This is a genomic window from Sulfitobacter geojensis, assembly GCF_000622325.1.
Classification (GTDB): Bacteria; Pseudomonadota; Alphaproteobacteria; order Rhodobacterales; family Rhodobacteraceae; genus Sulfitobacter; species Sulfitobacter geojensis.
The window spans coordinates 2,865,830-3,322,389 of the sequence record NZ_JASE01000005.1 but is presented as its reverse complement, the minus strand read 5'-3'; the positions used below and the strand labels follow the sequence as shown (position 1 = coordinate 3,322,389).

437 protein-coding genes, 2 tRNA genes, 1 other RNA gene, 3 pseudogenes and 1 riboswitch (2 of these 444 running past the window's edge) are annotated in these 456,560 nt (G+C 57.9%); of the genes and pseudogenes, 236 read left to right on the top strand and 207 right to left on the bottom strand.

Annotated elements, in window-relative coordinates; translation table 11 throughout:
* A protein-coding gene (locus Z947_RS0118185; protein WP_025045710.1) for an NADP-dependent malic enzyme crosses the window boundary here: on the bottom strand, nt 1-1,093 show its start. The gene continues 1,181 nt to the left of window position 1, outside the view; 1,093 of the gene's 2,274 nt are visible here — the first part of the coding sequence; its start codon is at nt 1,091-1,093; the stop codon falls past the left edge of the window.
* 209 nt (nt 1,094-1,302) lie between these two features.
* Here Z947_RS0118185 and Z947_RS0118180 point away from each other — a divergent pair, with 209 nt between their 5' ends.
* From Z947_RS0118180 to Z947_RS0118160, 5 genes are all read left to right on the top strand, one after another.
* Complete coding sequence (locus Z947_RS0118180; RefSeq protein ID WP_025045709.1) at nt 1,303-1,698, top strand: cytidine deaminase; 396 nt, start codon at nt 1,303-1,305, stop codon at nt 1,696-1,698.
* A gap of 3 nt (nt 1,699-1,701) precedes the next feature.
* Nucleotides 1,702-3,006 (top strand): thymidine phosphorylase, encoded by a 1,305-nt coding sequence (locus Z947_RS0118175; RefSeq protein ID WP_025045708.1) that lies wholly within the window; start codon nt 1,702-1,704, stop codon nt 3,004-3,006.
* A complete protein-coding gene (locus Z947_RS0118170) occupies nt 3,006-4,187 on the top strand; it encodes a phosphopentomutase (RefSeq protein WP_025045707.1) in 1,182 nt (393 codons plus the stop codon). Before Z947_RS0118175 ends, Z947_RS0118170 begins: the two co-directional genes overlap by 1 nt.
* Before the next feature lie 123 nt (nt 4,188-4,310).
* Entirely contained in the window at nt 4,311-4,952 is a 642-nt protein-coding gene (gene upp, locus Z947_RS0118165; protein WP_025045706.1) for a uracil phosphoribosyltransferase, read from the top strand.
* A gap of 91 nt (nt 4,953-5,043) precedes the next feature.
* Nucleotides 5,044-6,417, top strand: a complete 1,374-nt coding sequence (locus Z947_RS0118160) for an SPOR domain-containing protein (protein ID WP_052880680.1) — start codon at nt 5,044-5,046, stop codon at nt 6,415-6,417.
* Nucleotides 6,418-6,425: 8 nt separating this feature from the next.
* Here the strand turns inward: Z947_RS0118160 and Z947_RS0118155 are convergent, their stop codons facing one another.
* Together Z947_RS0118155 and Z947_RS0118150 are read right to left on the bottom strand one after the other, a co-directional pair.
* A complete protein-coding gene (locus tag Z947_RS0118155) occupies nt 6,426-7,145 on the bottom strand; it encodes an SGNH/GDSL hydrolase family protein (protein WP_025045704.1) in 720 nt (239 codons plus the stop codon).
* A gap of 3 nt (nt 7,146-7,148) precedes the next feature.
* Nucleotides 7,149-8,162 carry a hypothetical protein gene (locus Z947_RS0118150; protein WP_025045703.1) on the bottom strand — a complete coding sequence of 338 codons (1,014 nt, stop codon included), beginning with the start codon at nt 8,160-8,162 and terminating at the stop codon, nt 7,149-7,151.
* A 95-nt stretch (nt 8,163-8,257) separates the two neighbouring features.
* Here Z947_RS0118150 and Z947_RS0118145 point away from each other — a divergent pair, with 95 nt between their 5' ends.
* Complete coding sequence (locus Z947_RS0118145; protein ID WP_025045702.1) at nt 8,258-8,731, top strand: GNAT family N-acetyltransferase; 474 nt, start codon at nt 8,258-8,260, stop codon at nt 8,729-8,731.
* Between the two features lies 1 nt (nt 8,732).
* Here Z947_RS0118145 and Z947_RS0118140 read toward each other — a convergent pair whose 3' ends face one another.
* On the bottom strand, nt 8,733-10,355 hold the full coding sequence (locus Z947_RS0118140) for an AMP-binding protein (RefSeq protein ID WP_025045701.1): 1,623 nt from the start codon (nt 10,353-10,355) through the stop codon (nt 8,733-8,735).
* Between the two features lie 194 nt (nt 10,356-10,549).
* Here Z947_RS0118140 and Z947_RS0118135 point away from each other — a divergent pair, with 194 nt between their 5' ends.
* The 3 genes from Z947_RS0118135 to Z947_RS22240 all read left to right on the top strand — a co-directional run bounded on the left by Z947_RS0118135 (nt 10,550) and on the right by Z947_RS22240 (nt 12,370).
* Nucleotides 10,550-11,464: a DMT family transporter gene (locus Z947_RS0118135; protein ID WP_338057838.1), complete on the top strand. Its 915-nt coding sequence runs from the start codon at nt 10,550-10,552 to the stop codon at nt 11,462-11,464.
* On the top strand, nt 11,461-12,117 hold the full coding sequence (locus Z947_RS0118130) for a sulfotransferase family 2 domain-containing protein (protein ID WP_025045699.1): 657 nt from the start codon (nt 11,461-11,463) through the stop codon (nt 12,115-12,117). The genes Z947_RS0118135 and Z947_RS0118130 overlap by 4 nt, the downstream gene beginning before the upstream one ends.
* A gap of 76 nt (nt 12,118-12,193) precedes the next feature.
* On the top strand, nt 12,194-12,370 hold the full coding sequence (locus Z947_RS22240; RefSeq protein WP_025045698.1) for a hypothetical protein: 177 nt from the start codon (nt 12,194-12,196) through the stop codon (nt 12,368-12,370).
* 227 nt (nt 12,371-12,597) lie between these two features.
* Here the strand turns inward: Z947_RS22240 and Z947_RS0118120 are convergent, their stop codons facing one another.
* The 9 genes from Z947_RS0118120 to Z947_RS0118080 all read right to left on the bottom strand — a co-directional run bounded on the left by Z947_RS0118120 (nt 12,598) and on the right by Z947_RS0118080 (nt 21,521).
* Nucleotides 12,598-14,799, bottom strand: a complete 2,202-nt coding sequence (locus Z947_RS0118120; RefSeq protein ID WP_025045697.1) for a 3-hydroxyacyl-CoA dehydrogenase NAD-binding domain-containing protein — start codon at nt 14,797-14,799, stop codon at nt 12,598-12,600.
* 26 nt (nt 14,800-14,825) lie between these two features.
* Nucleotides 14,826-15,116: a hypothetical protein gene (locus tag Z947_RS0118115; RefSeq protein ID WP_025045696.1), complete on the bottom strand. Its 291-nt coding sequence runs from the start codon at nt 15,114-15,116 to the stop codon at nt 14,826-14,828.
* Nucleotides 15,116-16,327, bottom strand: a complete 1,212-nt coding sequence (locus Z947_RS0118110; RefSeq protein ID WP_025045695.1) for an acetyl-CoA C-acetyltransferase — start codon at nt 16,325-16,327, stop codon at nt 15,116-15,118. The genes Z947_RS0118115 and Z947_RS0118110 overlap by 1 nt, the downstream gene beginning before the upstream one ends.
* A 24-nt stretch (nt 16,328-16,351) precedes the next feature.
* Nucleotides 16,352-16,990, bottom strand: coding sequence for a glutathione S-transferase family protein (locus Z947_RS0118105; protein ID WP_025045694.1), 639 nt, complete (start codon nt 16,988-16,990; stop codon nt 16,352-16,354).
* A 170-nt stretch (nt 16,991-17,160) separates the two neighbouring features.
* Nucleotides 17,161-18,318 carry an acyl-CoA dehydrogenase family protein gene (locus tag Z947_RS0118100; protein WP_025045693.1) on the bottom strand — a complete coding sequence of 386 codons (1,158 nt, stop codon included), beginning with the start codon at nt 18,316-18,318 and terminating at the stop codon, nt 17,161-17,163.
* 21 nt (nt 18,319-18,339) lie between these two features.
* Nucleotides 18,340-18,552, bottom strand: a complete 213-nt coding sequence (locus tag Z947_RS0118095; protein ID WP_025045692.1) for a hypothetical protein — start codon at nt 18,550-18,552, stop codon at nt 18,340-18,342.
* Nucleotides 18,553-18,597: 45 nt separating this feature from the next.
* Nucleotides 18,598-20,379, bottom strand: a complete 1,782-nt coding sequence (locus Z947_RS0118090; protein ID WP_025045691.1) for an acyl-CoA dehydrogenase C-terminal domain-containing protein — start codon at nt 20,377-20,379, stop codon at nt 18,598-18,600.
* Between the two features lie 48 nt (nt 20,380-20,427).
* Entirely contained in the window at nt 20,428-20,829 is a 402-nt protein-coding gene (locus Z947_RS0118085) for a MerR family transcriptional regulator (RefSeq protein ID WP_025045690.1), read from the bottom strand.
* Between the two features lie 311 nt (nt 20,830-21,140).
* Nucleotides 21,141-21,521 carry a MerR family transcriptional regulator gene (locus tag Z947_RS0118080; RefSeq protein ID WP_025045689.1) on the bottom strand — a complete coding sequence of 127 codons (381 nt, stop codon included), beginning with the start codon at nt 21,519-21,521 and terminating at the stop codon, nt 21,141-21,143.
* A gap of 119 nt (nt 21,522-21,640) precedes the next feature.
* Here Z947_RS0118080 and Z947_RS0118075 point away from each other — a divergent pair, with 119 nt between their 5' ends.
* The 3 genes from Z947_RS0118075 to Z947_RS0118065 are packed head-to-tail and all read left to right on the top strand — an operon-like array spanning nt 21,641 to nt 23,914.
* The gene (locus tag Z947_RS0118075; RefSeq protein WP_025045688.1) at nt 21,641-22,063 is read left to right on the top strand and encodes a PaaI family thioesterase; all 423 of its coding nucleotides are present in this window, start codon (nt 21,641-21,643) and stop codon (nt 22,061-22,063) included.
* On the top strand, nt 22,060-22,566 hold the full coding sequence (locus Z947_RS0118070) for a PaaI family thioesterase (protein WP_025045687.1): 507 nt from the start codon (nt 22,060-22,062) through the stop codon (nt 22,564-22,566). Before Z947_RS0118075 ends, Z947_RS0118070 begins: the two co-directional genes overlap by 4 nt.
* 1 nt (nt 22,567) lies before the next feature.
* The gene (locus Z947_RS0118065; RefSeq protein ID WP_025045686.1) at nt 22,568-23,914 is read left to right on the top strand and encodes an MATE family efflux transporter; all 1,347 of its coding nucleotides are present in this window, start codon (nt 22,568-22,570) and stop codon (nt 23,912-23,914) included.
* Here the strand turns inward: Z947_RS0118065 and arsC are convergent.
* The 4 genes from arsC to Z947_RS0118045 are packed head-to-tail and all read right to left on the bottom strand — an operon-like array spanning nt 23,904 to nt 26,063.
* On the bottom strand, nt 23,904-24,248 hold the full coding sequence (gene arsC, locus Z947_RS0118060) for an arsenate reductase (glutaredoxin) (protein WP_025045685.1): 345 nt from the start codon (nt 24,246-24,248) through the stop codon (nt 23,904-23,906). The two genes, Z947_RS0118065 and arsC, sit on opposite strands and share 11 nt — an antisense overlap.
* Complete coding sequence (locus tag Z947_RS0118055) at nt 24,245-25,288, bottom strand: quinone-dependent dihydroorotate dehydrogenase (RefSeq protein WP_025045684.1); 1,044 nt, start codon at nt 25,286-25,288, stop codon at nt 24,245-24,247. Before Z947_RS0118055 ends, arsC begins: the two co-directional genes overlap by 4 nt.
* Complete coding sequence (locus tag Z947_RS0118050; protein WP_025045683.1) at nt 25,285-25,716, bottom strand: DUF1330 domain-containing protein; 432 nt, start codon at nt 25,714-25,716, stop codon at nt 25,285-25,287. Before Z947_RS0118050 ends, Z947_RS0118055 begins: the two co-directional genes overlap by 4 nt.
* Complete coding sequence (locus Z947_RS0118045) at nt 25,713-26,063, bottom strand: DUF952 domain-containing protein (protein WP_025045682.1); 351 nt, start codon at nt 26,061-26,063, stop codon at nt 25,713-25,715. The genes Z947_RS0118050 and Z947_RS0118045 overlap by 4 nt, the downstream gene beginning before the upstream one ends.
* Before the next feature lie 180 nt (nt 26,064-26,243).
* On the opposite strand from Z947_RS0118045, the gene Z947_RS0118040 reads away from it, so the two are divergent.
* From Z947_RS0118040 to Z947_RS0118030, 3 genes are all read left to right on the top strand, one after another.
* On the top strand, nt 26,244-27,800 hold the full coding sequence (locus Z947_RS0118040) for a bifunctional metallophosphatase/5'-nucleotidase (RefSeq protein ID WP_025045681.1): 1,557 nt from the start codon (nt 26,244-26,246) through the stop codon (nt 27,798-27,800).
* Between the two features lie 304 nt (nt 27,801-28,104).
* A complete protein-coding gene (locus Z947_RS0118035; RefSeq protein WP_025045680.1) occupies nt 28,105-28,782 on the top strand; it encodes a sulfotransferase family protein in 678 nt (225 codons plus the stop codon).
* 88 nt (nt 28,783-28,870) lie between these two features.
* Nucleotides 28,871-29,548, top strand: coding sequence for an SOS response-associated peptidase (locus Z947_RS0118030; protein WP_025045679.1), 678 nt, complete (start codon nt 28,871-28,873; stop codon nt 29,546-29,548).
* A 26-nt stretch (nt 29,549-29,574) separates the two neighbouring features.
* On the opposite strand, the gene Z947_RS21260 is transcribed toward Z947_RS0118030, so the two are convergent.
* Both Z947_RS21260 and Z947_RS0118020 read right to left on the bottom strand, forming a co-directional pair.
* Nucleotides 29,575-29,925 (bottom strand): cupredoxin domain-containing protein, encoded by a 351-nt coding sequence (locus Z947_RS21260; protein WP_025045678.1) that lies wholly within the window; start codon nt 29,923-29,925, stop codon nt 29,575-29,577.
* A 109-nt stretch (nt 29,926-30,034) separates the two neighbouring features.
* Nucleotides 30,035-30,943, bottom strand: a complete 909-nt coding sequence (locus Z947_RS0118020; RefSeq protein ID WP_025045677.1) for a LysR substrate-binding domain-containing protein — start codon at nt 30,941-30,943, stop codon at nt 30,035-30,037.
* Between the two features lie 100 nt (nt 30,944-31,043).
* On the opposite strand from Z947_RS0118020, the gene Z947_RS0118015 reads away from it, so the two are divergent.
* The 17 genes from Z947_RS0118015 (at nt 31,044) to Z947_RS0117930 (ending at nt 49,230) form a co-directional block, all read left to right on the top strand.
* Nucleotides 31,044-32,267 (top strand): acyl-CoA dehydrogenase, encoded by a 1,224-nt coding sequence (locus Z947_RS0118015; RefSeq protein WP_025045676.1) that lies wholly within the window; start codon nt 31,044-31,046, stop codon nt 32,265-32,267.
* 96 nt (nt 32,268-32,363) lie between these two features.
* Nucleotides 32,364-34,553 carry a thiamine pyrophosphate-dependent enzyme gene (locus Z947_RS0118010; RefSeq protein ID WP_025045675.1) on the top strand — a complete coding sequence of 730 codons (2,190 nt, stop codon included), beginning with the start codon at nt 32,364-32,366 and terminating at the stop codon, nt 34,551-34,553.
* A gap of 200 nt (nt 34,554-34,753) precedes the next feature.
* Entirely contained in the window at nt 34,754-35,806 is a 1,053-nt protein-coding gene (locus tag Z947_RS0118005) for an ABC transporter ATP-binding protein (RefSeq protein ID WP_025045674.1), read from the top strand.
* 77 nt (nt 35,807-35,883) lie between these two features.
* Nucleotides 35,884-37,104, top strand: a complete 1,221-nt coding sequence (locus Z947_RS0118000; RefSeq protein ID WP_025045673.1) for an ABC transporter substrate-binding protein — start codon at nt 35,884-35,886, stop codon at nt 37,102-37,104.
* A 121-nt stretch (nt 37,105-37,225) separates the two neighbouring features.
* Nucleotides 37,226-38,251 (top strand): carbohydrate ABC transporter permease, encoded by a 1,026-nt coding sequence (locus Z947_RS0117990; protein ID WP_025045672.1) that lies wholly within the window; start codon nt 37,226-37,228, stop codon nt 38,249-38,251.
* Complete coding sequence (locus Z947_RS0117985) at nt 38,251-39,411, top strand: carbohydrate ABC transporter permease (RefSeq protein ID WP_025045671.1); 1,161 nt, start codon at nt 38,251-38,253, stop codon at nt 39,409-39,411. The genes Z947_RS0117990 and Z947_RS0117985 overlap by 1 nt, the downstream gene beginning before the upstream one ends.
* Nucleotides 39,412-39,466: 55 nt before the next feature.
* A complete protein-coding gene (locus Z947_RS0117980; RefSeq protein ID WP_025045670.1) occupies nt 39,467-40,006 on the top strand; it encodes an ester cyclase in 540 nt (179 codons plus the stop codon).
* Nucleotides 40,007-40,008: 2 nt separating this feature from the next.
* A complete protein-coding gene (gene hisD, locus Z947_RS0117975) occupies nt 40,009-41,337 on the top strand; it encodes a histidinol dehydrogenase (RefSeq protein WP_025045669.1) in 1,329 nt (442 codons plus the stop codon).
* A gap of 66 nt (nt 41,338-41,403) precedes the next feature.
* Nucleotides 41,404-42,450 (top strand): ester cyclase, encoded by a 1,047-nt coding sequence (locus tag Z947_RS0117970; protein ID WP_025045668.1) that lies wholly within the window; start codon nt 41,404-41,406, stop codon nt 42,448-42,450.
* Nucleotides 42,447-43,214, top strand: a complete 768-nt coding sequence (locus Z947_RS0117965; protein WP_025045667.1) for an SDR family NAD(P)-dependent oxidoreductase — start codon at nt 42,447-42,449, stop codon at nt 43,212-43,214. Before Z947_RS0117970 ends, Z947_RS0117965 begins: the two co-directional genes overlap by 4 nt.
* Nucleotides 43,214-44,221, top strand: coding sequence for a LacI family DNA-binding transcriptional regulator (locus Z947_RS21255; protein WP_037939020.1), 1,008 nt, complete (start codon nt 43,214-43,216; stop codon nt 44,219-44,221). The genes Z947_RS0117965 and Z947_RS21255 overlap by 1 nt, the downstream gene beginning before the upstream one ends.
* A 4-nt stretch (nt 44,222-44,225) precedes the next feature.
* The gene (locus Z947_RS0117955) at nt 44,226-45,194 is read left to right on the top strand and encodes a nuclear transport factor 2 family protein (protein ID WP_025045666.1); all 969 of its coding nucleotides are present in this window, start codon (nt 44,226-44,228) and stop codon (nt 45,192-45,194) included.
* A gap of 13 nt (nt 45,195-45,207) precedes the next feature.
* Nucleotides 45,208-45,846 (top strand): pyridoxamine 5'-phosphate oxidase family protein, encoded by a 639-nt coding sequence (locus tag Z947_RS0117950; RefSeq protein ID WP_025045665.1) that lies wholly within the window; start codon nt 45,208-45,210, stop codon nt 45,844-45,846.
* Nucleotides 45,833-46,801, top strand: coding sequence for a cupin domain-containing protein (locus Z947_RS0117945; RefSeq protein WP_025045664.1), 969 nt, complete (start codon nt 45,833-45,835; stop codon nt 46,799-46,801). The genes Z947_RS0117950 and Z947_RS0117945 overlap by 14 nt, the downstream gene beginning before the upstream one ends.
* The gene (locus tag Z947_RS0117940) at nt 46,789-47,409 is read left to right on the top strand and encodes a class I SAM-dependent methyltransferase (RefSeq protein ID WP_025045663.1); all 621 of its coding nucleotides are present in this window, start codon (nt 46,789-46,791) and stop codon (nt 47,407-47,409) included. The genes Z947_RS0117945 and Z947_RS0117940 overlap by 13 nt, the downstream gene beginning before the upstream one ends.
* Nucleotide 47,410: 1 nt before the next feature.
* The gene (locus Z947_RS0117935; RefSeq protein ID WP_025045662.1) at nt 47,411-48,541 is read left to right on the top strand and encodes a cobalamin-independent methionine synthase II family protein; all 1,131 of its coding nucleotides are present in this window, start codon (nt 47,411-47,413) and stop codon (nt 48,539-48,541) included.
* On the top strand, nt 48,538-49,230 hold the full coding sequence (locus Z947_RS0117930) for an RraA family protein (protein WP_025045661.1): 693 nt from the start codon (nt 48,538-48,540) through the stop codon (nt 49,228-49,230). The genes Z947_RS0117935 and Z947_RS0117930 overlap by 4 nt, the downstream gene beginning before the upstream one ends.
* 176 nt (nt 49,231-49,406) lie before the next feature.
* Here Z947_RS0117930 and Z947_RS0117925 read toward each other — a convergent pair whose 3' ends face one another.
* The 9 genes from Z947_RS0117925 to Z947_RS0117885 form a co-directional block, all read right to left on the bottom strand.
* Entirely contained in the window at nt 49,407-50,639 is a 1,233-nt protein-coding gene (locus tag Z947_RS0117925) for a mandelate racemase/muconate lactonizing enzyme family protein (RefSeq protein WP_025045660.1), read from the bottom strand.
* Nucleotides 50,640-50,682: 43 nt separating this feature from the next.
* Complete coding sequence (locus Z947_RS0117920) at nt 50,683-51,771, bottom strand: Zn-dependent alcohol dehydrogenase (protein WP_025045659.1); 1,089 nt, start codon at nt 51,769-51,771, stop codon at nt 50,683-50,685.
* Between the two features lie 75 nt (nt 51,772-51,846).
* The gene (locus Z947_RS0117915) at nt 51,847-53,064 is read right to left on the bottom strand and encodes a TCR/Tet family MFS transporter (protein WP_025045658.1); all 1,218 of its coding nucleotides are present in this window, start codon (nt 53,062-53,064) and stop codon (nt 51,847-51,849) included.
* Between the two features lie 3 nt (nt 53,065-53,067).
* The gene (locus tag Z947_RS0117910) at nt 53,068-54,393 is read right to left on the bottom strand and encodes a lyase family protein (RefSeq protein WP_025045657.1); all 1,326 of its coding nucleotides are present in this window, start codon (nt 54,391-54,393) and stop codon (nt 53,068-53,070) included.
* A 54-nt stretch (nt 54,394-54,447) separates the two neighbouring features.
* The gene (gene pcaD / locus Z947_RS0117905) at nt 54,448-55,236 is read right to left on the bottom strand and encodes a 3-oxoadipate enol-lactonase (protein WP_025045656.1); all 789 of its coding nucleotides are present in this window, start codon (nt 55,234-55,236) and stop codon (nt 54,448-54,450) included.
* Nucleotides 55,233-56,432 carry an endonuclease/exonuclease/phosphatase family protein gene (locus tag Z947_RS0117900; protein WP_025045655.1) on the bottom strand — a complete coding sequence of 400 codons (1,200 nt, stop codon included), beginning with the start codon at nt 56,430-56,432 and terminating at the stop codon, nt 55,233-55,235. The genes pcaD and Z947_RS0117900 overlap by 4 nt, the downstream gene beginning before the upstream one ends.
* Nucleotides 56,429-57,400: a threonine ammonia-lyase gene (locus Z947_RS0117895; protein ID WP_025045654.1), complete on the bottom strand. Its 972-nt coding sequence runs from the start codon at nt 57,398-57,400 to the stop codon at nt 56,429-56,431. The genes Z947_RS0117900 and Z947_RS0117895 overlap by 4 nt, the downstream gene beginning before the upstream one ends.
* On the bottom strand, nt 57,397-58,221 hold the full coding sequence (locus Z947_RS0117890; RefSeq protein ID WP_025045653.1) for an alpha/beta fold hydrolase: 825 nt from the start codon (nt 58,219-58,221) through the stop codon (nt 57,397-57,399). Before Z947_RS0117890 ends, Z947_RS0117895 begins: the two co-directional genes overlap by 4 nt.
* The gene (locus Z947_RS0117885; RefSeq protein ID WP_025045652.1) at nt 58,221-58,907 is read right to left on the bottom strand and encodes a haloacid dehalogenase type II; all 687 of its coding nucleotides are present in this window, start codon (nt 58,905-58,907) and stop codon (nt 58,221-58,223) included. The genes Z947_RS0117890 and Z947_RS0117885 overlap by 1 nt, the downstream gene beginning before the upstream one ends.
* Before the next feature lie 192 nt (nt 58,908-59,099).
* Here Z947_RS0117885 and Z947_RS0117880 point away from each other — a divergent pair, with 192 nt between their 5' ends.
* Nucleotides 59,100-59,531, top strand: coding sequence for an FKBP-type peptidyl-prolyl cis-trans isomerase (locus Z947_RS0117880; RefSeq protein WP_025045651.1), 432 nt, complete (start codon nt 59,100-59,102; stop codon nt 59,529-59,531).
* Between the two features lie 33 nt (nt 59,532-59,564).
* Here the strand turns inward: Z947_RS0117880 and Z947_RS0117875 are convergent, their stop codons facing one another.
* The gene (locus Z947_RS0117875; RefSeq protein WP_025045650.1) at nt 59,565-59,975 is read right to left on the bottom strand and encodes a hypothetical protein; all 411 of its coding nucleotides are present in this window, start codon (nt 59,973-59,975) and stop codon (nt 59,565-59,567) included.
* A 124-nt stretch (nt 59,976-60,099) separates the two neighbouring features.
* Between Z947_RS0117875 and Z947_RS0117870 the strand changes: the two genes are divergently transcribed.
* Nucleotides 60,100-61,215 (top strand): THUMP domain-containing class I SAM-dependent RNA methyltransferase, encoded by a 1,116-nt coding sequence (locus Z947_RS0117870; RefSeq protein WP_025045649.1) that lies wholly within the window; start codon nt 60,100-60,102, stop codon nt 61,213-61,215.
* 109 nt (nt 61,216-61,324) lie between these two features.
* On the opposite strand, the gene Z947_RS0117865 is transcribed toward Z947_RS0117870, so the two are convergent.
* From Z947_RS0117865 to Z947_RS0117855, 3 genes are all read right to left on the bottom strand, one after another.
* On the bottom strand, nt 61,325-62,116 hold the full coding sequence (locus Z947_RS0117865) for an enoyl-ACP reductase FabI (RefSeq protein WP_025045648.1): 792 nt from the start codon (nt 62,114-62,116) through the stop codon (nt 61,325-61,327).
* A gap of 9 nt (nt 62,117-62,125) precedes the next feature.
* Entirely contained in the window at nt 62,126-63,355 is a 1,230-nt protein-coding gene (fabB, locus tag Z947_RS0117860; protein ID WP_025045647.1) for a beta-ketoacyl-ACP synthase I, read from the bottom strand.
* 110 nt (nt 63,356-63,465) lie between these two features.
* Entirely contained in the window at nt 63,466-64,344 is an 879-nt protein-coding gene (locus Z947_RS0117855; RefSeq protein WP_025045646.1) for an adenylate/guanylate cyclase domain-containing protein, read from the bottom strand.
* Nucleotides 64,345-64,566: 222 nt separating this feature from the next.
* Between Z947_RS0117855 and Z947_RS0117850 the strand changes: the two genes are divergently transcribed.
* Together Z947_RS0117850 and Z947_RS0117845 are read left to right on the top strand one after the other, a co-directional pair.
* The gene (locus Z947_RS0117850) at nt 64,567-65,943 is read left to right on the top strand and encodes an NAD-dependent succinate-semialdehyde dehydrogenase (RefSeq protein WP_025045645.1); all 1,377 of its coding nucleotides are present in this window, start codon (nt 64,567-64,569) and stop codon (nt 65,941-65,943) included.
* Nucleotides 65,944-66,016: 73 nt separating this feature from the next.
* Nucleotides 66,017-66,619 (top strand): SDR family oxidoreductase, encoded by a 603-nt coding sequence (locus Z947_RS0117845; protein ID WP_338057836.1) that lies wholly within the window; start codon nt 66,017-66,019, stop codon nt 66,617-66,619.
* 74 nt (nt 66,620-66,693) lie between these two features.
* Here Z947_RS0117845 and fabA read toward each other — a convergent pair whose 3' ends face one another.
* Nucleotides 66,694-67,203, bottom strand: coding sequence for a bifunctional 3-hydroxydecanoyl-ACP dehydratase/trans-2-decenoyl-ACP isomerase (gene fabA / locus Z947_RS0117840; RefSeq protein ID WP_025045643.1), 510 nt, complete (start codon nt 67,201-67,203; stop codon nt 66,694-66,696).
* Nucleotides 67,204-67,396: 193 nt separating this feature from the next.
* Between fabA and irrA the strand changes: the two genes are divergently transcribed.
* Both irrA and Z947_RS0117830 read left to right on the top strand, forming a co-directional pair.
* A complete protein-coding gene (gene irrA, locus Z947_RS0117835) occupies nt 67,397-67,825 on the top strand; it encodes an iron response transcriptional regulator IrrA (RefSeq protein WP_025045642.1) in 429 nt (142 codons plus the stop codon).
* Nucleotides 67,826-67,841: 16 nt separating this feature from the next.
* Nucleotides 67,842-68,639 (top strand): phytanoyl-CoA dioxygenase family protein, encoded by a 798-nt coding sequence (locus Z947_RS0117830; RefSeq protein ID WP_025045641.1) that lies wholly within the window; start codon nt 67,842-67,844, stop codon nt 68,637-68,639.
* A gap of 72 nt (nt 68,640-68,711) precedes the next feature.
* Here the strand turns inward: Z947_RS0117830 and Z947_RS0117825 are convergent, their stop codons facing one another.
* Nucleotides 68,712-69,581, bottom strand: coding sequence for a hypothetical protein (locus Z947_RS0117825; RefSeq protein WP_025045640.1), 870 nt, complete (start codon nt 69,579-69,581; stop codon nt 68,712-68,714).
* A gap of 115 nt (nt 69,582-69,696) precedes the next feature.
* On the opposite strand from Z947_RS0117825, the gene miaB reads away from it, so the two are divergent.
* The 8 genes from miaB (at nt 69,697) to metK (ending at nt 77,592) form a co-directional block, all read left to right on the top strand.
* A complete protein-coding gene (gene miaB / locus Z947_RS0117820) occupies nt 69,697-71,016 on the top strand; it encodes a tRNA (N6-isopentenyl adenosine(37)-C2)-methylthiotransferase MiaB (protein ID WP_025045639.1) in 1,320 nt (439 codons plus the stop codon).
* Nucleotides 71,017-71,231: 215 nt separating this feature from the next.
* Nucleotides 71,232-71,819 carry an OmpA family protein gene (locus Z947_RS0117815; protein WP_025045638.1) on the top strand — a complete coding sequence of 196 codons (588 nt, stop codon included), beginning with the start codon at nt 71,232-71,234 and terminating at the stop codon, nt 71,817-71,819.
* Nucleotides 71,820-71,830: 11 nt separating this feature from the next.
* A complete protein-coding gene (locus tag Z947_RS0117810) occupies nt 71,831-72,157 on the top strand; it encodes a hypothetical protein (RefSeq protein WP_025045637.1) in 327 nt (108 codons plus the stop codon).
* Between the two features lie 148 nt (nt 72,158-72,305).
* A complete protein-coding gene (locus Z947_RS0117805; protein ID WP_037939016.1) occupies nt 72,306-73,298 on the top strand; it encodes a PhoH family protein in 993 nt (330 codons plus the stop codon).
* A gap of 86 nt (nt 73,299-73,384) precedes the next feature.
* On the top strand, nt 73,385-73,888 hold the full coding sequence (gene ybeY / locus Z947_RS0117800) for an rRNA maturation RNase YbeY (protein ID WP_025045635.1): 504 nt from the start codon (nt 73,385-73,387) through the stop codon (nt 73,886-73,888).
* Between the two features lie 35 nt (nt 73,889-73,923).
* A complete protein-coding gene (locus tag Z947_RS0117795; protein ID WP_025045634.1) occupies nt 73,924-74,823 on the top strand; it encodes a hemolysin family protein in 900 nt (299 codons plus the stop codon).
* Nucleotides 74,820-76,325 (top strand): apolipoprotein N-acyltransferase, encoded by a 1,506-nt coding sequence (lnt, locus tag Z947_RS0117790; RefSeq protein WP_025045633.1) that lies wholly within the window; start codon nt 74,820-74,822, stop codon nt 76,323-76,325. Before Z947_RS0117795 ends, lnt begins: the two co-directional genes overlap by 4 nt.
* 32 nt (nt 76,326-76,357) lie before the next feature.
* Nucleotides 76,358-76,407: riboswitch (SAM-SAH riboswitch) on the top strand.
* A gap of 3 nt (nt 76,408-76,410) precedes the next feature.
* Nucleotides 76,411-77,592, top strand: a complete 1,182-nt coding sequence (gene metK, locus Z947_RS0117785; protein ID WP_025045632.1) for a methionine adenosyltransferase — start codon at nt 76,411-76,413, stop codon at nt 77,590-77,592.
* Between the two features lie 55 nt (nt 77,593-77,647).
* Here the strand turns inward: metK and Z947_RS0117780 are convergent, their stop codons facing one another.
* Nucleotides 77,648-78,424, bottom strand: coding sequence for a response regulator (locus Z947_RS0117780; RefSeq protein ID WP_025045631.1), 777 nt, complete (start codon nt 78,422-78,424; stop codon nt 77,648-77,650).
* Nucleotides 78,425-78,627: 203 nt separating this feature from the next.
* Here Z947_RS0117780 and trmB point away from each other — a divergent pair, with 203 nt between their 5' ends.
* The 6 genes from trmB to Z947_RS0117750 all read left to right on the top strand — a co-directional run bounded on the left by trmB (nt 78,628) and on the right by Z947_RS0117750 (nt 83,068).
* On the top strand, nt 78,628-79,329 hold the full coding sequence (trmB, locus tag Z947_RS0117775; RefSeq protein WP_025045630.1) for a tRNA (guanine(46)-N(7))-methyltransferase TrmB: 702 nt from the start codon (nt 78,628-78,630) through the stop codon (nt 79,327-79,329).
* 181 nt (nt 79,330-79,510) lie between these two features.
* On the top strand, nt 79,511-80,863 hold the full coding sequence (aroA, locus tag Z947_RS0117770; protein ID WP_025045629.1) for a 3-phosphoshikimate 1-carboxyvinyltransferase: 1,353 nt from the start codon (nt 79,511-79,513) through the stop codon (nt 80,861-80,863).
* Entirely contained in the window at nt 80,860-81,369 is a 510-nt protein-coding gene (locus Z947_RS0117765) for a hypothetical protein (RefSeq protein ID WP_025045628.1), read from the top strand. The genes aroA and Z947_RS0117765 overlap by 4 nt, the downstream gene beginning before the upstream one ends.
* A complete protein-coding gene (locus Z947_RS0117760) occupies nt 81,366-81,989 on the top strand; it encodes a (d)CMP kinase (RefSeq protein ID WP_025045627.1) in 624 nt (207 codons plus the stop codon). Before Z947_RS0117765 ends, Z947_RS0117760 begins: the two co-directional genes overlap by 4 nt.
* 94 nt (nt 81,990-82,083) lie before the next feature.
* Entirely contained in the window at nt 82,084-82,629 is a 546-nt protein-coding gene (locus Z947_RS0117755) for a hypothetical protein (protein WP_037939011.1), read from the top strand.
* A 58-nt stretch (nt 82,630-82,687) separates the two neighbouring features.
* Complete coding sequence (locus Z947_RS0117750; protein WP_025045625.1) at nt 82,688-83,068, top strand: rhodanese-like domain-containing protein; 381 nt, start codon at nt 82,688-82,690, stop codon at nt 83,066-83,068.
* 4 nt (nt 83,069-83,072) lie between these two features.
* Here the strand turns inward: Z947_RS0117750 and Z947_RS0117745 are convergent, their stop codons facing one another.
* Nucleotides 83,073-83,768, bottom strand: a complete 696-nt coding sequence (locus Z947_RS0117745) for a ZIP family metal transporter (protein ID WP_025045624.1) — start codon at nt 83,766-83,768, stop codon at nt 83,073-83,075.
* Nucleotides 83,769-83,922: 154 nt separating this feature from the next.
* Here Z947_RS0117745 and rpsA point away from each other — a divergent pair, with 154 nt between their 5' ends.
* From rpsA to Z947_RS0117725, 4 genes are all read left to right on the top strand, one after another.
* A complete protein-coding gene (gene rpsA / locus Z947_RS0117740; protein ID WP_327191956.1) occupies nt 83,923-85,734 on the top strand; it encodes a 30S ribosomal protein S1 in 1,812 nt (603 codons plus the stop codon).
* Between the two features lie 278 nt (nt 85,735-86,012).
* Nucleotides 86,013-86,297: an integration host factor subunit beta gene (ihfB, locus tag Z947_RS0117735; protein WP_025045622.1), complete on the top strand. Its 285-nt coding sequence runs from the start codon at nt 86,013-86,015 to the stop codon at nt 86,295-86,297.
* Complete coding sequence (locus tag Z947_RS0117730) at nt 86,297-86,647, top strand: lipopolysaccharide assembly protein LapA domain-containing protein (RefSeq protein WP_025045621.1); 351 nt, start codon at nt 86,297-86,299, stop codon at nt 86,645-86,647. Before ihfB ends, Z947_RS0117730 begins: the two co-directional genes overlap by 1 nt.
* Before the next feature lie 8 nt (nt 86,648-86,655).
* A complete protein-coding gene (locus tag Z947_RS0117725) occupies nt 86,656-87,303 on the top strand; it encodes a phosphoribosylanthranilate isomerase (RefSeq protein WP_025045620.1) in 648 nt (215 codons plus the stop codon).
* Between the two features lie 87 nt (nt 87,304-87,390).
* Here Z947_RS0117725 and Z947_RS0117720 read toward each other — a convergent pair whose 3' ends face one another.
* The 6 genes from Z947_RS0117720 to Z947_RS0117695 form a co-directional block, all read right to left on the bottom strand.
* Nucleotides 87,391-88,830, bottom strand: a complete 1,440-nt coding sequence (locus Z947_RS0117720) for a phosphomannomutase/phosphoglucomutase (protein ID WP_211100923.1) — start codon at nt 88,828-88,830, stop codon at nt 87,391-87,393.
* Nucleotides 88,831-88,918: 88 nt separating this feature from the next.
* On the bottom strand, nt 88,919-89,752 hold the full coding sequence (gene kdsA / locus Z947_RS0117715) for a 3-deoxy-8-phosphooctulonate synthase (RefSeq protein WP_025045618.1): 834 nt from the start codon (nt 89,750-89,752) through the stop codon (nt 88,919-88,921).
* Nucleotides 89,749-91,440 (bottom strand): KpsE/RkpR family capsule polysaccharide export protein, encoded by a 1,692-nt coding sequence (locus Z947_RS0117710; RefSeq protein ID WP_025045617.1) that lies wholly within the window; start codon nt 91,438-91,440, stop codon nt 89,749-89,751. Before Z947_RS0117710 ends, kdsA begins: the two co-directional genes overlap by 4 nt.
* Nucleotides 91,418-92,077, bottom strand: a complete 660-nt coding sequence (locus Z947_RS0117705) for an ABC transporter ATP-binding protein (protein ID WP_025045616.1) — start codon at nt 92,075-92,077, stop codon at nt 91,418-91,420. Before Z947_RS0117705 ends, Z947_RS0117710 begins: the two co-directional genes overlap by 23 nt.
* Before the next feature lie 190 nt (nt 92,078-92,267).
* A complete protein-coding gene (locus Z947_RS0117700) occupies nt 92,268-93,308 on the bottom strand; it encodes a permease (RefSeq protein ID WP_025045615.1) in 1,041 nt (346 codons plus the stop codon).
* Entirely contained in the window at nt 93,301-93,645 is a 345-nt protein-coding gene (locus Z947_RS0117695; RefSeq protein ID WP_025045614.1) for an ArsR/SmtB family transcription factor, read from the bottom strand. The genes Z947_RS0117700 and Z947_RS0117695 overlap by 8 nt, the downstream gene beginning before the upstream one ends.
* A 113-nt stretch (nt 93,646-93,758) precedes the next feature.
* Between Z947_RS0117695 and Z947_RS0117690 the strand changes: the two genes are divergently transcribed.
* The 4 genes from Z947_RS0117690 to Z947_RS0117675 all read left to right on the top strand — a co-directional run bounded on the left by Z947_RS0117690 (nt 93,759) and on the right by Z947_RS0117675 (nt 96,273).
* A complete protein-coding gene (locus Z947_RS0117690) occupies nt 93,759-94,346 on the top strand; it encodes a uracil-DNA glycosylase family protein (protein WP_025045613.1) in 588 nt (195 codons plus the stop codon).
* Nucleotides 94,339-95,121: an SseB family protein gene (locus tag Z947_RS0117685; RefSeq protein WP_025045612.1), complete on the top strand. Its 783-nt coding sequence runs from the start codon at nt 94,339-94,341 to the stop codon at nt 95,119-95,121. Before Z947_RS0117690 ends, Z947_RS0117685 begins: the two co-directional genes overlap by 8 nt.
* Before the next feature lie 130 nt (nt 95,122-95,251).
* Nucleotides 95,252-95,776 (top strand): YHS domain-containing (seleno)protein, encoded by a 525-nt coding sequence (locus Z947_RS0117680; protein ID WP_025045611.1) that lies wholly within the window; start codon nt 95,252-95,254, stop codon nt 95,774-95,776.
* Complete coding sequence (locus Z947_RS0117675; protein WP_025045610.1) at nt 95,776-96,273, top strand: rhodanese-like domain-containing protein; 498 nt, start codon at nt 95,776-95,778, stop codon at nt 96,271-96,273. Before Z947_RS0117680 ends, Z947_RS0117675 begins: the two co-directional genes overlap by 1 nt.
* A gap of 64 nt (nt 96,274-96,337) precedes the next feature.
* Here Z947_RS0117675 and mdoH read toward each other — a convergent pair whose 3' ends face one another.
* The 8 genes from mdoH to Z947_RS0117635 form a co-directional block, all read right to left on the bottom strand.
* The gene (gene mdoH / locus Z947_RS0117670) at nt 96,338-98,212 is read right to left on the bottom strand and encodes a glucans biosynthesis glucosyltransferase MdoH (protein ID WP_025045609.1); all 1,875 of its coding nucleotides are present in this window, start codon (nt 98,210-98,212) and stop codon (nt 96,338-96,340) included.
* Nucleotides 98,209-99,738 (bottom strand): OpgD/OpgG family glucan biosynthesis protein, encoded by a 1,530-nt coding sequence (locus Z947_RS0117665; RefSeq protein ID WP_025045608.1) that lies wholly within the window; start codon nt 99,736-99,738, stop codon nt 98,209-98,211. The genes mdoH and Z947_RS0117665 overlap by 4 nt, the downstream gene beginning before the upstream one ends.
* Nucleotides 99,735-100,985, bottom strand: a complete 1,251-nt coding sequence (locus Z947_RS0117660; RefSeq protein WP_025045607.1) for an OpgC family protein — start codon at nt 100,983-100,985, stop codon at nt 99,735-99,737. The genes Z947_RS0117665 and Z947_RS0117660 overlap by 4 nt, the downstream gene beginning before the upstream one ends.
* 19 nt (nt 100,986-101,004) lie before the next feature.
* A complete protein-coding gene (locus tag Z947_RS0117655) occupies nt 101,005-102,354 on the bottom strand; it encodes a tetratricopeptide repeat protein (RefSeq protein WP_025045606.1) in 1,350 nt (449 codons plus the stop codon).
* 193 nt (nt 102,355-102,547) lie between these two features.
* Nucleotides 102,548-103,753: a CaiB/BaiF CoA transferase family protein gene (locus Z947_RS0117650; protein ID WP_025045605.1), complete on the bottom strand. Its 1,206-nt coding sequence runs from the start codon at nt 103,751-103,753 to the stop codon at nt 102,548-102,550.
* Complete coding sequence (locus Z947_RS0117645; protein WP_025045604.1) at nt 103,740-105,356, bottom strand: thiamine pyrophosphate-binding protein; 1,617 nt, start codon at nt 105,354-105,356, stop codon at nt 103,740-103,742. The genes Z947_RS0117650 and Z947_RS0117645 overlap by 14 nt, the downstream gene beginning before the upstream one ends.
* Before the next feature lie 129 nt (nt 105,357-105,485).
* On the bottom strand, nt 105,486-106,064 hold the full coding sequence (locus tag Z947_RS0117640) for a GcrA family cell cycle regulator (RefSeq protein ID WP_025045603.1): 579 nt from the start codon (nt 106,062-106,064) through the stop codon (nt 105,486-105,488).
* Nucleotides 106,065-106,167: 103 nt separating this feature from the next.
* Nucleotides 106,168-107,076, bottom strand: a complete 909-nt coding sequence (locus tag Z947_RS0117635) for a DMT family transporter (protein WP_025045602.1) — start codon at nt 107,074-107,076, stop codon at nt 106,168-106,170.
* A gap of 280 nt (nt 107,077-107,356) precedes the next feature.
* Between Z947_RS0117635 and Z947_RS0117625 the strand changes: the two genes are divergently transcribed.
* From Z947_RS0117625 to Z947_RS0117615, 3 genes are all read left to right on the top strand, one after another.
* Nucleotides 107,357-108,532: an aspartate aminotransferase family protein gene (locus tag Z947_RS0117625; RefSeq protein ID WP_025045601.1), complete on the top strand. Its 1,176-nt coding sequence runs from the start codon at nt 107,357-107,359 to the stop codon at nt 108,530-108,532.
* A gap of 67 nt (nt 108,533-108,599) precedes the next feature.
* Complete coding sequence (gene argF / locus Z947_RS0117620; protein WP_025045600.1) at nt 108,600-109,505, top strand: ornithine carbamoyltransferase; 906 nt, start codon at nt 108,600-108,602, stop codon at nt 109,503-109,505.
* Nucleotides 109,495-110,523 carry a 2-dehydropantoate 2-reductase gene (locus Z947_RS0117615; protein WP_025045599.1) on the top strand — a complete coding sequence of 343 codons (1,029 nt, stop codon included), beginning with the start codon at nt 109,495-109,497 and terminating at the stop codon, nt 110,521-110,523. Before argF ends, Z947_RS0117615 begins: the two co-directional genes overlap by 11 nt.
* A gap of 27 nt (nt 110,524-110,550) precedes the next feature.
* Here Z947_RS0117615 and Z947_RS0117610 read toward each other — a convergent pair whose 3' ends face one another.
* Complete coding sequence (locus Z947_RS0117610) at nt 110,551-111,009, bottom strand: NUDIX hydrolase (protein ID WP_025045598.1); 459 nt, start codon at nt 111,007-111,009, stop codon at nt 110,551-110,553.
* A gap of 153 nt (nt 111,010-111,162) precedes the next feature.
* Here Z947_RS0117610 and gndA point away from each other — a divergent pair, with 153 nt between their 5' ends.
* Nucleotides 111,163-112,593, top strand: a complete 1,431-nt coding sequence (gene gndA, locus Z947_RS0117605) for an NADP-dependent phosphogluconate dehydrogenase (protein WP_025045597.1) — start codon at nt 111,163-111,165, stop codon at nt 112,591-112,593.
* Here the strand turns inward: gndA and truA are convergent.
* Nucleotides 112,577-113,356 (bottom strand): tRNA pseudouridine(38-40) synthase TruA, encoded by a 780-nt coding sequence (gene truA / locus Z947_RS0117600; RefSeq protein WP_025045596.1) that lies wholly within the window; start codon nt 113,354-113,356, stop codon nt 112,577-112,579. The genes gndA and truA overlap by 17 nt on opposite strands.
* Before the next feature lie 91 nt (nt 113,357-113,447).
* On the opposite strand from truA, the gene Z947_RS0117595 reads away from it, so the two are divergent.
* The 5 genes from Z947_RS0117595 (at nt 113,448) to Z947_RS0117575 (ending at nt 120,136) form a co-directional block, all read left to right on the top strand.
* Nucleotides 113,448-114,863 (top strand): YcjX family GTP-binding protein, encoded by a 1,416-nt coding sequence (locus Z947_RS0117595; protein WP_025045595.1) that lies wholly within the window; start codon nt 113,448-113,450, stop codon nt 114,861-114,863.
* Nucleotides 114,860-115,303 (top strand): GNAT family N-acetyltransferase, encoded by a 444-nt coding sequence (locus tag Z947_RS0117590; RefSeq protein ID WP_025045594.1) that lies wholly within the window; start codon nt 114,860-114,862, stop codon nt 115,301-115,303. Before Z947_RS0117595 ends, Z947_RS0117590 begins: the two co-directional genes overlap by 4 nt.
* A complete protein-coding gene (locus Z947_RS0117585; RefSeq protein ID WP_025045593.1) occupies nt 115,303-116,301 on the top strand; it encodes a YcjF family protein in 999 nt (332 codons plus the stop codon). The genes Z947_RS0117590 and Z947_RS0117585 overlap by 1 nt, the downstream gene beginning before the upstream one ends.
* 287 nt (nt 116,302-116,588) lie before the next feature.
* Nucleotides 116,589-119,591 carry an isoleucine--tRNA ligase gene (ileS, locus tag Z947_RS0117580; RefSeq protein ID WP_025045592.1) on the top strand — a complete coding sequence of 1,001 codons (3,003 nt, stop codon included), beginning with the start codon at nt 116,589-116,591 and terminating at the stop codon, nt 119,589-119,591.
* Nucleotides 119,592-119,680: 89 nt separating this feature from the next.
* Nucleotides 119,681-120,136 carry a methylated-DNA--[protein]-cysteine S-methyltransferase gene (locus tag Z947_RS0117575; protein WP_025045591.1) on the top strand — a complete coding sequence of 152 codons (456 nt, stop codon included), beginning with the start codon at nt 119,681-119,683 and terminating at the stop codon, nt 120,134-120,136.
* Here Z947_RS0117575 and Z947_RS0117570 read toward each other — a convergent pair.
* Entirely contained in the window at nt 120,133-120,825 is a 693-nt protein-coding gene (locus Z947_RS0117570) for a CDP-alcohol phosphatidyltransferase family protein (RefSeq protein WP_025045590.1), read from the bottom strand. The genes Z947_RS0117575 and Z947_RS0117570 overlap by 4 nt on opposite strands.
* A 196-nt stretch (nt 120,826-121,021) precedes the next feature.
* On the opposite strand from Z947_RS0117570, the gene Z947_RS0117565 reads away from it, so the two are divergent.
* The 4 genes from Z947_RS0117565 to Z947_RS0117550 all read left to right on the top strand — a co-directional run bounded on the left by Z947_RS0117565 (nt 121,022) and on the right by Z947_RS0117550 (nt 124,137).
* Nucleotides 121,022-122,734, top strand: a complete 1,713-nt coding sequence (locus tag Z947_RS0117565) for a DUF4214 domain-containing protein (protein WP_025045589.1) — start codon at nt 121,022-121,024, stop codon at nt 122,732-122,734.
* Between the two features lie 139 nt (nt 122,735-122,873).
* On the top strand, nt 122,874-123,173 hold the full coding sequence (gene rpmB / locus Z947_RS0117560) for a 50S ribosomal protein L28 (protein WP_025045588.1): 300 nt from the start codon (nt 122,874-122,876) through the stop codon (nt 123,171-123,173).
* 105 nt (nt 123,174-123,278) lie between these two features.
* Nucleotides 123,279-123,620 carry a hypothetical protein gene (locus Z947_RS0117555; protein ID WP_037939008.1) on the top strand — a complete coding sequence of 114 codons (342 nt, stop codon included), beginning with the start codon at nt 123,279-123,281 and terminating at the stop codon, nt 123,618-123,620.
* Between the two features lie 37 nt (nt 123,621-123,657).
* Nucleotides 123,658-124,137, top strand: a complete 480-nt coding sequence (locus Z947_RS0117550; RefSeq protein WP_025045586.1) for a copper chaperone PCu(A)C — start codon at nt 123,658-123,660, stop codon at nt 124,135-124,137.
* A 33-nt stretch (nt 124,138-124,170) separates the two neighbouring features.
* On the opposite strand, the gene Z947_RS0117545 is transcribed toward Z947_RS0117550, so the two are convergent.
* Nucleotides 124,171-124,863 carry an NAD-dependent deacylase gene (locus tag Z947_RS0117545; RefSeq protein ID WP_025045585.1) on the bottom strand — a complete coding sequence of 231 codons (693 nt, stop codon included), beginning with the start codon at nt 124,861-124,863 and terminating at the stop codon, nt 124,171-124,173.
* 130 nt (nt 124,864-124,993) lie between these two features.
* On the opposite strand from Z947_RS0117545, the gene Z947_RS0117540 reads away from it, so the two are divergent.
* The 8 genes from Z947_RS0117540 (at nt 124,994) to Z947_RS0117505 (ending at nt 131,581) form a co-directional block, all read left to right on the top strand.
* Nucleotides 124,994-125,869 carry a carbon-nitrogen hydrolase family protein gene (locus Z947_RS0117540; RefSeq protein WP_025045584.1) on the top strand — a complete coding sequence of 292 codons (876 nt, stop codon included), beginning with the start codon at nt 124,994-124,996 and terminating at the stop codon, nt 125,867-125,869.
* A 181-nt stretch (nt 125,870-126,050) separates the two neighbouring features.
* Entirely contained in the window at nt 126,051-126,269 is a 219-nt protein-coding gene (gene infA / locus Z947_RS0117535; RefSeq protein ID WP_005978431.1) for a translation initiation factor IF-1, read from the top strand.
* Nucleotides 126,270-126,308: 39 nt separating this feature from the next.
* Nucleotides 126,309-126,884 (top strand): Maf family protein, encoded by a 576-nt coding sequence (locus Z947_RS0117530; protein ID WP_025045583.1) that lies wholly within the window; start codon nt 126,309-126,311, stop codon nt 126,882-126,884.
* Nucleotides 126,884-127,906 carry a ribonuclease E/G gene (locus tag Z947_RS0117525; protein WP_025045582.1) on the top strand — a complete coding sequence of 341 codons (1,023 nt, stop codon included), beginning with the start codon at nt 126,884-126,886 and terminating at the stop codon, nt 127,904-127,906. The genes Z947_RS0117530 and Z947_RS0117525 overlap by 1 nt, the downstream gene beginning before the upstream one ends.
* Entirely contained in the window at nt 127,903-128,094 is a 192-nt protein-coding gene (locus Z947_RS0117520; protein WP_025045581.1) for a DNA gyrase inhibitor YacG, read from the top strand. The genes Z947_RS0117525 and Z947_RS0117520 overlap by 4 nt, the downstream gene beginning before the upstream one ends.
* A 103-nt stretch (nt 128,095-128,197) precedes the next feature.
* Nucleotides 128,198-128,272 (top strand) — tRNA-Phe (locus Z947_RS0117515).
* Nucleotides 128,273-128,300: 28 nt separating this feature from the next.
* Complete coding sequence (gene trhA / locus Z947_RS0117510) at nt 128,301-128,942, top strand: PAQR family membrane homeostasis protein TrhA (RefSeq protein ID WP_025045580.1); 642 nt, start codon at nt 128,301-128,303, stop codon at nt 128,940-128,942.
* Nucleotides 128,943-129,625: 683 nt separating this feature from the next.
* Nucleotides 129,626-131,581 (top strand): bifunctional 2',3'-cyclic-nucleotide 2'-phosphodiesterase/3'-nucleotidase, encoded by a 1,956-nt coding sequence (locus Z947_RS0117505; protein ID WP_025045579.1) that lies wholly within the window; start codon nt 129,626-129,628, stop codon nt 131,579-131,581.
* A 311-nt stretch (nt 131,582-131,892) separates the two neighbouring features.
* Here Z947_RS0117505 and Z947_RS0117500 read toward each other — a convergent pair whose 3' ends face one another.
* From Z947_RS0117500 to Z947_RS0117480, 5 genes are read right to left on the bottom strand one after another with little or no spacing between them, the layout of a single operon-like run.
* Nucleotides 131,893-132,846 (bottom strand): ABC transporter substrate-binding protein, encoded by a 954-nt coding sequence (locus tag Z947_RS0117500; RefSeq protein WP_025045578.1) that lies wholly within the window; start codon nt 132,844-132,846, stop codon nt 131,893-131,895.
* Between the two features lie 26 nt (nt 132,847-132,872).
* Entirely contained in the window at nt 132,873-133,874 is a 1,002-nt protein-coding gene (locus Z947_RS0117495; protein ID WP_025045577.1) for an ABC transporter permease, read from the bottom strand.
* Complete coding sequence (locus Z947_RS0117490) at nt 133,871-135,370, bottom strand: sugar ABC transporter ATP-binding protein (protein WP_025045576.1); 1,500 nt, start codon at nt 135,368-135,370, stop codon at nt 133,871-133,873. The genes Z947_RS0117495 and Z947_RS0117490 overlap by 4 nt, the downstream gene beginning before the upstream one ends.
* Entirely contained in the window at nt 135,367-136,524 is a 1,158-nt protein-coding gene (locus tag Z947_RS0117485) for a Gfo/Idh/MocA family protein (RefSeq protein WP_025045575.1), read from the bottom strand. Before Z947_RS0117485 ends, Z947_RS0117490 begins: the two co-directional genes overlap by 4 nt.
* Complete coding sequence (locus Z947_RS0117480) at nt 136,521-137,579, bottom strand: sugar phosphate isomerase/epimerase family protein (RefSeq protein ID WP_025045574.1); 1,059 nt, start codon at nt 137,577-137,579, stop codon at nt 136,521-136,523. Before Z947_RS0117480 ends, Z947_RS0117485 begins: the two co-directional genes overlap by 4 nt.
* A gap of 130 nt (nt 137,580-137,709) precedes the next feature.
* On the opposite strand from Z947_RS0117480, the gene Z947_RS0117475 reads away from it, so the two are divergent.
* Nucleotides 137,710-138,717: a LacI family DNA-binding transcriptional regulator gene (locus Z947_RS0117475; RefSeq protein WP_025045573.1), complete on the top strand. Its 1,008-nt coding sequence runs from the start codon at nt 137,710-137,712 to the stop codon at nt 138,715-138,717.
* Nucleotides 138,718-138,908: 191 nt separating this feature from the next.
* Here Z947_RS0117475 and Z947_RS0117470 read toward each other — a convergent pair whose 3' ends face one another.
* The 8 genes from Z947_RS0117470 to Z947_RS0117435 all read right to left on the bottom strand — a co-directional run bounded on the left by Z947_RS0117470 (nt 138,909) and on the right by Z947_RS0117435 (nt 147,237).
* Nucleotides 138,909-140,099, bottom strand: a complete 1,191-nt coding sequence (locus tag Z947_RS0117470; protein WP_025045572.1) for a hypothetical protein — start codon at nt 140,097-140,099, stop codon at nt 138,909-138,911.
* A 277-nt stretch (nt 140,100-140,376) separates the two neighbouring features.
* Entirely contained in the window at nt 140,377-141,588 is a 1,212-nt protein-coding gene (locus tag Z947_RS0117465; RefSeq protein ID WP_025045571.1) for an MFS transporter, read from the bottom strand.
* Nucleotides 141,585-142,790 (bottom strand): alpha-D-ribose 1-methylphosphonate 5-triphosphate diphosphatase, encoded by a 1,206-nt coding sequence (locus Z947_RS0117460; protein WP_025045570.1) that lies wholly within the window; start codon nt 142,788-142,790, stop codon nt 141,585-141,587. The genes Z947_RS0117465 and Z947_RS0117460 overlap by 4 nt, the downstream gene beginning before the upstream one ends.
* The gene (locus tag Z947_RS0117455; RefSeq protein WP_025045569.1) at nt 142,791-143,435 is read right to left on the bottom strand and encodes a class I SAM-dependent methyltransferase; all 645 of its coding nucleotides are present in this window, start codon (nt 143,433-143,435) and stop codon (nt 142,791-142,793) included.
* Nucleotides 143,432-144,265 (bottom strand): phosphonate ABC transporter, permease protein PhnE, encoded by an 834-nt coding sequence (gene phnE / locus Z947_RS0117450; RefSeq protein ID WP_025045568.1) that lies wholly within the window; start codon nt 144,263-144,265, stop codon nt 143,432-143,434. The genes Z947_RS0117455 and phnE (Z947_RS0117450) overlap by 4 nt, the downstream gene beginning before the upstream one ends.
* Entirely contained in the window at nt 144,258-145,037 is a 780-nt protein-coding gene (locus tag Z947_RS0117445; RefSeq protein ID WP_240477545.1) for a phosphonate ABC transporter ATP-binding protein, read from the bottom strand. Before Z947_RS0117445 ends, phnE (Z947_RS0117450) begins: the two co-directional genes overlap by 8 nt.
* Before the next feature lie 31 nt (nt 145,038-145,068).
* Nucleotides 145,069-145,938 carry a PhnD/SsuA/transferrin family substrate-binding protein gene (locus Z947_RS0117440; RefSeq protein WP_025045566.1) on the bottom strand — a complete coding sequence of 290 codons (870 nt, stop codon included), beginning with the start codon at nt 145,936-145,938 and terminating at the stop codon, nt 145,069-145,071.
* Between the two features lie 105 nt (nt 145,939-146,043).
* Complete coding sequence (locus tag Z947_RS0117435) at nt 146,044-147,237, bottom strand: alpha-D-ribose 1-methylphosphonate 5-triphosphate diphosphatase (RefSeq protein ID WP_052880631.1); 1,194 nt, start codon at nt 147,235-147,237, stop codon at nt 146,044-146,046.
* Between Z947_RS0117435 and Z947_RS0117430 the strand changes: the two genes are divergently transcribed.
* Complete coding sequence (locus tag Z947_RS0117430) at nt 147,236-147,907, top strand: DUF1045 domain-containing protein (protein ID WP_025045564.1); 672 nt, start codon at nt 147,236-147,238, stop codon at nt 147,905-147,907. The two genes, Z947_RS0117435 and Z947_RS0117430, sit on opposite strands and share 2 nt — an antisense overlap.
* Here Z947_RS0117430 and phnN read toward each other — a convergent pair.
* From phnN to phnG, 7 genes are read right to left on the bottom strand one after another with little or no spacing between them, the layout of a single operon-like run.
* Nucleotides 147,889-148,449 (bottom strand): phosphonate metabolism protein/1,5-bisphosphokinase (PRPP-forming) PhnN, encoded by a 561-nt coding sequence (phnN, locus tag Z947_RS0117425; protein WP_025045563.1) that lies wholly within the window; start codon nt 148,447-148,449, stop codon nt 147,889-147,891. The two genes, Z947_RS0117430 and phnN, sit on opposite strands and share 19 nt — an antisense overlap.
* Nucleotides 148,446-149,129, bottom strand: a complete 684-nt coding sequence (gene phnL / locus Z947_RS0117420) for a phosphonate C-P lyase system protein PhnL (protein ID WP_025045562.1) — start codon at nt 149,127-149,129, stop codon at nt 148,446-148,448. The genes phnN and phnL overlap by 4 nt, the downstream gene beginning before the upstream one ends.
* Before the next feature lie 3 nt (nt 149,130-149,132).
* Nucleotides 149,133-149,936, bottom strand: coding sequence for a phosphonate C-P lyase system protein PhnK (gene phnK / locus Z947_RS0117415; RefSeq protein WP_025045561.1), 804 nt, complete (start codon nt 149,934-149,936; stop codon nt 149,133-149,135).
* Entirely contained in the window at nt 149,933-150,799 is an 867-nt protein-coding gene (locus Z947_RS0117410; RefSeq protein WP_025045560.1) for an alpha-D-ribose 1-methylphosphonate 5-phosphate C-P-lyase PhnJ, read from the bottom strand. The genes phnK and Z947_RS0117410 overlap by 4 nt, the downstream gene beginning before the upstream one ends.
* On the bottom strand, nt 150,796-151,884 hold the full coding sequence (locus Z947_RS0117405) for a carbon-phosphorus lyase complex subunit (RefSeq protein ID WP_025045559.1): 1,089 nt from the start codon (nt 151,882-151,884) through the stop codon (nt 150,796-150,798). Before Z947_RS0117405 ends, Z947_RS0117410 begins: the two co-directional genes overlap by 4 nt.
* A 1-nt stretch (nt 151,885) precedes the next feature.
* Nucleotides 151,886-152,488 (bottom strand): phosphonate C-P lyase system protein PhnH, encoded by a 603-nt coding sequence (gene phnH, locus Z947_RS0117400; RefSeq protein WP_025045558.1) that lies wholly within the window; start codon nt 152,486-152,488, stop codon nt 151,886-151,888.
* On the bottom strand, nt 152,488-152,943 hold the full coding sequence (gene phnG, locus Z947_RS0117395; RefSeq protein WP_025045557.1) for a phosphonate C-P lyase system protein PhnG: 456 nt from the start codon (nt 152,941-152,943) through the stop codon (nt 152,488-152,490). Before phnG ends, phnH begins: the two co-directional genes overlap by 1 nt.
* Nucleotides 152,944-153,024: 81 nt before the next feature.
* Here phnG and phnF point away from each other — a divergent pair, with 81 nt between their 5' ends.
* The 4 genes from phnF (at nt 153,025) to arsJ (ending at nt 156,923) form a co-directional block, all read left to right on the top strand.
* Complete coding sequence (phnF, locus tag Z947_RS0117390; RefSeq protein WP_025045556.1) at nt 153,025-153,744, top strand: phosphonate metabolism transcriptional regulator PhnF; 720 nt, start codon at nt 153,025-153,027, stop codon at nt 153,742-153,744.
* An 82-nt stretch (nt 153,745-153,826) separates the two neighbouring features.
* Nucleotides 153,827-154,675: an arsenate reductase/protein-tyrosine-phosphatase family protein gene (locus Z947_RS0117385; RefSeq protein ID WP_025045555.1), complete on the top strand. Its 849-nt coding sequence runs from the start codon at nt 153,827-153,829 to the stop codon at nt 154,673-154,675.
* The gene (locus Z947_RS0117380; RefSeq protein WP_025045554.1) at nt 154,672-155,670 is read left to right on the top strand and encodes an ArsJ-associated glyceraldehyde-3-phosphate dehydrogenase; all 999 of its coding nucleotides are present in this window, start codon (nt 154,672-154,674) and stop codon (nt 155,668-155,670) included. Before Z947_RS0117385 ends, Z947_RS0117380 begins: the two co-directional genes overlap by 4 nt.
* Nucleotides 155,667-156,923, top strand: coding sequence for an organoarsenical effux MFS transporter ArsJ (gene arsJ, locus Z947_RS21250; RefSeq protein WP_037939003.1), 1,257 nt, complete (start codon nt 155,667-155,669; stop codon nt 156,921-156,923). Before Z947_RS0117380 ends, arsJ begins: the two co-directional genes overlap by 4 nt.
* Before the next feature lie 20 nt (nt 156,924-156,943).
* Here the strand turns inward: arsJ and Z947_RS21245 are convergent, their stop codons facing one another.
* From Z947_RS21245 to phnC, 6 genes are all read right to left on the bottom strand, one after another.
* Nucleotides 156,944-157,393 (bottom strand): GNAT family N-acetyltransferase, encoded by a 450-nt coding sequence (locus Z947_RS21245; protein ID WP_025045553.1) that lies wholly within the window; start codon nt 157,391-157,393, stop codon nt 156,944-156,946.
* Between the two features lie 2 nt (nt 157,394-157,395).
* Entirely contained in the window at nt 157,396-158,013 is a 618-nt protein-coding gene (locus Z947_RS0117365; protein ID WP_025045552.1) for an LbetaH domain-containing protein, read from the bottom strand.
* Between the two features lie 43 nt (nt 158,014-158,056).
* Nucleotides 158,057-159,370: a phosphonate ABC transporter, permease protein PhnE gene (gene phnE / locus Z947_RS0117360; protein ID WP_025045551.1), complete on the bottom strand. Its 1,314-nt coding sequence runs from the start codon at nt 159,368-159,370 to the stop codon at nt 158,057-158,059.
* A 20-nt stretch (nt 159,371-159,390) separates the two neighbouring features.
* Complete coding sequence (gene phnE / locus Z947_RS0117355) at nt 159,391-160,266, bottom strand: phosphonate ABC transporter, permease protein PhnE (RefSeq protein WP_025045550.1); 876 nt, start codon at nt 160,264-160,266, stop codon at nt 159,391-159,393.
* A 65-nt stretch (nt 160,267-160,331) separates the two neighbouring features.
* Nucleotides 160,332-161,243, bottom strand: a complete 912-nt coding sequence (phnD, locus tag Z947_RS0117350) for a phosphonate ABC transporter substrate-binding protein (RefSeq protein ID WP_025045549.1) — start codon at nt 161,241-161,243, stop codon at nt 160,332-160,334.
* A gap of 59 nt (nt 161,244-161,302) precedes the next feature.
* The gene (gene phnC, locus Z947_RS0117345; protein ID WP_025045548.1) at nt 161,303-162,118 is read right to left on the bottom strand and encodes a phosphonate ABC transporter ATP-binding protein; all 816 of its coding nucleotides are present in this window, start codon (nt 162,116-162,118) and stop codon (nt 161,303-161,305) included.
* Between the two features lie 217 nt (nt 162,119-162,335).
* On the opposite strand from phnC, the gene Z947_RS0117340 reads away from it, so the two are divergent.
* Nucleotides 162,336-162,629: a hypothetical protein gene (locus Z947_RS0117340; protein ID WP_025045547.1), complete on the top strand. Its 294-nt coding sequence runs from the start codon at nt 162,336-162,338 to the stop codon at nt 162,627-162,629.
* 411 nt (nt 162,630-163,040) lie between these two features.
* A complete protein-coding gene (locus Z947_RS21595) occupies nt 163,041-165,800 on the top strand; it encodes a vWA domain-containing protein (RefSeq protein WP_162171877.1) in 2,760 nt (919 codons plus the stop codon).
* A gap of 107 nt (nt 165,801-165,907) precedes the next feature.
* Here Z947_RS21595 and Z947_RS0117330 read toward each other — a convergent pair whose 3' ends face one another.
* Nucleotides 165,908-167,515, bottom strand: coding sequence for a tetratricopeptide repeat-containing sulfotransferase family protein (locus tag Z947_RS0117330; RefSeq protein WP_025045545.1), 1,608 nt, complete (start codon nt 167,513-167,515; stop codon nt 165,908-165,910).
* Between the two features lie 173 nt (nt 167,516-167,688).
* Here Z947_RS0117330 and Z947_RS0117325 point away from each other — a divergent pair, with 173 nt between their 5' ends.
* Complete coding sequence (locus tag Z947_RS0117325; RefSeq protein ID WP_025045544.1) at nt 167,689-168,648, top strand: TAXI family TRAP transporter solute-binding subunit; 960 nt, start codon at nt 167,689-167,691, stop codon at nt 168,646-168,648.
* A 66-nt stretch (nt 168,649-168,714) separates the two neighbouring features.
* Nucleotides 168,715-170,499, top strand: a complete 1,785-nt coding sequence (locus tag Z947_RS0117320; protein ID WP_025045543.1) for a TRAP transporter permease — start codon at nt 168,715-168,717, stop codon at nt 170,497-170,499.
* A 137-nt stretch (nt 170,500-170,636) separates the two neighbouring features.
* Here Z947_RS0117320 and Z947_RS0117315 read toward each other — a convergent pair whose 3' ends face one another.
* The 3 genes from Z947_RS0117315 to Z947_RS0117305 are packed head-to-tail and all read right to left on the bottom strand — an operon-like array spanning nt 170,637 to nt 173,425.
* Entirely contained in the window at nt 170,637-171,311 is a 675-nt protein-coding gene (locus tag Z947_RS0117315) for a GntR family transcriptional regulator (RefSeq protein ID WP_025045542.1), read from the bottom strand.
* A gap of 6 nt (nt 171,312-171,317) precedes the next feature.
* A complete protein-coding gene (locus Z947_RS0117310) occupies nt 171,318-172,340 on the bottom strand; it encodes a Gfo/Idh/MocA family protein (RefSeq protein ID WP_025045541.1) in 1,023 nt (340 codons plus the stop codon).
* Nucleotides 172,337-173,425: an isocitrate/isopropylmalate dehydrogenase family protein gene (locus Z947_RS0117305; protein ID WP_025045540.1), complete on the bottom strand. Its 1,089-nt coding sequence runs from the start codon at nt 173,423-173,425 to the stop codon at nt 172,337-172,339. Before Z947_RS0117305 ends, Z947_RS0117310 begins: the two co-directional genes overlap by 4 nt.
* A gap of 126 nt (nt 173,426-173,551) precedes the next feature.
* Between Z947_RS0117305 and Z947_RS0117300 the strand changes: the two genes are divergently transcribed.
* The 7 genes from Z947_RS0117300 (at nt 173,552) to otnC (ending at nt 179,401) form a co-directional block, all read left to right on the top strand.
* Nucleotides 173,552-174,556 (top strand): TRAP transporter substrate-binding protein, encoded by a 1,005-nt coding sequence (locus tag Z947_RS0117300; RefSeq protein ID WP_211100859.1) that lies wholly within the window; start codon nt 173,552-173,554, stop codon nt 174,554-174,556.
* Between the two features lie 73 nt (nt 174,557-174,629).
* On the top strand, nt 174,630-175,157 hold the full coding sequence (locus Z947_RS0117295) for a TRAP transporter small permease (RefSeq protein ID WP_025045538.1): 528 nt from the start codon (nt 174,630-174,632) through the stop codon (nt 175,155-175,157).
* Complete coding sequence (locus tag Z947_RS0117290) at nt 175,154-176,440, top strand: TRAP transporter large permease (RefSeq protein WP_025045537.1); 1,287 nt, start codon at nt 175,154-175,156, stop codon at nt 176,438-176,440. Before Z947_RS0117295 ends, Z947_RS0117290 begins: the two co-directional genes overlap by 4 nt.
* Before the next feature lie 9 nt (nt 176,441-176,449).
* Entirely contained in the window at nt 176,450-176,740 is a 291-nt protein-coding gene (locus Z947_RS0117285; protein WP_025045536.1) for a putative quinol monooxygenase, read from the top strand.
* Nucleotides 176,737-177,534: an N-acyl homoserine lactonase family protein gene (locus Z947_RS0117280; protein WP_025045535.1), complete on the top strand. Its 798-nt coding sequence runs from the start codon at nt 176,737-176,739 to the stop codon at nt 177,532-177,534. Before Z947_RS0117285 ends, Z947_RS0117280 begins: the two co-directional genes overlap by 4 nt.
* Nucleotides 177,531-178,757 carry a 3-oxo-tetronate kinase gene (otnK, locus tag Z947_RS0117275; protein WP_025045534.1) on the top strand — a complete coding sequence of 409 codons (1,227 nt, stop codon included), beginning with the start codon at nt 177,531-177,533 and terminating at the stop codon, nt 178,755-178,757. Before Z947_RS0117280 ends, otnK begins: the two co-directional genes overlap by 4 nt.
* Nucleotides 178,754-179,401 carry a 3-oxo-tetronate 4-phosphate decarboxylase gene (gene otnC, locus Z947_RS0117270; RefSeq protein WP_025045533.1) on the top strand — a complete coding sequence of 216 codons (648 nt, stop codon included), beginning with the start codon at nt 178,754-178,756 and terminating at the stop codon, nt 179,399-179,401. The genes otnK and otnC overlap by 4 nt, the downstream gene beginning before the upstream one ends.
* A 225-nt stretch (nt 179,402-179,626) precedes the next feature.
* Here the strand turns inward: otnC and Z947_RS0117265 are convergent, their stop codons facing one another.
* Both Z947_RS0117265 and Z947_RS0117260 read right to left on the bottom strand, forming a co-directional pair.
* Nucleotides 179,627-179,899: a DUF6525 family protein gene (locus Z947_RS0117265; RefSeq protein WP_025045532.1), complete on the bottom strand. Its 273-nt coding sequence runs from the start codon at nt 179,897-179,899 to the stop codon at nt 179,627-179,629.
* A complete protein-coding gene (locus Z947_RS0117260; protein ID WP_025045531.1) occupies nt 179,896-181,110 on the bottom strand; it encodes a GTP-binding protein in 1,215 nt (404 codons plus the stop codon). The genes Z947_RS0117265 and Z947_RS0117260 overlap by 4 nt, the downstream gene beginning before the upstream one ends.
* Nucleotides 181,111-181,214: 104 nt before the next feature.
* On the opposite strand from Z947_RS0117260, the gene Z947_RS0117255 reads away from it, so the two are divergent.
* Complete coding sequence (locus Z947_RS0117255; RefSeq protein ID WP_025045530.1) at nt 181,215-181,619, top strand: RrF2 family transcriptional regulator; 405 nt, start codon at nt 181,215-181,217, stop codon at nt 181,617-181,619.
* Between the two features lie 80 nt (nt 181,620-181,699).
* Here the strand turns inward: Z947_RS0117255 and Z947_RS0117250 are convergent, their stop codons facing one another.
* Nucleotides 181,700-182,614 (bottom strand): LysR family transcriptional regulator, encoded by a 915-nt coding sequence (locus Z947_RS0117250; protein ID WP_025045529.1) that lies wholly within the window; start codon nt 182,612-182,614, stop codon nt 181,700-181,702.
* A gap of 118 nt (nt 182,615-182,732) precedes the next feature.
* Between Z947_RS0117250 and speB the strand changes: the two genes are divergently transcribed.
* Together speB and Z947_RS0117240 are read left to right on the top strand one after the other, a co-directional pair.
* Nucleotides 182,733-183,785: an agmatinase gene (speB, locus tag Z947_RS0117245; protein WP_025045528.1), complete on the top strand. Its 1,053-nt coding sequence runs from the start codon at nt 182,733-182,735 to the stop codon at nt 183,783-183,785.
* Between the two features lie 12 nt (nt 183,786-183,797).
* The gene (locus tag Z947_RS0117240; RefSeq protein WP_025045527.1) at nt 183,798-184,142 is read left to right on the top strand and encodes a RidA family protein; all 345 of its coding nucleotides are present in this window, start codon (nt 183,798-183,800) and stop codon (nt 184,140-184,142) included.
* Between the two features lie 348 nt (nt 184,143-184,490).
* Here Z947_RS0117240 and Z947_RS0117230 read toward each other — a convergent pair whose 3' ends face one another.
* From Z947_RS0117230 to Z947_RS0117210, 5 genes are all read right to left on the bottom strand, one after another.
* Nucleotides 184,491-185,546, bottom strand: coding sequence for an ABC transporter ATP-binding protein (locus tag Z947_RS0117230; RefSeq protein ID WP_025045526.1), 1,056 nt, complete (start codon nt 185,544-185,546; stop codon nt 184,491-184,493).
* Nucleotides 185,547-185,559: 13 nt separating this feature from the next.
* Nucleotides 185,560-186,402 (bottom strand): ABC transporter permease, encoded by an 843-nt coding sequence (locus Z947_RS0117225; RefSeq protein ID WP_025045525.1) that lies wholly within the window; start codon nt 186,400-186,402, stop codon nt 185,560-185,562.
* A gap of 1 nt (nt 186,403) precedes the next feature.
* On the bottom strand, nt 186,404-187,255 hold the full coding sequence (locus tag Z947_RS0117220; protein WP_025045524.1) for an ABC transporter permease: 852 nt from the start codon (nt 187,253-187,255) through the stop codon (nt 186,404-186,406).
* Nucleotides 187,256-187,280: 25 nt separating this feature from the next.
* Nucleotides 187,281-188,372: an extracellular solute-binding protein gene (locus Z947_RS0117215; protein WP_025045523.1), complete on the bottom strand. Its 1,092-nt coding sequence runs from the start codon at nt 188,370-188,372 to the stop codon at nt 187,281-187,283.
* A gap of 249 nt (nt 188,373-188,621) precedes the next feature.
* Complete coding sequence (locus Z947_RS0117210) at nt 188,622-189,386, bottom strand: DeoR/GlpR family DNA-binding transcription regulator (RefSeq protein ID WP_025045522.1); 765 nt, start codon at nt 189,384-189,386, stop codon at nt 188,622-188,624.
* Nucleotides 189,387-189,557: 171 nt separating this feature from the next.
* Between Z947_RS0117210 and Z947_RS0117205 the strand changes: the two genes are divergently transcribed.
* The 6 genes from Z947_RS0117205 to Z947_RS0117180 are packed head-to-tail and all read left to right on the top strand — an operon-like array spanning nt 189,558 to nt 195,337.
* Nucleotides 189,558-190,526, top strand: coding sequence for an ABC transporter substrate-binding protein (locus Z947_RS0117205; protein ID WP_025045521.1), 969 nt, complete (start codon nt 189,558-189,560; stop codon nt 190,524-190,526).
* On the top strand, nt 190,526-192,229 hold the full coding sequence (locus Z947_RS0117200) for an ABC transporter permease (protein ID WP_025045520.1): 1,704 nt from the start codon (nt 190,526-190,528) through the stop codon (nt 192,227-192,229). Before Z947_RS0117205 ends, Z947_RS0117200 begins: the two co-directional genes overlap by 1 nt.
* Complete coding sequence (locus Z947_RS0117195; protein ID WP_025045519.1) at nt 192,217-193,266, top strand: ABC transporter ATP-binding protein; 1,050 nt, start codon at nt 192,217-192,219, stop codon at nt 193,264-193,266. Before Z947_RS0117200 ends, Z947_RS0117195 begins: the two co-directional genes overlap by 13 nt.
* 51 nt (nt 193,267-193,317) lie before the next feature.
* A complete protein-coding gene (locus Z947_RS0117190) occupies nt 193,318-194,334 on the top strand; it encodes an MBL fold metallo-hydrolase (protein WP_037938998.1) in 1,017 nt (338 codons plus the stop codon).
* Between the two features lie 11 nt (nt 194,335-194,345).
* Nucleotides 194,346-194,876, top strand: a complete 531-nt coding sequence (locus Z947_RS0117185) for a histidine phosphatase family protein (protein WP_037939693.1) — start codon at nt 194,346-194,348, stop codon at nt 194,874-194,876.
* On the top strand, nt 194,873-195,337 hold the full coding sequence (locus Z947_RS0117180) for a phosphatase domain-containing protein (RefSeq protein ID WP_025045516.1): 465 nt from the start codon (nt 194,873-194,875) through the stop codon (nt 195,335-195,337). Before Z947_RS0117185 ends, Z947_RS0117180 begins: the two co-directional genes overlap by 4 nt.
* Before the next feature lie 24 nt (nt 195,338-195,361).
* Here Z947_RS0117180 and Z947_RS0117175 read toward each other — a convergent pair whose 3' ends face one another.
* The 3 genes from Z947_RS0117175 to Z947_RS0117165 all read right to left on the bottom strand — a co-directional run bounded on the left by Z947_RS0117175 (nt 195,362) and on the right by Z947_RS0117165 (nt 198,782).
* The gene (locus Z947_RS0117175; protein ID WP_025045515.1) at nt 195,362-196,624 is read right to left on the bottom strand and encodes a capsular biosynthesis protein; all 1,263 of its coding nucleotides are present in this window, start codon (nt 196,622-196,624) and stop codon (nt 195,362-195,364) included.
* Nucleotides 196,621-198,060: a GumC family protein gene (locus tag Z947_RS0117170; protein WP_025045514.1), complete on the bottom strand. Its 1,440-nt coding sequence runs from the start codon at nt 198,058-198,060 to the stop codon at nt 196,621-196,623. Before Z947_RS0117170 ends, Z947_RS0117175 begins: the two co-directional genes overlap by 4 nt.
* A 107-nt stretch (nt 198,061-198,167) precedes the next feature.
* Nucleotides 198,168-198,782 (bottom strand): LuxR C-terminal-related transcriptional regulator, encoded by a 615-nt coding sequence (locus tag Z947_RS0117165; RefSeq protein WP_025045513.1) that lies wholly within the window; start codon nt 198,780-198,782, stop codon nt 198,168-198,170.
* Nucleotides 198,783-199,033: 251 nt separating this feature from the next.
* Between Z947_RS0117165 and Z947_RS0117160 the strand changes: the two genes are divergently transcribed.
* The 4 genes from Z947_RS0117160 to Z947_RS0117145 all read left to right on the top strand — a co-directional run bounded on the left by Z947_RS0117160 (nt 199,034) and on the right by Z947_RS0117145 (nt 204,472).
* Complete coding sequence (locus Z947_RS0117160; protein ID WP_052880630.1) at nt 199,034-200,413, top strand: WecB/TagA/CpsF family glycosyltransferase; 1,380 nt, start codon at nt 199,034-199,036, stop codon at nt 200,411-200,413.
* A gap of 51 nt (nt 200,414-200,464) precedes the next feature.
* Nucleotides 200,465-201,352: a UTP--glucose-1-phosphate uridylyltransferase gene (locus Z947_RS0117155; protein WP_025045511.1), complete on the top strand. Its 888-nt coding sequence runs from the start codon at nt 200,465-200,467 to the stop codon at nt 201,350-201,352.
* Between the two features lie 104 nt (nt 201,353-201,456).
* Nucleotides 201,457-201,933 carry a putative pterin-binding protein gene (locus tag Z947_RS0117150; RefSeq protein WP_025045510.1) on the top strand — a complete coding sequence of 159 codons (477 nt, stop codon included), beginning with the start codon at nt 201,457-201,459 and terminating at the stop codon, nt 201,931-201,933.
* Nucleotides 201,934-201,970: 37 nt separating this feature from the next.
* Nucleotides 201,971-204,472, top strand: a complete 2,502-nt coding sequence (locus Z947_RS0117145; protein ID WP_025045509.1) for an ATP-binding protein — start codon at nt 201,971-201,973, stop codon at nt 204,470-204,472.
* Here the strand turns inward: Z947_RS0117145 and Z947_RS0117140 are convergent.
* Nucleotides 204,462-205,661, bottom strand: coding sequence for a polysaccharide biosynthesis/export family protein (locus Z947_RS0117140; RefSeq protein WP_025045508.1), 1,200 nt, complete (start codon nt 205,659-205,661; stop codon nt 204,462-204,464). The genes Z947_RS0117145 and Z947_RS0117140 overlap by 11 nt on opposite strands.
* A gap of 189 nt (nt 205,662-205,850) precedes the next feature.
* On the opposite strand from Z947_RS0117140, the gene Z947_RS0117135 reads away from it, so the two are divergent.
* The 11 genes from Z947_RS0117135 (at nt 205,851) to phoB (ending at nt 217,470) form a co-directional block, all read left to right on the top strand.
* Entirely contained in the window at nt 205,851-207,092 is a 1,242-nt protein-coding gene (locus Z947_RS0117135; RefSeq protein ID WP_025045507.1) for an oligosaccharide flippase family protein, read from the top strand.
* The gene (locus Z947_RS0117130; RefSeq protein ID WP_025045506.1) at nt 207,089-208,012 is read left to right on the top strand and encodes a glycosyltransferase family 2 protein; all 924 of its coding nucleotides are present in this window, start codon (nt 207,089-207,091) and stop codon (nt 208,010-208,012) included. The genes Z947_RS0117135 and Z947_RS0117130 overlap by 4 nt, the downstream gene beginning before the upstream one ends.
* A gap of 23 nt (nt 208,013-208,035) precedes the next feature.
* Nucleotides 208,036-209,016, top strand: coding sequence for a glycosyltransferase family 2 protein (locus Z947_RS0117125; protein ID WP_025045505.1), 981 nt, complete (start codon nt 208,036-208,038; stop codon nt 209,014-209,016).
* The gene (locus tag Z947_RS0117120) at nt 209,013-210,005 is read left to right on the top strand and encodes a glycosyltransferase (RefSeq protein ID WP_025045504.1); all 993 of its coding nucleotides are present in this window, start codon (nt 209,013-209,015) and stop codon (nt 210,003-210,005) included. Before Z947_RS0117125 ends, Z947_RS0117120 begins: the two co-directional genes overlap by 4 nt.
* A 468-nt stretch (nt 210,006-210,473) precedes the next feature.
* Nucleotides 210,474-211,523: an ATP-binding protein gene (locus tag Z947_RS0117115; RefSeq protein WP_025045503.1), complete on the top strand. Its 1,050-nt coding sequence runs from the start codon at nt 210,474-210,476 to the stop codon at nt 211,521-211,523.
* 105 nt (nt 211,524-211,628) lie between these two features.
* The gene (locus Z947_RS0117110; RefSeq protein WP_025045502.1) at nt 211,629-212,660 is read left to right on the top strand and encodes a substrate-binding domain-containing protein; all 1,032 of its coding nucleotides are present in this window, start codon (nt 211,629-211,631) and stop codon (nt 212,658-212,660) included.
* A 75-nt stretch (nt 212,661-212,735) separates the two neighbouring features.
* Entirely contained in the window at nt 212,736-213,920 is a 1,185-nt protein-coding gene (gene pstC, locus Z947_RS0117105; protein ID WP_025045501.1) for a phosphate ABC transporter permease subunit PstC, read from the top strand.
* The gene (gene pstA / locus Z947_RS0117100; RefSeq protein WP_025045500.1) at nt 213,917-215,245 is read left to right on the top strand and encodes a phosphate ABC transporter permease PstA; all 1,329 of its coding nucleotides are present in this window, start codon (nt 213,917-213,919) and stop codon (nt 215,243-215,245) included. Before pstC ends, pstA begins: the two co-directional genes overlap by 4 nt.
* A gap of 41 nt (nt 215,246-215,286) precedes the next feature.
* Entirely contained in the window at nt 215,287-216,057 is a 771-nt protein-coding gene (gene pstB, locus Z947_RS0117095) for a phosphate ABC transporter ATP-binding protein PstB (RefSeq protein WP_386629667.1), read from the top strand.
* Nucleotides 216,058-216,069: 12 nt separating this feature from the next.
* The gene (phoU, locus tag Z947_RS0117090) at nt 216,070-216,777 is read left to right on the top strand and encodes a phosphate signaling complex protein PhoU (RefSeq protein ID WP_025045498.1); all 708 of its coding nucleotides are present in this window, start codon (nt 216,070-216,072) and stop codon (nt 216,775-216,777) included.
* A 12-nt stretch (nt 216,778-216,789) separates the two neighbouring features.
* Nucleotides 216,790-217,470: a phosphate regulon transcriptional regulator PhoB gene (phoB, locus tag Z947_RS0117085; RefSeq protein ID WP_025045497.1), complete on the top strand. Its 681-nt coding sequence runs from the start codon at nt 216,790-216,792 to the stop codon at nt 217,468-217,470.
* A gap of 55 nt (nt 217,471-217,525) precedes the next feature.
* On the opposite strand, the gene Z947_RS0117080 is transcribed toward phoB, so the two are convergent.
* From Z947_RS0117080 to Z947_RS0117035, 10 genes are all read right to left on the bottom strand, one after another.
* Nucleotides 217,526-218,902, bottom strand: a complete 1,377-nt coding sequence (locus tag Z947_RS0117080) for an aspartate aminotransferase family protein (RefSeq protein WP_025045496.1) — start codon at nt 218,900-218,902, stop codon at nt 217,526-217,528.
* Between the two features lie 32 nt (nt 218,903-218,934).
* A complete protein-coding gene (gene doeB / locus Z947_RS0117075; RefSeq protein WP_025045495.1) occupies nt 218,935-219,927 on the bottom strand; it encodes a N(2)-acetyl-L-2,4-diaminobutanoate deacetylase DoeB in 993 nt (330 codons plus the stop codon).
* Nucleotides 219,928-219,930: 3 nt separating this feature from the next.
* Nucleotides 219,931-221,118, bottom strand: coding sequence for an ectoine hydrolase DoeA (gene doeA / locus Z947_RS0117070; RefSeq protein ID WP_025045494.1), 1,188 nt, complete (start codon nt 221,116-221,118; stop codon nt 219,931-219,933).
* A 186-nt stretch (nt 221,119-221,304) separates the two neighbouring features.
* A complete protein-coding gene (locus Z947_RS0117065; protein WP_025045493.1) occupies nt 221,305-222,450 on the bottom strand; it encodes an iron-containing alcohol dehydrogenase in 1,146 nt (381 codons plus the stop codon).
* A gap of 4 nt (nt 222,451-222,454) precedes the next feature.
* Nucleotides 222,455-223,825 carry an aldehyde dehydrogenase family protein gene (locus Z947_RS0117060; protein WP_025045492.1) on the bottom strand — a complete coding sequence of 457 codons (1,371 nt, stop codon included), beginning with the start codon at nt 223,823-223,825 and terminating at the stop codon, nt 222,455-222,457.
* A 3-nt stretch (nt 223,826-223,828) separates the two neighbouring features.
* Nucleotides 223,829-225,193: a glutamine synthetase family protein gene (locus Z947_RS0117055; RefSeq protein WP_025045491.1), complete on the bottom strand. Its 1,365-nt coding sequence runs from the start codon at nt 225,191-225,193 to the stop codon at nt 223,829-223,831.
* 57 nt (nt 225,194-225,250) lie between these two features.
* Nucleotides 225,251-226,285, bottom strand: coding sequence for a TRAP transporter substrate-binding protein (locus Z947_RS0117050; RefSeq protein ID WP_025045490.1), 1,035 nt, complete (start codon nt 226,283-226,285; stop codon nt 225,251-225,253).
* A gap of 51 nt (nt 226,286-226,336) precedes the next feature.
* Nucleotides 226,337-227,662 (bottom strand): TRAP transporter large permease, encoded by a 1,326-nt coding sequence (locus Z947_RS0117045; RefSeq protein WP_025045489.1) that lies wholly within the window; start codon nt 227,660-227,662, stop codon nt 226,337-226,339.
* Complete coding sequence (locus tag Z947_RS0117040) at nt 227,662-228,231, bottom strand: TRAP transporter small permease subunit (protein ID WP_025045488.1); 570 nt, start codon at nt 228,229-228,231, stop codon at nt 227,662-227,664. The genes Z947_RS0117045 and Z947_RS0117040 overlap by 1 nt, the downstream gene beginning before the upstream one ends.
* On the bottom strand, nt 228,219-228,992 hold the full coding sequence (locus tag Z947_RS0117035; protein ID WP_025045487.1) for an N-formylglutamate amidohydrolase: 774 nt from the start codon (nt 228,990-228,992) through the stop codon (nt 228,219-228,221). Before Z947_RS0117035 ends, Z947_RS0117040 begins: the two co-directional genes overlap by 13 nt.
* Before the next feature lie 112 nt (nt 228,993-229,104).
* On the opposite strand from Z947_RS0117035, the gene Z947_RS0117030 reads away from it, so the two are divergent.
* Nucleotides 229,105-229,977 (top strand): MurR/RpiR family transcriptional regulator, encoded by an 873-nt coding sequence (locus Z947_RS0117030; protein ID WP_025045486.1) that lies wholly within the window; start codon nt 229,105-229,107, stop codon nt 229,975-229,977.
* Nucleotides 229,978-230,018: 41 nt separating this feature from the next.
* Here Z947_RS0117030 and Z947_RS0117025 read toward each other — a convergent pair whose 3' ends face one another.
* From Z947_RS0117025 to Z947_RS0117005, 5 genes are all read right to left on the bottom strand, one after another.
* Nucleotides 230,019-230,873 (bottom strand): metal ABC transporter permease, encoded by an 855-nt coding sequence (locus Z947_RS0117025; RefSeq protein ID WP_025045485.1) that lies wholly within the window; start codon nt 230,871-230,873, stop codon nt 230,019-230,021.
* Nucleotides 230,873-231,751 (bottom strand): metal ABC transporter permease, encoded by an 879-nt coding sequence (locus Z947_RS0117020; protein ID WP_025045484.1) that lies wholly within the window; start codon nt 231,749-231,751, stop codon nt 230,873-230,875. Before Z947_RS0117020 ends, Z947_RS0117025 begins: the two co-directional genes overlap by 1 nt.
* Nucleotides 231,748-232,641 (bottom strand): manganese/iron ABC transporter ATP-binding protein, encoded by an 894-nt coding sequence (locus Z947_RS0117015; protein WP_025045483.1) that lies wholly within the window; start codon nt 232,639-232,641, stop codon nt 231,748-231,750. The genes Z947_RS0117020 and Z947_RS0117015 overlap by 4 nt, the downstream gene beginning before the upstream one ends.
* A gap of 17 nt (nt 232,642-232,658) precedes the next feature.
* Complete coding sequence (locus Z947_RS0117010; protein ID WP_025045482.1) at nt 232,659-233,558, bottom strand: metal ABC transporter substrate-binding protein; 900 nt, start codon at nt 233,556-233,558, stop codon at nt 232,659-232,661.
* Nucleotides 233,559-233,712: 154 nt separating this feature from the next.
* Complete coding sequence (locus Z947_RS0117005) at nt 233,713-233,949, bottom strand: DUF2061 domain-containing protein (RefSeq protein ID WP_025045481.1); 237 nt, start codon at nt 233,947-233,949, stop codon at nt 233,713-233,715.
* 228 nt (nt 233,950-234,177) lie between these two features.
* Here Z947_RS0117005 and Z947_RS0117000 point away from each other — a divergent pair, with 228 nt between their 5' ends.
* Nucleotides 234,178-235,290: an S-(hydroxymethyl)glutathione dehydrogenase/class III alcohol dehydrogenase gene (locus tag Z947_RS0117000; RefSeq protein WP_025045480.1), complete on the top strand. Its 1,113-nt coding sequence runs from the start codon at nt 234,178-234,180 to the stop codon at nt 235,288-235,290.
* Here the strand turns inward: Z947_RS0117000 and Z947_RS0116995 are convergent.
* Nucleotides 235,287-235,904, bottom strand: a complete 618-nt coding sequence (locus Z947_RS0116995) for a TetR/AcrR family transcriptional regulator (RefSeq protein WP_205623829.1) — start codon at nt 235,902-235,904, stop codon at nt 235,287-235,289. The two genes, Z947_RS0117000 and Z947_RS0116995, sit on opposite strands and share 4 nt — an antisense overlap.
* Before the next feature lie 29 nt (nt 235,905-235,933).
* On the opposite strand from Z947_RS0116995, the gene Z947_RS0116990 reads away from it, so the two are divergent.
* Genes Z947_RS0116990 through Z947_RS0116980 form a run of 3 tightly spaced genes read left to right on the top strand, consistent with a single transcriptional unit; the run spans nt 235,934 to nt 239,199 of the window.
* Nucleotides 235,934-236,392: a (2Fe-2S)-binding protein gene (locus tag Z947_RS0116990; protein WP_025045478.1), complete on the top strand. Its 459-nt coding sequence runs from the start codon at nt 235,934-235,936 to the stop codon at nt 236,390-236,392.
* Between the two features lie 3 nt (nt 236,393-236,395).
* Nucleotides 236,396-238,639, top strand: a complete 2,244-nt coding sequence (locus tag Z947_RS0116985) for a xanthine dehydrogenase family protein molybdopterin-binding subunit (RefSeq protein WP_025045477.1) — start codon at nt 236,396-236,398, stop codon at nt 238,637-238,639.
* Nucleotides 238,636-239,199 carry a hypothetical protein gene (locus Z947_RS0116980; protein WP_025045476.1) on the top strand — a complete coding sequence of 188 codons (564 nt, stop codon included), beginning with the start codon at nt 238,636-238,638 and terminating at the stop codon, nt 239,197-239,199. Before Z947_RS0116985 ends, Z947_RS0116980 begins: the two co-directional genes overlap by 4 nt.
* Before the next feature lie 232 nt (nt 239,200-239,431).
* On the opposite strand, the gene Z947_RS0116975 is transcribed toward Z947_RS0116980, so the two are convergent.
* Nucleotides 239,432-240,112: a DUF1045 domain-containing protein gene (locus tag Z947_RS0116975; protein WP_025045475.1), complete on the bottom strand. Its 681-nt coding sequence runs from the start codon at nt 240,110-240,112 to the stop codon at nt 239,432-239,434.
* A gap of 343 nt (nt 240,113-240,455) precedes the next feature.
* On the opposite strand from Z947_RS0116975, the gene Z947_RS22410 reads away from it, so the two are divergent.
* Both Z947_RS22410 and Z947_RS0116960 read left to right on the top strand, forming a co-directional pair.
* On the top strand, nt 240,456-240,857 hold the full coding sequence (locus tag Z947_RS22410; protein WP_025045474.1) for a hypothetical protein: 402 nt from the start codon (nt 240,456-240,458) through the stop codon (nt 240,855-240,857).
* Nucleotides 240,858-241,049: 192 nt separating this feature from the next.
* Nucleotides 241,050-243,095, top strand: coding sequence for an NADH:flavin oxidoreductase (locus tag Z947_RS0116960; protein WP_025045473.1), 2,046 nt, complete (start codon nt 241,050-241,052; stop codon nt 243,093-243,095).
* A gap of 123 nt (nt 243,096-243,218) precedes the next feature.
* Here the strand turns inward: Z947_RS0116960 and Z947_RS0116955 are convergent, their stop codons facing one another.
* The gene (locus Z947_RS0116955) at nt 243,219-243,413 is read right to left on the bottom strand and encodes a CsbD family protein (RefSeq protein ID WP_025045472.1); all 195 of its coding nucleotides are present in this window, start codon (nt 243,411-243,413) and stop codon (nt 243,219-243,221) included.
* 129 nt (nt 243,414-243,542) lie between these two features.
* Here Z947_RS0116955 and Z947_RS0116950 point away from each other — a divergent pair, with 129 nt between their 5' ends.
* From Z947_RS0116950 to Z947_RS21590, 3 genes are read left to right on the top strand one after another with little or no spacing between them, the layout of a single operon-like run.
* Nucleotides 243,543-244,016: a CreA family protein gene (locus tag Z947_RS0116950; RefSeq protein ID WP_025045471.1), complete on the top strand. Its 474-nt coding sequence runs from the start codon at nt 243,543-243,545 to the stop codon at nt 244,014-244,016.
* A gap of 60 nt (nt 244,017-244,076) precedes the next feature.
* Nucleotides 244,077-244,574 (top strand): Dps family protein, encoded by a 498-nt coding sequence (locus Z947_RS0116945; RefSeq protein WP_025045470.1) that lies wholly within the window; start codon nt 244,077-244,079, stop codon nt 244,572-244,574.
* A 16-nt stretch (nt 244,575-244,590) separates the two neighbouring features.
* Nucleotides 244,591-245,799, top strand: coding sequence for a DUF2254 domain-containing protein (locus tag Z947_RS21590; protein ID WP_025045469.1), 1,209 nt, complete (start codon nt 244,591-244,593; stop codon nt 245,797-245,799).
* Here Z947_RS21590 and Z947_RS0116935 read toward each other — a convergent pair.
* The 4 genes from Z947_RS0116935 to Z947_RS0116920 form a co-directional block, all read right to left on the bottom strand.
* On the bottom strand, nt 245,783-246,541 hold the full coding sequence (locus Z947_RS0116935; RefSeq protein ID WP_052880676.1) for a Crp/Fnr family transcriptional regulator: 759 nt from the start codon (nt 246,539-246,541) through the stop codon (nt 245,783-245,785). The two genes, Z947_RS21590 and Z947_RS0116935, sit on opposite strands and share 17 nt — an antisense overlap.
* A gap of 28 nt (nt 246,542-246,569) precedes the next feature.
* Nucleotides 246,570-246,908 carry a phage holin family protein gene (locus Z947_RS0116930; RefSeq protein WP_025045467.1) on the bottom strand — a complete coding sequence of 113 codons (339 nt, stop codon included), beginning with the start codon at nt 246,906-246,908 and terminating at the stop codon, nt 246,570-246,572.
* Entirely contained in the window at nt 246,908-247,231 is a 324-nt protein-coding gene (locus Z947_RS0116925; protein ID WP_025045466.1) for an ElaB/YgaM/YqjD family protein, read from the bottom strand. Before Z947_RS0116925 ends, Z947_RS0116930 begins: the two co-directional genes overlap by 1 nt.
* A 65-nt stretch (nt 247,232-247,296) precedes the next feature.
* On the bottom strand, nt 247,297-248,112 hold the full coding sequence (locus Z947_RS0116920) for a response regulator (RefSeq protein WP_025045465.1): 816 nt from the start codon (nt 248,110-248,112) through the stop codon (nt 247,297-247,299).
* A 127-nt stretch (nt 248,113-248,239) separates the two neighbouring features.
* Here Z947_RS0116920 and Z947_RS22140 point away from each other — a divergent pair, with 127 nt between their 5' ends.
* The 4 genes from Z947_RS22140 to Z947_RS21970 all read left to right on the top strand — a co-directional run bounded on the left by Z947_RS22140 (nt 248,240) and on the right by Z947_RS21970 (nt 250,783).
* Nucleotides 248,240-248,395 carry a NepR family anti-sigma factor gene (locus Z947_RS22140; RefSeq protein WP_156026671.1) on the top strand — a complete coding sequence of 52 codons (156 nt, stop codon included), beginning with the start codon at nt 248,240-248,242 and terminating at the stop codon, nt 248,393-248,395.
* On the top strand, nt 248,385-248,960 hold the full coding sequence (locus tag Z947_RS0116910; protein ID WP_025045464.1) for an RNA polymerase sigma factor: 576 nt from the start codon (nt 248,385-248,387) through the stop codon (nt 248,958-248,960). Before Z947_RS22140 ends, Z947_RS0116910 begins: the two co-directional genes overlap by 11 nt.
* Nucleotides 248,944-250,518: a phospholipase D family protein gene (locus Z947_RS0116905; protein WP_025045463.1), complete on the top strand. Its 1,575-nt coding sequence runs from the start codon at nt 248,944-248,946 to the stop codon at nt 250,516-250,518. Before Z947_RS0116910 ends, Z947_RS0116905 begins: the two co-directional genes overlap by 17 nt.
* Before the next feature lie 91 nt (nt 250,519-250,609).
* Nucleotides 250,610-250,783, top strand: a complete 174-nt coding sequence (locus tag Z947_RS21970; protein ID WP_081781175.1) for a DUF1328 domain-containing protein — start codon at nt 250,610-250,612, stop codon at nt 250,781-250,783.
* A 56-nt stretch (nt 250,784-250,839) separates the two neighbouring features.
* On the opposite strand, the gene Z947_RS0116895 is transcribed toward Z947_RS21970, so the two are convergent.
* Both Z947_RS0116895 and Z947_RS0116890 read right to left on the bottom strand, forming a co-directional pair.
* Nucleotides 250,840-252,555: a histidine kinase dimerization/phosphoacceptor domain -containing protein gene (locus tag Z947_RS0116895; RefSeq protein WP_025045461.1), complete on the bottom strand. Its 1,716-nt coding sequence runs from the start codon at nt 252,553-252,555 to the stop codon at nt 250,840-250,842.
* Between the two features lie 69 nt (nt 252,556-252,624).
* Nucleotides 252,625-252,978, bottom strand: a complete 354-nt coding sequence (locus Z947_RS0116890; protein ID WP_025045460.1) for a hypothetical protein — start codon at nt 252,976-252,978, stop codon at nt 252,625-252,627.
* A 155-nt stretch (nt 252,979-253,133) separates the two neighbouring features.
* Here Z947_RS0116890 and Z947_RS21230 point away from each other — a divergent pair, with 155 nt between their 5' ends.
* On the top strand, nt 253,134-254,198 hold the full coding sequence (locus tag Z947_RS21230) for an AI-2E family transporter (protein ID WP_037938992.1): 1,065 nt from the start codon (nt 253,134-253,136) through the stop codon (nt 254,196-254,198).
* Between the two features lie 32 nt (nt 254,199-254,230).
* Here Z947_RS21230 and Z947_RS0116880 read toward each other — a convergent pair whose 3' ends face one another.
* The 4 genes from Z947_RS0116880 to Z947_RS0116865 all read right to left on the bottom strand — a co-directional run bounded on the left by Z947_RS0116880 (nt 254,231) and on the right by Z947_RS0116865 (nt 259,310).
* Nucleotides 254,231-254,617: a YidH family protein gene (locus Z947_RS0116880; protein ID WP_025045459.1), complete on the bottom strand. Its 387-nt coding sequence runs from the start codon at nt 254,615-254,617 to the stop codon at nt 254,231-254,233.
* Nucleotides 254,618-254,699: 82 nt separating this feature from the next.
* Nucleotides 254,700-254,888, bottom strand: a complete 189-nt coding sequence (locus Z947_RS0116875) for a PLDc N-terminal domain-containing protein (protein ID WP_025045458.1) — start codon at nt 254,886-254,888, stop codon at nt 254,700-254,702.
* A gap of 197 nt (nt 254,889-255,085) precedes the next feature.
* Complete coding sequence (locus Z947_RS0116870) at nt 255,086-255,979, bottom strand: response regulator transcription factor (protein WP_025045457.1); 894 nt, start codon at nt 255,977-255,979, stop codon at nt 255,086-255,088.
* Nucleotides 255,966-259,310 carry a hybrid sensor histidine kinase/response regulator gene (locus Z947_RS0116865; RefSeq protein WP_025045456.1) on the bottom strand — a complete coding sequence of 1,115 codons (3,345 nt, stop codon included), beginning with the start codon at nt 259,308-259,310 and terminating at the stop codon, nt 255,966-255,968. The genes Z947_RS0116870 and Z947_RS0116865 overlap by 14 nt, the downstream gene beginning before the upstream one ends.
* Nucleotides 259,311-259,541: 231 nt before the next feature.
* On the opposite strand from Z947_RS0116865, the gene urtA reads away from it, so the two are divergent.
* The 7 genes from urtA to Z947_RS0116830 all read left to right on the top strand — a co-directional run bounded on the left by urtA (nt 259,542) and on the right by Z947_RS0116830 (nt 266,052).
* Complete coding sequence (gene urtA, locus Z947_RS0116860) at nt 259,542-260,810, top strand: urea ABC transporter substrate-binding protein (protein ID WP_025045455.1); 1,269 nt, start codon at nt 259,542-259,544, stop codon at nt 260,808-260,810.
* A gap of 79 nt (nt 260,811-260,889) precedes the next feature.
* The gene (urtB, locus tag Z947_RS0116855) at nt 260,890-261,816 is read left to right on the top strand and encodes an urea ABC transporter permease subunit UrtB (RefSeq protein WP_025045454.1); all 927 of its coding nucleotides are present in this window, start codon (nt 260,890-260,892) and stop codon (nt 261,814-261,816) included.
* Nucleotides 261,817-261,828: 12 nt separating this feature from the next.
* Entirely contained in the window at nt 261,829-262,965 is a 1,137-nt protein-coding gene (gene urtC / locus Z947_RS0116850) for an urea ABC transporter permease subunit UrtC (protein ID WP_025045453.1), read from the top strand.
* The gene (gene urtD, locus Z947_RS0116845) at nt 262,962-263,708 is read left to right on the top strand and encodes an urea ABC transporter ATP-binding protein UrtD (protein ID WP_025045452.1); all 747 of its coding nucleotides are present in this window, start codon (nt 262,962-262,964) and stop codon (nt 263,706-263,708) included. Before urtC ends, urtD begins: the two co-directional genes overlap by 4 nt.
* Before the next feature lie 11 nt (nt 263,709-263,719).
* On the top strand, nt 263,720-264,409 hold the full coding sequence (urtE, locus tag Z947_RS0116840; protein WP_025045451.1) for an urea ABC transporter ATP-binding subunit UrtE: 690 nt from the start codon (nt 263,720-263,722) through the stop codon (nt 264,407-264,409).
* A gap of 24 nt (nt 264,410-264,433) precedes the next feature.
* Entirely contained in the window at nt 264,434-265,663 is a 1,230-nt protein-coding gene (gene fmdA / locus Z947_RS0116835; RefSeq protein ID WP_025045450.1) for a formamidase, read from the top strand.
* A 20-nt stretch (nt 265,664-265,683) separates the two neighbouring features.
* On the top strand, nt 265,684-266,052 hold the full coding sequence (locus Z947_RS0116830) for an FmdB family zinc ribbon protein (RefSeq protein ID WP_338057829.1): 369 nt from the start codon (nt 265,684-265,686) through the stop codon (nt 266,050-266,052).
* 131 nt (nt 266,053-266,183) lie between these two features.
* On the opposite strand, the gene Z947_RS21225 is transcribed toward Z947_RS0116830, so the two are convergent.
* Nucleotides 266,184-266,519, bottom strand: a complete 336-nt coding sequence (locus Z947_RS21225; RefSeq protein WP_156026670.1) for a carboxymuconolactone decarboxylase family protein — start codon at nt 266,517-266,519, stop codon at nt 266,184-266,186.
* Nucleotides 266,520-266,589: 70 nt separating this feature from the next.
* Nucleotides 266,590-267,174 carry a hypothetical protein gene (locus tag Z947_RS22135; protein ID WP_025045448.1) on the bottom strand — a complete coding sequence of 195 codons (585 nt, stop codon included), beginning with the start codon at nt 267,172-267,174 and terminating at the stop codon, nt 266,590-266,592.
* Between the two features lie 79 nt (nt 267,175-267,253).
* Between Z947_RS22135 and Z947_RS0116815 the strand changes: the two genes are divergently transcribed.
* The 5 genes from Z947_RS0116815 to Z947_RS0116795 all read left to right on the top strand — a co-directional run bounded on the left by Z947_RS0116815 (nt 267,254) and on the right by Z947_RS0116795 (nt 275,059).
* Nucleotides 267,254-267,838, top strand: coding sequence for a Crp/Fnr family transcriptional regulator (locus Z947_RS0116815; protein ID WP_025045447.1), 585 nt, complete (start codon nt 267,254-267,256; stop codon nt 267,836-267,838).
* A 353-nt stretch (nt 267,839-268,191) separates the two neighbouring features.
* Complete coding sequence (locus Z947_RS0116810) at nt 268,192-269,280, top strand: tyrosine-type recombinase/integrase (RefSeq protein ID WP_025045446.1); 1,089 nt, start codon at nt 268,192-268,194, stop codon at nt 269,278-269,280.
* Between the two features lie 127 nt (nt 269,281-269,407).
* Nucleotides 269,408-270,040: a hypothetical protein gene (locus tag Z947_RS0116805; protein WP_025045445.1), complete on the top strand. Its 633-nt coding sequence runs from the start codon at nt 269,408-269,410 to the stop codon at nt 270,038-270,040.
* Between the two features lie 631 nt (nt 270,041-270,671).
* The gene (locus tag Z947_RS0116800; RefSeq protein WP_081781173.1) at nt 270,672-273,476 is read left to right on the top strand and encodes a VapE domain-containing protein; all 2,805 of its coding nucleotides are present in this window, start codon (nt 270,672-270,674) and stop codon (nt 273,474-273,476) included.
* Nucleotides 273,477-274,561: 1,085 nt separating this feature from the next.
* A complete protein-coding gene (locus Z947_RS0116795) occupies nt 274,562-275,059 on the top strand; it encodes a TrmO family methyltransferase domain-containing protein (protein ID WP_025045443.1) in 498 nt (165 codons plus the stop codon).
* 50 nt (nt 275,060-275,109) lie between these two features.
* Here the strand turns inward: Z947_RS0116795 and Z947_RS0116790 are convergent, their stop codons facing one another.
* Nucleotides 275,110-275,421, bottom strand: a complete 312-nt coding sequence (locus Z947_RS0116790; protein WP_025045442.1) for a hypothetical protein — start codon at nt 275,419-275,421, stop codon at nt 275,110-275,112.
* A 261-nt stretch (nt 275,422-275,682) separates the two neighbouring features.
* On the opposite strand from Z947_RS0116790, the gene Z947_RS21960 reads away from it, so the two are divergent.
* Entirely contained in the window at nt 275,683-275,934 is a 252-nt protein-coding gene (locus Z947_RS21960) for a YbhB/YbcL family Raf kinase inhibitor-like protein (RefSeq protein ID WP_156026669.1), read from the top strand.
* A 287-nt stretch (nt 275,935-276,221) separates the two neighbouring features.
* Here the strand turns inward: Z947_RS21960 and Z947_RS0116785 are convergent, their stop codons facing one another.
* Entirely contained in the window at nt 276,222-276,479 is a 258-nt protein-coding gene (locus tag Z947_RS0116785; protein WP_276202379.1) for a UPF0149 family protein, read from the bottom strand.
* A 77-nt stretch (nt 276,480-276,556) separates the two neighbouring features.
* On the bottom strand, nt 276,557-278,173 hold the full coding sequence (locus Z947_RS0116780; protein ID WP_025045440.1) for a hypothetical protein: 1,617 nt from the start codon (nt 278,171-278,173) through the stop codon (nt 276,557-276,559).
* A gap of 789 nt (nt 278,174-278,962) precedes the next feature.
* On the opposite strand from Z947_RS0116780, the gene Z947_RS0116775 reads away from it, so the two are divergent.
* The 9 genes and pseudogenes from Z947_RS0116775 to Z947_RS21950 all read left to right on the top strand — a co-directional run bounded on the left by Z947_RS0116775 (nt 278,963) and on the right by Z947_RS21950 (nt 291,040).
* Nucleotides 278,963-280,777 carry a sensor histidine kinase gene (locus Z947_RS0116775; RefSeq protein WP_025045439.1) on the top strand — a complete coding sequence of 605 codons (1,815 nt, stop codon included), beginning with the start codon at nt 278,963-278,965 and terminating at the stop codon, nt 280,775-280,777.
* Between the two features lie 49 nt (nt 280,778-280,826).
* A complete protein-coding gene (locus tag Z947_RS0116770) occupies nt 280,827-281,207 on the top strand; it encodes a hypothetical protein (RefSeq protein WP_156026668.1) in 381 nt (126 codons plus the stop codon).
* Entirely contained in the window at nt 281,208-281,717 is a 510-nt protein-coding gene (locus Z947_RS0116765; protein ID WP_025045437.1) for a hypothetical protein, read from the top strand. It abuts the gene before it with no gap.
* A gap of 145 nt (nt 281,718-281,862) precedes the next feature.
* Nucleotides 281,863-282,012, top strand: a pseudogene (locus Z947_RS22405) (IS481 family transposase); the annotation flags it as partial.
* A gap of 210 nt (nt 282,013-282,222) precedes the next feature.
* Nucleotides 282,223-282,612, top strand: a complete 390-nt coding sequence (locus Z947_RS22125; protein ID WP_156026667.1) for a hypothetical protein — start codon at nt 282,223-282,225, stop codon at nt 282,610-282,612.
* A 117-nt stretch (nt 282,613-282,729) separates the two neighbouring features.
* Complete coding sequence (locus tag Z947_RS21220) at nt 282,730-285,477, top strand: UvrD-helicase domain-containing protein (RefSeq protein WP_025045436.1); 2,748 nt, start codon at nt 282,730-282,732, stop codon at nt 285,475-285,477.
* 795 nt (nt 285,478-286,272) lie between these two features.
* The gene (locus Z947_RS0116755) at nt 286,273-287,412 is read left to right on the top strand and encodes an efflux RND transporter periplasmic adaptor subunit (RefSeq protein WP_025045435.1); all 1,140 of its coding nucleotides are present in this window, start codon (nt 286,273-286,275) and stop codon (nt 287,410-287,412) included.
* The gene (locus Z947_RS0116750; protein ID WP_025045434.1) at nt 287,409-290,498 is read left to right on the top strand and encodes an efflux RND transporter permease subunit; all 3,090 of its coding nucleotides are present in this window, start codon (nt 287,409-287,411) and stop codon (nt 290,496-290,498) included. Before Z947_RS0116755 ends, Z947_RS0116750 begins: the two co-directional genes overlap by 4 nt.
* 224 nt (nt 290,499-290,722) lie before the next feature.
* Nucleotides 290,723-291,040 carry an RcnB family protein gene (locus tag Z947_RS21950; RefSeq protein ID WP_081781169.1) on the top strand — a complete coding sequence of 106 codons (318 nt, stop codon included), beginning with the start codon at nt 290,723-290,725 and terminating at the stop codon, nt 291,038-291,040.
* Nucleotides 291,041-291,527: 487 nt separating this feature from the next.
* Here Z947_RS21950 and Z947_RS0116735 read toward each other — a convergent pair whose 3' ends face one another.
* Nucleotides 291,528-294,104: a hypothetical protein gene (locus Z947_RS0116735; RefSeq protein ID WP_156026666.1), complete on the bottom strand. Its 2,577-nt coding sequence runs from the start codon at nt 294,102-294,104 to the stop codon at nt 291,528-291,530.
* A complete protein-coding gene (locus tag Z947_RS0116730; RefSeq protein WP_025045431.1) occupies nt 294,101-296,953 on the bottom strand; it encodes a hypothetical protein in 2,853 nt (950 codons plus the stop codon). The genes Z947_RS0116735 and Z947_RS0116730 overlap by 4 nt, the downstream gene beginning before the upstream one ends.
* A 1,220-nt stretch (nt 296,954-298,173) precedes the next feature.
* On the opposite strand from Z947_RS0116730, the gene Z947_RS0116720 reads away from it, so the two are divergent.
* On the top strand, nt 298,174-299,061 hold the full coding sequence (locus tag Z947_RS0116720) for an endonuclease NucS domain-containing protein (RefSeq protein ID WP_025045430.1): 888 nt from the start codon (nt 298,174-298,176) through the stop codon (nt 299,059-299,061).
* Nucleotides 299,062-299,243: 182 nt separating this feature from the next.
* On the opposite strand, the gene Z947_RS22400 is transcribed toward Z947_RS0116720, so the two are convergent.
* The 3 genes from Z947_RS22400 to Z947_RS0116705 are packed head-to-tail and all read right to left on the bottom strand — an operon-like array spanning nt 299,244 to nt 301,934.
* The gene (locus Z947_RS22400) at nt 299,244-300,752 is read right to left on the bottom strand and encodes a 3'-5' exonuclease (RefSeq protein ID WP_025045429.1); all 1,509 of its coding nucleotides are present in this window, start codon (nt 300,750-300,752) and stop codon (nt 299,244-299,246) included.
* Between the two features lie 8 nt (nt 300,753-300,760).
* The gene (locus tag Z947_RS0116710) at nt 300,761-301,045 is read right to left on the bottom strand and encodes a hypothetical protein (protein ID WP_025045428.1); all 285 of its coding nucleotides are present in this window, start codon (nt 301,043-301,045) and stop codon (nt 300,761-300,763) included.
* Between the two features lies 1 nt (nt 301,046).
* The gene (locus Z947_RS0116705; RefSeq protein WP_025045427.1) at nt 301,047-301,934 is read right to left on the bottom strand and encodes a hypothetical protein; all 888 of its coding nucleotides are present in this window, start codon (nt 301,932-301,934) and stop codon (nt 301,047-301,049) included.
* A gap of 351 nt (nt 301,935-302,285) precedes the next feature.
* Between Z947_RS0116705 and Z947_RS0116700 the strand changes: the two genes are divergently transcribed.
* Together Z947_RS0116700 and Z947_RS21210 are read left to right on the top strand one after the other, a co-directional pair.
* On the top strand, nt 302,286-302,831 hold the full coding sequence (locus Z947_RS0116700; protein WP_025045426.1) for a recombinase family protein: 546 nt from the start codon (nt 302,286-302,288) through the stop codon (nt 302,829-302,831).
* A 270-nt stretch (nt 302,832-303,101) separates the two neighbouring features.
* Nucleotides 303,102-303,818 (top strand): ArdC family protein, encoded by a 717-nt coding sequence (locus tag Z947_RS21210; RefSeq protein ID WP_025045425.1) that lies wholly within the window; start codon nt 303,102-303,104, stop codon nt 303,816-303,818.
* 121 nt (nt 303,819-303,939) lie between these two features.
* Here Z947_RS21210 and Z947_RS21205 read toward each other — a convergent pair whose 3' ends face one another.
* The 13 genes and pseudogenes from Z947_RS21205 to Z947_RS0116630 form a co-directional block, all read right to left on the bottom strand.
* Entirely contained in the window at nt 303,940-304,320 is a 381-nt protein-coding gene (locus Z947_RS21205) for a GFA family protein (protein ID WP_037938989.1), read from the bottom strand.
* The gene (locus tag Z947_RS21935) at nt 304,313-304,615 is read right to left on the bottom strand and encodes a DUF2087 domain-containing protein (RefSeq protein ID WP_081781168.1); all 303 of its coding nucleotides are present in this window, start codon (nt 304,613-304,615) and stop codon (nt 304,313-304,315) included. The genes Z947_RS21205 and Z947_RS21935 overlap by 8 nt, the downstream gene beginning before the upstream one ends.
* A 58-nt stretch (nt 304,616-304,673) precedes the next feature.
* Nucleotides 304,674-305,457: pseudogene (gene istB / locus Z947_RS21200) on the bottom strand (IS21-like element helper ATPase IstB).
* Nucleotides 305,447-307,052, bottom strand: a pseudogene (gene istA / locus Z947_RS21195) (IS21 family transposase). Before istA ends, istB begins: the two co-directional pseudogenes overlap by 11 nt.
* 179 nt (nt 307,053-307,231) lie before the next feature.
* Complete coding sequence (gene brxL / locus Z947_RS0116670; protein ID WP_025045424.1) at nt 307,232-309,283, bottom strand: protease Lon-related BREX system protein BrxL; 2,052 nt, start codon at nt 309,281-309,283, stop codon at nt 307,232-307,234.
* Nucleotides 309,280-311,625, bottom strand: coding sequence for a BREX-1 system phosphatase PglZ type B (gene pglZ / locus Z947_RS0116665; RefSeq protein WP_025045423.1), 2,346 nt, complete (start codon nt 311,623-311,625; stop codon nt 309,280-309,282). Before pglZ ends, brxL begins: the two co-directional genes overlap by 4 nt.
* Nucleotides 311,622-315,011, bottom strand: coding sequence for an Eco57I restriction-modification methylase domain-containing protein (locus Z947_RS0116660; protein ID WP_025045422.1), 3,390 nt, complete (start codon nt 315,009-315,011; stop codon nt 311,622-311,624). The genes pglZ and Z947_RS0116660 overlap by 4 nt, the downstream gene beginning before the upstream one ends.
* A 9-nt stretch (nt 315,012-315,020) precedes the next feature.
* On the bottom strand, nt 315,021-318,464 hold the full coding sequence (brxC, locus tag Z947_RS0116655) for a BREX system P-loop protein BrxC (protein ID WP_025045421.1): 3,444 nt from the start codon (nt 318,462-318,464) through the stop codon (nt 315,021-315,023).
* Between the two features lie 14 nt (nt 318,465-318,478).
* Entirely contained in the window at nt 318,479-319,030 is a 552-nt protein-coding gene (locus Z947_RS0116650) for a BREX protein BrxB domain-containing protein (RefSeq protein WP_025045420.1), read from the bottom strand.
* Nucleotides 319,027-319,827 carry a hypothetical protein gene (locus Z947_RS21930; protein ID WP_081781167.1) on the bottom strand — a complete coding sequence of 267 codons (801 nt, stop codon included), beginning with the start codon at nt 319,825-319,827 and terminating at the stop codon, nt 319,027-319,029. Before Z947_RS21930 ends, Z947_RS0116650 begins: the two co-directional genes overlap by 4 nt.
* Nucleotides 319,820-320,680, bottom strand: coding sequence for a WYL domain-containing protein (locus tag Z947_RS0116645; RefSeq protein WP_025045419.1), 861 nt, complete (start codon nt 320,678-320,680; stop codon nt 319,820-319,822). The genes Z947_RS21930 and Z947_RS0116645 overlap by 8 nt, the downstream gene beginning before the upstream one ends.
* 429 nt (nt 320,681-321,109) lie before the next feature.
* Nucleotides 321,110-321,799: a UPF0149 family protein gene (locus Z947_RS0116635; protein WP_162171876.1), complete on the bottom strand. Its 690-nt coding sequence runs from the start codon at nt 321,797-321,799 to the stop codon at nt 321,110-321,112.
* Nucleotides 321,800-321,826: 27 nt separating this feature from the next.
* A complete protein-coding gene (locus Z947_RS0116630) occupies nt 321,827-322,522 on the bottom strand; it encodes an SDR family NAD(P)-dependent oxidoreductase (RefSeq protein WP_025045417.1) in 696 nt (231 codons plus the stop codon).
* Between the two features lie 71 nt (nt 322,523-322,593).
* On the opposite strand from Z947_RS0116630, the gene Z947_RS0116625 reads away from it, so the two are divergent.
* The 5 genes from Z947_RS0116625 to Z947_RS0116605 all read left to right on the top strand — a co-directional run bounded on the left by Z947_RS0116625 (nt 322,594) and on the right by Z947_RS0116605 (nt 328,203).
* Nucleotides 322,594-322,668, top strand: a tRNA-Gly gene (locus Z947_RS0116625).
* Nucleotides 322,669-322,889: 221 nt separating this feature from the next.
* Nucleotides 322,890-324,692: an ABC transporter transmembrane domain-containing protein gene (locus Z947_RS0116620; protein WP_025045416.1), complete on the top strand. Its 1,803-nt coding sequence runs from the start codon at nt 322,890-322,892 to the stop codon at nt 324,690-324,692.
* A gap of 68 nt (nt 324,693-324,760) precedes the next feature.
* The gene (lysM, locus tag Z947_RS0116615) at nt 324,761-325,192 is read left to right on the top strand and encodes a peptidoglycan-binding protein LysM (protein WP_025045415.1); all 432 of its coding nucleotides are present in this window, start codon (nt 324,761-324,763) and stop codon (nt 325,190-325,192) included.
* Between the two features lie 201 nt (nt 325,193-325,393).
* A complete protein-coding gene (locus tag Z947_RS0116610; protein ID WP_025045414.1) occupies nt 325,394-327,271 on the top strand; it encodes an acyl-CoA synthetase in 1,878 nt (625 codons plus the stop codon).
* Nucleotides 327,268-328,203 carry an alpha/beta hydrolase gene (locus Z947_RS0116605; RefSeq protein WP_025045413.1) on the top strand — a complete coding sequence of 312 codons (936 nt, stop codon included), beginning with the start codon at nt 327,268-327,270 and terminating at the stop codon, nt 328,201-328,203. Before Z947_RS0116610 ends, Z947_RS0116605 begins: the two co-directional genes overlap by 4 nt.
* A 1-nt stretch (nt 328,204) precedes the next feature.
* Here the strand turns inward: Z947_RS0116605 and Z947_RS0116600 are convergent, their stop codons facing one another.
* From Z947_RS0116600 to Z947_RS0116575, 6 genes are all read right to left on the bottom strand, one after another.
* A complete protein-coding gene (locus Z947_RS0116600; protein ID WP_025045412.1) occupies nt 328,205-329,041 on the bottom strand; it encodes an alkaline phosphatase family protein in 837 nt (278 codons plus the stop codon).
* A gap of 192 nt (nt 329,042-329,233) precedes the next feature.
* On the bottom strand, nt 329,234-330,886 hold the full coding sequence (locus Z947_RS0116595) for an ABC transporter ATP-binding protein (protein WP_025045411.1): 1,653 nt from the start codon (nt 330,884-330,886) through the stop codon (nt 329,234-329,236).
* Nucleotides 330,886-331,701: an ABC transporter permease gene (locus tag Z947_RS0116590; RefSeq protein ID WP_025045410.1), complete on the bottom strand. Its 816-nt coding sequence runs from the start codon at nt 331,699-331,701 to the stop codon at nt 330,886-330,888. Before Z947_RS0116590 ends, Z947_RS0116595 begins: the two co-directional genes overlap by 1 nt.
* Before the next feature lie 289 nt (nt 331,702-331,990).
* Nucleotides 331,991-332,947, bottom strand: a complete 957-nt coding sequence (locus tag Z947_RS0116585; RefSeq protein ID WP_025045409.1) for an ABC transporter permease — start codon at nt 332,945-332,947, stop codon at nt 331,991-331,993.
* A 12-nt stretch (nt 332,948-332,959) separates the two neighbouring features.
* Entirely contained in the window at nt 332,960-334,564 is a 1,605-nt protein-coding gene (locus tag Z947_RS0116580; RefSeq protein ID WP_025045408.1) for an ABC transporter substrate-binding protein, read from the bottom strand.
* A gap of 118 nt (nt 334,565-334,682) precedes the next feature.
* Complete coding sequence (locus Z947_RS0116575; RefSeq protein WP_025045407.1) at nt 334,683-336,677, bottom strand: CocE/NonD family hydrolase; 1,995 nt, start codon at nt 336,675-336,677, stop codon at nt 334,683-334,685.
* 311 nt (nt 336,678-336,988) lie between these two features.
* On the opposite strand from Z947_RS0116575, the gene Z947_RS0116570 reads away from it, so the two are divergent.
* From Z947_RS0116570 to Z947_RS0116555, 4 genes are all read left to right on the top strand, one after another.
* A complete protein-coding gene (locus Z947_RS0116570; RefSeq protein WP_025045406.1) occupies nt 336,989-340,207 on the top strand; it encodes an Ig-like domain-containing protein in 3,219 nt (1,072 codons plus the stop codon).
* 127 nt (nt 340,208-340,334) lie between these two features.
* Nucleotides 340,335-341,612, top strand: coding sequence for a TolC family protein (locus Z947_RS0116565; RefSeq protein ID WP_240477544.1), 1,278 nt, complete (start codon nt 340,335-340,337; stop codon nt 341,610-341,612).
* Nucleotides 341,609-343,837 carry an ATP-binding cassette domain-containing protein gene (locus Z947_RS0116560; RefSeq protein ID WP_025045404.1) on the top strand — a complete coding sequence of 743 codons (2,229 nt, stop codon included), beginning with the start codon at nt 341,609-341,611 and terminating at the stop codon, nt 343,835-343,837. The genes Z947_RS0116565 and Z947_RS0116560 overlap by 4 nt, the downstream gene beginning before the upstream one ends.
* Entirely contained in the window at nt 343,834-345,024 is a 1,191-nt protein-coding gene (locus tag Z947_RS0116555) for a beta-barrel domain-containing protein (RefSeq protein WP_025045403.1), read from the top strand. The genes Z947_RS0116560 and Z947_RS0116555 overlap by 4 nt, the downstream gene beginning before the upstream one ends.
* Before the next feature lie 96 nt (nt 345,025-345,120).
* Here Z947_RS0116555 and dtd read toward each other — a convergent pair whose 3' ends face one another.
* From dtd to Z947_RS21185, 11 genes are all read right to left on the bottom strand, one after another.
* Complete coding sequence (gene dtd / locus Z947_RS0116550; protein ID WP_025045402.1) at nt 345,121-345,564, bottom strand: D-aminoacyl-tRNA deacylase; 444 nt, start codon at nt 345,562-345,564, stop codon at nt 345,121-345,123.
* Nucleotides 345,564-346,238 (bottom strand): nitroreductase, encoded by a 675-nt coding sequence (locus Z947_RS0116545; RefSeq protein ID WP_025045401.1) that lies wholly within the window; start codon nt 346,236-346,238, stop codon nt 345,564-345,566. The genes dtd and Z947_RS0116545 overlap by 1 nt, the downstream gene beginning before the upstream one ends.
* Complete coding sequence (locus Z947_RS0116540; protein ID WP_081781166.1) at nt 346,235-347,344, bottom strand: TFIIB-type zinc finger domain-containing protein; 1,110 nt, start codon at nt 347,342-347,344, stop codon at nt 346,235-346,237. The genes Z947_RS0116545 and Z947_RS0116540 overlap by 4 nt, the downstream gene beginning before the upstream one ends.
* A gap of 45 nt (nt 347,345-347,389) precedes the next feature.
* Nucleotides 347,390-347,965, bottom strand: a complete 576-nt coding sequence (locus tag Z947_RS0116535) for a cytochrome b/b6 domain-containing protein (RefSeq protein WP_025045399.1) — start codon at nt 347,963-347,965, stop codon at nt 347,390-347,392.
* 61 nt (nt 347,966-348,026) lie between these two features.
* Nucleotides 348,027-349,145, bottom strand: coding sequence for an SPFH domain-containing protein (locus tag Z947_RS0116530; RefSeq protein WP_025045398.1), 1,119 nt, complete (start codon nt 349,143-349,145; stop codon nt 348,027-348,029).
* A gap of 70 nt (nt 349,146-349,215) precedes the next feature.
* The gene (locus Z947_RS0116525) at nt 349,216-349,695 is read right to left on the bottom strand and encodes a hypothetical protein (RefSeq protein WP_025045397.1); all 480 of its coding nucleotides are present in this window, start codon (nt 349,693-349,695) and stop codon (nt 349,216-349,218) included.
* A 140-nt stretch (nt 349,696-349,835) separates the two neighbouring features.
* A complete protein-coding gene (locus Z947_RS0116520) occupies nt 349,836-350,780 on the bottom strand; it encodes a DUF2927 domain-containing protein (RefSeq protein WP_025045396.1) in 945 nt (314 codons plus the stop codon).
* A 20-nt stretch (nt 350,781-350,800) separates the two neighbouring features.
* On the bottom strand, nt 350,801-351,997 hold the full coding sequence (locus Z947_RS0116515) for a toxic anion resistance protein (RefSeq protein WP_025045395.1): 1,197 nt from the start codon (nt 351,995-351,997) through the stop codon (nt 350,801-350,803).
* A gap of 36 nt (nt 351,998-352,033) precedes the next feature.
* The gene (locus tag Z947_RS0116510; protein WP_025045394.1) at nt 352,034-352,918 is read right to left on the bottom strand and encodes a 5-bromo-4-chloroindolyl phosphate hydrolysis family protein; all 885 of its coding nucleotides are present in this window, start codon (nt 352,916-352,918) and stop codon (nt 352,034-352,036) included.
* 276 nt (nt 352,919-353,194) lie between these two features.
* The gene (locus tag Z947_RS0116500; protein WP_025045393.1) at nt 353,195-354,013 is read right to left on the bottom strand and encodes a TerC family protein; all 819 of its coding nucleotides are present in this window, start codon (nt 354,011-354,013) and stop codon (nt 353,195-353,197) included.
* A gap of 149 nt (nt 354,014-354,162) precedes the next feature.
* On the bottom strand, nt 354,163-354,987 hold the full coding sequence (locus Z947_RS21185) for a pseudouridine synthase (RefSeq protein WP_081781165.1): 825 nt from the start codon (nt 354,985-354,987) through the stop codon (nt 354,163-354,165).
* A 62-nt stretch (nt 354,988-355,049) separates the two neighbouring features.
* On the opposite strand from Z947_RS21185, the gene Z947_RS0116490 reads away from it, so the two are divergent.
* Complete coding sequence (locus Z947_RS0116490) at nt 355,050-355,505, top strand: nucleoside deaminase (RefSeq protein WP_025045392.1); 456 nt, start codon at nt 355,050-355,052, stop codon at nt 355,503-355,505.
* On the opposite strand, the gene Z947_RS0116485 is transcribed toward Z947_RS0116490, so the two are convergent.
* Nucleotides 355,502-356,197, bottom strand: coding sequence for a metal-dependent hydrolase (locus Z947_RS0116485; protein WP_025045391.1), 696 nt, complete (start codon nt 356,195-356,197; stop codon nt 355,502-355,504). The two genes, Z947_RS0116490 and Z947_RS0116485, sit on opposite strands and share 4 nt — an antisense overlap.
* 123 nt (nt 356,198-356,320) lie before the next feature.
* Between Z947_RS0116485 and gatC the strand changes: the two genes are divergently transcribed.
* The 7 genes from gatC to rpmG all read left to right on the top strand — a co-directional run bounded on the left by gatC (nt 356,321) and on the right by rpmG (nt 361,116).
* Complete coding sequence (gene gatC, locus Z947_RS0116480; protein WP_025045390.1) at nt 356,321-356,608, top strand: Asp-tRNA(Asn)/Glu-tRNA(Gln) amidotransferase subunit GatC; 288 nt, start codon at nt 356,321-356,323, stop codon at nt 356,606-356,608.
* The gene (gene gatA / locus Z947_RS0116475; protein WP_025045389.1) at nt 356,608-358,095 is read left to right on the top strand and encodes an Asp-tRNA(Asn)/Glu-tRNA(Gln) amidotransferase subunit GatA; all 1,488 of its coding nucleotides are present in this window, start codon (nt 356,608-356,610) and stop codon (nt 358,093-358,095) included. The genes gatC and gatA overlap by 1 nt, the downstream gene beginning before the upstream one ends.
* 41 nt (nt 358,096-358,136) lie before the next feature.
* On the top strand, nt 358,137-358,871 hold the full coding sequence (locus tag Z947_RS0116470) for a hypothetical protein (protein ID WP_025045388.1): 735 nt from the start codon (nt 358,137-358,139) through the stop codon (nt 358,869-358,871).
* Between the two features lie 3 nt (nt 358,872-358,874).
* The gene (locus Z947_RS0116465; protein WP_025045387.1) at nt 358,875-359,537 is read left to right on the top strand and encodes an N-acetylmuramoyl-L-alanine amidase; all 663 of its coding nucleotides are present in this window, start codon (nt 358,875-358,877) and stop codon (nt 359,535-359,537) included.
* A gap of 88 nt (nt 359,538-359,625) precedes the next feature.
* Nucleotides 359,626-360,040, top strand: an RNA gene (gene rnpB / locus Z947_RS21630) — RNase P RNA component class A.
* A 95-nt stretch (nt 360,041-360,135) separates the two neighbouring features.
* Nucleotides 360,136-360,843, top strand: coding sequence for an SDR family oxidoreductase (locus tag Z947_RS0116460; protein ID WP_025045386.1), 708 nt, complete (start codon nt 360,136-360,138; stop codon nt 360,841-360,843).
* A gap of 105 nt (nt 360,844-360,948) precedes the next feature.
* Nucleotides 360,949-361,116 carry a 50S ribosomal protein L33 gene (gene rpmG, locus Z947_RS0116455; RefSeq protein WP_013961079.1) on the top strand — a complete coding sequence of 56 codons (168 nt, stop codon included), beginning with the start codon at nt 360,949-360,951 and terminating at the stop codon, nt 361,114-361,116.
* A gap of 97 nt (nt 361,117-361,213) precedes the next feature.
* Here the strand turns inward: rpmG and Z947_RS0116450 are convergent, their stop codons facing one another.
* From Z947_RS0116450 to Z947_RS0116440, 3 genes are all read right to left on the bottom strand, one after another.
* On the bottom strand, nt 361,214-361,522 hold the full coding sequence (locus tag Z947_RS0116450) for a DUF1272 domain-containing protein (RefSeq protein WP_025045385.1): 309 nt from the start codon (nt 361,520-361,522) through the stop codon (nt 361,214-361,216).
* Nucleotides 361,523-361,612: 90 nt separating this feature from the next.
* Nucleotides 361,613-362,389, bottom strand: coding sequence for a Bax inhibitor-1/YccA family protein (locus Z947_RS0116445; RefSeq protein ID WP_025045384.1), 777 nt, complete (start codon nt 362,387-362,389; stop codon nt 361,613-361,615).
* A gap of 128 nt (nt 362,390-362,517) precedes the next feature.
* Nucleotides 362,518-362,739: a DUF1127 domain-containing protein gene (locus tag Z947_RS0116440; RefSeq protein ID WP_025045383.1), complete on the bottom strand. Its 222-nt coding sequence runs from the start codon at nt 362,737-362,739 to the stop codon at nt 362,518-362,520.
* Nucleotides 362,740-362,861: 122 nt separating this feature from the next.
* Between Z947_RS0116440 and Z947_RS0116435 the strand changes: the two genes are divergently transcribed.
* From Z947_RS0116435 to Z947_RS0116420, 4 genes are all read left to right on the top strand, one after another.
* A complete protein-coding gene (locus Z947_RS0116435; protein WP_025045382.1) occupies nt 362,862-363,737 on the top strand; it encodes a LysR family transcriptional regulator in 876 nt (291 codons plus the stop codon).
* A 432-nt stretch (nt 363,738-364,169) separates the two neighbouring features.
* Nucleotides 364,170-364,544, top strand: a complete 375-nt coding sequence (locus Z947_RS0116430) for a helix-turn-helix domain-containing protein (protein WP_025045381.1) — start codon at nt 364,170-364,172, stop codon at nt 364,542-364,544.
* Between the two features lie 27 nt (nt 364,545-364,571).
* Complete coding sequence (hisN, locus tag Z947_RS0116425; RefSeq protein ID WP_037938980.1) at nt 364,572-365,369, top strand: histidinol-phosphatase; 798 nt, start codon at nt 364,572-364,574, stop codon at nt 365,367-365,369.
* Nucleotides 365,370-365,477: 108 nt separating this feature from the next.
* The gene (locus tag Z947_RS0116420; RefSeq protein ID WP_025045379.1) at nt 365,478-366,818 is read left to right on the top strand and encodes an 8-oxoguanine deaminase; all 1,341 of its coding nucleotides are present in this window, start codon (nt 365,478-365,480) and stop codon (nt 366,816-366,818) included.
* Here the strand turns inward: Z947_RS0116420 and guaD are convergent.
* A complete protein-coding gene (gene guaD, locus Z947_RS0116415; RefSeq protein ID WP_025045378.1) occupies nt 366,815-368,110 on the bottom strand; it encodes a guanine deaminase in 1,296 nt (431 codons plus the stop codon). The genes Z947_RS0116420 and guaD overlap by 4 nt on opposite strands.
* Nucleotides 368,111-368,211: 101 nt before the next feature.
* On the opposite strand from guaD, the gene mgtE reads away from it, so the two are divergent.
* The 6 genes from mgtE to Z947_RS0116385 all read left to right on the top strand — a co-directional run bounded on the left by mgtE (nt 368,212) and on the right by Z947_RS0116385 (nt 374,620).
* A complete protein-coding gene (gene mgtE, locus Z947_RS0116410) occupies nt 368,212-369,612 on the top strand; it encodes a magnesium transporter (protein ID WP_025045377.1) in 1,401 nt (466 codons plus the stop codon).
* Nucleotides 369,609-370,172, top strand: coding sequence for a 5-formyltetrahydrofolate cyclo-ligase (locus Z947_RS0116405; RefSeq protein ID WP_025045376.1), 564 nt, complete (start codon nt 369,609-369,611; stop codon nt 370,170-370,172). The genes mgtE and Z947_RS0116405 overlap by 4 nt, the downstream gene beginning before the upstream one ends.
* Before the next feature lie 102 nt (nt 370,173-370,274).
* Nucleotides 370,275-371,000, top strand: a complete 726-nt coding sequence (locus Z947_RS0116400; RefSeq protein WP_025045375.1) for a hypothetical protein — start codon at nt 370,275-370,277, stop codon at nt 370,998-371,000.
* Between the two features lie 78 nt (nt 371,001-371,078).
* On the top strand, nt 371,079-371,891 hold the full coding sequence (locus Z947_RS0116395; protein ID WP_025045374.1) for a TIGR00282 family metallophosphoesterase: 813 nt from the start codon (nt 371,079-371,081) through the stop codon (nt 371,889-371,891).
* A 7-nt stretch (nt 371,892-371,898) separates the two neighbouring features.
* Nucleotides 371,899-372,816 carry a DMT family transporter gene (locus Z947_RS0116390; protein WP_025045373.1) on the top strand — a complete coding sequence of 306 codons (918 nt, stop codon included), beginning with the start codon at nt 371,899-371,901 and terminating at the stop codon, nt 372,814-372,816.
* Between the two features lie 31 nt (nt 372,817-372,847).
* Nucleotides 372,848-374,620: an SLC13 family permease gene (locus tag Z947_RS0116385; protein WP_025045372.1), complete on the top strand. Its 1,773-nt coding sequence runs from the start codon at nt 372,848-372,850 to the stop codon at nt 374,618-374,620.
* A 78-nt stretch (nt 374,621-374,698) separates the two neighbouring features.
* On the opposite strand, the gene Z947_RS0116380 is transcribed toward Z947_RS0116385, so the two are convergent.
* Complete coding sequence (locus Z947_RS0116380; protein ID WP_025045371.1) at nt 374,699-376,471, bottom strand: SLC13 family permease; 1,773 nt, start codon at nt 376,469-376,471, stop codon at nt 374,699-374,701.
* A gap of 115 nt (nt 376,472-376,586) precedes the next feature.
* Here Z947_RS0116380 and Z947_RS0116375 point away from each other — a divergent pair, with 115 nt between their 5' ends.
* Entirely contained in the window at nt 376,587-377,342 is a 756-nt protein-coding gene (locus Z947_RS0116375) for a YebC/PmpR family DNA-binding transcriptional regulator (protein WP_025045370.1), read from the top strand.
* 82 nt (nt 377,343-377,424) lie between these two features.
* Here Z947_RS0116375 and Z947_RS0116370 read toward each other — a convergent pair whose 3' ends face one another.
* Both Z947_RS0116370 and Z947_RS0116365 read right to left on the bottom strand, forming a co-directional pair.
* Nucleotides 377,425-377,667, bottom strand: a complete 243-nt coding sequence (locus tag Z947_RS0116370) for a hypothetical protein (RefSeq protein WP_025045369.1) — start codon at nt 377,665-377,667, stop codon at nt 377,425-377,427.
* 112 nt (nt 377,668-377,779) lie between these two features.
* On the bottom strand, nt 377,780-378,664 hold the full coding sequence (locus Z947_RS0116365; protein ID WP_025045368.1) for a LysR family transcriptional regulator ArgP: 885 nt from the start codon (nt 378,662-378,664) through the stop codon (nt 377,780-377,782).
* A 90-nt stretch (nt 378,665-378,754) separates the two neighbouring features.
* Here Z947_RS0116365 and Z947_RS0116360 point away from each other — a divergent pair, with 90 nt between their 5' ends.
* The 7 genes from Z947_RS0116360 to Z947_RS0116330 all read left to right on the top strand — a co-directional run bounded on the left by Z947_RS0116360 (nt 378,755) and on the right by Z947_RS0116330 (nt 386,613).
* Nucleotides 378,755-379,354 carry a LysE/ArgO family amino acid transporter gene (locus Z947_RS0116360; protein WP_025045367.1) on the top strand — a complete coding sequence of 200 codons (600 nt, stop codon included), beginning with the start codon at nt 378,755-378,757 and terminating at the stop codon, nt 379,352-379,354.
* 37 nt (nt 379,355-379,391) lie between these two features.
* Nucleotides 379,392-380,294 (top strand): DMT family transporter, encoded by a 903-nt coding sequence (locus Z947_RS0116355; RefSeq protein WP_025045366.1) that lies wholly within the window; start codon nt 379,392-379,394, stop codon nt 380,292-380,294.
* A gap of 77 nt (nt 380,295-380,371) precedes the next feature.
* Nucleotides 380,372-380,947: a choline-binding transcriptional repressor BetI gene (gene betI, locus Z947_RS0116350; RefSeq protein WP_025045365.1), complete on the top strand. Its 576-nt coding sequence runs from the start codon at nt 380,372-380,374 to the stop codon at nt 380,945-380,947.
* On the top strand, nt 380,944-382,452 hold the full coding sequence (betC, locus tag Z947_RS0116345; RefSeq protein ID WP_025045364.1) for a choline-sulfatase: 1,509 nt from the start codon (nt 380,944-380,946) through the stop codon (nt 382,450-382,452). The genes betI and betC overlap by 4 nt, the downstream gene beginning before the upstream one ends.
* Before the next feature lie 53 nt (nt 382,453-382,505).
* On the top strand, nt 382,506-383,963 hold the full coding sequence (betB, locus tag Z947_RS0116340; RefSeq protein ID WP_025045363.1) for a betaine-aldehyde dehydrogenase: 1,458 nt from the start codon (nt 382,506-382,508) through the stop codon (nt 383,961-383,963).
* A gap of 255 nt (nt 383,964-384,218) precedes the next feature.
* Nucleotides 384,219-385,877, top strand: a complete 1,659-nt coding sequence (gene betA, locus Z947_RS0116335; RefSeq protein WP_025045362.1) for a choline dehydrogenase — start codon at nt 384,219-384,221, stop codon at nt 385,875-385,877.
* A gap of 94 nt (nt 385,878-385,971) precedes the next feature.
* Nucleotides 385,972-386,613 (top strand): thermonuclease family protein, encoded by a 642-nt coding sequence (locus Z947_RS0116330; protein WP_338057828.1) that lies wholly within the window; start codon nt 385,972-385,974, stop codon nt 386,611-386,613.
* Between the two features lies 1 nt (nt 386,614).
* On the opposite strand, the gene Z947_RS0116325 is transcribed toward Z947_RS0116330, so the two are convergent.
* Nucleotides 386,615-388,015, bottom strand: a complete 1,401-nt coding sequence (locus Z947_RS0116325) for a helix-turn-helix domain-containing protein (RefSeq protein WP_025045360.1) — start codon at nt 388,013-388,015, stop codon at nt 386,615-386,617.
* 49 nt (nt 388,016-388,064) lie between these two features.
* Nucleotides 388,065-389,297 carry a multidrug effflux MFS transporter gene (locus tag Z947_RS0116320; protein WP_052880627.1) on the bottom strand — a complete coding sequence of 411 codons (1,233 nt, stop codon included), beginning with the start codon at nt 389,295-389,297 and terminating at the stop codon, nt 388,065-388,067.
* A 171-nt stretch (nt 389,298-389,468) separates the two neighbouring features.
* Between Z947_RS0116320 and Z947_RS0116315 the strand changes: the two genes are divergently transcribed.
* From Z947_RS0116315 to Z947_RS0116285, 7 genes are all read left to right on the top strand, one after another.
* Nucleotides 389,469-391,001, top strand: a complete 1,533-nt coding sequence (locus tag Z947_RS0116315; protein ID WP_025045358.1) for an acyl-CoA carboxylase subunit beta — start codon at nt 389,469-389,471, stop codon at nt 390,999-391,001.
* An 88-nt stretch (nt 391,002-391,089) separates the two neighbouring features.
* Nucleotides 391,090-391,470, top strand: coding sequence for a DUF6497 family protein (locus Z947_RS0116310; protein ID WP_025045357.1), 381 nt, complete (start codon nt 391,090-391,092; stop codon nt 391,468-391,470).
* Nucleotides 391,471-391,684: 214 nt separating this feature from the next.
* Complete coding sequence (locus tag Z947_RS22235) at nt 391,685-391,831, top strand: hypothetical protein (RefSeq protein WP_169737475.1); 147 nt, start codon at nt 391,685-391,687, stop codon at nt 391,829-391,831.
* 99 nt (nt 391,832-391,930) lie between these two features.
* Complete coding sequence (locus Z947_RS0116300) at nt 391,931-392,278, top strand: hypothetical protein (RefSeq protein ID WP_025045356.1); 348 nt, start codon at nt 391,931-391,933, stop codon at nt 392,276-392,278.
* A gap of 340 nt (nt 392,279-392,618) precedes the next feature.
* A complete protein-coding gene (locus Z947_RS0116295; protein ID WP_025045355.1) occupies nt 392,619-392,834 on the top strand; it encodes a hypothetical protein in 216 nt (71 codons plus the stop codon).
* Nucleotides 392,835-392,942: 108 nt separating this feature from the next.
* Nucleotides 392,943-394,988 carry an acetyl-CoA carboxylase biotin carboxylase subunit gene (locus tag Z947_RS0116290; protein WP_025045354.1) on the top strand — a complete coding sequence of 682 codons (2,046 nt, stop codon included), beginning with the start codon at nt 392,943-392,945 and terminating at the stop codon, nt 394,986-394,988.
* Nucleotides 394,985-395,617, top strand: a complete 633-nt coding sequence (locus Z947_RS0116285) for a hypothetical protein (RefSeq protein ID WP_025045353.1) — start codon at nt 394,985-394,987, stop codon at nt 395,615-395,617. Before Z947_RS0116290 ends, Z947_RS0116285 begins: the two co-directional genes overlap by 4 nt.
* A gap of 88 nt (nt 395,618-395,705) precedes the next feature.
* On the opposite strand, the gene Z947_RS0116280 is transcribed toward Z947_RS0116285, so the two are convergent.
* Nucleotides 395,706-396,161: a DUF4174 domain-containing protein gene (locus Z947_RS0116280; RefSeq protein ID WP_025045352.1), complete on the bottom strand. Its 456-nt coding sequence runs from the start codon at nt 396,159-396,161 to the stop codon at nt 395,706-395,708.
* 99 nt (nt 396,162-396,260) lie between these two features.
* On the opposite strand from Z947_RS0116280, the gene Z947_RS0116275 reads away from it, so the two are divergent.
* The 6 genes from Z947_RS0116275 (at nt 396,261) to Z947_RS0116250 (ending at nt 402,167) form a co-directional block, all read left to right on the top strand.
* The gene (locus tag Z947_RS0116275; protein ID WP_156026665.1) at nt 396,261-397,277 is read left to right on the top strand and encodes a hypothetical protein; all 1,017 of its coding nucleotides are present in this window, start codon (nt 396,261-396,263) and stop codon (nt 397,275-397,277) included.
* A complete protein-coding gene (gene scpA / locus Z947_RS0116270; RefSeq protein ID WP_025045350.1) occupies nt 397,234-399,369 on the top strand; it encodes a methylmalonyl-CoA mutase in 2,136 nt (711 codons plus the stop codon). Before Z947_RS0116275 ends, scpA begins: the two co-directional genes overlap by 44 nt.
* 43 nt (nt 399,370-399,412) lie before the next feature.
* On the top strand, nt 399,413-400,027 hold the full coding sequence (locus tag Z947_RS0116265) for a VOC family protein (protein ID WP_025045349.1): 615 nt from the start codon (nt 399,413-399,415) through the stop codon (nt 400,025-400,027).
* A gap of 63 nt (nt 400,028-400,090) precedes the next feature.
* On the top strand, nt 400,091-400,771 hold the full coding sequence (locus Z947_RS0116260; protein ID WP_025045348.1) for a molecular chaperone DjiA: 681 nt from the start codon (nt 400,091-400,093) through the stop codon (nt 400,769-400,771).
* On the top strand, nt 400,771-401,802 hold the full coding sequence (locus Z947_RS0116255; RefSeq protein ID WP_025045347.1) for an endonuclease/exonuclease/phosphatase family protein: 1,032 nt from the start codon (nt 400,771-400,773) through the stop codon (nt 401,800-401,802). The genes Z947_RS0116260 and Z947_RS0116255 overlap by 1 nt, the downstream gene beginning before the upstream one ends.
* Nucleotides 401,803-401,831: 29 nt before the next feature.
* Nucleotides 401,832-402,167: a hypothetical protein gene (locus Z947_RS0116250; protein WP_025045346.1), complete on the top strand. Its 336-nt coding sequence runs from the start codon at nt 401,832-401,834 to the stop codon at nt 402,165-402,167.
* 4 nt (nt 402,168-402,171) lie between these two features.
* Here Z947_RS0116250 and Z947_RS0116245 read toward each other — a convergent pair whose 3' ends face one another.
* From Z947_RS0116245 to Z947_RS0116230, 4 genes are all read right to left on the bottom strand, one after another.
* Complete coding sequence (locus tag Z947_RS0116245) at nt 402,172-403,761, bottom strand: Ppx/GppA family phosphatase (RefSeq protein ID WP_025045345.1); 1,590 nt, start codon at nt 403,759-403,761, stop codon at nt 402,172-402,174.
* A gap of 89 nt (nt 403,762-403,850) precedes the next feature.
* Complete coding sequence (locus tag Z947_RS0116240; protein ID WP_025045344.1) at nt 403,851-406,025, bottom strand: RNA degradosome polyphosphate kinase; 2,175 nt, start codon at nt 406,023-406,025, stop codon at nt 403,851-403,853.
* Nucleotides 406,026-406,070: 45 nt separating this feature from the next.
* Nucleotides 406,071-406,751 (bottom strand): P-loop NTPase family protein, encoded by a 681-nt coding sequence (locus Z947_RS0116235; RefSeq protein WP_025045343.1) that lies wholly within the window; start codon nt 406,749-406,751, stop codon nt 406,071-406,073.
* A gap of 1 nt (nt 406,752) precedes the next feature.
* Nucleotides 406,753-407,820 (bottom strand): AI-2E family transporter, encoded by a 1,068-nt coding sequence (locus tag Z947_RS0116230; protein ID WP_025045342.1) that lies wholly within the window; start codon nt 407,818-407,820, stop codon nt 406,753-406,755.
* A 212-nt stretch (nt 407,821-408,032) separates the two neighbouring features.
* Here Z947_RS0116230 and pepT point away from each other — a divergent pair, with 212 nt between their 5' ends.
* The 6 genes from pepT (at nt 408,033) to Z947_RS0116200 (ending at nt 414,371) form a co-directional block, all read left to right on the top strand.
* Nucleotides 408,033-409,268 carry a peptidase T gene (gene pepT / locus Z947_RS0116225; protein ID WP_025045341.1) on the top strand — a complete coding sequence of 412 codons (1,236 nt, stop codon included), beginning with the start codon at nt 408,033-408,035 and terminating at the stop codon, nt 409,266-409,268.
* A 176-nt stretch (nt 409,269-409,444) separates the two neighbouring features.
* Nucleotides 409,445-410,785: a proline--tRNA ligase gene (gene proS, locus Z947_RS0116220; protein WP_025045340.1), complete on the top strand. Its 1,341-nt coding sequence runs from the start codon at nt 409,445-409,447 to the stop codon at nt 410,783-410,785.
* A gap of 6 nt (nt 410,786-410,791) precedes the next feature.
* Nucleotides 410,792-411,289 (top strand): DUF2937 family protein, encoded by a 498-nt coding sequence (locus Z947_RS0116215; protein WP_025045339.1) that lies wholly within the window; start codon nt 410,792-410,794, stop codon nt 411,287-411,289.
* A 51-nt stretch (nt 411,290-411,340) separates the two neighbouring features.
* On the top strand, nt 411,341-412,624 hold the full coding sequence (locus tag Z947_RS0116210; protein WP_025045338.1) for a lipoprotein-releasing ABC transporter permease subunit: 1,284 nt from the start codon (nt 411,341-411,343) through the stop codon (nt 412,622-412,624).
* The gene (locus tag Z947_RS0116205; protein WP_025045337.1) at nt 412,617-413,300 is read left to right on the top strand and encodes an ABC transporter ATP-binding protein; all 684 of its coding nucleotides are present in this window, start codon (nt 412,617-412,619) and stop codon (nt 413,298-413,300) included. The genes Z947_RS0116210 and Z947_RS0116205 overlap by 8 nt, the downstream gene beginning before the upstream one ends.
* An 84-nt stretch (nt 413,301-413,384) precedes the next feature.
* A complete protein-coding gene (locus Z947_RS0116200) occupies nt 413,385-414,371 on the top strand; it encodes an Ldh family oxidoreductase (RefSeq protein WP_025045336.1) in 987 nt (328 codons plus the stop codon).
* Here the strand turns inward: Z947_RS0116200 and Z947_RS0116195 are convergent.
* Nucleotides 414,355-414,789: a DMT family transporter gene (locus Z947_RS0116195; protein WP_025045335.1), complete on the bottom strand. Its 435-nt coding sequence runs from the start codon at nt 414,787-414,789 to the stop codon at nt 414,355-414,357. The two genes, Z947_RS0116200 and Z947_RS0116195, sit on opposite strands and share 17 nt — an antisense overlap.
* A 106-nt stretch (nt 414,790-414,895) precedes the next feature.
* Here Z947_RS0116195 and Z947_RS0116190 point away from each other — a divergent pair, with 106 nt between their 5' ends.
* Nucleotides 414,896-415,306: a cytochrome c4 gene (locus Z947_RS0116190; protein ID WP_025045334.1), complete on the top strand. Its 411-nt coding sequence runs from the start codon at nt 414,896-414,898 to the stop codon at nt 415,304-415,306.
* Here the strand turns inward: Z947_RS0116190 and Z947_RS0116185 are convergent.
* The 3 genes from Z947_RS0116185 to parE all read right to left on the bottom strand — a co-directional run bounded on the left by Z947_RS0116185 (nt 415,303) and on the right by parE (nt 418,856).
* The gene (locus tag Z947_RS0116185; protein WP_240477543.1) at nt 415,303-416,001 is read right to left on the bottom strand and encodes a hypothetical protein; all 699 of its coding nucleotides are present in this window, start codon (nt 415,999-416,001) and stop codon (nt 415,303-415,305) included. The genes Z947_RS0116190 and Z947_RS0116185 overlap by 4 nt on opposite strands.
* 11 nt (nt 416,002-416,012) lie before the next feature.
* On the bottom strand, nt 416,013-416,414 hold the full coding sequence (locus Z947_RS0116180) for a PaaI family thioesterase (protein ID WP_025045332.1): 402 nt from the start codon (nt 416,412-416,414) through the stop codon (nt 416,013-416,015).
* 480 nt (nt 416,415-416,894) lie between these two features.
* Nucleotides 416,895-418,856: a DNA topoisomerase IV subunit B gene (gene parE / locus Z947_RS0116175; RefSeq protein ID WP_025045331.1), complete on the bottom strand. Its 1,962-nt coding sequence runs from the start codon at nt 418,854-418,856 to the stop codon at nt 416,895-416,897.
* 169 nt (nt 418,857-419,025) lie between these two features.
* Between parE and Z947_RS0116170 the strand changes: the two genes are divergently transcribed.
* Nucleotides 419,026-419,634 (top strand): carboxymuconolactone decarboxylase family protein, encoded by a 609-nt coding sequence (locus tag Z947_RS0116170; protein ID WP_025045330.1) that lies wholly within the window; start codon nt 419,026-419,028, stop codon nt 419,632-419,634.
* A gap of 70 nt (nt 419,635-419,704) precedes the next feature.
* On the opposite strand, the gene Z947_RS0116165 is transcribed toward Z947_RS0116170, so the two are convergent.
* The gene (locus Z947_RS0116165) at nt 419,705-420,577 is read right to left on the bottom strand and encodes an alpha/beta fold hydrolase (RefSeq protein WP_025045329.1); all 873 of its coding nucleotides are present in this window, start codon (nt 420,575-420,577) and stop codon (nt 419,705-419,707) included.
* 334 nt (nt 420,578-420,911) lie between these two features.
* On the opposite strand from Z947_RS0116165, the gene Z947_RS0116160 reads away from it, so the two are divergent.
* A complete protein-coding gene (locus tag Z947_RS0116160; protein ID WP_025045328.1) occupies nt 420,912-422,282 on the top strand; it encodes an MATE family efflux transporter in 1,371 nt (456 codons plus the stop codon).
* A 5-nt stretch (nt 422,283-422,287) separates the two neighbouring features.
* Here Z947_RS0116160 and Z947_RS0116155 read toward each other — a convergent pair whose 3' ends face one another.
* Genes Z947_RS0116155 through Z947_RS0116145 form a run of 3 tightly spaced genes read right to left on the bottom strand, consistent with a single transcriptional unit; the run spans nt 422,288 to nt 424,278 of the window.
* Nucleotides 422,288-422,689: a hypothetical protein gene (locus Z947_RS0116155; protein WP_025045327.1), complete on the bottom strand. Its 402-nt coding sequence runs from the start codon at nt 422,687-422,689 to the stop codon at nt 422,288-422,290.
* A 1-nt stretch (nt 422,690) separates the two neighbouring features.
* A complete protein-coding gene (locus tag Z947_RS0116150; protein WP_025045326.1) occupies nt 422,691-423,062 on the bottom strand; it encodes a bleomycin resistance protein in 372 nt (123 codons plus the stop codon).
* Nucleotides 423,063-423,075: 13 nt separating this feature from the next.
* On the bottom strand, nt 423,076-424,278 hold the full coding sequence (locus Z947_RS0116145) for a pyridoxal phosphate-dependent aminotransferase (RefSeq protein ID WP_025045325.1): 1,203 nt from the start codon (nt 424,276-424,278) through the stop codon (nt 423,076-423,078).
* Between the two features lie 128 nt (nt 424,279-424,406).
* Here Z947_RS0116145 and Z947_RS0116140 point away from each other — a divergent pair, with 128 nt between their 5' ends.
* The 3 genes from Z947_RS0116140 to Z947_RS0116130 all read left to right on the top strand — a co-directional run bounded on the left by Z947_RS0116140 (nt 424,407) and on the right by Z947_RS0116130 (nt 425,651).
* Nucleotides 424,407-424,805: a helix-turn-helix domain-containing protein gene (locus tag Z947_RS0116140; RefSeq protein ID WP_025045324.1), complete on the top strand. Its 399-nt coding sequence runs from the start codon at nt 424,407-424,409 to the stop codon at nt 424,803-424,805.
* Nucleotides 424,798-425,064 (top strand): succinate dehydrogenase assembly factor 2, encoded by a 267-nt coding sequence (locus tag Z947_RS0116135; protein ID WP_025045323.1) that lies wholly within the window; start codon nt 424,798-424,800, stop codon nt 425,062-425,064. Before Z947_RS0116140 ends, Z947_RS0116135 begins: the two co-directional genes overlap by 8 nt.
* A gap of 86 nt (nt 425,065-425,150) precedes the next feature.
* On the top strand, nt 425,151-425,651 hold the full coding sequence (locus Z947_RS0116130) for a MarR family winged helix-turn-helix transcriptional regulator (protein ID WP_025045322.1): 501 nt from the start codon (nt 425,151-425,153) through the stop codon (nt 425,649-425,651).
* A gap of 12 nt (nt 425,652-425,663) precedes the next feature.
* On the opposite strand, the gene Z947_RS21180 is transcribed toward Z947_RS0116130, so the two are convergent.
* From Z947_RS21180 to Z947_RS0116100, 6 genes are all read right to left on the bottom strand, one after another.
* Entirely contained in the window at nt 425,664-426,113 is a 450-nt protein-coding gene (locus Z947_RS21180) for a YHS domain-containing (seleno)protein (protein ID WP_025045321.1), read from the bottom strand.
* 79 nt (nt 426,114-426,192) lie between these two features.
* A complete protein-coding gene (locus Z947_RS0116120; protein ID WP_025045320.1) occupies nt 426,193-426,903 on the bottom strand; it encodes a DUF1194 domain-containing protein in 711 nt (236 codons plus the stop codon).
* Nucleotides 426,903-427,568: a DUF1194 domain-containing protein gene (locus tag Z947_RS0116115; protein ID WP_052880675.1), complete on the bottom strand. Its 666-nt coding sequence runs from the start codon at nt 427,566-427,568 to the stop codon at nt 426,903-426,905. The genes Z947_RS0116120 and Z947_RS0116115 overlap by 1 nt, the downstream gene beginning before the upstream one ends.
* Nucleotides 427,569-427,597: 29 nt before the next feature.
* Nucleotides 427,598-428,032, bottom strand: a complete 435-nt coding sequence (locus Z947_RS0116110; RefSeq protein ID WP_025045318.1) for a VOC family protein — start codon at nt 428,030-428,032, stop codon at nt 427,598-427,600.
* An 89-nt stretch (nt 428,033-428,121) separates the two neighbouring features.
* Complete coding sequence (locus Z947_RS0116105; RefSeq protein ID WP_025045317.1) at nt 428,122-429,510, bottom strand: porin family protein; 1,389 nt, start codon at nt 429,508-429,510, stop codon at nt 428,122-428,124.
* A gap of 10 nt (nt 429,511-429,520) precedes the next feature.
* On the bottom strand, nt 429,521-430,615 hold the full coding sequence (locus tag Z947_RS0116100; RefSeq protein ID WP_156026664.1) for a hypothetical protein: 1,095 nt from the start codon (nt 430,613-430,615) through the stop codon (nt 429,521-429,523).
* Between the two features lie 196 nt (nt 430,616-430,811).
* Between Z947_RS0116100 and thyX the strand changes: the two genes are divergently transcribed.
* The 5 genes from thyX to Z947_RS0116075 all read left to right on the top strand — a co-directional run bounded on the left by thyX (nt 430,812) and on the right by Z947_RS0116075 (nt 435,207).
* Nucleotides 430,812-431,732, top strand: a complete 921-nt coding sequence (thyX, locus tag Z947_RS0116095; protein WP_025045315.1) for an FAD-dependent thymidylate synthase — start codon at nt 430,812-430,814, stop codon at nt 431,730-431,732.
* Between the two features lie 138 nt (nt 431,733-431,870).
* Nucleotides 431,871-432,986: a hypothetical protein gene (locus Z947_RS0116090; RefSeq protein ID WP_156026663.1), complete on the top strand. Its 1,116-nt coding sequence runs from the start codon at nt 431,871-431,873 to the stop codon at nt 432,984-432,986.
* Nucleotides 432,987-433,215: 229 nt separating this feature from the next.
* On the top strand, nt 433,216-434,406 hold the full coding sequence (locus Z947_RS0116085; RefSeq protein ID WP_025045313.1) for a cytochrome P450: 1,191 nt from the start codon (nt 433,216-433,218) through the stop codon (nt 434,404-434,406).
* 89 nt (nt 434,407-434,495) lie between these two features.
* Nucleotides 434,496-434,792 (top strand): hypothetical protein, encoded by a 297-nt coding sequence (locus Z947_RS0116080; protein ID WP_025045312.1) that lies wholly within the window; start codon nt 434,496-434,498, stop codon nt 434,790-434,792.
* A 94-nt stretch (nt 434,793-434,886) separates the two neighbouring features.
* A complete protein-coding gene (locus tag Z947_RS0116075; RefSeq protein WP_025045311.1) occupies nt 434,887-435,207 on the top strand; it encodes an ArsC/Spx/MgsR family protein in 321 nt (106 codons plus the stop codon).
* A gap of 30 nt (nt 435,208-435,237) precedes the next feature.
* Here Z947_RS0116075 and Z947_RS0116070 read toward each other — a convergent pair whose 3' ends face one another.
* The 5 genes from Z947_RS0116070 to thrS form a co-directional block, all read right to left on the bottom strand.
* A complete protein-coding gene (locus Z947_RS0116070; RefSeq protein ID WP_025045310.1) occupies nt 435,238-435,780 on the bottom strand; it encodes a DoxX family protein in 543 nt (180 codons plus the stop codon).
* Nucleotides 435,777-436,535 carry an HvfC/BufC N-terminal domain-containing protein gene (locus tag Z947_RS0116065; RefSeq protein WP_037938973.1) on the bottom strand — a complete coding sequence of 253 codons (759 nt, stop codon included), beginning with the start codon at nt 436,533-436,535 and terminating at the stop codon, nt 435,777-435,779. Before Z947_RS0116065 ends, Z947_RS0116070 begins: the two co-directional genes overlap by 4 nt.
* Nucleotides 436,532-437,380: an MNIO family bufferin maturase gene (gene bufB, locus Z947_RS0116060; protein ID WP_025045308.1), complete on the bottom strand. Its 849-nt coding sequence runs from the start codon at nt 437,378-437,380 to the stop codon at nt 436,532-436,534. Before bufB ends, Z947_RS0116065 begins: the two co-directional genes overlap by 4 nt.
* Before the next feature lie 67 nt (nt 437,381-437,447).
* Entirely contained in the window at nt 437,448-437,750 is a 303-nt protein-coding gene (locus Z947_RS0116055) for a BufA1 family periplasmic bufferin-type metallophore (protein WP_025045307.1), read from the bottom strand.
* 228 nt (nt 437,751-437,978) lie between these two features.
* A complete protein-coding gene (thrS, locus tag Z947_RS0116050) occupies nt 437,979-439,928 on the bottom strand; it encodes a threonine--tRNA ligase (protein WP_025045306.1) in 1,950 nt (649 codons plus the stop codon).
* A 191-nt stretch (nt 439,929-440,119) separates the two neighbouring features.
* Here thrS and Z947_RS0116045 point away from each other — a divergent pair, with 191 nt between their 5' ends.
* Nucleotides 440,120-440,365: a hypothetical protein gene (locus Z947_RS0116045; protein WP_025045305.1), complete on the top strand. Its 246-nt coding sequence runs from the start codon at nt 440,120-440,122 to the stop codon at nt 440,363-440,365.
* A gap of 3 nt (nt 440,366-440,368) precedes the next feature.
* Here Z947_RS0116045 and Z947_RS0116040 read toward each other — a convergent pair whose 3' ends face one another.
* Both Z947_RS0116040 and Z947_RS0116035 read right to left on the bottom strand, forming a co-directional pair.
* The gene (locus Z947_RS0116040) at nt 440,369-440,794 is read right to left on the bottom strand and encodes an MAPEG family protein (RefSeq protein WP_025045304.1); all 426 of its coding nucleotides are present in this window, start codon (nt 440,792-440,794) and stop codon (nt 440,369-440,371) included.
* Between the two features lie 11 nt (nt 440,795-440,805).
* Nucleotides 440,806-441,552 (bottom strand): ArsR/SmtB family transcription factor, encoded by a 747-nt coding sequence (locus Z947_RS0116035; RefSeq protein WP_025045303.1) that lies wholly within the window; start codon nt 441,550-441,552, stop codon nt 440,806-440,808.
* A gap of 112 nt (nt 441,553-441,664) precedes the next feature.
* Between Z947_RS0116035 and Z947_RS0116030 the strand changes: the two genes are divergently transcribed.
* The 4 genes from Z947_RS0116030 (at nt 441,665) to Z947_RS0116015 (ending at nt 444,312) form a co-directional block, all read left to right on the top strand.
* Complete coding sequence (locus Z947_RS0116030) at nt 441,665-442,417, top strand: alpha/beta fold hydrolase (protein ID WP_025045302.1); 753 nt, start codon at nt 441,665-441,667, stop codon at nt 442,415-442,417.
* A gap of 25 nt (nt 442,418-442,442) precedes the next feature.
* On the top strand, nt 442,443-442,871 hold the full coding sequence (locus Z947_RS0116025) for a VOC family protein (protein ID WP_025045301.1): 429 nt from the start codon (nt 442,443-442,445) through the stop codon (nt 442,869-442,871).
* A gap of 17 nt (nt 442,872-442,888) precedes the next feature.
* A complete protein-coding gene (locus tag Z947_RS0116020) occupies nt 442,889-443,542 on the top strand; it encodes a hypothetical protein (protein ID WP_025045300.1) in 654 nt (217 codons plus the stop codon).
* 89 nt (nt 443,543-443,631) lie between these two features.
* Nucleotides 443,632-444,312 carry an alpha/beta fold hydrolase gene (locus tag Z947_RS0116015; protein ID WP_037939647.1) on the top strand — a complete coding sequence of 227 codons (681 nt, stop codon included), beginning with the start codon at nt 443,632-443,634 and terminating at the stop codon, nt 444,310-444,312.
* Between the two features lie 15 nt (nt 444,313-444,327).
* Here the strand turns inward: Z947_RS0116015 and Z947_RS0116010 are convergent, their stop codons facing one another.
* A complete protein-coding gene (locus tag Z947_RS0116010; protein WP_025045298.1) occupies nt 444,328-444,903 on the bottom strand; it encodes a DUF6151 family protein in 576 nt (191 codons plus the stop codon).
* Between the two features lie 3 nt (nt 444,904-444,906).
* Nucleotides 444,907-446,199 carry a polyhydroxyalkanoate depolymerase gene (phaZ, locus tag Z947_RS0116005; protein WP_025045297.1) on the bottom strand — a complete coding sequence of 431 codons (1,293 nt, stop codon included), beginning with the start codon at nt 446,197-446,199 and terminating at the stop codon, nt 444,907-444,909.
* Between the two features lie 105 nt (nt 446,200-446,304).
* On the opposite strand from phaZ, the gene Z947_RS0116000 reads away from it, so the two are divergent.
* The 4 genes from Z947_RS0116000 to phaR all read left to right on the top strand — a co-directional run bounded on the left by Z947_RS0116000 (nt 446,305) and on the right by phaR (nt 451,203).
* Nucleotides 446,305-448,110 (top strand): PHA/PHB synthase family protein, encoded by a 1,806-nt coding sequence (locus Z947_RS0116000; protein ID WP_025045296.1) that lies wholly within the window; start codon nt 446,305-446,307, stop codon nt 448,108-448,110.
* A gap of 154 nt (nt 448,111-448,264) precedes the next feature.
* Entirely contained in the window at nt 448,265-448,708 is a 444-nt protein-coding gene (locus Z947_RS0115990; RefSeq protein WP_025045295.1) for a phasin family protein, read from the top strand.
* A gap of 225 nt (nt 448,709-448,933) precedes the next feature.
* Nucleotides 448,934-450,346: a nidogen-like domain-containing protein gene (locus Z947_RS21585; protein ID WP_025045294.1), complete on the top strand. Its 1,413-nt coding sequence runs from the start codon at nt 448,934-448,936 to the stop codon at nt 450,344-450,346.
* Nucleotides 450,347-450,615: 269 nt separating this feature from the next.
* Nucleotides 450,616-451,203, top strand: coding sequence for a polyhydroxyalkanoate synthesis repressor PhaR (gene phaR / locus Z947_RS0115980; RefSeq protein WP_025045293.1), 588 nt, complete (start codon nt 450,616-450,618; stop codon nt 451,201-451,203).
* Between the two features lie 18 nt (nt 451,204-451,221).
* On the opposite strand, the gene Z947_RS0115975 is transcribed toward phaR, so the two are convergent.
* From Z947_RS0115975 to Z947_RS0115955, 5 genes are all read right to left on the bottom strand, one after another.
* Nucleotides 451,222-452,526, bottom strand: a complete 1,305-nt coding sequence (locus Z947_RS0115975; RefSeq protein ID WP_025045292.1) for an NAD(P)/FAD-dependent oxidoreductase — start codon at nt 452,524-452,526, stop codon at nt 451,222-451,224.
* A 4-nt stretch (nt 452,527-452,530) separates the two neighbouring features.
* Entirely contained in the window at nt 452,531-453,889 is a 1,359-nt protein-coding gene (locus Z947_RS0115970; RefSeq protein ID WP_025045291.1) for a glutamine synthetase family protein, read from the bottom strand.
* On the bottom strand, nt 453,889-454,566 hold the full coding sequence (locus tag Z947_RS0115965) for a type 1 glutamine amidotransferase (RefSeq protein ID WP_025045290.1): 678 nt from the start codon (nt 454,564-454,566) through the stop codon (nt 453,889-453,891). The genes Z947_RS0115970 and Z947_RS0115965 overlap by 1 nt, the downstream gene beginning before the upstream one ends.
* Before the next feature lie 9 nt (nt 454,567-454,575).
* Nucleotides 454,576-455,910, bottom strand: a complete 1,335-nt coding sequence (locus tag Z947_RS0115960; RefSeq protein WP_025045289.1) for a glutamine synthetase family protein — start codon at nt 455,908-455,910, stop codon at nt 454,576-454,578.
* 105 nt (nt 455,911-456,015) lie between these two features.
* On the bottom strand, nt 456,016-456,560 hold the 3' portion of the coding sequence (locus tag Z947_RS0115955; RefSeq protein WP_025045288.1) for an ABC transporter permease. 265 nt of this gene lie beyond the right edge of the window; 545 of the gene's 810 nt are visible here — the last part of the coding sequence; its start codon lies off the right edge, out of view; the stop codon is at nt 456,016-456,018.

Sequence of the window (456,560 nt, the reverse complement as noted above, 5' to 3'; positions counted from 1 at the left end):
CCGCTTCGGCGCTTGTCGTGGCGCGGGCCAGTTCGGCGATGCCGTCGATACAAGCCAGCTGCATAGCGTCGTTAATGGTGGTTGCACCGACATCCAGTGCGCCGCGAAAGATAAAGGGAAAGCACAGTACGTTATTGACCTGATTGGGAAAATCAGAACGCCCTGTGGCGATGATCGCGTCCGGTGCAACAGCGCGGGCAAGATCGGGCAGGATTTCCGGTGTGGGGTTGGCGAGGGCAAAGATGATGGGTTGCTTGGTCATCCTTGCGACCATTTCCTGCGACAGGACGCCGGGACCGGAGAGGCCAAGAAACAGATCGGCCCCGTCAATCACTTCATCAAGCGTGCGCAGATCGGTTTTCTGCGCGAACTCGGATTTGATCGGGTTCATGTCGACCTCTCGGCCCTCATGGACCAGCCCGTGAATGTCGCAAAGCCAGACGTTTTCGCGCCGGACACCAAGTTTGAGCAACATGTTCAAACAGGCAATGCCCGCTGCCCCGCCGCCGGTGGAGACGATTTTGATATCTTCGAATTTCTTACCGGCCACGTGGAGGGCATTGGTGACCGCGGCCCCCACAACGATGGCGGTGCCGTGTTGATCGTCGTGGAAAACGGGGATGTTCATCCGCTCGCGGCAAATGCGTTCAACAGTGAAACAATCGGGGGCTTTGATGTCTTCAAGGTTGATCGCGCCAAAGCTGGGTTCAAGGGCGCAGACAATATCGGCCAGCTTTTCAGGGTCGGACTGGTCCACCTCGATATCAAAACAGTCGATGTTGGCGAATTTTTTGAACAGGACGGCCTTGCCCTCCATCACCGGTTTTGACGCCAGCGGGCCGATGTTGCCAAGACCGAGCACGGCCGACCCGTTGGTGACCACGGCCACCAGATTGGCGCGGGAGGTATATAACGCTGCGGTCGCGGGATCATTCTTGATCTCGAGACAGGCTTCGGCGACGCCCGGTGAATAGGCGCGCGCAAGGTCACGGCCGTTCGCCAAAGGCTTGGTCGCACGTATTTCAAGTTTGCCGGGTTTCGGGAAGGCGTGATAGTCCAGCGCGGCCTGGCGCAGATTGGGCGTGTCGGTCATTGAATTAGCCTCCCTTGAAGATTTAGTTTAGCATTAAACTACTTTTTGGCGTCCGCAAGCCCCAGCTGTTTGTCGTGGGCAGGCAGTGGCAGGGGGCGCTGATATTGAGGCAGGGTATTGGGAAAAAGGATGAAGGGGAAGTGAAGGCGTTTTTGCCCCTCGAAACTTGTCCCGCCAAACCCTATAGTTCTGCGACCAAGGGGGCCTTTATGAGCGATGATTTAAGACAGCAGGCGGTTGATGTGCGTACGCGTGCGCATGCGCCCTATTCCAAATTCAAAGTCGGGGCAGCCCTGCGTGCCGCGTCGGGTGCCATTTATGCGGGCTGCAATGTGGAAAACGCGGCCTACCCGCAAGGCACCTGCGCCGAAGCCGGTGCGATTGCGGCCATGGTGGCGGCGGGTGATCTGTCAATTGCCGAGGTCTATGTGGTCGCAGGAAGTGCGGCACCGGTGCCGCCCTGTGGCGGGTGTCGTCAGAAGCTGGCCGAATTCGGGGCTGGCGATGTGCCGGTGATTATGGCCACCGTGGATGGTGTCGAGCAACGCACAACATTGGCCGACCTTTTGCCCGGTGCTTTTGATGCCGGCTTTTTGGAAGGATAAACGATGAACGCGCGGGCCATTCTGGCAAAGCTGCGGCACAAACAGACACCCACGCGGGCAGAGCTTGCCTGGATGGCGCAAGGTTTGGCTGATGGGGCGGTAAGTGATGCGCAGGCCGGTGCTTTCGCCATGGGGGTGTGCCTGAACGGGCTGTCTGATGTGGGGCGCGTGGCGCTGACACTCGCGATGCGCGATTCGGGACGTGTTCTGAAATGGAACCTCGACGGACCGGTGCTGGATAAACATTCAACAGGGGGCGTGGGCGATTGCGTCAGCCTTTTGTTGGCACCTGCGCTGGCGGCCTGCGGAGCCTATGTGCCGATGATTTCGGGGCGTGGTCTGGGCCACACCGGCGGGACGCTGGACAAACTGGAAGCCATACCCGGCGTGACGACGCAACTGACAGAAACCCAGTTGAAGGCCGTCGTGGGGCAAGTGGGCTGCGCCATTGTAGGGGCCACAGCGGATATCGCACCCGCGGACAGGCGGCTGTATGCGGTGCGCGACGTATCGTCGACGGTGGATTCGTTGGACCTGATCACGGCGTCGATCCTGAGTAAAAAGCTGGCGGCGGGGCTGGACGGGCTGGTGCTGGATGTCAAAATCGGCAGCGGCGCGTTTATGAAAACCGTGGCCGAAGGGCAGGCGCTGGCGGAGGCGCTGACGAAAACCGCGAATGCGGCCAAGTGTCGGACCACAGCAGTGATCAGCGATATGAGCCAACCGCTGGTGCCCAGTTTGGGCAACGCGCTGGAGGTGGCCGAGGTGATGCGCATTCTGACGGGATCGGGGCGCGGACCGATTGTCGATGTTGCTGCCGCATTGGGCGGTGTTTTGCTGGCCAACGCAGGGCTTGCGCAAGATGTGCAGGAAGGTGCGGACGCAGTGGTACATGCGATCCGCAAGGGCTATGCCGCCGAGCGGTTCGCGCGGATGCTGTCAGCGCTGGGCGGGCCGGTGAATTTTGTAGAAAACTGGCAGCGCTTTTTGCCCGAAGCCACGGTGATCCGGCAGGTTTCGGCCCCCCATGACGGCTATGTGGCAAAGATCAACGGCGAGGCGTTGGGCTGGGCTGTGGTTGATCTGGGCGGTGGCCGGATGAAGCAGGAAGACCCTGTCAATCCGGCAGTGGGCCTGTCCGATGTGGCACGTCTGGGCACGCAGGTAAAACGCGGACAGGTGTTGGCCGTGGTCCATGCGGTGCGCTCGGATCAGGCAGATCGTGCGGCAGAGGCGGTTCTGGGGGCAATGACCCTGTCCGGTTCGCGCCCCAAGGTGCCAGAGCAGATCATCGAAAGGATCGGCTAATGGCGCGGGCATTTCTGGTGGTGATGGATTCCGTCGGGATCGGCGGCGCGCCGGACGCGGAACAGTTTTTTAACGGGGATGTGCCCGATACAGGTGCGAATACGCTGGGCCACATCATGGCGGCGTGTGCGGCAGGGCAGGCAGAGGACGGGCGCAGCGGACCCTTGATGATCCCCAATCTGGAGCGGCTGGGCATCTCCAACGCAATGGCGCTGGCAGCCGGGGGTGACGTTCCCGCGACAAAGCCGCAAGGCGGGTGGGGCGCAGCCACAGAGGTTTCACGCGGCAAGGATACCCCGTCGGGGCATTGGGAGCTCGCGGGATTGCCCGTGCCATGGGAGTGGCATTATTTTCCTGACGCAAAGCCTGCGTTCCCCGCCGAAGTCAGCGCGTATCTGGCGAAAATGGCAGGTGTGGACGGTATCCTCGGCGATTGCCATGCCTCTGGCACTGCAATCATCTCGGAATTGGGGCAGCGCCACGTCGAGAGCGGCTGGCCGATTTGCTATACTTCGGCAGATTCCGTGTTGCAGATTGCAGCCCATGAAGAGAGCTTCGGTCTGGACCGGTTGTTGGCCCTGTGCGAAGCCGTCGCCCCGATGTTGCACGAGATGAAGGTCGGGCGGGTCATAGCACGACCGTTTGTGGGCACCGACGGGGCGTTCACGCGCACCGGCAACCGGCGCGACTTTGCGATCATGCCGCCCGCACCTGTGCTGATGAACTGGGTGCAAGACGCCGGTCAGCGCGTTTATGGCGTTGGAAAGATTGGTGATATCTTTTCCATGCAGGGGATCGACGAACTTCGCAAAGGGGATGATGCGACGTTGATGGGGCATCTTTCGGATTTGGTTGACGCGGCCGTTGAGGGATCGCTGACATTTGCCAATTTCGTCGAATTCGACAGTTTGTTCGGGCATCGGCGCGATGTCTCGGGGTATGCGCGGCAGCTGGAGTGGTTTGACCGCGAGATCGGCAGGTTGATCGACCGGTTGGTGCCGGGGGATATCATGGTGTTGACGGCTGATCATGGCAATGACCCGACGTGGATCGGTACAGATCATACCCGCGAAAGAGTGCCGGTGCTGGTGGCTGGTATGCCGGCAACGCCGCTGGGGCTGATCGGGTTTCAGGACGTCGCAGCCTTGGTCGCGGATCACCTTGGGGTGGTGCGCAGCTGAACGGAATGATTGGGGCGCTGCCCCAAACCCCGCAGGATATAAGGCCAAAAAGAGGGGGCGTGGACGCTTGCGGAATGGGGCGTTTCGCGCGACAACGGAGGGCAAAATAAGGAGCTGCCGCCAATGCCTGATCTTGATGACCACGTGACCCACGTTGACCACCCCTTGGTGCAGCACAAGCTGACCATTATGCGCGATAAGAACACGCCGACCGCCGTGTTCCGCCAGCTTTTGCGCGAGATTTCGCAGCTGTTGGCCTATGAGGTGACGCGCGGCCTGCCGATGACGACCAAGCGGATTGAAACGCCGATGCAACAGATGGATGCGCCGACGCTGGATGGCAAGAAGCTGGCGTTGATCTCGATCTTGCGGGCGGGCAACGGGTTGATGGACGGTGTGCTTGAGCTGATCCCCTCGGCACGGGTCGGATTTGTCGGCCTGTACCGCGATGAAGAGACACTTCAGCCAGTGCAATATTATTTTAAGGTGCCGGAAGGGCTGGATGATCGTTTGGTCATCGCGGTGGATCCGATGCTGGCGACGGGCAACTCTTCGGTGGCGGCAATTGATCTGTTGAAAAAGGCAGGGGCGACAAACATCCGTTTTCTGTGCCTGCTGGCCGCCCCCGAAGGCATTGCGCGGATGAAAGAAGCGCATCCCGATGTGCCGATTGTCACGGCGTCGATTGACGATTCATTAAATGAGCTTGGCTATATCATCCCCGGTTTGGGTGATGCCGGTGACCGGATGTTCGGCACCAAATAATCGGCTGAAATCGGGATCGGGGATGCTCTGGGTGCTGGACTTGTGCGCAGGGCTGGGGCATCTTCGACTATATGTTGTGTGGGGGCACGAAATGAGACTGACAAGAATACTAGCGATTGTGGCACTGGCGGGCAGCTTTGGCGTGGCCACGGGGTCGGGTTTTGCGGTGGCGCAGATCAAAGAGCAGCAGCCGGCGGAGTTTCCTGCCAGTTCTTACAAAGGCAAACAATACGTCGACAGTAAGGGATGTGTGTTCATCCGTGCGGGCATTGACGGCAATGTGTCCTGGGTCCCTCGCGTGACGCGCGACCGCAAGACGGTTTGCGGATTCAAGCCGACAAATGCCGTACGGGCAGCCGCGCCAGTACCCGAGACGGCACCGGCACAGATCACGTTGGCCCCGGCACCCGTTGCCAAGCCTAAGCCGGCACCCAAGCGCGTCGCAAAAGCAGCCAAACCGGCGCGCAAAGCCCCTGTTGTTGTCCGCCAAACGGCGCAGCGCCGCGTTGCAGCCCCCAAGCCACGCAAAGTTGCGGTCGCTCCTGCTGTGATCACGCCCGCCCCCAAGGTGCGGCGCACAACGGTGGCGCAGGCCAGTGGCGGCTGCCCCGGTGCCTCAGCGATTTCTGCGCAGTACTTGCGCGGCGAAGGGGTCCGTTGTGGTCCTCAGACCCAGCCGATTGTCGGCAATCACTTTACCCCCAGAACGGTCCCTGTTGCGGTGGCAAGCCAGCCGCGCGCGGCTGTCAAACAGACGCACAGCACGGCGGGCACAACGACACAGGTGCCTGCCGTCACCGCAAAAACGCGGATTGTGCCGAAACATGTGGCGCAGAACCGTGTGAACACCCGCAACGTCACTGTGCCACGCGGATACAAGACGGTTTGGGATGACGATCGTTTGAACCCAAAACGCGCCGAGCAAAACCTTGAGGGGCGTGCGGGGATGTTGCTGGTGTGGACCCAGACAGTGCCACGTCGCCTGATCAACCAGTCCACAGGGCGCGATGTCACAGCTTCTGTACCGTTGATCTATCCCTACACGTCGGTGGCGCAGCAGCAACGCGATCTGGGTGAGGTCACCATCGTTCAACGTGATGGCCAGACGGTGAAACGTGTGGTGCGTCACGCCAAGGGCAAGGCGCTGAAACGCAAGCCCGTCTATTCCACACGGTCGACACCCAAAACGGCGACACCGAAGGCGGCTAAACGCAAGGCTGCGGTATCACCTGCGCTGGCGGGCAAACGCTATGTGCAGGTTGGTACGTTTAACAACCCCGCGAATGCGCAGCGGGCTGCCCGCAACATCGCCCGCATGGGCATGGCCGCGCGGATTGGCAAACACCGCAAGGGCGGGAAAACCTTTATGACTGTGCAGGCCGGTCCGTTTAACGGTTCAGGGGCCCTGAAATCGGCAATGGGCCGGCTGCGCGGCGCAGGTTATGCGGATGCTTTCGCGCGGTAAACCTGACCTCACCTTGAAGAATCTTTTGGCCAGTCGGAGAGGATCCGACTGGCCATTTCTTTAGCCCAAAGCGTGTAGAGCGGTGCCGCAGGATGAAACCCGTCCGTGGCCATCAGCGCCGGATCAAGTGGTAGATTAAAGGGGACATGGGTACAGTCGGGGCGGGTGGCCAGAACCGCGGCACGCCGGTGCTCCAGCTTGGTCGCATGACGCCCGAGGGTCCAGCGCAGCGGTTCAGGCAGCAAGGGGAAATGCCCCATCGGAGGCATGCCGCTGATGTAAATCTGCTTGGGTCGGTAAAGCGTGTTCAGGCGATCAAACAGCGTTTGTTGCTGGTGCACCCATTTGCGCGCAGGGATCAGGCGGGTCACGTCATTCACCCCAAGCGCAAGGACGATCACGTCGACCGGTCTTGCCGCGGCAGTGGCCAGTCGCGACAGGGTACTGCGGGTGGTCGCACCGGTCAGCGCGTCGAGCTGCCAGGTTAGGGTAAAGTGCGGGGCCAGCATGGCGCACAACTGGCCGCTCAGCGCATCGCGTTGATGGGCGACGCCAACCCCTGCCGCTGAACTGTCTCCGATGATGGCAAGGCGCAGCGGCGGGCCGGACCCCAGCGTGCCGCTGCGGGGGCCTGCGGCTTCAGGCAGGCTTTGCGCGTTGCGCCGCACCCGCAGCGCCTGGGTGATCAGCAGCGGCGACAAAAACGCGCGCAATCCGGTGTCGATCATGGTTTAGCCGCCGCAGATTGTTTGAAGGCGCAGCCAGTTGGCGTCCGACATCAAGGGTTCTGTCAGTTTGCCGTTCATCGGATCGCCCTCAATCAGCTCCAATGTGGTTTCGCCGGTGATGTCACGGGCATAGGCATAGGGCGTGCTGCGCAGGGCGGCGCGTTCAAAACGCGTAATCTGGCGGCCGGTATCGGCGGCGGCGGGGGGCGTGGTCATCAAATGTTCAGCATATAGATCAAGCGCTTCGGGGGCGACATCGCCGGTGGTCAGCAGGCGGAAATTCTCGCGCAGGCCAACAACCTGCAACAGATCGCGCAACGGGTCGGTCGCATCACGGCGCGCCTGTTCGGTCACAATATAGCCGGCAGTGATGTCGGGTTCTTCAAAATCCTCAATCACGCTGCGATCAAGCAGGATCAGATCACCGGGCACATGCAGGCTGTCTTGGGTCATGTTGGGAAGGACGGCAATGGGTCCGGCCTGCAAACGGGTTGCCAACAGGCCAAGTGCGGCGCGGCCCGCCGTATCACTGCAAACCGCCCCCGAGACGCGTTCGATGCGTTTCAGCAGCGCCAGTCCAATGGCACTGCGTTTGACTTTGGGCACAACTTTCAGTGTGTGATCCTGCATCGCACCGGGCAGCCAGAAGGCAGCAATCCATGCCACAACCAGCACAGAGGCCGCCATGCCGATCCAGCGCAACCGGCCCGGCCGCGGGCGCGATTTTTCGATGGCTTTGCGCAGGGTTTCGATGGCGTCGGTCATCTCTGCCTCGGCCTCTGGCAGTTCCAGTGTCTCGCCGGGGTCGCCATCGGGGTGGAATATCGCAGGGCGGATGCCGGGGTTGGCACGTTCCACAGCGGCCAGTGACCAGTGGGCCAGCGGTTTGTCGTTGTTGTCGATGATCACCAAGGTCGCATCGCCAATAGAAACAATCACCTCGCGGCGCTGTTCTTGCGGGGTCGCACGCCAGAGGGCGGTTGCCTCAAGCCTCGCGTATTTGGTGAGCGCGGTCACGGGAGCTGCTGATGGCCTCTTACTTTTCGTCCATTGTAGCATTTGACTGCGGCGGGGCAATGGCTCAGGTTCAAGCGAATGACAGGGGGTAGGGAATGCAATTTCGCGCAGCTGAGGACGGGGACACCGTGGCGCTTGCCCACATGTGGCACAAAGGATGGCACGAGGGGCACGCCGCACATGTGCCGGCCGCATTGGTGGCACTGCGCACCGTGGCAGAGTTTGAGGGCCGCACCGCCTCACATCTTGCACAGACCACAGTGATGGAGCTCGACGGCCAGATTGCGGGGTTTCACATGCTGGAGGGCGACGAGATCTATCAGTTCTATGTCGGGGCCGGTTTTCGCGGGACGGGTGCGGCCAAGACCCTGATGCGCCACGCAGAAGCGGCATTGGCAGGTCGGCTGGCATGGTTGGCCTGCGCGGTTGGCAATGCGCGCGCGGCACGGTTTTACGAAAAATCCGGCTGGCAACAGGCCGCTACATTCGATTACCACGTTGAAACAGCATCAGGGCCGAAGACCGTTTCGTGCTGGCGCTATGAGAAAAAGCTGCCGCCGGAAAGCTGACTTAGAGCGTGGCGGCAACCTTGCGCAATTCGTGTTTCTGGATTTTGCCGGTCGAGGTTTTGGGAAGGTCCTGAAACACCACCCGTTTGGGGGTTTTGAAACCGGCAAGCGTTTCGCGGGTAAAGGCGATCAGGGCTGCTTCATCCGCTGTGGCACCGGATTTCAACTCCACGAAGGCACAAGGCACTTCGCCCCATTTCTCGTCTGCTTTGGCAACCACGGCGGCAAGGTTGACGTCAGGATGGCCCATCAACACGCCCTCGACCTCAACGCTTGAGATGTTTTCGCCGCCCGAGATGATGATGTCCTTGGCCCGATCCGCAATCTGGATATAGCCATCAGGGTGCTGCACAGCGAGGTCACCGGAGTGGAAATAGCCCCCTTTGAAGGCTTCAGCCGTGGCATCGGGGTTTTTGAAATAACCCTTCATCACTGAATTACCGCGGATCATGATTTCGCCTTGGGTTGCGCTGTCCATCGGGGTTTGGTGCCCCTCGTGATCCATCACGGTGATGTGGTCCATCATCGGCATGGCCACGCCCTGTCGTGCCTTGATCGCGGCGCGCGCAGCCGCGTCAAGGGTATCCCAATCGCGGGCTTTCCAGATGCATTCGGTGACATGGCCGTAGGTTTCGGTCAGCCCGTAAACCTGTGTAATATTAAACCCCAATTGTTCGATTTTGGACAGGGTTGCAGGGGCAGGGGGGGCACCGGCGGTAAAGACCTCGACCTTGTGTTCAAAAGCACGCCGTTCGCTGTCCGGTGCGTTGACCAGCATGTTCAGCACGATGGGCGCACCGCCGAAGTGGGTAACCCCCTCATCCGCGATGGCGTCATAGATGTTGGGGGCGGTAATGTCGCGACAGCAGACCAGCGTGCCGCCAATGAGGGGCATCATCCACGTGTGGTTCCATCCGTTGCAATGAAACAGCGGCACGATTTGCATAAACACCGGATGCAGCACCATGCGCCATGAAACAACCGTGCCCATGGTCATCAGGTAGGCCCCGCGATGGTGGTAAACCACACCTTTCGGTTTGCCCGTGGTGCCAGAGGTATAGTTCAGCGCAAGGCTTTCCCATTCGTCCTGCGGCATGATCCAGTCGAACGCGGGATCGGCGCTGGCCAAGATATCCTCATAAGTCGGATAGCGTCCGGTAGCCGGAAATCTCGGGTCGGTGACTTCGATGATCGTGGGCGGGGTGCCGTCCATCGCGGCGATGGCGGCTTCGGCGAGCGCCATAAATTCGGTGTCGACCAGCACCGCCTTGGCCTCGCCGTGATCAAAGATATAGGCGACGGTGGCGACATCCAGCCGCATGTTGATCGTGTTCAAAACCGCACCGCATGCTGGCACGCCAAAATGCGCCTCGGCTTGGGCGGGGGTATTGGGCAAAAGGGTTGCGACCACATCACCTGACCTGATGCCCATGGCGCTAAGGGCAGAGGCAAGGCGCGTACAGCGGTCGTAATATTGCGCATAGCTCACGCGGTGATCGGCGTAGATGACGGCCGGGTGTTCGGCAAAGACCTGTGCCGCGCGGCGCAGATGGGACAGGGGCGTCAGCGGGACATAGTTGGCAGCGCATTTGTCCAGACCGGCTTCGTCGTTCATCCACCCCATGTTGCATCCTCCCTGATGGCAAGTTGTCGTGAGAGAATGAGTATTGCGGCAGCGACGTGGTTTTGAAAGGGTGTTTTACAAGGGTTCGGCTTTTCTGTGCCGCTGTGGAACTTGTTTCTGTTGCCGCGCCCTATGACGCGTCAAACGGGGCATCGCCCTTGGGACCAAAAGTATCAGGCAAAAAAGGACGTCATGTGAGCGGTCAGATTACGCATTCAGCAATGGCCGCCGCATCGGTACTGGGCGGCATGGCCGCGCTGGGGCTTACGGACAACTTTGTCCCGTTCATTTCCGAACGGGGATCGCTGTGGCAATTCCACTTTGTCCGCTCGCTGATGGGGTTTGTTATTCTTGGTGCTGTCGTTGCCTTGGGGTATGGCAGTTTTCGTATGAACAGGCCGTGGGCGGTTCTGGCGCGCAGCTTCTTTCCTGCCAGTGCGATGCTGATCTATTTCGGCTGCCTGTCGGTTTTGCCCATCGGGGTAGTGGTGGCGGGGCTGTTCACCGCCCCCTTGTTTGTGGTGCTGATTTCTATTCTGTTTCAGGGCAAACCGGTGGGGGTCTTTCGTTGGGCCGCGGTGATCGCCGGATTTGCGGGCGCGGTAATGGTGATCCAACCTGATCCTGCGGCCCTTGATCCGGTGGCGTTTCTACCGATTGTTGCAGGGCTGTTTTATGCAGTGGGTGCCGTCGCCACCCGCGCTTGGTGTGAAGGGGAAAGCACGCTGTCCCTGACGGCGGGCTTCTTTGGTTTGCTTGGGGTGTTCGGGTTGATCGGAATATTTGTAGTCAATGTGGATGCGCCGGCAGGGCACGCGGGATTTGTGCTGCGGTCATGGGGACCGCTGGACGGGGCGATGTTGTTCTGGTTTGCGGTACAGGCGGTGGGTTCACTGATCGGGATCGGATTGATCTTTCGCGGCTATCAATTGGGCGAGGCCAGCCATGTGGCGGTGTTTGAATATTCATTGCTGGTTTTTGCCAGCTTTTGGGCGTGGGTTCTGTGGGATCAAACGGTATCGCCGCTGGGCCTTTGGGGCATGGTGTTGATCGCCATCGCGGGCACGGTGATCGCGCTACGCAGCACGGCGGCGGAGCGCGCTGCATGATTATCAGTCGCGGCCGGTCCTATATCTTTGTGCATATTCCCAAGACAGGGGGCACTTCGCTGGCCCTGGCGTTGGAAGATCGCGCGATGAAAGACGACATTATGCTGGGGGATACGCCCAAAGCGGTGAAGCGGCGCAGGAAGGTGAAGGGGATCAAAACGTCAGGGCGGTTGTGGAAACACGCCGGGCTGTCGGACATCGACGGGCTGGTCAGTGTGGAAGAGATTGCGCAGATGTTCACCTTTACGCTCGTGCGCAATCCGTGGGACCGGTTGGTCAGTTATTACCATTGGCTGCGTGAACAGGGGTTTGACCATCCTGCCGTGTCTTTGGCCAAGGCCCAATCATTCGAGGGGTTTCTAGCCGATCCCGCGACCCAAGCGGCACAGCGCGCTTGGCCGGCTGCACGCTATATGCGCGACGTGAACGGGGTTGAACGCGCCTCAAGCTACATCCGGCTTGAGCATTTTGAACAGGATGCCGCCGCCTTGCGTGAACATCTGGGTTTTGAACTGGCGCTGCCCTGGGAAAACCGCTCGACCCGCGCGCGGGCCTATGGGGATTACTATTCCCGCGAGATGCGCGAAACCGTGGCGGAATGCTGTGCAGAGGACATCGCGCGCTTCGGCTATCGGTTTGATCCGTCCCTCTAGCATTTGGCGGCCCTTTTTATGCCGCGACAGGCGAAATCGCTTTTGGAGCTCGGTTTATGGGGTTAGTCTTGCACGCATGAAACATGTGAAAAAAGAAACTACTGATGACGCGCTTATTCAGGAATACTTGAACAAGGGTGGCAAGGTCAGCGTTGGTAAAACCAAACCACCCAAGGCAGAGCTGGGGCTGAGCAATAATCAGTGGAACAACAAATTGACCAAAGAAGAAAAAGCCGCCCGCGATAAGAAGTGAGGCGGCTTTTTTAATGTGGTGGGCAACGGGGTTGGACCCGTAACGGGAGGGGTGCGTCGCGTGACGCACTGCCCTCGTGCACCGCTTTATCGCCACCGGTTTTGGGCTGCCTTACAAGGGGCCAGCCCTGATCTGCGGTGCTGCGCCCTTTTGCCCCAGAAAAAACCTTGCCCTAAAACGAAAAAGGGACGCCAAAGCGCCCCTTTCCCGTGGAATATTCTGACAGCTTAGGCAGCGGCAGCTTCACCGCCGAAACGGCCATAGAACGACTGGTTCTTTGCCGCCATTTCGCGCAGCAGGTCAGGGCATTTGAAACGCTCGCCAAACTTGGCTTCCAGCTCGTCACAGCGCTCGGCAGCGTAAGGTGTGCCGATCATGTCGAGCCATGAGAAGGGGCCACCGGACCAAGGCGCAAAACCCCAGCCAAGGATCGCACCCACGTCACCTTCGCGGATGTCCATCAGCACACCTTCTTCCAGCGCACGCACGGCTTCCAGCACCTGAACAAACATCAGACGGTCCTGCACTTCTTGCAAATCAGGCTGCACTTCGGCCAGTGGATAGCGGTCATGTACGCCTTTCCAGTAGCCCAGACGCTTGCCCTTTTCATCATAATCAAAGTAACCGGCTTTGGCCTTGCGACCCAGACGGCCCTCGTCTTCCATCCAGACGATAAGGTCATCGGCTTCTGACGCTGGATAGGCGTTGCCCATCGCCGCCTTGGTGGCGCGCATGATCTTGGTTGCCAGATCGATGGATGTCTCGTCACCCAATTGTACCGGACCGACTGGGAAGCCGAGCATCTGCGCGGCATTGTCGATCAGGACGGGTGCGACACCTTCGGTGATCATGCGGTTTGCTTCGCCACCGTAAGGGATGATGCAACGGTTGGCATAGAAAAAGCGCGCGTCGTTGACCACGATGGGCGTTTTGCGGATCTGGCGGACATAATCGAGGGATTTGGCAACGGCACGGTCGCCGGTTTCTTTACCCTTGATGATTTCCACCAGCGCCATGCGTTCAACTGGGCTGAAGAAGTGGATGCCGATGAACTGTTCTGCACGGCTCGACGCTTTGGCCAGATCGGTGATCGGCAGGGTCGAGGTGTTGGAGGCAAAGATGCAATCCTCAGGGATCACGGCTTCGACCTTCTTGGTCATCTCGGCTTTGACCTTTGGTTCTTCGAAGACGGCTTCGATGATCAGATCACACCCTTTGAGCGCGTCCAGATCAGGTGTTGCGTTGATCAGGGCAAGGGCTGCCTCTTTCTTTTCAACGGTGCCTTTCTTGCGCGCGATGCCTTTGTCGAAATAGGCTTCGGCGTATGCCTTGCCCTTGTCGGCAGCGGCTTGGTCACGGTCGATCAGCACCACTTCGATACCGGCCTGCACCGATACCAGTGCGATGCCTGCACCCATCATGCCGGCACCCAGAACGCCCAGTTTCTTGACGCGCTGGTCGGGGATGCCCGCAGGACGCACAGCGCCTTTTTCAAGCGCTTCCTTGTTCAGGAACAAGGAACGGATCATCGCGGAAGAGGAGGGGTTCATCAGGACGGACGTGAACCAACGTGCTTCGATCTTGAGGGCGGTGTCGAAGGGAACAAGCGCGCCTTCGTATACGGCAGACAGAAGCGCCTTGGCCGCAGGGAAGGCCCCCTTGGTCTTGGAGTTGATCATCGCATTGGCACCGACAAAGGTCATGAAGCCCGCAGGGTGGTACGGTGCGCCGCCGGGCATTTTGTAGCCCTTGGCATCCCATGGTTTCACCAGATCTGCGTCTTTTGCGTTCAGTACCCATTCCTTCGCAGCGGCGACCGGATCATCGGCCACTTCGTCGATCAGGCCCGCTTTGACAGCGGCGGCAGGGGCGACCATTTTGCCCTCAAGCAGAAAACCGGAGGCTGCCATCGCGCCGAGCTTGAAGCTCAGACGGGTTGTGCCGCCGGCACCGGGGAAGATGCCAACCATGATTTCGGGCAGGCCGATGCGGGCCTTGGGGTTGTCGGCGCAGAAAATGCGGTGTGTGGCCAGCGGCAGCTCAAGCCCGATGCCTGCGGCAGTGCCGGGCAGGGCGGCAGCAATCGGTTTGCCGCCTTTATTGGTCTTGGGGTCCATGCCCGCGCGCTCGATCTTGCGCAGCAGGGCGTGCATTTTCATGGTGCCCTCGAACAGGCCCTTGGCCGGATCGTCGCCCGCATCCTCGCGCATTTTAGCGAGCAGGTTCAGGTCCATGCCACCGGCAAAAGATCCTTCCTTGCCCGAGGTGATCACGATGCCTTTCACGGCATCATCAGCAAGGGCCGCGTCGATATGCGCCTCAAGCTGTGTCAGCCCGTCGATGGACATCACGTTCATGGATTTATCCGCAACGTCCCATGTGATGATGGCAACGCCGTTAGCGTCGGTTTTCATAGTGAAATCGGTCATTTTTCGTCTCCCTAGTCAGGAATTGGTTAGCGCTTGGGCTGATAATCGGCGAATTTTTCGAGCAGCATTTTGATTAGGGCCAGAGTAGCCTGTGGTCCGTTGCTGCAATCCTCTTCGCTGAGCGTCAGGCGCTTGAAATTGTGAAGGTCGGCGCGGTCCAAGGGGTGGCTTGGATCGGCCTTGTATTTGAAGAACAAGGGTGGGTCCTGTTGGACCAGTCGGACATAGGCACCGTTGTCGGCGACCGTCAGCGCCAACTGGTCCATGCCCTGACGGGCCGCCAGATCCGCCACCGCGTGAAAGGGGTGCGCGGCCATTACACCCGCTCGATGATGGTTGCTGCACCCATGCCGGAGGCGATGCACAGCGTGGCCAGACCAACTTCCTTGTCTGCCCGCTCCAACTCGTCCAGCAGCGTGCCGATGATCATCGCGCCGGTTGCGCCCAGCGGGTGACCCATCGCGATAGAACCGCCATTCACGTTGACCTTGTCGTGATCGACGTCAAAGGCCTGCATAAAGCGCATGACCACGGCTGCAAAGGCCTCGTTCACTTCGAACAGGTCGATGTCGTTGATGGTCATACCGTTTTCAGCCAGAATCTTTTCGGTCACTGGGACTGGACCGGTCAGCATGATGGTCGGGTCGGTGCCGATTTTGGCGTTGGCACGGATGCGGGCGCGGGGCTTGAGGCCGTATTTTTCGCCGAATTCCTTGTTGCCGATCAACACAGCCGCGGCACCATCGACGATCCCTGAAGAGTTGCCTGCGTGGTGGATGTGATTGATCTTTTCCAGATGCGGGTACTTCAGCATGGCGACCTTGTCAAAACCTGGCATGACTTCGCCCATGGCCTGAAACGCTGGGGACAGGCTGCCAAGGCTCTGCATGTCGGTCTGCGGGCGCATGTATTCGTCGTGATCCAGAATGGTCAGCCCGTTCTGGTCCGTGATGGTGATCACAGAGTTCTTGAACCGGCCCTCTTTCCACGCTTTTTCCGCGCGCTGCTGCGAAGCAACGGCAAGCTGGTCCGCATCATCGCGGCTAAACCCGTATTCGGTCGCAATGATATCGGCGGAGATGCCTTGCGGGACGAAATACTGTTCCATGGCAATCGAGGGATCGACGGCGATTGCTGCGCCGTCACTGCCCATGGCCACACGGCCCATCATTTCCACGCCACCGGCGATATAGGCCATGCCTGCGCCGCCCTTGACCTGGTTGGCCGCAAGGTTCACGGCTTCCATACCGCTTGCGCAGAAGCGGTTGATCGCAAGGCCGGGAATGCGTTCATCAAGATCAGAGGCCAGCACCGCGGAGCGGGCAAGACAGCCGCCCTGTTCCATCACCTGCGTGACATTGCCCCAAATCACATCCTCCACGGCGTGGCCGCTCAGGTTGTTGCGGTCTTTTAGCGCGTTCAGTGTTTGCGATGACAAACGCAGGGATGTCACCTCGTGCAGGGCTCCGTCTTTGCGGCCTTTGCCGCGCGGTGTGCGGATGGCGTCGTAAATATAAGCTTCGGTCATGTGATATACTCCGGTTCAGTCAGGTCAGGCACGGTCAGCGGGGCTGCCGGGCATCAGATCATAAGGGGCTTTCCAGCCCGGTTGTTGGGACAGACGCGTGAGCCACGCGTCGATGTTTGGGAAGGCGCTGCGGTCAAAGCCGAAAGGCTCCGGATAATAGAGATACCCGCAGCAGGACAGATCGGCGTTGGTGACCCCGTCGCCGACAATCCAGTCGCGCCCTTCAAGGTGATCGTTAAGGACACCGTAAGCAGCCTGCAAACGGCCAAGATTAAAGGTGATGACCTCCTGCGGGCGTTTGTCTTCGGGCAGGAAATTCATCAGGAAACGGGTCATCCCCGCCATGGAGCTGAGTTTGTGGTTGTCCCACAGCACCCAGCGCAGGATTTCGCGGCGTTCTTCGGCATTACGCCCGCCAAAGCGGCCTGATTTCTCGGATATGTAGTCCTGAATCACGCCGGATTGGGTCAGCCGCACATCGCCATCGATCATGACCGGCGCTTCGCCCATGGCATTGATTGTCGCGCGAAAGTCCGGTGTGCGGGTTTCGCCGCCAAAAAAGTCGACCTTGACCGGTTCCCAGTCCAGTCCCGAAAGTTGCAGGGCCAAAGCCGCCTTATAGGCATTGCCGGATTCGCCGAAGCAGTGGAGCTTGATGGTCATGGGACGGGTTCCTTGTTGTTGCGGTCGCAGACGAGGCACGCCTCGTGATGAGTTTAAGAGCAAGATGAAGCGGGATTGCCAGCGTCTTGCGCCACATGATTGTTGGGGTGCGCGGGATCGGCTTCATCTTGCCGATAAACTCAATCCTGTAGGCGCATCCAACGCAGACATCAGAGGTTGCGCGCGATCAGCTCCTTCATAATTTCATTTGTGCCGCCGTAGATGCGTTGCACCCGGGCGTCGGTCCACATTTCGCCGATGGCGTATTCCTGCATGAAGCCATAGCCGCCGTGCAGTTGCAGGCAGTCGTCCAGTACTTCGCCTTGCGTATCGGTCAGCCAGTATTTCGCCATAGCGGCACGATCGACGGTCAGTTCGCCGCGCAGGTGTTCGCTCATGCATTGATCAAGGAAAGCGCGCGCCACCGCGGTTTTGGTTTTGCATTCCGCCAGTTTGAAGCGGGTGTTCTGGAATTGCAGGAGGTTGCCGCCGAAGGCTTCGCGTTCCTTGCAATAGGCGATAGTGCGTTCAACAGCACCTTCCATCGCGCCCACCGCTTCGCAGGCGATGATCAGACGTTCCTGCGGGAGTTGCTGCATCATCTGGTAGAAGCCTTTGCCTTCTTCCTGACCCAGAATGTTTTCGGGCGGAATTTCGACGTTGTCAAAGAACAGCTCTGACGTGTCGGAGGCGTGTTTGCCGATTTTTTCAAGGTTGCGGCCGCGCTGGAAACCCTCCGCGCCGTCGGTTTCAACCACCACAAGGGAGACCCCTTTGGACCCTTCTGAGGGATCGGTTTTCGCGGCGACGACGATCAGGTTGGCGTGCTGTCCGTTGGTGATAAAGGTCTTCTGTCCCGACAGGCGATAGGCGTTGCCCTCGCGGACGGCTTTTGTCTTAATCGCCTGCACGTCCGATCCGGTGGAGGGTTCGGTCATCGCCAAGGCCCCGACCATCTCGCCCGAAACCATCTTGGGTAGCCAACGCTTTTTCTGTTCCTCGGTGCCGTAGGCAAGGATGTAGTGCGCCACGATGCCGGAATGGATGCCGTTGCCCCAGCTGGCCAGATTGGCGCGCGCGCTTTCGATATAGATCGCGGCCTCGTGGCCGAAATCACCGCCTGCGCCACCGTATTCTTCGGGGATTGAGGCACAAAGCAGACCCAAAGCGCCGGCTTCCTGCCAGGTGTCGCGGTCCATTTCGGATTGCTTGCGCCACTTTTCGAAACGGGGGGCCCATTCGGTATTGATGAAGTTGGTCGTCATTTCGGCAAGCATCTGGTGCTCTTCGGTCATCCAGCTGGATGATGTGGCCTTCACGTCGCTCATCACGTCCCCTCCCAAGGTGCGTTAACGTTTGCGGTCTTCAAGCTCTGCGTTGAACAACCGCAACCGTGCGGTCAGATTTTCTTCGTTGGTAACGCTCGCAAAATTCTCGAATAGAAAAGACAGGGCCTCGCCTTCGTCCAGTCCCGCCTCGGCGCTGAATTTCTTCAGGCGACGGTATCCATCTTCTGTCATGGCGACGGGAAAACGGCGGGTCAGGCGAAAGCGTTTGGGCACATGTCTCTCCGGGTCGGGTAGGGCGGGGGTAACCCCGCCGCCACTCTAGAAGTTCGCCGCGTCCAGCGCCATCACTGTATCTGCACCGCTCTGGATGCGTGTCAGGTGCAGCGCGGTCGCTGGCAATTGGCGCGCCATATAGAAACGGCCCGTGGTCAGCTTGGTCTCGTAAAACGCCGCATCACCGGTGCCATTGGCCAAAGCTGCGCGGGCAGCAAGGCCCATCTTTGCCCACATCAGACCCAGGCAGACATGGCCGAACATGTGCATAAAGTCGTTGGACCCGGCCAAGGCGTGGTTCGGGTTTTTCATGCCGTTCTGCATAAAGTACATGCCCGCGGATTGCAGATCCTTGCTGGCGGCTTTCAGGGGGTCGATGAACTCTTTGTCGAATACCTCGTCAGTACCGGCATTGTCCTTGCAGAAGGTTTTCACCAACTCAAAGAAAGCCATGACATGTTTGCCGCCGTCCTGCGCCAGTTTGCGGCCCACAAGGTCCAGCGCCTGCACGCCATTGGCACCCTCATAGATCATCGCGATACGCGCATCACGGGTGAACTGCGACATGCCCCATTCTTCGATATAGCCGTGGCCGCCATACACCTGCTGCGCTTTGACGGTCATGTCATAGCCCACGTCGGTCAGGAACCCCTTGATCACCGGCGTCAGCAGCGACACCAGACCATCGGCATCCTTGTCACCGGAACGGTGAGCGGCGTCGATCATGGTGGCACCCCAAAGGATGAACGCACGCGCGCCTTCAACAAAAGACTTTTGTTCCATCAGGGAGCGACGGATGTCGGGATGTACAATCAGCGGGTCGGCGGGTTTGTCGGGCGCTTCGGCACCGGTCACTGCGCGTCCCTGAAGGCGGTCGTTGGCGTAGATCACAGCGTTCTGGTAAGCAACATCGGCTTGCGCCAGACCCTGCATGCCCACACCCAGACGCGCTTCGTTCATCATGGTGAACATGGCGCGCATGCCTTTGTGTTCATCGCCCAGCAGATAGCCGGTGGCACCGTCGTAATTCATCACGCAGGTAGAGTTGCCGTGGATGCCCATTTTTTCTTCAATCGAGCCGACAGTTGCGCCGTTACGCTCGCCCAATGACCCGTCTTCGTTCACGTTGAACTTGGGAACGATGAACAGGGACACGCCCTTGATGCCTTCGGGGCCGCCTTCGATTTTGGCAAGCACCAGATGGATGATATTCTCGGCCAGATCGTGTTCACCCGAGGAGATAAAGATCTTCTGACCGGTAATCTTGTAGGAACCATCCGCCTGAGGGGCCGCTTTGGTGCGCATCAGTCCCAGATCGGTGCCGCAATGCGGTTCGGTCAGGTTCATGGTGCCGGTCCAGTCGCAGGACACCATTTTGGGCAGGAAGGTATCTTTCTGCTGGTCCGTGCCGTGGGCAAGGATCGCAGAGGCCGCACCGTGGGTCAGACCCTGATACATGGTGAAGGCCTGGTTGGCGGCAGAAAACATCTCGCCAACGGCGGAGCCGATGACCTGTGGCATGTTCTGGCCGCCATATTGTTCGGGCATGTCCAGACCGGTCCAGCCGCCCTCTTTTACCTTTTCAAACGCGTCCTTAAAGCCGGTTGGCGTGTAAACGACACCGTTCTCCAGACGACAGCCTTCGGTATCGCCAACAGCGTTCAGAGGTGCGATTACCTCTGACGTCAGCTTGCCTGCTTCTTCCAGAATGGCGGAGGTGAAATCGGGCTCCAGATCCTCGTAACCCGGCGTGCTGGCCGCGCTGATGTTCAACACATCGTGCAGCACAAACTGCATGTCTTTGGTAGGGGCTGTATATGTCGGCATGTGGGTCTCCCGAAGATGTGAGTATCTGGTCGCAGCAGAGCGGTGCGTTTACTCTGCCATGCTTGGTGTCTGGTTAAGGGAGGTCATCATTTTTTCTCCCCACTTGAGTTGTTCTTTCAGGTCGTCGATGGCCGCGTCGAGGTCTTCGCGCTGGGCCAGCATGTCGGTCAAACGGTCGCGCGCGATATCAAGGGCGCGGGTAATCTGTGTCTTCTGTTGATCGCCGCGGTGGTACAGGTCCAGCAGCTGGCGAATTTCTTCGAGGCTGAAACCGAAACGCTTGCCGCGCAGGATCAGCTTGAGCCGCGCACGGTCGCGGTTGGTGAACAGGCGCTTCTGGCCTTCGCGGATCGGGAACAGCAGTTCCTTGGCTTCGTAAAAGCGCAACGTGCGCGGGGTTACATCGAAAGTGTCGCACATCTGGCGAATCGTCATTAGATCACTGGTCATTTCATTTACTCTCATCACAAAGATACATCGTGGTATTGATCGCTGCGATGTGTGACGTCTTTCGCAAACTTACAACACCTCGATCGGTTGACGTAATGCGGACGTCACGTCACTTTTAAAGGTGACGTGGCGGCGGCTTGGGTAAGGCTGTATTCCCTGTATTGAACCGAAGATCATCCATTTTCAGGTTTTCTGGTTAATCGCAGGGCATCCGGCTGCGCGAGGTGCACATTGGCAAACGGGCTGTGCGGCCCGTTCCCCTTTTACGCCGGATTCTGTTGGTGTGGAGGCAGCCCTGAGGGGCGGGTAGGTTAGCTGTCGATTTTTTCCAGGGCCAAGGCGGTGTCCGTGCGCAGCCCTTGCAACTCGTCTATGGCTTCGTCCAGTTGGGCGCGTTGCTCGGCGAGTTCCAAAAGCTGCCGGTCGGCGCTTACAAGCCATGCGCGCATCTGCGCTTCGGTGCCTTCTTTTTCATAGATCATCAGCCATTGACGGATGCCTTCCAAAGCAAAGCCGAACTTGCGACCTCGCATGATCAGTTTCATGCGTGCACGTTCGCGCGGCCCGTAAAACCGCGAACGACCTTCGCGGTCGGGGTGCAGCAGTTCGATATACTCGTAATACCGCAAGGTGCGGGGCGTCACATCAAAAGTTGCACACATCTCTTTGAAGGTCAGGCGGTCTTCAGCCATTGGTCGATACTCCCTTGTTCTTTAAAGTAGGACGTCACCGAAGGGAGCGCAACAGGTGGCCTTGCCCTTTACGCGTCGTCTCGTGATAAAGGGAAAAATTCGTCCGAAGGATCCGCGATATGGCAGATATGACCAAACAGGCCGGCCAGTTCATTCAGGCCTTGCCGCATGCCAAGGCGCTGGGCCTGGAACTTGAAGAATTAAGCGCTGGCACCGCGGTGATTTCGATGCCCTATTCGGAAGATATCATCGGTGATCCGAAAACCGGCGTGGTGCACGGTGGGGCGGTTTCTGCGCTGCTTGACACCTGTTGCGGTGCGGCCGTGATGAGCCACCCCAGCAACCCTGCGGGCACAGCCACCATTGATTTGCGCATCGAATATCTACGCGCTGCAACACCGGGCCAGCGGATCAAGGCCAGCGCGACCTGTTATCATGTGACCCGCTCTGTTGCCTTTGTGCGTGCCACGGCGATGGACGAGGACGAAGAAGTGCCCGTCGCCATGGCCACCGGAACTTTCACCGCGGGGAATGGCAAATGATCAAGCGACCGGAACCAGTTCAAGTTGTGAAACAACGCCGCGACGGGGTGCTGCGTGCGCTTGTCGAGGGCGTGCCCTACATCCGTTTTCTTGGCGTCACCTTCGAGCGGCGCGGCGACGAGTTGACGGCGATCATGCCGTTCAAGGACGCGTTGATCGGCAACCCGATGCTGCCCGCGTTGCACGGCGGTGCGACGGCGGCATTTCTTGAGGTGACGGCGATTATCTCGCTCAGCTGGGGGATGATTTGGGAAGATATGGAAAGCGGTGCTTTGGCTGTCGAAGACCTTGACCAGATCAAACTGCCGCGCCTGCCCAAAACGATTGATTTCACCGTCGACTATCTGCGTTCGGGTTTGCCGCGCGATGCCTATGCACGCGCTAGAATCACACGCGCAGGACGGCGGTACGCGTCGGTTCACGTCGAAGGCTGGCAGGACAACCGCGCCCGTCTGTTTGCACAAGCAACGGGGCATTTCGTAATGCCCCAGCGAGAAAGCTAAGATGGACGCCCGCGCATCCGACGGGGCGGGCACAATTACCCATAATCGCGTTCTGCGGATCGCGGTGCCCATCGTGATCTCCAACGCAACCGTACCGATTTTAGGTGCCGTTGATACCGGGGTGGTGGGACAGATGGGGCTGGCGGCTCCCATCGGCGCTGTCGGGCTTGGCGCGATTGTCTTGTCAGCTTTCTACTGGTTCTTCGGCTTTTTGCGCATGGGTACCGTGGGGCTGACGGCCCAAGCGGCGGGCGATGAGGATCACGCCGAGGTCACGGCGCTGCTGACGCGCGGCCTGCTGATTGGCCTGGGTGCGGGGCTGGCGGTGATCTTGCTGCAACTTCCGCTGTTCTGGGCGGCCTTCACCGTCTCGCCCGCGTCGCCCGAAGTTGAAACGCTGGCCCGCCAGTATATGACGATCCGCATCTGGTCGGCCCCAGCGGCCATCGCGATTTATGCCATCACAGGCTGGTTGATTGCGCAGGAACGGACCCGCGCGGTGCTGGTAATCCAGCTGTGGATGAACGGGCTGAACATCGCACTGGATATGTGGTTTGTGCTGGGACTAGGCTGGGGCGTGCAGGGCGTCGCAATCGCGACCTTTCTGGCGGAGTGGAGCGGTCTGGCCGTCGGGTTGTGGTTCTGCCGCGCGGCTTTCCGTACCCCCGACTGGCGCAACTGGGTGCAGGTGTTTCACCGGTCGCGCTGGGTGCGGATGATCCGGCTGAATACGGATATTCTGATCCGTTCGATCCTGCTTGAAGCGATCTTTCTGTCATTTGTCTTTATCGGCTCGGACATGGGGGATGTGACGCTGGCCGCCAATCAGGTGCTGTTGCAATTCCTGATGATCACCGCTTACGGACTGGACGGTTTCGCCTTTGCTGCCGAAGCGCTGGTAGGGCGGGCCGTGGGCGCACGGCAGGTCGCGGCATTGCGGCGCAGCGCGGTGCTCGCGTCCTTTTGGGCGGGGGTGGTGTCGGTGCTGATGACAGTTGTGTTCTGGATCGTCGGGCCGCAGATCATCGACCTGATGGCCAAAGCCCCGGAAGTGCAGGCCGCCGCGCGGGTATTCCTGCCCTATCTGTTGGCGGTGCCGGTTCTGGCCTGCGCGGCCTTTATGCTGGACGGTATTTTCATCGGGGCCACACGCTCGCGCGATATGCGTAATATGATGGCGCTATCTTTTGCGATTTTCGTTGTTGCGGTTCTGGTTCTGGTGCCGGCCTACGGCAATCACGGGTTATGGGCCGCGATGCTGATTTCTTTCGTCGCACGCGGTATTACACTGGCGCTGCGCTACCCGGCTTTGGAACGCGACGTTCGCGCAGCACCTGTCAAAGCATAACCTCGACCGCCTCGGGCGGGCGGCCGATAACCGCCTGTCCTTTTTTGAGGGCAATGGGGCGTTCGATCAGGATCGGATTGTCCGCCATAGCGACCAGTAGTTTGTCATCAGGCATGTCCTTGGAAAGGCCCAGTTCCTTGAACTGCTTTTCACCGGTGCGCATCATTTTGATTGCGGGGATATTGCCAAGGGCAGCCTGCACCGCTGCAATCTCGTCAACGCTTGGGCTGTCTTGCAGGTAAAGCCGTGTGCGAACTTCTGCGCCGGCGGCTTCGATCAGGGCCAGCGTCTGGCGTGATTTCGAACAGCGCGGGTTGTGCCAAAGGGTGATCACAGCCAGTCCGCCCGTTTGCTGCCCACCGCGTCTGCAACTGTGGAAAAGCCGTCTTTGGCCAACAGATCATCAAGCCCGCGCGCAATATCACCGATCAGTGACATGCCGCCAAACACCAAGGCGGTGTAAAGCTGCACGGCGCTGGCCCCCGCACAGATTTTTGCATAGGCCTGCTGTGCAGAACCAACCCCGCCCACACCCACCAAGGGGATGTCGGTCATTGTTGAAAGCCGCGCCAGAACGCGGGTGGATTTTTCAAACAGCGGTGCGCCGGACAAACCGCCAGCCTGCGCGCTGTGGGGGCTTTGCAAACCGGTGCGATCCAGCGTGGTATTGGTTGCGATGATGGCCGCGACGCCCGCCGCATTGGCGCCCTCGGCAACATCCGCGATTTCGTTCTGCGTCAGGTCGGGCGCGATTTTCAGAAACACCGGTGTTGCGCCGCGTACATCCATCACACCTTCCAGCAAGGCGGCCAGCGCAGCCTTGCCCTGCAAATCACGCAGCCGCTCGGTGTTGGGCGAGGACACGTTGACCGTTGCGAAATCAACGTGGTTGCGGGCGGCTTCCATCACCAGCGCAAAATCCGCGGCGCGGTCGGTGCTGGTCTTGTTCGCGCCAAGGTTCAGGCCCACGGGCACCCCCGCGCCGCGCTGCGCCAGACGGCTGCAAATGGCAACTGCCCCTTCGTTGTTAAAGCCGAAACGGTTGATTGCGGCACGATCTTGCGTCAGGCGAAACAGGCGGGGCTTGGGATTGCCCGGCTGTGGCTGCGGTGTGGCGGCCCCGACCTCGATAAATCCGAAACCGGCGCGGGACAGCGGCGCAATGGCGGTGGCGTTTTTGTCAAATCCGGCGGCAAGGCCCACGGGGTTGGGCAGGTCAAGGCCCGCCAGCGTGGTGCGCAACCGCGCGGAGGTCACCGGCCCCGGTGCAGGGGCCAGCCCCAACCGCAAGGCGCGGATTGCCAGACCGTGGGCCGCTTCGGGGTCCAGTCGTTGCAGCGCGCTTAGCCCAAGTCGTTCGATCAACGCCGTCATGCAAACTGGTCCTTTGCGCCCGCATTCTGCGTGCGGATCAGACGGGATGTTTTCACTGCGGCCTGCCTGTGCACGACGTGGCGTTGATAGTCAGGGTCGGACACCATCGCCAAAAACGCATGTGCGTTGGGATAACGGGCGATGAACATCGCATCCCACACCTCGTCGGAGGGGCCGATAAGTGTCAGCTCGAAATTGGCGCTCCAGACGATACTCCCGCCAACCTTTTCAAGGATGGCCGCGGTTTCCTGTCCGTAAAGCGCATAGGCTTGCGCCCCTGTCAGCCCGTCGCGGGCCAATTCATGATCGCCGGGGTAATTCGCAAGATCATTGAATTGCACAAGGTTGAGCATGTTCAATTCGGTATCGCGGTCGAGCCTTTTGAAAGCGTCGAACTGGGCGCGATCCGGGTCAAGGTAACGGGTCATTGGCTGGCCTCTTCAAAACCGGGGGGAAACTGGTGCACGCCGTCAACCAGCGGCAGGGGCTGGGCCCATACGACATCTGCCAGTGTCAACTTGCGGTAAAGATGTGGAAACAAGGCGTCGCCGCGCGACACTTCCCATTTCAGCGCGTCACCGGCGTCTTCTGCGTTTACCGCAATAAGGAACAGGCCGTCGACATTTGCAAAATGCTTTGCGGCGGTTTCACTTGCTTGGGTCGCGGTTGAGAAATGCACATAGCCGTCGGCCAGATCAATCGGCGCGCCTGCAGTTTCGCCGGTTGCGCGCAGGGCCTGCCATTCGTCGGTTCGGAAGATTTTGAAAATTAACATGGGATCGTGATGCCTGTCTGCTGTCAAAGCGTCAAGCCGCGAAGCGTGCCGCTGTATCTCGCCGGGTTGCCTGTTGTGCGGGCAAGGGCGGGTGAAAGCGCGGGCAGGGCCAACAACCTCTTTGACAGCCTGCGGGTCAGAGGCCACGATGCCGCATAGATTCCAATTGGGGGAAAACCAATGAAACGATTCCTGACAAGCGTAGCGGCCTTTGGCCTGATGGCAGGCGGCGCCGCTGCGGACTACCAGCTGACAATCCTGCACACCAATGACTTTCACGCGCGGTTCGAACCGATCAGCAAATACGACGGCCCGTGCTCTGCCGAAGACAATGGCGAGGGCAAGTGCTTCGGCGGCTCTGCCCGTTTGATGTCTGCGATCACAGAGGCGCGTTCACGTACAAATAACGCTATCCTGGTGGATGGCGGCGACCAGTTTCAAGGCACCTTGTTCTATACCTATTACAAGGGCGCACTGGCCGCCGAAATGATGAACCAGATGGGCTATGACGCGATGACTGTGGGCAACCACGAATTCGACGATGGTCCCGAGGTCCTGAAAGGGTTCATGGACGCGGTTGAATTTCCGGTCCTGATGTCCAACGCCGATGTCTCGGCAGAGCCGCTGTTGGCGGACAAACTGGCGAAATCGACGATCATCGAGCGCGGCGGTGAAAAGCTGGGTCTGATCGGTCTGACACCGGAAGACACCCATGAACTGGCATCCCCCGGTGACAACATCACCTTTTCGGATCCGGTTGCGGCCGTTCAAGGGGAAGTGGACCGGTTGACCGCCGAGGGCGTGAACAAGATCATCGTATTGAGCCATTCGGGATACGGCGTTGACCAAAAGGTCGCGGCGGAAACCACCGGTGTCGATGTGATCGTGGGCGGGCACTCCAACACGCTGCTCAGCAACACCAATGACCGCGCGTCGGGTCCGTACCCGACGATGGTGGGCGACACGGCGATTGTGCAGGCCTATGCCTATGGCAAGTTTCTGGGCGAATTGAACGTCACCTTTGATGACGCGGGCAATATCACCGAAGCCAAAGGCGAGCCGCTGGTCATGGACGCGGAAGTGGCCGAGGACGAAGGCACTGTGGCCCGTATCGCGGAAGCGGCGGCCCCGTTGGAAGAAATCCGCAACAAGGTTGTGGCGCAAACCGACGAAGCCATTGGCGGTGACCGTGCTGTTTGCCGCGCGCAGGAATGCACCATGGGCAACCTGATCGCCGATGCGATGCTGGCGCGGGTCAAGGACCAAGGCATTGATATCGCAATCCAGAACAGTGGCGGCATTCGCGCATCGATCGAAGCCGGCGAAGTGACCATGGGCGAAGTACTGACCGTCCTGCCGTTCCAGAACACGCTGTCGACATTTCAGGTGACCGGCGCAGTTCTGCTTGAGGCGCTTGAAAACGGCGTGAGTCAAGTGGAGGAAGGCGCAGGCCGTTTCCCGCAGGTTGCGGGCATGACCTATGCGTTTGACGGAAAGCTGGAAGCCGGATCGCGAATCAGCGACGTGACGGTTGGCGGTGCGCCGCTTGATATGGACAAGGTGTACGGCGTTGTGTCCAACAACTACGTGCGCAATGGCGGTGACGGATACGCCATGTTCAAAACGGCCGAGAACGCTTATGACTTCGGCCCTGATCTGGCGGATGTCACGGCAGAGTTCATCGCCGCAAATGCGCCTTACAAGCCTTACACCGACGGTCGTATCTCGATCAAATAACCGACCACCACAGACCAAAACGTTAAGGCGCATCCATCCGGGTGCGCCTTTTTTATCGCGCCATTTCCGGTGCGGGCCGACGCAGGTGCCGCCCAAATATGTTCCCGCCGTCCCAGATTGACCGATTTTAGAACGCGCCTCGGCCCTGTTCTGGTCACCATTCCTTAGCAGGGTGTTTGTTAAGAGAATCCGGCCAGTACACTGTAAAGGGGTATATTATGCGCTATCTGGAAACGTCAGTCTTTCTGAACGTCAGGTCCACAAGGCCCGTGTGTTGCGTCATGCCATCGGGAGGGGTGTCGCCATGACCCGACTGCGTGTCGTTAACCTTGCCCTGCCTAAAACCGGAACCACCACGCTGACGGATGCGTTGCGTCACGCGGGTTTGACCGTGGCGGACTGGCGCATCCGTGCGGGGCAATCCCGAAACAAAGATCTAAAGGGCATGCATTTGGGCAAGATCCTGTATGCCGACTATTTCGCCACCGGTGATCCGCTGGCGCGGTTGGGCGAATTTGATGTCATCAACGAAATGTCTGCCGTGCGCGAGGATCAATCGCTTTGGCCGCAGACCGATTGGGGATTGCTATCCGCCATTCAGACCCATCATCCCGAAGTGAAGTTTATTCTCACCACGCGTAACCCCGCCAAAACTGCGGATTCGGTGATGCGTTGGAACAATCTGGGCAAACGCCGCCTGCCTGCGGCGGATGTGCCGGGCCTGCCGCGTGGTTTTGGCCGTTCGGAAGATGAACTGGCGCGTTGGATGGCGGCGCATTACGCGTTCTGCCGCCGGATGTTTGAAGGCGAAAGCAATTTTATGGAATATGACATCGAAGACCCGCAGGCACCGGCAAAGATCAGCGCTTATCTGGGCGTTGACCTGCCTTGGTGGGGGCGCAGCAACGTAGGCACGCCTGCGACGCTCCCTGCGGGTGCCATGCAAAAAGGGTACAGCCAAACGTCTGCCGCTTTACATTAGGCGCCCCGTGACGCCGCGCGCGTTCTTTTGCACAGCGGCGCTGCCCCCGCTAGGGTGCTTTCAGTGAGTCACTGAAAGGGAATGGCCCATGTGCGGACGAATGGCGATGACGCTGCCGCCTGATGCGATGGCGCAACTTTTTGCGGCAGCACCGGCGAATGACCTACCGCCTGTACCCAATTACAATGTCTGTCCGACAGATCCGGTCCCGATCGTCACCAGTGATGCCGAGGGGGCGCGCAAACTTCGCCCCATGCGGTGGGGATTTATTCCGCGCTGGTACAAAGAACCATCAGGGGGGCCTTTGTTGATTAATGCCCGCGCCGAAACGCTGGCCGAGAAACCGGCATTTCGTACCGCAGCGCGGACGCGGCGGGGGGTGGTCATTGCAACGGGATTTTATGAATGGACCAAAGACGCCGAAGGCGGGCGGGATCCGTGGTACATCACGCGCGTTGACGGCGCGCCGCTGGCGTTTGCTGCGGTCTGGCAGGACTGGCGTGCGCCGGACGGGGAGGCGCAGCTGACCTGTGCGATTGTTACAACTGGCGCAAACGCGCCAATGCAGGCGATCCATCACCGGATGCCTGTTATCCTTGCGCAAAAGGATTGGCCGTTATGGCTGGGCGAACAAGGGAAAGGTGCGGCGACGCTGATGACACCCGCAGCAGATGATCTGCTGGAGTGGCACCGCGTAAGCCGCACCGTGAATTCCAATCGCGCCAGCGGGGCCGCATTGATCGAACCTTTGCCAAAGGATGGCTAAAGGAGCGATCCGTGCGCCTGCTGGTCTTATTCGGACGCGCTGGGTGCTTCGGCAAAGATGATTTCGCCCTCGGCTTGCGTGCCGTCAGTCCCCAAACCGGTAAAGGTTGGCGGTGTGTCGTGCTTGATGTTCAAGCGGTACATCGCTTCGGAACCGATTTCGCCGGATGTCCAGCTGCCCTCGGGGCCATTGACCGTGTGCGAGGCGTCGCTGTTGTTGCGAAAAACGATGTTGTCACCGGGGTTTGCATAAACCACCGACGGGAAATAGCTGCCGTCCACAATCAGAACAACATGGTTGTCAGCCTGTGCAGCGCCGGCCACAAAGCTAAGAGCAGCGGCAACGGCGAGAACGCCTTTGCGTGAAGAATTAAGCATTGGAATGCTCCTTGTAACGGCCCCACCCGGTCACATGAGATTTTCCTTAAATGGTAAATACGGCGAAAATTTGGCAATCATGGCCGGAATCGCGCGAATTACCGGTTTTCTAGGGCTGTGTTTGGGGCTCGGTTGTTTGCGCTTGTCCGGCCAGCCAATTGCGAAAGGACGTCAGGGCCGCACCCTCGTCACGGGTTTCAGGCCAGACGAGGTAATAATTGCCGATGCTTTGTGTGGTTTGCGCCGAGGCCAGCATCAATTGCCCGTCCCGCAGGTAAGGTTCGGCAAAAAATGTCGGCAAAAGCGCCACGCCCAATCCGTGGATCGCCGCCTGCGCCATGGTTGAAAACTGGTCAAACACCATGCCAGCCGGCGGATCAGCGGTCACACCCAATGCCGCCAGCCAACGCGCCCAGCCCCGCGGGCGCGTTTCCAGGTGCAACAGCGGATGCTCCAGCATATCGCGCGCTTCGATCACCGGCGCGCTGAGCAGTTCCGGCGCACAGACGGGGACCACGGTTTCCGGCATCAGGGGCAAATAATGCACGCCCGGCCAGTCCTCGTGACCAAAGTGGATCGCCGCATCAAATGGACTGTCGGCGATGGCAAACGGTTTCAGCCGTGTACTGAGATTGACAGTGACCTCGGGGTGGGCGCGGGCAAAATCGCGCAGGCGCGGGGCCAGCCAATGCATGCCAAACGCGGGTAGAATGGCAAGGTTCAGCGACCCGCCCGTGGGGTTTGTACGCACCGAAACAGACGCTTGCGCCAGCCGGTTCAGAATTTCGCGCACCTGTCCGACATAGGCCTGTCCCGCAGTGGTCAGGGCCAGCTGTCGCCCCTTACGGGTGATCAGCGCCACATCGAGTTGCTCTTCGAGGGTCTTGAGTTGCCGGCTGACAGCGCTTTGCGTCAGAGAGAGTTCCTGTGCGGCGGCTGTTGCGCTGCCCAGTCGTGCAACCGCTTCGAAGGCAAGCAGGGCCGAGATTGAAGGCAGAAAGCGGCGCGGGGCTATCATATGACTTTTTCTCATACATCTAGGATAAAGCGGCGATAGTCTTTTGGAGCCGGATTTGCAATAACCCCTTTCAAACGCACATGCTTTGAAAGGACTTGCCATGACCGCTGATACACCTGCACTGCGCGCCAAAGATGCCCCTGATCTGGGATCATTCGACTGGGCCGACCCCTTCCGCCTGGACAGTCAGCTGAATGAAGACGAGCGGATGATCCGCGACTCTGCTGCGTCTTATGCGCAGGAAAAATTGCAGCCGCGCGTGATTGATGCCTTTGCCAACGAGGAAACCGACGCCGGTATCTTTAAAGAAATGGGCGATATGGGCCTGTTGGGGATCACGATCCCGGAAGAATACGGCGGTTTGGGCGCGGGCTATGTTTCTTATGGTCTGGTTGCGCGTGAAGTTGAACGTGTGGACAGTGGCTATCGTTCGATGATGTCCGTGCAGGCCAGCCTCGTGATGTATCCGATTTACGCATACGGTTCCGAAGAACAACGCAAGAAGTATCTGCCGAAACTCTGTTCCGGTGAGTGGATCGGGTGTTTCGGTCTGACAGAACCCGATGCGGGGTCCGACCCGGGCAGCATGACAACACGGGCGGTGAAAACGGCAAACGGTTACAAATTGACCGGCACCAAGATGTGGATTTCAAACGCACCGATTGCAGATGTTTTCGTCGTCTGGGCCAAGAGCGAAGAACATGGCGGCAAGATCCGCGGCTTTGTTCTGGAAAAGGGCATGGAAGGTTTGAGCGCACCCAAGGTGGGCAACAAACTGTCGCTGCGGGCGTCGATCACCGGTGAAATCGTGATGAAGGACGTTGAAGTTGGCGAAGACGCCTTGCTGCCACATGTGTCCGGTCTGAAAGGGCCGTTCGGCTGTTTGAACCGTGCCCGTTACGGTATTTCATGGGGCGCAATGGGTGCCGCGGAATTCTGCTGGCACGCGGCGCGTCAATACGGATTGGACCGCAAGCAGTTTGGCAAGCCTTTGGCGGGCATGCAGCTGTTCCAGAAGAAATTGGCCGATATGATGACCGAAATTTCGCTGGGCTTGCAGGGCTCGTTGCAAGTGGGCCGTTTGATGGATCAGGCCAACGCGGCACCCGAAATGGTGTCGATTGTGAAACGCAACAACTGCGGCAAGGCGCTTGAGATCGCGCGTCACGCCCGTGACATGCACGGCGGCAACGGGATCTCTGGCGAATTTCAGGTAATCCGTCACATGATGAACCTTGAAACGGTGAATACCTATGAGGGCACGCATGATGTGCATGCCTTGATCCTTGGGCGTGCGCAAACAGGACTTCAGGCGTTTTTTTGATGTCGTGAGACGCGCAAGCGCATGATGCGTTTAGGAACAAGATGAAGCAGGGGCGCGTGGGAAACACGGGCCTCTGCATTTGTATTTGGGGGTGATATGGATCGCGTTTCGATTGTGCACGAGAATTTTTTGCGGCGTGTGGCTGCGGAGGATTTTCCGGTTGGTGAAACGGATGTCTCAGCGTTGGATGCTGATGAGGCATTGGGGTTGTACCGTGCGCAGGTTTTGTCGCGCGCGCTGGATTTGCAAAGTCGCGTGATGCAGAAGGCGGGGCAGGGGTTTTATACCATTGGCTCGTCAGGGCACGAAGGGATGGCGGCGCTGGGCCATGCTTTGCGCGTCGATGATATTGCGTTTTTGCATTACCGTGATGCGGCCTTCCAGATCGCGCGGGCTGCCAAGGCCGGGCAGCCGGAGATGATGCGCGACATGCTGTTGTCGTTTGCCTGTTCGGTGGAAGATCCGACCAGTGGCGGACGACACAAGGTTTTGGGATCACGCAGCTTGATGATCCCGCCGCAGACGTCGACCATTGCCAGCCACCTGCCCAAAGCGGTGGGGGCGGCGCATGCGATCACACTGGCGCGGCGCAACCGGCCGGAACATGCGATACTGGCGCGTGACGGGATTGCGATGTGTTCTTTCGGGGATGCATCGTTGAACCACTCCACCGCGCAGGGGGCGATCAATGCGGCGGGCTGGACGGCAGTGCAGGGCATCCCCTTGCCACTGTTGTTTGTCTGCGAGGACAACGGGATCGGCATTTCGACCAAGACACCCACGGGCTGGGTTAAGGCGACGATGTCGGCCCGACCGGGTGTCGAATATTTTGAGGCGGACGGTTTAGATATTTTTGCGGCTGCTAGGGGCGCGCAACAGGCGGCGGATTGGGTGCGCACGCACCGCAAGCCGGCCTTTTTGCATCTGCGTACGGTGCGGCTTTACGGGCATGCGGGACCTGATGTTGTAACGTCCTATCTGCCACGTTCCGAGGTAGAAGCGGATGAAGCCCATGATCCGCTGCTGTATTCTGCGCGGGGTTTGGTTGCTTCAGGTGCGGCGACAGCGGCGCAGGCCTTGGCGCTTTATACCGATACGCTGGAAGAAGTTGCGCAAGCCGCACAAGAAATGGTGGATACGCCGCGATTGCGAAACGCAGCGGAGGTCATGGCCAGTTTGATCCCCCCGCGCAGGGAGGTTGCGTCCGGCAATGGCCCAAGCGTTGAGCGCCGTGCCGAGGTGTTTGGCAGCGATATGGCCCAGATCGACCAGCCCCAACCAATGTCACGGCTGATCAACTGGGCGCTGCATGATCTGATGCTGGAATATCCCGAAACTTTGCTGATGGGCGAGGATGTGGGGCGCAAGGGCGGCAACTATGGGGTAACTCAAAAGCTGCACAGCCGGTTCGGGCCTGCGCGGGTGATCGACACCTTGCTGGACGAACAAAGCATTCTGGGGCTTGCAATCGGACTGGCGCATAACGGGTTCATCCCGATGCCGGAAATCCAGTTTCTGGCCTATCTGCACAATGCCGAAGACCAGTTGCGCGGCGAGGCCGCGACCTTGCCGTTCTTCAGTAACGGGCAGTGGAGCAATCCAATGGTCGTGCGTATTTCCGCGTTGGGGTATCAAAAGGGGTTCGGCGGGCATTTCCATAATGACAATTCACTGGCCGTGTTGCGCGATATTCCCGGGCTGATCATTGCCTGCCCCTCAACGGGCGACGACGCCGCATTGATGCTGCGTGAATGTCATCGTCTGGCGCGCGAAGAGCAGCGGGTGGTGATTTTTGTCGAACCAATCGCGCTTTATCCGATGCGTGATCTGCTGGAGGCTGGCGATGGCGGCTGGATGCGTCGTTATCCCGCCCCCGATCAAAGGATCGCATTGGACTGCGTCGGGGTGCATGGCGACGGCGACGATCTGGCGATTGTGACCTATGGCAACGGGCACTACCTGAGCCGTCAGGCGCAGCATGATCTATCCGCGCTGGGGGTGGCAGTGCGTGTGATCGACCTGCGATGGCTTGCACCAATGCCCGAAGACGCTTTGCTGGAGGCCATCGGCAGCCGTCCGGTTCTGATTGTGGATGAATGTCGCCGTACCGGCGGTCAGGCCGAAGCCTTGATGGCGGTCATGGCGGAGGCTGGCGTGAAGCAATTTGCGCGGCTGACGGCGGAAGACAGCTTTATCGCGACCGGTCCCGCATACGGGGCGACTTTGCCTTCGCGCAGCGGGATCGTTGCCGCAGCGCAGGCGCTATTGGCGCAGAAAACGGACTGATTTCGAATCGCTCCGGCCTGAGACGCAGTTTCAGTTACTTCACTTCATACGTTCAGAAAGCGTGGTAGTTGCTTGATTTAAAAGCAACTACCACTTCTTTTAGCTGGCGATGCACACGTGTGCAAAAATATGTTGAAAATGTTCCCGACTTGACCGAACGTATGATTGGTACCGCTGCTGGTCGGTCGAAAGGGACATCCATGGCTGAAATTCAACTGCGCAATATCAACAAACGTTGGGGCAGTTTTGTTGGTGTCGAAAATTTTGACCTGACAATCGCGGATGAGGAGTTTCTGGTGCTGCTCGGCCCTTCGGGCTGCGGCAAAACCACAACCATGCGGATGATTGCAGGGCTTGAGGACATCACCGAGGGCGAGATCATCATCGACGGCAAGGTGGTGAACGATCTGGACCCGAAAGACCGCGATGTTGCGATGGTGTTCCAGTCATACGGGTTGTACCCGCATATGAATGTTTACGAGAACATCCGGTTCCCGCTGAAGGTGCGCAAAGCGGATCCCGCGACCCATGACGCGCGGGTGCGCCGCGCCAGTGCCATGGTCGAACTTGATGATTTCCTGCATCGCAAGCCTGCTGAACTGTCGGGCGGACAGCGCCAGCGGGTGGCCCTGGCGCGGGCGATTGTGCGCGAACCCAACGTTTTTCTGATGGACGAACCGCTGTCCAATCTGGATGCCAAACTGCGGGTCAGCACGCGGGCACAGATCAAGAACCTCAGCCATGAGCTGAAGGTGACGACCGTTTACGTAACCCACGACCAGATCGAGGCGATGACGCTCGCCGACCGCGTCGTCGTGATGAAGCAAGGGCGTATTCAGCAGGTCGGCACCCCAACGGAAATCTATGACAATCCCGCGAATACCTTTGTGGCATCCTTCATCGGGTCACCTGCGATGAACCTGATGGACGGCACGATCCGCGGTGGTGTTTTCGAAGGGGCGAACGTGCGCATTGAGGGGCTTAGGGCTGCCGATGGCGAGGTCACCTTGGGCTTTCGTGCAGAGGATGCGGATGTGGTCGACGCACCGGCACAGATCAATGCACCGGTTTATACCATCGAATTGCTTGGGGATGCGGTCATGTTGGCGGTCAAGGCGGGCGGGCAGATGGTGTCGGTCAAAGCGCATAAGGAATATCGCGCGGGCATCGGGGATGCTGTGTCGTTTTCTGTGCCGGCGGATATTTGTCATGTGTTTGATAAAGCCACAGGCGCGCGGATCAGTTTGGGTTAGGGACGTCCCCGAATGGGGAAAAGGCAGGTGCAGTCTTGCAAGGTGCACCCAATGAAATGCAACAGGGAGTTTGCAAAATGATGTTGAAAAAACTAGCACTTGCAGGTGCGATTAGCTTGATGGGAAGCACTGCATTTGCAGCATGTTCCTATGAAAACAAGACCGAAGTCAAAATGTTGTCGGCAGGGTTCGAAGCATGGAAAGCGGTCACTGATGCGATGGCCGAATGCGGCAATTTTCAAGCGGAGCTGGATCAGGAATTCCGCACGAAACAACCCGCAGCTTTTGAAGCGAACCCGTCACTCTATCACCTTGGTGGCGTATCGAACGGCACTGTGACACCGCTGCTGAACGCAGAAACGATCCGCCCGCTGGATGATCTGGTCGCGAAATACGGTGCGAACCTGACGCCCAACCAGTTGATCCGCATCGACGGCAAAATCATGGCCGTCGCAATGATGGTGAACACACAGCACTTGATGTACCGTGAGGATATTCTGTCTGATCTGGGCATTGCCACGCCCACGTCTTGGGACGAGGTCTATGCCGCAGCGGCTAAGATCAAGGAAGCGGGTGTGGTCGAATATCCATTGGGTGCGACGATGAAATCCGGTTGGAACCTCGCGCAAGAATTCGTGAACATGTATCCCGGTTTTGGCGGCAATCTGTTCAACGCGGACAACACGACCGCCGTGAATTCCGATGCTGGCCTCAAGGCACTTGAAACAATGAAAGCGGGTATGGAATTCATGGACCCCGAAGTTCTTGTGAGCGATTCAACCTATGTGCAGCAGCAGTTCCAGCAGGGCAAAATCGCAATGGCGAACCTTTGGGCGTCCCGCGCAGGGGCGATGAATGACGAAGCCGAAAGTCAGGTTGTCGGCAAGGTCAAGATGGCCGCGGCACCGACTGCGATGGCGGGGGGTGCGCCTGCCACGACGTTGTGGTGGGACGGTATCGTGGTTGCCGCCAATATTTCCGATGAAGAGGCAGATGCGGCCTTTAAGCTTGCGATGGAAGGCATGGACACAGAGATGGTCACGGCCAACAATGACGCCGCGATCTGGCTGGTGCCCGGTTTCACACCCGGCCCTCTGTCGGAAGGTGCAATTGCCACAGCAACCGCAAACCCCGCGCCGCCTGCCTATCCGTCCACCACGCAGATGGGCCTGTTGCATACCGCGCTCGGCAACGAAATTCCGGCCTTTTTGACCGGTGAGCGCGATGCCGCAGCAACACTTGTTGCGATTGAAGAAGCCTATGCCACCGCTGCCAAAGAGGCCGGTGTGCTAAAGTAAGCTTTAGGGCAGGTCGGTGCCATCCGACCTGCCCGCGCCCCCCTGATGATGTGTTTCGCCGGGGGCATTGCGATGCCTGCAGCCAAGCTCATCCAAGACATCAAGAAAGAAAGGGAAGCCTGTGAAATCCAAGACCTTCTTTGCCTTCATTGGCCCCTCCGTCTTTATGATGTTTCTCTTTATTGCGCTGCCTTTGGTGTCGGTTTTCATTCAGTCATTCCAGATTACCCAACCTGTGATGCAACAGCTTGAGGTCGAAACATGCACGCCCGGTTTCATCACGCAAACCTGTGTGACAGAGCTGAAAACCGTGCCGGTTATCGGGGATGACGGTAAGATCCAGACAACAACGCAATGGGTCGGCCTGCAAAGCTATCGCAACGTTCTGCAAATGGATAAGGTCTGGAACGCCCTCGGCTCCGGCCAGTTCCGCGAAATCCTGCAAATCGACTTTTGGAAGGCGCTGCGGTTCACGTTGATGTTCACCCTGTTGACGCTGCCACTGGTGATCGGGGTTGGATTGCTGATCGCGCTGACGGTTAACAATGCCGCCAGAGCGTTGCGCGGACCGGTGATTTTCATATCGCTGCTGCCCTTCATTATCACACCGGTCATCGGGTCGCTGTCGATCTACTGGTTGTTTGTGGGCGACGGCATTTTGACTGCGATGATGGAGCAGTGGACAGGCACCAATATCTCTATGTTCGCGCAGGCCTGGACGATTGAATTACTAATGTACTTCTACCGCGTTTGGCACGTCGCGCCCTTTGCCTTTGTGATTTTCTACGCGGGTTTACAGACCGTGAACATGGACACACTGGAATCGGCCGTGATCGACGGCGCGTCGCGTTGGGAACGTCTGCGCCATGTGATCATCCCCCATCTGATGCCCCTGATCGTGTTTATCGCGCTGATCCATTTGATGGATTGTTATCGTGTGTTTGACGAGATCATCGGTTTCAGATCACAGGCCCATGTTATTTCGCTGCAGTGGCTGACCGTTGATTTCCTGACGCCGGATGATGCAGGCAACAGGGCGATTGCACGGGCGTCGGCCAGCGCCATGCTGACGATGATCGGGATTGTTTTGCTGTTGATCTTGCCGCTGCGCCGCACGTGGCGGGACCACAAAGGAGGCGCGCACTGATGAGCACCACGTCCAAAGCCATGCGCCAGTCGCTCGCCCTGCGGCTTTCCTCAAACACGTTTCTGGTGTTCTGGTGCGCGATCGCTGCTTTCCCGATCCTGTGGATTGCGGTGATGAGTGTGAAATCGCCGGTCGATGCCTTTGCTCAAAATCCGTGGAGTGTGATTTTTGGTCCCAATACTCTGGCGCGCGGCGATGGGCTGTCGATCCTTGATCTGCTTGCGGGACTGGCGGTTTTGTACGTCGCTATTCGCTGGATGTTCACGCGGTTGCCACAACTGGTGAACCGCTACAGCCCCGCAGGCTGGACCGTGCTTGGCTGGCTCTTGGGAGCGGCGGTTTATGGCCTGGTGTTTTTGTTGCTCTTCTTTGGCCTTTTGCCGCTGGTCCTTGAACCTTTGAATGCGGTGCTTGGCCCCTTGGGGCAGCCGGTTGTTGGCTTTACCACGCAGCATTACGTCGCCGTCTGGGGCGAAAACGAATTCTATCGTAATTTTATGAACTCGATGTTGGTGACGGCCGGTGTTGTGACGATTTCGCTGACAGTGGGCACGCTTGCGGGATACGGGTTGGCGCGGTCGGGCTCGGATCTCGCATTCTGGTTGCTGATCCTCGCGCTGATTTTCCGTGCTTTGCCGCATTCGGTTTTGGTGGCGGGATATTTGCCGTGGTTCATCAACTCCGCCGAAATTCTGCGGCCGATCTTTGGCGATCTGTCGCCAACGCTTTATGGTCAACCCTGGGCGGTGATTGCCGTGTTGGTGTCGATCAACCAGCCGTTTACGATATGGATGCTGCGATCATTCTTCCAGAACATTCCAGCAGAGTTGGATGAAGCTGCGCGCGTAGATGGCTGTTCGCATTTTCAGGCATTTCGCCGTGTGATCATGCCGGTGATGTGGCCCGGTGTCATCACCACGGGGCTGTTCAGCTTTCTGCTGGGATACAACGATTTTCTTGTGACTTCGTTGCTGCTGGATGCGCAGAACCAGACGATGGTCCCGGCGATTGCGGGTTATTTCAACCGCGAGACCACCACAACAGATCAGGTCGAAGCGGTCGCGGCTGCGGTGTCGATCACCGCGCCGTTGTTTTTGCTGGTCATGGTTTTCCAGCGTCAGATTGTCAGTGGATTAACAGCGGGAGCGGTGAAGGGATGAAGCAAATTCGGGAACGAATTTTGGGGAGGCTTTTGCAAAAGCCTGTGGTGCGCGGATGAAAGGGGCCAGACCAGAACAGGCGGTGCTGACGCGCGACACGGATATGAGCAAAACTGCCGAGACCAAGCGCGTGATCGAAGGCATGGTGGACGGGTTGAATGACCACACCATTGACGGGATCGGCGCATTCTTCCACGAGAGCTTTAGATGGATGGGCAATACCGGCTGCGGCACGAAAACGGGGCTAAAGGCGTTTCAGGATAACTGGCAACGTCCGTTTCAGGCCGCATTTTCGGACAAGGTTTGCGTGGATGAGGCGCGCATGTTCATGGGCGAATGGGCGGCGGCCTTTGGCCGTCAGGAGGCGACCCATTCGGGTGAATTCATGGGCGTGGCACCAACCGGCAAGCGTATCGAAATCCGCTATATGGATTTCTGGAAAGTCAGTGAGGGCAAGATCGAGGACAATTGGGTGATGGTCGATTTCCCTCATGTACTGGCGCAGCTCGGTGTAGATGTTTTTGGCGGAGAGGGCTGGGAAGCCTTTGATCGCGGAGAGAAAACGCCGCCCCGTCCCGACAATAAAGAGGTTTAAGAATGGCAGTCACCTATCTCAAGCGCGGCAAACCGGATGACGCGCGCAGCGAAGACGATGCGCGTACACGTGACGTGGTCGAGGCGACGCTGAAAGACATCGAAGTGCGCGGGGATGCTGCCGTGCGGGAGTTGTCGCAAAAGTTCGACAGCTATGCGCCGCCCGCTTTCAAGTTGAGCGCGGCAGAGATTGAGGCGTTGATCGCCCGCGTTTCCCCGCAAGAGATGGCCGATTTGAAGTTTGCGCAAGAGAACGTGCGCCGCTTTGCACAGGCACAGCGCGATTCCATGCTGGACATCGAGGTTGAAATGCAACCGGGCGTGATCCTCGGGCATAAGAACATTCCGGTGCAATCGGTGGGCTGTTATGTGCCGGGTGGCAAATTCCCGATGGTGGCGTCGGCGCATATGTCGGTGGCAACGGCTGCGGTGGCAGGGGTGCCGCGCATCATCGCCTGCACGCCGCCTTTCGACGGCGAACCGAACCCGGCGGTGATCGCGGCGATGCACCTTGGCGGCGCGCACGAGATTTACGTGCTGGGCGGTATACAGGCTGTGGGGGCCATGGCCATCGGCACGGAAACGATTGATCCTGTGCATCTGCTTGTCGGACCGGGGAACGCCTTTGTTGCGGAGGCCAAGCGGCAGTTGTTCGGTCGTGTCGGCATTGATCTGTTCGCGGGACCGACGGAAACAATGGTGATTGCTGACGAAACCGTGGATGCGGAAATCTGTGCAACGGATTTGCTGGGGCAGGCGGAACACGGGTATAACAGCCCCTGCGTTTTGCTCACGAATTCGCGCAAGCTTGCTGATGAAACCTTGGCAGAGATTGACCGGCTGCTGGAGGTTTTGCCAACGGCGGGCACAGCGCGGGTGTCTTGGGAGGAATACGGCGAGGTGATTGTCTGTGACACCTATGACGAGATGCTGGCGGTGGCGGATGATATTGCATCCGAACACGTGCAGGTGATGACCGACCGCGACGACTGGTTTTTGGAAAAGATGACCTGTTACGGGGCGCTGTTCCTTGGCGCGCGCACCAATGTTGCTAACGGGGATAAGGTGATCGGGACCAACCATACTTTGCCGACCAAAAAGGCGGGGCGCTATACGGGGGGGCTTTGGGTTGGTAAATATCTGAAAACCCACTCTTACCAGAAAATCACTACAGATGAGGCTGCGGCAGAGATCGGGGCCTATGGGTCGCGGTTGTGTATGTTGGAAGGCTTCGTCGGGCACGCCGAGCAGTGCAACGTCAGGGTGCGGCGCTATGGCGGGGTGAATGTGCCTTATGGTGAAGGCGCGCCGGTTTTGAGGGCGGCGGATTAGATCGCTTTGCGATCTTTGAGAGGTGCTGACCCTCAAACTTTCCGAAATTTAAAGGCAAGATGAAGAATGGACAGGCCGACAGGGCATAAGACAACATTCGCGGGGTTAAGGGCTGCGATGTATGATTTTGATGCAGTTGCCGTGCGCGCGGCTTTGCATGAAATCTGTGCGCCGGACGTGGTGTTCCGTCTGGCGTTTCCCTTTGAAACCATCGTTGGTGTGGATGCCTATTTCGATGCGGTCTATGCGCCCTTGTTTGCGGCGGTGCCGGATCTGGAAAGGCGCGATCATATCGTGATGGCGGGGCCAACGGCGCAAGCGGACGACTGGATCGGCTGCGGCGGATTTTATTGCGGAACATTTGTGGGGCCGTGGTTGGACATTCCGCCGACAGGGCATCTGGTGCACATGCGGTTTCACGAATTTTACCGTGTGGTTGAGGGCAAGGTGGTGGAGATGCAGGCGCTTTGGGATATTCCCGAGGTGATGATGCAGGCCGGGGCCTGGCCGATGGTGCCGTCGCTGGGGCGCGAGTGGCATGTGCCGGCACCGGCGAGCAATGACGGGATTGTGGCCGCGCCTTATGATGCGGCACTGGGGGCTGCGAGTTGCCAGCTTGTCGTGGATATGCTGGACCATTTGCAGCGCTATCCCAGCCAGGGAGGGCCCGAGGTGATGCAGATGCCGCGCTTCTGGCACCCGCGTATGACGTGGTACGGGCCTGCGGGGATCGGCACGGCGCGCGGCATCAAGGGGTTTCGTAATTGGCACCAGATCCCGTTTTTGAATGCCATGCCGGATCGGGGGTTGAACAGCGATGAGGTGACGTTCCACTTCTTCGGGGACCGCAATTATGCCGCCGTCACGGGATGGCCGGATATGTCACAGTCGATCACCTGCGACGGATGGCTGGGCATCGCGCCCGCGGGGCAAAAGGTGCAGATGCGCAGTCTTGATTTCTGGCGGATCGAGCAGGGGCTGATCCGGGAGAATTGGGTGTTGGTGGACCTGCTCCACGTCTATGACCAAATCGGCGTCGATGTCTTTGCGCGCATGCGGGAATTCAACAAGGCGCGCGCGGGCTTTGATCCAGACACAGGAGTCGCATTGTGAAAACCCTTCCCCAGACGCCCAAATTCGATTTGACGGGCAAGCGGGCCTTGGTCACCGGTGCCTCCTCGGGCATTGGATTGGGCTGTGCGGTGGCGCTGGCCGAGGCCCGTGCCCATGTGGTTTGCGCCGCGCGCCGGGGTGATGTGTTGGAGAAGCTGGTCAGTGCCATGACTGCCAAGGGTTTTTCGGCGGAGGCCCTGGAACTGGACATTGCCGATCAACCGGCCCTGAGTGCTGCGATGAAGGCGCAAGAAACCTTTGACGTCGTGCTGAACGCCGCTGGCATGGCGCGCCATGCGCCAGCGCTTGACGCCACGCCAGAGGATTTTGATGCGGTGATGAATGTGAATGTACGGGCGGCGTATTTTCTGTCGGTCGAAGCGGCGCAGGGCATGATTGCGGCGGGCAAGGGCGGCTCGATCATCCATATCTCGAGCCAGATGGGGCATGTGGGCGGCATCGAGCGATCGGTTTACTGCACCTCCAAACACGCGGTTGAGGGCATGGTCAAAGCGATGGCCGTTGAATGGGGCAAGGCGGGTATACGGATTAACACGATTTGCCCGACCTTTGTGCGCACGGCCCTGACCCAACCCACGTTCGACAATCCCGAACGGTTTGCATGGATCATGGACAAGATCAAATTGCCACGTGTGGCCGAGGTCGAAGACATCATGGGGGCGGCATTATTTCTGGCCTCTGACGCGTCAGCGATGGTGACGGGAACAGCAATGATGGTGGACGGGGGCTGGACGGCGGACTGATGGCAAAAGTGACTTCTATTGATGTGGCAGCGCTGGCGGGGGTCAGCCGCTCGGCGGTAAGCCGCGTTTTCACGCCGGGTGCCAGTGTCAGCCCTGCGACGGCGACCAAGGTACGCACGGCGGCACGCGCACTGGGGTATCGTCCTAATGTGCTGGCCCGTAGTCTGATCACCGGACGCAGCCGTATCATCGGTCTGGTGGTCGCGTACCTTGAGAACCAGTTCTATCCCGAAGCGATCGAACGCCTGTCCAAAAGCCTGCAAGCGCAAGGATATCACGTGCTGGTGTTTATGGCGTCCAACGACAACGACGCGACGCAGACGGTGATTGACGAGCTGCTGGATTATCAGGTGGACGGGATTGTCATTGCCTCTGTCGGGGTGTCCAACGACCTGACACGGCGGTGCGAGGATGCCGGTATCCCGATTGTCCTGTTCAACCGCGACCAGTTTGACGACCGGCTGTCCAGCGTGACTTCTGACAATATGGCAGGCGGGCGCAAGCTGGCCGAGTTTTTGCTTGCCGGCGGGCATCGCAGGATCGGACATATTGCAGGGTGGGAAGGCGCATCAACGCAGATTGACCGCGAGGCGGGGTTTAAAGCGGGGTTGATGGCCGGGGGAATCAAACTGGCCATGCGCTCTATCGGAAACTTCGATTTCGAAACGGCGCAGGATGCGGCACGGGCGATGTTTGATCGTGACGATCCCCCCGAAGCGGTGTTTGTGACCAACGATCACATGGCCTTTGCCGTGATGGATGTGCTGCGCTTTGAATTGGGAATTTGCGTTCCCGACGATGTGTCCGTTGTCGGCTATGACGATGTGCAAATCGCGGCATGGCCCAGTTACAACCTGACCACGGTGCGCCAGCGCGCCAATGAAATGGTGTCCAAAACCATCGAACTTTTGATGACTCGTATTGAAAATGTCGACGCGCCGCCGCAGCGGATTTGCATCGACGGACCTTTGATCATTCGCGGCTCTGCCCGCACACTACAAGGATAACGACATGCAAGGGTTTGACCCTAAATTCAAAGACTTCCCCGACTACATCATCGGCATCACCAAGGAAATCTGGGAAGATCGCGGGATTGCGACCCTGCACCGGTACTACTCGGATGATATTGTGGTGCGCTCTCCGGGATCGGTGGTCATTGGCAATAAATCGGTGATCGGGGCGACGATGGCAACATTGGCGGAGTTTCCCGACCGCACGCTGTTGGGCGAAGACGTGATCTGGTCGGGCACGCCCGAGCAGGGGATGTTGTCCTCGCACCGGCTGTTATCGACAGCGACCCACATGAATGACGGAGTGTACGGGACCGCGACGGGCAAGAAACTGGTCTACCGGATCATGGCCGACTGTCACGCGATCAACAATCAGATCAATGATGAATGGTTGATCCGCGATCAGGGCGCAATCCTGCGGCAAATGGGGCAGGAGCCGAAACAATACGCCGCTGATCTGATCGAACGCGAAGGCGGGCCGGATCATTGCACGCGCCCTTTGACACCGGCAATTGATCAGCCGGGCCCGTATAAGGGGCGCGGTAATGACAACCCGTGGGGGCAAAAATACGCGGATATCCTGACCGCGATCATGGGGGCCGATATGGCGCTGATCCCGTCGGAATACGACCGCGCGGTGGTGACGCAATATCCCGGTGGGGCGACGGGCCACAGTCACGGATCGGTTGATGCATTCTGGATGGGATTGCGCGCGTCCTTCCCGAACGCCGAATTCAAGATCGATCACGCGATCGGGCGGGATGATCCCTTGATGCCGCCGCGCGCTGCGGTGCGCTGGTCCTTGACGGGCAAGCATGACGGGTGGGGCGCGTTTGGCACACCGACTGGCAAGGAGGTTTACGTGCTGGGCATCAGTCACGCGGAATTCGGCCCTTGGGGATTGCGGCGCGAATACACACTTTATGACGACGCGATGATCTGGAAACAGATATTGCTGCAAACCGGCTGAGCGGGGCACGACGATGACGTCTTACGCAGATATCATGTTCACGCCCGACGTATTGGCCCAGCAGGCCGAGATCGGCAGCAAGGGCAAATATGACGCCCGCTATCAGGCAAAACAGGATGAGCCGCTCGGCCAACCGGAACAGGCGTTTCTGACGGCCCGTAGCACGCTTTATATTGCCACGGTGAACAGCATGGGCTGGCCGTATATCCAGCACCGCGGCGGCCCTGTGGGATTTCTCAAGGTGCTGGACCCCTTCACCATCGGGTTTGCCGATTATCTTGGCAACCGGCAGGTGATTACCAAGGGCAATCTTGCCGGTGACGACCGTATCTCGGTTTTCGCAATAGATTACGCGCGGCAGACGCGGCTGAAACTACAGGGGCACGCGACGCTGCTTAACGCCGAAGAAGCGCCCGATCTTGTCGCGCAGCTGTCCACCGAAGGACAGGGGCGGGTGCAACGCGTGATGCTTATCCGCGTTGCTGCGTGGGACTGGAACTGCCCGCAATTCATCACACCCCGATTTGACACAGCCGAGATGACAGCCCTCGTCGGGCCGGAACTTTCGCGGCTGGAGACCCGCAATACCGAGCTTGAGGCCGAAGTGGCCAGGCTGCGTGATCAACTAAGGACCAGAAATGACCCCGATTGAAATGGAAAACCGGATCGTACGTTACGGCGATCTGCGCCCTTGCAAGACCGCATTTATCGACGCCCACACGCCCGGCAGCGATCAAAAGGAAAACTTCACGATCATCGGGGGCGGTGTGTCGGAAAGCCCCGACCAGCATGTGCATATCGCACTGCCGCACGGATTTAACATCGGGGCAGCAGGTCAGCCGCCTAAATGCCGTAACTCGTTGCACAACCACCGTACGGCCGAGGTGTTCTTTGTTCTCAAAGGCCGCTGGCGGTTCTTTTGGGGCGAACATGGCGATGCGGGCGAGGTGATCCTTGAAGAGGGCGATATCTTTAACATTCCAACCAACATCTTTCGCGGGTTTGAAAACGTTGGCACCGATTACGGAATGATCATGGCTGTGCTGGGCGGTGACGATGCCGGCGGGGGCGTGATCTGGGCACCGCATGTGATCGAAGATGCCCGCGCGCACGGGCTGGTTCTGGGGAACGATGGCAAGCTTTATGATAGCAAGCAGGGACAGACATTGCCTGACGGGGTGGACCCGATGCCCTTGCTGACGGCTGATGAATTGGCGCAGGTCGATACGCCGTCGCCGATGCAGGTGGTTGGCGGATATGTGCGCCGCTACCTTGATATGGTGGCATTGGCCCAATCCGGCACGCCGTGCAAGGTGATCGGTGCGCAGGGGATCATCCGCGACAAGCCCGGCTTTGAGATCGATCTGCTCACGCGTGCCTCTGCCCGTGCGCAGCCCCACCGGCACGATCGCCCGTCTGTGCTGATGCCGGTCAAAGGACATTGGCGCGTTGATTATGAGGGCGGTTCCGCCACACTGGCTCCGGGTGATACCATGTCGGTGCCCGAAAATCTTGATCATACCGCCGTGCCGGCCATGACCGGCGAGGCGGCGCTTTACCACATTATCGGCACGGACGATGCAGCGGGACCGACGTGGAAAGGGTAAGCGACCCGGCAAACCAGACGCGCGATGTCTATGACAGGCAGGCCTCGACCTTTGACGCCCAAAGGTCGAAGTCCCTGTTCGAGGCCCGTTGGCTGGCCCGTTTCACGGCCTGTCTGCCGCCCGGTGGTCGCGTTCTGGATGTGGGTTGTGGCAGCGGCGATCCCATTGCGCGGTGGTTCATCGCGGAAGGGTTTTCTGTCACGGGGACCGATTTTTCCCCACCTATGCTGGACATCCTGCGTGACCGCTGGCCTTCCGGTGACTGGAGGCTGGCGGACATGCGGTCCCTTGAACTGGGGGAATGCTTTGACGGGTTGATCGCGTGGAATAGCTTTTTCCATCTTACACAGGACGAACAGCGCGTGGTGCTGCCCCGCTTTGCCCGCCATCTCAAAACGGGGGGCACATTGCTGGTGACTGTGGGCCCGCGCGAGGGCGAAACCACCGGCACCGTAGGCGGCGAAACGGTTTATCACGCGTCCCTTTCCCCAGCGGAATATGCAACGGCGCTTGAAAACTGTGGCCTGCGTTTGACCGGATTTCTGGCCGAAGATCCTGAAACCCAACAGCATTCTGTGCTGATGGCCCATAAAGACAAGGACATCTGAAATGACTATCAAATCCACCCATGTCGGATCGTTGCCGCGCAAACAGGAGGTCGTTGATTTTATCTTTGCCCGCGAGAATGAAGCCCCATACGACCCACAGGCGTTCGACACCTGCATGACCACTGCCGTCGCAGAAACTGTGGCGCGGCAGGTGGCGGCGGGCGTCGATATCGTGAGTGATGGCGAGACCTCCAAAATCAGTTACGCCACTTACGTGAAAGACCGCTACACCGGTTTCTCGGGTGACAGTCCCCGCAATGCGCCCGCAGACCTTAAACAATTCCCGTCGTTCCTGAAACGTCTGGCAGATGACGGGGGCACCCCGCAATACGCCCGTCCGATGTGCACCGGTGAGGTGAAAAGCAAAGGGCAGGGCGAATTGCAAAAGGACATTGCCAACCTCAAGGATGCAATGGCGACCCACGGCGTTGAACGCGGCTTTATGAATGCGGCCTCGCCGGGGGTGATTTCCCTGTTCTTACAGAACGATTATTACAAAACCCGAGACGCCTATCTGGCCGCTTTGGCCGACGCGATGAAGGCGGAGTACGAGACGATCGTGGCCGCGGGGCTGGATGTCCAACTGGATTGCCCCGACCTCGCCCTATCTCGCCACATGTTGTTCAACGATCTGACAGACGCAGAATTCCTGAAAATCGCGGGCGGCCATGTTGAGGCCTTGAACCATGCCTTGCAGGATGTGCCGCAGGACCGCGTGCGCATTCATATCTGTTGGGGGAATTACGAAGGCCCCCATGTCTGTGACATTGGTATGGACAAGGTGTTCGATACGCTGATGGGCGCAAAGGCGCGATATGTGTTGTTCGAAACTTCCAATCCGCGCCATGCCCATGAGTGGACAGTGTTCCGCGATCGCCGCGCTGATATTCCCGATGACAAGGTGCTGGTGCCCGGGGTGGTCGATACAAAAACCAATTTCGTCGAACATCCCGAGGTCGTGGCGCAACGGATCGAACGCTTTGTGGATATCGTCGGCCAAGAGCGTGTGATTGCCGGCAGTGATTGTGGTTTCGGCACCTTTGCAGGCTTCGGCGCGGTCGATCCGCAAATCGCCTATGCCAAGCTGGAAGCTATGGCGCAGGGTGCGCGTTTGGCCGGAGAGAGAACATGAAGGACAGCTTGTTTGATCTGCTGAAACGGGTCGATACCCCCACGGTCTGCAACGCCATCGAGGTGGCGCAGGGCAAGCGTGGCTTTGACGATTTCACACGCGGTACCATGTTTGCCTCCGCCTTGGACGGGGTGATGGTGGGCTACGCCCGCACGGCCCGCATTGCGGCGGTGACCCCGCCGTCAGAGCCGCCCGAAGTGATCAAAGCACGGCGCATGGCCTACTACAAATATATGTCGCAGGGTCCGCGCCCCGCTGTTGCCGTGGTGCAGGACATGGATGTGCCGAACGCCATCGGTGCCTTTTGGGGTGAAATAAACACCAATGTTCACAAAGCTTTCGGATTGACCGGCGCGCTTACGAACGGTGTGATGCGTGATCTGGGCGATCTGCCTGATGGGTTCACGGTCGTCGCGGGATCTGTGGGGCCAAGCCACGGTTTTGTACATGTCATCGATTTTGATACGCCGATTGAGGTGATGGGCATGCGCGTTGCACCGGGCGCATTGATCCATGCCGACCGCCACGGTGCTGTGGTGATCCCGGATGATGTTATTCCACGTCTTGAGGCGGCGATTGCCCAGCTGTTCAAATCGGAAAAGGTGGTGCTGGACGCAACCAAGGGCAAGCGCATCGGATTTGCCGAGTTTGAAACGGCATGGGCGGCTTTCGAGGCCTCGCGCACCTGAGGGCAGAGCAGTTGCTTTAACAGCTGCGGACGGTGTGTTCAGGGCGACCATTGTTTTTGAGATTACAGGCAAGATGAAGGGCGAAGGCGTCGTTTCATCTTGCTCTTAGACTCATACAGGCGGGCTGGTCGGGTCGGCACATCTGCGGCACGCCTCGTCTGCTGGCCGCAACCGCGTCAGGTTTTGGGCGCAGGCGCGCCGCCTTCAAACGCGTTGCCGTTGACGTAATCACAGGGCGCATCCCGCATTTCCAGATGCAACCCCTCACCGGTATACGGATGGCTGCGCGCCAGTTCTTCGTCCACGTCGATCCCCAGACCGGCGGCGGTCGGGGCGGTGATAAACCCGTCCTCGACCCGCAGGCTGCTTTTGATCAGCTGGTCATGGAAAGGTGTTTCGATGGTTTCCGCCATCAGCAGGTTGGGGATGCTGACGCCCAGATGGATGTTTGCGGCCCATTCCACCGGACCCGCATACAGATGCGGCGCGAGCTGTGCGTTATAGACTTCGGCCATGGCCGCGACCTTCTTCATCTCCCAAATACCACCTGCGCGTCCCAGCGCCGGTTGCAGTATCGTCGCGGCGCCAGAGCGCAGCACAGGAGCGAATTCGGCTTTGGTGGTCAGGCGTTCGCCGGTGGCGATAGGAATACGCACGGCACTCGCGACCTTGGCCATTTCGCCGGTGTTGTCCGGCGGGATCGGTTCCTCGAACCAAAGCGGGGAGTAGGGTTCAATAGCTTGGCCCAAGCGGATTGCACCCGCTGTCGAAAACTGGCCGTGGGTGCCAAACAGCAGGTCCGCCCTGTCGCCTACAGCTTCGCGGATGGCCTTGCAAAAAGCGACGGATTGGCTGATGTCGGACATCGCCGGCATATGCCCGCCGCGCATGGTGTAGGGCCCCGCAGGGTCGAATTTGACGGCTGTATAGCCGCGCGCAACGCAGTCGGCTGCGGATTCGGCAGCCATTTCCGGTGAGGTCCAGAACTCTGTCAGATCGTGATGGGGCAGCGGATATAGATAGGTATAGGCGCGGATCCGTTCGTTCATGACGCCGCCCAGCAAGGCGTAGACGGGGCGGTCGCGGTCCTTACCCAATATGTCCCAACAGGCAATTTCAAGCCCTGAAAACGCCCCCATGACGGTCAGATCGGGGCGCTGGGTAAAGCCCGAGGAATAGACGCGGCGGAACATGCGTTCGATGTTTTCCGGGTTTTCGCCCTGCATGTGACGGGCAAAGACATCCTCGATCACATGGCGCATGGCCTCTGGCCCGATTGAGGCGGCATAACATTCGCCCCAGCCGGTGATGCCGGTGTCGGTGGTTACCTTAACAAGGATCCAGTAACGCCCGCCCCAACCGGGGGCAGGGGGCGCGGTTATGATAACGTCGAGGTCCTGCAGTTTCATTGCGGTGCCTTTCACGGAAGTAGGGATAGGTTGGCGCGCCGGTTTAGCGGTTGAACATGATCACGTTGCGCCGTGCAGCACCGGTTTTTGTGTCTGCAATCGCTTCGTTGATCTGATCCAGCGACCAGCGGTCGGAAATCAACTCGTCCAGCTTCAGCCGCCCTTGCAGATAAAGGTCGACCATCCACGGAATATCGCGCTGGATCACCACATCGCCCATTTTGGACCCCACCATGCCTTGGCCCATAAAGGCCATCGTTACCGGTTCGTAACTGGACATGTCGCCCGAATGGGGCATGCCCACCATGATCACCTTGCCGCCGCCTGCCAGATAGCGCGGGGCCGCGTCATAGGCCGGAATTGCGCCGACCGTTACGATCACCGCGTCAGCGCCGCGGCCCATCGCTTTGAGGGCTGCGCGCCATGGCTTCGCCTGTGATGCCAGCACCCCGTCGGTGGCACCAAATTCTTTGGCGACGGCCAGCTTTTCCTCGCTCATGTCGACGGCCACGATCCGGCGGGCACCGGCAATCCGTGCGCCCTGAATGGCGTTCAGTCCGACACCGCCGGCACCGATCACTACCACATCCTGACCGGCGCGCAGACCGGCGGCATTAACCACCGCACCCACACCGGTGATCACGCCACAAGCGATCAGCGCCGCTGCATCTTTGGGGATGTCATCGGAAATCTTGACCACTTGCGCCTGTTCCACCACGACCTTTTCGGCAAAAGCACCCGCCGCCATCGCCTGATGCAACTTGCCACCATCGGCGGTTTTCAGCGGTCCGTGATCGCCGTCGTAAGGGGTTTCGCACACCGTCGGTTTACCGCCCGCACAAGAGGGGCAGGTACCGCAGGCGCGGATCAATGTCACGATCACGCTGTCGCCTGCCGCCAATCCACGCACGCCTGCGCCAACGGCGCTGACGCGTCCTGCCGCCTCATGGCCGTAGACCGCGGGCAGGGATCCGCCCCACGCGCCCTCGGCAAAAGAGATGTCGGAATGGCAAATCGCCACGGCGTCCAGTATCACCTCGACTTCGCTGCCCGCGGGTGCGCGCAATTCGACGTCTTCAATGACCAGCGGTGCGCCGAATTCATGTGCAACGGCGGCTTTGATCTTTGGCATGTGTCGTTCCCCTGTGTCGGTACTTCGATCAGGCTGACGGGGAATGATGCGCCGCGCAAGCACGTATGCGACCTGTCATGGCGCTGGTGACGTGACGTCCGACCGGTGAACCCGAAACAAAAACAGGCCAAGCGCCAGCACCATCAAGGCAGCGGCCAGCAGGAACGGCGCACCCGGCAGATAAAACGGGGTGCCGTCGCGGGTGAATTGGGCGAATGTGGCCGTCATGGCCAGCGGCGACAGGATCATCGCCAACGCGTTGGCCGAAGTCAGCACCCCTTGCAATTCGCCTTGTGCGTTGTCCGCCACTTTGCGCGACATGATGCCGGTCAGGGCAGGGGGAATGACGCCTGCGATGGCAGCGATTGGCGTCAGCGCCAATGTGATCAGGCCCGAGGGGATCAGCGCGATGCCGATATACGTGCCGATGGCGAACAAATGGCCCGCAATCACCGTGCCACGTTCGCCCAATCGGTCCAGTGCCCATCGGATGATCCCGCCCTGCACCACGGCCATTGCCACGCCAAACAGCGCCAGCGACAGACCGATCACCGAGGGTTGCCAGCCAAACCGCTCCTGCCCAAAGAAGGACCAGACCGCAGGATAGACCGCAAATGCAACGCTATAGAAGAAATACACGAACAATAGCGGACGCACGCCGGGCAGGTTTCCAAGCTGTTTCAACGCTCCGAAGGGATTGGCACGCCGCCACTCGAAAGAGCGTGCATGTTCTGGGCGCAGGGTTTCTTTCAGTACAAACCAGCCAAGAATAAAGTTGCCTGCTGCCAGAACTGCCGCGGCCCAAAACGGCGCTCGGGTCCCGTATTCGGCCAGAAAGCCGCCCATCGTTGGGCCAAGCAGGAAGCCGACACCAAAACCGGCACCGATCAGGCCAAAGTTCTTGCTGCGCTCTTCGGGCGCTGAAATATCGGCCATGAAGGCGGATGCGGTGGCATGAGTGGCAGCGGTGATGCCACCGATGACACGGCCCAGCAAAAGCAACCAGATGCTGCCCGCCAACGCCATAACGACATAATCTGCCGCCATCACCGCAAGCGATGTCAAAAGCACAGGCCGGCGCCCAAACCGGTCCGACAATCCGCCCAGTACGGGGCCGAACAGAAACTGCATCACGGCAAAGGTTGTGGCCAAAAGCCCGCCCCAGACGGCGGCTTGACTAAGATCGCCGCCGTTCACCTCGCGGATAAGGTCGGGCATCACCGGAATCATCAAACCGATCCCCATCGAATCGATCATCACGGTGATCATCACAAACGCAACGGCAGGGCGCATGGATCAGAGCGCTGAGGCGCGATTGGCAAAGGCAAGCGCCTGCGTTGGTGCATCGCCCATGCTGTTCGTCGCATCAAATATGTCAGGGTCAAGATCGGGGTAATCCGCCAGCGCCAGTTTTGGCAGGGGGGTCTGTGATTTGCGTGCCTCAAGACATAGCGCTTTGCACGCCGCCTGCGCTTCGGGGCGGGGCATGATGTCGGCCAAGGCAAAGCTGAGCGTTTCGGCGTGGATCAGTCCCAGATTGCCATCCAGAGCGGCGCGCATTTGAACCGGGTGCGGGGCCAGTCCTGCGCTGAGCGCTTTGGCGTGTTGCAATGCCGCGGCAAGGTTAAGCGCCATTTGCGGCACCATCATCCATTCGGCGAACCATGCGGCACCATCGCGTTGATGTTGATGCATGGCGGCGGCCTGTAGCCCGGCCTTGAGCCCGCTGGCCTGAATTTGCAGCGACACAAGTGCCGAGGGGCGCACCGGATTTTGCTTTTGTGGCATGGTTGAAGATACACCGGTGCCGCCCAAGCTGACCTCGCCTGCTTCGCTGGCGGTCAAGCCGATTAATGTCTGACCCATATGCGCAAGGGCTGCGACCACTTGTGCCTGCCAATCCGTGATGCGCAGCACCGGACCGCGATCCGTGTGCCACGTCCTGTCGGGGTCATGCAGTCCCAAGGCCTCTGCCAGCGCGCTGCGCGTTTGCGCACCTTTTGGTCCCAGCGCGGACCCCGTACCCGCCGCACCCGCAAGGGAGACAAACAAGGAGGAGCTGCGCACCCCTTCAAGTGCCCCCAATGCGTCAAGCAGCGGCGTTCCGAATTGTGCAAGCACCGCGCCCCAAGAGGTCGGTGTTGCCTGTTGTCCATAGGTGCGCGCGACCATCGGGACATGGGCGTGCTCTTGGGCTTGTTGTCCCAATGCGGCTAGGATCTCGCGCAAGTCCGCTTCTGCAAGAGTGAGCGCCTGTCGCAGCCGCAACATCAACGCGGTGTCGATGATATCCTGCGATGTCGCCCCCCAATGCACGAATTGCGCATGTTCCGGGGCGTTCATTTCCGCGCGAAAGGCGGCGATCAGTCCGGGAACGCACACGCCGTTCTCGCCGGTGGCTTTTGCAATCGCACCAGGGTCGATCTGGATTTCCAAACTGGCGCGATGGATGGCGGCGGCAGAAAGTTCGGGGATCACGCCCAGATTGCCCTGCACCTTGGCTAGGGCCCCTTCGACCAGCAACATCGCGCGGATTGCAGCGCTGTCGGAAAACAGACGGCCCGCGTCAGAGGTGGCAAAAAGCTGTGCGTAAAGCGGGCTGTCAAAAAGCGATGCGGCCATGTTCAGACGTCCGTTGTTGAGAGAAAGGGCCGGACCGAAACGCGGGGCGAATGATCAGACATGGCCAACGCCTTTCAGGAAATCGCTAAGCACCGCGGCATATTCAACCGGTTGTTCGACACAGGGCAAATGGCCCGCTTTGCGGATCAGGTGAAATTTCGAACCGGGAATCAGATCGGTTGTTTCGCGCACCAGATCGGGCGGGGTTGATCCGTCTTCGGCACCGGCGATGCCCAGCGTCGGCAGGCGCAAACTAGCGGTGGGAGAATAGAAATCCGTTCCAGAAATCGCGGCGGAACATCCGGCATATCCAGCGTCTTCGCCCCGCACCAACATGTTGCGCCATAACTCAAGCTCAGGTGTTTTGCGAAAACCGGCCGAGAACCAGCGTTCCATCACGGCGTCTGCCAAGGCCTCAACACCACCCGCATTCACGGCTGCAATACGGTCGTCCCACATCGCGGGGGTGCCGATTTTTGCTGCGGTGTTGGACAACACCATCGCGCGCATCAGATCCAGCCGTTTGACGGCCAGCCCCTGTGCGATCATGCCGCCAATCGACAGGCCGACAAAAACGCATTCCCTGACGCCCAGATGGTCCAGCAAACGTTCCACATCGGTGACCAAAGCCCCCATCGAATAGGGCCCGTCCGGGCAGGACGATAACCCGTGCCCGCGCTTGTCATAACGGATCAGGCGCAACCCCGCAGGCAGCATCGGCAGAATCGGATCCCACAGGCGCATATCGGTGCCCAAAGAGTTGGCAAAGACCACCGTGGGTCCATCATCAGGCCCGTCAATGCGGTAGTGCAGGCGGACATCGCCGGTATCGAACATTTTCATTTGGGGGCCCTTCGCAATTGGATGGTTGCCATGATCTGACCGTGATCGGAGGCAAGCTTGTTATAGGGGGCTTCGGGGTGGCTGCCATCGGTCAGATGGTCGTTGAGAACGGAAAAATATGACATTTCGCCAATATGCCCCGCCCAGTCCGGGATGAAATGGCGTGACATCAGGATCTGGTCAATGCTTTCGTAGATGCCGCCAAAGGCCGAGGTATAGACCATGTCGCGCAGCGATTTCTTGACGAAGATGCGTTCGGCGGAATGCAGACGGACGCTTTCGATGTCTTCGGTGATCTGTGCGCTTTCGGCGTCAGAATAGCGATCTGCGCGATGTTCCGCGTCGTGGCGCAGCATCCACGCGTAGTTTTTGAACGGCACCTCGCCGCTGATGATTTCGGAACTCACGGCATTCTCGCTGTCGTTCAGATCGCCCAGCACAATCACGGGGCGTCCCCGTCGCAATTCACCGATGATGGCACCGCGCAAAACCCAGGCTTCGGCCATGCGGCGCATCGCAGCGCGTGCGGCCCCCAAAGCGCGGCCCACGGGATCGTAGTTGGTCAGATCGGACTCATGGGCGAATTCGGCACCATCGGGACGGATGAATTCGCCGAGCTTGGATTTCAGGTGGCAGTTAAAAACTGTGACAACCTCATCGCCTACTGGCACGCGCACTTTCAGGATCGGTCGGCTTAGTTTCTGTATGGTGAAAAATCCACCTTCATCCCCGCCAAATTTCTGGAACGGTATTTTGAAAGGGGCACCTAGATCCTGAATGATTTCAGGGTCTTCGGCAAATCCAAGCCGTGACAGGATGGCGACACCGGGGCGTCTGTTTCCTGCCTCCCCGTCATGGATATTGGGGGCAAATGCGAGGGCGGCATCCGTGTAGGCACCATAGCTCAGATGTTGGAAAATCGCGCGTTTGCGGTATCGCTTATCAGGGCCGGGCAGGGCTTCGGCGTTGTTTTCCGCCCCGTTGCGATCTGCACGTGCGATGGTGCTGCGCAGGGCGTCCTCTTCAAAAATCTCTTGAAAACCAACGATATCGGCGTTCAGAGTCACCAATTGATCGGCCAGCCAGTCCTCTTTCCACGCGTATTCTTCCGGCGTGTAGGATTGGAATTTGTAATATTCCTTGTCCGCCCCGATCAGGTTTTTCACGTTGAAACTGGCGATGGTGAATTCAGTCATGTCAGGGTCTCCAAGGCGCGGGCGAACATTGGTGCATCTACGTTGCCCCCCGAAACAGTGACGATCACATCGTCACCTTCAATCTTGTCTGCATGAAACAGTGCGGCGGCGAGGGCGACTGCCCCGCCGGGTTCGACAACGATCTTCAACCGGTTCCACGCATGGGCCATTGCGCGCAGTGCCTCGTCTTCGGTAACCGCCAGCCCGCTGCCGCACAGCCGCTGCATGATGGGAAAGGTGATATGACCGGGTTGCGGCGTGATAATCGCATCGCAAATATTGCCCGAAAGCTGTGCATTGCGTTCGATTTTGCCAGAAGCAAGCGAGCGGGCCACGTCTTCGAACCCTTCGGGTTCTGCAGGGCGCACGCGCAGGGTAGGGGCGTCAGCCTCAAGTGCCAAGGCAATGCCGGAGGTCAGACCACCCCCGCCGCAGCATACGATAACGTCCGCGTTTTCAATGCCTTGTTCGGCGGCTTGCGCGGCGATTTCCAGCCCGCAAGTACCTTGCCCTGCGATCACCTGTGGTTCGTCAAAGGGTTTGATCAAGGTCAGGCCGCGCTCTTCGCTTAGCCGTTCACCGATCGCGTCGCGGTCTTCGGTAGCGCGATCATAGGTGATCACTTCGGCCCCGTAAGCGCGGGTGTTGGCCAGTTTCAGGGCAGGGCTGTCAGCTGGCATTACGATGACGGCCGAAACGCCGTGTTTCTTGGCGGCCAAGGCCACACCCTGCGCGTGATTCCCGCTGGAAAAGGCGATGACCCCTTTGGCGCGTATCGCCGGATAAAGCGCGGATAGCGCCGACCATGCGCCGCGGAATTTGAAGCTGCCGGTGTGTTGCAGGCATTCCGCCTTGACCCAGACGCGCCGCCCCGCGTGTTCGTCGAGAAACGGCGAATTCAGTAAAGGCGTGCGCCGTGCGTGCCCTTCAATCCGTTTTGCCGCAGCGCGGATCATTTCGATGTTCATTGCATTTCTCCGATCCATTTGTGCAAGGCAGCTATCGACTGGGGTTCGTCCAGAAACGGCACATGGCCCCGCCCCGGGACAGAGCCGAGGATCATATCAGGCCGGCGCGATTGCATCTCACGCACGGTCGCTTCGCTCAGCAAGTTTGATCCTTCGCCCCAGATACAGGCCAGCGGCAAACCAGCCAAAGCATCAAAGAACGGCCAAAGATCAACGTCAGGTCCGTCCATGGCGGCCAGTACCGCGTCGCGCAGATGCGGATCATATGTGATGGCAAGACCGGTATCGGTCTGCACGTAGTGCTTTTCGGCCTCCGCCATCCAACGGCTGTCAGGCACATCGCGAAATTCTGGAAAGGCGCGTGCCATGGCGGCGGCGGCGTCTGCATGGGTTTTCGCCGCCGGCGGGCGACCGATGTAGTGGCGGATCATGTCCAGCCCTGCGGGTTCGATCACCGGTCCGACGTCATTCAGGGCCACCCCCAACAGGCGGTCCTTGGCGGCAGCGGCCAGCCCCATGGCATTCAGCCCGCCGCGTGAGGTGCCCAGCACCGCCACCTTTTCCAGCCCCAGATGGGCCAGCAGCTCCAGCACGTCACGGCATTCAACCGGCAGCGCATAGTTTTGCCAGTCAGGATCGAAATCCGACTGCCCGCGCCCACGATAATCCATCTTGATCAAACGGTTACCGGACAGATGCGGGGTGACGTAATCAAAATCCGCTTCGGTGCGCGTCAAGCCGGCCAGACACAGGATTGGCAGGCCGGACCCTTCGTCCGTGTAGTGGATCGCCAGCCCGTCAGAGGTGGTGAACCGCGCCATCAGATGCCTGCCAGCGCTGGAATGCCAGTCAGATCCGTCAACACATGTTTCGGCGACCAGGGCAGGCGGTCCATCGGATCGCCAGCGCGGTTGACCCACGCCGTGGTAAACCCGTACCCCGTCGCCGCCGCCGCGTCCCAGCCGTTGGAGGACACAAACAAAACTTCCGATTTTTCGCACCCGAAATGGCCACCAACCAGATCGTAAACACGGGAATCCGGTTTGAAGATGCCAACGCTTTGTACCGACAGGGACACATCAACCACGCCTTCAATACCAGCCGAGCGCACAGCACCTTCCAGCATCTCTGGCGATCCGTTGGACAGGATGGCGGTGTTCAATCCGGCAGCTTTTAGGCGTGTCAGCATCTCGGGCACTTCGCGGTAGGCCTGTAATTCCCAATAAAGCGCCAGCAAGCGTTCGCGCAATTCTGGATCGCGCGCATGGCCTGTTTTTTCCAATGCCCAGTCCAACCCGTTTTCGGTAACCTCCCAAAAATCCGTATGCGCCCCTGCAACGGCACGCAGCCATGAATAGGACAGCTGTTTTTGGCGCCAATGTTCGGCCAAGGCCATCCAGTCGTCTTTTATGGCGGCGAAATCCGGTTCTGCGGCGGCTTGGCGGGCGGCGGCTCCGACATCGAACAAGGTGCCGTAAGCGTCGAAAACACATGTGGTGATGGGCATGGTCGGCCTTTCCTGATTTAGGGTCAGATTGTCACGGCAAGCACGCGTGAAAAACCCCTGAAATTGTACCAAAGCGCAAGTGACTGCAGCGGGGTTTACATCATGCGGGGGCTTTGACAGGTTGCGCCCCAATCCGGAGCACCCGCGCAGATACGCGGCCTCCCCCCATTCCCCTGAAATTCGGAGACACCGATGACTGAAGTTAAATCAGGCGACACAGTCGCTATCCACTATACCGGCACCTTGCTGGACGGCACGACCTTTGACAGTTCCCAAGGGCGCGACCCGCTGGAATTCGAAGTCGGTTCCGGCCAGATCATTCCCGGCCTTGACGTGGCGCTGCCGGGCATGAGCGTTGGTGACAAGAAAACGGTTCAGATCGCCTGTGCCGATGCCTATGGCCCGCTGAACCCTGAAATGCGTCAGGCCATCCCGCGCGAAGGCATTCCGGCAGATCTGGCCATCGAAGTGGGGACAACATTGGAAATGCAAACGCCGGACGGTCAGGCAATGCCGGTGATGGTTGTGGAACTGGATGAGGCGACGGTCACATTGGATGCCAATCACCCGCTGGCCGGTAAGGATTTGCAGTTTGACATCGAATTGATGTCGATCTCAAGTTAGGTTTAAGTCTGGTTCAGACGTGTTTTGAACCAGTTACTTATCGCCGTTCCGGTTGAGCGCCGCCATTTTTTTCTGCAAGTCCCGTGCGAGTGCCTGCATGTCGACCTGCTGCGGGGCGGCGTCGGCACCGGACCCCGGCCGGTTGATCTTGATCCGGTCGCGCATGCGTGTGCCGCTTGCAGGTGGGGGCGTATTCGCCGGGACGGCCTGAAAGGCGGCGGTCAAATCGGGGGATGTTGCGGGCACTGATCGGCCTGTCACCTGCATTGCGCCGGCCATTGCCGCCGATACCAGTGCGCTGCGCAACTGCGGTTCGGTGCGCAGGGTCACGGCAACGGTCAACATCAAAACAATGCTGACAACCTTTCCCCAGAACCGTGCCCGTTGCGACCGCGCGCGGCGCGATTCCAGCACCTCGTTTGAATAAATGTCACGAAAACTCATAGGTGCGGGATAGGCTGTGATGCTGGCGAAATCGTGGCGGATTCTGGAATATTAGCGTTGGGCAAAGCAAATGTTACGCAAAACGGTGCTCGTGCCCGCCAAAAATTGTCTCTAAAGAGAGCAGATGAACACCGCTGATCCCTTTGAGATATTCCTCGTCTGCGCCCCCGGTCTCGAACCCGTCCTGTTGCAGGAAGTTGTTGAACAAGGGTTCACCAACCCCGTTGCGGGCGCCGGCGGCGTCACGATCACAGGGGGGTGGCCCGACGTGTGGCGCGCCAACCTGAACTTGCGTGGAGCTGTGCGCGTGCTGGTGCGGATCGGCGCGTTTATGGCCTTTCACCTTGCGCAGCTGGATAAACGTGCGCGCAAATTCGACTGGGGCGCAGTGCTGCGGGCCGATGTGCCTGTGCGGGTGCAAGTGACCTGTAAAGCCTCCAAAATCTATCACGCCAAGGCCGCGTCCGAACGGATCGAGCGGGCTTTGACAGAAAGCCATGGCATTACTCTGTCCCCCGAAGCCGAGATGATGGTGAAGGTACGGATCAACGACAATCAGGTGACAATCAGTCTGGATACAACCGGCGAGGCGCTGCATATCCGTGGCCACAAGGAAGCGGTTGGCAAAGCGCCGATGCGCGAAAACCTTGCGGCGCTGATGCTGCGCCAATGCGGTTATACAGGCACAGAGCCACTGGTCGACCCGATGTGCGGATCAGGCACCTTCGTGATCGAAGCTGCTGAAATCGCGGCAGGTTTGCAACCGGGACGCAGCCGCGGCTTTGCCTTTCAACAACTCGCTTCTTTTGATCCTGCAATTTACGAAACACTAAGGCGCACGCAGACAAAAACGCCGCATGGCTTGCGCTTTTTCGGCTCCGATCGCGACGCAGGCGCTGTGCGCAACGCCGCAAAGAATGCCGAACGCGCAGGAGTTTCAGAATGCACAGCCTTTTCCTGCCACGGCGCGGCAGAAGTGCGCCCGCCTGCAGGCCCGGCCGGTCTGGTCATGGTAAATCCACCCTACGGCGGGCGGATCGGCAATAAAAAACTTCTTTATGCGCTATACGGCTCCTTCGGCGCGACGATGCTGGCGGAGTTCAAAGGCTGGCGCGTGGGCATGGTAACGTCCGAACCGGCATTGGCAAAGGCCACCGGGCTGCCATGGAAACCCCAAGGGCCGCCGATTGCACATGGCGGCATGAAGGTCTGGCTGTGGCAGACCCCCGCGCTGCGCTAAGGTTTGATCCGAGGGCCGCGTGCGCAAGTATACCCCCACGCCCCTCCTCTTTTTGGCCTTATATACTGTCCGCACTCACCACATAATGCAGGTGCCAGCGTTCAACGCCTTACAGAAACTCCTGCTGCGGCATGCCGAGAACGTGAAATCCGCCGTCCACGCGGATGATCTCACCCGTGGTGCAAGCCCCGGCGTCCGAGGCGAGATAAACCGCAGTACCACCCACGGCTTCCAAAGTCGCATTGCTGCGCATCGGAGCATTCTGGTCGGTGTGTTTGTAGGTTTTACGCGCACCACCAATGGCCGCACCGGCCAGTGTTTTCATCGGACCGGGGGAAATGGCGTTCACGCGGATGCCTTCGGGGCCCAGATCATTTGCCAGATAGCGTGTGGCACTTTCCAGCGCGGCCTTGGCCACACCCATCACATTGTAGTTCGGTACAACGCGGTTGCTGCCCTGATAGGTCAGCGTCATCAAGGTGCCGCCGTTTTCAACCATCATCGGATGGGCGCGGCGTGCAACTTCGATAAAGCTGTAGGCAGAGATATCCATCGAATGCTTGAAATTCGCACGGCTGGTGTTCAGAAAGCGCCCCGTCAGCTCGGATTTATCCGAAAACGCGATGGCGTGGACGACAAAATCAATTGTCGGCCAGCGGACACCTAACTGTTCGAACGCGGCATCGAGTGACGCGTCATCCGTCACGTCGACATCGACCATGAAATCTGACCCGACACTTTCAGCCAGCGGTTTCAGCCGCGAGCCGAAAGCCTCGCCCTGATAGGTGAACGCCAGCTCCGCACCGGCTTTGGCCATCGCTTTTGCGATGCCCCAAGCGATGGAGCGTTCGTTGGCGACCCCCATAATCAGGCCGCGTTTTCCTTTGAGCAGGTCAGACATATTGTGATCCTATCCTTTGTATTTCGACAGGATCATTGATCCGTTGGTGCCGCCAAATCCGAATGAATTAGTCATCACGGAATCGAGGCCCGCATTCTCGACCAGCGTCGTGGCGATTTCGGAGGCTTCCAGCGCGGGATCGAGCGTTTCGACGTTAATCGACGGTGTGATGAAATCATCCTTGAGCATCAACAAGCAGAAGATCGCTTCCATCGCCCCAGCAGCACCCTGACCGTGGCCAGTCATAGACTTGGTGGAGCTGACAGGTGGTGTGCTGCCTTGACCAAATACACGGCGGACTGCTTCGATCTCGCCCACATCACCTACAGGGGTCGAGGTGCCGTGCGCGTTGATATAGCTGACCTTGCGGCCTTCGGGCAGGGTTTCTAATGCCAGTTGCATGGCGCGTGTGCCGCCTTCGCCCGACGGCGCGACCATGTCGTGCCCGTCGGATGTGGCAGCAAAGCCGGTCACTTCGGCATAGATCGTGGCTCCACGCGCCAGCGCATGATCGAGGTCTTCCAGCACAACCATGCCGCCACCGCCGGTGATCACAAAGCCGTCGCGGTTGGCGTCGAAAGCGCGGGAGGCTTTCTCTGGCGTATCGTTATATTTGCTACTCATCGCGCCCATGGCGTCGAACAGACAAGACAGCGTCCAGTCCAGTTCTTCACCGCCACCTGCAAACATCACATCCTGTTTGCCCAGCATGATTTGTTCCGCAGCGGACCCGATGCAATGCAGCGAGGTCGAGCAGGCCGAGGTGATCGAATAGTTGATCCCTTTGATCTTGAACGCGGTGGAAAGGTTGGCGCTGATGGTCGAGGACATGCATTTCGGTACTGCAAAAGGCCCGATGCGCTTGGTCGCACCGGTCTTGTCAACGATATCATGCGCTGTCTTCATGGCAGAAGTGGAGGGCCCGCCGGAACCTGCAATGAGTCCGGTGCGCGGATTGCTGATTGTTTCCTCGTCCAGACCTGCATCGGCAATGGCCTGCTGCATGGCGATATAGGCATAGGCCGCGCCTTGTCCCATGAAACGCAGGGTACGTTTGTCGATGTGATCCGCGACATTGATCTTGAGCGTGCCTGCGACCTGAGAGCGGAAACCGTGCTCCGTCATCTCGGGGCTTGCTTCAATACCTGATGTACCCGCTTTGAGCGCGGCTGTGACTTCTTCGGCGTTGTTCCCGATGGATGAAACAATGCCAAGACCTGTGACGACGACCCGTTTCATGAGCAAACCTCTGGCTTGACGCGGCGCATGGACTGCACTCCCTTACTAATTCTATGTCTATCTAGGACGGCAAGGCTTGGCGGTGCAAGCGGTTAGCGGGCGGGCTTGGCCTATTGATCCGGCACAAGATCATTCGTGCTATAACGAATAATCGAGCTGCTGACGGTTTTGTCACGTGTGCCGACCAACACCACGCCTTCGCCACTTAACAGCATCGAACGGCGTTGCAGCGTATATTCCTGCCCGCCTGATGTGATCACCGTACTGCCCGAGGAACTGTGATCGGTATATTCCAGTTGTGCGGCCCGCAGCTCGAAAATACCGTGCTTGCGCGAGACCCAAGGATGCTCCACCACCGCCTGACAATCTGACGACCGCCCCACCATCACGCTTTCACCATCCAGCAGGGACCACTCCTGCGCATCACAACTCAGCACCGCAGATTCAGTGCGCGGCCCGATGGGCGAGTCCTTCATCCCGAACAAAACGGTCTGTGTGGACAGATCACTGACGGCGAAGGAATGCACCCGCGTCGCGTCGCGTTTGCCCTTCAGCTTCACGCCCCCCATCGAGACAAAAAGCGCCTGTAAAGGCGCAGTCAGCTGTTCAAAAACCGTATCGCCGACCAGTACCTCGCCGGGTTTGGCCAGTGCCGCCAGACGCGCGGCGGTGTTCACGGCGTCCCCGTAAATATCTGAATCCTGACTTAAAACATCCCCGCAGTGGGCACCGGCATGCACACCCAACCCTTCGCCCCAATCCGCCTGAATCATCGATCGCGCCGCTTTGAAGGCGCTTTCGGCATCGCCGAAAAAGCTGAGCGTGTCGTCGCCCTGCGATTTCACGCAGTGTCCGCCATTGTCTTCGATGATGCTGCGCATCTGCGCCAAAATCGTGCTGATCTGCGCCAAAGCGTCCTGATCGGATAGCCTGTCATACAAACTTGTGCTGCCGGTAATATCGGCAATCAGGACGTGGGCCGTGGCCATAAAACATGTTCTCCGCAGCGGGAAGGGAAATAGCGTTTGTGCAATTATGCTGCGACTTTAGATTTGCGGGCGCTTTGTTGCAAGAATTCCGGGGGCAGAAAACGGAGATACAGCCGCTGATTGCACCACCGGATGCGCGGCAGCCTGCCGCACCCGGTATGGCGGGTGGAACTTTGCTGGATGTGGGCTGTTGGGTTCTCAACAGAGCAAAGGAAGTATCCAATGTCAAAGATCGAAACAATGAACCCGGCCACAGAAGAGGCCATCAACAGCTACCCCAAGATGTCGCAGGAACAGGCGTTTGATGCGGTCGAAGCCTGTCATGCAGCGTTTCTGGAGTGGCGCAAGAAATCACACGAAGAACGCGCGCCGTACCTCAGAGCGATTGCCGAGAAGCTGCGCGAGAACAAGGACGAGCTGGTAGAGCTGATGACCCGTGAGATGGGCAAGCTGCTGAAAGACGGCAAAACCGAGGTCGAGCTGTGCGCCCAGATTTTCGAATACAGCGCGGATCACGGCGCCGATATGTTGGGCGATGAAGAACGCGTGCACGGTGACGGCAAACGTGGTGTGGTCACATTCCAGCCCATCGGCGTGATTTATTCCATTCAGCCGTGGAACTTCCCCCTGTACCAGCCGGTACGGGTGCTGGCGGCAAACCTGATCGCTGGTAACGGTTGTATCCTCAAACACGCCTCTATCTGTACCGGTTCCGGTCTGCGTTTGCGTGAATTGTGCATTGAGGCGGGCCTGCCGGAAGACCTGTTTCAGGTTGTTCTGATTGGCCACGACGTGAGCGACAAACTGATCGAACACAAGCTTGTGCGCGGCGTCACCATGACAGGCAGCGATGGCGCTGGCCGTCACATCGGCGCGACAGCTGCAAAAGCATTGAAGAAAACCGTGCTGGAGCTGGGGTCAAACGACGCTTACCTCGTTCTTGAAGACGCCGACATCGAAACCGCTGTAAAGTTTTCGGTCATTGGGCGGCTGTATAACAACGGCGAAACCTGTGTGTCCGCAAAACGCTTCGTTGTGGCTGACAAGGTCTATGATGCCTTTGTAGAGGCATTCGTCGCGAAGATGAGCGAAATCAAGATGGGCGATCCGATGGAGGAAGGCACCAAGCTGGGGCCACTGTCGAGCATCGAGCAGTTCGAGACTGTCCGCGATCAAGTCAAGGAAAGTGTCGCAAACGGTGCGAAAGTGTTGTGCGGCGGCGAAGTGCCGGACCGGACGGGTGCCTATTACCCCGCGACCGTGCTGGGCGACGTGAAACCCGGTATGCCAGCATATGACGATGAAATTTTCGGGCCGGTCGCCTCTGTCATCCGCGCAAAGGATGACGAAGACGCGATGCGGATTGCGAACGACAGCCGATATGGCCTGGGCGGCGGCATCTTCTGTAAGGATGAAGAGCACGCGCTGAAGTTGGCGCGCGAGCATTTCGACACCGGCATGGTGCGCATCAATTCGTTTGGTGCCGCAGACCCCAATATGCCCTTCGGCGGCGTAAAAGATTCCGGCTACGGCCGCGAACATGGCGGCTTTGGCATGAAAGAGTTCGTGAACGCCAAGGCCGTGTACCTGCCGTCCTAAGCCACCCTTTACTTGAAAAATCCATGGGGTGCAGCGTTTTTGCGCCGCCCCTATCCCAGAAGGAGAGAATACAATGACGATGAATGTACTTGTCGCCGGTTCAACCGGCAAAACCGGAACCCAGCTTGTAAAAGAAATCAAACAGATGGGTCATAACCCCGTCGCATTGGTGCGCGAGAGTTCTGACACCAGTGGTCTGCCTGATGGTGTCGAACAGCGCCTCGGCGATCTGACGGATCTCAATGATGATGTCTGTGCCGATACCGATGTGGTCGTATTCGCCGCAGGCTCTGGCAGCGGCACCGGACAGGAAATGACGGACAAGGTTGATCGTGACGGTGCCAAGAACCTGATTGATCTGGCTGAAAAGTCGGGTGTGTCCCGCTTTGTGATGCTCAGCTCGATCGGTGCAGACAACCCCAGCCAAGGGGGCGAAATGGCGCATTACCTTGAAGCGAAACACGCCGCAGATGAGCACCTCAAAGCGTCAAGCCTGAACTTCTCCATCTTGCGCCCCGTGGCGCTGACCGATGACGGGCGTAGCGACAACATTACGCTGGGTGCAGAGGTTGATAAATCCGCCGAGGCGAGCCGCGCAGATGTTGCACATGTTCTGGCCGAAGCTGCCGTGAACGGCACATATGACGGCAAGGCGCTGGATATGCAGTCGGCCTAGATCGCTTTGGATTACAGTCTTAATGCCCTGTCCCGACAGCGCTTTGCGCTGCTGCGGGGCAGGGCATTTTTATGTCAGCTCTCTGAAAGAGCGACCTTCATGTCTTTGACCTGATAAATCACTTCGCCGTCAGCTTCGACGATGCCGTCGGCCACACCCATGGTCAGGCGGCGGGTCTGGATCGCCTTGGTGAAGTCAATCTTATACGTCAGCATCTTGCGGTCAGGGCGGACCATACCGGTCAATTTGACCTCGCCCACACCCAGCGCGTAACCGCGCCCCTGCCAGCCGCGCCAGCCAAGGTTAAAACCGGTCAGTTGCCACAAGCCATCGAGGCCCAGACAGCCCGGCATGATCGGGTTGCCGGGGAAATGGCAGTCAAAGAACCACAAATCCGGGGTGATATCGAATTCGGCAGTGATATGACCCTTGCCATGTGCACCGCCATCGCCGGACACGTCCGTGATCCGGTCCATCATCAACATCGGTGGCGCGGGCAGCTGCGCATTACCGGGGCCGAACAATTCGCCGGCGGCGCATTTCAACAGTGCTTCCTTGTCAAAGCTGGTGGGATAGTCGGCCATGCGTCGGGTTCTCCTGCTGGGCAAATTGGTCGTTGGCGGTCTACCCTGCGCGGGCCTTTACCGCAAGTGTACCGCGGGGGATGCGTACAGCACCGGCGGCAATGATGCACTCTAGTGCCAGTTTTCGGTTTTCGAATTGAAAACAATGCGCATTAGGCCCTATATTACATCGCAACACGTAACGGAGCGATCCATGACGCAGACCCTTCAGGAAAACGGCATCCGCTGGCTGGAACAGGCCGGTGTGCGGCCGACCCGTCAACGGGTGACTTTGGCCAGCCTGCTGGTGGGGGACGGACAGCACCGTCACGTCACCGCCGAAAGCCTGTTCGAAGCGGCCAAGGGACAGGGCGATGCCGTGTCTTTGGCAACTGTTTACAACACGTTACGCGCCTTTTGCGGGGCGGGGTTGTTGCAGGAGGTGACAGTTGACGGTTCCAAAAGCTATTTTGACACCAACACCCATGAACATCCGCATTTCTATTGGGAAGACGACAGCAAATTGACCGATGCGCCTGCTGATCAACTGGTGATTTCGGGGCTCCCTGACGCGCCTGCGGGGGCGGAGATTGCCAGCGTCGATGTGGTAATCCGTCTGCGGCGCAAAGGGGCGGCGGGGTAAACCCCGCCCTACGGTAGTGCCTCACCCACTTCTTACACAGAACCAGATCGACACCTATAAGCGCGACGGTGTTGTGCTGATCAAAGGTCTGTTCGCGGATCACGTCGACAAACTCCGCTCCGGTGTCGCGCGTAACATGGCGCAGCCCGGCCCCTATGCATCCAACAACGACAAGGCGGGCGAAACGGGCCGGTTTTTTGACGATTATTGCAACTGGCAGCGCATTCCCGAATTTGAACAGGTGATCCGCGACAGTGCTGCGGCGCAGGTCGGTGCCGCGTTGATGCAAAGCGAGACCGCGCAGCTGTTTCACGATCACGTGCTGGTCAAGGAGCCTGGTACCTCGATGGCAACGCCGTGGCATCAGGACGGGCCTTATTATTTTGTCGAGGGGCGTCAGACGGTCAGTTTCTGGTCGCCGCTTGATCCGGTGACAGAAGCAACCTTGCGCTGTGTCGCGGGGTCGCATCTGTGGGAAAAGCCGGTGTTGCCAACACGTTGGGCCAAGGGCGACGCGTTTTTCGATCCCGCGCCCTATATGCCGGTGCCAGATCCCGACGCCGAAGGCATGGACGTGCGGGAATGGCACATGGAACCCGGCGATGCGGTGGCGTTCAACTATGGCATTCTGCACGGGGCGCGTGGCAATACCGCCAATGCGCGGCGGCGGGCGTTTTCGCTGCGGCTGGTGGGGGATGATGCGCGCTATGTCGAGCGCCCCGGTCCGACCTCTCCGCCGTTTCCCGGACATGATATGCGCGCGGGGCAGAAGCTGCGCCGCGATTGGTTCCCGTTGTTATGGCCGCAAAACTGAACCTGCGACGACAATCCTGTATTTAATGCGGAAACATCATCGCAGAACTTTGGCGTTCGGCGTCCTGATCTGCTAAAACCACTGCCCCGGTTCCATCAGCCCCAGATCAAGCAGCTGGCGCGAATGCCACTCGAAAGGGGCGGAGTTATGCCATTTGAAACTGTCGATCTCGAACTTGCTGCCCGGATTGCTTTTCAACGCTTTTGCAGTGCGAAACGAACAGATCGCCGCGGTGATGTTGTGGTGCCATGGACAGGCGAAAGTGTTGTATTCTTCGTCGGAAAACGTGTGATCCCAGCGGATTTTCAAGCCCTTCTTGGCGCGAAACAGCGGGATACGGTCAATTTTGCGGCGCAACACGGGCACATGTTCTTCAAAGCGCCAGCGCAAACCGCCAAAGAAATCCAGTTGCCGGTCCTTGGGGTGGCCATGGTTGTCCGCATCGGGGCGCGCCAGCGCGTAATACCCGGACCGGTCCATATGGGCATTGTCCAATGAGACGGCATTCGGGTGCACATCCAGATTGTCAGAATAGAGGTCGATCACATAGGCCAGCATCGCGTCGCGGCGTTCTTCGGTGTGAAAGGCCAGCATTTCGGCCACATTGCGGGTTTCGCAGAACGGAAAAAAGAAGAATTCGGCGTTATAGCAATAATAGACCCATTGCCCCGCCGCCGGTTCCATCAGCGCATTCACCGCCTGTTCCATCGCGTGATCGGCAGACATGTTATAATCAACGCGGATGACGGTTTGTGCAAGGTCACGGGGCAACTCGAACACTGCAGGCATCAAGGCGATCACAGCTTTGAAACCCATCTGCTGGTGATGACGCAGGGTTGTGGCAACCTCGACGTCATCTTCGATCATGACAATCGCCAGCGGCCCCTTGGCAAGGGTCGCGGCCTCTGCTGTGATCATCTGCGATAGGCTGGTGTACTGCATGGGGCCTCTTGTCGGCGCGGTTTTGCAGTAGAATCGGTTAAATCGGCGTGCATTGCAAGCGCAGGGTGGCCCTGTTATGTCGCGGTAGATTTCCCGCACACGTTGGACCGATGCTATGACTGCGCCCAAAAAGCTGTTTATCAAGACCTATGGCTGTCAGATGAATGTCTATGACAGCGAACGCATGGCCGAAGCGCTGGGCGGACAGGGCTATGTCGAGACGTCGACAGCGGATGATGCAGATATGATTCTGCTGAATACCTGCCACATTCGCGAGAAAGCAGCTGAAAAGGTCTATTCCGAACTGGGCCGCCTGAAGCCGTTGAAAGAATTGAACCCCGATTTGAAAATCGGCGTGGCAGGATGTGTGGCGCAGGCGGAAGGCGAAGAAATCATGCGTCGCCAGCCCGCTGTTGATCTGGTGGTCGGCCCGCAAAGCTATCATCGTCTGCCGGAGATGGAGACAAAGGTCCGCAAGGGTGAAACCGCGCTTGATACGGATTTCCCGGAAGAGGATAAATTCGAGCACCTGAAATCGCGCCCCAAGGCAAAACGCGCCCCGGCGGCGTTTTTGACGGTTCAGGAAGGCTGCGACAAGTTCTGCGCCTTTTGTGTTGTGCCCTACACCCGCGGTGCCGAAGTTAGCCGCCCTGCCAGCCGCGTCTTGCAGGAAGCCCGCGATCTGGTTGAACGTGGCGTACGCGAAGTGACGTTGCTGGGCCAGAACGTAAATGCCTATCACGGGGCAGGGGATGCGGGCGACATGACGCTTGCGCAGCTGATCCGCGCCTTGGCCAAGGTCGACGGGCTGGAGCGGATCCGCTACACAACAAGCCATCCCAACGACATGGACGATGACCTGATTGCGGCCCATGGCGAAGTGCCCGAGCTGATGCCCTATCTGCATCTGCCGGTGCAATCGGGATCGGACCGGATTTTGAAACGGATGAACCGCAGCCATACCGCGGACAGCTATCTGCGCTTGCTGGAGCGCATTCGCGCCGCGCGTCCCGATATCATCCTGTCAGGTGATTTCATTGTCGGTTTCCCCGAAGAAACCGATGCTGATTTCGAGGCGACGATGGATTTGGTGCGCGAAGTGAAATACGGCTACGCCTATTCGTTCAAATACTCGACCCGCCCGGGCACACCTGCCGCCGAACGCGCCTTGGTGGATGCCGATGTGGCGGATGCGCGGTTGCAACGCCTGCAGGCCTTGATCACCGGGCACCAGCGCGAGATCCAGAACAGCATGGTCGGGCGTGACGTTTCGGTTCTGATTGAACGGGCAGGCCGCGAAGCGGGGCAGATGCTGGGCAAATCGGAATACCTGCATTCGGTGCATATCGAAAACTGCACCGCGCAAATTGGAGATATCGTAAATGTCAGAATCGCGGAGGCCAAAACCAATTCGCTGACCGCGCGACATCTTTAAGGGCGCGTTCAACCTTAGGGAGTGCGTGCCCGTTTGGTGCGAGTTTGCCACATTGCTGCCTTAATTCCATGTGTTTGCCCCACAATAAACCACTAAATGTAGAGAACAGTGCTTCACACCCTGCAAATTTTTACCTAACGTGTGTGACTAAGCGGGGATGGCCAGCCTAGATGCCGGACATGCCTTTCGTGGGGGAACATAAGAAGGAAAATGCTGTGGTGAACACAATCTCCAAAGCAATCCGCGCGGTGGCGAGCCTGTCACTTGCAGCCGCGATTGCGATGCCGATGGCTTTTGCGCCAACAAGTGCAGACGCACAAACACGTTCGCAGGGTGGCCGTGACAAAGGTGTTTATACACCGACCATCTGGGTTGATCCCGACGGCTGCGAACACTGGGTGATGGACGACGGTGCCGAAGGCTACATGACGCCCCACACCACACGTCAGGGTATCCCGGTCTGCCGCCGTGGCAACGTTTGTGGCGTGATGAAATCGGATCAGTTTTTCTCCACCGACAGCTACCGCATTCACAAAGCGGGCAAGGCGCGTCTGTCCGAGTTCTTCAAGAAAACCGGCGCTGTGTCCTATATCATTACCGGTCACACGGACAGCCGCGCGTCTGATGCCTATAATATGAAACTCAGCTATAACCGCGCCAACGCCGTTGCGGCCATTGCTGTGGCAAACGGGGCACGTATCGCCGATGTGCGCGGCTATGGCGAACGCCTGCCGGTTGCGGCCAATAACTCATCGCATGGGATGGCCAAAAACCGTCGCGTCGAAATCATCTGTATTCGCTAAGGGGACATGACGTGATCAAAACAAAAATTCTTCTTGTGACGGCCTGTGCCATCGGGCTGGGTGCCTGTAGCGATGTTGAGACCGGTATTCCGTTCCGCGGCTTGCCGTCGGACAAAACCGTCGACGGTGGCATCAACGCCCATCACCTGAGCACGCTTCAGGCTGGTATCTGGGTTGACCCGAACGGCTGTGACCACTGGATCATCGACGACGGTGTCGAAGGATACCTCTCCGCCCGTCTGGACAAATACGGCAAGCCCGTTTGCTCTGGCGTCGCACCGCCCACACACACAGTCGGCGACTTCAAAGGCGGCTCAAACATTGCGGATCCAAACTGATTTTGGCTCAAATTGTCAGCATCATCGGGCCGGAGTGTTTATCACTCTGGCCCGATTTGCGTTTCAGGGGTGCAATTTCCCCCGTTCGACCCTACCTGCTTGTGACACGCCTCAACCCAAGGAGCTTCCCTTGCCCCCAAGCGACCAAATGACGGCAGTACCTGCTGCTGACCCTATTGTGCTTGAATTCGCCGACAACCGTCTGCTGATTGATCTCTGCGGTGCCTATGATGCACATCTGGCGGCCATTGAAAAAGCGCTGGACGTCCAGATCATCCGGCGCGGGAACCAGCTAAGCATTCTGGGTGACACCGATAGCAAACAGCGGGCCGAAGGCGTGCTGAACACCCTCTATGCCCGCCTTGAAAGCGGACGCACTGTGGCCCCTGCCGAAGTCGAAAGCCTGCTGCGCATGGGCAGCCCGATGGCGGGAACACGCCCCCAGACGGGCGGCCAGCTGGAGATGCCGGTGGGCGACACCTTTGAAATCCAGACCCGCAAGAAACGGGTAGAGCCGCGCACAGATGCGCAGAAAGCCTACGTCAAATCGCTGTTTGATGATGAACTGACTTTCGGCATCGGCCCTGCGGGCACCGGCAAAACCTATCTGGCCGTCGCGGTGGGCATTAACATGTTCATCGGCGGGCATGTGGACAAGATTATTCTCAGCCGTCCCGCGGTCGAAGCGGGCGAAAAGCTGGGGTACTTGCCCGGGGATATGAAGGACAAGGTCGATCCTTACATGCAGCCGCTTTACGACGCGCTGAACGACTTCCTGCCGGGCAAACAACTGGCCAAGCTGATCGAAGAAAAACGTATTGAAATCGCGCCTTTGGCCTTTATGCGCGGGCGCACCCTGTCCAATGCTTTTGTCGTGCTGGACGAGGCGCAGAACGCGACGTCGATGCAAATGAAGATGTTCCTTACACGTCTTGGCAAAGGATCGCGCATGGTCATTACGGGTGACCGTACACAGATCGACCTGCCGCGCGGCGTGCCCTCGGGGCTTGCCGACGCGGAACGCCTGCTGAACAAGATCCCCAAAATCAGCTTCAATTATTTCACCTCCAAAGATGTGGTACGCCATCCTTTGGTTGCCGCAATCATCGAAGCTTACGAGGCGGACAACCCCGCCTCGTGATGCCACTCTTTCTTGCTCTTTTTGGCCTTATATCCTGCGGGGAGTCAGCTTTGCTGACGGGGCAGAGCCCCAAAAGAAGACGTTAAATGCAGAACATGGACATCGACATCGAAGACCCCCGCTGGGCCGCCCTTGATATCGAGGCGCTTTGCGAGACAGCTATCGGCGCAACCCTCACCCATCTCGGCCTGCCCCTTGACGCAGAAGTCAGCATTCTCGCCTGTGACGACGCCCGCATTGCAACCCTAAACGCGGAATTTCGCGCAAAAGTCACGCCTACCAATGTGCTTAGCTGGCCCAGCGAAGAGCGGGCCGCGACGCGCGCTGGCGGTCTGCCAAGTCCCCCCGAACCCGATCCGGGCGGGATGATCGAACTGGGTGATATCGCCATCAGCTATGACACCTGCGCCGCAGAGGCCCGCACTGCCGGCAAGAATATCGCCCATCACGTGACCCATCTGGTTGTTCATGGCACCCTGCATTTGCTGGGTTATGATCACGAAAACGAGCAAGATGCTGCCTTGATGGAAGGGCTCGAAGTCGAAATACTTGGTAAAATGGGTCTGGATGACCCATATAGGGAATCGTAGACGGTTTCGGCCGTGAATTTGCATGACAGGACCCAATGGGCGACACTGACGGACCATCTGACGCGGCGCAGAGCGCGCTACCGGATGAAAACACTGCTTCACCAGACGATGCAGCCTCGAAAACGGGCGGCTTTTTCTCTCGCGTCATTGGCGCACTCAGCCCGTCTGAAGGCGATCCCAGTTCGGAAATGACCCCGCTGCCCGTCGATCGGGTCTCTGCGCGCGGCATGATGAACCTGCGGCGGATGCGGGTCGATGACGTGTCTATTCCCAAGGCCGATATCACCGCAGTGCCGGTCACCATCACCATGGAAGAACTGGTGGCGGTGTTCAAAGACAGCGGGTTGACCCGACTGCCGGTATTTGACGGCACATTGGACACCCCTGTTGGCATGGCCCACCTCAAGGATCTGGCTCTGCAATATGGCTTTAACGGCAAGCCCAAGGACTTCGATCTGGCCGCTTTGCTACGTCCGCTGCTGTTTGTACCCCCGTCGATGGGGATCGGCGTGTTGCTGACAAAAATGCAGGCAGAACGCCGGCACATGGCGTTGGTGATCGACGAATATGGGGGTGTTGACGGGTTGGTCACCATCGAAGATCTGATCGAACAGGTCATCGGTGAAATCGAAGACGAACATGACATCGACGAAGCCACTTTCTGGAGCGTCGAGAAACCCGGCACCTATCTGGCGCTGGCCAAGACCCCGTTGGAAGATTTCGAGGCCGAGATCGGCCATTCCTTGACCGATCACGATGATGTTGATGAGGAAGAAATCGACACATTGGGCGGCTTGGTCTTTATGCTGTCAGGGCGGGTGCCGACACGGGGCGAAGTTGTGGTGCATCCCGATGGCTTTGAATTCGAAGTCATCGATGCTGATCCGCGCCGCATCAAACGTTTGCGGGTGCGCACGAACGGGGCGGTCCGGTGACACTCCGCTTGGCGGTGTGGCAAATGATGTGTTTGGCCGCGGCACTCGGGGCCATCGCGGCATTCGGGCAGGCCCCTTATGACCAACCGCTGATCCTGATGGCCGCGCTGGTCGGTGCGCTCTATTTCTTTTCCCAAGCAGAAAGCCCCCGTCAGGCGGCGGTCTTCGGCTGGGCCTTCGGGACCGGATATTTCGCCCATGCCCTGCAATGGATCGTCTCGCCTTTTATGGTGGATGTGGCGCGCCACGGCTGGATGGCCCCGTTTGCGCTGTTGTTTCTGGCGGCGGGGCTGGCGTTGTTCTGGGGGCTGGCGTTCTGGCTGGCGCGGCGCTTAAGCGGGCACAGCGCATGGGGGCTGGTGTTGACCTTCCCCGCTGTGGAACTTGTCCGCGCCTATATCTTTACGGGTTTTCCTTGGGCGATGTTTTCCCAGTCTCTGGTGGATAGCAGCGGCGGGCAGGCCTTGTCGTGGATTGGGCCATATGCGCTGAATCTTGTGATGATCGCCGTCGCAGTCCCCCTGAGCCAGACGGTCCAAACCTGGGTGGGGCGCACCCTGCGCTATGGTGCGATTTTACTGGGTCTGGGCGGCGTGGTCCTTCCGGTGATGGCCCCTGACGCCGTATCGGGCGATGGCATCATCCGCTTGATCCAACCCAATGCCGCACAGCGCGACAAATGGGATCCGGCGCAAATCCCGGTCTTTTTCGATCGCCAGTTAAAATATACGTCGGCATCGCCAACGGATGGGCGTGCGCGCCCCGATCTGGTTTTGTGGTCGGAAACGGCAATACCTTGGGTGCTTGATCGGGCTGCTCCGGCACTGGATCAAATTGCGCAAGCGGGCGACACGGCCGATGTCGCGCTGGGGGTGCAACGCCGCAATCCCGACCAGTATTTCAATTCGATGGTGGTGCTGGATAGCGCGGGTAGCGTGGCACAGACCTATGACAAGCATCATCTTGTGCCGTTCGGGGAATATATGCCTTTCGCGGATTTATTCGCCCGCGTCGGTGTCTTCGGTCTCGCACAGCGCGCGCTTGGCGGCTATGCATCCGGCCTCGGCCCGCAGTTGCTGGAATTTGGCGATTTGGGCCGTGCTTTGCCGTTGATCTGCTATGAGGCGGTGTTTGCGCACGACGTTAATGCGGCACCCGAACGACCCGATTTCCTGATCCAGATCACCAATGACGCGTGGTTCGGCAAAGCCGCCGGTCCGCGCCAGCATCTGGCACAGGCGCGGATGCGGGCGATCGAACAGGGGCTGCCGCTGGCGCGCGCCGCCAATACGGGCATTTCCGCGATGATTGATCCCTATGGTCGCGTGCTGGCCGCGCTACCGCTGAACGAGGCGGGGTTTATCGATGCGAACCTGCCATTGCCGCGAAAGCCGACGCTATACAGCCGCACGGGTGATCTGCCTTTTGCAGTTGTGTTGCTTCTGGGACTCGTCGCGGCGGCAATCGGCGCACGAAACCGTGAGGACGGGCTTAAGAATTGACGCCTATGAAGGGGGTCGTTAAGCCAGCGCAACTAATGTCACAACGGCTTCCTGACGTGGCATTTCATTTTTTACTGGAGCAGATATGTCCCGACAGAACTATATATTCACGTCCGAGTCCGTCTCGGAAGGTCACCCCGACAAGGTTTGTGACCGTATTTCCGACGCCGTGCTTGATGCATTTCTCAGCGAGGAACCCGAAGCACGGGTCGCCGCGGAGACATTTGCAACCACCAACCGTGTGGTGATCGGCGGCGAAGTCGGGCTGAGCGATCAGGCAAAGCTGACCCACTACATGGGCCAGATCGAGGACATCGCCCGCGCCTGCATCAAGGACATCGGTTACGCACAGGATAAGTTCCACCACGAGACCGTGGAAATCACCAACCTGTTGCACGAACAATCCGCCCATATTGCCCAAGGCGTCGATGCCTCTGGTAACAAGGACGAAGGCGCTGGCGATCAGGGCATCATGTTCGGCTTTGCCACGGATGAAACCGAACATCTGATGCCGGCACCGATCCACTATGCCCACGCGATCCTGCGCCGGCTGGCCGAAGTGCGCAAGGACGGCACAGAGCCGACATTGCGCCCCGACGCAAAAAGCCAGCTTTCCGTGCGCTATGAGGGCGGCAAGCCCGTAGGCGTGTCCTCCATCGTTCTGTCGACGCAGCATGAATTCGAGACCCAGACCAGCGCGGACATTCGCGAGATCGTAGAGCCCTACATTCGCGAAGTGCTGCCCGAAGGCTGGATCGACAAGGATACCCAGTGGCATGTGAACCCCACTGGCGTATTCGTCATTGGCGGGCCGGACGGCGATGCGGGCCTGACCGGGCGCAAGATCATCGTGGATACCTACGGCGGCGCGGCCCCGCATGGTGGCGGTGCATTTTCCGGCAAGGACCCGACCAAGGTGGACCGTTCGGCCGCCTATGCTGCACGTTATCTAGCAAAGAACGTGGTTGCAGCGGGAATGGCGACCAAATGTACCATCCAGCTGAGCTATGCCATTGGCGTGTCCGAACCGCTGTCCATCTATTGCGATACTTTCGGCACCGGCGAAGTCGATGACGCAGAAGTGGAGCGCGCGATCCGCAAGGTGATGAGCCTGACGCCGCGCGGTATTCGCGAGCATCTGCAACTGAACAAACCGATCTATCAGCGCACGGCGGCCTATGGGCACTTCGGGCGTGCACCGGACGAAGATGGTGGTTTTTCGTGGGAAAAACTGGATTTGGCGGACAAGTTGAAAGCCGAAGTTTAAGCCAACGGGCCGTTTCTATTGGTCAAGGCGGGGCGTTTTGCGCCCCGTTTTTGCATTAATGGGGGCCGGAACTGAAGGGCGACGGGGGTCTGTTGGACTTCGGTTCACTTTGCGCTTCCTTGGTGGTGCCGGCTGCATCCGTGAAATGGGCCAGCAAAGTGGCACCGTCCTGCCGCTCCATTTCGATCAGGAAAGACCAGAGGCTGAGGCAATTCTGTTCAGCGGCATCGGTCGCGGGGCAGTCGTTCAAGACGTGTTGTGCCCTTAGGTTCCGCATGTGCCGCATCAGCCTGCTGACCATTGGTTTGATGTCCTGTGCGCTGTGCGCGACTGCCCGCGCCAGCAACTGCGCGACTTCTTCGGCATCGAAATGCTTGGCGCTTGCAGGGGACAGAGGGGCCGTCATGACCAGCGCCTCCCTGACCGCACGGGCAAAGGCGTCTGACGACAGGGCATCTTTTTCCAGAAACCCGCAACATCCGGCGGCTTCTGCACGGTCAACAATACCGCTTTCTGCCAGCCCCGACACCATGAGCGCGGGCGTGTTCATATTGCGGGCACAAAGGTGCATCATATCGAGCGCATCAAGTCCGGTACCATCGGGCAAGGAGTAATCCAGCAGGATCAGCCCGAAGGTCGTTTGATCCAGCAGGTTGCGGAATTCGGTCAAGGAGGTGGCATTGCTTACGGTGCAGGTAAATTCGAGCCCCGAACAAAGCCGTGCCAGTCGATGCCTGTCAAAACGTTCGTCATCAAGGATCAGCACCTCAAGGCTGGTGCGGGTACCGACAGGTTTAAAGGGAGAAACCGGGCTGGTTTGAAACGCGGGCATCAGCAGATCCTTTGGGCAAAGCTCTGATATGTTTAAGAGTGCAGGCTTAACCGCGAATTAAGACTTTGAGCCAATACACCTGATAATACGGATGATTGTCGCGATTTTACCTTTCTCTGCTGTGCCTTTAAGCGGATCGCGAAATGCGCCTGCGCAAAAGCAGACCATTGCAGCGGGGCGCGTCGCAGGCTAAAGCCCCCGCCATGACGCAACCCACACGCCCCCACCGCAATTTCTATGGTCGCCTTAAGGGCAAGACCCTGAAACCCGCACAGCGCAGACATCTGGCCGAGGACCTGGATGGGCTTTCGCCCGGTCCGGTGTCCTGGGAGGACAACCCCGCGCGCGACCTTCTGGATCTGGGGGCGCTATTTGACGGCAAACCTGTCTGGCTTGAGATCGGTTTTGGCGGCGGCGAGCACATGGTGCATCAGGCAGCAACAAACCCTGACGTCGGCATCATCGGGTGCGAACCCTATATCAATGGTGTGGCGATGCTGTTGGGCAAGATCCGCAAGGCGGCGGTCGAAAATGTTTCGGTCTATCCCAATGATGTGCGGGACATGTTTGACGTCTTGCCCGAAGCCTCAATCGATCGCGCTTTCCTGCTGTATCCTGACCCATGGCCAAAATCCCGCCACCACCGGCGCCGGTTTGTGACCGAGGAGCATTTGGTGCCGTTGGCGCGGGCGCTCAAGCCCGGCAGTATTTTTCGTGTCGCGACAGATATTGAAGATTACGTGCGCCAAACCTTGGAAGAGGTGCCGAAGTTCGGGTTTGAATGGCTTGCCGAGGGACCCGCAGATTGGCGCAGGCCTTGGGATGACTGGATTTCGACGCGCTACGAGCAAAAGGCGCTGCGCGAAGGCCGTGTGCCGCATTATCTGACGTTTCGCAGGCAGTGAGCGAAAGGTGCGGGCAAGCCCGCATTCGATTTTATTAATTTTCCTAGGAAAATTTGTACGAGGCTCTGCCTCGCGCTCCGCAGGATATAGGGCCAAAAAGAGACGACATGTGGTGTGCCTTGGCATGGACGCATGTCTTTTGCTGGGCTAGAAGTTTTTAAAAATAGTGAAGGACGGGTTTATGTCGGGCCATGGTGATCCAATTCCAATGATGTCGAGCGCTTGTGGGCCGCTTTCGGGAACCGCCGAGGTGCCGGGGGACAAGTCGATTTCGCATCGCTCGCTGATCCTTGGGGCCATGTGTATTGGCAAGACCACGATCGAAGGATTGCTGGAGGGGCAGGACGTTCTGGATACCGCCAAGGCGATGCGGGCGTTCGGCGCGGAGGTGACGGATCATGGTGGTGGATCATGGTCGGTTGAAGGTGTCGGTGTTGGCGGCTTTGCCGAGCCGGACGGTGTGATTGATTGCGGCAACTCCGGCACCGGTGTGCGGTTGATCATGGGAGCGATGGCGACATCACCGATTGTGGCAACATTCACCGGAGATGCCAGTTTGAACGGGCGGCCGATGGCGCGGGTCACGGATCCTTTGTCGGCCTTCGGGTGCCGTTCGGTTGGCCGCAGCGGCGGGCGATTGCCGATGACGTTGGTGGGGGCCACGGAAGCGTTGCCTGTGCGTTATGTCGTGCCGGTGCCGTCGGCGCAGGTAAAATCGGCCGTATTGTTGGCGGGGTTGAACGCACCTGGAAAGACCGTGGTGATAGAGGCCGAGGCGACGCGCGACCACACCGAGCGGATGTTGGCAGGGTTCGGGGCAGAGATTACAACGGAGCAGACCGACGAGGGACGGGTGATTACCCTGACCGGTCAGCCCGAGTTGCAGGCGCAGCATATTGAAGTGCCGCGTGATCCAAGTTCAGCGGCGTTTCCGGTTTGTGCGGCGCTGATCGTACCGGGGTCGGATGTGCTGGTCCCCGGTATCGGGTTGAACCCGACGCGGGCGGGGTTGTTTACCACGCTGCGCGAAATGGGCGCTGATTTGACATATGAAAATGAACGGGTCGAGGGCGGTGAGCCGGTGGCGGACCTGCGGGCGCGGTTTTCGCCAGACCTGAAGGGCATTGAAGTGCCCCCCGAACGGGCCGCGTCGATGATTGATGAATATCCGGTGCTCTCGGTTGTGGCGTCTTATGCGCAGGGTCAGACGGTGATGCGCGGCGTGAAAGAGCTGCGGGTTAAAGAAAGTGACCGGATTGATGCAATGGCTGTCGGATTGCGTGCCAACGGGATCGAGGTTGACGAGGGGCCTGATTGGTGGATCGTCACAGGGCGCGGGCATGGTGAGGTCCCCGGTGGGGCGATCTGTGCGAGCCATTTGGATCACCGGATCGCGATGTCGTTCCTGATCCTTGGAATGGCAGCGCAAAAACCGGTGCGCGTGGATGACGGCGGGCCAATTGCCACGTCGTTTCCGATTTTCGAGCCCTTGATGCAGCAACTCGGTGCGCAAGTGGAGAGAACGGACGCATGAGCCGGATCCTGAAAATCACGGGCGGGCTGTCGGCAGTTTTGTTTGTGTTTCTCGTGGTTCTTGGCAAGGGGTGGCTGGAGCAAGGCGGCTTTGCTGTCTTTGATGCACATTTCGGCGGCTATTCCGTCGAGGGCGCGCGGGAATACCTTGCCGAACTGGCGCAGGCGGGTCGCACGGATTTGTATCTGGGCGTTTTTCGTTGGGTAGATACGGCTTTTCCGCTGCTTTTATCGTTTACTTTGGCGGGCGTGATCTGGACCCAGGCATGGGGCATGCCGGTTGCGGTGCGCGGGTTGGTGGCGCTGACGCCGTGTTTTTATCTGGGGCTTGACCTGGCGGAAAATGCGGCGATTGCGCATATGTTGCAGTTCGGGCCGCAGGTGTCGGCAGGGGCTATTTTACAGGCAAGTGCCTATACCGTGGCCAAATGGATTTGTCTGGCGCTGGCAATGTTGCTGGCTGTTTGGGCGTGGCGGTTGTCGCCTAGAAACGGGGCGTCATCATGAGCACGACACAAGGGTTCACCGTCGCCATCGACGGGCCGGCAGCATCGGGTAAAGGTACGATTTCCAAAGCGGTGGCGGCACATTTCGGGTTTGCGCATCTGGACACAGGGTTATTGTACCGCGCGGTCGGGGCCAAGGTTTTGCTGGGGGTGGATGCCTTGGACGCGGCGCGTGCACTTGTCCCTGATGATCTGGACGGCGACGCCTTGCGCACGCCTGATGTCGCGCAAGAAGCCAGCAAAGTGGCCGCTTTGCCAGACGTCCGCGCGGCACTGGTTGATTTCCAGCGTAGTTTTGCGGCGCGTGCAGGGGGCGCGGTGTTGGACGGTCGCGATATCGGCACGGTAATTTGCCCCGGCGCGCAGGTGAAGCTGTTCGTGATTGCCGATGCGGTTGTGCGCGCGCGCCGCCGGTTCGAGGAGCTGTCGGGCAAGGGGATCGATACCAGTTTCGAGGACGTGCTGGCCGATGTGCAGACCCGCGATGAACGCGATATGGGCCGTGCTGACGCGCCCTTGCGCCCTGCGGCGGATGCGGTCGAGATTGATACCTCGTCGTTGAGTATCGAAGAAGCGGTGGCCCAGACGATTGCCGTGATCAAGGCTGTGATGGGCAAGTAGTACCCGTGCGCCTGCGCTGATCACCAAAGGGTGCTTGGCGCGTGAACGGATGGCAGGCTAGGCTTGGGGTGTTTCCAGCCGAAAGGATGCTGCCGTGAAGAAATTGATCCTGACATTTGTTATCTTGGGGTGGGCCGGCATTGCTGCTGCCCAGACTGCCGCCCCCGGGCCGGCCCCGTCTGGTGAACCGGCGATGACGTTGCAGCGGCTGGCGCAGATTGTTCAGGCGCTGGATCCTGATGTGATCGCCCGCGGACCGGCGCTGGAATTCACGCTGGACGATATTCCGGTCATCGTGATTGCCGACCAACGGGCCGACAGGATGCGGGCGATGGTGCCGATTGCCAGCGTCGAGGGTTTGGGCGAGGCGGATCTGCTGCGCCTGATGCAGGCGAATTTTGATGCCGCACTGGATGCGCGATACGCGGTGGCGCACGGGCGGTTGTGGGGGGTGTTTATTCACCCGCTGTCACCGCTGGAAAAGGATCAGTTCCTGTCGGGGCTGGTTCAGACCATCACCGTCGCCAAGACATATGGTACCGCCTACACCGGGGGCGCTGCGATCTTTGGCGGGGGAGATTCCGGCACGATCTATCAGGACCTGTTTGAAGAGTTGCGCAAGAAAGGGGAGGCCCTGTGATTGCAGGGCCGTCGGTCAGGCCTACATCATGGAATAGCAATAAGAGGAAATACAGACCATGATGACTGCAAAAGACTATCTTGATGCCGCAAACGCCGTTGTGCCGACATTGAACGCCGCAGAGGCGATCGAGAAGTATAACAACGGAACGGGCGCGTTCATTGACGTGCGCGACAGTGCTGACATCGCCAAAACCGGCACCATCAAAGGGGCGCACCGGATTCCGCGCGGCATGATCGAATTTCGCGCCGACCCCGCAATGAAGGACTTTCACAACCCGATTTTTGAACAGCATGCAGAGTTGTATCTGATCTGTGGCGCGGGCGGTCAGGCGGCGCTAAGCGGCAAGACCCTGATGGATATGGGATATACCAACGTCACCAATATCGGCGGCTTTCCGGGCTGGAAAGAAGCGGGCGGGCCGGTCGAAGCGGGCTGAGAGGCTAGCCGATCTGGTGGAGGGCAAAGGCGAGGATGACACCTATTGCCACCGCAATACCGGTTAATTCCTGATCCTGCTTGTAGGCTTTGGGAAACACTTCAGTCGCGAGCGAGGAAACAACCGCGCCCGCGGCGAAGGCCTGTATGATCGCCAGCGGTATCTCTGCCACAGGCGACAACAACAAATAGCCGAGGATCGCCGCAGCGCTCAGCACTGCGGCGGTCAGCGCCCAGACACCCAAAATCTTGCCCCGCGACCAGCCGTTATTGGCCATTTCGCGCGCGCCACCGGCCGCTTCGGGCAGGTTGGACAGGAATATCGACCCGGCCAGGGCGAGAACGGCCATGGGTTCGACGGTGATCAGAACCACCCCCAAGGCGACGTTTTCGGGTATACCGTCGAGCACGATCGCGGCCAGCAGGCCCGCACCGCTGTCTTCGCCCACCCGATTGTCGATCCATGTGTCCACGGCGGTGAACACAACCGACCCGCAGCCGAACGCGGCCAGCACCAGCCACAGCGCCGCCTTTTCACTTGCCGGCTCAAGGAGTTCGCTGACAACGGAAATGATCAAGGCCCCGCCTGCCATCGCGACAAGGAACCCTTCAAGCTTGGCCGGAAACCGGCCCCAAAGCCCCCAAGCGGCCCCGAGAATCAAAGCGCCCGAGGTGGCGCAGATCACTGCAACAATCAACATGACGCCAGATTGACCAGTTTTCCGCGGTCCTGCCAAGAGGGGCGAGCGGCAAGTGCCCGCCTTTCAGCGGGGAAGGTGGCCCAGCCCCTTGCAGCACTGGCAAAACTGCCCTATACGCGCGTCTGTCTAAGGGGCGGAAACAAGCCACGGGCGCATCATTCAGGCAGGGTCGGAGTCTTCCGGCCCTCTTTCTTTTGCGTCTAGGTGCCGTAACGAACGACCAATTCACATCCAAGACCGGCGGAGACAACCGCACGGCCAGAAACAAAACCTAAAGGAAACGTATAACTACATGTCAAATGCTATGGACGAATTTGAAGCCCTTTTGAACGAGAGCTTCGAGATGGACACCCCCGAAGAGGGTTCCGTTGTTAAAGGCAAGGTGATCGCAATCGAAGCGGGCCAGGCCATCATCGACGTCGGCTACAAAATGGAAGGCCGTGTCGAGCTTAAAGAATTTGCTGATCCCGGCGAATCCCCGAAAATTGCTGTTGGCGACGAAGTCGAAGTATTCCTTCGTCAGGTCGAAAACTCCCGCGGTGAAGCGGTTATCTCACGCGAGATGGCCCGTCGCGAGGAAGCATGGGACCGTCTGGAAAAAGCCTACGCTGCAGAAGAGCGCGTCGAAGGTGCGATCTTTGGCCGTGTCAAAGGTGGTTTCACTGTAGATCTTGGCGGCGCTGTTGCGTTCCTGCCCGGCTCTCAGGTCGATGTGCGCCCCGTGCGCGATGCCGGCCCGCTGATGGGTCTCAAGCAGCCGTTCCAGGTTCTGAAAATGGACCGTCGTCGTGGCAACATCGTTGTATCGCGTCGTGCAATCCTTGAAGAATCACGTGCCGAACAGCGTGCCGAAGTTATCGGCAACCTGACCGAAGGTCAGGAAGTTGACGGTGTGGTCAAGAACATCACCGAATACGGTGCGTTTGTTGATCTGGGCGGTGTTGACGGCCTGTTGCACGTCACAGACATGGCATGGCGTCGTGTGAACCACCCGTCCGAGATCCTCGCCATTGGCGAAACGATCAAGGTGCAGGTCATCAAGATCAACAAAGAGACACACCGTATCTCTCTCGGCATGAAGCAGTTGCAAGAAGATCCATGGGATCTGGTTGCGGCGAAATACCCGCTGGAATCCTCACACACTGGCCGCGTCACCAACATCACCGACTACGGTGCCTTTGTTGAGCTGGAGCCGGGCGTTGAAGGACTGGTTCACGTTTCCGAAATGTCCTGGACAAAGAAGAACGTACACCCCGGCAAGATCGTGTCTACGTCTCAGGAAGTCGAAGTCATGGTTCTGGAAATCGACGGTGCCAAGCGCCGCGTTTCCCTTGGCCTCAAGCAGACAATGCGCAACCCATGGGAAGTGTTTGCAGAAACACACCCCGAGGGCACGGAAGTCGAAGGCGAAGTCAAGAACATCACCGAATTCGGTCTGTTTGTTGGCCTCGACGGCGACATCGACGGCATGGTGCACCTGTCCGACCTGTCATGGGACCAGCGTGGCGAAGAAGCCATTCAGGATTACCGCAAGGGCGACACGGTTCAGGCCGTTGTCTCCGAAGTTGACGTTGAGAAAGAGCGCATCAGCCTCTCGATCAAAGGTGTCGGCGGTGACAAGTTCGCAGAAGCAGTGGGCGGCGTGAAGCGCGGCTCTGTTGTGACTGTAAACGTGACCTCCATCGAAGATGGCGGCATCGAAGTGGAATACGAAGGCATGAAAGCCTTTATCCGCCGCTCCGATCTGTCCCGTGACCGTGCAGAGCAGCGCCCAGAGCGTTTCTCCGTTGGTGACAAAGTCGACGTGCGCATCACAAACGTGGATGCAAAAGCACACCGTCTTGGCGTCTCCATCAAGGCGCGTGAGATCGCAGAAGAGAAGGAAGCGGTTGAGCAGTATGGCTCCTCTGACTCCGGCGCATCCTTGGGTGATATCCTTGGTGCAGCTCTGAAGGGCGACGAATAAGCTACTCTGCCGTAAGGTATGAACAGGAAAGGCCCTTCGCGTAATGCGGGGGGCCTTTTTCGTGGCGAATCGCCTTTGTGCGGGGCGCGGATTTGGCAGTCATCTGACGCTACTTTGCGCCACCCCTTCGTGCAGGGCGTAAAATAACGTCCAAAAACAGCATGTTCCCCTCGAAAAAGTGCTGTCTACGGTGGTGCACCGGCTTCCCGTGTGAAAGGTTTCTTCCTATAGTCAGGTACGATCTGCCAACAACAAATGTCTCGTGGGGGGATGCGAAAATGATCCGGTCAGAACTGATCCAGAAGATTGCGGACGATAATCCACATCTTTATCAACGCGATGTCGAACGGATTGTGAATACCATCTTTGACGAGATCACGACGGCCATGTCCGGCGGCAACCGTGTAGAGCTACGCGGATTTGGCGCGTTTTCGGTAAAAAAACGTGACGCGCGCGTGGGGCGTAACCCGCGCACCGGCGAAACGGTTCATGTCGAAGAGAAACACGTGCCGTTTTTCAAAACCGGTAAACTGCTTCGCGACCGCCTGAACGGGAATTCCTAATGCGTTACGTGCGTTACCTATGCATCGCGGTTTTTGCTGTCGCCCTTATTTCGGTCGCCTTGGCGAACCGCGGTGTTGTGACCTTGCAGGTCCTGCCACAAGAAGTTGCCGGCTGGTTTGCGGTGAACCCTTCGGTGCAACTGCCGCTGTTTCTGGTGATCCTTGGCAGCATCGTTGCTGGCCTTTTGGTCGGCTTTGTCTGGGAATGGATCCGCGAATACGGCGAACGGGCCGAAAAGGCGCGGTTGGCGCGCGAAACCCGCAAGCTGGAGCGCGAAATTGCGCGGCTGAAGGGCGAAAAGCATCAGGGCAAGGATGAAGTCCTCGCGCTGTTGGACGAGGCCAGCTGAGCCGCGCCATGCCTTCGAACATCAATGTAAAGATTTGCGGCGTTACGCGGGCGCAGGATATTGACGCGTCGGTCAAGGCCGGGGCCCGCTATATCGGGCTGAACTTTTTTCCGAAATCACCGCGGTTTACGACGCTGGAACAGGCGCGGGACCTGGCGTTGGGCACGGCCGAGGGAATCTGCAAGGTCGGTCTGGTTGTGAACCCGACGAACCCCGAACTGGACGCGCTGACGGCAACCGTGCCCCTTGATATGATCCAGCTGCACGGGAGCGAGACGCCCGAACGGGTGGCCGAGGTCAAACAGCGCTACGGGTTGCCGGTGATGAAGGCCGTGGGCGTCGCTACGGCAGATGACCTGCTTGTGTTGGACAGCTATGCGACGGTGGCGGACCAGCTGCTGGTGGATACCAAGCCGCCGAAAGATGCGAAACTGCCTGGCGGGAACGGACTGGCGTTCGACTGGACCTTGATTGCCGGCCGGCGCTGGAACGTGCCGTGGATGCTGGCAGGCGGGTTGAATGCCGGCACGGTAGCCGAAGCCATTCGCGTGACAGGGGCCCGTCAGGTCGATCTGTCATCAGCGGTAGAATCGGCACCCGGTGTAAAGGATGCCGGTTTGATACAGGCGTTTTGTGACGCAGCCCTGGCCGATTGAGCAGGCAAAGCCTGCATTCGATAAGATTCAATTGGGGCGCTGCCCCAAACCCCGCAGGATTTAGGGCCAAAAAGAGAAGAGGCCGGTTTAGATGGTCTGGTCGTAATCGCCGACGCCTTCTTCGGTGCGGATGACTGCGTCGACATCTTTAAAAATGGCGCGCATTTCAGCGTCGGAGTCGGGGCTTTCGCAAACGACCACAAGGTTCGGCGTGTTGGACGACGCCCGCACGAGGCCCCATGCCCCGTTTTCAAGGATCACGCGTGCGCCGTTGACTGTGACGACCTCTTTGATCGCGCGGCCCGCGATCTGTTCGCCGGCTTCATGTTTGGCGACCAATTTAGCGACGATGCGGTCGAGGATGTCATATTTGTCCTCGTCCGACGCATAGGGCGACATGGTGGGCGTGGCCCATGTTTGCGGCAGGGCTTTGCGCAGGTCTGACATGGACATATCTGGGTTGCGGTCCATCAGTTTGCAGATTTCCACAGCCACCCGCATGCCGCAATCGTAGCCGCGCCCGATAGGTTCGGCGAGGAAATAGTGACCGGATTTTTCGAAACCGGCCAGAGCACCGATTTCTTTGACCCGCCGCTTCATGTGTGAGTGACCGGTTTTCCAATAATCCGCCGTCACACCGTGTTTGATCAACTCGGGGTCGGAGGCAAACAGGCCGGTGGATTTCACATCGGCCACGAAGGTCGCGTTAGGATAGATCTTGGCCAGATCACGGGCCATGATCACGCCGACCTTATCGGCAAAAATTTCTTCGCCTTCATCATCCACCACGCCGCAGCGGTCGCCGTCACCGTCAAAGCCAAGGGCCAGATCAGCCCCCGAAGCTTTCACAGAGGCGCTCATGTCATGCAGCATTTCCATGGCTTCGGGATTAGGGTTGTAGTGAGGGAAGGTGTAATCAAGCGTGTTGTGGCTATCGACCACTTCGACGCCGATGCGTTTAAACAGTTCCGGCCCGAAAGCGGAGGCCGTACCGTTGCCGGTGGCGCAGACCACTTTGAGTTTGCGGGTCATTTTGAAATCACCCACAAGATCGTCAAGATAGGCTTCGCGCACGCCATCGACGAATTCGTATTTGCCACCGTCGCGCGGCATGCCTTCGCCATTCAGCACGATGTCGCGCAGTTCGGCCATTTCGTCCGGGCCATGGGTGAGGGGGCGTTCAAAACCCATTTTCACGCCGGTCCAGCCGTTGGGGTTATGCGACGCTGTAACCATCGCGACAGCAGGCGCGTTCAGGTGGAACTGCGCGAAATAGGCCATTGGGGACACGGCGGGGCCGATATCTTTGACGTGAATTCCGGCCTGCATCAGGCCCAGCATCAGCGCGTTTTTGATCGACAGGGAATAGTCGCGATAATCGTTGCCGACAGCAATCACCGGTTCGATGCCACGGCGGTGCATTTGCGTGCCAAGGCCAAGGCCAAGGGCGGTGATGCCGGGGAGGTTGATGTCGTCAGGATATTTCCAACGGGCATCATATTCGCGAAAACCGGTGGGCGTGATCATCGCGTCACGCAGGAATTCCCACGTATTCTGGGAAACGGTAGGGGCGGGTTTGCTCACGTCGGGATGCCTTCTTCTAGAAAATGGGGCTTTAGAATGTAAGGGGATGTTTTTTGGCCAAAGCGTCAAACTGCATCAGCGTCGCGATGAGGTTTGGCATCTGGTCAAGGTAAATGGAATTGGGGCCGTCGCTGGGCGCATTGTCGGGGTCTTCGTGGGTTTCGAGGAAGACAGCCGCGACACCGATGGCGACAGCAGCGCGCGCCATCACAGGGGCAAATTCACGCTGGCCGCCAGAGGATCCGCCAAGGCCGCCGGGTTGGGCGACAGAATGGGTCGCGTCCATGACAACCGGATAACCGGTTTGCGCCATTTGGGGCAGGGAACGCATGTCGGCAACAAGCGTATTATAGCCAAAGGAGGTGCCGCGTTCGGTCAGCAGGATGCGTTCGTTGCCTGTTGATTTGATCTTGTCGACGATGTTGCCCATTTCCCATGGGGCGAGCCATTGGCCCTTTTTCACATTCACGACTTTGCCTGTGTTGCCTGCGGCCAGCAGCATATCGGTCTGGCGACACAGGAATGCGGGAATCTGCAGGACATCAACGACTTCGGCGGCGATGGCGCATTGTGCTTCGGTGTGAACATCGGTCAGCACGGGCACATCATTGGCGCGCGCGACGGATTGCAGAACCTTGAGACCCTCGTCGATGCCCAGACCACGAATGCCGGCCAGCGACGTGCGGTTGGCCTTGTCATAGCTGGCCTTAAAAACATATTGCGCGCCGACGGCGGCACAGGCTTCTTTCATCTGGCCTGCGATCATCTGGGCGTGGGTTTCGCTTTCCAGCTGGCAGGGGCCGGCAATAACCGTAAGCGGGCAATCGTTGCCAATGATGACATCACCAATTGTGACTTGGGTCATGAGGTTACCTGTTCTCTGAGGATCGATGCTGTAAGCGACAACATAAGATAGATGCCTGCAAAGATCAGAAATGCCAAGATCGTGTTTTCGAATTTGCGCGGATAGGTGGGTTCTTCCGGCGCGACAGGTTCAACGGCGACCGTCAGATAGCGGACCTGACGGCTGGCTTCTGAGCGGGCCTGATCCATCGCGGTTTGTGCGGACTGAAGCACCATATCCGCAGCGGCCAGATCGGTCTGGGCAAGCTGCATGCGCACGGATTGTTCGGCAAGCGAATTGTCACCGGTGGTCGAGGAACTCATTTTGTCTTTCAGTTTCTCAAGCTGTTCCTCCAGTCGGCGCACATCGCCGCGCGCGCCGTCTACTTTGGCGCGGTTGGGGCGGGCATTGTCGAGCAGGGCAGACAGCTCCAGTTCTTTTTCGATCAACAGACCCTCGTAGGTGGTAATCTGCGTGCGGATCGCGACGATCTCTGCCTGCGGATCCACGCCGTTTTCGACCTGCATGCGGATCAGGGCTTCTTGCGCATCGCGGCGTTTTTGCTGCGCCGTTGCAAACCCCTCCAAGGCATCTTTCATGCCGTCTTCACGCTTTTGCTTGGACAGGTTGTTCACACGCTCTTCGGCATAATCGATCAGGCTTTCGGAAAAGGAGGCGGATATATTGGGATCACCGGCAATGACCTCCATACGGATCACACCTTCGGTGGGATCATATCCGATTTTGACGTTCTTTTTATAGATCTTATACGCCTGTTCATTGGTCGCTCCTGCCTCCAGCCGCTGGATCGGATCTATGTTTGGATCGGAGAAATGGTCGGTAAAGCCCACATCCTGATCCAGACGCAGCATCGCGTCTTTTGATTGCAGATAGGCCTGCGTTGCGATGCTGTCGGCGGAGTTGGCAAACTGCGTGGGCAAGATGTTCCCGAAGGGGCTGGCCCCGCCGCCGCCTTCGCTTTGGATGATCAGAAACTGGCTGTTGGTGGCGTACATCGGGGTCGCCACGTTGTAAAAGTAGTATCCGGCGGCGAAGGTCGGCAGCATGACGAAAAACGCCAGACGCACCAGCAGCAGGCCCAGCTTGCGCCGCCTGCGGTTCGAGATGTCGCGCTGGATCTGGGAAATCTCCCGCGCGCGCCGTTCTGCGGGACTGCCGTCAACGGCGGGCAGGGTGTTGCCGCCTGCGGGCACTGTCTGGGGCAGCTGGTTTCGGGCCGTTTCGATCCGGCCCAACTGTTGGGGCCCGTCCGCGCCGTCACCTTCGGGCACCACAAGCTCAAGCATGTTCGACCGTTGAAACGGGTCGATGCCCTTGGTCCGCAGCAGGCGTACGGCATCGAAATCGGAGATCGGGGCCAGATCGTGTTTCTGTGCAACGCGTCGCGCCATGCGCAACTGGCGCCCTGTCAGCCCCTCGCGGCGGATGGCATCGATATCGGTTTCTCCAGCCACTTCTGCGGCCGAGGAAACAGCCCCGTCGCGCGGCGGCGCTGGTGCGTCCGCCACGGGTGCCGCGGCTTTCGGCGGCATCGGTGCCGCAGGGGCTGCTTTTGGCGGGGTCGCAGGCGGTTGGTTGGGCTGCGACACGGCTTTGGGGGCCGCAACCGGCGTGTCCTGGGCCACAGCATCCGAGGGGGGCGTGTTCCGCTTAATGCGGAATTTTCTAGCCTTGGGTTTCGTAGTCATACAGCTGTTTCGCTTCTTCCAAGGTATCGAACATGCGCAACTGGCCATCCAGCAGGACAGCGGCAGAGCGCGCGAATTTTTGTAACGTCTCGGGCTGGTGCGCGACGATGATGATCGTTGTGGTGCGCAGCCGCTCTTGCAGGATTTCCCCGGCCTTGCGGTTGAACTCCACATCGGTGGTGGAGGGCATGCCCTCGTCAATCAGGTACATGTCGAAATCAAGCGCCAGCATCAAGGCAAACGAAAACCGCGCCCGCATACCGGCGGAATAGGTGCCCAGCGGCTGGTCAAAATATTCACCAAGGTTGCACAACCAGCGGCAAAAGCTTTCGACATAATCGGGATCAAGCCCGTAGAGCCGCGCGATATAACGGGCGTTTTCCATGGCGGAAACCTTGCCCACAACACCGCCCATAAACCCGAGCGGAAAGGAGATGTTGCAGCTGCGCCGGATTTCGCCCTCGTCAGGTTTTTCCAAGCCTGCCATCATATTGATCAGCGTTGTTTTGCCGGTGCCATTGGGCGCGAGAATGCCCAAAGACCGGCCCAGTTCAACCTTGAACGAGACCTTGTCCAGGATCACCTTGTGCTGGGTGCCTGTCCAATAGGACTTTGAAACATTTTCGAATTCCAGCATGCCTGCTCCGGTTGCTGCCTGTGTGATGCGCCTCGCCCTCTTGTACCAAAGGGTCGTTCAGCGGCCTACACCGCGACTTAGGCGACATTATGTCCTAGATGGAAACAAATGTCCAAGTCACGATGTATTGGCGCAGCATTCCAACGGGCACAAGGGAGGAAAAGTTGTTAACCATTTCCTCCCCTTGCCCTCAGGCGATGGCCTGCCAGACCAGACCGGCCGCAAGGGCACCGGTCAATGCAAACCCGAGATAGGCGGCAAAAACGCGGGGTTTCACCAATGCCCAGACGGCGATTGCGGCAGGAATACAGCTGACCCCGCCCGCGATCACGAATGACATGGCAGCACCGTTGCTCATGCCTTGGGCGAGCAAGGCGTCAATCAACGGCACGGCGGCATAGCCGTTCAGGTAAGCGGGTGCCCCCACCAATGCGCCCAGCAGGATCGGCATGAAGCCGCTGCCGCCAAGGAAACCGGCAATCATATCTGCAGGCACATAGCGCAGCATCAAAGCTTCGATCAGATAAGCGAGCGTCAACCATTTGGTAAGGAACAAGGCGTTGCTGCGGGCGGTATCGGCAAAGGTTGCACGCCGGTCGCTGTGGTTCCAGAATTGCCAGACCGGCGCACCGGAAAACGGTTTTGACGAAGAACAACAGCTGCTTGTCGCAGGCGCTTCGCGCAACGGATTGGCGAATATCGCGGTATTCGCCATCAGCATCACACCAAATCCGCCGAACATGCCAAGGCTGACCGCCGCCACGGTTTTGGCCAGTGCAAAATCAAACCCAAGCGTGCCGGAGGTGATGGCGAACATCGCGGGGTCCATCAGGGGAGAGGCCAGCCAGAACGCCATAACCGCGCCCAAAGGGGCCCCGACAGCGAGAAGTGCGGCGATAAACGGGATGACTTCGCATGAGCAAAAGGGTGATATCCCGCCCAAAAGGGCTGCCATCACGACCATTCGCGCGGGGTTGCCCTCGAACGCGCGGGCCAGCAAGCTTTCCGCGCCCGATGCCTTGAGGTAGGCGACCGCGAGCACGGCGAAGGCGATGAAGGGCGCCGTACCGCCAAGTGCCTTGAGCGTGAAGGTGATCGTTTCGCCCAGAGTTTGAGGGGCGAAAACCGCAACCAGTGCGAGGAGCAGCGCAATGATCCCCCATGCGCCGGGGTTCCAGCGTTTGAACAGGGTGCCAGCGGGCGCGCTTGGGGCATGTGTGGTATCAGGCATGATCGTGATCCTTGCAGGGGGCGGGGGCATCCGCGCAGCATTCGGTTAAAAGGAAATGGGCGAGGGCTTCGACCTCGGCATAGGCGACAGCGGCACAAATGGTGCTGCGGCCCTGACGCTTTTGTTTCACAAGGCCAGCGGCATTCAACAGCTTAAGGTGATGGGTCAGCGTGGAACCGGTTACATCAGTACGCGTGCCGAGTTCACCAATGCTTAACCCCTCCGGTCCCGCGCGCACCAGACAGCGCAGCACGGACAGACGTTGTTCGGACCCGAGCGCGGCAAAGCTGGCAGCCGCAAGGGTAAGGGGCGGTGTGGGGGACGATTCCGTTTTCATGTTTCTAGAAGTATCGAAATAAAACGCTGGCGCAAGGCTTATTTCGGCAGATTTCGAAATGTTTTTCCACGTCGAGGGGTTGGCACGCCCCGGACATCGGGTATCACGTCCCCATGAAAGATATGCGCGATGATCTGAGGGCCTGCACCCTTTGTGCAGATAGGTTTGCCGCCACCGCAACGGCGCATCGGCCCAATCCGATCGTCTGGTTTGCGCCAAAAGCGCGCATTCTGATTGCGTCCCAAGCGCCCGGTTTGCGCGTTCATGAAGCAAACACCCCTTTCTGGGATGCGTCGGGCCAGCGCCTGCGCGCGTGGCTTGGCATGGATGAAGACACATTTTATGACCGCAACAAGGTCGCGATCCTGCCGATGGGCTTTTGCTTTCCGGGCTATGATGCAAAGGGCAGTGATTTACCGCCACCACCGGTTTGTGCGCGCACTTGGCGGGCGGATGCCTTGGCGATGCTGCCCGACGTGCGCTTAACGGTTCTGATCGGTGGCTATGCGATGAAATACCATCTGGAAGGTTTTACCAAGGTGACGGAGGCTGTCGCGGGCTGGCGCGATCATCCGACGGGCGTGTTTTGCTTGCCTCACCCTTCGTGGCGCAATACCGGATGGCTCAAGAAAAACCCGTGGTTTGCGGCGGATGTCCTGCCGCGGCTACAGGGTGCTGTAAAAGAGGTGCTGAATGGCTGAGATGACCCCGCTGGATGTGGCCCATGCCGCGATGATAGCCGCAGAGCAGGACGATGCCGCACGGTTGCGGTTCTATGAACGGATTGCCGATGTCGAACTGTATCTGCTGCTGGAGGCGGAGCCGGACGAGGATCAGATCAATCCGGTGTTGCTGGACGACGGCTATGTTATTGTGTTCGACCGCGCCGAGCGTTTGGCCGCCTATGTTGGGGATGCAGCACCCTATGTGGCGCTGTCGGGCCGCGCGATTGCCGGCATGCTGGACGGGCAGGATCTGGGGCTGGCGGTGAACATCGGCGTGGCTCCGTCCGAAATTCTGCTGCCTGCCGGAGCGATGGCGTGGCTGCGCGATACGCTGTCGCAGCAGGCGGGCGAGGTTGAGGCACGGATTGAAACCGTTTTGCCGCCCAAAGGTCTGCCAGAGGCGTTGATCACTGCGATTGACGGCAAACTGGCCACAGCGACGGGTATGGCAGCCGGCGCGTTTCTGGTTGCGGTCGAATATCAGGGCGGCGGGCGTGGGCATTTGTTGGCTTTCGTCGGGGCGATCCCGCGTGCGCAAGACGCGCTGGTGCGGGCCGCCTCCGAGGCGCTGACGTTTTCGGGGATCGAAGCGGGGGCAATGGACGTGGGTTTCTTTGGTCCTGATGATCCGACCGTGGCGAAACTGGCCAAGGTGGGTCTGCGCTTTGACCTGCCTCAAGGAGAAGGTTTGCAACATACACCGCGCATGCCACCGGGGTCTGATCCCTCGAAACCGCCGATTTTGAAATAATCAGGGCGGTTTGATCGCGTTTCTGTGCCGGTCGCTCACGTGGCCGAGAGGTCACGGGCTCGTGGGGTGCAATGGGCGCAGCACCTGCCTAGCTTGATGTCACAGACACCATCGGACAGGAGGACCGACAATGAACCGTTTCACACTTACCATCGCTGCCGCCGCAACTGCACTTGGCATGGCCGGACAGGCCTTTGCAGGCGAGCAATATATTGATGGCACAGGGTATGCCGCGTCGGGCCATGACGTGGTTGCTTATTTCAGCCTTGCGCAGAACCCTGTCGGGCAATCGCAACCTGCTGCAATTCCGGGAAAAGCCGACATCACTGCCGAACATAACGGCGCCACCTTTGCCTTTTCGACCGAAGCCAACCGCGACGCGTTTCTGGCCGATCCGGTGAAATATGCGCCCCAGTATGACGGCCACTGTGCCTATGGCGTGTCCAAAGGTGGCAAGGTACCGGGCAATCCGAACCTGTGGCGCATCGTGGATGACAAGCTGTACCTGAACATCACGAAAAACGTAGTGGGGTTTTGGGAAGAGGACATTCCGGGCAACCTTGATCTGGCCGAAAACAACTGGCCTTCAATCGAACCTGCCCCCGGTTCAGACAGTGTGATCCCGCAATACACCTCAGCAGCGCCAATCAAATAATGGCCGCCGCGGGTGCCCCTTTGCCAAGCGGGCCCACCCCGTCGCGTTTTGCGCGGCGGGGATTTTTGCTTGGCGCAGGCGCGGCAATTGGTGCCGTTGGGCTGGCGGCCGGCGCGCGGTGGTTCAATATTGCTGCGACAGTGCAGGAACGCGATCTGACGGCACCCGAAGCGCTGGCGGCAACCCAAGCCGGCGAAATCCTATTGGTCGACATCCGCAGGCCCGATGAATGGGCACGTACCGGTATCGGGCAGGGCGCGGTTGCAATTGACATGCGGCGGGCGGATTTCATCGAGGTACTGTTGGGGCAGATGGGCGGGCGCAGGGACGTACCTGTTGCGCTGATCTGTGCGCGCGGGGTGCGGTCCGCGAAAATGTCCGCGCGTCTTGATGCTGCTGGTTTTACACAGGTTCTGGACGTTCCTGAAGGCATGTCAGGCTCCGGTGCCGGGCCGGGGTGGATCAAGCGTGGATTACCGCTGGTGCAGCCGGATTAGGGTGGTCCCTTTCTGACAAAAAAATCGAGGCAAGACTTTTGCAAAAGTCTTGCGACAGCGCAGGTTATTCGGCGGGGCTTTTTACGGTCAGCTGTGTTTTAATCTCGGCCCGCGCCGATTTTGCACGGGTTACAATCGCCGGTTCGCGCAGGGTGTAGGGGCTGTTCATCGCAAGGCTACGCGGCGCGCATTGAGCGAGGTTCAGTGCAGAGAGCGCCGACAAGGGGACCGCCAACAGCAGGCTTGCCGCGATGGGCAAAAGCCATAGCGATATCAGACCAGCCCCTAAACCTAAACTCAGGATGAACCCTAAGGCTGTTTCAACCCAGTGGAATTTTACCAGTGTTATCAGCGGGTAGTGCTGCGCATCGCGCATTTGTGGCGCCCAGGGTTCTGATCGGGTGAATACCGCCCGCAACACGGCTTTGGTTTGCTGGATCATCATCACGGGGGCATAGGCCACGGACAGCAAAACCTCGGTTACGAAGGCGGTCAGGAAGGCACCGTGCCCGCCAAAGATCCGCGTGGCCGCAGGGGTTGCAGCGATCATCGCAGCGGCTGCCATCTTGGGGGTCAGCAACATGGCGTACATGATGAACAGGAAAACGGCTGAGTCGATATGACTCATCGCGGGAGGCCAGTCGGGGAAATAGGGATTCGCCTCGTTAAAATAGCGCACCACGTTTGTTTCGGCATCCTTGCCCAGCAAGGCCCAGATCACCAGCAGCAGAAACCATGCAGGCGACAGCAGATAGCTGACTGCGCCATGAAACAGATGGAAGCGCGACACAGGGTGCAGCCCGCGCGTTGCCAGCAGGCGCAGATGTTGCAGGTTGCCGCGACACCAGCGCCGGTCGCGCAGGGTGTAATCAATCAAGGTGCCGGGGGTTTCTTCAAAACTGCCGGTGACGCGGGGCAGAAAACGCACGCGCCAGCCCGCACGGCGCAGCAATCCGGCCTCGACGAAATCATGGCTTAGGATCAGATCGTCGCGACCCCGTGTGGTCAGATGCGGCAGCCCCGCGCTTTGGGCAAAGGCGCGGGTGCGGATGATGGCGTTATGGCCCCAATAATTGCCTTCCGACCGCGACCAAAGGGCCAGACCCTCGGCCAGCAGCCAGCCGTAGGCGATATTGGAGAATTGTTGCAGGCGCGCGAACAGGGTTTCGGCACCGATTAGCATTGGGAATGTCTGGATCAAACCGGTGTCAGGCGCGACCGACAATTCGGAGGCGAGCCGGTCAATGGCACGCCCTGTCATCAGGCTGTCGGCGTCCAGTACCAACATCCCCTCATAAGCGGCGCCCCAACCGGTGATCCAATCCACCAGATTACCGACCTTCTTGTCAGTATTGTCCGCGCGGCGACGGTAGTGCACCGGATACGGCGCGGTTTGACGCAAACGCGCAAAGGCCTGTTGTTCCTGCGCGGCGATGGTGTCATCGCGTGTGTCTGACAGGATAAACAACGTGTAACGATGCGCAGTTTTGCGTGCGGCCAGATCGTCGAGCATGGCAGCGGCATTGCCGAACACGTCCCAAGGCACCTCGTTGTAAACCGGCACCAGCAGGGCCACATCAATCGGTGTCACATCTGTCGGGGCGCGTGTGTCGGCCTCTTCGCGGGCAAGGATGCCAGCGATGGCGACGCCCACGGTGCTGACCGATAGGGTGACCCAGACAAATGTTGCACCGATCATCATCAACAGCGCCCATTCCAACCCTGTCATGCCCATGCCCGCCAGCCAGCTATACATGCCGTACATCAGACAGGCAGTGGCGATCAGGGCGGGGATGAACACGGCAATCCGCCACGGGGTGGAACGCGTTTCTGCGGTGTCGCAGCTGCGCGATGTCGGGGCTGTGGCAAAATCCTGTACCTGCATCTGCAACGGCGCAGGAGGGGGCATTGCGTCATGGTTGGGATGCGGGGTGCTCATGTGGCGGTCCACCGGTACATCCAGACTTCGCTAAGGGGTTCACCGTCGATCCGCAGCTGGGCGCGGAATTCAACCAATGGGGCATCTTCGGGCTGAAACGTGAAGGCAAGGCGGGGCCCGCCTGTCTCCGGGTTGCGCTGAACGATGCCGGGGGTCACGGTGCCTGTGTTGCTGCGCAGCACGATTTCGATTTCGCTCAGGTCCTGCGGCACGCGGTCGGAACCGGCAAAGTCGATGGCCACGATTTGGCCCCCTTCGGGGCGTCCGCCGATCGCCGTGTTCAGGACTTTGACGGGGATATCGGCGGTGACGGGCACAGGGTCCGCCCCCCAATGCAAAGTATAGCTCATGGCGTGTGCGCTGCCCGCTTTCACGGGGTTTGCGGGACGCCAATAGCTGACGATATTGTCATAGATTTCAAGGTCGGCAGGGATTTCAACCAGGGTCACGGCCCCTTGCCCCCAATCCTCGCCCGGTGTGATCCAGACCGCGGGGCGCTTGTGATACAGGGCCTCTAGGTCGTTGAAATCACTGAATTTCCGCTTGCGCTGGCACAGGCCAAAGCCGCGCGGGTTGTTGTCGCTAAATGCGCTGATCTGCAGGCTGGTCGGGTTGGCCAAAGGCCGCCACAGGACCTCGCCACCGCCGTTGTGCATCAGCAAACCATCGCTGTCATGCACCGCCGGACGGAAGTCGGAAAAACGCTGGCGCATGGTGTCGTCAAACAGGAACATCGAGGTCAGCGGCGCAATCCCGATATGCGTCAGATCGGTGCGGGCAAAAAGCGTGGCAGTGACCTTCATTTCAAGCACAGTGCCATGGGTGATCTCGAACCGGTACGCCCCTGCACAAGACGGGCTGTCCAGCAGGGCATGCAGGGTCATCATGTCGCTGCCTGCCGCCGGCCGTTCCATCCAGAAGGCAGTGAAATCTGGGAATTCTTCGCCCATAGGATCGCCGGTTTTGAGCGCCAGACCACGGGCGGACAGCCCATAAATTTCACCAGTGCCAATACCTCGGAAATAGCTCGCCCCCTGAAACACGGCGTATTCCTGAAAGATGCCGGATTTCTCCAGCTCGGCGCGCAGCCGCAGACCGGAATAACCAAGGGTCTCGTCGATCTCTACATCCGGGAATGTGTCGGTGGTATCAAAGACATCCATGTCGAAACGGATGGGGCGACTAACCCCATTTTCCACATGGTTCAGCGCAACTGCCTGCGGAAAATACAGACCGGGCGGAAAGACGTCGACACGTTGCGGTGTGTCGGTATTTTCCCACAAGGCATTGCGGCCGTCGAACCAGATTTTGCGATACGCGTCATAGGAAAGATTGCGCCAGCTTTCGGGGATTTGCGGGCGCGCCACATAGGGCTGACCGGCCAGCACGCGGGCCAGTTCGGTCACGGTGTCGGCGTCAAACGGGGTCGGTTGATCGCCAAACCGCAGACCGGGTTCCTCTGCCCAGGCGCTGGCGGGAATGAGGGAAAGGGCGGCGAGGGATTTCAGGACATCACGACGGATCATTGCGCCGCCCTCACGCGCCAAGGCTGGGATTTGAACCAGCCCGCGCCATAAGCGACAGCGATCAGAACGGCGAAACCGAACAGGTTCACCAGCAATGTCATTGTAATACTGCGGCCTGCAACATCCATCATGAACCCCATCAAACGGGCGGTGAACATGCTGGTGATGAAAACCGCAAGGCTTTGCTGTCCGACCTTGAGGATGACCTTAAGGGCGATAGCCCATGCGCGCGCAAATGCACCCGCACCGGAGGCCAGCAGGTTGTGGCCCTTGTCCCCCGCCAGCACCCAGAAGACATAGGCAAGCGAAAGGAAATGCACGTAACGCAAAATGCCGAAATCGCTTTTGTTGAACAAAGGATCATAGGCGTTGCGCCAGTCTTTGGCCAATTCAATGCCAAACTCCCGCACACCGATATTGGACAACGGCACATTCGCGATCACTAGAAAGGCGGCGAGGGCCAGCAGCGTGGCGGTTACCGGTGGTTTTGGCAGCCAGCCGCGCATAAACGCAAAGCCGGTGAAAAAGATCAGCTGCCAGCCGAAGGGGTTGAAGAACCAGGAACGCTCGCTCCAAGGTTCGGCAGGGAATTCAAGATGGTACGCCCCAAGGTTCATGCTTTGCATCAATGCGCTTTGCCCCATCAGCCAGACGCCGATCACAAACAGAGCAACAAGTTTGAGATCAACGCGCGACAAGGCCATAACGATCGGCATCATCAAAAGCACGATCATATACATCGGTAGAATGTCGAAATAATTCGGTACATAGCGCAGGGTCATAAAGCTGAGCAGGATATTGGGGTTTTCCCATTTGTCGCTTTCGACGAAGATCATCCAGAGGTTCAACTGGCCCCAATAGTTGCGCCCCGTTATGTCCAGATCCGTCAGGTAGACAGTCAGCGCCAGCGTGGCGAAGAACAGGCACACATGCGCCCAGTATACCTGCCAGACGCGAAACAGGACCCGCGCGGTGCCCAGCACCCAGCCTGCGCGGTCGAACCCGCCGCCAAAGGCAATGGCGCTGGCCATGCCCGAACAGAAAACAAAGATCTCGGTCGCATCGGAAAAGCCCCAGCGCGCGGGGATCCACAGGGTCAGAAAATTGCCCGGTGTATGGGCGATCAGGATGATGAACATCGCCAGACCGCGAAAGAAATCAAGACGCAGGTCGCGCACACGGGGCGCGACCTGTGCGACTGCAGCGGCGGCGGGTGAAGGGATAGAGGTCACGTCAGCAAGTGTCATCTGGCAGCGATATCCGAACCTATTGCGCGGGTATGCGCCGCGCACGTGAAAGTTGATCAAAGCGTGTCGCGGCAAACCTGTCCTCGCGGCCTGCACGCAGGGCAAGGCGTTCTTGCAACACCTGTTCTGCTGCGTCGAAATGACCCGCACGCAGGCCTGCGTCAATGGTCATTCGCTCGAACACATCGCGTTGCGCATGACTTCCGCCGATGGTCTGCATTTTTCGGCGGGCATTCGCCAATTGGTCAAAGGCCGTGCCATAACGCCCCTCGGCAAAAGCGTTCAAACCGGCTAATGCGGCCAGCCCCGGATCTGCCACGCGCTCTGCCATATCGCCGTTGCGGCGGGCGTCGCGGGCAAAGCGCGCGGTCATCGCGGTCGCGGCATCGCCTTTGGCGGCACCGGCAAGCGCCAGTTGGTAGTGCAGATCGGCAAAGACCAGACAGCCATCATCAATCCGGTTTTCTGCAAAGTCCGCCAGTTCGGTCCAACGGTCGCCGATGTCGACACCTTCCAGCTCCAGCCGCAGCAACAGGGAGGTGGCATTTGAGATATCGCGGTAGTCGTCGGTTTTGTCCGCACGGATCTGGCTGTCATATAGGTCAAGGGCCACATCATTTTCTCCCCGATCCATATGCAGCAATGCCTTGTGCCACCACACGTGATAACGAAAATTGTTCGACCCGTCCCAAGCGGATTTGTGGTTTTCGATCAGGGTAATACCGGCATGGGCTTCGGCGCGCATATCATGCACATGCGCCACAGCATGCAGCCCCCAAGCATCATCAGGTGCATAGGTCAGCCCCGCGCGTCCCGCCAGTTCTGCCGAGGCATATTCGCCGGTTTCCTCAAGCGTAAAGGCGTGACATCCCATCAGGTAACCACGCAGGGGGTGATCGGGGCCATGCGCCGGCATAACCCGTTCGACAGAATCGCGCATGCCTTGGGCATCCCCGAGTATAAAGCGGATCGCGTGGCTGGTTTTGGCGGTCAGCGTATCTTGGGGGGTGTCGTCCAGAACAGCCTCTAGCGCGGCGACTGCGCCGGTGGGGCTGTCGGCAAGCCAGTGATCAAGGGCGGCAATCCAACCGACCTCGCGGCTGTTTGCACCGCTTTCTGCGCGGGCGGCATGGGCGGCAGTGCGGGCATCCTCGGCTACTTGCCACATCTCGGCACGTCCCATCATCAACGAAAATATCCCGCGCGCGGCTTGGGCCATGGCAAATTGCGGTTCTGCGTCAATCACCGCGCCAAGATGCTGTGGTGTTGCCGGTTTATGGGCCAGAAAAGCGCGGATCATGGCATTCCAGCTTTCCAGCGCAGGTTGGCTTTGCAGGGAGATGGGAGCGTTGCAAATGTCGTGGTTCATGGGCGCTGGCCTTTCGGAAACGGTCAATGTCCGGCTCAGGCTACGCGGGATTTGCCCCCCACAGAATGGTTTTGGCGATGGTCACACGCCAACGTGAAGCGGGCGGCAGGTTTCGTGAGCGATTGTGTCAAAGCGTGGCGGATTCATCGGTAGAACCGGTAAATCAGCCGCAATATCTTGTGTTTAGGTCGCGCTAGTCCCGATTTTGCGCCGGATCAGGACCCCATGTTTCAAGAACCTCTGCCGTGTCTTGCCCGAAACGCGGCGGCGCGCGGTCGTATGCCACAGGAGTTGCCGAGAATTTGAGGGGATTGCCAAGCAGGCTGACGTGCCCCTTGTCGACATCGGCGCGGTCGATGTCGATCACTGCGCCGCGTGCCTGTGCCTGTGGCGATGTCAGCGCCTCGCCAATGGTGTTGATCGGCCCGCAGGGCACACCAACACCGCGCAATCGCGCCAGCAGATCGTCCTTTGCCAGCGCGCGCATCGCAGGGCGGATCGCGTCCATCAATGCGCTCCGGTTTTCAATCCGGCCTAGGTTGGTGGTAAAGCGGGGATCAGCTGCAGTGTCTGCCAGCCCCAATGCATCGCAATAGCGGGCAAATTGCGCGTCGTTGCCGACGGCCAGCAAGATGTGCCCATCGCTACACTCAAAGGTGTCATATGGCACAATATTGGGGTGTGCATTGCCGCGCCGTTCGGGCAACTGGCCGGAGGTCAGGAAATTGGTGCCCTCGTTTATCAGCCACGCCATAGAGGAATCCACCAGTGACAGGTCGATGTGTTGACCAATGCCCGTCTGTTCGCGGTGGCGCAGGGCGGCAAGCACACCGATGGTCGCGTACATGCCACACATCACATCGGCGATGCCCACGCCGACCTTCATCGGGGCACCGTCCGGATCACCGGTGATCGACATGATGCCACCAAACCCCTGGGCCATCAGATCATAGCCGGGCTGGCTGCGGTTCGGACCGGTCTGCCCGTAGCCGGAGATTGAACAATAGACGAGGGCGGGGTGCGCCTTGAGCAGGGTTTCATGATCCAACCCGTATTTCTTTAGCCCGTCGGGTTTGAAGTTTTCCACAACGATATCGGCGCGCGCCGCAAGATGGCGCAGGATGCGTTGGCCCTCAGCGGTGGCAATGTCGACCGCGATAGAGCGTTTGTTGCGATTGGCGGCCATGTAATAGGCGGAAAGGTCAGACGGGGTGCCATCCGCGTTGCGGGCATAGTTCGGGCCCCAGCCACGGGTGTCGTCACCGCCGGTTTTGGGGTTTTCGACCTTGATCACGGTTGCGCCAAGATCGCCCAGCATCTGGGTGCAGGTGGGGCCGGCAAGAATACGGCTCAGGTCCAGCACGAACAGCCCGTCGAGGGCTCCTTTAGATACGGCCATCATAAGCTCCTTGATCAATGATTGCGGCAATGACGGTGAATGTTTCGGCCTTTAGGGCATCGTTCAAGGCGGTTTCCAGCGCTGCGCGGTTGCGCACGGTGACGCCCGCCCCGCCAAAGGCCACGCCCATGGCGGCAAAATTATGTTGGGCGAAATCGACGCCAATGTTGGGTAACTGGCGTTCGCGCTGCTTCTTTTCGATCAGCGCAAGGGAGGCATCGACGAAGACGACAAATATCGGGGCGACATCCAGTTCCGCAGCAGTGGCCAGTTCACCTGCCACCATCAGGAAACCGGCATCCCCGCAAAAGGAAACAACAGGTCGGTCGGGGGCGGCAAACTTGGCCCCGATGGCCATAGGGACGGCGCAACCCATCGTGCAAAGGGCCGATGATTGCATCAGGTCGCGCGGGGCGTAACATTCCCACATTTGCGACAGAAGGATCCGATGTGCCCCGCTATCGACCGAGGCAATTGTATCGCGCGGCAAAACCTTGCGACATGTGTCGATCACGGCGGCTGGTCCCCAGTCATCATCGCTCGGGAAATCGATCGTCAGGGCCTGCTTCAGTTTATATATCTCGCCCTCCGCCCATGTCTCTTGCACGTCGAGTCCGTCACTGAGCGCGCGCAGCGAGGCGGCGCAATCCGTGACAAAGTTCAGGGTCGCCTGATGCATGTAGTGGTGGTTGGGCACGGCAGATATGTCGATGACATTCTGCTGGGCCGGATCCCAGACATCCTGCCAACCGGGGCGCATTTCAATCGGATCATAGCCAACACACAGAACCAGATCAGCGGCTTTGACGAAGGGCAGCAAATGCGTGTCGGCAAGCGGGGACAAACCCGCACCGCCCAATGACAGGGCGTGGTCTTCGGGCAGGATACCCTTGGCCTTATAGGTCGTGATCACGGGAATATTGTGGTCTTCGGCAAATTCTACCACAGCCGTGTGCGCATGTTGGTTCAACGCATCGACGCCAACGATCATTACCGGGCGCTGCGCGTTTTCCAGCCAGTGCCGTGCGGTGGCAAGGTCGCTGCCACTGGGCGCAGCGGGCGACGCTTTGGCGCGCGGTGCCGGCGCGGTTTGCCACACAGGGGCGTTTGCAACCGAGATCGGCACGTCGATATGCACCGGCCCCATACGTCCTTCGGTGGCGATGGCAACGGCCTTGTCGGCGATGGTGTGGGCGGCACCGGCGCTCAGACGGAAGGTGGCCTTGGTGACAGGCGCAAATACCGCCTGATGGTCGATGACTTGATGGGTATAGTTCTGGGCCTCATCCGCATCCATACACCCCGAGATCACGATCAGGGGGACCTGATCCTGCAGGGCATTGGCGACGGTATTCACCCCGTTCAATGTGCCGGGCCCAATGGTGCCGACCAGGATGGCCGGGGCGTGGTCGCGGTGGTGCACCCCTTCGGCCATAAATCCGGCAGCGTTTTCGTGTTTGGCAAGAATGAACCGGATGCCCGCCGCCTCAAGCGCGTCAATCACGGTAAGGACTTCGCCGCCGGGCATGCCAAAGGCGGTGCGGCACCCCGCAGCATAAAGGCGGCGGGCAAGGGCGTCAGCGGCGCGGATGGTATCGGGCATGGTTCAGGCCTTTTTTAACAGATGCCTGTGATGAACCATGCCTTGGGGTAATGTGCAATTCACTGTGTCGTCGGAATTGTTGCAGCACAGGCCAGCGTTTCCACCCAGACCTGCCCCGCAAAACGCATGTTACCGGCGACGGTCGCGGCGCGATGACATCGGCTGGAACGCCACGCCCACATGCGCCTCGCAATAGGGTTTACCCTGTTTCACGGGCAAGCCGCAGAACCAGAAATCTTCGGTCGCAGGGTCGCCCACAGGCCATTTACAGGTCCGTTCGGTCAATTCCATCAAGCCGATTTTCTTGGCTTTCTTTTCGACTTCGTTGACCTTGGCCAATGCTTCCGGCGAAATTTCGTTGGCGGAGGGCTGCGGCGGCAGGGGCTGGCCGGCCGGAATGATCTGTTTGCGCGCAGGCAGCGTCGATTTTGGCGGGGCGGCGGCCACGGTTTGCATGATCACCGGCTCTTTGGCCTCGACCTTGGCCTTGGGTTTGACCTCGGGCTTGGGGGCCGGCTTGGCCTTTGGCTTGGCGTCGGGCTTGGCTGCGGCACCGGTTGTTGTGCGATTGGACAGGCCCAAACGGTGCACCTTGCCAATCACGGCATTGCGCGTCACGCCACCAAGTTCCTTGGCGATCTGGCTTGCCGACTGGCCTTCGCCCCACATTTTCTTCAGCGTTTCAACGCGCTCATCGGTCCAGGACATTGCAAGTCTCTCTTATCAAAAAGCGGCCCTGCCAAGAGGACCGCCTAAGCAAATTCAAGTCCCTATACTAAGCCTTCGGCGGGCACGTGCAAGGGACGATCCGTTATTGCCCCGCTGGCGGGGCCGCAATCGCACGTTTCAACTGTGCTTCGCGCAGCACCAGCATGACGGCCCCAGCGATGATTGTGGCGGCCCCCAGATAGGTCACGCCGTCCGGTATCACATTGTAGAATAACACATCGTAAAGGGCGGCGAAGATCAACGTAGCATAGCTGAACGGGGCGACAAAGCTTGCCTCCGCGCGGGCCATCGCGTTCACGAAAAAGCTTTGGGCGATGGCCATGCAGACACCGATTGCAACCAGCAGCCCCCATTGTGCGGCCGTGGGCGGTTGCCAAAAGGGGATCACGGCGATGCTGGCAATACACAGACCCAACCCGTTGTTGAACAGCAGGATCTGGAAAGGATTCTCGCGCCCCGCAAGCTTTTTGATGAAAATCAGCTCCAGCCCCATGATAGCGGCGGCGGCAAAGGCAAGCAGGGCGGCAGGGTCGAAACTGGCTGGTGTGGGACGCAGCAAGATCAGCGCACCGGCAAAGACAAGGGCAGCCGCCGACCAGCGAATGCGCCCCACTTTTTCGCCCAGCAACGGTATGGCAAGGATCATGGCAAAGACAGGATTCAGAAAGGTGATCGCGGTGGCATCCGCCAACGGAATATACGCAACCGAGGCAAACATCAGGGTCACGCCGGCCCATCCGCAACTGGTGCGCGCCAGATGCAACCCCCAGTGCGGTCGCCCGATGTCGGGGCGCAAGGCCGCTGCCGCTGCGCTGATGGCGATGAACGCAAACAGAAACCGCCCGTGGCTGATCTGCAATGCATGCAGGGGCGGCCCGAAACTGTCGCCCCCCAGCGCCTTTGCGATCAACATGGTTGCGGCAATGAATGCCGTGGCAACGGAGATCAGCAGGGCGGCTGTGATGTTACTTTGGGTTTTGGCAAGATACATGCGCCCGCTATGGCCCAATCTTGTAAGGGGAACAAGATCGCCAATAAGGGACTATGCAAACCGCAGATTGCGCAGTATCAAACCGGAATGATCAACCAGACAGATATACTGCGTCGACGACGCCAAGGCTGAAACGCCCGCCTGTCGTGGCCTGCATGCCGCAGGTCTGATCCCGGTGCCTTGCACCATCCCCAAACCCACTTGACCCGACACGCCGCCCGTGGCCTTTTGCCTGCTTCAAGGCAAAGCGCTAAAGCGGCCTCTTATAAGGATGATCCAGATGATCTCTTCCGTTCTGCCGACCTATTCCCGTGCCCCGTTGAGCTTTGTCTCCGGTGCTGGCTCCTGGCTGACCGAAGCGGACGGGCGACGTTTTCTGGACCTTGGTGCCGGCATCGCGGTGAACGCGCTGGGCCATGCGCATCCGGCATTGGTCGAGACCCTGACCGCACAGGCGGGGCAACTCTGGCATACGTCGAACCTGTATCAGATCCCGCAACAACAGGCGCTTGCGGACCAGTTGGTCGAACATACATTTGCCGACACGGTCTTTTTCACCAACTCCGGTACCGAAGCTTGCGAGCTGGCGGTCAAGATGGCGCGCAAGTATTTCTATGACAAAGGTCAACCCGAACGGGTAGAAATCATCACCTTTGACGGTTCTTTCCATGGCCGCTCCGCAGCAGGTATCGCTGCGGCAGGGTCCGAGAAAATGACCAAGGGCTTCGGCCCATTGCTGGGAGGGTTCAAACATCTGCCCTTCGGCGATCATGACGCGCTGAATGCGGCCATCTCCGACAAAACCTGCGCTGTGATGGTAGAACCCGTGCAAGGCGAAGGCGGCATTCGCCCGCTGCCGGATGCCTGCCTGAAAGGTCTGCGCGATCTATGCGACGAACATGGCATCCTGATGATCCTTGATGAAGTTCAATGCGGCGTGGGCCGGACCGGCAAATTGTTTGCCCATGAATGGGCGGGTGTCACGCCAGACATCATGATGGTGGCCAAAGGCATCGGCGGCGGCTTTCCTCTGGGGGCGGTACTTGCAACTGAAAACGCCGCGTCCGGCATGACGGCAGGCACGCATGGCTCGACTTATGGCGGCAACCCGTTGGGCTGCGCCGTGGGGTGCACCGTGATGGATATCGTCAGTGATCCGGCCTTTCTGGCCGAGGTGAACCGCAAGGCAAGTCTGCTGCGCCAGAAACTCGAAGGGCTGATCGCCAACCATCCGGATGTCTTTGAAAGCGTGCGCGGCACCGGCCTGATGCTGGGTCTCAAATGCAAGGTCGCGCCGATGGATGTGGTGAATGCAGGCTATGACCAAGAGGTCATTACCGTCCCTGCCGCCGATAACGTGGTGCGCCTGCTGCCGCCGCTCACGATCACAGATGAGGAAATCGCCGAAGCCGTGAACCGACTGGACGCTGCCGCGGCAACGCTCTCCTCTTCCTAACTCTTTTTGGCCTTAAATACTGTCCGCACTCTCGACCGGGTGGGGCATCCCAATTGAAAAGTACGTCATGACCCATTTTCTAGACATCCACACGACCCCTGAAGCTGATCTGCGGGGGATCGTCGACACGGCGATCACGTTGAAGAACGCCCGCGCCGACCGTCCGAAAGGAGCGCCGGATGATGATCAGCCGCTTAAGGACCACATGGTCGCGTTGATCTTTGAAAAACCCTCGACCCGTACCCGTGTGAGTTTCGACGTGGGCGTGCGTCAGATGGGCGGGCAAACGATGGTGCTGTCGGGCACCGACATGCAGCTGGGTCATGGCGAAACCATTGCTGATACCGCTCGTGTGCTGTCGCGCTATGTCGATCTGATCATGATCCGTACCTTTGAGGAACAGACCCTGCTGGACATGGCCGAATATGCCACCGTGCCGGTGATCAACGGGCTGACCAATCGCAGTCACCCTTGCCAGATCATGGCCGATATCATGACGTTCGAGGAACACAACGGCCCGATCAAAGGCAAGAAAGTGGTCTGGTCCGGTGACGGCAACAACGTCTTTGCCAGCTTTGCCCATGCCGCCAAGCAGTTTGATTTCGAGCTGGTGTTCACTGGCCCGCCGCCGCTTGATCCCGAAGCGGCCTTGCAGGGGCTTTATTCCGTCGAACGCGATCCAAACCTCGCGGTGCGCGGTGCTGATCTGGTGGTTACGGACACTTGGGTGTCGATGCATGATCCGCAATCCGCCCGCGAACGGCGTCATAACCAGTTGCGCGGTTATCAGGTGAACGAAGCGTTGATGGCAAAGGCCAAACCCGATGCGCTGTTTATGCATTGCCTGCCAGCCCACCGCGAGGACGAGGCGACAAGTGCTGTGATGGACGGGCCCAATTCGGTGATCTTTGACGAAGCCGAAAACCGTCTTCACGCGCAAAAAGCTGTTATGCGGTACTGTCTTGGCAAATAATGATCCGCATATCGTCGTTGCAGGTGCGGGGTCTATCGGATGTTTCGTGGGCGGGCTTTTGGCAGCTGCGGGGCGCAATGTCACCTTGCTGGCGCGGCCGCGCATCGCGGCTGAAATCCGTGCGCACGGGCTGACGCTGACGGATCTTGACGGGATGGCGGTGCGGGTCAGTGCCGATGCAATTGGCATCAGTACCGATCCGGCCATTCTGGCGGGCGCTGACATGGTGCTGGTAACGGTGAAATCGCGCGATACCGATGCGATCGGCACAGTGATCAATACCCATGCGCCGCGCGGCGCGCAGGTGATCAGCCTGCAAAACGGCGTGTCGAATGGCACGGCCTTGCGCGGCGTGCTGCCCGCGCGCGACGTGCGTGCAGGCATGGTACCTTTCAACGTCGTGCCGATGGGGCAGGGGGGGTATCACCGCGCGGTTGAAGGCGATATCGTCATTGAAGCCGGCGCAGGTGCGCTTGGCTCCATTCTGGCGGTGCCCGGTCTGGCCTGCCTTGAAAGCCGCGAAATCGAGAACGTGCAATGGGGCAAGTTCCTGATGAACCTCAATAATGCGTTGAACGCGCTAAGCGGTTTGCCGATCAAGACCCAGCTCAAAGACCGCGAGTGGCGCAAGCTGATGGCGGATCAATGGGCCGAAGCACTGCGGGTAATCCATCGCAATGGCATCCGTCCGGTTTCATCCACGCCGGTGTCTGTCTCGGTGATCCCATGGGTATTGCGCCTGCCGACGGGGCTGTTTACCCGCGTCGCGTCGGCGATGCTCAAGATTGATCCGCAGGCCCGTACGTCGATGTCTTACGATCTGATGGAAAGGCGTCCGACCGAGATCGCCGCCCTTCAGGGCGTGGTGGTTGAGATGGGCCGGATGTCTGGCATTCCAACACCGATCAATGCGATGGTGATGGACGTGGTGAACACTGCGGAACTGGCGGGCGAGGGGTTACCCAACCTGACGCCCAAAGCCTTGCGGCGCGAACTGGCCGAGGGCCCGCAGGCTTAGGAAACGGGGCGCGACTGCAAGCCCCCGCTAAAGGGTGCGTAAAATCGCTTTCAAATCAGGTTCGTCGACCAATTCAGCGGCTTCATCCGGGCTGAACCACTCGCGCGTGCGCTCGTCAACCTCTGGATAGGATTGTTTTAAATCCCGAACGCGGGTCATATAAACCTGCGCCTCAACCGGTACCGTAGCACCCGAAGACATGCCTTTGGCATATTCGAAATATCCCATTGGTTCTTCTTCGATATCGGCCTTGCTGACGCCGGCCTCTTCCCAGGCTTCGATCAGGGCAGCTTCATAGTCGTCCTTGCCCTTCATCGGCCAGCCCTTTGGCACGATCCAGCGTCTTGTATCGCGGCTGGTGATCAGCAAAACCTTGCGGCCCACTTTGGTCTCTTTGTAGCACAGCGCGGCCACCTGCAGACGCCGGGGGCGCTGCGGTTGTTTGGTTACTTTTCGGGGCTCACTACGTTTTCTGGCGCTGCTCATCGGGGTTCTTGCGGTCACTTATTTTTGCTTTTCAAAAGGTTATATAGCTGTTCTCGATTCGTTTTTCAAGGAGAGCTCAATTGAGCACTCTGTGCCCTTGTGCTGCCGGTGCTCTGGTCGCACTTTAGGATCAGGTAATGGAGCAGTGGACATATGACAAAATCAACAGGCGGTGCGGACATCGGTGTCTACGGGTTGGGAACCATGGGATCGGCCTTGGCGATGAATTTTGCTGACAAGGGGTTTCGGGTTGCAGTGTCAAACCGCGAGGCGGACTGGATCGGGGATTTCCTGACAGAGGCCGGTCCGCTTGCCGAACGCATGGTAGGCGAAACAGATCTGGAGGCTTTTGTCAGCGCCATCGCACGACCGCGCAATATCCTGTTTATGATCCCGTCCGGCGCGCCGATTGATGCGATGATCGCGGCAATCACCCCGTTTCTCGACGAAGGCGACACTTTGATTGATGGCGGCAACGCTGATTTTCACGATACGCGGCGACGGGCCAAGGCCTTTGAAGGGACCGGATTTCATTTTGTTGGCATGGGGGTGTCCGGCGGCGAAGAGGGCGCGCGCCGTGGTCCGTCGATGATGGTCGGCGGCACGGCCCATTCATGGACCGCGCTGCGCCCGATGGTCGAAGCGGTTGCGGCCAGATTTCAGGGCGCACCTTGCGTTGATCACCTTGGGCCGGATGGTGCGGGGCATTTTGTCAAAACGGTCCACAACGGCATCGAATACGCAGATATGCAAATGATCGCAGAAGTTTACGGTTTGCTGCGCGATGGCGGCGGACAGGAGGCCGGCGCAATCGGGAAGGTGTTCGAAAGCTGGCAGGCGGGGCCGCTTAGTTCTTATCTGATCGAAGTGTCAGCCGCGGCTTTGCAGGCGGTAGACGGGCCAACGGGACAGCCGGTGGTGGATGTTATTCTGGATCAGGCGGGGCAAAAAGGCACGGGCCGTTGGACCTTGATCGAAGCGTTGAAGATGGGGCAATCGGCCAGCACAATCGAAGCGGCGGTGGGCGCGCGGGGCTGGTCCTCGGAAAAACCGATGCGGGTCACAGCGGAGCCATTATTGCCTGCGGGCACCGTTGCGGGCGAAATGCCAAGCACGGACGATCTGGAACAAGCCCTGTTGGCGGGGCGTATCTTGGGCCATGCGCAAGGCTTTCGCATCTTGTCTGCCGCATCGGACGAGTTTGACTGGTCGCTGGATCTGGCGCGGATATCGGAGATTTGGCGGGCGGGGTGTATCATCCGTTCCAGCCTGCTGGATGTTCTGGCCGAAGCGTTTCGTGCAGAGTTGCCGATGGGGCAGTTGATCCTCGCCCCAAAAATCATTGCCTTGCTCGAACCCAGCATCCCGAGCTTGCGTCGGGTTGTGGCGGCGGGTGTTTCCCTCGGCGTGGCATTGCCGGCCTTATCAGCAGCACTGGCGTGGTATGACAGCATCCGGCGCGCGCGTGGATCAGCGAATATGATTCAGGCGCAGCGTGATTTCTTTGGCGCGCATGGTTTTGCCCGGATTGACGTTGAAGGACAGCACCACGGCGACTGGCCTCCGCTTACGTCGGGGTCCTAGCGAACGGGTCAGCGTCATAGGTGACATGCGCAAGATACAGGCCATGCGGCGGGCTGACCGGCCCGCAGGCCGCGCGGTCCCGTGCGTCCAGCGCGTTTTTCATATCTTGCGGCGTCCATGTACCCGCGCCAACCCGCTCAAGCGAGCCGACAAAGCTGCGCACCTGATTGTGCAAAAAGGACCGCGCCCGCACGTCGAAGTGGTATTCGGTGCCCCATTCGGTTTCGATGCGTGAAATATCCAGCCGGTCGAGTGTTTTGACAGGGGTTTTCGCCTGACAGATGGTCGAGCGAAATGTGGTAAAGTCATGCTGGCCGACGAGGACAGCGGCGGCGTCTTGCATCGCCTCAAGGTTCAGCGGCCCTTTGACTTGCCATACCAGACCGGCCTGCAAGGTCGCGGGGGGGCGGCGCGACAGGATCCGAAAGTGATAGCGCCGCTCAAGGGCTGAAAACCTTGCATGAAAATCCTCTGTAACCGGCACACAGTCGACAATTGCAACGGGATGCGGTTTGCAATGATAGTTCAATGCTTCCCACAGGCGGAAGGGCTCCCACTCCTGTTCCAGATCGCAATGCGCCACTTGCCCCATAGCATGCACGCCCTTGTCCGTGCGGCCCGCGGCGGTAATCGTATGATCCCCTTTTTGCAGCTTGGACAAGGCGGCCTCGATCACGCCTTGCACAGAGGCATGGTCGTTCTGGCGTTGCCAGCCAACATAGGGCGCGCCGTTGTATTCGATTTTCAGGGCATAGCGGTGCATGTTGCGCGCTCTACCCTGCGCCATGGCTTCTGGCAATCCCTCAGGCGCGCCCCTATGTTAAGCAGCGGGAAAACAAAGGGCGGAAACGGTTTTGGTCATCACACGCATTGCCGATGGCATCTGGCGCCAGATTGAAGCGGTGCAGGACACAGTGTCGGAGACCCTGTTCGAACCGGTGATCCGCTTGGGGGTGACCGGGCTGGCGCGCTCGGGCAAGACGGTATTTATCACCTCGCTGGTTGCGAATCTTCTTGATCGCGGGCGGATGCCGGGGCTGCTGGCCGCTTCGGAGGGCCGGATCGAAGCGGCGTTTTTACAACCGCAGCCCAATGATACCTTGCCCCGATTTGAATATGAAAAACACTTGGGCGCATTGACCGGACAGACCCCGCATTGGCCTGACAGTACACGCGCCATTTCCGAATTGCGCCTGTCGCTAAAGGTGCGTCCCAACGGGCTGCTTTCGGGCTTGCAGGGGCCGCGTACGATCCATCTTGATATCGTCGACTACCCCGGCGAATGGTTGCTGGATCTGGGGTTGATGGAACTGTCCTTTGAGGACTGGTCAAGAACAACGCTGGAACGCATCACATCGCGCGATTGTGCGCAGGACTTCATGGCCTTGGCGCGCGATGTTGATCCATCGCTTGAGCATGACGAGACGCTTGCGCAGGATCTTGCAGCGCGCTTTGCCGCCTATCTGAATGCGGCGCGACTTGCCGGATTTTCCGATTGCACGCCGGGGCGGTTCCTGCTGCCCGGTGATCTGGCCGGATCACCTGTATTGACGTTTGCCCCGATCCCGACCGCCGGCCCGTCAAAGCGGGGCAGTTTGCACCGCGAAATGGCGCGGCGCTTCGAGGCCTATAAATCCCGCGTGGTACAGCCGTTTTTCCGCGATCATTTTGCCCGTATCGACCGGCAGGTGGTTTTGGTCGATGCCTTGGGCGCGATCCATCAGGGGCCACAGGCGGTGGATGATCTGCGCCACGCCATGGGCGAGACATTAAGTGCCTTTCGCCCCGGTAAGAACGGGTTTCTGTTTAACCTGCTGGGCGGCAAACGGGTTGAGAAAATCCTGTTTGCGGCGACCAAGGCGGATCATCTGCATCACACCCAACACGCCAAGCTGAGCGCGATCATGGAGGCGCTGACCCGCGAGGCGCGCGACCGCGCACAATATGCCGGTGCGGGCACGGCTGCCATGGCAATTGCATCTTTGCGCGCCACGACCGAAGCCGTGATGGAACATGACGGCACGCCTTTGAATGTGGTCCGCGGCACCTTGTTGGACACCGGCAAAGAGGCGGCGTTTTACCCCGGTGATTTGCCTGCTGATCCAGCCCATTTGCTAAGTCCCGCGCGGGCAGGGGCTGAAAAGTGGTTGGATCAGGATTATCAGGTGATGCGGTTTGCGCCGGCGCCGTTGAGCCTGAAACCCGGGGACGGGCCGCCCCATATCCGGCTCGACCGTGCGGCAGAGTTTTTGATTGGGGACAGGTTGTGATTGCCCTGCGTGCAGCGCGTTCGACGGACGCGGGTAAAGTTGGTGCGATCCTGTCGGAATTTGTGGCCACAACCGAGTGGATGCCACAGCTGCACACCGGAGCCGAAGACATCGCCCATGCCGGTGCCATGGTTGCGCGCGGCTGGGTGACCCTTGCCGAGGTGGACGGCGATGTCGTCGGCTTTGCGGCCTGCAATGGTGTGGATCTGGATGCACTTTATGTAAGTCGTGCGCAGCGCGGGCAGGGTGTGGGCACGGCCTTGCTGCAGCATCTGAAACAGGAACATGCGATGCTTAAGCTCTGGACATTTCAGGCGAACCGGCCCGCGCAGGATTTTTATGTGAAACACGGCTTTATCGAGCAAGAGCGCACAGACGGCGCAAGTACGGATGAGGGTTTGCCGGACGTCCGGTATCAATGGCGCAAGGAGGACCAGTGATGGTAAAGGGTCCGGTACTTTTCGATCTTGAAAACGACACAGCGCCGCGCCCGCAAGTTGCGGCGGCCGCACCGGTGCCCGATCTGGTCACGGCCGCGCCGCAGGGGCAGGCCATGCAGATGGCAGCGAGCCTTGCGGCGCGCAAACCGTCGCGGTTGGTGCGCCTGTTCTGGTGGTTGGCGACGGCGCTGATCAGTGCGGTGGTGTCGATCGCAGCCTGGACCTTTGTCGTTGATCTTATGGCGCGTGCGCCCCTGTTGGGTATTGCGATGTCGGTCTTGCTGGGAGCGTTTGTTCTGGTGCTGGCCTTGCTGGGTTTGCGCGAAATGGCGGCTTTCGGGCGCTTGGCGCGGCTGGACGGGCTGCGTCATGATGCGGGCGAAGCCTTGGCGCAGGCGGATCTGACTGCCGCGCGCAAGGTCACAGACAGGCTTGTTGCCCTGTATAAAGGGCGCGAGGACACGCGCTGGGGAAGGGACCGGTTGGCGGATCTGCGCGTGGATCAGATGGATGCACAGGGGCTCCTCGCCCTGGCGGAAGCTGAGGTTCTGGCACCGCTGGACAAGGCTGCAAGTCGCGAGGTTGAAGCGGCGGCGCGGCAGGTGGCCACGGTAACGGCGCTGGTGCCCTTGGCGCTGGCGGATGTGGCCGCGGCGCTGACGGCAAACCTGCGGATGATCCGGCGGGTGGCCGAGGTCTATGGCGGTCGGTCGGGGTTTTTCGGGTCTTGGCGGCTAACCCGCGCGGTGTTGAGCCATATGGTGGCAACGGGTGCTGTGGCGGTCGGGGACGACCTGTTGGAGCCGGTTCTGGGCGGTACGATTCTGGGCAAGCTGTCGCGCCGTTTCGGCGAGGGATTGGTCAACGGTGCCTTGACCGCACGGGTCGGGGTGGCCGCGATGGAAGTCTGCCGGCCTTTGCCGTTTGCAAAAGAAAAGCGCCCCAAGGTGCGCGGTATCGTGAAAAACGCGCTGGGCGGGTTGTTTGGTAAGGGGTGATCCAAAGGTGCAGGCAAGCCTGCATTCGATTTTTAAGGGGCTCTGCCCCATCGGTCAAAGACCGATTCCCCGCAGGATTTAGAGCCAAAAAGAGGAGGGCTTGTCGGGCTGTGGGTGGCTGCGTATAAGCGGGCTATGACGATGATCCGTTGCATCATTATTCGAATTATATCCCCGGCGCTCTGAGTTGATGAGACGCCGGGTAAAGGTGCTTGAGTTACTCGCGCCGCCCTTGATTTCAGGTTTGAACCTGACCCCTTTCCAATATTATCCGAAGGACGCCTGACATGTGCGCCGATACACCTGAAACACTCGACTATAAATCTACGCTGAACCTGCCCAAGACCGATTTTCCGATGCGCGCTGGCCTGCCCAAGCGCGAACCCGACTGGCTCGCCCGTTGGGAAAAAATCGGTGTTTATGATCGCCTGCGCGAGAAAGCCCTCGCCCGGACGGGCGAAAATGGATCGGTGCGTGAGCCTTTTACGCTGCATGACGGGCCTCCTTACGCCAACGGGCATCTGCACATCGGTCACGCATTGAACAAGACCATCAAGGACATGATCGTGCGCAGCCATCAGATGATGGGACGCGATGCGCGCTATATCCCGGGGTGGGATTGCCACGGTCTGCCGATCGAGTGGAAGATCGAAGAACAGTACCGCAAAAAGGGCCGCGACAAGGATGAGGTGCCGATCAACGAATTCCGTGCAGAGTGTCGCAACTTTGCCGCAGGCTGGGTTGATGTGCAGCGCGAGGAGTTCAAACGCCTTGGAGTGCAGGGCAACTGGGCCGATCCCTACCTCACGATGGATTTCCACGCCGAGCGGGTGATCGCAGAAGAGTTCATGAAGTTCCTGATGAACGGCACGCTGTATCAGGGCTCGAAGCCTGTGATGTGGTCGCCGGTGGAGCAGACCGCACTGGCCGAGGCCGAGGTGGAGTATCACGACAAGGACAGCTTTACGATCTGGGTGAAGTTTGAGGTTGTTGAGGCCGGTGCCGCAGAAATGCCCCTGGATGAAGCCGGTGATTTCGACGGCGGCAACCAGCGTGTGCTGGCATCCGACCTCAAAGGCGCGTCTGTGGTGATCTGGACAACAACGCCGTGGACCATGCCATCGAACAAGGCCGTCGTTTATGGTGCCGATATTTCCTACGGGCTTTATGAAGTGACATCGACGCCGGATGAATGTTGGGCCGCTGCGGGTGACCGCTTTCTCTTGGCTGACAATCTTGCGGCCGACGTCTTTGGTCGTGCCCGTCTGGAAGACGATATGTGGACCCGTGTGCGTGATGTAACGGCGGATGAACTGGCCGGTGTATCGCTGAAGCATCCGCTGGCCGGTGCCGAAGGTGGCAACGGCGAATGGGACGATCTGCGCGATTTCCGCGCGGCGGAGTTTGTCACTGACACCGAAGGGACGGGCTTTGTGCATTGCGCGCCTTCCCACGGTCTTGAGGAGTACGACCTCTACCGTGATCTGGGCATGTTGGAGCAGATGATCACTTATAACGTGAACCCCGATGGCCGGTACCGCGATGATCTGCCGTTCTTTGGTGGCAAGGCGATCCTCAAGCCGAATGGCAAGGAAGGCAATGCCAACGCCGCTGTGATCGACAAGCTGGTCGAGGTCGGCGGGCTGCTGGCGCGTGGCAAGATCAAGCACAGCTATCCGCATTCATGGCGCTCCAAGGCACCGGTGATCTATCGCAACACGCCGCAGTGGTTTGCGGCGATCGACAAGGTTGTGGGTGACGGGCTGGATGAACACGGCAAGACGATCCGCGAGCGGGCGCTGTCCGAGATCGACAATGTGAACTGGACGCCAAAGTCCGGGCGCAACCGCCTGCATGCGATGATGGAAGCGCGGCCCGACTGGGTGTTGTCGCGTCAACGCGCATGGGGTGTCCCGCTGACGTGCTTCACGCGCAAAGGCGTGCTGCCGACCGATCCGGATTTCTTGCTGCGCAATGCAGAGGTGAACCAGCGGATTGTCGAAGCCTTCGAAGCAGAGGGCGCGGATGCGTGGTATGAGGACGGCGCGAAGGAACGCTTCCTTGGCGGTATCGTCGATCCGGCGGAATACGATCAGGTCACAGACATTCTGGATGTGTGGTTTGATTCCGGTTCGACCCATGCGTTCACTTTGCGTGACCGTGAGGATGGCACCGAAGACGGGATTGCGGATGTCTATATGGAAGGCACCGACCAGCACCGCGGTTGGTTCCATTCGTCGCTGTTGCAGTCTGTTGGTACCACCGGCCATGCCCCTTACCGCAATGTGGTGACACATGGATTTACGCTGGATGCGAAGGGCATGAAGATGTCCAAGTCCATCGGCAATACCATTGTGCCGGAAAAGATCGTGCAGCAATACGGTGCGGATATCCTCCGCCTTTGGGTGGCACAGACCGATTATACGCAGGACCAGCGGATCGGGGACGAGATCCTGAAAGGTGTCGCGGACAGCTATCGCCGCCTGCGCAACACGATGCGCTATATGTTGGGGTCGCTCAGCGACTTTACAGAGGCGGATCGGGTTGATCCAAAAGATATGCCCGAGCTGGAGCGCTTGGTGCTGCACCGTCTGGCCGAGCTGGATAAGGTTGTGCGCGACGGCTATGCCAAGTTCGATTTTCAGGGCGTGTTTCAGGCGGTGTTCACCTTTGCGACCGTTGATCTGAGCGCATTCTATTTCGATATCCGCAAGGATGCTCTGTATTGTGATGGCGATACAGAGCGGCGGCGGGCAGCACGCACAGTGCTGGATATCCTGTTCCACCGTTTGACCACATGGCTGGCACCGGTGCTGGTGTTCACCATGGAAGAGGTCTGGCTGGAGCGGTTCCCGGGCGAGGATTCCTCGGTGCATCTGGCGGATATTCCCGAAACGCCAAGCGCGTGGTTGAACCCTGATCTGGCGGCGAAATGGGCCAAGGTGCGGGCGGCACGGCGTGTTGTGACGGCGGCACTTGAAGTGCAGCGGGTGGAAAAGGTGATCGGCGCGTCATTGGAAGCGGCACCCACGGTATATATCGCGGATGCGGATCAGCGCGCCGCCTTGGAAAGTGTGTCGTTCGAGGATGTGAGCATCACATCGGACGTCACGATCAGCGGTGATGCCGCACCTGAGGGCGCATTTGTGATGCCAGAGGTAGACGGGGTCGCGGTCGTTTTCGCCAAAGCCGAGGGCGCGAAATGCGCGCGCTGCTGGAAGGTGCTGCCGGATGTCGGCACGCACAGCCATGAGGGTGTCTGCGGACGTTGCGATGCGGCTGTGAGTTGACCGGACTGTGGTGGCGGGGTGAACCCCGCCCGACGACATTCCGCATGTTTCGGATTGAGACCCTGCGCCACACGGTGCAGGGTCTCTTTATGTTGAAACGTACCGTAGAAACGCCGTTCGGCGACCTTACCCTTGTTGAAGAAGACGGGGCCATCACCGCCTTGGACTGGTCCCGCGTAGCGGATCAGGATTATTCGGCTTTGCTTGACGAGGCGGCGAAGCAGCTGGAAGCTTATGTAATCGGAACACGGGAAAGCTTTGATCTGCCGTTGCGCGTGGCAGGGTCGAGGTTTCAGCAGGACGTCTGTCGCGTGATGTCTGAAATCCCGTTTGGTTATACCCGCACCTATGGTGAGATTGCTAAAGAGTTAGGCGTGCCGGCGCAATCGGTCGGGCAGGCCTGTGGTGGCAACCCGATCCCTGTGATCATTCCTTGCCACCGTGTGATGGGGGCAAAGGGGCTGACTGGGTTTTCTGGACGTGGTGGGGTGGAAACCAAGGTCGCATTGCTGCGCCATGAAGGGGCGGCAGGGCTGCTGATTTAGGTTTTCGTTTCGGTCAGTTGTTGAACCGCCCCTGCGACGCAGAGATAGATCGAGGTGAGAACCAGACCGAAATGCGCCCAGCTTTCGGGGTGGAAATCGACCCACGCGGCCCAGCCTGCAAAGAACACCCATGCCAGCGCCATCGGCAGCGTGACAAAACGCCAGCGTTCGGTACGCACGGGATGCACGAATTTGACCGGTAGGAACATGGTGACCGACAAAACCGTCACGACGATCAGGCACACCCACCATGACGGGGACAGCGCGAAAAGCACCAGCACCAGCATGTTGAAACATCCGGGGAAGCCCCAGAACGAATTGTCTTTTGTTTTCATGCGCGTGTCGCAGAAATACATGGCCGAGGCGAAGGTGACGATGATGATCATCACCCAGCCGCTCCATCCGTCCATCAGGCCGGATTTGAACAGGGCGAAGGCCGGGATAAACACGTAAGTCAGGTAGTCGATGATCAGATCCAACAGCACACCGTCAAATTGCGGGGCGTTGGTTTTGACGTCGTACCGGCGCGCCAGCGGGCCATCGATGCCATCGACGAAAAAGGCGACAACAAGCCAGAGGAACATCATGTCCCATTTGCCGTCGACGGCGGCAAGCATGGCCAGCATGGCGAACACTGCGCCGGTGGCTGTGAAAAGATGAACGAGGAGGGCGCGTGTCTGGATATTCATGGCGCAAAGCTTCGCAAATCTGGGGATAGGATGAAAGGGCTAATGGAGGGATCACAGCCAAAACGGGAGGCTGGTCCGAGACGCGATAAATTGACGTCAGGTAAAGATTGGTTTACAGTATGTGCAATTATTTAAGACCAAATTTCTTTGCTTCTTGCCATAACCAACTGATATTTTACATGTTTGGGAGATTTTTATGCCCTTACCCGTTGCTGCATTAGCCGCCATTGGTGCAATCGGCTTGGTTGCTGATGTGCTTTCCATCTATTCGTTTTTCGGGTCATCGAAAGATGACGACGCACGGGCGGCCGATCTTGATCAACTGAAATCGGATCTGTCGAGTTTGCAAAACCTGCCCGGGATTGTCGTCAATGTCAGCATTGCGGAGTCCTTGGGGCAGGCCGATACTGCGTTGGACAATCTCGCGCTGTATCGCACCACCGAAGACGCCGCTGCGCGCGGTGTTCTGGCCAACAATGCCATTCTGGCATCCCAAGGGGCGCTGAACGATATAAAGTCACAGGTGTCGGCGATCTATGAAGTGGCACCAATGGAATCTCTGTCTTATGCGTTCGGGGCGCTGCATTATGCCATTGCGGTACGTATGATGGTGGCCAACGCCGTTCAGGACGGACCTTTGGGCGGAACCGGTCTGCACTTGTCGATCAAGGAAGCCGCAGAATTTTTGCAAAGCGTTTTCGATCCGGGTGACGATCTGGTTGGCGAAATGACCCAAAGGATCAGTTCGTCAATTTCGGCGGATTACGACCAAAGTTTCTTTGGCGGCAGCGTTGATGTTGTCGTTTCAAGTGCACTGACCGGTGATCGAGACACGTTTACCATCGAACGCGACAGCGGTTTTCGCGATACCTTTCCGTTCCTGCCATACCGTGAGTCGGATGCGAGTTTTGCCGCCCGCGTGAACGAAGCCGCCGAAGAGGCTTATGATAATATGTATCGCGACATCTACGCGGACTTGGGGCTCCAGGATTATTTAAATACCGCCGGTGATGTGAACGCATGGCTGGCGCAGAGTGAACAGAATGTGTCCGACATCTACGAACAGGTTGGCAGCAACGCCCAAGATGACATTGGCAGCGGCACAAGCAAGGCGGATTACTTTACCGGTCTGGGCGGGGATGACACGTTCTTTGGTGCCAATGGCCCAGACGCATTGAGCGGAGGATCGGGCAACGACATTCTGCGCGGTGGTGCCTTACAGGACATGCTGCGCGGCGGGATGGGCAACGACATGATGTTCGGCAATGAAACCTATGGTGATCCTGTTGACGGGGATACTGCGCGCTTTGCAGGGTTATCGACCGACTATTCCGTGACGGGCGGGCAAACCTATGCAGTTGTGTCAGGTCCTGACGGGGAAAGGGACAAGCTTTTCAACATCGAATTCCTGCGCTTTGACGATGTTGTTGTCACCCTTGCGGAAGGCTCGGCGCTTGATGGGGCGGGTGATCCCGAGGATTTCGACGTCGCCGAACGCGTCGCGCTTTTGTATGAGGCGGCACTGGACCGCAACGGGCAGATCGACCTGCCGGGGTTGAACTTCTATATTGATGCGACGTCGCGCGACGGGCTAAGCGATGCATTCCTTGCCGCGGACCTGATGACGAGCCCCGAGTTCGCCGAAAAGTTCGGGGAGGTGGACAGTCTGAGCAATGACGCCTTTCTGGAACAAATCTATCTGAATGTTCTGGACCGCGAAAGTGATGCGGCGGGGCGTCAGTTCTATCTGGATTTGCTGGATGACGGCACAATCTCGCGGGCGCGGGCACTGGCGGACATCGCCATCAGCCCCGAGAACACCAACGGCTCGACACAGGTTTTGCAAAGCCTGTATGAAAGTTCCGGGGGCGATTGGCGTTTCTATGACGACAGTTTGGCCGTCGTTTGAGAATCCTGCCCCGCTACGGCTTGACCCCTCTTGCGATTCCCACTAAAGCCCAGAAACAAGTTTCAGGGTCGTACCACGGCCCTTTTTATGTGTCGCACTCAAAAGGGGTGCCGCACCACTAAAACAAAAGGATGAACCCATGTCGCGTGTTTGCGAATTGACCGGAAAAGGCCCGATGACGGGCAACAACGTTAGCCACGCGAACAACAAGACGCGTCGCCGCTTTCTGCCGAACCTGAACCAGACAACGCTGCAGTCCGAATCTTTGGGCCGTTCGTTCAAGCTGCGCATCTCCGCGCACGCGCTGCGTTCTGTCGATCACCGTGGTGGTCTGGACAAGTTTTTGGCCAAGGCGAAAGACACAGATCTGTCCGCCAACGCGCTGAAGATCAAAAAAGCGATCAGCAAGTCCTCAGCAGAAGCTGAAGTACTGAGCTAAGCTGTCGCGACATTGCGAACGAATTACGCAACCCCGGACCTTCGTGTTCGGGGTTGCGTCGTTTTGCCTATCGTATTCTGTCCGTCCATTGACTAAATCAGACCCATGATACGGGTGATCCTTCCCTTTTTGTTGGTCGCATTGCTGGCCGTCACGTCGCAGTCGATGGCTGTGGCGCGGGGCGCTGCGGCGGCAACGGGGCAGATGGTGATCTGCACCGGCTCTGGCACGACGACAGTCTATACCGATGCCGAAGGGGTGCCGACCTCGGCCCCGCATATCTGCCCCGACTGCATTGTAAGCCTTGCGTTCAGCGCCCCGCCATCCGGGACCAAAGCGCCGGCACGTATCACCTCGGTGCAATTGCCACGGTTTGTCACCTTGCAAATGCGCGCCGCCGCGGTGCGCATCGGGCCGCCCGTGCGTGCGCCGCCCTCGATTGTCTGAACTTCCCTTCCAAATTCAGTCAATCAAGGACAATAGAATGAAATTCACGACAGTTTTCGCGGCTGGCATTGCCGCATGTATCCTCAACACCACAGCCCTGTTTGCGGGCGACATCACCGTTAAAGACGCCTATATGCGCAGCTCGACGCCGACGTCCAAGACCGGTGCGGCCTTTCTGATGTTGATGAATGGTGGTGATGTGGATGACCGTTTGATCGCCGCTTCCAGTGATGTGGCCAAACGTGTCGAGCTGCACACCCACAAGGATATGGGCAACGGCGTCATGCAAATGACCGAGATCGAGGGCGGCATCGCCGTTCCGGCGGGCGGTATGCACATTTTGCAGCGTGGCAGCGACCACATCATGTTTATGGGTCTGACAGCGCCGCTGGTACAGGGCGAAGAGGTCACCGTGACCCTGACGTTCGAAAAGGCGGGCGAGGTCGAAGTGGTTATCCCGGTCGATCACGAACGCAAGGCCGATCATGGTGCCATGAAGCACGATCACGGTAACTAAGAATTGGTTCGGGGTGGGCCCTGTGCCCGCCCTTTACGCTTTCAGAATTTCTGCAACCCACGCTGTGACGGTCTGTGATGCCGGCCCGATGCGGTGTTCGGCAAACTGGTTGCCCACTGCGGAAGGTTCAAGATTGAATTCAATCGTATGCGCACCGGCGCGGCGGGCTTCGGCGACAAAACCTGCGGCGGGGTAGACATTGCCAGACGTCCCGATCGCAACGAAGATGTCCGCCTGCGTCACGTGATCCACCAAGGTCTCCATATCATAGGGCATTTCCCCGAACCACACGATGTCGGGCCGCGCTGCGGGTGCGTTGCAGGACGGGCAGGCATCACCGGCGGCCATCACCATGGGGGCGGGCCAGCGGTGGTCACAAGAGGCGCAAAGCGCCCCTTTAAGGTGCCCATGCATGTGATACAGCGCCTTGGTGCCGCCACGTTCATGCAGGTCGTCGACGTTTTGTGTAATCACAACGACCTCGCCGTCATGTTCCGCCTCAAGCTGCGCTAATGCGCGATGTGCGGCGTTCGGGGCAACCTCTGCCGCTTGTGCGCGGCGGGCGTTGTAGAATTCCACCACCAGTTCGGGATCGCGCATGAAACCTTCGGGGGTGGCCACATCCTCGACCCTGTGTTGCGCCCATAACCCGTCTTCGGCGCGAAAGGTCTCGATACCGCTTTCGGCGGAAATGCCTGCGCCGGTCAGGATAACGATTTTGCGCATAACGGGTGTCCTTTGATGGGGTCGCGGTTGGCTGTCCGGTCTGTGTGAAACGAACCAGAGCGCGGGTCAAGGCGGCTTGCGGTTGGTGCGAAATCCGCCCAGTGTCGCGCCAACCGCAGGAGAGCAGACCATGAAGATTGCCACCGCCGCCTATCCGCTGGATGTACTGACATCCTGGGCCCAATACGAGGACAAGCTGGCCGGCTGGGTCGCGCAGGCCGCAGGGCAGGGGGCTGAACTTTTGGTGTTCCCCGAGTACGGCGCGATGGAGCTGGCGACGCTCGACGGGCTTGAGGTGGCGGGCGATCTGGAACGCTCGCTGTTTGCTGTGTCCGACAGACTTGCGGATGCGGACGCGGTCCATGTGCGCCTTGCTGCGGAATACGGGGTGCATATCGTTGCGGCCTCCGCGCCGGCGGCAACTGAAACGCGCCCTGTGAACCGTGCGCGTCTGATCACACCGACAGGCCAGATCGGCGTACAGGACAAACAGATCATGACGCGATTTGAAGAAGAGGTCTGGGATGTGGTGCCCGGCAATCCCTTGCAGGTTTTCGATACCACCTTGGGTAAAATCGGCATTCTGATCTGCTATGACAGTGAATTTCCACTGTTGGGCCATGCCCTTGCCGCGTGTGACGTGATCTGTGTCCCCAGCGTGACCGAAACGCTGGCCGGCTATTGGCGCGTGCGCATCGGGACGATGGCGCGTGCCTTGGAAAACCAGTGTATCACCGCGATGTCGTCGGTTGTGGGCGCGGCAGGGTGGTCTGATGCGCTTGGCACCTCCTTTGGCGCTGGCGGGGTTTATTGCCCGCCCGACCGCGGCTTTCCGGAGACCGGCGTGCTGGCCGCTGGCGTGTTGAACGATCCCGGCTGGACATACGCAGACGTTGATCTGGCACAGGTCGCCGAAGTGCGCCGCGACGGGATCGTGTTGAACCGCAAACACTGGGACCACCAGAACGGGCGCGACGCTCCCGCGCCATCAATACGGTTACGTTAATCGCATCAAATTTCCGCAAAGTGGACGAAAGATCAGTGCCCAATGCGTTGAAATCCTTGATTTCAGGCTCGTATTGCTGATTCTACCCCCCTCAAAGATGCTATAGCCCTTGAAAAACATTACAGAAGCGCTCATTTAGTCGCGTGGCCCCGACTTTGGGGTGAATCATGTAGGAGAGACCATGGCCAAGGAAGATACGCTCGAATTTCCCGGTGTTGTGAAGGAACTCTTGCCTAACGCGACGTTTCGGGTCGAGCTGGAAAACGGCCATGAGATCATCGCGCATACGGCAGGCAAGATGCGCAAGAACCGCATCCGTGTTCTGGCTGGCGATAAAGTACAGGTCGAAATGACCCCATACGATTTGACCAAGGGTCGGATCAACTACCGCTTTAAATAACTAATAGGGCTGCGCGGGCTTTGCGCATCGTGTGCAACCATGCAGTTCATTCTGGGATCAGGCTCCCCGCGCCGTTTGGAACTCCTCGCCCAGATGGGCGTGGTGCCCGACGCTGTGCGTGCGCCAGACATTAACGAAGACCCCGCAAAAGCAGAATTGCCGCGCCCCTATTGCGGGCGCATGGCGCGTGAAAAAGTGGCCGCAGTTGAGGCGGGTGCCGACGACATTGTGCTTTGCGCTGATACGACGGTTGCGGTCGGGCGGCGCATTTTGGGCAAACCCGCCGATATGGCAGAAGCCGAAGGCTTCCTGCGCATGATGTCGGGGCGACGTCACAAAGTTATTACTGCCGTTGCCGTCAAACGCGGGCCCAAAATTTGGGAACGCGATGTGCAATCCACCGTAAAAATGAAATCCTTGTCCGATGCTGAAATCAAATCCTACCTCGCCACCGGTGACTGGCAGGGCAAGGCAGGCGGATATGGCATTCAGGGACCGGCAGGGACGTTGATCCCGTGGATCAGTGGCTCTTTCACCGGCATCGTGGGCTTGCCACTCGCAGAAACTGCAAACCTGCTGAGCGCAGCGGGATACCCCCTATACGGAGGAGCCTGATGAAGGGTCGTACGATTATTCTTGATCATCTGGGTGAGGTCGAAATCGCCGCCCTGATGGTGGATGGCAAGCTTGATGATCTGTTGATCGACAGCGATGCACCACGCCCCGGCACCGTCTATCGTGCAATCGCGGACCGTCCGGTCAAAGGGCAGGGGGGGATGTTCCTGAAAACCCCTGACGGTTCAGCATTTCTGCGCCAGATTAAGGGTTTGGCACCGGGTCAGCCGATTTTGGTGCAGGTCTCGGGATATGCCGAACCGGGCAAGGCGATTCCGGTGACGGCCAAGGTGCTGTTCAAAAGCCGCTTTGCGATCGTCACCCCTGATGCACCGGGGCTGAATATTTCACGCAGCATCAAGGACGAGGGCGAACGTGACCGCCTGCTGGAAATCGCCCATGACGCGGCCGAAGGCACTGCGCATGGTTTGATCCTGCGTTCATCCTGCGCCGGAGCAGAGGCGGAAGAGATTGCCGATGACATTGCCGCCATGCTGACGCTTGCCGCGACCGTTGTTGAGGATGCCTCTACCGAGATGGAGGTCCTGATCGAAGGCGACGGCCCGCATGTGCTGGCGTGGCGCGAATGGACCGCACCCGCCGAAGTCGTAACCGAAGCAGGCGGGTTGGAAAGCCGCGGGGCGCTTGACGCTTTGGAGGACGCCAAGGGCGCTGTCGTCGGCTTGGGCGGCGGTGCCGCGATGTATGTTGAGCCGACACGTGCGCTGGTTGCGGTGGACGTGAACACAGGCAATGATGCGTCCCTCGCGGCGGGGATCAAGGCGAACATGGCCTGCGCACGCCTATTGGCGCGGGCGTTGCGGGTGCGTGGATTGGGGGGGCAGATCACGCTTGATTTGGCTCCGATGCCAAAGAAAGACCGCCGCGCCTTTGAAAACGCTTTGCGCGCAGCGTTTCGCGGGGATGAGGTTGAAACAGCACTTGTGGGCTGGACGCCGCTTGGCCACTATGAATTGCAACGCAAAAGGGCGCGCGTCCCGTTGAGTGAGGCGCTTGCATGAGCTGCCCGATGTGCAAAGCCGAGGCCGACCCGAAATACCGTCCTTTCTGTTCCGGCCGCTGCGCGGATCTGGATCTGGCCAAGTGGTTTAACGGTTCTTACGCCACCCCGTCCCGCGATCCAGAGGACATGGACGCGGCAATCGACGCCGCAGAAGCCGCCCTGAACGTCCCTCAAAAGCCGCATTGATCCGGTGTTATAAAAGAGCGTGCAAATTAGCAAAAAAGACGCTGGACACCCCGCTCGCAACCCCCTAGAACGCCCACACCCCACCAACGATTTGGTGTCCCGTGCCTGGGTAGCTCAGGGGTAGAGCAGTGGATTGAAAATCCTCGTGTCGGTGGTTCGATTCCGCCCCCGGGCACCACTTTTACAGAATATATGACAGGCTTCGTGTGGCAGAGCTGACGTTTCCCAGTTCGAAGCCAAAGCACCGCAGAGCGGACTTGGTCGTGCATTGTGTCGGCCTTGCCTTGATACTGGTCGCCGGCGGTTTGCTCCTCACCAAATCGGTCGGTCGGGTAGACCCTTGGCCCTTCGCCGCGATCATCGTCTATATTCTGTGTGCACTGGCGTCTAATATAGCGTCGTTCTTTTATCACTTCTCGCACTGGCATGATCAGCGCACACTTTTGCGACGGATCGATCACGCCGCGATTTATCCGAGCATTTCAGGTACATTCACACCTTTTTTCGTTCAGGCGGGCACAGCATGGACCATGACGCTGCTTTTGGTGTGTTGGAGCCTAACAATTGTCGCGGTCTGGAAGAAGATAACAGACGAAAGCGTCAAGTCGCGCTGGTCTACGGCGTCATATCTGGGGCTGGGGGCCATCGGTCTTTGTGCTTTGCCGGATCTTACAGATGTACCCTTTGGGACGCTTGGATGCATCGGAGCGGGGGCTCTGTGCTATGTTATTGGAACGGCATTTTACACTCAGAAGGCCATGCCGTTCCGGTACGCTGTGTGGCACGCTTGGGTCAATTTTGGCGGGGTATTTATGTTCATCGGGGTATGGCTGGCCGTACTTGGGTAACCGCGGCAAGTTCGGAGCCTGCTGACCGATCGCTGGGTCGGACCATGCGCCGAGACTGGCCGGTCGTTGATTTCGGCGCGATATGGACAGACTTTGCGCGCAACCGCGAAGCCGAAACGTGTCGTGGTGCCGGTAGTTAGAGTTGCCTTCCGGTGCCTCATGGTCTTCAAACTTAAAAAGTTCGAACCCGATGCGATCTGCCGTCGGCAACACTCCGGTGGCGCAGGGGGTGGGATATACAATATCGCCCAAATCCGGCGTTGATGTCTTTTCCGGCAAGCGGGACGTGGCAATCGTTCAACTGCCGAAGCGACGATCTAACGACCTTTGGATAATTCCGCGAGGGACGCTGCCTTTACCGATTTCATGCGCCGTGCGGCGACCGCTTTGAAGTAACGTTTCGCCGGAGCAGTGGGGTCTGATAACTAAGATCGCTGCGACCGGTTTGAAGGTAACTACGGCCCCAGAATATTCGATTTCACAAGTTTCTCGGACGTGCCCCAAGGCGAGAATGGCCGTCAGGATTTGATAATGAAGGCACCGGTTTGCGTACCCGGGCACCAGCCCTGAAACGAGACTTGTGGTTCAGCGCAAAAACAAAAATACAAGATCTCTAGGGTGACATCACACCGTCACACACGCATGCTTTGAACAAACGAAATCAGAAACAGGGAATCAAGATCATGCCTATCACGCTCGACCGTCGCGCCTTTCTCGCAAGCACCGCAGGATTTATTGCCCTGCATCCGTTTTCCGCGAATGCAGCCACCAATCAGGCTCATTTGCGGATTATGGAAACCACTGACCTGCATGTTCACGTTTTCCCTTACGACTACTATGCCGATAAACCCCGCGACACTGTCGGGTTGGCCCGCACGGCCTCGTTGATCAAGGGCATCCGCGATGAGGCATCAAATTCGTTACTGATCGACAATGGTGACTTTTTGCAGGGAAACCCGATGGGCGACTACATCGCTTATGAACGGGGCATGAAGGACGGCGATATGCATCCTGTCATTGCGGCGATGAATACCCTTGGTTTTGATGCCTCGACGCTGGGCAATCACGAATTCAACTATGGCCTCGATTTCCTGATGAAGGCACTGGCGGGTGCTGATTTCCCGGTTGTGAATGCGAACGTCGCCTTGGAACTCGTCAGCGATCCGACCAAGGACAAAACCCTGATCCCGCCTTACGTCATTCTTGATCACACCGTCACCGACGGGGCAGGTATCGAGCAGCCGATAAAGGTTGGCTTGATCGGCTTTACACCGCCACAGGTCATGAACTGGGACCGCCGTCATCTCGAAGGCAAAGTCCAGGCACGTGACATCCTCGAAACGGCGAAAGCTTACATCCCTCAAATGAAGGAGCAAGGTGCAGACATTATCGTTGTGCTCTCACATTCCGGCATCGGTGCCGCGGATGCCAGCGACGGGATGGAAAACGCTGCTGTGCCACTGGCCGGCCTCGACGGTGTCGATGCCATTCTGACCGGTCACAGCCACCTTGTTTTCCCGTCACCGGGTTATGCGGATTTTGCGGGCGCGGATGTAGATGCGGGCACTTTGATGGGGACACCAGCGACCATGGGCGGTTTCTGGGGCAGCCATATGGGGCTGATTGATCTCTTGATCGAAAAAGACGGCAATGAATGGCGTGTTGTGTCTGCTGTATCCGAAGCACGGCCCATTTCAAAACGGAACGAAGACAGGTCCACGACTGCTCTCGTTGAAAGCGACGAGACTGTTTTGGCTTCGGTCCAGGCCGAGCATGACGAGACATTGGCCTATGTGCGCCGCGCCGTTGGTAAAACCGATGCCCCGCTGCACAGCTATTTTGCGCTGGTTGCGGACGACCCTTCGGTCCAGATCGTGTCGATTGCGCAGCTTTGGTATATCGAGCAGATGATGAAAGGGACTGAGCATGAAGGCTTGCCCATTCTATCCGCCGCGGCCCCTTTTAAAGCTGGCGGCAGGGGCGGCCCAGAGTACTTTACCGATGTTCCAAAAGGGGACGTGGCGATCAAGAACGTTTCGGACCTGTATCTTTATCCAAATACCGCGCGCGCCGTGCGGGTTACCGGCCAGCAGGTAAAGGATTGGCTGGAACGCTCGGCGGGAATTTTCAATCAGGTCTCTCCCGGGGCGCAAGATGTTGTTCTGCTCAACCCGGCATTCCCAAGCTACAATTTCGATGTCATTGATGGGGTCGAGTATCAGATCGACCTCTCGCAGCCCTCGAAATTTGATCCAAAGGGCGTGTTGATGGACGAAAACGCCAACCGCATCGTCAACCTGACCTACAACGGTGCGCCGCTGGACATGGATGCGGAGTTTATCATCGCCACAAATAACTATCGTGCGGGCGGGGGCGGCAGCTTCCCCGGTGCCAGTGCCGAGACGACAGTGTTTGAAGGACCAGACACAAACCGCGACGTGATCGTGCGCTACATCGTGGAAAAAGGCACGATCAGCCCGCGCGCGGACGGCAACTGGTCATTTGCGCCGATGGCGGGCACCACCGTCCTTTTCGACACAGGACCTGCGGCCAGCGCTTATCTGGATCAGGTGGATATCGATATCGAGGAAGCGGGCGAAGGCCCGGACGGTTTTACCCGTTTCCGCATCACGCTTTGAGCGGGCGCGTTCAACCGCGCAACAAACGCGCTTAGCTTCGCAGCATAGCCGATCAAAAAGCCGCCGTTCTTGGATGCGTTCAGAATGGCGGCTTTATCGGCTGAACGGGACACAAACTTACAACACGCAGTACATCTGTTCTAAAGTCCTGCCGAGGAAAGCTGCGCTGCCGCGCTGAGATTAGGGCGGTAATGCTGACGATGCCAACAGCGTACGGAGGCGTCACCGGCGGGGTCTCATCGTTCGGATTGCGGTACAACGACAAACGGCCCGAAAAGTACTTCGGGCCGTTTTTTACATTAAGGTTTCGATCAGAACGGGCTGTCGGGGAAATAGAACTTTGCCGCGTTTTCAGGGGTGATGATCTGGCTGCCGATGATGAAACGACCCGCGACAGGGGTGTTGGACACCAGACCAAGCGCCGTCATTTCAATTGCAGTGGCAATCTGGGCCGGCGGGTAGGTCACGTTGACCGGCAGTTGCGGATCGCCGTCCATGATGCGTTTGATGATCTCTTTCATCCCGGCACCACCGACAACCCACATTTCTTCGCTGCGGTCGGCCTGTGCGATTGCTTCAAGGACGCCGACGGCCATGTCATCATCTGCCGCCCACACCGCGTCGATGTCGGGGTATTTCGACAGGAAATCCTGCATCACGTTAAAGGCATCGTCGCGGTTCCAGTTGCCATGCTGCATGTCCAGAACGTTGATGCCCGACCCGTCGATCGCGGCCTGAAAAGCGTCAACGCGTTCGTTATCCAGCGTGGTGGGAATGCCGCGCAGCACGACGATGTTGTCGCCTTCGTTCAGGGTTTCGGCAAAGTATTCACCCGCGACCCGGCCAAAGCCGGTGTTGTCGCCCGCCACATAAAGGTCTTCGATCCCCGGCACTGACAGGCCGCGGTCGACAACAGTGACCCAGATGCCCTGTTCCTTGACGGCCTGAACAGGCGATGTCAGCGGTTCGGATTCAAAGGGCAGCACGACAAGTGCATCAATGTCGCGGGTTGCGACCATGTCTTCGATGTCGTTGACCATTTTGCCCGCGTCACCGGCAGTGGCGAGCACGAAGGACAGTTGTGGATAGGTGGCTTCGAGCCGTTCGATCGAGGCCTGTGCGTGATAATTCAGACCGCCCATAAAGCCGTGCGTCGCCGAAGGGATCGCCACGCCGATGGTATAGCTGTCGTCCTGCGCTGCCACCGGCCCTGCCATGAGGGCAAGGCCAAGTGCTGCACCTTTGAGGATATTTCTGCGTTTCATAATGTTCTCTCTCCCAAAATTGCCGCTCATTTCGCGGACTTTCCTTCCCGCTGTAGCACCACAGCCAGAATGACGATGACCCCTTGGATCGCGCCGTTGAGATAGGGCGATACGATCGAGGCGAGGTTCAGAATATTGTCGATGAGGCTAAGGATCAGGACACCGACGACGGTCCCCCAGACCCGGCCAAATCCGCCCTTTAGGACGGTGCCGCCAATGATGACGGCCGCGATGGCCTCAAGCTCCCACAAGACGCCGGTGGAGCCCGATGCCGAGCCAAGGCGCGGCACATACATGATGATGGCAAGACCAACGAGACAGCCGAGCAAGACGTATGTCGCCATGCGCACGCGGTCGACCTTGATCGCGGAATACTGGGCGACCTGTTCGTTCGCGCCCAAGGCGGCGCAGTGGCGGCCAAAGGGGGTGTGACGCATCACCAGTTCACCAAGGATCGCCACGATGGCAAAAACGATGATCGGCCAGCTTATGCCAAGAAACCCTTCGTAATAGACGGGCCGATAGAAGCTGCGCGCGGCGAAATCGAGCGACAGCGTGCCGCCATCTGCCAGCCAGGTGGTCAGGCTGCGGTAAACACCCATTGAGCCGAGGGTGACGATGAACGCTTCGATCCCGACCTTTGAGATCAGAAACCCATTGAGCAACCCCGCCGCGCAGCCCGCAAAAATCGCGACGACCATACCGGCCATCACCAGCGGCACGCCAACGCCCAGTGACGGGATGAGCGCGTTCATCGACATGATCATCACCCCGGCAACAAAAGCCGCCATCGAGCCGACAGACAGGTCAATGCCACCTGCCGAGATGACAAAGGTCATGCCCACCGCGATAATCCCGATAAAGGCTGACCGCGCCAACACGTTGGTAATATTGCCGTAGCTCAGGAAATTGCTGTTCAGCATGGCCCCCAGCACGATCAGCGCGATCAGCGCAAGGACGGGGCCCAAGACATGTAGATTGATCCCGCGGCGCGGTGCGTCCGTGGCGTTTGCGGTTGCGTCGCTCATGCGCTTTCCTTTCGGTCAGTTGACACGCCCATTGCATGGCGCAGAATGGCGTCTTCGGTGATTTCCTTGCCGGTCAGTTCGGTGGCGATATGTCCGCGCCCCATGACGACCACGCGTGATGCCAGCCCGATGACCTCGGGCAGTTCGGAGGACACGACGATCACGCTTTTGCCCTGTCCGGCGAGGGCGGCGATGAAATCGTAGATCTGTTGTTTGGTGCCGATGTCGATCCCGCGCGTGGGTTCGTCAATGATTACGATGTCGGGTTCGGCAAGCATGGTTTTGGCCAGCAGCAGTTTTTGCTGGTTGCCCCCCGACAGGCTGCCCGCGGCCATATCGCGGTCCTTTACTCGGATGTCGAATTCTTCGATCGCGCGGGTCAGGCTGCGCGCTTCGGCGCGTTTGTCGATGCGCAGGTGGCCAAACCGGTCCAACGCCAGCAGCGTCAGGTTTTCGGTCAGGTTCTTGCCTAGCAACAGGCCCTTTTCCTTACGGTCTTCGGTCAGGTAGACCAGACCGGCCTCGCGCGCTGCCAGCACCGATCCGGGTTTAAGCGGGTTGCCCATCACGCGGACCTGTCCGGTGGTGGGGCGTAGGCCCACGATGCCTTCCATAAGTTCCGTGCGTCCGGCACCGACCAACCCAGCAAAACCCAACACCTCGCCCCGTCTCAGTGTGAACGACGCATCACGTACCAGCCCCGTCACGGTAAGGTTTTCGACCTCAAGTACCACCTCGTCTTGCGGGACCGGTTTGGCGGGGAACAGATCGCTGATCTCGCGGCCAACCATCGCTTCGGCCATCGCATCTTCGCTAAAGCCTGCGGCGGCGCGTGACAGAACGGGATGGCCGTCGCGCAAGACGCTGACGTGATCGGCGATGCGGCTGATCTCGTCCAGCTTGTGCGAGGTATAAAGGATGGCGGTGCCGCTGTCGCGCAGGCGGTTGATCTGTTCCAGCAAGATGTCGGTCTCGCGATTGGTCAACACCGCGGTGGGTTCATCCATGATCAACACACGGGCGTTGCGCCCCAGTGCACGGGCGATTTCGACCATTTGCCGGTTGGGCACCGACAGGTCACGCACACGGGTGCGCGGATCGACATGGCAGTTCAACCGCGCCAACAGATCGCGGGCCTCGTCCCGCATCGCCTTGTGGTCCAGAAACATGCCACGGCGTTTTTCGCGGCCAAGAAAGATGTTTTCTTCCACCGTCAGTTGCAGAGCGAGGTTGAATTCCTGATGGATCATCAGGACGCCTGCCGCCTCGGCCTGTTTTTGGTCGCTGAAATCCACGGGCTGGCCATCAAGGTGCAGTGCGCCCGTTGTCGGCGCAAGGTAGCCACCGAGGATCTTCATCATCGTGGATTTACCGGCACCGTTTTCACCGATCAGGGCGTGAACCTGTCCGGCATGAAGGTCGAAATCAACGCCGTGTAGCACTTTGATCGGGCCAAAGCTGCGGGTGATGTTCTGGGCGGATAACACGGCCGTCATAGCGTCACCCACGCGGCGTTCTTGTTTGACGAGCGCACGCAGGCGTCGACAAAGGCAACGCCTGCGATACCATCTTCGATGCCCGGAAATGTCACGTCGTCCGGCACAGGCGCGCCGCTGCGATGGGCGCGGATCGCTTGTGCCGCCTCGGCATAGATATTGCCGAATGCTTCGAAAAAGCCTTCGGGGTGGCCCGGCGCAATGCGGGTCAGGCGGCGCGATTCATGTCCCGTGGCGCGGGATGCGCGGGTCAAAAGGGTGGCCGGGCCGCCGAGCGGGGTCATTTGAAGCACATTGGGGTTTTCCTGCTGCCAGCACAGGCCGGCCTTGCTGCCGTACACCCGCAGGCGCAGACCGTTTTCTTCGCCTGCGGCAACCTGCGAACACCACAGCATGCCGCGTGCGCCGCCGTGAAAGCGCAGCATGACATGGGCATTGTCATCAAGCGTCCGGCCCGGCACGAAACTCTGCAAATCGGCGGCCAGTGCCTGCGGCTTCAAGCCTGTGACAAAACCTGCCAGTTGCCAGGCGTGCGTGCCGATATCGCCCGTGGCACCACCAACGCCGCTGCGGGCAGGGTCGGTGCGCCATGATGCTTGTTTATTGTCGGGCGCTGGCGCTTCAGCCAGCCAGTCTTGCGCGTATTCGACCTGCACCAAACGGATATCGCCCAGTTTGCCGCTGGCAATCAATGCGCGGGCCTCGCGCACCATCGGATAGCCGCTGTAATTATGGGTCAGGACAAACAGAGCGTCGGATTTCTCCGCTGCCGCCTGCATCTTTTTCGCATCGCTCATCGTCCCGGTAAGGGGCTTGTCGCAGATCACGTGAATACCGCGTTTAAGGAATTCGCGCGCAACAGGCAGGTGCATGTGATTGGGGGTGACGATGGCGACCGCCTCGATCCCGTCCTTAAGCCGTGCCTCGCGGATGGCCATTTGCTTAAAGTCATCATAGCTGCGGTCCGGTGCCAGCCCCACCTCGCGGGCCGACGCGCGGGATTTTTCAGCGGTGGAGGACAAAGCCCCCGCAACCAGTTCGTAATGACCATCAAGCCGTGCGGCTAAACGGTGAACCGCGCCGATCATTGCGCCCTGGCCACCGCCCACCATGCCCAGCCGGATCGGTCCTTGTCGGCCTGCGAAACGGGTCATCTGTCCAACCCCAGCATCCGGCGATTGGCGGCGTCATCCGTGCCGCCGGCGGCGAAATCGTCAAAGGCGTGGGGCGTTACGCGGATGATGTGATCACGGACAAAGGCCGCCCCCTCGCGTGCGCCGTCTTCGGGATGTTTCAGCGCGCATTCCCATTCGACAACCGCCCAACCCTCAAAATCAGCGGCGGCGAGTTTGGAAAACACGGCACCGAAATCAACTTGCCCGTCACCGAGGCTGCGGAAACGTCCGGCGCGGTTCACCCATGACTGGTAGCCGCCATAAACACCTTGCCGTCCGGTCGGGTTGAATTCGGCATCCTTGACATGGAACATACCAATGCGATCCGCGTAGATGTCTATATTATCAAGGTAATCAAGGCATTGCAGAACATAATGGCTGGGATCATAAAGCATTTTGGCGCGGGCATGGTTGTCGACCCGATCCAGAAACATTTCGAATGTCACACCATCGTGCAGGTCTTCTCCGGGGTGGATCTCGTAGCACAGATCAACGCCGTTTTCCTCCGACAGATCGAGTAGGGGACGCCAGCGTTTGGCCAGTTCATCAAACGCGGCCTCTACCAGACCGGCGGGACGTTGCGGCCAGGGGTAAAGATAGGGCCAAGCGAGCGCGCCGGAGAAAGTGCCGACTGCGCTGAGTCCAAGATTGCGCGAGGCGCGAATGGTCTTTTCGACCTGCGAAACGGCCCATGCTTGGCGGGCCGCAGGGTCGTTGCGCGCCTCGGGCGCGGCGAAGCCGTCAAATGCGATGTCATAAGCGGGGTGGACCGCGACCAACTGACCTTGCAGGTGGCAGGACAATTCAGTGACGGTAATGCCGTTTTCCGCGGCCTGACCTTTCCATTCATCGCAGTAATCGCGGCTCACGGCAGCTTGGTCGAGGTCGATAAAGCGAGATTCCCAACTGGGCACCTGAACACCGATATACCCGCAATCGGCTGCCCATTTGGTGATGCCTTTCCACGTGTTGAACGGCGCTGTGTCCCCGGCGAATTGCGCCAGGAACAGGGCTGGCCCCTGTAATGTCTTCATGCTGTCCTCCCAAGCGCCTCTCCCGTGGCGCTGTCGATGTAATCGTTTGCATGGCAGCTTGGCAAACGTTGCAATCGTTTACAACCATTTTCTTTATGGTCATGTTAGGGGGACTTTCGTAGGAGGCTCCATGAAGCAAAGAACCGCAACAATTCAGGACGTTGCACGCGCGGCCGGGGTTTCCACCGCGACGGTCAGCCGGACATTGTCCAAGCCATCCGTGGTTGCCCGCGCCACGCGAGAGGCGGTTTTGGGTGCTGTCGAGGCCACGGGATACAGGCTGAATGCCACCGCATCGAACCTGCGCAGGCAGCGGGCAGGCAGTGTGATCGCCTTGATTCCGAATCTGGCCAATCCGTTCTTTTCTCAGATTCTCGCGGGTATTTCATCGGTGCTGACCAAGGCGCAACTGGGCCTGCTGGTCGCCGATACCCAATCGGGACCAGATCCAGACGAACGGCTGGCCTATTACCTGCGTTCGGGGCAGGCGGATGGGTTGATCCTGCTTGATGGCACGCTGAATGCAGCGGTGCTTGATGTGGCGGGCCGCCCGCCTGTTCTAATGGCTTGTGAATGGATGGGCCGTGATCTGCCATCGCTGCGCGTAGACAATGCGCGCGGTGTCGACATGGCCATCGCGCATCTGGTGCAGATGGGGCATCGCAAGATCGGCCATATCACGGGGCCGCAGAGCAACGTTTTGACCAAAGCGCGCCACGACGGTTTTGTTGCCGCAATGATGGCGCGGGGGATGGCCTTGCATGACGACTGGATCTTCGATGGCGACTTCAGCATGGATTCGGGCCGTGCAGCAGCACGACAATGGCTTGGTCTGGATGACCGGCCCACAGCGGTTTTCTGTGCGTCGGATGAAATGGCAGTGGGGTTCATGGGCGCGGCACAGCACGCCGGCGTGCGTGTCCCCGACGATGTGTCGATTATCGGTTTTGACAATATTGAAATGGTCGGACACCTGACGCCCGCTTTGACCACCATACGACAACCGCGCACAGAAATCGGAGTGCGCGCGGCGGAAATGTTGCTGGGGATGATCGAGGCAGGAGCGCTTACCGGCCCCTCAGAACAGATTGATGTCGAGTTCGTGATCCGCGAAAGCGTCGCCCGAATTGCAGAGTAGCTTTCGTTTCGGCCTGTAGCGTTCGGTTTGAACTTTTCTGGGGAAACTGGACGGCATGCTAAGACCCTTCCAATGTTAAAGGCCGGATCGTGAAACGGCCGCGAGGCGCAGTCTACGAGGGATGATGCAAAACGGTATTGTACGCTGCGCTTGAGTATTTGACGCATCCGCGATGCACCAATATCTGCCCTTCATTCAACCGGCGCGCCAAACATTGCGATAATGAACCCGAGTACAGCCAACATCGCAAAGACAGCTGTTCGCACAGGATAGCCGGACCTTGCCGCACGGATTGTAGCGATCGCGGATTGTAGCGCATAATAAAGCGCGAACGCCCGAGACGCATAGCTGATGATCTCGAAGATATTGGCCGTCCAGGTGAGCACAAGCCCGATACCAACCAGAAAAGCATAGGCAAGCTTTTCGGAGACAACACCTTTGCTTACCTCGGCAATCAGGCCGCCGGATCCGTTCGTATCTGCAATCGCGGCACTGAACTGGGCGCTCAGGGCGGCTGCGACCAGAAGCAAAGGCAGGATCGGGGCGACGACCTCCATCAGGTCGATGATCGCGGTTTCGTCCAAAGTAAGGGGATCGGAGTCGAATGCGTAGGTTAACAACGCAACGTACAGGCAGTAGATGCCAGTGGATAGTAACTGGGCCAGGCGCATGGACCTGACACGCATGGCGGCATCATATGTGCCGCCCAGATAGCGCGATGTTTCAAATCCTTGGACGGTAACGATCAATCCGGCCATAAGCGTAAGCGCCGCCCAGCCGGTGACCTGCGGTGCATCAAACTGTAGCGCGTGTTGCCTTGTCACGTCCCCAAAATGAACAGCAAGGCCAAGCAACAGGCCTGCGATGATGGCCAGCTTCAAACCAACCGAAACCTGTTCCATCCGTTCAAGCGCTGAAAAGCCGCGCGTCAGGCCCGTAAAGAGGATCAGCAGGAACACCGAACTGGTCAGCATGTTGGCGTGGAAGACGTCGTTCAACTGCGTCAAACTTACGCCGAATGCCCCGAACAGGTTGAGGTAGAAAGCAACGGAAACCACGAACGCGAAGGCAAGGACGCAAGAGGACAGCACCTCAAGCGCGTTAACGACCGGGACTGAGGGTGCCTGCCGGTCAATGTCCGCGATGTTGAATCTGATCGCACTGCCAAAAAGATAAGCCACCGCACATAGGCCTACCATCACAAGGGGGGCAAAGCCGCCGAAGCTGACATCAAGGATCGGCCCCAAAACCAGAAATCCGCTGCCGATTATCGACGCCAACGGGGTAATGGTCGCACGCCAGATTTTCGCGTTGGAGAGGCGAGGCCAGATTAATACCGCCCCAGCTAAAGTGACGGTTGCGAGGATAAGCGCGTTCAACATGGTGCAAGAATTACACGTGCTTTGTGTCAGAGTAACACCCCAAATCCGAAAGCAGTTTTTGGGTGCGTATCGCCGGTCGCACAGTTGCCTTTCGCTGCGTCGGCAACAGCAGGCATTGGGCGCATCGACACACTGCGGACAAAGCTTGGGACTGGCGATCTTTCGTCTGTTCGGTCTGGGCGCTTTCTTTCATCAGGCGATCCGGTTGAGCGACGGGGCCTAAACCCTACGACCGGTTTTATCCACAATTTCAGGCCTTTTACGGTACGCGGCGGTTTTAGGCGGGGACGTCTTTGTAATTTCTGGGGTCGGGGATCAAAGTGTAGGTTGCGATGGCAAAGCAAAGACACAAGGCCATGACGGCAAAAGACCACCAGCCCCCAAAGGCCTGTGTCAGCCATGCAAAAACAAATGGGGCGGAGGCGTTGATCCCCATTTGTACGAAGGAGATCCACCCAAGTCTTGCGCCGTACCCTTTCTCACCAAAGAGCGCCAAAGGCAGGGTGCCGCGCGCGATGGTTTTGATGCCGTCGCCCATGCCGTAAAGTGCCGCCGCAACCAGAAGTCCGCTGAACGTGAACCCGAAGGTCAACAGGGCAATAAAACCGGAGAACATCAGGCCGAGGCTAAGCGCATAGGTCACCAGCGGGTACATGTTGCGACTGACCAACATCTCAAAAAACCGGCCCACCGTCTTGAACGGGCCGATGAGAGCACCGGCAACGGCTGCCATGACGGCCGTGTGGCCCAGATCCTGAGCATTGGTTACCCAAAGTGTCATGACTGCGCCCATCAGGTAGCCTGAGAATATGAATGAAATGACCATCCATAGCATGGCCTGTTTGCGCAGGCGTCCGGTAAGTTCGGGCCAGTCCGGCGCATTGTCAGGCTTGGGCCCATTGGCGGCGCGTTCGGGGCCGCGCAAGACGAAAAAGTGGATCGGTGTGCAGATCAACAATGCGCTAAAGCCTAGGATGACCCAGGTTGTTTCCCAGCCAAACCGGTTAAACAACCCGAGCGTGAGTGGCCAGAAAATGGTCGAGGCCACCCCGCCAAACAGCGTGATGACAGAAATGGAGCGTTGCGGCAGAACGCGCAGATCCAATCGCGCGACACTGGCAAAGGCCACGTTATAGAGCACAAACATGCCCGCGCCTTCGGCCAGAAGTATCATCACAAATAATCCGAACCGCGCTTCGATCTGGCTCATCGCCATCAGCGCAAGGCTGGCCACGATTGAGCCCAGTGTCATCACCCAGCGACCGCCACAGCGGTCCACCAGCTTTCCTGCAATGGGGGAGGCCAGACCGCCAAAGAAAAGCCCTAGCGACAAAATGCCAAAGACCTCTGACAGGGTCAGGCCCAGATCCTTGGCCATTTCCGGCAGAAGCACCGCATAGGCATACATCAACGTGCCGTAACCCATGATCTGCGTGACGCCGAGCCCAATAGCCGGAAGGTAGTCGCGGTTCAGTCGCGCAAACCTCATCCAGCGGGGATACCACGATAGGCGCACCGCCCGGCAACCCATGTTCCCTGAATGGCAGGAGCCGAACCGTCGGGCCAATCCACCAGAACAAGGTCCGCGCGTTTGCCAACCTTGATGTCGCCCCGATCCGACAGGCCCATCGCCCGTGCGGGGCCCGAAGAGACGAGAGACCAAAGCGCAAGGCGGTCCGCACGGCGCTCTGCTTCAAGCTTGTCAACTGCGGCCAGCATGGCAGGATAGAAATAATCCGATGCAAGCGCATCGCACAGACCCGCTTCAACCATATCGCCCGCACCAAGCGAGCCGATGTGGCTCCCGCCGCGTGCGGCGTTTGGCGCGCCAAAGATAATTGGATCACCGCCTTTTCGGGCAGCCTCTGCCGCCTCGATCACCATCGGGAACTCGGCGACTTGCGCACCAAGCGCGCGGAAATAGGCGCGGGTTTCTGCCCGCGTATCATCGTGGCTCAACATGGGCGCGCCGGCTGTACGGGCCAACTGTGCGACCTGCGAAATCGTCTTTGGCACCTCGTCACGCCGTTCCCAGACGCGCCCCAGAAGGGCGACGTAATCTTCCTCGCTCAGTCCTGCGCGATGGGCTTTGGACGCGGTGCGCTTTTTCATGCGCGCGTCATCCAGCGACGCAATTGAAAAATCCGGCGACAGCTCAAATGCGCGGTCCTGGATTGGCACGTCATAGGCCCGCATGGTCATCGAAGTATGATCATTAAATGCGACAGACGGCAAAAGTGGCCCTTTCAACGCCCATTCAATGACGTCCAAAGCCTCGAATGCGAAGGTTTCCCACCGGAGCTGTACGCGGTTTTCCACAGTCAGCCGCGCGGCCAGATCGCGCATGGTCTGCATAAGGTCGCGGCCCCGTGCTACATCGCGCAACCCCGGCTCCCATCCCAGTGTGATGGCATGATAGGCGGTGGCAATGCCGTTGGTTGCAAGTTGGCGATCCGTATCGATCAGCGCCGTTTCGGTTGGAAAAAAAACACCGGGACGGGGCATCAGTTGGCGTTCGAACGCATCGCCGTGCACGTCGATCAGGGCGGGGGCCAATATCAATCCGCGGGCGTCAATCACGTCACCCTGCGCGGGCCCGCCAATTTCCATGATCTGGCCGTTGGAAACAGTGACGGTTGTCTCGGCGATTTCGTCAGGCAGGTAAACCTGTGCGCCTTCAAAGGTAAACATTCAAAGTCGTTCCATTCTCAAATGCCAGTGGTAGCTTCCCGGCTTTTCGTGCTCGCGGTCTTCAAGTTTCAGGCATTCGAAGCCCGAAAACAGGGCCAGCAGATCGGCCGCCGCGCAAAAGTAGTGCGGGTGCATTTTATCCGTACCGGGCGCATCAAAAACCCAGGTGTTGCGGCTGATTTCGCGCCCTGCGTAGTTTGCCTGCTCATGTGGCAGGCGCCGTTTTGACAGCATGGTGCCCATAAAACTGCCGCCGGGCTTTAGCACGCGACGCATTTCGGCAATCGTGCGCAGCAGGATGTCTTCGTCGCCGTGGTAGATCACGTTCCAGCTGAGCACGTGGTCAAAGGCATGATCCGCGAACGGTAACTTATCCATTCGTGCCAGAACAGTACTCACACCCCCAGCCTTTTCAATCTCTGCCAGCCCGCCGGGCGCGGCGTCCAACGCGACCACGTCAAATCCTTGCGCCGTCAGCCAAAGTGCGTGACGCCCGACACCGGCCCCCAGATCAAGAATGCGCGCGCCCTTCGCCAGACCAGCCGCCCACGCTTGCACGTCTTTTTCGGGCACCAACCACTTGCTGTTTTCCTCGATAGATTGCCATTGATCGTTCCAATGCTGGTCTGCGGTATCCGGTTTCACCGTTGCTCTCCGATAATTTTGGTGCGGGCCCAGCCGCTGACCAGTTCGATCCCGATGACAACAACGGCAATCATCAGGATCACGGTCATCGCGGTGGGGTAATCAAAAAGGTCAAACCCGACTTTCAGCTCGATCCCGATCCCACCCGCACCGACAAGTCCAAGGATCGTCGACGAACGGACGGCTTTTTCCAAGGCAAAAAGCGAGGTGGAAATGAACGCAGGCAAGCTGCCCGGAACCGTGGCACATGCCACAACATCGAGCTTTCGCGCGCCCGTGGCCGTTAGGCTTTCAGCGGGGCCTTTGTCGGTCGCTTCCATGTCGTCGGCGAAAAAGCGTCCGCAAAATCCGATTGTGTCGATCACGATGGCCAGCATCCCTGCAAAGGGGCCAAGGCCCACAGCCACAACGAAAACCAATGCCCAGGCGATGTCTGGAACCGCCCGGATAAAGCTCAGGGCGGTGCGCAGGATCTGGTTTACCAAAGGTCCGGCGATCAGCCCTTTCGCGGCCAACAGCGCGACGGGCACTGAAAGGATGACACCGATCACGGCCCCCGCCACGGCGATCTGTAAGGTTTCGACCATTTTCCATCCCAGCCGCGCCAGCACCTGCGGATCAAGGTTCGGCGGGAAGGCCCGCGCGGCGAAATCGGCAAAGCGGGGCGGGGAACTGGCTACTTTTTCAAGCGAAAAGCCTGCACCGGCGAGGCACCAGAAGATGATGATAAGCCCAAGCGCATAACCCAGAAAGCTGAGGGCAGAGGGCCGCTCGAACCGCGCCAGTTCAAAACGGGCCGCTTCGTTCGGGGAAGGCGCGGTATCAGTCATAAAGGCCTCTAAGGTCGGCGGGTTTCAGCGAAGCCGCTGTCGCATCAAGCTGAACGCGCCCTTGCGCAAGGCCAAGTACGCGGTCGCCATATTTCAATGCGTGTTCAATGTTATGCGAGGTAAAGACGACGGTTACATTTTCATCCCGCACCAGCCGGAAGAACAATTCCATCACGTCTTCGCCGGCACTGGGGTCAAGTGACGCGCAAGGCTCATCCGCAAAAAGCACCTTGGGCGCACCCACGATAGCGCGGGCAATGGCCACGCGCTGCGATTGTCCGCCCGACAGTCGATCTGCGCGTCGATGCGCGAAATCGGCAAGGCCAACACGCTCCAGCGCCCGCATGGCTGCTTCTCTGGAGGCTTTCGGGGCCAGCGCGTGGCTCCAATGGCGTGGGCCGGGATGCTTGCCCAGCAAACCGTGTACCACATTCGAGAGCACAGACAGGCGGGGCACCAGATTGTGTTTCTGGGAGACGAGCCCGACTTGGGTGCGGATGTTGCGCATTTCTTGTACAGTTGCTTTATTCGTCTGCTGTCCCAGCAAATGCACGCTGCCGTCGGAGGTCGGGATCAACCCCATGAGACAACGCAGCAGGGTCGATTTTCCGGTGCCGTTGGCCCCCACAAGCGCTGTCGCCTCCCCACGTGCAAGGCGGAAGCTGACATTGGAAAGAATGGGCACCGCTCCAAACGTCTTGGAGATATCGCGTGCTTCGATATCGACGGGCAGAACCGGGGCGAAAATTGCCCCGGTCTGCTCAGACGGCACATCGGGTGCCGTCTGGGGTCTGAGTAATAAATCAGTCACCGATGAAATTATCGAACTGAGGGTAGCCGGCGTTCGAATACATCGAGCGGACATAGCCATAGGCGCTGTCATCAATCGCGACGAGATCCATGCCGACATATTTGTCGTTCTCTTCATGGGCGGTAATACCCGCAATGATCGCGTCCTTGTTTTCAAGGATGGCGTCGCGCACGGCAAGGCCTGCCTCGGGCGACACATGCGCGCCAACCATGATCATGTCGTTGGGCAGGTCCCCGGAGCGCGCAATCATTTTGAAAAAGCCGTAGGGCAGTTCGGTCTCTTTGGCCCGCACGTTCAGCCAGCTGCCCGCGTTGGAACCGATTGCGTCCACGTCGCCGTTTTTCAGCGCCTCATGGGCGATGTTGCGTGAGGTGTGCGTTTTTTCGATATCATTAACCGGATCAACGCCGTGATCAGCCAGCACCTGCATCGGGCACAGCATGTTGGACGTTGAGCCGATATCGCCAAAGGCCACTTTCTTGCCTTTCAGATCCGCGGGCACGTCAATCCCGCTATCCGCGCGAACGATAATTGCGCAGTGATAATCGGGGCGGCCAAGGCCGATCAGCGGCGTGGCGTCGGTCAGTTTGTTGATCACCACATATTCTGCGGGGCCTGACACCACGAAATCCACGGTTTCACCGCGCAGCGCCTCGGCAGCAGCTGTGCGCGAGTTGACGGCGTAGAATTCGAATGTGTCGCCGGTCGCCGTTTCTAGCGCCTCTTTGAAGGGACCCCATTCCAGTTGCAGGCGTTCCATGCCTTCAACATCTGTGACGGCAAGTTTCCAGGTTTCTGCTGTCGCGGCAAATGCAGACACAGCGGCAAGGCTCACGCCCAGCAATAAGGATTTCAGTTTCATAGCACCCTCCAGGTTTGTTCTTCTGGATGGATGGCGGGGGTGGGTATCAGTGGCATTACAGTTTCATGAAACCTTTGTGACGGATGCGGCGCATCCCCCGAAACTTCAACCGACTTTGTTACCTTGGCTCCAGACGCCGCGAAGCAGAGGCGTTTCGCCGATGTTGCGCACGCGCAGAACGTCACCGCGTAACCCTGTTTTCAACGCCCCACGGTCCTGCAACCGCACGGCATGCGCAGGCGTGCTGGTCACTGTCGCAATGGCGCGGGGCAGATCATTCCAGATATCGGCAAGGCGGAAGGCCGACAGAAGCAGCGCAGAGGGCACGTAATCGGACGATACAATGTCGAGAAGATCGGCTTTTGCAAGATCCTCCGCCGCAACATTGCCGGAGTGGGATCCGCCGCGGATCAAGTTGGGTGCGCCCATCATCACGGCAATGCCGTTGTCGCGACAAGCGGCTGCGGCTTCAACCGTTGTTGGAAATTCGGCAAACCCTACGCCGTTTCCGGCCGAAGTTGCGACATGATCAGCTGTTGTATCATCATGGCTGGCGAGCACTGCCCCCAGACGACGGGCCTCTTTCACCGCACCCGCCTCGTGCTTCGCGCCGAAGCGTTTTTGCAATCCCAACAGTTTCTCGACATGTTCGGCAAATTCGGCATCGTTCATTCCGCGTTTCTTGGCGACATAGGTTTTCAACGCGGTCAGGTCGCGGAATTGGCGCTGGCCCGGTGTGTGGTCCATCAGACTGACAATGCCCACCCTGTCTGACGATCCGAAGGCCGCCAATTCCTCTAGTAGCGTTTCCGAACAGATTTCGGCACGCAGGTGGAGGAAATGACTGATCTTGAAATACCCCTGAGTGCGGGCCGCCAAAAGTTCATCCGCCAGCTTTCGGGCGTAGTCGATGTAACGGCCCTTGCCGCTATGGATGGAGCCGACCCGCATGGCGTCAAATACGGTTGTGATACCGGTGGATGCCAGTTCAGCGTCATGCGCGATCAGGGCGGGCAAATGGGGCCAGTCCACCTCTGGGCGCGGTTCTATGTGACGTTCGACATTATCGGTATGCAGTTCGACAAGGCCGGGAATGACAAGATCCCCGCCGCAATCCAGTGCGCCGGTTGGGACATGATCGCCTTCCGTAATGTCACAAATCACGCCCTGTTCGATGGTCACGGCACCGGTAAGCACCTGATCTTCCAAAACAAGCTGCGCATTGGCGAGACACAGGTCGCTTGACACATCGTTGTCACAAGCCTTTGTCAAAGAGGACGTGGGGAAAGGGGAATTCATGTCATACTCTCGATTTGCAATTTACTATGTGCCGCCGGACGGGCCTTTGGCCGATTTCGGAGCGTCTTGGCTTGGCTGGGATGTTCTGCGTGGCTGTGAAGTGCTTCAGCCAGATATGCCGGATTTGGATGACATCACGATGACACCGCGCAAATACGGGTTTCATGCGACGTTGAAGCCGCCGTTTCGTCTGGCGCAAGGACAAGACGTTCAAACATTGGAAGCCGCCACATTTGCCCTCGCAGTCAGCCTCGCGCCTGCCAGATGCGAAGGATTGGAATTGACCGCATTGGGTGGTTTTCTGGCGCTGACGCCGCGAGGGGATATACAAGGGTTGCGCCGGGTTGGCGGTACCTGTGTGCGCGCGCTTGACCGGTTTCGCGCCCCGCCGAGCGCGGCAGAGGTCGCACGCCGCCGCAAGGCCGGTTTGAACCCGCAGCAAGAGGCGCTGCTCGCGCAATGGGGCTACCCTTACGTGATGGAGGAATTTCGGTTCCATATGACCCTGACCGCGCGGTTGCCGCAGGATGCCATCGCCAGATGGTCGGCCGCTGTACAGCGTCATTTGCCGGAACTGCCCAGCCCGTTTGCGCTTGATCAGATCGCTTTGTGCGGTGAGCGAGCTGATGGCCGGTTCGAGGTGATCCATCGTTACAAACTCACCGGCTGAAGCAGTGCAGCCCCCCGTGCGACAGTCTGCGAAAGCGGGCCATCATTGGCAAGGTTGATCACGTTCAGTCCGGCCGGCAAGGGCTTGTCAGCTTGAGCAAGGCGTTTGCCGATCTCTTCCTCTGTCTCGCGCCCCCGCGCGGCAAGGCGCTGGGCAAGTGTTTCCGGTCTCGCGGTGATGTTGAGTACGATGAGGCGTGGAAAAATTCCCGCCGCCTCGCTCAGCGCCCCGCGAGAGAAGTTGACAAGGCAATCGGTGCCCTTGCCAAGTCGGTCCATGACGGTGGCAGGAATGCCGTAATGCAGCCCATGCGCGCCCCAGTGTACGGCAAAAGCGCCATCATCAACCATTGCTTCAAATTGGGCGACAGACACCGCGTCGTAGTCTTCGCCGCCCAAGTCGGGCGCACGGGTGATAACGCGGCGCAGCAGATGCAGATCGGGTAATGCGCTGTGCAGGCCTGACATCACGCTGTCCTTGCCGACACCGGATGGACCGACCACCGCGATAAGGCGCCCCGTGGTTTTTGAAACAAAGGTCATGCGGCCATTCCGGGGGTAAACCGACCGACATCGATTTCGCGATCACAAACGCGGGCACGGGCCGCCTCGTCATGGAAAATCCCGATAATGGCCGCACCGCGCGCTTTGGCGTCTTCGATCAAGGACAGAACGACCTCGCGGTTCGCAGCGTCAAGGCTGGCGGTGGGCTCATCAAGCAGCATCGCAGGATAGCTATGGGCAAAACCGCGCGCGATGTTCACGCGCTGCTGCTCGCCGCCGGAAAAGGTGGTGGGGGAAAGCGACCACAGCCGCTCTGGGATGTTGAGTCGGGTCAGCAGCGCCGATGCGCGGTCCTGCGCGTCATCTGCCGGTACGCCCAAGGCCCGCAAAGGCTCCGCCACCACATCAAGCGTCGGAACGCGTGGCACCACACGCAGGAACTGGCTCACATAGCCCAGCACATCGCGGCGCAATTTTATCACGTCGCGCGGTTCGGCGCGCACGATGTCCACATCGCCGATGCGAATTTCACCGGCCTGCGTCAGGTAATTGCCGTAAATCATCCGCATTAGCGTGGATTTCCCCGCACCTGACGCACCGGAAAGCGCCACGCATTCGCCCGAGGCGACCGCGAAGGACACCTTTTTGATTACCTCGATCACGGCACTGCCCTGATTGTGCAGGGTAAAGGTTTTGGAGACGTCTTTGAGCTCAATCATGGTTCATACCTGTAAAACGGAACTGACAAGAAGCTGGCTATAGGCGTGCTGCGGATCATCGAGCACTTGATCGGTCAAACCTGCCTCGACGACATGACCGGACTTCATCACCATCAGGCGATCTGCCAGCAGGCGCACAACAGCCAGGTCATGGGTGACGATGATCGCTGACAGCCCCATGTCGCGCACCAGACCGCGCAACAGATCAAGCAGTCGCGCCTGTACCGAGACATCCAGCCCGCCCGTAGGTTCATCCATAAACACAAGGCGCGGACCCGTGACGAGGTTGCGGGCGATCTGCAAGCGTTGCTGCATCCCGCCAGAAAAGGTTGTCGGGCGGTCATCGACGCGGGCCGCATCGATTTCGACACGGCCAAGCCAGTCCGTGGCCTTGTCACGGATGTCGCCGTAGTGACGTTCGCCCACGGCCATCAACCGTTCGCCGACATTGCCACCGGCGCTGACGCCCATACGCAGCCCGTCACGCGCGTGTTGATGGACAAATGCCCAATCAGTGCGCCCTAGCATCCGCCGCTCGGGCTCTGACATGGTGATCGTGTCGCGCGGGCCATAGTTTTCATGCCCTACCGCTTCGCTGCTTGAGGGTGGGCGGGTGTCGAACACCACCTGTCCGGCGTCGGGGGCCAAATGTCCCGCCATGCAATTGAGCAAGGTGGATTTGCCTGACCCGCTTTCGCCAACGATCCCCATCACCTCACCGGGATAGAGGTCAAACGATACATCTGCGCACCCGATATGTGCGCCATATCGTTTGGTGATACCTTGAACGGAGAGCAAAGGTGTCATGCTGCGTCCTTTCCAGCATTGTCTTTACCGATGTGACCCGCCGCTTGACGTGCTTCACAATAATCGGTGTCAGAGCAGACAAACATCCGCCCGCCTGCGTCGTCGATGATCAGCTCATCCAGATAGCTGTCGGTCGCCGCGCACATCCCGCAGGGGTGATCGGCCTTCGACGCCTCGAACGGGTGATCCTCAAAGTCGAGGCTGACAACTTGGGTATAGGGCGGTAGCGCATAGATACGTTGCTCGCGCCCCGCACCAAACAGCTGGATCGCCGCCATATCGCCCAGCTTGGGGTTGTCGAATTTAGGGATCGGGGAGGGGTCCATGACATAGCGGCCTTCAACCTTGACGGGGTAGGCGTAAGAGGTCGCGATATGGCCGTGGCGGCTGATATCTTCATAAAGCTTCACATGCATCAGCCCGTATTCTTCTAGGCTGTGCATCTTTCGGGTCTCGCTTTCGCGGGGCTCCAGAAAACGTAGCGGTTCGGGAATGGGCACCTGATAGACAAGTATCTGTCCTTCGCTTAGCGCGTCTTCCGGGATGCGGTGCCGGGTCTGGATCACCGTCGCGTCACGCGTGGCGGTCGTGGTCGCGACCGCCGCTGTGCGCTGGAAGAAGGTACGAATTGAAACCGCGTTCGTTGTGTCATCGGCACCTTGGTCGATCACTTTGAACGTGTCTTCGGGCGTGAGAACCGCCGCCGACACCTGCACACCGCCCGTGCCCCAGCCATAAGGCATCGGCATCTCGCGGGAGGCGAAGGGCACCTGATAGCCGGGAATGGCAAGCCCTTTAAGGATTGCGCGGCGGATCATGCGTTTCGTTTGCTCGTCTAGATAGGCGAAGTTATATTCGGTCATTCCGCGGCCTCCTGCACCTGATGCGCACCCGCTTCGCGGCGCAGTTTGCGCACCAGTTCCAATTCGGATTGAAAATCGACGTAATGGGGGAGTTTGATATGCTCCAGGAAGCCCGTCGCCTGAATGTTATCGGCGTGGTACAAAACGAATTCTGCGTCCTGCGCCGGGGCACCAACGTTGTCTTCGCCCAACTCTTCCCAGCGTAGCGCGCGATCGACGAGGGCCATCGAAATCGCCTTGCGCTCGGTCTGGCCAAACACCAAGCCGTAGCCGCGGGTGAATTGGGGCGGCTCGGTTTTCGAGCCGGTGAACTGGTTGACGGTCTCGCATTCAGTCAGTGTCACCTCACCAATCTCAACGGCAAACCCCAGCTCGGGAATGTCCATTTCAACCGGGACCGATCCGATCCGCAGCTCGCCCACAAAAGCATGGTTGCGCCCATAGCCCCGTTGCGTGGAGTAAGCGAGGCCAAGGGTGAAACCCTCGTCCGCGCGGGTCAGGGCCTGAAGGCGCAGCGCGCGATCCGCAGGCATTTCTAGTGGTTCGCGGGTCAGGTCGGCCGGCGGCGTATCGTCATGCGGGGCCTCTTCGATCAGCCCTTCACGGTTCAGGAATTCGGTGACATGGGGCACATCTGCAGGTTCGGCCGCGCGGGTGGGTGCCGTGGGCGCTTCGCCGTCTGCGGCCAGTTTGAAATCCAGCAGCCGGTGCGTGTAATCAAAGGTCGGGCCGAGAACCTGACCGCCGGGCAGATCCTTGAAGGTGGCCGAGATGCGTCTGTCGCAGGCCATTTTGCCCGTGTCGACAGGTTCGGACGCCCCGACGCGCGGCAGCGTAGTGCGATAGGCACGAATGAGGAAGATCGCTTCGATCAGATCGCCGCGCGCCTGTTTGATTGCAAGTGCTGCAAGGTCCGGATCATAAAGTGAACCTTCGGCCATGACGCGATTAACGGCCAGACTGAGTTGCTCGCGGATCTGCGCAATGCTGAGTTCGGCGATATCCGTGTCGCCCCGGCGTTCTTCGGCGAGCCAGGCATGGGCATTCTCGATTGCCCGTTCTCCGCCTTTGACTGCTACATACATGTCAGGAAGTTCCTTCTTGCGCTGCCGCTGCGTTGGCTGAGCGCGTGACCGTGGTTGAGCGGGGCAAAGCCGCGAGGCGTTCGCCAGACGTGAAAATGAAATCCAGCCCCAGCGGAAACAGCGACCGATTGGCCTGAAACGGCTCCACCTCTGGCAGGGAAAGCGTTGCCTGATCCTTGATGCCGGGTCCCGTCAATGTGGCACCTGTGGCGGAGAGTTCATCACATGCGACGATCAGCGTGGCCGAACGGTCAGGATACTCGGACGTACCGACGGGATAGACCGAAAGCGGCAAGAGCGCGTTCCACGTGCCAACCGCAAACATACAATGCGCGGGGCCGACAATGGGGGCTCCTGTGTGAAACGAAAGCCACGCCCGCACCGCGTCACAATCCATATCGCCCGCCAGATATACCGGTGTTTCCGTATCGCAAAGCGTCAGCAGAACGGCCCCCATCGCGGGCGACAGCGGGGCAGGAGGGGCAGCCCCTTCAATATCGTGAAGGGTGCCGGGACGCGCCATGGCCTCCATCACATTGCGAAAGGCGTGGGCGGACCCGATGGCAGGGTCCGCAAATCCGCCGGACAGGGTGTGTGCCTGCATCAGTCTTCTCCTCGGGTCATGGTAAAGAAATCAACCTTTGTGGCGGCCGCCTTGGCCGCACGCGCGGCTTTTGCGTCGACCAGTTCGGCTTCCAAAGGTTCAAGGATCGCCGAGCGCAGTCTGCTGGCCATCGGGGTCTGCATCAGCGCATCGATAAGTGCGGCGACTTCGGCGTCCGCTTTGCGCCGCCCCTGAATATAGCTGTGCCCGACTTCGCCTGTTTCCAACGTCAAAGCGCAGCGGGTGATTGTCATTTCCCCCAAATTGAAGGGGGCACCGGTGGCCCCTGCGCGGGCGCGCACCATCGTGCTGCCGATTTCGGGCGCACGAAGCCAAGTGAAGGCGGGGCGCTCTGTTTCCGCCTCCAAAAGTGCCGCGGCACGGCCCTCTGGCGCTTTGGCCAGCAGCCCCATCCAAGCTTTTCGGGGATTATTTTCGTTCACAGTGTCTTTCATCTCGACAACTTGCCTGTTTCCTATACAACTATACATATCTTACCATATTCGTCCCTTCATAACAGAAGAGTTTTGTGAAATTTGCGTGACACTCCCGGCAAAACCCCGATCTGGAAGGCCATCGCCAACGCCTTGCGTAGCGACTTGGCCGAAGGCCGCTATACCCCCGGTGACAAGCTTCCGACGGAGGCTGCGCTGGCAGACCGCTTTGGCGTAAACCGCCACACCGTGCGCCACGGGGTTTCGGTATTGGTTGACGAAGGGCTGGTGCGTACCCGTCGCGGTGCAGGGGCATTCGTCGCGGCCACACCGACCGATTATCCGATTGGAAATCGGGTGCGGTTCCATGAAAATCTGATCGCCGCAGGCCGCAGGCCCGAAAAGCGCATGCTGGCACTGGATGAACGCGCTGCGACTGTTGGCGAAGCGCAAGCGTTGCAGATCAAGGCGGGCGATCCCGTTTGTGCCTATAGCGGACTGTCATTGGCAGATGGCCAGCCGATTGCCGTGTTCGAAAGCCTGTTTCCACTTGGACACCTTGCGGGGATCACTGACGCGCTGCGTGATACAAGCAGTGTCACAACGGCGCTGGGCATCGTCGGCGTGGGTGACTACACCCGCGCGTCAACGCGACTGACGGCCGTCCGTGCGACCGCCACGCAAGCCATTCATTTGCAGGTGGCCGAGGGGGATCCGTTGTTGCGATCGTCGGGGCTGAATGTCGCGGGGCAGGGCCGGCCGGTCGAATACGGGCGCACGTGGTTTGTGGGCGATCGCGTGACGCTGACGCTTGAAAGCTAAGGGGCAGGTGTGGGGGTAGACCGGATCAGGTGTCATAAAAGGTTTACTTGCCATATTTCCATAATTCACATATTCCTGAATTATGGAAATAATGATTCCCAACCGCTTCTCGACCTTGGGCCACCCGCAACGGCTGGCCCTGTTCCGGCTGCTTATGCGCCGCTATCCTGATCGCGTCCCGGCGACAGAATTGGCGCAGGCGCTTTATCTCAAACCGAACACCCTTTCGACCTATGTGAATGCTTTGATGCAAGCCGGGTTGATCAACCAGCAGCGTGTTGGCACGTCCTTGCGCTATGCCATAGACATGGATGCCACCCGCGAGACTGTTGATTACCTCCTGCAGGATTGTTGCAGGGGAAGGCCCGAGATTTGTGTCCCGAATGCCAGTCCGGCTTTTAACGGAGATAGCCCGATGACCGACCGTAAATTCAATGTCCTGTTCATCTGCACAGGTAATTCTGCACGTTCCATCTTTGCCGAGTCCATCCTGCGCGACCTCGCTGGTGATCGGTTCATTGCCTATTCGGCCGGCACCAAGCCGTACTCGGAACTCAACCCGTTCGCGCTCGAAGTGCTGAAAAAGAACGGTCATGATGTGTCCGACCTGCGTGCCAAGAATATTTCCGAATTTCAGGGCGAGGATGCCCCGGAGTTCGATTTCGTATTCACCGTCTGTGATCAGGCGGCGAACGAGGAATGTCCGGCCTGGAAGGGTCAGACCATCAGCGCGCATTGGGGGCTTCCCGATCCGGTGCGTGTCGACGGAACCGATGCCGAAAGAAATCTTGCATTTCATCAAACCTACGGTGCGCTGCGCAACCGCATGACCGGCTTTACCGCCCTTCCGATCGAATCGCTGGACCGCATTTCGTTGCAGCGGGCCGTCGATGGGATTGGCCAATCTAACGGGGAAGGACCCTCCACATGACCGTTTACGCCCTCAATGGCCTTGGCCGTATTGGCAAGCTTGCCCTGAAACCGTTGCTGGAGCGGGGGGCAAAGATCGCATGGATTAACGACGCGGTCGGCGACCCCGAAATGCACGCCCATCTGTTTGAATTTGACACGGTGCATGGCCGCTGGAATGCGGACTTCAGCCATGATGCCGACAGCGTTACGATTGACGGCACGCGGATCCCATTCATTGGAACGCGCGACATCACGCAGCTGCCGTTAGATGGCGTTGATGTGGTGATTGACTGCACGGGTGTTTTCAAAACGGAAGCGAAAATCGCGCCCTTTTTCGAAGCTGGTGTTAAAAAGGTGGTCGTATCAGCACCCGTCAAGGACGGCGGTGCGGCGAATATTGTCTACGGGGTCAATCACGATATCTATGAGCCTGACCACCACCACATTGTGACAGCGGCCAGCTGTACTACCAACTGTCTGGCACCGGTCGTTAAGGTAATCCATGAAAACCTGCGGATCAAACACGGCTCCATCACAACGATCCATGACGTCACCAACACGCAAACCATCGTGGACCGTCCTGCAAAAGATCTGCGCCGCGCGCGCTCGGCTTTGAATTCCCTCATCCCTACGACAACAGGAAGTGCGACTGCGATCACCTTGATCTACCCCGAACTGACGGGGCGGCTGAACGGTCACGCGGTGCGCGTTCCCTTGCTGAATGCCTCCCTGACTGATTGCGTTTTCGAAGTCGAACGCGAAACCACCGTCGAAGAGGTCAATGCCCTGTTCAAGGCTGCAGCCGAAGGGCCCTTGCAGGGCATTCTTGGGTACGAGGAACGGCCGCTCGTTTCCACCGACTATACCAACGACGAAAGATCGAGCATCGTTGATGCGCCGTCCACCATGGTGATCAATGGCACGCAGGTTAAGATCTACGCGTGGTATGACAACGAAATGGGATATGCGCACCGCTTGGTCGATGTCGCTTTCATGGTAGGGGACAACCTGTGACCGACAGCACCGCGCGCCCCGAAGGCCTGTCGGCCTATGTCGCTGTGACGGCGGCCTATTGGGCCTTCATGCTGACCGATGGCGCATTGCGCATGCTGGTGCTGCTGCACTTTCATACGCTGGGTTTCTCGCCCGTGCAGCTGGCCTATCTATTCGTTCTGTACGAAATTGCGGGCGTTGTGACCAATCTGTGCGCCGGCTGGATCGCTGCGCGATTTGGTCTGGCGTCAACATTGTATGCGGGCCTTGGTCTGCAGGTGCTTGCCCTGCTCGCGCTGGCACAGCTTGATCCGGGTTGGGCGATTGGCACATCGGTTGCCTTTGTCATGCTGGTGCAAGGGGCGAGTGGCGTGGCCAAGGATCTTGCCAAGATGTCGTCGAAGTCTGCCGTTAAACTGCTTGCTCCGTCGCAAGACGGTGCACTGTTTCGCTGGGTGGCAGTTTTGACCGGATCCAAAAACATGGTGAAAGGCGCGGGCTTTCTGGTGGGGGCTGTGTTGCTGGCGACCCTTGGGTTTGTCTCTGCGGTTCTGGGCATGGCCGCGATCCTTGGCATCATTTTGCTTGCCGTTTTGATTGCCATGCCGCCGGGTCTGCCAAAGGGACGCAGGGGTGCGAAGTTCTCGGAAGTCTTTTCCAAGTCGGCCAACATTAACTGGCTAAGCGCGGCACGGGTGTTCCTGTTCGGTGCGCGAGACGTCTGGTTCGTTGTTGGCATTCCGATCTATTTTTACGCGGTGCTGTCGGATGGTACGACCGAAGGCAACCGCGCCGCGTTCTTCACGATCGGAACGTTCATGGCCCTTTGGGTGATCCTCTATGGCCTTGTGCAGGCCAATGCGCCGCGCATCCTGCGGGCCAATGACCGCTCGGGGGCGGACCTTATCAGTGCGGCCCGTACATGGGGCTGGGCCCTTGCGGCGGTTCCGGTGATGCTGACACTCGCGGCCGTCACGGCCACTGACCCGCAATTGTGGCTTACCGTCACGCTTGTCATCGGCTTGCTGATCTTCGGGGCGATCTTTGCCGTGAACTCATCGCTTCATTCCTACTTGATCCTGTCCTTCACCAAGGCGGAGCGGGTCACGATGGATGTGGGGTTCTACTACATGGCAAATGCGGGCGGACGGTTGGCGGGCACTCTATTGTCCGGATTGACATATCAGGCAGGGGGGCTGGCGCTGATGCTGGGCACCGCGGCGGGAATGGTGGCGCTGTCTGCGGTCGCGGTAGGGTTTTTGAAACCTGAATGACGGGCGGGGCCCCTGAATGCTCATTCGACGTTTCGAGGGGGCGTCCATTCGAACGTGAGCCGCTCTTTGGTGGTATGAACGCATACAAAGCCTTGCCGGCGGTAAAAGCGCTGGGCTCCTGTGTTGGTTGCCAAAACCGATAGACGTGTCGCTATCCCCAACCCGGCGGCTGTGCGAAGCTTTTCTTGTAAGATCAACGCGCCAAGACCGCGTCCTTGGTGCGCCGGCGCTATATAAAGCTTGCGGATACTTAGGTGATCGGGGTGACACTCACTCGCGATGCAGCCCACGCTCCGACGTGACACCAAAATCATCTCATGCCCGTCGAGGGCCAGGGTCGCAGGCGCGGCAGAGGGTTCCCAATTGCCCCAAAGGGCTTCGGCATAGGACCGCATGCCGGCTTCTTCCAACCGCAGGATTTCGGCCGCATCCCGCCGCGTTGCGGGGCGTAGCGTTGCAGGTGTCGCCATCTTTATCCGCCGTAGCGCTCCAGAAATTCCTCGGCCTCAAGTGTGCGAAAGTCTTCCAAAGCCATGCGCAAGGCGTCATGGGGCCAGTCCCACCATGCTAACGCGATCAGACGGTCTGCGATCTCGCGCGGCTGGCGCCGGCGCAACGGTTTGGCGGGGGTGCCAGCCACGATCGTGTAGGGCTCAACATCCTTGGTCACCACGGCACCTGCCGCCACAACGGCACCGTGGCCTAGTGTCACTTCCGGTTTGATCATCGCAGCGGCACCGATCCATGTGTCATGGCCAATATGCGCGGTTCGGGCCTTGCGATGGGCAAAGAATGCTTCGTCGCGGGCAGTGTCGTCCCAGTAATCGGCGGAGCGATAGAGGAAATGGTGACAGGCAGCCGTGTGCAAAGGATGATCTGTGGCACCGATCCGCGTGAACGCCGCGATATTGGCGAATTTGCCGATCTGAGCGTTGGCAATGTCAGCGAAGCGATCACAATAGCTATAGTCGCCGAAAACCGAATGCGCGACACGGCTTCCTTTACCGATCTCCACATAGGCGCCAAAGGTGCTCTCGGCTATTTCGCATTCCGGATGGATGAAAGGGGTCTCGGCGGACAGGCGTGGCATGGTTATTGCACCTGCTTTTCAGGGGTAATCACTAGACGGGCCATCAGTCTTTGCGCCCGATCAACTTGCCGCGCAGCCAGCCCGAGAACCAGTCCATGAACATCACCATGGCGATGATCAGCACGATGTAATAGGCCACTTCTTCCCAGTCTTTCTGGGTCTGGATCGCTTGGGTCAGCATCAGGCCGATGCCCCCCCCTGTGATCGCACCGATGATCGTGGCGGAGCGGGTATTTGATTCAAGGAAATACAGGATTTGCGCCAAGAGTACGGGCACCACTTGTGGAATAACCCCGAAGCGATAGCGTTGCAGCGGTTTTGCCCCAGTGGATGATACGCCCTCGATCTGTTTTTGATCGACGTTTTCCAGCGCCTCCGAAAATATCTTGCCGAATGTGCCTGTATCGGTGAGCAGGATCGCCAAGGCTCCGGTCAGCGGGCCCGGGCCAAACGCGCGGGCCAGAACCACGGTCCAGATCAGCGCATCGACCCCGCGCACGAAATCGAACAGGCGGCGGGTCGCGGCGCGCAGGACCATCACCGGCGAGAAACGTTTGGCCGCGAGAAAAGCCAAAGGCAAAGCGATGATCGCAGCGCCCATGGTGCCAAGGAAGGCCATCAGGATGGTTTCGCCGATGGCCCAAGCAACGTCCTTGTGACGCCACATCGCGTTGTTCCACCAGTCGGAAATCGCGCCGGAGATGTTTGATCGTGTGGGGTCCAGACGCTCGCCGAACAATATCGTTCCAAGACCTTGCCCGTGGTAGGGGCTGTCCAATGTGAACCAGAACAGCTCCCAGCCGGGGAAATAATTGAACACCTCGGTGCGCGCACCGGTCATGGTGATGCGCCCTTCGGGTGTGCTGATGCCGATGCGGCGATTAGATGCGGAAATCCAGTCGGGCAGGTCTTCTGGCAGGTTCGTATTCAGACTGCGCCCCTCTGCCTGCACCTCGATCAACTGAAAGCCAGGGATGTCGATTTCTGTCCGATTGTCTGGTAGGTAGCGCACGATGTGATCGCCCCCCAGATCAATGGTGAGAACATCATCGCCGCTGACCCAGTCGGGGCGCATGCCATCGGGATACGTTCCCTTGCGTTCGCCCTCGACTGCATAGGTGATCTCGCCCGAGCGGTTGTTGCGGGTGACGTGAACCTTATGCGACCAACTGTCAGACGCGAGGGTGACCGCGTTGTCCAGATTGGCGCGCCCCGCAAGGCCGGGCAGATCAAAGGCAAAGAAAATATAGGCCAGATAAAGCGCGATCACGGCGGGAATGGCAAAGCCGATCATGCGTTTGCGCTGAAACAGCCTTACCGCTTGGAATTTCGTCGCGTCCAGATCAATGCTCGTCATTGGCTTTGCCTCTTGGAAAATTAGTGTGACTGACCTTCGGTCAGGCGATTACGGTAACGGCTTGAAAGCTGATCGAAGAACACGATCGTCCCGAAAAGCAGGATGAATATCGCAGCCGCCTCGTCAAAACGGCCCGGCCCCCAGGCCATGGAATTACGCAGCTCGTACCCAAGCCCCCCGGCACCGACGAAGCCAAGGATCGCGGAAGCCCGGATGTTGATCTCGAATCGTAGCAAAGTGTAGCTGACGTAGTTTGGTGCGACCTGTGGCAGGACGCCCAGAAGCATCCGCTGGAACCAGGTGGCACCAGTCGATGCCAGACCTTCGACAGGTTTCAGGTCCGTGTTTTCCGTCACCTCTGAGAACATCTTGCCAAGCGCGCCCGCGGTATGGAATGCGATGGCAATCATCGCAGGAACAGGGCCGCCGCCCAGAACGAAAATCAAAACAAGCGCGATCACGATTTCAGGCACGGCGCGCATGATGTCCGAGATACGGCGAAAGAGCGGGATTAATCGGGGACACAAGGCCAAGCCGCGTGTGCCGAGCAGAGACAGAAACAATCCGCCAATCGCGCCGATCAAGGTGGACACGGCAGCGATGTTGATGGTTTCCACCAGTGCCGGAAAGTACTTTACGATCAGGCCGGGCAGGTCGGCACGTTTTTCCCATGCCTCGGACAGAACGTCGGCCGGATAGTCGCCAATCTGGTGCAAGCCGTCCCAAAATCCGCCGGCGTTGCGATCGTCCGCGATGTTGAAACCCGATACCATCAGAATGACGAAAATCAGCAGCGTCAGGCCCCCATAGAGCCTGCGGCGCTGGACCTGTGCCATGTAAGCCGACTGTATGCTGCCCACGCTATGTGGTGCACCGCTCAGTGTTATGTCTGCCATGAAGGCCCCCGGGCAAAGAAAAACCGGCAGCCCCGAAGGGCTACCGGACACGTCATTGAAATGGCTTAGCCGCCGATCTTGGCTTTGCGGGCCTCGACGATTGAAATATAAGTTTCATGGGTGACCGGCTGGAACCCGAGGGTTTCACCGGAGGCAACACCATAGGCGCATTCGGGGTCCGCTTCATAAAGACCGTCCACCAATGCAGTCATCTTTTCACGCACGTCTGCTGGCAGGGCCTTGCGCAGAACGATGGGACCTTCAGGGATAACTTTTGATTTCCAGATCTGGACCATGTCGTTCATGTCGACCAGACCCGCGTCAACCGCTTTGCGCAGCGCGCCGGAGTTGTAGCCGTCTTCCCAGTTGCCCTGACCATCAGCCCACGTCACGCCGCCATCGATATCGCCGTTGTTGACCGCGACGATGGTCTGCTCGTGACCGCCGGTGAATTTGACTTCACCGAAGTATTCACCAGATTCCATTGTGACGCCGTCTTTGTACTGCGGAATCTCGATGGAAGGGATCAGGTAGCCAGAGGTGGAGTTTGGATCACCGAAGCCGAACACTTTGCCTTCCATGTCGTCCAGTGATGTCACACCACTGTCCTTGCGCGCAAAACCGATCGAGTGGTACCCGACGGAACCGTCAACATTCACCTTGATCAGGACGGGCTCAACCGCGTCGGCGTCTTGCAGGAACGTTGCTGCATACGATGACGCACCCAACCATGCCATATCGATGTTGCCACCGAGCAGGCCCTGGATCACGCCGTTGTAATCGGCTGGGGCAAAGAGCTTGGTTTCGACGCCGAGGGCCTCTGTCGTGTAATCAGCAAGGCACTGATAGCTGTTCATGCGGTCTTGAGCGTTCTCGCCGCCAAGGATGCCGATGCGGAATTCTGTGATTTCTTGTGCGAAAGCACCTGTGCTGAGTGCTGTTGTAGCGGCAAGCGCCAGTGCGAGGGTCTTTTTCATCATGATCTCCATTTGGTTTGATGAAGGTGGCCCGCGCAGCTGCGCGGGGGGCAGCTGATTCAGACGTAGGCTTCCGCTTCGCGGACCTCTGATCTGTCCAGTGTTTCGATTTCGGTGGATGTGGCAGCCTCGGAAAAGTCCCCGCCGGCACCGTAAATGTCGCGTGCGACACCGGTGGTCAGCTGTTCCGGCGTGCCGTCAAAAACAATCCGCCCGTCGCGCATCCCGATCACCCGATCGCAATAGCGGCGCGCAGTGTCGAGCGTGTGCAGGTTGGCAATCACCATGCGCCCGTCTTCCTCGTGAATACGGCGCAGGGCCTGCATGACCACCTGTGCGTTCATCGGGTCGAGCGAGGCAATGGGTTCATCCGCAAGAATGATTTTGGGGTCCTGCATCAGCGCGCGGGCAATTGCGACGCGTTGCTGTTGGCCCCCTGAAAGAGCCTCGGCGCGTTTGGGGGCCTGTTCGGCGATCCCAAGACGGTCAAGGATTTCGATGGCTTTGAAGATGTCCTCTTGTGGATATAGATTGAACATCGTCGCAAGCGTGGACCGCTTGTTCAGGGTACCGTGCAATACGTTCGATACGACATCCATGCGGGGTACCAGGTTGAACTGCTGGAAAATCATCGCGCAGCGCGATTGCCAATTCCGCTTTGCCGCGCCCCGCAGCGATGTGATGACTTCACCTTCAAAAGTGATGGAGCCACTTGTGGCATCACTCAGGCGATTGAGCATGCGCAATAGCGTGGATTTACCCGCACCGGAACGCCCGATGATGCCAATCATGGCCGGTTTGTCGACGAAGATATTGGCCGCATCCACGGCTGTTTTATCTCCGAATTGCTTTGTAAGCTTTTCGATTTGCAGCATATCGCCCCCATGTTGAGAGAGCGTCTAATTATCCATTGCTACAGCTTCGTGACGGTTTTGATTCAGTTTTCTAACAAATTTGGAACGTGAATGTGACGGTTGCGCCAGACTTGCGCTCGCATGACGTCGAAAGGTGTTAAACTTTGTCGGCAGATTTTTATCCACAGGGCGTCATATATCTGTTACAATCCAACCTCAGGAATTCGAGGTTTGAAAAATGATCAGCCGTCACACCGTTCTTCTTTGCATCTGCGGGATGTTTCCGACGCTCGCCGAGGCACAGATGTCGGATGTCAGTTGCGATGACAGCGCCCGGATGACGCAGACCCTGAAAGAAGTCGTCGGCGCCGAGCGCCAAGGGATGGGCCTGCGCGATCCGGAAACCATGCTGGAAGTCTGGGTTACCGCGCGCAATGGCGATTGGCTGATTGTTCAGAACTATGCCAATGGCACGTCCTGTATCGTCGCCATGGGTGCCCATTGGGAAAAGTCACTTTCGAACCCTGCCTAGTGCGTGCTGTATTGTAACAGAAGCGTCTGCGGTGATGTTGGATGAGGTCGCGTGATCAATGCCAGCACCTTGCCGTTCTGACGTTGATGTCGTTCTGCGCCGCAAGGAAACAGGAATTGCGATGACTGCTTTCGTTAAAACGTTCCTTTAAACCATCAAGACACAGCTGATCCAGTGGCCCGCTTGGAAGACACCGCGGGCTAAACGAACTCTGGTCCCACCCATCAAGCTCTATCCATTCCGTGCCTCCACCACTCGGCACCAATATTTCGGGTCGTTATTTCATCTGATATGCGGTGGGGGCGGCGGGGGGATATTTATGTCGCGATAAAACACGAATAGGGGACTGGTCGGTGGCGGTTTTACCGGTTTATGATCGGGTATTATTCCCGTTTTTATTCTGGAGGCATTATGCTTCGCCTTTTGTTTTCTATTCTGTTCATCAGTTATGTTTCAGCTGCGGCTGCTCAACAGAACGCCAATACGATCCTCGTTATGGACGGGTCGGGCTCCATGTGGGGGCAGGTCGACGGAGTCAACAAGATCGTTATTGCGCGTGATGTGGTCGGGGACTTGCTCGACTCATTCCCCCAAGACCAGAACCTTGGTCTTACGGTCTATGGCCATCGCGAACGCGGTAATTGCGCGGACATTGAAACAGTCGTGGCACCCGGCAGTGATACCAAAGCGCAAATCAGGGATGCGGTGAATGCCATCAACCCGCGTGGCAAGACCCCGATGACAGATGCAATCATCGCCGCAGCTGAGGCGCTGCGCTACACCGAGGAAGCTGCGACGGTAATTCTAGTCTCTGACGGGATTGAGACCTGCAACCCTGACCCCTGTGCTGCGGCCCAGGCGTTGGAAGAGGCAGGCATCAATTTTACCGCGCATGTTGTGGGGTTCGATGTCACGGATCCGGCAGCGCTGGCGCAGATGCAGTGCCTCGCCGAGGAAACCGGAGGGCAATTCCTGACGGCGGCGAATGCCAGTGAACTGACTACGGCCCTCACAACGGTTGTAGCAGAACCCGTTTACGTTCCACAAACCGTCGAACTTGTGGGGGTACTGCAACGCGGTGGCCCCGAGATCACCGAGCCGATCAGGTGGAACATTCTGCCCGAAACAGGCGCGAACATCGACGGCAATGGCCCGGGGTTTGCGCTTGACCTGCCGGGCGGGGGGTACAACGTCGTCGGCATTCGGGAGACCGACAGCGCTGAGGCAGGGATTACGTTTGACGTTGCCGCGTTGGAAACCGATCAGGGGCAGCGGGTCGAAGTTGTCTTTCCAGAGCCGGAACCCGACCCGACGGAAGTTACCTTTCGTGCGGTTATCGGCACAGCGACGGGTGCCGTGATCGACACGCCGGTTTTTTGGGACATTTCATCCGAGGCCGATGGCGTGATCTTGGAGGAAGAAACCGCCAACCCGCTGCAAGCGATGTTGAAGCAGGGCTCGCATACGGTGACGGCCTATTGGGCGGAACAGGAAGTATCATCGGCGTCACGCCAGTTCATTGTGACGGCCGACCCCCGCGAAATCGTTGTCGTGTTTGAACCGCCTGCGATCACGGCCTCCATCGGTGCGCCCTCGACGGCTGTGGCGGGATCAACGATAGAGGTCACATGGGATGGCCCTGCCAACGCAGGCGATTATATCGGTATTGGCAAGACGGGAGTAAGCGGATCAGCGCGCTGGCGCAATTACGCGCCTGTGGCCGATGGCATGCCACTGCAACTTCTGGTGCCACCTGAGCCGGGGAAATATGCCATCAGCTATTTCGATGATGCGACAAAAGATGTGCTCGGCGCGGCACAGATCGACGTCATGCCAGCCGAAATCACCATAAGCGGGCCGGCCGAAGTCAGCGTGAGCGAAGCGTTCGAGGTCGCATGGACCGGACCGGATTACAGCGAGGATTTCATCGGCGTCGGCATTGTCGGCGCAAGTGGGTCCGCGCAGTGGAAGAATTACACGCCCACCGCTGAGGGCAGCCCGTTGACACTCAGGGCCCCTGCGGCACCGGGGGACTATGTGATCAAGTATTTCTTCAATCAGGAAAACTGGCCTGCATTCGAGGTCCCCCTGACCGTCGTGGAGCCCCAAGTCAGCCTGACCGCGCCAAGTGAAGCGGATGTCAGTCAGATGATCGAGGTGGCTTGGACCGGTCCGAATACGCCCGGCGATTTCGTCGGCATCGGCCGTGTCGGCGCAAGCGGTTCGGGCCAGTGGCGCAACTATACCAGCACAGCCGATGGCAACCCGTTGCAACTGATGACACCGTCAGAGCCGGGGGACTATGTGATCAAATATTTCCTTGATCAGGGCAATACGCCGCTGTTTGAAATCCCGATCACCCTGCGCGAACCGGAGGTGTCCCTGACCGCACCCGCCAACGCCGAGGTAAGCACCATGATTGAGGTCAGCTGGAGCGGCCCGAACACGCCGGGCGATTTCATCGGGATCGGCGTTGCTGGTGCCAGTGGCTCCGCCCAATGGCGGAATTATGCAGAAACCAGCACGGGCAATCCTGTTCGACTTCTGGTGCCTGCGAAACCGGGGGACTATGTGATCAAATACTTCCTTAACCAGCGCAATACGCCGCTGCTTGAGGAACCGATCAGCGTGACCCCCGCACGTGTCACCATGGAGGTGCCATCGGTGGCGACAGGTGGGGCAGTCATAGAAATCCCCTGGACCGGCCCCAACCATTCCGGCGATTTCGTCGGCATAGGTGTGAGCGGTGCGAGCGGGTCCGCGCAATGGAAGTCTTATGCCAAGACAAGTGACGGCTCACCGGCGCGATTGCGTGTACCAACAAGCGGGGGTGATTATGTTGTGAAGTACTTTCTGGATCAGCGAAACACGCCTGTTTTGACGATGCCGGTCTCTGTCACGACCCCGCCCGCGACGCTTAACGCGCCTTCGGATGCTGCGTCCGGTTCGATGATCGAGGTGGCTTGGACCGGACCGAACTATGACGGCGATTACATCGGGATCGGCAAACAGGGAGCCAGTGGTTCGGGTCAATGGCGGACTTATGGCGCCACCGCGGACGGTGCCGTTTTGACAATCGCGCTGCCAGACGAGCCGGGGGACTACTTGATCCAGTATTTCGTTTCCGCCGACCGGACAGCAATCGCAGAACGCGCTCTTACGATCCGGTAGGGCTTGGTCGGGCGCGCCTTTTGATGGGGCAAGCCGGATAGCTTAATTGAGCGCAAATGCGGGTTTACCACACTCGCATTTGCGCACCCACGATACCGAGAAGCGGTTCAGGTCTTTAATAGACCGACTGATTTAAGTGACTGCTGCAAGGACGCCAATTGGGGTTCGTACCGCTTCCAGCCTTCGTTGCCATTTGTATAAATCGGCTTGCGAACTTGGTCTGCGCTTGCCGTCAATACTTGATTTGCAGCGCGTTCCGGTGCCAGCCAATCCTCTGTCCACTTTAGCTCGGTCGCAAGAGCGATCTGTTTGGTTGTCTGCGCGGGACGAGCGACCAGATCTTCGTAGTTAACGTCGATCATCTGGTCGAAACTGAAGCTTTTCCAAAATGAAAGATAGTTTGAATGGAGCAACATAAAGCGGGATATGTCATCATTCCGATGGACGAAGTCGTTCCCCGCGCCTTGGAAGAAATGCTTGTATAGCGACCAGGCAACGGGAACCGGTTCACGGGAAATATGTATGACCCGCGCTTCCGGCAGGGCGGCGCAAATGTAACCGATCCACCGGAAATTCAGTGGCATTTTGTCAACGAGGCGAGTGCCCTGCACCGCGTATCTGCCAAAGCCATGAAGCAATTCATCTCTCAGTTGCGCAATATCTTCTACGTGCAATGATTTGACGGGACGGTTCATAATCCGGCGCAACAATTGCGAGACGGCACGCGGCACAACAGAGAGTTCACCACAGGCCTGTACGCCCTGCGCGCGTGATAAAATCCCTTCCACAAGCGTTGTGCCAGACCTTGGCAGCCCCGTCACGAAAATAGGGCGAAAGTCACTTTCTGTGGTGCTTTCAAACCTGCTTTCTGTGCTAAAAATCGCCTTGGTAAGGGCGAAAGGTACCATGTGTTTTTGAAAGTCAAAGTTAGCTTGCGACGCCGCCAGACGGTTGCCTTGTTCAAGGAATTCAAAGGCTTCGACGCATCTGTCCTTTTCGTCCAACGCCTTGAATAGCGCAAAGAAGAGCGGCGCGTTTTTGGGATCTTTTCGGTCTACTGAATTCAGCAGGCCAAGCATTTCTTCCAGATGGCTGTCGCTACTGCTGTAGTCGATCACTTGCGACATATTTTGGTGTAAGCTGACGTTATCCGGCTCGAAATTCAACGCGCGTTGGTAGTATTCTGCCGCTTGCGTTCGGTTGCCTATGGAACGCTCAAGTATGCCCAGATTGTTAAGGGTCGCGGGATCTTCGGCCGAAAGCTCCAACGCTGCTAAAAGGTGCGTTCGGGACTTTTCCGGCTGGCCCAATTCCCGCAGCGCGCGGGCTTTGATGTTTAACACTTTGATATCGTTCGGATGTGTTTCCAACAGCTTTGACGCGGTATCCGATGCGGCCGGTGCCTGCCCCATTTCCAACTGGCACTGGGCAAGCTGCTGTCCAAGAGTGAGGTCACCGGGCGACAAGTAGAAAGCTGCCATCAAATGCCTTTCTGCCTCCGCCAGCGCATTGGAAGAAAGAAATTTCTGGGCTTGGGATCGCAATTCCGGCAATGCGCTGCTTCGCAACTCTTGTCGCGCTTTCTTGGCCCGATTGTTGTTCGGGTATTGATGCAGAATTTGTTGCAAAAGCGCGCACGCATTTACCCAATCGCGCTCCCGACTGGCCTTTTTAACCTTGCTCAGGATTACATCAGCTTTCAGCGGTTTAGACATCTGCGGTTTTCCTTTGGCAGGGTGCTGCCGCAAGTTTCTTACAAATTGCCCTCTATTGGAAGCATTCCGCGCGCATGATGTTTTCCGGGTGGACCACCAATTTGAACCTTGCGAAAGAAGCACATAGAACTAAGGCTGCATGGACTAGCAGAACATCTTTGGGAGGAAACAGGATGAGCACTATTTTGAAAAACGCAGTGGCGGCGATTGCCGTTACTGCCGCGGCCGTTACGGCGGCATCGGCCGAAACGCGCGTCACGTACAAGTCGGCCAAGACCGGTTCGTCCTATTACCAGATGGGTGTGGAACTGGCCGAAGGCATGAAGGCCGGCACCGGTGGCGAAATTTCAGTGACTGTCGAGGAAAGCCAAGGGTCTGTCCAGAACGTGATGGAAGTACGCGCGCGCGGCGGGGATTACGTTTTCACCACACCTCCGGCGCTTGTCGGGCTTGCGCAAAAAGGCAAGGCCATGTTCGAGGGCAAGGGAAACCCCGCGTTCGACGACATCCGCGCCTTGTTCCCGATCCCATCGCTGACCATGCATTTCGTCATGTCCGCCGATAGTTGCATCAATGATATCGCCGATCTGGACGGGCAGACCATCCTGCTTGGCAAAGGGTCCTTCGGCGCGCGGGAAGGCGAGAAATATCTCGGGCTCTTTGGTGTGGCCGACAAGGTCAAGATCGCGGATGTCGAACTGTCCAACGCGGTCGCAGCGCTCAAAAATGGCCAGATCGACGGCTTTGTCACGGCTGGTTCCTATCCCGCGCCCAACGTGATCGAGGCCGCGGCCTCTACCTCCGTGACCGTGCTGTCGCTGAATGACGCGCAGGTCGCGCAGACCAAGCGCACCGAGCTGACAATCCCCGCCGGCACTTACGCCGGTCAGGACGCCGACATCACCACGACATCGCTGCCCGTCGTGGCGTTTACAACGACCAAGATGGACGACGATACGGCTTATGCCCTGACCAAGACCTTTTGGGAAAACAAGGCCAAGCTGGGCGATACTTCCCCTTGGTGGAACGGTGTTGATCCCGCGATGCTGAGCAATATCAACGGCAAAATCCACCCCGGTGCCATCCGGTATTATGACGAAGCAGGTATCGCGCTGAGCGACGCTCAAAAGTAACGTCTTGACCGCTTTTGCAGGCCAGCCGTCACGCTGGCCTGCGCTCCTTTTACCATGAGAATTCCCATGCCCGCATTTCGCAATGGCCGCATTGCGGCGGCTTTCTGGTTGATACTGGCCGCCGCTTTGGTGGCCTATCACCTTACGCTGATCTTCTATGGCCTTGTCCCAAATCTGGTCAGCCGTCCGCTGCATATGGCGTTTATTCTGCCCTTCGTACTGGTGTTCGGCAATACCAGCCGGTGGGGCGCGATAAGTGGCATGTTTTTGGCGGCATTGGGCATCGCCGCGACGGTATGGATCGCGATCAATCACGATCGCTTGGGGGATCAATACGGATTTCTTGAAAGCAATCTACAGATTGGCGTCGCCGTCACGTTGCTCTTGGTGACGCTAGAGGCCGCCCGACGTGCCATCGGCTGGCCATTGCCGCTGGTTGCTGCCGCGGCCTTGCTCTACGGGCTTTTGGGGCAGTACATCCCCGGGCAATTCGGCCATTCCGGCACCCCGATTGCCAGTTTCCTTGGCACATTGACCATTGCCGAAGGCGGGATTTTCGGTTCGCTGACGGGGGTGTCCGTGAGCGTGGTCGCGATCTTTGTGATCTTCGGTGCGGTATTGAACGCAGGTGAGGCGGGGCAGGGGTTCATGAACGTTGCCGGCGCAGCTGCGGGACGGCTTAAGGGCGGGGGGGCGAAAGTCTCTGTGATCTCCTCTGCGCTTTTCGGATCAATCTCGGGTTCGGCTTCCGCGAACGTTGCATCGACCGGTGCGATTACCTTGCCTGCGATGACGAAACTGGGCTACCCCAAGCGACTGGCCGCTGCGGTAGAAGCCGTCGCGTCCTCCGGCGGGCAAATCATGCCACCGCTAATGGGGGCGGGGGCCTTTGTGATGGTCGAACTGACGGGGGTGCCCTACACGTCGATCATGGCTGCGGCGATTTTGCCCGCAATTCTATATTTCTTTGCTGTCTGGATCGGCATCAACGCCTATGCCACCCGTTTTGATCTGAAAGGGGTGGACGCGGCGGACCGCCCCAAAGGGCGCGACGTCATCATCACCTCGCTGTTCTTCCTTGTGCCTTTCTCCGCTTTGCTTTGGGCGATGTTCGCGGCTGGCTTCACGCCGCAATACGCCGCAGCGCTCGCAATCCTTGCCGGTGCGCTGTTGTTGTTTATCAACGCGGATCTCGAATTCCGTCCTGCGCAGATCGCCGAGCGGTTCCAGGGCGCGGTCATGAATGCCGCAAAACAGGTGTCGATGATTGCGGCCATTATTCTATGCGCATCCATCATCATCGGCGTGCTTGCGATCACCGGCCTTGGTGTCAAAATCACCTCTCTTATCCTTGAAGGGTCAGGCGGGTTGCTCTGGCCATCACTGCTCCTGACCGCGTTTGCCTGTCTGATCCTCGGGATGGAGGTGCCGACAACCGCGGCCTACGTCATCTGTGTGTCCGTTGCGGGGCCGGCGCTGACCCAGCTGGGGCTAGAGCCGTTGCAGGCGCATCTTTTTGTGTTCTGGTTCGCTTTGCTGTCGACGATCACGCCCCCTGTCTGCGGTGCGGTATTCATCGCAGCGGGGATGATCGGGGAAAACTGGTTAAAGGTTGCACTGACCGCGATGGCTCTGGGGGTGGGGTTGTACCTTATCCCTCTGGGCATGATTGCAAACCCGGACATCATCCGTTTGGTCGAAAGCCCCGCGCTGGCGATCATTGCAATGCTGCGGGTCGCTGTCGGGCTGGCTCTCGTGTCTTACGGGCTGATCAGCACCCGCTCGTTTATCAAGACGGGCTTGCTGGTCGGTGCGGGCTTGGCAGTGATCTTTTCCGGCCTTTATATCTGACGGTTTTGAATTCGCAGCAGCAACAGCTTGTGACGCGAGGCCGGTCTCTGCACAGAACGGTGCAGGGGCAGCAACCATGCAGGGAAATGCCAACCAAATGCGCCGCCGGTAATGTCAGGATTTGAATGGATTGCCGGTCACAGATGAAGAAGGCGGAATTTCTCCAAAAAGCCCAAAAGCATTTCTTTGGCGTGGGTGCGGTGGGCATAGTGAATGCGGCGCGCTTTGACAGGGTCGCCAACGCGGATCGCTTCAAACACACCACGATGATCGGAATTGGATTTGGTAGGGGCAGGGCGCATATGCAGGGTTAGGGCACGGGCGCGGCGCACTTGATCAACCATCATCTTCGCGATCGCTTCGACGCGGCTGTTTTTGCCCAGACGTACCAATTCTGCATGAAAAAGATCGTCCGCCGCGGCCCATGATTTCATGTCCTCGCCCGCCAATGCGCGGTCCATATCATCGATGGCCTGTGCCAGCACGGCAAGGTCGGCTTCCGAATATCCACAGCGTGCGGCGTTCTCTGCGGCGAGACTTTCCAGTTCGGTCAACACCTCATAGACATCGCGCATGTCCGCAGGCGACAGCGACAAAACCCGTAACCCCTTTCGCGGCCGCATTTCGACCAGCCCCTGTGCTTCAAGTATCAGCGCCGCCTCACGGATGGGGGTGCGCGACATGCCAAGACGATCGGCCAGTTCGCTTTCCAGATGATCGGTTCCGGCACCGAGTTCACCCGAGAAGATGAGCGCCCTTAGTTCCTCGACCGCCCGCTGGGTGTTCGACAGTACTTTGGCGGTTCCATCCATCGCGTTTCAGACCCTCATTTTTTGTCCGGCTTTCGCGGAACGGTAGATTGCGTCACGCACAGCTATCACATTTAGATAGTCTTTTGCAGTATTTGCGAATTGCGTGCCGTGCAAGAGCCCGGATACGACGTGGTTTTGCAACGCGCATACGCAATCGCCGCCGAACCCGTCCCACCTGTCCGCGGGCAGGATCGTGGTCAGGTTTTGCTCTCCAAAGGCCCGGTGCAGGACGCTGCCATCTCCCATAACGCTCAGCGTGCCCTGTGTGCCCTCGACAAGGGCTTCGCCCATTGTGCGGCGTTGGTTGTCGGCGCTGTGATCCAGCAACCTGTTGCCGTCAAACAGGGTGCGTACCCCGTCGGGATGGTCAAACAGGACAAACCCCGCGTCCTCTCCCGCCAGCACAGGGTTGATCTGGCGCAGGTCGGCGTAAACCGATGTGGGGTTGCCGAACAGATAGCGAAAAGTGTCGATCCAGTGCACGCCGGTTTCATGGATCAGCAATTCCGGCATGGTCCTGAAGTAGGGTTGGCGGTCCAGATAGGCGTGTTGCCCTTGCCCGTCGCCGGGGCGCAGGCGAAAGGTGGCTTGCAAAACGCGCCCGATCCGGCCGTCATCTATCGACTGTTTGATGGCGCGATACCACGGCATGAAGCGAAAGTTTTCGTGGATAAGCAGCGTGACACCCGCCGCGTCTGCGGCATCGGCCATTTCCGTCGCCTCGGTCAGGTCGCGGCAAAACGGCTTTTGGCAGATGATCGTCTTGACGCCTTTGTCGATTGCGGTGCGGATGGCCTCTGCATGGTTTGGCGGCGGCAGGATGATGTCCAAGATATCCGGTGTCGCGGCGTCTAGCATCGCCTTCAAATCGCGAAAGGCGGGCAAGCCGGTAGCGGCTGCGGCATCCAGATTGTGATCTGCCGCACCAATCAATGTCACCTCTTGGATCCGCGCCCATGCGTCAAAGTGAAACCGGCTAAAGTAACCGGCCCCAAGGCAGGCGACCCGCAGGGGGGCGGTTGCGCTCATGATTGGCCCAACATGTCCACAACGGCATTTGCGGCGTCCTGCGTGCCGGCGGTGCCGCCAAGATCACCGGTCAAAACCTTACCCTTGCCGATCACTGCCTCGACCGCTTCGCGCAGGCGTGTGCCGTCTTTCACCAACTTCGGATTGTCATGGCGCACCCCTAGCCAATCCAGCATCATCGCACCGGACAGGATCATCGCAAGCGGGTTGGCGATACCTTGACCGGCAATATCCGGCGCCGATCCGTGGCAGGGCTGAAAAACCGCATGTTCAAGCCCGATGTCAGCAGAGGGTGCCACCCCCAAACCGCCCATCAGGCCCGCACCAAGATCTGACAGGATGTCGCCAAACATGTTCTCCGTCACCAGCACGTCAAAATCCCATGGCTTCAGAACAAACCATAACGCGGTCGCATCTACATAGGCATGATCGGCCGTCAGGTCAGGGTGTTTCTTGGCCTCGGCGTCGAAGATTTCGCGAAAGAAGGCGAACGAGCGAAATACATTGGCCTTGTCGACACAGGTCACGCGACCGGGCCCTCGCCCTTGCTGTTTGCGTTCTTTCGCGAGCCCGAAAGTAAAGCGGAACAGCTTTTCCGAGATGTCGCGAGTGATGAGCAGTGTTTCGCGGGCTTCGTCCTGGGTCACTTCGCCTTTGCCCTGCGTATGGAACAAGCCTTCGGTGCTTTCGCGGATCAGGACGAAATCGACTTCTTTGCCGTCAGGCATGTTCAGGGGCGTTTTTTGACCGGGGAAAATGCGCACGGGACGGACACCTGCAAAAAGGGTGAGCGCTTTGCGCAGGTCGATTTGGGGCGATATTTCTGTTCCGTCCTCATAGCGCACACTGGGAAGGCCCATCGCCGAAAGCAGGATCGCGTCGGAATTGCGCGCCGCATCCATCGACGATTCGGGCAGGGATTCGCCTGTTGCGGCATAATGCGCCGCACCTGCCGGAACGACGTTAAAGTTAAGGGCGTATTCCCCTGCCGTCGCCATCTCGGCGAGGATCTTCACCGTAGGCTCCATAATTTCGGGGCCGATGCCGTCGCCTTCAAATACCGCGATATCGAATTGATGTTTCATAGCGTTCCTAGACCTCTGGCGCAGTTCATGTGTGTCACCCTACTTGCAAGTGAGCGTTGACAATGGATTAATTAATGCATACGTAAAAAAATGCAATAACTAAACACAATGCTTTGGGAGGACATTATGAGAGTTTCGTTGTTTAAATTGGCTGCTGCGACAGCTATCGCCGCCGTCATGGGGACGGGGGCATTCGCACAAACCGTTTTGAGGTTTAGCCACACAGATAACCCCGGTGGGTCACGTCAGGCCGCCGCAGAGGTGTTTGCGGAGAAGGTCAAGGAATACACCGATGGCCGCTACGACATCCGCATCTTTCCTGCGGGACAACTTGCCAATGATCCAAAAGCGATTGAACAGCTGATCCTTGGCGGCGTTGACTTTACCGTTTCTGCAACAGGGTCATACGCGACGCATCTCGCATCATTGAACCTGACCGCGATGCCGTTTCTCGTGGATACCTATGAGCAGGGTTGGGAGCTGTACGACAATTCCGCATGGTTGCAGGGCGAGTTTGATAAGCTCCCCGACGTCGGTTTCCGCGTGCTGTCCACGTGGGAAGCCGGTTTCCGCTCCTTTACCACCAGCAGCCCCTTGGCTTCGCCTACCGATGCGCAATCTATGAAAATGCGGGTCTATCCCAACGATATGATCCGTTGGAGCATGGAAGCCATCGGGTTCCAAACCGTCGTCATGCCGATCACCGACGTCTACCTTGCCATCCAGCAAGGCACTGTGAACGGTCAGGAAAATCCGGTCGATACAATCAAATCACTGCGCTTTTACGAGGTGGCACCAAACGTCACACTGACACGTCATGTTTACAGCCCACTGCCGCTGACCGTGTCCGAAGCGACCTGGGCCAAGTTTTCGCCCGAAGATCAGGAAGCGGTGAGAAAAGCTGCCAATGATGCCGCTGCGTTCAGCCGTGATCTGGTGAAAAACTCTGTCGACAGCCAGATCGAGGAAATGAAGGCAGCCGGCGCGAAAGTTTCTGTGCCTGAAATCGGTCCGTTCCGCGATGCGGTGGCCAGTGTCTATGACAAGGCGCGCGGCGTCTATGGAGCCGAGGAAGTCGACAAAATCCTCGCGGATGCTGCTGCTATTCGTGAAAAAATGCCGTCCAAGTAAGGGCTGCCTTTGACGACAAATCCGGGGGCCAAGGCAGGTCTCCGGCCATCTTTCAGGACACAGGGGCGCCGTCATGGATTACAGGCCGCATTATCCGCTCGCATTGCGCATGCTTAGCACTTTGATCGACAGTTTTCTGGCGCTGGGGGGGCTGTGCATTGTGACGCTGGTGTTCACAAATGCCTTGCTGCGCGGTGCTGCGGGTTTCGATCTGGCGTGGTCACTTGAGGTGACAGCCTTTTTGTTGTTGTGGACGACATTTCTGGGGGCCGCGGCCGCCATGGCGCGCGGCGCGCACATGCGGGTGACTGAAATTGTCGAAAACCTTGTTCCCCGCATCGCACAGCGCGGACTGGCGCTGGTGATTGATCTTATCATTTTGGCGCTCCTCTGTTCGTTGATCTGGTACGGCGTTTCGATCGCCGGTCACAGCTGGGCGCAGAAAACCACTGTGCTCTATTGGCCTGTCGGGTTGCTCTATGCCTCCTTGCCGGTGGGGATGTCCCTGGCGCTGGTGTTTCACGTTTTCAATCTTGTCGGGGATCTGCGTCGTCCCGCCGATTGGGCAAAAACAGATTCTGATTTGGATGCGCCGCTATGATCTTGCTTTTTATTGTTGCGGTTTTTCTGATTACCGTCTTCCTTGGTGTCCCGCTGGTCTGGGCAATTCTGCTGACTGCGATCCTGCCGATTTTTGTGTTCGATCTGTCAGGGTATCCGCTTCAGGCTGTTTATCTGAACTTTATCGGCGGGGTAGAGCCAAACCATTTCCTTGCCATACCGTTGTTCATCGTCGCGGGTGAGTTGATGTCGCGTGGCGGCGTCGGGCTGCGGATCATCGGGTTTGCGCGCGCGGCCTTCGGGTTCATGCCGGGGGGGCTGGGCATGGTCGTTGTCGGGGCGTCGATGATTTTTGGCGGGATATCTGGGTCCGCCATCGCCGACTCTGCGGCAATCGGATCGGTGATGATCAAGAACATGGCGAAAGAGGGCTACCACCGTCCTTTCGCCGCCGGTCTGGTCGCTGCTGCGGGCACCATCGGGATTATTATTCCGCCCTCCATTCCGATGCTGATTTATGGCTTTGTCGGCAACGTGTCGGTTGCCGATCTGTTCCTAGCCGGCATGATCCCGGGCGTGATCTTTGGCCTCTTTTTTATGGGCGTGTGTTACTATGTCGGCAAGTCCACGGGCTGTGATCCCGGCGGGCGGACCACCAGCAAAGGCGAGCTGTGGCGGTCGTTTGTCGGTACGGCACCGGCACTGTTCATGCCTGTTTTGATTCTCGGCGGTATTTTCACAGGCTGGGTCACACCTACCGAAGCTGCCGCCCTTGCCGTGGTTTACGGGTTATTCGTGACCATCGTGATCTACCGCGACTTCAGTTTGCGCGACCTGCCGGGCCTGATGATCGACGCCTTTGTCACCTCCGCTGTCGTGATGGTCGTGATCGGCGCGACAACGGTTCTGGGCTGGATGATCACGCTGGAACAATTGCCGCAAATCCTTGTGGCGTTTGTTCAGGAGCTGTCGAGCAGCCCGTGGGTTTTCCTGCTGCTGGTCAACATCGTGATGCTGGTTCTTGGTCTTGTGCTTGATCCGGTGCCTGCAATTCTGCTGACGGCACCGTTGTTCCTGCCCACTGCGCAGACCTTTGGTGTAGACCCCGTGCATTTGGGCGTGATCATGACCTGCAACGTGGCCGTCGGATTGTTCACGCCGCCTGTCGGGGCCACACTTTATGTCGCGGCGCGTATTTCCGGTGACGGGGTGCTCGCCATCGCGCGCGCCATGGCACCGCTTTACATTGCAGCGCTCTGTGCTTTGTTGCTTGTCACCTATGTGCCCGCCGTCTCGATGACGATGGTGGACCTGTTTCGTTAGGGGAATTTTATGTACGCCGTTGTCGTGAGTTTCGAAATCAAGCCGGAAGCGATGCCCGAATTCATGCCGCTGATGCTTGCCAATGCCAGGCAGTCGCTGGAGCTGGAAGAAGGGTGTCAGCAATTCGATGTGGCAACCGACCCGCTGCGCGCCGGTGAAGTGTTCCTGTATGAACTGTACACCGACCGCGCCGCTTTCGATCTTCATCTGTCCGCAGCGCATTTCAAAACCTTCGACAGCGCTGTTGCAAAGATGATTGTGACCAAAGACGTCAGGACATTTGCGGAGGTCGCACAATGAGCGACTGGGAAGTGCACGCCGTTAAATACGCGGACCGCAATGCGCGCACCCGGGCGGATAGTTTCATGTTCGATGATAACCATGATGCGCCGCATCCGATGGATTATTTCATGTGGGTTCTGAAACGGGGGGCCGAGGTCATTCTGGTCGATACCGGGTATGACGATGCGGAGGCCGCGGAGCGCGGACGTCCCATTCGTATGAACCCGGTCGCATCGCTGCTGCCTTTCGGGATCGCGCCGGAGGATATCACCCAGATCATCGTCACGCATCTGCACTATGATCATGCCGGCGGTTTGCATCTTTTTCCCAACGCAAAACTGCATATGCAAGCGGCGGAAATGGCCTATGCCACAGGTCCGTGCATGTGTCATGACACCCTGCGCATGCCCTTCAGTGCGGGGCATATTTGCGAAGCGCTGCACCGGTTATACTCCGGTCAGGTGATTTTTCACGACGGTGATGCGCAGGTGGCGGACGGGGTGACGGTTCACCGCATCGGCGGCCATTCGCGCGGGTTGCAAGCGGTGCGGGTGCGCACGATGTCGGGCTGGATGGTGCTGGCCTCTGACGCGGCGCATTTTTACGAAAACCTGACCGATCGAAAACCTTTTCCCATTGTTGTGGATCTTGAGGATATGTTGAACGGTTTTGATACGCTTGCGCGCCTTGCCTCGCGTCATGAACTGATTGTGCCGGGGCATGATCCGCTGGTCACCCAGTTCTTTGCCCAAGGCGTTGCGGATCACATTTGGCGCCTTGATACCGGTCCGATAACGGAGTGCCTTTCATGAAACTGGGTGTGATCGCGGATGATTTTACAGGCGCTTCTGATATTGCGCTGACGCTGGCCGAGGGCGGCATGTCCTGTGTCCAATATGTCGGCACGCCGTCAACACCGGCGCTGCCCGAAGTCGAGGCCGGGGTCGTTTCGCTCAAGTCGCGCACCATTTCTGCCGGTGACGCCGTCGCGCAATCGCTAGCGGCTTGCGACTGGCTTACGGCGCAGGGCTGTACCCAGATTATTTTCAAGGTGTGCTCTACCTTTGACTCGACTGCACAGGGCAATATCGGTCCTGTCGCAGAGGCTTTGGCAGCCCATCTGGGCGAAGCGCAGGTGATTGTCTGTCCGGCATTTCCTGAAAGCGGGCGGTCCGTCTATCAGGGGCATCTATTTGTCGGTGATAAATTGCTGAATGAATCGGGCATGCAAGACCACCCGCTGACACCGATGACCGACGCCGATCTTCGCACGGTTCTGGCGGCCCAAACGGCGTGGCCGGTATCGCATATCGCGACGGATATTGTTTTTGGCGGGGGAGATGCCATTGTCGCTGCTATGCCGCGCACGCCTGCAATGGTCATCGTGGATGCCATACGCGACGATGATCTGCGCGCCATTGCCCAAGCCGCCCGCAGCCGCAAGTTGCTGGTCGGCGGCTCCGGCATCGCCATCGGCCTGCCGGCGAATTTCGGTGCTGTCCCCGCAACACCCGATTGGCAGCCGACGACCGGCGCGGGTGTGGTCCTATCGGGCTCATGCAGCACGGCAACGCGCGGACAAGTCGCCGCTTACGCCAGGGTCGCGCCGAGTCTGGAGATCACACCAGAAGACATCATGGCGGATCGTATCGATGTGGACGAAACGGCAGACTGGGCACTGGCAAAGGACACTGCGCCCTTGATCTATTCCTCTGCCGATCCGGCAAGCGTGAAAGCCGCGCAACAGAAATATGGCCGCGACAGGCTTGCCCATGCCATCGAAGGGTTTTTTACCGATTTGACCCGCGCCCTTGCCGCGCGCGGACTGGTGCGTCTGGTTGTGGCAGGGGGGGAGACGTCAGGCGCTGTTGTCGCGGGGCTTGGGTGTTCGGCCTTTAGCGTGGGCCCGCGGCTTGCTGCGGGTGTGCCGATGCTCAAGGCGGACAATCACCAGATGGCCGTGGCCCTCAAGTCCGGCAACTTTGGTGCTGCTGATTTCTTTGCCCACGCCCTTCAACGGATGTCAGAATTATGAGCGAGCAAGCCCGCCTGCGCGAAGAAATCACACGATTTGCCAAGTCACTGTTTGATCGCGGTCTGACGCCGGGCAGCTCCGGCAATATATCGGCGCGCTTATCTGACGGCACCTTTCTGATTACGCCCACGGGCAGTTCGATGGGGTTCCTCGACCCGGCAAACATCTCGCATCTTGATGCCGATCTTGGACATTTGTCAGGCGACAAACCGACCAAAGAGATCCCGTTGCACAGCGCATTTTATGACACGCGACAGACCACGGGCGCTGTGGTGCATTTGCATTCAACACATGCCGTCGCCCTGTCGATGTTGGCTGATACCGATCCCGATAACGTACTTCCGCCGCTGACCCCTTACGCGATCATGCGGCTTGGCAAGGTGCAGTTATTGCCGTTTTTCTTACCGGGCGATCCGGCAATGGGGGACGCTGTGCGCGGGCTTGCCGGACGCCGATCTGCGGTTCTTTTGGCCAATCATGGGCCCGTCGTTGCCGGCAAGGACCTCGAAGCGGCGGTCTATGCGATGGAAGAACTTGAAGAAACTGCAAAGCTGGCGTTTATGACGCGCCATCTGGAGCGGGCGTGTCTGACGCCGGGCCAGATTGCCGACGTCGTTTCCCGCTTTGATGTTGATTGGGAATGAAAGTGGCGCATCCGGTCTGACCTACAGCGTCGCCAGCGTCGTCGCTATCCAAGCTATGGATAGCTCTTAACATCCGGCCATTGTAACCCGCCCGCGGGTCGGGGACGTCGGGCCAAAGGTGACCGAAACGGGGAGCGTATCGTCCTGTGCTAGAACGGGCATCATCGTGCTTGCCGCAATCAACGCGGCAGCAGCAAGGCGGCGTTGATCGAGATAAGGCTTCCTTTAGGTCTTTGGAATTATCCGGTCGGATATCGCATGGCGATCCCGCGCGAGGGTGCGTTTCTCTGCTTTGCTTAGGGCGGCAAGCGCGTCTTCGGCGTTCAGCCCTTTTGCGCAGGCGCGATTCCACAGACGCCTTGCGGAAGCTGGCGACCATGGCAGGCAGGCTTGCGCCAGCCAGCGGCGCAGCGGCACCGGCAGGGCGTCATAGCTGCGCATCGGATCTGCGTTCCGGTTCTTGCGGCGCAGCGATGTCGCCCCGAGGTTGCGGGTCATGCCGCATCCGCCACGTGGCGCCATCCGGGGAACGGATCGGGCAAATCAAGTGGCAGCACATCAGGGTGCGCGGCCAAAGCTGTTGGAACAAGACAGGCGTCGAGTTTCGATTTGAGCGCGGCCCAATCGATACCCGCCCCGATAAACACCAGTTCCTGTCGCCGGTCGCCCCAGGGCTCTGACCAGTGTTGCTGCATGTAATCCGACGCGGCGACATGATCCGGCCAGCGGTCTTGCGCGACATTGGCCCACCACGTCCCAATGGGTTTGACGCTGGATAGCGATCCGGCAAGCGAAAATTCCGCGACCCATTCCGGTCGCGTCGCAATCCAGAAATGCCCTTTGGCGCGGATCACCCCGGGCATGTCCGCGTTCAATGTCGCAAGAATTTTCTCGGGAATGAACGGCGCTTTGGCGCGATAGACAAAGGATGCAACGCCGTATTCGTCGGTTTCGGGAATGTGATCGGCAAAGCCGTATAGCTCTTTCGCCCACATCGGGTGCTCATGCGCCTGATCAAAATCGAACAACCCGGTATCAAGGATTTTTCCGGCGGCGACATTGGATTGATCGGTTTCGATGATCTCTGCGTCGGCGTTTAGACTGCGAATGATCTTGCGGGCTGCATCCACCTTGTCAGCACCGGCATCCGTCACCTTGTTAAGGATCACGACATCTGCAAACTCGATCTGATCGGTCAGCAGATGCACCAACGTGCGTTCATCTTCCTCGCCCATGGTCTCGCCGCGGTCGCGCAGGAAATCATGGCTGGTATAGTCGTTAAGCAGGTTCACCGCGTCCACGACCGTCACCATAGTGTCAAGCCGCGCCACATCCGACAGGCTGTCGCCAAATTCGTCACGAAAATCGAAAGTGGCTGCAACGGGGAGGGGTTCGGAGATGCCCGTCGATTCAATCAGCAGGTAGTCAAACCGGCTTTGGGCCGCAAGCTTGCGCACCTCGTTCAGAAGGTCATCGCGCAATGTGCAGCAGATACAACCGTTGGACATTTCCACGAGTGTCTCATCCGTGCGGCTTAGCTCCGTATCCGCGCGCACAAGGTCTGCGTCGATGTTGACCTCGGACATGTCATTCACAATCACGGCCACACGGCGGCCTTCGCGATTGTTCAGAACGCGGTTCAACAGGGTTGTTTTGCCAGTGCCAAGAAAGCCCGAAAGCACCGTGACGGGAAGTCGTCTGTCTGTCATAAAACGCTCCAAAGTTGATCTGATAATTCACGCAACTTACGTAGTTACTTTATGAATGCAACTGCAAAAGTTACGAATGATGCGCGTATGGAGAAAAACCGCTTATGAAACGCAATTCGCGTCTGTCTCTCGCTCTACATACCCTCAGCCATATGGCGGGGGATCCTGACCGGCTGCGCACGTCTTCCGATATCGCGGAACATGCGGGGACCAATCCTGTTGTCGTGCGCCGCGTCTTGGGCAAGCTGCGGGAGGCGGGTTTGTTGACCTCTGAAAAGGGGCACGCGGGGGGATGGCGGCTGGCGCGCCTCCCTTGTGATATTTCGCTGGCCGACGTCTATCTGGCGCTGGATGAGCGGATGGTTGCAGCCGATGAGAGCAGCGAAGCACCGGCCTGCTCCGTTGAGCATGCGTTGCACAAAAAGGTCTCCGGCGTTCTGGAAGAGATCGAAGAAAGCTTGGTCAAAAGACTGGCGGAGACGTCAATCGCACAGGTGCGCGGGACCTGAAAAGCAAAGCACAACGGCTGAATGCGGCGGTGCAGGGCGCATGCGCATTTGTGCCCGTAGTTTTCGGCGGCCCGACCTTCCTAAGGCTTTAAAAGATCAAGAAAGTCTTGCAAAATCGCAGACTGGTTGCGATCGGTGCGCCAGACGGCACAGATCGGCGTGGAATAGCTAAAGACATCGGGCAGGATTTCATAGAACTCGTCCCGAAACAGATCCTGACAATGGGACGGAAAGTAGCCCAAATAAGCACCGCTTCGCACAAGTGAAAGCACCGCTTCGGTTTGATAGACGGTACTGCCAACTGGAAAAATCTGTTTTCTTTTACGCAGGCGCTCACTTTCGAAATACGCGCGATGAACCAGCTTGTGCCGGCACACGTCCTTGTCCGACAGGGGCGCGCCGCTGCGCACGTCGTCAACCAGCGGGTGATTGCCCCCACAAAACAGCCCGACCCGTTCATCGTAAAGCGTTATATAATTCAGGCTCGGGTGGCGTTGATAGTCGGGGACGATGCCGATGTGTAATTTGCCATCAATCACGCCGCGTTCAACTTCGTTTGGCGATCCGGTCATCATGTTGATCGACACATCCGGCGAAATATCCTGAAACGCCCGAATGGCGCTGATCAGCGGGTTTTTGACGTCGCTCATCGTAAAGTCGATCATGCCGATTTCGATCTTGCCGACCATCTTGTTGCTGATGCTGGCGATACGCGATGTGAAATCATCGCTTTGCTTCAGAAAATGATCGATGAACTCATAGGCCTGTTGGCCCTGTTGGGTCAGGTAAAACCCGCTGCGCCCGCGGTGGCACAAGCGCATGCCCAACCGTGTTTCGAGATCAGAAATTTGTCGGGATATGGTTGACCTGCCCACGCCAAGTTCGGTCTGCGCCGCGGATAACCCCCCGCATTCGATCACGGTTTTAAAGACGCGCATTAACCGCAAGTCAACATCATTTACGGTGCCGGAAAAGGCTTTCTTGCGTCGGGGCATGTGTGAAGGTCCATGAAAAATACGAGTTGTATAGATATGAAACAAAACTTCTGAATGTTCAAATTTAATTCACCCTTCAAGTCGCGCTAGGCATAGGCGATGAATGAAAGGGATTGATATGGCTTGGACGGCAGAAAAACTTGCTGGATTGCAACGAAAATTCGGGGATGCAACTGGTGGTGACCTGCTTGATCCGAAAGGACAACGGATCGCCGAGAAAATCTTTTCCGAAGGGGGACGTCGCCCTGCGCCTTATGCCGGTATGCCGACGTTGCTGGATGCGCCTCACATTGCGTTTGACGCTGGCACTGACATCTCCGCCTTGGATGTGGCGCTTTACGGGGTGCCGATGGATCTTGGGGTCACCAATCGCAACGGGTCGCGGTTTGGGCCGCGCGCCCTGCGCAGTATCGAACGGATTGGCCCCTATAACGATGCGCTTGAATGCGCGCCGGTTCACGAAATGTCAGTCGCCGACATTGGTGACGTGCCCATGCAAAGCCGCTTTGATCTGACACAAAGCCATGCGGACGTTGAGGATTTTGTAAACAGGATCGTGGCGCAAGGCGTGATCCCTTTGGGCGTCGGCGGGGACCACTCGATCAGCCACCCGATCTTAAAGGCCGTCGCGAAAGACGGGCCTGTCGGCATGATCCACATTGACGCGCACTGCGATACGGGCGGTTCTTACGAAGGCGAAAAGTTCCACCATGGTGGCCCGTTTCGCAATGCTGTGCTTGACGGGTTGCTTGACCCCGAGCGGACAATCCAGATCGGCATCAGGGGGGCTGCAAAATACATCTGGGAGTTCTCCGAAATGTCGGGGATGACTGTGGTCGAGGCGGCAAGTATCACAGAAGCGAACCTGCCGGACATCATCGCAAAAGCACGTGATGTTGTGGGTGATGGACCAACGTATTTTTCGTTCGATATCGACAGCCTCGACCCCGCCTATGCCCCCGGGACCGGCACGCCGGAGGTCGGCGGGCTGACCACGCGCGAGGCCTTCAAACTGATCCGGGGTATGAAAGGCGTGAACCTTGTGGGCGGGGACGTTGTCGAAGTTGCACCGGCTTACGATCCCACCACCAACACAGCCCAGAACGGCGCGCAGATGCTGTTCGAAATCTTAAGCCTGATGCAATTCTCTCCCTCCCGAACTTCAAAATAAGGACATCTTACGATGACAATCAAACGCAGCGAACCCGACAACCGAATGAGCCAAACGGTGGTCTATGGTGATATGATCTATCTTGCAGGACAGATCGGTTCAGGGGCGGATGTTACCGCACAAACCAAGGATATGCTGGCCGAAGTGGACCGTTTGCTGGCGGATGCCGGAAGCAGCAAATCGCAAATTCTGTCAGCCACGATCTGGCTTGCAGATATTGCGACCATTTCAGAAATGAACGCAGTCTGGGACGCGTGGATCGACCCTGCAAACCCGCCAGCACGCGCCTGCGTAGAGGCACGTTTGGCCACGCCGGAGTTTCTGGTTGAGGTCATGATCACTGCCGCGAAATCTTAAGTCCGCAGGCATGTCGTATTGCTGAGAAAGGGGCGGGAGCAGTCTGCTCCCGCCCGATTTATGCACCCTGTGCACCGGGCAAAAGTGCCTGAGAAAAGCTGTGAAAGTATCACGATCAAGCTGCTGGACCCGATGACAGCGGGGATCGTGATTTTTCCCTAAGGGTGCATGCGCCTCATAAAACACCCTGAAAGTTGATTTGCTGATCTGAAAGGGTTCGCTTGATCCCGCCAACTGATGCAGATCGGGCAGCAATCTGGCGGGGCGCAGACGCCTTTTGCTCGCTAGATGCCACTGTGCGCCCATTGCTCCGACGCCCACCGCTGAGGGCGTCGAAGCGGTCGCAGGCTAGGACGCTTTGAACAATGAGACCTGTTCGGCATCGAACGTCAGTGCCACTTGCGCTCCGATATCTAGGCCTTGCGCATTTGCGCTGGGGCACCGTACCCGCAACTCTTTGCCCTGGATCGCCACCACAAATTCTGTTGCGGGCCCAAGATCGCGCATGAACGAAATCGCGCCTACCGGTTTCGCCCCTGCCGTTGCGGCGGGCGTCAGTGCGACATGTTCGGCACGCACTGCAGCAAGCATTTGGTCACCCTCCTTGTGGGGCGCTTCGCTTTTGACGGAAGTGCCGAACACCTCGACTGTGCCACCGGTGATCTTGCCCACGTCGATCAGGTTCGCAGCCCCAAGGAAATCGGCGACAAAGCTGTCAGCCGGCGCGTTATAAACCTGTGACGGCGGCGCGGACTGGCGCAAGGCTCCGTCTTTCAGAACCACCAGTTCATCCGCTAGCATCATTGCTTCGTGCTGGTCATGGGTCACGAGAATCGTGGTGACGCCGAACTTTTGTTGCAGTTGTCGCAGTTCGATCTGCATGTTGTCGCGTAATTTGGCATCCAGAGCGGACAAGGGTTCATCCAGCAAAAACAACGGCGGCTGGATGGCGAGGGCACGTGCAATGGCCACCCTTTGCCGTTGCCCGCCTGACAAGGCCGACACCGGGCGATCAGCGATATGGGGCAGTTGGATCACCTCTAGCAACTCTTCAACGCGGTCACGTTGCGCCGCCCCTTTGACGCCGCGCAATTTCAAACCGTAGCCGATGTTGCGGGCCACACTCATGTGCGGAAAAAGAGCGAGGGATTGGAACACCATGCCAAAGCCGCGTTTGTGTGGCGGCTGTTTCGAGATGTCTTTCCCGTCAAGGATCAGGCTGCCGTTGGTCGCGGTTTCAAACCCTGCGATGATCCGCAGCAATGTGGTTTTTCCACAACCGGATGGTCCCAGCAGGCAAACGAAGGAGCCCCGTTCGACCTTTAGATCGACATCCCGAAGGGCGTCGACATTGCCAAACCGTTTCGAGACGTTTTTGATATGGAGGTGGGTGACAGGCGTCATGTCCGTGACCTTTCTAAAAGAGACTGGCGCGACCGGCGATCAGCTTGTCTACAAGCACGATCAGCAACACATCAGCGACGATGATAAACACGGACAAAGCCAGCGTTGAGGGGTCCAGCGAAGACACGGTGCGACTGTACATCCAGATCGGCAGCGTGCTGACGTCGACGGTGTACATAAAGAACGTGATGGTGAATTCGTTGAAACTGATGATGAGCGCAAAGATCAGGCCCGCGAGGATACCTGCCTTCATCATCGGGATGACCACATCCCAAATCGCGCGTAGCGGCGATGCGCCCAGCGATACGGCGGCTTCCTCGACCTCGATGCTGATACCGCTCATGGCACTCAAACAGTTGCGCAGGACAAATGGCAGGACCAAGGCGACATGCGGGATGATAATCCGCCATATCCCGATATCGAGCCGCAGGCTTTCCGCGATCAGCAAGAATGCGATCCCGAGGATCACCAGCGGAAAGACGAGAGGGAGGGTAAACAGCAATTCCATCCCGGCCCGAATGCGCCGGTCACCCCGCGCCAGTACATAGGCCAGCGGAATGCAGACACCGGTCGAAATCACCATCACAATGAGGGCAACGAGCAGGCTGGTGAGTGTCGAATCCACAACGGACTGTGCGCTGTTTGCGTCTTGTGCGGTGAACATCTCGATGACTTCGCTGTACCATCGCAAGGACAGGGCTTCGGGGGGGAAGCCGGTATTTTCAGCCGCGGAAAATGACATGATCGTAACGACAATGACGGGTAGGGACGAGATCAGGATGCCACATATCGCAAGCAGGATGATGACAAAGCGATAGGTGCCGCCGCCCTCGGTCGGCAGAAGATCAACGCGCATATCAGCGCTCCACTTTTTCTGATGTGACACGTGCCAACCACGCTGCGAACAGCATGACGAACATGGTGACAAAAATCAGGATCATGCCAGCCGCCGCAGCGCCCGACCAGTTAAACAAGGGTGAAATCATATCGCGGATGGCGATGCCCATCATCTGAACCCGACGCCCGCCCAGCAGCAATGGAATGGCAAAGGCGCTGGCGTTGAAGGCAAACACGATCGAAGCCGCGCCAAACAATCCGGGGCGCAGCAGCGGTACAGTCACGTCAAAGAAGATGCGCCAGTGCGATGCACCAAGAGAACTGGCAGCTTCGAGATGTTCGCGCGAAATGCCGCGTACAGAACTGACAATCGGAAAGACAGCCAAGGGCAGGGAGGTTTGCACCAGCCCCAAGAGAACACCTGTTTCATTGAACAGCAAAAAGATCGGCCGTTCGATGATGCCAAGACTGCGCAGGGTCGCGTTCAGCACGCCACTGGGCCCAAGCAGCAGAATCCACCCGTAGGCTTGCACAAGTAGATTTAAGATGAGCGGCAGCAAGATCACAATGGTCAGTGCGCGGCGGGCAAAGGGATTGCGCAGGCTGGTCAGCAAAAACGCAAGCGGGACGGCCATCAACATGGCAAGCAGCGTGGCGATAAACGCCAGCCGCAATGTTAGCCAGACAGAGCGGCCGAAATACGGTGTCATCAAATCCAGATAGGGCTGGAGCGAAAAACCTTCGATGCGGGATTGTTCGCCTGAAATTGAAAACCGGAAGATATAAAAACATGCCCCGAGAAAGGGCAGAATCGCGATGAGCGCTGGCAAAGAAAATGCCAGCGCTTTTGATCGGGTCAGTTGAATGCTCACTGCGGAACGTCCTGTCTTGGGCGGATCACGCCAAGGTCTGGGTGTAACGCATGATCCAGTCTTCACGCACTTCAGCGATGAAGGACTTGTCATGTACCACGGCCGCGTCGCCCATCTGTTCGGGCTTGATGATGAAGGGGCTTGCTTTCGCGTCATCCGACATCACGGCGTTCTGGTTGATCGGGCCGTTCAGCACGGCTTCGGCCATTTTACCCTGTACGTTCGCGTCGAGTGTGTAGTCGATAAAGGCATGTACAACGTCATCATCACCCGGCTTGGCCTTTGGAACGATGGTGTACATCAGATCCGCAAAGAAACCTTCGTCGACGTCATAGGTCGCGCCCATGTTCGAATTTGCAGGGTCTTTCAGTTCATTCGCATAGAATGCAGGCGCATAAACCCCGCCAATATCCAGCGCATCCGAGCGGAACAGTTCGGAAATCTGCGCCGGGTTCTCACCAAAGGTGAGCAGGCCGTCGCGCAACTCGGCCAGTTTCGCAAAAGCCTCGTCCACATTGGTGCCGTCACCGCCCAGCATTTTGCCGGTCGCGAAAATGGTGTCCAGTGCATCCGTCCATGTGGAAGGGGGCAAGAACAGGCGGTTTTGGTGGGACGCGTCCCACATTTCGGCGTAGGATTTCGGTGGTTCCGCAAAAGTCTTGGTGTTAAAGATCAAACCACCGGTCCAAAGCAGATAGCCGATGCCGTGCCCGTCCGCACCGGTGCGGAACCGCGGATCAACCTGTTCCAGGTTCGGCAGCTTGTTCAGGTCCGGTTGCGCCAAAAGACCATCGCCGGCCAGCTCAACCGCGCCAACACCCGCAAGGGTGATCACGTCATATTGCGGGCGATCACCAGCGGCGCGCAGTTTGGCCACCATTTCCGATGTTGATCCCGTGCGATCCGCGATCACGCGCGCGCCGGTTGCTTCCTCGAATGGTTTTGCAATGTGATCCAGAATGGCGAGGCCCGTGTTGTCCGACCACGTCAAAAGGCGCAACTCTTTGCCGTCCAGCGGCTTGTTGCCTGCGGCACGCACGATTGCGGGCATCGCCAAGGTGCCGGCAGCTGCCGCTGACGACGCAAGAAGGCCGCGTCGTGAGATTTTATATGTCATGATGTTCCCCTGTTGGAAGATGGCTCCGATTTCAGAGCCGATTGTTTGATTGGGACATCATCGCGAACATCGCGGTGCGTTAAATACCGCTGAATCCAAGAAATGTTTCATCAAAGTGCAACTTATGCCAACTTAATGGGCGTCGCGTGCACCAATCTGGTAGGGCAGGACCCGCAGCGCATTGGGCAGGTCGATCCGGCTTCCGCGCAACCCGTCCAATCGTGCCCAACATCCACGATTAAAGGGGATTTATACGTGAATGACCTGACAACCGTTGTGCGCACATCTGTGCAGAACATCTGTTGAAAACGTGGCACCTGTGACCACCATATCGAAGTCCCAGAGATGCCCGGTCTGACAGAGTAAATCCAAGCCGATCTTCGTACTGTCGATCACCAGAATATTGTTTTTGCCGCAACTGGTGATGGCTTTGCGGGCAGATATTTCGTCGGAATTATAGTCCATTACTTTGCCCGTTTCTGACAAACCGCCGCAGCTGAACACGGCGTAATCTACGTGGAATTTGCCAAAGAATTCCAATGCGGGCGTGCCGATCATATCCAGATCGCGCATCCGTACCGCCCCGCCGGCCAGTTCAACGCGAACGCCCGGGGCATGTTGCAAGGCGCAGACCGCATGGATGCTGTTGGAGGCGACAAACAAGTTCTTATGGGACCCCAGAAAACGCGCGCAGGTTTCCACAGTCGTGCCTGTCCCCAGCGCCACGCGCGCGCCATCGGGGATCACGTTTTTGACGGCCAAGGCAATACGCTGTTTTTCCTGCCGCGAGATGCCCTCGCGCGGTAGGTAGCCGATGTTCTCGCTTTGCTGGCGCAGCCGCACGTGGCCATTGCGGCGCTGCACAAGTGCGGCGTCGTCTAGATCGCGCAGGTCGGCGCGGATCGTCTGAACAGATACCGCCAGTAGGGCCGAAAGCTCGGCTGCCGAAAGCGCCTCGTTTTCAGACAACAGCGCGATGATCTCATCTCGCCGCTCGGTGACATTCCTTCTCACGACAGTTTTCCTTCGAAAAATTCGCAATGCTTTTCGGACGTTAGGAGAAACCTATAAGTCCCGCAATATAAATAAAACTTTCATATTACTGTTATAAATCTGTTAAATTTCTCAGGGATAAGGCGACTCGTGAACAGCTTTCGTTCGAAAGATAAATTTCAGGAGAGTCCCATGAAGTCCTTCATCACTTCCACCGCTTTCGTGCTTTTGGCAAGCACGGCTATGGCCGACACCATCACCCTTTACACCTCGCAGCCTAACGCCGACGCGCAGCGGACTGTTGATGCCTTCATGGCCGCCAACTCGGGCACCGAAGTGGACTGGGTTCGCGATGGCACGACCAAACTGATGGCACGTTTGCGCGCCGAGATCGAGGCCGGCAACCCGCAGCCTGATCTGCTTTTGATCGCCGATACCGTAACACTGGAAGGCATGGCGCAAGAGGGTCTGTTGACCGCGTATAAATCACCCGAAGCCGCAGCATATGACGCGGCGCTTTATTCAGCTGACGGCTATTATCACTCCACCAAATTGATCACGACCGGGATCGTGTACAACACCGGTGTTGAAACTGCGCCAACCTCTTGGGGCGACCTGTCGGATGCCTCGATCAAAGGGCAAATCGCGATGCCGTCCCCGCTTTATTCCGGTGCTGCACTGATCCATCTGGCCACGCTGACCGGTGACGAGGCGCTGGGCTGGGACTATTACGCAAACCTCGCCGCGAACGAGGCCCGTGCGCAGGGCGGTAACGGCGGAACGTTCAAGGCTGTCGCCTCCGGTGAAAAGCCATATGGCATGGTTGTGGATTTTCTTGCCATCCGCAACAAAGCCGACGGATCGCCCGTTGAGTTTGTTTTCCCTAAAGAGGGTGTGTCCTATGTGACCGAGCCCGTGGCGATCATGTCGACCGCCAAAAACGTCGAGGGTGCGCAGAAATTCGTCGATTTCCTGCTGGGCGACGCGGGTCAGAACCTTGTTCTGGATATGGGCTATATTCCTGCCCGTGACGGAATGGGCGTTCCCGAAGGTTTCCCCGCGCGCGAAGATATCAAGTTGATGGCTTTTGACCCCGCCGAAGCCCTCGCCAACGCGGAAACCAACAAAGCAAAATTCGCAGAGCTTTTCGGCGCCGAATGATGGGTGCCACACATACAGATGGAGGCAGCCGGTCCGAGGCCCGGCTGCTCTCTGCCATTCTGGTCGTTGCGATCTGTCTCACGCTTGCACCGGTGCTGCGCCTCTTTGTCGAAGGTGTCACAGATGAGGGACGCCCGAGTCTTGCACTTATGGCGGACGTACTTGCGCAGCCTTCCACCTTAAGCGCGCTCAAGCATTCACTGGTGACAGCCGGATTTGGCACGTTGGTGTCACTGGTGCTGGGCGCGGCGTTTGCATTTCTTGTGGCGTTGACGGATCTGCGGGCCAAGGCGGCGCTGGTGTTTTGTCTCATGATCCCAATGATGATCCCGCCGCAGATCACCGCGCTGTCCTGGACCCAGATCATGGGACCGTCGTCGGTTCTTCTCAAAACGCTGGGCATTGCGCCGCCGCTTGGCGCGCCTCAGCCGCTTTACTCGCCGCAGGGTATTATCTTTCTTTTAGGCATCCAGCATATGTCGATCATTTTCCTGACCCTTCGGGCAGGGCTGCGCGCAATCCCGCACGACGTGGTCGAGGCCGCCCGCATCAGCGGCGCCAAAGGGGTGCGCACGTGGTGGCAGATCGTAATGCCGCTGACCTTACCCAGTTTGGCCGCTGGTACGGCCATCACATTTGTCACAGCTTTGGGCAATTTCGGTATTCCGGCGATGTTGGGCATTCCCGCAGGCTATGCGACGTTGCCGACACTGGTTTATCAAAAACTTGCAGGGATGGGCACGACTGTTCTGGCCGAGGTGTCGGTACTGGCGATGCTGATTGGGGGCGTTGCCGTGGCCGGTATTCTGCTTCAGCGTCTTTTCCAGACACGTCAGAAATTACATCTGGTGGGCAGTACCTCGCAGCCGCTGGCCTTGCCCTTGGGGGCGGCGCGTCTGCCTGTCGAGATCTTTTTGTGGATTGTGGTTTTGGCCATTCTGGTGCTGCCGATGTTCGGCCTTTTGGCCACGTCTCTGGTGCCGGCCTACGGGGTGTCGCTGCGCTTTGATACGGTGACCCTTGCCTCATGGCATGAGGTGTTGTTGCGCCAACCGGTAACGGCGCGGGCGTTTGCCAACTCTTTCGGGTTGGCGGCGGGCGCATCTGTGGCGCTGATCGTGATCTGCCTGCCATTGGCGTGGTTGATGGAGCGGCGTAAAACGCGGCTGGCGCGTGTGTTCGACAGCCTCCTTGATCTGCCCTATGCGCTGCCGGGTGTTGTCCTGTCGATCGCCATGATCCTGCTGTTGATCAAATTGCCGTTCACGGATGCCACGCTTTACGGCACGATCTGGATCATCTTTCTCGCCTATCTGGCACGTTTTTTTGCGGTCATGTTCCGACCGGTTCAGGCCAGCCTGAAACAGTTTGATCCGGCGATGGACGAGGCCGCGCAATCGGTGGGGGCCTCGCTTTACCGGCGGTTGCGCGATGTCGTGTTTCCGCTGTCGGCACCTGCTGCTGCGGCCGGGGCAATCCTTGTCTTTCTCACAGCGTTCAACGAACTCACGGTATCTGCGTTGTTGTGGTCCTCGGGAACCGAGACCCTTGGCGTGGTGATTTTCAATCTGGATGACAGCGGCGAAACCGGCATGGCCAGCGCATTGGCGATGACCATCGTCTGCGTTGCCATCGTACTTATGGCGCTGATCCAATTGTTTTCCCGCCGTTTTCCCAAAGGAGTTGTCCCATGGCAGACATAAACCTGTCCTGCGTCGGCAAAACGTTTGCAGGCACGCCTGCGCTGCAAGACATCACAACGCGGTTTGACGACGGCGAGTTCGTCGCGCTGTTGGGGCCGTCGGGGTGTGGCAAGACCACGCTGCTGCGGATATTGGCAGGGTTCGAAGAACCCAGTCACGGGCTTATCCGGGTGGGCGGGCGTGAAATGGCCAATGCCGGAACAGGCACAAACCTGCCCCCGGAAGAGCGCAACATCGGGTTTGTTTTCCAATCCTACGCGCTGTGGCCGCATATGTCGGTGCGGCGCAACGTATCCTACCCGCTTGAGATCAGACGGTTTTCAAAAGCAGAGATCGCCAAACATACCGATGCTGCACTCGCTTCAACGGGGCTTGGGGAGTATGCCGACCGGATGCCCTCCGATCTATCGGGTGGTCAACGGCAACGGGTCGCTTTGGCGCGCTGTCTGGTTTCTGACCCTTGTGCTGTGTTGTTGGACGAACCGCTGGCCAATCTCGATGTTGCACTGCGGGCCACGATGCAGGGCGTCTTTACCGATTTTCACAAACGCACCGGTGCCACGATGGTTTATGTCACCCATGATCAGGCCGAAGCGATGGCAATGGCAGACCGGATCGCTGTCATGGACAAGGGGCGCATCCAGCAATTCGACACGCCGCAAACTTTGTATGAACGGCCAAAGAACCGCTTTGTCGCGGAGTTCGTAGGGCGCGGTACCGTAGTGCCGGTTCAAGGGGCGAAAGCCGCAGGAAACGGACAACAGGCGCGGATACTGGGGGCCGAGGTTGCCGTGCACTCCGCAGCGCATCAGGCGCAGATCAGCCACGTTTGTCTGCGTCCAGAGAACCTGACGATTACCGAAACGGGGGACCTGCGCGGCAAGGTCGCGCGGGTCACCTATATGGGCGGAAAATACCTGTTGGAAACGGTGACGGAGTGCGGTGCCCGCTTGTTCGCCGAAACCCGCGCCCGCTTTGAAGTCGGCGCACAGCTGGGCCTCACAATTACAACACCTTGGGCCTTTTCAGAGGATTAAATGCAAAGCATACGAGTATTGTCGGGCATCGGGGATAAAGGCCCTGCATGCATGCAACTGACCGTCGACGGGCGCATCTGGCTTCTGGATTGCGGCTTTGGTCCCGAAGCCAACGCGCATTTTGATCCCGACTGGCTTGAGGGGGCAGAGGCGGTGTTCATCACCCATGATCACATCGATCACATCGGCGGTGCCTCTTACGCTGTCGAGGCGGGGGTGCCCATCTATACCACGGCGCAAACGGCAAAGGCGTTGCCGCCTGCAGCCAAGGTGCATCTTTTGCCTGAGCAGGGCCGGACGACAATCGACGGCGTCAACCTGACCACAGGGCGCAACGGCCATGCGATGGGCGGTGTCTGGTTTCATTTCGATTTGGGGGACGGGCTGTTCTATTCCGGTGACTGGTCGGAAGAATCCGACTGGTTTTCCTTTGACGCCCCGCCGCCTGCTGCGACTGCTATTCTGGATTGCTCCTATCATCTGGATGATGTGCCGCAATCTGATCGGTTCGCGGCGTTGAACAAAATGCTCGATAGTGTGCAAGGTCAGGTGCTTTTGCCGGTGCCGCCCTCGGGGCGTGCGGGCGAGATGGCGTTGCATCTGATCCGGCGCTATGGCTGTGAAAGCGTGATGCTCGACCCTGAATGCCAAGATATCCTGCGCGCGGCGCTCAACAGCGGCAATGTCAGTGCATCTGCGCATGAAATCGCGCCGCTGCTGGACCGTGGCCCGATGGAGCAGGCCCGTTTTCTTATCTGTGATACGCCCAACGCCGATGGTGGTGCCGCGTGGGGCTATGTCCGCGCGTGGCACGAAAGCGGGCGTCTGGGTCGTGACGCACATGTCGTTTTCACCGGCCATATGACCGCCCATGCGCGTGGCATTTGCAGCGTTCCGGGCGGGCATTTCCAACGCTGGAATGTGCATCCGCCGCTGCGTGATCAGGTAAAGATGCTCAACCGTCTTGGTGCCAAACGCTTTGCCCCCGCATTTTGTACGCATCCCGAAGATTACCTGATCGAGGGGCTGGACGCAGAGGTGTTTTTTCACGACCGGGTGCGCCTGTGAACGCCGCGCCTATGCCACCCTGCGACTTTTGCCTGATCCGCCACGGCGAGACGACAGCAAACGCAGAGGGGTTCATCGCCGGCGTTACGGATGTCGCGTTAACCCGAATGGGCCGCGCGCAGGCGCGCGCATTGTCGGACAGGGAATGGCCCGCGCGCATTGCAATTCACGCCAGCCCCATGTCACGGGCGCAGGATACTGCACGGCTTGCGTTTCCAGATCGACACATCGAGGTACACGAGGGCTTGCGCGAACGCGACTGGGGCGTGTTCGAGGGCCGCCCGCTGACACAGCAGCCCACCAGAGAAGCCACGCCGGACCAAGGCGAGAGCTGGACCGACATGTTAACGCGCGTGCAATCGGCCATTTTGGAAATCTGTGCGGTTTCGCACGGGAAACTGCCGGTTCTGGTCTGTCATTCAGGCATAATCCGTGCGGCGCGGGTGCTTTGGACGACAGGCGACGCAGGCCAGCGCCCCCCCAATGCGACGCCGCTATTGTTTCAACGCACAGGCAATACATTGATGGAGAAGAGACTGTGAGCCAAACATCACCAACACTTTGCGTGGTCTTCGACGTGGATGGCACACTTGCCGAATTCGATGCCGAGCGCCTGGGCCCTCTTGTGCACGGTGTGGAAAAACACTGGGACGCTTTTCATCATGCGATGGCTGATGCGCCATTGATCGCCCCCATCGGCAGGTTGATGCGCCGGTTGAAAGACAGCGGCGAAACCATTCTGATTTGTTCAGGCCGGCCAAGCGGCTGGGCGGCGCATACAATTGCTTGGCTTCACAAACATGATTTGCCCTTTGACGGCATATATCTGCGTGCGGAAGATCAGGACGCGGCATCCGATCCCGAGGTCAAACGCCGCGCGTTGAAGGAAATGAAGGCGGATGGTTTCAAGCCTTGGCTGGTTATTGATGATCGCACTTCGGTTGTGGACGCGTGGCGCGGCGAAGGGCTGGTGTGCCTGCAATGCGCACCGGGGGATTTCTGATAAAGTGGGGGGCAACCGTGCACCTTACGCCGCCGTCCCCGCCAGTTCCCGCGCATGAATGCCCAAGACAATCAGGGCAGGCCAAAGCAGATACGCCTCGATCTCGATGTTTTCGCCGAAGGACAGCAATGTCAACGTCATCATGATCCCAAGGGGCAGGCGTCCTCTGGGGCCCATCGCCGCGTCTTTCAGCGCCAGCGCCAGTTGCCACAGAAAGGGAACCAGAAACGCCAGAAACCCGACCAAGCCTTTGACAAACAACAAACCATACCATGTGTGATGGCTGCCGATGGGCATGTATTCCACCGCGTGGCTGCCAGGTTGCACCGTGGCGTGGCCAAACCAGTATCCGTCGGTCTGCCAGCGTTCGGTCGCGATGCGTTGCAGGGTTTCGCGCACTCTAGTGCTGTCGGCCCGCGCCCCTTTGAAGGCGGATACAGCATCGGTTGCGGCAGTGGCCAGTGTCGTGCCCAGTACCGCCATGGAGGCCGTGAAACCTGCCAGCACCTGCCATGCCCAACCCCGAAGGATCAACGGCAACAGCCGCGGCGCGATGGTGCAGGCCACCAGACCAACCAGCCCCATACGGGACTTGGAGGCAAAGATCATTACCGCCCCGGCCGCGATCCCGATGCTGCGCCATTTAATGTCTTTTTCCTCCAGCGCGAACAGAACCATCACTGTGCCAAGAAGCGCAGCAAAGGGCGACCACGGGGCGTAAAACTGCCAGCGCGGTGTCCAGCTGGACGGATCCCATGTGAAGAAATAGACCGAGAAATATTCAGGCCCCGGCCCGCCAACCGCCTTGAGTGGTGAGGTAAAGATGCGTTCCGGCAGGCCGATATAGGGCGCCGCCAACAGGATCGGCGCGAGGATCAATGTCCACAGACCCACAACGCATTGCGCGCGAATCAGCGTTTCACGGCGAATTGGCAGCACCGCGCCCGCCAAAGGAAACAGCGCCAGCAGCGCCCAGCCCTTGGCCCAACCGATGGAAGATTTGATCGTTTTGCCGGTGCCCAGCCCCCAATCCAGATGGCCGACCCAAAGCGCGATCAACATCACAAACATGCCCAGCAGCCAGCCCCAGATTACCGGCGGGATGCTGCCCGTCGCGCGCATGTCTTCGCGCACGGCAGGGCCCAGATACATCACCAGTACGACCAGACCAGCCAGCACCCAAGCCAACACAGGACCGACCACATAAAGGGCACCCACTGCATAGAACGGCCACGTCAGTACCAAGGTACGGTAGACAAGCCGCTCGATGGGGTTTTGATCACTCATGTCGGTGCACCGGGTTTGCTCATCAACCGGGAGATCAGCGCAATCCTTATCCAACCCATTGCAAGGCTGATCAACAGCATCAGCGTGGCCGCTATACCTGCCATCAATGCCAGCTTGCGGTTGGGCGAGGAGGGTTTGGCCGGAAGTGACGGATTTTCCAGAACCTGAACCAATGGGTAAGACGCGTAAATGTCGGATTTGCTGGATTGCGCGCGGGCAATGGCAGACGCGAACAAGGCTTCTGCAACGGAAAAGTCGCGTTCCAGATCTTTCATCTTGGCCGCTGCTGGCGCGAAACGGTTCAACGCTTTCTGTCCGTCGGTCCTTTGTGCCTCAAGCGTGGCCAACTGTTCGGTCGCGCCGGTTACTTCGACCTGCATGCGTACCAGTTCGGCAAGCAGGTCGGCGCGCGCGCCGTCCGGTGCAAATTCGAAATCGCTTAACGTTTGTGCGTCCAATCCCGTTACGGATTGGGCCAGCGACAGGGCGGCTGATGTTGCTTGATCGCGCGCCGATTTGGCGGCCTCTACCTTGGGGTGGGCGCTGCCATAGCGCGCACTGGCTTCGGCCAATGCAACTTCGGTGCGGCCAATCTCCTCCAGCAGAGCGATGTAAGCGCCGTCCGCAAACAGCTTGAGCGTGGCCGCGGCGGCGGCGGCATCAAGGCCCAATTGCATCTCGAGCGCTGTGGTCGCGGCCGCACGATCGTTCAAATTCGCCTCTTGGATCAGGATTTTATCGCCCAGATCCAGATGCCGGTCCAACAGGACGTCGTATTGATCCACGGACAGCAAACCAGTGGATGTTTGCAGGGCCTCAATCTGTTTACGGGTATCCGCGACCGAGGCGCGATAATCTGCGATGGCTTGCAAACCGCTGTCCTGACGCGTGTCGACCTCATCCGCCCGCAAGGCATCAAGTTCGGTGAAAAAGGCCGCGAGAATGGCATCGCCGCGCGCTTGCGCAGCCTCCGGCGTGCGGCCCGTGGTTTCGAAATGGATCAGGCTGGTTTGATCCACCAGACGCACGCGGGGCTGGCCCAGTTCGGCGCGCTTGATGTTCAATGACGCAGCAGCGGCGTCCACGATACGATCTGCACCCAACAGGCGTTTATATGTTTCTGTCGGGCTGACGGCGTTGCTGGCAAAGGCCGAATTCGCATATGACGTCGCCTGACCAATCCCGTTTACATTCATGGAGGCCGATGCGCCGGATCCGGGCATGATCAGCGATGTGGTGGAGCGATAGCTGAGCGGTGCCGTTTTCAGATATCCCAAGAGCGGGGCCCAGATCAGCGTTCCGCCCAACACGGCCGTTGCGACATAGCGCGGCAGACGTTTCAAATCGCTAAGTCTGCCGCCCATGACGACGCGGCGCACGACACCTGTTTTGGCGGGGCGCGGTTTGCGGGCAAATGGCAGAGAAAGTGAAATCATCGGTTGGCTCCTTTACCGATGATCTATCCGATCGCGCGGGCGAAATCATTCGGGCAGAGGGTCAGCCGCGGGGCACATTTGGCGCAGGGCCTATCCTTTCGGATAGTTCAGAACAGGCCGGCCTCACGTGCGATCAGGGCCGCCTGGGTCCGGTTGGCCGCGCCAACTTTGCGATACAGTGTTTTCACGTGCAGCTTGATCGTGGGTTCGGTGATGTCGAGATCACGGGCAATCTCCTTGTTCGACTTGCCCTCGGTCAATCCCTTGAGAACTTGCAACTCGCGCGGTGTCAGTTTCTCGGCCAAGGCGTTTGTCGGTTCTTCCTCGACGGCTGTCATGAAATCAATGGGGGCGTATTGCTCGCCCATCGCCATAAACTTGACCGCGTTGACCAGTGACTTTGCTGGCAGTGATTTTGGCACAAAACCGGCAGCACCGGCTTCCAGCGCATCTTCAGCAATCTGGCGGGTCGCTTCGCCGGAGATCAGGGCAACCCGTTGCCCACCGTTCAGCGCGATGGCCGCGCGCAGACCTTCAAGACCATTCATCCCCGGCATATTGTAATCCAGCAGGATCAGATCAAAGGGATCGTCACTTTCAATGCGCGCGCAAGCGTCTTGAAACGTACCGACACTGGCGGTTTCCATCCGGCCTTCGCCCTCAAGGAACATCACAAGCGTGTCGCGCAGCAAATCGTGGTCGTCGGCAATCAGTACTCTCATAGCGTGTCCTTTGAACGTTACCACATGCTAACTCCAGATTGCGGTGGTTCAAAGGCGCAATGATGGGGAAATCGGGTAATCGCCTCCCCCGAATGGATAGGTTGCGCGCCGGTCGGGTGCTTGCGCGGCCCCCTTTCGGGTAAGTCGTTAACCATCCGCCCCACAAACCTGTCCGCCCGCTCCGTTGCGCCAAGCAGTTGTTTTCGTTGATCACTATGGCAACAAAACTGATTAGCAAAAGGACTGCTGCCATGACTTACCTGCCCACATTCGACGGCCCGCTGACACCCGCTTCCCCTCTGCGCGAAACATATCTGCCAAGCCTGCGCACAACTTTGGTCGACGCGACAGCCGCTGAAACAATCGCCACGCTTCTGGCCCCCGGGCGGCGGCGCGTGAACTTTATGAATGCGCATTGCTTCAACGTCATGGCCCGGGATCGCCAGTATGCGACAGCCGTAAACAGCGCTGATTTCCTTTTACCGGACGGCATTGGTGTCGCCCTCGCGGCCAAAATGACGGGTCACGACTTGACGGCCAATCTGAACGGCACCGACTTTATTCCAAAACTGCTGCAAGAGGCCGCGAAAATGGGCAAATCAGTTTTCTTGTTCGGCGGGACTGCGGGCACTGCGGATAAAGCAGCGGCTCAGTTGACCCGGAACATTCCGACCTTGGTTGTCGCCGGTACCCGGGACGGTTTTGAACAGGCGCAGAATGACGCCGAGGTCATCGCCGATATCAATGCCAGTGGTGCAGACATTGTGCTGGTCGCCCTTGGTGTGCCGATGCAGGAACTGTGGTTGCACCGCAATGCGCCCTATATTGATGCCGAGCTGACGATGGGCGTTGGTGCCGCGCTTGATTTTTTTGCAGGCAATGTCACCCGCGCCCCCGCTTGGGTCCGTAAGGCGAAATGCGAATGGGTCTGGCGTCTGGCGCTGGAACCGCGCCGGTTGGCCAAACGCTATTTGCAGGGCAATTTCAGCTTTATGGCCCGCGCGGCCAAGAGGACCGCCGGTACGCTGACACCCGCATCGGTCGCAAACCGCCTTCTGGACATTACGGTGGCCGCAACGGCGCTCGTGCTGCTGTCGCCACTCCTCGCGCTGACGGCATTGGCGATCAAGGTGGAAAGCAAGGGGCCTGCGCTGTTCACGCAAACGCGTATCGGCAAAAATGGCCGTCCTTTCACCATGATCAAGTTCCGTTCGATGGTCAGTGATGCCGAAGCGCAGCGGGACAGCATTCTGGCGCAATCGGATCGGGAGGGCATTTGTTTCAAATCCAAATCCGACCCGCGCATCACCCGCATCGGGCGCTTTATCCGCCGCGCGTCCATCGACGAATTACCGCAAATCCTGAACGTATTGCGCGGACAGATGTCTATTGTCGGCCCGCGCCCTGCCTTGCCTTCGGAGGTCGAGGCATACCCCAAGCACGCCTTTGGCCGCTTGAGCGTCAAGCCCGGGATCACCGGTGTCTGGCAGGTGTCTGGCCGCGCCGACGTCGGTTTCGAACAGATGATCGAAATGGATCTGGCCTATGCAAGCTCGCGCAGCATCCTGCTTGATCTGATCCTCATCGGCATGACCTTTCGCGCGGTCCTGACCGGCCGTGGCGCACATTAACCCTCTCTTCTCCTGATATTCTCCTCAATCCTAACCGTAAGGAACCAGAACATGACACATATCCGTACCGCCGTTTTCCCTGTCGCTGGCATGGGCACCCGTTTTCTGCCTGCAACCAAGTCGATCCCGAAAGAGATGCTGCCCTTGGTCGACCGTCCGTTGATCCAATATGCCGTTGATGAAGCGCGCAAAGCAGGCATCGAAGAGTTCATCTTTGTTTCTGCAGCCGGCAAAGGCGCGTTGGAAGATTATTTTGACACGGCCGCAGCATTGGAAATGCAGTTGAAAGCAAAAGGCAAAACCGATGCTTTACAGGCATTGGCCCCAACGCGGATGCCCGAAGGGGCGTTGACGATACTGCGGCAGGCACAGCCGCTGGGTTTGGGACATGCGGTGCGCCAGGCGAAACGACTGGTGGGCGATAGCCCCTTTGCGGTGCTCTTGCCCGACGACGTGATCCTGCACGAGAGCGGCGCCTTGGCACAGATGGTCGAGGCCCATGCCGAACAGGGCGGTCACATGGTCGCGACAATGGAGGTGCCACGCGCCGCTGTTTCGTCTTATGGCGTGCTGGATGTAAGCCAGCAAAAGGGCCGCATCGCACAGGCCCGCGGCCTGGTCGAAAAACCGCGCCCCGATGTTGCCCCCTCTACGCAGGCCATTGTCGGGCGCTATATCCTTGAGCCGTCAATCTTTGAGCGCCTTGATGCTCTTGGCCCCGGCGCAGGCGGCGAATTGCAGCTCACCGATGCGATCAATGCCGATGTCGAAACCGCGGGTGTAACGGGCTATCAATTCGCCGGCGAACGCTTCGATTGCGGGTCGGTGCAGGGCTTTGTGCAAGCAACAGCGGCCTTTGCCATGGCACGCGGGGACCTGAGCGCGGAGTTTTCAGCATTTATGGCGGCCCGTGAAAACCCATTGAAAATGGTGGCTTAACCTCCAAACCTATCCGTAAGGATAGGTGCCTATCCCGATACCCCAATGCGACGCCGGGTGCTTCATGACATGAATGCTTCAACAGTTTTTCTTGGAGTATCGCTATGTTGACCCGCATCCAGACCTTTATCGTCGCATTGGGCTTGGTCTTTGGCCTTGGCACATCCGCACAGGCCGGTGACACGATTTTGACCCTGACGCACAACGGCGAGACCCGCACGTTTGACCGCCCGGCACTTGAGGCGCTCGGAACCGAAACGATCGAAACCACGACGATCTGGACGGAAGGCACGCAGGTTTTCGAAGGCGTTTCGTTGGCGCGACTGGCTCAGGAAGTTGATGCGCAGGACGGCAAACTGCTGGCGACGGCGATCAACGATTATACTGTCGAAATTCCGCTTTCGGATGCGGTGGAAGGCGGGCCGATCCTTGCCATTACGATGAACGGCAACGAAATGTCCCTGCGTGACAAAGGCCCGCTTTGGGTGGTCTATCCCTATGACGCAAATGCTGATTACCGGACCGAAGTTATCTATTCGCGCAGCATCTGGCAGCTCGACAGGATAGAAGTGGTCCAGTAACCCGATGGGGAATGATCTGGAACATCAGGAATTTTTCATGACACAAGCCCGCACCACGCGCAGTAGAACCGGCCGGATATTCCTTGTCCTGGCCGGTCTTGTTATTGTTATGGCCATTGCGTTTCTGACATGGAACGTGACCCGCGAGATCGAAGAACTCAGCTCGGCCAGCTCGGACAATGTGCAATGGTCGCTTTCCCAGACCGAGGTCGAGTTTCAGGAATTTGCAGGCCGGATTCGTGTGGGTTCGGATTTGGCTGGCATTCGGCGGCGGTTCGACATTTTTTATAGCCGGATCAATACCGTATCGCAGGCGCAGGTTTTCGAAGAACTACGCGCGGATGACCAATTCCGCGCCACGTTGCAAAGTATCAGCGACTGGCTGGAAACGACGGTGCCCTATATCGATGCAACCGATGTCGCGTTGACCAGCAGCCTGCCAAGGCTTGCAAGCCTTGTTGAGGACATCCGCCCCGATGTGCGCAAACTGTCCAATTCCGGTCTCAAGATTTTCGCCCAGAACGCCGATAAGCAGCGTGCAGATGTGGCGTCGACGATGACAGAACTTGCGCTGGCCTTGGCGGTTTTGATTGGGGCCCTTGGCCTGTCCGTGCTGTATCTTGTGCGCCTCAACGGGCAGATGCGCAAGCAGGAGCGCGCGCAACGCCAAACCGGCACGCGAATGAACACCGTAATCAACACCTCGCTGGACGGTGTTATCGTCAGCGATGACCAAGGTCGGATCATTGAATTCAGCCCTGCCGCAGAAGAGATTTTTGGCCACCGTGCCAAGGACGTCATCGGGCATGAGTTGGGGGCGATCATTGTGCCCGACCACCTTCGGGCCGGTCATGATGCGGGCATGGAGCGGATGCGTCAGGGGGGCGAAAAACGTGTGGTCGGCAAGGGCCGCGTCCAGTTGGAAGCCAAACGCGCGGATGGATCAATCTTTCCGGTAGAGTTGGCCATTCAATCAGCGGTCACCGAAGACAGCGATATTTTCATCGCCTTCCTGCGCGACATCACCCAACAAAAAGCGGACGAGGCCGAATTGGTCGACGCCCGCGACAAGGCGATTGCCGGCGAGAAAAGCCGATCAGAGTTTCTGGCGACCATGAGCCATGAAATCCGCACGCCTTTGAATGGTTTGTTGGGCAACCTTAGTCTGCTGGGTGACACCACGCTGAACGGCAAACAAACCACCTATATGCGCAATATGGAAACCTCTGGCCGGTTGCTGTTAAGCCATGTGTCGGATGTGCTCGACATCACTCGATATGATGCGGGTAAGGTGAACGCGAACCTTGAGCCGATGAATGTGTCTGACCTGCTGCAAGACATCATCGACAGCCAAAGCGGCATGGCATCGACGCAGGAAACCACACTGGATTGGGGCTGGGACGGTCCCGCGCAACATTGGGTCGTTTCGGACAACGACCGGTTGCAGCATGTCTTGATGAACCTGATCGGCAACGCGGTAAAGTTCACCAAACGGGGACGGGTTTCCGTGACGGCCAGTTGGCACAGCGACGAATTGACTTTCGAGATTGAAGATACGGGCGCAGGGATTCCCGATGATCTTCAGGATCGCATTTTCGACGACTTTGTGACCGGAAACACCGCTTATGACCGCGAAGTCGGCGGCACGGGGCTGGGGTTGGGCATTGCCAAGCGTTTCGTGGATATGTTGGGGGGCGAGATCATGGTCGCAAGCGAACTTGGCGTGGGCAGTACCTTCCGCCTTGTGGTCCCTGCAAAAGCTGCAAGCTCGGCGCCGAAGCTGAACAATCTGATAGAAAGGCGCGCAATCATCGCCCCTATGCGCGTGCTTGTGGTCGAGGATAACGAGATCAACCGGTTTGTTGTGCGTGAAATGCTGCAAGCCGACGGGCACGAGGTTTTAGAAGCCCACGACGGTCAGCAAGGCGTTGATATGGCTGCTGGCGAAAGGTTCGACCTGATCCTGATGGACATCAGCATGCCCGTTCTGGACGGGCGCAGCGCCACACGCCAGATCCGGCAGGGCAACGGGGCCTCACGCAATGCCCGCATTGTGGCCTTGACCGCAAATGCGTTGCCCTCTGAACGTGACGATTTTCTGGCGCAGGGGATGAACGGTGTGCTGACGAAACCGCTGCGCAAATCCGATCTGCGCGCCGTGCTGGGGCAACAGGAAACACCTGCACCAAAACACGCGCCGGAATTGATTGATCGTGCGCACAATGCAGAAACCTATGACGTGATAGGGGCCGAGAACTATCCGAAGCTGCTGGCGCGGTTCAGCGCGGAAGCCGAGGCGCTTATTGAATGGCTGGAGGGCGATGCCCGACTGGATCGCAACGAGATTGCCAATCAAACCCACAAGGTTGCGGGCAATGCTGCGCTGTTCGGTGCAGTGGTCTTTCGCGATGTGCTGGTCACGATTGAACGCGGCGCGAAAGAAGGGGAAGACGCCAGCGTGATGGCCGCAATTGCCGCGCTTGCAGATGTCTGGAAGCGCAGCAAAAAGGCATTGGCCGAGGTTCCGCTTAAGGACTAAATGCGACGACACCCAGCACGCGACCGATTTCAGCGATATTCGTGACCGTACTGTCGTAACAGGCCATCGCATCACCGGGAAGCAAGTAAGGATCGTAATCATCGCGGTCCGCGCGGCGCAGCAGGTCTTCGATGTCGCGTTCGATCACCACAGAAACGCCGGTCATCGGGTTGCGTGAAAACAGCACCGCAGAACGGTTCGCACTGGTCGAGCGCGCCCCGCCAACGCAGTTGGCGTCGATCACCGCCTGCATGTAGCGTGACCCATAGGGCACTTGGCGCACGGTCTGGCCGATGGCAGAGGCGGCGTTGTTGGTCGCGGGTTGTGTGAGGTTTGACAGAAACAGGCTGATGCCCGGCGGGCTGATCGGGCTGGGTCGCATCAGGTCATCCTGAAAACACTGACGGCTGGGCACGCGCACCTCATCGCCGGTCAGCAGCATGATATCCACGGTGTTCTTGCCCTCGAACACGCCGCGCATGTCCAGACGATAGGTCTTGCCGCCGCGGCGCACCTCGACGGCAGAGATATCCGCGTCAGGGCGCACACCGCCTGCCGCCCGCAAGGCCGCCGACAGATTGCGCCCTTCGGTTGAGGCACCGGATGCCACTTGGCGCAGGCTGTCCACTGTGTCACCGCGCACGCCGCCGATTTCGACAGCGTGGGGTTCGAATACCGCCCCCGAGACACCGATGGATATGGATGCAAAATCGGCAGCACGCACCGATATGCGGGGCGGTTCCTGATAAAAATCATCCGCCAGCAGTGCCGTTGCAATGTCGGCTTCCACCTGATCCGTGCTGCGCCCCTGCGCGCGGATCGGCCGCAGGAACGGCAGTTTCAGCATCCCGTCGCGCGACACGACATAGCTGCCGTTGAACGTGTCATCCTCGGCGATGCGCACATCCAGCAGATCGTTGCGCGACAACCGCTCACCGCGCAAAACGCTTGCTGCAATGCTGGACCCTTTGCCAGCAGACCCGCCAAGGGGCAGACATTTTTCCGCGTTTATCCTTGCGGATTTCAACAGGTCCGCTTGGGCGCGGGTCACATCGGGTTCACGGTATTGCGCCTGATATCCGTCGCCTTGTGCCACGGGTTCAAGGTTGTCGGGCGTGTCGAATCCTGTGCAGGCACCTGTCATCAATAGGGCTGCGAATGTGCCACTTAATATTGGTTTACCTGACATAACGCCTCCAGAACCGGGTTGAACACACCCTAAGCACAACAACTGTGACGCGCCACGGGTCAAACGCTCCGAAGGCTATACTGAAGGATAGGGTGTGTTCCATTTGCGCAGGTAACCTGTCCTGTGGCGTGCGCGACGGCGGGGGAGGGGACGAGGTAGGGTTGGTGGAAATCAACGAAAGACCGCCCCATGCCCTTGTCTGACACAACCAAAACACTCGCCACCAATCTGGTCGCCTATGGCGCATCGGAAGTGGCGGCCAAGGCTTCGCGCCTTTTGGTCGTGATTGCAGTGGCCCGCACCCTCGATCTGACCGAAATCGGGATTGCAGCATCGGCAATGGCGGCGGGCGACATCCTTAAGGCGTTGACGGAAAATGGTGTGGGCCAGCGGATTATCGCGGCCAGCGATGACGCGCTTGAAGCGACCTGCACTGCAGCGCGGCGCATTTTCTGGGTTTGGTGTTTTGGATTGTTCGCGCTTCAGGCATTGATTGCCGGTGCTTTGTATCTGTCAGGCGGCAGTGCGCTGCTTGCCGGTCTGATCGTGCTGATGGGGCTTGAGTATCTGTTCATGCCTGCCGGTCTGGTTCAGGTCGCGCTGGCAATGCGCGCCGGAAAGCTGCGCCAGACAGCTGCGATTGGCGGCGTGCAAGTGGTAGGCGCGAACCTGCTTTCGATCCTGCTGGTGCTTGTCTACCCGTCCGCCATCGCGCTGATCCTGCCGCGTGTTCTGTCGGCCCCGATCTGGCTGTTTGCCGTGCGTGCCTTGCATCCGTGGTCCGCAAAGGCGGGCATCACCGCTGCCCCCTTGCGGCCCTTCATCGACTATGGCTGGGCTGTCCTTGGCATCGAAGTTGTCAAAGTGCTGCGGTTGCAGGGCGACAAAATCGTGGTCGGAATGACAATGGGACCCCAAGCGCTTGGTCTTTACTTTATGGCCTTTAATGCGGGGCTCAGTCTTTCGAATGCGTTCTCCACGGCCTTTTCCACCGTTTTGTTCCCCCATCTCAGCCAATCCCGTGATCCGGCGGGTGCCATGCGCCAAAGCGTTCGCGTCGGGCTGGCCCTGATTGCCCCTGTGGTGATCCTGCAATCAGCTTTGGCACCTTTGTATGTGCCGCTGCTGTTGGGAGAGGGCTGGGAAGAAGTAGCACCGCTTGTCTCTATCCTGTGCCTTGTCGCGATCCCGACAACACTTTGGGCCACTGCGGCCGGTTGGCTGCGCGTGCAGGGGAAACCACAGGTCGAACTCTGGATGACCTGTGCGCTTGCTCTGGCCGTTCTCGCCAGCACCCTTTTGCTGGCCCCCTTCGGGCTGTTCGCAATGGCCACCGGATACCTTGTCGTCACAGGCGGGCTGATGGTGCTTGGCGCTCTTGCAACCCTCCATATCGATCTCTTTCCCTCCTACCAACAGGTGCAGTCATGACGGACTTCTCAATCATCGTTCCTTGCTACAACGCGGTCGAAACCCTCCAGGCGACGCTGAATAGCATTCAGGCCCAGACCTACGATGATTGGGAAGTCATCTGTGTGGATGACGGATCCACTGATGCGACAGTTGCGCTGCTGGAGCAGATCAGTGCCCGCGATCCGCGCATTCAGGTCTACCAAAACGTTGGCAAAGGCCCGAGCTGTGCGCGCGATTTCGGTGCAATGTTTTTTGCCAGCCGCGAAGTGATCGCGTTTTGTGATGCCGATGACATCTGGTGGCCGGACAAGCTGAGCCAACTTGCAGCATGTTTCGCCGACCCCAAAGTTGATGCCGCGTTCGGCAAGGTTGCGTTTTTTCAGGATGACCCGACCAGTGCGACCAGTTTTTCGGCCGTGCCTTCCGCGCCGCTGAGCATTCCGATGTTGTTGGGTGAAAACCCGGTTTGCACAATGTCCAACATTGCCGTGCGTCGTGCTGCGTTCATGCGCACCGGCGGGTTTGATGAAACACTCGTACATAACGAAGACCTTGAATGGCTGATCCGTCTGGTCGGCACGGGCGCGCATGTGGTCGGGATCGACAAATGCCAAACATGGTACCGCACCAGCCCCTACGGTTTGTCTGCCGATCTGCGCGCCATGCAAAAGGGCAGAGAGGGTGCGATCCGTACCGCTGCACATTATGGGCACCTGCCCAGCCGGCAGTCCGACGCGATTTTCCTGCGCTATCTCAGCCGGCGCGCTTTGCGTCTGGGGCAGGGGCGTTTGATGCCGCTCGCTTTTGCGCTCCAAGGTGTCCTGCGCAGCCCCGCCGGTTTTTTCAATGCACCAAAGCGCGGCATTGGCACGCTTTTGGGTGCGCTGGTGGCACCGGTTCTTCCTGCGCGCCTTTCGCAATTCGTCTTCTCCCGCTGATCTATCAATATAAGGAGGCTCCCATGCCCCTCGCTTCCATCATCGTACCTGCCTTCAACGTGGCGAAAACCCTGCCTGCAACGCTGGACGCGCTGCTTGCCCAGACATTTGCGGATGTCGAGATTATTGTGGTCAATGACGGCTCCACCGATGCAACGGCCGCTGTATTGCGTGACTATGAAGGGAGTGCCAATCTCAACGTCATTACCCAGCGCAATCGCGGTCTGGCAGGTGCGCGCAACACCGGTATTGCCGCAGCGCGTGGTGAATTTATCGGATTTTGCGATGCGGATGATCTGTGGCTTCCCGAGAAACTGGAACGCCATGTGGCACATTTACAGGCGACCCCCGAAGTCGGCGTCAGCTTTTCGGGCTCGGCGTTGATCGATGACGACGGTGCGGCGCTGGGGATGGCGCAAACGCCGTGCCTCAAGAACATCACGGCGGCGCATATTTTCAAACGTAACCCGATTGGCAATGGTTCGGCCCCCGTCATCCGCAAAGCTGTTTTTGACGCCATCGCCCATCGCCCCGCGGCAGAAACGACCCGCGACTGGTACTTTGACGAAACCTTTCGCCAATCCGAAGACATCGAGTGCTGGCTGCGTATTGCCCTGACAACGCAATGGCAGTTCGAAGGCATCGAAGGCAACCTTACCCTGTACCGTGTGAATGCGGGCGGGTTGTCAGCAGCAACTGATTTGCAGCTTGCTGCATGGGAGCGCATGGTTGCGAAGCTTTCGATGATTGCGCCGGAGTTTTTTGCCAAGACCGGCAAGGCGGCACGTGCCTATCAACTGCGCTATCTCGCCCGTCGCGCGATCAGTGACAAAGATACCGGCCGCGCTATGGACCTGTTGACGCAGTCGTTGGCCCAATCATGGAGACCCTTGTGGGAAGAGCCCCGCAAATCAGCTGTCACAATTGCCGCTGCGCTGGTGCTGCGGTTCGCCGGGCCTTTGGCACTGGATGTACTGATGGCACGCAGGGGAGCAAAGGCATGAAACAGCTTCCAAAAATTTTGCACCTTGTGGACGACACCACCGCCGGCGGCGTGATGCGTGTTCTCGATTTTCTGCGCACTGACCGCGAAATGGCGCAAACGGCCGATCACGAAGTCCGACCCGTCAAGCGTGGTAAAATCATCGGTCGTCTGGGACCTGCGGATGTTATCGTTTCGCATCTGGCCGTGTCCTGGCGCAGTTTGCCCGCGCTTACCGCCCTGCGTGCCACCCATCCCCGCACGCCTTTGGTTCATGTTGAACACAGCTATACCAAAGGGTTCGTGACCCACAATGTCACCAACCCGCTGCGGTTCAAAAGCTTGCTCAAACTGGCCTATGCGCTGTTCGACCGGATCGTTTGTGTTAGCAACGGGCAGGCGGACTGGATGGTGTCCAGCCGTCTGGTCCATACCGACAAGTTGACGACAATCCAGTCCTGCGTGGATTTGTCAGCCTTTCGCGCCTTGCCGGCGCCGGCCGGTCCCGCCCGTGTCTTTGCCGCAATCGGGCGTCTGGATGATCAGAAAGGGTTCGACACGTTGATCAAAGCCTTTCGCAGATGTGCCGATCCCGACATCGAATTGCATATCATCGGTGAAGGCGGGCAGGAAACCGCGCTAAGGAAACTTGCAGGCCCGGACAGTCGGATCGTATTTCGCGGTTTCCAATCCGATCCCGTGACCGCGCTGGCCGGTGTCGACGTTGTTCTGATGCCCTCGCGCTGGGAGGCTTATGGTCTGGTCGCGGTTGAGGCGCTCGCCGCCGGCCGTCGGCTGCTGTGCCATAACATCGACGGCTTAAGCGATCATGCCCGCCACGGTGGCGTGATGATGGATGCCACTAACCTTGAGGAATTGGCGGAATTGATCAGCCGTGAAGTGAAGCGGGGCAACGCCGGGAGAGAAGGCTCTGTTGTTCGGACCACCCGACAGCTGGAAAACCAGTTTCGCGACTGCTGGCAATTCATGCTGCGCGGTGTCGGCGTTTAGAGGATCGGGAGGGCCGAGATCTGGCTGCGCCAACGTCCGGCCCGCATCGCCGCTGCGCTGATTGATCGTTCTCCGTAGAGCGTATCAAACGTGGCCAGTAAATTTAGATCGATTCTTTTGATGCTATAAACCGTATCGGTTTGCCCAGAATGTGACGGGGCACGCCGTGGCTGCGCCTGTTCGGGCTCTTACTCGGATGCAGCGCGGGACATTGAAACAGCCCAGCTGAAGATCCGGCGGCGATTTCGCCGCGGTTTTGGATAAGACCGTTGTGCGGACACAGGAACTGATCGCGGGGGACATGCAGACGCGAGCCAACACATCAGGTCGGTGTACAAAACGGTCCTCACGGGTTTCTTTGCGCCCACACCAGCAACTTGACAATCAAGAACCCAGTTGCTTTTGAGACGGCACAGGTTCTGGCGTATGGGCCCTCGATCAGGTTTCCAACTTTCGAGAAGGCAAAGAATGAACGACATTTCAGCAAAGCATGTGATTGCGGCCCTGCCGTTTCCTACGGTTTTCATCACGGCAAACCAAAAGGTTGCTTTTGCCAATCGGCCCGCCATTGAATTGTTGGGTGAACAGGTTTTGAACCAGAACTTTGTTTTTGCCCTGCGCCAGCCCGGTCTGATCGCCGCCATCGAAGACACGGCCGCATCGCTGGAGAAACGGGTCGGGAAATTTACCACGACTGTGGGGCAGAGTGATGTGCGCTATGATGTGCATATCGCGCCTGCGGATGGTGGTTTGGTGCTGACGTTCGTAGATACCTCCGAGGCGAAAGACCTTGCATCGTTCCGGCGTGATTTTGTTGCAAACGTCAGCCACGAGCTGCGCACGCCCTTGGCCTCTGTGGTTGGGTTTATCGAGACACTGCGCGGTGCTGCGCGACATGACGAGAAGGCGCGCGACAGGTTTCTCGACATTATGGAACGTGAATCGCAGCGCATGTCGAACCTTGTGGATGATCTGTTGTCACTCAGCCGTGTCGAGGAAAGCGAACGTAAACGCCCCACCACGAAAGTTGATATTGCCGAGATCGCAGCGCGTGCGCTTGCCGACCTTGGCCCCCTGATTGACGCAGCTGAGGCGACTGTCACTTTGGAGGACCACGGAAAGAGCACGATGGTTCTGGCGGACGAAAGCCAGTTGCGTCAGGTGATCGGCAATCTGGTTGAGAATGCGTTGCGCTACGGGGCCAAGCGCGGGAACATAACGGTGGGCGTCTACGGGCCGGCCTATGAAACACGCCTGCGTCAGAACGGGCTGCGTCTTTCGGTGCGCGATGACGGTGAAGGCATCGCACCGCATCATCTGCCGCGCCTTGCCGAGCGATTCTATCGGGTCGATTCTCATCGTTCGCGCGAGGTGGGGGGCACCGGATTGGGCCTTGCCATCGTCAAACACATCATTCACCGCCATCGCGGGCACCTTTTGATCGAAAGTGTTCAGGGTGAAGGCAGCACTTTTACAGTTATTTTGCCTGTTTTTGAACAAAATCCTCCACTGTCATAAAACTCTTACAAAACTGTCACAAAAGCTTGGTCAAGCGTGCCCAAAAGACCCCTAGAGGCCGCGTGATGTGCACGGGGTCGATGACTGGCAGACAGGAGCTTTTTGATGTCCTTCATGAAAACGACCGCCACCACTGTGGCGCTGACTTTGGTTTCGACAGCGGTATTCGCCCGTGACAACGTGCAAGTGGCAGGATCTTCTACCGTTCTTCCCTATGCGGCGATTGTTGCCGAAGCTTTCGGCGAGAACTTTGAATTCCCGACGCCAGTTGTTGAATCCGGCGGCTCTTCCGCTGGTCTCAAGCGGTTCTGCGAAGGTGTTGGCGAAAACACAATCGATATTGCCAACGCATCGCGCAAAATCAAAAGCAAAGAAGTTGCAGCCTGCGCCGAAGCAGGTGTGACCAACATCATCGAAGTACGTATCGGTTATGACGGCATCGTTTTTGCCTCTGACATCAACGGCAACAGCTTTGAGTTCACGCCGGAAGACTGGTACAAAGCGCTGGCCGCAGAGATGCCAAAAGACGGCGCAATGGTTGCCAACACGACCACAAGCTGGTCCGCAGTAAACCCGGCATTCCCAGACCAGCCTATTCAGGCGTTCATTCCGGGCACCAAGCACGGGACACGCGAAGTTTTCGAAGAAAAAGTGATCCTCGCGGGTTGTGAAGCATCCGGCGCAATGGCGCAGATCATGGAAATCAACGGCGGTGACGAAGACGCAGCCGAAGGCACCTGCATGGCGATCCGCACCGACGGCCGTTCCGTTGATATTGATGGCGATTACACCGAAACACTGGCCCGTATCCAAGCTGACGACAATGGCATCGGCGTTTTCGGCCTGGCGTTCTACGAAAACAACACTGACAAGTTGCAGGTCGCAACCATGTCCGGCGTTGAGCCAACGACCGAAAGCATTGCTTCCGGTGATTACCCTGTATCGCGCCCGCTGTATTTCTACATCAAGGCCGATCACATCGGTGTTGTCCCAGGCGTAAAAGAATTTGCTGAATTCTTCGTCTCTGACGACATGGCAGGCCCTGACGGTCCTTTGGCCGAATACGGTCTGGTTTCCGACCCGGCACTGGCGGACGTGCAGAACGCCGTCATGAACGAAGAGTTCATGGGCAACTAATCCAGCCCTTCCAACATCAGGCGAGGGGCCGGTCATGGCCCTTCGCTTCTTTCTCAAAACAGAGGCCAATCAGCGATGTCGCTTTCACTGTCCGTGCTGCTTGCAATCGCGCTAAGTGCCACTGCATATTTTATGGCTCCACGTCACGCCCTGAGGTTTGTTGCAGGGGACCGGCGCAAGCTCGCTTCTCTGCCCAAACAATACGGGTTAAGTGCGGGCCTTTCGGTTTTCCTGCCCGCCATATTGATCGCATTGATTGGCGGATTGGGCGGTCTGGCTCCTGCCTTCTTGCCCTACATTGTAATAGCGGTCGCCGCTGTGGCGCTGGTCCTGTCGATCTGGCAAAGCCGCCCCGAATTTATAGCCCGCAACCGTGCTGAGAGCATCATCACGCTGGTGCTAATCGCCGCCTCCGGTGTTGCGATCCTCACGACTGTTGGCATCGTCCTGTCGATGCTGTTTGAAACCGCAAACTTTTTTCAGGACTACGACTGGAAGGACTTTTTCTTCTCAACCGAGTGGTCCCCGAACTTTCGCGGTGACAGCGACTTGGGCATCCTGCCGCTGTTGTGGGGGACGCTTTATATCAGTCTGATCGCGCTGGCCTTTGCCGTGCCAATCGGATTGTTCGCAGCGATCTACCTTTCTGAATATGCCGGCCCGCGCCTGCGCTCTATCGCCAAACCGGCCATCGAGGTCCTCGCGGGGATCCCGACAATCGTCTACGGTCTGTTCGCGCTGGTCACTGTCGGGCCTTTCTTGCGCGACTATTTCGCCGTGCCTATGGGCTTTGGTCAAAGCGCATCTTCGGTGTTGACCGCGGGGTTGGTCATGGGGGTCATGTTGATCCCTTTCGTCAGCTCGCTGTCGGACGACATTTTTAACGCTGTGCCGCAATCCATGCGCGACGGATCGTTGGGTCTGGGGGCGACAAAATCCGAAACCATCCGTCAGGTGGTGGTGCCCGCCGCACTTCCAGGGATTGTCGGCGCGGTGTTGCTGGCTGCCTCCCGTGCGATTGGTGAAACTATGATCGTCGTGCTGGGGGCAGGGGCCGCCGCCCGTCTGTCGCTCAACCCGTTTGAGGCAATGACCACGGTTACCGTGAAAATTGTCAGCCAACTTACCGGCGATACCGATTTCGCCTCGCCTGAAACCCTTGTCGCCTTTGCCCTTGGTCTGACGCTGTTTGTCATCACTTTGGGGCTGAATGTCTTTGCGCTTTATATCGTGCGCAAATATCGGGAGCAGTACGAATGAGCCATGCAAGCACATCCCTGTTGACGGTCGATGCCCGCACCCGCAAACGAAATGCCGCCGAGGCCCGCTTTAAGGCCTATGGCATTGGCGCGATTATTGTGGCCATGCTGGCGCTGGCCATCTTGCTGACCTCGGTTCTGGGCAGCGGCCTCAGCGCCTTTCGCCAGACCTATCTAACGATCAACGTGCAATTGCCGGAGGCCAAGCTGGACAAATCCGGCGTGCGCGACCTTGCGGTCATGCGCAAGGTGACGACAATCGGCTATGCCTCCGTGCTGCGCGACAGCCTGCTGGAAACCATGGCGGATGCGGGCATTACCACCGAGATGTCCAAGAAAGATGTCGCCAAGCTGATCTCGAAAGAAGCCCCTGCAACGGTGCGCAACTTTGTCCTTGCGAACCCCGATGTGGTTGGCACCAGCATGTCGTTCGACTTGCTGGCCGAAGGACGCATCGACGGGTTCTTCAAAGGCCGCGTCACAATGGAAAGCGCCGCCCTTGACGGTAATACCTCACCCGAAGCGCTGAAGTTGGCAGAGGATTTGAAAGAAGCAGGGCTGCTTGAAACCCGCCTGAACTGGGATTTCCTGTTTGCACCCGATGCGTCTGACCAGCGTCCCGAAGCCGCAGGGCTGGGCGTTGCCATCCTTGGCTCGCTCTACATGATGGTGGTGGTGCTGGTGCTGGCCTTGCCTATTGGCGTCGCATCCTCGATCTACCTTGAGGAATTTGCCCCGAAAAACCGCTGGACCGACTTGATCGAAGTGAACATTTCGAACCTCGCGGCGGTGCCGTCGATTGTCTACGGTATCCTTGGACTGGCGATTTTCATCAACTTTATGGAGCTGAACCAATCCTCGCCTCTCGTCGGCGGTCTGGTTTTGACGCTGATGACCTTGCCGACGATCATCATCTCGACGCGTGCTTCGCTTAAATCCGTGCCGCCGTCGATCCGTGATGCGGCGCTGGGTGTCGGGGCGTCGAAAATGCAATCGGTGTTCCACCATGTTCTGCCGCTTGCAGCCCCCGGTATTCTGACCGGTACAATCATCGGCCTTGCCCAAGCGTTGGGGGAAACCGCGCCGCTTCTACTAATCGGCATGGTTGCTTTTGTGCGGGAATACCCTGCCGCCTATTCACCTGATGCCGGCCTGTTTGGCGAAGCATCAACCGCGCTGCCGGTCCAGATCTACAACTGGACACAGCGCGCCGACCCCGGATTTGTAGAACGCGCGTCAGGGGCTATTATCACATTGCTGGTGTTCCTGCTGGCAATGAACATCATTGCGATCATTCTGCGCCGTAAATTCGAACGCCGCTGGTAGGGAGACCGGACATGTTAGATTCAAACCATATGGACGTTAAAATGCAGACCGAAACCACAACCAAGATCAGCGCCAAAGATGTGCAGGTCCACTATGGCGACACACATGCGATCAAGGATGTGAATGTCGAAATCGAGGATAAGGCGGTCACCGCGTTCATCGGCCCGTCAGGCTGTGGCAAATCCACATTTCTGCGCTGCATCAACCGGATGAACGACACCATCGACATTTGCCGCGTTTCCGGGGACATCCTCATTGACGGCGAGGACATCTATGACCGGCGCGTCGATCCGGTGCAACTGCGCGCCAAGGTCGGCATGGTTTTCCAAAAGCCGAACCCGTTTCCCAAATCCATCTATGACAACGTGGCCTATGGGCCTCGCATTCACGGGCTGTCCAACAGCAAAGCTGAAATGGACGAGATTGTCGAACGTGCCCTGCGGCGCGGTGCCATCTGGGACGAGGTCAAAGACCGCCTGGATGCGCCGGGTACCGGTCTGTCGGGCGGGCAACAGCAGCGGCTTTGTATTGCCCGCGCAGTCGCTACCGAACCGCAGGTTTTGTTGATGGACGAACCGTGTTCGGCGCTTGACCCGATTGCGACCGCACAGGTCGAAGAACTTATTCACGACCTGAGCAAGAACTATTGCGTCGTCATCGTCACCCACTCGATGCAGCAGGCGGCGCGTGTGAGCCAGAAGACAGCGTTCTTCCATCTGGGGAACCTTGTCGAATTCGGCGATACGGACAAGATTTTCACCAACCCAGAAGATCCTCGGACGGAAAGCTATATTTCCGGTCGGATCGGGTAAGGAGCAGGCGTCATGAACGAACATATTTTATCAGCCTATGACCGCGATCTCGAAGGTCTTGTAACCTTGATCATGAAGATGGGAGGGCTGGTTGAACAGGCAATCCTTGATGCGGCCAAATCGCTGGAAACCCAGGACATTGAACTGGCCGAAACTGTGCGCAGGAGAGACAAGGCGATCGACGCGCTTGAACTTGAGGTCAACGATGTGGCGGCGACAGTGATTGCGCTGCGTGCGCCTGTGTCCAAGGATTTGCGTATCATTCTGACTGTGCTGCGCCTTGCCGCAAGCCTTGAGCGGATTGGCGATTATGCCAAGAATATCGCAAAACGGACCTCGACGCTGATCGACATGCCTAATTCCGCCAGTTCGAATTCGTCACTGCGCCGGATGTCGCGCGAAGTGCAATCCATGCTCAAGGATGTGTTGGATGCCTTTGTCCGCAGGGATGCCGAAATCGCCGAAGACGTGCGCCAGCGCGATCAGGAAGTGGATCAGATGTATAACGCGCTGTTCCGCGAATTCCTGACCTTTATGATGGAAGACCCCCGCCAGATCACAGGCTGCATGCATCTGCACTTCATGGCCAAGAACATTGAACGGATGGGCGATTTGACGACCAATATGGCCGAGCAGGTGATCTATCTTGTGACGGGTGAAATGCCCGAAGAGGACCGGCCAAAGTCCGACAGCACGTCCTATCTCAGCACGTTGGAGTAAGGGGCACAGGCGATGCAACCACATGTATTGATTGTTGAGGACGAACCGGCGCAGCGCGAAGTCTTGCGCTACAACATCGAAGCCGAAGGCTGTCGGGTGACGCAAGCCGGCGACGGCGAAGAGGGGCTGATTTGCGTCAAGGAAGACCTGCCGGACGTTATTGTACTGGACTGGATGATGCCCCGCTTGTCGGGCATCGAGGTCTGTCGCCGTCTCAAGGCAAGCCCTGCCACACGCGGCATTCCTGTCATCATGTTGTCAGCGAAATCAGAAGACATCGACAAAGTGCGCGGCCTTGAAACCGGTGCTGATGATTATGTGATCAAACCCTATTCCGTCGCCGAATTGATGGCCCGCATCCGGGGTCAGCTGCGCCGTGTCAGACCGACGACCGTTGGCGAAACCATGATGTTTGAAGACATCATTCTGGATTCCGAAACCCACCGCGTGACCCGCGCGGGCGATGACGTCAAACTGGGACCAACCGAATTTCGACTGCTCAGCACTTTGATCGAAAAACCCGGCCGCGTCTGGACACGTGAACAACTGCTTGACCGTGTTTGGGGGCTAGAGAACTACGTGGATACACGCACGGTCGACGTTCATGTGGGCCGGCTGCGTAAAGCACTAAGCGGGGTCAAGGGCAGCGATCCGATCCGTACGGTACGCGGTGCCGGCTACGCCTTAGGTTAAAAAAACAAGCCGCGGCTGTTTCTGCCGCGGCTTGTCGGTTTTGCACTTTCGCCTTTTATGATCCGAGCACGGTTTTAACCGCGCGCGCAGTGGCGGCGACAATGGTATCCACCTCGTCACGGCTTAGGCAGAATGGCGGGGCGAAGCCCAGCATGTCCGCTTGCGGCATGGCCCGTGCGATAACCTTGTCTTGGGCCAGCATGGTTGCGGAAACCTGTGCCCCGATCTTGTCTGCCGGATCAAAGAACGTGCGGCTGTCCTTGTCTTTCACGAACTCCACCGCACACAGCATACCCTCGCCGCGCACATCCCCGACATGCGGGTGATCCGCCAGCGCCTCTTTCATGCTGCTGTTCAGGTAGGCCCCGACGCTACCGGCATTTGCCACCAGATCCAGATCATCAATCAGTTTCAGGTTCGCAACCCCCGCCGCCGCGCCGATTGGGTGGGCGGAATAAGTCCAGCCGTGGCCGATGGGGCCGTTCTCATCCGTGCCCTGTTCCAGCACTTTCCACATGCGCTCGCCGATGATGGACCCCGACAGGGGCGCATAGGCAGATGTCAGACCCTTGGCGATAGTGATAATATCCGCCTCCAGCCCGTACTTATCCGACCCGAACATGGTGCCCAGACGGCCGAAACCGGTGACCACTTCGTCAACGATCAACAGGATGTCGTGCTTTTTCAGCACGGCCTGAATGGCGGGCCAGTAGCCCTGTGGCGGTGGCACAATGCCCCCTGTACCAAGCACCGGTTCGCCGATGAAACCGGCGATGGTATCGGCCCCTTCGCGCGCGATCAGTTCTTCCAGATCGGCGACACAGGCGGCGGTGAACTGTTCTTCGGTTTGGGACAGATCATCGCGGCGGAAGAAATCCGGTGCCATCGTGTGTTTGACCTGTTCAATCGGCAGATCGAACTTTTTGTGAAACAACTCCAGCCCCGTCAGTGACCCCGTCACGATGCCCGACCCGTGATATCCGCGCCAGCGCGAGATGATTTTCTTCTTTTCGGGACGGCCAAGGATGTTGTTGTAATACCAGACCAATTTGATGTTGGTCTCATTCGCATCAGACCCGCCAAGGCCAAAATATACCTTGGACATATTGGCGGGCGCGCGATCCAAAATCATCTTGGACAGGGTGATCGACGCCTCTGTGCCGTGTCCGACATAGGAATGGTAATAGGCCAGTTCCTGCGCTTGGGCCGCAATCGCATCCGTGATTTCGCGCCGCCCGTAGCCGGCGTTCACGCAGTACAGTCCGGCAAAGGCGTCCAGCAACTTGTTGCCGTCACGGTCTTCGATGTGAACACCGCTGGCGGTTTTGATCACGCGCGACGGGCTTTCGCCGCGCGCATGCTGTGCCAGATGGGTTGAGGGGTGGAAAAAGTTCTCGCGGTCCCATTGGTCAAGCTGGTCGTTCTTTAGCATATCTACTCCTTCGGCCCTTGGGGCGCTTTTCCTCAGTCGACGCGGCGGCCGACCACTGCCATGCAATCGCCCGATTTGATCAACCCCGGAAAATGGCGGCTGATGATCAGGCCGGATGTTTTGGCTTTGTATTCAAGTGGCGGCACACCTGTGCGGTCCACCGGCCAAACGCGGGCGATCACGTCCCCTTCGGTCACGTCTTCGCCCAGATCAAGCATCGGCTCGAACAGCCCCTCATGCTCTGCAAACACAAAGCAATCCCCATCGGGCATGTCAATGTTCACAGTCGGATCAATTTGCATCTCGCCCTGCAATATCCCCGCATGGATCAACACATTGCGCAGACCCTTTTTGGCAATCGCGATGGATTTCGCGCTGGCGGACCCGCCGCCGCCCAGTTCCGTAGAAACAAAGGTTTTGCCCATGTCCTCAACCGCCGTGTCATACATGCCGACATTGTCAATCTCGAGCAGCATCACGGAATAGGGCGCGTTAAAGGCCTGCATCGCATCATAGCAAGCGGCCTGCTGCAGTGTGTTGTCCATCACGTGGGCCGCGGCGAAAGGGATGAAATCCAAGGTTTTGCCACCGGAATGAAAATCCAGAACGATGTCAGTTTGCGGCAGCAGAACGTTCTGAAAGTAATCGGCAATCTTCTGGGTGACCGTGCCATCCGCAGCCCCCGGAAAGGACCGGTTCAGATTGCCCTTGTCGATGGGCGAGGTGCGCGTACCCGCGCGAAAAGCGGGATAGTTGAACGCCGGCACGATGATCACACGGCCCGTGATATCGGCGGGCTGCAAGGTGACCGTCAGTTCCTGCAAGGCCACCGGTCCCTCGTATTCATCGCCGTGGTTTGCGCCGGTCAGCAAAGCCGTTGGGCCTTCGCCATTCCTGACCACGGTGATCGGGATCATGATCGACCCCCATGCACTGTCGTCGCGACTGTAGGGCAGGCGCAGAAATCCGTGGTGCACCCCGTCGCGGTCCAGCGGGATTGTCGGTTCAATCGGTGAAGGCTTCATCGCTTAATCCTTCACCACCATCTTGCGCGGCACATCTGCCAGACATTCCGGCCCGTCCGTTCCGATGCGGATGCTTTCGGTGATCTCGAATCCCCAATCCTCCATCCAGAGGCCGGTCATGAAATGGAAGGTCATGTTCTCTTGCAGCACCGTTTTGTCACCGGGGCGCAGTGACATCGTGCGCTCGCCCCAGTCTGGCGGATAGCTGACGCCGATGGGATAACCGGTGCGGTTGTCTTTGGTGATGCCGTATTTCTTCAGCACCTTGAAAAACGCCAGCGCCACATCTTCGCAGGTATTGCCGGCACGGGCCTTCTCGAGACCCGCGTCCATACCTTCAAGTACGGCTTTTTCAGCGTCGATAAACGTCTGGGTCGGCTTGCCCAGAAACACGGTGCGCGACAGAGGGCAATGATAGCGCTTCACCACGCCTGCGATTTCGAAAAACGTACCCTCGCCGGATTTCATCGGCTGGTCGTCCCACGTCAGATGCGGGGCAGAGGCGTCAGCCCCCGACGGCAGCAATGGCACGAGCGCCGGGTAATCCCCGCCTGCGCCGATGGCGGGGTCATAGCGCAGCGCCGCGTCATAGATGTCTGCCACCAGATCGCATTTGCGCATGCCCACTTCGACCTTTTCGACGATGCGCTCATGCATGCGTCCGACAATCTTGCCCGCTTGGCGCATCAGGGTCAGTTCTGCATCTGATTTGACCGCGCGTTGCCAGTTGACCAAAGCGGTGGCGTCTTGAAATGTTGCGTTCGGCAAGTGGGTTTGCAGCGCCCCGTAAGCGGCAGCAGAGAACCAGTAATTGTCCATCTCCACCCCGATGACGCCCTTGTCCAACCTCCGGTCCGAAAGCTGCGCGGACAGGTAATCCATGGGATGCCGCTCGGTCGATTGGACGTAATGGTCGGGATAGCCGATGATATTTTCGGGCTGCATGAAACAAGTGCGCAAGGCACCGTTGGCATCCTGCCCGCGTCCGAACCAAATGGGTTCGCCCTCCAACGGTAGGATCACACATTGATGCACATAAAACGACCAACCGTCATACCCCGTCAGCCAGTTCATGTTTGACGGGTCGGATACGATCAACAGGTCGATGCCGCGCTGTTGCATCTGTTGCCGTGTCTTGGCGATGCGGGCGTCAAATTCAGCGCGCGAAAAGTGGAGTGTGGGCGTTGGCATTGGGCGGCTCCCGATTGACCGGAGGGGGCGGGGCTGGATCGGCACCCGCATGGGTTATCTCAGGCCTATTCCCCCGCGCGATCTAGGGATTTAGCGACATGAAACTTTGCCACGAGCGACACGGCGCGCTGGTCTGCGGTGGCGCTACCGGCCTGTTGCGGCCGATAGCATTCGTTCAAAGCAAGGTCAGAGACACGCCAGCAAGAGTTTCGTGGTATTCTCACGCGTCATTTCCACGGGGTTGCCGCCGGTGCTTGGATCTTTCAACGCGCCGGTGACAATGCGGTCCACATCGGGGTTCTCGACCCCGAGGCCCGCCAGCGTTTTCGGGATGCCAAGCGAGTCATTGAGGTTGTCGACATAATCGCAGAACCCGTCAAACCCGCCCATGATGCCCAGATAGTTCGCCGCCTGATCCATCCGTTCGAGGATCGCGGGTCTGTTGAATTGCAACACAGCAGGCATGCAGACCGCATTGGTCGATCCATGGTGCGTGTGATAGATCGCGCCAATCGGGTGGGACAAGGCGTGGATTGCGCCCAGCCCTTTCTGAAATGCCGTGGCCCCCATGGCGGCGGCGGACATCATATGCGCGCGCGCCTCGATATCGCTACCATCCGCATAAGCGCGCGGCAGGTAGTCCTTGACCAGACGCATCCCCTCCAGCGCCATACCCTGTGACATCGGGTGGTAGTGGGGAGAGCTGAAAGCTTCGACGCAATGCGCAAATGCGTCCAGCCCGGTACCTGCGGTGATGAAGGGTGGCATGCCGACCGTCAATTCGGGATCGCAGATCACGACGGTGGGCAGGAATTTCGGGTGGAAAATGATCTTTTTCTCTTCGGTTTCCGAATTGGTGATGACGCTGGCGCGGCCCACTTCGGATCCGGTGCCGGCGGTGGTTGGCACGGCCACAATCGGTGCGATCGCATCAGCATCCGCGCGGGTCCACCAGTCGCCGATATCCTCGAAATCCCACAAAGGGCGCGTCTGGCCGGCAAGGAATGCGACCAGTTTGCCCAGATCAAGACCGGACCCACCGCCAAAGGCGATCACGCCGTCATGCCCGCCCTCGTTATAGGCTTTCACCCCTGCTTCGGCGTTTTTCTCGTTCGGGTTCGGGTCCACATCGGCAAAGATGGCGCGGCCAAGGCCCGCCGCCTCAAGCAAATCCAGCGTGCGTGTGGTGATCGCCATCGAGGCGAGGCCGCGGTCGGTGATCAACAGCGGTTTCTTGATGCCGGCAGCAGCACAAGCATCGGCGATTTCAGAGATACGACCAGCGCCGAAACGGATGGCGGTGGGGTAGGACCAGTTTGCAGTGATGCTCATGGGATCAGGCCTTCTTGAGGTGGTATGATTTCGGGCGTGTCAGGTTGTGATAGCCGATGACGGACAGGCCGCCACCGCGTCCGGTGTCCTTGCACCCTGTCCAGCACAGGCCGGGATCAAGGTAATCGGCGCGGTTCTGGAACACTGTGCCGGTTTCGATCTGATCCGCGATGGCCTCTGCGCGGGCGGTGTCGCCGGTCCAGACGGATGCGGTGAGGCCAAAGTCGCTGTCGTTCATCAGCTTGATCGCCTCGGCGTCGTCTTTGACCGGCATGATCCCGACAACGGGGCCAAAGCTTTCTTCGCGCATAACGCGCATGTCATGGGTTACACCTGTCAGAATTTGCGGCATGAGATAGGCGCCACCGTCCTGTGGGAAATCGGCCGGATCAACATGCGCGGTTGCCCCTGCTGCGACCGCTTCGGCGGTCTGGGCGCGCACCTCGTCCGCGAAACGCGCCTGCGCCATCGGGCCAAGCGTGGTTTCAGGATCCAATGGATTGCCCAGTTTATAGCCGTTTACAATCGCCACGGCCTTTTCCACGAAGGTGTCAAAGTGTTGTTCCGCAACATAAATCCGTTCGATCCCGCAGCAGCATTGCCCTGCGTTGAACATCGCGCCATCAATCAGCGTATCCACCGCCGCGTCGATGTCCGCATCATCACAAACATACCCGGGGTCTTTGCCGCCGAGCTCAAGCCCGATGCCCGTGAAGGTGCCCGCAGCCGCCTGTTCGATGGATTTGCCGCCGCCCACAGAGCCGGTGAAATTCACAAAGCCAAAGGATTTCGCGGCGATCAGATCAGACGTGGTCTGGTGATCGAGAAAGACGTTTTGGAACACATCCGCTGGCACGCCCGCAGCATGGAACGCCTGTGCCATGCGTTCACCCACCAGTGGCGTTTGCGAGGCGTGTTTCAACATCACCGCATTGCCCGCGATTAGCGCAGGGGCAACGGTGTTGATGGCTGTCATATACGGGTAGTTCCACGGCGCGATCACCAGGACGACACCATGCGGCACGCGTTTGATAACACGGCGAAAGGCGGCGCTGTCCTCGATCTCGATATCGGCCAAGGCATCTTGCGCGATGTCGGCCATATAGCTGGCGCGTTCGTTGAACCCGCCAAATTCGCCGCCATAGCGTATGGGGCGGCCCATCTGGTGCGCGATCTCGGGCACGATTTCATCGTTCATCTCGCCGACCTTCGCAACACCGTCCATGACGCGCGCGATGCGGTCCTTTAGCGGCAGGGCGGCCCAAGCGGCCTGCGCCGATTTGGCGGATGCAACCGCCGCTTTCGCGTCCGACATGCTAAGGGTCTCGCGGGTGGCATACACCGAACCGTCGATAGGGGAAGTACAGGTGATCATGGATTAGGCCCTTTCAAAGCCGCGCGCGATTTCCCAATCGGTCACGGTGCGGTCAAATTCTTCTTGTTCCCATTCGGCATTGCGCACGTAATGGGTCACGACATCATCGCCAAAGGCGTCGCGCAGGAACGCGGAATTGCGCAGGGTTTCGGTAGCCGCGCGCAGGGTTTGCGGAATATCGGCGGCCTTGGCATCGGCATAGACGTCGCCGGTGGTGGGGGCGGCCAGTTCCATTTTTTCCTCGATGCCCTTGATACCGGCGGCCAGCATCACGGCTTGGGCCAGATAGGGGTTCAAGTCCGATCCACCAATGCGACATTCAACGCGCACACCCTTGGTATCGGCTCCGCACAGACGGAAACCGGCGGTGCGGTTGTCAACGGACCAGACGGTTTTGGTCGGCGCGAAGGTGCCTTTGGCAAAGCGCTTGTAGCTGTTCACATAGGGGGCCAAAAAGAACGTGTATTCAGGCGCATAGGCGATCAGACCCGCCATATAGTGATCCATCAGTTCGGATTTGCCCAGATCGGCTGTCTTGTCGAAAAACATCGGCTGGCCGTCTTTCCACAGCGACTGGTGCACGTGGCTTGAGCTGCCCACACGGTCCTTGTGCCACTTTGGCAGGAAGGACGCAGCGTGGCCCTGTTGCCATGCGATTTCCTTGATGGCGTGTTTGGCGATCGAGTGGTGGTCGGCACAATCAAGCGCTGCGGCGTAGCGGATGTTCAGTTCTTCCTGACCCGCCTCTGCTTCGCCTTTTGTGTTCTCGATGGGCAGACCGGCGGCGAACAGGTGATTGCGGATCGGGCGCATCACGTGTTCTTCCTTGGTGGTCTGCAGAATATGGTAATCTTCGTTATACCCGCTGATCGGGGTCAGGTCCTGAAAGTTGCCTTTGCGGATCTCTTCAAAGCTCTTTTCGAACAGGAAAAACTCCAGCTCCGTCGCCATCATTGCCTCAAGACCGAGATCCTTCAAACGGGCAATCTGTTTTTTCAACATGGCGCGCGGGTCATGCGGCACAGGGGCATGGGTGTGGTGATCCAAAACATCGCACAGCACCATCGCAGTGCCCTCAAGCCATGGCGTCAGCCGGATCGTGCTCAGGTCGGGGGCCATGATGTAATCGCCATACCCGCTTTCCCACGAGGTCGAGGCATAGCCGTCGGGCGTTGCCATCTCGAGGTCGGTGGCGAGCAGGTAGTTGCAGCAGTGGGTTTCCTTGAACGAGGTTTCGACAAAGTTGACAGCATGAAACCGTTTGCCGGTCAGGCGGCCCTGCATGTCCACGAAACAGGCCAGCACGGTGTCGATGGACCCGTCGGCGACGCGTGATTTCAGATCGTCAAAAGACAGTTTGCCGGTCATGGGGAATACTCACTTTAAGGAAAGGCGGGGGCGAACGGTGCCGCCCCCGTTTGGGGGTTAGCCGTAGCGGTAAGGGCGGCCCGCTTTGACCATGTCTTCGTTGTATTTCTTGAAGATATCAACCACGCGACGTTTCACATCGGATTCAGAAGCGATTTCTTCCCAGAAGTCCTGTGCGGCCGCTTCGACGGTTGCCCATTCTTCATCCGGAATCGTCGTCAGCTTCAGCTTGTCACCCTGTGTGCGCAGCTTTGCCTCACCACCCCAGTACCACCACTGACGGTAGTAGTGTGATTGATCACAACAGACGCGGAACAGCGTTTGCAGGTCTTCCGGCAATTCGTTCCAGCGCTCCATATTGGCAAAGAACGAGCCCGCCCAAGCGCCGGAAATGTTGTTTGTCAGGAAGTAGTTGGTCACATCAGCCCAGCCCACGGTGTAATCTTCGGTGATGCCTGACCACGCGATCCCGTCGAGTTCGCCTGTCTGCATGGCAACTTCGATATCTTCCCACGGCAGGTTCACCGGAACCACGCCGAACTGGGTCAGGAAACGGCCCGCTGTCGGGAAGGTAAAGATGCGCTTGCCCTTCAGATCCGCCAGGGAGTTGATCGGGTCTTTGGTGGCAAAATGGCAGGGATCCCATGCACCGGCAGAGATGTGTTTGACGCCGACCTTGGAGTACTCTTCGTCCCAGATTTCGTTCAGACCGTACTGGTTGAACAACACAGGCACGTCGAGAGAATAGCGCGAGCCGAAGGGGAAGTAGCCGCCAAAAACGGTAACTTCGGTCGGGGATGCCATGGAGTCATCATCCGACTGCACCGCGTCGATGGTGCCGCGCTGCATGGCTTGGAACAATTCGCCCGTCGGGACCAACTGGTCGGCATAGAACAGTTCGATCTGCATCCGGTCGCCAGCGATCTGGTTGAACATCTTGATCGCGGGTTCGATGACTTCTGCGGCCAAAGACGCACCCGCATAGGTCTGCATGCGCCATTTGATGGTGCTTTGCGCAACAGCCGGTGCGGCCAATGCGGCGGCGGGGGCGGCAACGGCGGCCCCTTGGATAAACTTACGTCTGGTGGTCATGTCGTGTCTCCTTGTTATTGAATTGCGCCGGTTGGTCCGGCTTTCTTGGGGTTAGTTTCCGTAAACATATTCCGGCAGCCACAGGGCCAGCCCGGGAAAGATCATCACGAGGCTAAGTGCGAGGATCATCACCAGCACGAAGGGGGTGACCGATCCGTAGATGTCGCGCAGGTTGATTTCCGGCGGGGCCATCGCCCGCATCAGGAACAGGTTATAGCCGAAGGGCGGCGTCATGTAAGCAATCTGCGTGGTGATCGTATAGAGGATACCATACCAGATCAGATCGAACCCCAGCGCGCCGACCAGCGGCACATACAGCGGGGCCACAATGACCAGCATCGCCGTGTCATCAAGGAAGGTGCCCATGATGATAAAGCTCAGCTGCATCAGGATCAGGATCATCCAGGGTGACAGGTTCAGCTGCTCTGTGAACAGGGATTCAATCGCTTTTACCGCACCCAGCCCGTCGAACACCGCGCCAAAGGCGAGGGCGGCAAGGATGATCCACATGAACATGCAGGTGATGCCCAGCGTGTTGCGCACCGAATTCTCGAACACTTCACGGGTCATGCGCCCCTTGAGGACCGCAGCAAGGAAGGCGGCAATGGCCCCGATGGCAGAGCTTTCAACCAGTGAGGTCCAGCCGTTCACAAAGGGCACCATCATCACTGCAAAGATGCCCAGCGGCAGCAGGCCCGCCTGCAACAGGCGCATCTTTTCAGCGCGCGGAATGTCGCGTTCCTCGAACGGTAGGGCGGGGCCAAGGGCGGGATTGATCCGGCAGCGGATCACAATATAGACGATGAACATTGTCGCCATCATCAGCCCCGGAATGATCCCCGCCAGCCAAAGCTGCCCGACAGGCTGGCGCGCGATCATCGCATAAAGCACCAGCACCACGGAAGGTGGCACGAGGATGCCAAGTGACGATCCCGCCTGAATGACACCCGTCACCATGCGTTTGTCATAGCCGCGTTTCAGCAGCTCGGGCAGGGCAATCGTTGCGCCAATCGCCATACCGGCCACGGACAGACCGTTCATGGCAGAGATCAGAACCATCAGTCCAATGGTCCCGATGGCAAGCCCGCCGCGCAGGCCCCCCATCCAGACGTGGAACATCTTGTATAGGTCATCCGCGATTTTGGATTCCGAGAGCACATAGCCCATGAAAATGAACATCGGCAGGGTGAGCAGCGGATACCATTTCATCAGCTTCATCGCAGCGGAAAAGCCGATGTCGAACCCGCCCTTGTCGCCCCACAGCAGCAAGGCGGCAACGACTGCGATAAATCCGATGGCCCCGAAAACCCGCTGGCCGGTCAACAGCATCAGCATCATCGTGGAAAACATCAATGTGGCGATCATCTCGTATGGCATCAGATTTCCTCGCCTTTCAGTCGCAAGACGTCCTTGCAAAGTTCCGATACGCATTGCAGCAGCATCAGCAGGAAACCCACGATCATCACAACTTTGATCGGCCACATATAGGGGCGCCACGCCGAAGAAGACCGTTCAAGCCGCCCGACTTCCTCGCTGCCGGTCACGATGCCGAAGAGGTAGGAAAACGGTTCGGTTTTCCAATAGCCGAGCGAATAGGCGGTCGAACTGACCGCGCCGTAAAGCAGCACACAAAGATAGAAGATCAGGAAGCACACCGTCAGCAGGTCAAACCATGCTTTGCGTCGGATAGACCATTCGCCATAAAGCAGATCCATGCGCACGTTCGACCCTAGTTGAATCGAATAGGGGCCGCCAAGTATGTAATAGCCGACCATCACGAATTGCGCCATTTCCAACGTCCAGAGGCTTGGCAGGAAAAAGGTTTTGCTGATCGAGGACCACAGTAGAATGCCCATCAAGACAAAGATGCCGTACATGGCGATGCGGCCAATGCGGTGGTTCACGCTGTCTACCGCGCGGATATAGCCGCGCATCACGCCTTGCATGCGTTTTCTCCGGTTACAGTGGCACAGGCATCGGTCAGCCAGCCGGCCAGTTGAAGGGCGATGCTGCGTTGGGTGTCAGGGGTCTGGATCAGATCATTGCGGATTTCGATCATCACGTTCGGATGCCCGCCGGAAATGCCGTGTTCCAGCAGGGTGTGTGTCACGCCGTCTTGCGGTCCATAGGGGGCGTTGCGCTGCGTCAGATGCGGGCTATGGGCCGCTGCGGTATCCAACATGGCATCGGCCAGCCGTGTGTCGCTGTCATGCAGAATGCCGATTTCAACGGCGCGCTGGGCACCGTGATATATCGGCGTGAAGCTGTGGATGGTGACAATGACAGGGCTTGGCGCGGCGGCAATGACACCGGCCAAGGTATCGCGAAACGGCGTGTAATAGACGGCGGTGCGGGCGGCGCGCTCGGCGGGCGTCAGATCGGCGTTGCCGGGAATGTCGAAGACTTCGCTTTTGGCAGGCATTGCACCGGCGGCTTCAGGCGGGCGGTTGCAATCATAGACCAGCCGCGACACCCGAGAGGCAACCAGCACCGCATCCAGTTCCTGCGCGATGATCCGCGCCACGGCCATAGCGCCGGGATCCCAGGCTGCGTGGCTGCTTAACGCGTCGCCCGTCAGGCCAAGGTTGTTGAAGGGGGCGGGGATGGCGGGGCTGGCATGTTCACAGACCAGCACAACGGGAGACGACCCATCGGGGTTCACCACTTCGACGACACTGTCGGATACGTTTTGTTGCGTTTGGTTCATACGGCCCCCTGCGCACAAAACTCTTGCCAACGGAGGATTCTGTCAACACAATTGTGAAAGATTTATCACATCTCCTCACGTGGTGATAAATAAAAACGCAAAAGGGGACCAGATGTCGGAGAATATACTGACGATTTCGGACCGGATTCAGCACAAGCTGGATGATTTGACACGTGCAGAACGACAGCTTGCGCTGTCGATACTGGAAAACTATCCGGCCTCTGGTTTGGGGACCTTGTCGGCGCTGGCGAAAGACGCGGATGTATCGGTGCCAACTGTTGCGCGGATGGTGCAAAAACTGGGCTACAAGGGCTATCCCGAGTTTCAGGCCGAGCTGCGAGAAGAACTGCGTGCCAAGGCCAAAAGCCCCATTGCCAAACACGACACCTGGGCCGAAGCCGCCCCGGTCGGGCATATGCTGAATCGTTTTACCGAAGCAGTGATCGACAACATTCGCCACACATTGGGTCAGATTGATCCGGCCTCTTTTGATGCTGCATGTGTGCTGGCCGGCGATGCGCAGCGGCATCTGTATATCGTGGGGGGGCGGATTACCCACACTTTGGCGGAGTACCTTTTCCTGCATATGCAGGTGATCCGCCCCAACCTGACCCACGTGCAATCAACGTCAAATTCATGGCCGCATTATTTGCTGAACGCGGGTGAAGGGGACGTGTTTATCATTTTCGACGTGCGCCGCTACGAGAACAACACTCTTAAACTGGCGGAAATGGCCCATGCGCGCGGCGCCAAGATCATCCTGTTCACCGACCAATGGCGCAGCCCTGTGCATCAGTTGGCCGAACACAGTTTCTCGAACCGGATCGTGGTGCCATCCGCGTGGGACTCTGCGGCCACAACAATGCTGTTGGTCGAAACCATGATAGCCTCGGTGCAGAACCTGCATTGGGAACGGACCAAAGAGCGGATGGAAGAGCTGGAAGATATGTTCGACCAGACACGGCTGTTTCGCAAGTTTACCTAAGGCTGTTTGGACATACATGTCCGGCGCGACTTGTCTACGGTTCAAGCTACAGTGTCTTGGACCCGACGGGCCGACATACGGCGGGTCATGATCTGGCGGCGGACAAACGCTATGATGAACATAACCGTCAGGATCAGAATGATCGTCGGGGCGGGGGCGCTGTCCAGATAAAAGCTAAGATAGCTGCCCAAAAGCATTGAGATCATGCAGACCAGAACAGAAACCCACAGCATCCGGCCAAAGGTGCTCACGAGCAGAAATGCAATCGCCCCGGGGCCGATCAACAGGCCGATCGCAAGTATCAGACCGACCGCCGAAAGGGTCGCCACAATGGTCAGGGAGAGGGCCGCCAACATCCCATAGTGCAGCCAGTTCACGCGCAACCCCGATGCTTGTGCCTGTGCGGGGTCAAAGCTGTGCAACAACCAGTCGCGCCACTTGAGCGTCAGCATCAACCCGACCACCAACGATATGATCGCAGCGGTCCACAGCTCGCCCGTTTCGACACCCAACATATTGCCAAACAGAATGTGATCCAAATGGGCGTTTGTCTCGATCGAGACATACATAACGATGCCAAGCCCAAACATCCCCGAAAACACCACGCCCATCACGGTGTCCAGTTTCACACGGCTGTTGCTGGCCAGATAGCCGGTGGCCACAGCGCAGGTCATCCCCGCAGCAAAAGCGCCGATGATCAGCGGAATGCCAAGGATATAGGCCAGCACGATACCGGGCAGCACCGCATGGCTGACCGCGTCCCCCATCAAAGCCCAGCCCTTGACCACCAGAAAGCACGACAGCAAGGCCGTGGGCACCGATACGATCATCGAGATGAGAAAGGCATTCTGCATAAAACCGAAACGGAAGGGCAGGGACAGCGTTTCGATATCCATTATATCGCCTCCTGCTGTGACGGCCTGTTGCGAAGGGCTCGTGCCGCTTTGCGTTTGGCCGCGAGCAGACCGTGCTTGGGGGCGAAAACAAAGGCCACCAGAAAGATCAGGGTTTGAAGGCAGACAATGATGCCGCCCGTCGCTCCGTCGAGGAAATAGCTGATGTAAGCCCCGAAAAAGCTGGTCAGCACGCCAATGCTTACCGATAGGGCGATCAACCGTGGAAATCTGTCGCACAACAGATATGCGGTGGCTCCGGGTGTGACCACCAGGGCGATCACCAGAAACGCGCCGACTGTTTGCATCGCCGCAACCACGCAAGCCGATAGCAGGACAAAGAACACCGCCTTCAACAGACCGGTGTGTAGTCCGATGGTGCGGGCGTGGGTTTCGTCAAAAAACGTGACCATCAGGTCTTTCCATTTGGCCAGTAGGATGGCCAGCGACACAAAACCGATGATCGCCAGTTGCAGCGTGTCTTCGGGGGTGATGGCTAGGATATTGCCCATGGTGATGGTCTGGATCGACACGGCCATCGGGTTCACTGAAACGATAAACAGGCCCAGCCCGAAGAAGGACGTGAAAATCAGCCCGATGATCACATCGACCTTAAGGCCAGAACGTTCGGACAAAAACAACATCGCGCCTGCGGCAAGACCGCCTGCGATAAAGGCACCAAGCGCAAAGGGCAGGCCCAGCAAATAGGCCCCCGCAACACCCGGTACCACCGAATGGGACAGGGCATCGCCGATCAGCGACCAGCCTTTGAGCATCAGATAAGCCGACAGAAAGGCGCAGACCCCGCCGACCAGCGCGGAAACCCACATCGCGTTAACCATATAGCTATAGCCGAAGGGTTGCAGAAGACTGTCTATCATGACCCCTGATCCGAACGATGGGTCTTGTCATCGTATTGCACAAAGGGGCGTTCATCATCGGTAAAGATGGTCACGGCACGTGCATCTTCATCGTCATGCAGCGTGTCACCCCCAAGGGTGATCTGGCGCAACACACCGCCAAAGGTTTGTTCAAGATTGCTGCGGGTGAATGTGGTTTCGGTCAGCCCATGGGCCAGCACGGTGCCTTTGACCAGAATGGTGCGGTCACAGAACTCGGGCACCGATCCAAGGTTGTGCGTCGAGACTAGCATCACCCTTCCTTCATCGCGCAATTCTCGCAGAAGGGCGACAATTTGCTCTTCGGTTTTGACGTCCACGCCGGTGAAGGGTTCGTCCAGCAGGATGACTTGCCCGTCCTGCGCCAGGGCGCGGGCAAGGAAGACGCGTTTGCGCTGGCCCCCCGACAATTCGCCAATCTGGCGGTGGCGGAACTCTTGCATGTTCACGCGCGCAAGGGCCTGATCCACAGCATCATGATCCGCCTGTTTGGCGCGGCGGAAAAAACCCATATGACCATAGCGGCCCATCATCACCACATCCTCGACCAGCACCGGAAAATCCCAATCCACCTCTTCTGCCTGCGGGACATAAGCCACCAGATTGCGGGCAAGCGCGGTTTTCACATCCATGCCAAGAATGCTGATTTCGCCCTTGGCTGTGGGCACGAATCCCATGATCGCTTTGAAAAGGGTAGATTTACCGGCACCGTTGATGCCGACCAATGCCGTGACCGTGCCGCGCGGAATGTCGAAACTTGCGTCCCAAAGGGCCGTGTGGCCGTTGCGATAGGTCACCGTAATGTCGCGCGCGCTCAGCCCTGCGCCTGTCTGCGCGCGCTGCTCGGATGCGGTGTCGGTCTTTTGCAACATGGGGTGTCCTTGCTGGATTATTTCAAAGCGGCGCTCAGCCCGTCTGTTACAGAGGTGGTCGTCATGCGCAGCAGGTCAAGGTAGGTGGGCACCGGCCCGTCCGGCCCTGACAGGCTGTCCACATAAAGCACGCCGCCATAAGCGGCACCGGTTTCGCGCGCCACCTGTTGGGCGGGGGCGGTGTTGACGGTGCTTTCACAAAACACCACCGGAATGTCATTGTCGCGCACCCCGTCGATCACCTTGCGCACCTGTTGCGGTGTGCCGGTCTGATCCGCGTTCATGGGCCAGAGGTAAAGTTCCTGCAAACCCAGATCGCGCGCAAGATAGCTGAACGCGCCTTCGCAGGTCACCAGCCAGCGCTGATCCTGCGGCACATCGGCAATGGCCGCTTTCAGCGGTTCCAGCGTTTCGCGCAGTTCTTGCTTGTACCGCGCGGCATTCACATCATAGATGGCGGCATTATCGGGGTCGTTTTCGGCCATAGCTTTGGCGATATTATCAACGTAGATCAACGCGTTATCCAGGCCCATCCAGGCATGCGGATTGGGCAGCCCCTGATAGTTGCCCGACGCGATGGAAATCGGGTCAATCCCGTCGGTCAGGGTGGCGGCGGGAACGTCCGACATATTGGACAGGAATTGCTCGAACCACAGTTCAAGGTTCATGCCGTTCCATAGGATCAGATCGGCGTCATAGGCGCGCACGATGTCTTGTGGTGTGGGTTGGTAGCCATGGATTTCCGCACCCGGTTTGGTCACTGAAACCACATCAGCCGCATCACCCGCCACATTGGCCGCCATATCGGCCAGCACGGTAAAAGTGGTCACAACTTTCATCTTGTCTTGGGCCGCAGCGGCGGATGCCAAAACTGTTGTGAATAGGCCAGCGGCCAGCAAACAGGCGTGTCGGTTCATCGTCAGGAGCCCCGCAAACAAAACAATATTTCCCCTACATGCAAATCATTCGCAACAAATGTCAATGCTGTTGCGAATTATTCTCATTAAGGGCTTGCGATGTGCCTGTTTCTGCGGCGCAGTTATGGCGTGACGCCGGCGCGGTCCGTGGGGGTTAGGGCGCGATGTTGCGATTTTCGTCAGGCAGAGACACAAGACGCCCCCAGCCGATCCGTTCCCAAATCCGTTCGTGCAGGACATAAGTGACCGTGCCTGCGATAAAGGCCGCAACAGCCATACCGCCGGCGGCATTCAAGGACCCCGTGGTCACGTAGCCAATGAGCACCATCATAGCAAAGCCGATGATCTGCCAGCTCAGCGCCTTGGCGAAGGTGCGTTTCTTTAAATCCATGCGTCTCTCCTGTATCTTCGCCCTGCATATCTTCTGACGCTCAGGCACAACATTCGGAGAGTTGTCACAAAAGGCATCGTTTGTTGCCGATTGTGAACGAAGTTTTATTTTGTCACGGATGTCCATGACATTGGCGCGCTCCGGGCCTGTGCCACAGGCGCGCCCGTTCTTGACATCAACCTGTCGCTTGGGCCACCTGAGCGCAACATATTGGAGGAAATCGCAATGATGAAAACCCGCGCCGCCGTAGCAGTCGAAGCCGGAAAACCGCTTGAAATCATGGAGGTCAATCTGGAAGGCCCCAAACGCGGCGAGGTTCTGGTCGAGATCAAAGCCACGGGCCTGTGCCATACGGATGAATTCACCCGTTCGGGCGACGACCCCGAAGGTATCTTTCCGGCCATTCTGGGCCACGAGGGGGCTGGTGTCGTTCTGGAAGTGGGCGAGGGTGTCACAACGCTTGAGCCCGGAGATCATGTCATCCCGCTTTACACGCCAGAGTGCCGCGAATGCGAATACTGCCTGTCCGGTAAAACCAACCTTTGCCAAAAGATTCGCATCACCCAAGGGCGCGGCCAATTGCCCGATGGCACGACGCGTTTCTCGATGCTGGATGGTACGCCCATCCATCACTACATGGGCTGCTCCACCTTCGCGAACCACACCGTTGTACCCGAAATCGCACTGGCCAAGGTGCGTAAGGACGCGCCGTTCGACAAGATTTGTTATATCGGTTGCGGCGTGACAACGGGGATCGGTGCGGTGATCAATACCGCCAAGGTCGAGATCGGTGCGCGCTGCGTCGTCTTTGGTCTTGGGGGCATTGGCTTGAACGTCATTCAGGGTCTGCGGCTTGCGGGCGCGGATCAGGTGGTTGGCGTTGATCTGAACGATGACAAGGAAGAAACCGGCCGCTATTTCGGCATGACCGATTTTGTGAACCCGTCCAAGGTTGACGGTGATCTGGTGCAGCATCTTGTTGAGCTGACCAAAGGCGGCGCGGATTACACCTTTGACGCTACGGGCAACACGCAGGTGATGCGCACAGCGCTTGAGGCGGCGCACAAAGGGTGGGGCGAGAGCATCATCATCGGTGTCGCTCCCGCAGGTGCCGAAATCTCAACACGGCCCTTCCAGCTGGTCACCGGTCGTGTCTGGCGTGGGACAGCATTCGGCGGGGCCAAGGGACGCACGGATGTGCCCAAGATTGTCGACTGGTACATGGACGGCAAGATCGAGATCGACCCGATGATCACCCACAAGCTGACTTTGGACGAGATCAACCACGGGTTCGATCTGATGCACGAGGGCAAATCAATCCGCGCAGTGGTGGAGTTCTAGGGCTTTTCGTATTGAAGTGCGGCGACCATCAGGTGTCGCAGCTGCGCCTCAAAGGCGGGAGTGCCGGGTATGGCAATCCCGTCTAGCTTGAGGGTCTTTTCCGCCATGGCGAAGCCCATGAGAACACTCATGAAAAGCGCGGCGCGCTCTTTGTCGCCAATTATCTCTTCCAGTATCCGCTGCATGCTTTCGGACTGCGCCGCGCGAACCGTTTCACCCACTTCCGGATCATTGGCGTTGGTCTGAATCAGCTGAAGTGATGACGGCGTGTCGCCGCCACGTGGGGCATCGCGAAACATCTGCAAAACCGTATCCACCAACTGCGCCTCATCGGGCAGGGACGGCGCATCAAAGGCACCCTCAAGCGTTGCTTCGAACAACCCGCGCTTGCCGCCAAAGTACCGTGAAACCAACGCGACATCGACACCAGCTCCCTGCGCAATCTCACGCAAGGAAACGTTGGAATATCCACGCGACCACAGCAGTTTACGCGCCTCGGTAAGCAGTCTTTCCCGGGTCGCTAAGGCTTTATTCATTGAAATCTTTGTACGCTTCTCAGAAATATTGTCAACGCGTGTTGACAGAAGGTCGAATTGAGATATCTGGTAAGTCAACAGATGTTGAATTCCTGTAGGAGGCACTCATGAAGTTAACGGTAAACGGAACCGAGCACGAGGTCGATGTCGAAGACGACATGCCGCTTTTGTGGGTCTTGCGGGATGAGCTGGGCATCACAGGGCCGAAATATGGCTGCGGGATTGCGCAATGCGGGGCTTGCACGGTGCATATGGACGGGGTCGCAGTACGATCCTGTCAGGTGGCGGCGGCCGACGTTGACGGTGATATCACCACCATCGAAGGGCTGCGCACACCTACCGCCCTTCACGTTGTGCAAGAAGCGTGGATCGAACATCAGGTCGCGCAATGCGGTTACTGCCAGTCCGGCCAGATCATGCAGGCGGCATCGTTTCTGGACCTCAACCCCGATCCCTCCGACGATCAGATCGATGCCGCGATGAGCGCAAACCTGTGCCGCTGTGGCACCTACCCGCGCATCCGCGCTGCCGTGAAAACCGCAGCAAACCGCTTGCAGGAGGTCTGAGCCATGGGACGCATCAAAACAATCGCACGGCGCAGCTTTCTGGTAGGGTCGGCCGCTATTCTCGGTGGCGTGGCCTTTGGTACCTATATGTACAAGCGCGACGTCGAAAACCCGCTGACGGCTGGCTTGGCTGAGGGGGAGGTGACGTTTAACCCCTTTGTCAAAATCGACGCGGACGGCGTGACATTGATTACCCCGCGCGCGGATGTCGGGCAGGGGGCCTATTCGGTGCAGGCGCATCTGATTGCCGAAGAACTGGACATTGATCTGGAAACTGTGCGGATCGACCCCGGCCCGCCGTCAGCAGCCTATTACAACGGCGTTGTCGCCGTGGAGGGCATGCCGGTCGCCGCAACATCGGAAACTTTAATGGCGCGCACGGGGCGTGGTGCTGCGGATGTGGTGGGCAAGCTGATGGGGCTGCAAATCACGGGGGGCTCCAGCACGGTGCCCGATATGTACGAACGGTTGCGCACAGCAGGCGCGATGGCGCGCGAAACGTTGATTGCAGCGGCCGCAGAACAGACTGGGGTATCCGCGGATCAGTTGCGCACGCAAAACGGGGCGGTGGTGCTGCCCGACGGCACGCAATTGGCCTATACCGATCTGGCGGCCACGGCAGCGCAGACACCGGTGGTGGAAGAGGTGGCACTGCGCGACCCCGCGACGTGGAGGACGCTGGGCAAACCCCATCAACGCACGGACATTGTGGCGAAATCCACCGGCACGCAGGAATATGGCATCGATATCCGGATGGACGGGATGGTGCATGCCACAACCCGCACCAATCCTGCGATCGGCGGTGGCATCACGGGGTTTAACGCAACAGAAGCAGAAGCAATGCGCGGTGTGCAAGCGGTGCTGGAAATCAGTGGCGGGATTGCCGTTGTCGCGGATAACACGTGGCGGGCGTTTCAGGCCGCAAATGCAGTGGAATGCGACTGGGGTCCGTCGCCCTATATCGGTGATACGGCAAAGCAGTTTGAGGAAGTTGCAGCGTCGTTCATTGAGGACCGTCAGGACAGCCGGTTCAAAGACGAGGGCGAGATCGAAGAGACGCTGGACACAGCCGAAGATGTGCTGGAGGCCGAGTACCGCATCCCCTATCTGGCTCACGCGCCGCTGGAGCCGATGAGCGTTGTAGTCAAGCTCGGCGAGGGGCGGCTCGATATCTGGACGGGCACACAGATCCCGCGTTTTGTACAGGATGGTGCCGCAGCAGTCGCGGGGTTGGAAAGCGGTCAGGTACATGTGCACGTGCTGATGTCAGGGGGCAGTTTCGGGCGGCGGCTCGAAGACGATTACGTGCGGCAAGCCGTTGAAATTGCAATGCAACTACCCGACATACCGGTCAAGATGGTCTGGACCCGCGAAGAAGATATGACCCATGACTTCCCGCGCCCGCTTGCTATGTCGCGTGCGCGCGGTGCCGTCGCGGATGGTGCGGTGCGGGCATTCGATTTGTCGATTGCCGCGCCTTCGGTGGCGGAATCCTCGCTCGCGCGGTTGGGCCAGCCGGCGATGGGGCCGGATGTGGCGATTGTCGCGGGCGCATGGGATCAACCCTTTGCCATCCCGCACTACCGTGTCACGGGATACCGCGTTCCTGCGATGGTGCCGGTCAGTTCGTGGCGCTCGGTCGGCGCGTCGGGCAACGGATTTTTGCACGAAAGCTTCATGGACGATCTTTGTCATGCGGCGGGCGTTGACCCGATGGCAGAGCGGCTCAGGCTGTGCAGTCACGATCTGTCCCGCGCGGTGTTGGAAGAGGTTGCGAAAATGTCCGATTGGGGCAGTGATCTGGGGCCAAAACGCGGGCGTGGTTTGGCGTTTACGCTGGCCTTTGGTGTGCCAACAGCACAGGTGGTCGAGGTGAGCGACACGCCGGATGGTATCCGCATCGACAAGGTTTTTGTTGCGGCTGAAGTGGGCCGCGTGCTGGATCCGGTGAACTTTGAAGCGCAACTTTCGGGCGGTGTGATCTGGGGGTTAGGTCATGCCATGAACTGTGAACTTACCTATGAGGGTGGCATGGCGCAGCAGGACAATTATCATGCGTTTGAGGGGATGCGCCTTCATCAAACACCACAGATCGAGGTGCGCGGATTGGAAAACGGTGACGAGATCAGAGGCGTGGGCGAGCCGGGCGTGCCCCCGGCGGCACCGGCGCTGGGCAATGCAATCTTTGCGGCCACAGGCCAGCGGATCAGGGAGCTGCCGTTTGCGAAAACGGTGGATTTCGTATGAGGGGCCTGCTCTGCGCGCTGCTTATCGCAGGATCGGGCGTCTGCGCGCAAACGGTGACCCGCGAGGAGGGGCTGATGGCATGGGACCGGATCTACGCGGTGGCCTCGCATCCGCGCTGTACAAATTGCCATGTCGGCGATCAGGAGGCGCCGATGTGGGAGGGCTTGGGCTTTGGCTCGGGTGTGCCGCACGGCATGGGGGTGAAAGCTGACGAGAGCCGGATTGGCGCAGAGAGTATCCCGTGCCGGACCTGTCATGTGACAGCGACGGGGCGGGATGTGGCGTCGCCTGCGGCCCCCCAAATCGACGACGCGTGGCGCCTGCCGCCGGTTGAATTGGACTGGTTGGGAGAAAGCAGCGCCGCGGTATGCGCGCAACTGCGCGACCCCGAAACGAACGACGGTTTTGATATTGCAGGGTTGGCAGAGCATCTGCGCAGTTCGGCTTTTGTGGCTTGGGGGTTTGAACCCGGCGCGGGGCGGTCAAAACCGGTGGGGAGTTTCGAAGAAATGGCGCGAGATGTCGAACTGTGGGGGGCGGCAGGAGGCCCTTGCGAGTGAGGGGCGTTTTGCGGTGAGTGCGGACAGTATATAAGGCCAAAAAGAGGGGGGGCTTTGGCACGCTAACAGGTTTCGTTGAGTGCGTTGCTGGCGAAAATTTGTGGCGATGTATGCGGTGGGGATCGGCGGGGCGGTCCTGATATTCAGTTGGTGGCATGTTCGCTTGTGGATGAGCGAGGGAATTGCGCTGCGAAGGCGTGCTATTGGCCGGACACACGCGTCCGGTTCGGGGTTATTTTTTGCACAGGGGCGCGTGGTGGATCTGGTGAAACATGCCTTGCCTGTCCTCGCCCATCAGGGTGAGCGCGTCGATGCAGAGGGCAGCTGGCAGTACAGGCGCAATCAGGGATTGTAGCTGCGACAGGGCTGTTTCCTGAGCGATACGCCGCAACGGGCCGCTGAGTGTCATGTGAAAATTGAAGTCATCAAAAATATGAGGGTACCCCCAATCCAGCATCTGTTGGTCCTGTCGGCGTGTCAGTCGGGATTTGCGCCGCCGTGCGATATCATCCGCGCTGAGCGGGGCGCGAAAATTGTCCAATCCGGTCACCACTGCAGCGGCTAGATCGCGCAAAGCCGGCGCAGCGTTCACGGGGCGAAGGGCCAGGAAGCCATGGGTGGTGCTGAGGTGCAGCGCACCCATTGCAACAGGCGAGCGTTTTTGCGCAAATTCATCCAGCGCGTCCCGTAGCGCGTCGGGTGTAGCTGTATGCGCCAGATGAAACGGTGCTTTCAGCGTCGCATGAAACCCGTATTTGCGCGGTCTGGCGGTGACCTGTTCAATATCAAGACCGGCAATATCAGGTTGGACAACCGCTTGACCCGTCGCGGAATTCCAGCCCAGCCACGTGGCGGCGAAATCGGCGAACGGGCCAGCCGCTGGCGTGTAGAAAATAGCATATCTTTGATACATGGTGCCCCTCATATTCTTTTGGTCTTTGGGGCGAAACAGCCCTCACCGGTGATCCAGGACCTGATCCTTACAAACGCCTGTCGGATCCTCAAGCATTCTGTGCGCACGGGAGCTTGGCGGTTGCAAGGCGCGCATATCAGGTGGATTGCGCTAGGCGGTGCCTTTCCCGAAGGCGCGATTGAGATGCAGGCACATTTTCGCGGTGCGGTTTAGCGAGACATGTGGAGGAGCTTACAAAGGCAGGTTTGGGCATGTTTGACTTTCCATGGGGCTGATTTGCTGGCCTTTCACGATCGCCCGTCCTAGATATGCGAGGCGAGGGTCCAGGAAAGCGGAGACAGAAATGGCACGTGGTGCAGGTGGGAATGACGGCGGCACGATGGGGTTTCTGCTGGGTGTTGCGATGATGATCGGTGGCGGATATCTTTTGCTGAACGGGATTGTCGTGCGGCCCAACTTCAACATGGGCGCACGGGTTTTTGGCATTGGCGGCGTTGCTGTCACGTCGGGGATGGTGTTGATCCCGTTCATGTTCGGCGTGGGGATGATCTTTTACAATGCGCGCAACTGGTTCGGCTGGATTTTGGCCGGTGGGTCCCTGTTGGCGCTGATATTCGGGGTGATCGCGAATATGACGATCCAGATGGCGCGGATGAGCGCCTTTGATCTGATTGTTATTCTTGTGCTGCTGGTTGGCGGTATCGGTTTGTTTCTGCGCTCATTGCGCGATTTCAAGAAGTTTTAGGGGCTGTTTGCAGGCGGTTCACCCTGTCTTTGCCCCCGGCGGGTGATTTGGTGATAGGCCGTTCCTCCGTGTGCATTCTGAATTGTTGACAGCCCTTTCCGTTCGGGTGCAGGTTCGCGGTGTGACACAACTGTCGAGCCGTACAAACGCAGGCGCGGCGGCCCTTGATGCGCAGCTTGCGAGACTCTCCAAATGACCAAAGATCCCCTGCTTCAGCCGTTCCAACTCAAGCATCTTACGCTGAAGAACCGGATCATGACCACAAGCCACGAACCGGCCTATCCCGAAGACGGCATGCCCAAGGACCGCTACCGCGCCTATCACGAAGAACGCGCAAAGGCCGGGGTGGCCATGGCCATGACGGCGGGGTCAGCCGCGGTTTCCAAAGACAGCCCGCCCGTATTTAACAACGTTCTGGCCTATAAGGACGAGGTCGTGCCGTGGGTTCGCAACCTGACGGACGGGTGTCACGAGCACGGTTGCGCGGTGATGATCCAGCTAACCCATCTGGGGCGGCGCACGACGTGGAACAAAGGGGACTGGTTGCCGTCGGTGTCTTCGTCCAAACACCGCGAACCATCGCACCGTGCCTTTCCCAAATTGATCGAAGACTGGGATATAGAACGCATTATCAATGACTTCGCCGATGCGGCCGAACGGATGCAGGCGGGGGGCATGGACGGGATCGAACTGTTGGTGAACGGGCATTTGATGGACCAGTTTTGGTCGCCCCTGACCAATGATCTCGTTGGACCTTACGGGGCGGATACGCTGGAAAACCGCATGCGCTTTCCGCTGGATGTGCTGGCGGCCATTCGCAAACGGGTAGGGGACAAGTTTATCGTGGGCTTCCGCTTCACAGCGGACGAGGTGCAAAAGGGTGGCATCACGGCGGCGGACGGTCTGGTCATCGCGCAAAAACTGTCGCAAACCGGCCAGCTTGATTTTCTGAACGTCAATCGCGGCCGCATCCATACTGATGCTGCGATGACCGACTTGATCCCAATTCAGGGGGCCAAAAGCGCGCCGCATTTGACCTATGCGGGCGAGGTCAGGAAGGCCACCGGCATGGCGACATTCCATGCCGCCCGAATACCTGACGTTGCCACGGCCCGCCATGCAGTCGAGGCGGGGCTACTGGATATGGTCGGCATGACCCGCGCGCATATGGCGGACCCGCATATCGTACAAAAGATCATGCAAGGGCGCGAACACGACATCCGCCCCTGTGTCGGCGCGACCTACTGCCTTGACCGGATCTATCAGGCGGGCGAAGCGCTGTGCATCCACAATCCCGCGACCGGACGCGAGTTGAGCATGCCGCATGTGGTGCAACCTGCTGATACCAAGCGCAAAATAGTGATCATCGGTGCCGGCCCTGCGGGGGTGGAGGCGGCCCGCGTCGCCGCAGAGCGCGGTCATGACGTGGAGGTTTTCGAGGCGCAACCGGACCCCGGCGGGCAGGTCCGTCTGACAGCGCTGAATCCGCGTCGGCGCGAGATGATCTCGATCATCGACTGGCGGATGGCCCAATGTGCGGCGCGTGACGTGGTGTTCCACTTTAACACATGGGCAGAAGTCGCTGATGTCGCTGCGCTTAATCCGGATGTGGTGATTGTGGCCACGGGGGGCATGCCGAACACCGAACTGTTCGAAACCGGCAGGGACACGCCCCATGTGGTTACCGCGTGGGATATGATCGCGGGCGATGTAAAACCGGCGCAAAATGTCCTGATCTATGACGAAAGCGGCGACCATCCGGCATTGCAGGCGGCGGAAGTGGCGGCAAATGCGGGGTCTACAGTTGAGATCATGACGCCGGATCGCGTTTTTGCGCCTGATATTATGGCGATGAATTTGGTGCCTTACATGCGGGCGCTACAGGATAAGGACGTAACCTTTACCGTGACCCGCCGTTTGCTGGGCGTGGAGCGGCAGGGCAATAAGTTGCGCGCAACCATTGGTACGGATTACAGCGATTATTCTGATGAACGTGATTACGATCAGGTGGTATTGAACTACGGCACTTTGCCACTGGACGATCTGTATTTCGCGTTGAAGCCACTAAGTTCGAATGGCGGTGCGGTGGATCATGACGCCCTGATCGCGGGCGCGCCTCAGACGCTGGAGCGCAATGCGGAGGGGACGTTCAAACTGTTTCGCATCGGGGACGCCGTATCCGCGCGCAACACCCATGCGGCTATCTATGATGCACTGCGGCTGGTCAAAGACCTGTAAACCTGCCCTAGCAGATTTATGTCACCAGAAACAACAAAGCCCCCCTAAAAGGAGGGCTTTGCGGCAGCGTACTGGCGTCACGTTTAAGGACGGACAGCCAGCTATCGCGGCGTAGAAAATTGTTTACTCGTTAAGCCATGAATCAACTTCGGCCTTTGCTTCTTCTTTGGTCTTGCCATAGCGCTTCTGGATCAAACCTTCGAGCTGCTCGCGTTCGCCTGCGGCTTCGTCCAGATCGTCATTTGTGAGTTCGCCCCATTTGGATTGGGCTTTGCCCTTCATGACCTTCCATTCGCCTTTTACTTGGTCCCAGTTCATGGTGTGTCTCCTTTCGGGTTAATTTGTCGTCTGATGGCTAAACCGCGCATGCCACAAATCGTTCCGAAAACTTCCCAGGGAACCATCGGGGCACCAATGAGTTAAATTTCTTTGAACAGGAGAAAATTCATGCCTTTCAAACACGTGCTTACGGGTCTTTGCGCAGTACTTTGGCCCTTGTCCGGTTGGGCAGAGCAGGTCGGCAATGTTGACGTGGACTGGTTGGGCAATGACATCCTGATCGAAGCCTTCGCAGACCCCGACGTCCAAGGTGTTACTTGCCATGTTGCTTATTTTGATCGCGGCGTGATCGACCGATTGCAAAAAGGGAACTGGTTCGAGGATCCGTCTAATGCCTCTGTTTCATGCCGTCAGACAGGTCCCATCGTGATCGGCGACATTGAGCGCGACGATGAAGGCGAGCGGGTGTTTTCCGAGCGCCGCTCGATCATTCTAAAGGCATTACGGGTGACGCGGATCTTTGACGAGGCCAACCAGACTTTGATCTACATTGCGCACGCGACCGAGGTGCAGGACGGATCAGCGAAAATGTCGATCTCCACCGTTCCGCTCTTCGATCCCTCAAGTCGTGCAAAAAACTAACGCGAACGGATGGAACGATACTTATCCCCGGCGGTTGATTAGGTGAAAAGGAGACAAAATATGACAAATGCTTTGAAACCGATCCCCGAAGTCGTCGACATTGATAGCGGTGTTGAAGATGCGAAAATTGTGGCAAAAGAACTCGCGAAAGTTCTGTCCGACACGTACAATCTGACCATTAAAACACATGCAGTACATTGGAACGTTGAAGGTCCGATGTTCTTTGCCGTGCACAACCTGACAGAAGCGCAGTATGGCGATCTGTTTGATGCGGCCGATGTAATTGCGGAGCGTATCCGTGCCTTGGGCCACTTGACAGCCATGTCCCCGTCGAGCCTGTTGAAAGGGTCGGTCGTGACGGATATCACCGATGCAGCAGATGCAATCACCCTGTGCGAGAGTCTGGCCGAGGATCACACCAAAGTCGCAAAACGTTTGCACGATGTGATCGAGAAAGCTGGCGACGCGGGCGATCCCGTGACCGAGGACCTTGCCACAGCGCGTGCGGCGTTCCATGAAAAAGCAGCTTGGATGCTTCGCGCCCTCGCCACAACATAACAGGTAACATTGCCCTATGTCATTCAGTGCACGGATCAAGAAGCATCTTGATGACATTCGGGCGAGTTACTGGTTCGTACCAACGGTACTCGTGCTGTCCGCGATCCTATTGGCCTTTGTGTCATTGATCGTGGACAGCCACCCCCAGCTCGGTAAATTCAGACCGGACTGGATGAGCGATGTGGTCAGCGCCGAAGGGGCACGCGCAATCGTATCTGTAATAGCGCAGTCCATGATCGGCGTTGCAGGGGTGATGTTTTCAATCACCATGCTGGCCGTTTCTTTTGCCTCAGGACAATTCGGACCGCGGCTGATCGGCAATTTCATGCGGGATCGGGGTAATCAATGGACCCTTGGCATCCTGATTTCGACCTTTACCTTTGCACTGCTTACGCTGCGGGCAATCGAAAACCCGCATGATCAAATTGCGGCATTTGTTCCGCATTTTTCTATTATCCTTACAATGCTGCTGGCGCTGATTTCGGTCTTCGTGATGATCTACCATGTGCATCACGTCCCAGAAACGATCAGTGCGTCCAACATCGTTGCCGGACTGGGGCGGCGTTTGACGCGTGAGGTCGAGAGTTTACTTGAGAGCGACCCGGTGGAGGTCACGATCTACGCATCCGAATTCGTGGATGTGAACATGCGGACCGCCGGCTACATTCACAATGTCGCGCAGGACCGGTTGTCAGCCATTGCCAAGGAGCAGGGATGGGTGATCGAGCTGCTCGAGGCACCAGGCGAATTTATGCACCCGCACCGGTCTGTTCTTAGGGTTTGGGGCGCGACCGAGCCGCTGGATGAAGAAATAGCGAGCCGTCTGCGCGGTGCCGTGGCTCTTGGCCTTGCCAAGACAGAAAAACAGAACATCATTTTTGTCACGGAGCAGTTGGTCGAGATTGTTGCGCGGGCCATGTCGCCTGGCGTGAACGATCCGTTCACAGCGATCAGTTGTATGCAATGGATGGAAGCGGGGTTGTCGCCCTTTGTCCAGCAGGACCGGCAGTTGAATGTTTATCAGGTCGAAGGCGTGCGTGCGAAACCTATCAGTTTTGAGAAGCTGCTATCGCGATCCTTGGGCGATTGCCGCACCTATGTGCAGGATGATGCGCTGACACGCGACACATTCCTGCAAGTGTTGGAACGTCTGTCGGATCTGGCGACCAAGACAAATCGCGCGCCGATCGAAGCATTGGCCCAACAGGTCAGATCAACGGCCTGACAGGTTCCGCTTCGGGGTCGAGCGAGGCAAGGGTGGCAAGTCGTTTCAGATCAGGTACCGTCAATTCGGCGTCTTTCCAGACGGCCAAGCCCTTGCGGCGAAAACTGCTTAGGATCTTGTTAGTATGCACAAGGGACAGGCCCAAGGCATCGGCGAGATCCTGTTGGCGATAGGGCAGAGGCACGGACCGACCTTTGCGCAGATCAAGGGCAGACAGGTGCAGATACAGGCGCACCATCGCCCATGCGACACGCTCGGTCCCCGTACGCTGGCCCAGGGCCGCGACGGTTTCACCCAGAAAATGTTCCTCGACCGCTGCAACCCACGTCAGGTCGAAGGCGCGCTGCGGTTCATGTTTGAAAAGATCCCACAAGGCAGAGCGGTCAAATACGCAAAGCTTCATGTCAGTGGTAGCCTCGACAGAGTGCTGCATTTCACCCATGACGGCGGCCTGAAGCCCGATGAAGTCGCCGGGCATGATAAAGCTGATCACCTGACGCTCGCCGTTTTCAAGCGTCTTGTAACGCAGGCCCATGCCGCTAAGCGCAGTGAACACCTGCGGCGTGCTTGAGCCCTCAGACAAAAGCGGTGTGCCCGGGTCGACGGTCAATTCACCGACTTTGAAACGCTTCATAAAGGCAAGCGTTTCGGCGCTGAAGTCTTTGAAAATGCGTTTCGAGCGCAGCGGGCATACGTCGCAAGAAACGCCGTTTCGGGTGCGGCCGGATTTGCGTTGAAACAAGGGAACCACCTAACGGTTTTGCGAATGTCTAGGCGACGTGGTCTTTCTGACGCCCCTGTTCGAACCCCTGCACAAATGACAGGACGACAAGCTGAAGTGGGGACATTTCTGACGTGTCTTGCGTCGGTCCAATTGGTTTTGGTGGGGTGTGAGGTTTCTTCATACCAAGGGCCGCTGCGATTGCAGCTGCGCCGACATAGGCTGCACCGATCACGGTTGCGGCAAATATCTCCGAGCGCAATTCGGTTAGAACCATCCAGCCGGCGGCGGTCAAAAACGCCACGCCGACACCACCCAACAGGGCTGCGGCGGAAAAGGCCGCGCCTTTGCGCGCAGCCCTTTCTACTTTTTGTTCAATACCGAACATTACCGGCGCGCCGACATCATGCCGACCAGAAACCCAACACCAGCGGCGATGCCGATGGCGGTGCCGGGGTTGGCACGCACTGCGTCTTCAGCATCGGTATAGGTCTTATTGGCCTTCACCTTCAAAGCTTCGGCAGCAGCTGCGCCGGTCTCGACTGCTTGGTCTGCCTTTTGCGTCGCAGCGGACTTCATGATGGCCCCCTGCGCCTTGCCATACTCAGCGACTGTAGCGCTCAGGTTGGCAATATCTTCACGCAGGACGGCCATCTGTTTAGAAACATCGGTGTTCAGTTCGGCGACGTTGTTCTTAGTTGTCTGTGCCATTGGAAACTCCTTTTTTGCATTCAGTTACTCAACCTGCGCGCGCCAAAAGGGTTCCAAAGTTTTGATTAATGCCCCTCGATGATTTCTGAGGAAGAAAAGAACATGGCCTGACTTACAGCTGAACGCACCTGATCTTCGGTATAAGGTTTCGAGATCAGGAATGCGGGCTCTGGCCGTTCGCCGGTCAGCAGTCTTTCGGGGAAGGCGGTGATGAAGATCACCGGAATGTCACCGGCATCCGCAAGGATTTCGTTCACCGCTTCGACGCCGGACGACCCGTCGGCGAGTTGGATGTCGGAGAGGATCAGGTCGGGGCGCTGACCTGCGGCCAGTTTGACCGCTTCTTTGTGCTTGCGGGCGACACCGGTCACCTCGTGGCCCAGTTCGGTCACGATCTTTTTGATGTGCAGCGCGATGATGGCTTCGTCTTCGATAACCAGAATTTTGCCGGAAACGGATTTTTCGATTTCCTGTTCGGCGATGCGCAGCAGTTCGGTCGCTTCGGCCTCGTCGATTTCCATGATTTCTGCGACCTCCGCGATGGAGAAGTCTTCGATCGTATTCAACAACAGCGCTTCACGCGTATTTTCGGTCAGGCGTGACAAATGCATCTGCGCTTGTGCACCCAAACCGGTTTCACCGTCTTGTACCGGTGCGCCAAGGCTGGACCAGATGCTGTGAAACGCGCTGAACAGTGCTACTTTGTGACTGGATGCGGTTTCAAAAATCGACCTGTCTGTAAGAAAAGCCTCGAGCGTGGTCGCCGCGTACCGATCACCGGTCTGTTGCGATCCGGTCAGAGCCCGCGCGTAGCGTCGCAGATACGGCAATAAGTCGGCAACGACGAGAGAAAGAGGCTTGTCCGATGCGGTCTGTGTCATTCGATGTTTCCTTGTTTTTCTTTACTTTCTTTGGAACCAAACTGGATGTGCGTAGTTTGGTTCCATGAAATGTGTATAATTTTTCCGTTTAACGGGGTTAAAATAAGCTATGGAGATCGGCCAGGGCATGAGCAATGAAAATCAACACGACAAACCGCGCACAGCGCTGATTAAGGACCAACTCCGGCGAAGTTTTCAAGATAGGGCGTCCGAAGAGCTGCCCACCGACCTGATGTCCCTGATTGAGAAGCTGAGGGAACAGGATGACAAAAATGGAAAATGACATCGTCGCGGATTTAGATCCGAGAGACGAACTGGTCACACATCTGGGTGCTTTGCGGGCTTTTGGCCTTAGCCTGTGTCGTAACGGTACTTTGGCGGATGATCTTGTTCAGGAAACCGTCATGAAGGCGTGGAAGTCCATCGACAAGTTCGAAGTCGGCACCAACATGCGCGCGTGGCTGTTCACCATTTTGCGCAATACCTATTACACAAGCTACACCAAATCGCGCCGCGAGGTGGCCGATGTAGATGGCGTGTTGAGTGGCAATCTTTCGGTGAAGCCGGAACATGACGGCAAGCTGGCGTATAACGACTTCATGCACGCATTTGAAAAACTCCCCGACGACCAGCGCGAGGCGCTGACACTGGTTGGCGCATCCGGTTTTGCCTATCACGAAGCTGCGGAAATGTGTGGCGTGGCCACGGGTACCATGAAAAGCCGCGTCAACCGCGCGCGCCAGAAACTGGTAGAGCTGCTGGACCTATCGCCGGACGACTCATTGGAGCTGACGGACAGCGGCACGATGGCTGTCGTGGTCGCGGGGCAAAGTGTCCGACGGGGCTAACCGCCCGCAGGGCGTGTCCCCCGATCCGCGCGAACTGGAAATACTGGTAACAGCGTCCGAGGCCTATCCAAGGCTGGAGGCGCTGTTTCTTGCGGCGCGTGATCGCGTTGACATGGGGTTCCGGTTGTTCGATCCGCGCACCAAGCTGCGCTCGGACGCGGCGCGTGCAATAGGGGATACTTGGGCCGATCTGTTTTTACACACATTGAATCGTGGCGTTTCGATTGATCTGACATTGTCGGATTTCGATCCGGTGATGGCGCATGAGATGCATGAGCAAGCCTGGCACTTTGTCGCAATGTTGACGGCGCTGAATGAAATGTCCGCGCCCGACGCCGCGCGGATTGAGGCGCGCTGCATTCTGCATCCCGCTAAGGGTGGCATTGTGCCAAGGCTGATGTTTGCGGGCAGAACACGCAAGGAATTGATGCGCATTGTGCGCAACATCAACGACAGCCGCGATCCCGAACGGCGGTTCCGGTTTACACCGGGTTTGCAAGATCTGTTGGTATTCGAAGGCGGAAGGGTGCGGGCACGCCCACGTGCGCTGCCGCGGCTGTATCCGGTCACGCTGCACCACAAGATGGCGGTGTTTGACGGCAGCACGACGTATATCGGCGGGCTGGATCTGAACGAGCGCCGTGTGGATGACGCCGCGCATGATCAGCCCGCGCAAGACACCTGGCACGACACGCAAGTCGTTTCGCAAGACCCGTCACTGGCCAGAGATGCCTGTGCGTTTCTCAAGGCGTTGCCGCAGGTGATTAACCGCGAAGGTAAGCTGCCAAAGCCCGTTTCGGCGTTTCGCACGACTTTGTCACGGCGGCGCGCATCCGACACGCTAAGCCTGGCCCCGGAAAACGTCAGCGACAGCTTGCTGGAGGCGCATCTGACCCAGATCGGGAAGGCGCAGGAGTTTATCTATCTGGAGACCCAATATTTTCGGGACAGACGCATCGTGTCCGCCTTGGTCGCTGCGGGGAAACGCAACAAGAATCTGCGCATTGTCGTCCTTGTGCCTGCCGCGCCCGAAAGCGTTGCTTTCTCCGACAGGCCGGGGCTGGATGCGCGGTTTGGTGAATACTTGCAGGCCCGCGGGATGCGACGGTTGCACGCTTGTTACGGGGATCGGTTTCTGGCCGTCAGTCCCGTGCAGCCGAGGCAGCCGGATAGGCGTGATACATCAGCCGAACGCGCCACGCTCGCGGGGGCACCGATTATCTATGTGCATTCCAAAGTGTCGATCTTTGACAGGGACACGGCCATCGTTTCTTCGGCAAACCTGAACGGGCGCAGTATGAAGTGGGACGCAGAGGCCGGACTGGTCATCACCCGAAAGGCGCAGGTGGAGGCATTAAGTCAGAAGATATTCCGCTACTGGCTGGCACAAGAGGCCGATGGCCCGCCCGAAAAGGTGTTCGCGCAATGGACGCAGCGGGCGTTGCAGAATGCGTCGCTGCCCCCGTCCGAGCGTCAGGGTTTTATCGTGCCCTACGACATGAAGCCCAACCGAAAAGCAGGCACTGCACTGCCGGGTGCGCCTGAGGAAATGGTGTAGCGGGCAGGGGGATAAATCTCGGAACCAATCAACGCCCGACTGGTTCTTTTTTCAGAACGATACATGTCAATTGAAAAAATGGAGATACACAATGCTAGGTTGGGCTTTAACTTTTCTCGTGGTCGCACTGATTGCCGGTGCCCTCGGCTTTGGCGGCATCGCCGGTGCTTCCGCAGGTATAGCACAAATCATCTTTGTCCTGTTCCTGATCCTGTTTGCCGTCGCGATGATCGCCCGCGCAGTCCGGGGCAAACCGCCCGTCTGACGCGTGACGATTTACGCCAAAAGGCCTCGCGGTGACGCGGGGCTTTTTTTGTTGCATCAGCCGTCTTGATGTACTTCGTCGATTGGAAAGTTCAGCCGTACGACAAACGTTTCTTCCTCGGCCGTTGCGCTGAAATCACCGGACAACTGCATTGCGAAGGCTTCCATCAGTTCCGCCCCTAGGCCGGAAGACTTTTCGGTGTCGGGTTTGTGGACCTGAGGGGGGATCGAATTGGTGACCATCACCTCGGCCCGATCGTCCTCTTGCACTTCAAGGCTGACGCACAGCGTGGTCGATTTACCTTTTTCAGCGCCGATGTATTTTAGGGCGTTGGTCATGGCTTCGGTCACGAACAAGGACAACGGCACCGCTTGGTCGGGGATCAGGCGGATTTCATCGAAATCGGTTTTCAGTTCGATCGAAGCATCCCGTGCGGCTGCCATCTTGACCACCTGGCGCACAATCGCATCCAGATGTTCGTCCATGTTGATGTCGGCCTGTCCCGATGTCTGATAAAGATTGCGGTGGATCGTGGCGAGGCTGTTCACCCGATCATGCAGGCTTTGCATGATCTGTTTCACCTCTTTGGAACGAGTCTGACGCATCTGCATGCTCATAATCGATGCGATGAGTTGCAGGTTGTTTTTCACCCGATGATGAACTTCGCGCAACAACACATCTTTTTGGCGCAAGGCATCCTCGATCTTGGCTTCGTCGCGCAGAACCATATCAGTCATGCTGATATAGGTGTCGGCCACATCGCGCAGCTCGCCGGGGGCGGTTTGAAATTCTTTTACAGTGGTCGTGCGCCGCGTTTTGGCAAATTCACGCATGGTGCGGCGCAGTTTCACGACGTGGCGTGTCACGAACAATGAGGTTGCGAACCACGCGACCGCCAGGCTGGCCAGCCACATCAGCGCCGGAAACAGGGCAGGGTTTCTGAGATAGAAATCCCCGCTGATACCGTGATCGTAAGGCCAAGTCGACAGCGCATAAAGTTCGCCTGCAACGACCGGCACTACGGCATAAAGCCGTTCTGTTCCGTCATTTCCGAGAGCACGAAAACTCTTGGCTGTTTCGGAGATATATTCGCTTGGTTCAAGTTGCGGCATGAACGGCTGGGCTTCGTCCAGTGTCCCCGGGGCCGTCAGGATTGCCCCACGCGCGTTCAGCGTCAAAAACTCCGCGTTGGTGGGCGCGGCACCGGTCTGTTGCAGCTTTTTGTGCGGAATCGATATGGCGGCGAAACCCATCAGGCTGCCGTCCTTGTCATAGACTGGATGCGAGGCGTAGATCACCGATGTTCCCGATGCAGGTGCGTCTTCGTTCACCAGAACGACGGGTTTGGGGTCTTCGATTTGCCTGATAAGGTCCGGTGTGATGCCGACGCTAAAGGGCCCCGGCGCGCTGGAGCAGGTGACAAGGCCCTTGGTGTCGTAAAAGCCGGCAAAAGAATAGGCGTTGCCCTTCAGCGTTTCGCGCATCACGAATTTGCAGCTTTCGGGATCATCCAGCAGGGATGGCATCCACTGGCTGAGCGATTGCGCAACGGCCTTTGCCCCTTCGATCAGGTTGATTTCGTCCTGCACCGCATTCAGGGTCACACCAGTAAGGGCGGCACGCGAACGTGCAACTGCTTCGTTAACAACGCTTTGCGAACGCAGGATGGACACGATCATCAGCGGCAACAGCGCCACAGCAAGGACCAGGGCGAGCCTTACGCCCAACCGATCAACAGTCGCCCACAGGCGTAACAGGGATTGTTTCAACATTCGATGTCCTTCAGGCGCGCCAGTCAGAACGACATATAGGACGTGATCAGCTCAAGGAAACCGAAAACTTCAGCCTTTGTATCCCAAAAGGCGCAGTATGTCCTCGCCCGTGAAGGGGCGGACAAGAACCGGAAAGGGGCTATCGGCGGCGGCATCTTCGGCCGCACTTCCCATCAGGATCACTTTGGTCTTTAACTCTGCCAATGCTCTGGCAAGATCGCTGGTTGCAAACGCATCCGGTCCCAGGTTCAAAAAGGCGAATTCCCACCCCTTGCCCTGCCTCGTCGCTTCGATTGCTTCACCTTCTGTGTCGACAGTAACCGAAGCAAAGCCCGGAAACCGTTCTTTGATCGCGCCGATCAGGTCGCACTGAACCAAACCGTTTAGTCCCATTACCAAAAATCGGTTGTTTTCGATTGTCATCTGCGCATCCCAGAAAGGAAGTGTCGGGCGACTGTTATCCGGTCTTTTAAGGGGTGTCTTTAATATTTGACATAGTGAGGGAACCAAATTGCCGTTTGGTTGGTTTTTAGTTGAATGGAACGACCAGTGCCCATTGGTCCATAAGGGTAAGATAATTGGACGACCTGCATAAAATCAAGAACTTGTTGATTTTCATATCGATCATACTGGGTTTCGCTGCGCTTTACGTTGCCCGTGATCTATTTCTGCCTATCATGATCGGCTTGATCTTTGCTTTGACCTTTAGTCCCGTGGTGCGCAGTTTCGCGCGCTTTGGCATTCCCAATCTGGTTTCTGCTGTGGCGGTCATCCTCGGTGCGGGGCTGACACTTGGAGGTGCGTCCTATCTGCTGAGTGGCCCAGTGTCCGAAATTATAGCCGACGCGCCCGCGATGGGAGTGGAATTACGTCATAAATTACAGGGCGTTATTGCGTCTATCGAAGAGGTTAAGGACGCCAGCGAGCAGGTCGAAGAATTCGCCAACGGTGGCGATAGCAGCAATGTGGTCGCGGTAAAACAACCCAGCCTTTTGGCTTTTGCCGCGGGGAGTATCGCCAACTTCACGGCGTTGATGGTCCTTGGGCTTATCTTTGCCCTGTTTATTCTGGCCTCGGGGGATATGTTTTATGACAAGCTGGTCGAAGCCTTTCCCAACTCATCCGACAAACGCCGCGCCAAAAACACCGCGCGCGATATCGAACGTCAGATTTCGCATTATTTCCTTACAATCACGCTGATCAATGCCGGTCTTGGCGTTTGTGTCGGGCTTGCGATGCTCGCGGTCGGATTGCCCAACCCCGTTCTTTGGGGAGTGCTGGCCTTTGCTTTAAACTTCCTGCCATTCGTGGGCGGGATGTTTGGCACATTGCTTTGTGCGGCTTTTGGCATCTTGAACTTTGATACTCTGGGGCTTGGGCTGTTGCCGGCCGTTCTTTATGCGTTTTGCACCACATTTGAGGCACAGTTCATCACGCCGGCGATCCTTGGCAAGCGGTTGAACATGAATACGGTTTCGGTATTTCTGACCGTGATTGTCTGGAGCTGGCTGTGGAGCGTGCCGGGTGCCCTGATGGCCGTGCCGTTTCTGGTACTGCTCAAGGTGATCTGTGACAACGTGCCCAGCTTGTCGATATTGGGGAATTTTCTGGGGGCAAAATCGCTTGCCGAAAATAACGCATAGATCTGCGGGCCTGATGCCTTAGCGGATCGTAATCACAGCAGCCACAAAATGATGCCAGTCGAGATTGCGCCGAGAATGAACACCGACGAGGTGATCGTCATATTCGTCCGCGATTGGGCTGCGGCGTCATGGGTGTTGGTGTTGTGATGTGTGCTCCGGCTTCTGCGGGCGGCTGTCCAGAAGATGAAGATGGCGCAGAGAATGAACATCTCGGCCACGGATTTCGCGAGAATTGGATAATCCGTCACTCTGAAAACCGCCTTTAAGCCCAAGGCAAGGGCGACGCTGGCCATCCCTGTCCGCATCCACGCCGCGAAGGTACGCTCGTTGGCAAGCACAGTGCGGTCCTCGGCCCAGCCGGTACGGGTATCGGCAAGCTGTTGGGTTTCACTTTTCTGCGCGTCGGTCGGGTCGGTCATCGTGCTCCACCTGAAAGGGCCTGCGATTCAAAAAAGCGCACGGGGGCCCCCGCGCGCTTTGCCGTTGTCTGCGGTGTCGTGATCACGCTATCCGCTTGTTCGCCCGCGGTCCGGCGATAAGCCAGATGATAAAACCTAAGATCGGCAAAACAAGAACAAGAACAGTCCACAAAACTTTTGAACCGGTAGAGTTGCTTGAGCCAATGATTGATATAATCGCCCAGATGTTCAAAATCAGGACGATGAACCCGCCGAACCCTGCATATTCCATGATAAAATCTCCCGTTCGTAAATCTATCAGGAACTTAACAAATGAACCTCGAAAGGGTTCCAATCGCGCGTTCTGTCGACGAAAGGGTCTGAAACCCACGGTTCATGGATGTCTCAAGGGATCGGGGGGAACCAGAAACCACAGAAGCCTTTGACGGAAGGGCGGTGGGGGTGTTCGCGCGCGGCACGACTGCTGTCTTAGTCGGTCCCGTGCAGCACGCGATCGGCAGCAACGGCTGCTGACGTCCGGTTGTCGACACCCATCTTTTGAAAGATCTGTTCGAGGTGCTTGTTCACAGTTCGCGGGCTGAGACTAAGGATCGCGCTGATGTCCCGATTGGTTTTGCCAAGTGTGAGCCAATAGAGGACTTCGGCCTCCCGCAGCGTGAGGCCCCATTGCGCAATGAGGAGCTGTTCATTTGAAATGGAGCGCTGGCGGCTAAACTTCACCAGTAATTCTGATGACGCCGACAACCCGACATAGAAGAGCTGATAGTCTTTCATTGCAAAGGGTTGCAGCTGGGAAAGTGGTTTTCGGACACAAGTGGCAAGCCACTCACTCAATGCCGCATGATCCACTTCGTTAACGTCAAAAGCTTCCAACGCATTGTCGGACCCCCATGACAGATCACCGTCCGGGGTGAAGGCCAAAATCGACCGGCCAGAGCTGTCGAGCGCGTCACGCGCGCTTTGGAGTAGTTTGGAATTTGCGATATGGATCGCAAGGCGGGCGATCAATTCATCAACCACCACGGGCTTCGTCACATAGTCGACCCCCCCAGCTTTCAGCCCCCGGACCACGTCATTAGGTTCGGTCAATCCGGTCATAAAGATGATCGGTGCCGCGACACTCAAAGGCGGCGCTTTCAGCCGCTGGCACGTCTCAAAGCCGTCCATATGGGGCATGAGCGCATCCATCAGGATCACATCGGGCTGCACACGTTCGACCAGATCAATGGCCGTCTGGCCATCGCGGGCAACAATGACCGACATGCCGCTTTCTTCGAGCGCGGCAGACACCATCGACAAGGTATCCGGTTCATCATCCACGACGAGGGCAAGATTTTGAGGGCTTGGGTTAGACCGTTTCATGTTTTTCACTTTCCAGCGCCTCAGCGATACCGGCAAGGTCGAATTCCGCGAGGTATTTGTTGAGGCGTGATAGGAGGGCAGGCGGGCAGGCGCGTTCTGTTTCGAGTTCAGCAAGCATGCGACGCAGATTGCTTGCCTGTCCGGTCCGCGCAAGTTCAATCATGTGCTCGGCCGTATGTGACGCAAGGTGCGCGGCGGTGGGTGTCCCGTCGTCGTCATCCGTTTGGGTTTTCAAGTCGAGCTTTAACAGGCCGGCGGCGCGGAATACGAGATCATCCAGACTGTAAGGCTTGGTGATGAACGCGTCATATAGCGCCAAATGCGGGTTCGGTCTTTCGACGTCTTTGGCATGACCTGAAATCATAATGATGGGGATCGTTTTCAGACCGCTGGCGCGTAAATCTTGCGCCAAAGACCAACCGTCCTGACCGGGCATGTCGATGTCCAGAATGAAAAGATTTGGTGTGATGTCGGTCAACATTTCCAGCGCGACTTCGGCGGAGGCGGCCACGACCACGCTAAAGCCAAGCGGTTCAAACAAGTTTGTAACCAAGGTAAGGTGGTGGGCATCATCATCGACCACCATTATCGTTTTGCGCGCGCCTAAATAGCCGATCACAGGCAGGGTATGGGCGGTGGGGGGAATCCCCTCTTTGGCGGTGGGGTCTTGGGAAAGGGACGGCAGCATCAACCGGACTGTAAAGGTGCTGCCCTCACCCAAGGTGCTATTCACCTTGATCTCGCCGCCCAGAATTTCCACCAGAAGTTTGGTAATTGTCAGCCCGAGCCCGGAACCGCGTGCGCTGTTTTGGCGCGAGCGCTGAAAGGGTTGCCAGATACGGGGCAGGAAATCGGGCGCGATGCCGATGCCTGTGTCAGTGACCTCGATCAAGGCGATTTCACTGCGATAGGTGATCCGCATACAGACCGACCCCCGTTCGGTGTAGCGAAGCGCGTTGGACAGCAAATTGATCAGAATTTGGCGCAGCCGTTTTTCGTCAAACCCGACCCATGCGGGCAGGTTGCCATGTGTCTCGACCGTAAACGTAATCCCGCGTTCGCGTGCCTCTTCCTCAAAGATCGAGGCGACCTGCTTGATGAACATGCGCAGGTTGATCCGGTCGCGCATCACTTCCAGGCGTCCTGCTTCGATCCTCGCGATGTCCAGCAGCCCCTCGATCAGACCGGCAAGATGTTCGCTGCTGCGCCGGATCGTGGTGACGGAGTCCAACCGGTGTTTTGGGATCGCAGGATCCTTTTCCAAAATCTGGGCAAAGCCGTAAATGGCGTTCAACGGCGTGCGTAGCTCGTGGCTGAGCCCCGCCATATAACGGGTTTTTGCATGGTTCGCGGCCTCGGCCTTTTCCTTGGCATCTTGCAGCGCGATGTCAGTGCGTTCATGGGCGCGGATTTCGCGCAGCAACCGATCCGTTTGGCGGCGGGTTTCCGCACGCGCGTTACGCTGGCTTTCGTTGACAAGCAGGAACATCCAGACCGAGATGCCGACGACGATCACGATGCTCCCGAAGATGACAGTAAGAACGGCCGTGAAATTGGGGCTGTTTGCGTTGGTCCCGATCCACAACAGCAGGCCCCCCAACAATCCCGATATAAGGCTGGTGAAAAGCATGAATTTTGCAAAGCGCGATTGGATAGCGGCAGAGATTTTGGGCGCAAAGCTGCGGTCGATGAAATGTTTGACGTTGTACCCGATGCGGCCATGCGGTTTGCAACTGTCCTGACAATTATTGTCAAGCGTGCAGCAGAGCGAACAGATGGGCCCTGCGTGAAACGGGCAATGGGTCATGTCTTCGGCGTCAAAGCGAAAGTCGCAGATCGAGCAACTATGCAGGCCTTCGGCCGCGGGCGTGTCGTCAGGCCGCGCCAGATAGTATTTTCCCTTTGTCCAGAACGCGATCATGGGGGCTGTCGCAAAGGCTGTGGCCAGCGCAATGAAGGTCGAAAAGGCTTGCGCGGTCTGTCCTACCGCCCCTGTCACAGCGAGCAAGGACACAGCGCAGGCCACTGCCATGGCACCAATCCCGACGGGGTTGATATCGTAAAGATGCGCCCGTCGAAATTCGATGCCTTTGGGGCTGAGGCCAAGGGGTTTGTTCACCACAAGATCAGCCACCAACGCACCGATCCACGCCACTGCAACATGCGAATAAAGACGCAGCACCTGTTCGAGGCCCTCAAACACCCCAAGCTCCATCAGCAGCACCGCGATGCCGACGTTGAAAACCAGCCAGACGACCCGCCCCGGATGGCTATGGGTCAGCCGCGAAAAGAAATTGGACCATGCGATAGAACCTGCATAGGCATTGGTGACATTGATCTTTAGCTGAGACAGAACAACGAATGTCCCCGTCAGCACCAGCACAAGGGTCGGTGATCCAAAGACCTGATCAAAGGCGGTGTAATACATATGCGTAGGGTCTGCGGCATCGACAAGTGGTACCGCATTCTGGATTGCCAGCGTCACAAGATAGGACCCCGCCAGCATTTTGAGCACCCCCAGCACCGACCAGCCGGGCCCCGCCGCAACAAGGGCAGCCCACCATTTGCGCCAGTCTTTGCGTGTTTTGGGTTCGGGTAGAAAACGCAGGAAATCAACTTGTTCGCCGATCTGGGCAATCAAGGAAAACACCACGCCAGATGCCGCCCCGAACATCAGCAGGGTTGATGTGCCTTTTCCCTCATGCGCGCCTTCAAACGCCAACCATGTGTCGATGTCATAACCCACCAACGCCAGCAGCGCGAAAGGCATGATATGCAGGATGACCCAAAGCGGCTGGGTCCATGTCTGAAACGAAGAGATCTTGGAGAATCCGTTGATGACCAGTGGGATCACCACAAGCGCGCTTGCGATATAGCCCAAGAAAATGGGCAGCCCGAAAAGGAAATCGAGCGCTAGGGCAAGGATCGCGGCCTCGAGTGCAAAGAAGATAAACGTGAAGGACGCGTAAATCAGCGAAGTGATGGTCGAGCCGATATAGCCAAAGCCGGCACCGCGTGTCAGCAGATCAATATCAACGCCGTAACGCGCTGCGTAATAGCAGATCGGCAGCCCGGTCAGAAACAGGATTGCGCCGACAAACATGATTGCAAAAACAGCGATGTCGAACCCGTATGTTATTGTAATCGCGGCACCGATCGCCTCCAAAGCTAGAAACGAAATCGACCCGATGGCGGTGTTGGCGACACGCGCATAACTCCAACGGCGCGCACGGCGGGCGGTAAAGCGCAGTGCAAAATCTTCCATCGTCTCGTTTGCAACCCACTGGTTGTAGGTTCGCTTTTCCCGGGTGGCCTGTAGTCCGATTTCCATTTTCAAGCGCCTCGCACACACTCAAAGAGATCTCGCAGCCCAGGATATCCTGGTGACTGCGGCCTCTCCCCCAATTCAGACCTTTGTCCACTGTCCAAGAGCATAGGGGGCAAAATGCGCAGGCATATACGTCATTCGACGTATATCGGAGCCAGCCCGTCTGACTGATCGTGAGCTAGGAGGCGGTAAGTGGAATCGCCTAAACTTTTAGCTTTCTGAAAAGGAATGGTCATGTCAGATAAACCGATTTCAAAGAATAACGGCGCCATGAGCCGCCGCGCCATGATGGCAAGCTCTGCGGCTTTCGGCGCTGCATTGTTTGCGCCATCGGTGCTGCGCGCCCAAGATTACGCAACGGCCGACGTCAACACCACCGGCCTTGCGGTAACCGATGATACTGTGACAATCGGGATCCTGCATTCGATCACCGGGACGATGGCGATTTCAGAAACCGGTTCTGTGCAGGCCGAAAAACTGGCCATCAAACAAATCAACGAAATGGGCGGCGTTTTGGGGCGTCAAATCGAAGTGATCCAGGAAGACGGCGCGTCTGACTGGCCGACCTTTGCTGAAAAAGCGCGCAAATTGCTGGTCAGTGACAAGGTCGCATCTGTCATGGGGTGCTGGACGTCCGCCAGCCGCAAGGCAGTGCTGCCCGTGTTCGAACAGAACAACGGATTTTTGTACTACCCGACCTTCTATGAGGGCCTGGAGCAAAGCCCGAACGTGATCTACACGGGCCAAGAAGCAACGCAGCAAATTATTGCGGGCCTTGATTGGGTCAAGGAAACCAAGGGCGCGAATTCCTTCTATCTGCTGGGGTCCGATTACATCTGGCCACGGACATCCAACAAAATCGCGCGCAAACATATCGAAGACTTCTTGGGCGGCAAGGTTGTTGGCGAGGATTACTATCCGCTGGGTCACACGCAGTTCAACTCTGTCATCAACAAGATCCGTCTGCGCAAGCCCGACGTGATCTATGCGATTGTCGTGGGCGGGTCGAACGTTGCATTCTACAAGCAATTGAAAGCGGCAGGCATTGATATGACTGCCGAAGACCCGATCCTGTTGACTATTTCGGTTACCGAGGACGAGATTTTGGGCATCGGTGGCGAAAACATGGAAGGCGCTTATGCCTGCATGAAGTATTTCCAATCGCTGGATAACCCGAATAACGCAGAATTTGTTGCAGCCTTCAAGGAAATGTGGGGCGATGACATTGTGATCGGCGATGTGACGCAGGCTGCCTATCTTGGGCCGTGGCTATGGAAAGCCGCCGTTGAAAAGGCCGGTTCCTTTGATGTGGATAAGGTCCGAGAAGCCCAGATCGGGATCGAACTGGAAAACGCTCCCGAAGGTTATGTGAAGGTCCACGAAAACCATCATCTGTGGTCCAAAACCCGTGTTGGTCTGGCCAAGCCTGATGGCCAGTATGAAGTTGTCTATGAAACTGCCGATCTGGTCGAGCCGAACCCTTTCCCCGAGGGTTATCAGTAAGTTTCGCAGGCGTGGCCCAGAGTTTCAAATCGGGCCACGCCGCCTCCGCTTCCATTTACACTTTCGAAAAGGAGCCGGCATGTTTTCCGACTTTACCATGGCCGAACTCGGCGCGATTTTTGCGATGCAGGGCTTTGCTGGCCTGATCCTGTTTTCCGTATTTGTGCTGATGGCGCTGGGGCTGGCGATTATCTTTGGCCAGATGGGTGTCATCAACATGGCCCATGGCGAATTCATGATCCTTGGTGCCTATGTCACCTATTTCGTCTCCATCTTTTTTGCGGATTACATGCCTGCTTTGTTCGGCGGGTATTTCTTTGTGGCGATGTTTCTGGCGTTCATCGCGTCTGGCGCTTTGGGCCTGCTGGTCGAATGGGCGATCATTCGCCACCTTTACAAACGACCGCTTGATACATTGCTAGCGACTTGGGGCCTGAGCCTGATTTTACAACAAGTTTACCGCACCGCCTTTGGCGCACGCGAGGTCGGTGTGACCATTCCAAGCTGGATGATGGGATCAATGCCCGTCACCGACATGATCGAAGTCCCGATTAACGGCATTTTCGTGATGATCCTGGCTGTGGGTATTTCTCTGGCGGTCTATTTCATGATGTTCCGCTCGAACTGGGGCAAGCAGGTCCGCGCCATCAACCAGAACCGCGTGATGGCAGGTGCTGTCGGGATCAACACCGAGTGGACCGACAGGTTGACCTTTGGCATCGGCTGCGGCGTTGCGGGTGTCGCCGGATCGGCCTTTACGATGATCGGATCGACCGGACCGACTGCAGGGCAGCTATATATTGTCGATACCTTCCTTGTTGTCGTCTTTGGTGGCGCAGGCAGCATCCTTGGCACCATTGCCTCCGCATTCTCCATCTCTCAGGCGCAGTCGATTATGGAATTCTTCCTGTCCGGCTCGATGGCCAAGGTCCTCACGCTTTTGGTTGTGGTGGGCATTCTGATGATCCGCCCGCAGGGGCTCTTTTCTTTGAAGCTTCGCAAGTAGGGAAGACTGGTTATGACTATCTCAAAAAACGCTCTGTTCACACGACAGGAATGGATCGGGTTTGTCGTTCTGGCAGCCATCATCCTGCTGCTGTTACCGGCATTACTGGACAACTTTCGCCTGAACCTGTTCGGCAAATATCTGACCTATGCGTTCGTGGCGATTGGTCTGGCCCTGTGCTGGGGTGCCGGTGGTATTCTCAGTCTCGGGCAGGGGGTGTTCTTCGGGCTTGGTGGTTACTGCATGGCCATGTTCCTCAAGCTAGAAGCGTCGACACCTGAAAACACGTCGATCCAGTCCACGCCGGGTATCCCCGACTTTATGGATTGGAACCAGTTGACCGAACTGCCGGGCTGGTGGCAGCCGTTTTACAGCCTGACCTTCACACTTGTCGCCGTTGTGCTGGTGCCGGTCATCTTTGCGCTGATCATCGGGGTTGCGATGTTTCGCCGGCGCGTGGGTGGCGTGTATTTCGCGATTATCACCCAAGCCTTTGCCGCCATCCTGACCATTCTGATCGTCGGCCAGCAAGGTTATACCGGCGGCGTCAACGGGATCACAGACCTGCGCACGCTGAAAGGTTGGGACATCCGAACCGACGAGGCCAAGGAAATCCTGTATTACGTAAACGGCGTGTTGCTGCTTGCGGTGCTGTTTATCGCACATTGTGTGCGTAAATCGAAACTGGGCCGCGTGCTGATCGCAATGCGGGATCAAGAGGATCGCGTCCGCTTTTCGGGCTACGATGTGGCCAGCTTCAAAATCTTTATCTTCTGCCTCGGGGCTGCCTTTGCCGGGATCGGTGGCGCGATGTTCACGCTGCAGGTGGGCTTTATGTCGCCAACACTTGTCGGAATTGTCCCGTCGATTGAAATGGTAATCTTTTGTGCAGTGGGCGGGCGTCTTTCCATCCAAGGGGCGATCTATGGCGCGCTTCTTGTGAACTGGGCCAAGACAAGCTTTTCCGAAAGCTTCCCCGAGCTGTGGCTCTTCGGGCTTGGCGGATTGTTCATCGCGGTTGTGATGCTTTTCCCCAACGGGCTGGCGGGCATCTGGTCTGAAAAGATCATGCCACAGATCAATCGGCTATGGGCACAGCGCAGCAAAGCCACCCCTGAAACACCCGCAAAAGAAGGAGCTGTGTCATGATGGCCCACGGACAGTTTTTGCTTAAGGTCGAGGGGCTGACCGTGTCCTTTGACGGGTTCAAAGCGGTGGATAACCTAAGCTTTTATGTCGAACCGAATGAATGCCGTGTGATCATCGGCCCCAATGGCGCGGGCAAGACGACGGTACTGGATCTTATCTGCGGGCGCACCAAAGCGACGGATGGGTCGGTCAAGTTCAAGAACCATGAATTGCTGAAAATGCGGGAGGACCAGATCGTACATGCAGGTGTCGGGCGTAAGTTTCAAACACCATCGGTCTACGAGGACCTGTCGGTTTTTGAAAACCTCGAAATCAGTTTTCCAAAGGGTCATAGCGTTTTCGGCGCGCTAAGCTTCCGGCGCACCGCAGATGTTACCGCGCGGATTCAGGAAATCGCCGAGACGATCTTTCTTGCTGATCTGCTGGCCGAGAAAGCGGCCTTTCTTAGTCACGGGCAGAAGCAATGGCTCGAGATCGGCATGCTGCTCATTCAGGATCCCGAACTGTTGATGCTGGACGAGCCCGTCGCAGGCATGTCTGTGGCCGAACGCAAGAAAACCGCCGAACTGCTGAACCGTATCATTCAGGACCGGTCGGTGATCGTTATCGAGCACGACATGGGATTTGTTGCGGACATCGCCACACGCGTCAACGTTTTGCACCAAGGCAAAATGCTGTCCGAAGGGTCGATGGCCCATGTGCAGGCCGACCCCAAAGTCATCGAAGTTTATCTGGGCCATTAGGGAGAACCGGTATGTTGAATGTGAACAAGTTACGCGCAGCTTACGGTGAATCCGAGGTTCTGCATGGTCTTGATCTTGATGTGCCAGCAGGCGAGATCGTCGCGATCATGGGGCGCAACGGGATGGGCAAAACCACCCTGATGAAAACCCTGATGGGCATTGTCGGTGAAAAATCCGGCGATATCACGGTGGATAGCACGGCTGTGACAGGGCTGAAATCCCATCAGCGTGTCGCCAAGGGAATTGCCTATGTGCCGCAGGGGCGGATGATTTTTTCGGCGATGACGGTGCAGGAAAACGTCGAAACCGGCCTGACGGTGACCGGGCAAAGCAAAGTGCCCGACGACATCTACGAATTGTTCCCTGTGCTGTTGGAAATGAAGTCGCGGCGCGGTGGCAACCTGTCCGGGGGACAACAGCAACAATTGGCGATCGCGCGCGCCTTGGCCTCCAACCCCAAGGTTTTGCTGCTGGATGAGCCAACAGAGGGCATCCAGCCGTCGATCATCCGCGAGATGGCACGAACCCTGCGCAAAATCCGCGACCAGAAAGGGCTGACCATTGTCGTCTCCGAACAGGTGCTCAGCTTTGCATTGGATGTCGCAGACCGGGTGATGGTGATCGAAAACGGCACGTTTGTGCATGACAGCCCCCGCGACGGCATCGACGAGGCGCAGGTCTCAAAGTTTCTCTCCGTATAACTGCAAGCAAGAAAGGAAAACGCTATGGCCGACACTCTTATTTCGGTGGACCTAAGTGAAAGTCCCCACACAAACGAGAACATTCACAACCGCTGGCATCCCGATATTCCGATCAACGTCTGGGTCGAGCCGGGTGATGATTTCAAGATCGAGACATATGACTGGACCGGTGGGCAGATCAAGAATGACGATGACGCATCCGATGTGCGCGACGTAGAGCTGGAACAAGTGCATTACCTCTCCGGCCCGATTGGGGTGAAGGGGGCCGAACCGGGCGATCTGCTGGTGGTCGAAATCCTTGATATCGGCGCTGTAGAGGAATTGAACTGGGGCTTTAACGGCTTCTTTTCCAAACAGAACGGTGGCGGTTTCCTGACCGACCATTTCCCGGCGGCACAAAAGTCGATCTGGGATTTTGACGGTATGTTCACCAAATCCCGCCACGTGCCGGGCGTGAAATACGCAGGGCTGATCCACCCCGGCCTGATCGGCTGTCTGCCAGATCGCAAGATGCTGGATATGTGGAACACCCGCGAGACCAAGCTGGTGAACACCCAACCCGACCGTGTACCGCCGCTTGCAGAACTGCCCAACACGCAAAGCGCGCATATGGGTGCCATGAAAGGGGAGGCGCGCGATGCAGCGGCAGCGGAAGCGGCACGCACGGTCCCGCCGCGCGAACATGGCGGGAACTGCGATATCAAAGACCTGAGCCGCGGCTGCAAGATTTACTTTCCGGTCTATGTGGATGGCGCGGGACTTTCGATGGGCGATCTGCACTTTAGCCAAGGTGACGGTGAAATCACATTCTGCGGCGCGATCGAAATGGCCGGTTGGCTGCACTTGAAGGTCGAGATCATCAAGGATGGCATGGCGAAATACGGTGTCAAAAACCCGATCTTCAAACCATCGCCGATTAAGCCGAAATACGACGACTTCCTCATTTTTGAGGGGATCAGCGTCGATGAATCCGGCGAACAGCATTACCTTGATGTGCATATTGCCTACCGTCAGGCGTGTTTGAACGCCATCGAGTACCTCAAGAAATTCGGATACACGGGGGCGCAGGCCTATTCGATTTTGGGTACTGCACCGGTGCAGGGTCATATCTCGGGCGTCGTCGATATTCCAAATGCCTGTGCAACGCTGTGGCTGCCCAATGACATTTTCGAATGGGACATGATGCCGAACGCCAATGGTCCGACCAAATATCTTGATGGTTCTGTCGATATGCCGATTGCCTACGACCGGTAACGATTTATCCGGCCCAGAATATGGGCCGGACTTCTCCCAGCGATAAGGATGAAACAATGCCCGTCTATGAATACGCCTGCGCGGATTGCGGCCCATTTGAAGCGATCGAACGCATGTCTCACTGCGCCGAGCCAAACGATTGCCCCGATTGTGGGGCCCAATCGCCCCGCGTTATGCTGACAGCGCCGAATGTATCGTTCGTCAGCCAAAGCACCCGTATCGGTCGCCTGACGAACGAACGCAGCGCGGATAGCCCCAAACGCACCAGCACCCATGGTCCAGGATGTGGATGCTGTAGCGCAGGCACAAAGAAGAACAGCAAAACACTGCATCGTCCCGACGGGTCCAAGAGTTTTCCGACCAAGCGGCCTTGGATGATTTCACACTAGGACGATCAACAGCAACGGCCGGGATGAACAGCCGTTGGTGCGTAAGGTGCGGGGGGTGCAGGCCGGCAGATCGGGTTAAACATCCGCTGCCTGCCAGCCCGCTGTTCTGCCGCGACCGGCTGCACGACATCTTAGTGGTTTGCATTGAACGTGTCGTCGAGCGCGGTATGTGCAGCGTGGTTTGTGTAGTCCGACAGAACCTTGAGAGAGGTGCCAAGGATCGCTTCGAGAAGAGATTGCCGCATGTGGCCCGCTGCCACTAAGGCGTTGAGGTGCTTCTGGCTCGGCCAGCCGCGGCTTTTGTTGATGGCGATGGCAAACCGACGGCGCGCCTCAAGTTTGGCATCAGCGATTGGTGTGTTCTTGCGCAACGCGTCGATGATGTCACCGGTAACACCCGCCATTTGCGAAAGCGTTGTTTGTGCCGCAATGCAATATTTGCAGCCGTTCAGGCGGTTGTTAATCATCAGGATGATCTAGCGCTCGGTTTCAGACAGGCCGGTATTTGCAAAGATCGCCGTAAGGCTCATGTACCCCTCAAGGATCGTAGGTGCCTCGGCCATAGCGGCATAGGGGTACGGAACGAAGCCGTATCTTTTTAAACGCCGAAAAACCGACACCAAGCAGGACGATCAAGACAGCAGCTGTCGTTAAGCCCGATTTCACAATAGAAGCGACACTTGCCGCCAAGACAATGTCGGCTGGTATTTCTGGCCAAGTCAGGATCATGAGACAGATGCCAATGTTCTCTAGATAATCAGTGAGAGCTGCCCAGATCGAAAACCAAATCCCAATCTGAACCAGCCTGTGATTTACGGCCCGCAATCTAAGCCATTTGAACAATGATACTAACGTCAGCGCCATGAGCGCGGGATACGCGAGATCAAGTGGGATCTGTCGCATAAGATAATAGCGCCTCCCGCTAGATCCTAAGGCAGAGAGCAGCGAGTTTGCCTGTTCAACCGAGTATCCGCCGGGGCGCATGTCGAAAGGGCGAAGGCCGGACAAAGTCTCGATGTGCGCCAGAGTGACAAAGATCATCAACAGATAGATTCCGACAGCCGCGAGACCGAAGAGTGCCACTTGCCGCCCGTACTGCTGTGTTGGTATTACCATTTTCATTGGTTTTCTCCTTACCATTGGCACCGTCGTACTCAGTGCGAGCAAAGCTGGCATTATCGTTTGATAAGGAATTCGCGATTTGGACCTCTTAAGTTTTTTCACGCATTCTCCGAACGCTTTGGACAAAGACAGCGCCCGTGAGTTCGCCGCTGCATGGACTGTGGAGTATGTAGAAAAGGGGCGTCGCATCGCGACGCAAGGCGAACCAGACCCATTAGAGCACATCATTCTTGATGGGCGCGCCACCAGCCAGATTACCGATCCTAAAGGTCGAGCAGTTTGCGTTGGCTTTCACGCTGGCCCCTGCGTGGTCGCACCAAATGTCGCGAGAACCAGAAACGGGACCTCGCTCGTTTCCATAGAGGTAGTTGCGGACGCTTTAGTTGCGCACATGGACAGCCGTACCCTGACTGCGCTGATGTTGGCATCGAAGCCCATTCGCGAATGGGCAAACGGCATTTTGCAGCAAGAACTGGCCTGCAAGGCTGACCGAGAATGGTGCCTCGCCGCACTTGGCGGTGCGGACCGTCTTGCATGGTTTCGCGAAAATTTCCCGCGTCACGAAAGGCTCTTCGGCCATTACTTGATCGCAACTTTTCTTGGTGTCACACCGGTTACACTCAGTCGTCTTCGCGCAGCCGAGCGAGACACGGTGGTTGATTGAGGGGTCGATTACGGGAACCTCGGCTACTAAAGCAGACTTTGATCGCAACCGCGACGAAATGGCGCTTCGTCCGCGATCTGTTAATTCGCCAGCCCCCGAATTTCTCAGTTGGATCGTAGATCTTTAAGCTTATCCATCACGGCTTACTTGACGCCCTTACAGGTATGAAATACTAACACTTTTGTTGAGCGGGCGTTGTGTAATGGTTAAGACCTCAGTTTTCCAAACTGAAGATTATATTTTCCGATACGTTCCATTTCATTCCATGTTATTATTTATATTGACTTAATTTGTCTTTCGCGTTCCTGTCGCTTCATGCCTTTTCCGATTGATACCGACAAAAAGCAGACAAAATGCCAAAGCTCACCGAGACATATGCAAGGAAGCTCCCGCACTCTTCTGATGGAACGCAGAAGTACTGGGATAGCGAGATCAAGGGGCTGGTACTCTTCGTCGGCAAGCGTTCGAAAACCTGGTATTTTCAAAAGGACGTAGGAGGCCAGACCAAGCGCATCCTTGTCGGGCGGTTTCCGATCATCTCGGCGCAAGCCGCGCGGCAGACAGCCCTTGGGTTTGCCTTGAAGATGGGTAGGGGGGTAGGGAAGGTGGCTCAGATCGGTGCGTCGACGCTTGAGGCTGCAATGGAAGTCTATCTGGCGCGCCCGAAGCTTCGATCTGAAACGCACAAAAGTGGGACCCGTCAGCAACTGGAGCTTCATCTCAAGGACTGGATGCGATTGCCATTGGACGAGATCAGTAAAGCAATGGTTGTCCGTCGCCATCAGGATTTGGCCAAAACGCCATCCGCTGCCAATCATGTCCTGCGCAGCTTCAGGTCAATCTACAATCATGCACGCCGGACCTACGATCTGGCGGAGTGCCCAACTGTGGCTATCGAATGGTATGAAGATAAGCCAGATGGTCGGATCATCGATGACCTAAAGAAATGGCGGCTAACGATCGATGCGCTGAACAATCCAATCCATCGTGTGTTCTTTGAGCTTCTCTTGTTCACGGGGCTCAGAAAAACCGAGGCGTTGACGCTGCAATGGAACCAAATCCATGAAGATCGCATTCATCTGCCGATGACAAAGAATGGCCGGAGTTTTGATCTGCCGATCCTCCAACTGCATCATGAGATCCTCGCGCCGCTGCGCCCTCTCAGCCGAACGTGGGTGTTTCCGTCTCCAAAGTCGGTGACAGGCCACATTACAAAACCCGAAAGGCTCAAGTACAACCCGCATATGCATCGCAGGACATTCGCAACTGTGGCGATGGAAGCTGGTGTATTGGAAGAAATTGTGGGTCGACTTCTAAATCACACGCCGCTGTCGATCACTGGGCAGCGTTATGCCATGCCATCGATTGATGCGCTTAGACCCTCAATGGAGGTCACGATTTCGGAACTTCAAAACCGGATTGCAGGTGGAGCGCAAAAGTAGTGCCATCATTAGTGACAACATAATCAAGCCTGCGCCTTGGTGTCATATTTCCCACCTTGCATGAAGCTTGCGTTCGAAGCGCAAACTATAGGATCTCGCTTAGGAGATTATTGAAAGGACAGAACAGTTGCCGCTCGAGGAGTTCGAAATTGAAATTCAATCAACAGCAAACGAAATTAATAAGTTGGTAGCCAGTGGTTTCTACGGCCAGGGTCCTGACTGGGTCAAAGCATGGTACGGTCTCAGCCTCGATTGGTCTGATACTGACCCTGAGTACGTAGTCTATCCACCCAAATCCATTGATCTTCTGTTGAAGCAGGCAGAGAGCCAACTAGAAATGTTCAATTTAGCAACCTTCGTCGTGGGGACGCGCTTGGCCTGCGATGCTGATCTTGATCCCAAATTAAGAGAATTTGCGGCGGAGTTTCTTCTGGGAAATTTTTCACCTCCAAAAGCCCGCCCGGGACGTCCTAGTAAACAAACCTGGGGGCGCGACTTTATCGTCATTAACGCGATGTCTTATCTGGAAATGTCCCGAAAAGGTCCAATGACTCAGAACAATTCGCGCACAAGTAACAGAGACCACGACACGACTGCCAGTGAGATCGTGGAAGCAGCTATTGGTCGGTCGAAACTCCCCAATCTAAACAGAGTACAGATTGAGAAAATATGGGCACGATCGCGGTCCCGTAGTGAGTACAATGAAACGCGCATGCTTCGCGACTTCTACTTGCTTGATGAAGCGAACGACATAGAATGAAGATAGCGTCTCCACAAACTCCGTCAGTTTTTCGAGGCGAACGAATTGGCTAAACATCACATCTCTCGGAAGTAATTGAAACTTCTGTGAGGAAACACAATGTCTACTTCTGAAATCATTAGCGGTTCACGTGACCCTGAAAATAGCTTGGGGTGGCCGCTGAACATGCGGCCCAAAGTAGCCGCGGAATATACAGGTGTCTCTGAATCGACACTCGCGAAACTCCGCATGCTCCATAATCGTCCGAATGGCCCTAGCTTCATTAAACTCTCCGGCTGCGTTGTGTATCGTCGGTGCGATCTTGATGCGTGGATGGACCGGCATGTTGTGTAAGAAATTGTATGCCAACGCTGGTTTTCCGGCAGCATGATTTATTCATGGTCCAACAAATTTCAGCGTGCGTAGCAGTTCTGTAGTCGCTTCAGGGCCGTTCGATGAGTTGGTGCTCAAGAAACCCTTCTTGTTTCGCAGTCTAAGCATTTAGGGCCGACCGTGAACTTATCCCTTTGAAGCTACCTAGCGGGTTTAAATCCGCCGTATACCCAACATTTTGAACAGTTCTTTGCTGGCCCCGCCCGAGCGATCGTTATGGCGCTGGGCGATAAAAAAACTGTATCTGGAGAATGCCGTAATGACCTCTCTCACCTCCTTATCTTCCAATAAGATACTTTATTCTCTTGGTTCCGGCGTGAACCTGGGAAAAAGCAAAAACACCACAGAGACGATCAAAAGATTCGTAGAGCGTTTCAAGACGCCCCACGTCACCCCGGAGAAGTGGGCGGAGTACAAAAAAGCCTCCGACAAGCGCCAGCAAAAACTGAAAGGTTCCGGCGGTTGGATGATGCGCGGGGGCGTGAAACCGGGCGAGAACCGGAACCGCAATTCAATCATGCCGAGCCTGTTGATTACGCTCGACATAGACTACGCGACCCGTGAATTTGTCGAGATGTTGCAGGCCGGAGAGATACTCCCCGGGACGGCTTTTATCGCCCACAGCACGCGCTCTCACACCCCGGAAAACCCCCGGTTGCGAATCATCGTCTTCCTGAAGGAGCCTGTCTCCCGGGATCGCTACCAAGCTGCCAGCCGGATCACGGCCAAGTTCGCAGACAACGAGATGCAGTGGGTGGACAAGGTATCGTTTCGCCCAGCGCAGATGATGTATATGCCGACCGTCTCCAAGGACATGGAGAAGCACTACGTCTTCTACAAACAGGACGGTGATCTCTGGGATCACGAGGATGCCATCGAGACGTGGGAACTGACCAACGGGTCCGCCCATGACATCGCCAATCTGCCGCGCACCCCCGGCGAAGATGAACTGCGCGAAACCGCAGACTTCGCTGAAGACCCTATTGACAAGAAGGGTCCGGTCGGTGACTTCTGCCGCGCCTACTCGATCACCGATCTGGTCGTGGGCAAGGACGGAGAGCCCGGCATCTTGGCCGACATGTACGAGCCGACCGAATGGAGCAACGGTGCGATCACGCGGATGACGTGGACCGGCGGCCAGAGTTCCAACGGTGCCGTCGTCTATGATGACAAGTTCATCTACTCGCACCACGGCACAGATGACATCCAAGAAAAATTGACCAATGCTTACGACGCCGTGCGAATTCACAAGTTCGGCAAGTTTGACGAAAAGGAAGCCAAGGATGCCCTGCTGAAGGACCTGCCGTCAACGAAGAAGATGACCGAGTTTCTGCGCGACGACAAAGCCTTCAAGATCGCTCAGGCCGAGAGCCGGTACGACCTCGAAGATATGCTGTCCGATGACGACGTGGATTACGATTCGGACTTGGGAAACCACATGGGTCAAGAAGAGGAGTCCGAACTGGACGACCTCCTTGGCGTGCCGCTCGAAGCCACATCGGCCTCTCCCCAGTTGCGCAAGACGCACCGCCGGAGGTTGGCCGAGACGCCCCCGAAGAAATGGATTGCTAAGGACCTGAGCCTGACCGACGACGGCATTATTAAGGTCAACAGCCACAATGTCGGTACGATCTGTACGAACGATCCGAGGCTCTGGCGCAAGATCGCATATAACGAGTTCTCCTACCAAATCGTCATGACCGACGACATTAAATCGAAGTCGAAGCCCGGCGAGTTCATCGCCTGCAAGGACCCCCATAACGGAGACCGCTGGCAGGACCAGTACGATGAGATCATCCGGGCACTGATCGAGGCTCCCGTGGATAAGGGTGGTTACGAGATCAACGTGCCCATGGAGCGGGTACGGCAGGGCGTAGGCATGGCCGCGCGGGCCAACAGGTTCCATCCGGTTCGTGAGCGCATCCTCGACCACGCAGAACACGGGGAACCTGGCTACGATCTCGAACGAGTCTTCATCGACCTCTTCGGGGCCACCGAGGACACTGGCTACACGCGGCAGGTGTCCCGGCTCTTCATGATCGCCTCGGTCGCTCGGGTGTTCGAACCGGGCTGCAAGTTCGACTTTGCTGTGATCTTCGAAGGTATTCAGGGCATCGGTAAATCGACCGCGATCAAACGGCTTTATGGGCAAGAATACTTTGGCGAACTTGAGACCGATTTGAGCAACAAAAAAGAGACCGCTGAACACATGATGGGCAAGTGGGCTCTGGAACTGCCAGAACTGTCCTCTCTGACCAAGGGCGATGCCAACAGCACGAAGTCCTTCATGTCGCGGCAGCATGACGACGTGCGCCTCTCCTACGAGAAGCATATGGCCGAGTTGCCGCGCCAGTGTGTGATCTTCGGTACGACCAACAACAAAGATTACCTGAGAGACCCTACCGGGAACCGTCGTTTCTGGCCCATGAAAGTCAAAGACACGCCCATCGACTCCAATGCCATCATGCACGCCAAGGCTAGTATCTGGCGTGCGGCCTACGAGGCGTATGTCGAGATGCGGAAAGAAACCCCCTCCGGTAGAGACCTGCCTCTGTACCTGACCGGGGAAGCCGCCGAGATTGCACTGGTGGTGCAAGAGGTCGCTCGTAAGAAAGAGATGTTCGAGAACTGGATGGACCAAGCGATAGAGTGGATGAACAGAGAAGTGTCCTTGCAATCCCTTCTCAACACAGACGGGTTTGATCTGCTGGAAACACACTACGAGGGTCTCGACATCGAAAAGACAACCGTCTGTCGGGTCTCGATCACGCAGTCAGAACTGTTCCGCCACGTTATGAACGTGAACAGGAACGGGCCTATGAACGGGCAGGAGCACACTGCATACCTTCAGTTCCTCGACGGTATGCAGAAGATCGGTTGGCGTCATGCAGAAGTAAGGATTCGGAAGAGGCAGGCCATGCGTTTGCTCCGGCCCTGCATGATGCCCGAAGAACAGACCCAAGGCTTCCGGGTTATCAATTCGGCGCAAGCCCCCGATCCCGAGTTCCCGCAAGTTGACAGTAAACACGGCTATGGAGATGACGATGACAGCGACCTTCTCTAAAGCCTTCGGACGGTGGCTCTGCCACCGAGGTATTCATCGCTGGGGCAAACCGTATGCCACAGCTTCGGAGTTCTGGGGGTTCGGATGCGGGCACCACAGACAAGACTGCGAGAGGGAGGGCGGCTCGTGGGTAAACAATCACTGGCCCTCATAACCCCCACAGCATAACGCGACCCGAGAGGCTCCCCACACGGGGGACCTTTTTTCGTTTCCACATTCCCCCGGGGTTTTCGGAGACTCCCCCGTGAGGATGGGTGCTATAATACCCCATTCCCATGTGGGGGACTTTTCGAGTGACGAGGGGGGTATGCCACTGACGAGGGGGGTAAAGCGGAATACATTTTTATTATCAATGGGTTAAGTGATGACGAGCCGACGAGGGGGGCAGCTAACTCTGGAGAAGATAAGAGGACATGAGGGGGTAAAAGGACACATATCGGTAGGGGCGCCCCCCATATACCTTTCTCCCCTTCTCTGTGCATTTTACCCCCTTACCCCCTCGTCACCCTCTTTACCTACTATTATACTATATATTATTATTTGTTATTAGGTAGTTAGAAGGGGGGGCAGCCGACGAGGGGGTGGTCGTCTCTTCCTCGTCGGCATCGTCAGTACCTCAGAAAACAAAAAATCCCCCTCACAGGAATGACCGCCCTCAGAAATAAGTAAGATATGTTATAATGTAACAAAAACGCTGAGAGGCCGGGGCTCAGCGCACCCCCCGGAGCCCCCACAGGACGGGGGAAGGACCCAAGCGCCCCCCCCCTCACGGGTCCAGACCTCATGACCCCCAGAGGACGCCCCCCACATGCCCGACCCCGGCAACGTGCGATCTCCACACGGGACGGCCTCCACGCAGAACCATGAGTCCAGAGGGCCACAGGCACGGCACGCACACGGCCCCCCGGCGCATGGATTGCCCGAACCATTGGCCACCACACCACGGCCCCCAGATCAAGCGGCCCCATGGCTGCTCCCCTAATCAGGCCCCCCACCCGCAGCACAGGCCCCATTTGCTGAGTCACAGCCTTGCACAACGGAGTGGAGCCGGGTCTGATGATGTCAGATACATTCAGGAACGAGAGGTGATCGCAGTGGTCGATGGAAGAGGTGTTCGAGAAGGGGAAGTCCAGCTTGGCTTTGACCCTGCAGAGCGGATCAACGCAGGTGTGACTTTTATCGGCCATATCCGGTCGCAGTGGTCGCGGGGAGACAGCCCGCGCAATACTACCCAGGGGCGAGAAGCCGGTGGTGGGAATGCCCGCATCGAGCTTTTGGCTAGTTACTCGGCAGGGCTTCAAGGTTTGGAAATATGGCAGCCCATCTGGGTGCTTTATTGGATGGACCGTGGGCCGCGCGATCTGGTCGTTCAATCTCCCCGGCACTTGCCGGAACCGCGCGGTGTGTTTTCGCTGCGTTCGCCAGTTCGGCCAAAACCTATAGCGATGTCTGCTGCGATTATCACATCGATTGACCATGAGACCGGGATAGTCGGGATAGATACAACGGATGCATTTGATCGCACACCAGTGGTGGATATCAAGCCCTGGATAGCAGGGATCGACGTGCCGCCAACTAGTTGATTAACTCAACGCCGGGACAGGGTAGGTGAGTACAACCCGGATTCCACTATTCAAAGCTCATGGTGAACTTCAAGAAACAGGGTGGCATGAGATGTTCGTGACTGCCGATCCTGGATCCGTTTCTTGGCCGATTGTATTTTGAGCTGGGCAACGACCAACCGCTGTAATGCGTGGTCCCGTGCCTCGTAGAGCTTGCGGATACGTGATCCGGGATTTCCAATTTTCCAGACGTTGTGGTTGATAGCATCTGGGATAAATGCCCCGGCCTCGCGTAGCCCCTGTTGCCATGCGCCATCAGCAACGACATAGCTTTGGCTAGCATTGACCAGCAACCGTCTGCGAGATTTGAGATCAGTGTGCATAACGAACTCCTGCGATACGATGCGTAGTGGTGAAATTCTCACGCATCGGAACTCATGTTTCTCCATAAGTCTAGTGGCACTATGCTGTTTTAGTCAACGCCAGCGCCAGTTGGGACGTGTAGACGCTCTGCTGACAAGCCTGATCGTAGCGCTGTTGATGCGCTGGCTGGTTTGAAAGCTTTACAACTCAGCACTCAGGAGGAGTGCGGCTTGCTGTGAGGGTGCTTGGCAAACGGCGGCCATCTAGAGAGCAGCGCATATTTGAAACGCGCCCGGCCCTTACGTCCTGCCTTTGCTCTGACCAACCCCGACATTGCCGAGAGTCAGCAACTGAGCAGTGATTTCCTCTTCGAAGGCTTCGGCTGTGCAGGCGGCAATGTCGGCCCCACGCTGGAGTGGTCAGGCGCACCCGAGGGCACCAAAAGCTTTGCCGTCACGCTCAATGACCCTGATGCGCCCACAGGTTCCGGCCGGAGGCACTGCTTCGCCCTTAACGTGATTTCTCTGCCTTGAAGCGGCGATGTGAGCGATGTGTAGCTGACCAATGATTGCGGTGCCACAGGCTTTGGCGGCGCATGACCCGATTGGCCGAACGGGTCGGTCCGGTAACTGCATACAAGGGCAGAGCCTCAACGACCAACTGCACCCATTCTCCTGGTCAGCCACGCGGCAAGTACAGGGATTGCGCTGACCGCTGTCGCAGGATCGCTCGTCATGGTTTCAATCTGACGCAGCATCGCCTTGTCATTAGGGCCTAGCGCCCTTGCAGGCCAAGATGTTTTGAAGTTCTGTTTGCCCTCTTAAAATCCTTGTGACCAGTCACGCCGGCCAGCGGTGCTCATGCTTCTGAAAATGCGCTCCAAATCCACAGGGTCAGACAAGTTCGCGAGCGTCGCGATAAAGCGGTGCAACAGCACATCAAGAAACCGTTGCATGTTGGGCGCGGGTATATCGGGGAGTGCTTCTTTCAGCACCGGCGTCAGCCAGCGATCAGGTATGATCATCTTCGGAGCGATGCAAATTGCGGTAAGGCAGCCATCGACTGTCTCTGATGACAGTGTCGTGGGTTTCAGTATCTAAGCCAGTTCACCCTTTTCCTCTGGTGCGGGCGGGGCAGGGAGGTCATCGGTTTCACCTAGCATTTGCAACTCGATCTCGGGGGCAAAGCTATCCTCCGGCGCGCCACCATACAACCATGCACCAATCGTCTGCTCATGAATGTCCAGCATAATTGGGATCTTGCGCAGAGCGCGGCCCGCAAGCAGGGCCTGTGCTGTCGCGACAAAGCTCTCAGCTCGTCATGCCCGCCTGCCTTCAACAGCATCGCCGAGTGCGCGATGATCCGAGCCCACCAGTCGCGGCGACCTTCCAGCGATTTCCACAGAGCCGTATCCATGGCACGCGGCGTGCGCGGTTTGTCCAGTGCCGCACGCGAGGCGTCGCTGTCCTCGAACCAGCAGTCGGTGAGTGGGTGATCTTCAACCCAGTATTCACTGGTGTTGATCAGCCTGCCTCGGGCCTGAGGCGAGCAAGCGGCAAGCTCGTCGCCGGGGTCCGGCGTGTTCAGCAGCGCAGCGGTGGTTTGGTTCCGAGGGTGCAGCCCGGTCAGGCCACATAGCTCGGCAATCTCGACCAGACCGGGTGCGGGTGGCAGCCCATGGGCCAATCCATCGCCCAGCGACAGTTCCAGCGCGCTGCTCAGATAATCGGGCGACACTGCCATCGCATTGGTTTCGGCCTCAAGGCTGGCCAAAATGTTACGCTGCTCTGAGGCTGAGGCGCAGGGGACCACATAGGCATCATTGATGCCGAAATCCTGTTTCAGCAACAGCATCGCCAGCACCCGACGACTGCCAGATTGCAGCGACACCCCGATACTTTGCGCACCGCTGCCGTCTGGCATGGTGGCCAGGACCTTGTGAAGCGTCCACGGTTCGGTGATCGCACCGCGGGAAACTCCTTTCCGCATGGCATCGCGCAGAACGTCGTCTAGCTTTGCTCGGGCCGCATCACTGGGTAACCAACTGCGGAGAATGATCAATTGTGCCGCTACCTCCGCCTCGAGAGATCCTTTGGCGAGCCGGTCGGCCAGACCCAGTGCAGCCGCCAGTCGGGTGTCTTCGGACGGATCAACCAGGAACGCACAGCCCAGCCGCCCGAATATGCCATCCGGCCGGGCCGTTGTCGTCGAAACGATCATCCCGCGCACGTCAGCAGGCAGCGACGGCAGCATTTCGCCTAGAGCCTCGTGCAGCACAGTGACGTCGCCATCGGCTTGCTCGATCAACTCACCAAACACATCGTCAAACATCGCCTCGGCCTGATCGGGATTCAGTGGACCCAGTCCCGGCTCATTCGGAGCCTCTCCAGCCTTTCCAAGTTGTTCTGGTGGGACAAGCCCCGCCCGCACCCAGGCCCGCGACAAGCTCAGACTGCCATACATGGTAAGCGCGCCTTTGCTTGCGAGTTGCGCTACGGTACCCTCCAACCTCGCGATAAGAACCCCGCCGCGCGCTTGACCGCCTTCCTGTGCCATCCGCGCACCATCAAGCGCTGATGTGAGAACTTGCAACATTTCGTTAATCGCATTCTGATCCGGCTCAATGCTGCCTAACGCGCGCACCAGCGATTCCCCGTGCTCGGGATCGTGCAGCAACGCTGTGCTGCTGCGTTCAAGGCTGGCCTGATTGGAAGTGATGTCGGACGCCTCGGCCAGTTCGTTCAGGGCATTCTTTATGCTGCGTGCAAACATTATCGCCTCCCGCAATCGAATAATTTCGAAGCCAGATTATCTGCGTTGCAACACCATTCGCAAGCTGCGAGCGCGGCAAACTATTTCCAGGTAATTGTTGGGACCTGCTGCTTCTCTCGGCCCAAATCGGCCCTTCACGACTGGGTTCAAATGCTGCAATGCGGCCCGACATTGCAACCGTTCTTGCATCGTGCAGCAATTTTTTGGCTCAAACGTAGGTCAGCGGACATTGCCGCCATTCAAGTTCGCGCCTTTGCTGACGCAGCATCCATTCACTCTTACAACACGATCGTCGCTGCATTGCAGTCTCGGTCGCTAGAGCCGTCATTCAAAACTGGGTTGAACACCTGAATCCAGACCGCACTGTCGCCGCAAATTGATCAGACCTGCGGGACGCGGATGGGGCGGCCTTTCATGCAATATCTGCTGCGGCGAAATCTCTAACGGTTTTCAGTTCACCGGAAACAGCTTGTTAAACTCTTGTGCTCCGTTCCGCGAGTAAGTCAATAATCTCTACTTCTGGTGAAAGCGGTTACTCACCAACAAAGTTGGTTAGCCTGTTGGCTCCTTGTTCAGGGCGGTTGGGTTTTCACATTCGTTTTAAACGATCTTCAAAAAATAGCTTTGCGCGGAGAAAGCGATCGATGACGCTAAGTAAGAGTATCATATGCTGGCGATCCACAACCCAAATTTCCAATTTATCTAGTGCAATACGAGCATCGTAGTACGAAAACCATTGACATCGCGGGGCAGTGAAATCAACTTGCAACAAGGTTTAGCGAGATTTTTATGTCTGAGACAAAGCTCAACGAGAACTTTTTCCTACAGATAATGGAAACCTCTCAGTTGGAGATAGCTCCAGCTGAGCAAAAGATATTGGAGATTTTACGGGAGCAATTCAACCTGGCCGCATGCTCGATGTATTCACTCAACGTATCTAAAACTGGGCTGGTTTTGCGCGGTCAAGTGGGGTTTCGTTACAGGAACTACCTCGACTTTTCTCTTGGACTGGATTCTTTAGCGGGAAGAGTTGTAAAAAATGGCAAGCCTGAACTCGTTCATTCATTGAAGGACGCTTCGGGATTTCGTGATCAAGACTTGATTTCGAAATACCAGCTAACTTCGGCAGTCGTGCTTCCTATCTCGTTGCGATTTATCGCTGATCAGGATTTTTCTCTTTCTATCTGCCTTTATACCAAGAACTCGAAAGACACAAAGCGTTTGATTGAAAATGTTGGTAGCATCCAAACGGCCATTGATCATGCGTTAAGTGCTTCGACAAATGTCACCTTGCATAACTTACGTGATCAAATGATCGAGAAAGCTATGTCAGTTTCTGATCACTACAGCTTTCTACACAAAGCCTTGCAAAACTTAACCTCAGCAGGATTCGAAGCGGGATCGTTTTTTTTGTATGATGAACGTGCCGATTGTTTGCGGTTGGCAGCGACCACTGGTCTTCAGGACAAGACAGTTCGAAAGGCCGATGCGTTTTATCGAATGAATGATACTGAGCATCTAACAGTACAATCGTTTTTGCAGGAAACGGCAAAAGAAATTGACATTCAGGAAATAGCCAGTTCGGCACCTAAATATCGAGAAGCAACAGAGAGTCGATTTCATTCCGCAATGGTAACACCATTCTTCTCGCCCAACTTTCTAGGACTGATGTCGGGACAGAAAGCCAAATGTTATGGAGTCCTTAGGCTAACAAACAAAGTGTTATCACACAACTCGCATAGAAAGATCTCCAGCTTTTCCTGGGAAGACAAACTAGTCGTCGACTATTTCTTAAACCTATGCAGCGTTGTTATTCACATGTTCAAAAAAGTTGAGGCGAAAACAAGTGAGTTTGAACGTGTTGTTCATAGTTTGGAGAATAATGTTCTGACTGTTCTAGGTGCGCTGCACAACATCGATGAATTTGCAAAGCAAAAAATTCATTTTCCGGACTATATATCTCACTCACTGCCAAATTCCTTGGCGTTCATGCAAAGCATCCACGAGCAAGTACGTGTGTTTAAGACGCGTGACGAAAGAGAACTTCCGAAGATCATTCTTACTCAGGCGAATCTTTTTGGGGAAGTAATTTCGAAATTACCTGACTACATTTCTTCAGTAGCGCGATGCTATTCGGCTCCAGGGTTCAAGGTGGCAATTGATGATTTCACAAAGGCGGCACCCTCCTCGTCAATGACGGATCATGTGGTCGAGCATGCGTATCTGACGATCCCGCAGATTTTGACGGATGTGGAGTTGCTTTTGATCGTCTTTAAGAATTTGGTTGAAAATTCCGTGAAGTACTCCCAGACTTCTCGAGAAGCTAAGGTCCGGATATCTTGGTGTTTGGAGGAGGACTTCGTCTCTGTCTGCGTATGCGACAATGGAATTGGCATACCGGAAGAAGATGCGGACTACATTTTTAATGAGACGTACCAGGCTGAAAATGCGATGAGGAGGCGAACCAGTGGCGCTGGAATTGGATTGTATCAGTGCCGGTTCATCATGGAGCATCTCATGGGCAGTATTGAATACCTGAGAGATAAACGGGACGGAGAGTATACTACGTGTTTTGCAGTCAAAATTCCAATATTTGGTGTCTAGAGTGATTTATTTTGTTGATGAAGACGTTCCATATGTACAGGAGTACTCCGTGCCTCTCAGACTTCGAAACCGAAGCGTGGATAGTCTCCCAAATGCAGATATTGCCTACGAAACATTGGAAAAGGCGAACGATGTAGAATTGGCTGTTATCGACATAATGTTGGCTACAGAAGACAAGGGTGTTTCCAAATTTAGTCGGACCGAAACAGAGGACTTTCTGAAGACTGGTCTTCTATTGATCGATTATCTAGCCAATGCAAGACCGGATGTTTTCCCAAGGCGATTTGTCGTTTTGACTGCGGCGAGTGATCGAAAACTTCTTAAGGCAATTCGCGATCGCTGTGGGCCTCGTAAAATTGAAATTCTCCGCAAAATGGACTATAGTTCTCCAGTTTCCCTTGCCGACAAGATTGAGAGCTTGTTACCATAGATGTCTATCGATATTCCAACAAGTATTGCAATAGCAGGTCTGTTGATAGCTTTTTCTCTCGGGCTACCTTCAATACTTGCATTTTGGCGAGAAAAAAGGAGTCAGGACGGGATCTATGGGGTTCTCGATAGAATTGAGAGTATCCAGCAGCAAGTGGATGACTTAGGTCGTCGGGCAGAACTGACTACAAGTTGTTTTGAGAAATTAAATTCAGCGATTTTAGTACAACGTTCGGCGTTTAGTGAATTGATACGAAATGCCGATGCAAATTGGACGATTGCGGATAGAATTTTCTACGAAAAGGATTTGGAAATACGGCGTGCATTGCTTCATCTTCAACTGGAGTCCAAAGACCGGGAAATTCGTTGGGCTGCCACGCACTCACTTGCTACAGAGCTGGGTAATGCAAAGTCTATTTTGCACATGCAAAAAGCTAGTGCAGGACTCGATGACATCGACAAGAAGGTTTTTGAAAAAAGTGTAAAGCAGCTAACGAGCCGTATAAACTAGTACCAACTGTATAGACTATACGACTTAGTGGCAGTTATACGCGGCATTTTCTGCGGTTTTGGTGTTGGCCGTTGGCGGCAGTGCCTAGGCGTTTGATCCCACGGTTTGAGGGTGCGATCTGTTCTTTAGAATGGAAGGAAGCATTATGGGACAAGTACGTCATGGCTGCGCCACGACTACGCACGCCGTCAGAGCAGCAATACAGCGATCGCAAGCTACGAACGCGGCGCTAAGCCGGGAACTTGGGATCAATGTCAAAACAGTATCCAAATGGCGCAAGCGCGAGACGCTAGAAGTGGACCTGTCACGCTTTCGTGCCGCCCCCTGTGCTCGTTTAGCCGAGGCGAAGGGCCGCTTCGTACCGCCGAACGACAGTTTGGCAGTTTCTGGGGGCAGGTCAGGAGGCGAACTGTGAGTTGAACGAATTTTGATTCCGGCTAAGAAAAGTCATTATTTTGACGCCAACCCATTTTATATTTTCGGTATCTATAAGGGAGGGTCCAAAATGGGTGATTTTGAAGATGTATTCGGTGCTGGTGCAGACGCGGTTGATATTATCGACAGCATCTCGCAGGGTTGTGTACTCTCAAGTCGGAGCAAAGAGTCGATTTGGAGAAGCGAGTCACCATGTGCCAGCTCCAAAGGAATGGGCGGCAAAGGTACTTGGTCAAGCACTATGGAGGAAAAAGGATATACTCTAGGGCCTCAATTTAGTTCGTACGAAGATCTTTCTGCGTGGGATACTTCAAATGCACGTTCGCATGTTCGTAGCCGTACTGAACACGGTTACCAAATCTATTTCACGGATGGACAGCCACGTGACACGCCAGAAAGCGAACAAATAGTAACCGACCCGCAGCCGCCATCTAAATTCGACAATGATCCACCGTTCTAAAGTCTAATGATGCAGTGTTGAGCAACCCTTTGCGTAACAACTGCTAAGTGCAAGATGCTTAAATTTTTTTAAGGCTTTTCTACGGCGATCTTCAACTCTGTTTCATAGAGGTACGGAATGTTAGAATTGATAATCGGTGCTGCTATCATCGGCGGGATAGGCTCGTTTCTCGGAGATGATAAAAAACGGCAACCATCGAGTTCTGTGCTCCGTAGAACGCCTAACAAAGCAGAGCAACCAAAGCTGCCTTCTATTGACAGTGATTCAGAGTTTTCGGAGTGGCGCAACGAATGGGAGCCTATCGTCAACTGGAGCGAATGGATCCCGAAAAACTTAGCATCTGAGATTGCTCAGGAATTTCCGCCCTATGAAAATGGAGGCTCGTTAGAAAAGCCAAACGCTTCGCAGGGCGCTTCAATAGCATTAGATATAATTGCTAGTTCACGCTTAAACAGGTGCGAAGAAGCTCTGCGTTTGGAGTTTGTACGTCACAATTCCAGTTTTCTAATTAGCCAGAAAGAAAAACTGATCGACTTTTTCTCCTCGGTCGAAAGCAACCCTTTGACAGATGAGCAAATGGACTGCTGTATCTGCATGGATGATGCAGTTCAAATTGTTGCAGCTGCCGGATCTGGGAAAACCTCCACTATAGTTGCACGTGTTGGATATGCGTTAAAAGAAGGCCTCGCTCAGCCTGAAGAGATCCTGATACTTGCTTTCAATAAGTCCGTGAAAGTGGAACTGGAAGCACGCATCAAAGAACGCCTCAGCGACGTAGAAAATGTCGAACGCATCAACGTAATGACTTTTAATGCTTTTGGTCTTGAAGTGATCGGGAAAAGCACAAGGCGTAAACCCAGATTGGCGGATTGGGTTGAGTCTAGCAGAGACGTTCAAGCGATTTCAGATATTGTGGAAGACCTGCGACAGCGAGATCCTCGCTTCAGACTAGACTGGGATATGTTCAGGACAGTCTACGGGCGTGATATTGGGGAGTGGGAAAGCATCAAACAACCTCGCTCCGACGCGACCGGCCAAGGCAGCATTCAAACTGCAGACGGAAAGTACGTGAAAAGCCAAGAAGAGCGGATGATTTGCGACTTTCTTTTCTATCACGGTGTTCAATATGAATACGAACGCCCATACGAACACGACACTGTCACTGAAGAATATTCACAGTATCATCCTGATTTCTATTATCCCCGTATCAGGCTCTATCACGAGCACTTTGCACTGAATGAAGAAGAAAAAGCTCCGACGCATTTTTCAGTCGACTATGTTTCAGGAGTCCAATGGAAAAGAACGCTGCACGACGAAAAAGAGACACAACTCTTTGAGACCACATCTCACGGCTTACGAAATGGCGACGACATTGATCGCTTAAGGTTGGAGCTGGAGCAGCACGGCGAGATCCTTGAATTTGATGTGAGCCGCCCGTCGCCTGGGCAAAAGCCCATCCCAACAAAACAGTTGGCCTCCACAATCCGCGCGTTTCAACAGCACGTTAAAAGCAATGGCCTAAGCCATCAGGATCTCCACAACTCAATTACCAAGCTTGAACGAAGTCACCGCGAACGCCTGAGCCGTTTTGTGAGGCTTTACGAGAGGGTTGCTGATGAGTGGCAGCGGCGTTTGAAATCGGAAGAAAGTGTCGATTTTGACGATATGTTGCTGGCCGCAATCCACCACATCGAGAGCGGCACATTCAAAAGCCCATATAAAATGGTTCTAGCGGACGAATTTCAGGACGTGTCGCAAGCAAAGCTCCGACTTCTCAAGGCTTTGAAAGAAAGTGCTGAATCGTCTTTAAACCTGTGTGTCGTCGGCGATGACTGGCAAGGCATCAACCGCTTTGCGGGGGCAGACATCACCGTCATGACGGGTTTCGAAAAAACATTTCCGAGCGCGACGCAACTGACTTTGAGCAAGACCTTTCGATGTCCCCAAGTACTGTGCGACGCATCCAGCGAGTTCATTCAGAAGAACCCAAAACAGATCAAAAAAACTGTCGAATCCACAAATAATTATAAGACGCCGCCGTTACATGTATTCGCAGCCGAGACGGTGAGCTCCGCGATGGATTGCCTAGAGAGGCACTTGAAACAACTATTTGTTGCTGCAAAGACTGGCGATCTCGACATGCAGAACGGCAAGAAGGTTACCGTCATGCTCGTGGGAAGGTACCACAAAGACAAGCCCACAAGCCTCAATGCATGGCAACGAACATTCGGTGATCAACTCGACCTCAGCTTTTCGACGGCGCACGCTTCGAAAGGCTTGGAAGCTGACTACGTGATGCTGCTCAATGTGACCGAAGGTCTGATGGGTTTTCCCAGTCAAATTGTTGATGATCCGGTGCTGCAGTTGGCGATGCCAGAGCCCGATGATTTTCCTTTAGCCGAGGAGCGCCGCCTATTCTATGTGGCGCTGACGCGCGCCCGTCGTCAAACACGTGTCTATACCTTGCAAGACAAACCTTCACGGTTTGTTATCGAGCTTGCAAAGGATGGCTATACCGAGATCAAGAACGACACTACCACGCTGAAGATCTGCCCAAAATGTGGCAACGGTACACTCAGCCAGAAATCTGGTAGGTATGGCCCATTCGAAGCCTGCAGCGCGCACCCCGAATGTGACTACACCAAAGGGCTTTTGTCTTTTAGCTCCAGTAAAGCCGCGTCAGTTCAATCCGTTCGACTGAAAGAACCCGTAACCGAAGGCACTACATGCCCAACCTGCAGTCAGGGAACAATGGTTGTTAGAAGCGGGCAGAATAATCAGCCGTTTCTTGGTTGTTCGTCGTTTCCGAAATGCCGTACAACTGCGTCGCGAGATGCCATAGAAAACGCGAACCGAAGTAACTAAGGCGCTCAATGTGCGGGTCACCACGAGGTTTGACGATAGGCGGCAGCTCTGGCGCTTTGCTGTCGAGTCCGAGCGCTGCGTTGGCAATGTCCTAGCCTCCCAGAGGCTCCACTGGACACTCGGTTTCAATTTAGCGGTCGCAACAGGTCTTGGCATGAACTTCAGGCCGTTAGATATTCGAGTTATCCGACAAAATCGGCTTGGAACTGCGGTTAGCCGCATTCCAGCGATCCAGCCAAACGTTCCTGCTCTGACCAACATAAACGGCCCAAAGCCGACCTTGGCCGACCGGTCAAGTTGCTGCGGTAGGGCTCGCCATTGCAGTCATTCGCTGCGACTGCGAAATCGGTTGATTGGCGAATCCACACAATGCGGGACTTTGCTGCCATTTGCTGCGGACGCACAGTCTCCATTGCAGTTGAGAAGATCTCTTGGAGGAACGGCGGTTTTCCAACCTTCGCTGCTTTCGCCAACCAATAGCTGCTAAGGATTAAAAGCTGCTATTAGGGCACCAGCATACCACCGTCCAAGTCAGCGTTCGCAGGTTTTGCCCTGATCGACAGACACCCCACTTTTTGATCGGAAAGATAATGTTTGAGCGACGGAATATTCTTCGCTCTTCGTATAAGAAGCAGAAAAAGCATCGCAGGGTCTCTCTTTACCATTAAATTTCGCACCGCCTCCAATTGATCGTAGCGTAGAACAGTCCCCCGTTCGGTGAGGATGATCTATCAGAATGCGCAGTTGGGAAGACCAATGACACCCAGTCCCTTTCGACAGCGCCTTTCAGGAGCCATGAAGAATTTGAAGAAATTATCTTACGCCGCCCTCTCCCTCATGATCATCGCAGGTGCCTACAGCATCGCATTCGGCGTGCCGGATGAGGTTGCGCAGCTCTGGGGCGGCAGTGCTACAGAGATAGCCGAGGCACCCAAAGAGGCCCAATCTGGGCGGAGCCGCGGTGGGCAGGGGCGGGCGACCACGGTCGTTCTCGCGCCACTGGAGGGCCGCGCATACACACTGGTCCTGCGCACCGTCGGCAGCGCCGTGTCGCTTCAACAGACAGAAGTGACCGCGACCGATGCGGGCGAGGTTGTCGAAACGGCGCTTGATGCCAATACGATGGTGCAAAAGGGTGATTTCCTCTTGAAACTGGACGACCGCACAGAACGGCTGGCGCTCGAGATTGCCGAAGCCAATCGCGATCAGGCGCAGGAAACGGTCACCCGCTATGAGGGCCTGCGCAGCAATGGCAGTTCCGTGGTGACCGATGTGGCGCTTTCGGAAGCGCGGGTGGCGTTGCGCTTGGCAGAAGCGAATTTGGGGCTGGCCCAAGTCGCGCTGGGCGACCGGACGATCAAAGCACCGATCGCTGGCCGTTTGGGGCTGAGCGAGGTCAGCGTGGGCGACCGCCTGTCGAGCGGAGATGCTATTGTGACCATTGACGATACCACCAGCCTGCTGGCGACGTTCGAGGTGCCGGAACGCTCCATCGGCCTTTTGGCCGAGGGCAAACCGGTCCTTGTTACGACCCCCACCTATGCGGGCCGCATTTTTGAGGGGGAGGTGACCGCTTTCGACAGCAGGCTCGACAGCGTGACCCGCAGCGCGACGGTAAAAGCCGAGATCGCAAACCCTGAAGGCTTGCTGCTCGCTGGCATGACATTTGCCATTCGCATGACCGAAGAGACCGACCCGCTGCCTGTCGTCCCTGCAACCGCCATTACGTGGGACCGCAGCGGCGCGGGCATCTGGGTCGCCGAAGAGGGCAGCACCCGCCGGGTGCCTGTCACCATCCGCTACCGCGAAGGCGATCGGGTCTGGGTCGAGACCGACGCCCCCTTGGGTGCTGAGATCGTGGTCGAGGGGGCTGCGAAGCTGCGTGAAGGCGCGCAGGTCACCGCCGCTGGCGCGCGCAAAGGACCGGGCGCATGAGTTTCGAGAAAAGAGCGCATAAGGCCGGTTTCGCAGACATTTTTGTGGCGCGCCCCATCTTTGGGATCGTGTTGAACCTGCTGATCATCATCGCCGGGCTCGCGGCCTTCACCAGCGTCGACATCCGCGAAATGCCGGATGTGGACCAGCCTGTACTTTCCGTCAGAACCACCTACGAAGGTGCCGTGGCCAGCACGGTGGACACCGAAGTCACGCAGGTCCTTGAAGATGCGCTGAGCGCACTCGAGGGGATGTCTTACATTGAATCCTCGTCCTCCACCGGGTCGAGCAGCATCACCATCGACCTCTCCGACGGGACGGATGCCAACGTGGCCGCCAATGAGGCGCGCGAGATCGTCTCCGGGGCTTTGCGCTCTCTGCCTGACGATATCGAAGACCCCACCGTCAGCAAAAGCGACAGCAACGCTGACGCGATCATTCGCCTTGCCCTGTTGGGGGATGCCAGCCTTGATGAGCTTACCCAACTTGCCGAGGGCCCGGTTTACGAACGTCTGTCACTGGTTGACGGCATCGCCGAGGTGACCCTACGCGGCGACCGTGCCAATGAATTCCGGGTGGCGGTGAACATGCCATCGTTGCTGAGCCGCGGGCTGACAATCTTTGACGTCTCCACCGCAGTTGCCGAACTCCGCGACGACACTGCCCTTGGCGCGCTTGAAAGTGAATCCCAAACGCTTTCGCTGCGGGTCGGCAACGAAGCTGTCACCGTGGACACCATCAACCAGCTACCGGTCAACGACACGACCCAAGTGGCCGATATCGCCTTCGTCCAACTGATCCCGGAAGACACCAGCGTTTACACCCGCGTAAACGGTGAAACCGCCATTGGCCTCGATATCACCCGCCAATCCGTTGGCAACACGCTGGAAATCTCGCGCGACGTTGCGGTCGCGGTGGAAGAGTTGCGCGACCAACTGCCCGAGAATGTGCAGCTGCTGGTCACATCCGACGACGGCATCTTCATTGAAGGGTCAATCAACGAGGTCGCCAAATCCATCCTTCTCGCCACCGGCATCGTGATCGCGGTGATCTTCCTGTTCCTGCGCTCTCCGAGGGCGACCTTGATCCCGGCAGTTACGATCCCGGTGGCCTTGGTCGGCACGCTTGCTGCGATCTGGCTAACAGGGTTTTCCGTCAACACGATCAGCCTCCTCGCGCTGGTTCTCGCAACCGGGATGGTGGTGGATGATGCCATCGTCGTGGTCGAAAACATCGTGCGCAAGCGGAAGTCGGGCATGGGGGCGTTTGCCGCCGCGGCTTCGGGCACGAACGAGGTTTTCTTCGCCGTCATCTCGACCACCGCGACGCTTGCTGCGGTCTTCATCCCGATTTCGTTCCTGCCCGGCCAGGCGGGGGGCGTGTTTTCGGAGTTCGGCTTTGTGCTGGCTTTTGCGGTCACGCTGTCGTCAATCACCGCCTTGACCCTCGCGCCGGTTCTGTCGGCCCTTCTGGATCCAGGCAAGACGCAGGCAAGTGCGGGCCCTACCGAACCCAGTGCCTTGGCGCGTGGTTTTGACCGAGTGATCGATTTCGCCATCCGCACGCCCTTGCTGGTTCTGTCGGTCGCCATCGGTTTCGCCATCATCGCCATGGGTGCCGCGACGACGCTGCCGTCCGCCGTTACCCCGAACGAGGACCGGGGCTTCTTTATCGTGCAGGCCCGCGGTGCTTCGGACACGACGATTGACTACCTCGATACGCAGGTTCTGGCCGTTGAAGACATTCTCGCGCCATATCAGGACAGCGGGCAGATCGAGACGATTCAAAGCATTATCGGCGTCGGCGGCGGCACCAGTGCCATTGTCGTCGTCCGCCTGCCCGATTGGACCGAGCGCGACTTCACCCAGCAAGAGCTGATCTCGCAGATCAGTGGCAAGTTGGCCTCTGTTCCAGGCGTTCTGGTCAGCGCCCGCTCAACCAACAGCCTGAACATCCGAGGCGCGGGCGGCGGGTTAAGCTTTGCCGTGACGGGCACCAACCTTGCGAACATGACCGAAGCCGCCGACACCCTTGTCGGTGCGATGTCGCAGGATGCCACCTTCCTGAACCCTCAACTGTCAAACAATAGCGTCAACGCCCAGTTGGAAGTGACCGTGAATGACAGTGCCGCAGGCGACATGGGGCTGAACACTACGGATGTCACAAGCCTCATAAGCGCCATGGTGCAAGGCAATGTGGCGGTCAGTGTCTTTTCAGATGACATTGAAGTGGACGTGAATGTCGTCCCCGGTGGGCCGCCGATCAACGATCCGTCCGACATCGCGTCCATGTCCATCCGCCTCGACAGTGGCGCTTATGTCCCGCTCTCGACCGTCGCATCGCTCGACATGGTGGTGAGCGACGCGCAGATCCAGCGGTTCGGCGGCGCGCTCTCCGTCTCGCTACAAGCGAACCTCGGCGAAGGTGTGAACCTGTCCACGGCGATGGACCGGCTGCTCACGCTCTCCGACGAAGTTCTTCCCGAAGGCATGGGCATCACTTTCACCGGAGAGGCGGCGACGCTCGACGATTCCCAAGGGGGGATTTACATGGTGTTCGGCGTGGCGCTGATCGTGGTGCTTCTGGTTCTGGCCGCCCAATTCGAGAGCTTCGCCAGCGCGGTTGTCATCATGATGACAGTGCCCTTCGGCCTTGCTGCTGCCTTGCTGGCGATCTCCATGACCAGCGGTTCGCTCAACTACTACAGCCAGATCGGCCTTGTCATGTTGATTGGGGTCATGGCCAAAAACGGCATCCTGATCGTCGAGTTCGCCAACCAACTGCGCGAGGCAGGGGAGGACATCGACAGCGCCATCCGAAGCGCGCTGCGGCTGCGCATCCGGCCGGTGATGATGACGATGGTTTCAACGGTCTTTGGCGGGCTGCCATTGATCCTGACCACCGGCGCAGGGGCCGAGGCCCGGATCGCCGTCGGATGGGTGATCGTCGGCGGCTTGGGCTTTGCCACCGTGTTCACTCTGTTCCTAACGCCGATCTTCTACCGCTGGATCGCCGTCTGGGGAGCGGCACCGGGAGGGGCGGCGCAGAGGCTGAAGTCAGAGGTTGAGGCAGCTGCGGGGGTGTAGTGGAGCGGTGTCAGTAGTTACAGTGGATTAGATCCAGATGCCACACCAAAGCGCCCGCACGCGATGGGGAGGCCGATCGCATTTGCTTCCCCGCGCCCAGAAGAGACGGGGGCACCATAGACCACTCGCTACTGTGCTGTTGATGGCAAACAATCTCTCGGTTGCAGTGACAGAAACATGCGCACCAAACGTTGAATAGGTAGGTAACAATTTGGAGCGACCAAATGCAGAACCGGATGAAACGATGCGCACCTGTTCTCGTCTTGGCGATAGCTACAACCGCTGTTCTGCCGGGCACCGCAGTGGCAGACAGAGCAATTATCAAACACAGTGTCCAAAAGCACGGCGCTAAGGTGAAAACCGTAAAACGGCAACGGCATGCAGTTGGCCACCGGTTCAAAAATCAGGATGTCGTCGTGGTCAAAAATTGGCGCGCACGCGGCCTTCCGCGCCCCGGTCGCAACGAAATCTACGTCGCGAACGGTGACAGCATTTATCTGGCGGCGGCAGCAACGCTTTTGGTTAAGGCTCTTATCAACTAGATTACGGTCAAAATATCCGCTGATGCAAAGGTGGGTAGCGTTACCTGTCGTTCGGACAAACGATCGGTGATTTGCTTCACGATGCAGCAATGGCTGCTTTGGAACACGATCGTGCAAAGTTTGGTGAACAATTGGAGGTCCGGTAAAGGCCGTCCCCTGCAAAGAATGCGATGCTGCGACTGCGAATAGCTCAAGCTCGACACGGTCACTAAGGGCTCTCAACCGTCATTAGATCGGCCGCAGCATTTTCGCATCAATGGCGTACAGTCCACGACAAGGACGGCCCTTAGCGGACGTTCGTGTGAAACGCATCTAAAGGCAGCTCCCAGCCCAAAGCAGAGATGACCTTTCAACACCGGGAGTAACAACCGTACTTCTATTTCGAATGCTAAGATTTAGGTCCACGATTGAGAACGCTGCCATTCACAATCACCGTCTTGAATGTAAACCACCAAGTAAGGCGACACATAATTTACTCTGAAAGTTTTTATTTCTGCACCACCGTATTGCTCTGCTCCGGCTTGAAGCGGGAAGTTCGCGCAATGTTGTTCATGAATGTTATTAACTGAGATATCTCGTCCTCTGACCTCGCGTATCGACAGCGTAAAACACTTGCAATCATGGAAAATTCATTTTTGAGATTGGTTGCGAAGATACCTGGGTCGTCACTGCCAACACAAAATCTTGGAATATGCTCTAGAGGTTCCTCATCGTCTAAACCAAGCCAACGAAAAAGGTGGTGCTCCGCAAATCGTTTGTAAAGGCTAATTCTCAAATTGCTTGTAGGAAGTGTCTCGATCACAATCTGACTTCGGTTCAGATTTTTGATAACATAAGATTGAATTGCAGACAGCGCTCTGGGTGGTAATAGATCACGCTCGAGTTCTTGTGGGCGATTATCCGTATCAGACATTCTCTTAGATTGGATTTCCATGAAAAGCGCAAAGATGTGTGGGTTTCTTTTTGCAGTATACACTATGCGGGTGTTTTCAGCACGGAGACTGTCGGCGACAAGCGTTTTTGAGCGGGCTTCAAAATATGTGTATTCTGGCGGATTTCCTATCAGTTTATCATGGTACTCTAAGGTATCTAAGTCGCGTAGCGCAAAAGCGGCTTCAAGCTCAGGCGCAGTGATGTTTCTACCCATCAAACGGGTAGACAAGTCGCCAATCTTGCTTTCCAGATTACGAATTTCAGCAGAAAACCCCTCCACAGAAAAGAGTGCGGAACGGGCGAACACCAAATCCAGGAAGCTGTCCCAAGGTGATTGCAGGACACGTTCCGGCGCACGTTCGAGCCAAAAACCTGGCCGGATCCCCAAGGCCGTAGCATGCCCAATTCTGTCCCCTGCCTTCATGTGGAGCAGAGTTACTGCGTCATGGACTGCGCGGATTCCCCCGATTAAATGACGGAAATCTTCGCCAACGTGAAAAGTGGCATGGGGAATGCCTGCTGCACGTGCCTGGCGAAAGGTTGGAGCAAATACCTCTGCTGGAGTGTGAAGCTCATTGGCAGCTCCGTCGATACCGCGCACGATTTGAGAAAGAACAGGCCGGCGTTGCAGGGTTTTTATAAGAACTCCGGCTTCTTTGCGTAGTTCGTTACGCCTATTAATGAAAAGACGGTCCTTCTTGGGAGTAGGCTTTTTGATAAAATGCGCGACCAAGGATAGTTCAAAATCAGCTCGCCCAAAACCCAAATCATCACCGAGACCTATGAGATCGGGTGCGGCGGGTCTTTCAAGGCGCTTCAAGGGTCTTTCCTCGCGCTTTCTCTCTATATCTTTTTCAGTTTGAGTTATGGAAATTTGAGGCGCACGGAAGCGGCAGGCACCGTCAACAATTCGGCCTAATATGGCTTCTAGCTTTTTAATATCCGCTTTTGGCGCGAACCGGCCTTCCAAGTGTCTGATAGTGCGATATGGAGGGCGTTGATTTATTTGCTTAAACCTGTGTTCATAGGACATTTCAACACGAGACCTCACCTCATTCAAAGTAAATTTTTGGAACTGATCGAAGCCGTACTGGGTAAGCTGTTGAACAGACAATTCGATGATTTGACGTTGAACGCAAAAAACGAAAAAGGTGGCCAACGCTATACTTTGGGGCAGGGAATTTTCCTTCAAAGCCTTCATTCCCATAAAGAGGAACACTGCCTCTTTATGCAGCAACGTTCCGCTCGTGCTGCTATTCCCGAGCAAACTGTTAGTTGGGTGGAGCTTAGGTTCTATGGCCATTTTGAGCCCCGAAACCGCGCGTCCCCAAAGAGCCTTGCAGTCACTATCCGAGTTTTCGCTATTCATGATTTCATAGACGGCGGCTGGGGCAGTTTTTGGTTGGCGCCCACTCGCTTGTTCCGTAATTACATGCCAAATCAGATGCCGCATCCGGCGCGCACTGTATAAAACTCGACAAAGCTTTTCGGCCGTCCAATTAGGTAAGATATTTTCGTATTGGTCACGTACTTCACCCGCGTCCGAAAGTTCTTCTTTAAAGCCTAAAGGATCACCGACAGCATCTGGCCAAATCACGTCCAATTCAGTTGATCCATTGAGATGCATGTGCAACTCGTTTAGACCTTCGTTTTCAACGATGTGTTCGACCGTTGGATCGTATGGGCTCAGCAAAGCGCTATCACCAAGCTCTAAACGCAGAGCGGCGTGCAGTTTGAGCGGAGAAAGCCCGTCGAGTTTTCCCTCCTTCACGAGGAATGCGATGATGATGGTGAGCGGTGAGAGATGCGTAATTAGATCATGCCACTCTTGAAAGTGCTCACGTTTCACCCACAAACGCCCAGCTTGCCTTTCAAGGAAACGATCCGCTAAGTTTTCGAACGTGCTCCAAGTCACCTCTCCGAATGCCTCTGAGCTGTTAGGGGACGGTCGAGATGGGAACCTTAGATCACGATAGCTTTTCAGAAGGTGATCGGGTTGTCCGGACACCTCTCGTTGCTCTAATAAGTATAGACGTCGCCGCCATGCCTCGTAGTCGGGCACTGTCCCACAGGACAATTCGTAGAGCGTCTGATGATCAGAAAACGCTCGACGAAAGAATAGCGCACTCACCGTCCATCACCTTGGATGATTGGAACGGTGTTGAGGAGGTAATAAAGCCCATCAAAGGTGACAGTCGTGCCATTAGGAGCGCTGGGTGGAGTGTACACAACATTTTTGACCGTAACGTCTTTCAATTGTTCGATCTTATCGAACAATGAAGGCACGAGATAATAACCCCAAAGTGGGCATTTGAGGAAATGATAGAAAAGCGCGCCGCCTGGCGTATCCTCAAAGCGGTCAACTTTAAAGTTAACTGAATCTACGTCAGAACGAATTTGAGTATCCCGCATGTGCTTGAGCAAATCTATGAAATTCTCATCTGAACCTGTCGGGCTATTTTGCATGGCTTTATTGGCCTGCCCGCCTTCGCGCCGGTACATTTCTACGCCAAGGCTATGCAGGAATACAACGAGTTGACGATGTAAGAGACGCCCCAAAAAGAGCTTATTCTCTGAAATCTTATGTTGTCTTCGAGATGCGTTGTCGAAAATTCTTGGAACGGCGTCGGCAAAGGTTTTCCAACAATTCGCAAGCGACACAGCCGAAACAGGCCGCAAGTCAACATTTGAATTGGCCCAATGCTCAAGAGCTTTGACAAAGTCTTCGTCAAATTCAAATAGCGATGCCCTATCCTTGGGATTTTCTTCGTCTTCTTGAATGTAGTCGACGTCCTCTTCTTGATCACTTAATTCTTTTCTCGTTGCAGTAGGGGCGATAGGCGTACCCTGCCAAGAAGCAAGTACAGCCTTTTTATCATTATTCGAAATGAGGTCATCGATGCCCGCCAAGATTGACAAAACTCCGTAATTACCGTGATCATAACCCTGACCGCTTATAATTTTTGTGTAAGGTAGAAGTGCTATGGAAGCCGAAGTATCATCCACGCGTGCCGCAAGTTCTTCAATCGAATTGAAAAGCGCGCCCGACAATCGACCTTGGCCCTTTCCATAAATGTTTGGTACCCCCCCCTGTTCTATAATTTGCCGGTGAAAGCCTTTTAGGTCTTGAGGCAGTGTTTTGGCGAATTGCTTAATCTCATCTAAAGAAAGAGTATTGCCGTCTTTTTCGCCATTTCCGACTTGGTAAAATCTATTCCAACCCTTTTTATGGTAGTCTAAGCCATAGAAATATTTTATGGTTTTGGGTGGATTGCGAACCCGGTCACTTCCAACAGGTATGCCAAAAATAGATGTAGAGTTCTCTACATTTAATTTTGTTACGCTTTTAGGGCTCCTCTCCCATGCGGCCCAATAGGCAAGAAAATCGCGCAATGGTTGATCTTGCATAAAGCGAATATGCGCACGAAACTTAGCGAGATGACTCTTCCGGTTGCCATGGCCAACAGAACCTTCGCTCTCGACTTGGCTTCCAATTGCGGCGAACTGCAACCAAAAGCGGATCGTCCCAGGAATAGTATTTTGCAACCCGCCAGAAATGATCGATGACAAAGCCAAAGTCGCCCGATCTTTACTTTCGTGCGCACCGTCAGGAGTAAGGTTTGAAAATTCATCCCAACGCGTTGGTTGTTCGCACATCCACTCAACGATGCGCCGTAACTTGATCGTGAAATCGGGAATGTTTTGGATTGTGTCTATCCGCAGGCCGGCCGCTGCAAGCTGGCTACGAGAAATTTCAGTCATACGTTCAGAAACTTCGGCGGGAGTAGGGTTCGCACCACTGATATCCCATACCTCAAGAAATTCAATAATGCTACGTACAGGCATTGAGAGAATTGCTGAACGGTACATTCGAAGTGTGTTTGCATCCCGTGCGCCCCAATGGCTACCAATAATTATATCTAGTTCTTCGTTTAGTGGAGTTTCATCATCGTCTCGGTTTTTCCATTTCAAATTGATGGATGTGTCCTGTGTTGTCGTAATCTCGTTTAGGGTTTGAAGCTTAATGCGTCTGTGTGGGGGTAAAACCTTGGTGAGGAATTGATCTTCAAGCCCAGATAGTTGTTCTAACAGGGTTTCGATACGGGAATTCTCTGGGTGGGAAGTACTGAGATTTTGCTCAAATCCGACGAAGTCTCCTCCCATGCCATTGAGCTGGATCTTTCGGGTGAGTGACTGCAAAAGCTCTGGGTCGCCAGAAACGACAACACGTAGTTTGGGGGATGTCAGATATTTGCGCAGAGCCTCAAGCACCGGGGCTCCCATTTCCGATTTTGTGTCGACGTCGTCAATACAAATGACGAAGGCCTCACATCCGACCGCCTTCGCCGCACATGAAACAAAATCACGGAAACTTTGTTCAAAGCTGTAAGCCGCCTCAGCCCGCTCCATGCCCTCATCCATAATGAATGAAGCGTTTGACCAATCTTCGTCATGTAGATCGTTAGACCCGACGCCGTCGAGCACAGAAATGCCTTTGGCTAATGTCCTTAAAGCATTTTGAGCCTTTTTTAAATCACTTTCATCTGATTGGCTTCGGTGTTTCCAAGATATTTCGTCACTGATGAGGTATTCGCGGATACGTTGAATGATCGACAATATCAAGTTTTGTTTTGATTCTAGCAAAGTTGGATCTAACAGCCCAAGGCTACGATAGTCTTTCCATTCACCTCGTTCGATTTTTCCCAGTATCTGCAATAATACAGTAGTTTTGCCTTCACCACGTCGCCCAGTAAGAAAAATTGCTTCATGGCTCCGATCTTGGGATACTCGCAGGCTCGCGGGCGTGAAGGGACTATCTTCCTGATCGGAAGTTTGTGCAGTTGTTTTCGTTGGTTCTAATAACTCCTTAAGGGTATCCCACAACTTTCTTTGAAGATCTTGCTGTTCGGACAATGAAGTGCTCATTCCTCGGTTAAGATCAATTAGCTGGTCGTTATGTGATCTTGGTTCTGGAGCCATGGTAGAGATCCTATTTTCAGTAGAAATTGAGCGTGCACGTAAACTCTGACACAATTATAAGGTGAATTCCGCACCCTCCTTAAGTTTTCGAGAGTTGGCAAGCGGGAAGTCCCTGTTTGCATGAAAGGCGTCTTGAATGAACGGCCGGTTTTGGGACGTTAGAATGCGGTGAACAGCCTTAGACGCAAAGTCGGTTCATGGTCGTCTGCAACACTTGTCCGAAGCGCTAACTGCGCAAAGCTGCCGTTCAGACAGCAGCGAAAGTCTGGCTCCCGCCCATTGTGCAGTAAACCGCGCCGGCTTGAAGCCTTTGGGTCCTTCCTGACCCTAACTAACATGCGGGTAATTCGCACCCCGTGACCGAAGAGTTTGTACCCAGATTGAGGTGTTAAGATTTGGGTTGTTGTTGTTGCCCCAACCGATTGGAAAAAGTGGGGAAGCGGTCGACAAATCTATCGGGAGAGGGGGCAGGTCACCTTCTCTGCTTTACGAAGGGACATTGCTCCCGGCGATGCGTGCAAAAATCAAGGTTTTTGCACGCTTACACGCTCCATCAAATTGAAAAAATAGGGTGCCGGATCAGCACAGAAAAAGGAGAGGTATATGAGGAATTTGCCAGTGTTTTTTGCCTTGGCTTTGATACCCGTGCAGGTTTTAGCTGATGCACCCATCGTTCAGACAGGACAATCGTTCCGATGCACACCCACGCACGTTTGGGACGGTGACGGCCCAGTTTGGTGCGCAGAAGGGCCAAAGCTGCGGCTGTCAGGCATCAACGCACGTGAGACCGATGGCTCTTGCAGTTCTGGCATCCATGCCCGAGCGCAGAGGCAAAATGGAGTGATGCACGAGATTTCCTGGTGAGGCTGGTCGGCAGGCCCACTGGGCGAAAATCCAAGCATGGCCACATCCTAGTAAACGGACCAACCATGGATTGCCTTTCCGTTGGGCGCGCTGGCGGTGATCGCACAGGGGCCTGGTGCGTTTCCACCAGAGGCGGCGATCTAAGCTGCGCGATGGTAGAGAGTGGATTGGCCGCAAAGTGGGCGAAGTACTAGCGGGGGTATATCTGCCAGAATTAGGAGACCGGGTGAAAGGCCGTGATGTGGATCTGTCATGGTTCGATGCCGAACCTTTGATGACATTTACTGCCATAATGACGTCCATGTTTGACTCTATCCCTATCCCTATTGAATGAGCATCCACGTAGGGAAAAGAGTATGTCGCTTGTCGGAGAAAGACGAAAGTTTGCAGGCGGGATCGAGGCCGAGACCCTTGAGGAAGGCCTTCTGGTCCGCCAAGATGGCCATGCGTATGTCGCACGGAACTGGCAACTTTCGCCTGCTACTGAGGAGCTGATCGAAACTGCAATCGGGTCAGGGCTAGGGTGCATGATCCGAAACGATCATCCCCGCCGGAATGCCCGTTGGCCGAACACGCGGGGTGTTGTCTACCTCGCTTTCTCTCCAGACCCTGGAAAGCAGTGGTCTGTTGCAATTGATACTTTTCGCCCGGGCAAAGGCGACTACGGCGTAGCTGTCTTTAACGGAAAATACCAAGCTCAGTTCTTCAACGCCGACATTCCGTTTAGTTTTGAAGGCCGCAACAAATCGTCGGGTCATCTTGTCGTTGCACGTCAGGATGTGATCCCAACTTTGAAAGCGTTAGCTGGTTTTGATCATTCTGTCTTGGCACTCAATCGCGCGACTCATGCTGGTGAGGGCTTCACGACGGAGTATGTACTTCAACAGCAGATACTCAAGAACTGGACCGATACGCCTTGGGCTAACAGGTATGACATTGTCCAAGATGAGTATCCTATCGACGGAGGATTAAATTCGCGCAGGATCGATATCCTTGCTCGCGATAGAGAGACTGGTGACTGGCTCATCATTGAACTGAAGCGGGCTGAAGCATCGGAAGCCGCAGTTTGTCAGGTCACGGAATATCTACTTGCGCTTGGCAAGCTGGATGACTTTGCATCCGGTCGGTTGGACGGGGTCCTTGTCGCTGAGCGAGTACCTTCGCTCATCAGGTCCATTGCTGATAGCGAGGGTATCGAAGTTTATGAAGCTGTGTGGCCGTTGAAGCTCACTAGAGTTGCTTGAAGGGTTGATCGGCCTTTTCTGTTTGGCACGGCCTGTCATTTATGCACGCAACTTGTGCACGCTTTAAGTCCTTGATCCTAAAGGGCCGGTCGGAGCGTGCATAATTCGTGATTTTTGCACGATGAATGTCAACAAATAGGGGACATAGAGGCGAGTAAGGCAGGCTACTAACCTGCCTGTACTTACATCTTCTGTAGGCACTTCCATTTCAGGCCGGAGACGATACCCCAATTTCCTACCGCATTAGGGCGCCGCCAGCGGGGGACGTCCATATTACGAAGCGCCTTCAGGGCCTCGCCGAAGTCATCGAATTTCACTTCGCCGCCCTTAGGGCCAACGGTATAGCGCCCGTTCCTCGCTAATTCAGGCCCAAAGGCACTGCCATCGGCCGCGACAGGAACAAAAATCATCTGTTCCGTTTCATAGGAATTGACGGCTGGATATGACGCGACTGGCGCATTCACCGGACTCGGCGGCACCGTTTCAAGCGACGAGGTGTTTCGCATCGGCGAGGGCGGTGAGGATAAACCAACATCCTCATCGTCGAGTACGTCAAAATCCTTCGTTGCGCCTAGGATACCACGTTCTGCCAAGAGCACAATTTCAGCCGCCGCGCGCGCATCCTCCCCGGCATCATGGTGCTCGAAGCGTAACCCGAGGTGCGCCTTGAGCGAAGCAAGTCCATGCCCACCGTTGCCTTTCAATTCTGGCCAAGCCCGGCGCGCCACGCCCACACTGTCTAACCAGTCCCATGAGGGTTCTGAGCGACCGAGTTTGTCACAGGCTGCTCGCACAGCGCTTCGATCGAACCCTGAATGTTGGTAGACTGCGCGCCCACTCAGAATCTCGTTGAGCGTGTCAATTACAGCACCGATCTTTGGTGCACCCCGCACCATTTCATTAGTGATGCCGTGCAGATCGCTGAACGTCCAATGTGGAGACTGGGGATCAACAAGACTAGCCCATGTTTCTATGCTATCGTCGTGACGCACGCATGCGACTCCAATCTGGCAAATGCTTCCACGATCATGGTTCGCAGTCTCAACATCGAGGGCAAAGAATCGGAACGGACCGTTGGGCAGGGGAGGGAGACCACGTTTTCTTAAAGCCCTGGAGGAATGAGATGCTGCAACAGATATGTTCTTGCCATAGAAGCGATCCCGTTGCCGGTAAAGCGCCTCACGTTCGTACGGGCTGAGACTGAGACGCTCGATCAGCGCGTCAACCAACCCTTCAGGCTCATCGTAGGCATCCATGCCCCGATTGTTCCAAGCGGTCATCTCGGCAGGTGCCATGGCAATGACCTGGGCCTCGAGATCAGCAATGGGGGCGTGATCCGGTAGTGGCACCCAGACAGCGCGGCAGTGCTGCGCAATAAAGGCTTGGCGCATTCGACGAACGATCTTCATTTCACTCGCTGTATCAGGATCGTTCCGGTCGACCCACATCCGCCCGGTATTATACATGCGAGCAAAGTAATGGCTGTGGGTCTCTGAACCAGCACGATGACGACGGTGAATCCGTTCGTAGAACGTTTGGCTAATCGACGACGTTGAGCCAATGTACCGGAACTCTCCGAGATGGTCGAAAAGGCCGTAGATGCCACGCGCATCCTTTGGTGCCTCACAGGTCTGGCGCGGCTTTGCTAGTATCAATTCTTGCAGAATTTCAGGTGCAGTTGGGATAGTCATGCTAGGTTTCACTCCCTGCCAATGCGCTTCTGGATATGTCCCACCGTGACGACAGCGCCGTCATCTGTGAGAACAGCGTAAACATCGAGAAAGGGCTCGATTAGCCGCATGCCCCTTGCGCCGCCAAAGTGCTTTCGAAGCGCCTTTTTCCCGCGTTTGTCGAAGTAGACCTTCTCTTGGCCATACGACCGGCGAACTGATCCGAACCTGTCGAGAAGCTCGACAACAAACGGAGGAATGCCTCGTTGATTCAAACGCGCTTCAGCGTGATGTGTGAACGTTAATGTGGTCATTTCATGCCTCCTTGTCTTCAGGATCAAATTCGCGGCGGAGCACCACTTCCTGGGCTTTGCCCACGAAAAGAGGCACGTCCAGTTTAAGTGCCGTGGCAAGGTGCGCGGCATCCTCGACAGAGAATATCTGTGTGCCGTTGGTCCAAGCCTCCAGTTTTTCTGGCGACCAACCAAGTTGTGCGGGGGCTTTCTCAGGCGTCCCAAAAATTGGCCACAACAGGCGACTGACTAACTTACCCAGCCCTTGAGTTGTGCGTTCATTCGCAATTTGCGCAGTAAGAAACCGATCGTCTCGGAGGTTTTCGGGGGTGGGAACGAAGCCGCGGCGACCCTGAAGCCATGTCAGGGCTTCAGCGTGTTCAATCATGACTGGATTTTTTGTTCCAGGGATTGCACGCAACCCCCCGTCTCCTTTTTGCGCCAAGGCATTGCGGACGGCACCTTCCGTCATGTTTGCCATGAGGGCGACCTGTCGAGTGCTCAAATCAAACCCTTCTTCCAACGCAAAACGCGCGTAGGTCGCATCGGCAACTGTATGACACAAGCCTTGGTCGGTAAGGAACGGAAGCCTGTCACCACCATTATCTGACCTTGGTATGCCATCAATAAACACGAGCAAGTCTTGGACATAGCTTTCGTCGTGACTTGTAAGAACACTCGGGTTGAACGCATAATCAAAGCACCAGTCAAACTGATGTGCGATGTTGAAACGGCTCAAGTCCACCAGCTTTGGGTCATGATCAAAAAAGTTCCAGCTACCCTCGGGCTGCGGAAATCCAATGAATGCTTCCGCAAGCTCAACGCTACCCGCGATCACCAGGTGATCGGCTTGAATGAGAAGGATCTGACGAAGTTCGTCCAGGACATTTTCTTTGGTAAATCTTGGCATTATGATTCTCGCGCTGCATATTTGAATAATTCTTTTATGGGGGTGCAATATCTGTCCGTCAAGTTGTTTATGAAGTATACGCAAAATATTTGCATTAATTCCTCCTGCGTCTCAGCACTTCGACCGAGGGTGGCGGGCTGACAGGTCATCACGTTCGAAAAGATGGCCCTGGCGCTTAACAGTCCTAATGAGAAGGATTAACTCGCCGCGTTCTTCGACCGCTTACGCCACAAATGGCTGATTACGGCAGTGGTTGAGCTTGCGTCGAATAATCAAGACTTATGCACACCTTTCTTGATCCAATGATATCAATTACTTGGAGCGTGCAGAAATCGCGTTCATAATGCGTGAATGAATTCGATCGGCTACGCGCGCATTTCCACTTCCGGCCAGACCCTCGATGCTCAGCTTGAACAGCTTGGCACGGCAGGGTGCGATTGCGTGTTCCAGGAGACGATGAGCGGGGCGCGGAGCGATCGACCCGAGTTGAGGAAAGCCTTGGTCACCCTCTCCGAAGGGGATGTGCTGATTATCACGCGCCTCGATCGGTTGGCCAGGTCAACGCGTGATCTTCTGGATATCGTCCACGAGATCGAAACCAAGGGCGCGAAGTTGAAGGCTTTGACGGATTCATGGGCAGATACCACCACGCCCACCGGTAAACTCATTCTCACTGTCTTGGGCGGTCTTGCAGAGTTCGAGCGATCCTTGATTGCCGAACGCACCGCAGAGGGCCGCGAACGTGCCAGACGGGCAGGGCGCAGGTTGGGCAGACCCCCAAAACTCTCACAATTTCAGCGCGACGTGGTTCTCAAGATGCGTCTCGACGGACAGGACAATGCCGAGATCGCCCGCGTTCTTGGGGTATCCCGCTCAACGGTTTCTCGCATCAAGTAACGTCAGCACCGCTGATCCCCTGATTTTGATCCTTCTCTTCGTGTCCGCTTTGCGGGGCACGCTTCTCCCGTTCTCACCAAGAGTTTTGAGCGCGCCAGTCACGGCCTTCTTCTGGGCAGCCCTGGCAGACCCCCTCAGCCCTCGCAACGGCATGCGCTGTCTTTTCGCTTTGCCCGCCCCTTCGGGGTGCAAGAGCTGTTTGGTCCTGCCTCACCGGTCGCCATCAGGCCGCGACAGTCGCGGCTTTCAAACGGCTAAAGGATAAAGCTCATGGCCCGCAAGACACAGAAATTCGATATCCATCAGGAGATCACCAACCGCATCGTCGATGCGATCGAAACCGCCGGAGACTTCCGGCTTCCCTGGATCACGAGCAAAGGCGGCAGCTTTGAGCGTCCAGTCAACATCGCATCCAAGAACCCTTACAACGGCATCAATGTCCTGAGCCTTTGGGTGTCCGCACTGACCTGCGAGTTTCCTTCCAATGTCTGGGGCACGTATCGCCAGTGGCAGGAGAAAGGCTGCCAGGTGCGCAAAGGTGAAAAATCCTCGCTCGTCGTCTTCTACAAGACCTTCGAAGTCGAGGACGAGAATGAAGAAACTGGCGAGGCAGAGGCAGGTGAGCGCATGATGGCCCGCGCAAGCCGCGTCTTCAACGCCGCCCAGGTGGAAGGTTTCGAAGTTGTGGCCGAAAAGCTTCCAGACGAACCCACCTTCGACCCGATCCAACGCGCAGAAGAGTTCGCGCGCACCACAGGCGCACAGATCGAAGAGGGGGGCGACAAAGCATGTTTCATCCCGTCCCTGGACGTGATCCGCATGCCCGAGCGCCGTCGCTTCACAGGCACCGAAACCACGACCCCGGCCGAGGGGTTCTATTCAACTCTTGCGCACGAGCTGGTGCATAATGCCGAGCTTCGGATTATGCCGCGGTCACGTCCAAAACTTCCTACTTCGTTGGGATTTCGCCAATCTCAATCTGCATAAGACTGCCGTGAGAAACAGCGGCCATTTGCGAGTTAAGCAGCGAAGGCTGCCGAAAAGTCCACTTTACCGAATGCTGCAAGGATGATGAACGTCGGCTATGCCAGCTTGAACGACGAGCAGATCAGCGTTCGTTCTGCGGAAGACCGTCCGTAATTTTGTAGTAATCACCCTTTTCCGATACAAAGATATGCATGGAAAGGCCAGTGTCAGTTGCGCCGTCGAAGACGCCCATGGCGACTGCTGACCAATCATGGTGAATCGGGTCCCAAAAAAGCGTCGATCCGCAAATAGAGCAGAAGCCCCGACGCACTTTTTCTGAAGACCGATACCATCGGACATGCTCTTTTCCGTCTATCTCTATTGCAGCATCCGGAAGGTCTACCGAAGCCCCATAGTGCCCGGTTTGTTTGCGGCATGCTTTGCAATGGCAAGCATTGGGCTCTGGCAAGTCACTGTGAACAGTGACATGAACGGCTCCACACAGGCATGATCCTTCATGCATTCTGCATCTCCGTCTTTCCTGTCGAACGCGTACTTCGTCTGGCGCTCAGCTTGCGTATGATAGCCTTTGCTTCTGTGGGTGGTTTCTGTTCGACCCTTCGGTAATCGGTTCCATCTACTTGTCTTGTCAGCAGGCCACAGGAAATCATTGTTCTGCGCAGTGTTGCTGAGTCTTGAAAATGATGCTCCTCGTCAAAGATATCATTCACTGTTCGCTCACTGAGCGATGTGTTGGACGGCAACGTCGCCCACAAAGCCCAAAGCGCTAAGGTCTGTACCGAACTGTTGAATGTCATTGAGAACTGACCCGGTATTTTCACCGAGATTTGACCCGCCTTTATTGTTTATCAGCAGTTAGGTTTTGGTCAATGTTGGCGTCTCCTTTGTTGTTTTCTTTGCTGCCTCTGAACTGGCTTTGAAGCGGTAGCTGTCGTTGCCTGTTTCGAGGATGTGGCAGCGGTGCGTGAGCCGGTCGAGGAGCGCTGTTGTCATCTTTGCGTCTCCGAAGACCTGCGCCCATTCACTGAAGCTGAGGTTGGTCGTGATGACGACGCTGGTGCGCTCGTAGAGTTTGCTCAGAAGGTGGAACAGCAACGCACCGCCGGACGGGCTGAACGGCAGGTAGCCAAGCTCGTCAAGGATGACCACTTTGTGAGCATCTCAGCCATTTTCCCGGCCTTCCCAAGGGCCTTTTCCTGCTCCAATGCGTTGACCAGTTCGACAGTCGAGTAGAAGCGCACTTTGCGTCTGTGGTGTTCGATGGCCTGGACGCCGATTGCGGTGGCGACATGGCTTTTGCCGGTGCCGGGCCCACCGATCAGAACGACGTTTTCCGCGTTCTCTATGAACTCGCCACGATGGAGCTGTCGGACCGTGGCTTCGTTGATGTCGCTCGATGCGAAGTCAAAGCCTGCGAGGTCCTTGTAGGATGGGAAGCGCGCAACTTTGGTATGATAGGCAATCGATCGCACTTCCCGTTCGGCCATTTCCGCCTTGAGCAGTTGGGACAACATAGGTGAGGCAGCTTCAAACACGGGCGCACCTTGTGCAACCAAGTCATCGACCGCGTGCGCCATGCCTGTAACTTGAGACTGCGCAGCATGATGACGATGGAGGATCCTGCAGGATCATGACGCATTGCGTTTTCCTCCTACCTGTCTGAGGTCGTCGTAGCGATCCACATTTGCCTTTGGGGCCGTTTCTAAAGCGAGGGCATCTGGTGGATCGATCTCAGGGTGATTTGTCTGCTTTGGGTCAATCAGCCTGTGCAGCAGGTTCAAGGTATGCGTCTTGGTTGGCACCCCGGCTTCCAGTGCCAGTTCAACTGCTTGCAAAACTGCGCTCTCATCATGGTGCAAAACTAAGGACAGGATATCGACCATCTCGCGATCTCCACCTTCCTTACGCAACATGTGGTTTTGCAATCGACAGAAGATGTCCGGCATCTCTGTAAACGGCGCACCATTGCGCAGGGCACCGGGCTTGCGTTGTATGACAGCCAAATAGTGACGCCAGTCGTAGATGACCTTGCCTGGTTTACGATGAGAACGGTCGATAATCCGGTCATGGGTGCAAACAGTCTGACCCTCTGCAACAAGGACAAGCTGTTCTGGATAAACATGCAGGCTCACACGCCGGTTCGCAAAACTGGCTGGGACGCTGTAGCGGTTGCGCTCGAAGGTGATCAAACAGGTCGGAGACACGCGCTTGCTATGCTCAACAAAGCCATCGAAGGCTGGCGGCAGAGTCATCAACGTTGGCCTCTCTGCGGCCCAAGCATCGGCGACTGTGCCAGGTAACGCGCGATGCGCAGTCTCGGACCAAAGGGCTATACAACGGTCTTCAAGCCACTGGTTCAGTTCCTCCAGATCCTTGAATACAGGCATGACCTGCCACAGCCGGTTCCGGGCATCGCGGACGTTCTTCTCAACTTGGCCCTTCTCCCAGCCCGCCGCCAGATTGCAGAACTCAGGTTCAAAGACGTAATGGCTGGCCATCGCTTTGAAGCGCGCATTGATGTCGCGTTGTTTCCCGCGACCGACACGATCTACGGCCGTCTTCGCTCGTCCATTGTTCTTGAACCAATGGCGAACAAGGTCTCGCTATCATAGATGCCTCGTCCCGGAACGCCGCCGAACACGCGGAATGCATGCCAGTGGGCATCGAACAGCATCTCATGTGTCTGTAAAGGATAGGCCCGAACAATAAAGGCGCGGCTGTGTGAGAGCTTGGTGTGTGCCACCTGCAACTTGACGCGTTCGCCCCCGATCGTGGCCCAGTCTTCGCTCCAGTCGAACTGGAACACCTCACCCGTTGCACGGCAACACATGCAAAGCATGTGTGAGAGTGGGGTTGGAACATCAAAGGCACAAATGTCCCGCGCCCGGTCGTTTGTTCTGCGCGATGCCGATCAGCCCGCCATGCACGCGCAAAAGCGGCAACGCGCTCATAGGATCCATCGTACCCGAGCTTAACCAGATCTTCATGCATCAGCTTAACGCTGCGCCGCTCTTTCCGAGATTTACGGGTCTGCGCCAAAAGCCATGCCGACAACCGATCCGCGTAAGGATCCAGCTTGCTTGGCCTCGACGGTGTCTTGAACGTCGGTTCGGCCGCGCCTTCACGCAGGTACTTCCGGATAGTGTTGCGAGATAAACCCGTGCGCCGCGCAATCTCTCGTATCGGCATTTTATCACGCAATGCCCAGCGTCGAATGACACTCAAAAATCCCATGTCGATCACTCCAAATCTCCCTGAACAAAAGCGTCAGGGCCATGTGTGCACATGGGTCAATTCTCAGTGACAATTTATGGGGCTACCGGGTCAGTTCTCAAGGACATTTAACATCCGCTTAATTTCTTGTTTTATTTCAAGTGATACTTTTGCCTGAGCAGGCACTTTCTCTCACAATGTCATGATATGTCCGAGATTGCCTTAAGCAGTGCATCACGGGCGTCTGAGTAGAATTGAATATCAACCTTCGTCGCCATGTCATCTGACAATTCGACAAGCTGCCGTCTACATGCAACCGGCATCAGGATCGCTGTCGCCCCCTTTTCTACTGCGATTTCAACCATTTCCACGGGGTTGTGAAGGGTCTCGATCGAGCCACCTAAATTGACCTCGCCAACGATGACCAACCCGCCTCGAATAGGTTTTTTTAGCAGGGCAGTGCATAGGGCTACCAATGCAGCAACACCTGTTTTTGAGCCAGTCTTCGCGGCGTCAAATGCCCTGAGCTGAACAGAGAACTCGTGATGACGGGGGTCCTTGTCTCCAACTAGCTGAGCCGCTCGTGCATAGAGATTTTGTTCGGCATAACCAATGCTCTCCTTGAAAGCTGCGGGGACTGGCTTGTTTAGAATTCGAACGCCAGACCCTGGGCCTTCATTCACTTCAATTCTAAAAAGCCCTGGGTGTTCACCTTCGCCTCCTGGTCCAACAGTCCAGACTTGGCCAGGCTCCAATGGATCACCTGCGATGCTATTGTCATTCTGTAATTCTGGCGTTGAAACGAATTTTTCGACGCCGTCATCGCCCATAGTGTAGCTGAAATGGGTGTTCCTGAACTCGGCAGCCCCGATCCGTTTCTGTTGCTCTTTGACCCGGCGACGCGCCTCAAGTGCAATTCGGACAGCCCACTCAATATCTTCGTCGAGAACGTCATCTGGTGTCGGATATAGAAGCTTCAGCAGCCCACTCGCCGTTTTGTTCACAGCATTTGCATCACGACCCGATAGGGCACCACCAAAATATACCTTTCCTTGAAGCAAACCAACGCGATTTTCGTTCCGGAGCTGGCTCCAGCATTCGGAGAGGAAGTCGCTCACCAGTCCAAAATGAGAAGTCAGTATCGCCTTGTTGATTTTGGGTACGTCCCAGCCAGGTAAAAAGGCATGAATACGATCCATGAAAGCCGTGTCGTCTTTCATCTCCGGCGGCATCGGACCAAAGAGGTGACCGATACGCTGTTGGTGCTCGACATCGACTTCGAAGTTTCCGACCAGTACGATGCTGCCGTCCGCGCGAATGCTTTCTTTGCCTCTGCTGAACTCACCCGACTCCATGTACCCCTTCATAATATTGACGCCGTCTTTTTGATCGAATGAAATCCCGGAGACTTCGTCAAAACAAACGACATCATACTGGCAAACAAGCCCGCGTTGTCCGTTGGAATTGTTTACAAACATCTTTGCTACGGTGGCCTTTCCGCCGGAAATCAGATGTGAATAGGGTGAGACCTGCTGAAACAGATGGCTCTTGCCTGTGCCTCTGGGCCCTAATTCGACCAAATTATAATTGCGCTCCACGAATGGGACCATACGCAACATAATTGCGTCTTTCTGACGTGCTGTACGATCAACCGGTTCGATACCAATTGATCGCAACAAGAAGTCTTTCCACTCAGACGTACTAAATGTCTGACGTGCCTGCGCTAGATCGCCAAGCACGTTACGTTTAGAAAGCTGAATTTCCCGCAACGCCGAAATCCCGAAGGGACGTCCCTTACTTTCTTGGGCGATCGACGCGTCGTAATTCAGCGTGACCTCGGCGTAAAAACCTCCGGTCAACATTCGTTCATGTTCCTGAACTTGCTCTGGACTAATTCGGACATCTGTCAGCCTCAAGCTTGGCAAAGATGCAACGTAAGAGTCTGTTTTGGCGTCAAGCCTCGCAGTGATGATATCTATGATCTTCACGTTGCCTTCTTCACGGGCCCGAGCTTTAAAGAGCTCTTCTTCACCCGCGCGAACCGTTCGAGATTTCAATTGCCGCTCGACAATTTCCAAGCCTTCTTCGATCTCTTCTGGATCAATGCTGGCGCAGTATCTGCCCAGTAAAAACTCCACCACGTATGTTGGAACCGGGTACTGTCGGCTGAAGGTTCGGACCAGGTCTTTTCGAACGAGGTACCCGTCGAGGCTTGCTGCTGCCTTTCGGTCAATGTCGTCGAGTTCGATCATGTACCCTCTCCACCAATACTTATTGTTACTTGCCCAACAGCTGCACCTATTTCGTTGACAATGATCAGTGTTGCTTCGGTCCCTTCTAGGTCTTCGTTGTCGACTACGACGGATGCGGACCCTGAGGCTGAAAACGGCTTTGGTTTCACTACTACAGTGCTGCCTGGGTTAGCCGGCTGCTGGCGAATATCAAGCGTTAGAGTCTCATTGGGAACAGCGATAACAGCCGTGCAGCGCAAACCCTTCCAAACGACATCTGAGATTTCAACGGTCGTCGCTGGAGCGCTCGATGAAGGCCTCACTTGTAGGTGAAGGGTTAGGCATTCCTGGAGGCTCAATCCTCCATGAGTGTATTCTTGCCCCGAGCGGAAACAGGCAATGCCGTTGGCAAGGGCGAAGTGATGGGAAGGGTTCCAAAACCACGGAAACAGGGGGATATCTGTCTGCGCTCCAGGTTTTATTGCCGCGCACCGACCCCATTTGTTCACCGACAAAGCGGTTGGTAGTTCGATTTTGGGCAACCCTCCTGGAATCATGAGCCACCCGTGGTCGGTGACAATTTGCACGCTCTTCCACCCGCTTTCTAGAAGCTGGACGATGCGGTTTTCTATCTCGGCGATCAATACATCGATGTGGCGAGCCAGTTTCCAACCGCGTTCGTGGCCTTCGTGGTCAATGTCAGCCAATTCCGTCCAAGCTGTTCCGGACGGATCGCCAACTTCACCTCGATTCAGTATTTGATATCCCGCGTCAGTTATCAGTTTCTTGAAATGATAACCTCCCCTGAGAGACTGCCCGGATGCAGCGACTGAGGGATCGAATTCTTCGCTCTGGTCGCGTCCTTCGATCTTATGCAACACTGGTGACACTGCAGGTTTTGCGGTCGAGGTAACGCTCGGTAGAGCCGACCACGCTGGCGTTTCAATTACTTCCAGTCCGGCGCTTTCTAGTTTGATTGATAGCCGTTTCCCTAGGTCAAACCTCAACCCATCAACGAACAGTAAGCATTCGGAGTTTGTGCGGCTTATTCTGGGTTTTGACGCATTTGACCCACCAGGGTAGCCATCACTTTCAACCAGCTTCTGAAGATGGCGTGCGGACGCTTCGGCCCAAGGCAAATAAATCGACCTTAACGCGGCAATCACTGACGTGGCGTTGGCGTCTGTATGGGCCTCCTGCAAAGCGGACAGTACTGCATCGTCTGCTTTCCAACCTCCTGTGGTGTAGCTGGTTTCAACATCATCCAGTGTCCCGCCAGCCAGGGATTGTTTTGTTATTTCAGCTAGAACAGCAAGATGCTTGAGCGACTTGACAAGCGGCGCGTGTCCCATTTCAGCCCAAACCAGAGTTCGCCTCGCCGCATGTTTTTCTTCTAGCTCTTTCAAGGTCGTTCGCGCCTGCGCATCGGTCGACGCCCCGAGTGCCAAGAGCTTTTGACGCAGTGAATCTTCTTCGGCATCGTTCCATTGCGGCCAGGCCCCCCTTGTTGAAATATCGCTCAAAAGATCAAAGGACGGCATTTGACAATTACGAAGCGTATTTGGAATGTTCGGGTATCGCTGCGGGGCTTCGCAGAACCGCGCCCAAACCGCGCCCCATTGTCCCTCCCGGCCAGCAAGCTTTTCAGCACCTGTCAGAACGCCAGCGGTTCGGGGGTCAAGGCCGAGTTGGGACGAGCAGATGTTGCTGAACGCTCCCCAGGCGGCCGGACCGATGCGGTCGGTGTAGGCGTCGCCTTGATCGATCCAAGTCAGCACATCGCGTGTTAGGTCCCCACTGGTCAACAGACCGTTGAAGAAATCCCGGTCCAGCCTTTTGCCGTCAAGCGCGGAAACCTCCTGCTCGAGCACTTCGTTCAGCGCGGTGATCATGGCGGCTCGGGTATCGGCGTCGGCGGTTACCTCGAGGCCGAGGCCTCCCTGCGCAGATTTCAGGAAGGCCAGAACAGTCCAGTCCTTGGCACTGACCTGTGACCAGATCGTGCCGCGATATTGCAGCTCGGCGAGGGGTTTGAGGGCGTCGGGGCATTCGTTCACGGCGCGTAGGTCGGTTCGCGCGACACCTGGCAGGTACAGGATCGGAACGCTGCCAACCGGAAAGTCGATGTTGTCCAGGGTCCCCGCGATGGCACAGCGCAACCAAATAGCAGGGCCTGTGCGCCGTTCCGGTGCATAATCGCCAAGCACCACCATTTCCGGCAGGGCGTCCTGAAGCTGCGGCACAACCGCTTCCCACTGCCGGTCCGGATCGGGCCAGAGGATGCAGGCGGGTTTGACCTGCACCTCGGGATTATGGGCCGCCGCACCACGGACAGCGTTCTGCAACCGGTCGATCACCTTCACTTAGCGGCCTCCCGCGCGGCTTTCTTCTCGGCCAGGCTCAGATGATGATCGTTGATGCGGTCACCATTGAACGTATCGAACCACGGGGCTGAGGCGACATCCTTGCCGCGGTCCTTGGTCCATTTGATGTTGGGCTTGTCGCGCAGGACACCTGCATCCCGTTTGGCCACATCGCCGACGGTCAGGAACGGACGGATGTTCAGGCGCACTCCATCGTTCAAATCGGGGTCCCAGCCGATGGGCTGCTCCTCCAGCGGCTTCCAACGCACAAAGATGTCGTGCGGGGATTCACCCTCCAGGATCAGCTCCAGCTTCTTCTTCAGCGCTTCGGCAGCAGCCAGCTTTTCCTGCGCGCCGTCAACACCGCGAGCGATGTCGTCGCGTTGGGTTTTCATCCAGTCGCCGAGATAGGTGTAGATCAGCGTCTCGAGCGTTTTGCGATCCAGCTTGTGATAATTGACCAGCGCGGCAAAGCCGTCCTTCAGGCCGTCCCAGATGTGCCAGATGAAAGGGCGATGCTGGAACAGCTTGCAGTGCTGCGTGAAGAACTTGTCGCGCAACCAGGTGTCGAGCGATTTGCCCGCGTGGTCGGCGCTTGCCAGCAGCTGGGGCAGCGTGCTGGTCGTCCAGGCGTCGCCATAGGCGGTTGCGAGCAGGTTTAGCAGACGGTCTTCGGCCTTGGCTTCACCGCGAATTGGCGGGATGCAGACAATGCCGTCTTCATCCGCGTGGAGCAGCAGGGCGTCGCAACGGTCCACCCATGCGCGTTGCTCATCCGCCAGTTCCATTTCGTGATCGAGTTCGGCTGGCCAGCGATAGCCAAGCAGGCGTGCGACCGCGACTTGAAGAACCGTATCGTCGATTCGCAGCTTACCATCAGAAATCCAATTGCTGTTCTCATCTAACGTCACGGAGCCACAAGGATGGCCGTGGAATATCCATTGATTGGATTCATTCGTCGCCGCTTTGATGAGGCTATTACCGAAACTAACCGAAGAGACATTTGCGGGATCAAAGGGAACTTTCGTAAACGTTCCAGCAGTCACAGACATCTTTTTGTCCAGCATTCTCAGGAGCGTCTGCAGCTGGCCAGACACGCAGAATTGCCAAACGGCATTCAGATCAGCCTTCGTATAAGGTCGGATAACCGCAACATTGTCGTCGAATAATTCGCCGCTGTAAGGTGTGAAACGCAGCGTTCCAGCTTTGCCTATCGCAACCCCTCGTTTTCCGTACACACGTTGCCCATGGTGACGGAATCCTATTTCTACTTCTGGGTTATGGCCCCCTGCGCCCCAAAGAATGATTTCTTGCCGTCCCGTCCATGCCGAACTTAAATCTGGACTGTTCAGCCAAAGTTGATGCCCTTCGGCGAGCTTTGAAAATTCCCAAAACTTCCGGAGATAATGAGGCCCATCACCGGAAACACTACCTTTCCCGAAGTCTGCAAACTCGGAAAGCTGACTTCCAGAATCCTCTTTCAGCTCAAAGGAAATTCTAGAGTCGGGGTTCTTAAGCTGTGAAATCTGAGAAGTTTTGAGTGGTGCAGATTCCGATATATGACGAATTTTGTCACTTAAGTTGTTGATTCCATCTAATTCAAAACCAAAGATATTACTTTCGGCATTTGGCTTTTCGGCGTGGGTGATCTGAAGGCAAACATTTACGACTTCTCCTGAAATTGTCTCAAACGCGCCTGGTCCAAGTCTTGCAATAAACGAAATTTGCCTTTCAGCTAGAAGTTTTGAGCGCAACCCTTCATAATACTTTAGAAATAACCAGTACTGTTGGGTTACGACCGCAAGAGTACCTGCTGATGACAGAAAGTCTTGACATCGTTCGATGAAAACGGTCGCAAGGTCATACTTAGATTTTGGGTAATCTCTTTCACAGAACGCCTTCAGCTTTTCAGAGTGATCGCCGCCCTTAAGATATGGAACATTGGTCATTACTAAATCAAAATGACCGGACAAGAGCGTTGCCGCTTTTGCAATGCCATGCGCGGCGACTGTTGCCTCCTGCCTTTCAGCTTGGGTCTCTTGATTAAGCGCCTTGTCGAGCGTTGCAGACAGATCATCCCAATCCACAATCTTGGATGCAGCGGATTTCGCCGGGTTCAAAAGACTGCCAAGCACAGGCGCATCGCGGAACGTATCGTGCATCCAATCCAGCGCAATGCTTAGATTTTGCTTGCCAAAGCCAAGCTGCTTCCACTCCTCCTTGGCCACGCTGACAGACAGGCCAGAGCAGGCGAGGTTCAATTCCGGCAGCGCACGGTAACCGCCCGCATCGGGATATTTCCATGCCGTCAGAGCCAGTGCGAAAGCGGCCAGTTCCACACAGCGCTGATCGATCTCTAACCCGTGGATGTTCTCGCGCAGCACCGCGTCCACCGAGTCCTGCGCGCTCAGGCCGTCGCATTCCATCCGCATCGGCACCAGCATCAGGAAGATCGATACAAGGAAGTGCCCCGATCCGCAGCAAGGGTCGAGCGTGGTGAGGTCTTTCAGCTGTTCAGGCCACCCATCAAACGTTCCGGCCGCCGGGGCCCAAGTGCCGTCCTCGTCCTGCACAAAGCGCAGGTAATCGAGCGGCACACCGGGGAACGACGCCTTGCGGCGCAGTTCGTCTTCGCTGGTCGCGGTTTTCAGGTCCTGCTCTGTCAATCGACGGGCGGCCCACCATGCCCCCAAAGCGTTGTCCAGCAGGAAGCTGACCATATAGGGTTCGGTGAACAGCTGCGTGACGGCGGGCAGTTCCCGCGCGCCGATCTTCACCTCGGATCTGTTGATCCGCTCTTTGTTGTCCGCTTGCCAGAACTGGTAGACCCAGCCGAGCGAGTCCGACGCCGTGAAGACCTCGCTCGGCAGGCTTTCAACGTGCTTCTCCAGCCGCTGCTGGTATTCCGGTGGCAAGGACAGCTGGAATACGGGGGAGTCCAGCCGGAAGATCTGCGGCAGCATCCTGGCCGCGTATTGAGCCGCCAGTTCCCATCCGTTGGCCGCGCCTTCATCGGCGGCAAGGTCTTCGCATTCCTCGAGAGAGACGGCGACCGGCCCGCTGGGGTCGGGGTACATGAGCAGGTTGTTCTCGGCCAGAAAGCGGGCGAAGAGCATACGGTGCCAATGCTCGTACCCGACTTCTTCGATCAGCCGGTCAAGTTCCTGCGTTTTCCTTTCGGAATGGCGCTTGTCACCCAACTGACGTCCGTGAATACGCAAACGTCGCCGAAGATCGGTTTCTTCATCCGACATGTGTGCGAATGCGGACGCCTCACCGACGCCCAGTTGTTGAAGCGCTGCTTCGGCTGCGCTTTCGGCCACTGTCCGCGCTGCTTTTACAGTGCGCTCCAGTTGGTTCCTAAGGGTCTTTTCAAGCGGCTGCATACCGGTGTCCTATCGAATAATCACGGGGCCCTGAGCAAGGGCTACTGCAAGGTTTTTGCGGGTTTCATCGAGCCAGGCTTCGAGGTCTGCCTCGGACTTCAGCGTCCGACTGGGCAGATGGATGGTCTTGGCCGTCGGCTCCATCATTTCAGCCGCTTGCGACTGAACCTCATTGAAGCGGGATGAAAGTGATTTCACGCGGTCTTCGAACGCGGACAAGGTCAAAGTCTGCAGCGTCTGAAGGACCTCCGCACCGCTGCCGACCTTCACTTCCGGCATGTCACTGTTGGTCAGTTTCTGTTCGGCGAGAAGGCGGTTACGTTGATCAGGCTGAAGCTTCTGCCAGTTATCGTCAGCCTTTAGTTTGGCCATTCCAGCCTCGTGCTGCTGTTTGTAAGCCGCTACGAGACGATTGAGTTCGTCACGAAGCATTTGCGTGAAACTCGCGACCAGCGGCTTCATTGGATCAGGATCTGCCAGCAATTGACGTTGATCCTCGATCGCTTGAACCTGCGTCCGCAACACATCAGAATCAGGCAGGCCGTTGGCCCTTTCCGCAAGGCGTTGCAGGGTCTCCCAGCTCTGCCAGCGAGCGTCGATTTCCTTTGCCTGTAGGGTCCAGGCATCAATAAAGGATGTAAGCTCGTCCCTGCTGTTGTAGATGGACAAGAGCTGTTCGTTGCCGGAGGCTCGCCTAATATCATCGACCAATGACAGGTCGGGGGTCTTCGGCTTTGGAGCTTCGCCCCCCGCGCGTCTGGCGACATCCGTGATGTTTTGAACAAACTGCGGAATCGACGAAAGTTCCTCACCCTGTTTCGCGGCAAGGCCGCCCTTCTGAAGTACCTTTCGAATTTGAATGCGCTGCGGAGTTGAGATGGTCGTGGCCTCGACGATGAATGTCGCCTTGCCAATCGATTTACGTTCCAACGTCTTCGCATTACAAGCGCGGTGCTGTTCGTCCTCTGCTCTGATCAATCCGGACACAAGAAGTGCGAGCAGTGCGCCATCGACCGCATCGCGCGACCAGCCAAACGGCGGACCCTCAAAATGATCACGGATGTCCGTTCCTTTCTTTCCACCGGCGATGATAGATAAAACGGCTTTGCAAACTGCGTTCTTTTCGGGTTCCCCTTCGTGACCGACCGCTTTCAAAGCGTCCGGCGCTCCCTTGTGAGCATTATCATATACTTTCGACCAGCCTATGTTGTCCGCGACTGCAAACTGCGGGTAGAGCCTGGTGAGCGAGTTTTCAGCCCCATCGGTAACGGTTGCCTGTAGGCCATTCCCGGTCAATTCGTTGCCCCCTCCCTGAAATACGCGCGCGCGGGACATGGCTTCCAGTATCAACTCGTTGATTTTTGCATCAGCAACCTGACGGATGGTCTCCATCGCGCCGCGTGCTTCCTTACCTTCAGGGGTATCTGGAGCGCCACGCTTATCGAGAGTTGCACTCGCAGCCTTAAATTCGAGGATATTGTTTCGCAGATCATCAGCAGAGCGCCGTGGGATAAAGACAAATACTGTAGGGGATTGATTGCCAGCTTGACGAGCGTCTGCGCGTACGGAATTATCGTCAGTTGCCCAGCCGTCACGGATCCATACATAAACCCGCTTACTTTCATCAGTCGGAAGCGTCGGATCGAAAATTGCGCTAACCTCACGGGTCACTTTGGAGAGGCCTTGAAGCAACGATACACGCCCAACGAGCGCACCAAATTTCTTTCGAATAAGGTCATCCCGTTCTGCTTCGATACGATGCGATTGGTTCGCCAGGGTAGCCTTCTGACCAAGGAACTCGTCGTTCCAAGCCGAGCTTTCTTCTGTCTGTATTCGATACTCATCGCCAACACGCATGATGAGATCGCATGCGTCGAGAAGCTTGGGTAGCTTGCTCCGAAGCCCAGATGATCCTGTTGAAAGGTCGTTGACTAGCAAATCCGCAATTGTGTCAATCGTCGCCTTGATACCAATTTCAGAATTGCTGTTTGTGATTTTGTTTATCAGAAAGACGATACCACAGGCGCGAGCGGTTAATTTTTGTTCGTCACTTCCATGTATCCAAGACATCGTCTTTTCATGCAGCTTTCGCGGCAGAATTCTGGCCTGCAAGAGTTTATCTGCACCGTCAAAATAGAGGAAATCTGCTGGGACCGCGAACCCAATCTTTTGATCGGCACTTTCTCTTATCGCCTTATGAATAAGGCTCAGTTGGTTACGAAGCTGACTATCGGTACCCGACGCATCCAGAACTCGATTGGCGGCCTCCCAGAAGCGCCGACGAACCGGAAGGATGGGGTAGTCCTGCGTAAAGAAAGCGACGTCATCTTGCCGATGGCCAATGTTGGTTCCACTCAAATGCCTTGATATCTCACCAATATTCTCTTGCATCATGGCCTCGATATTGGGTTTGGATTCAGCATTCTTGGCAAGTATAACTTGCCTCACCACTGCATCTACGTCCGTATCTGAAAGCTCGATGCGAATAGTGAAGCGACCCTGAAGCTTTGCAAGGGTGGGCGTGCCAGTGACCGCAGTTTGACCAGTTCCGACAAAAGTGAGCTTACCGCCGAGGCTTTCGTCTTTTACGACTGCTTCGACCATTTCTTGAACTTCGATAGCTCGATCGCCGCTGGTGCCGATAAACTGCTGAACTTCGTCGAGTACGATCAACGTAAGAGGGAGTTTGTTTTCGCGTGAAATCGCTGCCCGAATAGCGGATATCATTTCCTGATTGGAGACGTCCTGAACATTCGGATAAGTGTTTTGAAGAGCGTCAACCATAGAACTGGACGAGGAAAAAAGCTGTGGTTTTGCTTCGATTAGGGCCGCATGGAGACCTTCCGCCACATAGAAATTAGCCAGTTCTTCATCCCAGTCATACCCACTGGCTTCTACGTGAGCATGAACCTGTTTCTCTATTCCCTCTTTCCGCAACCACATTACGAACCGAGCGAGAGGATATTGTTCTGGCAACCCGACTGATCTAAACACAACTCCAAGCAGGGCAAGGCGAACGCTACCGCTGGCACCAGCACCGAGCGTTCCCGAGGCTGCATGAAGGCCGCCAAATCGACGAGATTGAACCGTTAGTTCCTTTAGGTGGTCGCGAACGTCTTGGGGCAGGTCTGCTATGCCTCGCGCTGTCGCACCGTCTTCAAAAGTGGTGTCTAACCAAAGTGCGCGGAGCATCTTCACCATGTGGGATTTACCAGACCCGAAGAAGCCGCTGACCCAAACAGCAGGCTGCTGCGCCTGTTCAATGTTTCTCAAATAGGTGTCAAGGATATGCGCCATGCCGGAGCCATACTGTCCGTCACATACAAAAGTCTCGAGCTCATACCGCAGCACGTCCCTCGCAAGTGACGACGTGCCATCATTCACGTTTGCGACACCCTCGTTGACGAGTTTTCGGGCGGTTGGGTCTTGCCGGTAGAGCGAGCGAAGTTCCATTTGGGGTCTCTTTCTTAAAATATTTTGTCGGCTGTTATCGGAACGGCCAGGTAATTCCAGCCATCATAGCCGTCGAGAAGCCGGTAGTTATTGTCTTCGTAACTGCCTGGGAAGAAAATCACGAGTCTACCCGAAACCATTGGGGCCAGGCGATCCACTACATCTTTGACTTTGAGAAACCCAAACAAACTGCCGACGCCAGAAATAGCAATTACACTATTGTGGGGCGATTCCAATTCAGAGGTGCGGCGCTCAAAATCCAAGGCCAGATGCTCTAAGTATCTTGGATATATTGTCGCCAACAGGCTTGGATTTTCGAAATATGATTTTGCATATCGCTGTGATGCCAACCACTCTGCGAATGTGTCTGTCAGGTCGTGAAGGCACCAATCGTGTCCAGCTTGTCTGGATGCCAATTCAAACTCATCTATTTTGGTTCTAAGTGCTCGCTCCTCAGTCTCATGGTAGACGCAAAAAACCACCCGCTGCGCCGCAGCGGCGTCATCTCGCCATGGTATAGAGATGAACTGAGCGTAGGTTTTCACGAGGCGTTTGACTCGGCTCATTGCAACCACTCTCGGTCAGTCCGTGGCAGTAGATTTGGAAATGAAACTTCAACCACGTCGCCAATATGGTTGATACTCAGCCACCCTTTTTGACCCGCTTGTTGTGCCAATTCGAGTGATCGTTCGGCACTGCAGTCTAGTAGTTTTGCGTATGGGCTACTAAAAATCGAAAGCCCTCTGAGTCCTGCCAAGTGTCCTAAGAAGACAGCATACGCTGCGTTTCCGGGTGTTGGTTGAGCTCGGGAACGGATTTTAACAGCTCGCCCAGATAGATGCCCTGCTTTTGTCCATGAAGAGTTCAAGTTTTGGGCTGTGGATTTGAGCGTCGCGGGGCTGAAACGATCGGGAAACAACGCCTCTATGTGCGCTTCCATTGCCTCCCGTGACACCGTCACCTCTTCAGGCGTCGAAGTGATAAAGGGAGCAGATGATCTCAATAATCCGTCACGAGCGAAAGCGCACAAAAAAGCGAGAAGCGCCTGACCTTCCGGATCGCGATCCCAAAAATATCGCAGTCCACGAAAGATCAAAATATTCGGATCGAGCCCGTAAAGATCGACAAGATGCCTATACGTGAGAGATCTTGTTTTAGAGGACCGCTTTCCTAGCGCGTTTTCCTCAATAATCACGGAGCGGTATTGTTCGCGTTCAGCATCGGAGTGCTGAATTGCAGAGAATAGCCGTTGAAGCTCATCTAGCATAATCGTGCGGGAAGCATGCGCTCCGCCTTTTTCCCCACTGAAACCGAAGTTCCGGAGTTTTTCCGTTTTTAGGGATTGAGTGGCATAGTTATTCATTGGATATACCTAGGCTTTCCCTATTGATAAGAATGATTTGTTGATCGTTTGGACGTCGTAATTCAGAATTGACGTCAAGTCCTAGTCTCTTAAGGTTATAAAAAACAAGGCATTTTCGCACTTGCAGTTCAGCTAATCCGTCACTCATAGCATAGTCGAGTTCGACGATTTTGCGTTGATTGTCTGAAAGACCTGGATGCGGCGCGATTTTGAGTGTGATCGTTTCTTGCCAGTCTCGGTCGGCTTGAGGATCGATGTCGCAAGCGTCTTTCACCGAGCTTTTCAAAATCCGACCGATGACGAAATCCTTAAAGGTTTGGTCCCTCAGGCAAAGAGCTCGTGCATGCCAGCGAAACCCGTCATGCGCGAGCGCGTGGGGTACGATAGTCCGGTCTGTTGGGTCTGGTGAGGACATCGACTGGTAGCTGATCTCAAGCGCCTTACGCTGCTCGCAAGCGAGCAGAACATTGCGCAGCGTGGGTGCACTTATTCCTCGACCTGGGACAGCGGTTGCCAAAATTTCGGGCTGATAAACAATCCAATCCGCAGCAGTTACTGAACCACCTCGCGAAATAGACAAAAGGTCATCGAGATACTCTGAAGGATCAAGCGCGGCGTAGTGTGCTGCGAACTTGGGGCCGAGTATGTAGGTTTTGGCCGTTTTGTCGTAGACGATATGATCGGGATGGTCGCTGATGTAGCTGTTGAGATCTTTTGAGGCTTGAGCGCGACTTAGGCCCATTACGTCCATCAGGTCTGCCAGGCCAAAGCGCCCGCGCCAAAACACTCTGTGCTCTATGAGTGCACGTCTATCCTGTTGCCAACGTGAGAGCTTGTTCGATTCGTCTGTCATGTACTTAGATTAATTCAACCTAAGGGATGGGTCTACATTTAAGAACCATATACGTAGGTTACTGATCGAGATAAAGTTGAATGCTGTCAGTGCGTTGGCATTGCAGCTTTATAGAGGGTATCACGTATTCAATGCGGATCAGATCGAAGGCTTGCCCCAGGACTAACGGCCGCTTCGGGAAAATCTTGCTGCATTGCCGCGGAATTGAATTGTTCTGAAACGTGCGGGTCCGCCGAGTTGCGTTGCATCGATGAAGGCCGCAATTTTAGCCTTGCCGCTCTTGGCATTCACAAAGCGTATCGCGAAACTGGTGCCGATTTTTGGCTCCTGTGATATGCTGCAGTCGTTGGCAGAGACGTGGTCCAAAAACAAAATGAACCCCAAGCTTAGGTTCGAGACCAACAACTTGAACACCTAGAGCTAGTACGTTCAGTTGGCCCCACAGCATTGTTTGTATTTGCGGCCTGAGCCGCAGGGGCAAGTGGCGTTTCTGCCGACTTTCTTTCCCTTAAACGGTTCATGGGTTTGATTTGCCGCGGACCATGCAGGGAAGGGGGCATCTGGCCGGCCAGATTTTGTCCAGTCGTTGATCGCCAGTACCAGGTTCGGGATGAGGTCGGGGGCCTGGTCTTTCAGTGTTCTGATCGAAGCTTTGGGCAGATCGCTCTGACCTTCGGCGATGTTGCAGAGAGCAAGCATCATATTGACGGAGGAGGCGGCTTCTTCGTCGTCGCTTTCAACGATACGTTCCCAAGTATTCGGACGCAGTCGCATCGCGCGCTCAAACCCACAACACCAGGACCCCCAGAGGATCTCCCCCGTCCGTCTGTCCTCATCATAAAGCGGGCCGTATTCCAGTGCAGGCGGGGTCAGGGAAAGCGCAACGTCGTTGTAGTGCCGCATGATGAGGTCCATCGTGGCCTGCACGCCCTCAAGAGTCTCGAGGTGCTCAGGACTGTTTCCCCAGACGCAGGGCAACCACTCGCGGGGCAAAACCATCTCCGGACACACAATCAGGCCAGCGCAGAAGCCGTCAAACTCGCTGAGGAGCATGCCGTCCTCATCAGTATGGGACAGCAGCAGCACATCTAGTTGGTCAAGTTGATCATCGCTTAGCATCATATCAGTCCAGTAGCTGCAAACCCTCTAGAATGTCTCGACCCAGGGGCGCACGGCGATTTCGTTTGACCAGGCGCTGCGGTCTTGCTCAATCATATGACGATAGGTGCGGGCAATGGCCTCCGGTCGCAGCATGGAGCCGGGTTTGCCCTCTGGCTCGGTCCGGCCGGGATTGAGGATGCCGCCGTCGATATTGATCCAGGCCACGTGAATTCCTTTGGGATGCAGTTCCCGCGCCATGCTCTGCGCAAGGCCGCGTTGAGCGAACTTGCCCATGGCAAAGGGGGCGGACTGTGGGAAGCCTTTAACTCCGGCTGACGCACCGGTGAACAAGATGGTGCCCTTCGTGCCATCAATGGCCTCCGCCTCCAGCATGCGTCTTGCGGCATGCTTGCCTGTCAGGAAGGACCCTATCGCTGTCACATCGACAGCCCGGCGCACGTCCTCGGCAGACAGGTCGGTGATCGGTCCACGCACACGCGCAGAAGGGTTGTAGATGGCGACCCTGGGCGCTTCGGGCAGATCATCGAACAGGGCCGTAACAGCGCTCTCATCCGTCGCATCCAACAGAACCGTGCGTGCGCCGGTTTCGTCGGCCAGAGACCGCATTTTGTCCGCGCTGCGTGCGGCCAGCGTCAAAGAGTAATCCGCCATAAGGTTCCGCGCCAAAGCCGCGGACAGCCCGTCCCCTACGCCTATGATCACAGCAATCGGTTTACTCATCGAATTTCTCTCCCTTTTTCCAACAGATGCTTGACCTCTGAACGAGCATGAAATACGACATACCACGCTGAGCGGGCGTTGTGTAATGGTTAAGACCTCAGTTTTCCAAACTGAAGATGAGGGTTCGATTCCCTCCGCCCGCTCCAGAAATTCGTTTCCGACACATCACCTACTAAAGCACATATGGTGTAAAGTTAACCATTTGAAGTTAGGTGATTAATTAGGATTTGGATACCAGCTTTCCAAACTGAAGATGAGGGTTCGATTCCCTCCGCCCGCTCCAGATAATTCCTGCCTGTGACATCCGCGACGCTTGACGCTGACGGCCAGCCGCGCCATCAGGCGTGAACGCGATAAAGGAAATCCGATGGCAGCTGCGCCGCATCCCGCCCCCAATGGCAACGTTGAACGCGAAAAATCGCGCCGGTTTGGATCTTTACGGGCGTTGTTACCCTTCATGATGCCTTATCGCTGGCTGATGCTTGCCGCTGGTATCGCACTGTTCTCGACGGCCATGGTGTCGCTGGCGATGCCGCTTGCTGTGCGCAGGGTGGTCGACAATTTCGATACTGCCGATGTGCATCTGTTGGATCAGTATTTTCTTGCGGCTCTGGCTGTGGCCGGTCTGTTGGCGCTGGGCACCGCGTTGCGCTTTGCGCTGGTGACACGGCTTGGCGAAAGGGTGGTGGCGGATATTCGCATGGCGGTGTTCGACCGTGTGATCGGCATGAGCCCCGCATTTTACGAACGCATTCTGACCGGCGAAGTCCTAAGCCGGATCACAACAGACACCACTTTGATTCAGTCGGTCATCGGGTCGTCCGTTTCTATCGCCCTGCGTAATCTGCTGATCTTCATCGGCGGGCTGGGGCTGATGCTGCTTACCTCGGCCAAGCTGGCGGGGTTGGTATTGTTGATCGTTCCTGCCGTGGTGGTGCCGATCCTGACCCTGGGGCGACGGATGCGCAAGCTGAGCCGCGAAACACAGGACTGGATCGCGGCGTCCTCGGGCAACGCCTCCGAAAGCCTGTCTGCCGTGCAGACGGTACAGGCGTTTAGCCACGAAACCGCCAGCCGGGAGCAGTTCGCGACCATCACAGAGGCGTCTTTCGACAAGGCCAAAGAGCGCATCAAGATCCGCGCGTATATGACTGTGATCGTGATTTTTCTGGTCTTTTCCGGTGTTGTTGGCGTGTTGTGGATTGGCGCGCGCGACGTGCGCGGCGGTGACATGACGGCCGGTTCGCTGGTACAATTCGTAATTTATGCGGTCATGGTGTCGGGCGCGGTTGCTGCCCTGTCCGAAATCTGGAGCGAGTTGCAACGCGCCGCCGGTGCGACCGAACGGCTGGTCGAATTGTTGCAGACCGATGATACGGTGCTGGATCCCGAAGCGGGCCAACGCTTGCCCCAGCCGGTGCGCGGCGAAATCGGTTTTGAAGCCGTGCAATTCACCTATCCCGCACGCCCTGATGTTGTTGCCCTTGAAGGGGTCACGCTGGATATCAAGCCGGGCGAAACCGTTGCTTTTGTCGGGCCCTCCGGTGCGGGCAAGACCACGATCATCCAGTTGCTGTTGCGCTTTTATGATCCACAGTCAGGCCGTGTCACACTGGATGGTGTCGATCTGCGCGACCTGACCCGCGCGGAATTCCGCGCCGCCATCGCGCTGGTCCCGCAAGACCCGATCATCTTTGCGGCGACCGCTGCGGAGAACATCCGGTTTGGCCGCCCCGATGCAAGCGACGCCGAAGTGGAGGGGGCCGCACAGGCCGCGGCCGCGCATGAGTTCATCACCGCGCTGCCGGAAGGCTATGACAGTTATCTGGGCGAGCGTGGCGTGATGTTGTCAGGCGGACAGAAACAACGCATCGCAATTGCCCGCGCCATCCTGCGCGACGCGCCCGTGTTGCTGCTGGACGAAGCCACCAGTGCGCTAGATGCCGAGAGCGAACGTGCGGTGCAAGAAGCCGTGGACATTCTGAGCCAGAACCGCACGACGTTGATTGTGGCGCACCGTCTGGCCACAGTGAAAAAGGCCGATCGCATCGTTGTTCTGGACAAGGGGCAGGTGGTGGCGACGGGCACCCATGACGAGCTGGTGGCCAAGGGCGGGCTTTATGCGCGGCTGGCACGGCTGCAATTCACCGATGGCATGCAGGCCCCGTAATTCCCCCTTTTACCTGCGTCGGAAAACAAGTCATACTGGCGTAGAACATATAAATAGGGAGATCCGAAATGGGTTTGTGGAGTTTTGTTAAAGGTGCCGGTAAGAAGGTTTTTGGCGGTGACGACGATGCCGAAGTTTCCGGCGCGGCACTGCAGGACGAGTTGAAAGACCTTGGTCTGGATTCCGAAGGCCTTGAGATCACCGTTGAAGGCGATCAGGTCAAAGTCAGCGGCAATGCCGTCAGCCAGGAAATGAAAGAGAAAGTCATTTTGGCCGTGGGCAACGTCGAAGGCGTGTCCGCTGTGGATGACCAGATCGCTGGTGGCGAAGGCGAGCCGACGTTCCACACGGTTGAAAAGGGCGATACCCTGTCTGCAATCGCGCAGAAGACGTTGGGCAAAGCGTCACGCTATCCCGAAATTTTCGAAGCCAACAAGCCGATGCTCAGCCATCCTGACAAAATTTACCCCGGTCAGGTTCTGCGCATTCCAACGGCGTAACCGGCACGCGGGGATGACCCGCAAGCTGTAAAGGCAAAGCAGGGCGGCGGCACATTAGGTGCGGCCGCCCTTTTTGTTGGTTTTATCCCAAATGACGCGGCGTTTTGCAGCTGGCGATACTTGCGGAAATCCCGATTCCACCGCATCCTCCCTCGATAAATAACAAAGGCCGTAAAATTGGCCGCTAAGGGAGGATAGGCGATGCCATACGCCGGGATGAAAGACCGCAATGCGATTGTCGCAGAGATGCCATGGGCCGAACGCGACGTGCCCACGACACTTTATGGACAACTCAGCGAAACCACACAGAAATTTCCCAATCACAAGGCGATTTCTTTTCAGATTCTGTCCGGGCCGAAGGACAAGTCCGAGACGTTTACCTGGACGCAGTTGCACGCCAAGGTAACCCAGACGGCGAATATGCTGCGCGGTCTTGGCATCGGGCCCAAAGATGTGGTGGCCTATGTGCTGCCCAATTGTAATGAAACGGTGCTGACCCTTTTGGGGGGCGCGGTGGCTGGCATTGCACAGCCGATCAACCCGTTGCTGGACCCTGAACAGATCGCATCGATCCTGCGCGAAACGGGGGCCTCGATTGTGGTGACCCTGCGGCCGTTCCCTAAAACGGATGTGGCGGAAAAGACGGCTGAGGCGGTCAAAATGGCCCCCGGCGTTCACACGGTACTTGAAGTTGATCTGGTGCGTTATCTGACGCCGCCAAAGTCATGGATTGTTCCGTTGATCCGCCCCAAGGGCAAGGTGGAGAACCATGCGAAGTATCTGAACTTCAATGCGGAAATCGACAAGCAGCCGACGACGCTGACGTTCGAGGATGTGCAGGAAGACCGCGTTGCCTTCTATTTCCACACAGGTGGCACGACGGGCATGCCCAAGGTCGCGCAGCATCTGTACTCCGGTGCGATCTATAACGGCTGGGTCGGTGCGAAAACGCTGTTGTCTGCCGAGGATGTCATGCTGTGTCCGCTGCCGCTGTTCCATGTGATGGCGTGTCAGGTGATGCTGATGGGGGCCGTTGCCTCTGGCGCGCATGTGGTATTCCCGACGCCGCAAGGGTATCGCGGCGAGGGGGTGTTCACCAATATCTGGAAGCTGGTTGAGCGGTATAAGGTGACCTTTGTGGTTTCGGTGCCGACGGCATTGGCCGCGACCATGCAGGTGCCGGTTGATGCGGATATCTCCAGTGTGAAAACCGCCTTTTCGGGATCTGCCCCTTTGCCGTTGGAGCTGTTCCGCCGGTTTGAAAAGACCACGGGCATGACCATTGTGGAAGGTTACGGCATGACCGAAGCCACCTGTCTGGTGTCGGGTAATCCGGTGGACGGCGAAAAGAAAATCGGGTCAATCGGCATCCCGTTCCCTTATACGGACGTCAAGATTGTCAAAGGCAGTGCCGAGGGCGACATCGAGGCGCGCGTGGACGAGATCGGCGAGATTTGTGTATCCAATCCAGGGGTTTACGTCGATAACACCTATACCGAGGCGGAGAAGAACAAAGGCCTGTATTATGATGGCAGCTATCTGCGCACCGGTGATTTGGGGCGTGTGGATGCGGATGGCTATCTGTGGATCACGGGCCGCTCGAAGGACCTGATCATTCGCGGTGGGCACAACATCGACCCTGCCGAGATCGAAGAGGCGCTGTTGGGCCATCCTGCGGTCGGCTTTGCCGGTGCGATCGGCCAGCCGGATGCGCATTCGGGTGAATTGCCCTGCGCCTTTGTTGAATTGGTGGAAGGTGGTTCGGTGACCCCGGAAGAGCTGATTGCCTATTGCAAGGAACACGTCAAGGAACGCGCGGCACAGCCCAAGCACATCAAGATCATGGACGAGTTGCCCAAGACGGCGGTTGGCAAGATCTTCAAGCCGGACCTGCGCAAGGATGCGATCACACGGGTCTATGACGAAGCGCTAAGCGGTGCGGGCGTCGCGGCACGGGTGGATCACGTGATCGACGACAAAAAGCGGGGTCTGGTGGCGATGTTGGCGATGAACGGGGCGTCTGACGGCGATGTCGATGCAGCGCTGGGCGGGTTCACGCGCCCTTGGGATCCGGTTTGAATGACCCTGACTATACCAGGCTGATAGACGCGGAAACATGGGCCTATATCGCCCGTCTGGACGCGGCCTATCCGCCGGATGCGGTGCAAATGAGCATCGCAGAACAACGCGCGGCATATGACACCATGTGCCGCGTTTTCCATGCGCCGCGCCCTGCGGGGGTGACGGTGCAGGACCATGATTTCGGCGCAGTGCCCTGCCGCCAGTACACGTCAGGCAACAGCGGAACCACGGTGATCTACTATCACGGCGGCGGCTTTGTGGTGGGCGGACTGGAAAGCCATGACGACATCTGTGCTGAGCTGTGCGCGCGTACCGGTTATGACGTAATTTCAGTGGATTACGCGCTGGCACCGGAGGCGGTTTTTCCGCGCTGTTTCAACGACGCATGGGCGGCGTTCGCGGCGATTGCACAGGAACGCAGAGGCGACATAGTACTGTGCGGCGACAGTGCGGGGGGCAACCTTGCGGCCGCCGTGGCGCACCATGCACGCGGGCGCGTAGATGGGCGTGTTGTCGGGCAGGTGTTGATTTACCCCGGCCTTGGCGGTGATCAAAGCAAGGGGTCCTATGTGACCCATGCCAACGCGCCGCAGCTCACGATGGCGGATCTCGCGTTTTACAAAACCGTGCGGACCGGCGGCGCGGATGTGCCGGAGAACGATCCGCGATTTGCACCGCTTCAGGACAATGATTTCAGCGGCTTGCCACCTACCGTCGTTGTCAGCGCGGCGTGTGATCCGCTGGCCAGTGACGGCGAAACCTACCGTGATGCACTGCTGCATGCGGGCGGGCAGGCCGTGTGGTTCAATGAGGCGGGCATGGTCCATGCCTGTCTGCGCGCCCGCAACATGAGCACGCGGGCGGCGGCGTTTTTTGACCGTGTTGTGACGGGCGTCGCGGCACTGGGGCGGCGCGACTGGCCTTATTGATTTAGCTCAGAAAGCTCTTGGCTTTCATGGTGTTAGCGGGTTCTGCGCCGAGGCGGTGCAGGATCGTCGGGGCAAGTTGCACCTGATCAATCACAACATCAGGTGCGGGGCCCTTGGCAGGACCGAAATAGTAGAGCGCGGTTTCCTGTTGTAAGGCACCGCGTCCGCCATGATGGCCGCGGTCGTCCTGACCGTGATCCGCTGTTACGATCACCTCGTACCCCGCCGCAAGCCATTTGGGGATGAAGGGGGCCAGCATTTCGTCCATGACGTGGCAGGCGTGGTCCATTTCCTGACTTTCGTGGAAAAAGCGGTGGCCCATGCTGTCCAAGGTGCAGGTGTGCAGCATCCCGTAGTTCAGCCCGTAGCGCAGGCAGAGGTTGGTCAGCGTGGCAAAGAGATCAACGTCTGAGGGGGTCATCTGGTTGACCAGCCCGTAACCGGTCATGGTGTGGAAACGGCCATGGTTGATGCTGGTGCTGTCGGGTTCGTCGTATTCAATATCGCGCACGTAATCAAAGGGATGGCGGTTGAAGAACTCGGACCAGAAAGAGTGGGCGACGGCCCCTGTGACCCCGCCGGCGGCACGGGTCTGGGCAAAGACGTCCTTGTGCGACAGGCGGAAGACATTGCCGTTGCCGGTGCAGCCGTGTTCCTGTGGCGTGACGCCGGTGTGGATCGTGGCGTAGCAGGAGGCAGAGGTCGAGGGCAGGGCAGCGCGGTGTTTCCAGACACGAGCCTGCCCACTGTCCACCCAGCCTTCAAGGTTGCCGAACAGGCGGCGGAAATTGCGGTAGGGCACGCCGTCGAGAATGATCAGAAGGAGTTTGTTGTCCATGGGGCGGCTCCGGTTTGGGGGTCATATGGTGGCGGGCGCGGGGGGGTTAACGAAAGATGAGCATGCGTTCGTCGAATCGGGGGTTAACGCCTGTTTTTTATGGCAAAAAGCCGTGTCGCCCCGCGTACACCCCCCGTGCACCCCCAGTACACCGGGGGGTGCATGTTTTGCGGGGTTAACGGTGCGGGCGCATCAGTTGCCCGCACTTTCCATTTTGCGATGCGCAAGCACCTCTTCCAGCCAGCCGAGTTTCATTTCGGGGACAGAGGACAGCAACAGATCGGTGTAATCGTCAAAGGGCGGTGCCAGCACCTGTGACTTGGAACCATAGCGCACGACCTGTCCTTGAAACATCACCGCGATGCTGTCGGCGATGGCTTTGACCGTGGCCAGATCGTGGGTGATGAACAGGTAAGACACATCTTCGATCTTTTGCAGCTTGAGCAGCAATTTCAGGATGCCGTCCGCGACGAGTGGATCAAGCGCAGAGGTAACTTCGTCGCAGATGATCAGCTTGGGTTTGGCCGCCAGCGCGCGCGCGATGCAGACACGTTGTTTTTGCCCCCCCGACAGTTCCGCGGGATAGCGATCCTGAAACCCGTCGCCCAGTTCGATTTCGTCAAGCAGTTCCTGAATGCGCGCTTGTTTGGCTTTGCCCTTGAGGCCGAAATAGAATTCCAGCGGGCGGCCGATGATCGTTCCCACGGTCTGGCGCGGGTTCATGGCGGTGTCGGCCATCTGGTAGATCATCTGCAATTCGCGCAGATCTTCGAGGCTGCGGGTGGGCAGGTCTGGCGACAGGGTGCGCCCGTCAAAGGTGATGCTGCCTTGTGATGGCGGCAACAGGCCGGTGATGACCCGCGCGAGGGTGGATTTGCCGGAACCGGATTCCCCGACAATGGCAAGGGTCTGGCCCGGGTGCAGGTCGACGTTCACATCCTTGAGCACATCGAAATCGGTGCCACGGTAGCGCGCGGTGATGTTTTGTACGCGCAACAAAGGCGTGTCGGTTGGTGTCTTTTCCTCATGTGCGATGGAGCGGACGGAAACCAGCGCCTGCGTGTATTCTTCTTGCGGGTTGTTGATGATCTGGTCTGTCGTGCCGTATTCGACCATCGCCCCCTGTTGCAGCACCATGATGTGGTCGGAGACCTGCGCGACGACGGCTAGGTCGTGGGTGATGTAAAGGGCGGCCACGCCGGTGTCGCGGATCGCTTCCTTGATCGCGGCCAGCACGTCGATTTGTGTGGTCACGTCCAGCGCGGTGGTGGGTTCGTCAAAGACCACCAGATCGGGTTCGGGACAAAGCGCAAGCGCCGTCATGCAGCGTTGCAGCTGGCCACCGGACACCTGATGGGGGTAGCGTTCGCCGATATTTTGAGGGTCCGGCAGGCCCAGTTTTTCAAACAGGGTGACCGCGCGGGCTTCTGCCTCGGCTTTGGTGAATTTCTTTTGGAAAATCGCGGCCTCGGTCACCTGCTCCATGATCTTTTTGGCAGGGTTGAAGGAGGCGGCAGCGGATTGGCTGACATAGGTGACTTCGCCACCGCGCAAACGGCGCACATCGCGGATGCCCGATTGCAGGATGTCGCGGCCATTGACGTGCACCTCACCGCCGGTGATTTCCACGCCACCGCGCCCGTAGGCCATCGCGGCCAGCCCGATGGTGGATTTGCCGGCACCGGATTCCCCGATCAGGCCCAGCACTTTGCCGCCCTCTAGGTCGAAATCGACGCCATGCACGATTTCGATCGGGCGCGGGCGTTCACCGGGGGGGAAGATGGTGGCCCCGATTTTAAGGCCACGCACTTTGAGCAGGGGTGTGTTGGACTGTGGGTCTGACATTAGCCGCGCCCTCCCTTAAGTGATGTGGTGCGGTTCAGGATCCAGTCCGCCACGAGGTTGATCGAGATGCACAGGGTGGCGATGGCATAGGCAGGATAAAGGGCTGCTTGAATGCCGTAGTTGATGCCTTCCTTGTTCTCTTTCACGATGCCGCCCCAATCGGCCAGCGGCGGTTGTACGCCAAGGCCAAGGAACGACAGGGTCGAGATGAACAGCACCGCGAAGATAAAGCGCAGGCCCATTTCCGCGACCAGCGGGGAGAGGGCGTTTGGCAGGGTTTCGCGAAAGATGATCCAGCCGATTTTTTCGCCACGCAGACGTGCCGCTTCGACATAGTCCATCACGGTGATATCGACCGCCACCGCACGGGCCAGGCGATAGACGCGGGTGCTGTCCAGAAGGCCCATGAGCAGGATCAGGATAAAGGTGGTGGTTGGCATGACCGACAGGACCACCAGCGCGAAGATCAGCGAGGGGATCGACATGATAAGGTCGATAAAGCGGGAGATCAGTTGATCGACCCAGCCACCAGAAACGGCCGCAAAGAAGCCAAGCACGGACCCCAATGTGAAGCTGAGGATGGTCGCCATGGTCGCAATAAAGATCGTGGTACGCCCGCCGTAGATCAGGCGGGTCAGCAGGTCACGCCCGATGCTGTCGGTGCCCAGCAGAAACTGCGAAGAGGAGGGTTCCCAGACATCGCCCACAACTTCGGCCATGCCGTAGGGGGCGATGAGAGGGGCAAACAGGGCCATCAGAAAGTAAAGGCCGGTGAAGAAGAGGCCGATCATGGCGGAGATTGGGATATTCTTCATGAGATTGTCTCGCTTTGGCCGTCGTACGGCGCTCTTTGGGCTGCGCCAAAGACGCCCCGCCCGCCGTCCCGTTTCTGGTTTACCATAATGACCGGGTGCCTCCCGGCGCTTTTGCAGGGCAAAAACGCGGTGGTCGCACGGATTGATTTTTTCGGTGAAAAATCAGTCAGAACAACGCCCCGCCCGCCGTCACGACTGTTTGGGGGTTGAACGCTACCGAGTGCCTCCCGGCGCATTTTCGTGGAAAATACGCGGTGGTCGCACGAAATGCCTTTTTTCGGGGAAAAAGTCATTTGGGATGCCTCAAACGCGGGTTGGCGAGAATGGAAACGATGTCGGCAATCAGGTTCAGACCGATGTATACGGCGGCAAAGATCAGGCCGCAGGCCTGCACCACCGGCACATCGCGTTTGGCGACGTGATCCACAAGGTATTGCCCCATGCCCGGATAGGCGAACACAACTTCGACGACGACCACGCCAACCACAAGATAGGCGAGGTTGATCATGACCACGTTGACGATGGGGGCAATGGCGTTGGGAAAGGCGTGTTTGGCGATGATTTTCAGCATCCCCATGCCTTTGAGTTCAGCCGTTTCGATATAGGCCGATTGCATCACGTTCAGGATGGCCGCGCGGGTCATGCGCATCATATGGGCCAGCACAACAAGGGTCAGTACCATTACGGGGATGGCGATGGCGTTCAGTTTCTGGCCCAGTGACATGCTGTCATTGATGATGGCGACAGAAGAGAACCAGCCAAGGCGGATGGAAATCCAGTAGATCAGCACGTAGCCGATCATGAATTCGGGGATTGAAATGGTGGTGAGGGTCACCGCCGAAATCAGCCTGTCGGGAATGCGGTCTTTGTAGCGAACGGCCAGCAGACCAAGGAAGATGGCCAGCGGGACCGAGATGACGGCAGCCCAGAAGGCGAGGAAAAGCGTGTTGCCAAGGCGGGAGCCCAGACTTTCGGCGATGTCGCGCCCGTTGGTTAAAGCGGTGCCAAGATCGCCTTGAAGGAAGCCTCCGAGCCATTGGAAATAGCGTGCAACGGGTGGGTCGTTCAGGCCCAGTTCGGCGCGCAGGTTGGCGAGGCTTTCGGGGGTCGCAGACTGGCCAAGAATTTGCTGGGCCACGTCGCCGGGCAGCATCATTGTGCCGCCGAAAATAAGGATGGATGCTGCGAAGAGGAGCATCAAGCCCAGCGCAACGCGCTGAGCTATCAGTTTTAAGATGGGGTGCATGATCAGGCCGCCTTAAGCGTCCATCACCCAGCATTTGATGTGTGATTTGTTGTTCATCACAGGACCGTTCGGGTCGTTGGCCCAACCGCCGATTTTGTTGGACACACCGTTCACAAAGTCGTTGAACATCGGCAGGATCAGACCGCCTTCTTCGTTCAACATGCGGCCCATTTTGGAATAGATTTCCTTGCGCTTGGCGTTGTCCAGCTCGGCCTTGGCCGCGTTGAGCATCTCGTCAAACTCGGGGCGTTTCCAGCGGGTGTCGTTCCAGTCTGCGGTCGACAGATAGGCGGTCGAATACATCTGGTCCTGCACCGGACGGCCGCCCCAGTAGGAGGCACAGAAAGGCTGTACGTTCCAGACTTCGGACCAGTAACCGTCGTTAGGCTCGCGCTTGATTTCCAGCGGAATGCCGGCGGCTTGCGCGGACTGCTGGAACAGGGCGGCAGCATCGACCGCGCCGGGGAAGGCACCGTCGGCCACACGCAGAACGATCGGCGAACCGTCGTGGCCGGATTTCGCGTAATGCTCTTTGGCCTTTTCGATGGAATGCTCGCGCTGCGGGATGGTTTCGTCAAACAGCGGGTAGGCGGCGTTGATCGGCATGTCGTTGCCCTTGGTGCCATAGCCGCGCAGGATTTTGTCGACCATTTCGTCGCGGTTGATGGCGTATTTCAGCGCCAGCATCACGTCGTTATTGTCGAATGGTGCGGTGTCTTTATGCGCGATAAAGACATAGTGGCCACGGCCGGCAACCGATTCAACACGCAGGTTGGGCGCGCGGTCAAGCAGGGCTGCAACCTTGGGGTCAACGCGGTTGATGATGTGGACCTGACCGGACTGCAACGCAGCGGTACGCGCGGTCGCATCGTTCAGCACCAGCTGTTCGATTTCGTCGGCAAAACCACGGTTGTCCGCATCCCAGTAGTCATCGCGGCGTTTGAAGGCATGGCGCACACCGGGTTCGTCGATTTCAAGTGTGTAAGCACCGGTACCGATTGCGGCCCCCGGATTGTCCATGCCGCCACCGGGCTGGATCATCAGGTGATAGTCGGCCATCAGGAAGGGAAGGTCGGCATTGGGGGTGTCAAGGTTGACGATGAAGTTGTCGCCGTCGACCTTCATCTCGGAGATGCCTTTCATGATGCCCAAGGCACCTGATTTCGCATCTTCGTTGGAGTGGCGCTGCATTGTTTTCAGCACGTCGTCCGGTGTCATATCTTTGCCGTTGGAGAACGGGATGCCTTTGCGGATTTTGAAAACCCACTGTTTGGCGTCGGCGGATGCTTCGACGCTTTCGGCCATGCGGTAGTCAAGTTCGCCTTTGGCGTCGACTTCGACCAGCAGTTCGCCCCACGCGCGGATGTTGTTCAGGGGCGCTTCGGACGCGACAAGTGCCGGATCCTGTGTGTTGGTTGATTCACCGCCGGAAGAGGCGATTTTCATCATGCCGCCGCGTACCGGTTTGGCATGGCCGTCTGCTGCGGCAGAGTTTGCAAGCATGGTATTGGCAACAGCGGCCGTTACGCCAAGTGCTGCGGCACGGCCGACAAATTCGCGGCGCGTCATCAGGCCGGAGGCAACTTTGCCCGTCAGATGTTTCAGTTCGTTATTCATTGGATATCTCCCGTGAGGTGTCTGCGCTTATGCGCAAGTTTTATTGATTGATGAATCAACGTTAAGCATTTCAGTCCTTCTCGCAAGCGTTAAAAGGCATGGTAATGTAACGGTCTGGCTACAAGTGATCCCTCGCGATGCTCTTTGCCACGTCGCGGCTGTAGATTAAAGTGTCGTTTTCGAAGGCTTCGATGCGCGCGGTCAAATGGAACCGGGTTGCATCGGATGTCATTTCGCAGCGGGCCTCGGTGCGCAGGGCAATATCGTCACGTGTCAGCGTGTCGGTCCAGTGGCATGTACCCTTGGCGGACAACGGATCATCCGGGTGGATAGACCAGTTTTCGCGCGCGACCGAGCCTGAGACAAGTCCATGCTCGCTGTCGCGCACCTCGCCAAAGTCGTCTTCGATGATCAGGCTGACGGTGCCGGTGACCGTGTCGGTTTCCTGCCGGCGCACATGCGCATCGGGGCGCAGGGTGTCCACCTGCCACGGCTCGGCGGCGGTTGGCGGTTCGAAGAAATGTTCGTCGCCGCCAAAGGTGGGACGTTGCGGAATGTCGATGCGGCCTGCGGACAGGGACAGCTTGGTTGGTGTGGGGGAGGGCCAGAGCAGCGGCCAGTAGGCATCCGAAATCGACACACGCAGGCGGTGCCCCTTGGGCACGCGGTAGGCGATGTGATCAAGTTTAAAGGTGATGTCCTGCGCGGTGCCGCGTGGCATCGGGGTTGGATCGGCAGCACTGGTGCGGTGTGACAGGTTCAGCACGCCATAGGTAATACGTGTCGCCGCGCCATCGGGGTGGATATGATTAAGGCGCACAGCAATCTGGGCTTGGGGCTGGTCGCTGGCAAGGGTCAGGGTAATCTGCGGTGCGCCGACGATATCCATGTCCTGTTCCAGCGGGGCGCTGTCAAAGGTGGTGGAAAGGGCGTCATCACCACGCTGATCGCCCGGCGTTTCGGGGCCAAGCCAAATGGCGCAGTATTCACCGGATTCGGCACCACAATGGGCGGGCGAGGTGACGGTTTGGGTAAGCGGTCCGGCTGTCGGGCTGAGCCCTGTGTCGGTCAGGTGTAGCGCCTGCGTGTCAAGGTGCGCGGTGGCGCCGTTTGCCTCGGCAATCCAGCGGCCGGGGCGTTCGGCATACCAGCGGGCAGGGCGCACACCGTCCATCAGATAGGCGCGGTAATCGGGATCATTTTCAACGCCTGTGTCCGCGTCCTTGAGCCAGCGGTCCCACCAGCGCAGCGCCTCTTGCAGAAAGCCGATGCGCGGTTCGGGCACAGCGAAATGGGGGTATTTATGGACCCAAGGGCCGACAATACCTTTGGCGTCCGGCAGCGCTTCGACCAGTTGGGGCACGGCGTTTTTATAGGCGTCGCCCCAGCCGCCGACGGCCAATACCTTGGCCTTGATCGCGCTGTAATCCTCGATGACCGAACCGTGGCGCCAATAGGCATCGCGGCGTTGATGGCGCAGCCAGGTTTCCGGCAGGAACGGTTCGGCCTTGAGCCGCTCCAGCCACATCTCGCGCCAGTCGGGGCGCAGCGCAGGATCGGGCGCTTTGGAGGAGTAGGACCACATGGTCGCCCCCCACCCGAGGTTTTCATTCAGCAGGCAGCCGCCCTTGTAATGGATGTCATCGGCAAAACGGTCGACGGTGGAGCACAGGGTAATGACAGCCTTGAGCGGTTCGGGGGCGAGGGCGGCAACCTGCAATCCGTTAAATCCGCCCCAGCTGATCCCCATCATGCCGACACGGCCGTTGCACCACGGTTGCGCGGCCAGAAAATTAATCACCTCGACCGCGTCGGCCTGTTCTTGCGGGGCGTATTCGTCCTCCATCACGCCGTGGCTGTCGCCATTGCCGCGCATGTCGACGCGCACACAGGCATAGCCGCGCTCGGCAAACCACGGATGGGTCAGGGCATCGCGCGCGCAGGTGCCGTCGCGTTTGCGGTAGGGCAGGTATTCAAGGATCACCGGCACAGGATCGTCACCGGCATCTTCGGGCATCCAGACCCGCGCCGAAAGGCGGCATCCGTCGGACAGGGTGATCGCGAAATCGGGATCTTCGGTGAGGGTGCGCAGGGCGTTGGGCGTTGTTGGCATGGGGTAAAGGCTGGTCCTGTTGGATATTTTGTCAACTGTTGCTTTGCTGCAATGTTGACCCGCGCAACCTTTGTGTAAAGCGCAAAAGTATCAGTATTTGCGCGGTAATTCTCCAGCAGGCATCGTTGAATAGCCACCCTCATAGGTAGAATGAGCGATTCGTTCCAAAATTCCCCTATGCAAAATGGCAATTTCAAGGTAGCAAAATGGCAAGAATAAACGTGGCACGGGACGCATGAACGGACCGGCCTTGGAATTAATAACGAGAAGGCCCGCATAGAACGGGTGCTTTGAGGTAGAGTGGTGGTGTTATGAAGGCGATTGATTTCGTCGTCCGCGATAATGCGGGCGGTTTGCAACGTGGTACGGTGCCGGATGGTGCAAAGACCCATGCAATTCAGGCTGGCGCAGGTCAGGAAATTTCCCTTAATCTGAGACAGGTCGATCTGTCGACGCAGGTGCGTGAGGGCAGTGATCTGGTGATCACCCTGACCGACGGGCGTCAGATCACGATCGACAATTACTTCAACGGATCAGGCACGCCGAACCGGCTGTTCATCTCCGCTGACGGCTATCTCAACGAGGTGGCGTTTGTGGATACGGGCGCGGGCGAGCTGTATGCGCAGTTCGGTCCGACCGAGCAGTGGGGCAAGTGGTCCCCGTCTGATGATCTGATCTATCTGGGACGTACCGAGCTGGCAGCGGCCGGTTATGCAGATGATGAAGTGTCGATGTTCCCCGCACCGCTTCTGGGTGCGGCCGGACTTTTGGGTGGCGGTACAGCCGCAGCGGCAGCCGCTGTTGTTGGTGGCGCCGCGGTTATCGGTGCCGGTGGCGGCTCTGGTGATGAAACCGGCGGTGGCGGCGAAGGCGGCGACGGCGGCGGTGACACCGGCGGGCCAAACCCCGACCGCGATCTGGTTCAGGACCCTTATGTCAATGATCCCGACCTTGTTGGCGAGATCGGCGGCGACGATGCCGAGCAGGTCATCACGATCACCGGCGGCGGTGCCCCCGGCGACACGGTCATTGTGACGCTGGGCGATGTGCAGGTTGAAACCGTCATCAACGAAGAAGGCTTTTTCACCTGCGGCTTTATGCCCCCGAATTTCCCGCCGGATGGCACCTATGAGGCTGTCGTCACAGTCGTGACAGAAGGCGGTGAGGTGGTTCTGGATGGTCCGGGTTACGTGATCGACCTGACGCCGCCCTTGGTGGAAGTGTCGACCGGAACGGACTCCGTTGGCGATTTCTTTAACGCTGTCAGCTTTGCCGATGGTGTGACCCTGTCAGGCACCGGCGAAGCGGGTGCGTCCATTCTGGTGACCATCGCGGGCATCGAGCAGACCACAACTGTTTCTGAAACCGGCACCTGGTCGGTCAGCTGGGCGGCAGGCACGCTTGAGGGGGGCGAATATTCCACCGGCGTGACCATTGTCAGCGCGGACGCCTTTGGCAACACCACGACAATTTCCGACACTGTTGTGATCGACACGGTTTCAAACGTGACCATCGACACGGCCAACGTCGAAACAGACGGCATCGTAAACGCGGTCGAGCAGGAAGACGGCGTAACATTGACCGGCACGGCGCAGGCGGGATCAACTGTGGTTGTGACCTTCGGCACCGGTTCGCATGCAGCTACCGTTGATGCGAACGGCAACTGGTCTGCGGATTTCGCGATGAGCGAAGTGCCGACCGGCGAATTACAGGCCACTGTGACGGCTGTTGCGACCGACGCGTTGGGCAACTCCAGCACGGCGTCGGGTCTGGTGGACATCGACACGCTGGTGCGTGACTTTGCCTTTACCGGCACGACAGGTGGTGCGGACGGTGTGATCAACGAGGCCGAAGCGGCGCAAGGTCTGGTCATGACAGGCACAACCGAGCCCGGTTCAAGTGTCATGGTGTCCTTTGGCGGGTCCAATCAGGCCGCTACGGTTGCCGCGAATGGCAGCTGGACGGTGACTTTTGCCGCCAACACCATTCCGTCGGGTGAGCAAACCGCAGTAATGACGGCAGTGGCCACGGATATTGCCGGCAACGTCGATACCATCACGCGCAACGTGGACATTGACCGTGACGGGGGCATCCTGACGATCAGCCCTGCGCCGGTTGAAGGCGACGACATCATCAACGAAGTCGAAGCGTCTGATGGCGTGGTTCTGACCGGTACGTCCAACCCGAATGCGGTTGTGACCGTGACCATGGGCGGCGTCAGCAAGACAGTCAGCGCCGATGGTGCAGGCAACTGGACAGCGAATTATTCCAACAGCGATGTAACGCCCGGCGTCTACACCGCACAGATCACTGCGACCACGACAGATGCAGCCGGCAACACGCTTAATGCTTCTGACAGTGTCGAAGTGGACACGCGGGTCGACAACCTTGGCGTACAGGCCAGCCTTGTCGAAGGGGACGGCACCATCAACGGGGCCGAGCGTCTGGCCGGCGGCGGCGTTCAAGTGACGGGCACCACCGAAGTTGGCTCAACCGCCGTGGTGGTCACGCTGAACGGTGTGGCGGTCAATGCGGTTGTGGCGGCAAACGGCACATGGACGGCGAACTATGCCTCCAGTCAGGTGTCCGAAGGAACGTATACCGCGACCGTATCGGTTCAGGCGACAGACCGCGCGGGCAACACTGCGACAGTGTCCGATGTTGTGAACGTGGATACCGAAGTTGTGCCCTTGAGCATCGACGACGGGGCAGGCGGGCGTGACAGCACGGTCAACATCGCCGAAGCGGCGACAGGTATTGATTTGGGCGGCGAAGTCGAAGTGGGCAGCACCGTTTCCGTGACCTTTGACGGCACACCTTATGTGGCGAATGTCGACAATGCGGGTAACTGGAGCCTGACAATTCCACCTTCCGCGATCCGTTCGGGCGAATACAATGCCGCCATCGTGGTGACAGCCACGGATGCGGTTGGCAACGTCGATACAATCAACGACACGCTGGCGATTGATACCTCTGCGCCTTCCGGACCGGCAATCGAAAGCCTGAACGAAGGACGTGTTGGTTTCCGTGGCATTTCCACCGATCTGACCGATGACGAGTTGGCGGTGTATCAGGTGCAGGACAATGGCACCGTGACGGAAGTGGCGTCGCAAAGCGGTGCGAGTACGACGCGTCCCGAAACCAACATCGACTTCAACTCGGATGTGCCGGACGGTTCGCATCTGGTCATCACGGCCACGGATGATGCGCAAAACACCACCGGTACCTATGTGGTGCTGGATGACGGTGCGCCGAATTCGACCATCGCGATCAGCAACCCGGCGCTTGGCAACTACAACATCGAAACCGTTGACATGACCTTTGCCGAAGAGGGCAATCTGACCATCGACGAAGCGGCGCTGCTGGCCTTGTCCAGCAACTCCAATGAGTTGATGATCCTCGGCGGTGCCGATGACACGGTCACGATTTTGGGTGCAACACGCGGTAACAGCAGTGGCGGTCAGACGACCTATTCACTGGGTACCGAGGGCACGATCATCGTTGACGACCAGATTGACGTGATCACCTAAGCGAAAAGACCAAGGAGAGGCGCGGGCGTCAAATGACCCGCGCCCCCGATAATATCGGCCATAAAGACCGAGACGTTGAGGGCAGGATATGGGGCAAGGTGTAAACAGGGCAGTCGGAGTGTGTGCGATGGCATTCACGCTGACAGGATGTTTGTCGGATGCAGGCGGCAGCGCGGGTGACTTTGTTGCGCGGCTCAAATCGCCTGATGCAAACTCCGTTGCGCGGCCCAGCCACGCAGAAAAAGTAAATTCCGAAAGTGCGATCATTCAGGGGCTGTCGGCGCGCAGTTCTGCCTTGCCTGCAGGCAGCAGTTACGAACGGGTCGCGACATCGGTTCTGGCGGCCAATTCGCGTGCGGCGGAATCCGAATTGCGCGCCGCACGGTTGCGTTCGGAAGCGGCATCCAAGAACTGGTTGCCCAAGATCGGGCCGAACATCAGCCTGACGTCACTGGGGTCTTTGGTGGCCAATCTGGTGGTGGATCAGGTGTTGTTCGACAACGGGCGGCGCAAAGGCGAACGCGAATTCGCGATTGCAGATGTTGAAGTCGCGGCCGTGAATTTGGCCAAGGATACCAATGACCGTGTGCATACGGCGCTGTCGCTGTATGTCACTGCCGCAGAGGCGCGCGAAAAGGCGACCCTGTCCGAGGCGTCGCTGCGCGACATGGGGCGGTTCGAATATATCATGTCAGAGCGCGTCAAAGGGGGCGTGTCGGACAGTTCCGATTTGAACATCCTGCGTCAGAAGTTGTCCGAAATCCGTGCAGACCGCGCCGCAAATGTCGAGGCGGCGAATACCGCGATTGCAGAACTGAACGCCATGTCCATCGACCCGCTAAGCGGTTTGCGCGGCGTGCCGGGGTTGCGGGTTTCGCCCCAATCCGCGCAGCCGTTGGATGTGGTTCTGGCCGAAGCCGAGAAGACGCGCACCATTGCGGCGGCCAAGATCGACCGCGCCGACCAACTGCCCGGCCTGTCGGCAGGGGGGACGATTGGTGAAAATTCGGATTTGGGGCTGCGTGTCAGTTCCGACACTTTGTTGGGGTTTGGCACCGGTGCCACCCTGCGCGCCATCGAAGAGGCGAAAGAAGCGGCGGGGCGGCAGGTGTCGCAAGCCAATGAAGACGCCAACCGCCGGCTGCGCAAGCTTGAGGGGCAAATCGCCGCCAAGTCGCGCCAAGCGGACGAAGCCAGTGGTCTGACCGTACAGGCGCAGCGCAATCTGGATGTGTTTCAGGAACAGTATGACGCCGGGCAGCGGCAGGTCATGGATGTAGTGAGTGTATACGAGACTTTTGCCCGCCAGCAGCAGGCCGAGGTCACGTTAAAGTATGAGGCTGCACAGTTGCAGATCGATCTGGCACGCCTGTTGGGCGTGCTGGCCGATGGGGATGAGATTTGAGCCAGAAACGCGCCTTCACGTTAAAGATTAGCAACGGAAATCAGGGACGTCTTGCGGCGGCCAATGGTGCTGAGCGGCCGTCAGAGGCCAGCAAGGCCTCAAGTTTTGAGGACCGCATCAATGTGCGTGCGCAGTTGGCCGCAACCTACGCCGGTTTGTTGGGGGTTGAGGCCGTGCGCCGCGATCTGTTCGAGGCCATTGGCGGTGCGACCCGTGAAGGGGCCAAGGATAAAGACGAAGCCTCCGCGATTGCGCACGGGCTGCGCTCGCTTGGATTGTTGGCACAGGTGGCCAAAGTCGGCCCGCTGAGCGCCGATTTCTGGCCTGCGCTGGCCTATATGACCTCAGGTCAGGTGCTGTTGGTGATGGGGCAGTCGCGCGGCGATCTGGTGATTTTCGACACCAGCTGCCCCGACAACCGCGCCTTTGTGCCAGTCAGCGATTTCAAACCTTTCTTTACCGGCATGCTGGTGCGCGCCGAAGCACCATTGGCCAAGGTCGCGGAGACCCATAAGACCGAAAGCGAAGCGCCACATTGGTTTTGGGGCCAGTTCGGCCGGTTCAAACGCCAGATGGGCGAGGTTGCGATGGGGTCGTTTGTGGCGAACCTGTTGGCAGTTGCTGTGGCGCTGTTTTCCTTGCAGGTCTATGACCGCGTGATCCCGCATCAGTCCGAAGCGACCTTGTGGGTATTGGCGATTGGCGCAGGGCTGGCCCTGTTGATGGAGGCCTTTATCAAGATTGCCCGTGCGCGTCTGATGGACGGGGCGGGGCGGCAGATTGAAATCTCCGTGCTGCAAATCCTGATGGAGCGGATTTTGGGCATGAAATCGGACGCCAAAGGGCAAGCGCCCAATCAGGTGTTTTCGGCGATGCGCGAATTCGGGTCGGTGCGCGAGTTCTTTACCGCCTCGACCATTGGCACCATTGCGGATGTACCGTTTATCTTTGTGTTCCTGTTTCTGGTCGCCAGCATTGCGGGCAACGTGGTTTGGGTTCTGGTGCTGGGCGGTATCCTGATGGTGATCCCGGGGTTCTTTTTACAGCGCAAGATGATCCGTCTGACGCAAGAGACCCAAGGCGCGTCGGCCAAGTCATCGCGCCTTTTGCACGAGACGATTTTTGAACTGGATACGTTGAAAACCCAGCGCGGCGAAGATCGCGTGGCGCGTTTGTGGCAAGAGTTGAACACGGTGCAGGCGGTGAAATCCTCGGAGCAGCGCAAGCTGGCGTCTACCCTGACGTTCTGGAGCCAGGGCGTGCAGCAGGGCACCTATGTGGCGGCAGTGATTACCGGTACTTATCTGGTGTTTGCGGGGCAATTCACCGTCGGTTCGATCATTGCGGTGGGCATTTTGACGGGGCGCACCCTGTCGCCGTTGACGCAACTGGCGGGCACCATGGCGCGTTGGGGCAATGTGAAATCCGCGCTCGACGGGTTGGAAATGATCGCCAGCGCCGAACAGGACGCGGATGAAAGCCGCAGCTATCTGCGCCGCGACAGCCTGAAGGGGCATTTCGAGTTGCGCGATGTAACGTTTCGCTATGAAGAAGACGGCGCGCCGACCTTGAACATCAAGGGCATGGCGATCTTGCCCGGTCAGAAGGTTGCCGTGCTGGGTGCCAACGGGTCGGGCAAGTCGTCGCTTTTGAAGCTGCTGAGCGGTCTTTATTCACCGGAAACCGGACGGGTGATGATTGACGGCACCGAGATGAGCCAGATCGAACCGCGCGATTTGCGCCGGTTGATCGGTTATCTGGGGCAGGATGTGCGCCTGTTTGCCGGTACGCTGCGCGACAACCTGAACCTGACCATGCTGGAACGCGACGATGCACGCTTGCAAGCGGCACTGGATTTCGCAGGGCTGGGGCCGTTCGTCAAAGAACACCACAAGGGTCTGGATCTTGAGATCAAGGACAATGGCGCGGGGCTGAGCATTGGCCAGCGCCAGTCGATCGGCTGGGCGCGGTTGTGGTTGCAGGACCCGAAGGTGTGCCTGCTGGATGAACCGACGGCGGCGCTGGACCAGACGCTGGAACGCACACTGGTCAGCCGGTTGGAAAGCTGGATGGAAGGGCGCACTGCGATCATTGCGACGCACCGCGCGCCGATCCTGGCCCTGACCGAGCGGACGCTGGTGTTGCAGGGCGGCCAGATGACAATTGACGGACCCAAAGACAAGGTGCTGAGCCATCTTGCCAGCACAAAAGGGCAGGCCGCATGAGTTTCGTAAACCCCACCACGATGGATGCGCAAATGAGCCGCCAGATGCGCGGCCCTTCGGCCGTGATCTGGCTGTGTGGCGGGGCGGTGCTGGTATTTCTAATCTGGGCAGCCTTTGCATGGGTGGACGAGATTGTCCGCGCGGAAGGGTCGATGATTTCATCCTCGCGCCCGCAGATCATCCAGAACCTTGAGGGGGGTATTCTGGCCGAGCTGGCCGTCGGCGAAGGCGATATCGTGGAACGCGGCGCCGTTCTGGCGCGGCTGCACGGGACGCAATTCCAATCCTCTGTCGACGATCTGCGCGACCAGATTTCTGCGTTTGAGATCCGCCGTTTGCGGCTTGAGGCAGAGCTGGCGGGGCAGTTTGATTTCAACGTGCCAAATGAATGGGCGGCCCGCACGCCCAATATTGTGGATTCCGAACGGTCCCTGTTGCGCGCACGTCAGTCGGATTTTGTGTCCCGTTCCGATGGGGCCAAACGCGTGTTGGTCGAGGCCGAGCGCGAAGCGAACCTGATGAATGATTTGCTGGAGCGCAATATTGTCTCGTTGATCGAGGCCACACGGGCGCGCAAATCCTATGCGGATGCCCAAATACGCTATGATGAGGTAACGACCCAGACCGAGCTGGAAAGGGCGCAGGAATATTCCGATGTGTTGAAAGAACTGGCGACTTTGCGCCAGAACCTGAAGGCCAGCACAGACCAGTTAAACCGCACGGTTCTGGTCAGCCCGATGCGCGGCATTGTGAACAACCTGTCTGTGACCACAATTGGCGGCGTCGTGCGCCCCGGTGAGGAGATTTTGCAGATTATCCCGCTGGGCGAGGAATTGTTTGTCGAAGCGCGCGTCAAACCCGAGGACATCGCGGGTGTGCGTCCGGGGCAGGACGCGACGGTGAAGCTCTCGGCCTATGATTACACGATTTTTGGCACGTTGAAGGGCAAGGTGACGTTGATTTCTGCCGACACCTTCAAGGACGAACACGCGCGGGAGGCGGATGGCAATCCGCATTACAAGGTGACCTTGCAGGTGGATACGGAGCATCTGACCGAACGTCAGGCGTCCCTGCGGATCAGACCGGGGATGCAGGCAAGTGTGGAGTTGCACACGGGAGCCAAGACGGTTTTGCAGTATTTGCTGAAGCCTTTGTACAAAAGCAAAGAGGCGTTTCGCGAGCCGTAGGCCGCGCGCGCTCATCCGCCCTGCGGGCGTCTTCGCGGGGGATGATGGAGGTGGTGAGAATCGAGGAGGCTGCGGGCTCACCAAAACCAACAGGAATTATGTATCGGTGTCGAGCCAGATCGTGACGGGGCCGTCGTTGGTGAGCGCAACGGACATGTCCGCGCCGAATTTACCGCGCTGTGTGGGGATGCCGAGGGCCGCGATTTCGTCGGCGAAATTTTCGTAGAGCGTATTTGCAAGCGCGGGCTTGGCGGCACGGGAGAAACCGGGTCGGGTGCCGCGTGTGGTATCTGCGGCCAAGGTGAACTGGCTGACCACAAGGGCACCGCCGCCGGTCTGGGGCAGGCTGAGGTTCATTTTGCCGTCGGCATCCTTGAACAGGCGCAGTTTGGCAATTTTTGCGGCGAGGGCTTTGGCGGTGTCGGGCGTGTCATCCGGCATGGCGCAGACAAAGATCAGCAGACCGTTGGCGATTTCGGAAATTTTGGTGCCGTCCACGGTAACGCTTGCGGCGGTGACGCGTTGCAGGAGCGCGCGCATTATTCTTTCCACGCGATGATATCGGCGGGGGTGGCGCGTTCGGTGCGGAACCCGTTGGCGGGGTGGTCCGTGTCGGCAAAGCCGAAAGAGATCGCGCAGAGCACCAGCCGGTCATCCGCGATGCCGAGGTGGTCGCGCACTTGTGGGGCATAGGCGGCGATGGCGGCTTGGGGGATGGTGGCCACGCCAAGGGCTGTCGCGGCCAGCGTGAAGGCGGTGACAAAGCCGCCGCTGTCCATGGCACCGTAGGGCCCAAGTTCGGCAGGGGAGTGGATGATGGCGACATGGGGCGCGTCAAACAGGGCATAGTTGCGCATCATCTGGGCGGCGCGCCCTGCACGATCAGCCTTTTCGATGCCGACTGAATCATAAAGTTGAAAACCGCAGGTGCGGCGGCGTTCGGCGTAGGCACCGCTGTATCCGGCGGGCCAGGCGAGGTCGGGTGCGGGTAGGGTGCCGGTTGCGGCCAGATCGGTGATCATGGCGCGAAAGGCGTCCGTGGCTGCGCCCTTGGTGATTGTGACCTGCCAGGGCTGGGCGTTGCACCATGAGGGCACGTGGCGTGCGGCCTCTACAATCTTGGAAATGGTGGCATCGGGTACGGGGTCGGGGCGAAAGGCGCGGCAGGAATAGCGTGTTTTCAGCGTGTCGTGCAGAGTGTCGTAAGGGGTCATTTTTGTGCTGCCAGATAACCGATGATCCCGGCGGCAATTGCGCCAAGGATCACCGCGATGGTGATTTTGATGGCCGAGTAGGGGCGTTCGCCCTGTACCCGTCCGGTGCGTCCGTTGACGACAAAGCGATAGGTTTTGCCACGGTATTTATAGGCTGCCAACCAGACCGGCAGCAGCACATGTTTGAAGGTCAGGTTGTTGAGGCGCGTGTCGATGTTGTGCACCCGCTGGCGGTCGCCGCCGATGTCGAATTTCACGTCACGTTCGATCACGCGGTCCATATGGGCGCGGGCCTCGACAAAGCCGTCTCTCAGCGAGACTGCATAGGCTTCGGCGCGGAAACCGGCAAGGTATTCAGGCGCATAGGGTTCGAGGGCCGACAGGTCCCACGGCTCCAGCGCATCGGTGTATTTCTTGGGCAGCGATTTGGAGGCCAGCACCAGAACATCGTCAAAGAACCGCGTGACCCGTCCCGAAGCAGCACGCCAGCGCACTTTGGGTACTTGGCGGGTGACGCGTTTGCCGTCGCGCATCACGGTTTGGCTGACATAGTAGACGGTGCCGCGCTGGCCGGAATAGCTGCTGTCAGTGTTGGCGTCATAGGTCCAGTAGGGGACATAGATGCCTTGCATCCGCCGCCCCTTGCGGGCGTATTCCTGCAAACCGTTGGGGGCGAACCACAACGCACCCAGCCAGTCATTCATTGCATCGCGCGCGACCTCTTGGGTCAGCGCAAAGGGCAGCACGGCGCGGGGTTTGATGTGGCGGTTGGTGCCGGAATCAATCACTACGGGTGTGGCGCAGAACGGGCATTCGGTGGCGTGTTTGCCCGCGTCGAATTCCACCTGCGCGGCGCAATTGGGGCAGGTGGTGACGCGGGTTTCTTCCATCTGGTCGGCGGGCAAATCTGCGTCGAGCCCGGCGCGCAGATCAAGCTCCGCGATGGGGTGCAGGGTAAAACCGCTGCCTTCTATGGCTTCGGTATTGCCGCAATGATCACAAACCAGCCGCCCGGCATCCGGCGCGTAACGCAGGTCGCTGCCACAGGTATCGCAGGGAAAGCGATATTCCGATTGGGGGGCGTCTGGGGTCAGGTGATCGTCCATGGCCCAGACATAGCGCTCAACGTGCGGCTCTGCCAGCGGCGTTGCTTATAAAAAGCGGTGCAGGGCCTTGGGGGTCATAATCCGCAGGGCATTGTCGCGCAGATGGACGTGCCGCCAGATGTGAAACAGCGCATGGATCACGGCGATGAGGGCGACGAGGTAGAATTCAAAGATATGGACCGCGCCAATGATTTCATTCGCTTGTTTCATGTCGAGGGGCGGTGCGATGGGTAGAAACCCACCGGCCTTAAGCAGCACGGCAGAGGTGAGCCCCAGCAGAAAACCGGTCAGCGCGATGCCGAACAGCCCCCAGATCAGGAATTTATGCAAAAGTTGATGGGTAGTGCGCGCCCATGGGGACAGTTTCGGGCCGGGGCGACTGGCAAGGCCACGGCGCAGGTAATCTGCGGTCCAGAGCAGGCAGAGCGTGACAAAGAACAGCGCGAGCATGGAGTGGGCTTGGAACGCCTTTGCCCCGAAGGGCAGCACGTCGTCGGGGGTGACCAGCAGGAACCAGATCAGCAGGGGTACCATGGCCCAATGCACCGCCTTGAGCACGGCGCGGCGGGAAGGCAGGTAATGGGTGAAAGCCGACGGATAAAACATAGAGAAGAAACGCATCAGGCGGCCCGAAAGTTTCAGGCCGCCTGATGGGGAGATATCGTGAGGCTCTGGCGTGGTCTTAGCCTGCGGGCGGGGGCGGGGGCGGGGGCATCACGGTGAACAGCTGCGCCAGCTCGGTGACGTCCTCGGCGCGTTGCCAACCGTCCTGACCGGGGGTCCAGACATAGGTGTCGCGGGTCAGCGTGCCCTCTGTCGCTTTGCGCCCCATGGCCGCTTTGGAAAACGGGCCGGTGGTTTCGCCAGCCACGGCGATGTGCCAGACATGCTCGACGGGGGGCGGGGGCGGTGCCATCGGCGCTTGGGTCGTGGCGGGGCGTGCGCCCCATGGGCCTGCGCTGGCGGCGGCGGCCTGACCGATTTGCATGCCAAGGCCCGCGCCCAGACCGGCCTGAATTGCACCGGCTCCGGCTCCTTCGCGCCCCAATGCCTCTGCGGCTTGGAACTGCATGTATTCATTGAGGTTTCCGATCACACCCATGGACGACCGTTTGTCCATGACCTCTTCCACCGCGGGGGGGAGCGAGATGTTTTCGATATAGAGTTCCGGCATCGCCAGCCCGTATTCTGCCAATTGCGCCGCGATTTCCTTGCCGACAAGCTGGCTGAGTTCGCGGGTATTCGCGGCCATGTCCAGAACAGGGATCTGGGCGCGGGCGATGGTGCGGGAGAATTCCTGAACGATGATGTTACGGATCTGGTAGCTGATTTCGTCCATGGTGAATTCGCCGTCGGTGCCGACGATTTCGGTCAGGAAGCGCGCCGGATCGCTGACGCGCACAGCATAGGTGCCATAGGCGCGCAGCCGCACGGGGCCGAATTCGGGGTCGCGCACGATGATCGGGTTCTTGGTGCCCCATTTCAGATCATTGAACCGCGTCGTGTTGACGTAATAGATTTCCGACTTGAACGGGCTTTTGAAACCGTGGTCCCAATGTTGCAGCGTTGTCAGGATCGGCATGTTGTTGGTTTCCAGCATATACATGCCGGGTGTGAAGACATCGGCCAGCTGGCCCTCGTGCACAAACACCGCCGCCTGTCCTTCGCGCACGGTTAGTTTGGCCCCGTATTTGATTTCGTGGGCTTCGCGTTCAAAACGCCAGACCATGGTGTCGCGGGTGTCGTCGACCCAGTGGATGACGTCGATGAATTCACCAGAGAGGAAATCGAAAATGCCCATTACGCAGCCCTTTAAGTTGTACCCGTCCGCAGTATAGCGGGCGGGCAAGGCGAAGGCGATGGGGTTTTCGTCAGCCCGCGGCTGTTTGCGAACGGGGGAGAAGGGCGCGCAAGACAAGCGCCATCAGCAGGCACATGCCAACGTGACCGATGAACGAGGACTGTGTGTAAGGCCCGAAGCCCATCATGAAATCACGCCCTACAACCGGTGCCAGAATGCCCTGTGCGATAAACCACAAGGCAAGCCCTGCCAAAGCCCCTGACAGCACAAGGCCACGGCCGCTTACGCGGTGGACGATCCAGAGAAACAGCGAAAAGCCGACTGCCCCGATCACAAAGTGGATTGGAAAGGCGGTACCATAGGACAGTTGGATGCCGGTCGACAGGCGAGTCAGAGCCATCACAAGGTTGGCCGGTTCGAGGCTAAGGCCGAAGAGCAATGGCGACACCAGCCATGCGTAAAGTTCAAAGGCGATTTCGCCAATCAAACCCGCCAGCAGTAGAGGAATTAAAGGGATGGTGGCAGATTTGGCGGCAAGCGCATCGTTCATTTCAGACAATCCTGTAAGTGGTTCTACAGGGCGAAATAGACATCTGCCGCACCGCCGCAATGGCGATCACGCGAACGTGGCGTGGCGGTGGGGCTGGCGCAATTTAGCGTGATGTTTCTGTAAGATAGCGGTGCAGCGCTCTAAAGCGGCCCGCCGGTCAGTTCGCGTGCGATGATGCGGGTGATCGGGGCGGCGTCCTTGGCATTCATGCCGGGGCGCAGGCGACTGTCATACAGCATCTTGAGCAGCAATTCGTCGTGGCTGGTTAACAGCGCGAATTCGTCATCGTCGTTAAAGATCGAGGGACGCGCGGCGGGGCTGTCATTGGCAAGACCAAGACCTTGCGCCAGTTCCTCGTGAATGCAGGACAGGCGCAACAGATCGGGGTTTTCGGCGCGGATCACCGCCACGGCAGCGGTGTAGGTGCTGCGGTCGGGACCGGCGGCAAAGGCGGCGACGGCACAATAGGTGTCGCGGCGCATATCGCGAAACGCGCTGAGCGAATTTGCCGATATGCCGGACATGCGGGACGCGGCCTGCGTCAGGGCCTCGGCGCGGTCGTCTTCTGAGGCGATGATCACGATGAAATTGGGCGTACCGATGGTTGAAACAGGATGCCCGGTGACCCGCGCCAGACGGCGGGAATAGCGGTTGATTTCATCCTGATCGGCCTTGCGCTGGGAGGGCGGCACACCATCGCCAAAAATCACCTGCATGCGCACGGGATCGGCCCACCGGCGCAGCGGGCTGGCCCCGCCACGGCCGGAAAAGTTGCCGTCGTATTCGTTGTAAAATGCGATCTGTTCAAAGTTGCGCGCCAGCATATCGGCGGTGAAGGGCGTGTCGACCCCGCCGCCATCTTCGCGCAGCAATCCCTGACCGCGTTGGGCTTGTTCGACCTGATTGAAATACTGCCGCAGCATTGCGCTTTTCTGCGAGGTCGGCTTGGCGACGACAGGGGGCGGGGCCACGACAGCGGGGCGGGCCTGTGGTTTGGCAACAGGTTCAACCACCGGTTCAACCGCACAAGCGGCAAGGGCCGCAACACATGTTGCAGCGCCCAACCGCCTGATGATTTTGTGCACCGCGCCCGCCATCTGCCGGATTAGCCCGAAACGGAACCGGCGGCGGTATCGCCCAAACCGGTCTTTTTCGCTTTGGCCGCGGCCAGTGTATCGCGCAGCTTGGCTTCCATTTCCTTCAGCTCCACTTCGGCAGCGGCACGTTTGGCCTTGCCCTCATCCGCGATTTGCAGCGATTCTTCGATGGTGCCAATCAGGTCGGCGTTGGCCTGTTTCACGGCTTCGATGTCAAAGACACCGCGCTCCATTTCCTGACGGATGATCTTGTTGCTGTCACGCAGGTTTTTCGCGTTCGAGGTCAGCAATTCGTTGGTCAGGTCATTGGCTTCGCGCACGGCAACGGCCGCTTCGGCAGACCGCTGGATGGTGACCGCCTGCGCCAGTTGCGTTTCCCACAGGGGCACGGTGTTCACGAGGGTCGAATTGATTTTGGTCACCAGCGATTTGTCGTTTTCCTGCACCAGACGGATGGACGGCAGGGATTGCATGGTGACCTGACGGGTCAGTTTCAGGTCATGCACCCGGCGTTCCAGATCGTCGCGCGCGGCGCGCATGTCGCGCAATTCCTGCGCCACCATGACGGCGTCGTTTTCGGCGGCAGCTTCGACTTCTTTTTCCTTGGCAGGGATGGTGGTCGCGTCCAGATCGGCCAGCTTTGCCTCGCCCGCAGAGATATAGAGCGCCAGTTCATCATAAAACTGGAGTGTTTTTTCATAGAGGACATCCAGCGATTTGATGTCTTTCAGCAGCGTGTGTTCGTGGCTGAGCAGGTTGTCGGTGATCCGGTCGATCTGGCTTTGCACTTCTTCGAACTTGGCGGTGAACTTGGCAAAGGGCGCGGCGCGGCCCAGCAGTTTTTCCCACCAGCTGCGGTCGCGGCGTACGTCCAGTTCGGACACGGAAAAACCACGGATTGTCGTGACGATGTTGCGCAGGGAATCACCGGCGGGGCCGACATCCTTGTTGCGCACATCGGCCAGCATCGACTGGCTGATTTCCTGCAATTCGGCCTGCGCGGCCGAGCCGAAGGAAACGATGGATTGCGTGTCGTCCATGTCGATCTCGGCCATGCGGCGCTTGATCTCGTCGCCCATGGGCTTGTCGGCTTTTTCCAGCGGGACGATGGCATTGGCCTGTGCGGGTTCGGGCAGGACAACGGCGGTCACTTCCTCGACCATGGCCAAAGACTGAGTGGCTTTTTCACGTACGGTGTCAGACATTTAATTCACTTCCTTAAAGTGTTGGGTGAAGGGCGCTTACCGGTCAAGGCGCACCCCTTCGCGCGACAGCCGCTCGCGCAGCACGTCGATTTCAATGGTCAGATCGCTGCGGTCATCCAGCAAGGATTTCTGCGTGCGGGCGGCAAAATTCTGTTCCAGATCGTCCAGCAGCGCGATGTAGTCCGTGCGCGCCCCGGCGTCCTGTGTCCGGCTGTAGATGTCTGCGAATTTGATCGACGCATCGCGCGCGCCTTGCAGGTACACACCCAGATATTTGCGCGCTGCCGTCAGGTCGCGCGGATCTTCTTCGACCGTGCGGATCAGGGTGCGGGCGGCGTCCTGGAAATCTTCCAGCTTGGCGCGGGCTTGACGATCGCCGGCGCGGGTCAGGGCGTCTGTCATGGCAGTCAGGTGTTTTTCGGCCTCGTCCACCACACGGGCAACGCGGTCTTGCTGAAAGGTGTCGATGCCTTCCATGCCTTTGGATTTGAGCGGATCAATGCCGAAGGCGGCCAGATGCAGGGCACCGGTGCAGATGCCGAACAGGAGCGGCGACAGGATATCGGTGGTGTTCTGATGGGCCATCACGGCCAGCGCCGCGCCGACCCCCATGCCGACAGCCGCCAGTATTTTACGCGGCAGGGCGGGACGGCGGGCGACCTTGCGCTCTTCAAAGGCGGCTTGTGCGATTAACCCCTCGCGCAGGAGCCAAGCGGACAGCGTCCAGAGGGCAGCACCGGACAGACCAAGGGTCATCGGGATGGCCCCGTCGCCCAGGGTGGTTGCAACCAGCACAATCGCGGGAATGAACATCACGTTGCTGCGCCCGCCTGCGGGGTTCACCTGCACACGCCGCTGTTGCTTGGCAGGGGCGGCGCTGTCGCCGTCAGGGCTGTATTTGCCACCAAAACGCTGGGCCATTGTTACAGCCCCCCCAGCCAGCCGGAGGCGGTGCCGAACAGCACAACAATCAGCGCGATATAGGCGGCTTTCTGGATGCCTGATGATGCCATGTCGTGTCCCTTGTGTGTCCCCGATGCGGGGGGCAGGTCGCGTTGGCCTGCCTGAGTGATACGGGTCCAGAGTGCGTATAATATGACAGCAAAGGCAACACAGGCTGCGACAATGATCAATATTAACAACAAACGGGCCATGTTACCTCTTTAACGCTAACATAAGCGTTCTGGCGAACGGGCGCTAGTGACGCGTCCCTGTGCGGCGTTCGGCGTTGAGTTTGCGGGTATAGCCGGATTGGATTACTTCCACCGCGACCAAGACAACAACCGAGAAGTAGAATGTGGTTTTCGACATCGGGATGACTTCGTAACCGAAGAAGCGCAGCGCCAGATCGGGGTCATGCATGGCGTGTGCGGCGGCTTGGCCGGCCTCGCCCAGCAGGACAATCCCGACGATTAGCAGGATGAACAGGCCAAGGACTTCGTACATGCGGTTGGCCTCAAGAAAGCGGGTGACGCTGTCGGCCAGCACCAGCATAGCGATGCCCGACAGGACGATCGCAATGGCAAGAACGATAAAGACATCGGTGATGGCGAGGGCGGAGAGTACTGAATCGAATGAGAAAATCAGGTTCATCATGACGATGAGCGCGACCACCTGTGCGGCGGATTTGCCGGATTTGGCGTCCACATCCGTGTCAAGATGTTCGATCGACAGCATATGGCCGATTTCCTTGACTGCCGTGTACATGATGAAAGCCCCGCCGATGACAAAGACCAACGTGGCAAAGTTGACGCCGCCGGTGATCACGCCCTCCCAATTGAGAATAAAGAAGGGTTCCGACATCGCCTCAAGCAGGCGGATGATGACGAACAGGAGCACGATGCGCAGGGCCACGGCGATGATGATGCCCCAGCGGCGCACGGCCGCTTGTTGAGCAACAGGCGCGCGCTGGCTTTCGATGGAGATGTAGAGGAGGTTGTCAAAGCCGAGAACTGCTTGGAGGAAGCAGAGCACCAGAAGATTGCCAAGGTTTTCGAGTGTCAGAAGATCGGCCATGAATGTTCCCCGTTTGAATAAGTGTTAAACGCTCATACGGCGGGAGCGGTTCCATGTGAACGGTGTATTACGGGGAATTTTTGCGCAGTCATGCCGGCGGAGGGTGGAAATTTTCAAATTTTCCAGTCGGTTTCTTTGAAAGAAGCCGCTCAGCGGCGGGGTTTGAAAGACTTGCGCGGGGCACGTTTAACCGCTGTCGGTTTCTTGCTGGCAGTACCACTGTCGTCTTCCAACACCAGCCCCAGTTGATCGCGCACCACTTTGCGGCGCAGTTCTTCGACTTCGCCCTGTTTCAGTTCGCCCAGCTGGAAGGGACCGTAACTCACGCGGATCAGGCGGTTCACGGACAGGTTGATCGCCTCCATCGCGCGGCGGATTTCGCGGTTCTTTCCTTCGCGCAGGCCGATTGTCAGCCATGCGTTCGCGCCTTGTTGGCGGTCAAGCGTCACCGTCATGGGCAAAAACCGTTCGCCTTCGATGGTGATTCCCTTGCGCAAGGGCTCCAGCGCGTCCTCTGAAGGGCGGCCATTTACCCGCACACGGTAGCGGCGCAGCCAGCCGGTGCTGGGCAATTCCAACTGGCGTTTGATGCCGCCGTCATTGGTCAGTAGCAGCAAACCTTCGGAATTGAGGTCAAGCCGTCCGACGCTCATCACCCGTGGCATGTCCTCGGGCAGATCGTCATAGATTGTGCCGCGCCCTTTTTCGTCGCGGGTGGTGGTCACAAGGCCGGTCGGCTTGTGATACAGCCACATGCGCGGCGGTTCCGGTTCGGCAAGCGGTTTGCCATCAACACTGATCCGGTCCGCATCGGTGACGTTCAGCGCGGGCGAGGTGATTTGTGAACCGTTCACGCTGACGCGCCCGGCTTCGATCATCCGTTCGGCCTCGCGGCGCGAGGCAACGCCGGCGCGGGCAAGAACTTTGGCGATGCGGTCGCCTTTGGGTGTGTCGGTGTTGGCTGAGTTATTCATATGCCTGCCTTAGCGCCTTTGACGGGCTTGCGAAAGGGCGTGGTTTGCGATCCTTTGGGGCAATGGTGTTTCGATCTTTCATGGATGTGGCCCTGCGCGAAGCGGAGGCAGCGGGCGCGCGCGGCGAGGTGCCGGTGGGTGCCGTTGTGGTCAATGCGGCCGGCGCGGTTGTCGCGCAGGCGGGCAACCGGACCCGTGAATTAAATGATCCGACGGCCCATGCAGAGGTGCTGGCGATCCGCGCGGCCTGTGCGGCGCTTGGATCGGAGCGGCTGATCGGGCATGATCTTTATGTGACGCTGGAGCCCTGCGCGATGTGTGCGGCGGCGATTGCCGCGTCGCGGGTGGCGCGCCTGTATTACGGGGCGGGGGATCCGAAATCCGGTGGCGTGGCACAGGGGGCACGGGTGTTTGCCCATGCCCAATGCCATCACGCGCCAGAGGTTTATGACGGAATTGACGCCGCCGCGTCTGAGGCGATGCTCAAGGCGTTTTTTGCAGGGAAAAGAGGCGGTTAAACCTCGATCGCTTGCAGGACTTCGGGTTCGACAACATCAACACCGGGCAGGCCGTCGGCCAGCACCTTGGCGGATTGTTCCAGCATTGGCATGGTGCGGTAGTGGCAGGGGATCACGGTCTTGAAGTTGAAATAGCGTTTCGCGGCATAGGCGGCTTCGGCCATGCCCATGGTGAAATGCCCGCCCGCTGACAGGATGCCGATGTCGGGTTTGTAGAAATCCCCGATCCAGTCCATGTCGGCCATGATGCCGGTGTCACCCGAGATATAGACGGTATGCCCTGCGCCGCGCAGGATAAAACCGGCCTCGCTCCCCATGTAGCGGCGCGTGTCGCCGATATCAGCGGTGGAGGAATGCGAGGCGGGGACCATGCTGGCCGTCACCGTATCGCCGATTGCAATCGTGCCGCCCATGTTAAACGCCTGTCCTTCGACCGCCCCTTGGGCCGTCAGGAATTGCGCCAGCTCATACATGCCCGACACGGGCGCGCCTGTGTCTTTCGAGATCGCGACCACATCGGCGATATGGTCAAAATGGGCGTGGGTCACCAGAATATGCGTGGCACCGGCCACCGCCGCGGCGTGCTGGTCCTCGGTCATCATCGGATTGCCGGTCAACCAAGGATCAACCAGCACAACCTGATCTTCGATTTCAAAACGGAACGAGCCATGGCCAAGCCAGATGATTTTCATGTGTTTCCCCCTAAATTTCGGGCAGAGTTTAACCTCTTTGCCTGCAAGCGCCAGCCTGCTCTTGCGAGGGGGCGCTTGGGGCGGTATTGGCAAGGAAATTGAGAACGCTGCAAGGGAAACCCCATGTCCATTGATGAAAACACCGCCGCGCGTGTGGCAAAACTGGCCTGTATCAAGGTAGAGCCGGATGCGCTTCCGGCTTTGGCGCAGGAATTCAACGGGATTTTGGGGTTCATTGAGCAATTGAGCGAAGTGGATGTGGAAGGCGTTGAGCCGATGACATCCGTAACACCCCAGCGATTGAAACGCCGTGTGGACAATGTCACGGATGGGGATCAACAGGAGAAGATCCTGAAGAACGCGCCCGATGCGCGTGAAGGTTTCTTTGCTGTACCGAAGGTAGTTGAATAATGAGCGATCTGAACAAACTGGGCCTTGCCGAAGCCCGCGACGCGTTGCGCGCCGGTGACACCACATCCAAAGAGCTGACCGAAGCCTGCCTGAAAGCCATCGACGGGGCAGGGGCGTTGAACGCCTTTGTTCACCACACGCCGGAGATTGCGCTGGAGCAGGCGGCCAAAGCGGATGCGCGTCTGAAAGAGGGTGATGCGCCTGCGATGTGTGGTCTGCCGATAGGTATGAAAGATCTGTTCTGCACCAAAGGTGTGCCGTCCCAAGCCGGTTCGCGCATTCTGGAAGGGTTCCTGCCAGAGTATGAATCCACTGTCAGTCAGAACCTGTTTGACGCAGGGGCGGTGATGTTGGGTAAGCTGAACATGGATGAATTCGCCATGGGCTCGTCCAACGAAACCTCGGTTTATGGCAATGCGGTGAACCCGTGGCGACGTGGCAATGACGACACGGCGCTGACGCCGGGCGGCTCGTCAGGTGGCTCGGCTTCGGCTGTGGCGGCGGACCTGTGTTTGGCGGCGACCGGCACCGACACCGGCGGTTCCATCCGTCAACCCGCAGCCTTTACCGGCATCACCGGCATCAAACCGACCTATGGCCGCTGTTCGCGCTGGGGTGTCGTCGCCTTTGCGTCCTCGCTGGATCAGGCCGGACCGATGACCAAAAACGTGCGCGATGCAGCGATCATGCTGGAAGCCATGTGCAGCTATGACGCCAAGGATTCCACTTCGGCCGATCTGCCCGTGCCGGATTTCGAGGCGGCATTGACCGGCGACATGCGCGGCAAGAAAATCGGTATCCCCAAAGAATACCGCATGGACGGCATGCCAGAGGAAATCGAAACCCTGTGGCAAGACGGCATTGCCATGATGAAAGACGCAGGGGCCGAGATTGTCGACATCTCTCTGCCGCACACGAAGTATGCGCTGCCAGCTTATTACGTCATTGCACCGGCTGAAGCCTCGTCAAACCTCGCGCGCTATGACGGGGTGCGCTATGGCCACCGCGCCACACTGGATCAAGGCGATGGCATCACAGAGATGTACGAAAAAACCCGCGCCGAAGGGTTTGGCCCCGAGGTGCAGCGCCGCGTGATGGTCGGTACATATGTGCTGTCAGCGGGTTTCTATGACGCCTATTACAACCGCGCCCGCAAGGTGCGCACGTTGATCAAACGGGACTTTGAAAATGTATTTGCCCAAGGCATCGACAGCATCCTGACACCAGCAACGCCGTCCGCGGCTTTCGGTCTGGGTGAAATGGCCAGTGCCGATCCGGTGCAGATGTACCTCAATGACGTGTTTACGGTGACCGTGAATCTTGCCGGTTTGCCCGGCATCGCGGTGCCCACAGGGACTGACCGTCAGGGGCTGCCGATGGCGCTGCAACTGATCGGACGCCCTTGGGAAGAAGCCGATCTGCTGTCCTCCGCCTATGCGCTGGAACGCGCGGCAGGATTTGTAGCCAAGCCCGAGAAATGGTGGTAAACCCGCTGCAATAATATCGTCAAAACGACAAAGCAGGACCCATGATCGCACGTAGTTTCCTTGTTCTCGCCGCTGGTGTGGCGCTTGCCGCCTGTCAGCCCACCATTCCTGAATCCGGTCGTGGTGTCGGTTTTGACAACCAGTATAATGCCCAACGCGCACAGCGCGAGGCGGCGTTGACGGGGGTGCCGGCACCGGCATCGGTGGCAGCCGCCCCACTGGGCAGCACACCCGCAAATGGATCGGCGGCGGCGACGGCGGCAGAAACCACACGGGTTCTTGATGCCACGCGTCCGGGCGGTCTGGGCAATGATGCCGACACGAACTCAGGTGTGGCCCCGCTGAACGCCAGCCCGTCCAATCCGGCCCCTGTGCTGAATTCGGCTGGTATCTCGAACGAGAACAACTTTGACGCGGTGTCGGGTCAACGCAGCATTGATGCAGATGCCGCGCGTCTTGCCGCTAACCGCTCGCAATACCAAGTGATCCAGCCCGAAGCGCTGCCCAGCCGCGTGGCGTCGGGACCTAATGTCGTGGCCTATGCGTTGCAAACCTCGCATCCGCGCGGCACGGCACGCTATCGCCGCTCGGGCTTTAACAAACAGGCGAAATTCGAACGCGCCTGCGCCGAATTCGCGACAGCGGACGAGGCACAGCTGGAATTCCTGACGCGCGGTGGCCCTGAAAAGGACCGCAAGGGGATGGACCCTGATGGCGATGGATATGCCTGCCGCTGGGATCCGGCCCCTTACCGCAAGGCCACCCAGCAAGGCTAGGGTGTGCCAAAGACGCAGCCCCAGATCACAACGCGCCCTTCGCCCAACTGCGGGCCACGTCGGGACGGGCTGACACCCTCGCTTGTCGTCTTGCACTATACGGCAATGCACAGCGCAGAGGCGGCGATTGAACGGTTGTGTGATCCGGCTGCCGAGGTGTCGGCGCATTATCTGATTTCGATCACAGGTGCCGTCACGATGATGGTTCCCGAAGACAAACGTGCCTGGCACGCCGGGGCAGGGTCATGGCGCGGGCAGGACGACATCAATTCCCGCTCCATCGGGATCGAGTTGGACAACCTTGGCACACACCCCTTTGCGGAGCCGCAAATGGCAAGCCTTGAAACGCTGTTGCAGGCGATCATGACCCGTTGGGGCATTGCGGCAAATGGGATCATCGGCCATTCGGATATGGCACCGGGGCGCAAAATTGATCCAGGCCCGCATTTCGATTGGGCGCGTCTGGCGCGACAGGGGCTTGCCGCGCAAACCGTCGCGCAAACGCCGGAAACTGTTGACGAAGACAGCTTCGCAAGCTGTGCTCATGCCGCTGGCTACCCCCAAGACACGCCGTTCGAGACCCTGCTCGCCACAACCCGCCTGCGCTCTGCGCCGTGGCGTCGTGGCCCGCTTACGCATGCGGATTACACACTGCCCTCGATCTAAGCCTCTCCTCTTTTTGGCCTTATATACTGTAGTGCACCATTTGCTGCATTGACGACAGATGTGTTCACGCGCTACGCCCGCCCCACACGCGGAAGGCTGGATGATCGCGGTGACAGCAATGTTGTCGAGGAAAGTCCGGACTCCAAAAAGTAACGGTGCCGGGTAACGCCCGGGCGGGGCAACCCGACGGACAGCGCCACAGAAAACAGACCGCCTTCGCGCGCCGTTTTGCGGTACACGGGGGTAAGGGTGAAACGGTGGGGTAAGAGCCCACCACGTCTTTGGCAACAAAGATGGTGACGGCAAGCCCCACCAGGAGCAATGCCAAATAGGGACCGCGCGTCGCTCAGCCTTCGGGCTGCGGCAGGGCTGCTTTTGCCCCAGCAGGTTCGGGTTGGCAGCTATAGCCACATCGGCAACGGTGTGGTCAGAGGAATGGTCATCCAAGAGTGCAGATCCGTCTGCATTCGGGACAAAATCCGGCTTATAGGCTTTCCGCGTGTGTTTAGCGGGGCGTTTTCTTGCAAGAAAACGGTCCGGAATTTTTCAAAATTCCGCGTCAGGTTGCGGATGTAGCGATTAAGAAGGAATGCGGTACATGGAACTTCGCGGTAAGACAGCACTGGTAACAGGTGGCAGCGACGGGATCGGGCGTCACATATGCCTCAAGCTCGCGCAGGCGGGCTGCAACGTTGCCGTTCTGGGGCGTGACCCAGCGCGGGTTGAGGGCGTCGCGGCCGAGTGTCTTGCAGGCGGGGCAGCACAGGCGCAGGGCTTTGTCTGCGACATGCGGGACCGTGTGGCGATCGAAAACACTGCAGCAGCCATCCGTGCGGACCTGCCCCCTTTGGATATCGTGATCAACAATGCGGGCATCTGGCACAAGACGGGTCCGCTGGACACGATTGCCACGCAGATGATCGAAGACACGGTTGCCACCAACCTGACCGGTGCAATCCACCTGACCCGCAGTGTGCTGCCTGACCTGCGCAAGCAGCCCGAGGCGGCGATTCTGAATGTCGTGTCCAAATCCGGCGTTCTGGCCGAAGAGGGGCAGTCGGTTTACGCGGCGACCAAACACGGCATGCGCGGCTTTACCGATGTGTTAAAGATCGACGAGGCGGAAAACGGCGTGCGGGTTGCGGGCCTGTATCAAAGCGGTACCAACACCGGCATGTTTGCAAAGGCGGGGCAGGACGTGCCCAACCAGATTTTCACCGAACCGGATGATCTGGCAGATGTGGTGGTTTTCATGCTTTCGCGGCCTGCAAAACTTTGGATGCATGATGTGCGGGTGGAGTTATAAGAAAACGCAGCGTTTGCTGTTGACTCGGACCTCCATCCCGTTAAAAGCCAAAGCTCAGAATTCACGCATCCCCCATGGAGTGGCGGTGCAGCAGGAGAGACTATCATGGCGAAGCCAACCACGATCAAAATCCGTCTGAACTCGTCCGCGGGCACAGGCCACTTTTACGTTACAAAAAAGAACGCACGCACCATGACCGAAAAAATGGTCATTCGTAAGTACGACCCCGTTGCGCGCAAGCACGTTGAATACAAAGAAGGCAAGATCAAGTAAGATCTGACTTTCGTTGTTACGCAGGGCCGGGCAGTTTGCGCGGCTTTTTGCGTTTTAGGGGCGGGGATGGGAAAGGGCTTCTCAGCGCCGCCTGGCTTTAGCGTTGGGCGGGCGGGATGTCTCTGGTCGCCATTACCAGTTGTGTGATGTTTTCCAGATCGTACTTTAGGTGCAGCCGGTTGTCGCTCGGGGTCTGATGCAGGCGGCTGGTGCCTGCGCGGCGTGCGGTTGCCGGCCGGATGGGGCGGGGCACAAACCCACCGGCACAGTTGGGGCAGACGTTGCACAGTACCTCATCCGCGCAGGCAGCGCAGAAGGTGCATTCGTAGCTACAGATGCGCGCGTTCGGGGCCTCTGGCGGCAGGTCGCAGTCACACATCTCGCAGTTGGGGCGCAGTTCAAGCATTGCGGTTCTCCTGACAGCAACAAGGTTCCTGAAATGAAAAAGGCCGGCCCACGGGGGACCGGCCTTTCGAAACGTTCAGGGTAGGGACGCTTATTCGCGGTTGCCGAAGAGCTGGAGCAGCATCATGAACATGTTGATAAAGTTCAGATACAGGCTCAGCGCGCCCATGATCGCCGCTTTGCCCAGCCACTCTGTGTCGCCGTGGTGTGCATGCGAGATATATTCGGTTTTGATCCGCTGGGTGTCATAGGCGGTAAGACCGGCAAAAATCAGCACGCCGATTGCGGAAATCGCGAACATCAGGGCGCTGGATTGCAGGAAGATATTGACGATCGACGCTACGATCAGGCCGATCACACCCATGATCAGGAAGCTGCCCCAACCCGAGATGTCCTTTTTCGTGGTGTAGCCGTAAAGCGACAGACCGGCAAAGGCGATCGAGGTCACAAGGAAGACCTGCGCGATGGAGTTATTGGTGTAGATCAGGAAGATCGAGCTGATCGACACACCCATAACGGCGGCAAACAGGTAAAATACCGTTTGTGCTGTCGCGGCGGACATCTTGTTGATCGCAGCACCAAAGCCGAAAACAAAGGCCAGCGGGGCAAACATTACGACCCATTTCAGCGGCGAGGCATAAAGCGCATAGCCAAGGCCGGTCAGGTACTGGTCAGGGCCCAGCTGCGCGGACGCGGCAGAGGGGTCGGATGTGACCGCAAGGCCGGCCAGCGCCCATGCGGCGGCAAATGTGATCAGCATGCCGATCGACATTGTGCTGTAAACTTTGTTCATGTGGGCGCGCAGCCCCGCGTCAATATCGGCGGCGCGGGCTCCGGCTGTGCTCCGGATTGTATTCACGTCAGCCATGAAAGACCTCCATTTGGCAAAAGGGTTGTTTACCACGCACGCAGCGCGGCACGGTATTGCATCAAATATCGGAATTCGCGGCCCACATTACAAGGTGTAACCCGCTGTAGAGGGCAGAGTTTTCCGCATTATTTGACCCAATGCGCCGGTACATCCCAAATCGGGCGGTTTGCTTCGGCTTGGGCCGCTTTGGCGCTGATCCCAAGATCATCGAGTTGGTGCTGGTCCAGCGCTGCAAGCTGTCTGCGGCTGCGCAAAACTGCGAGTGCTGCGAAGGTCCGGGCGGCCAGACCCGGCTTGACGTTGCGGGAGGAGGCGACAGGGCGGGCGAGGGCGGAGGAGGAGAACATGTCGTGACCTTTCAGTGTATGTGATGGTTTGCTGTTTCGTATTTCGATGCTTGATATATGGACGGCCTTGGTGGATAATGAAAACGAATGGTTGTTATCGCTTACATCACAAGGGTTGATATATGAGAAATCTCGACATCACGACGCTGCGCTCCTTTGTTGCGGTTGCCGATTCCGGCGGCGTCACGCGGGCGGCTGGTTTCCTGCACCTGACGCAATCGGCGGTGTCGATGCAGCTCAAGCGCCTTGAGGAAATGCTGGATCTGTCCTTGTTGGATCGCAGCGGCCGCACCATCGGTCTGACCGCATCGGGCGAGCAATTGCTGACCTATGCCCGCCGGATGGTCGCGCTGAATGACGAGGTGATCGGCCGTTTGACCCATCAGGCATATGAGGGCGAAATCAAGCTGGGAGTGCCGCATGATGTGGTCTATCCGGCGGTGCCGCAGGTGCTTAAGCAGTTCCATGCGGTGTTTCCGCGGGTCAAGGTCCAGCTTGAGGCGTCATATACCCGCACGTTAAAAGACCAGTTTGCCAAAGGCGACTGTGATGTGATCGTGACAACCGAAACCGGCGTGGATCAGGGCGGCGAAGTCTTGGCGCATAAGCCGTTGGTGTGGGTTGGCGCACCGGGGGGCACTGCATGGCGCGCGCGCGCGCTGCCGCTGGCGTTTTGCCGACATTGCATGTTTCGCGCCCAGATCGCTGTGGCGCTGGATGCAGAGGGGATCGGGTGGGACATGACCGTGGATACCGAAAGCGACCGCACCATCGAAGCCGCAGTAAGTGCAGATCTGGCCGTTTCTTCGATGATCGAGGGCACGCAGCCGCCTTATCTGGAGGTGATCGAACACGGCGGGGCGCTGCCGGCGTTGCCTGTCCAGCAGATCAACCTTTACGGCAAGGCGGAAGGCAGCGGCGAGGTGCATGACACGCTTGTCGATTTGTTGCGACAGGCGTTTTCTGGCGCAGCGCACCAGCGTCTGCGGGCGGTGTAACGCAGGCGAATCGGTTAACAATTGCAGGTATCGGCAAGATATGGCCGATACCCATCGCGCAAGGACCAGCGGCGCTTGGGGCGCGATGACATGTGCAACTGGTATCGTTTCGGCAAAGGGTGAGTTCTACCTATGGGAGAATAAATTCCTGCAAGAACAAGGCATAGGGTAATGAGGCCAAGCGCTTTTTTTGTGCGGTGCCGCACACTAGCTATCGAAAAAAGTAGAATAAATCTGGTGCGTTCTTGCGTGTAGTCTATGACTAAGCGGTGTTTTTGGCGCTGAACGTCTTAATCGTTACAATTTGAATTGCACGCCGGTCGCTGACTTGTAAACTGTTAGAACGTGGTAGAGTGACGCCGGTGCCAATACTGAGGCTGCCCTTGCTCGTGCTTCAGTGAACCCTTGCGAAGATTGAGAAAGTTGAAATTGATGCCCCATAAAGTCGATGTACATGTTGGTCAGAAAATCAGACAGCGCCGCTGGCTTACCGGAATGACCCAACAACGGCTTGCAGAACTGGTGGGCATCAAGTTCCAGCAAATCCAGAAATATGAAACCGGGGCCAATAGGGTCAGCGCCTCGCGGCTTTGGGACATTGCCGATGCGTTGGACGTGAATGTGTCGTTCTTCTTTGACGGGATCAAAACGGAAGAAGAAGAGGCGCAGGCGCATGCTGAAACCGTGCCTGCCGATTTGCTGGGCGACAAGGAAGCGATGGATTTGATCCGGTCGTATTATTCCATCCCCGAAGATCAGCGTCGTCGCCTGTTTGAACTGGCGCGCGTGCTGAGCGATGTTGCCTAGACACCGACAGACGTACCGGATTTCCTGATGTCTCATCCCTCCTTTGACGCGGACGTGCGCCGCGTTGCGCATCTGATGGCGGACGCGGCGCGCTCTGTTATCTTGCCGTTCTTTCGGGGCAATGCACTTGACACGCAAAGCAAACTTGCCGGCGGGTATGATCCGGTAACCGTGGCGGACCGCGCCGCCGAAGAGGCGATGCGCAAGGTTTTGGCTGAGCACCGACCCGATGATGCGGTTTTGGGCGAGGAATTCGGCCATAAGGCGGGCACCTCCGGTCTGACCTGGGTGCTGGACCCGATCGACGGTACGCGCGGTTTTGTCAGCGGCACCCCGACATGGGGGGTGTTGATCGCGCTGTCGGATGCGGATGGTCCGTTTTACGGGATCATCGACCAGCCCTATATCGGTGAACGGTTCGAGGGCGCACCCGACGGGGCGCGGATGACGGGACCCTTGGGGCCGCGTGAACTGAACACAATCGCACCGCGTGACTTAGGCGCGGCGATTATCCTGACTACTTTTCCCGAAGTTGGCAGCGCAGCCGACCAGAGCGGGTTTCAGGCCGTCGCGTCCAAAGCGCAGTTGGCGCGTTACGGGATGGATTGTTACGGCTATGCCCTATTGGCGGCGGGGCAGGTTGATCTGGTGGTTGAAGCGGGTCTTCAATCCTATGACATACAGGCCCCCATTGCGGTGATCCAAGCCGCGGGCGGTATTGTCACGGATTGGAAGGGCGGCCCTGCGCATGAGGGCGGACGGGCCCTGGCCGCTGCAAACCGTGAAATCCACGCGCAGGCGCTGGAAATCCTACAAAAATATTGACCATAAAGTAAAATTTGCGTTAAAGGTGTAGGCGCGTAGGCTCTTTCCCGTTTTCCGTCAACGCAGTTCAGAAAAAATGAGATGGGCCATCGCGAAAGAGGGGCCCTTATGTCAGAAATTCTGATCCGCAATGCTGATGTTATTGTCACAATGGACGACAGCCGCCGCGAATTGAGGGCGGCCGATCTGCGCCTGAAAAACGGTATCATTTGTGAAAGCGGCGAAGGCTTGCACAGTGACGGCGCATGCATCGACGCGTCGGGCTGTGTGGTCACGCCGGGATTGGTGAATACCCATCATCACCTTTATCAAAGCATGACGCGCGCCGTGCCGGCCGGGCAGGATGCGTTGCTGTTTGGCTGGCTCAAGACGCTTTACCCGATCTGGGCGCGCATGACGCCGGAACATTTTCACGTTTCGGCGCAGGTCGGCCTGGCGGAGCTGGCGCTGTCGGGGTGCACGTTAAGCACGGATCATCTGTACCTTTATCCCAACGGGACGCGGTTGGAAGATACAATTCATGCGGCCGCGGAGCTGGGTCTGCGGTTTCATCCTACACGCGGGTCGATGAGCATCGGTGAAAGCGCAGGCGGCCTGCCGCCGGACGCATTGGTCGAAACCGAGGCGTCGATCCTGGAGGATTGTATCCGGCTGGTTGATGCCTTTCACGATCCGGCGGAAGGCTCAATGTGCCGTGTCGGATTGGCACCCTGTTCTCCGTTTTCAGTCACCCGTGATCTGATGCGCGAAACGGCGATACTGGCGCGCGACAAAGGGGTGATGATGCACACCCATCTGGCGGAAAACGACGAAGATATCGCTTATTCGCTTGAGAGATTCGGCTGTCGTCCGGGGCAATACGCCGAAAGCCTTGGCTGGGTCGGGCGTGACGTCTGGCATGCGCACTGCGTCAAGCTGGACGCAGCCGAAATCGCGCTGTTTGCACAGACCGGCACCGGTGTCGCCCATTGCCCCTGTTCGAATTGCCGCCTTGGATCCGGTATTGCACCGGTGCGCGCCTTGCGCGACGCGGGCGTGCCGGTGGGCTTGGGCGTGGATGGTTCTGCCAGCAATGATGCGGGCAATCTGGTGGCGGAAGCGCGGATGGCGATGTTGCTGCAACGGGTTGCAAACGGCGCGGATGCGATGAGCGCACGCGAGGCGCTTGAGATTGCCACGCGCGGCGGGGCCGACATGCTGGGCCGTCCCGATTGCGGGCGGCTGGCGGTTGGTAAACGCGCCGATATCGCGATCTGGGACGTCAGCGGGATAGAGACGGCAGGATCCTGGGATCCGGCGGCCCTGTTGCTGGCGGGGCCAAGCACGGTGCGCGATCTGATTGTCGAGGGCCGCCAGATTGTGCGTGACGGGCAGATCACGACGCTGGATCTGAGCGCGGTGATTGCTCGGCAGAATACGCTGGCGCAGGGGTTGATGGACGGCGCTTAGGGCTGTCGCGCGCCGGCGATCCAGACGTCGGCGATTGCGCGGTCATCGCCCATCATGATGGTTGCGAACAAGCTTTCCCAAGCGTCCTTGGCTTGCGCTTGGCGTTGCGCAATGGCGGGGGTGGAGGACAGGTCAATAACGGTCACGTCCGCCTCGTACCCCGTTGAAAGCGAACCGATTTTTTCCCCGAGATGCAGGCTGTTTGCGGAACCTGCCGTGGCCAGCCAGATCAGTTGCGCGGCGTGCAGGGGCGTGCCGCGCAGCTGGCCGATCTCATAAGCCGCTGCCATCGTGCGCAGCATTGAAAATGATGATCCGCCGCCGGTGTCGGTTGCCAGCCCAATGGGGATATTGCGGGTCGCAAGGGCGGCCATGTCGAACAGGCCCGACCCGATAAAGGTATTGGACGTCGGGCAATGCACCAGTGCCGCGCCGGTTTCTGCGATCCGGTCGATCTCGCGCGGCTCCAGATAAATGGCATGGCCAAAAACAGCACGCGCACCAAGCAGTCCGTGGGCCTCATAGGTATCGAGATAATCGCGGGCCTGCGGAAACAGATCGCGCACCCATGCCACTTCGTCGGTTTGTTCGCTGAGGTGGGTTTGCATCAGGCAATCGGGATGTTCACCCCATAAGGCACCGAGTGCCGCCAGTTGGTCGGGCGTGGACGTTGGTGAAAACCGCGGTGTGATCGCATAGGTGGCGCGGCCCGTGCCATGCCAGCGTTCGATCAGGGCTTTGCTGTCGTCATAGGCTGATTGCGCCGTGTCGCGCAGCCCCTCGGGCGCATTGCGGTCCATACAGGTTTTGCCGGCGACAATGCGCTGGTTGCGGGTCGCTGCTGCCGAAAACAGCGCATCAACCGAATGCGGATGGATCGTGCAATAGCTGGCCACGGTTGTCGTGCCATGGGCGCGGGTCAGATCCAGATAGCGGGTGGCGACCTCTTGCGCATAGTCCGTGTCGGACAGGCGCATCTCCTCGGGGAAGGTATAATCGTTGAGCCAGTCAATCAGCCGCTTGCCCCATGACGCGATGATGCCGGTCTGGGGGTAATGCACATGGGCATCGACAAATCCGGGGCAGATCAGGTGGTCGTCGCCATAAAGCGTTTCGACCGCCTGCGGATGCGCCTTGCGCAGCTGGTCGGCCCTACCAACCGCTGCAATCACGCCATCGGCCAGCAACACCGCACCCTCGCTGTCGATGCGCACAGCATCTTGCCAGCCCTGCATCATCGGGTTGCCTTCAAAGCGCAGGGCGGGGCCGGTCAATAGGTTTTTCTGTGTCATTGCCTGTTCATACGTGGGCCAGGCCAAGCCGACAAGCCATGCACCATTGTCCTCGTACAAAGGCTTGCCTATGGTCGCGATAACATCCGGAGGCTGATGCGATGCAGGACCAAGTAGAAGAAAACGCAAACGCCAACGATGACGACGAGGCGCAGAATTACCAGCTGGGGCCAAAAACCGTCGCCTCGGTCCTTTATGCCGTCGAAATCGACGACCGCGACCGGCTGATCGAGCTGATGGAGCCGATGCATCCGGCTGATATTGCTGACCTTTTGGAACAGATCAACGTCTTTGACCGGGTGCGCTTGATCCGGCTTTACGACATGGAATTCGACGGTGAGATCCTGTCGGAGCTGGATGACTCCATCCGCGAAGATGTGATTTCGATTCTGTCCCCGCAGGTGTTGTCGCAAGCTGTGCGCGAGCTGGACAGCGACGATGTTGTTGATCTGGTCGAAGACCTTGAGGATGCGCAGCAGGAAGCGATTCTGGAGGTGCTGGAAACCGCCGATCGCGAAGCGGTGGAAAAGGCGCTGTCATGGCCGGACTACTCCGCCGGTCGCCTGATGCAGCGCGAAGTTGTCATGGCCCCACAGCATTGGACCGTGGGACAGGCCATCGACAACCTGCGGGCCACGCCGGAGCAGGAATTGCCGGACCAGTTTTACCACATCGTCATGGTCGATCCGCGCCTGCATCCGGTCGGGCAGGTGACATTGGGCAAGTTGATGCGTTCGAAACGCACAACGGCGCTGCGTGATCTGTTGGAAGAAACATTCCAGATTATTCCCGCCATGCAGGACGAAGGCGACGTGGCCTATGCGTTCAACCAATACCACCTGATTTCGGCACCCGTTGTCGATGACGAAGGGCGTTTGATTGGTATGATCACGATTGATGACGCGATGGCGGTTCTGGACGAGGAACACGAGGAAGACATCCTGCGTCTGGCGGGGGTCGGCGAAAGCTCCCTGTCGGATCGGGTGATTGAAACCACCAAGCAGCGCTTGCCATGGTTGGCGGTCAATCTGGTCACTGCGATTGCCGCGTCGATGGTGATTTCGCAGTTCGAGGTGGCCATTGCGCAGATTGTGGCACTTGCTGTGCTGATGCCGATTGTGGCGTCGATGGGCGGCAATGCGGGCACCCAAAGTTTGACGGTGGCGGTGCGGGCGATTGCGACCAAAGACCTTACTGGATCGAACGTCTGGCGGGTGATCCGGCGCGAATGTCTGGTCGGGTTGATCAACGGGGCGATATTCGCGGTGACGATGGGAATTGTCGGAGTGATCTGGTTCGGCTCGCCGGCGCTGGGCCTTGTAATCGCGGCTGCTATGGTGATCAACATGGTGGTCGCAGGGCTAGCGGGGACCGGCATCCCGATCTTACTGGAACGGGTGGGGGTTGACCCTGCGCTGGCCTCGGGGGCGTTTGTCACGACCGTGACGGATGTTGTGGGCTTCTTTGCGTTTCTCGGTCTGGCGGCGGCGGTGTTGTTATGAACGATCTGGCGGAAATCAAAGCGGCGGCGCGCAAGGCTGCCTTTGCGCGGCGCAAGCCCTTGTTTGAACGCGCAAATGCAGCGCAGGCGGGTTACCTAAGCGAGGTTCTGGCAGGGTATCGCGGGGTGCCGTTGTCGGGTTTCATGCCGATCCGCACAGAGATTGATCCAACCCCTGCAATGGCCGAAGCGACGGCGCATGGTATCGTGGGCGTGCCGGTGATCAAGGCCAAGGCACAGCCGTTGAGGTTTGCCGAATGGACGCCCGATACGGTGATGATCAATGGCGTATTCGGGGCGCAAATACCTGAAACACAAACGTTTTTCGAACCCGAGATATTGATCGTGCCGCTGCTGGCGTTCAACCGGAATGGCGGACGGCTGGGCTATGGGGGCGGTTTTTACGACCGCACGCTTGAAATGTTGCGGGCGAAACGGCCAACCCTCGCCATCGGGTTTGCTTTTGAGGGGCAGGAAGTGGATGACCTGCCGTTGGAAGCGACAGATCAACCGCTTGATTTGATCGTAACGGAAGCAGGCGTGATCGAAATCGCGCCCTAGCACATGCCACCGGTCTGTGCTCGGGTCTTGACCGGTCAGATGTTTTAGACGAACTTTCCCTCATTTAAGACGAATTTTTTTAAATGAATGGAAGGATCTCCCATGTCTGACATGCTGGATGTGATTATCGATGCGGTAACACCGCAAAGCGCAAAAGATGTGCAGAACATCTATAAGGTTGGGAAAGCAATCGACAAAGTCGGGAGCAAGCCAACGATGGACTCAGTGTCCGATTTGCAAAGTGTTCTCAAGAAAGGATGGATCGAGAAAGCCGAGAAAAAGGTAAAGGCCGACGTCAAGCGTATGAACACGGCCTTGAAGAACAAATCCGAATGGCCCGAGGAAAAGATCGACACCTTCGAAAAGAAGGTTTTCGTCGCGTATAAAGCCGAGAGCAAGAAGGGGCTTGAACCTGTCGATTGCAAGAAAACAATCGCCGCCATTCGCCCGCTTTTAAAAGAGATCGACAGACACAGGAAGGCGCTCAAGGACATCGAGTACCTGTGCAAAAAGTCGATCGAAATCTGTGCGAAATGGGAAAAAGACTATGCCATGCGCAAGGAATACGCGGCGGAGCTGGCGAAGAATTTCAAGTTTCTGACCAAGGTTGCCGTGTTGTCAGCGGCACAGGCTGAAATGTTAACCTATTATCTGCATTGCATGGAGCTGACCAAACAGTTTTCAGAAGCGGAATCCTGTGCGAAAAAACTGGGCAAACGTGCGTTTGAAGACATGAAAGAAGCGCGTTCACGTCAGGATATGGCGAAAAATCAATACGACTATTCACGTGGCAGCGCCTATTGGGAGGACCTGCCAAGCCGGATCTAACCGCGCCCCCTCCTGCGTTAAAAGTGATCGTGAAAACAGGACTTGCCGCGACAGGGGGGAGGCTTTAGCTCTCGGCGTATGAAAATACTTTTCCTTGGCGATGTAATGGGCCGCGCGGGCCGGCGTGCAATCAGCGAAAATCTGGCGCGGTTGCGCACGGAGTGGAAGCTGGATTTCGTCGTCGTGAACGGTGAAAATGCGACCGGTGGCATGGGACTTTCGGGGGCGCATGCGAAAATCCTGCTGGATGCGGGGGCGGATTGTCTGACGCTGGGCGACCATGCGTTCGATCAAAAGGACATGTTAAGCTTTATCGAGCAGGAACCGCGTATTGTACGGCCCTTGAACTTTTCAAAAAACGCACCGGGCAAGGGCGCGCGGCTGTTCACAGCCAAGAACGGGCGCAAGGTTCTGGTCACGCAGGCCCTTGGTCAGGTGTTTATGAAACGCCCCTTTGATGATCCGTTTTCCGCGCTGGATGGTGTGTTGAAAACCCATCCGCTGGGCGGCATGGCGTCGGCGATCATTGTCGACATGCATTGCGAAGCCACATCAGAGAAAATGGCAACGGGTCATTGGTGTGACGGGCGCGCCTCGCTGGTTGTGGGGACGCACACCCATGTGCCGACTTCGGATGCGATGATCCTGCCGCGCGGCACGGCCTATCTTTCGGATGCGGGCATGTGCGGGGATTATCATTCTGTGATCGGGATGGAAAAAACCGAACCGCTGCGCCGCTTTATCACCGGCATGCCCAAGGAACGTTTTACCCCCGCCAACGGCGAGGCAACGCTTTCGGGCGTCTATATCGAAACCGACGACAAGACCGGCAAGGCGACCCGCATTGTGCCCGTGCGCACCGGTGGCGCGTTGCAGGCCAGCACCCCGTGACACCACGATGACATCGCGCGAGATTGCGTTTTTCACCTGCTGTTTGATGATCATGGGCGCGGGTTGGGGCGCGACGCAGCCGATGACAAAACTTGCGGTCAGCACCGGATATGGGCCGTTCGGACTGTTGTTCTGGCAGGCCGTGATTGGTGTGGTACTGATGGCGCTGGTGTGCGCGCTGCGCCACAAGCGCTTGCCAATCAACCAGCGCGCTTTGCGGCTTTATGTAATCCTTGCGCTGATCGGCGCGGTTTTGCCTAATACCATCAGCTATAAAGTGGCGGTGCACCTGCCGGCGGGCATTATGTCGCTTTTGCTGAGTGTGGTTCCGATGTTCGCCTTTATGATTGCCCTCGCGCTGGGCAGTGAAAGGTTTCGCTGGCGGCGGTTTATCGGGCTCGGGTTCGGGTTGATCGGGGTTGGGATCATCGTCGCCCCCGCTGTCGAACTGGGGCAGGCGGTGCCGGTGGGCTGGGCGTTGATCTATCTGCTGACCGCATTTTTCTACGCGTTTGAAAGCAACTTCATTGCCAAATGGGGGACGCAGGGGCTGGATCCGTTTCAGGTGATGTTGGGCGCTTCGCTTGTCGCGCTGGTGATGATCACGCCGGTGATGCTGGTGACAGGACAAATGATCCGGCCGGAACTGCCCTTGCCCGTGCCGCAACTGGCCTTGCTGGGGTCTTGCGTGATCCATGCGTTTATCTATGCGGCTTATGTCTGGCTGGCGGGGCGCGCTGGCGCTGTGTTTACGGTACAGGTGAGCTATCTCGTGACAGGGTTCGGGTTGATCTGGGCGCGGTTGATGCTGGGCGAGGCCTATGCCTCGACAATCTGGCTGGCGCTGGGGGCGATGTTTGCCGGCATGTATTTGGTGCAGCCACGGCCCAAGCTTGCAGAGCCTTTGCCGATGGGCGAAAGTTGAACGGCGGTATGTCCGCGTTAAGGAAACAGTGATGGACGTCTTTTCCCTTTCCCAAACCGGTAGCGCGGTCCTGTCGCTGACGGTGGTCGCGATCATGTTCATCATGTTCCTGCGCGAATCTTTCCCGACCGAAGTGGTGGCCCTTGGTGGCGCGGCGGTGCTGCTGGCCAGCGGTGTGCTGCCCTATGAGGACGCGCGCATGGTGCTGTCCAACTCGGCCCCCTGGACGATTGCGGCGATGTTCATCGTGATGGGGGCGCTGGTGCGCACGGGTGCGCTGGATGTGCTAACGCAACTGGCTGAACGCTATGCCCGCACCAATCCGAAATCTGCCGTTGTGGGGGTGATCCTGTCGGTGATGGGGGCCAGTGCGATCATGAACAACACGCCGGTGGTGGTGGTGATGATCCCCGTGGTGGTGCAATTAAGTAAAACGCTCGGCACCAAGGCGTCCAAGCTGCTGATCCCGCTGAGTTATGCGGCAATCATGGGGGGATCGCTGACCTTGATCGGGACGTCGACGAACCTGCTGGTGGACGGGGTGGCGCGGTCACAGGGGATGGAGCCGTTCGGCATTTTCGAGATCCTGCCGATTGGCTTGGTGGTATGCGCATGGGGGCTGACCTATATGGCGCTGTTCGGGCGCAAGCTGCTGCCGGATCGTGACAGTATGGCCGCGATGTTGTCGACGCGTTCAAAAATGAAGTTCTTTACCGAAGCGGTGATCCCGCCGGAATCAAATCTGATCGGGCGCGAGGTGCTCGATGTGAAGCTGTTCAAACGCGAGGGCGTGCGGTTGATTGACGTGGTGCGCGGCGATGAATCCCTGCGCCGCAATCTGGCAAATGTGGCATTGCAGATCGGGGATCGCGTGGTGTTGCGCACGGAAATGACCGAGCTGTTGAGCCTGCAGGCCACCAAAGAATTGAAACGTGTGGATCAGCTGTCCGCCGTTGAAACCACGACGGTGGAGGTGTTGATCACGCCGGGGTGCCGGATGGTCGGGCGGGCGCTGGGCTCTATGCGCTTGCGCCGGCGCTACGGGGTTTATCCATTGGCGGTCCACCGGCGCAACCAGAACATCGGTTTGCAACTGGATGAGCTGATTGTGAAAGTTGGCGATACCCTGCTGCTGGAGGGGGCCGCCGAAGACATCGCGCGGCTGGCCGCAGACATGGACATGGTGGATGTCAGCCACCCGTCTGCACGCGCCTATCGTCGGGGCCATGCGCCGATTGCGATTGCCGCGCTGGTCGGGATTGTGGCGCTGGCCGCGCTGAATGTCGCGCCGATCCTGATGCTGGCCGTGATCGCTGTGGCCTTGGTGCTGGTCACCGGCTGTATTGATGCGGAAGAGGCGTTTTCCTTTGTTGACGGGCGCCTGCTGGCGCTGATTTTCTCGATGTTGGCAGTGGGGGCGGCGTTGCAGAATTCGGGCGCGATCACGATGCTGGTGGATGCGATTGCGCCGACACTGAGCGCGTTACCGCTGACTGCGGTGATATTCTGTGTGTTTCTGTTGACCACGGTTCTGACCGAAATCGTGTCGAACAATGCGGTGGCGGTCATTATGACGCCTATTGCGATCAGTTTGGCGGCGGCCCTTGGCATTGATGCACGCCCGCTTGTGGTGGCGGTTATGATTGCGGCATCTTGTGCCTTTGCCACGCCCATCGGCTATCAGACCAATACGTTGGTTTACGGTCCGGGGGGGTATAAGTTCACCGACTTCATGCGCATCGGTGTGCCCTTGAACCTGAGCATGTCGTTGTTGGCGAGTGCGGTTATTCCGTTGATTTTTTGAGGATAAACGCGGACGGGCGGTGCGCAGGGAGAGTGCGGACAGTATATAAGGCCAAAAAGAGGAGGGTGTCGTGGCAGGTTAGAGAGGCCAGAACACCAGGATGGCCGGGATTGAAACCGCAACCACGATGATTTCGAGGGGCAGTCCCATGCGCCAGTAATCGCCAAAGCTATAGCCGCCGGGGCCAAGGATCAGGGTGTTGTTCTTATGCCCGATGGGGGTGAGGAATGCGGAGGAGGCGGCGACAGCCACCGCCATCAGGAAGGGATCGGGCGACACGCCAAGGGTTTGGGCCATCTGGATGCCAACGGGGGCTGCGACGATCGTCGTGGCGGTATTGTTGAGCACATCCGACAGGGTCATGGTGACGACCATCAGCACGGTCAGGACGATCCACGGGGCCATGCCTTCGGTCAGGCCGATGAGCGCGCCGGCGATGAGTTCGGTGCCACCGGACGTTTCAAGGGCAGCGCCCAGTGGGATCATGGACCCCAGCAGCACGACAACGGGCCATTCGATATGGGTGTAGAGTTCGGACAGGGGTACGATTTTCGCCAGCACATAGGCGATGACCACCAGACCCAGCGCAACGGGCAGGTAGATCAGGCCGATGCTTGCTGCCAGAACCGCAACACCGAACAGGCCAATCGCCAGCCACACTTTGGTATTTTCGGTGACGGCCAGACCGCGGTCTGCCAGCGGCAGAACGTCCAGCCATTCAGTGACATCCGCCGCGGTGTCGCGTGGCACCAACAAGAGCAGAATATCGCCTGCTTTCAATTCGGTACTACGCAAGCGTGATGTGATTTTGCGGCCACTGCGTGAAATGCCCATCAGGATCGTGCGCCGCCGCCATGCCAGCCCGACGGCCTGTGCGGTGCGGCCGTTCACGCGGGAAGTCTCGGTCACGACAACCTCAATGATTTCAACGCCTTCGCCACCTGCTTTCAAGCGTTCTTCGCGGTCGCTATCGGCAAGCGCCAGATCAAGGCTGCTGCGAAATTCGTCCAAAGCGTCGGGGGTCGCTTCGAGGACCAGCGCGTCACCGGCTTGCAGTGCGACAGAGCGCGATTGCCCATAGCGGCGTTTGCCGTCGCGGATCAGGCCAAGGATGGCGACATCGGCATCGTCTGCAACGGGCGCAAGATCATTGAGCCGTTTGCCGATATGTTTGCTGTCTTCGGGCACCACCAGTTCAGCGATATATTGCGACAGGTCTTCGGTGCTGAGCGAGGCGTCATCGCGGGCAGGGATCAGCCGCCAGCCGATCAGCGCGACAAAGGTCAGCCCCGCAATGGCAGCGATCCCGCCAACGGGTGCAAAATCGAACATGCTAAAGGATTCGCCCAGTGATTCCTGCCGGATCGAGGCGATGATGATATTGGGCGGCGTGCCGATAAGCGTGACCATGCCGCCAAGGATGGTGGCAAAGCTGAGCGGCATCAGGGTGAGGCCCGGCACGCGGCCCGCCTTGCGCGCGGTCTGGATGTCGACGGGCATCAACAGGGCAAGGGCAGCGACGTTGTTCATAAATGCGGACAGGATGCCGCCAATCGCCCCCATCAGCGTGATGTGTGCCCCCAGCGAGCGCGAGGCGTCGATCATGGTGCGGGTGATCAGCAGCACCGCGCCGGAGCGCACCAGCCCCGCAGAAACCACCAGAACCAGCGCAACCACCAGCGTGGCCGGATGGCCAAACCCGCTAAAGGCGTCTTTTGACGGAACCACGCCCAGAACAACCCCGATCATCAGGGCGGTAAAGGCCACGATATCGTAGCGGAATTTGCCCCAAAGCAGCATGCCAAAGACAGCACCGAAGAGGGAGAAGAGGATGATTTGATCTATGCTCATGGGCGCACCATCTTTGGTATCGTCAGCCAGAGCAAGGGGATATGTGCCAGCGCCTTGTCGTGCAAGCAGTGCTGGCCTATAGAGGCGCAAAGCGTAAATTCAGACGAGGTATCTCATGGCCGGCCACTCCAAATGGGCAAACATCCAGCACCGCAAGGGGCGTCAGGACAAGATCCGCGCCAAGCTGTTTTCCAAGTTCAGTAAGGAAATTACTGTTGCTGCCAAAATGGGCGACCCCGATCCCGATAAAAACCCGCGCCTGCGTCTGGCAGTTAAAGAAGCCAAATCGGCGTCGATGCCCAAGGATAACATCGACCGCGCGATCAAGAAATCCGTCGCCGGCGAGGGCGAGGATTATAAAGAAATCCGTTATGAAGGTTACGGCCCGAATGGTGTGGCGGTGATTGTCGAAACGATGACTGACAACCTGAACCGCACTGCGTCCACCGTGCGTTCCACGTTTTCCAAGAACGGCGGCAATCTGGGCGAAACCGGCAGCGTCGGGTTCATGTTTGATCGTAAAGGCGAGGTGACTTACCCCGCGTCTGTCGGGGATAACGACACGGTAATGATGGCGGCAATCGAAGCCGGTGCCGAGGATGTGGAAAGTTCCGAGGACGGTCACGTAATCTGGTGTGCGGACAGCGATCTGAACGATGTGGCAACGGCGCTGGAAGCCGAGTTGGGCGAGTCAGAATCAACCAAGTTGGTATGGAAGCCGACCACAACCAGCGAGCTGGACCTTGAAGGTTTGGAAAAGCTGATGCGTTTGGTGGATGCCTTGGAAGATGATGACGACGTGCAGCGCGTCACCACCAACTTTGAAGCATCAGACGAGGTGATGCAGCAGTTCGAGGATTCCGACGGATAAAGCCCGTCCACAACCCAACAGCCCAAACGAGAAATGCCGCCCCTTGGGGCGGCATTTTCACATGCGTCGCTTGGTGGGGCGCCTAGCCGGCGATGCGCGAAAGGCCGCACCATGGAAACCCGACGCGTCCCGTCGGCTCCGGCGTAGACGGTTTTTGTTGTGCGATGCGCGCGAGCACCTGCTTGACCACGTTCAATTGGGCCACCGCAGCGGCATCGCCTGCGCCGGCCTGAACGTGCAAGATCTTCGACTGTGTATGAAGCGCCGCTTCCATGACCGAGATTTCTTGTGCGCTTACTTCGAGCGTCTGTTGTTTGCCGAACATCTTGTTTTTCCTTTAAGTCTGCAGGGCATGTAGGGGCGGTGTCGTGATTTTGCTAGTGCGGAAATGCCTGATCACTTTCATTTGTGTGTGATGTCATAAAAGAACGGCTTTTTCAGGGCGCTTGTCGCAGATGTTCCCTTGCGGCACCTAGAATGGCAGCGGTCAGCGGGGCAAGGGCCGGTGCCATCACACGGGTGACCTGCCAATACAGCGGCACATCCATCGGCAGGGCCCTGTCCAGCGCGATCAATCGGCCACAATCCAGATGATCCCGTACCAGCGTTTCGGGGTTCATGCCCCAAGCCATGCCTGCCAGTGCGGCATCAACAAAAGCATGGGTCGAGGGCATCTGATGGGAAGGCGGATGCAGGGTTGCGCCGGTTTTGGCCGTGATCCAGCGGGTTTGCAGTTGGTCATTGGGGGTGAAGGTCAGGATCGGCGCACGGGCAAGGCTTTGCGCGGTGACGCCTTTGGCGAAATACCGCTGCATAAAGGCAGGGCTGGCCGTCGCGATGTAGCGCAGCGCGCCAAGTGGATGCAAATCACAGCCCGCCACCGCGCGGTGGTGACCGGTGACGGCTGCACTGACCGCGCCGCGTTTCAGCCACGCATCGGCGGTGTCCTGATCATCCACCCGCAAATCAAACAGCATGTCGGGCACCGCTGAAAGGGCAGACAGCAGCCATGTGGCGATGCTGTCGGCGGGTACGGCAAGGGTCAGGCGCGCGGGCAGGGCACCGTCGCGGCGCAGATCGCCTAATGCAGCCGCTTCAAGCAGGGCCACATCTTCGGCGTGTTTGGCCAGGCGCGCGCCGAGCGGCGTGGCCGTACAAGGTTGACTGCGGTTGATCAGGGACGCGCCGACCTGTTCTTCCAGTGCCTTCAGCCGCTGGGATATGGCGGAGGGGGTTACATTAAGGCTGCTGGCCGCGGCGTCAAAACTGCCGAGGCGCAGAATGGCGGAAAGGGCTGCAAGCTGAGTGGGGTCAATGGGCATGAAGGGGTTCTAATCTCACGTTACGATCTTTAATTTGAGTAATGCAGAGGTTCTCGCGTAGTCAAGCCGGAGACACCAAAGGAGCTTGTCATGCTGTCCTCTTTCCTGCCCGGTTACGCCCTGAGCCTGACGCTGATTCTCGCCATCGGAGCGCAAAACGCTTTTGTCCTGCGTCAGGGACTGCGGCGGCAACATGTGTTCTGGGTCTGCCTGACCTGCGGGACGACAGATGCCCTGTTGATCGCGGGGGGCGTGGCCGGTTTCGGCGCGCTTGCGTCAGCTGTGCCGTGGTTCGAGACCGCGATGCGCTATGGCGGGGCGATGTTTCTGCTGTGGTACGGCGCGCAGAACGCGCTTTCTGCATGGCGGGGCGGTGCGGCGCTGGAAATTGAGGGCGAGGCGACACAAAGCCTGAGGCAGGTCATCCTGACCCTGCTGGCGCTGACCTTTCTGAACCCGCATGTCTATCTTGATACGGTTGTGCTGATCGGGTCCATTTCTGCACAATATCCCGACAAGCTTGCCTTTGGCGGCGGTGCGGTTCTTGCCAGTTTCACGTTTTTCTTTGCCTTGGGCTATGGCGCGCGTCTGCTTAGCCCCTTGTTTGGCAAGCCTTTTAGCTGGCAAGTGCTTGATGCGTTGATTGCGCTGACCATGTGGGCGATTGCGGCAAAACTTTTGTTCGGTTGATCTTGCCCTTTGGGTCGGACAGGCGCAGATTGCCGCCATGACAACGGCTCTTCCTCACCGCCCGCTGACGGGCATATTCTGGATGCTGGTGACTGGGGTGGTATTCATCATGGTCACGGCTTTGGTGAAATACATGGGTCCGCGCCTGCCCGCGGCAGAGGCGGCGTTCCTGCGCTATGCCATGGGCCTTGTGTTTCTGTTCCCTGTTCTGGGCACGTTGCGCAGCGCCCGTTTGACGCGCCGGCAATGGTCGCTGTTCGGACTGCGCGGATTCTGTCACGCCTTTGGGGTGATGTTGTGGTTCTTTGCCATGACCCGCATCCCGATCGCCGAAGTGACCGCGATGAACTATCTGGCACCCATCTATGTGACCCTTGGTGCGGCGATTTTTCTGGGGGAAAAGCTGGCGATGCGGCGGATTATTGCCGTGATCATGGGGCTCGCTGGGGCTGCCATCATCCTGCGCCCCGGTTTTCGCGAGGTCAGTGCCGGTCATATCGCGATGCTGATCGCGGCCGTGGTATTTGCCGGTTCCTATCTGATCGCGAAAATGCTGGCTGACGAAGTGCGCCCGGCCGTTGTGGTCGCGATGCTGTCGGTCTTTGTAACGCTGGGGCTGGCCCCCTTTGCGATTCCCGTCTGGATCACCCCTACGGGTACTGAATTGCTAATCCTGATGGCTGTCGCCTGTTTCGCCACGGCGGGCCATTATACGATGACGCTGGCCTTTGCCGCTGCACCGGTGACGGTGACGCAGCCGGTCACCTTTTTGCAACTGGTCTGGGCCACGGCGCTGGGCGTGTTCATCTTTGCCGAACCGGTGGACATCTGGGTGGTGCTGGGCGGTTTTGTGATCCTCAGTTCGGTGACATTTATCACTTGGCGGGAGGCGATGTTGAACCGCCAGATCACGCCGAATGCCAATGCGACCAAGATGTGATTTCGCGTTATTGATTGACTAGTCAATAAAAGGCGATTTACCCTGAACGGGAATTAGCCAAGGACGCGAATCCCAAAATGCCCAAAGTCGGAATGGAACCCATCCGCCGCTCCGCACTGGTGCAGGCGACAATTGCCGAAATCGGTGCCGCCCATTCACTGGATGTTACTGTCGGTCAGATTGCCAAACGTGCCGGCATGTCGACGGCGCTGGCCCATCATTATTTCGGCGGCAAAGACCAGATTTTTCTGGCCGCGATGCGCCACATCCTCTCCGAATACGGGGCCGAGGTGCGCGCCCGTCTTGCAGAGGCCCGCGGCCCGCGCGACCGTGCCGCCGCCATCGTGATCGCGAGTTTTGACGAAACCTGTTTTGCGCCCGCAACGGTCAATGCGTGGATGACGCTCTATGCCGCATCCCCGACCAACGCAGGCACCCGCCGCCTGTTGCGGCTGTATCAGCGCCGCCTGCGCTCGAACCTCAGGCATGCGCTGCGCCCGCTGAGCACCAATCCCGAAGCCGACGCCGAAACTATGGCAGCGCTGATCGACGGGCTTTATCTGCGTGCGGCCTTGTCGCAAAGCGGCACAGCCTCCGCGGCACGGGCAAGCGCCCTGTCTACCTTGCACCTGCTTCTGGATGCCACAAAATGACCAAACCAAATATCCTGATCCTGATGGTGGACCAATTGAATGGCACGTTGTTTCCCGACGGCCCTGTCGACTGGTTGCACGCGCCCAACCTCAAGAAACTGGCGGCGCGCTCCACACGTTTCGCCAATTGCTATACGGCCTCGCCGCTTTGCGCACCGGGGCGGGCGGCGTTTATGTCGGGGCAATTGCCCTCGGCCACGGGCGTCTATGACAATGCTGCGGAATTTGCGTCAAGCATCCCGACCTATGCGCACCACCTGCGCCGCGCAGGGTATCAAACCTGCCTGTCGGGCAAGATGCATTTTGTCGGCCCCGACCAGATGCACGGCTTTGAGGAACGTTTGACCACGGATATCTATCCCGCCGATTTCGGCTGGACCCCGGATTATCGCAAGCCGGGGGAACGGATTGACTGGTGGTATCACAACATGGGGTCGGTCACGGGCGCGGGCGTGGCGGAGATCTCCAACCAGATGGAATACGACGACGAGGTCGCCTATAACGCGACCCGCAAGCTCTATGATCTTTCGCGGGGCGGGGACGCGCGCCCTTGGTGCCTGACCGTCAGCTTTACCCATCCGCATGACCCCTATGTCACGCGCAAGAAGTACTGGGACCTTTACGAGGATTGCGCGCACCTGCTGCCAGAAGTGCCGGCGATGGCCTATGAGGATCACGACCCTCATTCGCAGCGCATCTTTGACGCCAACAACTGGCGCGATTTCGATATTACCGAAGAAGACATCAAACGCTCGCGTCGGGCTTATTTCGCCAACATCAGCTATCTTGACGACAAGGTCGGTGAAATCCTGCAAACGCTTGAGGACACGCGTCAGGAAGCGATCATCCTGTTTGTCTCCGATCACGGTGACATGCTGGGCGAGCGTGGTCTGTGGTTCAAAATGTCGTTCTTTGAGGGCTCTGCGCGTGTGCCGATGATGATCAGCGCGCCCCAAATGGAAACAGGGCTGCAAACCACACCGGTCAGCAACATCGACGTCTGCCCGACGCTCTGCGATCTGGCTGGCGTGTCGATGGACGAGGTGATGCCGTGGACCACCGGCCAATCCGTGGTGCCTATGGGGCAGGGCGTGGAACGCACCGAACCTGTCGCGATGGAATACGCTGCCGAAGGGTCTTATGCGCCGATGGTTTCGCTGCGCTATGGTAAATGGAAATACAACCGCTGTGCACTGGACCCCGATCAACTGTTTGATCTGGACGCCGACCCGCAGGAATTGACGAACCTCGCCGAACATCCCGACCATCAGGGGACATTGATCACGCTAAAAGCCAAATCCGAGGCCCGCTGGGACTTGGCCGCCTATGACGCGGATGTGCGCAAATCCCAAGCGCGCCGCTGGATCGTTTACGAGGCCTTGCGCGAGGGGGGCTATTACCCCTGGGACTATCAACCCCTGCGCAAAGCCTCGGAGCAATATATGCGCAATCACATGGACCTTAACGTGCTGGAAGACAACAAACGCTTCCCGCGCGGTGAATAACCCCTTCATCTTGCCCTTAATCCTCCTGACGGAGGCATGAAAGTTCTTATCCGATGCCCTATGACACACAGCCCGCTGCCAGCCATTTCATCAATGGTGCATATGTCGAAGACACTGCTGGCACACCGATTGACGTGATTTACCCCGCCACAGGCGAAAAAATTGCTACAGTATACGCTGCCACACCCGCGATTGTGGAACAGGCGATTGCAGCTGCAAAGAGCGCCCAAGCGGCTTGGGCTGCGATGAGCGGCACTGAACGCGGCCGGATCCTGCGCAAGGCCGCGGACATGCTGCGCGAACGCAACCACGACCTGAGCGTCTTGGAAACCTATGACACCGGTAAGCCCTATCAGGAAACCAGCGTTGCTGATGCGACCTCGGGGGCGGATGCGCTGGAATATTTCGGCGGCATGGCTGCGACGCTCACCGGCGAGCACATCCAGCTAGGTGAAAACTGGGTCTATACCCGCCGCGAGGCGCTGGGCGTCTGTGTCGGTATCGGCGCGTGGAACTATCCCACCCAGATCGCGTGTTGGAAAGGCGCACCGGCGCTGGCTTGTGGCAATGCGATGATTTTCAAACCCTCTGAAACAACACCGCTTTGCGCGTTGAAGGTTGCGGAAATCCTGCATGAGGCGGGCTTGCCTGCGGGGATCTACAACGTGGTGCAAGGCATGGGCGAAGTTGGCGCGTCGCTGGTGACGGACCCGCGGGTCGACAAGGTGTCGCTGACCGGATCCGTGCCAACCGGCCGCAAGGTTTATGCCGCTGCGGCGGAAGGCATCAAACACGTGACCATGGAACTGGGCGGCAAATCCCCGATGATCGTGTTCGAAGACGCGGACATCGAAAACGCGGTCAGCGGTGCCATTCTGGGTAATTTCTATAGCTCCGGTCAGGTCTGTTCCAATGGTACGCGGGTCTTTGTGCATAAGGCGATCAAGGAACAGTTTTTGAACCGTCTGGCCGAACGTTTGGGCAATGCGGTGATCGGGGACCCGATGGACCCTGCGACCAGCTTTGGCCCGATGGTGTCAGAGCGCCAGCGCGCCATTGCGTTGGACTATATCGAAAAAGGGCAGGCTGAAGGGGCGCGTCTGGTCACAGGCGGCAAGATGCTGGAGCGCGACGGTTTTTATATGGAGCCGACCGTTTTTGCGGATGTCACCGACGATATGGTCATCGCGCGCGAAGAGATTTTTGGCCCTGTCATGGCCGTGCTGGATTTTGAGGATGAAGAGGATGTGATGGCCCGTGCCAATGACACCGAATTCGGGTTGGCCGCCGGCGTGTTCACCCGCGATCTGACCCGCGCGCACCGCGTGGCCGCGCGATTTGAAGCGGGCACGTGTTATATCAACACCTATAATGACGCGCCGGTCGAGGCCCCTTTCGGCGGGTCTAAGAACTCTGGTGTCGGACGCGAGAATTCCAAAGCGGCGATCGAGCATTATTCGCAGCTGAAATCGGTGTTTGTGCGGATGGACGATGTCGAAGCGCCGTTTTGAAGCGGATCCAAAGGTGTGCTGACGCACATTACATATTTGGTCTGCGAGGCGATGTGAGCCCCTGAATATAGACGGTAGCGGGGGGAGTTAGGGCAGCAAGTTAAAGCTGCTGAGAGGTGCTTGAGCCCACAGACTGTGGCTCAAGACACCTGTTCAATTTTGAAGGTGCGATTCCGCGTAGCCTCAAGGACAAGCCGGGCAAAGCCCGGTCGCGATGCGATCCTTGACCCTGCGCAGAATCACGGGAGTGGTGTGATGAGAGCGGAATTTGTGATTGTCGGGGCAGGCTCTGCCGGTTGTGCAATGGCCTATCGGTTGGCCATGGCCGGACGGCGCGTGATCGTGATCGAACATGGCGGCACGGATGCGGGGCCGTTCATCCAGATGCCAGCGGCCTTGAGTTATCCGATGAACATGAAACGCTATGACTGGGGGTATAAGTCCGAACCCGAGCCGCATTTGGGCGGGCGCGAACTCGTCTGTCCGCGCGGCAAGGTGATTGGCGGGTCGTCGTCGATCAACGGGATGGTCTATGTGCGCGGTCATGCGCAGGACTTTGATCATTGGGAAGAAGCGGGCGCGCAAGGCTGGGCTTATGCTGATGTCTTGCCCTATTTCAAACGGATGGAAAACTGGCATTCCGGGGGGCATGGGGGCGATCCTTCATGGCGCGGCACGGACGGGCCGTTGCACGTCAGTCGCGGTACGCGGAAAAACCCGCTGTTCGAGGCCTTCGTGCGCGCGGGGGAGCAGGCCGGATATCAGGTGACGGATGATTACAATGGCCAGCAGCAAGAGGGCTTTGGCCCGATGGAGCAAACCGTCTGGAAGGGCCGGCGGTGGTCTGCCGCGAATGCCTATTTGCGGCCCGCGCAGAAAACCGGAAATGTTGAACTGGTGCAGGCGCTTGCGCAGCGGGTGGTGATCGAGAACGGACGTGCAACGGGGGTCGAAGTGTTGCGTGGCGGCAAGCGCGAAGTGATCGGGGCGGAGCGCGAGGTGGTTTTGGCCGCGTCCTCGATCAATTCACCCAAGCTGTTGATGTTATCGGGCATTGGCGACGGGGCGCATCTGGCGGAGCATGGTATCGACGTGGTGGCCGACCGGCCCGGTGTCGGGGCGAACTTGCAGGACCATCTGGAAATGTACATCCAGATGGCGGCGTCGCAGCCGATTACCCTTTATAAACATTGGAATATCTTTTCGAAGGCGGTGATCGGGGCGCAGTGGCTGTTCACGAAAACCGGCATGGGCGCGTCGAACCAGTTTGAAAGTGCCGGTTTCATCCGGTCCAAGGCAGGCGTGCCTTATCCTGATATCCAGTTCCATTTTCTGCCGATTGCGGTGCGCTATGACGGGCAGGCGGCGGCGGAAGGGCACGGGTTTCAGGCGCATACCGGACCGATGCGGTCACGTTCGCGCGGAAGCGTCACCTTGCGCTCTGCTGATCCGAAGGACGATCCGAAAATCAGGTTCAACTATATGTCCCATCCTGAGGATTGGGAGGAATTCCGCACCTGCATCCGCCTGACCCGCGAGATTTTCGCGCAAGAGGCGTTCAAACCCTATGTAAAACACGAAATCCAGCCGGGTGCGGCCTATCAGACCGACGCAGAGTTGGACGAAGTGATCCGCGAACATGCCGAGAGTGCGTATCACCCCTGTGGCACTTGCCGGATGGGGCGCGCGGATGATCGTGGCGCTGTGGTTGACCCGCAGGCGCGGGTGATCGGGGTTGACGGGTTGCGCGTGGCGGACAGTTCGATTTTCCCGCGCATCACAAATGGCAATCTGAATGCGCCCTCGATCATGGTGGGGGAAAAAGTGTCTGATATGTTGTTGGGTCTGGACCCGCTGGCACGATCCAACGATGAACCCTGGAACCACCCCGATTGGGAAACTGCGCAGCGATAGTGGTTTGGTAAGATAACCCTAACCACATATTGTGATTTCTGTTGCTTGTTAAGGCGTGCTGTTCCACATTAACGGCATGTTAAGAATTTGGTCATTGAGTGCACTGATGCTGGTGCTTGCGCTGTCCGCAGAGGCGGCAGAGTTTCGCGGGGAAATCCGCGTGATCGACGGGGATACCCTGGATGTCGGTGATATCCGCGTCCGCCTGCATGGCATTGATGCGCCCGAACGTGACCAGCCTTGTACCACGTTGACCGGCCAGAACTGGGGGTGTGGGGACTGGGTGACGCGGCAGGTGCGAGACCGCTATCAGGGTGCGCAAGCGCGCTGTGATGCCATTGACCGTGATAGATATGGTCGTGTCGTCGCAAGGTGTTTTGTGGACGGGGCGGATATCAATCGGGATATGGTCGCGGACGGGCTGGCCTTTGCCTATCGCAAATATTCATACGATTACGACCTCGAGGAAAAAGCAGCCGTTGTCGCCGATCTTGGGATTCACGGATTTGCCATGGAAGCGCCCGCGCGGTATCGCCTGACGCGGATCAAAGGACGTTTGGCCCCCGATCCAAACTGCCGGATCAAGGGCAATATCAGTGCCAAAGGGGTGCGTATTTATCACCTGCCGGGGCAGAAATATTACGATAAAACCGGCATTGATCCGCACAAAGGTGAGCGGTGGTTTTGTTCAGAAGCGCAGGCGCGGGCCTCCGGTTGGCGAAAGTCAAAAATATAGCTTAATCAACACGGTACGGCAGGACGTCGCGCAGGTTTTGATCAACAACCAGATGGCGTTCTAGTGGCGGAACCGCACGTTGGTGACAGGATTTGCGCTCGCAAATCCGGCAGGAAATCCCGATTGGTTCAAATGCGGATTCTCGGGTCATATCCAGCCCGTCAGCGTACACGAGTTGCGCGGCATGGCGCATTTCACAGCCCAAGGCGATGGCGAAGCGGCGCACCGGTGCCCCGAAACGTCCCGCCGGTTTCGAGATGTCACGTGCCAGTGAGATATAGCGTGCGCCGTCCGGCGTTTCCGCGAGTTGGCGCAGGAACCTGCCCGGTGTTTCAAACGCGCGGTGCACGTTCCACAGGGGGCAGGCTCCGCCGAACCGCGCGAATTGCAAACGGGTGGCGGAATGGCGTTTTGTGATCGTGCCGGCCTGATCAACGCGTACAAAAAAGAACGGCACGCCCTTGCTGCCGGGGCGCTGCAATGTGGACAGGCGATGCGCGACCTGTTCGATGGAAGCACCAAAGGCGCCGGAGAGCAATTCGAGGTCATGCCGACAGCTTTGCGCCGCTGCATGAAACCGCGCGTAGGGCATCAGCGCAGCGCCCGCAAAATAGTTGGCCAGACCAATTTTAGCGATATCGCGGGCCGCAGCGGTGGTGAAACGGGCCAGATCAAGCGTGGCTTCCAGCAGCGCATCCTGTTTGGTAAGCGCCACTTGCAGCAGTAACTGAAAGGTCTGGGATTCCGGGGCGGCGCGGGCAGAGATGTGCAGCACGTTGGTCGATGCATCAAAGCGGCGCAGGACATCGGTGTCATCAAACGCAACCGAAATTCCCGCATTGCCAAGCGTGGAAACGGCGGCGACGCGCATGTTGCGATGTCCGCCTTTCCGGTTGGCGAAATGTTCTGCAGCGTGATCGACCGAGTCGATATAATTGTCGCAATAGTGAAAGAAGTCGCGGACTTCTTCCCACGGGGAGGGCGCGCCGCGGGCGTCTTCGCGACCTAGCGCTTCGTCCAATGAGGCAAGACGTTCATGGGTCTGACGGTAGCTTTGGTGCAGGTCAAGGAATGCCCGTGCCAGCCCCGGCGCGTTTGAAGCGGTTAGCCGGATATCTGCAAGCGGTGGCATCTTGCCCTGAAACACCGGATCGGCCAGCGCTTCGCGCATGTCACTGACCAGCCGTTCGCTGTCACCGGCGCTGAGTTCGGTAACGTCCAAGCCGAATTCGGATGCGAGCGCGAGGACAACCGTGGTGGAAATCGGCCGGTTGTTGTTTTCCATCTGGTTGAGGTAGGGCAGGGAAACCCCCAGCCGCGCGGCAAAATCTTTTTGCGTGAGGCCCAGTTTAGTGCGCAATTCGCGCAGGTTGGCGCCGGCGTAGAGTTTTTGAGTGGCCATCAGGTGCCCTTTGCAACTTTGCAGTTGCTCTGAGCCTAGCTTTGCAAACCTAGGACTGCAATGCGAGTATTCTGGCGCGCCGGATCACGAACAGGATCGAGATAATGCCGCAAAAGGAGGTTGCAAGCATGATGAGGACCAGCGGATAGGCCCCTGATTCCGGTGTCAAAAGTTGCCCTGCAAGAACGGCAAGGGCCGACCCGCCGCCGATCATGATTGCCCCGCCCAGACCGGATGCCGTACCGGCCAGATGAGGGCGGACCGACAACATGCCCGCTGTTGCGTTAGGAATGCACAACCCGTTGCCAAGGCCGACCAGTGTCATCATGCCAAAGAAAGTTTCGGCCGTGCCCAAGCCCATCACAAGGATGCAGAGCGAGAGGGTCGACCCCAAAGTCGCGGCAATGCAGCCGCACAGCACCAGCATATCGACGCCAAATCGGGTCGCGAAGAGGCCGGTAATCCAGTTGCCGCAGAAATAACCGATGGCGGGGGCACCGAAATACAGGCCCAGCCAGAATGGATCGAGCCCGAATACGATAGTGCCGACAAAGGGAGCGCCGCCGAGATAGGCGAAAAACGCGCCGGAACAGAAACTTGCAGCAAGGGCGTAGCCCCAGAACCGTCGCGCGCGCAGCAGTTCGGGGTATTCCCGAAACTGTTTCAGTATCGATATATTCGACGGTTTCGCGGTTTCGCCCATGTCCCACAAAACCAGCACCAGCACAGCACCGGCAATCACGAACATCAGCCAGAAGGTGACGTGCCAATCCGCGACCTGTTCAATCGCCCCACCGACCGCCGGTGCAATCATCGGCACCAGCGCCATGCCCATTGTGACGTAGCCCAGTTTTGACGCGGCCTGATCCTGCGTATAAAGGTCGCGCAGCACGGCGCGGCTGAGCACCATGGCGGTGGCAATCACCGCTTGGGCAATGCGAAACCCAAGAAACACGGCGGTATTGGGGGCAAAGATGCATCCCAAAGTGGCCAGCATGAACAGCACCAGCCCGCCGATGATCACAGGGCGGCGGCCCAAATTGTCAGAAATCGGTCCGATGAAAAGCTGGATCACCGCGCTGCACAGCAGATACAGTGGCACCGTCAGCTGCATTGTCGCGTAAGATGTGCCGAAATATTCCGCCATATGTGGCAGACTTGGCAAAAAGATGTTCATCACCAAGGCGCTAAGGCCCGACAGTAAAATCAGGGTCAAAACTGTGGGGGGCGTGCCGCGGTCCATAAAGCGGATTTCGGGCAACGGGGGGGGAGCGTGCTTCATGCAAATGCATCTATGCCTGCCGTTGGAGCTTGTCCACGTCGGGCGCAAATATTTGCAACATTGCAATTTGCAGAAACCGAGCTGAATATACTTTGCAAATATTCAGAAAGTCTCTTTCCTCGGGTAGGTCCCATTCGGTATTGTCGCGTAAATATTGAACAGGGGTTAGCGATGAAAGACATTCTTGAACAGCTGGAAGAGCGCCGTGAAACTGCCCGTCTGGGTGGCGGTCAAAAACGGATTGATGCGCAGCACGGGCGCGGCAAGCTGACGGCGCGCGAGCGGGTTGACCTGCTGCTGGATGAGGGGTCTTTCGAAGAATTCGACATGTTCGTTTCCCACCGATGCACCGATTTTGGTATGGAAAATCAAAAGCCTGCGGGGGACGGTGTGGTCACCGGCTGGGGCACGATCAATGGGCGTCTGGTGTATTTCTATTCGCAGGACTTTACCGTTTTGGGCGGCTCCGTGTCCGAAACCCATGCCAAGAAAATCTGCAAGATCATGGATATGGCGATGCAGAACGGCGCGCCTGTAATCGGTTTGAACGATTCAGGTGGCGCGCGGATTCAGGAGGGTGTGGATTCGCTTGCCGGATACGCCGAAATCTTCCAACGCAACATTATGGCCTCTGGTGTGATCCCGCAAATCAGCGTGATCATGGGGCCCTGCGCCGGTGGCGCGGTCTATTCGCCCGCGATGACCGACTTCATCTTCATGGTCAAAGACAGCTCTTATATGTTTGTCACAGGCCCTGAAGTGGTCAAAACCGTGACCAACGAAGTGGTGACCGCAGAGGAACTCGGCGGGGCGGGGACCCACACCAAGAAATCGTCTGTTGCGGATGCCGCGTTTGAAAACGACGTCGAAGCCTTGGCCGAAGTGCGCCGTCTGGTCGATCTGCTGCCCGCGAATAACCGCGAAGGCGCGCCCGTGCGTCCGTTCTTTGACGATCCCGAGCGGATCGAGGCGTCACTTGATACGCTGGTCCCGGCCAATGCGAACACACCCTATGACATGAAGGAATTGATCCTGAAACTGGGCGACGAGGGTGATTTTTACGAGATCCAAGAGAATTTCGCCAAGAACATCATCACCGGTTTCATCCGCATCGAAGGGCGCACCGTGGGGGTCGTCGCCAACCAGCCGATGGTGCTGGCTGGCGTTCTGGACATCGACAGCTCGCGCAAGGCGGCCCGTTTCGTGCGCTTCTGCGACTGTTTCGAAATCCCGATCCTCACGCTTGTCGACGTTCCCGGTTTCCTGCCCGGCACGTCACAGGAATACGGCGGCGTCATCAAACACGGCGCGAAACTGTTGTATGCCTATGGCGAGGCGACAGTGCCGATGGTCACGCTGATCACGCGCAAAGCCTACGGCGGTGCCTATGACGTGATGGCGTCCAAACACCTGCAATCGGATTTCAACTATGCGTGGCCAACGGCCGAGGTCGCGGTGATGGGGGCCAAAGGCGCATCCGAAATCATCCACCGCGCGGACAAGGACGATCCAGAGAAGCTGGCGCAACACACCGCGGATTACGAGGCGCGGTTCGCGAACCCCTTTGTGGCGGCAGAGCGCGGGTTCATCGACGAGGTAATCCAGCCGCGCACAACGCGGAAACGGATTGCGCGCGCGTTTGCGTCACTGCGGAACAAGAAGAAAGAGATGCCTTGGAAGAAGCACGGCAATATTCCGTTGTGAGGCAGGTGCGCGTGCAGTTGGGACGCGATGTTGCGTTAGAGCAGATCATCTCGCCCGCCGACTTCCCCACACATGACAAGGGTGCGCCGTGAAAGCCGTCTTTGCCAGTCTCATTCTTGCGGCCAGCCCCGTTTGGGCGACCGATGTGCCTTCGGGGCATAGTGTCGAATTATACGAGGTCCTGGTGGATGCCGTCGAAAGCGAAACATGGCTCAGGTTCCGCTTTATCGCGCCGCATATCGCGCGGGGCGAGGGCGCGGTGGAATATGACGTGGCGGCCAGCGATATGATGCACTTGTGCGCCGCGCTGGCCCTGCCATATAGCGCTGAATACGCGCTGGCGGGGGATGTCATTGTGATCTCTCTGGCGGACCGTGCGACCGAATTCGGGGTCGCGGATCCCGAAGCGACACAATTTTTCGAGGCTTTTCGTCCTGTGGATAACACCTGTATCTGGGAGGGTTTGTGATGCAACCACAATATCTTGCGGTCCACTTCTCAAGTGGACAGAATACTGCGACATTCGCGACACAACCCCAACCATTGCAACGGGCTGGATATGTTTTCGCAGCGGACTACCTTATGGTGCAGTCGAGGAATACCCAAGTATCCCTTACCTCAGAAACGGGGCGTGCGAGGCAGTTTAACAATGCGCGTTCCACTTACATAGACAGGAGACAGAGATGTCAAAGAGCATCAAATTCCTGGCAGCCATTGGTTTCATCGCCACTGTTGCTGCCTGTACATCCGGCCAGACCGAAGAAGAATATGTTGTTGTCGAGCCCGAGCCCATCTCGGTTGAGCCAACATACACAGGTAAGTACAAATAAACTTGCCCCGGGGCAGGCCGATGCGCCTGTCCCGACCCCATTCCTGACAATCCGCCAAACACGGCCCCAAAATCGGAGGGCCGTCTGATGCCAGCCTATATGCTGAAACATCGTGGATTTCCGGGCCGTTTGCCCAGTACCGATTTCCAGTTCACCATTCGCCGTCCCAACCCCAAAGGGGTGACACCGCTGTCCCAGCGCGAGCGTCGTTCCGACCGCCGTCCGGCGGACAAACGCGCGGATGCCGGTTTCATGAAAGCCCTGTGGGAGCATTTCGGCCCGCATCCGTTTGAACGCGGCAATCTGGACGCGGGGCGTCTGTCGTGGCTGTTTGGCCGCGAGGTCCTGCCGGCGACGGATCCGTTTGACCCGGCCCATTACGAAAGCCTGCTGGTAATCAATGAAGCCGCCGCGCGCGCGGCTTTCCCCGAAGCTTTCGAGGATTGATCGGCATGAACCCGCGCGCAACCTTTGAAAACCAGCGGCACGCTGCCGAAATCCTGCCGGTTTATCCGGCGGGCTTGGGGTTTTCGCAGCGTTTTGTCAGGGTTGATTACGGTGATGGCGTTACCTCCCCCGGTGCGTCTTTGCCATACCGAAACCATACCCTTTTCCCCCTTGGGCAGCAGGGCGCAACCATCGCGCTGCTGCCCTCTTTTTCCGGCGCTCATTGTCCCATTGGGGCGGTCGCATCGGGTGGAAAGACACATAAGTCTGCACCCGACACGGAACCCCGCGCGATGTTCCGCGTTGCTTGTGTAGACACGAGCAGACAAGGAACAGAAAAATGTCCATCAAACCCGTCCTCCTCGCCAGCGCCCTTTGCGCCTCTCTTGCCGCCTGCGGCGACACGGTTGTCGAACAGGGGCTTGTCGGCACAGCCGTCGGCGCGGGGGCCGCAGCGGTCACCAGCGGCAGCCTGTTGCAAGGCGCAGCCATTGGTGCAGCGGGCAACATCGCTTTTTGCCAGCTTAATCCCGGCAAATGCCGATCCGTTAACTAATCGCACTTTTACGGCGCAGCCTGCGCGCCGTACCCGAAACAATCGCCCCGCACAGCACCTGCTGTGGCGGGGTTTTCGTGTTTACCTCAAGACCCAAAAGGACACCCCATGTTCAAGAAAATCCTGATCGCCAACCGTGGCGAGATTGCCTGCCGTGTTATCAAAACCGCCAAGAAAATGGGGCTGACCAGCGTTGCGATCTATTCCGATGCGGATGCGCAGGCGCTGCACGTGCAAATGGCGGATGAGGCCATCCACATCGGCCCGCCGCCTGCCAACCAGTCCTATATCGTTATCGACAAAGTGATGGCCGCGATCAAGGAAAGCGGTGCCGAAGCGGTGCATCCCGGCTATGGTTTCCTGTCTGAAAACAGCAAGTTCGCCGAAGCGCTTGAAGCGGCGGGCGTCGCTTTTGTCGGCCCGCCTGTGGGTGCGATTGAAAAGATGGGGGACAAGATCACTTCGAAAAAGATCGCGCAGGAAGCGGGGGTTTCCACAGTGCCCGGTTACATGGGCTTGATCGAGGACGCCGATGAGGCGGTCAAGATCTCCAACGAGATCGGCTATCCTGTCATGCTTAAGGCCTCTGCCGGCGGGGGCGGTAAAGGCATGCGTATCGCGTGGAACGACGAAGAGGCCCGCGAGGGGTTTCAGTCCTCCAAGAACGAAGCGGCGAACAGCTTTGGCGACGACCGCATTTTTATCGAAAAATTCGTAACCCAGCCGCGCCACATCGAAATTCAGGTTCTGTGTGATGCACACGGCAACGGCATCTATCTGGGCGAACGCGAATGTTCGATCCAGCGCCGCAACCAGAAGGTTGTCGAAGAAGCACCAAGCCCTTTCCTGGATGAAGCCACGCGTAAGGCAATGGGTGAGCAGGCAGTCGCGTTGGCGCAGGCCGTGGGCTATACTTCGGCCGGTACGGTCGAGTTCATCGTGGACGGCGACAAGAACTTCTACTTCCTCGAGATGAACACGCGTTTGCAGGTGGAACACCCTGTGACCGAGCTGATCACTGGCGTCGATCTGGTCGAACAGATGATCCGCGTTGCAAACGGGGAAAAGCTGACGATCAAACAGTCGGATGTAAAACTGAACGGCTGGTCCATCGAAAACCGGCTTTATGCCGAAGATCCTTATCGCGGCTTCCTTCCCTCTATCGGCCGCTTGACCCGTTACCGCCCGCCACAGGAAGTTGCCGCCGGCCCGTTGTCGGACAATGGCAAATGGGCGGATGATGCGCCTACCGGCACTTTCGCGGTGCGCAATGACACTGGTGTTTATGAGGGGGGCGAGATCAGCATGTATTACGACCCGATGATCGCCAAGCTCTGCACATGGGCACCGACACGCGCTGAAGCGATTGAACAGATGCGCGTGGCGTTGGACAGTTTCGAGGTCGAAGGTATCGGTCACAACCTGCCGTTTTTGTCAGCCGTAATGGACCACCCGATCTTTATCGACGGCACCATGACCACCGCCTTTATCGAAGAGCAATATCCCGACGGCTTCGAAGGGGTCGAGTTGGCCGAAACCGAGCTGCGCCGCATTGCTGCGGCATGTGCGGCCATGCACCGCGTTGCCGAAATCCGCCGTGCGCGGGTGTCGGGCCGGATGGACAATCACGAACGCAAAGTCGGCAGCGACTGGAACGTGACTGTGCAGGGGCAGTCCTTTGATCTGGTGATCGAAGCGGACAAGGACGGGGCCACGGTCCGGTTCGAGGACGACAGCACCCTGCGGGTCAAGGGCGACTGGACGCCGGGCGACAAACTGGCGTCAATGACGATCAATGACGCGCCTTTGGTGATGAAAGTCGGCAAGATTTCCGGTGGTTTCCGGATCCGCACCCGTGGCGCGGACGTCAAAGTGCATGTGCGCACCCCGCGTCAGGCCGAACTGGCGCGTTTGATGCCGGAAAAAGTGGCCCCTGATACGTCTAAAATGCTTCTCTGCCCGATGCCGGGTCTGATTGTGAAACTGGATGTGGCCGTGGGCGACGAGGTGCAGGAAGGTCAGGCGCTCTGCACGATCGAGGCGATGAAGATGGAAAACATCCTGCGTGCCGAAAAAAAGGGCGTGGTCAGCAAGGTCAATGCAGGGGCTGGTGACAGTCTGGCCGTGGATGATGTGATCATGGAGTTTGAGTGACCTCGAACCCCGTCATAACATGGATCTGGTCCGTTGATGCCCGTATCTGGCAGGCGGTGATTGCCGGCGCTTTTGTGTCGGCGGGCTGGGTCTTTAACGGCTGGCAGAACAGGCGCGATGCGGCGCGGCTACGTGCCGAACGGCTGCGCGATGTGCACCGTGCGCTTTATGCCGAAATCGGTAGCACGATGGCCAATCTGGGCAGCCCGGCAGCGCTGGAACAGAACGCGGAGGGGATCATGCAGCGCATGAGCGACGACGCCGGTTTTGTCCCCTTCATTCCGCATGAACCGGGTGATCATCTTTATGATGCGGTGGTGGCGGAAATCCATATCCTGCCGCGCTGCACGATTGATCCGGTGGTGGCGTTCTATAGCCAGATCAAGGCAATATCCGCCCTGATCGAAGACATGCGCGGCAATACGTTCAAAGCAATGGGCCAGACGCGGCGCATGGGCATGTATCGCGATTACATCGCGATGAAGCAGCAGTTGTTTGAATACGGGCTTTTTGCGACCTCAATGATCAAGGCCTATGCCGAAGGCGGTGCAGATGCTGCCGAAACGCTGGCGCGCAAGATCAATAGCCGGGCCGTGGCCCCGTCCGCCCCGTCACCGGAATCGGAGTAAAGGGCGGGATGTCATCATATTTGTCCATATCCGTCTCCTTTGCCTGTTCTTCCTTTAATATAGGTGAATGCGGCGTTGCCCGCAAGGCTCAGCGGGTGCGCGCGGCTTCCTTCTCCTCGCGGATTTCGCGCTGGCGCATCGGCATTTTGTCAATGCTGCGGGTGATTTCGCGCACGTCCCACGGGAAGGGTTTGCGCAGTTTGTTGCCGCCATCCTTGCCCACCAGCACCAGCATAAATCCCCGTGGCCGCATTTGCAGCCGCAAGGGCGCGCGCGCATCGGGGTCGGTATCGGTCAATACAATCACATCGCGTTCGCGCAGTTCATCCTCGCGCGCGGCCAGAAGTTCCATCTGTTCGATATATGCAGGGTCATCTTCGCTATCCGCAAAGACCAGCACGGGGCGTTTTTTCCAGCGGAATTCGCTCAAATCAGCCATATCGGCAGCGGCAAACAGGGGGTCGTCCCCTTCGCTCGGGGTGTCCTGTGCAAGGGATGCTGTGGCAATAAACCCAGCAATAACAAGGGTAGTAAGGCGTTTCATAGTCTCTCCTGTTGGTCATGATATAAGCGGGATTTGCGCAAATGCGATGGCAAATCGGCAAACGGCTTGCATTAACGTGCCTGCAAGGGGTTATGCGCCATGACGGGGGCCATCCCCGCTGAATGGCCGTACGGGGCGGCATTCTGGCAAAGACTGGGTCGATCCATCATGGATGTCATTCTGCACTTGGGGGCACATCGCACAGCGACGACCACCTTTCAGCACTATATGCGGGACCACAGCGATGATCTGGCATCGAAACAGATCGCATTCTGGGGGCCGGAACGGGTGCGCGGGTCGGTCACTCCGGGGTTGTTTCGCAGCTCTACCGCGCCAAAGGGGCGCAATCTGGCGAAACGTGCCGAAGGGCGCATTCGCCTGTTCGCGGCACAGGCCAAGGCGCAGGGCATCAAGCAATTGCTGGTCAGCGATGAAAACCTGCTGGGCAATTGTAAACAGAATATCCGTGCCGAACGGCTCTATCCGGCCGCCGGTGAACGTATCGCGCGGGTCTCGGCAGCCTTTGGCGGGCAGGTGCGGCGCATTGTCCTGACGATCCGCGCACAGGACCTGTGGTGGGCGTCCGCCTGTGCGTTAACCGTATCGCGGGGGCATCCGGTGCCGAGCACGACGCGTCTTGCAAATATCGCCCATAGCCGACGCAGCTGGCGTGATGTCATCACCGATCTGGCCTGCGCTGCCCCCGGCGCGCAGATTGATGTGCTGACGTTCGAGGCCGGGGCAGGCGCGTGCGAAAGGGTGCTGCGCGCAGCACTTGAAACGGACGTTCCCACCGACACGCGCAAGCGTTGGCTGAACCGGTCGCCCGACCTGCAAAGCCTGCGGCTGGCTTTGGCAGAGCAGGGCAGTGATCCTGAACTGCTACCCGACACGCTGGGGCGCTGGCAGCCCTTCACCGGCGAACAAACCGCAATGCTGCGGGAAAATTACGCAGATGATCTGCATTGGCTTTTTGCCGGTGCGGAGGGTCTGGCCACACTGACAGAGGATACATGCCCCAACAGAGCAGAAACATATCTGCCATCCGGTGCATTCACAAAAGGACAAAGAGATGACCAAGGACAAATCGAAGGACATGTGGCGCAGCATCGCTGAGGCGGAATTGCGCGGCAAAAGCGTTGATGACCTGACGTGGAAAACACTTGAAGGCATTGACGTGCAACCCGTCTATAATGCTGCCGACCTTGAAGGCGTTTCGCATCTGGGATCCATGCCCGGCGAGGGTCCGTTTACGCGCGGTGTAAAGGCCACGATGTATGCCGGACGTCCGTGGACGATCCGTCAATATGCCGGTTTCTCGACGGCCGAAGAATCCAACGCCTTTTATCGCCGCAACCTCGCTGCCGGTCAGCAGGGGGTCTCGGTGGCCTTTGATCTGGCCACGCACCGCGGGTACGACAGCGACCATCCACGTGTTGAGGGCGATGTGGGCAAGGCTGGCGTGGCAATTGACAGCGTTGAGGATATGAAAATCCTGTTCGACGGTATCCCACTGGATAAAGTCAGCGTTTCCATGACGATGAACGGTGCGGTGATTCCAATCCTCGCCAGCTTTATCGTTGCGGGCGAAGAGCAGGGGCATGACAAATCCGTGCTCGCCGGCACCATTCAGAACGACATTCTGAAAGAATTCATGGTGCGCAACACCTATATCTATCCGCCGGAACCTTCGATGCGGATCATCGGGGACATCATCGAATATACCTCTGATAACATGCCGAAATTCAATTCGATTTCGATCTCGGGCTATCACATGCAAGAGGCGGGCGCGAACCTTGTGCAGGAACTTGCCTTTACCCTTGCGGACGGGCGGGAATATGTGCGCACGGCGATTGCGGCGGGAATGGATGTGGACCGGTTCGCCCCGCGCCTGAGCTTCTTCTTTGCCATTGGCATGAACTTTTTCATGGAAGCCGCCAAACTGCGCGCTGCCCGTTTGTTGTGGCACCGGATCATGTCTGAGTTTGAACCAAAGAACGCCAAGTCGTCGATGCTGCGCACGCATTGCCAGACCTCAGGCGTGTCACTGGCGGAACAGGACCCTTACAACAACGTCGTGCGCACCGCGTTTGAGGCGATGTCGGCAGTCTTGGGCGGGACGCAAAGCCTGCACACCAACTCGCTGGACGAGGCGATCGGCCTGCCGACTGAACACTCCGCCCGCATCGCACGTAATACCCAGTTGATTTTGCAAGAAGAAACCGGCGTGACCAATGTGGTGGATCCTTTGGCCGGGTCCTACTATGTTGAAAAGCTGACCCATGATCTGGCCGAAGCGGCGTGGAAAATGATCGAAGAGGTCGAGGAAATGGGCGGCATGACCAAAGCTGTGGCCTCGGGCATGCCCAAGCTACGCATCGAAGAAGCGGCAGCCACCCGTCAGGCCAATATTGACCGAGGCACCGAGGTGATCGTGGGCGTGAACAAGTATCGCCGCGACAAGGAAGAGCCGATTGATATTCTCGATGTGGACAACGTTGCGGTGCGCGAAAGCCAGATTGCCCGTCTGAAAGAAATCCGCGCCAACCGTGACGAGGCCGCCTGCACCGCGGCGCTTGCAGAACTGACACGCCGCGCAGGCGAGGCCGGAAATCTGTTGGAAGGGGCTGTCGAAGCCGCACGCGCACGCGCCACCGTGGGAGAAATCAGCATGGCAATGGAAGAGAAATTCGGCCGTCACCGCGCGGAAGTGAAAACCTTGGCTGGCGTTTACGGCGCGGCCTATGAGGGGGATGCGGGCTTTGCCAACATCCAGAAATCGGTTGAGCAATTTGCCGAAGACGAGGGCCGCCGCCCGCGCATGTTGGTGGTGAAGATGGGGCAGGACGGGCATGACCGTGGCGCCAAGGTCATTGCGACCGCCTTTGCCGACATCGGCTTTGACGTGGATGTTGGTCCCTTGTTCCAAACCCCTGCCGAAGCGGCGCAAGATGCGGTGGACAATGACGTTCATGTCATCGGCATTTCATCGCAGGCCGCGGGGCATAAAACACTCGCCCCGCAATTGGTCAAAGCGTTGAAGGACGCAGGGGCTGAGGACATTCTGGTGATCTGTGGCGGCGTCATTCCGCAGCAGGACTACCAGTTCCTTTATGATGCGGGGGTAAAGGCGATCTTTGGACCCGGCACCAATATTCCTGCGGCGGCTGAGGATATTCTGAAACTCATCCGTGCGGCGCGCGGATGAGAGTGCGGACAGTTTTTAGGGCCAAAAAGAGGGGAAAATGGGCGTGATGGAGTTTGACCATATCGCCGTGGCGGGTGAGACCTTGGCGGCGGCGACGCAGCATGTGGAGCGGGCCTTGGGGCTGACGCTTCAGCAAGGGGGCGAGCATGCGGTGTTTCACACGCATAACACGCTGCTGGGTCTTGAGGATGGTTTGTACCTTGAGGCGATTGCGATCAACCCTGCGGCACCGGTGCCCGATAGGCCACGGTGGTTTGATCTGGACAATTTCACCGGTGGGCCGCGTTTGACCAACTGGATTTGCCGGTGTGATGATCTGGACGCGACCCTTGCCAGCCTGCCTGCGGGGTTCGGCGAACCCGTGTCCTTGCAGCGGGGGGATCTGCGCTGGCGGATGGCGGTGCCTGCGGATGGTGTCTTGCCATTTGATAACTGCGCGCCCGCGTTGATTGAATGGGAGGGCGATGCCCATCCGGCGGCACGTTTGACCCCGTCGGGGGCGCGTATGACGTCGCTGACGGTCTGTCACCCCGAAGCTGATGCATTGGCTGCGCTGCTTGGGCCGCATCTAAAGGACCAGCGCGTGCGCTTTGACACCGGACCTTGCCGGCTTGAGGCAGAGTTTGATGTTGCAGGGGAAATCCGCAGGCTGACTTGATTTTGATGTAGAAACGGTCGCATTCGCCCTGACTTCTTTTCCCGCAGGGGTTAAAGTCATCCCATGTCGATTTGGCTCCGCATATCCGAAGCGCTTTCCGCGCTGACCTCCGGCGAAGGGTTGGGCGCGGTTTTCGACCGTCTGCGCAGCCCGCCGGAACGCTCGGTCGCCTTCACCATTGCCGTGATCGCATTGGGGGCGAAAATGGCCAAGGCGGACGGGTTGGTGACCCGTGACGAAGTGATGGCCTTTCGTGAGGTTTTCCAGATTGCCGAGGGCGATACCGAAGGCGCAGCACGCGTTTTTAACCTTGCCCGTCAGGATGTTGCGGGATTTGACGATTATGCCCGCCGCATTGCCAGCATGTTTCATGACCAGCCGGAAATGCTGTGCGATTTGATGGAAGGGCTGTTTCACATTGCGATGGCCGACGGCATGTATCACCCGAACGAGGACGCGTTTCTGGAAGATGTGGCGCGGATTTTCGGCATGTCCGAAACCCGTTTTGCCGCCCTTAAGGCACGGTTCGTGCCTGATACCTCGCCTTTGCCGCATAGCGTTCTGGGGATCGCCCCGAATGCCACCCAGGAAGAGGCCCGCGCAGCCTGGCGTAAACTGGTGCGCGACAACCACCCTGATGCATTGGTCGCACGCGGTCTGCCGGAAGAGGCCATTCGCATGGCCGAAAAACGCATGATCGACATCAACCGCGCATGGGCGACCCTGTCGGGCAAGACCGCTTGATGCGCATCGCCACCTATAATGTGGAATGGTTTTCAGCGCTCTTTGATGACGCCAATCGCTTGCACAATGATGACGGATGGTCGGCCCGTTACAACGTGACCCGCGCGCAGCAAACTGCCGCCCTTGGCGTGGTGTTTCAGGCGCTGGACGCGGATGCGATCATGGTGATCGAGGCTCCCGATCAAGGCAGCAAGCGATCGACGGTGGCGGCACTTACGGAGTTTGCCGAACACTTTGACCTGCGGGCAAACGCGGCGGTGATCGGGTTTTCCAATGATACGCAGCAGGAAATCGCGCTGATGTATGACCCCACCGTGATGCGGGTGCGCCATGATCCGCGCGGCGATATCGCCGGTCCGCAAGGGGCAATAGGCGCGCCGCAGTTTGACGGGGCCTTGCGCATTGATCTGGACGTGGATGCGCATGAAGATTTGGTCGTTTTCTCAAAGCCGCCGCTGGAACTGGCAGTCGAAACCCTGTCGGGGTTCCGGTTCCGCATGATCGGGGCGCATCTGAAATCCAAAGCACCGCATGGCGCGCGCAACGACGCTGAAGCGTTGCGCATCAATATTGCCAACCGGCGCAAGCAATTGGCGCAGGCGATCTGGCTGCGCGGGCGTATTGAGTCCGATCTGGCCGATGGGACACCGTTGATGGTCTTGGGCGATCTGAACGACGGGGTGGGGCTGGATGAATTCGAGAACCTGTTCGGCCGCTCCTCGGTCGAGATCGTGATGGGCCACGGGCAGGATCAACCGTTGTTCGATCCGCATGCGCGTCAGGCGCTTTCACGCAGGTTGGGGGCGATGCCGACGTCGGCGCGATTCTGGATCCGGCAGGAAAAACGGTTTTTGCAGGCCTTGCTGGATTACATCATGGTCACCGATGACATCCGCGCCAAAGGGGCGAATTGGCGGATCTGGCATCCGCTGGACGATCCAGAGTGCTGGAACACGCCCGCGCTGCGCGACGCGCTTGTGATGGCATCGGATCACTTCCCGGTCACGATTGATCTGGACGAAACTTTGTAATTTCGCGCCGATTACCCTATATTCGGGGTATGAAACAGCTGATCCCCTTTGCCCTTGCCGCAACCATGTTCACCCCTGCCGCCCACGCGGAAGAGGCCCCCGGCCTGTCCCTGATGGAGCGGGGCGCACAGATGTTTCTTGAGGGGATCCTGAAGGAAATGGAACCTGCGGTCGAGGATTTGCAGGATCTGGCCGATGACATGGGCCCGAAGCTGTCCGAGCTGCTGGACGAGGTCGAGGATTGGAGCGTCTACATGCCGCCAGAGGTATTGCCGAATGGCGATATCATCATCCGGCGCAAACCGGACCACCCGATGACGCCACCGGACGCGCCCACCGAACCTGCGCCGCAGATCGACCTTTAGGCGATCATTCTGCGCTTGGTTTGCGTTCTCTTACCGTTTTGATTTCAACCTCGGCCCCCAAGGACGCCGCCAGCGAGTTCAACCGCGCCTCTGCCACTTCGCCGAACAGCGGCAACATGTCAGAGGTCAAACGCAGTTGAAGCTGCTTTTTCTTCGAAAACCAGCGGATTTCGCCGCGGTCTTCATCGGGGTTCATCCACAGCATCGCGCCAAAGCGCATGGCCTTGCCCAGTATTTCGGCATCGGCCCGCTGGGTTTCGTCCAGCATCTCATAGAGATCACTGAACCGCGCGTTTTCGCGTTTGTTGGAATAGCGGTGCAGCAGTGCCAAACCCAGAAAAACCCGTTCCGCATGTTTCAGCCCGCCCAGATTGGCGCGTGTGGCATTGTCAAAACAGACCTCGGCGCGGTAATCGGGATGCGCGCGCCAGCTGACGTCATGCAACAGGCACGCCGCCTTGATCAGCCGTTTGCGCGGGGCGGGGGCGGATTTATACAGGGGCAGGATCAGATTATACAGCGTCTTGCCGAACCCCGGCATCCGCGCGTCCTTGGCTTCGGCAAAGCGGCAGGCCTCGATCAGCGGGTCACGATCGCGCAAGCGTTGCGGCATCTGTTCATACAGCATGCCCTCGCGGATGCCATAGCTGGAAATCGCGATGTCCTTGGGGCGAAAGGTCTGGACCAGCCGTGACAGCACTTCGGCGGCGAAAGGCACCAGCGCCATCCGGCTTGAAGATACGCCCGCCGCAGCGCGCAATTCTTCTGGATCGGTTTCCTTGATGTATTTTACCGTGGCGGAAACCGCCCGCGGCGTCATGCGGTATTCATGCAGCACCTGCAACGGATAGCCCCGCCGCAGCATGTCGATCCGTGCAATGGCCCGCCACGAGCCGCCAACCAGAAACAGACGGTCGCGCTGCGCTCCCATTTTGTCTTTCAGCTTGTCGATGACGTCGCTGATATGGGCCTTGCGTGCCTTGGCACCGCCTTTGATGTCGCGCAGTTTCAGCGGGCCAAGTTGCGACGTCATGCGTTTGCCAACACGGCCGCCGGAAATTTCCGCCAGCTCCATAGACGAGCCGCCAATGTCGCAGACCAGACCGTAGGCACCGGGCCAGCCCAGTAACACGCCCTGCGCGGAAAGCCGCGCTTCTTCCTCGCCGTCGATGACCCAGATGCGCAGACCGGTTTCGCGCAAGACTTCGTCGCAGAAATCGCGCCCGTCGCTGGCATCGCGCACCGCAGCCGTGGCCACGACCGAAAGTTCCGACAATCCCATGCCATCGGCCAGCTTTTTGAACCGGCGCATCGCGGACAGGGCCCGCACACGGCCTTCCGGTGACAAATGGCCGCTTTCGGCCATGCCCGCGCCCAAGGCGCACATGATTTTCTCGTTGTAAAAGTAAGCAGGCGATCGCGCCGCACCGTCAAACACCACCAAACGGACAGAGTTTGACCCCACATCTACCACACCAACCCGCGCCAACGCCCGTGCGGACGGGTCTTCAAACAGCGGTTTACCAAATAGACCAAGCTCGGCAATGCCGGTTTCGGGCACCGCGTAAGGAAGCTTTTCGGTCGGATCTGCCATGCGCACTCCTTGGGCTGTCGTTACGGCGCAAGATGGGTCAGAGCCGCCCTTGGGTCAATCCTTTACGCGCGGTAAATATTCTTGGGGGATCAGTCTTCGGTATGGGTCAGTTTTGGCACATCGGATGCGCCTGCTGATCCGCGCCCTGAAAGGGACGGGTTTTCCATAAAGAACCGGTGGCAGTTAAAGGTAAACTGCCCTTCCTGAAAGGCGGGGCGATGGAAGCTGCCGTCAGGGGCCATGATCCAGCTTTGCGCCACATCGGCCAGATTGGCCGCCATGATCTGGCTGACGATTTGCGCCTTCACGGTCTGGTTCTCGATCTCGACCAAGGTTTCGACGCGCCGGTTCAGGTTGCGCCCCATCCAATCGGCAGATGACATAAAGACGCGCGCTTTTTTATGCGGCAGCCCCGCGCCATTGCCAAAACAGACAATCCGCGAATGTTCCAGAAACCGCCCGACAATGGATTTCACGCGGATGTTTTCAGACAGACCCTTGATGCCCGGGCGCAGCCCACAGATGCCACGGATCACAAGGCTGATCTGCACACCGGCCTGCGATGCGGCATAAAGCGCGTCGATCACTTCGTCATCAATCAACGAATTCATCTTGGCCCAGATCATCGCGGGCCGGCCGGCCGTTGCGTGATCCGCCTCGGCCGCAATCATCTCAAGCAGGCGGGGCTTGAGCGTGGTGGGCGAAATGGCAAGGTTATCAAGACTGTCGGGCTGGGCATAGCCGGACAGGTAATTGAACACTTTGGTCGCGTCCCGCCCCAGTTTCTGATCGCAGGTGAACAGCGAAAGATCGGTGTAAATCCGCGCCGTGATCGGATGGTAATTGCCGGTGCCATAATGGGTATAGGTCACCAGCTGGTTGCCTTCGCGCCGCACCACAGTCGAGATTTTCGCGTGGGTTTTCAGATCGATAAATCCGTAAACCACATGCGCACCTGCGCGCTCCAACCGGCGTGACTGGCGGATGTTGGCCGCCTCGTCAAAACGCGCCTTCAGCTCGACCAATGCGGTCACCGACTTGCCGCCTTCGGCCGCTTCGCACAGGGCTTCGACAATCGGGCTGTCGCGCGACGTGCGGTACAACGTCTGCTTGATGGCGACGACATTGGGATCACGCGCAGCCTGCGCGAGAAACCGCACAACCATATCAAAGGTTTCGTACGGATGATGCAGCAGCATGTCTTTCTGGCGGATCGCTTCGAACATGTCGCCGTCATGGTCCTGCACGCGTTCGGGGATGCGCGGGCTGAATTGCGGCCACAGCAGATCGGGGCGCGCATCCGTCACCAGTTCGGACAGGTCGTCCACGCCAATCATCCCGTCGATTTCGATGACATCGCGATCATGCACGCCCAGCTCGGCCATGATCACCGCCTTCAGCTTTTCGGGGGCACCGGCGGAATGGGTCAGCCGCACAACCTCGCCGCGGCGTCGGCGTTTCAGTGCAACTTCGAATTCGCGCACAAGGTCTTCGGCCTCGTCCTCGACCTCTAGATCACTGTCGCGCAGGACGCGGAATTCAAAGTGGGATTTCAGTTTATATCCCGGGAACAGGTCGGGAATATGGATCACCAACAGATCCTCAAGCGGCAGGTAGCGCAGCGTGCCCTCATCGGCAGGCAAGGCCACAAAACGGTCGATCTGTGCAGGGATGGGCAGCAAGGCTTGCAGCGGGCGTTTGTCGCTGGAGCGTTCCAGTTGCAGCGCCAGTGCATAACCGGTGTTGGGAATGAACGGGAACGGGTGCGCAGGGTCGATGGCCAGCGGGGACAGAACCGCAAACACCTGATTTAAAAAGACATCCTTGAGAAAGGCCAGATCGCTTTTGCTCAGGTCGGCAGTGTGTTCCAGATAGATGTTTTGCGCATCCATTTCGGCCATCAGGTCCACGAGCACCCGCTGTTGCGTCTGCATCAGCTTGCGCGCATCTTCGTTGATCAGCACCAATTGTTCCGCAGGGGTCAGCCCGTCATAGGCGGGGGTGGTGTTGCCGGCTTGGGCCAGCTCGCGCAGGCCCGCAACGCGCACGGTGTAAAACTCGTCCAGATTGTCCGCCGAAATCGACAGGAACCGCAGCCGTTCCAGCAAGGGCACGCGCGGGTTTTGGGATTCTTCAACCACCCGCCAGTTGAAACCCAGCCAGCTGAGTTCGCGATTGAAATACCGCCCTGGTCCGGTGAGATCCAGATCAGGCATGTCGACGCTGGGCGGGAAGGCGCCCGTCAGAAAATCGGTTTGTGTCATGGCGGCCTTATGGGGCAGGTTTGTAATGGGATTGTGACAGCAGTATCAGGTGTTTGGGGGGGCTTTGTCCAGCACAGCCGCGGCAAGTTTGATGGTGATCGGTTTCTTGCGCGCAAGGCTTGCCGCGTCCAGACGGGCCACCAGATCGATAGCGGCAGCAAAGGACCGGTCCATGCGCCCCAACAGATAGGTGATCAGCGCAGGTTTCGGCATGAGCTGCCGGTCGGCCAACAGTTTTACCAACAGCGCCGCCAGCAGCGCATCATCAGGCGCTTCAAGGGCGGCAGCCGTTGTGCCTTGCAGGCGGCTCATCAGGTCGGGCAGGTGCAATCCCCAGCCCGCAACGGGCGGCGTGCCGGTCAGCAACAGGGTATGACCCTCGGCCAATGTCATGTTGTGCAGGTGGAACAGCGCCGTCTCGGCCTCGGAATTGCCGGCAATTGTCGGGATGTCCTCGACCGCGACGGGGCCTTGGGCCAGCGTCGGGATGTCGGCCTCCTGCACATCGGCAGCCTTGATGATCGTGGCATTTGAAACGGTCGCCCAGACATGGGTGAGATGGGTCTTGCCCGCGCCCGTGGGGCCGGTCAGCACCAGTTTGCCGCCCGCCCAATTGGGCCAAGTGTCGATCATCGCCAAAGCCATGGCGTTGGACGGGGCGGCGAAAAAGGCATCCCGCCCCAGCGCGGTCCGGCTGGGCAGGTCAAATCCGAGTTGTTCTGCCATGTCAGTCCTGATCGCTCGGGGCGGTGCCCTGATACAGCAGGCTTTGGCGGTACTGCGACACCGCGAACCGTGCGATGACGCCGATGGCCGCCGCCAGAGGAACAGCGATCAGCATGCCGACAAACCCGAACAGCGTGCCGAAGACCGATAGGGACAGGATCAGCCAGACAGGGTGAAGCCCGACGGAATCGCCCACAAGCTTGGGCGTGAGCACATTGCCCTCAATCACCTGCCCAAGGATGAAGACACCGGCAACCATGCCGATGGAAACCCAATCGCCCCAGAACTGGAACAGCGCCAGACCAATGGCCAGGGTGCCCCCCAAAAGCGCCCCGAGGTAGGGAATAAAAGTGACCAAACCGGCGATAAACCCGACGACAAGACCGAATTGCAGGCCGACCAGCATCAGCGCAATGGCGTAATAGGTGCCAAGGATCAGACAGACCGTGCCCATTCCGCGGATGAAAGAGGCCAGCGTCCGGTCGATCTCTGCGGCCAGCCTGCGTACCGTATCCACGTGATCGCGTGGCACCAACCGGTCGATGGCTGCGACCATCCGGTCCCAATCCAGCAGCAGATACACGGCAACCACCGGCACGATCACAAACAGGATCACGATGTTCAGGATGGAGGCAAAGGACGCCACAGCTGTCTGCAACAACTCGCCGCCGCGTTCCTGAATTGTCGCGCCGATCGAGGCCAACGAAGTACTCAGGGTCGATGTGTCATCCAAAAGGGCTGGAAAGCGGGTGGTCAGGAAGGTGGTGAAATTTTCGAACAGCTGCGGGGCCGTCTGCACAAGGCTGATCGCCTGTTTGACCAGCGTCGGCACCACCAATAATGCCATCGCCACAAAGATCAGCACGCCGATGATGGTAATCACCGCTGTCGCCAAAGCGCGGCTAAGGCCCATGCGTTCAAGCTTGTCCGCCACCGGATCAAGGAAATAGGCAATCGCGCCACCCAAAAGGAAAGGCATCAGCACATCGCCCAGAAACCACAAGGCGACCAGAAACACCGCCGTTGCAACGCCCCAGTATTTCAGTTGTTCTCTGATCGGCAATGCCATGGTGTTCTCCGTTAAATTCCTTACTGACATTGCGCGAAAGGGGACGTGTTTCAAGGGCAGGCGGGCCGAATCCTTGCCGGTTCAGGGGGAATCCCAGTCTTGTTCAGGGGAAATCCCGTCTTGGGCCCGTTGTCGCGTCGAAATTCAGCCCAACACGCACCTTGACTTGACCGGCAGGACGTCACCACATCCCACCAAAGGAGATCAGAATGATGCGCAGCGAATTTGACAGTGAACTGGAAGCGCGCCTTGTGCGCTATGCCGAGATCGACAGCCAGAGTGACGCGGCCTCTACCAGCCAGCCCAGCACGGACATCCAGCTTGATATGTCGCGCCTGTTGGTTGGCGAACTGACCGAGATGGGCGCGCAGGATGTGCGCCTGACGGATTATGGCGTCGTACTGGCAAGCATTCCCGCCACCGCCGAGGGGCCGGTAATGGGCTGGTGCGCGCATGTGGATACCGCCCCGCAATTTAACGCCAGCGGTGTGAAACCGGTGGTGCATCGCGGCTATAACGGCGGTGATATCACCTTTGCCGATGCGCCTGATCTAAAACTCTCGCCCGAAAATTCGCCTTATCTGGGGCAGAAACAGGGGGAGGATATCATCACGGCAAGCGGCCTGACCCTGCTTGGCGGGGACGATAAGGCAGGCGTCGCCATTGCGATGACCGCTGCACGGCATTTGTTGGATAACCCGCAGATCAAACATGGCGCAATCCGGCTGGCCTTTACCCCCGATGAAGAAATCGGGCGGGGTGTGGACCCGCGTTTACCGGCGGATTTCGGCGTTGGTTTTGCCTATACATTTGACGGCGGCAAACCCGGCGAGATCGAATTCGAGACGTTTTCGGCAGACGGCGCGGTGGTGCGGGTTACGGGGGTGTCAGCGCATCCCGGTTTTGCCAAAGACAAAATGGTGAATGCGCTGCATCTGGTCAGCAAGATTGTGATGACCCTGCCGCAGGTCACGATGACGCCGGATACGACAGAGGGCACCGAAGGGTTCATTCATGTGTCCGAGATCAACGGCGGGTCGAGCGCTGCGGAAATCGTACTGATCATCCGTGATTTCGAGCTGGAGGGCCTTGCGGCCAAGGGTGATTTGTTGCGTCAGATCTGCGCGGCGGTTGCGGCGGGCGAACCACGCGCGCAAATCACCTGCGAGATCACCCCGCAATACCGCAACATGCGCTATTGGCTGGAAAAGGACATGACGCCGGTCGAACTGGTGCGCGCGGCGGTGAAAGATGCAGGGCTTGATCCGGTGTCCGTGCCTATTCGCGGCGGCACGGACGGGTCGCGCTTGACCGAAATGGGTGTGCCTTGCCCGAATGTTTTTACCGGCATGCAGGAAATCCACGGACCGCTTGAGTGGATATCGGTGCAGGATATGGCGCGGGCGACCCAAGTGGCGATTGCGCTTGCCCAACGCGCGGTGACCTGAAGGGGCGGGCAAGCCCGCGTTCGATTTGATTAATTTTCCTCAAGGGAAAATTTGATGAGGGCTCTGCCCTCAAACTCCCGCAGGATTTAAGGCCAAAAAGAGAAGGGCAATTGTGTTGGCGGCTGCGTTCAATTAGGCAGCGGGGGAATTGTATCGCGTTTTCGAGGAGCGACCCCATGCGTCTGAGCCGTTATTTTCTGCCTGTGCTGAAGGAAAACCCCAGCGAGGCGCAGATTGTCAGCCACCGGTTGATGTTGCGCGCGGGATTGATCAAGCAATCTGCGGCGGGGATTTATTCGTGGTTGCCGATGGGCTTCAAGATCCTGCGCAAGCTTGAGAATATCGTCCATGAAGAGCAGGCGCGGGCCGGGCATCTGGCGATGTTGATGCCCACGATCCAGTCTGCCGACCTGTGGCATGAAAGCGGGCGGTATGACGCCTTTGGCGACGAAATGCTGCGGATCAAGGACCGGGGCGGCCGCGAGATGTTGTTTACGCCTACGGCGGAGGAGTTGATCACCGATATTTTCCGCTCTCACGTCAGCAGCTACAAGGATTTGCCACTGACCATGTATCAGATCCAGTGGAAATTCCGTGACGAAGTGCGGCCCCGTTTCGGGGTGATGCGGGGGCGCGAGTTTCTGATGAAGGACGGGTATAACTTTGACCTGACGAAGGAAGATGCGTTGCATGCCTACAACCGCCATCTGGTGAGCTATCTGCGCACCTACGAGCGCATGGGCTTGCAGGCGATCCCGATGCGGGCGGATTCCGGTGCGATGGGCGGGGACGATACCCATGAGTTTCTGGTTCTGGCCGAAACCGGTGAGTCGGAAGTGTTTTATGACAGCGCCGTCACAGACCTGAGCTTTGGCGATCGCGAAATTGATTACAGCAGTGTTGAAGATTGCGCCGCGGTGATGGAAGAGTTCACCACGAAATACGCGCGCACTGACGAAACCCACGATGAGGCGCTGTTCAACGAAGTGCCGGAGGAACGTCGCCGCACGGCGCGGGGCATCGAGGTCGGGCAGATTTTCTATTTTGGCACCAAGTATTCCGAAGCCATGGGCGCAACGGTGCAGGGGCCGGACGGCAAGAACCAGCCGGTGCATATGGGCAGTCACGGCATCGGGGTCAGCCGTCTGTTGGGGGCGATTATCGAAGCCAGCCATGACGACAAGGGCATCATCTGGCCCGAAGGCGTAACACCGTTTCATGTGGGTATCGTGAACCTCAAACAGGGCGATGCGGAAGCAGATGCGGCTTGCGAGGCGCTTTATTCCGCGCTGACGCTGATGGGGCTTGAGCCGCTATATGATGATCGCAACGAACGCGCAGGGGGCAAGTTTGCCAGCATGGATCTGATTGGTCTGCCGTGGCGGATTACCGTGGGGCCGCGCGGGTTGAAAAACGGTGTGGTCGAACTGACATCGCGCCGCACCGGTGAAAGCGAAGAAATGCCGCCAGAAGCCGCGGTGCAAAAGCTCGGTCAAATCTATGCCGGCATTGCCTGACGTACAATGATCCTGCGCGGTTTGACCTTGGCGGGTGGGATTGCCGGGGCGGCGGCGACGTCGCAGTTCCCGGAGTTTTCCCAGCAATATGCCCAGCGGTTGGGCGGGGCTGTTGATGCACTGGCAGAGGTGGTTGCGGATTTCGATGCTTCCGCTGCGGCAGTGGGGCTGGACCGTTCGGAAGCCTTGGCGCAGATGCAGGGCAGTGCGTTTTTGCAGCGCCGTCAGGCGGATATGGCACAGACCTTTGTGCGCTATGACCGGCTAAGCGCCGATCTGGCCGCGCTGGAGGGGCAGGGGCCGTTCATGCGTGCCTACAACCTGCCGCGTCTGCGGGACGCACAGATTGCGCGGGCCGCGTGGGACGCATATCAGCCTGCGGTGCCGTTGAATTTTGCCGGGATCAGCTTTGCCGTCATCGGGTTTATTTTGGGCAGCGCGGTGCTGGGGTTGTTGTTCAAACTGTTGTTCTGGCCGTTTCGCCGCCGTGCAAACCCCGCTTGACCGTCCCCAACCAACCCGCCACTTTGCGCGATAATAATCAGGAGCCCCTGCATGGCGCAAACGCCCCCCTTTGCCCCCTTTGAATGGATGATCGCATGGCGATACCTGCGTGCGCGCCGCGCCGAGGGCGGCGTCAGCGTGATGACATGGATCAGCCTGATCGGGATTACGCTGGCGGTCTTTGCCTTGATCGCGACCCTGTCCGTACGTTCCGGGTTTCGCGCTGAATTTGTGGATACGATCCTTGGGGCGAATGCCCATGTCACGGTCTACCAGTTTGGCGAAGTGGCGGCGAACGGGCAGATTGACCGCACCATCACCGATTACGAAGCCCTTGCCGAACAGGTGCGCGCCGTGCCCGGTGTTACCCGTGTGGCCCCGTTGGTGCGCCAGCAGGTGATGGCGAACAAGGGGCAGTCGAACGCGGGCGTCGAGGTCTTTGGCATTGCGGCGGCGGATCTGAAAACCATTCCGCGCATTGCGGTTTCCGAACAGGCGCAGGGCGACATCAACCGTTTTGACGAAGGCATCGCCATTGGCACCGGCGTGGCCCGCAGCCTTGGTGTGACGGTGGGCGACCGGATCAAACTGATCTCGCCCAACGGGGTGAAGACCGCCTTTGGCACCAGCCCGCGGGTCAACGCCTATGAGGTGGTTTATATCTTTTCTGCCGGCCGCTATGACATCGACCGGACGCGCGCGTATTTGCCGATCCTTGAGGCGCAATCCTTCTTTAATCGCGAGGGCGTAGCGGACGAACTTGAAGTGATGGTTGAAGAGCCGGAGCAGGTGGATGCAATGGCCTTGCCGTTGTTGCAAGCGGCCGGCGCGCGGGGGCAGATCTGGACGTGGCGCGATGCATCTGGATCGTTCCTGAACGCGCTTGATATCGAGGACCGGGTGATGTTTGTGATCCTGTCCGTGCTGGTGTTGATTGCCGCAATGAACATCGTATCAGGGTTGATCATGCTGGTGAAAAACAAAGGCCGCGACATCGGCATTTTGCGCACGATGGGTCTGACGCAAGGGTCGATCATGCGGGTGTTTTTCATTTGCGGTTCGTTCACGGGGATCATCGGCACCGCGATGGGCGTTATCCTTGGCTGCCTGTTTGCGCTTTATGTGGATCAGATTTTCGGATTTGTGAACTACCTGTCGGGCGGCACGGCGTGGGATGCCTCGGTGCGCGGCATCTACTTCCTGCCTGCGAAACTCCAACTGGGGGACGTGCTGTCGGCGGTCGCCCTGTCGCTTGGCCTATCCTTTATTGTCACCATCTTTCCCGCCCGCCGCGCGGCCGCGATGAACCCTGTAGAGGCACTGCGGTATGAGTGATCCGATCCTTCAGCTCTCAGGTATCACCAAGGCCTATAATGCGGGCAAACCTACCGAAGTGCAGGTGTTGCAGGGCATAGACCTGTCACTTGATGCCGGCGAGGTTGTTGCGCTGGTTGCCCCGTCGGGGGCGGGTAAATCAACGTTGCTGCATATCGCGGGGCTGCTGGACACGCCTGATGGCGGCACGGTGCAGATCGCAGGCGAGGACATGACCGGCCAGACCGATCGCCGCCGCACCCGCATGCGCCGTGCGGATGTCGGGTTTATCTATCAGTTCCACCACCTGTTGCCGGAATTTTCGGCCCTTGAGAACATCGTGCTGCCGCAGCTGGCGAATGGTGTCGGGCGCGGCGAAGCCGATGCCCGTGCGCGGGACTTGTTGGACAAGGTTGGTATCTCGGCGCGCGCCGATCACCGCCCTGCCGCCTTATCGGGGGGCGAACAACAGCGGGTGGCGTTTTGCCGTGCCTTGGCCAATGCGCCGAAACTCCTGCTCGCGGATGAACCCACCGGAAACCTTGATCCCGCGACGTCGGATCAGGTGTTTGGTGCCCTGCTTGATCTGGTGCGCGCAACAGGGTTGTCCGCGTTGATCGCCACCCACAACCTTGAACTCGCCGGCCGCATGGATCGCCAGATCCGCCTTGAGGCGGGGCGACTTGTGCCGCTCTGACACGCATCCTTGCTTGACGCAGCCAATGCTGATGCGCACAGTTGTTCACGGCCATGTGACAGGGGCATGCAACAAGGGGTGAAGATGGCGCAAGTTTCGCTGGAACAAATTCAACGTACCGTTCAGGGCGCGCTGCTGACGCATGGTGCGGATGCCTTTGCCGCCGCCGAGGTGGCCCGCGCCGTGACCGCCGCCGAAGCGGTCGGGAACAAGATTTGCGGGCTTTACTACGTTGAAAGCTACTGTCTCCAGCTGACATCGGGGCGCGTCAAAGGGGATGTAACCCCCACTGTCAGCACCCCGCGCGGCGCTGCCGTGCATGTAGATGCGCATTTCGGATTTGCCCAACCTGCCTTTGCCTATGGCTTGCCTGTGGCGCTGGATGCGGCGCGCCAATCGGGCATTGCCTCCCTTGCTGTGGGCCACGCCCATACCTGCACATCGCTGGGGTATTTCACAGAACAGATTGCGCGCGCGGGGTTCATTGGTGTGGGGTTCACCAACGCCTCGCCCATCGTAGCAGCACCCGGCGGCAAGACCCGCGTGATCGGCACCAACCCCATCGCCTTTTCCGTGCCCGACGGGGCGGGCGGGATCGCCATGCAGTTTGATCAATCCACCACAACGGTCGCATTGGGCAAGATCACAATGGCGAAGGCCGCCGGCGAGACCATCCCCGAAGGTTGGGCCGTGGACGCAGACGGCAAGCCCACAACAGACCCCGCCGCCGCGATAGCCGGATCACTGGTGTCGATGGGGGGCTACAAGGGCTGGGGCTTTGGCCTGATGGCAGAAATTCTGGCCGCGGGGCTGGCCGGTGGCACCTTGTCGCGTGATGTAAAACCGTTGAAAGCCCCCGATGGCGCACCGCATGATCTGGGGCAGTATTACATCGTGATCGACCCCAGTACCGCCCCCGATTTCCAGGCCAAACTGACAGCCCTCAGCGCCGCCGCCAGCGCGGATGAAGGCGCGCGGATGCCCGGACAAAACAAGGCCTTGATGGATCCGGTTGATGTGCCGGATGCGGTGTGGGAGCAGATGCTGGCGCTTGCTAAACCTGCTGGGTAAGCCAGACCCCCGCCGCCATCAGCGCAATCCCCCCCGCGCGGGTCAGCCCCAGCGGCGACACCTGCGCGCCGAACAGGCCGAAATGGTCAATCGCAGCAGCTGAAATCAACTGTCCCAGCAATACAAAGAACACCGCATTGCCGATGCCGAAATGCGGCGCGATGAAGGTAATCGTCAGCACGTAAAAGGCGATCAGCGATCCGGCCAGAAACAGATGTTTCGGTGCGCTGGCAAAGCGGGCAAGCGCATGCGGCCCGGTCACGATCATCACGACAAGGGAGCTGGCAAAGGCCACCACAAACAACACGGTTGCGGCCGCCGCGGGGGAGCCGACATGACGCCCCAAAGCGGCGTTCATTGCTGCCAGAACCGGAATGCCGATCCCCGCAATCAACATGATCACTGCGTATTGGGCCATTTGTTGCCTTTCGGTTGGACGTACAGATGTTAAAGTTGATTTGAATCATGGAGTGACACGGCGCATCTGGCAAGCTGTGAACCATACCGCACAACAGGAGAGCACCATGCAGATCACCACAATTTCCCTCGCGGCCGCAACGGGGCTCGCCGTGCTGGTGGCCTGTGCGCCGGTGTCCATGCCGGAACCTTCCGAGGGGCGGGCGTTCTTTGCGCAGAACTGTGCCGCGTGCCACGGCCCTGCCGGTCGCGGCGACGGGTCGCTTAGCGGTGATCTGAACCCCAAACCGACGGACCTGACCGTTTTGGCGCGCGGCAATGGCGGCACCTTCCCTACGGCCCGTGCGCTGAGCTATATCTGGGGGGACCCGACCGACAATCACCTGATCCGCGTGATGCCCGAATTCGGCCCCGCGATGGCCGACGATCTGGTCCCGCTGGAGGTTGACGGCGTGATGACTCCGACACCGCGTGCCTTGGCCGCTTTGCTCAGCTATCTGGAAAGCATCCAGCGTTAACCACAGATTCCGCGCACATCAACCCCGTCCCACGGCAGGCGCACGTTCCATTCGCGCGACTGGGGCAGGGGTTTCACCGGCATCACCTGTGCAATCAACCCGTGCAGGCGTTTGGTGCGTGGACCGGTGGGCGCAAGGGCGCGACAGCAGACATATTCCTCGACAATAGATCCCTGCTGTTCAAAGCCGAAGTCGCCGAAGCTGCGCGGCGTGTCGATCTCGAACAGATAGGGATCCGCGCCGCCGCCATGTTCTGACGCGGCGCGCAGCGGCGAGTATCCGGTGCTCGCGCGGTTCTGCCATTGCCAGACATGGGTGATTTCATGCGCAAACAGCATCGCGGCAATCAACCCGATGGTGTCGGGGTAGTCCGGCAGATAATCCTCGATAAACCAGTCCTTATCGAACAAAATCCGGTTATACAGCGCGACCGCTGCAGGTTTACTGGTCACAATCTCGTCTGTGGGCGGGGGCAGGATCAGCTCGCGACAGGTGGTGCGCGGCCTTGGTTTGCGGCGAAACGTCACCGCACGGGTCGGCGCACCGTCATGCAGGCGCACACGGTCATAGTTCAACGTATCGCCGTGGATCGTGCCCAGAAACGCGCGTTCAGTGTCGGTCAACGGTCGGCTGGCACCGCAGGCACCCAGCAACAGGCACAAAAACAGCGCGCGCAGTAGTTTAGGCCTGATCATGCGGGGCCCGATCATCGGGCGAAGGTGGCCGTCGCCAGGGCCACCGGTTTGCCCGAAGGTTCCGCGATCAACGTGCAGCGGGCAAAGATCATCGACTTGCCCGCCCGCGTCACCTCTGCCTCGCAACGGATGCTGTCACCGGTGGCAGGGCGCAGGAATTGCGTGTCCAGCGTCACAGTGCCCAAGGGCGCAGGCGCGTCGAGATGGCCGAAACAGGCAAAAACCATCGCCGTGTCCGCCAAAGCCGCCAACGCCTGACCCGACACAATATCACCGATGCGTTTGATGTCGGGCGTGATGGGGATGCTCATCACCGTGCGCTCCGGTGTGATTTCGCTGATCACGGGGGACAGTGCCTTGACCCACGGGGCGAAGCCCTGATCAAGGATGGATTGGGCGGTTTCGGGTGTCATGTCTGCGGGTTCCGTTCTGCGTGGCGTGCGCCCACCCTAGGGCGTGATTTCGCAGGTGCAACCCACGCGCGCCCTTGGTCGGGGTTCACCCCTAGCCGCAGATGTTACTCCCGCCACTGCGTCAGACGAAACCGTGGTTGAATGCGCGTTGCACACCCTCACTTAGGTTGCGTCGAAGCCCCTTCCCCATGGGGGGAAGGGAAGGGGCTATGCGCCATAGGCGCATTGGGATGCGGTAACGGGTGTTGGGGCTATACAATTAAAGTAAATAACCAGGAATGTGGATCAATTTTGGAAGCTTAGACAACTCTCGATGATGGTTAGGGCAAAGAGCAATCATGTGATCATGATCAAAATGTTGTTTTTCCGCCCATTCAATTATGTGATGGTATTCTACAAAAGGAGCGCCGCAAACCGCACAGCCAAATCCCGCTTCATGGCGAAGTCGGCGACTTACTACAGAAGGCGGACTGGGCCCCCTCAAACATCCAACTCCTCCATATCCGCGAACTTCGCGTTCTCCTGAATATACTGGAACCGCAACTCCGGCTTTTTCCCCATCAAACGCTCCACCAGATCGCTGGTTTCGCCGGGCACATCCTCTTGCACCGACACGCGGATCAGCTTGCGCGTCGCGGGGTCCATCGTGGTCTCTTTCAGGTCTTTCGCGTCCATCTCGCCCAGACCCTTAAAGCGTTGCAAATCAATTTTGCCCTTGCCGCCCAGACCCTTCTCCAGCCAGTGATCCTTTTCCGCGTCATCCGCCACATACATCCGCTTGGCCCCCTGCGTCAGGCGGAACAGGGGCGGACAGGCCAGATACAAATGCCCGCCGTCAATCAGGGGGCGCATCTGGGTGTAGAAAAACGTCATCAGCAGCGCCGCAATATGCGCCCCGTCCACATCCGCATCGGTCATGATGATGATCTTGTCGTAGCGCAGATCATCAAGGTTGAATTTGGTGCCCATGCCACAGCCCAGCGCCTCGCACAGGTCGCTGATTTCGGCATTGGTCGACAGTTTGGACGATGCCGCGCCCAGCACGTTCAAAATCTTGCCCTTCAGCGGCAGCAGCGCCTGCGTTTTGCGGTCCCGCGCGCCTTTGCCTGATCCACCGGCGGAATCACCCTCCACGATGAACAGTTCGGTGCCGGTGCGGTCCTTGTTGGTGCAATCGGTCAGCTTGCCGGGCAGGCGCAATTTCTTGGTCGCGGATTTGCGCGCGGTTTCCTTTTCCTGCCGGCGGCGCAGGCGTTCTTCGGCCCGCAACACCAGAAAATCAAGGATCGCGCCTGCGGATTTCGTATCCGCCGCCAGCCAGTTGTCGAAATGGTCGCGCACGGCACCTTCGGTCATTTTCTGGGCCGATTCCGTGGACAGGCGGTCCTTGGTCTGGCCCACAAACGCGGGATCGGCAATGAAACAGGACACCAGCGCACAACCGCCCGATATCAGATCCTCGCGGGTGATCTGCGCGGCCTTTTTGTTGTTGGACAGCTCGCCGTAGGCTTTGATGCCTTTCAGGATCGCCGCCCAGAAACCGGCGACATGGGTGCCGCCCTCGGGGGTCGGGACGGTGTTACAATAGGACTGAATGAACCCGTCCTTGGTCGGGGTCCAGTTGATCGCCCATTCGACCTTGCCCGCGGCGCCGAATTTTTCCTGAAAATCCACCGTGCCGGCAAAGGGCGCATCGGCATAGGTCATCGCCCCGCCAAGGGTTTCCTTCAGATAATCCGACAAACCGCCCGGAAAATGAAAGGTCGCTTCCTGCGGTGTGTCGCCATCGGCGATTTCCGATTTCCAGCGGATTTCAACGCCTGAAAACAAGTACGCCTTGGACTGCACCGATTTATAAAGTTTCGCAGGTTTGAACCGGTGCCCGCCAAAAATCTCTGGATCGGCGTGAAAGGTCACCGTGGTGCCGCGACGGTTGGGGGCCGCGCCCAGTTTCTCCAGCGGGGCCAGCGGCACACCGCGCGAAAACCGCTGCTCGAACAATTCGCGGTTGCGCGCGACCTGCACCACCATGCTGTCGGACAGCGCGTTCACCACCGAGGACCCCACACCGTTCAACCCGCCCGAGGTTTGATAGGCTTTGCCCGAAAACTTGCCCCCCGCGTGAAGGGTACACAAGATGACCTCAAGCGCGGATTTCTCGGGGAACTTCGGGTGTGGATCGACCGGAATACCGCGCCCGTTGTCGCGGATCGTAATAGCATAATCCGCGTGCAGCTCGACCTCGATCCGGTTGGCATGCCCCGCCACCGCTTCGTCCATCGCGTTGTCCAGCACCTCGGCCACCATGTGATGCAGCGCGCGTTCATCCGTGCCGCCGATGTACATGCCGGGCCGCAGGCGCACGGCCTCCAGTCCTTCCAGCACCTCGATCGAGGAGGCATCATATTTCTCGGGTTCCTGTCCGGACAGAAGATCGCTCATGGGGCTGCTCGCTGTTTTTGGTTTGGGCTATTCTGACAGGCGGGGCAGGGTGGCGCAATCACGCTTCTGGGTTAATCCACAGCTTTGAAAGGGCAAAGCGGCCTAGAAACAGGTTGCAGTGGCGTGCGTTTCGCGATCCTGTCGCATCACCCCAACAAGGAACTTCTGGATGTCTTGGATCAAAACCATCCCCTTCGACGCTGCCGCCGGCAAGTTGCGCGACCTGTACAAACGTGTGACCGGCCCGAACAACAACGTCGACAATATCATGATGATGCACTCCCTGCGCCCCCACACGATGGAGGGCCATATGGCGATCTACAAATACGTGTTGCACCACAAGGACAACACGGTGCCCAAGTGGTTCTTGGAAACGCTGGGGGTTTGGGTGTCCTCGCTGAATGCCTGTAGCTACTGCGTCGAACATCATTTTGCCGGCCTCAAACGGCTGTTGCGGGATGACGCGCGCGCGGATGGCTTGCGGGCTGCGTTGCAAGGGCGCGATATTGCCGCGACACCGCTGGACGCACGCGAACAGGCGGCGCTGCGCTATGCCCAAAAGCTGACGCTCACACCGCAAGACATGGCGCAATCCGATGTGCAAGCACTGCGCGATGCGGGGTGGGAGGACGGCGAAATCCTTGAGATCAATCAGGTCAGCGCCTATTTCGCCTATGCCAACCGCACCGTGCTGGGCTTGGGGTGTTCAACCCAAGGGGACGTGATCGGCCTGAGCCCCGGCAACAACGATGACCCCGACGACTGGGGCCACACGTAGGGCGGGGTTAACCCCGCCAGCCTTTATCCCCGCCTACGTTAATCCCACTTTTGCGTCATGGCTGTCGGTTTCAACCGACCCACCCAAGGATCGCCTTTGCCACCGCTTCGGGTTTCTGATGGTGCAGCCAGTGATCCGCGCCTGCTATTTCTACGCGGGTCAGGTCCGGTGCAAAATCTTCCAGACCTTGCGTGGCTTCGGGCAACAGGGCCGTGTCATCGCTGCCCCAAACCAACAGATGCGGGCAGCGCACCATCAGCTTGTCCAGCGGCAGTTCCGGCAATTGTGCGACCTCACCAACCTTGGGCACCACCAAAGGCGACGCACGGTACCAGTTCACCATGCCGCGCATCCGACCGGGGCGGCCCCATTCCGCGCGATAGGCGGCGGCTGTATCGGCATCCGACCACGCGTGATCCATATTGGCGGAAAACAGGCTGGACAGCTTGGCGAAATCATCCTCGGCCAACCGGTCCTCGGACCCTTCGCTGCGCAGGTAATGGATGTATTGCGAGGCTTCCGCCTGTGCGCCCCCCTTGGCCAACGCCCGCTGGAAAGGCACCGGATGCACGCCGTTCATGATGATCAGCTTTTCCACTAGTTCGGGGCGGAACATGGCCAACCCATAGGCCACCGCCGCGCCCCAGTCATGGCCCAACACATGGACCGGCGCATCGCCAATCAAAGCGGCCATGTCCCCGACCAGCTTGGATGTCGTATAGTTGGACACCTCGGCGGGCGCCCAGCTTTGGCCAAAGCCGCGTTGGTCGGGGGCGATGCAGTGAAACCGCTTTGACAACAAGGGCGCAAGCTCTGCCCACGCACCGCCGTATTCGGGAAACCCGTGTAGCATCAACAGCTTGGGCAGGCTTTCGTCCCCCCAATGGCGGATGAAAAACGGGTTGCCGTTCAACGCGACGGTCTCGGTTCTTGGGGCGTTCATCTTGTCATCCTTTTGCATTACCCGACCCAGCGCAGCGCAATCATGCTGCGCCTTTGCGGCTGCGATCCCGCCTCTTGCCACAGCTGAGCTGGCGCGATCTTTCCCGGCAATCAAACACATCGTTTCTAATCTTGCCAAGGTGGAACCCCACGTAAAACCCTTTGGCACTGCTGTGTCACAACCCGTTTCGGGACCGACAAACCAAAATCTGGTTGGCGTTCCAGCAAAGCAACGCGCGCCGCGCTGTTGGGCAACATCGCTCCCGAAACAATGGAGCACCCTTTGTGCATCCAACCCTCTTCCCCTTGGTGTCGCGCGGGCGTATGGCTAAAGAATGAGCACTCAAATGACATATCCAGGCCACGTGCGCGCGGTCCTGACCCTTGGTCTGCCGTTGATCGGCGGGCACTTGGGGCAAATTGCCATCACGGTGACCGATACGGTCATGGTGGGGTGGTATTCTGTCGAAGCGCTGGCGGCTGTTACGCTTGCGGGTACCTATTTCTTTGTGCTGTTCATCTTCGGTTCGGGCTTTGCCTTTGCGGTGATGCCGATGGTCGCGTCTTTCGCTGCGGAAGAGGACGAGGTCGCGATCCGGCGTACCACGCGCATGGGTCTGTGGTTGTCGCTGGCCTTTGGCATGCTGGCGCTGCCCTTGCTGTTGTTTTCCCAACCTTTGCTGCGGCTTTTGGGGCAGGGCGAAGCGGTTGCTCAACAGGCCGCGGCCTATCTGTCTATTGCCGGTTGGGGCATTCTGCCCGCGCTTTTGGTGATGGTTCTGAAATCCTATCTGGCGGCGCTTGAGCGCACGCAGGTGGTGCTGGGCATCACCTTGCTGGCCGCTACCGTGAATGCGCTGGCAAATTATGCGTTTATCTTTGGCAATTGGGGGGCGCCCGAACTTGGCATTGAAGGGGCGGCCATCGCTTCTGTCACAACGCAGTTGGTATCACTGGTCGGGGTGGTGATCTATATTCTGGTCGTCGTGCCACAACACCAGCTGTTTGTGCGGTTCTGGCGGGCGGATTGGCAAATGTTTGCGCGGGTGTTCCGGCTGGGGCTGCCGATTGGCCTGACCACACTTAGCGAAGTCGGCCTGTTTGCCGCTGCTGCCGTGATGATGGGCTGGCTGGGGACGATCCCGCTGGCCGCCCATGGCATCGTGATGCAACTCGCCTCGATCACCTTCATGGTGCATCTGGGATTCAGCAACGTCGCGACGATCCGTGCGGGCAATGCGCTGGGGCGGCGGGACGCGCTGCATATGGCGCGGGGGGCATCCATCGTTACGACCATGTCCGTGCTCTTTGCCGCTGTCACCATTGCGATTTTCGTGATCTGGCCTGAACCGCTGATCTTGCTGTTCATGCAGGAAAACGAACCGGCGCGGGCGGAAATTCTTGCGGTGGGTGTGGGGCTTTTGGCGGCTGCGGCGCTGTTCCAGCTGGTCGATGGCACGCAAGTCATCGCACTGGGCGTGTTGCGCGGGGTGCAGGACACCACCGTGCCGATGTGGATGGCCGCCTTCAGCTATTGGGTGGTTGGCGTGCCCTGTTCCTATGTGCTCGGCTTTGTACTCGACTGGGGCGGTATCGGTGTCTGGGGCGGCTTGGTGATCGGCCTTGCGGTGGCGTCGATCCTGCTGAACGCCCGCTTCTGGAAAGTCACAATGCCGTCGCTGCACAGGTCCCTGAAACACGGCTGAGCCGCCTACTTTTTCAGCAAGCGGTCCGCCTTCTTGCGCACCAGCGTGCTGCGCAGGTCATGCATCGCCAACAACAACTGGTCCGTGACCGCCTCAAGCTGCTCGCTGCTGGCTTTGGACTGGGCCCACTGCGTGGTCAGGTTCATGTAATCCACGGCGCGGTAAATATCGTCAATGTCGCGGTGTGCCAGCACCCGCATCCGCTCTGCCATCCAGTCCTGAATCGTTGTGCGGTCCTCTTCGGACAGGGTACGGTCGCCGTGTGGTTTGATCTCGCCGTTCTTGATGTTGACGACGGCAATCTGGTCCATCTCGATCCGCCGCTGGCGGTTTTCGGTGTCGACACGAAACACCGCCGCACCGTTTTCGCGCACCCGAAAGTAATACTCTGGCAGTTCGGCGCTCACGTTACACGCTCCCGTTGTCGATGCATCGCAAAAGCGAGCCGTTGCAATCAATCACCGGGAAAAAGCGCGGCTGTCCCGCACCACCGATCATGTCCATATTCAGCGGGCGGCCATTGGGATCATCCGGCAGATCCAGCACAGACCATTGCGTATGCAACCCGTCAAGGTCATCCACCCGAATGCAGGCACTGGACCAGTTTTCCGCCGCCACCAGCTTGGGGTGGGGATAAAACTCCAGCTGCATGGTGCCACGCCCCATGATCATCCAGCCGTCATTGCGAAAATGAAGGGTGAAACCCAGCTGCTCGTAAAAGCGCAGGGTTTCATCAAAATCCCGACTGGGCAGGTTGGCGGTGATCCGGTCCGGTGCCATGCGTGCTCTCTCGTTAGGTCAATCCCGCACAGAAGGTCTGGATGCGGGTGCAGGCCTCTGTCAGAGCTGCATCAGACGTAGCGTAACTCACTCTAAAGTTGGGTGAAAGACCGAAAGCCGCACCAAAGACGACGGCCACGCCGGTCTCTTCCAGCAATGCCGTCGCAAAGACCTCGTCGTTGGTGATCTTTGTGCCTGCCGCCGATGTTTTGCCGATGCAGCCCGCGATGGAGGGGTAGACATAAAACGCCCCGTCCGGGACCGGGCAACGGATGCCCTCTGCTTCGTTCAGCATCTTCACCACAAGATCACGACGCCGCGCGAACATCTCGTTGTTTGTCGCGATGAAATCCTGCGTGCCGTTCAATGCCTCGACAGCTGCCCACTGGCTTACCGAACAGGGGTTGGAGGTGGATTGCGATTGCACCTTGCGCATCGCCCCGATCAGCTTTTCCGGCCCCGCCGCATATCCTATGCGCCAGCCCGTCATCGCATAGGCTTTGGACACGCCATTGACCGTCAAGGTCCGCTCGTACAGCTGCGGTTCAACCTGTGCGGGGGTGCAGAATTTGAAATCGTCATAGACCAGATGTTCATACATATCATCGGTCATCACCATCACATGCGGGTGACGCATCAACACATCCGTCAGCTGTTTCAGCTCGTCCCACGTGTAACCCGCGCCGGTCGGATTGGACGGCGAGTTAAAGATCAGCCATTTGGTTTTGTCGGTGATCGCAGCCTCAAGCTGATCTGCGGTCAGTTTGAAACCGGTCTGCAACGAGGCCTCGGCAATCACCGGCGTGCCGCCCGCAAGCAACACCATATCGGGGTAGCTGACCCAATAAGGGGCAGGGATCACCACCTCGTCGCCTTCGTTCAATGTGGCCATCAAAGCATTGTACAGGATCTGTTTGCCGCCCGTGCCAACGCTGACCTGCGACGGTTTGTAGTCAAGCCCGTTGTCGCGTTTGAACTTGGCGCAAATCGCCTGTTTCAGCTCCGCAATCCCATCCACGGCCGTGTACTTGGTCTTGCCCGCGTTGATCGCGGCGATCGCTGCGTCCTTGATGTTCTGGGGCGTGTCGAAATCCGGCTCGCCGGCGCCAAGGCCGATGATATCATGTCCGGCGGCCTTCAATTCGGCGGCTTTATTGGACACGGCGATGGTGGGGGACGGTTTGACACGGTCGAGCGTCGCGGAGAGCAGTTCCATTCTGGGCCTCACAGCGTTATGGGTTCTCCTACACTCATAGGGTTAGCCTTTGCGCCGTTCAAGCGCATTGATCACACCCCTGCGCCGTTCAGGTGTATAGATTACAGTCGAACAGGAGAGATGAAATAATGACCGATGAAACAGACTGGTATGGCCCCGAAGCCGCAACATTCGGCGACCGCGTGGCTGCGGCGCGTGAACGGGCGGGCATGAACCAGGGTGTGCTGGCCAAACGGCTGGGCGTGAAGCTGACAACGTTGCGGTCATGGGAAGAAGACCGTTCCGAACCGCGCGCCAACCGGCTGTCAATGCTGGCAGGGTTGTTGAACGTGTCGATGATGTGGCTGATCAACGGAGAGGGCGAAGGCATTGAAGGCCCGCTTGACGCGGAAACCGTAGGCGAGGACATGCAGGCCATCCTGACGGACATCCGCCTGCTGCGCGCCGAAATGCTGTCGAATGTCGAAGCCATGGGGCGTCTTGAAAAACGCCTGCGTCTGGCGCTTGAGGCACCGCAACATGTCTGAGGAATTGCGGGACCACAAAATCAAACGCCTGTACATGCGCTCGATCCGGCGCGGGATCAAGGAAATGGACTTGATCCTGACGTCCTTTGCCGACCGGCATCTGGCGCAGATGGCGGATGCGGGGCTTGATCTTTATGATGCGATGCTGAACGAAAACGACCACGATCTGTATCAATGGGTCACCGGCCAACAGCCGGCACCGGCGCAGTTTTCGGGGCTGATTGCCGATATCGCCGCCGACTTTTCCCCGCTCAAGTAGCGGGGAAATCGCCCCCCGCGGGGTTTAACGAAATATTCTGTTTTATTCTTCAGGTTCTGGCTCAACAAATGAGTCGGAGACCTCAGATGAGTATTCAAGACCCCATCGGGCACAGCGCTCGAAACAACGACTTTATGATCGGCTATCTCGAAGCGCTGTCGTTGGTCGAACGGTTGCACCGGCTGTTGCTGGACGTGATCAAGGATGAATTCGAACGCGTCGGTGCGTTAGAAATCAATGCGGTGCAGGCCCTGTTGCTGTTCAACATCGGCGACAACGAGGTGACGGCAGGCGAATTGAAAAGCCGCGGCTATTACCAAGGCAGCAACGTCAGTTACAACCTGAAAAAGCTGGTGGAAATGGGCTATATGCACCACCAGCGATGCGAGATTGACCGCCGTTCGGTGCGGGTGCGCCTGACCGAAAAAGGGCGCAACATCCGCGATGTGGTGGCGGATCTGTTCGAACGTCACGCAGACGGTCTGCGCGACAAGGGCGTGCTGGGGCAGGACGGTATTGCCGAAATCACCGGATCGCTCAAACGGATGGAGCGCTACTGGACCGACCAGATCCGCTATATCTATTAACGTGGCCTGCCCTTAGCCAAGGCTGTCCCAATGGGCCTGTGCCTTGGCAATCATCGGGGCGGCACTTTTGTCAAATGCCTTGCCGCCTTTTGGCTGGGCAAAAAGATACAGCTTGCCCTCAAAGATGCGCCAGACCTCCGGGTCGCCATCCACTACCTTTTTGAATGACATCGCGCGGGTGCAAAAGCCGCTAAACTGCGGGGCAAAGCGGGCAGGGCTGGCGGCGAAAACCTCCGCCTCTGCCTTGGTCGCGAAATGCCACGGTACACCGTTCCAATCGACCTGATGAGTGTCTGACCCCTTGCGGGCCGTCGCATCGTCCCAATATGCGCGGGTGTCATACCCTTGAAGAGCCACACCATCCGCCCCTGTCGACACCCGTTTTTGTGCCGCAAGCGCGGGCGATACCAGATACAGGCTGGCAGCTGACAAGATGAACGCACGGCGGGTGAAGGGTGTCATGGACCTGTCCTTTTTGAGTTAAGGCCAAATACCAGTTGCCGGTGCCCCGCCAAATGCACATTTACGTGACGCCAGCGCCTTACAGTCTGGACAGCACCAGCCCCTCCAGCTCGCGGATCAGCTTTTGCGTCATCGCCCGCGCGTAATCGGTAAACCCGATTGCGGTCTGCACAAAGGCATCCGGCCCCAGCACCACTTCTGCGCGGAAATAGGACGAGAGTTCCGCGATTTCCGCCTGCCGGATATCGCCCATATCAGGGTCATTGACCCCGATCACCAAGGCATTGATCGTGATCCCGCTGCGCTCCAGTCGCGCGCGCATGTCGCGCGGGCGCGGGCCAAGGTTCGACTTGCCGTCCCCCGACAGATCCAGCGTGCGTTTCCAGCACGCGCTTTGCGCACGCAGGTGCCGCTCCCCTTCGCTCATCGCCACGCCCAACGCCGTGCCGGGGCTGGCATCGCGCCGCTGTGTCGCCCGCAGGGCTGCGATCACCCCGTCCAGCGCTGCCGCGCTGTCGATCACCGTCCACGGGACCACAACCGCCTGATCCGCAGGGCCTGACCATTCGAACACCATCACCCTGACGGGGGCGGCGGGCATCAACATCAGCTTTTCGCGCACTTCCTGTGCGTTCAGCGCCGTGGCGACACCGTCCATCTGCAACCGGTATTCGCGCGCATCCACGGATCCCGATACGTCCAGCCCCAGTGCCAGCGCCTGCCGGCATTCCGCCACCACGGGGCCCGCGAGCAGGGCCAGGGCAGCAGCCATTACCGCCGCGCGGATCATCAGTTTCCCCCGTCCAGCCGCCCGATCACGACCGGCGTGACCTCGCGCACCAGCTTGCGCCGCATCGCACGTTCATAATCGGCAAACCCGTTGGCGATTTCCAAAAATGCACCGCGCCCGTGCAAAACCTCGGCGCGGTAAAACGGGATCAATCCCAACTCGCCCTCGAAATCACCGGCGTTCACGACCAAACCGTTCACCGTGACCTCGTCAAAAGGATATGCGTTATAGGCATCTTGCGGGCCAAACCCCTCGTTGTTTTGCCCGTCCCCCGCCATGTCCAACGTATGGCGCGCGCAAGGCGGTGCCGCCTCAAGCAAGCGCACCCCGAACCCGAGGGCATGACCCATTGCTGTGGGGTAATCCGCATGGCCACGCCGTGTCGCCGCCACCGTTTCTGCGGCAGCAAGCAAGGCATGTGGCCCGTCGATCAGGGTCCAGTCCAGCAAGATGTCCTGCTGCTCGCGCCCTGACCATTCATAGACCGCGAGGGCGACGTGTTGATCGGTGGCAAAGAACGCTTCGGCCACTTCGGGCGCGGTCAGTGCCGCCACCACACCGCCGCGTTGCAGCGCATCTTCGGTGGGGTCAACCGAACTCGACACATCCAGCGCCAGCACCAGCGCAAGGCGGCATTCGGCAACCGCCGCCCCCGATACGGCCATCAGCAACGTAACAAGGGCGGCGAGAGGTTTCACCAGTGACCGGTGTTTTCCATGCTGGCCCAGGGTTCGGCCGGTGCCAGCGCATCGCCTTCTTGCAACAACTCGATCGAAATGTTGTCAGGGCTGCGCACAAACGCCATGTTGCCATCGCGCGGGGGACGGTTGATGGTCACGCCGTTGTCCATAAGGTGCTGACACATCTCATAAATATTTTCGACCGTATAGGCGAGGTGACCAAAGTGGCGGCTGTCGCTGGGCAGCGCATCATCGCCATCCCAGTTGTAGGTCAATTCAACATCGGCGTGCCCGTCGTCCATCCCCGGAGGGCACAGAAACACCAGCGTAAAGCGGCCGCCTTCGTTTTCTGTACGGCGACGCTCCACCAGTCCCAGCAATTTGTAAAAGGCGATCGAGGCATCAAGGTCTTTGACGCGCACCATCGTGTGCAGGTATTTGATCGGCATGTTTGGCTCCTTGGATTACACTTTGCCTGAACCTAGCATAGCCATCCGCCGTGGCCAGTCACCCGCGGCAACTTCCCGACAAGTTGACCCTAAAACGCCGATTTAATCCCGATGTTCAATCCGACGCGGTTCACATCATACAGCCCGACATTGCTATCCGTGCTCGACGCGGACAGGGTCACCGCAGGGTTGAACCCGTAATAATCAATGTCTTTGAAGGTCGCGGTCACATCCGCAAAAACACGCCTGTCTTGGCGCCCGTCACGGGAATCGCGCGAGACATCATAATCGCGCCAACTGGCACCAAGGCCAAATTGCACCTTTGCCCCCAGCACCGGTTGGCGCAGTGCCAGTCCGGTGCGCAGCGTGACTTCGGAATATTCCACACTCGCAGTGTCGGATTGGGTCGTCGTCAGATACAGCCCCGCAAAACCGGAGTTGCCAGACGCAAAGGCCTGCGTGATACTGGCGGACAGGCCGAACAGATCGCGGTCCGCTGTCGCTTGCCCCCACTGCCGCTCGACCTCACCGCCGAACCGCAGTTGCTGGCGCGGGGACAGATATAGCAATTGTTGCGCTTGGCCGCGCAGGAAACTGGCATACCGACTGCCACCATACCAGCTTTGACCCGCTTCGACATCGGCTGCGAATTCGCCCTTCTTATCCATCACAAACCGGCGGTATCCATACCCGACAGACGCGCTGCCAAAGGCAAAGTCCGATCCGCTGACGTCAGATGCCCCCAGATCATCGGTGATGCTGAAGGTCCGGTAGGACAGGGCAACCTTTGCGTCATGGGCGGAAATCGGGGTTTGGTGAAACCGGTAGCGGCTGCGCAGCGAACCGCCAACTTCAAGCCCGGAAATGGCCTGTGCTTCGGCGTTCAGGTCATATTCGACCGGTTCCCCGAACAGGATTTCGGAGATCGCATAATTCAGCCGCGACCGATCCCGTGCTGATCCGTTGTTGATGTTGGAATTTGGCGCAAAGGTGAAGGTCACATCCGTCTTCCACGGATTTTGCTGCTTCACATACCCGAAATCGCGTTCCGCACGCCGGCGCAGCGCGTCATTCGGCGCGTGCTGCGCCGCGCGGCGCAACCAAAGCTGGGCGCGGGTGCGTTTGCCTTGCGAGGACAACACCTGTGCCGTGATCAGCGCCGTGGCGTATCTGTCAGCGTCACTGCCGGCCTGTCGCCACGCGCGGCGCGTCATGTCCTGCGCCTCGTCCAATCGGCCGAGATCGCGCAGCGCACGGGCGCGGATCAATAATGCAGTCAGATCGTTTTCGTCACGCGTCAGCAAGGCCTGCGCAAGCGCCTCGGCCTGAACCGGATTGCCGTCTTTCAGGCTTAGACCAGCCGCATTGCGCATCTGGTCCGCCGTCAATACGCTTTGCGCCAAGGCCCCCCCGCCAAAAGCGAGAAGGCCCCCAAGAGCGACAGTCGCGCCCCAAAGCTGCAATTTCTGCAAGGCCATTTTACAAAGCCTAGTCGCGGTAGATGATGAAGCCGCTGGTATCTCTCACAGTGATATCATCAAGCTCGGCTGTGTTTTCGGCCACAATAACACCCACGATTTCATTCGCGTCATCGCCCGATACAATCGCGTAATACTTGCCGGTTTCGTATTCGATAACCCGTCCGTCGTCGTTGACGAAGTTACTAAACACCTCCCCGATGATTTCGCCGTTGGCATCCATCACGCCGGGACCCACTTCGAACCGCGCATCTGGAATCGTGCCGATGCTGGCGTCGTTCTGGGCATTGATACGGCTGACCACAGTATCGGTGATATCCAGACCGTTAATGTCGTAAACGCGACGGTCGGAGAATATCCCGCGCACGCCGGCACCGCCTACGCCAGTGGAGTCGTTGAAATCTTCGAAATCAATCGCGATTTCCACATTGCTCGTGGCATATTCAAGTCCGCCCGCGCCTTCAAAATCCCGCACACCGGCACTTTTACCGCGGTAAACGGCCTGTCCGTTTGTAGGCAGGGCAACTGAACCTTCACGCTCATACACGAACCCGCCAAACCCGTAAGGGATGTAGGCCCCTGTCCGTACAATCGCGAACTGCGTCGCCGGGTTGCCGTCAGAGTCGAGATTTCGGCTCACACCGTAAATCGCGCGGTGGGTGAACTGGTTGATCAATTCGTCATTCGAACCGTCGGGGAACTGCTGGAACGCTTCGTAAACCGCGTAGTCGTCGTTCAAACTGCTGACATTCTCCCCGCGGGCGTAGCGGTTGCCGCCGTCAAAGGCCAGACCGTCGACAGTGAACACATCCGTGTCGCCGTCATAGCGGATGCCGGTGGCAAAGCCGTCGCCCTGCTTGCCGCCTTCGGCTTCGGTGGGTTCCGAACGTACAATGCGCGAGCTTGGTGTCGGGGAGGCGGTGCCGGGCGGCAAACCCTCGCGGATGATACCGGTTTCTTCACCGGTGTCGCCACCTGTGCCGGTGCCCCCGTCAGTCCCTGAATCCGTCTCTGAATCCGTTGCGCCCTCGCCGAATGGCGCATCGCCGCCGCCGCACCCAACAAGAAACGTGCAAAGCAAAAGCCCCGCTGCATTGATTTTCATGATTGCCTGCCTATCCGTAATTTCACCGGACAATCCCAAGAACGCCGCCCCTTTGTCAACGCTTGCGCTCAAAAATCGCTGAATAACCTCCGGTATATGTTTTCCAGACACATCACCCCATATGGCTGTTCCTGCTTTGCCTGCCTCCAGATATAGTGGTCACCGAATCCCAGACCCTTTTCCAAGGACGCCGCACATGCCCCTGTCACCCGAACAACAAGCCGAAATCGACGAACTGCGCACGCAGACCTCGCCAACCCTGCGCGCCACCGTGCCGGGGATGGAGGCGCATCTGTACCGCGCCTATGACGTGCTCGACCACGGGTTCATCCGCGTCATCGACTATATGGGCGACGATTCTGCCATCTGTCAGGCCGCCCGCGTGTCCTACGGCAAGGGCACCAAATCCGTGCAGAATGACGAGGGGCTGATCCGCTACCTCATGCGCCACTGGCACTCGACCCCGTTCGAGATGTGCGAGATCAAACTGCACGTCAAACTGCCCGTCTTTGTCGCCCGCCAGTGGATCCGCCACCGTACCGCCAACGTCAACGAATACTCCGCCCGCTATTCGATCCTTGACCGCGAATTCTATATTCCCGCGCCCGAACATGTGAACGCGCAAAGCGTGGTGAACAATCAGGGCAGGGGCGGCGTGCTGGAAGGCGCGGAAGCCGCCCGCGTCCTTGAAATCCTGAAATCCGACAGCAACCGTGCCTATGACAACTACGAAAGCATGATCTCGACCGATGGCCCCGACGGCGCGCCGCAAGACGGCCTTGCCCGCGAACTGGCCCGCATGAACCTGCCGTCAAACATCTACACTCAATGGTACTGGAAAGTGGACCTCCATAACCTGTTTCATTTCTTGCGTCTGCGGGCAGATAAACATGCACAGTATGAAATAAGGGTTTACGCGGACGCGATTTGCAAAGTCGTCGCCGACTGGGTGCCCGCCGCCTACGGCGCGTTCGAGGATTACCGTCTGGGCGGTGCAACGATGTCCGGCAAAGCGCTCGACTGCGTGCGCCGCATGATCGCGGGGGAAGAGGTGACGCAGGAGACCTCTGGGATGTCCAAGGGGGAATGGCGGGAGTTTATGGGGGTTATTGGCTAGAAATCCATTATGCTAAGAGTTCGGGACAAATTCCAAATAGAAAACGCACTCCGCGAAATATCGGCTGCGCGTACCATCAACGAAGATGGATCGATGTCCACGAGGGGTTTCGGTGGCCTAAGAGAATATGAAAGTTACTTGGCGACTGCGCTCTTCGAGGAAAACCGAACCACAGCTTACTTGAAGGCTGTCGTTAAGAAGGCAATCCGAACTAGACAAAACCTTGAGCTACAAAGTTTTCTCACTGACGCAAGACGCATCTCCAATCAAATGATCCGTGCTAAGTATAAAGTGGTTTTCCCGATCCACGATTGCGGCGAGATTATTGTAGGAAAGCGTAAATCAAGAGGTGTTTGGATTAATTTTGATCCGACTTCTAACTCGCAGTTCATGCAATCAGTAAGAAGAAATAGGCAGTCGCAGGTCGGATCGAATAACTTCGATCATGGAGCAAATTTACAGGAGTATCGTGACTTACCTTTAGCAGTTGTTTCAGTCGACGCTGCCAATGCGTCTGATGCGTTTGAGCAAGCCGAGGCCGCAATTTCTACTGATCTTGGATTAGTCTCACTGTTTCTTTATCGTGGTAGGTCTATCATTCCAGAAAACCCGCGTACGCCAATCGCCCGATGTATTATTGCTCCGCATATGACTGTGCACTCACCTTCAGGTGCCCTCAGCTCACAACAATATTGGTTCAATCACTGGCCTCAAGAAGTGCGACGTGCCGGGATTCCTGCTGATAGGGTCACAAAATTATTGCGCATTGTAGTCCAATATAGGGAAAACCTTAGTAAGCTGCCTTGGAAGCAAACCGCAGAAATCGCACTTGCGCAGCATTATGAGGCTTTCAGTAAGCCCGATGGAGAAGCGGCCTTTTTGGGTGGTTGGCGCGTGCTTGAAACGATAGGCGGACCAAACTTTACTAAAAGTGATAGATTGGTGAGCCGTGCAGCAAGCTTCTTTAGAGACACAGATTATCACCGAGATCTTGGAAGGCATTTGCAGTTTAGACGAAACTCAGTGGCCCACGGCAAGCCTATTGCGGCCAATGATGATGAAACAGTTGCTTTTCAGATGCGTGAGTTTATAGCCCCGTTTATGTGGCACTTTATTTCCAATCCTTTTCAATTCAGATCGTTAGATGAACTCTGGTCATTTTGTGACGCTGACACCGAACGCAAAGACAGAGTGCGAAAAGTTCATATTCTCAAGAGTGCTGCAAAGTTTCGGAATGAGAGTGAGTATCCCTAAGAATCGTTGGCCAAGCGTAGGGTGGGTGTGAACCCACTACACTACCCCAAACATGTCCGACAGCGCCCGGACCTCCCCCATGGGGAGGGCGCTTCGCACCCACCCCGAGGTCCAAGCGCTGCCCTTTGCGGCAAAGCCACGCGCTTAAAACCGTACACCCCCCGGTGCACGGGGGGTGCACAGGGGGTGTACGCTAGACACCCCCCTCTAAAACCCCCAAACTCGGCCCATGTTCAACCTCGCCAATCCCCCCGCCGGTTTCATCGAAAACCCCTTTCCGCATTACGATGATTTGCTGCAAAACAGCCCCGTCACGCCCCAGCCTGACGGATCGGTCCTCATCACCAAACACGCCGATCTGAACGCGATTTATCGCGATACGACCACCTATATTTCCGATAAAAAACAAGCCTTTGCGCCTAAATTCGGCGAAGGGTCGCCGCTGTTTGAACATCACACCACCAGCCTTGTTTTCAACGACCCGCCGCTGCACACCCGCGTGCGCCGGATCATGACTGGGGCCCTCACGCCAAAGGCGCTTGCGCGGATGGAGCCGGGGTTGATCGCCACCGTCGACACGCTCCTTGATGAAATGCCTCAAGTCCCTGATCTGATTGAGGATTTCGCCTCCACCATCCCCATCCAGATCATCGGCAACCTGCTGGATATTCCCATGCAAGAACGCGCGCCCCTGCGCGACTGGTCCCTCGCCATTCTCGGCGCGCTGGAGCCCACGCTGACGCAGGACCAGCTGGCCGGGGGGCATCGGGCCGTTTCTGAATTTAAGTCCTACTTACAAGACCTTATCGCCCGTCGCCGCCGCGCGCCGGGCGATCCTGACACGGATGTTCTGACCCGTCTCATCACCGGCGATGCCAGCGGTCAACTGACCGAGATCGAGCTGATCCAGAACTGCATTTTCATCCTCAACGCGGGCCATGAAACCACCACCAATCTGATCGGCAACGGCCTTGCGCTGCTGCACGACCACCCTGATCAAAAAGCATTACTTCTCAGTGACTTCACGCACATCGACACCGCGGTAGAAGAGGTGCTGCGCCTGCGGTCTCCGAACCAGTTTGGCAACCGCGAAACCACAGCCAAGGTCAGCATCGGCGGGCAAGAGATTGCGCCGCAAACGAACCTGCATCTGTGTATCGGTGCCGCCAACCGCGACCCCGAAGTCTTTGACCGGCCAACAGAATTCGACATCACCCGCCGTCCCAACCGCCACCTTGCCTTTGCCGGTGGCCCGCATGTTTGCGTTGGCCTGACGCTCGCCCGCATGGAGGGGCGCATCGCGATCGAACGTTTCCTGCGTCGCTACCCGAACTACACCCTGTCGGAGCAGCGCACCGCCGGCGGACGCATCCGGTTTCACGGCTACACCGCGCTGCCAGCACGGCTCTGCAGCACGTAACCTCACGAAAATGCTGGACATATAGCGGCCACACGGCCAAAGTTGCTGCAATAATATCCGCGGTAAATTGAATTAAACGAGGGAATTTCATGCGTCTCACGACCTCAGCACTCGCAGGCGTCGGCCTGATGTTGGCCACGCTCATGCCGGCGCATGTCGCGGCACAGCCCAAGATTTATCCGTACCACGGGGCCAACTATTGTCCTGCCGGTTACCAGCCCGTTCAGATCGCAGGGGTGATTTGCTGCGGTCAGCCCAACCAGCATATGAGCTACAGTCAGGCTCTGGCCCACCCGATGCCGACGAAAAAGGTCTACAAGGTGCGCCACAAGGTCCGTTCGGCCCGTCCAACCTGCATGTCTGGCACCAAAGGCTGCACAAACTGACGTTGGATGAATACGGTGCCCGATACGTCCGGTGTCGGGGTGCGGAATACTCCTCATTTGATGGCTTTGAGCCTCCAATAAAAGGGCAGCGCTTGTGATACTTTATGGGCTCAAGAATTGTGATACCTGCCGCAAGGCCTTGAAGTCTCTGCCGCAGGCTGAGCTACGGGACGTGCGGAAGGACGGGGTGCCAGACGCCGTGCTCGCAGCAGCGCTGGAGAAATTTGGCGATGCGCTGCTCAACACGCGATCTACGACGTGGCGCGGCTTGGACGAGGGACAGCGACAGGCGGCACCGATAGAACTGGTCAAGGCCCATCCGGCCTTGATGAAGCGTCCGCTTATCGACGTGAATAATACGCTTTTTCTGGGTTGGAATAACGCGGTAGAGGCGGACATTAAAGCATCGCTTTAACGCGCATATCGTTCGCTTAGCGCTGTCTGCTCATCCGGCTTTTGGCGCAAAAGCGCGGTCGAATGACAGCGGTCCGGCGCCCTTGATCACCAGAACCAACAACAGAAAAATCCAAAGGGCGCGCTGGTCCATAATGATGGCGTCGGGAAAGCGGTCAAACCATCCACCGATCGCATCTGTTGCGCTGTGACCGTAGATATCGGTCAGGGACTGGACGACCACAAACCCGATCATTCCGACTGCGGCAAGTCGGGTCAGCAAGCCTAGGACAATCATCACCGGCAGCGCAAACTCGGCCCAAGTCCCGGCGAGAACGACGATTTTGTGAAAGAAGGACAGGGCGTCCGTGTCATAACCCGCGGCTTCCAGAACGCGGGGGAAAATCTGTGCGTAGGCCCCGACGGAAGGTGTCCAAAGGCCCGATACCCCTTCACCGAGTTTCGTCAGGCCGGAGTTCAGGAAATAGACCATCAGGATCGCCGCGAACAGAAAGCGTGCGACAGTGGGCAACACCCAGTCCGCACGGTCAAGCTTGCCGGCGAGGGCGGTGTAAGTGGACAAAAGTGCAGTCATGTCAGATCCTTATGGTTCAATGTGGCCAAGGCACCCGTGGCAAGGACAAGGCCGAGGCTGGAAGTCAGATCGAAATCCGGTGTGGCGGCAACGGCTTTGTCATGGGCCGCGCCAAAGGGTGTTTTGTCATTCAGCGCGTCAAGCCATAGACCGGCGCCCGAGGGCAGGAGATGCGGCGCAGGATCAAACGCCTGTCGCGTGATCAGAACGTCCTGTGGCACGTTGCGTGGCTTGCCGGCATCGGGGTTCTGGTTGAACGCCCAGATGTCATAGAGCGGCCAGGCGGAGCGCAGGACGAGAGTGGCAGGCGCGAGCGTAAGTGTCGCCTCTAGCAAGGCCTCAGGTGACAGGGATTGAAAGCCTCCGGGGTCGAATGGCGCCGCATCTGCGGCGTGATAAGAGTGACGCAGCGCCAGATCAAGACGGGCGGCATCGGGCAGATATCTGATATGTGCAAGTGGCGTGAAAGCGGCAAGAAAGTTAGGAAATTCAGCGCCGTAGAACATCATAAGCGGAGAGGACGGTGGATGTTGGCGCACAAAGTCGCGGGCGAGTTGCGTGAAATTCACCTCTCCCAGCAGTTTGGCAACCAGAGGGAAGGCGGCCTTCATCGCGTCGATCAGGGACTGGGTGACGTTGTTGCGATAGACATCGTATCGCTTGCCCGCAGGGCGCGACGCGTGGTCCAGCAACCCGTCGGGAACCGGTGTGGCAGGATCCAGCAAGCCCGCACGAAAGGCGCGTTGATTGCTCACGTGGATAACGCAACTGCGGCGCGGGCGGCTTCCGCTTTCAGCGTGGGCCAGTCGGGTACGTCATTGTCCCATTCGACCAGCACAGGTGCAGGACCGGTTTGCGCCAGCGTATAGTCCAAAAGCGCCCAAACCGGATCGACCACCGGTTTTCCATGACTGTCGATCAACAAGGGCGCGCCGTTATCGTCCTGATCCTCGTCATGTCCGCCGACGTGAATCTCGCCGACCTTGTCCGTCGGAAAGGCATCGATATAGGCTTGTGGGCTTTGCCCCAGATTGGTCGCGGAAATGAAGACATTGTTGACATCCAACAAAAGACCGCAGTGGGTTCTGTGGGTAAGTTCCGCCAAAAAGTCGGTTTCCGACAAGGTGGAGTCTGCGAAAGTCAGATAGCTGGAAGGGTTTTCCAACAGCATCTGGCGGCCCAAAACGTCCTGAACCTGATTGATATGATCGGTCACGCGGGTCAGCGTTTCGGCCGTGTAAGGCAGGGGCAGCAGGTCGTTCAGGAATTCACTGCCATGGGTCGACCACGCAAGGTGCTCTGAAAAACTGGCCGGATTGATCCAGTCGCATAGCTTTTTCAGGCGGGTCAGATGGGCAGTATCAAGCGGAGTTTCACCGCCAATGGACAGACCAACACCGTGTACCGAGATGGCAAATTCGTCGGACAGGGCGGCAAGCTGGGCAAGCGGGCGGCCCCCGTCACCCATATAGTTTTCGGCGTGCACCTCAACCCATGCAACAGGGCCGGGATCGGCGCGTAAATCATTGAAATGTTGGGGTTTGTATCCAACGCCAATGGCGTTTGGCAGGCGGTCAAAGCGGGCGGAGGTGTCAAGCATGAACGTCTGATCCTCTTTGATCGGGATCCTTGGGCGGGGCCGCCGCCCAAGGCACTGTAATCGGGGTTTATGCAGGCAGGTCGCGGTCAAGCGCTTCAAGGGAACCGGTGCGCTCGCTGCCGTCTGCCATCGCAGGCAGTTCGATTTCTGTGCAGGTGCCGGCGTCTACCAATGTCCACGCGTTGCCCTGATAATCTGTGACGGAAGTGCCGGCGCAGGTTGTGCCCGGACCTGCGGCACAGTCGTTCGCACCAGCAAGGGACACGCCATAACATTTCTCTTTGGAAGCGGCATCCGCAGCAGTGGTTTGCGCAGTCATTGCAGCAGCAACGGCACCGGCGATGGCAACTGATTTCATAACGTTAGACATGTGATCTTCCTTTATCTTTGGTTCGGGTCACGGGGTGATGAAGCTAATAAAACACTGTGCTGGTTGAAAATCTATTCACGAGCAGGTGTGTCACGAACCCGTCAGGGTTTTTGCCTGAAACCACGCGATTATTACGGGTAATTTCCCGAATTGTCACGGATTGTTACAGGATTGGCCTGTCCGGCGACCCCTTGGATCGCCGGACAAATGGGAATTGTTACAGTTCGCTCACGCGCGCAGATCGGGCGGTGTCGCTTCGACAGACAGCTCTTGTGCAACTTCGCTCAACGCTTGCACGCTGGTCTGCTTCTGACCCAATCGGCGTACGGAAACGGTTTTTTCCTCAACCTCGCGTGCACCAACGGCCAAAATCACCGGCACCTTGCCAACAGAATGTTCGCGGACCTTATAGTTGATCTTTTCGTTGCGCATGTCCGCTTCGGCACGCACGCCTGCGGCTTTCAGGGTTTCAACAACTTCCATAACATAGTCGTCCGCCTCGGAGGTGATGGAGGCGACAACGACCTGACGCGGGGCCAGCCAGAAGGGCAGCTTGCCTGCATGTTCCTCGATCAGGATGCCGATGAAGCGTTCAAAGGACCCTAGCGTAGCGCGGTGCAGCATAACGGGGCGATGTTTGCCGCCGTCAGACCCGACATAGGTCGCGTCCAGCCGTTCGGGCAGAACGAAATCCACCTGATGGGTGCCGCACTGCCAGTCCCGACCAATCGCGTCGGTTAGAACGAATTCCAGTTTCGGGCCGTAAAACGCGCCTTCACCTGGGTTCAATTCCGGCTCGATGCCGGCTTTGCGGGTGGCGGAGAGCAGCGCCTCTTCTGCCTTGTCCCAGACTTCGTCGGAACCGGAACGTGTTTCGGGGCGATCCGAGAATTTGACCTTAAAGTTTTCAAACCCGAGATCTTTGTAGATGCCGCGCAGGAATTCGATGTAGATCGCGGTTTCTTCCTCGATCTGGTCCTCACGGCAGAAGATATGCCCGTCATCCTGAGTAAAGCCGCGCACCCGCATGATGCCGTGCAGCGCGCCCGAGGGTTCATACCGGTTGCACGATCCAAATTCGGCCATGCGCAGGGGCAGGTCACGATAAGACTTCATGCCTTGGTTGAAAATCTGCACGTGGCAGGGGCAGTTCATCGGCTTCAGGGCGTTCACGGCCTTTTCGCGGGCGTGTTCCTCGTCCACTTCGACGATGAACATGTTTTCCTGATACTTTTCCCAGTGACCGGATGCTTCCCACAGTTTGCGGTCGACGACTTGTGGGGTGTTCACCTCCACATAGCCACCTTTGCGCTGCTGGCGGCGCATGTAGTCCTGCAACTGGGTGTAGATCAGCCAACCATTGGCATGCCAGAAAACCTGACCGGGGGCTTCTTCCTGCATGTGATACAGGTCCATCTCGCGGCCCAGCTTGCGGTGGTCGCGTTTGGCGGCCTCTTCCAACATATTCAGGTGCGCGCGCAGTTTTTCCTTACCGGTGAAGGCCACACCGTAGATGCGTTGCAGCATGGCGCGGTCACTGTCGCCACGCCAGTAGGCACCGGCGATGGACATCAGTTTAAAGCTGTCGCCCGGCACTTGACCGGTATGTTGCAGGTGGGGCCCGCGGCACAGGTCTTGCCAGTCGCCGTGCCAGTACATGCGCAGGGGTTCGTCGCCGGGAATGGCCTCGATCAGCTCAACCTTATAAGGCTCACCCAAGTCCTCGTAATGTTTGATTGCGCGGGCGCGGTCCCAGACTTCGGTGCGGACTTCATCACGTTTGTTGATGATTTCCTTCATCTTTTTCTCGATGACGCCAAGGTCTTCGGGGGTAAAGGATTCGGCGCGGTCAAAGTCATAGTACCAGCCGTCCTTGATCACCGGACCGATGGTTACTTTGGTGTCGGGCCAGATTTCCTGCACGGCGCGGGCCATGATGTGGGCCAGATCGTGGCGCACCAATTCGTTGGCTTGCTCTTCGTCCTGCATGGTGTGGATCGCAATGTCGGCGTCCGCGTCAATGGGCCATGCCAGATCGTAATGCGCGCCGTTCACGGTCGCGCTGATCGCCTTTTTGCCAAGGGATTTGGAAATATCAGCCGCAACTTCGCCCGCAGTGATACCTGCGTCGTACTGTCGTGCATTGCCATCGGGAAGGGTGAGTGAGATTTGAGCCATCTATATGGGCCTCCTCGTCAGTTTGGCGCCCACGAGACGCCCGGTTGCGGGTTATGTGTGGCGCTCTTTTGGCGCGGCTGGCGCGTTAGGTCAAGTGGCGGAAAGGTATGTGTTGACTGCGACGGGTCATGGGCTATTTACGACGTAAGGGTCGGCATCTGCGCTGACATGCACCGATAGGGGATCACGCAATGCAAAGCTATAACCGGACATTCGAGTTGACCATCGAAGACGTCGATCTGATCGAGGAAGCGTTGCGCGCCCGTGGCCGCGAGCTGTGCAAGATGCGCCGTGCCCTGAGTGACGAAGATCTGGCGGGCATTGAAGCCATCCGCGTGATCGAGCAAGACCAGCGCAATGGCGAAGAGTTGTTGGGCCGGCTGCACGATCAAAAGATCTTTTACCGGCCCAAAACATCGACTTACGTCGGCGGCTGACCGTTAGGCCATCGCGCCGGCAAAGACCGCATAGCCCAACAGCATGCAGCAGACCCAACCGATGTTATACAGCATCGGGCGCAGGGGCATGCGGGCCCAACCGCTGATCATGCCCACTGCATGGGCGATGCGCACCCAAAAGAACACAATCGCGACCCAATAGGTCAGCGCCGTGAACCCGTCCACGCGATCAAGGATCAGGACCAACACTGCAAACGGGACGAATTGTTCCAGCAGATTGAGGTGCGCGCGATGGGCGCGGTGTACCCATGCGGGCAGATCGTTCAGGTTTCCGGGCCGTAAAAACGTATCCGGTGCCCCTTCGGGTAGGGGGTTGCGCACCACCCCGACGATATAAGGGATCCACATGGAAGCGGCAAAAAGGGTGAGGCATGTCAGTATGCCAAGCTCTGTCGGAAAGGTGTCCATTACGGTATTCCCTACATCGCCATCTTCAGCGCGGTGCCGGTCTCAAGCCATGACTTGAGCGATCCGGCAAGGCGCGCCCAGCCTTCGCCGACCCCGTCCTGCCCTGCGGGAATGTCGTAATGTTCGATGGTCAGCTTGCAGATATCCCCTTGGGGTTCAATGATAAATGCCATCCGTGAGGCCGGCGCGTCGGGGCCGAAGAAATGCGGCTCAAAGGTCGCTTCGATCCGTGTCTTGGGGACGACTTTGGTGGGGCGTTGGGTCAACATTTTGTTGCCATCCGGCATGATCCACGTCAGCGCGCCACCTTCGACGGCTTCGCCCTCCACACGTTCGCACATGAAGTGATAGGCCGCCATGCTGGCCGGATCGCTCAGCGCATCCCACAATGCGTCCTGCGTGCAGCGGATAAAGGTTTGCATCATAAAATCGGGTTTGGTCATTTGGTGGTTCCTTTCAAGGGTTGATTTTAGGTCCAGCACCGCTCGGGCCACCGGTTTTGCGCGCATCGGCTCAATCCAGCGATCAATGGTTTGTTGCAGGGTTACGGCGTTCAGATAGTGATATTTGAATCGCCCTTTCTTGTGCGTCACGACCAACCCGGCGGCTTCCAGCACGCCTAGGTGCTTCATCACGCCAAAGCGGGTCATTTCCAGCAGTTCGGTCAACTCTTGCAGGCTTTGCCCGTCCTTCTGACGCAACGCGTCGAGCAGGGTGCGGCGGGCCGGATCGGCAAGAGCTTTGAAAACTGCGTCCATGAGGTGCTTATAGGTGATTCAATTGTCACGTGACAATAAGGTCACTTAATAATTCTGCCTGTTGAACTTGATCGCGGCCGCGCGCATGATCGCCAAAATTTCGGAGGCACCCATGGGCGAACCATCATTTCTGTCAACAAAACAAGGGCGAAAGATCGCCTATCACCGCTCAGAGGGGCAGGGTCCGTGGGTGGTTTTTCTGGGCGGGTTAAAATCCGACATGCAGGGCACCAAAGCCGTGTTTTTGGAAGAATGGGCCAAGGAGCAGGGGCGTGCTTTTCTGCGTTTCGACTATTCCGGTCATGGCGAATCGTCTGGTGACTTCACGGACGGCTGTATCGGGGATTGGGCCGAAGACACGGCGCAAGCAGTGGCGACACTTACTCAGGGACCCATTCTGCCCGTCGGCTCGTCCATGGGGGGGTGGCAGGCGCTGCTGTTGGCACGCTCCATGCCCGAACGGGTGGCAGGGCTGGTCACCATCGCCGCCGCGCCGGATTTCACAGAGGACGGGTATTGGGCCGGTTTCAGCGACGAGCAAAAGCAAGCGCTCGAAGAGGTGGGCCATGTTGAGCTGCCATCAGATTATATGGAGCCTTACATCATTACCAAGCGGATGATCGAGGATGGTCGCAACCAGCTGGTCCTGCGCAGCCCGTTGGAACTGCCCTTCCCCGTGCGGTTCTTGCAAGGCACCGCGGACACCGCGGTGAGTGTTGCAACAGCGGTGCGATTGCTGGAACATGCCAGCGGGCCGGACATGCAATTGCGCTTGGTCAAGGACGCGGATCACCGCTTTTCCGATGGCCCCTGTTTGGCCCTGATGCTTGAAGCGGTAGAAGAGGTGTTGGCGGCAGGAGACTGATTTCAAAAAAGATATAGGATGTAAAATGCAGCAGAGAATTTCACTTATCACTCTTGGAACCCGTGACATGACCACGATGGGCACTTTTTATGATGCGCTTGGCTGGGCGCGTGTCGACAGCCCGGACGAGGTGATTGCCTACGACCTGATCGGCCAGACTTTGGGGCTTTATCCGATTAAAAAGCTGGCCGAAGACATTGGCGTAGATGTCGCAACGCTGGGCCACGGGGCGATGACCCTTGGACACAACGTGCGCGAAAAAGCCGACGTGGCTGCGGTTCTGGATGCCGCCAAGGCGGCCGGCGGTCGTGTCCTGAAACCGGCAGCAGATGTGTTCTGGGGCGGGCATCACGGATATTTCCAAGACCCTGAAGGGCACATTTGGGAAGTGGCGCATAACCCGTTTTCGACCCTGCGCGAGGATGGGGCATTTCGCTGGAACGGCTTCGGCTGATGCGCAAACCGGCCAGCATGTGGAGCCTTGAAACCTTTGGCCGCCAACGTCTGTCCCGTTACTATTTCATGCGCGATTTCATGTTTTCGGAGATTTCGGGGTTTCATGGCATTCCCAACGTCCCCGAAAATCCGGATCTGGTTCTGGAAAACGGTCGCGCCTTTTGCACTCTTTTGCTGGACCCGCTTGAGGAAACATTTGGCCGGATCGCCCTGCGCTCGGGCTATCGGTCGCCGACATTGAACCGATACGGCAATGAAAACAAACTGAACTGCGCCCGCAATGACAATCCATTGGAGTGTCATATCTGGGATTGGGGGCAGGGCGCGCAGGCGGTCGCGGGCGCAACAATCGTGGTGCCGTGGTTTGCGGATCAATATGATCAGGGGCGCGACTGGCGCGATCTGGCATGGTGGCTGCATGACCATCTGCCCTATTCGGAAATGTGGTTTTTCCCCAAGCTGGCTGCGCTCAATCTTGTTTGGCGCCCCAACCCCCAACGCACCATATCCAGCTATATCGCGCCACGCGGCATGTTGCTGCGCGCGGGTGAGGCGGCGCAGGAGACGTCAGAGCGACGCCGGACAAGATATGCCGACTTCCCGCCTTTTCGGGGGTTGAGGCCGCCGGCGGCCCCAGCGTATGCTGCCCAAGGATCGCCCATCGGTTAGGGTGCCACTCGAACCGCGCGGAGCAGTCTTTTCATGTCTTTTCAAGGGTGTACCACTTGACGCACGAACCTTTGGTCCTTCTGCCCGGTATGATGTGTGATGCACGTCTGTTCGGCCCGCAAATCGCTGAACTTTCCGCCGATATGGCTGTGATGGTTGCCCCTGTGACACAGGGCGAACGGATCGAGGAGATCGCATCGGGCCTGTTGGACTTGTTGCCCAAGCGTTTTGCGCTGGCGGGGCTCAGCATGGGCGGGATTGTCGCGATGGAACTGCTGCGCCGTGCGCCGGACCGGATATCACGGATTGCCCTGATGGATACCAACCCGCTGGCGGAAACGCCTGTGATCGCGGCCAATCGCGAGCCGCAGATTGTCAAGGTGCGGTCGGGCAGGTTGCTTGAGGTGATGCGTGATGAGATGAAGCCGAACTACCTTGCCCCCGGCCCCTATCGCGCGGAGGTGATGGATTTGGTGATGGATATGGCTGAAACGCTGGGGCCTGATGTGTTCATCCGCCAATCGCGTGCCTTGCAGCGCCGCCGTGACCAGCAGGCGGTTTTGCGCAAATGTCGCACACCTGCCTTGGTGCTATGCGGTGAGCATGATCAGCTGTGTCCGGTGAAACGTCACAGTTTCATGGCCGAGCTGATCCCTTATGCCGAACTTGTTGTCGTGCCGGATGCGGGCCATTTGCCAACACTTGAAAATCCGGCCGAAACGACGGAAGCGATCCGCAAATGGATGCGCCAACCGCTGGTCCTGCAATAGGTTTCGGGTTTACGCCTAACGGCTGGTCTGTGCGATCAGCCTTGCGGTCTCGCCCTTGGGCAGAACTTGAACCTCTGCAACGGGTTGTAAGGTCCCGAGATCAAAGAAGGGCGTCTGTTTCCAGCGGCCGCTGACCCTCCCGATAAATGCCCGCCAGATCATGCCAAAAACAAGGGTGCCCATACCTTCGTGGCGGTGTTTGCCGTCCCCTGTCGGGATAAATCCGCGTGTTGCGACGGGGCCAAGTGCGGCAGAATCGCTGACACGCGCGGCAACCAATCCGGCGAAAGCCACTTTCGGCTTGCGTAGTGTATTGAACATCGCCGCCCCGCAGCAGGAGGCCTGCCAGCGCAGCAGGTTATTGGGACCAAAGGAAAATACTGCCAGCTGGTCCTGACCCGCCTGAAAACTGATCTTGTCAGGGGTGGTTTGGTAGACCCTGATACCGTCGCTGCCGGGATCCGGGGCACCGGTATGGATGTCCGCCGCGCGGCAGGACTGACAGAAGCACTGCGCGTGGTTTCCCCATCCAACATCAGCCAACGTCCCCTGTACTTTGCCGCATCGACACGCAAAGGGGACATTGGCCATTGTTTAGGCTGCCTTGTTCTTCTTCGCGGCCGGCTTGGGTTTCGCCGGGGCAGGGGCGGCGGCTGTTTCGCCGTGCGCATCGATGAAATCCAACACCAGGGGGCGGATATTCTTGCGCCAGCTTTTGCCTGCGAAGATACCATAGTGGCCTGCGCCGTCTTCAAGGTGGCTGGCTTTCTTGTCGTCCGGCAGGCCGGTCAACAGGTCCAGTGCCGCGATACATTGGCCGGGGGCGGAAATGTCATCCTTGGACCCCTCAACTGTTTTCACCGCAACTGTGGTGATCTTGCCGATGTCCACGTGGCGGCCCGCGACGGTAAAATCATTCTTGGCGATTTCACCTTCTTTGAAAATACGGTCAACGGTGGACAGGTAGAACTCTGCCGGCATGTCCATCACAGCCAGATATTCATCGTAGAACTTGTTGTGCTTGTCATGCTCGTGGGCTTCGCCGCGCATCACACTGCTGATCTGGTTCTGAAACGCCTTCATATGGGTTTCTGCATTCATCGAGATGAAGGAATTCAGTTGCAGCAGACCGGGATAGACCATGCGTCCGACGCCGGCGTATTTGAAACCGACACGCTGGATCATCATTTCCTCAAGCTGGCCCATGGTGACGGAATGGCCAAAGTCGGTCACATCCGTCGGCGCGGCGGAAGGATCAATCGGTCCGCCAATCAGGGTCAGTGTGCGCGGCTGCGCATCGGGGTCTTCTTCGGCGAGGTAGGCGGTTGCGGCCAGCGCGAGAGGCGCAGGTTGGCACACGGCAATCACATGGGTATCCGGCCCAAGCTCACGCATGAAGTCAACGAGGTACAGCGTGTAATCTTCGATGTCGAACTTACCCGCGCTGACCGGAATGTCGCGCGCGTTGTGCCAGTCGGTAATATAAAGGTCGCAATCGGGCAGCAGCGAAATCACGGTGGACCGCAGCAAAGTGGCATAATGACCGGACATCGGCGCGACGAGCAGAACCTTGCGCTTTGGCTCTGTGCGCCCTTGCACGCGGAAATGCAGCAGGTCGCCGAAGTCGCGCTTGACGACAACTTCTTCTACAACAATGCGGTCTTGACCGTTGGCCCCTACGAAAGGCGGGATGTTCCAGTCCGGTTTTGTCACCATCCGCGAGAAGCTGCGTTCGGTAACTTCGCCCCAAGCTGCCATCCATTCAAGAGCAGGGTTTGGAAACATGGAGAAAGCAGGGTATGATGCAACGGCAAGCGCTGAGGCACCCATCCACTGGTTCGTGTTCCGTATCGTTTCCATAAGGTCGTAGGTTGCCATATAACGCATGTTGGGGGTCTCCTTGTTGGGCCCGTGTATGGGCATGCCATCGCTCCTGCCCCTGAAGAGGGCGACGTTATGCTGCAAGTGCGAAGATAGGAGCAAAAGGTTAAGATGACAACTAAAACCACGGATACCCCAGCAGATGCCCAGGTTTCTGCCGCACGAATGGCCGAGAATCTCAAGAAAGTCGAGGCGCTAGCCGAGCGTTTGGGGCAGGTAATGAGCAATCGCCAAGGGCATCAGGCGGCGCTGGATGGTCCGAATCAAGAGTTGTTTGCCAAGGCGGGACAGGCCTATGCAACCGAGGCTGTGACCAATCCGGCCAAGCTGATGGAACACCAGATGGGCTATTGGACCAAAACGGTCACCCATTTTATGGAGGCGCAACAGGCCTTGGCCAAGGGCACCCTATCTGCCCCCGAAGATAAAACCGGCAAGGACCGGCGCTTTTCCAATCCGCTGTGGGAAACCCACCCCTATTTCAATTTCGTCAAACAGCAGTACCTGATCAACGCAGAGGCCGTGACCCAAGCGGTCGAGGACGTGACCGACATGGAACCGCGCGAAAAGCAGCGGCTGGCCTATTTCAGCCGTCAGATCGTCGACATGATGAGTCCGACCAATTTTCTGGCCACCAATCCCGATGCTTTGCAGCGCGCGATAGAAACGGACGGCGAAAGCCTGATCAAAGGGCTGGAGAACCTGATCAGCGATCTGGAGTCGAACAACGGCGAGTTGATTGTGAAACTCGCGGACGAAAAAGCCTTCGAACTGGGGCGCAACATTGCCACCTCACCGGGCAAGGTGGTGTTTCGCAATAAGATGTTCGAGCTGATCCAATACACGCCGACCACGGAAAAGGTGCATGCAACCCCGCTGCTGATCTTTCCGCCGTGGATCAACAAATTCTACATCCTTGATCTCAAGGCGCAGAACTCGATGGTAAAATGGCTGGTCGATCAGGGGCACACGTTGTTCATGATCTCATGGGTGAACCCCGATGCGACCTACCGCGACATCGGGATGGAGGACTATATTCAGGACGGTTATCTGGCCGCGATCCGCGAAGCCAAGGCGATCACCGGTGAGGATCAGGTGAATGCGGTGGGCTATTGCATTGCCGGTACAACCCTGTCGCTGACCCTGAGCCTGTTGAAACAGAAGGGCGATAAATCGGTCAAATCCGCGACCCTGTTCACCGCGCTGACTGATTTCTCGGATCAGGGTGAATTCCGCCCCTTCTTGACAGATGACTTCATCGACGGGATCGAGGCCGAGACCGCCGACAAGGGGATCCTCCCCTCCATCATCATGGCGCGCACGTTTTCCTATTTGCGCGCAAATGACCTCGTCTATGGACCGGCAGTGAAAAGCTATATGATGGGGGAAACCCCACCTGCCTTTGACCTGCTCTACTGGAACGGGGATGGTGCGAACCTGCCGGCGAAAATGGCGATGCAGTATCTGCGTGGTCTGTGCCAGCGTAATGAACTTGCCGAGGGCGGGTTTGATTTGATGGGCCATCATCTGGTGCTGGACGAAGTGGACGTGCCGCTTTGTGCGATTGCATGCGAGACCGATCACATCGCGCCCTGGAAAGACAGCTATCGCGGCGTGCAAAAGATGGGGGCGAAGGACAAGACCTTTATCATGACGCAGTCGGGCCACATCGCCGGCATCGTCAACCCGCCCTCCAAGGGTAAATACGGACATTATACCAACGATGATACGGGGCTGACCCATGAGGACTGGTTGGAAGGGGCGACCTTTCACGAGGGATCATGGTGGCCGCGGTGGGGAAAGTGGCTGCAAAAGCGCTCAGGCAAGATGATTCCCGCCCGAACTCCGGGGGCAGAGGGGCGCAAAATCGTCTCCGACGCGCCGGGGGCCTATGTCGCCAAGAAGGCAAGTCACTGAATTCAGGCTTGATTTACCTTAGGTAAGAAAATCTTGCTGCAGCGCAGAAAAATGCTTGAAATGCTGCGCTGCAGCACGTATATCCTTTGCAGACGCAGAAACACGGGGCATCACCCGGTTGGCGCCAAGTGAAATGCAAACAAAGGATAGACAAATGACAAAGACACCAGACATGACAGCGATCCTGAAAGACGTTATGGGTTCTTTCCCGGTTGATACATCTGCAATGGAAGGCGCGTTCAAAACGTCCGCCACGCTGAACGAAAAACTGTCCGGCGTTGCGCTGAACGCAGTTGAGAAATCCACCGAGGTTTCCACAAAGTGGACAAAAGACACCGTAGCAAAGATGTCCGAAATGGCAAAAGCCAAGGCCGAGCCTGCGGATTACGCAAAAGCAATGACCGACTTCGCCTCTGCTTCTGCTGAAGCCGCAGCCGAGCATATGGCCGCTTTCGCTGAAATCGCGAAAAAAGTTCAGATGGACACAGTTGAGCTGATGATGGCGGCTGGTAAAGACGCGCAGGAAGAAGCAACTGCTGCTGTGAAAAAAGCCTCAAACGACGTACAGGCTGCTGCGAAAAAAGCGACAGCAAAGTAATCGCCCTAACAGCGATTATTCCCCCTTACGCGCATCTTTGCGGATGAATGTAAGGTAAAGGCGGGCTTCCCTGAGCCCGCCTTTTTCTATGGTTAGCCCTGAATTTTAAAAGGGTAAGGATTCCCTTACCTTTTCCCAAAATCGCTTCTGCGCCATGATTTGACCGCCGACCAACATGGTCAAGGCTGCCCTTGGGGGGTGGTTATCATAATCAGGGGATATCTTATGGTTAACGTTACCAGTAATGCGCTTTTGCCTTTTGGCGCTGAATCGCTTTTTCGCAATGATGATCGGTCATCGGCTGCAATCGACATCACGTCGATCTTTCAAAGCGGCATTACCATCGGGGACACCAATTACACGTCCCTATACGTCAATACCAATGGCAACGTGACCTTTGGCGGTGGTTTAAGCACCTTCACACCGACCGGCATTGGTGTCGGCACCGGCAACCTTGATATCATCGCACCGTTCTGGGCCGACGTGGATACGCGCGGCACCGATGACGCGAACAAGAATGTGTTCTGGGATTTCAACGCTGAACGCGACAGCTTTGTCGTCACTTGGAATGACGTCGGGTATTACAATTCCAATCAGGACAAGGAAAACACCTTCCAGCTCGAATTGGCCGACACAGGCAATGGCAACGTCCAGATCGTATTCCGGTATGAGGACGTTCAATGGACCACGGGCGACGCCTCTGGCGGGAGCAGCGGTCTGGGCGGCACCATCGCGCGGGCGGGTTTTGCCTTTGGTCAGGACCTCAGCTTTGAATTGCCGTCGTCTGGCAATCAGAACGCCATCCTCGAATTGGAAAACAACCCGGGCAACTCGGGCGTCGACGGGGCGTGGATTTTCGACATCCGAGATGGGGCCTTGGTCAACGTGGGCGGCGCGGGAAACGATATTCTGGTCGGCGCCGAAGAAAGCGATTCAATCTTTGGTAATGACGGGGATGACGACATCGATTCCGCCGGCGGCAATGATTTTGTCTACGGCGGCAACGGTAATGATGATCTGGTTGGCGGCGTCGGCAATGATTTCATCAGCGGTGGACTTGGGTCTGATCGCCTCGACGGGGGGGAGGGGTTCGATATCGCGGATTGTCTCGCCTATGAGTTCGACGCTGGCAGCTTTACCATCAACGACGATGGCACGGTCAGCCTGACCGGCGAGGGCGGTGACATTGACACCTTGATCTCAATCGAAGCGGTCGCGTTTTCGGACGGCGATTTGCGCTTTGACGTCGGTGCCCTCGAAAGCTTCGGGGCGGCCTATCGCTTCTATACGTCGATCTTGAACCGTGAACCGGACGGGGCGGGTCTTGATTTCTATGTCAGCCTGCTGGACGACGGTGTCTCCCTGTTCGACATCGCACAGGACATTTCAACCTCGCAGGAATTCGTTGAGAGCTTTGGCAGCGACCTTGATACCGAAACGTTCCTTGGCCGCGTTTATCAAAACATCCTGAACCGGACACCGGATGGTGCGGGCCTTGAGTTCTGGCGCAACGCGATCGACACGGACGAGGTCAGCCGCGCCGAAGCGGTGGTTTATATTTCCGAAGATGACGAAAGCCGCGGGATTACCATCGACGTGATCGGCAACGGCTATTTTGTCGAAGACTTCGGTTTCTAGGCTCTTCCCACCTAATCGAGTTAATCCGAAAACGGCGCAGGTTCTTCTGCGCCGTTTTCCATTTTTACGCATCTGTTTGTGGGGTTGACTTACATACTATGGCGTATGGTTGTGCACTGCGGGACCGTTTTAAATCCGTTTTTGCGCGGGAAAATCGGCAGACCGCTGGCTCATGCGCGGTCTAATTTTCCCCTATCTCACCGTCGTGCTTTCATTTTGTGCATTCTGTGCTTAAGCTGCAGTGCAGCACGCATTCTGGGAGAAACACCGTGGCGGATACACCCAAACCCCTGTTGATCAAACGTTACGCATCGCGGCGGCTCTATAACACCGAAACCAGTGATTACGTGACCCTTGACGATATCGGGGGCTTCATTCGCGATGGTCGCGAGGTCCAGATCATTGATCTGAAATCGGGTGATGATCTGACGCGGCAATACCTGCTGCAAATCATCGCTGAACATGAAAGCCGCGGAGAATCCGTTCTGCCGGTCGGCGTGCTGAACGATCTGGTGCGCAGCTATATGTCGGGCAATGTGTCGGTGGTGCCGCAGTTCTTGCAGGCTTCCTTTGACATGCTGCGCGACGGGCAAAGCAAAATGGTTGAGAACATGACTTCTATCAATCCGCTGGCCAAAATGCCGGGATTGACAAATATGACCAGCATGCCGGGCATGGAGGCGATGCAAAAGCAGCAAGAGGCCTTTTTGAAAGCGATGACAGGCGGCTGGGGCAGCACCGGTATGGGCTCCACTACCCCAACACCGGAGCCAGAGGCCGCAGAACCGGCCGAAGACCTTGATGCGATCAAAAAGCAGCTCGCGGATTTGCAAGACAAGCTGTCTAAACTCAAATGACGCTTGGACCGGTTCGGGTCAGATCCCCAACCGGTCACGCATCGCATACCAGCTCATCGCCAGTGCCAGCAAAGGCGTGCGCATGACGCCGCCACCTGGAAATGCAGGGGTTGGGATCACCGACATCGTGTCGAACCCGTCCCCATCGCCCTGAACCGCGCGCGCCATCAAAGCGCCCGCATGCGTCGCCGTGCCGACCCCATGGCCGGAATACCCTGAGACCGACAGGATATTGCGCCCGACACGGGCCATATAGGGCAGGCGTTTCATGGTGATGGCCAATGTCCCGCCCCATGCATAGTCAATCTGCACGTCTTTGAGCTGTGGAAACACAACTGACATCGGTTTGCGCACCTTGGCGGCGATATCGTCGGGGAATTTGTAGCCATAGCTTTCGCCGCCACCGAACAGTAGCCGCCCGTCATGGCTAAGACGGAAATAGTTCACCACAAATCGCCCGTCCGCCACCGCCACATCGCGCGGTAATACATCCTTGATACGCTCCCCCAAGGGTTCGGTCGCAGCGATGAAGTTGTTAATCGGCATCACCCGTGCGGCCACCTTGCGGTTCAGCCCGCCCAGATATCCGTTGCATCCCAGTATAACGTGATCTGCCATAACATGACCGGCATCGGTTTGTATCTTTGCCTTGCTGCCCTCTTCAATGTGGTGAACCGCGCTCCCTTCAAAAATCCGTACGCCAGCGTCTGTTGCTGCGCGTGCCAGCCCCAGCGCATAGTTCAGCGGGTGCAAATGGGCAGACCCCATATCAAGGATCCCGCCGCGATAATCTGGGGAGGGGCAGACCGATTGCAATGCAGCATGATCAAGGGTCTCGATTTGCGCATAGCCATAATTTTCGCGCAGGAATTCCGCATAGGCATGCAGGTCGCGGACGTCGCCGTCATTTGACGCAGTCCACGCGACACCCGGTTTCAAATGGCAGTCGATGTTGTGGCGCGCAATCAGATCTTTAGCCAAATTGACCGCTTCAAGTCCCATGTCCCACAGCGTTGCCGCATGATCGGTTCCGGCCATTTGCACAAGTTTGGTTTGTTCCACCCGCTGGCCGGTGCCCAATTGCCCCCCGTTGCGCCCCGATGCGCCAAACCCGACGCGCTGCGCCTCAAGCAGGACGACATCGCGGCCCGCCTGCGCCAGATGGAGTGCTGCGACTAGACCGGTATACCCCCCGCCAATCACACAGACATCTGCAGTGGTGGCCCCCTTTAGCGGGGCATGGCGGTCATGCGGTGTGGCGGTCGCAGCGTACCAGCTGTCTGGGTATTGGCCGCGCCGGTCATTGGCATAAAGCAGGTTCATCGCGTCAGACGTTCAGCAACAGGTGTTCGCGTTCCCATGGGGAAATCACTTGCAGGAACTCGTCATATTCCGCCCGCTTCACGATGCCGTAAACGCGGGCAAACTCGGGCCCGAGAACCTCGTGCAGGGCTGTTGCCTCGTCAAAAATATCAAGAGCCGACCCCAGAACGCGCGGGATATCGCCATCTCCGTCATAAGCGTCCCCTTTGAATTCGGCCTTGGGGTCTTTGGCATCCATCAACCCCAGATAGCCGCAGGCAAGCGAGGCTGCGATGGCCAGATAGGGGTTGCAATCCATCCCCGCCAGCCGGTTTTCTACCCGTCGTGCCGACGGGCTGGACAGGGGCACGCGAATGCCCGTCGTGCGGTTGTCATAGCCCCATTCAAGGTTGATCGGGGCCGCGTGGTCTTTCACATACCGCCGGTAGCTGTTCACATAAGGCGCGATCACCGCCAAAGCGGCAGGCATGTGATTTTGCAAACCGGCGATGAAATGCATAAATTCTGGCGTTTCGCCGCCATCCTTGCCGGAAAAGATATTCGCGCCGGTTTTCCTGTCCAGAATGGAATGGTGGATGTGCATCGCCGAGCCGGGTTCGTCCGCAATCGGTTTGGCCATAAAGGTCGCGTAACACTCGTGGCGCATCGCCGCTTCGCGGATCAGACGTTTGAAATAGAACACCTCATCGGCCAGTTTCACAGGATCGCCGTGTAGCAGGTTAATTTCCAACTGGCCTGCGCCGCCTTCCTGCGTAATGCCGTCAATCTCGAAACCCTGCGCTTCGGCAAAGTCATAGATGTCGTCGATCACGGGGCCGAATTCATCCACGGCCGTCATCGAATAGGCCTGCCGCGCGGCCGCGGGACGGCCCGAGCGGCCGATCATCGGCTTGATGCTTTGCGCGGGATCAAGGTTGCGGGCAACCAGAAAGAATTCCATTTCAGGGGCCACAACCGGCTCCCACCCTTTATCGTGATACATTTTCACCACGCGTTTCAACACGTTGCGCGGTGAAAACTCCACCGGTTTGTCGTGGCGGTCATACGCGTCGTGAATGACCTGAAGCGTCCAGTCGCCGGTCCATGGGGCGGCGGTGGCCGTGCTCATATCAGGCTTGAGGATCATGTCCTTTTCGGTGAACCCGTCGTCGCCTGCGGCTTCGCCCCAGTCACCGGTGATGGTCTGGTAAAAGATGCTGTCGGGCAGGTGAAAGTAATCCTGCCGTGCGAATTTGGAGGCTGGTACCGCCTTGCCCCGCGCAATGCCTGGTAAGTCCGAGATGATGCATTCGACCTCGTCCAGCCGCCGGCCCTCCAGATAGGTTGAGGCGGCTTCGGGCAATGAGTCTTTCCAATCGGCCATCAGGCCCTCTCTTTCTTGAAAAATGCGGCCATCCTTGCGGCGACTTTCTCGCGGTCCAACGGGGCGTCTAGTTTGGCGCGTGCAGCATCGATCTGCGGATCGGGCACCACCCCCTTGCCGCGATGCTCAAGCAGACCTTCGATAAAATCGTGATCGTATTCGGGATGGGGCTGGATGGTCCAGAAGGTATCGCCATACAGCAACGCGGCATTGGCGCAGAAATCCGTTGAACCAATAACCTGCGCTTGGGCGGGTTTTACCGTCACCTGATCCTGATGCCATGCGTTGATCGCGACGGTTTCGCCCTCAAGTGCATAGTCAACCGCACCAACCGACCAGCCGCCATCGAATTTTTCGACCGTTCCGCCCATCGCCTGCGCGATGATCTGGTGGCCAAAGCAAACACCGATCATCGGGATATGCGCCGCGTAACAAGCGCGGATAAACTCTTCGAGCGGCGGGATCCACGGATGCGGTTCATAGGCACCGTGACGCGAGCCGGTAATCAGCCAGCCCTCGGCATCCTTTACGCTGTCGGGCATTTCCCCGTCCACAACGGACCACGCCTGATAGGTGAAATCGCGATCCCCCAAAAGCCGCTGGAAATACGCGTCATAGCGCCCCCGCGCAGACAGTTCTTCGGGGGGATGGCCGGTGATGAGGATGCCAATTTTCATACAAAGCCCTTACACGGTTTCGAGGTAAATTTCGACCTGCTCTTCAGGGCTCAATTCGGCCATGTCGCGCAGTTCCTGCCGTTTGGTCATGACCAGATTGCGAATAAGGTCTGCGGGAAAGATACGCGCGACAACGGGGTCGGTTTCGAAAATATCGATGGCAGATTGCCAGTCGCCCGGGATTTGCGGCAAATCAAGGCTGTAAGCGTTGCCGGTGATCGGGGCAGGTGGTTGCGCTGCGTCCTCGATCCCGCCGATGGCGGCACCCAAAACGGCCGTCAACATCAGATAGGGGTTCACATCCCCGCCTGCGACACGGTGTTCGATGCGGCGCGCCTTATGGCTCCCTGAAGGAATGCGGATGGACGAGGTGCGGTTTTCATAGGCCCAGCAGACACTTGTGGGCGCATGGGCATCGGGCACGATCCGGTCATAGCTGTTGGCGTGCGGGGCAAAGATCAACCCAGATCCCTGCATAGCGCTTAGACAACCGGCGACCGCATGGCGCAAGATGTCGGTGCCTTCCGGTCCGCCGTTGTCAAAGACGTTGTTGCCCTCTTCATCCAGCACCGAAAAATGCATGTGCAATCCGTTGCCTGCGTAATCGGGATAGGGTTTGGCCATAAAGCTGGCCGCAAACCCGTGTTTGCGCGCCAGACCTTTGACCAGCATCTTGAACAGCCACGCATCATCTGCCGCGCGCAGGGCGTCATCGCAATGCATTAAGTTGATCTCGAATTGGCCAAGCCCTGCTTCGGAAATTGCGGTGTCAGCGGGAATGTCCATTTCTTCGCAAGCGTCATAGAGTTCGGTAAAGAAATTATCGAACTGATCCAGCGCGCGCATCGACAGGATGTCCCCCGCCTGACGGCGTTTGCCCGACCGTGGGGAGGGCGGCACTTGCAGCTTACGCCCCGAATCGTCGATCAGGAAGAATTCCATCTCGACAGCGCAGACCGGCGTCAGCCCCTTGGCCTTAAAGCGCTTCAAAACCGCGTTCAAAGCGTGGCGCGGATCACCGGCAAAGGGGCGGCCATCGTCGTGATACATCCAGATCGGCAAAAGGGCGGTCGGGTTCTCCAGCCATGGCATCGGCATGAAGCCCCGTTCGGTGGCGCGCAAAACGCCGTCCTTGTCACCGCTTTCCATGACCAGCGGGCTGTCTTCGATGTCTTCGCCCCAAATATCCAGGTTCAGAACGGAAAAGGGAAACCGTGTGCCATCCTCCAGCGCTTTGTCGGCGAAACGGGTCGGAATACGTTTGCCGCGCGGCTGCCCGTTAAGATCAGCAGCGGCGACCCGCACAGAGCGGACAGCAGGGTTTTTGCGAAGCCAGTTGTTCATAGCACACCAGTTGGGCGGTGGGCCATGCGGTTTGGCGTGGCCCATGTGGGTCCGCCAAAGGCATCCGCCGCCCACGCGCCGGATAATTTGATCAAATCTTGGATACTACCGGATCAGATTGGGACGCAAGCGTATTTTTTGCCGCTGCTCTTGGGGCAGGTGCCGGTTCAGGCGTTTATTGATCGCCCCGAACAGCCCGATGATCACCAGCGTCAGCAGAATGAAATACCCCGCAAGAATCGGGTAAGGGATGAACGGGTTGAACGTTTTGTCCGCAAAATAACTGGCGTAATACAGGGCATCACCGCGTTGTTGCTGGGCCGGAAAACCGGTGAAAAACACCAGTGTCGTTGCGTGAAACAGGAAGATCGCCTCGTTCGTGTACGCAGGCCACGCAAGGCGCAGCATCGTGGGCCAGATCACCCGTTTGAAACGCGTCCAGCCCGAAAGCCCGTAAGCATCAGCCGCTTCGACATCGCCCTTGGGCACGGATTGCAATGCGCCGTAAAAGATTTCGCCGGTATAGGCCGCGGTATTCAGGAACAGCACCACCAAGGCGCCCAGCCATGCGGCGGAAAAGGCATTGAACATCGGTGCCTGCTGTTTCAGCGACAGGAACAAAAAATAGCCGAAAAAGAACTGGATAAACA

Bases quoted from the DNA above. Each gene is read 5' to 3' on its own strand.
- Z947_RS0118155 (WP_025045704.1), bottom strand. From the start codon at position 7,145: ATGATCGACACCGGATTGCGCGCGTTTTTGTCGCCGCTGCTGATCACC.
- fabB (WP_025045647.1), bottom strand. From the start codon at position 63,355: ATGAAACGGGTCGTCGTCACAGGTCTTGGCATTGTTTCATCCATCGGG.
- Z947_RS0116450 (WP_025045385.1), bottom strand. From the start codon at position 361,522: ATGCTTGAACTGCGCCCCAACTGCGAGATGTGTGACTGCGACCTGCCG.
- Z947_RS0117330 (WP_025045545.1), bottom strand. From the start codon at position 167,515: ATGTCTAAACCGCTGAAAGCTGATGTAATCCTGAGCAAGGTTAAAAAG.
- Z947_RS22235 (WP_169737475.1), top strand. From the start codon at position 391,685: ATGTCAAAGAGCATCAAATTCCTGGCAGCCATTGGTTTCATCGCCACT.
- gatA (WP_025045389.1), top strand. From the start codon at position 356,608: ATGAGCGATCTGAACAAACTGGGCCTTGCCGAAGCCCGCGACGCGTTG.
- Z947_RS0116105 (WP_025045317.1), bottom strand. From the start codon at position 429,510: ATGGCCTTGCAGAAATTGCAGCTTTGGGGCGCGACTGTCGCTCTTGGG.
- Z947_RS0116110 (WP_025045318.1), bottom strand. From the start codon at position 428,032: ATGCCGATCAAATACCTGCACACGATGGTGCGCGTCAAAGACCTTGAT.
- Z947_RS0117190 (WP_037938998.1), top strand. From the start codon at position 193,318: ATGCAACTGACCGTCGACGGGCGCATCTGGCTTCTGGATTGCGGCTTT.
- ihfB (WP_025045622.1), top strand. From the start codon at position 86,013: ATGATCCGGTCAGAACTGATCCAGAAGATTGCGGACGATAATCCACAT.
- Z947_RS0118085 (WP_025045690.1), bottom strand. From the start codon at position 20,829: ATGACCAGTGATCTAATGACGATTCGCCAGATGTGCGACACTTTCGAT.
- doeB (WP_025045495.1), bottom strand. From the start codon at position 219,927: ATGAAGCCTTCACCGATTGAACCGACAATCCCGCTGGACCGCGACGGG.
- Z947_RS0117700 (WP_025045615.1), bottom strand. From the start codon at position 93,308: ATGCCTGATACCACACATGCCCCAAGCGCGCCCGCTGGCACCCTGTTC.
- Z947_RS0117845 (WP_338057836.1), top strand. From the start codon at position 66,017: ATGACGATGAATGTACTTGTCGCCGGTTCAACCGGCAAAACCGGAACC.
- Z947_RS0117850 (WP_025045645.1), top strand. From the start codon at position 64,567: ATGTCAAAGATCGAAACAATGAACCCGGCCACAGAAGAGGCCATCAAC.
- Z947_RS0117020 (WP_025045484.1), bottom strand. From the start codon at position 231,751: ATGATAGACAGTCTTCTGCAACCCTTCGGCTATAGCTATATGGTTAAC.
- Z947_RS0116380 (WP_025045371.1), bottom strand. From the start codon at position 376,471: ATGAGCATAGATCAAATCATCCTCTTCTCCCTCTTCGGTGCTGTCTTT.
- Z947_RS0116400 (WP_025045375.1), top strand. From the start codon at position 370,275: ATGTCTGACATGCTGGATGTGATTATCGATGCGGTAACACCGCAAAGC.
- Z947_RS0116650 (WP_025045420.1), bottom strand. From the start codon at position 319,030: ATGAGCCGAGTCAAACGCCTCGTGAAAACCTACGCTCAGTTCATCTCT.
- Z947_RS0116810 (WP_025045446.1), top strand. From the start codon at position 268,192: ATGCCAAAGCTCACCGAGACATATGCAAGGAAGCTCCCGCACTCTTCT.
- Z947_RS0117955 (WP_025045666.1), top strand. From the start codon at position 44,226: ATGCAAGGGTTTGACCCTAAATTCAAAGACTTCCCCGACTACATCATC.
- Z947_RS0118115 (WP_025045696.1), bottom strand. From the start codon at position 15,116: ATGGCCGCGCACCCCTTTCACGCGGTGGCGGATCTGGCGGCCCGTCAG.
- Z947_RS0116620 (WP_025045416.1), top strand. From the start codon at position 322,890: ATGGCAGCTGCGCCGCATCCCGCCCCCAATGGCAACGTTGAACGCGAA.
- Z947_RS0116045 (WP_025045305.1), top strand. From the start codon at position 440,120: ATGCAAAGCTATAACCGGACATTCGAGTTGACCATCGAAGACGTCGAT.
- Z947_RS0117650 (WP_025045605.1), bottom strand. From the start codon at position 103,753: ATGGCCGTATCTAAAGGAGCCCTCGACGGGCTGTTCGTGCTGGACCTG.
- Z947_RS0117950 (WP_025045665.1), top strand. From the start codon at position 45,208: ATGACGTCTTACGCAGATATCATGTTCACGCCCGACGTATTGGCCCAG.
- Z947_RS0116145 (WP_025045325.1), bottom strand. From the start codon at position 424,278: ATGGAACTGCTCTCCGCGACGCTCGACCGTGTCAAACCGTCCCCCACC.
- Z947_RS0117640 (WP_025045603.1), bottom strand. From the start codon at position 106,064: ATGTCCTGGACCGATGAGCGCGTTGAAACGCTGAAGAAAATGTGGGGC.
- Z947_RS0116775 (WP_025045439.1), top strand. From the start codon at position 278,963: ATGTCTGAGACAAAGCTCAACGAGAACTTTTTCCTACAGATAATGGAA.
- Z947_RS21245 (WP_025045553.1), bottom strand. From the start codon at position 157,393: ATGGCGACACCTGCAACGCTACGCCCCGCAACGCGGCGGGATGCGGCC.
- Z947_RS0118130 (WP_025045699.1), top strand. From the start codon at position 11,461: ATGATTATCAGTCGCGGCCGGTCCTATATCTTTGTGCATATTCCCAAG.
- Z947_RS0117545 (WP_025045585.1), bottom strand. From the start codon at position 124,863: ATGCGCAAAATCGTTATCCTGACCGGCGCAGGCATTTCCGCCGAAAGC.
- Z947_RS0117140 (WP_025045508.1), bottom strand. From the start codon at position 205,661: ATGTCAGGTAAACCAATATTAAGTGGCACATTCGCAGCCCTATTGATG.
- Z947_RS0117695 (WP_025045614.1), bottom strand. From the start codon at position 93,645: ATGAAAACGGAATCGTCCCCCACACCGCCCCTTACCCTTGCGGCTGCC.
- Z947_RS21225 (WP_156026670.1), bottom strand. From the start codon at position 266,519: ATGATTAACAACCGCCTGAACGGCTGCAAATATTGCATTGCGGCACAA.
- Z947_RS0117320 (WP_025045543.1), top strand. From the start codon at position 168,715: ATGCCCGCATTTCGCAATGGCCGCATTGCGGCGGCTTTCTGGTTGATA.
- Z947_RS0117925 (WP_025045660.1), bottom strand. From the start codon at position 50,639: ATGAAACTGCAGGACCTCGACGTTATCATAACCGCGCCCCCTGCCCCC.
- Z947_RS0116290 (WP_025045354.1), top strand. From the start codon at position 392,943: ATGTTCAAGAAAATCCTGATCGCCAACCGTGGCGAGATTGCCTGCCGT.
- Z947_RS0117730 (WP_025045621.1), top strand. From the start codon at position 86,297: ATGCGTTACGTGCGTTACCTATGCATCGCGGTTTTTGCTGTCGCCCTT.
- Z947_RS0117305 (WP_025045540.1), bottom strand. From the start codon at position 173,425: ATGAAACATCAATTCGATATCGCGGTATTTGAAGGCGACGGCATCGGC.
- Z947_RS0116160 (WP_025045328.1), top strand. From the start codon at position 420,912: ATGAGCACTCAAATGACATATCCAGGCCACGTGCGCGCGGTCCTGACC.
- Z947_RS0117285 (WP_025045536.1), top strand. From the start codon at position 176,450: ATGTACGCCGTTGTCGTGAGTTTCGAAATCAAGCCGGAAGCGATGCCC.
- brxL (WP_025045424.1), bottom strand. From the start codon at position 309,283: ATGATCGAACTCGACGACATTGACCGAAAGGCAGCAGCAAGCCTCGAC.
- Z947_RS0118140 (WP_025045701.1), bottom strand. From the start codon at position 10,355: ATGGGGTGGATGAACGACGAAGCCGGTCTGGACAAATGCGCTGCCAAC.
- Z947_RS0116950 (WP_025045471.1), top strand. From the start codon at position 243,543: ATGCCTTTCAAACACGTGCTTACGGGTCTTTGCGCAGTACTTTGGCCC.
- Z947_RS0117685 (WP_025045612.1), top strand. From the start codon at position 94,339: ATGGCTGAGATGACCCCGCTGGATGTGGCCCATGCCGCGATGATAGCC.
- Z947_RS0116085 (WP_025045313.1), top strand. From the start codon at position 433,216: ATGTTCAACCTCGCCAATCCCCCCGCCGGTTTCATCGAAAACCCCTTT.
- Z947_RS0117525 (WP_025045582.1), top strand. From the start codon at position 126,884: ATGAAGGGTCGTACGATTATTCTTGATCATCTGGGTGAGGTCGAAATC.
- speB (WP_025045528.1), top strand. From the start codon at position 182,733: ATGGCTTGGACGGCAGAAAAACTTGCTGGATTGCAACGAAAATTCGGG.
- Z947_RS0115965 (WP_025045290.1), bottom strand. From the start codon at position 454,566: ATGAAAATTGGCATCCTCATCACCGGCCATCCCCCCGAAGAACTGTCT.
- Z947_RS22135 (WP_025045448.1), bottom strand. From the start codon at position 267,174: ATGAAAATGGTAATACCAACACAGCAGTACGGGCGGCAAGTGGCACTC.
- Z947_RS0115970 (WP_025045291.1), bottom strand. From the start codon at position 453,889: ATGGCCGATTGGAAAGACTCATTGCCCGAAGCCGCCTCAACCTATCTG.
- Z947_RS0118110 (WP_025045695.1), bottom strand. From the start codon at position 16,327: ATGACCGAAGCTTATATTTACGACGCCATCCGCACACCGCGCGGCAAA.
- Z947_RS0116395 (WP_025045374.1), top strand. From the start codon at position 371,079: ATGAAAATACTTTTCCTTGGCGATGTAATGGGCCGCGCGGGCCGGCGT.
- Z947_RS0117260 (WP_025045531.1), bottom strand. From the start codon at position 181,110: ATGACAGACAGACGACTTCCCGTCACGGTGCTTTCGGGCTTTCTTGGC.
- Z947_RS0116445 (WP_025045384.1), bottom strand. From the start codon at position 362,389: ATGGCTGACGTGAATACAATCCGGAGCACAGCCGGAGCCCGCGCCGCC.
- Z947_RS0117230 (WP_025045526.1), bottom strand. From the start codon at position 185,546: ATGACGCCTGTCACCCACCTCCATATCAAAAACGTCTCGAAACGGTTT.
- Z947_RS22410 (WP_025045474.1), top strand. From the start codon at position 240,456: ATGGCACGTGGTGCAGGTGGGAATGACGGCGGCACGATGGGGTTTCTG.
- Z947_RS0116750 (WP_025045434.1), top strand. From the start codon at position 287,409: ATGAGTTTCGAGAAAAGAGCGCATAAGGCCGGTTTCGCAGACATTTTT.
- Z947_RS0117130 (WP_025045506.1), top strand. From the start codon at position 207,089: ATGACGGACTTCTCAATCATCGTTCCTTGCTACAACGCGGTCGAAACC.
- Z947_RS22140 (WP_156026671.1), top strand. From the start codon at position 248,240: ATGAGCAATGAAAATCAACACGACAAACCGCGCACAGCGCTGATTAAG.
- fmdA (WP_025045450.1), top strand. From the start codon at position 264,434: ATGGCCGACACTCTTATTTCGGTGGACCTAAGTGAAAGTCCCCACACA.
- Z947_RS0116030 (WP_025045302.1), top strand. From the start codon at position 441,665: ATGGGCGAACCATCATTTCTGTCAACAAAACAAGGGCGAAAGATCGCC.
- phaZ (WP_025045297.1), bottom strand. From the start codon at position 446,199: ATGCGTTATATGGCAACCTACGACCTTATGGAAACGATACGGAACACG.
- Z947_RS0117720 (WP_211100923.1), bottom strand. From the start codon at position 88,830: ATGATCACGCCCACCGGTTTTCGCGAATATGATGCCCGTTGGAAATAT.
- Z947_RS0117460 (WP_025045570.1), bottom strand. From the start codon at position 142,790: ATGTTTACCTTTGAAGGCGCACAGGTTTACCTGCCTGACGAAATCGCC.
- Z947_RS0117470 (WP_025045572.1), bottom strand. From the start codon at position 140,099: ATGTTGAACGCGCTTATCCTCGCAACCGTCACTTTAGCTGGGGCGGTA.
- Z947_RS0116630 (WP_025045417.1), bottom strand. From the start codon at position 322,522: ATGAGTAAACCGATTGCTGTGATCATAGGCGTAGGGGACGGGCTGTCC.
- Z947_RS0117050 (WP_025045490.1), bottom strand. From the start codon at position 226,285: ATGACCACCAGACGTAAGTTTATCCAAGGGGCCGCCGTTGCCGCCCCC.
- Z947_RS0117705 (WP_025045616.1), bottom strand. From the start codon at position 92,077: ATGCTGGAATTCGAAAATGTTTCAAAGTCCTATTGGACAGGCACCCAG.
- Z947_RS0117315 (WP_025045542.1), bottom strand. From the start codon at position 171,311: ATGGATGGAACCGCCAAAGTACTGTCGAACACCCAGCGGGCGGTCGAG.
- Z947_RS0116385 (WP_025045372.1), top strand. From the start codon at position 372,848: ATGGACGTCTTTTCCCTTTCCCAAACCGGTAGCGCGGTCCTGTCGCTG.
- Z947_RS0116590 (WP_025045410.1), bottom strand. From the start codon at position 331,701: ATGAAGAATATCCCAATCTCCGCCATGATCGGCCTCTTCTTCACCGGC.
- Z947_RS0116945 (WP_025045470.1), top strand. From the start codon at position 244,077: ATGACAAATGCTTTGAAACCGATCCCCGAAGTCGTCGACATTGATAGC.
- phoB (WP_025045497.1), top strand. From the start codon at position 216,790: ATGCAACCACATGTATTGATTGTTGAGGACGAACCGGCGCAGCGCGAA.
- pstB (WP_386629667.1), top strand. From the start codon at position 215,287: ATGCAGACCGAAACCACAACCAAGATCAGCGCCAAAGATGTGCAGGTC.
- Z947_RS0117610 (WP_025045598.1), bottom strand. From the start codon at position 111,009: ATGAGCAGCGCCAGAAAACGTAGTGAGCCCCGAAAAGTAACCAAACAA.
- Z947_RS0117550 (WP_025045586.1), top strand. From the start codon at position 123,658: ATGAAATTCACGACAGTTTTCGCGGCTGGCATTGCCGCATGTATCCTC.
- Z947_RS0117040 (WP_025045488.1), bottom strand. From the start codon at position 228,231: ATGCAAGGCGTGATGCGCGGCTATATCCGCGCGGTAGACAGCGTGAAC.
- Z947_RS0117505 (WP_025045579.1), top strand. From the start codon at position 129,626: ATGCCTATCACGCTCGACCGTCGCGCCTTTCTCGCAAGCACCGCAGGA.
- Z947_RS0116100 (WP_156026664.1), bottom strand. From the start codon at position 430,615: ATGAAAATCAATGCAGCGGGGCTTTTGCTTTGCACGTTTCTTGTTGGG.
- Z947_RS21220 (WP_025045436.1), top strand. From the start codon at position 282,730: ATGTTAGAATTGATAATCGGTGCTGCTATCATCGGCGGGATAGGCTCG.
- phnK (WP_025045561.1), bottom strand. From the start codon at position 149,936: ATGACACCTTTGCTCTCCGTTCAAGGTATCACCAAACGATATGGCGCA.
- miaB (WP_025045639.1), top strand. From the start codon at position 69,697: ATGACTGCGCCCAAAAAGCTGTTTATCAAGACCTATGGCTGTCAGATG.
- betB (WP_025045363.1), top strand. From the start codon at position 382,506: ATGCCCTATGACACACAGCCCGCTGCCAGCCATTTCATCAATGGTGCA.
- Z947_RS21185 (WP_081781165.1), bottom strand. From the start codon at position 354,987: ATGAATAACTCAGCCAACACCGACACACCCAAAGGCGACCGCATCGCC.
- Z947_RS0117060 (WP_025045492.1), bottom strand. From the start codon at position 223,825: ATGATCACCTGTACTTCCCCTATCGACGGTTCGGTGTATGCCACCCGC.
- Z947_RS0117110 (WP_025045502.1), top strand. From the start codon at position 211,629: ATGTCCTTCATGAAAACGACCGCCACCACTGTGGCGCTGACTTTGGTT.
- phnD (WP_025045549.1), bottom strand. From the start codon at position 161,243: ATGAAAAAGACCCTCGCACTGGCGCTTGCCGCTACAACAGCACTCAGC.
- Z947_RS0117875 (WP_025045650.1), bottom strand. From the start codon at position 59,975: ATGAGTTTTCGTGACATTTATTCAAACGAGGTGCTGGAATCGCGCCGC.
- Z947_RS0116585 (WP_025045409.1), bottom strand. From the start codon at position 332,947: ATGCACCCCATCTTAAAACTGATAGCTCAGCGCGTTGCGCTGGGCTTG.
- Z947_RS0118160 (WP_052880680.1), top strand. From the start codon at position 5,044: ATGAGACTGACAAGAATACTAGCGATTGTGGCACTGGCGGGCAGCTTT.
- Z947_RS0116610 (WP_025045414.1), top strand. From the start codon at position 325,394: ATGCCATACGCCGGGATGAAAGACCGCAATGCGATTGTCGCAGAGATG.
- Z947_RS0117200 (WP_025045520.1), top strand. From the start codon at position 190,526: ATGGGTGCCACACATACAGATGGAGGCAGCCGGTCCGAGGCCCGGCTG.
- Z947_RS0117250 (WP_025045529.1), bottom strand. From the start codon at position 182,614: ATGCCCCGACGCAAGAAAGCCTTTTCCGGCACCGTAAATGATGTTGAC.
- Z947_RS0116235 (WP_025045343.1), bottom strand. From the start codon at position 406,751: ATGGCAGAACAACTCGGATTTGACCTGCCCAGCCGGACCGCGCTGGGG.
- Z947_RS0116720 (WP_025045430.1), top strand. From the start codon at position 298,174: ATGTCGCTTGTCGGAGAAAGACGAAAGTTTGCAGGCGGGATCGAGGCC.
- Z947_RS0118020 (WP_025045677.1), bottom strand. From the start codon at position 30,943: ATGATAGCCCCGCGCCGCTTTCTGCCTTCAATCTCGGCCCTGCTTGCC.
- doeA (WP_025045494.1), bottom strand. From the start codon at position 221,118: ATGCCAACGCCCACACTCCACTTTTCGCGCGCTGAATTTGACGCCCGC.
- Z947_RS0118175 (WP_025045708.1), top strand. From the start codon at position 1,702: ATGAACGCGCGGGCCATTCTGGCAAAGCTGCGGCACAAACAGACACCC.
- truA (WP_025045596.1), bottom strand. From the start codon at position 113,356: ATGCACCGCTATGCCCTGAAAATCGAATACAACGGCGCGCCCTATGTT.
- Z947_RS0117035 (WP_025045487.1), bottom strand. From the start codon at position 228,992: ATGAACCAAACGCAACAAAACGTATCCGACAGTGTCGTCGAAGTGGTG.
- Z947_RS0117675 (WP_025045610.1), top strand. From the start codon at position 95,776: ATGGCCGCCGCGGGTGCCCCTTTGCCAAGCGGGCCCACCCCGTCGCGT.
- Z947_RS0116320 (WP_052880627.1), bottom strand. From the start codon at position 389,297: ATGAAGCACGCTCCCCCCCCGTTGCCCGAAATCCGCTTTATGGACCGC.
- Z947_RS0116295 (WP_025045355.1), top strand. From the start codon at position 392,619: ATGTCCATCAAACCCGTCCTCCTCGCCAGCGCCCTTTGCGCCTCTCTT.
- pstA (WP_025045500.1), top strand. From the start codon at position 213,917: ATGAGCCATGCAAGCACATCCCTGTTGACGGTCGATGCCCGCACCCGC.
- Z947_RS0116490 (WP_025045392.1), top strand. From the start codon at position 355,050: ATGGTGTTTCGATCTTTCATGGATGTGGCCCTGCGCGAAGCGGAGGCA.
- Z947_RS0117185 (WP_037939693.1), top strand. From the start codon at position 194,346: ATGCCACCCTGCGACTTTTGCCTGATCCGCCACGGCGAGACGACAGCA.
- Z947_RS0117325 (WP_025045544.1), top strand. From the start codon at position 167,689: ATGAGCACTATTTTGAAAAACGCAGTGGCGGCGATTGCCGTTACTGCC.
- Z947_RS0117495 (WP_025045577.1), bottom strand. From the start codon at position 133,874: ATGAGCGACGCAACCGCAAACGCCACGGACGCACCGCGCCGCGGGATC.
- Z947_RS0117690 (WP_025045613.1), top strand. From the start codon at position 93,759: ATGAAAGATATGCGCGATGATCTGAGGGCCTGCACCCTTTGTGCAGAT.
- Z947_RS0117895 (WP_025045654.1), bottom strand. From the start codon at position 57,400: ATGAACATCGAAATGATCCGCGCTGCGGCAAAACGGATTGAAGGGCAC.
- Z947_RS0116135 (WP_025045323.1), top strand. From the start codon at position 424,798: ATGTCTGAGGAATTGCGGGACCACAAAATCAAACGCCTGTACATGCGC.
- Z947_RS0117365 (WP_025045552.1), bottom strand. From the start codon at position 158,013: ATGCCACGCCTGTCCGCCGAGACCCCTTTCATCCATCCGGAATGCGAA.
- urtA (WP_025045455.1), top strand. From the start codon at position 259,542: ATGTCAGATAAACCGATTTCAAAGAATAACGGCGCCATGAGCCGCCGC.
- Z947_RS0116165 (WP_025045329.1), bottom strand. From the start codon at position 420,577: ATGAACGCCCCAAGAACCGAGACCGTCGCGTTGAACGGCAACCCGTTT.
- Z947_RS0116790 (WP_025045442.1), bottom strand. From the start codon at position 275,421: ATGCACACTGATCTCAAATCTCGCAGACGGTTGCTGGTCAATGCTAGC.
- Z947_RS0116535 (WP_025045399.1), bottom strand. From the start codon at position 347,965: ATGCGTTTCTTCTCTATGTTTTATCCGTCGGCTTTCACCCATTACCTG.
- Z947_RS0116280 (WP_025045352.1), bottom strand. From the start codon at position 396,161: ATGAAACGCCTTACTACCCTTGTTATTGCTGGGTTTATTGCCACAGCA.
- Z947_RS0116140 (WP_025045324.1), top strand. From the start codon at position 424,407: ATGACCGATGAAACAGACTGGTATGGCCCCGAAGCCGCAACATTCGGC.
- parE (WP_025045331.1), bottom strand. From the start codon at position 418,856: ATGAGCGATCTTCTGTCCGGACAGGAACCCGAGAAATATGATGCCTCC.
- Z947_RS0116020 (WP_025045300.1), top strand. From the start codon at position 442,889: ATGTGGAGCCTTGAAACCTTTGGCCGCCAACGTCTGTCCCGTTACTAT.
- argF (WP_025045600.1), top strand. From the start codon at position 108,600: ATGACCCATTTTCTAGACATCCACACGACCCCTGAAGCTGATCTGCGG.
- Z947_RS0117030 (WP_025045486.1), top strand. From the start codon at position 229,105: ATGTCGGAGAATATACTGACGATTTCGGACCGGATTCAGCACAAGCTG.
- Z947_RS0116405 (WP_025045376.1), top strand. From the start codon at position 369,609: ATGAACGATCTGGCGGAAATCAAAGCGGCGGCGCGCAAGGCTGCCTTT.
- Z947_RS0116580 (WP_025045408.1), bottom strand. From the start codon at position 334,564: ATGAATAACGAACTGAAACATCTGACGGGCAAAGTTGCCTCCGGCCTG.
- mdoH (WP_025045609.1), bottom strand. From the start codon at position 98,212: ATGAGCACCCCGCATCCCAACCATGACGCAATGCCCCCTCCTGCGCCG.
- Z947_RS0117625 (WP_025045601.1), top strand. From the start codon at position 107,357: ATGATCTCTTCCGTTCTGCCGACCTATTCCCGTGCCCCGTTGAGCTTT.
- Z947_RS0117145 (WP_025045509.1), top strand. From the start codon at position 201,971: ATGACACAAGCCCGCACCACGCGCAGTAGAACCGGCCGGATATTCCTT.
- Z947_RS0117855 (WP_025045646.1), bottom strand. From the start codon at position 64,344: ATGGCCACGGCCCACGTCCTGATTGCCGATATTACCGGCAGCACAAGT.
- Z947_RS21950 (WP_081781169.1), top strand. From the start codon at position 290,723: ATGCAGAACCGGATGAAACGATGCGCACCTGTTCTCGTCTTGGCGATA.
- Z947_RS0117205 (WP_025045521.1), top strand. From the start codon at position 189,558: ATGAAGTCCTTCATCACTTCCACCGCTTTCGTGCTTTTGGCAAGCACG.
- Z947_RS0117120 (WP_025045504.1), top strand. From the start codon at position 209,013: ATGAAACAGCTTCCAAAAATTTTGCACCTTGTGGACGACACCACCGCC.
- Z947_RS0116485 (WP_025045391.1), bottom strand. From the start codon at position 356,197: ATGAAAATCATCTGGCTTGGCCATGGCTCGTTCCGTTTTGAAATCGAA.
- Z947_RS0117300 (WP_211100859.1), top strand. From the start codon at position 173,552: ATGAGAGTTTCGTTGTTTAAATTGGCTGCTGCGACAGCTATCGCCGCC.
- Z947_RS0117760 (WP_025045627.1), top strand. From the start codon at position 81,366: ATGAGCACGACACAAGGGTTCACCGTCGCCATCGACGGGCCGGCAGCA.
- Z947_RS0118030 (WP_025045679.1), top strand. From the start codon at position 28,871: ATGTGCGGACGAATGGCGATGACGCTGCCGCCTGATGCGATGGCGCAA.
- Z947_RS0116565 (WP_240477544.1), top strand. From the start codon at position 340,335: ATGGCATTCACGCTGACAGGATGTTTGTCGGATGCAGGCGGCAGCGCG.
- phnL (WP_025045562.1), bottom strand. From the start codon at position 149,129: ATGATTGAGCTCAAAGACGTCTCCAAAACCTTTACCCTGCACAATCAG.
- proS (WP_025045340.1), top strand. From the start codon at position 409,445: ATGCGTCTGAGCCGTTATTTTCTGCCTGTGCTGAAGGAAAACCCCAGC.
- Z947_RS0116370 (WP_025045369.1), bottom strand. From the start codon at position 377,667: ATGTTCGGCAAACAACAGACGCTCGAAGTAAGCGCACAAGAAATCTCG.
- Z947_RS0117150 (WP_025045510.1), top strand. From the start codon at position 201,457: ATGTTGACCCGCATCCAGACCTTTATCGTCGCATTGGGCTTGGTCTTT.
- otnC (WP_025045533.1), top strand. From the start codon at position 178,754: ATGAGCGAGCAAGCCCGCCTGCGCGAAGAAATCACACGATTTGCCAAG.
- bufB (WP_025045308.1), bottom strand. From the start codon at position 437,380: ATGCTTGACACCTCCGCCCGCTTTGACCGCCTGCCAAACGCCATTGGC.
- Z947_RS0117310 (WP_025045541.1), bottom strand. From the start codon at position 172,340: ATGAGCGCAACCGCCCCCCTGCGGGTCGCCTGCCTTGGGGCCGGTTAC.
- Z947_RS0117490 (WP_025045576.1), bottom strand. From the start codon at position 135,370: ATGACGGCCGTGTTATCCGCCCAGAACATCACCCGCAGCTTTGGCCCG.
- Z947_RS0116130 (WP_025045322.1), top strand. From the start codon at position 425,151: ATGAGTATTCAAGACCCCATCGGGCACAGCGCTCGAAACAACGACTTT.
- Z947_RS0117645 (WP_025045604.1), bottom strand. From the start codon at position 105,356: ATGCCCGATACCATCCGCGCCGCTGACGCCCTTGCCCGCCGCCTTTAT.
- Z947_RS0118070 (WP_025045687.1), top strand. From the start codon at position 22,060: ATGATCAAGCGACCGGAACCAGTTCAAGTTGTGAAACAACGCCGCGAC.
- Z947_RS0115975 (WP_025045292.1), bottom strand. From the start codon at position 452,526: ATGAACCTGCTTTATGCCAATGACCGGCGCGGCCAATACCCAGACAGC.
- rpmB (WP_025045588.1), top strand. From the start codon at position 122,874: ATGTCGCGTGTTTGCGAATTGACCGGAAAAGGCCCGATGACGGGCAAC.
- Z947_RS0116250 (WP_025045346.1), top strand. From the start codon at position 401,832: ATGAAACAGCTGATCCCCTTTGCCCTTGCCGCAACCATGTTCACCCCT.
- Z947_RS0116870 (WP_025045457.1), bottom strand. From the start codon at position 255,979: ATGAAACGGTCTAACCCAAGCCCTCAAAATCTTGCCCTCGTCGTGGAT.
- Z947_RS0117750 (WP_025045625.1), top strand. From the start codon at position 82,688: ATGATGACTGCAAAAGACTATCTTGATGCCGCAAACGCCGTTGTGCCG.
- pstC (WP_025045501.1), top strand. From the start codon at position 212,736: ATGTCGCTTTCACTGTCCGTGCTGCTTGCAATCGCGCTAAGTGCCACT.
- Z947_RS0118035 (WP_025045680.1), top strand. From the start codon at position 28,105: ATGACCCGACTGCGTGTCGTTAACCTTGCCCTGCCTAAAACCGGAACC.
- Z947_RS22400 (WP_025045429.1), bottom strand. From the start codon at position 300,752: ATGACTATCCCAACTGCACCTGAAATTCTGCAAGAATTGATACTAGCA.
- Z947_RS0116875 (WP_025045458.1), bottom strand. From the start codon at position 254,888: ATGGAATATGCAGGGTTCGGCGGGTTCATCGTCCTGATTTTGAACATC.
- Z947_RS0117405 (WP_025045559.1), bottom strand. From the start codon at position 151,884: ATGTATGTAGCAGTCAAAGGCGGAGAACGGGCAATCGAGAATGCCCAT.
- Z947_RS0116210 (WP_025045338.1), top strand. From the start codon at position 411,341: ATGGCGCAAACGCCCCCCTTTGCCCCCTTTGAATGGATGATCGCATGG.
- Z947_RS0117945 (WP_025045664.1), top strand. From the start codon at position 45,833: ATGACCCCGATTGAAATGGAAAACCGGATCGTACGTTACGGCGATCTG.
- Z947_RS0116375 (WP_025045370.1), top strand. From the start codon at position 376,587: ATGGCCGGCCACTCCAAATGGGCAAACATCCAGCACCGCAAGGGGCGT.
- Z947_RS0117240 (WP_025045527.1), top strand. From the start codon at position 183,798: ATGACAATCAAACGCAGCGAACCCGACAACCGAATGAGCCAAACGGTG.
- Z947_RS0118055 (WP_025045684.1), bottom strand. From the start codon at position 25,288: ATGACGGCGTTGATCGAACGACTTGGGCTAAGCGCGCTGCAACGACTG.
- thyX (WP_025045315.1), top strand. From the start codon at position 430,812: ATGCCCCTGTCACCCGAACAACAAGCCGAAATCGACGAACTGCGCACG.
- Z947_RS0117485 (WP_025045575.1), bottom strand. From the start codon at position 136,524: ATGACCCGTTTCGCAGGCCGACAAGGACCGATCCGGCTGGGCATGGTG.
- Z947_RS21260 (WP_025045678.1), bottom strand. From the start codon at position 29,925: ATGCTTAATTCTTCACGCAAAGGCGTTCTCGCCGTTGCCGCTGCTCTT.
- Z947_RS0117290 (WP_025045537.1), top strand. From the start codon at position 175,154: ATGATCTTGCTTTTTATTGTTGCGGTTTTTCTGATTACCGTCTTCCTT.
- Z947_RS0117055 (WP_025045491.1), bottom strand. From the start codon at position 225,193: ATGACCGGCAAACTGTCTTTTGACGATCTGAAATCACGCGTCGCCGAC.
- Z947_RS0117655 (WP_025045606.1), bottom strand. From the start codon at position 102,354: ATGAACCACGACATTTGCAACGCTCCCATCTCCCTGCAAAGCCAACCT.
- Z947_RS0116255 (WP_025045347.1), top strand. From the start codon at position 400,771: ATGCGCATCGCCACCTATAATGTGGAATGGTTTTCAGCGCTCTTTGAT.
- Z947_RS0117065 (WP_025045493.1), bottom strand. From the start codon at position 222,450: ATGAGCATCACTGCAAACTGGTCCTACCCCACCGCCATCCGTTTCGGC.
- Z947_RS0117530 (WP_025045583.1), top strand. From the start codon at position 126,309: ATGCAGTTCATTCTGGGATCAGGCTCCCCGCGCCGTTTGGAACTCCTC.
- Z947_RS0117170 (WP_025045514.1), bottom strand. From the start codon at position 198,060: ATGATTTCACTTTCTCTGCCATTTGCCCGCAAACCGCGCCCCGCCAAA.
- Z947_RS0116440 (WP_025045383.1), bottom strand. From the start codon at position 362,739: ATGTTCTCCTCCTCCGCCCTCGCCCGCCCTGTCGCCTCCTCCCGCAAC.
- Z947_RS0116710 (WP_025045428.1), bottom strand. From the start codon at position 301,045: ATGACCACATTAACGTTCACACATCACGCTGAAGCGCGTTTGAATCAA.
- Z947_RS0117865 (WP_025045648.1), bottom strand. From the start codon at position 62,116: ATGTCTGACCTGCTCAAAGGAAAACGCGGCCTGATTATGGGGGTCGCC.
- Z947_RS0117015 (WP_025045483.1), bottom strand. From the start codon at position 232,641: ATGTTGCAAAAGACCGACACCGCATCCGAGCAGCGCGCGCAGACAGGC.
- Z947_RS0117555 (WP_037939008.1), top strand. From the start codon at position 123,279: ATGATACGGGTGATCCTTCCCTTTTTGTTGGTCGCATTGCTGGCCGTC.
- Z947_RS0116390 (WP_025045373.1), top strand. From the start codon at position 371,899: ATGACATCGCGCGAGATTGCGTTTTTCACCTGCTGTTTGATGATCATG.
- gatC (WP_025045390.1), top strand. From the start codon at position 356,321: ATGTCCATTGATGAAAACACCGCCGCGCGTGTGGCAAAACTGGCCTGT.
- phnE (WP_025045568.1), bottom strand. From the start codon at position 144,265: ATGACTGATACCGCGCCTTCCCCGAACGAAGCGGCCCGTTTTGAACTG.
- Z947_RS0118015 (WP_025045676.1), top strand. From the start codon at position 31,044: ATGACCGCTGATACACCTGCACTGCGCGCCAAAGATGCCCCTGATCTG.
- Z947_RS21210 (WP_025045425.1), top strand. From the start codon at position 303,102: ATGGCCCGCAAGACACAGAAATTCGATATCCATCAGGAGATCACCAAC.
- Z947_RS0116205 (WP_025045337.1), top strand. From the start codon at position 412,617: ATGAGTGATCCGATCCTTCAGCTCTCAGGTATCACCAAGGCCTATAAT.
- Z947_RS0116985 (WP_025045477.1), top strand. From the start codon at position 236,396: ATGGGACGCATCAAAACAATCGCACGGCGCAGCTTTCTGGTAGGGTCG.
- Z947_RS0116015 (WP_037939647.1), top strand. From the start codon at position 443,632: ATGATGTGTGATGCACGTCTGTTCGGCCCGCAAATCGCTGAACTTTCC.
- otnK (WP_025045534.1), top strand. From the start codon at position 177,531: ATGAAACTGGGTGTGATCGCGGATGATTTTACAGGCGCTTCTGATATT.
- Z947_RS0117475 (WP_025045573.1), top strand. From the start codon at position 137,710: ATGAAGCAAAGAACCGCAACAATTCAGGACGTTGCACGCGCGGCCGGG.
- Z947_RS0116170 (WP_025045330.1), top strand. From the start codon at position 419,026: ATGTCTTGGATCAAAACCATCCCCTTCGACGCTGCCGCCGGCAAGTTG.
- Z947_RS21935 (WP_081781168.1), bottom strand. From the start codon at position 304,615: ATGACATTCAACAGTTCGGTACAGACCTTAGCGCTTTGGGCTTTGTGG.
- Z947_RS0116430 (WP_025045381.1), top strand. From the start codon at position 364,170: ATGCCCCATAAAGTCGATGTACATGTTGGTCAGAAAATCAGACAGCGC.
- Z947_RS21930 (WP_081781167.1), bottom strand. From the start codon at position 319,827: ATGAATAACTATGCCACTCAATCCCTAAAAACGGAAAAACTCCGGAAC.
- Z947_RS0117340 (WP_025045547.1), top strand. From the start codon at position 162,336: ATGATCAGCCGTCACACCGTTCTTCTTTGCATCTGCGGGATGTTTCCG.
- Z947_RS0115990 (WP_025045295.1), top strand. From the start codon at position 448,265: ATGACAAAGACACCAGACATGACAGCGATCCTGAAAGACGTTATGGGT.
- hisN (WP_037938980.1), top strand. From the start codon at position 364,572: ATGTCTCATCCCTCCTTTGACGCGGACGTGCGCCGCGTTGCGCATCTG.
- Z947_RS0117575 (WP_025045591.1), top strand. From the start codon at position 119,681: ATGTTGAAACGTACCGTAGAAACGCCGTTCGGCGACCTTACCCTTGTT.
- Z947_RS0117215 (WP_025045523.1), bottom strand. From the start codon at position 188,372: ATGACATATAAAATCTCACGACGCGGCCTTCTTGCGTCGTCAGCGGCA.
- Z947_RS0116730 (WP_025045431.1), bottom strand. From the start codon at position 296,953: ATGGCTCCAGAACCAAGATCACATAACGACCAGCTAATTGATCTTAAC.
- Z947_RS0116315 (WP_025045358.1), top strand. From the start codon at position 389,469: ATGAAAGACATTCTTGAACAGCTGGAAGAGCGCCGTGAAACTGCCCGT.
- Z947_RS0118105 (WP_025045694.1), bottom strand. From the start codon at position 16,990: ATGACCATCAAGCTCCACTGCTTCGGCGAATCCGGCAATGCCTATAAG.
- Z947_RS0117165 (WP_025045513.1), bottom strand. From the start codon at position 198,782: ATGAGAGTACTGATTGCCGACGACCACGATTTGCTGCGCGACACGCTT.
- Z947_RS0116355 (WP_025045366.1), top strand. From the start codon at position 379,392: ATGACAACGGCTCTTCCTCACCGCCCGCTGACGGGCATATTCTGGATG.
- thrS (WP_025045306.1), bottom strand. From the start codon at position 439,928: ATGGCTCAAATCTCACTCACCCTTCCCGATGGCAATGCACGACAGTAC.
- Z947_RS0117465 (WP_025045571.1), bottom strand. From the start codon at position 141,588: ATGAGGTTTGCGCGACTGAACCGCGACTACCTTCCGGCTATTGGGCTC.
- Z947_RS0118180 (WP_025045709.1), top strand. From the start codon at position 1,303: ATGAGCGATGATTTAAGACAGCAGGCGGTTGATGTGCGTACGCGTGCG.
- Z947_RS0117265 (WP_025045532.1), bottom strand. From the start codon at position 179,899: ATGACCCGCAACCTCGGGGCGACATCGCTGCGCCGCAAGAACCGGAAC.
- Z947_RS0118145 (WP_025045702.1), top strand. From the start codon at position 8,258: ATGCAATTTCGCGCAGCTGAGGACGGGGACACCGTGGCGCTTGCCCAC.
- Z947_RS0116180 (WP_025045332.1), bottom strand. From the start codon at position 416,414: ATGACACCCGAAACCGCCCAATCCATCCTTGATCAGGGCTTCGCCCCG.
- aroA (WP_025045629.1), top strand. From the start codon at position 79,511: ATGTCGGGCCATGGTGATCCAATTCCAATGATGTCGAGCGCTTGTGGG.
- Z947_RS0116645 (WP_025045419.1), bottom strand. From the start codon at position 320,680: ATGACAGACGAATCGAACAAGCTCTCACGTTGGCAACAGGATAGACGT.
- Z947_RS0118045 (WP_025045682.1), bottom strand. From the start codon at position 26,063: ATGTTAATTTTCAAAATCTTCCGAACCGACGAATGGCAGGCCCTGCGC.
- Z947_RS0116325 (WP_025045360.1), bottom strand. From the start codon at position 388,015: ATGGCCACTCAAAAACTCTACGCCGGCGCCAACCTGCGCGAATTGCGC.
- Z947_RS0118050 (WP_025045683.1), bottom strand. From the start codon at position 25,716: ATGACCCGTTACCTTGACCCGGATCGCGCCCAGTTCGACGCTTTCAAA.
- Z947_RS0117480 (WP_025045574.1), bottom strand. From the start codon at position 137,579: ATGAAGACATTACAGGGGCCAGCCCTGTTCCTGGCGCAATTCGCCGGG.
- Z947_RS0116025 (WP_025045301.1), top strand. From the start codon at position 442,443: ATGCAGCAGAGAATTTCACTTATCACTCTTGGAACCCGTGACATGACC.
- pepT (WP_025045341.1), top strand. From the start codon at position 408,033: ATGCGCAGCGAATTTGACAGTGAACTGGAAGCGCGCCTTGTGCGCTAT.
- Z947_RS0116540 (WP_081781166.1), bottom strand. From the start codon at position 347,344: ATGGACGATCACCTGACCCCAGACGCCCCCCAATCGGAATATCGCTTT.
- Z947_RS0116755 (WP_025045435.1), top strand. From the start codon at position 286,273: ATGAAGAATTTGAAGAAATTATCTTACGCCGCCCTCTCCCTCATGATC.
- trmB (WP_025045630.1), top strand. From the start codon at position 78,628: ATGACGCAACCCACACGCCCCCACCGCAATTTCTATGGTCGCCTTAAG.
- Z947_RS21970 (WP_081781175.1), top strand. From the start codon at position 250,610: ATGCTAGGTTGGGCTTTAACTTTTCTCGTGGTCGCACTGATTGCCGGT.
- Z947_RS0116040 (WP_025045304.1), bottom strand. From the start codon at position 440,794: ATGGACACCTTTCCGACAGAGCTTGGCATACTGACATGCCTCACCCTT.
- phnE (WP_025045550.1), bottom strand. From the start codon at position 160,266: ATGGCAGACATAACACTGAGCGGTGCACCACATAGCGTGGGCAGCATA.
- Z947_RS0117255 (WP_025045530.1), top strand. From the start codon at position 181,215: ATGAAACGCAATTCGCGTCTGTCTCTCGCTCTACATACCCTCAGCCAT.
- phnE (WP_025045551.1), bottom strand. From the start codon at position 159,370: ATGACGAGCATTGATCTGGACGCGACGAAATTCCAAGCGGTAAGGCTG.
- Z947_RS0117280 (WP_025045535.1), top strand. From the start codon at position 176,737: ATGAGCGACTGGGAAGTGCACGCCGTTAAATACGCGGACCGCAATGCG.
- Z947_RS0116115 (WP_052880675.1), bottom strand. From the start codon at position 427,568: ATGGCCGTATCGGGGGCGGCGGTTGCCGAATGCCGCCTTGCGCTGGTG.
- Z947_RS0117440 (WP_025045566.1), bottom strand. From the start codon at position 145,938: ATGAAACTGAAATCCTTATTGCTGGGCGTGAGCCTTGCCGCTGTGTCT.
- phnG (WP_025045557.1), bottom strand. From the start codon at position 152,943: ATGAAAGACACTGTGAACGAAAATAATCCCCGAAAAGCTTGGATGGGG.
- Z947_RS0116150 (WP_025045326.1), bottom strand. From the start codon at position 423,062: ATGGCACCGGACCGGATCACCGCCAACCTGCCCAGTCGGGATTTTGAT.
- Z947_RS0117010 (WP_025045482.1), bottom strand. From the start codon at position 233,558: ATGAACCGACACGCCTGTTTGCTGGCCGCTGGCCTATTCACAACAGTT.
- gndA (WP_025045597.1), top strand. From the start codon at position 111,163: ATGACAAAATCAACAGGCGGTGCGGACATCGGTGTCTACGGGTTGGGA.
- phnH (WP_025045558.1), bottom strand. From the start codon at position 152,488: ATGCAGGCACACACCCTGTCCGGCGGATTTGCGGACCCTGCCATCGGG.
- Z947_RS0116880 (WP_025045459.1), bottom strand. From the start codon at position 254,617: ATGACCGACCCGACCGACGCGCAGAAAAGTGAAACCCAACAGCTTGCC.
- Z947_RS0116765 (WP_025045437.1), top strand. From the start codon at position 281,208: ATGTCTATCGATATTCCAACAAGTATTGCAATAGCAGGTCTGTTGATA.
- Z947_RS21585 (WP_025045294.1), top strand. From the start codon at position 448,934: ATGGTTAACGTTACCAGTAATGCGCTTTTGCCTTTTGGCGCTGAATCG.
- Z947_RS21255 (WP_037939020.1), top strand. From the start codon at position 43,214: ATGGCAAAAGTGACTTCTATTGATGTGGCAGCGCTGGCGGGGGTCAGC.
- Z947_RS0117920 (WP_025045659.1), bottom strand. From the start codon at position 51,771: ATGCCAAAGATCAAAGCCGCCGTTGCACATGAATTCGGCGCACCGCTG.
- Z947_RS0117380 (WP_025045554.1), top strand. From the start codon at position 154,672: ATGACCGTTTACGCCCTCAATGGCCTTGGCCGTATTGGCAAGCTTGCC.
- Z947_RS21590 (WP_025045469.1), top strand. From the start codon at position 244,591: ATGTCATTCAGTGCACGGATCAAGAAGCATCTTGATGACATTCGGGCG.
- Z947_RS0117540 (WP_025045584.1), top strand. From the start codon at position 124,994: ATGAAGATTGCCACCGCCGCCTATCCGCTGGATGTACTGACATCCTGG.
- urtB (WP_025045454.1), top strand. From the start codon at position 260,890: ATGTTTTCCGACTTTACCATGGCCGAACTCGGCGCGATTTTTGCGATG.
- Z947_RS0117410 (WP_025045560.1), bottom strand. From the start codon at position 150,799: ATGACCGAATATAACTTCGCCTATCTAGACGAGCAAACGAAACGCATG.
- Z947_RS0117115 (WP_025045503.1), top strand. From the start codon at position 210,474: ATGAACGACATTTCAGCAAAGCATGTGATTGCGGCCCTGCCGTTTCCT.
- Z947_RS0116435 (WP_025045382.1), top strand. From the start codon at position 362,862: ATGAGAAATCTCGACATCACGACGCTGCGCTCCTTTGTTGCGGTTGCC.
- Z947_RS0116570 (WP_025045406.1), top strand. From the start codon at position 336,989: ATGAAGGCGATTGATTTCGTCGTCCGCGATAATGCGGGCGGTTTGCAA.
- Z947_RS0118075 (WP_025045688.1), top strand. From the start codon at position 21,641: ATGGCAGATATGACCAAACAGGCCGGCCAGTTCATTCAGGCCTTGCCG.
- Z947_RS0116230 (WP_025045342.1), bottom strand. From the start codon at position 407,820: ATGGCATTGCCGATCAGAGAACAACTGAAATACTGGGGCGTTGCAACG.
- Z947_RS0116420 (WP_025045379.1), top strand. From the start codon at position 365,478: ATGTCAGAAATTCTGATCCGCAATGCTGATGTTATTGTCACAATGGAC.
- Z947_RS0117125 (WP_025045505.1), top strand. From the start codon at position 208,036: ATGCCCCTCGCTTCCATCATCGTACCTGCCTTCAACGTGGCGAAAACC.
- Z947_RS0116000 (WP_025045296.1), top strand. From the start codon at position 446,305: ATGACAACTAAAACCACGGATACCCCAGCAGATGCCCAGGTTTCTGCC.
- Z947_RS0117970 (WP_025045668.1), top strand. From the start codon at position 41,404: ATGGACAGGCCGACAGGGCATAAGACAACATTCGCGGGGTTAAGGGCT.
- Z947_RS0118080 (WP_025045689.1), bottom strand. From the start codon at position 21,521: ATGGCTGAAGACCGCCTGACCTTCAAAGAGATGTGTGCAACTTTTGAT.
- Z947_RS0117900 (WP_025045655.1), bottom strand. From the start codon at position 56,432: ATGACTGAATTCACCATCGCCAGTTTCAACGTGAAAAACCTGATCGGG.
- Z947_RS0116980 (WP_025045476.1), top strand. From the start codon at position 238,636: ATGAGGGGCCTGCTCTGCGCGCTGCTTATCGCAGGATCGGGCGTCTGC.
- Z947_RS0116865 (WP_025045456.1), bottom strand. From the start codon at position 259,310: ATGGAAATCGGACTACAGGCCACCCGGGAAAAGCGAACCTACAACCAG.
- Z947_RS0117880 (WP_025045651.1), top strand. From the start codon at position 59,100: ATGACTGAAGTTAAATCAGGCGACACAGTCGCTATCCACTATACCGGC.
- Z947_RS0116190 (WP_025045334.1), top strand. From the start codon at position 414,896: ATGCAGATCACCACAATTTCCCTCGCGGCCGCAACGGGGCTCGCCGTG.
- Z947_RS0118010 (WP_025045675.1), top strand. From the start codon at position 32,364: ATGGATCGCGTTTCGATTGTGCACGAGAATTTTTTGCGGCGTGTGGCT.
- Z947_RS0116245 (WP_025045345.1), bottom strand. From the start codon at position 403,761: ATGGCAGATCCGACCGAAAAGCTTCCTTACGCGGTGCCCGAAACCGGC.
- Z947_RS0116035 (WP_025045303.1), bottom strand. From the start codon at position 441,552: ATGGACGCAGTTTTCAAAGCTCTTGCCGATCCGGCCCGCCGCACCCTG.
- Z947_RS0116055 (WP_025045307.1), bottom strand. From the start codon at position 437,750: ATGTCTAACGTTATGAAATCAGTTGCCATCGCCGGTGCCGTTGCTGCT.
- Z947_RS0117155 (WP_025045511.1), top strand. From the start codon at position 200,465: ATGACACATATCCGTACCGCCGTTTTCCCTGTCGCTGGCATGGGCACC.
- Z947_RS0117520 (WP_025045581.1), top strand. From the start codon at position 127,903: ATGAGCTGCCCGATGTGCAAAGCCGAGGCCGACCCGAAATACCGTCCT.
- Z947_RS21205 (WP_037938989.1), bottom strand. From the start codon at position 304,320: ATGCATGAAGGATCATGCCTGTGTGGAGCCGTTCATGTCACTGTTCAC.
- fabA (WP_025045643.1), bottom strand. From the start codon at position 67,203: ATGGCCGACTATCCCACCAGCTTTGACAAGGAAGCACTGTTGAAATGC.
- Z947_RS0117005 (WP_025045481.1), bottom strand. From the start codon at position 233,949: ATGGATTTAAAGAAACGCACCTTCGCCAAGGCGCTGAGCTGGCAGATC.
- Z947_RS0118090 (WP_025045691.1), bottom strand. From the start codon at position 20,379: ATGCCGACATATACAGCCCCTACCAAAGACATGCAGTTTGTGCTGCAC.
- Z947_RS0116975 (WP_025045475.1), bottom strand. From the start codon at position 240,112: ATGTATCAAAGATATGCTATTTTCTACACGCCAGCGGCTGGCCCGTTC.
- dtd (WP_025045402.1), bottom strand. From the start codon at position 345,564: ATGCGCGCGCTCCTGCAACGCGTCACCGCCGCAAGCGTTACCGTGGAC.
- Z947_RS0116600 (WP_025045412.1), bottom strand. From the start codon at position 329,041: ATGGACAACAAACTCCTTCTGATCATTCTCGACGGCGTGCCCTACCGC.
- guaD (WP_025045378.1), bottom strand. From the start codon at position 368,110: ATGACACAGAAAAACCTATTGACCGGCCCCGCCCTGCGCTTTGAAGGC.
- Z947_RS0117635 (WP_025045602.1), bottom strand. From the start codon at position 107,076: ATGTATCTTGCCAAAACCCAAAGTAACATCACAGCCGCCCTGCTGATC.
- Z947_RS0116930 (WP_025045467.1), bottom strand. From the start codon at position 246,908: ATGTTCGGTATTGAACAAAAAGTAGAAAGGGCTGCGCGCAAAGGCGCG.
- Z947_RS0116120 (WP_025045320.1), bottom strand. From the start codon at position 426,903: ATGATCCGCGCGGCGGTAATGGCTGCTGCCCTGGCCCTGCTCGCGGGC.
- Z947_RS0116700 (WP_025045426.1), top strand. From the start codon at position 302,286: ATGAATTCGATCGGCTACGCGCGCATTTCCACTTCCGGCCAGACCCTC.
- brxC (WP_025045421.1), bottom strand. From the start codon at position 318,464: ATGGAACTTCGCTCGCTCTACCGGCAAGACCCAACCGCCCGAAAACTC.
- Z947_RS22125 (WP_156026667.1), top strand. From the start codon at position 282,223: ATGGGTGATTTTGAAGATGTATTCGGTGCTGGTGCAGACGCGGTTGAT.
- Z947_RS0116515 (WP_025045395.1), bottom strand. From the start codon at position 351,997: ATGTCTGACACCGTACGTGAAAAAGCCACTCAGTCTTTGGCCATGGTC.
- Z947_RS0117570 (WP_025045590.1), bottom strand. From the start codon at position 120,825: ATGAATATCCAGACACGCGCCCTCCTCGTTCATCTTTTCACAGCCACC.
- Z947_RS0116800 (WP_081781173.1), top strand. From the start codon at position 270,672: ATGACCTCTCTCACCTCCTTATCTTCCAATAAGATACTTTATTCTCTT.
- Z947_RS0117500 (WP_025045578.1), bottom strand. From the start codon at position 132,846: ATGAAACGCAGAAATATCCTCAAAGGTGCAGCACTTGGCCTTGCCCTC.
- Z947_RS0116260 (WP_025045348.1), top strand. From the start codon at position 400,091: ATGTCGATTTGGCTCCGCATATCCGAAGCGCTTTCCGCGCTGACCTCC.
- Z947_RS0118005 (WP_025045674.1), top strand. From the start codon at position 34,754: ATGGCTGAAATTCAACTGCGCAATATCAACAAACGTTGGGGCAGTTTT.
- Z947_RS0117195 (WP_025045519.1), top strand. From the start codon at position 192,217: ATGGCAGACATAAACCTGTCCTGCGTCGGCAAAACGTTTGCAGGCACG.
- Z947_RS0118100 (WP_025045693.1), bottom strand. From the start codon at position 18,318: ATGAGCGACGTGAAGGCCACATCATCCAGCTGGATGACCGAAGAGCAC.
- Z947_RS0117765 (WP_025045628.1), top strand. From the start codon at position 80,860: ATGAGCCGGATCCTGAAAATCACGGGCGGGCTGTCGGCAGTTTTGTTT.
- mgtE (WP_025045377.1), top strand. From the start codon at position 368,212: ATGCAGGACCAAGTAGAAGAAAACGCAAACGCCAACGATGACGACGAG.
- Z947_RS0118170 (WP_025045707.1), top strand. From the start codon at position 3,006: ATGGCGCGGGCATTTCTGGTGGTGATGGATTCCGTCGGGATCGGCGGC.
- Z947_RS0116780 (WP_025045440.1), bottom strand. From the start codon at position 278,173: ATGTTTGCACGCAGCATAAAGAATGCCCTGAACGAACTGGCCGAGGCG.
- Z947_RS0117565 (WP_025045589.1), top strand. From the start codon at position 121,022: ATGCCCTTACCCGTTGCTGCATTAGCCGCCATTGGTGCAATCGGCTTG.
- Z947_RS0116500 (WP_025045393.1), bottom strand. From the start codon at position 354,013: ATGGCCGATCTTCTGACACTCGAAAACCTTGGCAATCTTCTGGTGCTC.
- Z947_RS0117225 (WP_025045525.1), bottom strand. From the start codon at position 186,402: ATGCGCGTTGATCTTCTGCCGACCGAGGGCGGCGGCACCTATCGCTTT.
- Z947_RS0116890 (WP_025045460.1), bottom strand. From the start codon at position 252,978: ATGACAATCGAAAACAACCGATTTTTGGTAATGGGACTAAACGGTTTG.
- hisD (WP_025045669.1), top strand. From the start codon at position 40,009: ATGGCAGTCACCTATCTCAAGCGCGGCAAACCGGATGACGCGCGCAGC.
- Z947_RS0116960 (WP_025045473.1), top strand. From the start codon at position 241,050: ATGACCAAAGATCCCCTGCTTCAGCCGTTCCAACTCAAGCATCTTACG.
- Z947_RS0117080 (WP_025045496.1), bottom strand. From the start codon at position 218,902: ATGCTAAAGAACGACCAGCTTGACCAATGGGACCGCGAGAACTTTTTC.
- Z947_RS0116070 (WP_025045310.1), bottom strand. From the start codon at position 435,780: ATGACTGCACTTTTGTCCACTTACACCGCCCTCGCCGGCAAGCTTGAC.
- Z947_RS0117025 (WP_025045485.1), bottom strand. From the start codon at position 230,873: ATGGATATCGAAACGCTGTCCCTGCCCTTCCGTTTCGGTTTTATGCAG.
- Z947_RS0117680 (WP_025045611.1), top strand. From the start codon at position 95,252: ATGAACCGTTTCACACTTACCATCGCTGCCGCCGCAACTGCACTTGGC.
- Z947_RS0118040 (WP_025045681.1), top strand. From the start codon at position 26,244: ATGAAACGATTCCTGACAAGCGTAGCGGCCTTTGGCCTGATGGCAGGC.
- Z947_RS0117435 (WP_052880631.1), bottom strand. From the start codon at position 147,237: ATGAATTCCCCTTTCCCCACGTCCTCTTTGACAAAGGCTTGTGACAAC.
- Z947_RS0117885 (WP_025045652.1), bottom strand. From the start codon at position 58,907: ATGCCCATCACCACATGTGTTTTCGACGCTTACGGCACCTTGTTCGAT.
- Z947_RS0118120 (WP_025045697.1), bottom strand. From the start codon at position 14,799: ATGACCGATTTCACTATGAAAACCGACGCTAACGGCGTTGCCATCATC.
- Z947_RS0117665 (WP_025045608.1), bottom strand. From the start codon at position 99,738: ATGATCCGTCGTGATGTCCTGAAATCCCTCGCCGCCCTTTCCCTCATT.
- Z947_RS0117745 (WP_025045624.1), bottom strand. From the start codon at position 83,768: ATGTTGATTGTTGCAGTGATCTGCGCCACCTCGGGCGCTTTGATTCTC.
- Z947_RS21180 (WP_025045321.1), bottom strand. From the start codon at position 426,113: ATGACACCCTTCACCCGCCGTGCGTTCATCTTGTCAGCTGCCAGCCTG.
- Z947_RS0117710 (WP_025045617.1), bottom strand. From the start codon at position 91,440: ATGACTACGAAACCCAAGGCTAGAAAATTCCGCATTAAGCGGAACACG.
- Z947_RS0116195 (WP_025045335.1), bottom strand. From the start codon at position 414,789: ATGGCCCAATACGCAGTGATCATGTTGATTGCGGGGATCGGCATTCCG.
- Z947_RS0117890 (WP_025045653.1), bottom strand. From the start codon at position 58,221: ATGGCGCGGTTCACCACCTCTGACGGGCTGGCGATCCACTACACGGAC.
- Z947_RS0117585 (WP_025045593.1), top strand. From the start codon at position 115,303: ATGGTAAAGGGTCCGGTACTTTTCGATCTTGAAAACGACACAGCGCCG.
- infA (WP_005978431.1), top strand. From the start codon at position 126,051: ATGGCCAAGGAAGATACGCTCGAATTTCCCGGTGTTGTGAAGGAACTC.
- Z947_RS0116660 (WP_025045422.1), bottom strand. From the start codon at position 315,011: ATGCAGCCGCTTGAAAAGACCCTTAGGAACCAACTGGAGCGCACTGTA.
- Z947_RS0116925 (WP_025045466.1), bottom strand. From the start codon at position 247,231: ATGGCACAGACAACTAAGAACAACGTCGCCGAACTGAACACCGATGTT.
- Z947_RS0116080 (WP_025045312.1), top strand. From the start codon at position 434,496: ATGCGTCTCACGACCTCAGCACTCGCAGGCGTCGGCCTGATGTTGGCC.
- betC (WP_025045364.1), top strand. From the start codon at position 380,944: ATGACCAAACCAAATATCCTGATCCTGATGGTGGACCAATTGAATGGC.
- Z947_RS0117910 (WP_025045657.1), bottom strand. From the start codon at position 54,393: ATGGCCGCATCGCTTTTTGACAGCCCGCTTTACGCACAGCTTTTTGCC.
- Z947_RS22240 (WP_025045698.1), top strand. From the start codon at position 12,194: ATGAAACATGTGAAAAAAGAAACTACTGATGACGCGCTTATTCAGGAA.
- Z947_RS0117805 (WP_037939016.1), top strand. From the start codon at position 72,306: ATGACGGCAGTACCTGCTGCTGACCCTATTGTGCTTGAATTCGCCGAC.
- phoU (WP_025045498.1), top strand. From the start codon at position 216,070: ATGAACGAACATATTTTATCAGCCTATGACCGCGATCTCGAAGGTCTT.
- Z947_RS0116705 (WP_025045427.1), bottom strand. From the start codon at position 301,934: ATGCCAAGATTTACCAAAGAAAATGTCCTGGACGAACTTCGTCAGATC.
- Z947_RS0117660 (WP_025045607.1), bottom strand. From the start codon at position 100,985: ATGACACTTGCTGACGTGACCTCTATCCCTTCACCCGCCGCCGCTGCA.
- Z947_RS0118065 (WP_025045686.1), top strand. From the start codon at position 22,568: ATGGACGCCCGCGCATCCGACGGGGCGGGCACAATTACCCATAATCGC.
- urtD (WP_025045452.1), top strand. From the start codon at position 262,962: ATGATGGCCCACGGACAGTTTTTGCTTAAGGTCGAGGGGCTGACCGTG.
- Z947_RS0116300 (WP_025045356.1), top strand. From the start codon at position 391,931: ATGCTGAAACATCGTGGATTTCCGGGCCGTTTGCCCAGTACCGATTTC.
- Z947_RS0116575 (WP_025045407.1), bottom strand. From the start codon at position 336,677: ATGCCAACAACGCCCAACGCCCTGCGCACCCTCACCGAAGATCCCGAT.
- Z947_RS0117935 (WP_025045662.1), top strand. From the start codon at position 47,411: ATGACTATCAAATCCACCCATGTCGGATCGTTGCCGCGCAAACAGGAG.
- Z947_RS0117385 (WP_025045555.1), top strand. From the start codon at position 153,827: ATGGAAATAATGATTCCCAACCGCTTCTCGACCTTGGGCCACCCGCAA.
- Z947_RS0117915 (WP_025045658.1), bottom strand. From the start codon at position 53,064: ATGCGCCCTGCCGTTGCGTTTGTGATGATCACCGTGATGATCGATTCG.
- pcaD (WP_025045656.1), bottom strand. From the start codon at position 55,236: ATGAAAATGTTCGATACCGGCGATGTCCGCCTGCACTACCGCATTGAC.
- Z947_RS0116470 (WP_025045388.1), top strand. From the start codon at position 358,137: ATGATCGCACGTAGTTTCCTTGTTCTCGCCGCTGGTGTGGCGCTTGCC.
- Z947_RS0116010 (WP_025045298.1), bottom strand. From the start codon at position 444,903: ATGGCCAATGTCCCCTTTGCGTGTCGATGCGGCAAAGTACAGGGGACG.
- Z947_RS0116595 (WP_025045411.1), bottom strand. From the start codon at position 330,886: ATGTCAGACCCACAGTCCAACACACCCCTGCTCAAAGTGCGTGGCCTT.
- rpmG (WP_013961079.1), top strand. From the start codon at position 360,949: ATGGCGAAGCCAACCACGATCAAAATCCGTCTGAACTCGTCCGCGGGC.
- ybeY (WP_025045635.1), top strand. From the start codon at position 73,385: ATGCAGAACATGGACATCGACATCGAAGACCCCCGCTGGGCCGCCCTT.
- Z947_RS0117825 (WP_025045640.1), bottom strand. From the start codon at position 69,581: ATGCAGTACACCAGCCTATCGCAGATGATCACAGCAGAGGCCGCGACC.
- Z947_RS0117175 (WP_025045515.1), bottom strand. From the start codon at position 196,624: ATGAGTGATCAAAACCCCATCGAGCGGCTTGTCTACCGTACCTTGGTA.
- Z947_RS0117930 (WP_025045661.1), top strand. From the start codon at position 48,538: ATGAAGGACAGCTTGTTTGATCTGCTGAAACGGGTCGATACCCCCACG.
- Z947_RS0116920 (WP_025045465.1), bottom strand. From the start codon at position 248,112: ATGACACAGACCGCATCGGACAAGCCTCTTTCTCTCGTCGTTGCCGAC.
- Z947_RS0117135 (WP_025045507.1), top strand. From the start codon at position 205,851: ATGCCCTTGTCTGACACAACCAAAACACTCGCCACCAATCTGGTCGCC.
- Z947_RS0117980 (WP_025045670.1), top strand. From the start codon at position 39,467: ATGAAAGGGGCCAGACCAGAACAGGCGGTGCTGACGCGCGACACGGAT.
- scpA (WP_025045350.1), top strand. From the start codon at position 397,234: ATGACCAAGGACAAATCGAAGGACATGTGGCGCAGCATCGCTGAGGCG.
- Z947_RS0116555 (WP_025045403.1), top strand. From the start codon at position 343,834: ATGAGTTTCGTAAACCCCACCACGATGGATGCGCAAATGAGCCGCCAG.
- Z947_RS0116275 (WP_156026665.1), top strand. From the start codon at position 396,261: ATGACGGGGGCCATCCCCGCTGAATGGCCGTACGGGGCGGCATTCTGG.
- Z947_RS0116360 (WP_025045367.1), top strand. From the start codon at position 378,755: ATGCTGTCCTCTTTCCTGCCCGGTTACGCCCTGAGCCTGACGCTGATT.
- upp (WP_025045706.1), top strand. From the start codon at position 4,311: ATGCCTGATCTTGATGACCACGTGACCCACGTTGACCACCCCTTGGTG.
- Z947_RS0116510 (WP_025045394.1), bottom strand. From the start codon at position 352,918: ATGGCCCAGCGTTTTGGTGGCAAATACAGCCCTGACGGCGACAGCGCC.
- Z947_RS0117430 (WP_025045564.1), top strand. From the start codon at position 147,236: ATGTCATACTCTCGATTTGCAATTTACTATGTGCCGCCGGACGGGCCT.
- Z947_RS0117780 (WP_025045631.1), bottom strand. From the start codon at position 78,424: ATGCCCGCGTTTCAAACCAGCCCGGTTTCTCCCTTTAAACCTGTCGGT.
- Z947_RS0116635 (WP_162171876.1), bottom strand. From the start codon at position 321,799: ATGCTAAGCGATGATCAACTTGACCAACTAGATGTGCTGCTGCTGTCC.
- Z947_RS0116830 (WP_338057829.1), top strand. From the start codon at position 265,684: ATGGGCCGGACTTCTCCCAGCGATAAGGATGAAACAATGCCCGTCTAT.
- Z947_RS21595 (WP_162171877.1), top strand. From the start codon at position 163,041: ATGCTTCGCCTTTTGTTTTCTATTCTGTTCATCAGTTATGTTTCAGCT.
- Z947_RS0116545 (WP_025045401.1), bottom strand. From the start codon at position 346,238: ATGACCCCTTACGACACTCTGCACGACACGCTGAAAACACGCTATTCC.
- betI (WP_025045365.1), top strand. From the start codon at position 380,372: ATGCCCAAAGTCGGAATGGAACCCATCCGCCGCTCCGCACTGGTGCAG.
- Z947_RS0117295 (WP_025045538.1), top strand. From the start codon at position 174,630: ATGGATTACAGGCCGCATTATCCGCTCGCATTGCGCATGCTTAGCACT.
- Z947_RS0116460 (WP_025045386.1), top strand. From the start codon at position 360,136: ATGGAACTTCGCGGTAAGACAGCACTGGTAACAGGTGGCAGCGACGGG.
- Z947_RS0116990 (WP_025045478.1), top strand. From the start codon at position 235,934: ATGAAGTTAACGGTAAACGGAACCGAGCACGAGGTCGATGTCGAAGAC.
- Z947_RS0117000 (WP_025045480.1), top strand. From the start codon at position 234,178: ATGAAAACCCGCGCCGCCGTAGCAGTCGAAGCCGGAAAACCGCTTGAA.
- Z947_RS0116955 (WP_025045472.1), bottom strand. From the start codon at position 243,413: ATGAACTGGGACCAAGTAAAAGGCGAATGGAAGGTCATGAAGGGCAAA.
- phnC (WP_025045548.1), bottom strand. From the start codon at position 162,118: ATGCTGCAAATCGAAAAGCTTACAAAGCAATTCGGAGATAAAACAGCC.
- Z947_RS0116910 (WP_025045464.1), top strand. From the start codon at position 248,385: ATGGAAAATGACATCGTCGCGGATTTAGATCCGAGAGACGAACTGGTC.
- irrA (WP_025045642.1), top strand. From the start codon at position 67,397: ATGACGCAGACCCTTCAGGAAAACGGCATCCGCTGGCTGGAACAGGCC.
- Z947_RS0116240 (WP_025045344.1), bottom strand. From the start codon at position 406,025: ATGACACAAACCGATTTTCTGACGGGCGCCTTCCCGCCCAGCGTCGAC.
- ileS (WP_025045592.1), top strand. From the start codon at position 116,589: ATGTGCGCCGATACACCTGAAACACTCGACTATAAATCTACGCTGAAC.
- Z947_RS0117160 (WP_052880630.1), top strand. From the start codon at position 199,034: ATGACTTACCTGCCCACATTCGACGGCCCGCTGACACCCGCTTCCCCT.
- metK (WP_025045632.1), top strand. From the start codon at position 76,411: ATGTCCCGACAGAACTATATATTCACGTCCGAGTCCGTCTCGGAAGGT.
- Z947_RS0116525 (WP_025045397.1), bottom strand. From the start codon at position 349,695: ATGAACGATGCGCTTGCCGCCAAATCTGCCACCATCCCTTTAATTCCT.
- Z947_RS0117725 (WP_025045620.1), top strand. From the start codon at position 86,656: ATGCCTTCGAACATCAATGTAAAGATTTGCGGCGTTACGCGGGCGCAG.
- phnN (WP_025045563.1), bottom strand. From the start codon at position 148,449: ATGACCTTTGTTTCAAAAACCACGGGGCGCCTTATCGCGGTGGTCGGT.
- Z947_RS0117985 (WP_025045671.1), top strand. From the start codon at position 38,251: ATGAGCACCACGTCCAAAGCCATGCGCCAGTCGCTCGCCCTGCGGCTT.
- Z947_RS0116185 (WP_240477543.1), bottom strand. From the start codon at position 416,001: ATGATCAGGCCTAAACTACTGCGCGCGCTGTTTTTGTGCCTGTTGCTG.
- Z947_RS0115960 (WP_025045289.1), bottom strand. From the start codon at position 455,910: ATGAACAACTGGCTTCGCAAAAACCCTGCTGTCCGCTCTGTGCGGGTC.
- betA (WP_025045362.1), top strand. From the start codon at position 384,219: ATGAGAGCGGAATTTGTGATTGTCGGGGCAGGCTCTGCCGGTTGTGCA.
- urtC (WP_025045453.1), top strand. From the start codon at position 261,829: ATGACTATCTCAAAAAACGCTCTGTTCACACGACAGGAATGGATCGGG.
- Z947_RS0117045 (WP_025045489.1), bottom strand. From the start codon at position 227,662: ATGCCATACGAGATGATCGCCACATTGATGTTTTCCACGATGATGCTG.
- kdsA (WP_025045618.1), bottom strand. From the start codon at position 89,752: ATGACCCAAGTCACAATTGGTGATGTCATCATTGGCAACGATTGCCCG.
- Z947_RS0116895 (WP_025045461.1), bottom strand. From the start codon at position 252,555: ATGTTGAAACAATCCCTGTTACGCCTGTGGGCGACTGTTGATCGGTTG.
- urtE (WP_025045451.1), top strand. From the start codon at position 263,720: ATGTTGAATGTGAACAAGTTACGCGCAGCTTACGGTGAATCCGAGGTT.
- lysM (WP_025045415.1), top strand. From the start codon at position 324,761: ATGGGTTTGTGGAGTTTTGTTAAAGGTGCCGGTAAGAAGGTTTTTGGC.
- Z947_RS0116215 (WP_025045339.1), top strand. From the start codon at position 410,792: ATGATCCTGCGCGGTTTGACCTTGGCGGGTGGGATTGCCGGGGCGGCG.
- Z947_RS0116365 (WP_025045368.1), bottom strand. From the start codon at position 378,664: ATGCCCATTGACCCCACTCAGCTTGCAGCCCTTTCCGCCATTCTGCGC.
- Z947_RS0116200 (WP_025045336.1), top strand. From the start codon at position 413,385: ATGGCGCAAGTTTCGCTGGAACAAATTCAACGTACCGTTCAGGGCGCG.
- Z947_RS0116530 (WP_025045398.1), bottom strand. From the start codon at position 349,145: ATGGGCATTTTCGATTTCCTCTCTGGTGAATTCATCGACGTCATCCAC.
- Z947_RS0117795 (WP_025045634.1), top strand. From the start codon at position 73,924: ATGGGCGACACTGACGGACCATCTGACGCGGCGCAGAGCGCGCTACCG.
- Z947_RS0117870 (WP_025045649.1), top strand. From the start codon at position 60,100: ATGAACACCGCTGATCCCTTTGAGATATTCCTCGTCTGCGCCCCCGGT.
- Z947_RS0118000 (WP_025045673.1), top strand. From the start codon at position 35,884: ATGATGTTGAAAAAACTAGCACTTGCAGGTGCGATTAGCTTGATGGGA.